This is a genomic window from Nocardia sp. NPDC050175 (assembly GCF_044459885.1).
Lineage (GTDB): Bacteria > Actinomycetota > Actinomycetes > Mycobacteriales > Mycobacteriaceae > Nocardia.
Genome location: NZ_JBITJI010000002.1, coordinates 113,722 through 568,524 on the forward strand (window position 1 = coordinate 113,722; position 454,803 = coordinate 568,524).

General features: G+C 66.9%; 416 protein-coding genes, 8 tRNA genes, 4 pseudogenes and 2 riboswitches (2 of these 430 cut by a window edge). Of the genes and pseudogenes, 235 read left to right on the forward strand and 193 right to left on the reverse strand.

The features are described 5' to 3' along the window. The 4 genes from ACIBK2_RS06095 to ACIBK2_RS06110 form a co-directional block, all read right to left on the reverse strand. Positions 1 to 216, reverse strand: the start of a protein-coding gene (locus ACIBK2_RS06095; protein ID WP_396964261.1) for a MurT ligase domain-containing protein. The gene continues 1,020 nt to the left of window position 1, outside the view; 216 of the gene's 1,236 nt are visible here — the first part of the coding sequence; the start codon lies at positions 214 to 216; its stop codon lies off the left edge, out of view. Between the two features lie 69 nt (positions 217 to 285). Next, on the reverse strand, positions 286 to 921 hold the full coding sequence (locus ACIBK2_RS06100; RefSeq protein WP_396964263.1) for a pyridoxamine 5'-phosphate oxidase family protein: 636 nt from the start codon (positions 919 to 921) through the stop codon (positions 286 to 288). 50 nt (positions 922 to 971) lie between these two features. Continuing rightward, a complete protein-coding gene (locus tag ACIBK2_RS06105) occupies positions 972 to 2,744 on the reverse strand; it encodes an FAD-dependent oxidoreductase (RefSeq protein WP_396964265.1) in 1,773 nt (590 codons plus the stop codon). A gap of 295 nt (positions 2,745 to 3,039) precedes the next feature. Continuing rightward, the gene (locus tag ACIBK2_RS06110; RefSeq protein WP_396964267.1) at positions 3,040 to 3,987 is read right to left on the reverse strand and encodes an EamA family transporter; all 948 of its coding nucleotides are present in this window, start codon (positions 3,985 to 3,987) and stop codon (positions 3,040 to 3,042) included. Between the two features lie 133 nt (positions 3,988 to 4,120). Here ACIBK2_RS06110 and ACIBK2_RS06115 point away from each other — a divergent pair, with 133 nt between their 5' ends. Together ACIBK2_RS06115 and ACIBK2_RS06120 are read left to right on the forward strand one after the other, a co-directional pair. Next, a complete protein-coding gene (locus tag ACIBK2_RS06115; RefSeq protein WP_396965824.1) occupies positions 4,121 to 5,050 on the forward strand; it encodes a LysR family transcriptional regulator in 930 nt (309 codons plus the stop codon). 245 nt (positions 5,051 to 5,295) lie between these two features. After that, on the forward strand, positions 5,296 to 6,555 hold the full coding sequence (locus ACIBK2_RS06120; RefSeq protein WP_396964269.1) for a KasA/KasB family beta-ketoacyl-ACP synthase: 1,260 nt from the start codon (positions 5,296 to 5,298) through the stop codon (positions 6,553 to 6,555). A gap of 54 nt (positions 6,556 to 6,609) precedes the next feature. On the opposite strand, the gene ACIBK2_RS06125 is transcribed toward ACIBK2_RS06120, so the two are convergent. Then, complete coding sequence (locus tag ACIBK2_RS06125) at positions 6,610 to 8,256, reverse strand: AAA family ATPase (protein WP_396965826.1); 1,647 nt, start codon at positions 8,254 to 8,256, stop codon at positions 6,610 to 6,612. Between the two features lie 327 nt (positions 8,257 to 8,583). Further along, positions 8,584 to 10,377 carry a 2-isopropylmalate synthase gene (gene leuA, locus ACIBK2_RS06130; protein WP_396964271.1) on the reverse strand — a complete coding sequence of 598 codons (1,794 nt, stop codon included), beginning with the start codon at positions 10,375 to 10,377 and terminating at the stop codon, positions 8,584 to 8,586. Positions 10,378 to 10,646: 269 nt separating this feature from the next. Between leuA and ACIBK2_RS06135 the strand changes: the two genes are divergently transcribed. From ACIBK2_RS06135 to ACIBK2_RS06150, 4 genes are all read left to right on the forward strand, one after another. Beyond that, positions 10,647 to 11,414 carry a sulfite exporter TauE/SafE family protein gene (locus ACIBK2_RS06135; protein WP_396964273.1) on the forward strand — a complete coding sequence of 256 codons (768 nt, stop codon included), beginning with the start codon at positions 10,647 to 10,649 and terminating at the stop codon, positions 11,412 to 11,414. A gap of 165 nt (positions 11,415 to 11,579) precedes the next feature. Further along, a complete protein-coding gene (locus ACIBK2_RS06140; RefSeq protein WP_396964275.1) occupies positions 11,580 to 13,199 on the forward strand; it encodes an alpha/beta hydrolase in 1,620 nt (539 codons plus the stop codon). A 202-nt stretch (positions 13,200 to 13,401) separates the two neighbouring features. Beyond that, positions 13,402 to 15,024 carry a GMC oxidoreductase gene (locus ACIBK2_RS06145; protein ID WP_396964277.1) on the forward strand — a complete coding sequence of 541 codons (1,623 nt, stop codon included), beginning with the start codon at positions 13,402 to 13,404 and terminating at the stop codon, positions 15,022 to 15,024. A gap of 69 nt (positions 15,025 to 15,093) precedes the next feature. After that, positions 15,094 to 15,936 carry an ion transporter gene (locus ACIBK2_RS06150; protein WP_396964279.1) on the forward strand — a complete coding sequence of 281 codons (843 nt, stop codon included), beginning with the start codon at positions 15,094 to 15,096 and terminating at the stop codon, positions 15,934 to 15,936. Here the strand turns inward: ACIBK2_RS06150 and ACIBK2_RS06155 are convergent. From ACIBK2_RS06155 to ACIBK2_RS06170, 4 genes are all read right to left on the reverse strand, one after another. After that, the gene (locus tag ACIBK2_RS06155) at positions 15,914 to 17,125 is read right to left on the reverse strand and encodes a low temperature requirement protein A (RefSeq protein WP_396964281.1); all 1,212 of its coding nucleotides are present in this window, start codon (positions 17,123 to 17,125) and stop codon (positions 15,914 to 15,916) included. The two genes, ACIBK2_RS06150 and ACIBK2_RS06155, sit on opposite strands and share 23 nt — an antisense overlap. A gap of 90 nt (positions 17,126 to 17,215) precedes the next feature. After that, positions 17,216 to 17,686, reverse strand: a complete 471-nt coding sequence (locus tag ACIBK2_RS06160) for an SRPBCC family protein (RefSeq protein ID WP_396964283.1) — start codon at positions 17,684 to 17,686, stop codon at positions 17,216 to 17,218. Positions 17,687 to 17,974: 288 nt separating this feature from the next. Further along, the gene (locus ACIBK2_RS06165; protein WP_396964285.1) at positions 17,975 to 18,160 is read right to left on the reverse strand and encodes a DUF1918 domain-containing protein; all 186 of its coding nucleotides are present in this window, start codon (positions 18,158 to 18,160) and stop codon (positions 17,975 to 17,977) included. A 64-nt stretch (positions 18,161 to 18,224) separates the two neighbouring features. After that, on the reverse strand, positions 18,225 to 18,797 hold the full coding sequence (locus tag ACIBK2_RS06170; protein WP_396964287.1) for a TetR/AcrR family transcriptional regulator: 573 nt from the start codon (positions 18,795 to 18,797) through the stop codon (positions 18,225 to 18,227). Positions 18,798 to 18,870: 73 nt separating this feature from the next. Here ACIBK2_RS06170 and ACIBK2_RS06175 point away from each other — a divergent pair, with 73 nt between their 5' ends. After that, entirely contained in the window at positions 18,871 to 19,446 is a 576-nt protein-coding gene (locus ACIBK2_RS06175; protein ID WP_396964289.1) for a dihydrofolate reductase family protein, read from the forward strand. 56 nt (positions 19,447 to 19,502) lie between these two features. Here ACIBK2_RS06175 and ACIBK2_RS06180 read toward each other — a convergent pair whose 3' ends face one another. Next, a complete protein-coding gene (locus ACIBK2_RS06180) occupies positions 19,503 to 20,108 on the reverse strand; it encodes a dihydrofolate reductase family protein (RefSeq protein WP_396964291.1) in 606 nt (201 codons plus the stop codon). 170 nt (positions 20,109 to 20,278) lie between these two features. Here ACIBK2_RS06180 and ACIBK2_RS06185 point away from each other — a divergent pair, with 170 nt between their 5' ends. Then, entirely contained in the window at positions 20,279 to 22,984 is a 2,706-nt protein-coding gene (locus tag ACIBK2_RS06185) for a LuxR C-terminal-related transcriptional regulator (RefSeq protein WP_396964293.1), read from the forward strand. Here the strand turns inward: ACIBK2_RS06185 and ACIBK2_RS06190 are convergent. Beyond that, the gene (locus ACIBK2_RS06190; RefSeq protein WP_396964295.1) at positions 22,981 to 23,394 is read right to left on the reverse strand and encodes a secondary thiamine-phosphate synthase enzyme YjbQ; all 414 of its coding nucleotides are present in this window, start codon (positions 23,392 to 23,394) and stop codon (positions 22,981 to 22,983) included. The two genes, ACIBK2_RS06185 and ACIBK2_RS06190, sit on opposite strands and share 4 nt — an antisense overlap. A gap of 212 nt (positions 23,395 to 23,606) precedes the next feature. On the opposite strand from ACIBK2_RS06190, the gene ACIBK2_RS06195 reads away from it, so the two are divergent. After that, the gene (locus tag ACIBK2_RS06195) at positions 23,607 to 24,872 is read left to right on the forward strand and encodes an aspartate kinase (RefSeq protein ID WP_379281878.1); all 1,266 of its coding nucleotides are present in this window, start codon (positions 23,607 to 23,609) and stop codon (positions 24,870 to 24,872) included. A gap of 3 nt (positions 24,873 to 24,875) precedes the next feature. Continuing rightward, positions 24,876 to 25,910 (forward strand): aspartate-semialdehyde dehydrogenase, encoded by a 1,035-nt coding sequence (locus ACIBK2_RS06200; RefSeq protein ID WP_396964298.1) that lies wholly within the window; start codon positions 24,876 to 24,878, stop codon positions 25,908 to 25,910. Positions 25,911 to 25,968: 58 nt separating this feature from the next. Here the strand turns inward: ACIBK2_RS06200 and ACIBK2_RS06205 are convergent, their stop codons facing one another. Continuing rightward, positions 25,969 to 28,407 (reverse strand): glycoside hydrolase family 3 protein, encoded by a 2,439-nt coding sequence (locus ACIBK2_RS06205; protein ID WP_396964300.1) that lies wholly within the window; start codon positions 28,405 to 28,407, stop codon positions 25,969 to 25,971. Positions 28,408 to 28,567: 160 nt separating this feature from the next. Beyond that, positions 28,568 to 29,173: a TetR/AcrR family transcriptional regulator gene (locus tag ACIBK2_RS06210; RefSeq protein WP_396964302.1), complete on the reverse strand. Its 606-nt coding sequence runs from the start codon at positions 29,171 to 29,173 to the stop codon at positions 28,568 to 28,570. A gap of 91 nt (positions 29,174 to 29,264) precedes the next feature. On the opposite strand from ACIBK2_RS06210, the gene ACIBK2_RS06215 reads away from it, so the two are divergent. Continuing rightward, positions 29,265 to 30,179, forward strand: a complete 915-nt coding sequence (locus ACIBK2_RS06215) for an aminotransferase class IV (protein ID WP_396964304.1) — start codon at positions 29,265 to 29,267, stop codon at positions 30,177 to 30,179. A gap of 19 nt (positions 30,180 to 30,198) precedes the next feature. On the opposite strand, the gene ACIBK2_RS06220 is transcribed toward ACIBK2_RS06215, so the two are convergent. Further along, positions 30,199 to 30,882: a TMEM175 family protein gene (locus ACIBK2_RS06220; protein WP_396964306.1), complete on the reverse strand. Its 684-nt coding sequence runs from the start codon at positions 30,880 to 30,882 to the stop codon at positions 30,199 to 30,201. A 177-nt stretch (positions 30,883 to 31,059) separates the two neighbouring features. On the opposite strand from ACIBK2_RS06220, the gene ACIBK2_RS06225 reads away from it, so the two are divergent. Further along, positions 31,060 to 31,584: a PaaI family thioesterase gene (locus ACIBK2_RS06225; protein ID WP_396964308.1), complete on the forward strand. Its 525-nt coding sequence runs from the start codon at positions 31,060 to 31,062 to the stop codon at positions 31,582 to 31,584. 1 nt (position 31,585) lies between these two features. Here ACIBK2_RS06225 and ACIBK2_RS06230 read toward each other — a convergent pair whose 3' ends face one another. Then, positions 31,586 to 32,926, reverse strand: a complete 1,341-nt coding sequence (locus tag ACIBK2_RS06230) for a serine hydrolase domain-containing protein (protein ID WP_396964310.1) — start codon at positions 32,924 to 32,926, stop codon at positions 31,586 to 31,588. 66 nt (positions 32,927 to 32,992) lie between these two features. Then, positions 32,993 to 34,345 carry a serine hydrolase domain-containing protein gene (locus tag ACIBK2_RS06235; protein ID WP_396964312.1) on the reverse strand — a complete coding sequence of 451 codons (1,353 nt, stop codon included), beginning with the start codon at positions 34,343 to 34,345 and terminating at the stop codon, positions 32,993 to 32,995. A gap of 535 nt (positions 34,346 to 34,880) precedes the next feature. Between ACIBK2_RS06235 and ACIBK2_RS06240 the strand changes: the two genes are divergently transcribed. From ACIBK2_RS06240 to bla, 3 genes are all read left to right on the forward strand, one after another. Next, a complete protein-coding gene (locus ACIBK2_RS06240) occupies positions 34,881 to 35,321 on the forward strand; it encodes a Fur family transcriptional regulator (protein ID WP_396964314.1) in 441 nt (146 codons plus the stop codon). 59 nt (positions 35,322 to 35,380) lie between these two features. After that, a complete protein-coding gene (locus tag ACIBK2_RS06245) occupies positions 35,381 to 36,856 on the forward strand; it encodes a catalase (protein WP_396964316.1) in 1,476 nt (491 codons plus the stop codon). A 130-nt stretch (positions 36,857 to 36,986) separates the two neighbouring features. Further along, on the forward strand, positions 36,987 to 37,910 hold the full coding sequence (bla, locus tag ACIBK2_RS06250; protein ID WP_396964318.1) for a class A beta-lactamase: 924 nt from the start codon (positions 36,987 to 36,989) through the stop codon (positions 37,908 to 37,910). A gap of 53 nt (positions 37,911 to 37,963) precedes the next feature. On the opposite strand, the gene ACIBK2_RS06255 is transcribed toward bla, so the two are convergent. Continuing rightward, on the reverse strand, positions 37,964 to 38,404 hold the full coding sequence (locus ACIBK2_RS06255) for a hypothetical protein (protein WP_396964320.1): 441 nt from the start codon (positions 38,402 to 38,404) through the stop codon (positions 37,964 to 37,966). Positions 38,405 to 39,101: 697 nt separating this feature from the next. Between ACIBK2_RS06255 and ACIBK2_RS06260 the strand changes: the two genes are divergently transcribed. Together ACIBK2_RS06260 and ACIBK2_RS06265 are read left to right on the forward strand one after the other, a co-directional pair. Next, positions 39,102 to 40,328: a cytochrome P450 gene (locus tag ACIBK2_RS06260; protein ID WP_396964322.1), complete on the forward strand. Its 1,227-nt coding sequence runs from the start codon at positions 39,102 to 39,104 to the stop codon at positions 40,326 to 40,328. Then, the gene (locus ACIBK2_RS06265; protein WP_396964324.1) at positions 40,325 to 40,915 is read left to right on the forward strand and encodes a TetR/AcrR family transcriptional regulator; all 591 of its coding nucleotides are present in this window, start codon (positions 40,325 to 40,327) and stop codon (positions 40,913 to 40,915) included. Before ACIBK2_RS06260 ends, ACIBK2_RS06265 begins: the two co-directional genes overlap by 4 nt. A gap of 57 nt (positions 40,916 to 40,972) precedes the next feature. Here the strand turns inward: ACIBK2_RS06265 and ACIBK2_RS06270 are convergent, their stop codons facing one another. After that, positions 40,973 to 42,208, reverse strand: a complete 1,236-nt coding sequence (locus tag ACIBK2_RS06270; protein ID WP_396964326.1) for an FAD-dependent monooxygenase — start codon at positions 42,206 to 42,208, stop codon at positions 40,973 to 40,975. Between the two features lie 102 nt (positions 42,209 to 42,310). Between ACIBK2_RS06270 and ACIBK2_RS06275 the strand changes: the two genes are divergently transcribed. Continuing rightward, entirely contained in the window at positions 42,311 to 42,883 is a 573-nt protein-coding gene (locus ACIBK2_RS06275) for a TetR/AcrR family transcriptional regulator (protein WP_396964328.1), read from the forward strand. Between the two features lie 48 nt (positions 42,884 to 42,931). Here the strand turns inward: ACIBK2_RS06275 and atzF are convergent, their stop codons facing one another. From atzF to ACIBK2_RS06320, 9 genes are all read right to left on the reverse strand, one after another. Then, a complete protein-coding gene (gene atzF, locus ACIBK2_RS06280) occupies positions 42,932 to 44,689 on the reverse strand; it encodes an allophanate hydrolase (RefSeq protein WP_396964330.1) in 1,758 nt (585 codons plus the stop codon). Further along, positions 44,690 to 48,277 carry an urea carboxylase gene (gene uca / locus ACIBK2_RS06285; RefSeq protein ID WP_396965828.1) on the reverse strand — a complete coding sequence of 1,196 codons (3,588 nt, stop codon included), beginning with the start codon at positions 48,275 to 48,277 and terminating at the stop codon, positions 44,690 to 44,692. An 85-nt stretch (positions 48,278 to 48,362) separates the two neighbouring features. Continuing rightward, the gene (locus ACIBK2_RS06290; RefSeq protein ID WP_396964332.1) at positions 48,363 to 49,064 is read right to left on the reverse strand and encodes a GntR family transcriptional regulator; all 702 of its coding nucleotides are present in this window, start codon (positions 49,062 to 49,064) and stop codon (positions 48,363 to 48,365) included. Between the two features lie 104 nt (positions 49,065 to 49,168). Then, complete coding sequence (locus ACIBK2_RS06295; protein ID WP_396964334.1) at positions 49,169 to 50,308, reverse strand: Fic family protein; 1,140 nt, start codon at positions 50,306 to 50,308, stop codon at positions 49,169 to 49,171. A gap of 498 nt (positions 50,309 to 50,806) precedes the next feature. Next, the gene (locus ACIBK2_RS06300) at positions 50,807 to 51,310 is read right to left on the reverse strand and encodes a GNAT family N-acetyltransferase (protein ID WP_396964336.1); all 504 of its coding nucleotides are present in this window, start codon (positions 51,308 to 51,310) and stop codon (positions 50,807 to 50,809) included. 184 nt (positions 51,311 to 51,494) lie between these two features. Then, positions 51,495 to 52,232: an SDR family NAD(P)-dependent oxidoreductase gene (locus tag ACIBK2_RS06305; RefSeq protein ID WP_396964339.1), complete on the reverse strand. Its 738-nt coding sequence runs from the start codon at positions 52,230 to 52,232 to the stop codon at positions 51,495 to 51,497. A 204-nt stretch (positions 52,233 to 52,436) separates the two neighbouring features. Further along, positions 52,437 to 52,510: transfer RNA gene (locus tag ACIBK2_RS06310), tRNA-Pro, on the reverse strand. Between the two features lie 83 nt (positions 52,511 to 52,593). Next, positions 52,594 to 54,339: a hypothetical protein gene (locus tag ACIBK2_RS06315; protein WP_396964341.1), complete on the reverse strand. Its 1,746-nt coding sequence runs from the start codon at positions 54,337 to 54,339 to the stop codon at positions 52,594 to 52,596. A gap of 38 nt (positions 54,340 to 54,377) precedes the next feature. Further along, a complete protein-coding gene (locus ACIBK2_RS06320) occupies positions 54,378 to 55,340 on the reverse strand; it encodes a metallophosphoesterase (RefSeq protein WP_357379825.1) in 963 nt (320 codons plus the stop codon). Positions 55,341 to 55,498: 158 nt separating this feature from the next. Between ACIBK2_RS06320 and ACIBK2_RS06325 the strand changes: the two genes are divergently transcribed. Next, positions 55,499 to 55,963, forward strand: coding sequence for a GatB/YqeY domain-containing protein (locus ACIBK2_RS06325; RefSeq protein ID WP_396964343.1), 465 nt, complete (start codon positions 55,499 to 55,501; stop codon positions 55,961 to 55,963). Between the two features lie 55 nt (positions 55,964 to 56,018). On the opposite strand, the gene ACIBK2_RS06330 is transcribed toward ACIBK2_RS06325, so the two are convergent. Next, complete coding sequence (locus ACIBK2_RS06330; RefSeq protein WP_396964345.1) at positions 56,019 to 58,388, reverse strand: penicillin-binding protein; 2,370 nt, start codon at positions 58,386 to 58,388, stop codon at positions 56,019 to 56,021. Positions 58,389 to 58,747: 359 nt separating this feature from the next. Between ACIBK2_RS06330 and ACIBK2_RS06335 the strand changes: the two genes are divergently transcribed. Beyond that, the gene (locus tag ACIBK2_RS06335) at positions 58,748 to 59,071 is read left to right on the forward strand and encodes a WhiB family transcriptional regulator (protein WP_014981178.1); all 324 of its coding nucleotides are present in this window, start codon (positions 58,748 to 58,750) and stop codon (positions 59,069 to 59,071) included. Between the two features lie 95 nt (positions 59,072 to 59,166). On the opposite strand, the gene ACIBK2_RS06340 is transcribed toward ACIBK2_RS06335, so the two are convergent. Together ACIBK2_RS06340 and ACIBK2_RS06345 are read right to left on the reverse strand one after the other, a co-directional pair. Continuing rightward, a complete protein-coding gene (locus ACIBK2_RS06340) occupies positions 59,167 to 60,297 on the reverse strand; it encodes an ArsA family ATPase (RefSeq protein WP_396964348.1) in 1,131 nt (376 codons plus the stop codon). Positions 60,298 to 60,379: 82 nt separating this feature from the next. After that, positions 60,380 to 61,399, reverse strand: a complete 1,020-nt coding sequence (locus tag ACIBK2_RS06345; RefSeq protein ID WP_379282315.1) for an ArsA-related P-loop ATPase — start codon at positions 61,397 to 61,399, stop codon at positions 60,380 to 60,382. Between the two features lie 269 nt (positions 61,400 to 61,668). Here ACIBK2_RS06345 and ACIBK2_RS06350 point away from each other — a divergent pair, with 269 nt between their 5' ends. From ACIBK2_RS06350 to ACIBK2_RS06360, 3 genes are read left to right on the forward strand one after another with little or no spacing between them, the layout of a single operon-like run. Next, positions 61,669 to 61,830, forward strand: coding sequence for a DUF4177 domain-containing protein (locus ACIBK2_RS06350; RefSeq protein WP_150400783.1), 162 nt, complete (start codon positions 61,669 to 61,671; stop codon positions 61,828 to 61,830). Positions 61,831 to 61,841: 11 nt separating this feature from the next. Then, positions 61,842 to 62,309, forward strand: a complete 468-nt coding sequence (locus tag ACIBK2_RS06355; RefSeq protein WP_396964350.1) for a RidA family protein — start codon at positions 61,842 to 61,844, stop codon at positions 62,307 to 62,309. Positions 62,310 to 62,352: 43 nt separating this feature from the next. Next, on the forward strand, positions 62,353 to 63,144 hold the full coding sequence (locus ACIBK2_RS06360) for an MBL fold metallo-hydrolase (protein ID WP_396964352.1): 792 nt from the start codon (positions 62,353 to 62,355) through the stop codon (positions 63,142 to 63,144). A 76-nt stretch (positions 63,145 to 63,220) separates the two neighbouring features. Here the strand turns inward: ACIBK2_RS06360 and ACIBK2_RS06365 are convergent, their stop codons facing one another. Both ACIBK2_RS06365 and ACIBK2_RS06370 read right to left on the reverse strand, forming a co-directional pair. Next, positions 63,221 to 63,895 carry a Crp/Fnr family transcriptional regulator gene (locus tag ACIBK2_RS06365; protein ID WP_011206875.1) on the reverse strand — a complete coding sequence of 225 codons (675 nt, stop codon included), beginning with the start codon at positions 63,893 to 63,895 and terminating at the stop codon, positions 63,221 to 63,223. A 215-nt stretch (positions 63,896 to 64,110) separates the two neighbouring features. Continuing rightward, positions 64,111 to 64,338 carry a hypothetical protein gene (locus tag ACIBK2_RS06370; protein WP_014981184.1) on the reverse strand — a complete coding sequence of 76 codons (228 nt, stop codon included), beginning with the start codon at positions 64,336 to 64,338 and terminating at the stop codon, positions 64,111 to 64,113. Positions 64,339 to 64,444: 106 nt separating this feature from the next. On the opposite strand from ACIBK2_RS06370, the gene nth reads away from it, so the two are divergent. From nth to ACIBK2_RS06390, 4 genes are read left to right on the forward strand one after another with little or no spacing between them, the layout of a single operon-like run. Then, positions 64,445 to 65,278, forward strand: coding sequence for an endonuclease III (gene nth, locus ACIBK2_RS06375; RefSeq protein ID WP_396964355.1), 834 nt, complete (start codon positions 64,445 to 64,447; stop codon positions 65,276 to 65,278). Then, positions 65,275 to 65,913 carry a TlpA family protein disulfide reductase gene (locus ACIBK2_RS06380; RefSeq protein WP_396964357.1) on the forward strand — a complete coding sequence of 213 codons (639 nt, stop codon included), beginning with the start codon at positions 65,275 to 65,277 and terminating at the stop codon, positions 65,911 to 65,913. The genes nth and ACIBK2_RS06380 overlap by 4 nt, the downstream gene beginning before the upstream one ends. Continuing rightward, the gene (locus ACIBK2_RS06385) at positions 65,910 to 66,626 is read left to right on the forward strand and encodes an NUDIX hydrolase (protein WP_396964358.1); all 717 of its coding nucleotides are present in this window, start codon (positions 65,910 to 65,912) and stop codon (positions 66,624 to 66,626) included. Before ACIBK2_RS06380 ends, ACIBK2_RS06385 begins: the two co-directional genes overlap by 4 nt. Then, positions 66,623 to 67,816 (forward strand): MarP family serine protease, encoded by a 1,194-nt coding sequence (locus tag ACIBK2_RS06390; RefSeq protein ID WP_379281910.1) that lies wholly within the window; start codon positions 66,623 to 66,625, stop codon positions 67,814 to 67,816. Before ACIBK2_RS06385 ends, ACIBK2_RS06390 begins: the two co-directional genes overlap by 4 nt. A gap of 142 nt (positions 67,817 to 67,958) precedes the next feature. Here ACIBK2_RS06390 and ACIBK2_RS06395 read toward each other — a convergent pair whose 3' ends face one another. The 4 genes from ACIBK2_RS06395 to acs form a co-directional block, all read right to left on the reverse strand. Then, positions 67,959 to 68,894, reverse strand: coding sequence for an alpha/beta fold hydrolase (locus ACIBK2_RS06395; RefSeq protein WP_396964359.1), 936 nt, complete (start codon positions 68,892 to 68,894; stop codon positions 67,959 to 67,961). Between the two features lie 46 nt (positions 68,895 to 68,940). After that, a complete protein-coding gene (locus tag ACIBK2_RS06400; protein ID WP_396964361.1) occupies positions 68,941 to 69,447 on the reverse strand; it encodes a phage holin family protein in 507 nt (168 codons plus the stop codon). A 40-nt stretch (positions 69,448 to 69,487) separates the two neighbouring features. After that, positions 69,488 to 70,705: a Na+/H+ antiporter NhaA gene (gene nhaA, locus ACIBK2_RS06405; RefSeq protein ID WP_396965831.1), complete on the reverse strand. Its 1,218-nt coding sequence runs from the start codon at positions 70,703 to 70,705 to the stop codon at positions 69,488 to 69,490. 215 nt (positions 70,706 to 70,920) lie between these two features. Then, complete coding sequence (gene acs, locus ACIBK2_RS06410; RefSeq protein WP_396964363.1) at positions 70,921 to 72,873, reverse strand: acetate--CoA ligase; 1,953 nt, start codon at positions 72,871 to 72,873, stop codon at positions 70,921 to 70,923. Between the two features lie 414 nt (positions 72,874 to 73,287). Between acs and ACIBK2_RS06415 the strand changes: the two genes are divergently transcribed. The 5 genes from ACIBK2_RS06415 to ACIBK2_RS06435 all read left to right on the forward strand — a co-directional run bounded on the left by ACIBK2_RS06415 (position 73,288) and on the right by ACIBK2_RS06435 (position 79,472). Then, on the forward strand, positions 73,288 to 74,877 hold the full coding sequence (locus tag ACIBK2_RS06415; protein WP_396965833.1) for an ABC transporter substrate-binding protein: 1,590 nt from the start codon (positions 73,288 to 73,290) through the stop codon (positions 74,875 to 74,877). Positions 74,878 to 74,937: 60 nt separating this feature from the next. Beyond that, a complete protein-coding gene (locus ACIBK2_RS06420; protein ID WP_396964365.1) occupies positions 74,938 to 75,864 on the forward strand; it encodes an ABC transporter permease in 927 nt (308 codons plus the stop codon). Next, positions 75,857 to 76,834 (forward strand): ABC transporter permease, encoded by a 978-nt coding sequence (locus ACIBK2_RS06425; RefSeq protein WP_396964367.1) that lies wholly within the window; start codon positions 75,857 to 75,859, stop codon positions 76,832 to 76,834. The genes ACIBK2_RS06420 and ACIBK2_RS06425 overlap by 8 nt, the downstream gene beginning before the upstream one ends. Then, entirely contained in the window at positions 76,831 to 78,537 is a 1,707-nt protein-coding gene (locus tag ACIBK2_RS06430; RefSeq protein WP_396964369.1) for a dipeptide ABC transporter ATP-binding protein, read from the forward strand. Before ACIBK2_RS06425 ends, ACIBK2_RS06430 begins: the two co-directional genes overlap by 4 nt. Positions 78,538 to 78,728: 191 nt before the next feature. Then, on the forward strand, positions 78,729 to 79,472 hold the full coding sequence (locus ACIBK2_RS06435) for an oxidoreductase (RefSeq protein WP_396964371.1): 744 nt from the start codon (positions 78,729 to 78,731) through the stop codon (positions 79,470 to 79,472). Positions 79,473 to 79,975: 503 nt separating this feature from the next. Here ACIBK2_RS06435 and ACIBK2_RS06440 read toward each other — a convergent pair. Continuing rightward, a complete protein-coding gene (locus ACIBK2_RS06440; protein WP_396964373.1) occupies positions 79,976 to 80,782 on the reverse strand; it encodes an HAD-IB family hydrolase in 807 nt (268 codons plus the stop codon). 482 nt (positions 80,783 to 81,264) lie between these two features. Between ACIBK2_RS06440 and ssd the strand changes: the two genes are divergently transcribed. From ssd to ACIBK2_RS06465, 5 genes are all read left to right on the forward strand, one after another. Next, positions 81,265 to 82,377 carry a septum site-determining protein Ssd gene (gene ssd / locus ACIBK2_RS06445; protein ID WP_396964375.1) on the forward strand — a complete coding sequence of 371 codons (1,113 nt, stop codon included), beginning with the start codon at positions 81,265 to 81,267 and terminating at the stop codon, positions 82,375 to 82,377. Beyond that, positions 82,374 to 83,492: a TadA family conjugal transfer-associated ATPase gene (locus ACIBK2_RS06450; RefSeq protein ID WP_396964377.1), complete on the forward strand. Its 1,119-nt coding sequence runs from the start codon at positions 82,374 to 82,376 to the stop codon at positions 83,490 to 83,492. The genes ssd and ACIBK2_RS06450 overlap by 4 nt, the downstream gene beginning before the upstream one ends. 328 nt (positions 83,493 to 83,820) lie before the next feature. After that, entirely contained in the window at positions 83,821 to 84,720 is a 900-nt protein-coding gene (locus ACIBK2_RS06455) for a TniQ family protein (protein WP_396964379.1), read from the forward strand. Positions 84,721 to 85,062: 342 nt separating this feature from the next. Continuing rightward, a complete protein-coding gene (locus ACIBK2_RS06460) occupies positions 85,063 to 86,148 on the forward strand; it encodes a TniQ family protein (protein WP_396965835.1) in 1,086 nt (361 codons plus the stop codon). 126 nt (positions 86,149 to 86,274) lie between these two features. Then, positions 86,275 to 86,616, forward strand: coding sequence for a DUF6247 family protein (locus ACIBK2_RS06465; protein ID WP_396964381.1), 342 nt, complete (start codon positions 86,275 to 86,277; stop codon positions 86,614 to 86,616). A 170-nt stretch (positions 86,617 to 86,786) separates the two neighbouring features. On the opposite strand, the gene ACIBK2_RS06470 is transcribed toward ACIBK2_RS06465, so the two are convergent. Beyond that, entirely contained in the window at positions 86,787 to 87,692 is a 906-nt protein-coding gene (locus ACIBK2_RS06470) for a hypothetical protein (protein ID WP_396964383.1), read from the reverse strand. Between the two features lie 264 nt (positions 87,693 to 87,956). Between ACIBK2_RS06470 and ACIBK2_RS06475 the strand changes: the two genes are divergently transcribed. From ACIBK2_RS06475 to ACIBK2_RS06490, 4 genes are all read left to right on the forward strand, one after another. Beyond that, positions 87,957 to 88,184 carry a helix-turn-helix domain-containing protein gene (locus ACIBK2_RS06475; protein WP_396964385.1) on the forward strand — a complete coding sequence of 76 codons (228 nt, stop codon included), beginning with the start codon at positions 87,957 to 87,959 and terminating at the stop codon, positions 88,182 to 88,184. 149 nt (positions 88,185 to 88,333) lie between these two features. Continuing rightward, positions 88,334 to 89,401, forward strand: a complete 1,068-nt coding sequence (locus tag ACIBK2_RS06480) for a TniQ family protein (protein ID WP_396964387.1) — start codon at positions 88,334 to 88,336, stop codon at positions 89,399 to 89,401. A gap of 144 nt (positions 89,402 to 89,545) precedes the next feature. Then, a complete protein-coding gene (locus ACIBK2_RS06485) occupies positions 89,546 to 90,121 on the forward strand; it encodes a hypothetical protein (protein ID WP_396964389.1) in 576 nt (191 codons plus the stop codon). Between the two features lie 680 nt (positions 90,122 to 90,801). Further along, positions 90,802 to 91,737 carry a hypothetical protein gene (locus ACIBK2_RS06490; protein WP_396964391.1) on the forward strand — a complete coding sequence of 312 codons (936 nt, stop codon included), beginning with the start codon at positions 90,802 to 90,804 and terminating at the stop codon, positions 91,735 to 91,737. Between the two features lie 139 nt (positions 91,738 to 91,876). Here the strand turns inward: ACIBK2_RS06490 and ACIBK2_RS06495 are convergent, their stop codons facing one another. Then, positions 91,877 to 92,734, reverse strand: a complete 858-nt coding sequence (locus ACIBK2_RS06495; protein WP_396964393.1) for a nucleoside triphosphate pyrophosphohydrolase family protein — start codon at positions 92,732 to 92,734, stop codon at positions 91,877 to 91,879. A 108-nt stretch (positions 92,735 to 92,842) separates the two neighbouring features. On the opposite strand from ACIBK2_RS06495, the gene ACIBK2_RS06500 reads away from it, so the two are divergent. The 4 genes from ACIBK2_RS06500 to ACIBK2_RS06515 all read left to right on the forward strand — a co-directional run bounded on the left by ACIBK2_RS06500 (position 92,843) and on the right by ACIBK2_RS06515 (position 95,175). Next, positions 92,843 to 93,115 carry an acyl carrier protein gene (locus ACIBK2_RS06500; RefSeq protein WP_396964395.1) on the forward strand — a complete coding sequence of 91 codons (273 nt, stop codon included), beginning with the start codon at positions 92,843 to 92,845 and terminating at the stop codon, positions 93,113 to 93,115. After that, on the forward strand, positions 93,112 to 93,471 hold the full coding sequence (locus tag ACIBK2_RS06505) for a helix-turn-helix domain-containing protein (RefSeq protein WP_396964397.1): 360 nt from the start codon (positions 93,112 to 93,114) through the stop codon (positions 93,469 to 93,471). The genes ACIBK2_RS06500 and ACIBK2_RS06505 overlap by 4 nt, the downstream gene beginning before the upstream one ends. 157 nt (positions 93,472 to 93,628) lie before the next feature. After that, positions 93,629 to 94,396, forward strand: a complete 768-nt coding sequence (locus ACIBK2_RS06510) for an ImmA/IrrE family metallo-endopeptidase (protein WP_396965837.1) — start codon at positions 93,629 to 93,631, stop codon at positions 94,394 to 94,396. Next, entirely contained in the window at positions 94,396 to 95,175 is a 780-nt protein-coding gene (locus ACIBK2_RS06515; protein WP_396964399.1) for a hypothetical protein, read from the forward strand. Before ACIBK2_RS06510 ends, ACIBK2_RS06515 begins: the two co-directional genes overlap by 1 nt. A 52-nt stretch (positions 95,176 to 95,227) precedes the next feature. Here the strand turns inward: ACIBK2_RS06515 and ACIBK2_RS06520 are convergent, their stop codons facing one another. After that, positions 95,228 to 95,455 carry a hypothetical protein gene (locus ACIBK2_RS06520; protein WP_396964401.1) on the reverse strand — a complete coding sequence of 76 codons (228 nt, stop codon included), beginning with the start codon at positions 95,453 to 95,455 and terminating at the stop codon, positions 95,228 to 95,230. Between the two features lie 33 nt (positions 95,456 to 95,488). Then, positions 95,489 to 96,571, reverse strand: coding sequence for a nucleotide kinase domain-containing protein (locus ACIBK2_RS06525; RefSeq protein WP_396964403.1), 1,083 nt, complete (start codon positions 96,569 to 96,571; stop codon positions 95,489 to 95,491). Between the two features lie 94 nt (positions 96,572 to 96,665). On the opposite strand from ACIBK2_RS06525, the gene ACIBK2_RS06530 reads away from it, so the two are divergent. From ACIBK2_RS06530 to ACIBK2_RS06545, 4 genes are all read left to right on the forward strand, one after another. After that, positions 96,666 to 96,971, forward strand: coding sequence for a hypothetical protein (locus tag ACIBK2_RS06530; RefSeq protein ID WP_396964405.1), 306 nt, complete (start codon positions 96,666 to 96,668; stop codon positions 96,969 to 96,971). A gap of 683 nt (positions 96,972 to 97,654) precedes the next feature. After that, positions 97,655 to 97,807, forward strand: coding sequence for a hypothetical protein (locus tag ACIBK2_RS06535; RefSeq protein WP_396964407.1), 153 nt, complete (start codon positions 97,655 to 97,657; stop codon positions 97,805 to 97,807). A 570-nt stretch (positions 97,808 to 98,377) separates the two neighbouring features. Then, the gene (locus tag ACIBK2_RS06540) at positions 98,378 to 101,647 is read left to right on the forward strand and encodes a helicase-related protein (protein WP_396964409.1); all 3,270 of its coding nucleotides are present in this window, start codon (positions 98,378 to 98,380) and stop codon (positions 101,645 to 101,647) included. Beyond that, positions 101,644 to 104,409 (forward strand): class I SAM-dependent DNA methyltransferase, encoded by a 2,766-nt coding sequence (locus tag ACIBK2_RS06545; RefSeq protein ID WP_396964411.1) that lies wholly within the window; start codon positions 101,644 to 101,646, stop codon positions 104,407 to 104,409. Before ACIBK2_RS06540 ends, ACIBK2_RS06545 begins: the two co-directional genes overlap by 4 nt. 902 nt (positions 104,410 to 105,311) lie before the next feature. Here the strand turns inward: ACIBK2_RS06545 and ACIBK2_RS06550 are convergent. Then, positions 105,312 to 105,656, reverse strand: coding sequence for an ADP-ribosylglycohydrolase family protein (locus tag ACIBK2_RS06550; RefSeq protein WP_396964413.1), 345 nt, complete (start codon positions 105,654 to 105,656; stop codon positions 105,312 to 105,314). Positions 105,657 to 106,168: 512 nt separating this feature from the next. On the opposite strand from ACIBK2_RS06550, the gene ACIBK2_RS06555 reads away from it, so the two are divergent. Both ACIBK2_RS06555 and ACIBK2_RS06560 read left to right on the forward strand, forming a co-directional pair. Further along, on the forward strand, positions 106,169 to 107,119 hold the full coding sequence (locus ACIBK2_RS06555) for a hypothetical protein (protein ID WP_396964415.1): 951 nt from the start codon (positions 106,169 to 106,171) through the stop codon (positions 107,117 to 107,119). A gap of 153 nt (positions 107,120 to 107,272) precedes the next feature. After that, positions 107,273 to 108,475 carry a hypothetical protein gene (locus tag ACIBK2_RS06560; RefSeq protein WP_396964417.1) on the forward strand — a complete coding sequence of 401 codons (1,203 nt, stop codon included), beginning with the start codon at positions 107,273 to 107,275 and terminating at the stop codon, positions 108,473 to 108,475. 83 nt (positions 108,476 to 108,558) lie between these two features. Here ACIBK2_RS06560 and ACIBK2_RS06565 read toward each other — a convergent pair whose 3' ends face one another. The 14 genes from ACIBK2_RS06565 to ACIBK2_RS06630 all read right to left on the reverse strand — a co-directional run bounded on the left by ACIBK2_RS06565 (position 108,559) and on the right by ACIBK2_RS06630 (position 124,425). Beyond that, positions 108,559 to 108,750: a hypothetical protein gene (locus ACIBK2_RS06565; RefSeq protein WP_396964419.1), complete on the reverse strand. Its 192-nt coding sequence runs from the start codon at positions 108,748 to 108,750 to the stop codon at positions 108,559 to 108,561. A 1,116-nt stretch (positions 108,751 to 109,866) separates the two neighbouring features. After that, a complete protein-coding gene (locus ACIBK2_RS06570; RefSeq protein ID WP_396964421.1) occupies positions 109,867 to 110,184 on the reverse strand; it encodes a hypothetical protein in 318 nt (105 codons plus the stop codon). A 163-nt stretch (positions 110,185 to 110,347) separates the two neighbouring features. Beyond that, on the reverse strand, positions 110,348 to 110,743 hold the full coding sequence (locus ACIBK2_RS06575) for a DciA family protein (protein ID WP_396964423.1): 396 nt from the start codon (positions 110,741 to 110,743) through the stop codon (positions 110,348 to 110,350). Positions 110,744 to 110,775: 32 nt separating this feature from the next. Continuing rightward, on the reverse strand, positions 110,776 to 112,746 hold the full coding sequence (locus tag ACIBK2_RS06580) for a DciA family protein (RefSeq protein ID WP_396964425.1): 1,971 nt from the start codon (positions 112,744 to 112,746) through the stop codon (positions 110,776 to 110,778). A 2,025-nt stretch (positions 112,747 to 114,771) separates the two neighbouring features. Next, positions 114,772 to 115,953 carry a pentapeptide repeat-containing protein gene (locus ACIBK2_RS06585; RefSeq protein ID WP_396965839.1) on the reverse strand — a complete coding sequence of 394 codons (1,182 nt, stop codon included), beginning with the start codon at positions 115,951 to 115,953 and terminating at the stop codon, positions 114,772 to 114,774. 574 nt (positions 115,954 to 116,527) lie between these two features. After that, positions 116,528 to 117,061, reverse strand: coding sequence for a YbaB/EbfC family nucleoid-associated protein (locus ACIBK2_RS06590; RefSeq protein WP_396964427.1), 534 nt, complete (start codon positions 117,059 to 117,061; stop codon positions 116,528 to 116,530). Between the two features lie 13 nt (positions 117,062 to 117,074). Next, positions 117,075 to 117,605: a DUF3558 family protein gene (locus ACIBK2_RS06595; protein WP_396964429.1), complete on the reverse strand. Its 531-nt coding sequence runs from the start codon at positions 117,603 to 117,605 to the stop codon at positions 117,075 to 117,077. 1 nt (position 117,606) lies between these two features. Then, positions 117,607 to 120,135 (reverse strand): hypothetical protein, encoded by a 2,529-nt coding sequence (locus tag ACIBK2_RS06600; RefSeq protein WP_396964431.1) that lies wholly within the window; start codon positions 120,133 to 120,135, stop codon positions 117,607 to 117,609. Further along, a complete protein-coding gene (locus ACIBK2_RS06605) occupies positions 120,132 to 120,428 on the reverse strand; it encodes a hypothetical protein (protein ID WP_396964433.1) in 297 nt (98 codons plus the stop codon). The genes ACIBK2_RS06600 and ACIBK2_RS06605 overlap by 4 nt, the downstream gene beginning before the upstream one ends. Positions 120,429 to 120,573: 145 nt before the next feature. After that, positions 120,574 to 121,290 carry an ESX secretion-associated protein EspG gene (locus ACIBK2_RS06610; RefSeq protein WP_396964435.1) on the reverse strand — a complete coding sequence of 239 codons (717 nt, stop codon included), beginning with the start codon at positions 121,288 to 121,290 and terminating at the stop codon, positions 120,574 to 120,576. Further along, on the reverse strand, positions 121,290 to 122,639 hold the full coding sequence (locus ACIBK2_RS06615) for a hypothetical protein (protein WP_396964437.1): 1,350 nt from the start codon (positions 122,637 to 122,639) through the stop codon (positions 121,290 to 121,292). Before ACIBK2_RS06615 ends, ACIBK2_RS06610 begins: the two co-directional genes overlap by 1 nt. A gap of 14 nt (positions 122,640 to 122,653) precedes the next feature. After that, the gene (locus ACIBK2_RS06620; RefSeq protein ID WP_396964439.1) at positions 122,654 to 123,334 is read right to left on the reverse strand and encodes a DUF3558 domain-containing protein; all 681 of its coding nucleotides are present in this window, start codon (positions 123,332 to 123,334) and stop codon (positions 122,654 to 122,656) included. After that, a complete protein-coding gene (locus ACIBK2_RS06625) occupies positions 123,331 to 123,714 on the reverse strand; it encodes a hypothetical protein (RefSeq protein ID WP_396964441.1) in 384 nt (127 codons plus the stop codon). Before ACIBK2_RS06625 ends, ACIBK2_RS06620 begins: the two co-directional genes overlap by 4 nt. Before the next feature lie 135 nt (positions 123,715 to 123,849). Next, entirely contained in the window at positions 123,850 to 124,425 is a 576-nt protein-coding gene (locus ACIBK2_RS06630; RefSeq protein ID WP_396964443.1) for a hypothetical protein, read from the reverse strand. Between the two features lie 127 nt (positions 124,426 to 124,552). On the opposite strand from ACIBK2_RS06630, the gene ACIBK2_RS06635 reads away from it, so the two are divergent. Beyond that, complete coding sequence (locus ACIBK2_RS06635) at positions 124,553 to 124,798, forward strand: helix-turn-helix domain-containing protein (RefSeq protein WP_396964445.1); 246 nt, start codon at positions 124,553 to 124,555, stop codon at positions 124,796 to 124,798. 144 nt (positions 124,799 to 124,942) lie between these two features. Here ACIBK2_RS06635 and ACIBK2_RS06640 read toward each other — a convergent pair whose 3' ends face one another. Next, positions 124,943 to 125,266, reverse strand: coding sequence for a hypothetical protein (locus ACIBK2_RS06640; RefSeq protein WP_396964447.1), 324 nt, complete (start codon positions 125,264 to 125,266; stop codon positions 124,943 to 124,945). A gap of 113 nt (positions 125,267 to 125,379) precedes the next feature. On the opposite strand from ACIBK2_RS06640, the gene ACIBK2_RS06645 reads away from it, so the two are divergent. From ACIBK2_RS06645 to ACIBK2_RS06690, 10 genes and pseudogenes are all read left to right on the forward strand, one after another. Next, on the forward strand, positions 125,380 to 127,170 hold the full coding sequence (locus ACIBK2_RS06645) for a TniQ family protein (protein WP_396964449.1): 1,791 nt from the start codon (positions 125,380 to 125,382) through the stop codon (positions 127,168 to 127,170). A 98-nt stretch (positions 127,171 to 127,268) separates the two neighbouring features. Continuing rightward, a complete protein-coding gene (locus ACIBK2_RS06650; protein ID WP_396964451.1) occupies positions 127,269 to 127,964 on the forward strand; it encodes a TnsA-like heteromeric transposase endonuclease subunit in 696 nt (231 codons plus the stop codon). After that, on the forward strand, positions 127,961 to 130,135 hold the full coding sequence (locus ACIBK2_RS06655) for a hypothetical protein (RefSeq protein ID WP_396964453.1): 2,175 nt from the start codon (positions 127,961 to 127,963) through the stop codon (positions 130,133 to 130,135). Before ACIBK2_RS06650 ends, ACIBK2_RS06655 begins: the two co-directional genes overlap by 4 nt. Then, complete coding sequence (locus ACIBK2_RS06660) at positions 130,135 to 131,259, forward strand: TniB family NTP-binding protein (RefSeq protein ID WP_396964455.1); 1,125 nt, start codon at positions 130,135 to 130,137, stop codon at positions 131,257 to 131,259. The genes ACIBK2_RS06655 and ACIBK2_RS06660 overlap by 1 nt, the downstream gene beginning before the upstream one ends. Positions 131,260 to 131,612: 353 nt before the next feature. Beyond that, positions 131,613 to 131,909 (forward strand): annotated as a pseudogene (locus tag ACIBK2_RS06665) (ATPase); the annotation flags it as partial. Between the two features lie 40 nt (positions 131,910 to 131,949). Then, on the forward strand, positions 131,950 to 132,741 hold the full coding sequence (locus ACIBK2_RS06670; protein ID WP_396964457.1) for a type II secretion system F family protein: 792 nt from the start codon (positions 131,950 to 131,952) through the stop codon (positions 132,739 to 132,741). A 147-nt stretch (positions 132,742 to 132,888) separates the two neighbouring features. Next, positions 132,889 to 133,506 (forward strand): type II secretion system F family protein, encoded by a 618-nt coding sequence (locus ACIBK2_RS06675; RefSeq protein WP_396965841.1) that lies wholly within the window; start codon positions 132,889 to 132,891, stop codon positions 133,504 to 133,506. A 204-nt stretch (positions 133,507 to 133,710) separates the two neighbouring features. Next, on the forward strand, positions 133,711 to 133,875 hold the full coding sequence (locus tag ACIBK2_RS06680) for a DUF4244 domain-containing protein (protein ID WP_396965843.1): 165 nt from the start codon (positions 133,711 to 133,713) through the stop codon (positions 133,873 to 133,875). 35 nt (positions 133,876 to 133,910) lie between these two features. Next, positions 133,911 to 134,252 (forward strand): TadE family type IV pilus minor pilin, encoded by a 342-nt coding sequence (locus ACIBK2_RS06685; protein ID WP_396964459.1) that lies wholly within the window; start codon positions 133,911 to 133,913, stop codon positions 134,250 to 134,252. A gap of 167 nt (positions 134,253 to 134,419) precedes the next feature. After that, positions 134,420 to 134,821: an Rv3654c family TadE-like protein gene (locus ACIBK2_RS06690; RefSeq protein ID WP_396965845.1), complete on the forward strand. Its 402-nt coding sequence runs from the start codon at positions 134,420 to 134,422 to the stop codon at positions 134,819 to 134,821. 314 nt (positions 134,822 to 135,135) lie between these two features. Here the strand turns inward: ACIBK2_RS06690 and ACIBK2_RS06695 are convergent, their stop codons facing one another. Continuing rightward, positions 135,136 to 137,508 carry a DEAD/DEAH box helicase gene (locus tag ACIBK2_RS06695; RefSeq protein WP_396964461.1) on the reverse strand — a complete coding sequence of 791 codons (2,373 nt, stop codon included), beginning with the start codon at positions 137,506 to 137,508 and terminating at the stop codon, positions 135,136 to 135,138. Between the two features lie 436 nt (positions 137,509 to 137,944). On the opposite strand from ACIBK2_RS06695, the gene ACIBK2_RS06700 reads away from it, so the two are divergent. Together ACIBK2_RS06700 and topA are read left to right on the forward strand one after the other, a co-directional pair. Then, positions 137,945 to 138,151 (forward strand): cold-shock protein, encoded by a 207-nt coding sequence (locus tag ACIBK2_RS06700; RefSeq protein ID WP_011206895.1) that lies wholly within the window; start codon positions 137,945 to 137,947, stop codon positions 138,149 to 138,151. A 321-nt stretch (positions 138,152 to 138,472) separates the two neighbouring features. Continuing rightward, a complete protein-coding gene (gene topA / locus ACIBK2_RS06705) occupies positions 138,473 to 141,379 on the forward strand; it encodes a type I DNA topoisomerase (protein ID WP_396964464.1) in 2,907 nt (968 codons plus the stop codon). A 45-nt stretch (positions 141,380 to 141,424) separates the two neighbouring features. Here topA and ACIBK2_RS06710 read toward each other — a convergent pair whose 3' ends face one another. Then, entirely contained in the window at positions 141,425 to 141,970 is a 546-nt protein-coding gene (locus tag ACIBK2_RS06710) for a DJ-1/PfpI family protein (RefSeq protein ID WP_364726677.1), read from the reverse strand. 119 nt (positions 141,971 to 142,089) lie between these two features. On the opposite strand from ACIBK2_RS06710, the gene ACIBK2_RS06715 reads away from it, so the two are divergent. Both ACIBK2_RS06715 and ACIBK2_RS06720 read left to right on the forward strand, forming a co-directional pair. Then, positions 142,090 to 143,295 carry a DNA polymerase III subunit delta' gene (locus ACIBK2_RS06715; protein WP_396964466.1) on the forward strand — a complete coding sequence of 402 codons (1,206 nt, stop codon included), beginning with the start codon at positions 142,090 to 142,092 and terminating at the stop codon, positions 143,293 to 143,295. A gap of 72 nt (positions 143,296 to 143,367) precedes the next feature. Continuing rightward, positions 143,368 to 143,440 (forward strand) — tRNA-Thr (locus ACIBK2_RS06720). A gap of 57 nt (positions 143,441 to 143,497) precedes the next feature. Here the strand turns inward: ACIBK2_RS06720 and ACIBK2_RS06725 are convergent. Next, on the reverse strand, positions 143,498 to 143,713 hold the full coding sequence (locus tag ACIBK2_RS06725) for a hypothetical protein (RefSeq protein ID WP_396964469.1): 216 nt from the start codon (positions 143,711 to 143,713) through the stop codon (positions 143,498 to 143,500). A gap of 238 nt (positions 143,714 to 143,951) precedes the next feature. Here ACIBK2_RS06725 and ACIBK2_RS06730 point away from each other — a divergent pair, with 238 nt between their 5' ends. Together ACIBK2_RS06730 and ACIBK2_RS06735 are read left to right on the forward strand one after the other, a co-directional pair. Continuing rightward, entirely contained in the window at positions 143,952 to 144,371 is a 420-nt protein-coding gene (locus tag ACIBK2_RS06730; protein ID WP_396964471.1) for a YciI family protein, read from the forward strand. A gap of 15 nt (positions 144,372 to 144,386) precedes the next feature. Then, positions 144,387 to 145,664, forward strand: coding sequence for an RNA polymerase sigma factor (locus tag ACIBK2_RS06735; protein WP_396964473.1), 1,278 nt, complete (start codon positions 144,387 to 144,389; stop codon positions 145,662 to 145,664). Between the two features lie 168 nt (positions 145,665 to 145,832). On the opposite strand, the gene ACIBK2_RS06740 is transcribed toward ACIBK2_RS06735, so the two are convergent. Together ACIBK2_RS06740 and ACIBK2_RS06745 are read right to left on the reverse strand one after the other, a co-directional pair. Beyond that, the gene (locus ACIBK2_RS06740; protein ID WP_396964475.1) at positions 145,833 to 146,885 is read right to left on the reverse strand and encodes an alpha/beta fold hydrolase; all 1,053 of its coding nucleotides are present in this window, start codon (positions 146,883 to 146,885) and stop codon (positions 145,833 to 145,835) included. A 240-nt stretch (positions 146,886 to 147,125) separates the two neighbouring features. Further along, the gene (locus ACIBK2_RS06745) at positions 147,126 to 147,407 is read right to left on the reverse strand and encodes a hypothetical protein (protein ID WP_396964477.1); all 282 of its coding nucleotides are present in this window, start codon (positions 147,405 to 147,407) and stop codon (positions 147,126 to 147,128) included. Positions 147,408 to 147,482: 75 nt separating this feature from the next. On the opposite strand from ACIBK2_RS06745, the gene ACIBK2_RS06750 reads away from it, so the two are divergent. From ACIBK2_RS06750 to ACIBK2_RS06760, 3 genes are read left to right on the forward strand one after another with little or no spacing between them, the layout of a single operon-like run. Continuing rightward, positions 147,483 to 147,860 carry a glyoxalase superfamily protein gene (locus ACIBK2_RS06750; RefSeq protein ID WP_396964479.1) on the forward strand — a complete coding sequence of 126 codons (378 nt, stop codon included), beginning with the start codon at positions 147,483 to 147,485 and terminating at the stop codon, positions 147,858 to 147,860. Between the two features lie 53 nt (positions 147,861 to 147,913). Further along, a complete protein-coding gene (locus ACIBK2_RS06755; protein WP_396964481.1) occupies positions 147,914 to 148,375 on the forward strand; it encodes a DUF2752 domain-containing protein in 462 nt (153 codons plus the stop codon). Between the two features lie 55 nt (positions 148,376 to 148,430). Further along, on the forward strand, positions 148,431 to 148,619 hold the full coding sequence (locus tag ACIBK2_RS06760) for a hypothetical protein (protein WP_396964483.1): 189 nt from the start codon (positions 148,431 to 148,433) through the stop codon (positions 148,617 to 148,619). Between the two features lie 6 nt (positions 148,620 to 148,625). Here the strand turns inward: ACIBK2_RS06760 and ACIBK2_RS06765 are convergent, their stop codons facing one another. The 3 genes from ACIBK2_RS06765 to ACIBK2_RS06775 form a co-directional block, all read right to left on the reverse strand. After that, entirely contained in the window at positions 148,626 to 149,960 is a 1,335-nt protein-coding gene (locus ACIBK2_RS06765) for a M1 family metallopeptidase (RefSeq protein WP_396964486.1), read from the reverse strand. Then, positions 149,960 to 153,874 (reverse strand): Pls/PosA family non-ribosomal peptide synthetase, encoded by a 3,915-nt coding sequence (locus ACIBK2_RS06770; protein WP_396964488.1) that lies wholly within the window; start codon positions 153,872 to 153,874, stop codon positions 149,960 to 149,962. The genes ACIBK2_RS06765 and ACIBK2_RS06770 overlap by 1 nt, the downstream gene beginning before the upstream one ends. A 339-nt stretch (positions 153,875 to 154,213) precedes the next feature. Beyond that, complete coding sequence (locus ACIBK2_RS06775; protein ID WP_396964490.1) at positions 154,214 to 154,861, reverse strand: LysE family translocator; 648 nt, start codon at positions 154,859 to 154,861, stop codon at positions 154,214 to 154,216. Positions 154,862 to 155,007: 146 nt separating this feature from the next. Then, a riboswitch (SAM riboswitch) is annotated at positions 155,008 to 155,121 on the forward strand. A 47-nt stretch (positions 155,122 to 155,168) separates the two neighbouring features. Here ACIBK2_RS06775 and ACIBK2_RS06780 point away from each other — a divergent pair. Further along, complete coding sequence (locus ACIBK2_RS06780) at positions 155,169 to 156,488, forward strand: aminotransferase class V-fold PLP-dependent enzyme (protein WP_396964492.1); 1,320 nt, start codon at positions 155,169 to 155,171, stop codon at positions 156,486 to 156,488. A gap of 37 nt (positions 156,489 to 156,525) precedes the next feature. Here the strand turns inward: ACIBK2_RS06780 and ACIBK2_RS06785 are convergent, their stop codons facing one another. The 3 genes from ACIBK2_RS06785 to ACIBK2_RS06795 form a co-directional block, all read right to left on the reverse strand. Continuing rightward, on the reverse strand, positions 156,526 to 157,077 hold the full coding sequence (locus ACIBK2_RS06785) for a flavin reductase family protein (protein ID WP_396964494.1): 552 nt from the start codon (positions 157,075 to 157,077) through the stop codon (positions 156,526 to 156,528). Positions 157,078 to 157,167: 90 nt separating this feature from the next. Continuing rightward, on the reverse strand, positions 157,168 to 157,644 hold the full coding sequence (locus ACIBK2_RS06790; protein WP_396964496.1) for a YbaK/EbsC family protein: 477 nt from the start codon (positions 157,642 to 157,644) through the stop codon (positions 157,168 to 157,170). Between the two features lie 52 nt (positions 157,645 to 157,696). Further along, positions 157,697 to 158,017: a 2-oxo-4-hydroxy-4-carboxy-5-ureidoimidazoline decarboxylase gene (locus ACIBK2_RS06795; RefSeq protein WP_396964498.1), complete on the reverse strand. Its 321-nt coding sequence runs from the start codon at positions 158,015 to 158,017 to the stop codon at positions 157,697 to 157,699. A 351-nt stretch (positions 158,018 to 158,368) separates the two neighbouring features. On the opposite strand from ACIBK2_RS06795, the gene ACIBK2_RS06800 reads away from it, so the two are divergent. From ACIBK2_RS06800 to ACIBK2_RS06820, 5 genes are all read left to right on the forward strand, one after another. Beyond that, positions 158,369 to 159,190: a crotonase/enoyl-CoA hydratase family protein gene (locus ACIBK2_RS06800; RefSeq protein WP_379281942.1), complete on the forward strand. Its 822-nt coding sequence runs from the start codon at positions 158,369 to 158,371 to the stop codon at positions 159,188 to 159,190. 89 nt (positions 159,191 to 159,279) lie between these two features. Further along, positions 159,280 to 159,786: a MarR family winged helix-turn-helix transcriptional regulator gene (locus ACIBK2_RS06805; RefSeq protein ID WP_396964500.1), complete on the forward strand. Its 507-nt coding sequence runs from the start codon at positions 159,280 to 159,282 to the stop codon at positions 159,784 to 159,786. Positions 159,787 to 159,859: 73 nt separating this feature from the next. After that, positions 159,860 to 161,668 (forward strand): MDR family MFS transporter, encoded by a 1,809-nt coding sequence (locus ACIBK2_RS06810; protein ID WP_396964502.1) that lies wholly within the window; start codon positions 159,860 to 159,862, stop codon positions 161,666 to 161,668. Between the two features lie 82 nt (positions 161,669 to 161,750). After that, on the forward strand, positions 161,751 to 163,007 hold the full coding sequence (locus ACIBK2_RS06815; protein WP_396964504.1) for a sensor histidine kinase: 1,257 nt from the start codon (positions 161,751 to 161,753) through the stop codon (positions 163,005 to 163,007). Continuing rightward, complete coding sequence (locus ACIBK2_RS06820; protein ID WP_396964506.1) at positions 162,995 to 163,639, forward strand: response regulator; 645 nt, start codon at positions 162,995 to 162,997, stop codon at positions 163,637 to 163,639. Before ACIBK2_RS06815 ends, ACIBK2_RS06820 begins: the two co-directional genes overlap by 13 nt. A 41-nt stretch (positions 163,640 to 163,680) precedes the next feature. Here ACIBK2_RS06820 and ACIBK2_RS06825 read toward each other — a convergent pair whose 3' ends face one another. Further along, the gene (locus ACIBK2_RS06825; RefSeq protein ID WP_396964508.1) at positions 163,681 to 165,192 is read right to left on the reverse strand and encodes an alpha/beta fold hydrolase; all 1,512 of its coding nucleotides are present in this window, start codon (positions 165,190 to 165,192) and stop codon (positions 163,681 to 163,683) included. A 70-nt stretch (positions 165,193 to 165,262) separates the two neighbouring features. Beyond that, on the reverse strand, positions 165,263 to 166,453 hold the full coding sequence (locus tag ACIBK2_RS06830) for a serine hydrolase domain-containing protein (RefSeq protein ID WP_396964510.1): 1,191 nt from the start codon (positions 166,451 to 166,453) through the stop codon (positions 165,263 to 165,265). 468 nt (positions 166,454 to 166,921) lie between these two features. On the opposite strand from ACIBK2_RS06830, the gene ACIBK2_RS06835 reads away from it, so the two are divergent. After that, a complete protein-coding gene (locus ACIBK2_RS06835; RefSeq protein WP_396964512.1) occupies positions 166,922 to 169,981 on the forward strand; it encodes an AfsR/SARP family transcriptional regulator in 3,060 nt (1,019 codons plus the stop codon). A 40-nt stretch (positions 169,982 to 170,021) separates the two neighbouring features. Here ACIBK2_RS06835 and ACIBK2_RS06840 read toward each other — a convergent pair whose 3' ends face one another. After that, positions 170,022 to 170,513 (reverse strand): inorganic diphosphatase, encoded by a 492-nt coding sequence (locus ACIBK2_RS06840; protein ID WP_357379777.1) that lies wholly within the window; start codon positions 170,511 to 170,513, stop codon positions 170,022 to 170,024. Positions 170,514 to 170,686: 173 nt separating this feature from the next. On the opposite strand from ACIBK2_RS06840, the gene dacB reads away from it, so the two are divergent. The 4 genes from dacB (at position 170,687) to hpt (ending at position 175,079) form a co-directional block, all read left to right on the forward strand. Beyond that, entirely contained in the window at positions 170,687 to 172,126 is a 1,440-nt protein-coding gene (gene dacB / locus ACIBK2_RS06845) for a D-alanyl-D-alanine carboxypeptidase/D-alanyl-D-alanine-endopeptidase (protein WP_396965847.1), read from the forward strand. A gap of 13 nt (positions 172,127 to 172,139) precedes the next feature. After that, on the forward strand, positions 172,140 to 173,270 hold the full coding sequence (locus ACIBK2_RS06850) for a zinc-dependent metalloprotease (RefSeq protein ID WP_396964515.1): 1,131 nt from the start codon (positions 172,140 to 172,142) through the stop codon (positions 173,268 to 173,270). A gap of 117 nt (positions 173,271 to 173,387) precedes the next feature. Beyond that, on the forward strand, positions 173,388 to 174,410 hold the full coding sequence (gene tilS, locus ACIBK2_RS06855) for a tRNA lysidine(34) synthetase TilS (RefSeq protein WP_396964517.1): 1,023 nt from the start codon (positions 173,388 to 173,390) through the stop codon (positions 174,408 to 174,410). 117 nt (positions 174,411 to 174,527) lie between these two features. Then, a complete protein-coding gene (gene hpt / locus ACIBK2_RS06860; protein ID WP_396964519.1) occupies positions 174,528 to 175,079 on the forward strand; it encodes a hypoxanthine phosphoribosyltransferase in 552 nt (183 codons plus the stop codon). Here hpt and ACIBK2_RS06865 read toward each other — a convergent pair. Genes ACIBK2_RS06865 through ACIBK2_RS06875 form a run of 3 tightly spaced genes read right to left on the reverse strand, consistent with a single transcriptional unit; the run spans position 175,076 to position 181,091 of the window. Next, positions 175,076 to 175,795 carry a cyclase family protein gene (locus ACIBK2_RS06865; protein ID WP_396964521.1) on the reverse strand — a complete coding sequence of 240 codons (720 nt, stop codon included), beginning with the start codon at positions 175,793 to 175,795 and terminating at the stop codon, positions 175,076 to 175,078. The two genes, hpt and ACIBK2_RS06865, sit on opposite strands and share 4 nt — an antisense overlap. Continuing rightward, positions 175,792 to 178,536 carry a protein kinase gene (locus ACIBK2_RS06870; protein WP_396964523.1) on the reverse strand — a complete coding sequence of 915 codons (2,745 nt, stop codon included), beginning with the start codon at positions 178,534 to 178,536 and terminating at the stop codon, positions 175,792 to 175,794. The genes ACIBK2_RS06865 and ACIBK2_RS06870 overlap by 4 nt, the downstream gene beginning before the upstream one ends. Beyond that, entirely contained in the window at positions 178,533 to 181,091 is a 2,559-nt protein-coding gene (locus ACIBK2_RS06875; RefSeq protein ID WP_396964525.1) for a serine/threonine-protein kinase, read from the reverse strand. Before ACIBK2_RS06875 ends, ACIBK2_RS06870 begins: the two co-directional genes overlap by 4 nt. 179 nt (positions 181,092 to 181,270) lie before the next feature. Here ACIBK2_RS06875 and ACIBK2_RS06880 point away from each other — a divergent pair, with 179 nt between their 5' ends. Beyond that, the gene (locus ACIBK2_RS06880) at positions 181,271 to 182,821 is read left to right on the forward strand and encodes an amidase family protein (protein ID WP_396964527.1); all 1,551 of its coding nucleotides are present in this window, start codon (positions 181,271 to 181,273) and stop codon (positions 182,819 to 182,821) included. On the opposite strand, the gene ACIBK2_RS06885 is transcribed toward ACIBK2_RS06880, so the two are convergent. The 3 genes from ACIBK2_RS06885 to ACIBK2_RS06895 all read right to left on the reverse strand — a co-directional run bounded on the left by ACIBK2_RS06885 (position 182,822) and on the right by ACIBK2_RS06895 (position 186,694). Then, positions 182,822 to 183,715 (reverse strand): LysR substrate-binding domain-containing protein, encoded by an 894-nt coding sequence (locus ACIBK2_RS06885; RefSeq protein ID WP_357379769.1) that lies wholly within the window; start codon positions 183,713 to 183,715, stop codon positions 182,822 to 182,824. It lies immediately after the preceding gene. Positions 183,716 to 184,152: 437 nt separating this feature from the next. Further along, positions 184,153 to 184,986, reverse strand: a complete 834-nt coding sequence (locus ACIBK2_RS06890; protein WP_396964530.1) for an SDR family oxidoreductase — start codon at positions 184,984 to 184,986, stop codon at positions 184,153 to 184,155. A gap of 64 nt (positions 184,987 to 185,050) precedes the next feature. Continuing rightward, positions 185,051 to 186,694 carry an aldehyde dehydrogenase family protein gene (locus ACIBK2_RS06895; RefSeq protein ID WP_396964532.1) on the reverse strand — a complete coding sequence of 548 codons (1,644 nt, stop codon included), beginning with the start codon at positions 186,692 to 186,694 and terminating at the stop codon, positions 185,051 to 185,053. 159 nt (positions 186,695 to 186,853) lie between these two features. Between ACIBK2_RS06895 and ACIBK2_RS06900 the strand changes: the two genes are divergently transcribed. Further along, positions 186,854 to 188,158, forward strand: a complete 1,305-nt coding sequence (locus ACIBK2_RS06900; RefSeq protein ID WP_396964534.1) for a PucR family transcriptional regulator — start codon at positions 186,854 to 186,856, stop codon at positions 188,156 to 188,158. 12 nt (positions 188,159 to 188,170) lie between these two features. Here the strand turns inward: ACIBK2_RS06900 and ACIBK2_RS06905 are convergent, their stop codons facing one another. Further along, the gene (locus ACIBK2_RS06905; protein WP_396964536.1) at positions 188,171 to 188,434 is read right to left on the reverse strand and encodes a DUF2277 family protein; all 264 of its coding nucleotides are present in this window, start codon (positions 188,432 to 188,434) and stop codon (positions 188,171 to 188,173) included. Between the two features lie 199 nt (positions 188,435 to 188,633). Here ACIBK2_RS06905 and ACIBK2_RS06910 point away from each other — a divergent pair, with 199 nt between their 5' ends. Continuing rightward, a complete protein-coding gene (locus ACIBK2_RS06910) occupies positions 188,634 to 189,470 on the forward strand; it encodes a DUF1266 domain-containing protein (protein WP_396964538.1) in 837 nt (278 codons plus the stop codon). Between the two features lie 74 nt (positions 189,471 to 189,544). Here ACIBK2_RS06910 and ACIBK2_RS06915 read toward each other — a convergent pair whose 3' ends face one another. Next, entirely contained in the window at positions 189,545 to 190,399 is an 855-nt protein-coding gene (locus ACIBK2_RS06915) for a hypothetical protein (protein WP_396964540.1), read from the reverse strand. A 453-nt stretch (positions 190,400 to 190,852) separates the two neighbouring features. On the opposite strand from ACIBK2_RS06915, the gene ftsH reads away from it, so the two are divergent. The 21 genes from ftsH (at position 190,853) to ACIBK2_RS07020 (ending at position 211,925) form a co-directional block, all read left to right on the forward strand. After that, the gene (gene ftsH / locus ACIBK2_RS06920) at positions 190,853 to 193,261 is read left to right on the forward strand and encodes an ATP-dependent zinc metalloprotease FtsH (RefSeq protein WP_396964542.1); all 2,409 of its coding nucleotides are present in this window, start codon (positions 190,853 to 190,855) and stop codon (positions 193,259 to 193,261) included. A 224-nt stretch (positions 193,262 to 193,485) separates the two neighbouring features. Next, positions 193,486 to 194,091 carry a GTP cyclohydrolase I FolE gene (gene folE / locus ACIBK2_RS06925; RefSeq protein WP_396965849.1) on the forward strand — a complete coding sequence of 202 codons (606 nt, stop codon included), beginning with the start codon at positions 193,486 to 193,488 and terminating at the stop codon, positions 194,089 to 194,091. A gap of 11 nt (positions 194,092 to 194,102) precedes the next feature. Continuing rightward, entirely contained in the window at positions 194,103 to 194,999 is an 897-nt protein-coding gene (folP, locus tag ACIBK2_RS06930) for a dihydropteroate synthase (protein WP_396964544.1), read from the forward strand. Continuing rightward, entirely contained in the window at positions 194,996 to 195,430 is a 435-nt protein-coding gene (gene folB / locus ACIBK2_RS06935; protein WP_396964546.1) for a dihydroneopterin aldolase, read from the forward strand. Before folP ends, folB begins: the two co-directional genes overlap by 4 nt. Beyond that, positions 195,427 to 195,981, forward strand: coding sequence for a 2-amino-4-hydroxy-6-hydroxymethyldihydropteridine diphosphokinase (folK, locus tag ACIBK2_RS06940; protein ID WP_396964548.1), 555 nt, complete (start codon positions 195,427 to 195,429; stop codon positions 195,979 to 195,981). The genes folB and folK overlap by 4 nt, the downstream gene beginning before the upstream one ends. Continuing rightward, complete coding sequence (locus ACIBK2_RS06945; RefSeq protein ID WP_396965851.1) at positions 195,978 to 196,448, forward strand: DUF3180 domain-containing protein; 471 nt, start codon at positions 195,978 to 195,980, stop codon at positions 196,446 to 196,448. The genes folK and ACIBK2_RS06945 overlap by 4 nt, the downstream gene beginning before the upstream one ends. Before the next feature lie 70 nt (positions 196,449 to 196,518). Continuing rightward, entirely contained in the window at positions 196,519 to 197,505 is a 987-nt protein-coding gene (locus ACIBK2_RS06950) for a DUF6779 domain-containing protein (protein WP_396964550.1), read from the forward strand. 165 nt (positions 197,506 to 197,670) lie between these two features. Further along, positions 197,671 to 198,630 (forward strand): Rossmann-like and DUF2520 domain-containing protein, encoded by a 960-nt coding sequence (locus ACIBK2_RS06955; RefSeq protein ID WP_396964552.1) that lies wholly within the window; start codon positions 197,671 to 197,673, stop codon positions 198,628 to 198,630. Then, positions 198,630 to 199,559, forward strand: coding sequence for a pantoate--beta-alanine ligase (gene panC, locus ACIBK2_RS06960; RefSeq protein ID WP_396964554.1), 930 nt, complete (start codon positions 198,630 to 198,632; stop codon positions 199,557 to 199,559). Before ACIBK2_RS06955 ends, panC begins: the two co-directional genes overlap by 1 nt. A gap of 28 nt (positions 199,560 to 199,587) precedes the next feature. Then, on the forward strand, positions 199,588 to 200,007 hold the full coding sequence (panD, locus tag ACIBK2_RS06965; protein WP_379281970.1) for an aspartate 1-decarboxylase: 420 nt from the start codon (positions 199,588 to 199,590) through the stop codon (positions 200,005 to 200,007). Position 200,008: 1 nt separating this feature from the next. Beyond that, the gene (locus tag ACIBK2_RS06970; RefSeq protein ID WP_396964557.1) at positions 200,009 to 200,806 is read left to right on the forward strand and encodes a type III pantothenate kinase; all 798 of its coding nucleotides are present in this window, start codon (positions 200,009 to 200,011) and stop codon (positions 200,804 to 200,806) included. A gap of 183 nt (positions 200,807 to 200,989) precedes the next feature. Then, positions 200,990 to 201,652 (forward strand): cysteine dioxygenase, encoded by a 663-nt coding sequence (locus ACIBK2_RS06975; RefSeq protein WP_396964559.1) that lies wholly within the window; start codon positions 200,990 to 200,992, stop codon positions 201,650 to 201,652. Positions 201,653 to 201,660: 8 nt separating this feature from the next. Continuing rightward, entirely contained in the window at positions 201,661 to 202,083 is a 423-nt protein-coding gene (locus tag ACIBK2_RS06980) for a rhodanese-like domain-containing protein (protein WP_396965853.1), read from the forward strand. A gap of 263 nt (positions 202,084 to 202,346) precedes the next feature. Beyond that, complete coding sequence (gene lysS, locus ACIBK2_RS06985) at positions 202,347 to 203,846, forward strand: lysine--tRNA ligase (RefSeq protein WP_396965855.1); 1,500 nt, start codon at positions 202,347 to 202,349, stop codon at positions 203,844 to 203,846. 115 nt (positions 203,847 to 203,961) lie between these two features. Continuing rightward, entirely contained in the window at positions 203,962 to 204,321 is a 360-nt protein-coding gene (locus tag ACIBK2_RS06990; protein ID WP_396964561.1) for an Lsr2 family protein, read from the forward strand. A gap of 281 nt (positions 204,322 to 204,602) precedes the next feature. Then, positions 204,603 to 205,166 carry an FHA domain-containing protein gene (locus tag ACIBK2_RS06995; RefSeq protein ID WP_379282323.1) on the forward strand — a complete coding sequence of 188 codons (564 nt, stop codon included), beginning with the start codon at positions 204,603 to 204,605 and terminating at the stop codon, positions 205,164 to 205,166. Positions 205,167 to 205,295: 129 nt separating this feature from the next. Beyond that, positions 205,296 to 205,895 carry a DUF1772 domain-containing protein gene (locus ACIBK2_RS07000; RefSeq protein ID WP_396964563.1) on the forward strand — a complete coding sequence of 200 codons (600 nt, stop codon included), beginning with the start codon at positions 205,296 to 205,298 and terminating at the stop codon, positions 205,893 to 205,895. A 100-nt stretch (positions 205,896 to 205,995) separates the two neighbouring features. Next, on the forward strand, positions 205,996 to 206,937 hold the full coding sequence (locus ACIBK2_RS07005; protein WP_396964565.1) for an esterase/lipase family protein: 942 nt from the start codon (positions 205,996 to 205,998) through the stop codon (positions 206,935 to 206,937). 272 nt (positions 206,938 to 207,209) lie between these two features. After that, the gene (locus tag ACIBK2_RS07010; protein ID WP_379281975.1) at positions 207,210 to 209,765 is read left to right on the forward strand and encodes an ATP-dependent Clp protease ATP-binding subunit; all 2,556 of its coding nucleotides are present in this window, start codon (positions 207,210 to 207,212) and stop codon (positions 209,763 to 209,765) included. A 205-nt stretch (positions 209,766 to 209,970) separates the two neighbouring features. After that, positions 209,971 to 210,999, forward strand: coding sequence for a type IV toxin-antitoxin system AbiEi family antitoxin domain-containing protein (locus ACIBK2_RS07015; RefSeq protein ID WP_396964568.1), 1,029 nt, complete (start codon positions 209,971 to 209,973; stop codon positions 210,997 to 210,999). Between the two features lie 32 nt (positions 211,000 to 211,031). Then, positions 211,032 to 211,925 carry a nucleotidyl transferase AbiEii/AbiGii toxin family protein gene (locus tag ACIBK2_RS07020; RefSeq protein ID WP_396964570.1) on the forward strand — a complete coding sequence of 298 codons (894 nt, stop codon included), beginning with the start codon at positions 211,032 to 211,034 and terminating at the stop codon, positions 211,923 to 211,925. Positions 211,926 to 211,954: 29 nt separating this feature from the next. Here the strand turns inward: ACIBK2_RS07020 and ACIBK2_RS07025 are convergent, their stop codons facing one another. After that, positions 211,955 to 212,767 carry an LLM class flavin-dependent oxidoreductase gene (locus tag ACIBK2_RS07025; protein WP_396964572.1) on the reverse strand — a complete coding sequence of 271 codons (813 nt, stop codon included), beginning with the start codon at positions 212,765 to 212,767 and terminating at the stop codon, positions 211,955 to 211,957. 13 nt (positions 212,768 to 212,780) lie between these two features. Then, the gene (locus ACIBK2_RS07030) at positions 212,781 to 213,050 is read right to left on the reverse strand and encodes a hypothetical protein (RefSeq protein ID WP_396964574.1); all 270 of its coding nucleotides are present in this window, start codon (positions 213,048 to 213,050) and stop codon (positions 212,781 to 212,783) included. 123 nt (positions 213,051 to 213,173) lie between these two features. On the opposite strand from ACIBK2_RS07030, the gene ACIBK2_RS07035 reads away from it, so the two are divergent. Beyond that, positions 213,174 to 213,821 carry a VWA domain-containing protein gene (locus tag ACIBK2_RS07035; protein WP_396964576.1) on the forward strand — a complete coding sequence of 216 codons (648 nt, stop codon included), beginning with the start codon at positions 213,174 to 213,176 and terminating at the stop codon, positions 213,819 to 213,821. Here the strand turns inward: ACIBK2_RS07035 and ACIBK2_RS07040 are convergent, their stop codons facing one another. Both ACIBK2_RS07040 and ACIBK2_RS07045 read right to left on the reverse strand, forming a co-directional pair. Continuing rightward, the gene (locus ACIBK2_RS07040) at positions 213,822 to 214,484 is read right to left on the reverse strand and encodes a response regulator (RefSeq protein WP_396964578.1); all 663 of its coding nucleotides are present in this window, start codon (positions 214,482 to 214,484) and stop codon (positions 213,822 to 213,824) included. Between the two features lie 8 nt (positions 214,485 to 214,492). Next, positions 214,493 to 215,944: a sensor histidine kinase gene (locus ACIBK2_RS07045; protein ID WP_396964581.1), complete on the reverse strand. Its 1,452-nt coding sequence runs from the start codon at positions 215,942 to 215,944 to the stop codon at positions 214,493 to 214,495. 291 nt (positions 215,945 to 216,235) lie between these two features. On the opposite strand from ACIBK2_RS07045, the gene ACIBK2_RS07050 reads away from it, so the two are divergent. Both ACIBK2_RS07050 and ACIBK2_RS07055 read left to right on the forward strand, forming a co-directional pair. Beyond that, on the forward strand, positions 216,236 to 217,138 hold the full coding sequence (locus ACIBK2_RS07050; RefSeq protein WP_396964583.1) for an ABC transporter ATP-binding protein: 903 nt from the start codon (positions 216,236 to 216,238) through the stop codon (positions 217,136 to 217,138). Continuing rightward, positions 217,135 to 217,986 (forward strand): ABC transporter permease, encoded by an 852-nt coding sequence (locus tag ACIBK2_RS07055; protein ID WP_396964585.1) that lies wholly within the window; start codon positions 217,135 to 217,137, stop codon positions 217,984 to 217,986. Before ACIBK2_RS07050 ends, ACIBK2_RS07055 begins: the two co-directional genes overlap by 4 nt. 52 nt (positions 217,987 to 218,038) lie before the next feature. Here ACIBK2_RS07055 and ACIBK2_RS07060 read toward each other — a convergent pair whose 3' ends face one another. Further along, the gene (locus ACIBK2_RS07060) at positions 218,039 to 218,632 is read right to left on the reverse strand and encodes a TetR/AcrR family transcriptional regulator (protein ID WP_396964587.1); all 594 of its coding nucleotides are present in this window, start codon (positions 218,630 to 218,632) and stop codon (positions 218,039 to 218,041) included. Between the two features lie 141 nt (positions 218,633 to 218,773). Here ACIBK2_RS07060 and ACIBK2_RS07065 point away from each other — a divergent pair, with 141 nt between their 5' ends. The 3 genes from ACIBK2_RS07065 (at position 218,774) to ACIBK2_RS07075 (ending at position 220,377) form a co-directional block, all read left to right on the forward strand. Then, on the forward strand, positions 218,774 to 219,421 hold the full coding sequence (locus ACIBK2_RS07065; RefSeq protein WP_396964590.1) for an FMN-dependent NADH-azoreductase: 648 nt from the start codon (positions 218,774 to 218,776) through the stop codon (positions 219,419 to 219,421). 1 nt (position 219,422) lies between these two features. Then, positions 219,423 to 219,743 carry a DMT family transporter gene (locus ACIBK2_RS07070; protein WP_379281985.1) on the forward strand — a complete coding sequence of 107 codons (321 nt, stop codon included), beginning with the start codon at positions 219,423 to 219,425 and terminating at the stop codon, positions 219,741 to 219,743. Between the two features lie 193 nt (positions 219,744 to 219,936). Next, positions 219,937 to 220,377, forward strand: coding sequence for an OsmC family peroxiredoxin (locus ACIBK2_RS07075; protein ID WP_357379738.1), 441 nt, complete (start codon positions 219,937 to 219,939; stop codon positions 220,375 to 220,377). 87 nt (positions 220,378 to 220,464) lie between these two features. Here the strand turns inward: ACIBK2_RS07075 and ACIBK2_RS07080 are convergent, their stop codons facing one another. The 4 genes from ACIBK2_RS07080 to mhuD all read right to left on the reverse strand — a co-directional run bounded on the left by ACIBK2_RS07080 (position 220,465) and on the right by mhuD (position 222,550). After that, positions 220,465 to 220,956 carry a hypothetical protein gene (locus tag ACIBK2_RS07080; RefSeq protein ID WP_396964593.1) on the reverse strand — a complete coding sequence of 164 codons (492 nt, stop codon included), beginning with the start codon at positions 220,954 to 220,956 and terminating at the stop codon, positions 220,465 to 220,467. Positions 220,957 to 220,991: 35 nt separating this feature from the next. Then, positions 220,992 to 221,789, reverse strand: a complete 798-nt coding sequence (locus ACIBK2_RS07085) for a CbtA family protein (RefSeq protein WP_396964595.1) — start codon at positions 221,787 to 221,789, stop codon at positions 220,992 to 220,994. Continuing rightward, entirely contained in the window at positions 221,780 to 221,974 is a 195-nt protein-coding gene (locus ACIBK2_RS07090) for a CbtB-domain containing protein (RefSeq protein ID WP_039794710.1), read from the reverse strand. The genes ACIBK2_RS07085 and ACIBK2_RS07090 overlap by 10 nt, the downstream gene beginning before the upstream one ends. Before the next feature lie 28 nt (positions 221,975 to 222,002). Next, positions 222,003 to 222,158: riboswitch (cobalamin riboswitch) on the reverse strand. A gap of 77 nt (positions 222,159 to 222,235) precedes the next feature. After that, a complete protein-coding gene (mhuD, locus tag ACIBK2_RS07095; protein WP_357379735.1) occupies positions 222,236 to 222,550 on the reverse strand; it encodes a mycobilin-forming heme oxygenase MhuD in 315 nt (104 codons plus the stop codon). A gap of 93 nt (positions 222,551 to 222,643) precedes the next feature. Here mhuD and ACIBK2_RS07100 point away from each other — a divergent pair, with 93 nt between their 5' ends. Beyond that, a complete protein-coding gene (locus ACIBK2_RS07100; RefSeq protein WP_396964598.1) occupies positions 222,644 to 223,402 on the forward strand; it encodes an alpha/beta fold hydrolase in 759 nt (252 codons plus the stop codon). A 79-nt stretch (positions 223,403 to 223,481) separates the two neighbouring features. On the opposite strand, the gene ACIBK2_RS07105 is transcribed toward ACIBK2_RS07100, so the two are convergent. Then, complete coding sequence (locus tag ACIBK2_RS07105; protein ID WP_396964600.1) at positions 223,482 to 224,378, reverse strand: A/G-specific adenine glycosylase; 897 nt, start codon at positions 224,376 to 224,378, stop codon at positions 223,482 to 223,484. A 90-nt stretch (positions 224,379 to 224,468) separates the two neighbouring features. On the opposite strand from ACIBK2_RS07105, the gene ACIBK2_RS07110 reads away from it, so the two are divergent. Then, positions 224,469 to 225,092, forward strand: coding sequence for a carbonic anhydrase (locus tag ACIBK2_RS07110; RefSeq protein ID WP_379281991.1), 624 nt, complete (start codon positions 224,469 to 224,471; stop codon positions 225,090 to 225,092). A 122-nt stretch (positions 225,093 to 225,214) separates the two neighbouring features. Then, on the forward strand, positions 225,215 to 225,904 hold the full coding sequence (locus ACIBK2_RS07115; RefSeq protein WP_396964602.1) for a hypothetical protein: 690 nt from the start codon (positions 225,215 to 225,217) through the stop codon (positions 225,902 to 225,904). Between the two features lie 25 nt (positions 225,905 to 225,929). Here the strand turns inward: ACIBK2_RS07115 and radA are convergent, their stop codons facing one another. Next, the gene (gene radA, locus ACIBK2_RS07120) at positions 225,930 to 227,342 is read right to left on the reverse strand and encodes a DNA repair protein RadA (protein WP_396964604.1); all 1,413 of its coding nucleotides are present in this window, start codon (positions 227,340 to 227,342) and stop codon (positions 225,930 to 225,932) included. A gap of 118 nt (positions 227,343 to 227,460) precedes the next feature. Further along, positions 227,461 to 228,177, reverse strand: a complete 717-nt coding sequence (locus ACIBK2_RS07125) for a hypothetical protein (protein ID WP_396964606.1) — start codon at positions 228,175 to 228,177, stop codon at positions 227,461 to 227,463. A gap of 511 nt (positions 228,178 to 228,688) precedes the next feature. On the opposite strand from ACIBK2_RS07125, the gene carD reads away from it, so the two are divergent. The 6 genes from carD to ACIBK2_RS07155 all read left to right on the forward strand — a co-directional run bounded on the left by carD (position 228,689) and on the right by ACIBK2_RS07155 (position 233,285). Continuing rightward, on the forward strand, positions 228,689 to 229,177 hold the full coding sequence (gene carD, locus ACIBK2_RS07130) for an RNA polymerase-binding transcription factor CarD (RefSeq protein WP_058853337.1): 489 nt from the start codon (positions 228,689 to 228,691) through the stop codon (positions 229,175 to 229,177). 2 nt (positions 229,178 to 229,179) lie between these two features. Then, positions 229,180 to 229,905 (forward strand): 2-C-methyl-D-erythritol 4-phosphate cytidylyltransferase, encoded by a 726-nt coding sequence (ispD, locus tag ACIBK2_RS07135; protein ID WP_396964608.1) that lies wholly within the window; start codon positions 229,180 to 229,182, stop codon positions 229,903 to 229,905. A gap of 2 nt (positions 229,906 to 229,907) precedes the next feature. Next, on the forward strand, positions 229,908 to 230,375 hold the full coding sequence (gene ispF, locus ACIBK2_RS07140) for a 2-C-methyl-D-erythritol 2,4-cyclodiphosphate synthase (protein ID WP_357380339.1): 468 nt from the start codon (positions 229,908 to 229,910) through the stop codon (positions 230,373 to 230,375). A gap of 65 nt (positions 230,376 to 230,440) precedes the next feature. Then, positions 230,441 to 231,871 carry a cysteine--tRNA ligase gene (gene cysS, locus ACIBK2_RS07145; RefSeq protein WP_396964610.1) on the forward strand — a complete coding sequence of 477 codons (1,431 nt, stop codon included), beginning with the start codon at positions 230,441 to 230,443 and terminating at the stop codon, positions 231,869 to 231,871. After that, positions 231,871 to 232,845 carry a 23S rRNA (guanosine(2251)-2'-O)-methyltransferase RlmB gene (gene rlmB, locus ACIBK2_RS07150; RefSeq protein ID WP_396964612.1) on the forward strand — a complete coding sequence of 325 codons (975 nt, stop codon included), beginning with the start codon at positions 231,871 to 231,873 and terminating at the stop codon, positions 232,843 to 232,845. The genes cysS and rlmB overlap by 1 nt, the downstream gene beginning before the upstream one ends. Positions 232,846 to 233,006: 161 nt before the next feature. Continuing rightward, on the forward strand, positions 233,007 to 233,285 hold the full coding sequence (locus ACIBK2_RS07155) for a DUF4190 domain-containing protein (protein ID WP_396964614.1): 279 nt from the start codon (positions 233,007 to 233,009) through the stop codon (positions 233,283 to 233,285). Here the strand turns inward: ACIBK2_RS07155 and ACIBK2_RS07160 are convergent. The 7 genes from ACIBK2_RS07160 to kstR all read right to left on the reverse strand — a co-directional run bounded on the left by ACIBK2_RS07160 (position 233,282) and on the right by kstR (position 242,618). Then, positions 233,282 to 234,091 carry an enoyl-CoA hydratase/isomerase family protein gene (locus ACIBK2_RS07160; protein WP_396964616.1) on the reverse strand — a complete coding sequence of 270 codons (810 nt, stop codon included), beginning with the start codon at positions 234,089 to 234,091 and terminating at the stop codon, positions 233,282 to 233,284. The two genes, ACIBK2_RS07155 and ACIBK2_RS07160, sit on opposite strands and share 4 nt — an antisense overlap. A gap of 55 nt (positions 234,092 to 234,146) precedes the next feature. Beyond that, positions 234,147 to 235,319 carry an acyl-CoA dehydrogenase family protein gene (locus tag ACIBK2_RS07165; protein ID WP_396964618.1) on the reverse strand — a complete coding sequence of 391 codons (1,173 nt, stop codon included), beginning with the start codon at positions 235,317 to 235,319 and terminating at the stop codon, positions 234,147 to 234,149. A gap of 823 nt (positions 235,320 to 236,142) precedes the next feature. After that, positions 236,143 to 237,012 (reverse strand): metal ABC transporter permease, encoded by an 870-nt coding sequence (locus tag ACIBK2_RS07170; protein ID WP_396964620.1) that lies wholly within the window; start codon positions 237,010 to 237,012, stop codon positions 236,143 to 236,145. Beyond that, positions 237,009 to 237,944 (reverse strand): metal ABC transporter ATP-binding protein, encoded by a 936-nt coding sequence (locus tag ACIBK2_RS07175; RefSeq protein ID WP_396964622.1) that lies wholly within the window; start codon positions 237,942 to 237,944, stop codon positions 237,009 to 237,011. Before ACIBK2_RS07175 ends, ACIBK2_RS07170 begins: the two co-directional genes overlap by 4 nt. A gap of 8 nt (positions 237,945 to 237,952) precedes the next feature. After that, a complete protein-coding gene (locus ACIBK2_RS07180) occupies positions 237,953 to 238,837 on the reverse strand; it encodes a metal ABC transporter solute-binding protein, Zn/Mn family (protein ID WP_396964624.1) in 885 nt (294 codons plus the stop codon). Between the two features lie 187 nt (positions 238,838 to 239,024). Continuing rightward, positions 239,025 to 241,595, reverse strand: a complete 2,571-nt coding sequence (gene otsB / locus ACIBK2_RS07185; protein WP_396964626.1) for a trehalose-phosphatase — start codon at positions 241,593 to 241,595, stop codon at positions 239,025 to 239,027. Positions 241,596 to 241,970: 375 nt separating this feature from the next. Continuing rightward, positions 241,971 to 242,618 carry a cholesterol catabolism transcriptional regulator KstR gene (kstR, locus tag ACIBK2_RS07190; protein WP_357379718.1) on the reverse strand — a complete coding sequence of 216 codons (648 nt, stop codon included), beginning with the start codon at positions 242,616 to 242,618 and terminating at the stop codon, positions 241,971 to 241,973. Between the two features lie 140 nt (positions 242,619 to 242,758). Here kstR and ACIBK2_RS07195 point away from each other — a divergent pair, with 140 nt between their 5' ends. The 6 genes from ACIBK2_RS07195 to ACIBK2_RS07220 all read left to right on the forward strand — a co-directional run bounded on the left by ACIBK2_RS07195 (position 242,759) and on the right by ACIBK2_RS07220 (position 249,756). Next, positions 242,759 to 244,912: an acyl-CoA dehydrogenase family protein gene (locus tag ACIBK2_RS07195; protein WP_396964629.1), complete on the forward strand. Its 2,154-nt coding sequence runs from the start codon at positions 242,759 to 242,761 to the stop codon at positions 244,910 to 244,912. Positions 244,913 to 244,990: 78 nt separating this feature from the next. After that, a complete protein-coding gene (locus ACIBK2_RS07200; RefSeq protein WP_396964631.1) occupies positions 244,991 to 246,055 on the forward strand; it encodes an acyl-CoA dehydrogenase family protein in 1,065 nt (354 codons plus the stop codon). Beyond that, entirely contained in the window at positions 246,040 to 247,200 is a 1,161-nt protein-coding gene (locus tag ACIBK2_RS07205; protein ID WP_396964633.1) for an acyl-CoA dehydrogenase family protein, read from the forward strand. The genes ACIBK2_RS07200 and ACIBK2_RS07205 overlap by 16 nt, the downstream gene beginning before the upstream one ends. Before the next feature lie 33 nt (positions 247,201 to 247,233). After that, positions 247,234 to 248,169 (forward strand): bifunctional MaoC family dehydratase N-terminal/OB-fold nucleic acid binding domain-containing protein, encoded by a 936-nt coding sequence (locus ACIBK2_RS07210; protein ID WP_396964635.1) that lies wholly within the window; start codon positions 247,234 to 247,236, stop codon positions 248,167 to 248,169. After that, entirely contained in the window at positions 248,166 to 248,585 is a 420-nt protein-coding gene (locus ACIBK2_RS07215) for a MaoC family dehydratase (RefSeq protein ID WP_396964637.1), read from the forward strand. The genes ACIBK2_RS07210 and ACIBK2_RS07215 overlap by 4 nt, the downstream gene beginning before the upstream one ends. After that, positions 248,578 to 249,756: a lipid-transfer protein gene (locus ACIBK2_RS07220; RefSeq protein WP_396964639.1), complete on the forward strand. Its 1,179-nt coding sequence runs from the start codon at positions 248,578 to 248,580 to the stop codon at positions 249,754 to 249,756. Before ACIBK2_RS07215 ends, ACIBK2_RS07220 begins: the two co-directional genes overlap by 8 nt. 1 nt (position 249,757) lies before the next feature. Here ACIBK2_RS07220 and ACIBK2_RS07225 read toward each other — a convergent pair whose 3' ends face one another. After that, entirely contained in the window at positions 249,758 to 250,894 is a 1,137-nt protein-coding gene (locus tag ACIBK2_RS07225) for an agmatine/peptidylarginine deiminase (protein ID WP_396964641.1), read from the reverse strand. Between the two features lie 92 nt (positions 250,895 to 250,986). Here ACIBK2_RS07225 and ACIBK2_RS07230 point away from each other — a divergent pair, with 92 nt between their 5' ends. Both ACIBK2_RS07230 and ACIBK2_RS07235 read left to right on the forward strand, forming a co-directional pair. Then, positions 250,987 to 251,562: a TetR/AcrR family transcriptional regulator gene (locus ACIBK2_RS07230; protein WP_396964643.1), complete on the forward strand. Its 576-nt coding sequence runs from the start codon at positions 250,987 to 250,989 to the stop codon at positions 251,560 to 251,562. A 37-nt stretch (positions 251,563 to 251,599) separates the two neighbouring features. Further along, positions 251,600 to 252,136: an NUDIX domain-containing protein gene (locus ACIBK2_RS07235; protein WP_396964645.1), complete on the forward strand. Its 537-nt coding sequence runs from the start codon at positions 251,600 to 251,602 to the stop codon at positions 252,134 to 252,136. 9 nt (positions 252,137 to 252,145) lie between these two features. Here ACIBK2_RS07235 and ACIBK2_RS07240 read toward each other — a convergent pair whose 3' ends face one another. Further along, a complete protein-coding gene (locus tag ACIBK2_RS07240; RefSeq protein WP_396964647.1) occupies positions 252,146 to 252,733 on the reverse strand; it encodes a TetR/AcrR family transcriptional regulator in 588 nt (195 codons plus the stop codon). Positions 252,734 to 252,795: 62 nt separating this feature from the next. Between ACIBK2_RS07240 and zapE the strand changes: the two genes are divergently transcribed. The 6 genes from zapE to ACIBK2_RS07270 all read left to right on the forward strand — a co-directional run bounded on the left by zapE (position 252,796) and on the right by ACIBK2_RS07270 (position 258,183). Beyond that, positions 252,796 to 253,779 carry a cell division protein ZapE gene (gene zapE, locus ACIBK2_RS07245; protein ID WP_396964649.1) on the forward strand — a complete coding sequence of 328 codons (984 nt, stop codon included), beginning with the start codon at positions 252,796 to 252,798 and terminating at the stop codon, positions 253,777 to 253,779. A gap of 173 nt (positions 253,780 to 253,952) precedes the next feature. After that, positions 253,953 to 254,873, forward strand: coding sequence for a DUF4129 domain-containing protein (locus tag ACIBK2_RS07250; protein WP_396965859.1), 921 nt, complete (start codon positions 253,953 to 253,955; stop codon positions 254,871 to 254,873). After that, positions 254,870 to 255,367, forward strand: coding sequence for a hypothetical protein (locus ACIBK2_RS07255; RefSeq protein ID WP_396964652.1), 498 nt, complete (start codon positions 254,870 to 254,872; stop codon positions 255,365 to 255,367). Before ACIBK2_RS07250 ends, ACIBK2_RS07255 begins: the two co-directional genes overlap by 4 nt. 29 nt (positions 255,368 to 255,396) lie before the next feature. Next, the gene (locus ACIBK2_RS07260) at positions 255,397 to 256,359 is read left to right on the forward strand and encodes an AAA family ATPase (RefSeq protein ID WP_379282017.1); all 963 of its coding nucleotides are present in this window, start codon (positions 255,397 to 255,399) and stop codon (positions 256,357 to 256,359) included. A 73-nt stretch (positions 256,360 to 256,432) separates the two neighbouring features. Further along, positions 256,433 to 257,707, forward strand: a complete 1,275-nt coding sequence (locus ACIBK2_RS07265; protein ID WP_379282018.1) for a DUF58 domain-containing protein — start codon at positions 256,433 to 256,435, stop codon at positions 257,705 to 257,707. After that, a complete protein-coding gene (locus ACIBK2_RS07270) occupies positions 257,704 to 258,183 on the forward strand; it encodes a hypothetical protein (protein ID WP_396964654.1) in 480 nt (159 codons plus the stop codon). Before ACIBK2_RS07265 ends, ACIBK2_RS07270 begins: the two co-directional genes overlap by 4 nt. 62 nt (positions 258,184 to 258,245) lie before the next feature. On the opposite strand, the gene ACIBK2_RS07275 is transcribed toward ACIBK2_RS07270, so the two are convergent. Continuing rightward, on the reverse strand, positions 258,246 to 259,106 hold the full coding sequence (locus tag ACIBK2_RS07275; protein ID WP_396964656.1) for a MaoC/PaaZ C-terminal domain-containing protein: 861 nt from the start codon (positions 259,104 to 259,106) through the stop codon (positions 258,246 to 258,248). After that, positions 259,106 to 260,815, reverse strand: a complete 1,710-nt coding sequence (gene kstD / locus ACIBK2_RS07280) for a 3-oxosteroid 1-dehydrogenase (protein WP_396964658.1) — start codon at positions 260,813 to 260,815, stop codon at positions 259,106 to 259,108. The genes ACIBK2_RS07275 and kstD overlap by 1 nt, the downstream gene beginning before the upstream one ends. A 113-nt stretch (positions 260,816 to 260,928) precedes the next feature. Here kstD and ACIBK2_RS07285 point away from each other — a divergent pair, with 113 nt between their 5' ends. Genes ACIBK2_RS07285 through dmpG form a run of 4 tightly spaced genes read left to right on the forward strand, consistent with a single transcriptional unit; the run spans position 260,929 to position 265,318 of the window. Beyond that, the gene (locus ACIBK2_RS07285; protein WP_396964660.1) at positions 260,929 to 262,557 is read left to right on the forward strand and encodes an FAD-binding protein; all 1,629 of its coding nucleotides are present in this window, start codon (positions 260,929 to 260,931) and stop codon (positions 262,555 to 262,557) included. Between the two features lies 1 nt (position 262,558). After that, positions 262,559 to 263,344: a 2-keto-4-pentenoate hydratase gene (locus ACIBK2_RS07290; protein WP_357379702.1), complete on the forward strand. Its 786-nt coding sequence runs from the start codon at positions 262,559 to 262,561 to the stop codon at positions 263,342 to 263,344. Positions 263,345 to 263,354: 10 nt separating this feature from the next. Further along, positions 263,355 to 264,266: an acetaldehyde dehydrogenase (acetylating) gene (locus ACIBK2_RS07295; protein ID WP_396964663.1), complete on the forward strand. Its 912-nt coding sequence runs from the start codon at positions 263,355 to 263,357 to the stop codon at positions 264,264 to 264,266. Positions 264,267 to 264,277: 11 nt separating this feature from the next. Beyond that, positions 264,278 to 265,318, forward strand: a complete 1,041-nt coding sequence (gene dmpG / locus ACIBK2_RS07300; protein WP_396964665.1) for a 4-hydroxy-2-oxovalerate aldolase — start codon at positions 264,278 to 264,280, stop codon at positions 265,316 to 265,318. A 55-nt stretch (positions 265,319 to 265,373) separates the two neighbouring features. Here the strand turns inward: dmpG and hsaB are convergent, their stop codons facing one another. The 4 genes from hsaB to hsaA form a co-directional block, all read right to left on the reverse strand. Further along, the gene (hsaB, locus tag ACIBK2_RS07305; protein ID WP_396964667.1) at positions 265,374 to 265,940 is read right to left on the reverse strand and encodes a 3-hydroxy-9,10-secoandrosta-1,3,5(10)-triene-9,17-dione monooxygenase reductase subunit; all 567 of its coding nucleotides are present in this window, start codon (positions 265,938 to 265,940) and stop codon (positions 265,374 to 265,376) included. A gap of 20 nt (positions 265,941 to 265,960) precedes the next feature. Continuing rightward, positions 265,961 to 266,866, reverse strand: coding sequence for an iron-dependent extradiol dioxygenase HsaC (gene hsaC, locus ACIBK2_RS07310; protein ID WP_396964670.1), 906 nt, complete (start codon positions 266,864 to 266,866; stop codon positions 265,961 to 265,963). After that, entirely contained in the window at positions 266,866 to 267,744 is an 879-nt protein-coding gene (gene hsaD, locus ACIBK2_RS07315) for a 4,5:9,10-diseco-3-hydroxy-5,9,17-trioxoandrosta-1(10),2-diene-4-oate hydrolase (protein ID WP_396964672.1), read from the reverse strand. Before hsaD ends, hsaC begins: the two co-directional genes overlap by 1 nt. Before the next feature lie 85 nt (positions 267,745 to 267,829). Then, a complete protein-coding gene (gene hsaA / locus ACIBK2_RS07320) occupies positions 267,830 to 268,993 on the reverse strand; it encodes a 3-hydroxy-9,10-secoandrosta-1,3,5(10)-triene-9,17-dione monooxygenase oxygenase subunit (RefSeq protein ID WP_396964674.1) in 1,164 nt (387 codons plus the stop codon). 198 nt (positions 268,994 to 269,191) lie between these two features. Between hsaA and ACIBK2_RS07325 the strand changes: the two genes are divergently transcribed. From ACIBK2_RS07325 to ACIBK2_RS07335, 3 genes are all read left to right on the forward strand, one after another. Continuing rightward, on the forward strand, positions 269,192 to 270,406 hold the full coding sequence (locus tag ACIBK2_RS07325) for a Rieske 2Fe-2S domain-containing protein (protein ID WP_379282030.1): 1,215 nt from the start codon (positions 269,192 to 269,194) through the stop codon (positions 270,404 to 270,406). After that, positions 270,406 to 270,738: a hypothetical protein gene (locus tag ACIBK2_RS07330; RefSeq protein ID WP_396964677.1), complete on the forward strand. Its 333-nt coding sequence runs from the start codon at positions 270,406 to 270,408 to the stop codon at positions 270,736 to 270,738. The genes ACIBK2_RS07325 and ACIBK2_RS07330 overlap by 1 nt, the downstream gene beginning before the upstream one ends. 125 nt (positions 270,739 to 270,863) lie before the next feature. Beyond that, entirely contained in the window at positions 270,864 to 271,805 is a 942-nt protein-coding gene (locus ACIBK2_RS07335; protein WP_396964679.1) for an NAD(P)H-dependent flavin oxidoreductase, read from the forward strand. Between the two features lie 3 nt (positions 271,806 to 271,808). Here ACIBK2_RS07335 and ACIBK2_RS07340 read toward each other — a convergent pair whose 3' ends face one another. Next, a complete protein-coding gene (locus ACIBK2_RS07340) occupies positions 271,809 to 272,222 on the reverse strand; it encodes a cupin domain-containing protein (RefSeq protein WP_379282033.1) in 414 nt (137 codons plus the stop codon). 100 nt (positions 272,223 to 272,322) lie between these two features. On the opposite strand from ACIBK2_RS07340, the gene ACIBK2_RS07345 reads away from it, so the two are divergent. Further along, positions 272,323 to 272,396, forward strand: a tRNA-His gene (locus ACIBK2_RS07345). A 40-nt stretch (positions 272,397 to 272,436) separates the two neighbouring features. Here the strand turns inward: ACIBK2_RS07345 and ACIBK2_RS07350 are convergent. Next, on the reverse strand, positions 272,437 to 272,754 hold the full coding sequence (locus ACIBK2_RS07350) for a hypothetical protein (protein WP_396965930.1): 318 nt from the start codon (positions 272,752 to 272,754) through the stop codon (positions 272,437 to 272,439). Between the two features lie 403 nt (positions 272,755 to 273,157). Continuing rightward, positions 273,158 to 273,496 (reverse strand): annotated as a pseudogene (locus tag ACIBK2_RS07355) (saccharopine dehydrogenase NADP-binding domain-containing protein); the annotation flags it as partial. A gap of 94 nt (positions 273,497 to 273,590) precedes the next feature. On the opposite strand from ACIBK2_RS07355, the gene ACIBK2_RS07360 reads away from it, so the two are divergent. Further along, positions 273,591 to 274,508: an AraC family transcriptional regulator gene (locus ACIBK2_RS07360; protein ID WP_396964681.1), complete on the forward strand. Its 918-nt coding sequence runs from the start codon at positions 273,591 to 273,593 to the stop codon at positions 274,506 to 274,508. Positions 274,509 to 274,545: 37 nt separating this feature from the next. Here the strand turns inward: ACIBK2_RS07360 and ACIBK2_RS07365 are convergent, their stop codons facing one another. The 10 genes from ACIBK2_RS07365 to ACIBK2_RS07410 form a co-directional block, all read right to left on the reverse strand. Continuing rightward, the gene (locus ACIBK2_RS07365; protein ID WP_396964683.1) at positions 274,546 to 275,298 is read right to left on the reverse strand and encodes a DUF427 domain-containing protein; all 753 of its coding nucleotides are present in this window, start codon (positions 275,296 to 275,298) and stop codon (positions 274,546 to 274,548) included. Positions 275,299 to 275,394: 96 nt separating this feature from the next. Then, on the reverse strand, positions 275,395 to 276,642 hold the full coding sequence (locus ACIBK2_RS07370) for an MFS transporter (RefSeq protein WP_396964685.1): 1,248 nt from the start codon (positions 276,640 to 276,642) through the stop codon (positions 275,395 to 275,397). A gap of 12 nt (positions 276,643 to 276,654) precedes the next feature. After that, positions 276,655 to 277,098, reverse strand: a complete 444-nt coding sequence (locus ACIBK2_RS07375) for a MarR family winged helix-turn-helix transcriptional regulator (RefSeq protein WP_396964687.1) — start codon at positions 277,096 to 277,098, stop codon at positions 276,655 to 276,657. 146 nt (positions 277,099 to 277,244) lie between these two features. Next, complete coding sequence (locus ACIBK2_RS07380; RefSeq protein WP_396964689.1) at positions 277,245 to 277,529, reverse strand: type II toxin-antitoxin system VapC family toxin; 285 nt, start codon at positions 277,527 to 277,529, stop codon at positions 277,245 to 277,247. A gap of 123 nt (positions 277,530 to 277,652) precedes the next feature. Next, positions 277,653 to 277,913 carry a hypothetical protein gene (locus tag ACIBK2_RS07385; protein ID WP_396964691.1) on the reverse strand — a complete coding sequence of 87 codons (261 nt, stop codon included), beginning with the start codon at positions 277,911 to 277,913 and terminating at the stop codon, positions 277,653 to 277,655. 90 nt (positions 277,914 to 278,003) lie between these two features. Then, entirely contained in the window at positions 278,004 to 279,059 is a 1,056-nt protein-coding gene (locus tag ACIBK2_RS07390; RefSeq protein WP_396964693.1) for an acyl-CoA dehydrogenase family protein, read from the reverse strand. Continuing rightward, on the reverse strand, positions 279,056 to 280,063 hold the full coding sequence (locus ACIBK2_RS07395; RefSeq protein WP_396964695.1) for an acyl-CoA dehydrogenase family protein: 1,008 nt from the start codon (positions 280,061 to 280,063) through the stop codon (positions 279,056 to 279,058). Before ACIBK2_RS07395 ends, ACIBK2_RS07390 begins: the two co-directional genes overlap by 4 nt. After that, on the reverse strand, positions 280,060 to 281,202 hold the full coding sequence (locus ACIBK2_RS07400; RefSeq protein WP_396964697.1) for an acyl-CoA dehydrogenase family protein: 1,143 nt from the start codon (positions 281,200 to 281,202) through the stop codon (positions 280,060 to 280,062). Before ACIBK2_RS07400 ends, ACIBK2_RS07395 begins: the two co-directional genes overlap by 4 nt. After that, entirely contained in the window at positions 281,203 to 282,084 is an 882-nt protein-coding gene (locus ACIBK2_RS07405) for an enoyl-CoA hydratase (RefSeq protein ID WP_396964699.1), read from the reverse strand. Next, on the reverse strand, positions 282,084 to 283,637 hold the full coding sequence (locus ACIBK2_RS07410; protein ID WP_396964701.1) for a FadD3 family acyl-CoA ligase: 1,554 nt from the start codon (positions 283,635 to 283,637) through the stop codon (positions 282,084 to 282,086). Before ACIBK2_RS07410 ends, ACIBK2_RS07405 begins: the two co-directional genes overlap by 1 nt. Before the next feature lie 78 nt (positions 283,638 to 283,715). On the opposite strand from ACIBK2_RS07410, the gene ACIBK2_RS07415 reads away from it, so the two are divergent. From ACIBK2_RS07415 to ACIBK2_RS07435, 5 genes are all read left to right on the forward strand, one after another. Beyond that, entirely contained in the window at positions 283,716 to 284,930 is a 1,215-nt protein-coding gene (locus ACIBK2_RS07415) for an acyl-CoA dehydrogenase family protein (RefSeq protein WP_396964703.1), read from the forward strand. Continuing rightward, positions 284,927 to 285,721, forward strand: coding sequence for an SDR family oxidoreductase (locus ACIBK2_RS07420; RefSeq protein ID WP_396964705.1), 795 nt, complete (start codon positions 284,927 to 284,929; stop codon positions 285,719 to 285,721). Before ACIBK2_RS07415 ends, ACIBK2_RS07420 begins: the two co-directional genes overlap by 4 nt. 483 nt (positions 285,722 to 286,204) lie before the next feature. Continuing rightward, the gene (locus ACIBK2_RS07425) at positions 286,205 to 286,933 is read left to right on the forward strand and encodes a hypothetical protein (RefSeq protein WP_396964707.1); all 729 of its coding nucleotides are present in this window, start codon (positions 286,205 to 286,207) and stop codon (positions 286,931 to 286,933) included. Between the two features lie 84 nt (positions 286,934 to 287,017). Continuing rightward, positions 287,018 to 287,641 (forward strand): TetR/AcrR family transcriptional regulator, encoded by a 624-nt coding sequence (locus ACIBK2_RS07430; RefSeq protein ID WP_379282049.1) that lies wholly within the window; start codon positions 287,018 to 287,020, stop codon positions 287,639 to 287,641. Between the two features lie 10 nt (positions 287,642 to 287,651). Continuing rightward, positions 287,652 to 288,842: an acetyl-CoA C-acetyltransferase gene (locus ACIBK2_RS07435; protein ID WP_396964709.1), complete on the forward strand. Its 1,191-nt coding sequence runs from the start codon at positions 287,652 to 287,654 to the stop codon at positions 288,840 to 288,842. A 2-nt stretch (positions 288,843 to 288,844) separates the two neighbouring features. On the opposite strand, the gene ACIBK2_RS07440 is transcribed toward ACIBK2_RS07435, so the two are convergent. The 5 genes from ACIBK2_RS07440 to ACIBK2_RS07460 form a co-directional block, all read right to left on the reverse strand. Then, complete coding sequence (locus tag ACIBK2_RS07440) at positions 288,845 to 289,324, reverse strand: hypothetical protein (RefSeq protein WP_396964711.1); 480 nt, start codon at positions 289,322 to 289,324, stop codon at positions 288,845 to 288,847. Positions 289,325 to 289,428: 104 nt separating this feature from the next. Continuing rightward, positions 289,429 to 290,754: a WXG100 family type VII secretion target gene (locus tag ACIBK2_RS07445; protein ID WP_396964713.1), complete on the reverse strand. Its 1,326-nt coding sequence runs from the start codon at positions 290,752 to 290,754 to the stop codon at positions 289,429 to 289,431. A gap of 21 nt (positions 290,755 to 290,775) precedes the next feature. Next, entirely contained in the window at positions 290,776 to 291,081 is a 306-nt protein-coding gene (locus ACIBK2_RS07450) for a DUF6317 family protein (RefSeq protein ID WP_396964715.1), read from the reverse strand. Next, on the reverse strand, positions 291,078 to 291,533 hold the full coding sequence (locus tag ACIBK2_RS07455; RefSeq protein WP_396964717.1) for an SAV_915 family protein: 456 nt from the start codon (positions 291,531 to 291,533) through the stop codon (positions 291,078 to 291,080). The genes ACIBK2_RS07450 and ACIBK2_RS07455 overlap by 4 nt, the downstream gene beginning before the upstream one ends. A 125-nt stretch (positions 291,534 to 291,658) precedes the next feature. Continuing rightward, positions 291,659 to 292,537 (reverse strand): LysR family transcriptional regulator, encoded by an 879-nt coding sequence (locus ACIBK2_RS07460; RefSeq protein WP_396964719.1) that lies wholly within the window; start codon positions 292,535 to 292,537, stop codon positions 291,659 to 291,661. A gap of 223 nt (positions 292,538 to 292,760) precedes the next feature. Here ACIBK2_RS07460 and ACIBK2_RS07465 point away from each other — a divergent pair, with 223 nt between their 5' ends. Genes ACIBK2_RS07465 through ACIBK2_RS07475 form a run of 3 tightly spaced genes read left to right on the forward strand, consistent with a single transcriptional unit; the run spans position 292,761 to position 296,063 of the window. Beyond that, on the forward strand, positions 292,761 to 293,675 hold the full coding sequence (locus ACIBK2_RS07465; RefSeq protein ID WP_396964721.1) for a hypothetical protein: 915 nt from the start codon (positions 292,761 to 292,763) through the stop codon (positions 293,673 to 293,675). After that, positions 293,672 to 294,580: a 3-hydroxyacyl-CoA dehydrogenase NAD-binding domain-containing protein gene (locus ACIBK2_RS07470; RefSeq protein ID WP_396964723.1), complete on the forward strand. Its 909-nt coding sequence runs from the start codon at positions 293,672 to 293,674 to the stop codon at positions 294,578 to 294,580. Before ACIBK2_RS07465 ends, ACIBK2_RS07470 begins: the two co-directional genes overlap by 4 nt. A gap of 10 nt (positions 294,581 to 294,590) precedes the next feature. Beyond that, complete coding sequence (locus ACIBK2_RS07475) at positions 294,591 to 296,063, forward strand: CoA transferase (protein ID WP_396964725.1); 1,473 nt, start codon at positions 294,591 to 294,593, stop codon at positions 296,061 to 296,063. Here the strand turns inward: ACIBK2_RS07475 and ACIBK2_RS07480 are convergent, their stop codons facing one another. The 5 genes from ACIBK2_RS07480 to ACIBK2_RS07500 all read right to left on the reverse strand — a co-directional run bounded on the left by ACIBK2_RS07480 (position 296,064) and on the right by ACIBK2_RS07500 (position 300,244). Next, positions 296,064 to 296,393: a heavy metal-binding domain-containing protein gene (locus ACIBK2_RS07480; RefSeq protein WP_357380333.1), complete on the reverse strand. Its 330-nt coding sequence runs from the start codon at positions 296,391 to 296,393 to the stop codon at positions 296,064 to 296,066. A 222-nt stretch (positions 296,394 to 296,615) separates the two neighbouring features. After that, on the reverse strand, positions 296,616 to 297,677 hold the full coding sequence (locus ACIBK2_RS07485; RefSeq protein ID WP_396964727.1) for an NAD(P)H-dependent flavin oxidoreductase: 1,062 nt from the start codon (positions 297,675 to 297,677) through the stop codon (positions 296,616 to 296,618). Positions 297,678 to 297,825: 148 nt separating this feature from the next. After that, positions 297,826 to 298,584, reverse strand: coding sequence for a CoA-transferase subunit beta (locus ACIBK2_RS07490; protein WP_396964729.1), 759 nt, complete (start codon positions 298,582 to 298,584; stop codon positions 297,826 to 297,828). Beyond that, on the reverse strand, positions 298,581 to 299,465 hold the full coding sequence (gene ipdA, locus ACIBK2_RS07495; RefSeq protein WP_396964731.1) for a cholesterol ring-cleaving hydrolase subunit IpdA: 885 nt from the start codon (positions 299,463 to 299,465) through the stop codon (positions 298,581 to 298,583). Before ipdA ends, ACIBK2_RS07490 begins: the two co-directional genes overlap by 4 nt. A 14-nt stretch (positions 299,466 to 299,479) precedes the next feature. Then, positions 299,480 to 300,244 carry an enoyl-CoA hydratase family protein gene (locus ACIBK2_RS07500; RefSeq protein WP_396964733.1) on the reverse strand — a complete coding sequence of 255 codons (765 nt, stop codon included), beginning with the start codon at positions 300,242 to 300,244 and terminating at the stop codon, positions 299,480 to 299,482. Between the two features lie 98 nt (positions 300,245 to 300,342). Between ACIBK2_RS07500 and ACIBK2_RS07505 the strand changes: the two genes are divergently transcribed. The 5 genes from ACIBK2_RS07505 to ACIBK2_RS07525 all read left to right on the forward strand — a co-directional run bounded on the left by ACIBK2_RS07505 (position 300,343) and on the right by ACIBK2_RS07525 (position 304,903). Beyond that, positions 300,343 to 301,131 carry an SDR family oxidoreductase gene (locus ACIBK2_RS07505; RefSeq protein WP_396964735.1) on the forward strand — a complete coding sequence of 263 codons (789 nt, stop codon included), beginning with the start codon at positions 300,343 to 300,345 and terminating at the stop codon, positions 301,129 to 301,131. A gap of 32 nt (positions 301,132 to 301,163) precedes the next feature. Continuing rightward, the gene (locus tag ACIBK2_RS07510; protein ID WP_396964737.1) at positions 301,164 to 302,075 is read left to right on the forward strand and encodes an SDR family oxidoreductase; all 912 of its coding nucleotides are present in this window, start codon (positions 301,164 to 301,166) and stop codon (positions 302,073 to 302,075) included. A 131-nt stretch (positions 302,076 to 302,206) separates the two neighbouring features. Continuing rightward, positions 302,207 to 303,292, forward strand: coding sequence for a hypothetical protein (locus ACIBK2_RS07515; RefSeq protein WP_396964739.1), 1,086 nt, complete (start codon positions 302,207 to 302,209; stop codon positions 303,290 to 303,292). Between the two features lie 88 nt (positions 303,293 to 303,380). Continuing rightward, on the forward strand, positions 303,381 to 303,896 hold the full coding sequence (locus ACIBK2_RS07520; protein ID WP_357379662.1) for an ImmA/IrrE family metallo-endopeptidase: 516 nt from the start codon (positions 303,381 to 303,383) through the stop codon (positions 303,894 to 303,896). Next, on the forward strand, positions 303,893 to 304,903 hold the full coding sequence (locus ACIBK2_RS07525) for a hypothetical protein (RefSeq protein ID WP_396964742.1): 1,011 nt from the start codon (positions 303,893 to 303,895) through the stop codon (positions 304,901 to 304,903). Before ACIBK2_RS07520 ends, ACIBK2_RS07525 begins: the two co-directional genes overlap by 4 nt. Positions 304,904 to 305,204: 301 nt before the next feature. Here the strand turns inward: ACIBK2_RS07525 and ACIBK2_RS07530 are convergent, their stop codons facing one another. Together ACIBK2_RS07530 and ACIBK2_RS07535 are read right to left on the reverse strand one after the other, a co-directional pair. Beyond that, a complete protein-coding gene (locus ACIBK2_RS07530) occupies positions 305,205 to 305,621 on the reverse strand; it encodes a helix-turn-helix domain-containing protein (RefSeq protein ID WP_011207048.1) in 417 nt (138 codons plus the stop codon). Positions 305,622 to 305,983: 362 nt separating this feature from the next. Continuing rightward, positions 305,984 to 307,147, reverse strand: coding sequence for a steroid 3-ketoacyl-CoA thiolase (locus ACIBK2_RS07535; protein WP_396964744.1), 1,164 nt, complete (start codon positions 307,145 to 307,147; stop codon positions 305,984 to 305,986). A gap of 97 nt (positions 307,148 to 307,244) precedes the next feature. On the opposite strand from ACIBK2_RS07535, the gene ACIBK2_RS07540 reads away from it, so the two are divergent. Further along, a complete protein-coding gene (locus tag ACIBK2_RS07540; protein WP_396964746.1) occupies positions 307,245 to 308,546 on the forward strand; it encodes a cytochrome P450 in 1,302 nt (433 codons plus the stop codon). A gap of 77 nt (positions 308,547 to 308,623) precedes the next feature. Here the strand turns inward: ACIBK2_RS07540 and ACIBK2_RS07545 are convergent, their stop codons facing one another. The 5 genes and pseudogenes from ACIBK2_RS07545 to ACIBK2_RS07565 all read right to left on the reverse strand — a co-directional run bounded on the left by ACIBK2_RS07545 (position 308,624) and on the right by ACIBK2_RS07565 (position 313,184). Continuing rightward, positions 308,624 to 309,043: a nuclear transport factor 2 family protein gene (locus ACIBK2_RS07545; RefSeq protein ID WP_396964748.1), complete on the reverse strand. Its 420-nt coding sequence runs from the start codon at positions 309,041 to 309,043 to the stop codon at positions 308,624 to 308,626. A 116-nt stretch (positions 309,044 to 309,159) separates the two neighbouring features. After that, positions 309,160 to 310,005: pseudogene (locus tag ACIBK2_RS07550) on the reverse strand (TIGR03619 family F420-dependent LLM class oxidoreductase); the annotation flags it as partial. A 5-nt stretch (positions 310,006 to 310,010) separates the two neighbouring features. Continuing rightward, positions 310,011 to 311,177 carry a thiolase domain-containing protein gene (locus ACIBK2_RS07555; protein WP_396964750.1) on the reverse strand — a complete coding sequence of 389 codons (1,167 nt, stop codon included), beginning with the start codon at positions 311,175 to 311,177 and terminating at the stop codon, positions 310,011 to 310,013. Further along, the gene (locus ACIBK2_RS07560; protein WP_396964752.1) at positions 311,174 to 312,256 is read right to left on the reverse strand and encodes a thiolase domain-containing protein; all 1,083 of its coding nucleotides are present in this window, start codon (positions 312,254 to 312,256) and stop codon (positions 311,174 to 311,176) included. The genes ACIBK2_RS07555 and ACIBK2_RS07560 overlap by 4 nt, the downstream gene beginning before the upstream one ends. Next, positions 312,222 to 313,184: a Zn-ribbon domain-containing OB-fold protein gene (locus ACIBK2_RS07565; protein ID WP_396964754.1), complete on the reverse strand. Its 963-nt coding sequence runs from the start codon at positions 313,182 to 313,184 to the stop codon at positions 312,222 to 312,224. The genes ACIBK2_RS07560 and ACIBK2_RS07565 overlap by 35 nt, the downstream gene beginning before the upstream one ends. Before the next feature lie 115 nt (positions 313,185 to 313,299). Here ACIBK2_RS07565 and ACIBK2_RS07570 point away from each other — a divergent pair, with 115 nt between their 5' ends. The 3 genes from ACIBK2_RS07570 to ACIBK2_RS07580 all read left to right on the forward strand — a co-directional run bounded on the left by ACIBK2_RS07570 (position 313,300) and on the right by ACIBK2_RS07580 (position 316,728). Continuing rightward, positions 313,300 to 314,337, forward strand: coding sequence for an LLM class F420-dependent oxidoreductase (locus ACIBK2_RS07570; RefSeq protein ID WP_396964756.1), 1,038 nt, complete (start codon positions 313,300 to 313,302; stop codon positions 314,335 to 314,337). Positions 314,338 to 314,359: 22 nt separating this feature from the next. After that, positions 314,360 to 315,958, forward strand: a complete 1,599-nt coding sequence (locus tag ACIBK2_RS07575) for an acyl-CoA synthetase (protein WP_396964758.1) — start codon at positions 314,360 to 314,362, stop codon at positions 315,956 to 315,958. A gap of 542 nt (positions 315,959 to 316,500) precedes the next feature. After that, entirely contained in the window at positions 316,501 to 316,728 is a 228-nt protein-coding gene (locus tag ACIBK2_RS07580; RefSeq protein ID WP_396964760.1) for an RCC1-like domain-containing protein, read from the forward strand. A 916-nt stretch (positions 316,729 to 317,644) separates the two neighbouring features. On the opposite strand, the gene ACIBK2_RS07585 is transcribed toward ACIBK2_RS07580, so the two are convergent. Then, on the reverse strand, positions 317,645 to 318,643 hold the full coding sequence (locus tag ACIBK2_RS07585; RefSeq protein ID WP_396964762.1) for a sigma-70 family RNA polymerase sigma factor: 999 nt from the start codon (positions 318,641 to 318,643) through the stop codon (positions 317,645 to 317,647). Between the two features lie 189 nt (positions 318,644 to 318,832). Between ACIBK2_RS07585 and ACIBK2_RS07590 the strand changes: the two genes are divergently transcribed. Then, the gene (locus ACIBK2_RS07590) at positions 318,833 to 319,249 is read left to right on the forward strand and encodes a VOC family protein (RefSeq protein ID WP_396964764.1); all 417 of its coding nucleotides are present in this window, start codon (positions 318,833 to 318,835) and stop codon (positions 319,247 to 319,249) included. A 52-nt stretch (positions 319,250 to 319,301) separates the two neighbouring features. On the opposite strand, the gene ACIBK2_RS07595 is transcribed toward ACIBK2_RS07590, so the two are convergent. Then, the gene (locus ACIBK2_RS07595; RefSeq protein ID WP_396964766.1) at positions 319,302 to 320,084 is read right to left on the reverse strand and encodes a crotonase/enoyl-CoA hydratase family protein; all 783 of its coding nucleotides are present in this window, start codon (positions 320,082 to 320,084) and stop codon (positions 319,302 to 319,304) included. Between the two features lie 98 nt (positions 320,085 to 320,182). Between ACIBK2_RS07595 and ACIBK2_RS07600 the strand changes: the two genes are divergently transcribed. Both ACIBK2_RS07600 and ACIBK2_RS07605 read left to right on the forward strand, forming a co-directional pair. Continuing rightward, entirely contained in the window at positions 320,183 to 321,835 is a 1,653-nt protein-coding gene (locus ACIBK2_RS07600; RefSeq protein ID WP_396965862.1) for an acyl-CoA synthetase, read from the forward strand. A 28-nt stretch (positions 321,836 to 321,863) separates the two neighbouring features. After that, on the forward strand, positions 321,864 to 322,694 hold the full coding sequence (locus tag ACIBK2_RS07605; RefSeq protein WP_396964768.1) for a thioesterase family protein: 831 nt from the start codon (positions 321,864 to 321,866) through the stop codon (positions 322,692 to 322,694). Positions 322,695 to 322,707: 13 nt separating this feature from the next. On the opposite strand, the gene ACIBK2_RS07610 is transcribed toward ACIBK2_RS07605, so the two are convergent. Continuing rightward, the gene (locus ACIBK2_RS07610; protein WP_396964770.1) at positions 322,708 to 323,895 is read right to left on the reverse strand and encodes an FAD-dependent monooxygenase; all 1,188 of its coding nucleotides are present in this window, start codon (positions 323,893 to 323,895) and stop codon (positions 322,708 to 322,710) included. A gap of 101 nt (positions 323,896 to 323,996) precedes the next feature. On the opposite strand from ACIBK2_RS07610, the gene ACIBK2_RS07615 reads away from it, so the two are divergent. Next, the gene (locus ACIBK2_RS07615; RefSeq protein WP_396964772.1) at positions 323,997 to 324,587 is read left to right on the forward strand and encodes a TetR family transcriptional regulator; all 591 of its coding nucleotides are present in this window, start codon (positions 323,997 to 323,999) and stop codon (positions 324,585 to 324,587) included. A gap of 83 nt (positions 324,588 to 324,670) precedes the next feature. Here ACIBK2_RS07615 and ACIBK2_RS07620 read toward each other — a convergent pair whose 3' ends face one another. The 3 genes from ACIBK2_RS07620 to ACIBK2_RS07630 all read right to left on the reverse strand — a co-directional run bounded on the left by ACIBK2_RS07620 (position 324,671) and on the right by ACIBK2_RS07630 (position 327,766). Further along, positions 324,671 to 325,249, reverse strand: coding sequence for a hypothetical protein (locus tag ACIBK2_RS07620; protein WP_396964774.1), 579 nt, complete (start codon positions 325,247 to 325,249; stop codon positions 324,671 to 324,673). Between the two features lie 198 nt (positions 325,250 to 325,447). After that, complete coding sequence (locus tag ACIBK2_RS07625) at positions 325,448 to 326,551, reverse strand: acyl-CoA dehydrogenase family protein (RefSeq protein ID WP_396964776.1); 1,104 nt, start codon at positions 326,549 to 326,551, stop codon at positions 325,448 to 325,450. A gap of 21 nt (positions 326,552 to 326,572) precedes the next feature. Then, positions 326,573 to 327,766: an acyl-CoA dehydrogenase family protein gene (locus ACIBK2_RS07630; RefSeq protein ID WP_379282080.1), complete on the reverse strand. Its 1,194-nt coding sequence runs from the start codon at positions 327,764 to 327,766 to the stop codon at positions 326,573 to 326,575. A 156-nt stretch (positions 327,767 to 327,922) separates the two neighbouring features. Between ACIBK2_RS07630 and ACIBK2_RS07635 the strand changes: the two genes are divergently transcribed. From ACIBK2_RS07635 to ACIBK2_RS07690, 12 genes are all read left to right on the forward strand, one after another. After that, positions 327,923 to 328,111 carry a ferredoxin gene (locus ACIBK2_RS07635; protein WP_379282081.1) on the forward strand — a complete coding sequence of 63 codons (189 nt, stop codon included), beginning with the start codon at positions 327,923 to 327,925 and terminating at the stop codon, positions 328,109 to 328,111. A 122-nt stretch (positions 328,112 to 328,233) separates the two neighbouring features. Further along, positions 328,234 to 329,136, forward strand: coding sequence for a 3-oxoacyl-ACP reductase (locus tag ACIBK2_RS07640; RefSeq protein WP_396964779.1), 903 nt, complete (start codon positions 328,234 to 328,236; stop codon positions 329,134 to 329,136). 342 nt (positions 329,137 to 329,478) lie between these two features. Continuing rightward, entirely contained in the window at positions 329,479 to 330,243 is a 765-nt protein-coding gene (locus ACIBK2_RS07645) for an ABC transporter permease (RefSeq protein ID WP_150403813.1), read from the forward strand. A 4-nt stretch (positions 330,244 to 330,247) separates the two neighbouring features. Further along, complete coding sequence (locus ACIBK2_RS07650) at positions 330,248 to 331,099, forward strand: ABC transporter permease (protein ID WP_357379630.1); 852 nt, start codon at positions 330,248 to 330,250, stop codon at positions 331,097 to 331,099. A gap of 6 nt (positions 331,100 to 331,105) precedes the next feature. Then, positions 331,106 to 332,302 (forward strand): MCE family protein, encoded by a 1,197-nt coding sequence (locus ACIBK2_RS07655; RefSeq protein WP_396964782.1) that lies wholly within the window; start codon positions 331,106 to 331,108, stop codon positions 332,300 to 332,302. Further along, complete coding sequence (locus ACIBK2_RS07660) at positions 332,299 to 333,321, forward strand: MCE family protein (protein WP_357379626.1); 1,023 nt, start codon at positions 332,299 to 332,301, stop codon at positions 333,319 to 333,321. Before ACIBK2_RS07655 ends, ACIBK2_RS07660 begins: the two co-directional genes overlap by 4 nt. Beyond that, positions 333,321 to 334,385, forward strand: coding sequence for an MCE family protein (locus ACIBK2_RS07665; protein ID WP_396964785.1), 1,065 nt, complete (start codon positions 333,321 to 333,323; stop codon positions 334,383 to 334,385). The genes ACIBK2_RS07660 and ACIBK2_RS07665 overlap by 1 nt, the downstream gene beginning before the upstream one ends. Beyond that, positions 334,382 to 335,650 (forward strand): MCE family protein, encoded by a 1,269-nt coding sequence (locus ACIBK2_RS07670; RefSeq protein WP_396964787.1) that lies wholly within the window; start codon positions 334,382 to 334,384, stop codon positions 335,648 to 335,650. Before ACIBK2_RS07665 ends, ACIBK2_RS07670 begins: the two co-directional genes overlap by 4 nt. After that, positions 335,647 to 336,891, forward strand: coding sequence for an MCE family protein (locus ACIBK2_RS07675; RefSeq protein WP_396964789.1), 1,245 nt, complete (start codon positions 335,647 to 335,649; stop codon positions 336,889 to 336,891). Before ACIBK2_RS07670 ends, ACIBK2_RS07675 begins: the two co-directional genes overlap by 4 nt. Next, positions 336,888 to 338,315 (forward strand): MCE family protein, encoded by a 1,428-nt coding sequence (locus tag ACIBK2_RS07680; protein ID WP_396964791.1) that lies wholly within the window; start codon positions 336,888 to 336,890, stop codon positions 338,313 to 338,315. Before ACIBK2_RS07675 ends, ACIBK2_RS07680 begins: the two co-directional genes overlap by 4 nt. Continuing rightward, entirely contained in the window at positions 338,312 to 339,139 is an 828-nt protein-coding gene (locus ACIBK2_RS07685) for a hypothetical protein (protein WP_396964793.1), read from the forward strand. Before ACIBK2_RS07680 ends, ACIBK2_RS07685 begins: the two co-directional genes overlap by 4 nt. After that, a complete protein-coding gene (locus ACIBK2_RS07690) occupies positions 339,136 to 339,651 on the forward strand; it encodes a h domain protein (protein ID WP_396964795.1) in 516 nt (171 codons plus the stop codon). Before ACIBK2_RS07685 ends, ACIBK2_RS07690 begins: the two co-directional genes overlap by 4 nt. Positions 339,652 to 339,664: 13 nt before the next feature. Here the strand turns inward: ACIBK2_RS07690 and ACIBK2_RS07695 are convergent, their stop codons facing one another. The 4 genes from ACIBK2_RS07695 to ACIBK2_RS07710 form a co-directional block, all read right to left on the reverse strand. Further along, on the reverse strand, positions 339,665 to 341,122 hold the full coding sequence (locus ACIBK2_RS07695) for a sensor histidine kinase (RefSeq protein WP_396964797.1): 1,458 nt from the start codon (positions 341,120 to 341,122) through the stop codon (positions 339,665 to 339,667). Continuing rightward, positions 341,119 to 341,856, reverse strand: a complete 738-nt coding sequence (locus ACIBK2_RS07700) for a response regulator transcription factor (protein ID WP_150403823.1) — start codon at positions 341,854 to 341,856, stop codon at positions 341,119 to 341,121. The genes ACIBK2_RS07695 and ACIBK2_RS07700 overlap by 4 nt, the downstream gene beginning before the upstream one ends. A 67-nt stretch (positions 341,857 to 341,923) precedes the next feature. Beyond that, positions 341,924 to 343,480 carry a trehalose-6-phosphate synthase gene (locus tag ACIBK2_RS07705; protein ID WP_396965864.1) on the reverse strand — a complete coding sequence of 519 codons (1,557 nt, stop codon included), beginning with the start codon at positions 343,478 to 343,480 and terminating at the stop codon, positions 341,924 to 341,926. An 88-nt stretch (positions 343,481 to 343,568) separates the two neighbouring features. Then, positions 343,569 to 343,739, reverse strand: a complete 171-nt coding sequence (locus ACIBK2_RS07710) for a hypothetical protein (protein ID WP_396964800.1) — start codon at positions 343,737 to 343,739, stop codon at positions 343,569 to 343,571. A gap of 165 nt (positions 343,740 to 343,904) precedes the next feature. On the opposite strand from ACIBK2_RS07710, the gene ACIBK2_RS07715 reads away from it, so the two are divergent. From ACIBK2_RS07715 to ACIBK2_RS07725, 3 genes are all read left to right on the forward strand, one after another. Then, the gene (locus ACIBK2_RS07715; protein ID WP_396964802.1) at positions 343,905 to 344,738 is read left to right on the forward strand and encodes an alpha/beta fold hydrolase; all 834 of its coding nucleotides are present in this window, start codon (positions 343,905 to 343,907) and stop codon (positions 344,736 to 344,738) included. A gap of 173 nt (positions 344,739 to 344,911) precedes the next feature. After that, complete coding sequence (locus tag ACIBK2_RS07720) at positions 344,912 to 345,154, forward strand: MbtH family protein (RefSeq protein WP_011207082.1); 243 nt, start codon at positions 344,912 to 344,914, stop codon at positions 345,152 to 345,154. A 115-nt stretch (positions 345,155 to 345,269) separates the two neighbouring features. Beyond that, positions 345,270 to 345,341 (forward strand) — tRNA-Thr (locus ACIBK2_RS07725). Positions 345,342 to 345,466: 125 nt separating this feature from the next. Here the strand turns inward: ACIBK2_RS07725 and ACIBK2_RS07730 are convergent. From ACIBK2_RS07730 to ACIBK2_RS07750, 5 genes are all read right to left on the reverse strand, one after another. After that, positions 345,467 to 347,389 (reverse strand): glycoside hydrolase family 9 protein, encoded by a 1,923-nt coding sequence (locus ACIBK2_RS07730; protein ID WP_396964804.1) that lies wholly within the window; start codon positions 347,387 to 347,389, stop codon positions 345,467 to 345,469. 55 nt (positions 347,390 to 347,444) lie between these two features. Continuing rightward, positions 347,445 to 348,647 (reverse strand): sensor histidine kinase, encoded by a 1,203-nt coding sequence (locus ACIBK2_RS07735; protein ID WP_396964806.1) that lies wholly within the window; start codon positions 348,645 to 348,647, stop codon positions 347,445 to 347,447. 47 nt (positions 348,648 to 348,694) lie between these two features. Next, the gene (locus tag ACIBK2_RS07740) at positions 348,695 to 349,369 is read right to left on the reverse strand and encodes a winged helix-turn-helix domain-containing protein (protein WP_396964808.1); all 675 of its coding nucleotides are present in this window, start codon (positions 349,367 to 349,369) and stop codon (positions 348,695 to 348,697) included. 118 nt (positions 349,370 to 349,487) lie between these two features. Further along, the gene (locus ACIBK2_RS07745; protein ID WP_396964810.1) at positions 349,488 to 349,913 is read right to left on the reverse strand and encodes an HIT family protein; all 426 of its coding nucleotides are present in this window, start codon (positions 349,911 to 349,913) and stop codon (positions 349,488 to 349,490) included. 10 nt (positions 349,914 to 349,923) lie between these two features. After that, entirely contained in the window at positions 349,924 to 350,301 is a 378-nt protein-coding gene (locus ACIBK2_RS07750; RefSeq protein ID WP_396964812.1) for a PH domain-containing protein, read from the reverse strand. 160 nt (positions 350,302 to 350,461) lie between these two features. On the opposite strand from ACIBK2_RS07750, the gene purD reads away from it, so the two are divergent. Then, on the forward strand, positions 350,462 to 351,775 hold the full coding sequence (purD, locus tag ACIBK2_RS07755; protein WP_396964814.1) for a phosphoribosylamine--glycine ligase: 1,314 nt from the start codon (positions 350,462 to 350,464) through the stop codon (positions 351,773 to 351,775). A gap of 102 nt (positions 351,776 to 351,877) precedes the next feature. Here the strand turns inward: purD and ACIBK2_RS07760 are convergent, their stop codons facing one another. Further along, complete coding sequence (locus ACIBK2_RS07760) at positions 351,878 to 352,867, reverse strand: M23 family metallopeptidase (RefSeq protein WP_396964817.1); 990 nt, start codon at positions 352,865 to 352,867, stop codon at positions 351,878 to 351,880. Positions 352,868 to 353,005: 138 nt separating this feature from the next. Here ACIBK2_RS07760 and ACIBK2_RS07765 point away from each other — a divergent pair, with 138 nt between their 5' ends. The 6 genes from ACIBK2_RS07765 to ACIBK2_RS07790 all read left to right on the forward strand — a co-directional run bounded on the left by ACIBK2_RS07765 (position 353,006) and on the right by ACIBK2_RS07790 (position 358,858). Then, a complete protein-coding gene (locus ACIBK2_RS07765) occupies positions 353,006 to 354,169 on the forward strand; it encodes a pyridoxal phosphate-dependent aminotransferase (protein WP_379282099.1) in 1,164 nt (387 codons plus the stop codon). A 128-nt stretch (positions 354,170 to 354,297) separates the two neighbouring features. Beyond that, positions 354,298 to 354,942, forward strand: coding sequence for a TetR family transcriptional regulator (locus ACIBK2_RS07770; RefSeq protein WP_357379591.1), 645 nt, complete (start codon positions 354,298 to 354,300; stop codon positions 354,940 to 354,942). Between the two features lie 83 nt (positions 354,943 to 355,025). Then, the gene (purB, locus tag ACIBK2_RS07775) at positions 355,026 to 356,447 is read left to right on the forward strand and encodes an adenylosuccinate lyase (RefSeq protein WP_396964820.1); all 1,422 of its coding nucleotides are present in this window, start codon (positions 355,026 to 355,028) and stop codon (positions 356,445 to 356,447) included. A gap of 274 nt (positions 356,448 to 356,721) precedes the next feature. After that, entirely contained in the window at positions 356,722 to 357,048 is a 327-nt protein-coding gene (locus ACIBK2_RS07780) for a hypothetical protein (RefSeq protein WP_396964822.1), read from the forward strand. A gap of 290 nt (positions 357,049 to 357,338) precedes the next feature. Then, a complete protein-coding gene (locus ACIBK2_RS07785) occupies positions 357,339 to 357,770 on the forward strand; it encodes an HIT family protein (RefSeq protein ID WP_396964824.1) in 432 nt (143 codons plus the stop codon). 128 nt (positions 357,771 to 357,898) lie between these two features. Then, on the forward strand, positions 357,899 to 358,858 hold the full coding sequence (locus ACIBK2_RS07790) for an alpha/beta hydrolase (RefSeq protein ID WP_396964826.1): 960 nt from the start codon (positions 357,899 to 357,901) through the stop codon (positions 358,856 to 358,858). Positions 358,859 to 358,883: 25 nt separating this feature from the next. On the opposite strand, the gene ACIBK2_RS07795 is transcribed toward ACIBK2_RS07790, so the two are convergent. Next, positions 358,884 to 359,549 (reverse strand): response regulator, encoded by a 666-nt coding sequence (locus tag ACIBK2_RS07795; RefSeq protein WP_396964828.1) that lies wholly within the window; start codon positions 359,547 to 359,549, stop codon positions 358,884 to 358,886. Next, positions 359,546 to 360,751: a sensor histidine kinase gene (locus ACIBK2_RS07800; RefSeq protein ID WP_396964830.1), complete on the reverse strand. Its 1,206-nt coding sequence runs from the start codon at positions 360,749 to 360,751 to the stop codon at positions 359,546 to 359,548. Before ACIBK2_RS07800 ends, ACIBK2_RS07795 begins: the two co-directional genes overlap by 4 nt. Before the next feature lie 167 nt (positions 360,752 to 360,918). On the opposite strand from ACIBK2_RS07800, the gene ACIBK2_RS07805 reads away from it, so the two are divergent. Further along, positions 360,919 to 361,152, forward strand: coding sequence for a hypothetical protein (locus ACIBK2_RS07805; protein ID WP_396964832.1), 234 nt, complete (start codon positions 360,919 to 360,921; stop codon positions 361,150 to 361,152). 111 nt (positions 361,153 to 361,263) lie between these two features. Here ACIBK2_RS07805 and ACIBK2_RS07810 read toward each other — a convergent pair whose 3' ends face one another. Further along, positions 361,264 to 362,352 (reverse strand): alkene reductase, encoded by a 1,089-nt coding sequence (locus tag ACIBK2_RS07810; RefSeq protein WP_396964834.1) that lies wholly within the window; start codon positions 362,350 to 362,352, stop codon positions 361,264 to 361,266. A 46-nt stretch (positions 362,353 to 362,398) separates the two neighbouring features. On the opposite strand from ACIBK2_RS07810, the gene ACIBK2_RS07815 reads away from it, so the two are divergent. Beyond that, the gene (locus ACIBK2_RS07815; RefSeq protein ID WP_396964836.1) at positions 362,399 to 362,782 is read left to right on the forward strand and encodes a MerR family transcriptional regulator; all 384 of its coding nucleotides are present in this window, start codon (positions 362,399 to 362,401) and stop codon (positions 362,780 to 362,782) included. A gap of 89 nt (positions 362,783 to 362,871) precedes the next feature. Next, a complete protein-coding gene (locus ACIBK2_RS07820; protein ID WP_396964838.1) occupies positions 362,872 to 365,046 on the forward strand; it encodes a S9 family peptidase in 2,175 nt (724 codons plus the stop codon). 81 nt (positions 365,047 to 365,127) lie between these two features. Here ACIBK2_RS07820 and ACIBK2_RS07825 read toward each other — a convergent pair whose 3' ends face one another. Both ACIBK2_RS07825 and ACIBK2_RS07830 read right to left on the reverse strand, forming a co-directional pair. Then, entirely contained in the window at positions 365,128 to 365,523 is a 396-nt protein-coding gene (locus ACIBK2_RS07825) for a type II toxin-antitoxin system VapC family toxin (RefSeq protein WP_396964840.1), read from the reverse strand. Beyond that, the gene (locus ACIBK2_RS07830; RefSeq protein WP_396964842.1) at positions 365,520 to 365,915 is read right to left on the reverse strand and encodes a type II toxin-antitoxin system Phd/YefM family antitoxin; all 396 of its coding nucleotides are present in this window, start codon (positions 365,913 to 365,915) and stop codon (positions 365,520 to 365,522) included. The genes ACIBK2_RS07825 and ACIBK2_RS07830 overlap by 4 nt, the downstream gene beginning before the upstream one ends. Positions 365,916 to 366,109: 194 nt before the next feature. Here ACIBK2_RS07830 and ACIBK2_RS07835 point away from each other — a divergent pair, with 194 nt between their 5' ends. Next, a complete protein-coding gene (locus tag ACIBK2_RS07835; protein WP_396964844.1) occupies positions 366,110 to 366,811 on the forward strand; it encodes a DUF2334 domain-containing protein in 702 nt (233 codons plus the stop codon). 129 nt (positions 366,812 to 366,940) lie between these two features. Here ACIBK2_RS07835 and ACIBK2_RS07840 read toward each other — a convergent pair whose 3' ends face one another. After that, complete coding sequence (locus tag ACIBK2_RS07840) at positions 366,941 to 368,338, reverse strand: glutamate decarboxylase (protein ID WP_396964846.1); 1,398 nt, start codon at positions 368,336 to 368,338, stop codon at positions 366,941 to 366,943. Between the two features lie 264 nt (positions 368,339 to 368,602). Here ACIBK2_RS07840 and ACIBK2_RS07845 point away from each other — a divergent pair, with 264 nt between their 5' ends. Continuing rightward, positions 368,603 to 369,967: a dipeptidase gene (locus tag ACIBK2_RS07845; protein WP_396964848.1), complete on the forward strand. Its 1,365-nt coding sequence runs from the start codon at positions 368,603 to 368,605 to the stop codon at positions 369,965 to 369,967. Positions 369,968 to 369,988: 21 nt separating this feature from the next. Here ACIBK2_RS07845 and ACIBK2_RS07850 read toward each other — a convergent pair whose 3' ends face one another. Then, complete coding sequence (locus ACIBK2_RS07850) at positions 369,989 to 370,633, reverse strand: MBL fold metallo-hydrolase (RefSeq protein WP_396964851.1); 645 nt, start codon at positions 370,631 to 370,633, stop codon at positions 369,989 to 369,991. Between the two features lie 131 nt (positions 370,634 to 370,764). On the opposite strand from ACIBK2_RS07850, the gene purS reads away from it, so the two are divergent. Together purS and purQ are read left to right on the forward strand one after the other, a co-directional pair. Then, positions 370,765 to 371,001, forward strand: a complete 237-nt coding sequence (gene purS, locus ACIBK2_RS07855) for a phosphoribosylformylglycinamidine synthase subunit PurS (protein ID WP_150403849.1) — start codon at positions 370,765 to 370,767, stop codon at positions 370,999 to 371,001. Further along, complete coding sequence (purQ, locus tag ACIBK2_RS07860) at positions 370,998 to 371,675, forward strand: phosphoribosylformylglycinamidine synthase subunit PurQ (RefSeq protein ID WP_357379557.1); 678 nt, start codon at positions 370,998 to 371,000, stop codon at positions 371,673 to 371,675. The genes purS and purQ overlap by 4 nt, the downstream gene beginning before the upstream one ends. 76 nt (positions 371,676 to 371,751) lie before the next feature. Here the strand turns inward: purQ and ACIBK2_RS07865 are convergent, their stop codons facing one another. Further along, complete coding sequence (locus ACIBK2_RS07865; protein WP_396964854.1) at positions 371,752 to 372,828, reverse strand: substrate-binding domain-containing protein; 1,077 nt, start codon at positions 372,826 to 372,828, stop codon at positions 371,752 to 371,754. Positions 372,829 to 372,879: 51 nt separating this feature from the next. On the opposite strand from ACIBK2_RS07865, the gene ACIBK2_RS07870 reads away from it, so the two are divergent. Then, positions 372,880 to 373,311 (forward strand): MarR family transcriptional regulator, encoded by a 432-nt coding sequence (locus ACIBK2_RS07870; protein ID WP_357379553.1) that lies wholly within the window; start codon positions 372,880 to 372,882, stop codon positions 373,309 to 373,311. A 1,913-nt stretch (positions 373,312 to 375,224) separates the two neighbouring features. Here ACIBK2_RS07870 and ACIBK2_RS07875 read toward each other — a convergent pair. After that, the gene (locus ACIBK2_RS07875) at positions 375,225 to 376,220 is read right to left on the reverse strand and encodes an alpha/beta hydrolase (RefSeq protein WP_396964856.1); all 996 of its coding nucleotides are present in this window, start codon (positions 376,218 to 376,220) and stop codon (positions 375,225 to 375,227) included. A gap of 430 nt (positions 376,221 to 376,650) precedes the next feature. On the opposite strand from ACIBK2_RS07875, the gene ACIBK2_RS07880 reads away from it, so the two are divergent. Continuing rightward, positions 376,651 to 377,040 (forward strand): hemophore-related protein, encoded by a 390-nt coding sequence (locus ACIBK2_RS07880; RefSeq protein ID WP_396964858.1) that lies wholly within the window; start codon positions 376,651 to 376,653, stop codon positions 377,038 to 377,040. Between the two features lie 177 nt (positions 377,041 to 377,217). Next, on the forward strand, positions 377,218 to 378,513 hold the full coding sequence (locus ACIBK2_RS07885) for a M18 family aminopeptidase (protein WP_396964860.1): 1,296 nt from the start codon (positions 377,218 to 377,220) through the stop codon (positions 378,511 to 378,513). Here ACIBK2_RS07885 and ACIBK2_RS07890 read toward each other — a convergent pair. Then, entirely contained in the window at positions 378,465 to 379,784 is a 1,320-nt protein-coding gene (locus ACIBK2_RS07890) for a glycosyltransferase 87 family protein (RefSeq protein ID WP_396964862.1), read from the reverse strand. The genes ACIBK2_RS07885 and ACIBK2_RS07890 overlap by 49 nt on opposite strands. Positions 379,785 to 380,058: 274 nt before the next feature. Here ACIBK2_RS07890 and purL point away from each other — a divergent pair, with 274 nt between their 5' ends. Together purL and ACIBK2_RS07900 are read left to right on the forward strand one after the other, a co-directional pair. Then, the gene (purL, locus tag ACIBK2_RS07895; protein WP_396964865.1) at positions 380,059 to 382,353 is read left to right on the forward strand and encodes a phosphoribosylformylglycinamidine synthase subunit PurL; all 2,295 of its coding nucleotides are present in this window, start codon (positions 380,059 to 380,061) and stop codon (positions 382,351 to 382,353) included. Between the two features lie 137 nt (positions 382,354 to 382,490). After that, positions 382,491 to 384,185 (forward strand): alpha/beta hydrolase, encoded by a 1,695-nt coding sequence (locus ACIBK2_RS07900; protein WP_396964867.1) that lies wholly within the window; start codon positions 382,491 to 382,493, stop codon positions 384,183 to 384,185. Positions 384,186 to 384,239: 54 nt separating this feature from the next. Here the strand turns inward: ACIBK2_RS07900 and ACIBK2_RS07905 are convergent, their stop codons facing one another. Further along, positions 384,240 to 384,530, reverse strand: coding sequence for a YiaA/YiaB family inner membrane protein (locus ACIBK2_RS07905; RefSeq protein WP_396964869.1), 291 nt, complete (start codon positions 384,528 to 384,530; stop codon positions 384,240 to 384,242). 194 nt (positions 384,531 to 384,724) lie between these two features. Here ACIBK2_RS07905 and ACIBK2_RS07910 point away from each other — a divergent pair, with 194 nt between their 5' ends. From ACIBK2_RS07910 to ACIBK2_RS07930, 5 genes are all read left to right on the forward strand, one after another. Next, positions 384,725 to 386,461, forward strand: coding sequence for an alpha/beta hydrolase (locus tag ACIBK2_RS07910; RefSeq protein ID WP_396964871.1), 1,737 nt, complete (start codon positions 384,725 to 384,727; stop codon positions 386,459 to 386,461). Next, positions 386,458 to 387,093 (forward strand): CPBP family intramembrane glutamic endopeptidase, encoded by a 636-nt coding sequence (locus ACIBK2_RS07915; protein ID WP_396964873.1) that lies wholly within the window; start codon positions 386,458 to 386,460, stop codon positions 387,091 to 387,093. The genes ACIBK2_RS07910 and ACIBK2_RS07915 overlap by 4 nt, the downstream gene beginning before the upstream one ends. Positions 387,094 to 387,327: 234 nt before the next feature. Next, positions 387,328 to 388,797 carry a serine hydrolase domain-containing protein gene (locus ACIBK2_RS07920; protein WP_396964875.1) on the forward strand — a complete coding sequence of 490 codons (1,470 nt, stop codon included), beginning with the start codon at positions 387,328 to 387,330 and terminating at the stop codon, positions 388,795 to 388,797. 111 nt (positions 388,798 to 388,908) lie between these two features. Beyond that, positions 388,909 to 389,301, forward strand: coding sequence for a sterol carrier family protein (locus ACIBK2_RS07925; protein ID WP_396965866.1), 393 nt, complete (start codon positions 388,909 to 388,911; stop codon positions 389,299 to 389,301). Between the two features lie 161 nt (positions 389,302 to 389,462). Continuing rightward, positions 389,463 to 391,490, forward strand: coding sequence for an ATP-binding protein (locus ACIBK2_RS07930; RefSeq protein ID WP_396964877.1), 2,028 nt, complete (start codon positions 389,463 to 389,465; stop codon positions 391,488 to 391,490). Between the two features lies 1 nt (position 391,491). Here the strand turns inward: ACIBK2_RS07930 and ACIBK2_RS07935 are convergent, their stop codons facing one another. After that, a complete protein-coding gene (locus ACIBK2_RS07935; RefSeq protein ID WP_396965868.1) occupies positions 391,492 to 392,769 on the reverse strand; it encodes a YhgE/Pip domain-containing protein in 1,278 nt (425 codons plus the stop codon). Positions 392,770 to 393,003: 234 nt separating this feature from the next. Here ACIBK2_RS07935 and purF point away from each other — a divergent pair, with 234 nt between their 5' ends. The 6 genes and pseudogenes from purF (at position 393,004) to purM (ending at position 401,837) form a co-directional block, all read left to right on the forward strand. Then, the gene (gene purF, locus ACIBK2_RS07940) at positions 393,004 to 394,584 is read left to right on the forward strand and encodes an amidophosphoribosyltransferase (protein ID WP_396964879.1); all 1,581 of its coding nucleotides are present in this window, start codon (positions 393,004 to 393,006) and stop codon (positions 394,582 to 394,584) included. A gap of 482 nt (positions 394,585 to 395,066) precedes the next feature. Further along, a complete protein-coding gene (locus ACIBK2_RS07945) occupies positions 395,067 to 396,683 on the forward strand; it encodes an ABC transporter substrate-binding protein (RefSeq protein ID WP_396964881.1) in 1,617 nt (538 codons plus the stop codon). Positions 396,684 to 396,805: 122 nt separating this feature from the next. Continuing rightward, the gene (locus ACIBK2_RS07950) at positions 396,806 to 397,816 is read left to right on the forward strand and encodes an ABC transporter permease (protein WP_396965870.1); all 1,011 of its coding nucleotides are present in this window, start codon (positions 396,806 to 396,808) and stop codon (positions 397,814 to 397,816) included. Positions 397,817 to 397,845: 29 nt separating this feature from the next. Next, positions 397,846 to 398,769: pseudogene (locus ACIBK2_RS07955) on the forward strand (ABC transporter permease); the annotation flags it as partial. Positions 398,770 to 398,939: 170 nt separating this feature from the next. Then, positions 398,940 to 400,631, forward strand: coding sequence for an ABC transporter ATP-binding protein (locus ACIBK2_RS07960; RefSeq protein WP_396964883.1), 1,692 nt, complete (start codon positions 398,940 to 398,942; stop codon positions 400,629 to 400,631). Between the two features lie 129 nt (positions 400,632 to 400,760). Continuing rightward, on the forward strand, positions 400,761 to 401,837 hold the full coding sequence (purM, locus tag ACIBK2_RS07965; RefSeq protein WP_150403869.1) for a phosphoribosylformylglycinamidine cyclo-ligase: 1,077 nt from the start codon (positions 400,761 to 400,763) through the stop codon (positions 401,835 to 401,837). Between the two features lie 148 nt (positions 401,838 to 401,985). On the opposite strand, the gene ACIBK2_RS07970 is transcribed toward purM, so the two are convergent. From ACIBK2_RS07970 to ACIBK2_RS07985, 4 genes are all read right to left on the reverse strand, one after another. After that, positions 401,986 to 402,192: a DUF3073 domain-containing protein gene (locus ACIBK2_RS07970; RefSeq protein ID WP_357379521.1), complete on the reverse strand. Its 207-nt coding sequence runs from the start codon at positions 402,190 to 402,192 to the stop codon at positions 401,986 to 401,988. Between the two features lie 176 nt (positions 402,193 to 402,368). Further along, positions 402,369 to 403,322 (reverse strand): asparaginase, encoded by a 954-nt coding sequence (locus tag ACIBK2_RS07975; protein WP_396964886.1) that lies wholly within the window; start codon positions 403,320 to 403,322, stop codon positions 402,369 to 402,371. Then, the gene (locus ACIBK2_RS07980; protein WP_396964888.1) at positions 403,319 to 404,053 is read right to left on the reverse strand and encodes an MOSC domain-containing protein; all 735 of its coding nucleotides are present in this window, start codon (positions 404,051 to 404,053) and stop codon (positions 403,319 to 403,321) included. The genes ACIBK2_RS07975 and ACIBK2_RS07980 overlap by 4 nt, the downstream gene beginning before the upstream one ends. Before the next feature lie 113 nt (positions 404,054 to 404,166). Further along, complete coding sequence (locus tag ACIBK2_RS07985; protein ID WP_396964890.1) at positions 404,167 to 405,279, reverse strand: YgfZ/GcvT domain-containing protein; 1,113 nt, start codon at positions 405,277 to 405,279, stop codon at positions 404,167 to 404,169. Between the two features lie 207 nt (positions 405,280 to 405,486). Between ACIBK2_RS07985 and ACIBK2_RS07990 the strand changes: the two genes are divergently transcribed. The 5 genes from ACIBK2_RS07990 (at position 405,487) to cydC (ending at position 412,906) form a co-directional block, all read left to right on the forward strand. After that, positions 405,487 to 406,407 (forward strand): aminodeoxychorismate lyase, encoded by a 921-nt coding sequence (locus ACIBK2_RS07990; RefSeq protein WP_150403874.1) that lies wholly within the window; start codon positions 405,487 to 405,489, stop codon positions 406,405 to 406,407. A gap of 302 nt (positions 406,408 to 406,709) precedes the next feature. Next, positions 406,710 to 408,200, forward strand: a complete 1,491-nt coding sequence (locus ACIBK2_RS07995; RefSeq protein ID WP_396964892.1) for a cytochrome ubiquinol oxidase subunit I — start codon at positions 406,710 to 406,712, stop codon at positions 408,198 to 408,200. Positions 408,201 to 408,210: 10 nt separating this feature from the next. Further along, positions 408,211 to 409,242: a cytochrome d ubiquinol oxidase subunit II gene (gene cydB / locus ACIBK2_RS08000; protein WP_396964894.1), complete on the forward strand. Its 1,032-nt coding sequence runs from the start codon at positions 408,211 to 408,213 to the stop codon at positions 409,240 to 409,242. 3 nt (positions 409,243 to 409,245) lie between these two features. Continuing rightward, positions 409,246 to 411,066 carry an ABC transporter ATP-binding protein/permease gene (locus ACIBK2_RS08005; RefSeq protein ID WP_396964896.1) on the forward strand — a complete coding sequence of 607 codons (1,821 nt, stop codon included), beginning with the start codon at positions 409,246 to 409,248 and terminating at the stop codon, positions 411,064 to 411,066. Positions 411,067 to 411,187: 121 nt separating this feature from the next. Then, positions 411,188 to 412,906 (forward strand): thiol reductant ABC exporter subunit CydC, encoded by a 1,719-nt coding sequence (cydC, locus tag ACIBK2_RS08010; protein WP_396964898.1) that lies wholly within the window; start codon positions 411,188 to 411,190, stop codon positions 412,904 to 412,906. Positions 412,907 to 413,170: 264 nt separating this feature from the next. Here cydC and ACIBK2_RS08015 read toward each other — a convergent pair whose 3' ends face one another. The 6 genes from ACIBK2_RS08015 to ACIBK2_RS08040 form a co-directional block, all read right to left on the reverse strand. Continuing rightward, the gene (locus ACIBK2_RS08015; RefSeq protein ID WP_396964900.1) at positions 413,171 to 413,878 is read right to left on the reverse strand and encodes an FABP family protein; all 708 of its coding nucleotides are present in this window, start codon (positions 413,876 to 413,878) and stop codon (positions 413,171 to 413,173) included. 303 nt (positions 413,879 to 414,181) lie between these two features. Further along, positions 414,182 to 414,487 carry a DUF1416 domain-containing protein gene (locus tag ACIBK2_RS08020; RefSeq protein ID WP_396964902.1) on the reverse strand — a complete coding sequence of 102 codons (306 nt, stop codon included), beginning with the start codon at positions 414,485 to 414,487 and terminating at the stop codon, positions 414,182 to 414,184. A gap of 5 nt (positions 414,488 to 414,492) precedes the next feature. Further along, positions 414,493 to 415,326 carry a sulfurtransferase gene (locus ACIBK2_RS08025; RefSeq protein ID WP_396964904.1) on the reverse strand — a complete coding sequence of 278 codons (834 nt, stop codon included), beginning with the start codon at positions 415,324 to 415,326 and terminating at the stop codon, positions 414,493 to 414,495. 28 nt (positions 415,327 to 415,354) lie between these two features. Then, the gene (locus ACIBK2_RS08030) at positions 415,355 to 415,852 is read right to left on the reverse strand and encodes a DUF4395 domain-containing protein (RefSeq protein ID WP_396964906.1); all 498 of its coding nucleotides are present in this window, start codon (positions 415,850 to 415,852) and stop codon (positions 415,355 to 415,357) included. A gap of 287 nt (positions 415,853 to 416,139) precedes the next feature. Further along, positions 416,140 to 416,616: a thioredoxin family protein gene (locus ACIBK2_RS08035; RefSeq protein ID WP_396964908.1), complete on the reverse strand. Its 477-nt coding sequence runs from the start codon at positions 416,614 to 416,616 to the stop codon at positions 416,140 to 416,142. Next, positions 416,613 to 417,419, reverse strand: a complete 807-nt coding sequence (locus tag ACIBK2_RS08040; protein WP_396964910.1) for a DUF2993 domain-containing protein — start codon at positions 417,417 to 417,419, stop codon at positions 416,613 to 416,615. Before ACIBK2_RS08040 ends, ACIBK2_RS08035 begins: the two co-directional genes overlap by 4 nt. Before the next feature lie 196 nt (positions 417,420 to 417,615). Here ACIBK2_RS08040 and ACIBK2_RS08045 point away from each other — a divergent pair, with 196 nt between their 5' ends. The 6 genes from ACIBK2_RS08045 to pstB all read left to right on the forward strand — a co-directional run bounded on the left by ACIBK2_RS08045 (position 417,616) and on the right by pstB (position 423,624). Then, complete coding sequence (locus tag ACIBK2_RS08045; RefSeq protein ID WP_396964912.1) at positions 417,616 to 418,380, forward strand: winged-helix domain-containing protein; 765 nt, start codon at positions 417,616 to 417,618, stop codon at positions 418,378 to 418,380. A 205-nt stretch (positions 418,381 to 418,585) separates the two neighbouring features. Further along, on the forward strand, positions 418,586 to 419,506 hold the full coding sequence (gene mshD / locus ACIBK2_RS08050; RefSeq protein ID WP_396964914.1) for a mycothiol synthase: 921 nt from the start codon (positions 418,586 to 418,588) through the stop codon (positions 419,504 to 419,506). 242 nt (positions 419,507 to 419,748) lie between these two features. After that, positions 419,749 to 420,867: a phosphate ABC transporter substrate-binding protein PstS gene (gene pstS, locus ACIBK2_RS08055; RefSeq protein WP_396964916.1), complete on the forward strand. Its 1,119-nt coding sequence runs from the start codon at positions 419,749 to 419,751 to the stop codon at positions 420,865 to 420,867. A gap of 97 nt (positions 420,868 to 420,964) precedes the next feature. Further along, positions 420,965 to 421,936, forward strand: coding sequence for a phosphate ABC transporter permease subunit PstC (gene pstC, locus ACIBK2_RS08060; protein WP_396964918.1), 972 nt, complete (start codon positions 420,965 to 420,967; stop codon positions 421,934 to 421,936). Continuing rightward, on the forward strand, positions 421,936 to 422,838 hold the full coding sequence (gene pstA / locus ACIBK2_RS08065; RefSeq protein WP_396964920.1) for a phosphate ABC transporter permease PstA: 903 nt from the start codon (positions 421,936 to 421,938) through the stop codon (positions 422,836 to 422,838). The genes pstC and pstA overlap by 1 nt, the downstream gene beginning before the upstream one ends. 9 nt (positions 422,839 to 422,847) lie before the next feature. Beyond that, on the forward strand, positions 422,848 to 423,624 hold the full coding sequence (gene pstB / locus ACIBK2_RS08070; protein ID WP_379282160.1) for a phosphate ABC transporter ATP-binding protein PstB: 777 nt from the start codon (positions 422,848 to 422,850) through the stop codon (positions 423,622 to 423,624). A 101-nt stretch (positions 423,625 to 423,725) separates the two neighbouring features. Here the strand turns inward: pstB and ACIBK2_RS08075 are convergent, their stop codons facing one another. From ACIBK2_RS08075 to ACIBK2_RS08115, 9 genes are all read right to left on the reverse strand, one after another. After that, positions 423,726 to 425,180 carry a hypothetical protein gene (locus ACIBK2_RS08075; protein WP_396964922.1) on the reverse strand — a complete coding sequence of 485 codons (1,455 nt, stop codon included), beginning with the start codon at positions 425,178 to 425,180 and terminating at the stop codon, positions 423,726 to 423,728. Next, on the reverse strand, positions 425,177 to 425,470 hold the full coding sequence (locus tag ACIBK2_RS08080; protein ID WP_396964924.1) for a hypothetical protein: 294 nt from the start codon (positions 425,468 to 425,470) through the stop codon (positions 425,177 to 425,179). The genes ACIBK2_RS08075 and ACIBK2_RS08080 overlap by 4 nt, the downstream gene beginning before the upstream one ends. Positions 425,471 to 425,628: 158 nt before the next feature. Next, complete coding sequence (phoU, locus tag ACIBK2_RS08085) at positions 425,629 to 426,291, reverse strand: phosphate signaling complex protein PhoU (protein ID WP_379282161.1); 663 nt, start codon at positions 426,289 to 426,291, stop codon at positions 425,629 to 425,631. Positions 426,292 to 426,392: 101 nt separating this feature from the next. Next, entirely contained in the window at positions 426,393 to 428,654 is a 2,262-nt protein-coding gene (locus ACIBK2_RS08090; protein ID WP_396964927.1) for an LCP family protein, read from the reverse strand. Between the two features lie 190 nt (positions 428,655 to 428,844). Further along, a complete protein-coding gene (gene dusB, locus ACIBK2_RS08095) occupies positions 428,845 to 429,987 on the reverse strand; it encodes a tRNA dihydrouridine synthase DusB (protein ID WP_396965872.1) in 1,143 nt (380 codons plus the stop codon). A gap of 132 nt (positions 429,988 to 430,119) precedes the next feature. Beyond that, positions 430,120 to 431,001 carry an SDR family oxidoreductase gene (locus tag ACIBK2_RS08100; protein WP_396964929.1) on the reverse strand — a complete coding sequence of 294 codons (882 nt, stop codon included), beginning with the start codon at positions 430,999 to 431,001 and terminating at the stop codon, positions 430,120 to 430,122. Positions 431,002 to 431,091: 90 nt separating this feature from the next. Continuing rightward, positions 431,092 to 431,526, reverse strand: coding sequence for an SRPBCC family protein (locus tag ACIBK2_RS08105; protein WP_396964931.1), 435 nt, complete (start codon positions 431,524 to 431,526; stop codon positions 431,092 to 431,094). 46 nt (positions 431,527 to 431,572) lie between these two features. Further along, positions 431,573 to 432,772 carry a lipid-transfer protein gene (locus ACIBK2_RS08110; RefSeq protein ID WP_396964933.1) on the reverse strand — a complete coding sequence of 400 codons (1,200 nt, stop codon included), beginning with the start codon at positions 432,770 to 432,772 and terminating at the stop codon, positions 431,573 to 431,575. Continuing rightward, positions 432,769 to 433,689, reverse strand: a complete 921-nt coding sequence (locus tag ACIBK2_RS08115) for a MaoC/PaaZ C-terminal domain-containing protein (RefSeq protein ID WP_396964935.1) — start codon at positions 433,687 to 433,689, stop codon at positions 432,769 to 432,771. The genes ACIBK2_RS08110 and ACIBK2_RS08115 overlap by 4 nt, the downstream gene beginning before the upstream one ends. Before the next feature lie 114 nt (positions 433,690 to 433,803). On the opposite strand from ACIBK2_RS08115, the gene ACIBK2_RS08120 reads away from it, so the two are divergent. Beyond that, positions 433,804 to 434,814, forward strand: coding sequence for an AraC family transcriptional regulator (locus tag ACIBK2_RS08120; protein WP_396964937.1), 1,011 nt, complete (start codon positions 433,804 to 433,806; stop codon positions 434,812 to 434,814). A 15-nt stretch (positions 434,815 to 434,829) separates the two neighbouring features. On the opposite strand, the gene ACIBK2_RS08125 is transcribed toward ACIBK2_RS08120, so the two are convergent. Then, positions 434,830 to 435,696 (reverse strand): SDR family oxidoreductase, encoded by an 867-nt coding sequence (locus ACIBK2_RS08125; protein ID WP_396964939.1) that lies wholly within the window; start codon positions 435,694 to 435,696, stop codon positions 434,830 to 434,832. Positions 435,697 to 435,851: 155 nt separating this feature from the next. Then, positions 435,852 to 436,997, reverse strand: coding sequence for an acyl-CoA dehydrogenase family protein (locus ACIBK2_RS08130; RefSeq protein WP_396964941.1), 1,146 nt, complete (start codon positions 436,995 to 436,997; stop codon positions 435,852 to 435,854). A 154-nt stretch (positions 436,998 to 437,151) separates the two neighbouring features. Between ACIBK2_RS08130 and ACIBK2_RS08135 the strand changes: the two genes are divergently transcribed. Then, positions 437,152 to 437,802, forward strand: coding sequence for a hypothetical protein (locus ACIBK2_RS08135; RefSeq protein WP_396964943.1), 651 nt, complete (start codon positions 437,152 to 437,154; stop codon positions 437,800 to 437,802). A 169-nt stretch (positions 437,803 to 437,971) separates the two neighbouring features. On the opposite strand, the gene ACIBK2_RS08140 is transcribed toward ACIBK2_RS08135, so the two are convergent. From ACIBK2_RS08140 to ACIBK2_RS08150, 3 genes are all read right to left on the reverse strand, one after another. Further along, entirely contained in the window at positions 437,972 to 438,943 is a 972-nt protein-coding gene (locus tag ACIBK2_RS08140) for an acyl-ACP desaturase (RefSeq protein WP_396964945.1), read from the reverse strand. Positions 438,944 to 439,226: 283 nt separating this feature from the next. Further along, positions 439,227 to 439,820, reverse strand: coding sequence for a DUF937 domain-containing protein (locus tag ACIBK2_RS08145; RefSeq protein WP_379282175.1), 594 nt, complete (start codon positions 439,818 to 439,820; stop codon positions 439,227 to 439,229). 190 nt (positions 439,821 to 440,010) lie between these two features. Further along, positions 440,011 to 440,083, reverse strand: a tRNA-Lys gene (locus tag ACIBK2_RS08150). Positions 440,084 to 440,944: 861 nt separating this feature from the next. Between ACIBK2_RS08150 and ACIBK2_RS08155 the strand changes: the two genes are divergently transcribed. The 9 genes from ACIBK2_RS08155 to ACIBK2_RS08195 all read left to right on the forward strand — a co-directional run bounded on the left by ACIBK2_RS08155 (position 440,945) and on the right by ACIBK2_RS08195 (position 445,122). Next, positions 440,945 to 441,616 (forward strand): TetR family transcriptional regulator, encoded by a 672-nt coding sequence (locus ACIBK2_RS08155; RefSeq protein ID WP_396964948.1) that lies wholly within the window; start codon positions 440,945 to 440,947, stop codon positions 441,614 to 441,616. A 95-nt stretch (positions 441,617 to 441,711) separates the two neighbouring features. Then, positions 441,712 to 441,784, forward strand: a tRNA-Glu gene (locus ACIBK2_RS08160). A gap of 28 nt (positions 441,785 to 441,812) precedes the next feature. After that, a tRNA-Asp gene (locus tag ACIBK2_RS08165) sits at positions 441,813 to 441,886 on the forward strand. Positions 441,887 to 441,945: 59 nt separating this feature from the next. Next, a tRNA-Phe gene (locus ACIBK2_RS08170) sits at positions 441,946 to 442,019 on the forward strand. Between the two features lie 258 nt (positions 442,020 to 442,277). Continuing rightward, positions 442,278 to 442,859, forward strand: coding sequence for a hypothetical protein (locus tag ACIBK2_RS08175; RefSeq protein ID WP_396964950.1), 582 nt, complete (start codon positions 442,278 to 442,280; stop codon positions 442,857 to 442,859). A gap of 99 nt (positions 442,860 to 442,958) precedes the next feature. Further along, the gene (locus ACIBK2_RS08180; RefSeq protein WP_396964952.1) at positions 442,959 to 443,276 is read left to right on the forward strand and encodes an ArsR/SmtB family transcription factor; all 318 of its coding nucleotides are present in this window, start codon (positions 442,959 to 442,961) and stop codon (positions 443,274 to 443,276) included. Then, a complete protein-coding gene (locus tag ACIBK2_RS08185; RefSeq protein WP_396964954.1) occupies positions 443,273 to 443,767 on the forward strand; it encodes an SRPBCC domain-containing protein in 495 nt (164 codons plus the stop codon). Before ACIBK2_RS08180 ends, ACIBK2_RS08185 begins: the two co-directional genes overlap by 4 nt. Positions 443,768 to 443,993: 226 nt before the next feature. After that, on the forward strand, positions 443,994 to 444,161 hold the full coding sequence (locus tag ACIBK2_RS08190; protein WP_357379455.1) for a hypothetical protein: 168 nt from the start codon (positions 443,994 to 443,996) through the stop codon (positions 444,159 to 444,161). A 259-nt stretch (positions 444,162 to 444,420) separates the two neighbouring features. Continuing rightward, positions 444,421 to 445,122 carry a polyprenol monophosphomannose synthase gene (locus tag ACIBK2_RS08195; protein WP_396965874.1) on the forward strand — a complete coding sequence of 234 codons (702 nt, stop codon included), beginning with the start codon at positions 444,421 to 444,423 and terminating at the stop codon, positions 445,120 to 445,122. Positions 445,123 to 445,183: 61 nt separating this feature from the next. Here ACIBK2_RS08195 and ACIBK2_RS08200 read toward each other — a convergent pair whose 3' ends face one another. The 3 genes from ACIBK2_RS08200 to ACIBK2_RS08210 all read right to left on the reverse strand — a co-directional run bounded on the left by ACIBK2_RS08200 (position 445,184) and on the right by ACIBK2_RS08210 (position 449,654). Continuing rightward, positions 445,184 to 445,621: a DUF6069 family protein gene (locus tag ACIBK2_RS08200; RefSeq protein ID WP_396964957.1), complete on the reverse strand. Its 438-nt coding sequence runs from the start codon at positions 445,619 to 445,621 to the stop codon at positions 445,184 to 445,186. Between the two features lie 152 nt (positions 445,622 to 445,773). Further along, on the reverse strand, positions 445,774 to 447,195 hold the full coding sequence (locus tag ACIBK2_RS08205; RefSeq protein ID WP_396964959.1) for an HAD-IB family hydrolase: 1,422 nt from the start codon (positions 447,193 to 447,195) through the stop codon (positions 445,774 to 445,776). Then, a complete protein-coding gene (locus ACIBK2_RS08210; RefSeq protein WP_396964961.1) occupies positions 447,192 to 449,654 on the reverse strand; it encodes a glycerol-3-phosphate 1-O-acyltransferase in 2,463 nt (820 codons plus the stop codon). Before ACIBK2_RS08210 ends, ACIBK2_RS08205 begins: the two co-directional genes overlap by 4 nt. Before the next feature lie 245 nt (positions 449,655 to 449,899). On the opposite strand from ACIBK2_RS08210, the gene ACIBK2_RS08215 reads away from it, so the two are divergent. Both ACIBK2_RS08215 and ACIBK2_RS08220 read left to right on the forward strand, forming a co-directional pair. Next, entirely contained in the window at positions 449,900 to 450,664 is a 765-nt protein-coding gene (locus tag ACIBK2_RS08215) for a DUF2127 domain-containing protein (protein ID WP_396964963.1), read from the forward strand. A 104-nt stretch (positions 450,665 to 450,768) separates the two neighbouring features. Beyond that, positions 450,769 to 452,085 (forward strand): salicylate synthase, encoded by a 1,317-nt coding sequence (locus ACIBK2_RS08220; RefSeq protein ID WP_396964965.1) that lies wholly within the window; start codon positions 450,769 to 450,771, stop codon positions 452,083 to 452,085. Between the two features lie 69 nt (positions 452,086 to 452,154). Here ACIBK2_RS08220 and ACIBK2_RS08225 read toward each other — a convergent pair whose 3' ends face one another. Next, positions 452,155 to 453,768 (reverse strand): (2,3-dihydroxybenzoyl)adenylate synthase, encoded by a 1,614-nt coding sequence (locus tag ACIBK2_RS08225; RefSeq protein ID WP_396964967.1) that lies wholly within the window; start codon positions 453,766 to 453,768, stop codon positions 452,155 to 452,157. A gap of 217 nt (positions 453,769 to 453,985) precedes the next feature. Here ACIBK2_RS08225 and ACIBK2_RS08230 point away from each other — a divergent pair, with 217 nt between their 5' ends. Then, positions 453,986 to 454,803 carry the 5' portion of an oxidoreductase gene (locus ACIBK2_RS08230; RefSeq protein WP_396964969.1) on the forward strand. The gene runs 61 nt beyond the window's last position, so 818 of the gene's 879 nt are visible here — the first part of the coding sequence; the start codon lies at positions 453,986 to 453,988; its stop codon lies beyond the right edge, outside the window.

Sequence of the window (454,803 nt, forward strand, 5' to 3'; positions counted from 1 at the left end):
GGTGGTCATCCTGGTGGTGGTCGACTTGCCGTTGGTGCCGGTCACCAGCACCGTGCGGCGGCCGCGGCCGAGCTGGTCCATGATCGTCTTGTCGATCTGCAGCGCGATGAGCCCGCCGATCATCGATCCCTTGCCGCGTCCGGCCTTCTGCGAGGCCCACGACGCTGCCGCCGCGGCCCGCAGGGCGATACGCCCACGCACCGAAATGTCTGCCACGCCGCGAGTCTATGTTCGACCAGCGTTACCGGCGCGGCCCGGGCCAGTGGCGTAGCCCACCCGGTGCGGCTAGCCCTGGTACAGCTTGCTGTTGTAGTTGGCGGGGGCGTAGTGGCGTTCGAGTTCCTCGATGGTTTCGGTGACGTCGGTCTGCACCTCTTTGACCAGGTGCGGCCAGGACGGCAGGCCGTCGTCGGGCCACTGCTCCGGCTGCCACAGGTTGCTGCGCAGGAACGCCTTCGCGCAGTGGAAGTAGATCTGCTCGATGTCGACCTCGACGGCGAGGATCGGGCGGTGCCCGCGCACCATCATGTCGTCGAAGTAAGGGGCGTCGCGGACGAGCTTGGCCCGCCCGTTGATCCGTAGCGTCTGGCTGCGGCCCGGAATGACGAACAGCAGGCCGATGTGCGGATTGGCGAGGATGTTGAAGTAGCCGTCGGCCCGCCGGTTGCCGGGGCGCTCGGGAATCGCGAGGGTGCGGTCGTCGAGGACCCGGACGAAGCCCGCCGGGTCGCCCTTCGGCGACGCGTCGCAGTTGCCCGCGGCGTCGCTGGTGCTCATGACCAGGAACGGGGTGGCGGCGATCCAGTCGCGATCGCGGGGATGCAGCGTGACCCGCTCCTTGTTCGCAGCCCGGGGCGGCACCTCGCCGAGCAGATTTCGCAGGTCGACGGGGTCGGTGATCTGATCTACGGGCTCGCGCATACCCGATTCAAGCATCCGAATCGTGTTGGGCGGTCGGGAGATCGGTCACATCAGATTTGGACGTCGAACATGTTGGGCTGGCCCGCGGCGTAGCGATCCGCGTCGATCCGGCGCAGTGGTTCGAGCTCGGCCGCCCGATACAGCGTGAACATCTTGCAGCGTTCGGCGTTCGAGCCGTCCACGTCGAGCAGTGCGTTCACCGCGGCGCGGGCCGACTCGTTGGCGCCCTCCATGGTGGCCAGGTCCACGTTGGTGCGGACGTAATCGCCTGCCAGGAACAGGTTTTCGAGCGCGCCGTGTGGTTCTGGTCGGAACTCCCAAGAGCCGGCGGTATTGATCAGCAGCGGGTCGGCGTTGGCGTTGCGGTGCGGACCGTCCTGCCAGCTGATGCCGGGGTCGAGGTGCCAGGAGTGCAGGTCGGCGTCGCGCAGCACGTCGCCGCGATCGTTGAGATGCGCCGCGATCTGCGCCCAGACCTCGCGGGCGATCTCGTCGTGGGTGCACTCCTTGGCCGGCTTGCCGTACAGCATGCCCGGCGTGTTCCAGTCGGAGACATCGACGGAAAGACAGTCCTGCACGGTGCCGTCGCCGAAGTCGGTGAATTTGCGGGCCCACACCTGGTTCTGGTTGATCGAGGTGAGCGCCCACGGTGCGTCGATGTAGGCGGTGTGGCCCCGGGAGATATCGGCGGGCCTGCGCAGATAGAACTGGATGCCGTTCATCCAGTCGGAGAAGAGCCGGTCCATCGTGGCCAATTCGGGGCGCACGGCGAGCACGTCGGGCGACCATAGGGCCCGCGCCTGCTCGGCGGGCATGGCGACCACGAAGTAGTCCGCGTCGATGGTGCGTTGCACGCCGGACTTGTCCACCACCCGGGCCGCGGCGATCCGGCGATCGCGCACGTCGAGCCCGCGCACCTCGGCGCCGAGCTCGAACTGCACGCCGAGTTCGCGCATCCGCTGCAGCCACGGCTCGATCCAGACCGCGTTGGTCGGCCCGTTCAGCACTCGATCGAGGCCGCCGTCGTTGCCGATCTCGGCCGGGTTGCCGAGGAACTGTTCGCCCATGTTGCCGATGGTGCGGACGCTGGCGACGTCCTCCTTCGCGGCGACCATGATGCTGGTCAGCGTGCGGGAGAGCAGCGCGCGGAATTCGTGCGAGCGCGCGTTGCCGCCGACGTAGTCGCGCCAGGAGGTGTGCTCCCACTGGCCGAGGCGGCGGGCATCGCAGCTGCTGTTGAACACCAGCAGGCGGTTGGCGAAGTAGATGCCCTCGGCGGCAGGCATGTTCAGCGTGGTCGAGATGGTGGCGCCGAGGGTCTCGCGGAAACTGTCCGGGGTGAACCCCGTGCGGGCTCGCGGGCCGAGCGGCAGCCGGAAGTCGTCGCCGTCGCGCCGGGCGAAGCGGGCCTCCGGCACCGCGACCAGGTTGTTCCACACGCCATTGGCGTTGCCCGCGAAGGGAATTCGCCGCATGGTGTCGGGCACGTGTTGATAGAAGCCGGGGAAGAAGCGGAAGCCGTGCTCGCCGGGCAGATCCGGCCGCCCGGCGGAACCGGTGCCGGGCACCGGCACGCTGCGCGCCTTGCCGCCCCACGCGCGGCGCTCGAAAATCGTTACCTGGAAGCCACGTTCGATCAGCTCGTGCGCTGCGGTCAAGCCCGCGACGCCACCACCGAGTACCGCGACCCGCCTGCCCGGACCAGCCGCGGCAGGCCCCGATCTCAGCGCGCCGGCCGTCAGTGCCCCCGCTGTCGCTACCCCCGCCACAGCCGTTCCGCGAAGCAATGTCCTCCGCGATACGGTCCACCGATTTTCTGCCATGCGCCGCTCTGTGCCTAGCCTCGGGACCTTTATTACACGTTGTCACTACTGTAAAGCGGCAGGTCCGCACCGGCGTACCCGCCCCGCGCCTGGCCCGAGGTGAAGGCTGATTCGGTCGGCGAATGTGAGCATAGCGATATCGGCTATCGGATAGGCAAACCTGTGACGACAGTTTCTCGAACCTCTTGGCACACATAAATATCCGTGCCGCCCGGTCCGCTCGGTGGCACGAGCGGCGCGGACGGCACGGCGGGGTGCGCGCGGTGTCAGGCGGCCTTGCACATTCGCCTGCGAACTACGCCTTGACGAGTTCCGGTGTACCGGCCGCCGCATCGAGTTCCGCGGCCTGGGCCCGGTCGACCTCGGCGCGTTTGCCCGCGGTCGCGGCGAACGCGCCCGCGATCACGATCACGCCGCCGATCAGCGAGAGCGGTGTCGGGGTCTCGTCGAGGAACGCCCACGCGGCGGCGATGCCGACAATCGGAACGAGCAGGGTGAACGGCGCGACGACGCCGGCCGGGTAGCGGCTCATCAGATACGTCCACAGGCCGCTGCCCACCACGGTCGCGAGGATGGCGGTGTAGGCGATCGCGGCCAGCGCGGGCCAGCCGGTCGCGGAGAAGGAATCGACCACCGCGCGCAGGCCGGTGGTCGGGCCCTCGGTCGCGGCGGACAGCACGAACATCGGCAGCGGCGGGACGACCGCGATCCACAGCGTCAGGTGCATAGTGTTGAGGCCGGGGGACTCGACGGTGGCCTGCCGCGCACCGATATTGCCGAAGGCCCAGCCGAGCCCGGCCGCCAGCGTCAGCAGCACCGGCAGCACGGAGGCGTGTTCGAGGCGATCCCAGCCGATCACCGCCATGCCCGCCATCGCCACCACGATGCCCGCCACCTGCACCGGCCGGATCCGCTCCCGCAGGAACAGCGTGCCGAGCAGCACGGTGAACGGCGCGGACGACTGCAGCACCAGCGAGGCGAGCCCGGTCGGCATGCCCGCGCGCATCGCGGTGAACAGGAACGCGAACTGCAGGATGCCGAAACCGGTGCCGTACAACAGGAGCCAGCGCAGCCGGACCTTGGGGCGCGGGACGAACAGCAGCACCGGAACCGCGATGACCGCGAAGCGCAGCGCCGCGAAGAAGAACGGCGGGAAGTGGTCGAGGCCCGCGCGCAGCGCGAGGAAGTTCAGTCCCCAGAGCAGGACGACGGTCAGTCCGAGCAGGCGGTCACGAGCGGTCATGTGGTCAATCGTGCGCGCGACTAACCATCAGAACAATCGAATTAATGTGGACTATTACTGTAGTTTTACTTCATGATCGAAGTGCCGCTCTCGGCTCGGCAAAACCGTGGCTGACCAGCCGGATGGGCCGCCGATGTCGGTCGAGCGGCTCCGGGTGCTGCGCGAGTTCGCCGACCGCGGCACCATCGCCGCGGTCGCCACCGCGCTCTCGATGACACCCTCGGCCGTTTCGCAGCAGCTCAAGGTGCTCGCCAAGGAAGCGGGCGTAGCGCTGCTCGAGCCCGACGGCCGCCGCGTCCGGCTGACCGACGCGGGCCGGGCGCTGGTGGTGCGCGCGGACGAGGTGCTCGCCGCGATGGATCGCGCCGTCGCGGAGATGGCCAACTACCGTGGTTCGCCGCGTGGCCGGGTCCGGGTCGCACTGTTCCCCTCGGCGGGCGCGCTGTTGTTGCCGCTGGTGCTGTCCGCGCTGTCGCACAGCGGCGTCGATCTCGTCGCGAGCGATGTCGACCTGCCGCCGTCCGAAGCCACCCGGCTGCTCGCCGACTTCGACGTGGTGCTCACCCATCGCGACGAGCGAGCCGCGCCCATCGCCGACCCGCGCATCGTCGTGCGCCTGCTCATGCGCGAACCCATCGATGTCGTTGTCGCGCCGTTCCATCGGCTCGCCGGCCACGCCGCGGTCGCGCCCGAGGAACTGGCCGATGAGACCTGGCTGAGCGTGCGCGGCGGCTACCCGATCGACGACGTCCTCCGTTCGATCGCAACGCTGACCGGTGTCCAACCTCGAATAGCGCAGCGACTCAACGACTTCCGGGTCATCGAAGCCTTGGTCCTCAGCGGCTACGGCGTCGCGTTGATGCCCCGCTACTCGGTGGTGCACCAGGATCTCTCGTTGCTGCGCCTCACCGGCGTCCGCGCCGCCCGCATGTTCGAGCTGGCCACTCGGCCTCGGGCCGAGAGCAGTCCGGCCATCGCCGCGGTCCTCGCGGCCTTCCGTGATGCCGCGGCGAGCATTGTCGCGGAGTCGGCACCTCGGTCAACCACGCGGCGTGAGAGCTGATTTCGTCGACCGAGGCTGATTGTCGGCTTTCCACAGGCGATTTCGTAACGCTCGGCGGACTGGGCCGAGAAGGCGCAGGTACAGGGGTCAGCTGTAGAGCTTAGGGGGCTGAACGCCGTTGCGTCGTTGGCACATTCCCACAACTGCCGGGTGTGCCCTGTGAGAGATCCGTACATGTCGGATCATGCATCCGCGAAATAGATTGCAGGACAGGCCGTCCGAACCGATGAAGGATTTTTGACACGATGCGTGATATCTCCGAGTTCTCCACTCGCAACGGCGGCTTCCGAAGCGTGGTGGTGACCGCGGTCGAGGTCTCCTCCGCGCTCGGCGCCGATGCGGAGTCCACGTGGAAGGGCCTGCTGGCGGGGGAGAGTGGCGTTCGGTTGCTCGACGACCCGGACGTCGAGAGCAGTCGGCTGCCCATCAATATCGGCGCGAAGTTCAAGAGCGATCCGACCGCCGAGCTCGATCGGATCAAGAAGCGGCGCATGTCCTACGTCCAGCAGGTCGCCTATGTGATGGGCAAGCGGATCTGGGAAACGCTCGGCGCGCCCGAGGTGGACAAGGACCGGCTCGGCATCTCGATCGGCACCGGCGTCGGCGGCGCCGAGGTCATCGTCGACTCGAACGACATCCTGCGCGATCAGGGCTATCGCAAGGTCTCGCCGTTCGCGATTCCGATGGCCATGCCGAACGGCCCCGCCGCGGTGCTCGGGCTGGAACTCGGCGCGCGAGCGAGTGTGGTCACGCCGGTGTCGGCCTGTTCGTCGGGGTGTGAATCGCTGGTGCACGCGTGGCGCTCGATCATCCTCGGCGAGGCCGACATCATCGTCGCGGGTGGCGTCGAGGGGCGGATCAATGCCCTTGCGCTGGCGGGCTTTACGAACATGCGGGCGCTGAGCTCGCGGGTGGCGGAACCGGAACGTGCCTCGCGGCCGTTCGACCGCGATCGGGATGGTTTCGTCTTCGGCGAATCCGCGGCCCTGCTCGTGCTGGAGACCGAAGAGCACGCCCTGGCTCGCGGCGCCAGGCCGCTGGCCCGGCTGCTCGGGGCGGGCTTGACCGCCGACGGCTATCACCTGGTCGCTCCGGATCCGGAGGGGCGGGGCAACGCCCGTGCCATGCGTCGCGCGCTGGAGACCGCGGGCGTCGATGGTGCAGAGGTCGACCACGTCAACGCGCACGCGACCGGCACGCCGTTCGGAGACTTGGCCGAGGCCAAGGGAATTGCCGCCGCGATCGGCAAGCATCCCGCGGTGTACGCACCCAAGTCGGCGCTCGGTCATTCGGTGGGCGCGACCGGTGCGCTGGAGGCCGCGATCTCGGTGCTGAGCCTGCGCGACGGCGTGATACCGCCAACCCTCAACCTGGACAACCAGGATGCCGACATCGATCTCGATATCGTCAGCGGCGCAGCGCGATACACCGACGTCCAGTACGTGATGAACAATTCGTACGGCTTCGGCGGGCACAACGCCGCGGTGCTGTTCGGCAAGTACTAGCAAAGAGTGCGGCCCCGGTGCGTATGCACCGGGGCCGCAACGTCTTTCGGGTCGCTAGTGTCCCATCGGCCCGGGGTGGTGGTACTGCTGCGCGCCGACGTAACCGAAGTCGTCGGCGACCATCGCGCCCAGTTCCAGCAGGGCCCGCCGGGTCGGCTTGCTGACCAGCTCCAGGTCGATCTCCGCGCCTTCGGCGAGATGATCGTCGAAGGGCACCACCTGGACCGCGCGGGTGCGGTCGAGGAAGAGCTTGCGCAACTGGTCGAGGTCGACCGTGGAGGCGCCGCGGCGGGAGGCGTTGACCACGACGACGGTGCGCTCGACGAGCTTGCCGTAGCCGTGGTGGTCCAGCCAGTCCAGCGTGGCCGAGGCGCTGCGCGCGCCGTCGATGGCAGGCGAGGTGACCAGCACCAGCGAGCTGGCCATATCGAGCACGCCCGCCATGGCCGAGTGCATCAGGCCGGTGCCGCAGTCGGTCAGGATGATGTTGTAGAACGACTGCAGGATGCCGATGGCCTTGCGGTAGTCGGCCTCGCTGAACGCCTCGGAGACCGCCGGATCCTGTTCGCTGGCAAGCACTTCCAGTCGGCTCGGCGCCTGCGAGGTGTGCGCGCGCACGTCCGAGTACCGGCTGATGTGCTGGTCCTCGAGCAGGTTGCGCACGGTGGAGCGGGTCTGCCGCGGCACCCGGTGGGCGAGCGTGCCCAAGTCGGGGTTGGCGTCGATCGCGATGACGCGGTCACCGCGCAGCGACGCGAACGTCGAACCAAGGCCGACCGTGGTGGTGGTCTTGCCGACGCCGCCCTTGAGCGACAGGATCGCGATCCGATAGTCGCCGCGCACCGGCTGATTCACCCGGTCGACGAGGTCGCGGTAGACGACGTCGGCCGCGGACTCGCCGGGGTTGAGCACGCCGCCGGTGGCCTTGTGCACCGCACGCCGCCAGCCGCTGCGCGGCGCGCGCCGGGCGCGCTTGAGCAGGTTCAGGTCGTTGACCGAGTGGCCGGGCTGACCGGGCGCCGGCACATGCTGCGGCTGGAACGGCTGCGCGGGCTGGTGCGGGTTCGGTCCGCCCTGCCAGCTCGGCGGTGGCACCTGTCCCATCGGCGGTCCCTGCGGCTGCTGCCCCATCGGGGCGGGCGGCTGCTGATACGCGGGCGGTGGCGGCGGCTGGTGGTGGGTCACCGGCGGTGGCGGCGGCGCCCAGCTGTAGATCGGTCCGGCCGGCTGATCGGCTTGCGGCGCACCGGCTTCGGCGTGTTCCTGCGGCACCCGGCGGACCAGGCCGTCGGGGCCGATCTCCTGCCGGTATTCGCCGTAGCCCGAATTCTGCTGCGGCTCCGGCGCGACCTGATGGCTACCGCTGTGCGCGGCCACCGACTGGTACTGGCCGGTCTGGTACGGCTCATATGCGCCGGGTGGCGCGAACGGCCCGGCGTTCGGCGGCGCGTAGCCGCCGTACTGCTCGGCGGAGCCGGGCGGCGGCTGGAAACCCTCGGGCGGACCGTAGGACTGCGGCGGCATCGCGGCGTGCGGATAGGACACGGTCTGGTCCGTCGAGCCGCTGAAGTCGGGCTCGGCCGGATCCTGGTCCGGCTTGTCCGTCACTTCGGCCGTCTCGGACTCCGCCACTTCCCCGTCGGGCTGCGCTGCCGTCGAATCGGCGGCTTGCTCCGACTCGGTGCCGTCGGCCGTGTCCACCGCTTGACTCTGCAGCCAGGGCGGTGAGGTCGGGTTGTGGTCGTTTGTTGTCACAGTTCCCCCATCTGCTCGGGACTACGAGCAGAGAGCTCGGCGCTTGAGTGCGAAACCAACGCTAGCACGGGGTTCGCGGGCTCGCGTCGCGGTATGTATAGCGGACGCGCCCGTATGACACGCCGCTGATATCTGGTCTCCGACAGCAAGATCGAGAGCCGGACACGGGGTCGATCAACGACCACCGTGCCCGGCTCTACCGTACTCGACCTGCGCTATCAGCGTGCTCGGTTGGCCGAGGAGACCACCGCACGCGCCGACCGCGATCGCGCTCTAGTGTGCGCGGTTCACCGCGGAGACCACCGCGCGCAGTGACGCGGTGGTGATGGAGGTGGCGATGCCGACGCCCCACACCACCTTGTCGCCGATCGCGCACTCCACGTAGGCGGCGGCCTGCGCGTCGTCACCCGCGGACATCGCGTGCTCGGAGTAGTCCAGCACGCGTACGTCGAAGCCGACCGTGGCGATCGCGTCGATGAACGCGGCGAGCGGGCCGTTGCCGGTGCCGGTGATCTCCTGCTCGACCCCGTCGACCTTGACCACCACGGCGATGGTGTCGGTGCCGCCGTCGGTCTCGGACGCGGTGACCTTCTGCCGGATCCGCTCCAGCGGCCGGATCGGGCTCAGGTACTCGCTGGCGAAGACGTCCCACATTTCCTTCGGGGTGACCTCGCCGCCCTCGCCGTCGGTGATCCGCTGGACCGCCTGGGAGAACTCGATCTGCAGCCTGCGCGGCAGTGCCAGCCCGTGATCGGTCTTCATGATGTAGGCGACGCCGCCCTTGCCGGACTGCGAGTTCACCCGGATGACGGCCTCGTAGGTGCGCCCGACATCCTTCGGGTCGATCGGCAGGTACGGCACCGCCCAGATCATGTCGTCCACGTCGGCGTCCGCGTCGTCGGCCGCGACCTTCATCGCGTCCAGGCCCTTGTTGATGGCGTCCTGGTGGCTGCCGGAGAACGCGGTGTAGACCAGGTCGCCGCCGTACGGGTGGCGCTCGGCGACGGCCAGCTGGTTGCAGTACTCGACGGTGCGCCGGATCTCGTCGATGTCGGAGAAGTTGATCTGCGGGTCGACGCCGCGGGAGAACAGGTTCATGCCCAGGGTGACCAGGCAGACGTTGCCGGTGCGCTCGCCGTTGCCGAACAGGCAGCCCTCGATCCGGTCCGCGCCCGCCTGGTAGCCCAGCTCGGCGGCGGCCACGGCGGTGCCGCGATCGTTGTGCGGGTGCAGCGACAGCACGATCGACTCGCGGCGGGCCAGGTTGCGGCTCATCCACTCGATCGAGTCGGCGTAGACGTTCGGCGTCGCCATCTCGACGGTGGCGGGCAGGTTGATGATCAGCGGCTTGTCCGGGGTCGGCGCGATGATCTCGGAGACCGCGTCGCAGACCTCCTTGGCGTACTCCAGCTCGGTGCCGGTGTAGGACTCCGGGCTGTATTCATAGCGCCAGTTGGTGTCGGGGTAGCGCTTTTCGATCTCCAGGCACAGCGCCGCGGCGTCGGTGGCGATCTTCTTGACCGCCGCGCGGTCGGCGCGGAACACCACCTTGCGCTGCAGGATCGAGGTGGAGTTGTAGAAGTGCACGATCACGTTCTGCGCGCTGGCGCAGGCCTCGAAGGTGCGCTCGATCAGCTCGGCGCGACACTGGGTCAGCACCTGGATGGAGACGTCGTCGGGGATCGCGCCGTCCTCGATGATCTCGCGGACGAAGTCGAAGTCGGTCTGGCTGGCCGACGGGAAGCCGACCTCGATCTCCTTGTAACCCATCCGCACCAGCAGGTCGAACATGCGGCGCTTGCGGGCCGGGCTCATCGGATCGATCAGGGCCTGGTTGCCGTCGCGCAGGTCGACCGCGCACCAGCCGGGCGCGACATCGATGATCTTGTCCGGCCAGGTGCGGTCGGGCACGGCGACCGGCTCGACCTCCTCGGCGAAGGGCCGGTACCGGAAGGTCGGCATCGAGGAGTTCTTCTGCGCGTTCCACGCGGCCTGGTCGGCCGGGGCGGGCTTGGACGGCGGCGTGATGGTGCGCGCGCCGGATACGAAGGCGTCAGCAGGGGACATGGCGATTACTCCGAGGGTGTGGTGTTTCCCAAAGGGTGGGTCGACCGGCGCGGCGAAACCCCGCGACGGGAGCCGGTCCGATCAGACCCCGTCGCGGCGGCTGAGAAGAAGTGCCCGCTGCATGATGTCGGCGAGTTTACCGTGTGGCAATACACCTGCGGAACCCCGGTCCCGTCGTCTGTTCAACCGACAGTGCCACTAGCGTTCGAGCCGGAACAAACGCTTGTACGGACCGTTTGGTCCGACGGGACGTCGAACGGAATTTTGTTATGACTTGGCTGGAACAGCTGGCCGTCTTCGGTGCGGGCATCGCGGCGGGCGGCATCAATACGATCGTTGGTTCGGGCACGCTGCTCACCTTCCCGGTACTGCTCGCCTTCGGGCTGCCGCCGGTGACCGCGAATGTCTCCAACACGATCGGTCTGGTGCCCGGCGCGATCAGCGGCGTGCACGGCTATCGGCGCGAACTCGCCGGACAGCGCGAACGACTGCTGCGCTTCGGCACCGCGTCGCTGCTCGGCGGCATCACCGGCGCGGTACTGCTGCTCACACTGCCCGCGACCGCGTTCAAGGCGATCGTGCCGGTGCTGATCATCGCGGCCCTGGTGCTCGTTGTCGTGCAGCCGAGGCTGTCGCGGTGGGTCAAGCAGCGGCGCGAGAACGGCGACAGTCCCGCGCCGAAGCACGGTGGCCCGATCTTGCTCGTGCTGATCTACGCGGCCGGTGTCTACGGCGGCTATTTCGGCGCGGCACAGGGTGTGTTGTTGATGGGGATGCTCGGTGTGTTCGTGCACGACGACATGCAGCGACTCAACGGCATCAAGAACGTGCTGTCGATGCTGGTGAACGCGGTGGCCGCGGTGATCTTCATCGTGATCGCCGACGTGGACTGGCGCGCGGTGCTGCTGATCGCGCTCGGCTCCATCATCGGCGGGCAGCTCGGTGCGAAGATGGGCAGACGGATGCCGCCGACCGCGTTGCGCGCGGTCATCGTGGTGGTCGGCCTCATCGCGGTGGTCCGACTGTTGATGACTTAGGAGGTGGCACGTGACTTCGGCGAACAGCGACGCAGCGCCGGTGCCGCGGCTGCGGCGGGTCCGGTCCTAGTGGTCCCGTCAGGGTCGACGGCGCAGGCGATCTCAGGGTGCAATTCATCCCTGCGGGGGACGACCGCCGTGTCGTTGCGGCACAAGATGATCGGCATGCGTGGGTGGAGGATCGTCGTCGTTGCCGCGCTGGCAGCGACGCTGGCGGCGAGCGGCTGCGGGACGCCGAAGAAGCATGAGCAGGCGGTGGCCGACCTGGTCGCCCAGGCCGATGCCGCGCCGACGCCGCGGCTGGACTGGGCGCCGTGCCAGGAGAAAACCCTGAGCAAGCTGCAATGCGCGACGGCGGCGGTGCCGGTCGACTACGCGCACCCGGACGGTCCGACGCTCGGCCTCGCGCTGGTCCGCCAGCCCGCGACCGATCAGTCGCGGCGCATCGGCACCCTCTTCACCGCGGCGGGCGGGCCGGGCGGCTCCGGCATCCACTGGGCGAGCACCGGTCCGATGTTCCCCGGCGAGATCGCCCGCCGCTTCGACGTGGTGACCTTCGATCAGCGCGGCGTCGGGCGCAGCTCGCCGGTCCGCTGCTTCGCCGATGCCGAAGCGGAGCAACGATTTTGGGCAGGCGCGTCGATTCCGCCGGTGAATGCCGAGCAGGAGGCCGCGCAGGCGCGCTTCAGCCGCGATCTGTCGGCAAATTGTGCGGCCAACAGTGCCGCGTTGCTGCCGCACCTGACCACCGTCGACGCCGCCCGCGACCTGGATCTGCTGCGCCGAGCCGTCGGCGACAAGCGGCTGACCTACGAAGGTGGTTCGTACGCAAGCTATCTCGGCGAGGTGTACGGCGCGGTCTTCGGCGATCGGGTGCGGGCGCTGAGCCTGAGCTCGATGATCGACCCGGACGCCTACACCTCGGACACCCGCGCCGAGGTCGCCGCCGCGGCGACGGGCACCGACGAGGTGCTGTCGGAGTTCTTCCGGCTGTGCGCCCAGGCGGGTCAGTCGCGCTGCGCCTTCGCGAGCCCGGGCAAGGCGCCGGCCGATCCGATCGGGCAGATCCGCAGCGACCAAAAGGCAAGCGACGGTGCGGATTTGCGCGCCCGCGATCTCGCCCTGCTTGACCGGCTGCGGCAGGGACCCGTGGTGGTCGGCGAGGGCGAGCACGCCCAGACGGTCAGCTATGCCACCGTCATCTCGCCGCACACGCTGATGCTGTACGACCCCAAGGACGGCTGGCCCGCGCTGGCCCAACTGCTCACCGAACTCGAGCGCGGCGCCGCGGGCAACCCCGACGTCGTGCGCGCGATCCTCGACGCGAACGCGGTGCCGCCGGGATTCCTCGACTCGTTCACCGCAATCTCCTGCGCGGACAACACTTTTCCCCGTGAGCCGGAGCAATGGCCAACGATGGCAAAGGAATTGGACACCGACGACGCCACCTTCAGTTCGTTCTGGCTGTACCTGCGGCAGCCGTGCGCCTCGTGGCCGACCCCGCCGGGTGACTACCCGCAGCGCTACGCCGGTCCGTGGATCCTGCGCTCGGACGTGCCCGCGCTGCTGTTCAACAACCGGTTCGATCCGGTCACACCGCTGACCGCGGCACGCAAGGCGCAGCAAGCACTGGTGAACGCGCGCCTGGTGGTCGTCGAGGGCGGCTACGGCCACGACACCACCGTCGACTGCACCCGGCGTCTGCAGGAGCGCTACCTCATCGACCAGCAACTTCCCGCGCCCGGCGCGACCTGCAAGGCCGATCGGGCACCGTTCACCGACTGAGTCGCGCCCCCTGCTGTCCATCTGCCGCAGGCGTTTCGTGGCCTGCTCGTCACGCTGCCGTTCCCCGCGCCGGGGTCGGCCGCGGGCCCGGCCGACGGGACAATGGAAGGGAGACAACGGATGACGGTCAGGCAACAACTGTTCAGCTAGCGGGAATACCGGTAATCTGCGCTCGGCCATGCGTGATGAGGGAGGTGGCTGGGTGCGAAGACGTGCCTTCTTCAAAGCGGCCGGTACGGCCGCGCTGTTCGGTGCTGCCGCGGGAACGCTGCGGGCCACCGCACCGGCGTCCGCGGACCCGGTGTGGAACCTGCTGTTCCAGTCGTGGGTACCGGAAATTTTTGCCCCACTACCCGACCCGCCCGAGCACACGCCCGCGATCGTGATCGGCTCCGGCTTCGGCGCCGCGGTCACCGCGTTGCGGCTGGCCGAGGCGGGTATCGCGAACACGGTGCTGGAGCGCGGGTCGCGCTGGCCCAACGATCCATGGCGGGAGATCTTCACCGGCGACGACCTGCCGGACGGGCGCGGCTTCTGGCATCGCACCAGCTTCACCGGCGTCAGCAAGGTGCCGATGACGTTCGCCAGCTTCGGCGGCGTGCTCGACTGCACCACCTATCCGGGCATCGATGTGTGGCGCGCGGCCGCGGTCGGCGGCGGGTCGGTCGTCTTCACCGGCGCGATGGTGGCCCCGGAGCGCCGCTTCTTCGACCACCTCTTCGCCGGCACGGTCGAGTACGGCGAGCTGGATCGGGTCTACTACCCGCGGGTGCGGGAGATGCTGCGGCTCAACTCGATGCCGGGCGACATCTACGGCGCCAAGCCGTTCGCACACTCCAGGGCGTGGGACGACCAGGTGCGCAAGGCCGGCTACCAGCCGACGCCGAACGACTCGATCTTCAACTGGGACATCCTGCGGGCCGAGCTGGCAGGTGGTAGCCGGGAGTCGGCCACCGCCGCCCGCAGCAACCTCGGCAACTCCAACGGCGCCAAGTTCGACCTCAATCAGAACTATCTGAAGTACGCGGAGGCCACCGGCCGGTCCGGGATCTTCCCCGGCCATCAGGTGGAGTCCATCGCCCAGGAGCCGGGCGGCCGGTTCTCGGTCCGGGTGACGAAGCTGGCGCCGACCGGCGAGGTGCTCGGCACCCGTACGCTCACCTGCGATCAGCTCTTCCTCGGCGCAGGCTCGGTCGGCACCTCGGAGCTGCTGGTCCGCGCCCAGGCGACCGGCGCGCTGCCCAACCTCAACGAGCACGTCGGCGACGGCTGGGGCACCAACGGCGACGTGGTGCTCGGTCGTGGTGCGAGCGCGCTGGCCGGTTTCGGGCAGGGCGTGCCGAGCGCGAGCCGGATCTTCGACGAGTCGGGCTTGCCGCTCAGCCTGGAAAGCTGGTACATCCCCGGCATTCCGTTCGAGACGGGCGCGCTCGCCTCGCTCGGCATGGTGCTCGACCCGGCCCGCGCCCGGTTCGGCTACGACGCGGCCGCGAACCGGGTCGGCCTGTCCTGGCCGAGCCGGAACCGGGACGACATGGTGGCCGCGGCCCGCGCGGTCGATCACCGGATCGCCGAACGGGCCGACGCGGTGCTCGAATACGGCGCCCTCGGCTACGACGCCAACGCGCTGTTCACCGCGCACCCGCTGGGCGGCGCGGTGCTCGGCAAGGCCACCGACGGCTACGGCAGGGTGCACGGGCACCCCGGTCTGTACGTGATGGACGGTGCCGCCATTCCGGGCAGCACCGGCACGGTCAATCCGTCGCTCACCATCGCCGCGCTCGCGGAGCGCAATATCGAGGCCATCATCCGCACCGGGAAGTAGCGATCCAGCCGCAGCGCGGTCGTGCCGACTAGTGTCGGCACGACCGTTCGGCGTTGAAGGGACACCCAGGTGACAGCTGCCAGTACCACTCCGGTCAGCGAGGAGCTCCCGGAGGGCGATTACCCGCGTAAACCGCCCGCGTTGTGGACTGATTTCTTCATGCTGGCACTGGCCGTCGTGTCGGTGGCACTCGTCGTCTGGATCACCTTCTTCGACGTGTCCGCGCACACCCATCACACGATCGTGGTCGTCGACTGGACGATCTGTGGCGTGTTCGCCGTCGAGTTCCTGTGGCGCTGGCGCCGGGCGGGCTGGCCGTGGACGTTCCCGTTCGTCTACTGGTACGAGGTCCTCGGCATGATCCCGGTGACCAGCCCGTTCTTCCGCGGGTTCCGGTTGCTGCGGATCGTGGTGATCGTGGTCCGGCTCGGCCGGGTCGCCGACCGCGTTTTCGGCGATCGGATCACCGCCGCCGTGGTCAACCGGTTCGTGCTGACCATCGTGGACACGATCAAACGGCCGATGACCATCGCGGTGATGGACGAGGTCGCCTCGGTGATGCGCACCGGCCACTACACCCGCAATATCGCGGCGGCGCTACAGGAGAACCGCGCCGAGATGGACGAGATGATCCTGGAGCTGATCAAGAAGGATCCGCAGGCGGGCCGGGTGCGCTACATCCCGTTCCACGACGACATCATCCGGCTGATCGCCGACACCACGTTCCGCATCCTGTTCCAGGTGCTGGAGGATCCGCGCACCGACGAGCTGGTCTCGGATGTGTTGCGCGAGAACATCGATCAGATCCGGCACGCGGTGCGCAACGATGTCCGGGTGCCGCCGTCCGCATACGGCCCGACGCCGGCCGAACACAGCGTGCGGCATCACCTCAGTCGGATACCCCGTGCCTGATCTCGTCCCTCGGCTGCGCGAATTGAATTGTTTCCCAGACGATCAGGATGGCGAGCACCGCGCACAGCATGGCCAGGGCGGCCAATGCGGGCAGCGCGGCGGCCAGCGGGATCAACGCGAGCAGCGCGACGATGACGATCACCCGCGGCAGGCTGACCTGCCCTGTCGCATAGTGTTTCGCGCCGACCAACGCGATCAGATACAGCACAACTCCGCCGTACAACGCGAACAACGGAATTCCGTACAACGCGTCTTTCAGCGTGTGATGTGACTCGTCGCCGACATAGTAGAGGACTTTCTTCAAACCCAGTGACAGTGCGATGATTCCGGCGATCATCGGGAAATGCCAAAAGGTATAGGCGCCCCGCGCGATCTTGATCTGCCTGGCGCCGTCGGCATGCTCGAGCTCGTGTTCGATGGACAGCGCGGCGACATCGAAATACGTCCACCACAGCAGTCCGGATACCGCGAGCCCGAGCAGCGCGCCCACCGCGATCGGCCATGAGATAGGCAGTCCGGCAACGCCGATACCGATCGAAACGATCGATTCGCCGAGCGCGACGATAATGATCAGTCCGTACCGTTCCGCGAAGTGGCTGGCCGAATTCAAGCGCCAGTCGGTGCCCGCGAACAGCGTCCACAGATAGTCACCCGCGATGGCGGCGATCCACAACCCGATCTGGACCGCGCCGGAGGTCATCGCCGCGATCACCAGCAGCGTGGTGCCGAGGGTGATCGAGCCGAGCGACCAGCGCAGCACCTGACCGCGCAGCTGCGCGTCCTCGGCGCTGGCCAGCCAGAACATGCCGACGTGCACCAGCCGCACGACCAGATACGCGATCGCGAAGACCAGCGGGCCGTACCAGCCGCCGGGCAGATCGTGGAAGGCCTCGGGGATGGCGAGCGCGGCGAGGAACGCGCCACCCATCGCGGCGAACATCGCGACCCTGGCGAAGCCCTCGTCGGCGCGAACCACGTTGCCGAGCCAGGAGTAGGCGATCCACAGCCACCACATCACCGCGAGCACGAGAAACGCGCGCAGCATGTTCTTGACGCTGGTCTCTTCCGCCGCCAGGTCGGTGACCATGGTGAACGCGAAGACGAGCACCAGGTCGAAGAACAGCTCGAGCTGTGTCACCGACTCGCCTTCGGCCACCGCCTGCAGCCGAACCCGTTTGGAACCGATCATGGTGCACATAGTCGCACCCCGATCGGGTCGGCGGGTGCTTGCTTGGCTGCGCGTCGCCCGATTTCGCTCTGAGCGTGCGGCTACTGCCGGTTATTCGTTATAGCTATACGGCTTCATTGTTTCCGCTTCCGGAAACGCCTCGGCGAACTCGATGAAATTCTGCACCGCGATCTCGTTCTGCTTGCGCACGGTGCGCTTGAGTAGTAGTCCGGGCACCGGGATGGGGAGGTAGACCTCGGCGTGGAACCAGACGTCGGTGGCCTCCGCGCCCGCGCTGACCTCGAACCAGCCGCCGCCCTTCGCGCCCCGAGTACTGTCGGTGACCTGCCAGGATGATCGGTTGCCTGACCAATCGTATTCCAGCACTTGCAGATCGGAGCTGCCGAGAAGTTCGGTCTTGACGAAAACTCGAACCGGCCTGCCCGCCTCGTCACGTGATGCGACGCGGGCATCGGTATATCCCGGCGACCATTCCGGCAACATTTCGACAGCGGCCAGCGCATCCATCACTTGCGTGGAATCGGCGTCGACGACGAATCGAATATCGGTTCTCGTGCGCATGCAAAACCTTCCGACCCCCGATGGACAACTCAGCCCGATTCTCTCTATCGGTTATCTGATTCGTCAACCTCGTCGCCGAGCCGGATAGTCCGTTCGCGAGACCGACGTGGTCTTTTGGTGTCCAAAAGCGGACATCGGAAGTGCGCTAACAAGTTCCATGCGGAAGATTTGTGCCATCTTCCAAGTGGTGTGCAGCGCGGATGTCATCGAAAGTCGGTACCCAGGCCGCATCGCCGAATCACCGTGCGAAGGCGCGTCACAATGCGGCCATTGCGACGGCGGCCGACGTCAGTTGGCCGGTTCGACTATCGCGTCGGGCCCCGGATATACCAGCGACTCACGCCCGTCGGCGTAGCGCACGAGGTAGGGCGGTGATCCTTCCGGTCCGCGCACCTCGATGATCTCCCCGTGGCGATCACCTTGGCCCACAACGTGTCCGTGCACGAGCAGTCGATCTCCGACATTCGCCATCATCGACTCATTATCGGATGCCGGTGACGCGGGTCACAAGGAATCGGCCATGGAGACCGCGCGGTCTTCATGCCTCGATGACGCGATCCACCGCGGCCGCGATCAGTTCCTGGCTCTGCTCCTCGGTGAATACGCCCGGCAGCGTGAGCCGGTCCACGATCAGCCAGTTCAGTGCCAAATAGAGCAGTATTACCGACTTTTCATCGCCGGGCAGTCCGGCGTCGAGGTGGTTGCGCACGTTGAATTCCACGTCCGCGCGCACCCGCTCGGTCAGCACGGCGCGCAGTTCCGGTCGCCGGGTCGCCTCGAGGCGCAGCTCGAGCAAGGCGAGGTAGCCGGTGCGGTAGGCCTCGATGCGCTCGACCACCTCCTGCATCAGCTTCGTGATGTGCGCGCGGTTCTTCGGGCCGTCGGCCAGCTGGCTCATGGCGGCCGCGCTCGGCGCCAGCCGCTCGTAGAAGCGGCTGCCCGCCTGGGTGAGGAGGTCGTCGCGGTTGGCGAAGTAGTTCGACGCGGTGCCCGCGGGCACCGCCGCCTCCTTGTCCACCGCGCGGAAGGTGAGTCCGCGCGCTCCGTCGCTGGCCAGGACTTCGATCGCCGCATCGAGCAGGGCCTGTCGACGCTCGGGGTTAGTCCGCACTTGACACCACTCCATCCGTAGTACTACTTTCAAATCACTACAGATAGAGTACAACGGATTGGGCGGTACCGGAATGCGAAAGCTTGTCTACTACGTCGCCGTGTCGCTCGACGGATACATCGCAGGTCCGGGCGGCGAGTACGACTTCTATCCCGTCGACGCGGAGATGGGCGCTTCGCTCAATGCGGAGTACCCGGAGTTCGTCCCGTCGTTCGTCCGGCCGCACTTCGGCATGCCCGCCGACGAGCCGAACAAGCGGTTCGGCACCGTGCTCATGGGTCGCGGCACCTACGAGCCCGCCCTGTCCATCGGCGTGAGCAGCCCGTACCCGCACATGAAGCAGTACATGGTGTCCAGCAAGCTCGGCCGAATCGATGACCCGGCAGTGGAATTGGTCGACGCCGACCCGCTCGGTCTGGTGCAACAGCTCAAAAAAGAAGAGGGCCAAGACATCTGGCTCTGCGGCGGCGGCAATCTCGCCGCCCAGCTGCTCGGCGAGATCGACGAGCTGATCATCAAGAGCTACCCCGTTGTCGCGGGCAGCGGCATCTCCGCCTTCACCGGCGAGTTCCGGCCGACCCTTTTCGCGCCGACCCGGCGCGCGGAATTCGGCAACGGCGCACAGGTCACCTGGTTCACCCGCGCCTGACCCGACAATGGCGACGGGCGAACAGCTTTCGCTGCGGCCGTCGCCGTAGGGGGAGATCATTCGCCGCGGACCCGGTCGTAGATCAGGTACAGCGCGCCGGACTCGGTGGTGGACAGGTCGGTCAGCGACCAGCTCGACGCCGCGAGGCCGTCCTCGAAGAGGCGGGCGCCGCCGCCGGCGATCTCGGGGCACTGGGTGATGAGGATCCGGTCGACCTCGTCGGCCGCGAGTAGCGTCTTGATCACGCTGCTGCTGGCCAGCACGACGATGTCGCCGACGTCCTGCTCGCGCAGGTGCTTGACGGTCGCCACCGGGTCGGCGTCCGCGATCCGCGAGTGCTGCCACGGGGCCTCGGTGAGCGTGCTGGAGAAGACCACCTTCTCAACGGCGTCGAGCCACTGCCCGAAGGCCCGGTCGCGCGGGTCGGCGTTCTCGTCGACCGCGACGGTCGGCCAGTAACCGCCGAAACCCTGGTAGTTCTTGCGACCGAGCAGCGCGGTGGTGGCCGCCTCGGTCATCTGGACCATCCGGTCGCGGGTCGTGTCACTCACGGCGTGCGGCACGATCCAGCTCATGTCGTAGTCGCCGCCCGGGCCGTTGGTGCGGCCGTCCAGCGAGAGCGAGATGTTGGCAACGACCCGGCGGTTTCCTGTGTTCGTCATGATGTTTCCTTCGTGTCTGTGACGCTGTCCGCGTCGTTGAGATAGATACTTCCGTCGCGGCGGCCGCGGAACATCTGCCAGCTGGCCGATATGTGGTGGCCGAGGTGGCCGAGGTGCCTGACCGGATATGGGTCGCTCGCGCAGGCCTGTCATGTCAGACTGCTGACGCGATGCCAGACTCCACCGACGCACTACCCGCCGAGCTGTCCTCGTTCATCGGCCGCACCGAGGAACTGGCGGCGATCGGTGCCGCCGTCGCACCGGGCAGGGTCGTTACCCTGGTCGGACCTGGTGGCTGCGGTAAGACGCGGCTCGCGCTTCGAGTGGCCCGCACCGTTTCCGACGACTGGCCGGACGGTGTCCGGTGGGTCGCGCTGGAAGAAGAACACGACGATGCGGCGGTGGTGCATCGAGTCGCCGCGGCCCTCGGCGTGCTGCTGCCCGGTGGTGCCGATCCCGTCGCGACCGTGGCGCGCGGGCTCGCCGACCGCGAAACCCTGCTGGTACTGGACAATTGCGAGCAGCTCGGCGACGGCGTCGCGGCGCTGGTCACCGGCCTGCTCGGGCGTTGTCCACAACTCGGTGTGCTCGCGACAAGCCGCGCGCCGCTCGGGGTCGGCGGCGAGCAGGCGCGCCGGGTGCCCCCGCTCGCGCTGGCGAACGCGTTGACGCTGTTCCTCGCGCGTGCGCACACCGCAGAGCCGACACCGGAGGCGCGCGCCGCGGCCCGCCGGGTGTGCGACCGTCTGGATCGGCTGCCGCTGGCCCTCGAACTGGCCGCGGGTTGGACGGGCACCCTGTCCCTCGCTCAGCTCGCGGACTCGCTGCACGAGCCGTTCGTGGTGCTCGACGGCGGTTCGCGCACCGCGCCGTTCCGGCAGCGGACCCTCGCGGAATCGATGCGCTGGAGCCATGACCTGCTCGACGACGACGAACGGGTGCTGTTCCGCAGGCTCGGGGTGTTCGAGCCGGGTTTCGCCGCCGACGCGGTGGCCGCGTTGGACCCGACGCCGGGTCGCGCGTTGCGGACCCTGCGCGGGTTGATCGACAAGTCGCTGGTCTCGGCGGACACGACCGGCGAGGTGGCCCGCTATCGAATGCTGGGTGTGGTGCGGGATTACGCGCTGCTGCGGCTCGCCGAGGCAGGGGAGACCGAACAGCTGCGTGACCGTCACCTCGCGGGGTATCTCGCGTTGGTCGAGCGCGCCGATTCGCTGCGCGGCACCGACCAGGATGCCTGGCGAGCACGGATCACGGTGGAACTGAACAATATTCGCGCGGCCATCGACTGGGGATTGAGCCGCGACGACCCGACCGATGGCCGCAGGCTCGCCGCCGCGATGGCGTGGTTCTGGTATCTCGAACCGCGCGGCCTCGAAGGGGTGCAGGTGCTGCGGCTTGCCGTCGATCGCGGCGCCGGGGCACGCGACGAGCTGCAGGCCCGGGTGCTGGCCGGGTTGGCGCTGGTGTGCGACACCGCCGTCTACGGCTTCGTCGGATACGAGTCCGCCCGTGCCGCAGTCGAATTGGCCGACGAGATCGGGGCGGACGCGGTCGGCAGGCTGGCGCGCTCGCTGTGCGCGGTCGAGCAACTCGGCCTCGACCTGGACCGGGCATCCGCCGATGCCGACGCGTTGCACCGGGACGCCCTGCGCGTCGGCGACGGCTTCATCGCCGACTCGATGCAGGCGCTGCTCGGGCTGATCCACCTGTTCCGCGACGAATACCGTAGCGCCATCGAACAACTCGACCAGGCACTGGTCGGCATGCGCAAGCGCAACGACCGTGGCTTCACCTCCTTCGCGCTCACCTGGCTCGCCACCGCGACCGCCCAGTCGGGCGAGCTGTCGCGTGCCGCCGAACTCGCCGAGCAAGCCGTCGCTACCGCGCAGCCACTGCACGACTTCCATCACATGGGCTCGGCGCGGGCGGCGCTCGCCGAAATACGAGTGCGCCAAGGGCGTCTCGACGATGCCGCCGCCGTGCTCGCCCCGATCGACCGCCTGCTCGACGGGGAAGCCTCGCCCTTCGTGCCGGGCTGGGAGCGCGTGCACGGCATGCTCGCGCTGGCGGCGGACGACCCGGCGGCGGCCATCGCCTGGTGCCGTCGGGAAGGGCGCACGCCCGGCGATACCGCCGATGGGCCGCTCACCCCGTGGACCCAGGTGGTGCTGGCCACCGCACTGCGGCAATCGAGCGAACTCGACACCGGTCGTTCAACCGAATCCGACGTGGCGGCAGCACTTCTCGAACCACTCGCGGCCGAGCCGATGATTCGTGCGCTGCCCTCGGTGTACGCCGACGTGCTCGACCAGCAAGCATTCCTGTTGCACCACAGGGATATCGAACAAGCGCTGCGCCTGCACCACCAAGCGCTACGCATTCGAGCCGAGCACGAGCTCGTCCTCGGTTGTGTGGCAAGCCTGGAGGCGCTCGCGGTGGCGCTGGCCCGGCGCGGCACGGCCGACACGGCCGCCGTGCTGCTCGGTGCCGTCGACCGCGCCCGCTCCGACACCGGCTCGGCACCGGGGCGATCGGCAGCAGTAGCCCTTACGCTGCTGAGCTCCCTTGTCGCCGAACAGGACCTGGCCGACCACCGTGATCGCGGCCGTTCCATGGGCATCACCAAGGCCGTCGACTACGCCACCAAGGCACGCGGCAAACGCAACCGCCCGGATTCCGGCTGGGCAAGCCTGACCCCGATGGAACGGTCCGTCGTCGATCTCGCCGTCGACGGCCTGTCCAATCCGGAGATCGCCGCACGCTTGTTCATCAGTCGCGGCACCGTGAAAACCCACCTGGCCCACGTCTACGCCAAGCTCGGCGTCGCCAACCGCACCGAACTCGCCCGCCTACACGTCCCAGCAGACGGCTAGTCGCTGAGGAACGACAACCGCACCTGCCGATCGGGATTGTCGATATTGAGATCCACCAACGCGACGGACTGCCAGGTCCCCAAGGCCATCGCGCCATCTATCACCGGAATCGTCGCGTATGGCGCGATCAACGCGGGCATCACATGCGACCGCCCGTGCCCACGCGACCCATGCGCATGCCGCCACCGATCATCGGCGGGCAGCAGGTCACGCAGCGCGGCGAGCAGATCGTCATCACTGCGCGCACCGAGTTCCATCACCGCGATCCCCGCCGTCGCATGCGGCACGAAAACATTCAGCAACCCATCACCCCCGCCGGAAGCCTCGCGCACGAACGCCGTGCACTGCCCGGTGATGTCCTGCACGACCTCGGTTCGCCCGGTGGTCACCGTCAATACCGTGCTCTTCATCACCCCATCGTGCGTCATCTATCCGGTTTCGTCGGCGCGCAATGCCCGGGCCACCCGCAGCGATGTCTCGTACCACCGATGCCACCGCACCGAATTCCCGTGTGAGCAGCTCAAAGTGCGGTCGGCGGAGGAGGCAGGGGTTATCCGCTGGACGACGGCCGGTACGCTGGGTGGCTGTTAGCAGCTGGTAGTCGATCTTGGAGGACCCTGTCGTGGCTCTCGTTGTTCAGAAGTACGGAGGATCCTCGGTGGCTACCGCCGAGCGCATCCGGCGCGTCGCTGAACGGATCGTCGAGACCAAGAAGGCGGGCCACGATGTAGTGGTCGTCTGCTCGGCCATGGGCGATACCACCGACGAACTGCTCGACCTGGCCCAGCAGGTGGCCCCCGCGCCGCCGGCCAGGGAAATGGACATGCTGCTCACCTCGGGTGAGCGCATCTCCAACGCGCTGGTCGCGATGGCCATCCACTCGCTCGGCGCCGAGGCCCGCTCGTTCACCGGCTCGCAGGCCGGCGTGATCACCACCGGCGCGCACGGCAACGCGAAGATCATCGACGTCACCCCGGGCCGGTTGCGCCAGGCGCTCGACGACGGGCAGATCGTGCTCGTCGCGGGCTTCCAGGGCGTGAGCCAGGACAACAAGGACGTCACCACGCTCGGTCGTGGCGGCTCCGACACCACCGCGGTCGCGCTGGCCGCGGCGCTGGAGGCCGACGTCTGCGAGATCTACACCGACGTGGACGGCGTCTTCACCGCCGACCCGCGGATCGTGCCGGACGCACAGCGGCTCGATCAGGTCTCCTACGAGGAGATGCTGGAACTCGCGGCCTGCGGCGCGAAGGTACTGATGCTGCGCTGCGTCGAATACGCGCGCCGGTACAACGTGCCTGTGCATGTTCGCTCGTCCTATACCGACAAGCCTGGCACCTACGTTTACGGATCGATGGAGGACATCCCCTTGGAGCAAGCAATCCTCACGGGCGTCGCGCACGATCGCAGCGAGGCCAAGGTCACCGTGGTCGGGCTGCCCGACGTGCCCGGCTACGCCGCCAAGGTGTTCCGCGCGGTCGCCGATGCCGAGATCAATATCGACATGGTGCTGCAGAACGTCTCCAAGATCGATACCGGCAAGACCGACATCACCTTCACCCTGCCCAAGACCGACGGCGCGCGAGCCGTCGAGATGCTGACCAAGCAGCAGGACGAGATCGGCTTCGCCCAGGTGCTCTACGACGACCACATCGGCAAGGTGTCGCTGGTCGGCGCGGGCATGAAGAGCCACCCCGGCGTCACCGCCACGTTCTGTGAGGCGCTGGCCGACGCGGGCGTGAACATCGACCTGATCTCCACCTCCGAGATCCGGATCTCGGTGCTGGTGCGCGACACCGAGCTGGACGAGGCGGTCCAGGTGCTGCACCGGGCCTTCAATCTGGGCGGCGACGAGGTCGCCGTGGTGCACGCGGGAACGGGGCGGTAAACGATGGGCATTCGAGTAGGCGTCGTCGGCGCGACCGGACAGGTCGGTGCCGTCATGCGAAAACTGCTGGAGGAGCGCAACTTCCCGGCCGACGAGGTGCGGTTCTTCGCCTCGTCGCGCTCGGCGGGCACCAAGCTGCCGTGGCGCGGCGGCGAGATCGTCGTCGAGGACACCGAGCTGGCCGATCCGGCCGGCCTGGACATCGCGTTGTTCTCCGCCGGTGCCACCATGTCGCGCGTGCAGGCTCCGCGCTTTGCCGCGGCGGGCGTCACCGTGATCGACAACTCGTCCGCCTGGCGCAAGGACCCCGACGTCCCGCTGGTGGTCAGCGAGGTCAACCCCGAGCAGACCCGCAATCTGGTCAAGGGCATCATCGCCAACCCGAACTGCACCACCATGGCCGCCATGCCGGTGCTGAAGCCGCTGCACGACCTCGCCGGTCTGCGCCGCCTCATCGTGTCCAGCTACCAGGCGGTGTCCGGTAGCGGCCTGGCCGGCGTGGAAGAGCTTGCGACACAGTCGCGCGCCGTGATCGACGACATCGAGAAGCTGACCCACGACGGCAGCGCGGTGGACTTCCCCGCGCCGAACAAGTACGTCGCGCCGATCGCGTTCAACGTGCTGCCGCTGGCCGGTTCGCTGGTCGACGACGGCTCCGGCGAGACCGACGAGGATCAGAAGCTGCGCAACGAGAGCCGCAAGATCCTCGGCCTGCCCGAGCTGCTGGTGAGCGGCACCTGCGTGCGCGTGCCGGTGTTCACCGGCCACTCGCTGTCGGTGAATGCCGAGTTCGACCAGCCGCTTTCGGTCGAGCAGGCCAAGGAGATCCTGGCCAAGGCGCCCGGCGTCAAGCTCGTCGAGGTGCCGACGCCGCTGCAGGCGGCCGGTGCCGACGATTCGCTCGTCGGTCGGATCCGCCAGGATCCGGGCGTCCCGGACGGCCGTGGCCTCGCCCTGTTCATCTCCGGCGACAACCTGCGAAAAGGTGCCGCCCTCAACACCATCCAGATCGCCGAGGTTTTGCTCAGCAATCGCTGAGATACGCTGATCCGACCTCGCGGCCGTGGCTCCTTACCGGAGCCACGGCCGCGGTCGTTTACTCAGCTCTGTACTCGGCCGTCAGGCGGCGATCGGCGATCGAATGGCCTGCCTGGATCTCGTAGGAGCCGGGCACTTTTCGCCACGCACCGTTGTCCCAGATCTCGAAGGCCCGGTCCGGGATGCGGATCTCGGCTTCGACCAGTTCGTCCGGATCGGCTTCGACGCGGGCGAAACCGACCAGCCAGCGCGCGGGCCGGATCGCCGAATCGGCCACGGGCGCAAGGTAAACCTGCACGACCTCGCCGCCGCGGCGGGCGCCGGTGTTGCGCAGCCGGACCGTTACCGTGCTGTCTTCGTTGGTGATCGACTCGTAATCCCATGTGGTGTAACCGGATCCGTGCCCGAACGGGTAAGCCGGAGTCGTGCCCGCTCGCTCCCACGCGCGGTAGCCGATGAACAGGTCTTCTCGGTAGACGAGTTCGCCGTCGGTCGGGGTGACCTCCGAGACCGGGCAGTCGGCCAGCGTGGCAGGCCAGGTGGTGGGCAAACGACCACCCGGCTCCGTGTCGCCGAGCAGTACCTCGGCGAGGGCCGAGCCACCCTGCTGGCCGGGGAACCAGCTCAACAGGATCGCGGGAACCTCGGTGCGCCAGGGCATTTCGACCGGTGACCCGGCATTCACCACCACGACGGTGTTCGGGTTGGCCGCGGCGACTCGGCTGACCAATTCGTCTTGGCGGCCAGGGAGTTTCAGGCTGGTGCGATCGAAGCCCTCGGACTCGACCTGCTCGGTGGTGGCGACGACCACCACCGCGACGTCGGCGGCGCGTGCGGCCTCGACGGCCTCGGCGATCAGCTCGTCCGGATCCCGCCGGGGATCGCTGTGCGCGAGGGTGAACAGGATCGCCTGGATCGGCATGTCCGCGAACTTCAGCGGCGTATGGGTCATGGTCACTTCGACCGTCGTCCTCGCCGTGAGCTCGACCGTGCCGCGTTCGGTCGGTGTGCCGAAGAAGGCCTCGAACGGGTCTGCGCCGGTGAGGGTTTCGGCGCCGTCGAACAGCACCGTGTCGCCGACGGCGAGCCGGAAATCACCGACTCCCTTGGTGCCGAACACATGCGCGCCGGTTTCCTCGGGGGTGAAGGTGCCGCGCACCTCGACGGTGTGCAGCGAGTCGTAGTCGATGCCGTCGGGCAGTTCGCCGAGCCAGTTGACCATGCCGTTGGGCAGCGAACTCTCGCCGAGCAGGGTGCCGTCGGCGTCGAAAACCCGGGCGCGCAGCTCGAATCCACGGTCCGCAGCGCCGAGGACATCGCTGGGGGCGGCGCCGATCGCGTAGGTGAGCGAGCCGTCGGGCAGGGCGGCGGTCAGCCCGTCGAGTGGGGACACCACGGACTCGGGGAAGACGGTGGCCGAGCCGCCGCCGAGAATGCGGGCGTCCCTGGCGGCCAGACCGATCAGCGCGACCTTCGTCCGAGCCGCGTCGAGGGGGAGGGCGGGGCGCTGCCCGACCGTCTCGTTACGAACCAGAACGAAAGCGCGAGAGGCTATCTCACGCGCCAGTGCCACTCCGTCGATCTCCGCGGGCGGCGTGGTCACCGCGGGCTCCGCACCTTCCAGCAGGCCGACTCGGGCCGCGAGCCGCAGCACATTGCGCACCGCCGCATCGACCACGGACTCGTCCACCTCGCCGCTGCGCACCGCCGCGACCAGCGCGTCCCCGTACACACCGCGCGGACCCGGCATCGCGACATCCAGCCCGGCGGTGATCGCCGCGACCGTCGACCTCGCGGCCATCCAGTCCGAGACGACGATGCCGTCGAAACCCCATTCCCCGCGCAGTGTTCCGTTCAGCAGCTCGCCGTGCTCGGTCATCGTCGTGCCGTTGACCCGGTTGTAGGCGGCCATCACGCCCCACGGCCCGGCATCGCGGACCATCGCCTCGAATGGTGCGAGATACAGCTCGCGCAGTGCGCGGGCGGAGACAACGTTGTTCACGGTGAAGCGTTCGGTCTCGGCGTCATTGGCGACGAAATGCTTAACGGTGGTGCCGATTCCGCCGTCCTGCACGCCGCGCACATAGCCGGTTCCGAGGCGGCCGGTGAGATAAGGGTCCTCGGAGTAGCTCTCGAAATGCCTTCCGCCCAACGGTGATCGGTGCAGGTTGACCGTCGGCGCGAGCAGCACGTGCACACCTTTGCGCCGAGCCTCCTGCGCGAGCAGCCGACCGGCCCGCCTGGCCAATTCCGGATCCCAGGTCGCGGCCAGCGCCGTCGGCGACGGCAAGGCGATGGACGGATCGTCGGCGGTCCAGCGCACCCCGCGCACCCCGATCGGGCCGTCGGACATGACCACCGACCGCAACCCGATCTCCGGCAGCGCGGGCAGCGACCACATGTCCTGCCCCATCAGCAGCCGGGCCTTCGCCGGGAGGTCGAGCTTGCCGAGGGCCGCCGTCACGGCGTCCTCCCGGGCTACGTCGGCTGGACTCATGATGAACTCCTTTGTCTGCCAAGGTCGTTGCGGACGGGGTCGGCGGGATGTCATCGACAACCCGTGAGTGCAGGCAGCGGACGGCCGCGGGCACCGCTGAGCTCACCTAATCAATGGTAGGTGTTGTTACTTTCTCGTTATATAAATCGAGAGCCTGCCGCTATGGCGCAGTGTCGTCACTCGGCCCGAGCAAGGCGACGAAGTCCCGGAACGCGGCACCCATATCGATGGACTCCGGATCCAGCAACCACTGCGTCTGCAACCCGTCCAGTACCGCGATCAACAGCGGCGCCACCTGCTCCGGCGTCCGCCCACCCGCCAGCCGATCGCCGAACTCCGCCCGCAGCATCGCCGCCAGCCCCGCCCTGGCCTGCGCATACCGCTCGACGAAGTACTCGCGCGCCGGATGTCCGCCCGTCACACTCTCCCCGGCCAGCGCCGCGAACGTCTGCACGACCCCGGGCCGCGTGGCGTTGTACTCCACCAGCTGCTCCAGGTGCGACAACCGCCAGCTATCCGACCCTCCGGCCAGAAACGCCGCCGTATCCCACCGGTCCCGAGCCTCCAGCACCGCGACCAAGAGGTGTTCCTTACTCGGAAAGTAATGCAGCACCCCGGGCTGAGTAAGCCCGACCCGCTCCGCAACCGCCCCCAGCGAAGCCCCCCGATACCCCCGTTCGGCAATCACCTCCCGAGCAGCCTCGAGAATCGCCTCCCGCCGCTCAGCCCCCTGCGCCTCCCGCCCACCCCGCCGTCCCTGAGTCACACGGTCGAGCCTAACCAGACCCGCCACCCGCACAGCGGACCCGGCGGAAATCCGGTCGCCCCGTCGCCCGCGCTGCTGTTAGCCTCCGCCGATGGCAAACCCCCATCCCCATGTGTATCTAGGTGACCGGATCGTCGCGGCCGAGGCGGCCACGGTCGGTGTCGCATCGTCGGCGGTGTTGTACGGACTCAGCGTGTACACCGTCTTCCCGGTTCATGTGGCAGGGGCAGCACGTACCGCATTCCGGCTGGATGATCACTTCCGGCGGCTCGAGGAGTCCTGCAAGATCATCGGGATCGATCGGTTCGCGACGGAGTGGGACTACGAACGGTTTTACGCGGCGGTGGTCGAGCTCGTCGGTCGTAATGCCCCGACCGAGGATGTATTCGTGCGCGCCACAGTGCATGTCGTCGAGTCGATTCCCGGCACCCGGGTGCGTGGCTGCGCGATTCAGGTCAGCATGTTCGTCTACGACGCGGTGCCGATCGTCCCGCAGGACGGCATGCGGCTGAAATCCAGCCCGTGGCGGCGTATTCCGGACAACGCGATCCCGTCGCGCGCGAAAGTCAATGGCGCGTACGTGAATTCGGTGCTGGCCAAGCAGGACGCGATCGACAGCGGCTACGACGACTGCGTCTTCCTCGACGGCAACGGCCACGTCTGCGAACTCAGCGCGGCCAACATCTTCCTCGTCCGCAACGGCACGCTGATCACTCCCGACGTGTCCAGCGACATCCTCGACGGCATCAACCGCAGAACGATCCTGACCCTGGCGGCCGAGGACGGCATCCCGGTGATCGAGCGCACCGTCGACCTGACCGAGCTCTACATCGCCGACGAGGTCTTCGTCACCGGCACCTCCGCGGGCGCCGCCCCGGTCTTCGAGGTCGACGGCCGCACGGTCGCCGACGGGCAAGCGGGCCCGATCTCGCAGGCCCTGCGCAAGCGCCACGCGGCCGCATTACGCACCGACGACCTGCACGGCTGGCTCACCTCGCTCGACTGACCATGCGCGAGCGTCCGGGCTACCCCTGTGCGTGCTCGGCCCGGCGCTCGCGCACTCGCGGGGGAAGGTCAGGACGGACGCGTTCGAGCAGCTTCCCACCGAACGCGGCAGCCATCGGAGCGAAGAACCAGGCGTACCAGATGTACGGCGTGACCCACACCAGCCCGGCCGTCAGCACGAAGACGGAGGTGACCGCCGCGGACGCGTTGGCGCTGATCCGGAGCTGCACCGGATCGACGCCGGGGCGCAGTACCGCACGTCGCCAGGCGAATTCCTTCATGACCGCCTCGCAGCCGAACAGTGCCGCGGCAGTCGCGGCGAACAGGCACGCGGCCAGCTTGTTGTCCGGCGCGTGCCCGAATATCGCGGTCGGGAACGGCAGGAAGGCGGCGAACAGCAGCAGTGGCGCGTGCGCCGCGGTGGTCGCCCGGTCCAGCCGCTCGACCTCGTCGATGAAGATGTGGTGCCTGCGCCACACCGACCACAGCAGGAAGAACGCCAGCACGAACGCGACGAACGACGCCTTCTCGTGCCAGAGGAACTCGGCGAGGGCGTGCGGGCTGGCCAGGTCCTCGCCCTCCGGCCGTTTGATCTCGATGACGAGCAGCGTGATCGCGATCGCGAGAACCGCGTCGGCGAACGCTCCCACCCGATGGGCGCTGAAATCCTCGTCTTCGGGAGAGGGTGATACCTGATCGGTCACGCTTTGGGCTCCTAACGACTACGCGGTAAATCGGTTGAACCGTATCGGATCACCGGCCGCAGGTCCTGCCGCAGCAGCGCGTACTGATAATCGGCCGATAATCGGCCGGTGCGATCGATGGCCGATCATGCCGTAGCTTCAATCAGGACACAGTTGATTCCTGATTGAGGGGTGCGCATGACCGGACTTTCCGAAGCATCCGATCGCGGCGCGGAGCGCCCGGTCGTCGCGAGCGGCCAGGCGCCGGACGGCGCGGACTCCGCGCACGGTGACAACTGTTTCGGCTGCGGGCCTGCCAATCGCGCCGGAGTGGCCATGCTGACGAAACTCGTGGACGGCCGCATCGTCGGCGACTGCACCTTCGACGAAAGACACCAGGGCGCACCGGGGCTCGCGCACGGCGGGGTGGTCGCGGCGGTGCTGGACGAGGCCTCGGGGAGCGTGCCGACTCGCGCCGGGATTCCCGCGGTGACCGCCAAACTCACGGTGAACTACGTCAAGCCCGCGCCACTGCATCGTCCGATGACCGTGTCCGCGCACATCGATCGCCGCGACGGCGCCCGCAAGCTGCACATCTACGCGCGGCTCGAACTCGACGGCGACCTCGTCGCCGAGGCGGACGCGCTGTTCATCGTGGTCTCCCCGGATCACTTCCGCACGCACGGCGCCAAAGAGGGCGAGTTGCCTTTCCTCGGTGTGTGATTCAGCGGATGCCGGGGGCATCGGGGCCGAGGCAGGCGAAAATCGCACACCCGGGTGCGGCGTCCGCGAAGGGCGGCGCCAGCGGGAAATTCAAGCAGGACACGACATTACAGCCCGGATACGCGAACGACCCGGCGCCGAACACCGCGAGCACGAAGTTCAGATCGACGAACTGGCTCGGGTTCAATCGCACCGGCGGTTCGACATACGGCCCAAGGTCTGGCATGGGCGGTACCTGGAACGCCGCGAACAACCGGCGGAAGAATTCGTGCGGCAGTTCCGCGATGTTCTGGATCGTGCCGGTCGGCCCGTACTGGCTGACATTGCCGAAGAATCCGGTCCACATCACCACCAGGTCCAGGCTCGGGATGATGAAGATGTTGTTCAGGCCGAGCCCGGCCATCATGTACACGTCAGCGGGCAGCATGCTGTCCGACTCCGCGCACCCCGGCCCGAGCCAGAACAGATAGCCGTAGCACTTGTTGGCTTTCGACGGCTCGCGCGCCTGTCGCAAGTATTCGGTCGAGACGAGTTGCCGTGCGCCCCAACGCCCGTCATTGCTGGTGAGCAGTCCGAGTTTGGCGAAATCGTTCGGCGGGAGCATCAGGTGCGCGTAGCCGTAGGTATGCCCGGCGCGATCCCGTGCCCAGTAGTAGTCGCCACGCTCGATGCCGAGCGGACCGAAGAGTTCCCGCTGCGCGAATTGCTGCAGCGGTTCGCCGATGGCCAATTCGAGCACATAACTGAGCAGATCGACGTTGCGCTGGCTATAGCTGAATACCGTGCCCGGCGGATTGTCCAGTGGCACACCGAGCGCCTGCACCGCGCTGTTCGGATCGATCGGAACGACACCGGTGGCACCCTCGGTCAACACGCCGACCTTCATCCCCGACGACTCGGTGAGCAGGTTCTCGACGGTGATCGAGCGATGTTCGGCGTCGCCGAGTCCTGCGGGCAGGTATCGGTCGATCGGTGCGGAGATATCGAGTTTGCCCCGATCCCAAGCGACTCCGGCGAGTAGCGACACCACACTCTTGGTCGCGCTCCAGATGTTCCACGCGATATTGTCGGTCTGCGCGTTCGTCGGTCCCTCGCCGATCAGGCAGTTGTGCCGAAATACCTGAACGTTGATGCGGTTTCGGGTGGCGGCGAAGGTCAATGCGTCGGCAAGCCTCGTGCTGTCGAGGCCGACCTGCTCCGGCGCCGCGCGCGCGAACTCGCGGCCGGATTGCACCGCGCAACTCACCGGCTCGGCGGCGGCCGAACCGGTGCCGATAAAGACATTCCCGGCGATCAGTGATAACACAGCGAACCCAACGAGGAACCCACCGAATCGCCCCATACGCACGAGGTTATCGCGCGGACTCGGCAGTGACGGCCGAATGACGAGTTACGGTGCGCCCGAACCTCATCGGATACCCGGGGCTTCTGGCCCGAGGCACGCGAGAATCGCGCAACCCGGTGCGGTGTCCCAAAACGGCGGGGCCAGCGGGTAGTCCAGGCAGGAGAAGACATTGCAGCCCGGATACGCGCCCGGGCCGATGCCGAACACCGCGAGCAGAATATCGGGGTCGACATACGTTCTCGGGTCCAAGCGCACCGGCGGCTCGACGAACGGGCCGAGGTCGGGCACGGGCCGGTCGTGGAACGCCGCGAACAATTTGCGGAAGAACTCGTACGGCAATTCCGCCTGGTTCTGCAGGGTGCCGGTCAGGCCCTTGCTGCTGCGATTGCCGAAGAACCCGGTCCAGACCACCGTGAGGTCGAGGCTCGGAATGCCGAATACGTTCTGCATGCCGAGTCCGTCCATCATGAAAACGTCGTTCGGGACGTTGTAGAGCGGAGCCGCACACTCCGGCCCGAGCCAGAACAGGTACCCGTAGCACTCGTTGGCCGGTGACGGCTTCAGCGCCAGCCGAAGATACCTGTCGGAGATGAGTTGTTGTGTGCCCCAACGCCCGTCGTTGCTCACCAGCAAACCTAGCTTGGCGAAATCGTTCGGCGGAATCATCAGATGGGCATAGCCATAGGTGTGCCCGGCGCGATCGCGCGCCCAGTAGTAGTCGCCGCGCTCGATGCCGAGCGGGTCGAACAGCTCGCGCTGCGCGAATTGCTGCAACGGCTCACCCACCGCCAGTTCGAGTACATAACTGAGCAGGTCGACATTGCGCTGGCTGTAGCTGAATTTCTCGCCCGGCGGATTGTCCAGCGGCATCCCCAACGCCTGCACCGCGCTGTTCGGATCGATCGGAACCACCCCGGTGATGCCCTCGGTGAGCGCGCCGACCGCCAGCCCCGAGGACTCGGTGAGCAGGTTCTCGACGGTGATCGAGCGATGCTCGACGTCGCCGAGTCCCGGCGGCAGATACCGATCGATCGGTGCGGAGATTTCGAGTTTGCCCTGATCCCAGGCGATCCCGGCGAGCAGCGAGACCACGCTCTTGGTCGCGCTCCAGATGTTCCACGCCACGTTCCCGGTCTGGGTGTTCGTCGGTCCCTCGCCGATCAGGCAGTTGTGCCGGAACACCTGCACATTCAACCGATTCCGGGTGGCGGCGAAGGTGAGTGCGTCCGCGAGCAGCTTGCTGTCCAGGCCGACCTGCTCGGGCTTCGCCCGGGGGAACTCGCGTCCCGACTGCTGCGTGCACCGGACGTCCGCGGACACGCGGCTGGGCGACGCCTGCGCGGTCCCGGCGAAAATATTGCCTGCCACCAGCGATAACGCAGCGAACACCACAAGGAACCCACCGAATCGCCCCATGCGAACGAGGCTATCGCGCAACCTCGCCGGGACCAGCCAACAAGGCGGCGAGCCGGGCCGGAAAACACAAACGCCGCCAGGTCACTAAACCTGGCGGCGCTGAGTCGCCGGACGCCACGCCAGCGTCACGACTCGCGTCGACGTCCCACAAGCGCCTCTCGGCGGGTGGTCGCTCGTAGCGACAAAGGGGTGAGGCCCGGGGCTGTCCGGACGCCGACAGTGGTGATCAACGACCACCTGCCCGGAAGTATTCCGCGCCCGCGAATGTGAGCTGACCCACAAATTCGCCTGGGCAGGTCGCCCAGCTGGATCCGGAGCGCGGCACCATCATCCGCGCGCGGATCGCCTCGATCACGCCGGGCACCGCCCCTCGCTGAACAGAGGCAGCTCCCGGAGCTGGCCGCTTGCCGTGTCTTTCATCACATTCGACTAGGGTCGACCTCGGCTTGTGTGCGGCGTTCACGGCCCTGAGCTCTGCTTATATTGATCTCTTCATTTTCTTGACTAATTCCAGAAAATACGGAGGATCGTAGGTATGCACACCAACCACACCGATGCGCAGGCGCAGTTGCGCGCAGCAGGTCTGCGGGTTACCGCCCCGCGGATCGCGGTGTTGGACGCGGTCGCGGCCGCGCCGCACACCGATGCGGATCGGGTCGCCGCCACCGTCCGGCGGTCGCTGGGCTCGGTGTCGACCCAGGCTGTCTACGACGTGCTGCGGGCCTGCGTGCACGCCGGGCTGCTGCGGCGCATCGAGCCGGCCGGTTCGGCGGCGCTCTACGAGACCCGCGCCGGGGACAACCATCACCACTTGGTGTGCCGCAGCTGCGGCACGGTCGTCGACATCGACTGTGTCGTGGGTAGCGCCCCATGCCTGGCACCCGGCGACGATCACGGGTTCGCGATCGACGAGGCCGAGGTCGTTTTCTGGGGTCTGTGCCCGACGTGCCGCACGCAGGAGCGGCAGCAATCCTGATCGCGCCCCGGGGGTACAGCCCACCCCCGGGGCATTCGCACCAACGAGGAGGCTTCGAGATGACCAAGCCGACAACGACGAACACCGGAACGCCGGTGGAGAGCGACAACGAATCGCTCACCGCGGGCACCCAAGGCCCGATTCTGCTGCACGACCACTACCTGATCGAGAAGCTGGCCCAGTTCAACCGCGAGCGGGTGCCGGAGCGGATCGTGCACGCCAAGGGCGCCGGTGCCTACGGCGAGCTGGTGGTGACCAACGACGTCAGCCGCTACACCAAGGCCAAGCTGTTCCAGCCGGGTGCGCGGACCGAGTCGCTGGTGCGCTTCTCCACCGTGGCCGGCGAGCAGGGCAGCCCCGACACCTGGCGCGACCCACGGGGTTTCGCGGTGAAGTTCTACACCGAGGACGGCAACTACGACCTCGTCGGCAACAACACCCCGGTGTTCTTCATCAAGGACCCGATCAAGTTCCCCGACTTCATCCGCTCGCAGAAGCGCCTGCCCGGCAACGGACTTCGCGATCACAACATGCAGTGGGACTTCTGGACCCTGCGCCCGGAAACCGCGCACCAGGTGACCTGGCTGATGGGCGACCGCGGCATTCCGAAGACGTACCGGCACATGAACGGCTACGGCTCGCACACCTACCAGTGGGTCAACGCCGAGGGTGAGCGCTTCTGGGTGAAGTACCACTTCAAGACCGACCAGGGCGTCGACTACCTCACCCAGGCCGACGCGGACCGGATCGCCGGCGAGAACGCCGACTACCACCGCAAGGACCTGTGGGACGCGATCGAGCGCGGCGAGTTCCCGAGCTGGACGCTGCACGTGCAGGTGATGCCGGTTGCCGATGCCGAGGGCTACCGGTTCAACCCGTTCGACCTGACCAAGGTGTGGTCGCACCAGGACTACCCGCTGATCGAGGTCGGCAAGTGGACGCTGAACCGCAACCCGGGCAACTACTTCGTCGATATCGAGCAGGCCGCCTTCGAGCCGTCGAATGTCGTGCCCGGCATCGGTTTTTCGCCGGACAAGATGCTGCTCGGCCGGGTGTTCGCCTACGCGGACGCGCACCGCTACCGGATCGGCACCAACTACGCGCAGCTGCCGCCGAACGTCGCGCGGGCCGCGGAGGTGAACTCCTACTCCAAGGAGGGCGCGATGCGGTACTCGTACAACGACGCGAGCGTGCCGGTGTACGCGCCGAACTCCTTCGGTGGTCCGCACGCGGATCCGGCGCAGGCTCCTGACGGCGGCCTGTGGGAGTTCGACCCGACGATGGTGCGGGCTGGCTATGTGCAGCACGCCGAGGACGGTGACTTCACCCAGGCGGGCACCATGGTCCGCGAGGTATTCGACGATGAGCAGCGCGACCGCCTGGTGAACAACATCGTCGGGCACGTGCTCGGCGGCGTGCGGGAGCCGGTGCTCAGCCGGGTCTTCGAGTACTGGACGAACGTGGACGCCGATCTCGGCAAGCGGGTCGAGGCGGGCGTTCGGGCGGGTCTCGACACGCCACCTGTGCAGGGCTGAGCGATGCGGTAGTGCGATGCCGAGGCAGGCGCGTAACCCTCGTGGTGCGTGCCTGTCTCGGTAATAGCCGCAGGTCATGCGGACCGAAGTCTCGTTTGCGGGGCGGTGACTCGCCTGCCACAGTGATGGGATGTTTCGGCTGACGCGTGCTGTCCGGGTGGCCTTGACCACCGCCGTTCTCGTTCTACCGTTGCTCGCCGCCTGCGGCACCGACACCCCTGCCGCACATACCGACTCGCCGAGCGCGAGCGCGCAGGCCGATAATTCCGCCGCTGCCGAGGTGGCGGCGCTGGAGAAGCAGTACGCCGCGCAGATCGGTCTGTTCGCGGTCGACACCGGAAGTGGCAAGACCCTCGCCGCCGGCGGGGACGCGCGCTTCCCGTTCCTGTCCACCTTCAAGGGCCTGGCCGCCGCGGCCTTGCTGAAGGCGCACCCGCTCGACACCGGCTACTTCGATCGGGTCATCCACTTCACCCCCGCCGACCTGCTCAGCTACTCGCCGGTGACCAGCACCAAGGTGGCCGAGGGGATGACGCCCGCCCAGCTGGCCGACGCCGCGATCACCAAGAGCGACAACACCGCGGGCAACCTACTGCTGCGCGAACTCGGTGGCCCCCAAGCACTTACGGACTTCCTGCGCACCCTCGGCGATCAGGTGAGTCACCTCGACCGCTGGGAACCGGACCTCAATACCGCGATCCCCGGCGACGAGCGCGACACCACCACCCCGGCCGCGCTCGCCGCCGACTACCGCGCGGTTGTGCTCGGCGACGCCCTTGGTGCGCCGGAGCGGGACCGGCTGACCGGCTGGCTGAAGGCAAATACGACCGGCGACAAGCGCATTCGCGCGGGGGTGCCCGCGGGTTGGACGACCGGCGACAAGACCGGCACCGGCGATTACGGCTGCGCCAATGACGTGGCGGTCACCTGGCCGGACGGCGCCCGCGCGCCACTGGTCATCGCGGTCCAGTCCCGTAAGCCCGCCAAGGACGCCGAGCCGAGCAACGACCTGGTCGCCGACGTCACCAAGGTCGTCGTCAAAAACCTGCACTGACGTTGCAGCCGCTGTCCACCATTCATGTTGGCGGACAGCGGATCTCGTTGCCGTCAGGCGCCGGCCCGCCGTGCCCGCAGCCCGGCGGTGCCGATCAGTAGATCGGCGATGATCTCGAAAATCGCGGCGAACCAAGAGAATCCGTTGACGTTGGCCGAGGCGGGCGGGTTGATGAAGCTGTCGCTGAGCGGGCCGAACCAGTCCGGGAAAAGGTGCACCAGAGTGAACCCGGCCGCACTGGCGAAGCCGATGGCCACAGCCGCGACCGCAGCCATTCGGTGACCAGTGAACACCAGCACGATGGTCACGACCGCGAGGATGGATTGCACTGTGCCGAGCACCATTACGGTGCTGGAAATGCTGTCCATGCCCCGCCGCAGATGATCGAGGCCGTGGACGAGCAGTGCTACCGCGAAAAGGGCAGTAGCCCAGCGTAATTGGGCGAAGGCAGGCCCGGCGCCGAGATCCGGCCGGGCAGCTGTCGGGTTGGTCATGGTTACCCCCATCGGACCAGACGTGCGAACGACTACGCCACAACTCTACGACAGTGTGTAGTAGACCGGGTCGGTTTCGACCAGGTTGCCGTCCTCGACTACAGCAGGCCCCACCAATACAGCAGGCAGGCCAGTGCCCAGACCACCACGGTTTCCATTGTTGCTCCCACTCTCCTTGGCGCTCCTGTCTCCATCATCCGCTATCCGGGACCGGTTGCTACAAACTCGGCACATTCGCCGCCCAGACGGCCTTATTACCGGCGGCTTTACGCCTGCAAGGTGTTCTTAAGTCCGTGCTAAGCCCGCGCGTGCATTGTTTGTGTCAACACCGAACGCCCCGGGTGGGGAGATCAGGGGCTTCGGTGTTCTAGCCACCACCGGGGGTGGGGAACGGAGCGCGACCTGTCTTCGAGGGGTTGACAGGTCGGGCTCCGGGGGAGGGTGCTTGCCGGGCCGGTCCACGAGGGGTGACCGGCCTGGCGAGCCACTCGGGACACTGGTACACGCTTTTCGCTGGCTCTTCCGGGAGCTGACCGGCAACGAGCACCGTGTTGCCACTGCTGAAGGTAACCGCGGTTGCGCGGCGACGGTCCCGACTCGAAAGGGCGGCCGGACCGGTTTCGGAGGGTAATCGGCCCGGCGCCATCAAGTAGAACTCGTTCTAGACACATTCGTCTAATTGTCTTACCGTCACTACATGTTGATCGATGCGTATCGGCCCGCTCCCGTCTTCGAGCTGCGCTCCGGCGCCACCTGGACGTCGCCGTGGGAGATGTATGCCGCACTGCGCGAACAGGATCCGGTGCACCACGTGGTGCCGCCCGCGCGTCCCGACAACGACTACTGGGTGCTCACTCGGCACGCGGACGTGTACGCGGCGGCTCGCGACAGCGAGACCTTCTCCTCGCGCGACGGGTTGACCGTGGAGTATGGCGAGCTGGAACAGATCGGTCTCACAGACAATCCGCCGCTGGTGATGCAGGATCCGCCGGAGCACACCGACTTTCGCAAACTCGTCGCCCGCGGTTTTACGCCGCGCCAGGTCACCGAGGTGGAGCCGGTGGTGCGCCGATTCGTCCGCGACCGCCTGGACCGGATCGCCGAGGACGGCGGCGGCGACATCGTCAAGCAGGTGTTCAAGCCGCTGCCGAGCATGGTGGTGGCCTACTACCTCGGGGTGCCCGAGGAAGATCGGGCTCGATTCGACGGCTGGACCGAGGCGGTGGTCGCGGGCAGCAGTGATCGCGCGCAAACCCAGGCCATGCCCGCCTCGATGGCGATGATGGGTTACTTCGCCGAGCTCATCAAGCGCCGCCGGAGCGATCCGGGGGAGGACACGGTGTCGCTGCTCGTGCAGGCTGGGATGGCCGCGGATGACGCGGATGTGCGTGGCCTGGTGCAGATTCTGGCCTACACCTGGACGATGGTCGCCGGCGGCAACGACACCACGACGGGTCTGCTCGGCGGTGCGGTGCAACTGCTGCAACAACATCCGGAGCAGCGGGCCGCGTTGGTCGCGGACAAGGACCGGATCCGCACGGCCATCGAGGAATTCGCCAGGTTGACCGCGCCGGTGCAGGGCCTGGCGCGGACGGTGACGCGCGATGTCGCGTTGGGCGGCAAGACAATTCCCGTCGGCCGCAAGGTATTGCTGGTGTTCGGTTCCGCGAACCGGGACGAACGCGCCTTCGGTGCCGACGCGGCGGACCTCGACATCGACCGCAATCCGCAGCGAATCCTCACTTTCGGGCACGGTCCGCACCACTGCCTCGGTGCCGCCGCGGCCAGGATGCAGGCCCGCGTGGCGCTGGAGGAAGTGCTCGATCGATTCCCGAACTTCGCGGTGGATATCGACGCGGTCGAATACGCTCCGGGGCCCTACGTTCGGCGGCCGACCACCGTGCCGTTCCGGTGCGCGGCATGACCGGTGACTGGTTGGCGGACGGTCGCGCGGAGCTGGCGAGCGAGCGGATCCTCGATGCGGTCCGCGCTTTGTTCATCGATAAAGGGGTCAGCGGCGTCGGAATGGCCGAAGTCGCCGAGGCCGCAGGGTGTTCCAGGGCGACGCTCTACCGCTACTTCGACAATCGGCAGGCGCTGTACGTCGCGTTCGCCGGTCGCGAGGCGCGTCAGGTGGTCGAGCGTGTGTGGCGCGATCCGGCTGTCACCGCTGCCACCGACCCCGGCGAGCAACTGCTCGACGGATTTACCGCCTTGATCGCCGAGGTCCGTAAAACACCGCATCTGGCTGTGTGGTTCGCGCCCGCCAACGCGGGAATTGTTGCCCAGCTGTCTAATTCATCCGAGGTGGTGGACACCCTCGCGACCGACTTCGTCAGCGGCTTCCGTCCGGACCTACCCGCGCCCGCCGCCCGCCGACTCGGCCAATGGTTCGTCCGGGTGATGGTGTCCCTGCTGACCCTGCCCGGCGCGGGCGAAGACGAAGAGCGAATGCTGCTCCGTAACTTCGCACTTCCGTTCCTGCTCGACCAGCGGACGATAATCGAATAGCCGCACACGACAACGACCGGAGCCGTGCTGGACGGTTCCGGTCGTTGCGGGTTCGGGTTACCGCTGGACAGTCTGCGCGGAGTAGTCGGGCAGGTCGTAGGACTCGGTCTTGCTGAGCATCTTCATCATGAGCGGCTTCATCGCCTTCGAGGTCATCAGCTTGCTGACGGCCTGGCCCGCGCGAATGCCGAAGCTGGACTGGGGGGTCATGGCCTTCAGTCCGCCCGGCGGCAGTTCCTGAGCCTTCGCGATGAACGGGCGGAGCACCTCCTCGTAGCGGGTCAGCGCGTGCTCGGGATCGCCTGCGTGCGTGGCGATCTCACCGGCGAGCACGTACGCGCCGATCAGGGCCATCGCGGTGCCGTTGCCGGTGAGCGGTGAACCGCAGTAGCCGGCGTCGCCGAGCAGCACGACCCGGCCCTTCGACCAGGTCGGCATGTCGATGCGCGCCAGGTCGTCGAAGTAGAAGTCGGTCGCCTCGGACATGGCGGCGGTGATCGTGGCCGCCTCCCAGCCGCCGTCGGCCAGCCGCTGCCGGATCAGGTCCTGCTGGGCCGAAACATCGCGGCGCAGTGCGGGATCGGCCTCGGTGCGGATGGTGACCAAAGCCTTGGACGTCGCCGGGTCGGCGTCGGGGCGCAGGCCGATGTTGGTCGCGCCGACCAGCGAGTGCATGGTGAACCAGTTGTTCTCCACGCTGTCGGGGGTGGGCAGGGTGAAGAAGGACATGTAGCCGCCCAGGTAGGTCGAGAACTCCTCCTCCGGGCCGAACACCATCCGGCGGGTGCCGGAATGCAGTCCGTCGGCGCCGATCACGATGTCGAAGCGCTGCCGCGCACCGGAGGCGAAGGTGACCTCGACACCCGTCTCGTCCTGCGCGAGCTCGATGATCCACTCGCCGTAGCGGTAGTCGACGCCGCCCGCTTCGTTCAGCGCGTCGAGCAGCACCTGGTTGAGATCGCCTCGGGTGAGCTCGATTTCGGCGACGCCGCCCTTGCCGTCGAACAACTCGGTGGGCATCCGGACCACATCGCGGCCCGCGGCGTCCACGAACTTCATGCCGCGCTCGTCGAGCTGGTACTTGCGGATACCCGGCATCAGGCCCATCCGCTCGGCCACCTCGCAGCTCGGCCCGCGCAGGTCGACGGCCTGTCCGCCCGGTCGCGGCGCCGCGGCTCGCTCGACCACGGTGGCGCGGAGGCCTGCCCGAAGCAGCTGCAGGGCGACCGCGTTGCCGCCGATGCCGCCGCCGGCGATGAGGATGCGGAGCTCGGGGGTGTGGTTGTCGCTCATGGTCTGTTCCCTTGTCTTGGTCTGAACGTCTTAGACATATGTCTACAGCAAGCTTGCACGAATGTCTAGAACAAATGTGCAAGACATCCGTACAGTGTGGGTATGGGAAACAGAGAAGCACTGCTCGCCGCCGCCCGCACCTGCGTCTATCAGCGGGGATTCGCCAGTACGACGGCGCGCGACATCGCCACCGCGGCAGGCGTGAGCCTGGCCTCGATCGGCTATCACTTCGGCTCGAAGGAACGCCTGCTTACCGAGGCCTTCACCGAGGCGACAGGTCAGATGCTGGGTGACGAACTAGAGGAGCGGATTCGGAGTGCGGCCCCCGACCGATCCCGGGCTGAGGCGTTCGCCGATACTTGGTCCGGCATCGGGGAACTGTTCGGCCGCCATCGAGACGGGATCGTCGCCAGCGCCGAGAACTTGATCCGCAGCCATCGCTCGATGGCCGCCGATCAGCAACACATGGCGACGGTCCACGAAACGGCGATCGCCGGATTCGCGGCTCTGGTCGGTGAATTGCATCCGCCGCTGTCCGAAACTCAGGCCCGCGCGATCGGCAAGCTGTACTTCGTGCTCGTCAACGGCTTAGCGCTGCAATGGATCAGCGACCCCACCAGCCCGCTTCCCACCGGCGAAGAACTCGCCATCGCTATAGCCGCCCTAGCTCCGTGAGTGGCACATGGCTGCGGCAAACCACGCTGATGTGCCACTCACGTCGCGCTAAGCGCGCTGTTCGAGGTAGGACTTCCAGCCGCCGAATTCGGTGATGTCGGTGGCTGCGCTCGCGGCGTCGTAGGTGCAGGCGAAGCCGATTACCGAACGGCCGTCGGATAATTCGATGCTGGTCAACGCCATGGGGGCGGGCAGGGCGGCGAGGAAGCTGCCGAGTCCGGCCTCGGAGACGCGGAAGAGCTCGCCGAGGATGGGGGCGCCGAGGCCGTCGCCGTGGCGGACGAGTCCCGGCTTCGCGGGGGTGGTGTCCAGGGCGGTCAGGCGGTAGGCGTCGGTAGTGTGGATTTCTCCGGCGAAGCGGGCGCCGATCTGTTCGAGCTGCCAGTGCAGCGGCTGACCGCGCAGGTGCGCGCCGAAAACGGCCAGTTCGACGCCGCGTTCGACCAGCAGCGGGGTGGTCTCGGCACCGAGCATGCGGGCGGCGAGATCAACGGCGACCTGGTCGGCGAAGGCAAGCGTCACCAGCATGACGCCGAAAGGCGCGCCATCGGTGGTGGATTCGCCGGGGATAGCGATCGACGCCATGTCGAGCAGGTTGCAGAAGTTGGTGTAGGTGCCCAGGCGCCTGTTGATGCCGATCGGGTCCGCCTGCACCGCAGCGATACTCGGGTGTTCGGTGGTTGTCGGCAGTAGCAGCGCGTCGAAGCCGTCGAGTAGTTCGGCGGCGGACGCGCGGGCGCGCGCCAAGGTATCGAGATCGGCAGCGAACGCGGGACCCGTTGTGCGACGCGCTGATTCGATGATCGCGGCAACCGTGGAGTCGGCACCGGCGGGTGCTGTTTCCAGGAAAGCGCCGACCGCCGCATAACGTTCGGCGACGATCGCGCCGTCGTAGAGCAGGAGTGCCGCATCGAGCAGGCCGGAGATGTCGACCTCCTCGATCTTCGCGCCGGAATCCGCGACGACGGCGGCGGTGCGCGCGAACGCATCCCGATACGGCCCGCTCAACGCGGTCAGGTCCGCGGCGCGCGGGATCGCGATGCGCGGCGCCAGCGGGGCGGCCAGCAGGACGTCGGCGGGCCACCGGCGACTGCGTGGATCCCGCGATTCGGGTCCCGACATCACCGCGGCCGCCGCCACCGCATCCGTGAGGTCCGCGGCGAAAACGGTGACCGCGTCGTAGTCCGCGCACGCGGGCACGACGCCGTGCGCGGGGATGACACCCAATGTGGCCTTGATGCCGACGATTCCGTGCAGCGCCGCCGGGACACGACCGGAACCCGCTGTGTCGGTACCGATTCCGATGTCGGCGATGCCGAGCGCCACCGCGGCCGCCGACCCGGAACTGGAACCACCGGAAATGAGCGTGGGATCGTACGCATTCCGCACGGCACCATAGGGGCTGCGCGTGCCGACCAGCCCCGTGGCGAACTGGTCGAGGTTGGTCTTGCCGAGCACGATCGCGCCCGCCGCGACCAGCCGCTCGATCGCGGCCGCGGTCACCTCGGCGGTATAGGCGAATTCGGGGCAGCCCGCGGTCGTCGGCAGCCCGGCGACGTCGATGTTGTCTTTGACCGCCACCAGCACACCGGCCAGCGCGAGCGAGGCACCGTCGGCGAGCCGCCGTTCGACCGCCGCGGCGTCGGCGGCGACCTCGCGCTCCGGGCGCAGGGTGATCCACACCTCGGGCCGATCCACCTCGGCGATCCGCCGATACGCGGCGGTGACCCGCTCGGTGGGTAGTGCGCTGTCGCCTGAGGGGGCGGTAGCCGGCGGGGTGGATAGGTACGGCTCGTCGGCGGTCATTCAGTCGACTCCGATCACTGCTAGTGGGGTTCCCGGTTCTACTTTGGCACCTGGCGTGGCAAGTACCTTCAAAACCGTGCCGGCGCCCGGGCTGTGCACCGGCAGTTCTAGCTTCATCGCCTCCAGTACGGCGATCGGTGTGCCCGCCGTGAGTCGTTGTCCTGCTACGACTTCGATCCGCCAGACGTTGCCGATCATCGGCGCGGTCACCACGGTCGCGCCAGGGGGCATGCCCGCGAGCGGGTCGTCGATGGGTTCGGCGACGGCCGCGGTCGCGGTGGGGCGATCGAATTCGCCCGCCGCGCGCCAGGCGGCCTTCTCCGCCTCGAACGCCGCCGCCTGCTTCGACTCGAATTCCGCGATGGAGTCGGCCTCCGCGCTGAGCATGCGCAAGTGGTCGGCCAGCGCGAAGGTGCCGTCGCTGACCTCCGCGTCGAACCGGCCCGCCGCGGCGGCCGCGCGATGTTCCACGAGTTGTTCGGCGCTCACCGGTTCCCAGACGATGCGGTCGAAGAACCGGAACAGCCAGGGGGTGCCCGGCTCGAACGGCGCGGATTGGCGGTAGCTGGACCAGATCGGCACGGTCCGGCCGATCAGCTGGTAGCCGCCGGGCGAGGCCATGCCGTACACGCACAGGTACTTGCCGCCGATGCCGACCGCGTCCGACGGTGTCCAGGTGCGGGCCGGGTTGTATTTCGTGGTCACCAGGCGGTGCCGTGGATCGAGCGGAACCGCCAGCGGCGCACCGAGATACACGTCGCCTAGGCCGAGCACGAGGTATTCGGCGTCGAACACGGTGGCGCGCACGTCGTCGACGCTGTCGAGGCCGTTGATGCGGCGAATGAATTCGGTGTTCGACGGCAGCCACGGGGCGGAGTCGCGAACGCCGCTGCGGTATCTATCGATCGCCTCGGCGATGGACGGGTCGTCGAACGACAGCGGCAGCCGGATGGTGCGGCTCGGCACCACCAGGTCGGTGGTCGCGGGCAGCGCGAGTTCGAGCTCGTGCAGCATGCCGAGCAGCCGATATTGCGGCAGGACTGCGGGATCGAAGTGGATGTGCAGCGAGCGGACGCCGGGGGTGACATCGAGAATGCCGGGCAGGCCGGTGCTCGCCAGTGCCTCGGCGAGCGCGTGCACCCGCATGCGCAGGCCCAGATCCAGCACCATATCGCCGTATTCGACCAGGATGTTGTCGTCGCCGCCACGCAGATAGGCGACCCTCGGTCGATCGCCGTCGCCGTCGAGGGCGCCGAGGATTCCGCGATCACGCAGTGCGGCACGGGGATTCGGGGCGATATCGTGTGCGCGGGCGGTGTTCGATTCGCGCAGCGTGATCGCCTCGTCGTCGGTGACCGGCACGAAGCGGAGCGTGTCGCCGGGCCGTAGTTGGCCGAGCTTCCAGCGGTGGGCCGAGACCACGGTCAGCGGGCAGGCGAAGCCGCCGAGGCTCGGGCCGTCCGGGCCCAGCAGGATCGGGGTGTCGCCGGAGACGTTCAAAGTGCCGACGCTGTACGGGTTGTCGTGCAGGTTGGACGGATGCAGCCCGGCGTCGCCACCGTCGGTGCGCGACCAGGTCGGTTTGGGTCCGTCCAGGCGGATGCCGGTGCGATTGGCGTGGCTGCCGACTTGCCAAGGGTGCGTGTAGAACTGGGTCATGTCGGCGTCGGTGAAGTACGCCGGGGAGGTTTGTGGCCCCTCGCCGACGGCGAGCTGCCAGTCGTGCGTGAAGTCGGGGCGCTCGCGCGGCGGAACCTCGGCCGGGGCGCCGAGGGTGTGCTCTGCGGTCGGTGCGATGCCCAGAACATCTCCTGTCACAACGGCTTTGCCGGTTACGCCGCCGAATCCGCCGAGAGTGAAGGTGGCGGCGCTGCCGTGATAGAGCGGTGCGTCGATGCCGCCGCGGACCGCCAGATAGGTGCGCAGGCCGGAATCGGTTGGTGCGCCGATGTCCAGTACCGAACCGGCGGGCACGGTGACCGGCTGCCACATCGGCACGGGTTGGCCGTCGACCGTGATCGGAGTGGGTGCGCCGGTCACGCACACCACCGCGGTGTCGGAGAAACGTAGCTGCGGGCCCTGCAGTGTGCATTCCAGCGCGGGCACGCCGACCGGATTGCCGACGGCGGTATTGGCGAGGGTGAACGAGAGATCGTCCATCGGGCCGGACGGCGGAATGCCTACCTGCCACAGGCCGATTCGGCCCGGATAGTCCTGCACGGTCGTCATGGTGCCGCCGCGCAGGACATCGATGCGACGGCCGACCGGGCGGATATCGGCGAGCGTGGTCGTGACGTGCTTCGCGGCCAGCACGCGCGGATCGCGGGCCGCCTGGCGCAGTTGGGGCAGGTTGGTCTGCACGCCATAGATGTGCGAGTCGGCGAGCGCGCCGGTGAGACGGGCGAAGGCCTGGGCGCGACTGTCGCCGACCGCGATGACCTTGGCCAGCAGCGGGTCGTAGTACGGACTCACCTCGGTGCCGGTGCCGACCCAGGTGTCGACGCGGATGCCGGTCTGGTGCGCGGCCGTCTCGGCGCTGGTCTCGACCGGAAAGGCGGCGGCCGTGATCAACCCGGCGCTCGGGCGGTAGTCGTGGCCCGGATCTTCCGCGTAGACCCGGGCTTCCACGGCCCAGCCGGTGATCGGCGGACCGCTCTCCGGCTGTTCGTCCACCATCGAGGTGTCGCCACCGGCCAGGCGCAGCATCCACGCGACCAAGTCGACGCCGGTCACCGCCTCCGTCACCGGATGTTCCACCTGCAGACGGGTATTCATCTCCAGGAACGACGCGGTTCCGTGTTCGGCGTCGTAGACGAACTCCACCGTCCCGGCCGATCGGTAGCCGACCGAGCGCGCGAGTTCCCTTGATGCCGAGAGCAATTGGTCCGTCAGCGCCGGGCTGAGGCCGGGCGCGGGCGCTTCCTCCAGCACCTTCTGATTACGTCGCTGCAGCGAACAATCCCTGGTGCCGAGGCTGACCACCCGGCCGTGGCCGTCGCCGAACAACTGCACCTCGACGTGCCTGGCCCGCGCGATGAAGCGTTCCAGGAAGACGCCGGTCGAGGCGAAGTTCGTCGCCGCAAGGCGTTGTACGCGCTGGTAGGCGGCGCGTAGCTGGTCGGCGTCGAAGCAGGCCTGCATGCCGATGCCGCCACCGCCGCCGACCGCCTTGAGCATCACCGGGTAACCGATCCGATCGGCTTCCTCGGCCGCGTGGTCGGCCGAGTCGAGCAGTCCGCTGCCCGGAATGAGCGGAACGCCAACGGCGCGCGCCGCTTCCCTTGCGGTGTGCTTGTCACCGAAGACGCGCAGCTGGTCCGGGGTCGGGCCGACGAATCGCACACCCGACGCGGCCACGGTCGTGGCGAAATCGGCATTCTCCGAGAGGAATCCGTACCCGGGATGGATAGCGCCCGCGCCCGTTGCCAACGCCGCCTCGATCACCCGATCCGCGCCGAGATAGGACTCGGCTGCCGGGCCGGGCCCCAAACGCACCGCGACATCGGCCATTTCGACATGGGCCGCGCCGGTGTCGGCATCGGAGTAGACGGCGACCGTCTTCAGGCCAAGGGCCTTCGCGGATCGCATGATCCGGCAGGCGATCTCGCCACGGTTGGCGACCAGCACCGTATCGAATTCCAGCCTCACGTGCTTCTCCCTATTCAGTTGAGCGTTATTCGGCGGCCATCGCGGCGATGGCCCGGGTGACTCGTTCCAGCACCACGTCGAGCGATTCGCCGATATGCGTGTGCAGCAGCCGGTAGGCGAGCGAAAGGTCGTCGGCCAGTACTGCTTCCAGGATGCCGAGGTGCTCGGCGATGGTGGTCTCGATGCGGTTGTTGACCATGAAGTCGTACATCCGGACGTGCCGGATCCGCGAGTTCACCGCCTTCAACGCCCGCACCATTTCGGCATTACCCGCCGCGGTCAGCAAGGTGACGTGGAATTCCTCGTCGCGCACCACGAATCCCGGCTCCTGCACCGGCGGATCGGCCCGCAACGCCAGCCAGGCGTCGCGCTCGACCTCGAGCAACGCCCGATCGTGCGTCACCGCGGCATTGGTCATCGCCCGCTGTATCCCGCCGAGCTCCACCGTGATTCGCAGCTCGTACAGGTCGCGGATCAACGGAATGCTCGGCCGCACCGGACTGAACCCGAACTCCTCACGCTGCAGCAGCCCGTCGGAACACAGCACCGTCAACGCTTCCCGAATAGGCGTCCGCGAAATCCCGAACCGCGCCGACAATTTCGGCTCGGTAAGCCGCTCCCCGAACTTGATGTCCCCATTCATCAGCTCGCTGCGCAGCGCCGCATACACCACGTCCCGCAGCGGCCGCCCCGCCGCATCTTCCAGTGTGGCCACCCGTGTCGACATGCCTGTATACGCTATGGAGCTCGCGTTTCAGCAATGTGACAACAGGTTAGCAAGGCGTAAGGGTCTCCTCACCGCCCCCGATTTCGCCGTGGGGACGTCCCGCTTCACGGCTTCACCAATTCAGCCCGGAGCCCGGGATACGGATCGACGATGTGCCGCGGCACCTCCGCACGGAGAGTAAATCGGAGCTCCATGAGCCGGGCCCCGGCCACATAGTGGCGGCCCCGGGTCTCCCCACGCGCGGCGAGCAGGCCGAGGTCGGTCAGGGCCTTGAGGTCGCGGGAGGCCGTTCGTTCATCGATCTGGGCACGAGTGAGGTATCCATGTCGGCGGATGCGGAACCCGATCAAGGCGTCGTACAAGATGTCGGCGGCCCGTTCCGGCAACCGGTGGATGCCGACGAGGTCATCGAGATGCGACCAGGCGCGCTCGGTGCGCTGCATCCGGCCCTCGACGGTCTGCGCCTGGATATCGTGGGCGCGCAGGTTGAACTTCAACCACAGCCCGGCGTCGCGCTCGGGCGACCAGGAGCCCGCTCCGGTGACCGCCAGGATGCGGTAGTAGTCATCGGTATTGACGCCGAGCCATTCCTCGATGCTGCAGAAGGTCGGTTCGGCGATCCCGCCACGGGATACGACCAGGGTCTGGATGGCTCGCGCCATTCGCCCGTTGCCGTCGCGGAAGGGATGGATCATCACCAGATTCAAATGCGCCATCGCACCGGCCACGATCGGATCGGTGTCGGACTCGAGCGCACCGGCGAGTTCGGCCATCAATCCGGGGACCAGCGCCGAGCCGGGACCTTCGTAGACGGTGTCGCCGCTGTTGTCTTCGCGCACGTAGATCGGTCCGGTGCGGTATTGACCGGGACTTTTCGTGAGGTCATGGCCGAGCAGCATGAAATGCAGTGCCCTGATGGTGGATTCGTCGACCGGTGCCGCAGTCTGTGCCACCGTCAGCACGTAGCCGAGGGCCTGCCGGTAGCCGCGAATTTCGGCGAAGGTCTGCTCATCGGCGGTGAGCGCTTCCTCGTAGTCGACCGCGGCGGCCGCGTCATCGGTTTCCACCCGGTAGCCCTCGATGCTGTTCGAGCCGCGGATGGCGCGGGCCATGAGATTGCGTCGCAGCAGTCCCGGCCAGCGTTTGGGCACCCGCATGGCCGACGCGAGGCTGGCGCGCCGCCGGTAGATGCCCGCGAGTACGGCCTGGTCGGTGGAGTCGAGCTCGGGTGTCGCGTACAGCACTGGTCGCCCTCCGATGTCCTGATGTCTCTAATCTTAGGACAAAAGTAGATATATGGCTCTAAATTAGAGACATCAGGACATGGCGACCTGCGGAAATGTGGTGGTTCGCTGCGTGAGGTGGGGACGGGTGTGGATAGTCTGCGGTACTGCCGCCGGGTCCTTGAAGGGGCCACCGTTGCGGAGATCAAGGCCCGGATCGTCGGGGAAGACGGCGAAATAGACCGGTAGGGATGGTGATCGGGGGGACTGCGCGTGGATCATGTTGTCGGCCAACGCTCTTGGTAGTTTCCCGAAATGGGCGCACACTTTTAGTGACAGGTGTTCGCGGTGGGATGGGAGGCCGATGATCGGAAATCCCTGCGGTACAACCCTATAGGTGGGGACCGTGGTGGATCGGTAGTGCGAGGGCGCCGAGAGTTACTGTGCTCGAACAGGGTTCGGTGGTTGGCGATGCGGGGCCACCGTAGTTGGGTGGCGTGCGTATGGCCGAGTTCTTGGTCAGGCGTTGGCGAGTTTGTACTCGAGTACGTCGCGCGGTTCACCGGCGCCGAAGTAGCGTTCCTCGTAGCCGGTCCAGGCGAAGCCGATGCGGCGGTAGAGGTTGTATGCCGACTGGTTGGTCGGGCGGACGGTGATGCGGACGCTGCGCATCGCGCGCTGCCTACATAGGTTGATCGCCTCTTGGAGCAGGGTCGAACCGTACCCGCGGCCGCAACTGCGCTCGCTGACCGCGAGGCTGAGCAGCCAGCCGCGTCGATCCGGAGTGAGCGCGACCAGAACGTGGCCGAGGACGATGCCGTCGACCTCCACGATCAGCCAATTGGCGCCGTGTAGGTCGAAGAGCTGGCGCAAAACGAAGTACGGGTAGGCCTGGTCGCCGAAGCGCTCGGCCTCGATCGCGGCGACATCGACGAGATCGGAAAGCTCCGCACTCCGATACACGGGCGACGGTGACGTCGTCGCGCTGCCCACTGTGCTCCCTTGCGCGGTAACACGAGTCATAAAACACAGCGTAAGCGTTTGCTCGGTCGGTCGAGGCGAACCCGGTGTGCACGATCCGGATCGAGATCGTTCAGGCGGAGTCAGGCGGTCCCGCTGAGCCGTTCGGTGAACGCCGTACCCGAATCGGTCCGGCAATCCTCGTTGCCCGCGCTTCACCGGCGGTTTGCCTGCGTAGCGGTCGTTTTCAGGCGGTACCGCCGCCGATCCGAATGTGTTCGGCCGTCACGGCTTCGGCGTCATCGCTCACCAGCAAGGCCACCGCCTGAGTGATCTCGGTTGAAGCTTTGATTCGATCTAGGAAATTCGTCCCCATAACGTAACTCGGTTCGTGCTCGCCCTTTTCCGCGCTGTCCGCCTTCGGATCGGCCGTGCCCGGGCTGACCGCGTTGACCGCGATGCGCCGCGGCGCGAAATCCGCGGCAAGCGCGCGGGTGAACTCCGCGATGGCACCGACCGCGGCGTTGTCGACGGCGTTGCCGGGCGCGGTGGCACTTCCGACGGTGATGATGCGGCCACCGTCGGAAAGGTGGGCCGCGGCAAGTTGTATGCCGTAGAAAACGGCTTTGGCGGGAGCCACGAAGCCGAGGTCGAAATCCTCCTCGGAAATCTCCGGCAGCGGTGCTTTGATCGCCGCCGCCGTGGTCTGCACCAGCACGTCCCAGTGCCCGCACTCTTCCAGCAGGGCCTGGATCAGTTCCTCGTATTCGGCCCGATCGCCGATGTCGGCGGCGAGGGCCAGTGCCGACCCGCCCGCGTTGGTGATCTCCTTGACCACGTCGGCGGCCGATTCCGGCGCGTGCGGATGCTGGATCACCACCTGCGCCCCCTGCTCGGCCAGCGTCTTGGCGATGGACTTGCCGATCCCGGTGTCGGCGCCGGTGATCAGGGCCGTCTTTCCGGTCAGCGGGCCGGTCTTGTTCATGGCCTTGCCTTTCCGTATGCGCCGCTGGTGCGCAGCAGAGCAAGTATGCATTCCGCATCGGCCCAAAATCGACTGCTTCGCTACACCGTTCGGCTGACTCGAGGGGATCGCGTGCCGCTGTCTCGCCCGCGCAGAGGGCTCCGGAAACAGGTCTGCCCCCTAGCCGGTGAGGGCAGGGGGCAGACCGTTCGTCTCAACCACGAGTCGGGGTGACAGGATTTGAACCTGCGACCTCTTCGTCCCGAACGAAGCGCGCTACCAAGCTGCGCCACACCCCGTGAATCGAACCTGGACTACCTTACAACAAGGACGGTGTAGACGTTAAACCGCCAGGTCAGCGGGGGTATTCCAGGGGGTGTGATCAGGCGTCGTGCGGGCGGATGCTGGTGAAGATGCGCTTGGCGGTGTCGGCGTCGAGCGCGTGCGGGACGCCGGTGTCGGCGGTGATCACCATGACGAAGCTGCCGTTTTCGGTGGGGAAGGCGGCGGTGTAAACGGAGTATGCGGTGGCGCAGCCGGGCTTGGCCTGGTTGACGGTGCCCTTGGTCTCCACGAACATGCCCTTCTGCGTCCCGTCCAGCGATTCGAGCGGGACGGGCGCGGCCGGGTGGGCGTCGGCGGAGGCGGTGTAGGCGAGTTTGGCCGTTCGGGTGCCGAGATCGGTTGCGGCGGTACCGGAATCGGCGTCCTTGGAGCCGGTGAGGAACGACGCGGTGCGGGTCGATCCGGGGCAGTAGCCCTTACCGTCGCTGGCGTAGCCCTTGCCCGCCACCGCGTTCGGCGGCTCCCCGTACCCGCCGATGGCGGTCTCCGGTGCGATCGTCCAGCCCGGCGGCACGTCGTAGGCCGCGCCGCGATCGGGCGCGACCACGACCTGGTAGCCGGGGACCACCGGATTCTCGTGGCGGCTCGAGCTGGTCGGGGTCGGCGGTGCGGTGGTCTTCGACGGTGTCGGTTGCGCGCCCGCGCTGGTGGTGAGCGCGCTCACCATGGAGGGCGAGTTGCGTTGCGAGTCGGCGTTGTTCGACCCGCGCTTGGCCAGCGTCACCGCGGTCACCGCGCCCGCGGCGACCAGCAGCACCACCAACCCGATCAGCAGCCCGGCTTTTCCGCGTCCGCTCGGCGGCGGACCGCTCGCGCCGTGGCCGGGCGGCAGGTGCTGTGGCGGCCCGCCGAACCCGCTCTGTGGCGCGTACGCGCCGGCTACCGGCTGACCGTACTGCGGCGCGGCGTAGGTGGGCGCCGGGGCCGCAGACTGCCATTGCGGCGCGGGATCGGGCTGGCCTAGTCGAGTGGCGTTGGGATAGCCGAGCAGAGTAGGCGCGGCCTCGCCGGGGGCGTTAGGGCTCGGTTCGGGAGTGCCGAGGCTCGGCTGCCAGAGGCCGGCCGGTTCACCGGCACTGCGCGGCTGCGGCTGTGCCAGGAGGGTCGGGTCGGCCTGCCCAGGTGCCTGCCACTGTGCGGGCGCCTGACCACCGGATACGGGCTGTGCCATGAGGGTTGGGTCGGATCGGCCAGCGGTAGGAGCCTGCCACTGCTGAGGCTGACTGCTACCGCCTGGCTGCCACTGCGCGTCGGGTGTGGAACCGCCACTGCTTGGCTGCCACTGCGAGTTCGGCGCTGGGGCCGATCCGCCTGACTGCCATTGTGCGTTCGGTGCGGGAGTCGGCCCGCCCGGCTGCCACTGCGCGTTCGGTGCCGGGGCTGACCCACTGTTACCCGGTTGCCACTGCGGGTTTGTCGCGGGAGCCGATCCCGGCTGCCACTGCGCGGCCTGCCCTTGTCCGCTGGGACTCGGCTGCCATTGGTAGTTCGGCTCCGACTGCCGCTGCACCGTGGGATCGGCGCCAGGCGCGTTCGCCCCTGGCTGCCATTGGACAGTCGGATCCGGCTGCCCGGGCCCGCCCGTCTGCTGCGGCCATTGCACCTGCTCGTGGAACCCCGAATCCCGCTTCCACGGCCGCGCGGGTGCGGGCTGTTCGGTGGTGTCGTCCGCCGACGCCGGATCGAATTGGTCTGCGCCGTACGACTGTTGCTGATTTGGGTGCGCCGCACCGGGCTGGCCCAGAGCGGTCGGGTCGTTGCGCCGGTCGTCGAATCCACTCACAGTTGTCCCCTGCCTGACACACGTCTCGGCACGCGACCTTAGCGGGCGACGGCCTCCGAGGTGGACACGCCCTGGCCGCTATCGGCGGACGGCCGCTTCGGCGGCGCAGCGACCAGCGTCAACAGGGTCGCCTCCGGACGGCAGCAGAAGCGGTACGGTGCCCACGGCGAGGTACCGACGCCCGCGGAGACGTGCAGCTGGGTGTGCTCGCCCCACTTGGACGCACCCTTGACCCGGGACCGGTCGATGCCGCAGTTGGTGACGAGCGCGCCGTATCCGGGCAGGCACAGCTGACCGCCGTGCGTGTGCCCGGCCATCACCAGGTCGTAGCCGTCCTCGGCGAAGCGATCGAGCACCCGCGGCTCGGGGGAGTGGGTGAGGCCGATGCGCAAGTCGGCCAACGGGTTCGGCGCGCCCGCGATGGTGTCGTAGCGGTCGCGGTGCAGGTGCGGGTCGTCGACGCCCGCGGTGGCGATCCGGATGCCTGCGACCTCGAGGTCGCGGCGGATGTGCGTCAGATCGAGCCAGCCGCGCTCGGTGAACGCCGCGCGCAGGTCCTTCCACGGCAGCGGGGCGCCGTAGACCCGCCGGTGGTCCTTCTTGAAGTACTTCATCGGGTTCTTCGGCACCGGCGCGAAGTAGTCGTTGCTCCCGAAAACGAAAAGCCCCGGGCGGGAAAGCAATCCGCCGAGGGCCTGGACTACCGCGGGTACCGACTTCTGGTGCGAGAGGTTGTCACCGGTGTTGATGACCAGGTCCGGCTCCAGCCGATCCAATTCACGCAGCCACTGCTGCTTGCGCTGCTGGCCGGGAGTCATGTGCAGATCACTGATGTGTAGTACCCGCAGCGACGACGACCCGGGCGCAAGGACCGGCATCGTGGCCTCCCGCAGAACGAAGGCGTTGCGTTCGACCAACGAGGCGTAGCCGATTCCGGCCACGGCCGCCCCGGCGGCTCCCAACGCGGTCGTGCGGACAGCAGAGGTCGAGATTACGGGCATTTGCCCAGCATAGGTGACCCCGTTGCGGAACGCCGAGTGTGTTTACGCACAAGCCCTTGCGTGCAGACCATGGACCACCCCGTAAAACAGCGCCACGATTCGCCGCAGCTGCGCAAATGTGGTGGGCGGGTTGCGAAGGACCGGCTACCGTGAGCCTCATGTCGGAACTCAAAGCGCAACTGCGGACGGACATGACCGCCGCGATGAAAGCCAAGGACACGCTGCGTCTTGCCACGTTGCGGATGCTGCTCGCCGCCATTCAGACGGCCGAGACCGCAGGCTCCGAGGCGCGCGAACTCTCCGATGCCGACGTGATCGTGGTGCTGCAGAAAGAGGCGAAGAAGCGCAGCGAGTCGGCCGAGATCTACACCCAGAACGGGCGCGGAGAGCTGGCCGCCAACGAGCACGCCGAGGCCAGGATCATCGACGAATACCTGCCGACCCAGCTGAGCGAGGCGGAGGTCGCCGATGTCGCCGACACCGCGATCGCCCAGGTCGCCGAGGAACTCGGCGAGCGGCCGGGCATGCGCCAGATGGGCCAGGTCATGAAGGTCGCCACCGCGATTGCCGAGGGCAAGGCCGACGGGTCTCGGCTCTCGGCCGCGGTGAAGTCCCGACTCTGACCAACGCACGCTACGCACAAGGGCCGCGAACCCATCAGGTTCGCGGCCCTATTTGTCAGCGTGGGATGGGTATCGGGATCGGGATGGGCGGCAACAGCGGTGGCGGTGGCAGCCCCGGGATGCCCGGCGGACCCGGTGGCGGGCCCGGCGGCGGCGCGGCCCGCTGGGTGCCGTCACTGATGTAGAGCGTGATCACCGAACCGGGAATCGCCGACCCGTTCGGCGAGGTCCCCATCACGGTGCCCTTGGCCTGAGCGCCCGGACCGGTCACCGGCGTCACCTGGAAGCCGGCCCCGACCAGTGCCGCGGTCGCCTGACCCTGGGTCTGCCCGGCCACGTCGGGCACCTGCGCGTTGTTCGACCCGCGGACGTACTTGTCGTCCAGCGGCGGCAGGCCAGGCGGCGGGAAGCGGTTGAGCACCGGCTTGATGGAGTTGAACCAGGTCCGCGCGGGTTCGTTACCGCCGAACAGGTTTCCGTCGCCGCAGTTGCGCAGCGGGAACGAGCAGATCTCGCCGGGCGTCGGGCTGTCGCCGTAGACGTAGGTGGCGGCGGCCAGCGAGTTGGTGAAGCCGACGAAGGCCGACGAGCGGTGGCTCTCGGTGGTGCCGGTCTTGCCGGACAGCGGTGCGTTCCAGCCCGCGGACTGCGCGGCGCCCGCGGCGGTGCCGCTGACGTCGTCCTTGCTCATCGCGTTGGCCAGGGTGTTCGCCAGGCCGGGCTCGATGACCTGCTCGCAGGCCTGCTGGGTGAGCGGCACCTGCTTGCCCGACCGGTCGACGACCTCCTTGATCGGGTTCGGCGGGCACCACTTGCCGCCGGAGCCGAGGGTCGCGGCGACATTGGACAGCTCGAGCGGGTTGATCGCGACCGGGCCGAGGGTGAACGAACCGAGGTTCTGTTCCTTCATCATGTCGGCGAGGCTCTGGTTGCCGTGGCCCGAACTGCCTGCCTCGGTGTAGGAGCGCATGCCCAGCCGGACCGCCATGTCGACGGTCGGCGTGACGCCGACGGCCTGAATGAGCTTGACGAACGCGGTGTTCGGCGAGGTCGCCAGCGCCTCGGTCACCGACATCGGCGACTTGTACTTGCCCGCGTTCTCGACGCAGTAGGTGGCCGGCGGGCAGCCGCGCGCACCACCGTTACCCATGCCCTTGGCCTCGAACCGGGTCGGCACGTCGAGCTGGGCGTTGATGCCGAGGCCCTTCTCCATCGCCGCGGCGGTGGTGAAGATCTTGAAGATCGAGCCCGCGCCGTCGCCGACCATCGAATACGGCTGTGGCTGCACGGTTTCGTTCGCGTCCCGGTTCAGGCCGTAGGTGCGGCTGCTCGCCATCGCGAGCAGCGGATGCGAGTCCTGGCCCGGCGCGACGACGGACATCACCTGCGCGATGTTGTCGAGGTTCGGATTGGCCGTGTCGGTCACCGAGCGCTTCACCGAGTCCTGCACGGCCGGGTCGAGCGTCGTCTTGATCAGGTAGCCGCCCTTGTCGATCTGCTCCCGGCTGATGCCAGCGTTGGCCAGGTACTGAATGGCGTAGTCGCAGAAGAAGCCGCGGTCGTTGGCGGCGATGCAGCCGCGCGGCAGGCCCTTCGGCTCCGGCAGCACGCCGAGCGGCTTGGTCTTGGCCTCGCGGAACTCGTCGGCGCGACTGGGGATGTTCTGGATCATCGTGTCCAGCACCGTGTTGCGGCGGGCCAGCACGCCCTCGGTGTTGCTGTAGGGGTTCAGCTTCGAGGAGCTCTGCACCATGCCCGCCAGCATCGCGGCCTGCGACACGTTCAGGTCGGAGGCGTCGACGCCGAAGTAGGTCTGCGCCGCGTCCTGGATGCCGTAGGAGGAGTTACCGAACGGCACCAGGTTCAGGTACCTGGTGAGGATCTCGTCCTTGGTCAGCTCGCGGTCCAGGGTGAGCGCCATCCGGATCTCGCGGATCTTGCGGGCGGGCGTGGTCTCGATGGCGGCCCGGCGTTCGGCGTCGGTCTTGGCGACGACGAGCAGCTGGAAGTTCTTCACATACTGCTGGTCGAGCGTCGACGCGCCCTGCTGGACCTCGCCACTGCTGGTGTTGGTCAGGAACGCGCGCAACGTGCCCTGCCAGTCCACACCCTCGTGTTCGGCGAAGCGCCGGTCCTCGATGGAGACGATCGCCAGCTTCATGTCGTTGGAGATCTTGTCGCTGGGAACCTCGAAGCGGCGTTGCTCGTAGAGCCAGGCGATCGGTGTTCCACTCGCGTCGACCATGGTCGAGACGGCGGGCGCGGTGCCCTCCACCAGTTCCGAGGACACGTTGTCGACGGCATCGGCGGCTCGGTTCGAGACGAATCCGAAGCCACCTGCGAGCGGGAACATCAACCCGGCGACGAGCACGGCGGCCAGCGCGCAGCTGCCGGCCAGCCTCGCGAGCGTTTGTGTGATCGGCACGAACCCCAGCCTACGGGGTGGGCTCCGGGCGCTCTTCCGTGCGTTTACCCGAGGGCGATTCGCACGGGCGATTGGGCGTGTCGCGAGGGCGAGTCTGGCGTGTCGCGGGACGGCGCGCCGCGAATGTGCCGGACCCGCCGCCGCTCGCGGCATTTTGCAGGGACGGACGTACCAAAAATTCCGGGGGCGGTCTTGCGCTGGGGCCATACCTTTACCTAGATTGAGAACCCAGTGTGATAGAGCTAACACTCAAAGTGGAATGTGGTGCAGAGCGCAGCGGGGTTTGGGTTGCTGCGACGCTGACACGCGATTCTGGAGCGCCGTTGACCCGGTGTTCGGACTGCAAAGGGGCACACCAAATGCACATGACAACCCCCATCGCTCGATTGGACGTGGAGCAGGCCGAAGCAAGGATTGCCTGGGTAGCCCAGGCCCGATGCAAGGAAGTGGATCCCGATCAGTTGTTCGTTCGCGGCGCTGCACAGCGCAAAGCCGCGACGATCTGCAGGCACTGCCCGGTGCTCATGCAGTGTGGTGCCGACGCCCTCGACAATCGAGTGGAGTTCGGTGTGTGGGGCGGTATGACCGAGCGGCAGCGTCGCGCGCTGCTCAAGCAGCATCCCGAGGTGACCTCCTGGGCCGATTTCTTCCAGGCCCAGCGCCAGCATCAGGTGGCAATGTAGCCCCGGTAACCATTCGGAACTGAGCCTGCTGACGCGGGCTCAGTTCCGTTTAAAGCGCAATTACTTCCGTTTGCAATAGCCGATGCGTCTATGTATCAAGCAGATGCTCGGTTACCGGTCAGTTGATCACCGACCACTCGCAGCGCCTCCAGATCCGACACCTCGAACGGCAACGCGGTCACCGACACGATCGGTACCCGCGGATGCGCGCCGGTAAACCGGTGCAGCAGATGCTGTTCGCGCTTGTCGGTGGCGACCCGCCTGGCATGGATGCGCAGCACGGCCGAGGTGAGCGGATCGCCATCGGCCAGCTGCTCGGCCGCGGTCAACGCGTGATCGCCGGAGAGCGAGCTGAGCGCCGGATGGGTGCGGTTGAGGATCAATCCGGCCAGCGGCATCCGCTCGGTGGAGAGCCGGTCGACGAAGAACGAGGCCTCGCGCAACGCGTCCGGCTCGGCGGCGGCAACCACCAGGAAGTGGGTGCCCGGCTTGGACAGCATCGCGTAGGTGCGGTCCGCCCGATCCTGGAAGCCGCCGAACAACGAATCCAGCGACTGCAGAAAGTTCGACGCGTCCTTGAGCATCTGCCCGCCGACGATGGTGGACACCCCGCGCACCGCGAGGCTCATCGCGCCGGTGACCAGCCGGGTGACGCCGCGACCCGGCGCCATGATCACCCGGATCATCCTGCCGTTCAAGAAGTTTCCGAGCCGCTTCGGTGCGTCGAGGAAGTCCAGCGCGTTGCGCGACGGGGGAGTGTCGACCACGATCAGGTCCCACTCCTTGCGCCCGGCCAGCTGGCCGAGCTTCTCCATCGCCATGTACTCCTGCGTCCCGCCGAACGAGGAGGCGACGGTTTGATAGAAGGGGTTGGCGAAGATCTGCTCGGCCTTGTCCGGGCTGGTGTGCTCGAGCACCATGTCGTCGAAGGTGCGTCGCATGTTCAACATCATTGCGTGCAACTCGCCCTTGGCTTCTGGGCCGAGCGGCACCCGCTGCGGAGTGTTGCCGAGGTCGGCGACGCCGAGTGACTGGGCCAGTCGGCGGGCCGGGTCGATGGTGAGAACGACCACCTTGCGGCCCTGCTCGGCCGCGCGCAACGCGAGCGCGGCCGCGGTGGTCGTCTTGCCGACCCCGCCGGAGCCGCAGCAGACCACAACCTTCGCGGTCCGATCATTGATGATGTCCGAAATATCAAGCGGCGCAGCCGTAATCGGGGTGCTCATGACTCCACCTCGCTGGCGTTCGGCTCCGTCATGAGCACCTCGAGGGCGGCTGTGTTGTTGGTTCGCTCGCTGCGCTCGCTCACTATCGGACCCCTTGTGTACTGAGATGTTCGGCCAGTTCATACAGGCCGCCGAGGTCCATGCCTTCCGGCAAGGCGGGCAGGTAGAGGCGGGACACGTCGACCTTGGCGAGCTCGGCGGCGCTGTCGTCCTGCGCCTGCAAAGTGGCCGCGTGCTCGATGGTTTCGGTGATCAGACCCTGGAAGTCGTTATCCGACAAGGTGATTCCCGCGGTGGCCAACCCGGCCCGGACTGCGTCGGTGTCGACGTCGCCCTGCGCGGCCTTGGCGCGCAGCTCGGACGGCAGCTGCCCTTCGGTGGCCCGGTTCACGATCACCGTGCCGATGCGCAGATCCGCCGCCTTCAATTCCGCGACCGCGTCGGCGGTCTCCTGCACCGGCAGCGCCTCGAGCAGGGTGACCAGATGGATCATCGTCTGGTCCGAGTGCAGCAGCTTGGACACGCCCTCGGCCTGCGAGGCGATCGGCCCGCCCTTGGCCACCTCCAGCATGGCCTGGGTGACGTCGAGGAAGCCGGCGATCCGGCCGGTCGGCGGGGCGTCCACCACGATCTCGTCGTAGACCCGCTTGCCCGACTTGTCCACCCGGACCGCGGTCTCCTTGATCTTGCCGGTCAGGATGACGTCACGCAGACCGGGCGCGATGGTGGTGACGAACTCGATGGCGCCCATCCGGCGCATCGCCCGGCCCGCGAAGCCGAGGTTGTAGAACATATCCAGGTATTCGAGGAACGCGTGCTCGATGTCGAGCGCGAGCGCGACCACCTCGCCGCCACCGTCGGCGGTGGCGATCCTGGTCTCGGTGGGCGGCAGCGGCGGCAGATCGAACAGCTGCGCAATCGACTGCCTGCTCTCCACCTCCACCAACAGCACCCGGCGCCCGCCGGCGGCCAACGCCAAGGCGAGGGCCGCGGCCACCGTGGACTTGCCCGTGCCGCCCTTTCCAGAGACATAGTGCAAGCGGGCCTTTTCCGCGCGCTTCGGCCACCCTGTTTCCAGTCCCGGCTCCGCCGAAAGAGGCACTGCTGTTGGTACTCCCACGCTCGCGAGCCTATAACCCGTTCTGAGATCCCGCCCGAGGGATCCGCCTAGTGCCTGGTCCAGGGCGTGTATCTGTACCAGACAGCAGCCCGGTTGCGTCCTGGGCAACACGAGAGGTTCGCCTTGTGCCGCCGGTGAATCCGACGGCGGTGTGCAGGTTCCGAGCGGCGTGCGATCGACTGCGAATCAGACAGCGTCGCGAACAACCGGTGCCGCAGCGTCACCAATTCCACACCGCTACGCTCACGGGCATGAGTGAAGCGACCGTATGGGAGTACGCGACCGTGCCGCTGTTGACGCACGCGACCAAGCAGATTCTCGATCAGTGGGGCGCCGACGGTTGGGAGCTGGTTTCCGTGCTGCCGGGGCCGACCGGCGAGCAGCACGTCGCCTACCTCAAGCGCCCGAAGTAAAGGAGAAGGGGATGACCGCAGTGACTGAGTGGGAGAACAACCTCGCCAAGCTCGGAGTGACGCTGCCTCCGGTCGTGGCGCCCGTGGCTGCCTACATCCCGGCGATCCGCACCGGTTCGCTGGTCTACACCTCCGGCCAGCTGCCGATGGCGGATGGTCAGCTGACGGTGGCGGGCAAGGTCGGCGCCGAGGTGAGCACCGAGCAGGCGAAGGAAGCCGCACAGCTGTGCGCGCTCAACGCGCTGGCCGCGGTGCACGATCTGGTCGGACTCGACGCCGTGGTGCGCGTCGTGAAGGTGGTCGGATTCGTCGCCTCCGCACCGGGATACAACGATCAGCCGATCGTGATCAACGGCGCATCGGAATTCCTCGGCGAGGTCTTCGGTGACGCGGGCGTCCATGCGCGTTCCGCGGTGGGCGTGTCGGAATTGCCGAAGAACACCCCCGTCGAAGTAGAGATCATCGTCGAGGTGCGTTAACACATAAGTCCCGGACTGGGATTCGATCGACTGGGGTACATCGATGACGCTGACTCATCCCGCGTATGGACAACTACGGCAGGTCACCCCGACGGCAGCGGTGCTGCTGGCGGACAACCCGGGCCAGATGACGCTGCAGGGCACCAACACCTGGATCCTGCGCGCGCCGGGCCGATCGGATTGTGTGGTGGTCGATCCCGGTCCGAAGGACAAGGCGCACGGCGCCAAGATCGCCGAGGTCACCGGGGGCGATATCGCGCTCACGCTGATCACCCATCGGCATCACGATCACACCGGTGGCATCGATCACCTCGTCAAGCTGACCGGAACTCCGGTGCGTGCCAAGGAAACCGAGTTCTTACGCGGTTCGGATGCGCCGCTGGTCGACGGCGAGGTGATCGAGGTCGCCGGGTTGCGGATCACCGTGGTTGCCACGCCGGGCCACACCGGTGATTCGACGAGTTTCCTGCTCGACGACGCGGTGCTGACCGGCGACACGATTCTCGGCAGCGGCACCACCGTGCTCGATTCGAGCGACGGCACCCTGGCCGACTATCTGGCCTCGCTGGACCAGCTGGTCGAGATCGGGGCGGGCAAGGCGCTGCTGCCGGCGCACGGCCCGGACCATCCCGATCTGGAGCCGGTGGCCCGGTACTACATCACGCATCGGCAGGAACGCCTCGATCAGGTGCGCGAGGCGCTGAAAGTGCTCGGCCCGGACGCGGGCGCGATGGCGGTGGTGCGACGCGTCTACGCCGATGTCGACAAACGACTGTGGCTGGCCGCGCGCAGCTCGGTGCAGGCGCAGCTGGAATACCTGCGCGCCGAAGGCTGACTTGCTCGAACACGACAACACGCTGGGCTCTAGGAGCTAGGAGCCCAGCGTGTTGTTCGGTCAGGTCGGTAGAACGTCAGCGCGCGCGGCGTGCCAGACGCTCCGAGTCGGAGATGAGCACGCTCTTGCCCTCCAGCCGCAACCAACCGCGGTGCGCGAAGTCGGCAAGCGCCTTGTTCACGGTCTCGCGGGAGGCGCCGACCAGCTGGGCGATCTCCTCCTGGGTCAGGTCGTGGGTGACCCGCAGCGCACCGGCCTCCTGGGTGCCGAACCGCTGTGCGAGCTGCAGCAGCGCCTTGGCGACCCGGCCGGGGACGTCGGTGAAGATGAGGTCGGCCAGGTTGTTGTTGGTACGACGCAGGCGACGGGCGAGCACGCGGAGCAACTGCTCGGCGATCTCGGGCCGCTGATCGATCCAGGACTTCAGCGCGTCCCGGTCCATGGTGACGGCGCGGACCTCGGTCACCGTGGTGGCGGTGGAGGTACGCGGGCCCGGATCGAAGATCGACAGCTCGCCGAACATGTCCGACGGGCCCATGATGGTCAACAGGTTCTCCCGGCCATCCGGTGATCTGCGGCCGATCTTCACCTTGCCCGAGGTGATGATGTAGAGCCGATCTCCTGGCTCACCCTCGTTGAAGATGACGTGGCCGCGCGGAAAATCCACCGGCTGCAATTGCTTGGCGAGGGCGGCCACCGCAGTGGGCTCGACGCCCTGGAAGATGCCTGCTCTGGCGAGGGCCTCGTCCACTTATGTGCTCCTTATGGGAAATGGCTCTGTACTGGACCGAAAGCGACTCGGCCAACAGCGCAGTCTACGCGGCATGATGACAGCGTAGTGACAGACACCACGTAACGTGTGGATTGCGTGGCGCAGCGAAGAACCGTACCAGTTTCTGATCTTGGCATTCGCGGGCACCCGGGTGGTTGCCCCAGCTCCAGCCGCCAGGTCTGTCGCCGCGCGCGTCAGCTTGCCCGTGCCACATCCAGCTCTTCGCCGCGGGCGCGGCGCTTACGCATCCGGGCTACGGCCGCGGGCAGGCCGAGCCTCGTCAGCTCTTTCACTTCTGCGTTGCTTGCTTTGTCCAGGTACTGCTGAACCTCTTCGTCGGGTTCGAGAAGTTTGCGGAGCCGGTTCTCGACCCGCTCCATACCCAGTGCGAACAGCATCAACAGCACTGGGAAGAGCACCACAGCGAGTCCTTGCATACGGAGGAGTAAACACGGTCTAGGTCTCAGATGGAACACGGCAACCGAACTGGACGGGCAACGTTCGCCGATGGTTCCGTATGGTGGACAGGTGCGTGTCACCCCCTCCACAGCCGCCGGGAACGGGCGTGCGTCCGCCCCCGAGGCGACCGATGCGCAACCCGGCCCGGTCGCCGCTCCGAAACGGAAATCCCGCGCGCGACAGGCGGAAACTCAGCTCGGACTAGTTCGCCGAGCGCGCCGCATGAATCGGACATTGGCCGACGCTTTCCCGGACGCGCATTGTGAGCTGGACTTCACGAATCCACTTGAATTGGCGGTCGCGACAATACTTTCCGCGCAGTCCACGGATGTGCGGGTGAATCTCACCACCCCCGCCCTATTCGCCAAGTACCCGGACGCCCGCGCTTACGCCGAGGCCAACCGTGCCGAGCTGGAGGAATACATCCACTCGACCGGTTTCTTCCGCAACAAGGCCAGCTCGCTGATCGGCCTCGGTCAGGCGCTGCTCGAGCACCACGACGGTGAATTGCCTCACACCATGGACGAACTGGTGAAGTTGCCCGGGATCGGCCGCAAGACCGCCAACGTCATTCTCGGCAACGCGTTCGGCGTGCCAGGCATCACCGTCGACACGCATTTCGGCCGCCTGGTGCGGCGCTGGGGCTGGACCGCCGAGGAAGATCCGGTGAAGGTCGAGCACATCATCGGCGAGCTCATCGAGCGCAAAGACTGGACGATGCTGTCGCACCGGGTGATCTTCCACGGCCGCCGGGTGTGCCATGCCAAGAAGCCGGCCTGCGGTGTGTGCGTGCTGGCCAAGGACTGCCCGTCGTTCGGGGCCGGGCCCACCGACCCGGACACCGCCGCCGAGCTGGTGAAGGGTCCGGAGCGGGAGCACCTGCTCGAGCTGGTGGGCCGGTGAGACAATTCCCGGTTGCCTGGCGATGGGCGCTGGCGGGATTGATCGCTGTGGTCGCACTGGCGGCCGCCCTGTGGCCACGAGGACGGGATACCGACACCACGGCGGACAACGGGCAGCAGACGCGCTCGAGCGCCGGGATATCCGAACAGCAACGCGGCGCGGCGAACCTCGCGGCCTGCCCGCGACCCGCCCCCGGCACCGCCGGTTCCGGCCCGCTGGCCGGCATCCCGGTCAGCTGCCTGGCCGACGGCGGCGCGGTCGACCTGGCCGCCGCCCTCGCGGGTAAGCCTGCGCTGCTGAACCTCTGGGCCTACTGGTGCGGACCGTGTGCGCAAGAATTGCCGTATTTGCAGCAGTTCGCCCAACGCGCCGGAAACGCGATTACCGTGCTGACGGTGCACAGCGACCCCGATGAGGCCAAGGCGATTTCACGACTGATCGGACTGAACGTGAGACTCCCTGGTGTGCTCGACGCCGATGCGCGCGTGCGCACGGCCGTCGGCGCGCCCGCCGTGCTGCCGATCTCGGTGCTGGTGCGGGCCGACGGCTCGGTCGCGCGGGTCGAGGTCCGCGCGTTCACCGGGGTGGACGACATCGCGACCACCGTCGCGCAGGAGCTCGGGGTGGCCGCATGACCATCCCTGTGCCGCAAGACATTCCGAAGTGGCTGAGCAAGGCTATCGAGCCTGTGACGGACAACTCGGACACCCTCACGATCGCGCGCACGCTACGTCGCGCCATGTCCATCACGTCGACGCCACGACAGGCGGCGGTTCTGGTGCTGTTCGGTGGCGCACCCGAGGCCGACGCCGACGGGCTCGGCGGCCTGCCCGCCGACGCGGAGGTGCTGCTCACCCAGCGCGCCGCCACCTTGCGGCAGCATCGCGGCCAGATCGCCTTCCCCGGCGGTGCCGTCGATCCGGGTGACACCGGGCCGATCGACACCGCGTTGCGCGAGGCGTGCGAGGAGACGGGGCTGGACCGTGCCGGCGTGGAACCCCTTGCAGTGCTGCCGAAGTTGTTCGTGCCGCCGTCGCGTTTCGATGTGACTCCCGTGGTCGCCTACTGGCGCACCCCGAGCGAGGTCGGGGTGGTGGACGAGAGCGAGACCGAACGGGTGGTGCGCGTGCCGCTGGCCGACCTGCTCGATCCGGCGAACCGTTTCCTGGTCCGCAGCAGCCTCGGCTACCAGAGCCCCGCCTTCCAGGTGGACGGCATGCTGGTCTGGGGCTTGACCGGCGGTATCCTCGCAGGCATCTTCAAAGCCGCAGGGTGGGAACCGGATTGGAACCATCGGGATGTGCGTGACCTAGAGGCCGCCCTTGCCGACGTGGGAATGACCTTATGAGTACCTCGGCCTGGCTCGATATCGCGGTGGTGCTGCTCGCACTGCTGGCCGCCTCCTCGGGGTGGCGGCAGGGCGCGGTCGCGTCCGCCCTCGCGTTCCTCGGCGTCGTCCTCGGTGCGGTCGCAGGCATTCTGATCGCGCCGCACATTCTGATCCACGTCGACGAGGGCCGCACCAGGGTGCTCACCGGCGTGCTGCTGATCGTGCTGCTGGTGATCGTCGGCGAGGTCGCGGGCATGGTGCTCGGCCGCGCCGCGCGTGGCGGCATGCGACATCCGTTCACCCGCAGCGTGGACAGCGTGGTCGGCGCGGTGCTGCAGGCGGTTGCGGTGCTGGTCACCGCGTGGCTGCTCGCGTTGCCGCTGGCCACCTCGTCGCAGCCGTCGATCGCCACCGCGATCAACGGTTCCCGGGTGCTCACCGACGTCAACGATGTCGCGCCGAACTGGTTGCGCCGCTTGCCCAACGAGTTCTCCAAGCTGCTCAACACCTCCGGCCTGCCGGACGTGATCGGCCCGTTCGGCCGCGCCCCCATCGCGGCCGTCGAACCGCCGGACCCGAGCGTGCTGTCCAGCCCGGTCGCCGCCTCGCTGCAGGGCAGTGTGCTGCGCATCCGCGGCGTCGCGCCGAGTTGCCAGCGCGCGCTGGAGGGTTCGGGTTTCGTGATCGCGCCCGAACGCATCATGACCAACGCGCACGTGGTCGCCGGCACCACCAGCGTGCAGGTGGACACCGTGCGCGGCCCGCTGGACGCGAGCGTGGTGCTGTTCGACCCGTCCAAGGACGTCGCGGTGCTCGCGGTACCCGGGCTCACCGCCCCGGTGGTGCCGCAGGCGCCCACCGCCGCGCGGCCGGGTGACAGCGCCATCGTGCTCGGCTACCCCGGCGGTGGTCCGTACACGGCGAGTGCCGCCCGCGTCCGGGAGACGCTGGACCTCACCGGTCCGACGATCTACCGCGACGGCACGGTGGAGCGCGAGGTCTACACCGTGCGCGGCCGGGTCCGCGCGGGCAATTCCGGTGGCCCACTGGTGGATACCGACGGCGAGGTGCTCGGCGTGGTCTTCGGCGCCGCCGTAACCGACGACGACACCGGCTATGTCCTCACATTGTCCGAGGTCCGCGCCCAGCTCGACGCCGCATCCGGCTCCACCGTCCCGGTCGGCACCGGCGCCTGCGTCCTCAGCTGACATCCCCAACCGACCGAAGGCGCCCTTCATCCCAGCAGACGGGCTGAAGGGCGCCTTCGGTCAGCGTCCTGTCTCGAGGTTGTGCTGACCGAAGGCGACCTTTGGCCCGGTAGACGGGGTGAAGGTCGCCTTCGGTCGGGGGTTAGGTCAGGAGTTTGGCCAGTTCGGCGGTGACCATGTCCGGGTTCTCCTGGTGCGCATAGTGGCCTGCGGCGGGGATGGTGGCCAGGCGGCGGTCCGGGGAGAGGTGCTGGCCGCGGCGGAAGGTGCTGGTGAGCACGTAGGGGTCGAGGTCGCCGCGCATGGCGAGGACCGGGATGCGGATCGGTTCGCGCATGGTGGCCATGAAGCGGCGGCCGTCCGGCCGCCACTGGCTGCGGAAGGCCCAGCGCTGGTATTCCAGCGCACAGTGCGCGGCGCCGGGAATCTGGATGGCCGAACGCATCCGGCGCGCGGTGTCGACGAATTCGGTCGTGCCCGACCAGGATCCGCTCACCCGCTGCCGCAGCAGCCGCTCGACCTCGAACCCGTCGGCGGTGGTCAGCAGCCGCTCGCCGTAGCGGGGCAGCTGGTAGCGCAGGAAGTTGGGCAGCCAGGTGGCGCGCTGGTGCCGGTTGCGCAGCACCGCGCTCTTGAGTGCCGCCGGATGCGGTGAGCTCACCACCGCGATGGAACGGACCAGCCGAGGATGCAGCACCGCGGTCGCCCAGCACACCAGGCCACCATCGGCATGCCCGACGAGGGTCGCGTCGGTGTAGCCGAGCGCGCGGATGAGCCCGGCGATATCGCCGGCCAGGGTCCAGCCGTCGTAGCCGCGCGGCGGTTTGTCGCTGTCGCCGTACCCGCGCAGGTCGACCGCCACCGCGCGATAGCCGAGCTCGGCGAGCCCGGTCAGCTGATGCCGCCAGGACCACCAGAAGTCGGCGAATCCGTGCAGCAGCACCACCAGCGGTGCGTCGGTGCGCTCGGGGGCGGCATCGACCACATGGAATCGAATGCCGTTGGCATGAACGTCCCGATGCGCCCACGGCCCGTCGAAACGGACGCTGGACGGATCCGGAATATGGTGCGACGACACGCCGATGCAGCCTAGTAGTTCGGGGTATCCGCGCGCGAGCGAGCGGTTACGAAGCGGGTTTTTCCAAAGAGCGGGGCGCGTCGTGGGCGGCGGCGCCGAGTCCGTGCGGCAGCACCGCGCGGGCCTGTTTGAGCGAGTCGATCGTCTTCTCCGGCGCCCGCAGCTTCTTCACCCGCAGATAGCCGAGCAAGGCGAGCAGCGCGGTGGTGACGATCATCAGCAGGAACACGATGAGGAACGCGGCCCAGCGGGCCAGCCACACGTCGAGCAGTTCGCCGAGGAAGAAGAAAAAGAAGAACGTGCTGAACAGCAGGACGGTCAGCGCGAGGATGAAGTAGACGCTGCCCTGCAGGCCCTTCTTGATCTCGCCGGTCACCTCGGCCTTGGCCAGCGCGACCTCGGCCCGGACCAGGGTCGACATCTGTTCGGTGGCGTCGCGCACCAGCGTGCCGAAGCTGGCGCTACCGCTGGGATTGGCGTCGGACAGGGGAATGGAGGTCACCGTACGACCGCGCTGTGCGTCGTTCCCGTTTCCGCCGTTTGTGACACTCACTTGGTAGACCCTTCTCCCTGTCCAGGCACTTGCTTCGGCCTCACTCTTCTCGTTGTAACGCACGGGCGTCCCGCCGCGCCTGGTGGACACGCCCACGTCGCAACAGTAGCGCCGAACCGGCGAGCGACGCCGCCATTGATGTGACCAACACAGCGGCCTTCGCCAATTCGGCTGCGGAGCCGTCTCCGACGTCGGCCAGCGCGAGTTCTGCCACCAGAAGGCTAACGGTGAACCCGATCGCGCCGAGCACCGACAGGGCGAACATGTCGCGATAGCCGAGTCCGGCGGGCCGCTTCGCCACCCCGAACCGGATTGCGAGCCAGCTGATCCCGAAGATTCCGGCGGTCTTGCCGAGCAGCAACCCGAGAATGATGGCCAGCGCCAGCCTGTCGCTGAACAGCGCGCCGAATACCTTGCCGTCCAACGGAACTCCGGAGGCGAACAACGCGAACAGCGGCACGCACAGCCCGGCCGAGATCGGCTGGATCAGGTGCTCCAGCCGGGTGGCGGGCGCCTCCTCCTCGCCGGGGTCGGTCCGCACTCGGGTGAGTAGGCCGAGCGCGACACCGGCCAGCGTCGGGTGGATGCCCGCCTCGTGCAGCGCGTACCAGGACACCAACGCCAGCGGGAGATAGAGCCACGGCGTGCTGATCCGCTTGTGCTGAGCCAGCGCCCACCCCGCGAAGCAGGCCGCGGCGGCCAGCAGCCACAGCAGCGCCAGCGTCGAGGTGAACAGCACGGCGATCAGAATGATGGCCATCAGATCGTCGACCACGGCGAGGCTGAGGAGAAACACCCGCGCGCTCGCCGGGATCCGCGATCCGGTCATGGCCAGCACGGCCAGCGCGAACGCGATATCGGTCGCCACCGGAATGGCCCAGCCGCGATCCATCCCCGGCACGCCGAGGCCGACCACCAGGGCGATCAATGCCGGGGTGACCACGCCGCCGATCGCGGCGATGATCGGCAGCGCGGCCCGTTTCGGGTCGGCCAGCTCGCCGACGACGAGCTCGCGTTTGAGCTCCAGCCCGGCGACGAAGAAGAAGATGGCGAGCAGGCCGTCCGCGGTCCACTCGGCCAGCGAGAGATCCAGGTGCAGCCCCGGGATGGCGAACGTCGTCTGCGTCATCGTCAGGTAGCTGTCGCCCCATGGCGAGTTCACCCACAGCAATGCGACGGCGGCCGCGACGAGAAGGATTGCACCGCCGACTGTTTCGGTCCGGAGATAGCGGGACAGTTCCGAGCGCACTTGCGTGATCACGGGGAACCTTTCGGCAGGGTCGGTCAACGCTGCGACCACGCCATCCACCGATTCGGCTGTCAGGTACGCGGCCGCATGCCGACCAGACTTCCCGGCACACCTTACGCAATCCTAACGGGTAGGGCCGGTGACGAATCACGCCACCGGCCCTAACATGAAGCGTTTGCGAGCCGCGAATGCGCGAGGCCGCATGCTGCGCCTATCGGTCTGGGCTATGCCTTGGTCGCCCGAATCGCCTCGAAGACGTTGGGATCGACCAGCGTCGAGGTATCGCCGAGTTCCCGGCCCTCGGCGACGTCGCGCAGCAACCTGCGCATGATCTTGCCGCTGCGGGTCTTGGGCAGCTCGGGCACCACGTGGATCTCCCTCGGCCGCGCGATCGGGCTGATCTCGCGCGACACCTCCGCCTTCAGCTCAGCCACCAGCGCCGCGCCGGTGTCCTTGGCCTCGGCGGTCAGGATGACGAACGCGACGATGCCCTGACCGGTGGTCTCGTCACTGGCCCCGACCACCGCGGCCTCCGCGACACCGGAGTGCCCGACCAGCGCCGACTCCACCTCGGCGGTGGAGATCCGATGGCCGGACACGTTCATCACGTCGTCCACCCGGCCGAGCACCCAGAGGTCGCCGTCGGCGTCGAGCTTGGCGCCGTCGCCGGCGAAGTACCAGCCCTGCTCGGCGTAGCGCTCCCAGTAGGTGGCCCGGTACCGCTCCATGTCGCCCCAGATGCCGCGCAGCATCGACGGCCACGGCTGGTCGAGCACGAGGTAGCCGTTGGCCTCGGTCTCGCCGCGCTGCACCGGCTTGCCCTCCTCATCGACGACCAGCGCCGAGATGCCGGGGAGTGCAGCCATCGCCGCACCCGGCTTGGTCGCGGTGACGCCGGGCAGCGGCGAGATCATGATCGAGCCGGTCTCGGTCTGCCACCAGGTGTCCACGATGGGTGCCGTGCCCGCGCCGATCACGTCGCGGTACCAACGCCAGGCTTCCGGGTTGATCGGCTCACCGACCGATCCGAGCAGCCGGAGGCTGGACAGGTCGTGCGCGGCGGGGATCTCGCGGCCCCACTTCATGAACGTGCGCACCAGCGTCGGCGCCGTGTAATAGATGCTGACGCCGTACTTTTCGACGATCTGCCAGTGCCGGTGCTCGTCCGGGAAGTTCGGCGTGCCCTCGTAGACCACCTGGGTGGCGCGGTTGGACAGTGGCCCGTAGACGATGTAGCTGTGCCCGGTGACCCAGCCGATGTCGGCGGTGCACCAGTAAACGTCCTGTCCCGCTTTGTGATCGAAGACGTTGTGGTGGGTGTAGGACGTCTGCGTGAGGTAGCCGCCGGAGGTGTGCAGGATGCCCTTGGGCTTTCCGGTGGTGCCGGAGGTGTAGAGGATGAACAGCGGATGCTCGGCATCGAACGGCTGCGCCTCGTGCTCCGGTGACGCCTGCGCGACCGTCTCGTGCCACCACAGGTCGCGCTCGTCGGTCCACGGCACCTCGATCTCCGTGCGGCGCACCACGAGAACGTGTTCGACGCTGTGTGGCACATCGCCGTTCGCGAACAGCGCCTCGTCCACCGCCTCCTTGAGCGGGGCGGACTTGCCGCGGCGCCACTGCCCGTCGGTGGTGATGATCAGCCGGGCGCTCGCGTCGTCGACGCGCTGGCGCAGCGCGGTGGGCGAGAAGCCCGCGAACACCACCGAGTGGGTGAGGCCGAGCCGCGCGCAGGCCAGCATCGACACGATGGCCTCGGGCACCATCGGCATGTAGATGGCGACCCGATCGCCCGCTTCGAGACCGAGCTCGGTGAAGTAGTTTGCGGCCCGGCTGACTTCGGCGAGCAGCTCGCGGTAGGTGATCGCGCGCGAATCGCCCGGCTCACCCTCCCAGTGGATGGCGACCTGGTCGCCGTGCCCGTCGAGCACGTGCCGGTCCACGCAGTTGTAGGCGACATTGAGCTTGCCGTCGGCGAACCACTTCGCCACCGGCGCGTCGCTCCAGTCCAGCACCTGTGACCACGGCTGATGCCAGTGCAACCGACTCGCCTGCTCGGCCCAGAACGCGTCACGATCGGCCGACGCCTGCTCGTAGAGCGCGGCATCGGCGTTCGCCGCGGCCGCGAACTCCGCGCTCGGCGGGTACGAGTCCCTGTGGTCGGCGGTTTCGGTCATCTCGTATCTTCTTTCCACGTAGCCTGAGCCCACGATTCAAACGCAGCAAGTTCGACAGTAATCAACTGTGACCTACGCCGCGTCCGGTGTTTCCACCGGGTTTCGGTCCAGTCACGCCGTCGCGTAATCCGCAACGGAGTGGTCGGTCCCAGGAGACACCGGACGGTCTCTACGGAGGCAATGTTCCGGCCGATAGGCCATTTTCGCGCGATGTTTTCCGTGTTTCGGCCATGTTGCCGGATTGGTAACAAGTGGAACGAACCTTTGTCAATCCGATGACAAGGCACGTTCTTGTGGATAATCTGCGAGGCACCCAAGGCGGTTTGTGCCGGCATGCGCCTGGTGACCTCATGCGCGTGCCAAGGATTCCGCCCTTCTCGAAATCGGGAGAACGCGTTGAGATTCAACAGAGCAATGGCGCTGACTGCGGCAGCCCTGCTGGCTACGAGCCTCGGACTGTCCGCATGTTCGTCGGACGACAGTGCCGACGCGAGCATCGTCACCACGAACGGTGGTGAGCCGCAGAACCCGTTGGTGCCCACCAATACCAACGAGAACATGGGCGGCCGCGTCGTCGACCGATTGTTCGCAGGCCTGAAGTACTACGACGCCGACGGCGTCGCGCACGACGAGATGGCGCAGAAGATCGAGACGACCGACCGCAAGAACTACACGATCACCATCAAGCCGGACTGGAAGTTCTCCGACGGCACGACGGTGACCGCGAAGTCGTTCGTCGACGCCTGGAACTACGGCGCCCTCGGCACCAACGCTCAGTTGCAGAGCTACGTGTTCTCCCCGATCGTCGGGTTCGACGAGGTGTCGGCGGAGAAGCCGACGGCACAGACCCTGTCGGGCCTGAAGGTGGTCGACGACAAGACCTTCACCGTCGCGCTGAAGTCGCCCTCCATCGACTTCGAGACCGAGCTCGGCTACGCGCCGTTCTACCCGCTGCCCGATGCCGCGTTCAAGGACATCAAGGCGTTCGGCGAGAACCCGATCGGCAACGGTCCGTACAAGTTCGCGAAGAACGGCGCCTGGCAGCACAACGTGCAGATCGACCTGGTGGCCAACCCGGATTACCACGGTGGTCGCGCGCCCAAGAACAAGGGCCTGCGGTTCGTGATGTACCAGTCCTACGACACGGCATACGCCGATCTGATCGCGGGCAACCTGGACACCCTCGACACCATCCCGGACAGCGCGATCACCTCCTACAAGAATGATCTCGGCGACCGGGCGATCACCAAGCCGACCGCGCAGAACCAGCACATCGGCATCCAGACCAACGTCCCGCACTTCTCGGGCGAAGAAGGCGTGCTGCGCCGCAAGGCCCTCTCGATGGCGATCAACCGAGAGCAGATCTGCCAGAACATCTTCCACGACACCCGGCTGCCCGCGCGTGACTTCACCTCCGCGTCGCTGCCCGGCTTCGACGGCAACCTGCCCGGCTCGGAGTTCCTGAAGTACAACCCGGACGAGGCCAAGAAGCTGTGGGCCCAGGCCAACACCATGTCCCCATGGTCCGGTCGGTTCGAGATCGCCTACAACTCCGACGGTGGCCACCAGGCCTGGATCGAAGCCGTTGCCAACAGCATCAAGAACACCCTCGGCATCGAGTCCATCGGCACCCCGTACCCGACCTTCAAGAACATCCGTGACGAGGTGAACGCCAAGACCATCGGCAAGGCGTTCCGCTACGGCTGGCAGGGCGACTACCCGACCATGCTGCAGTTCCTCACCTCGCAGTACTACAGCTACTCCGACACCAACAACGTCGACTGGAAGGTGCCGGAGTTCGACAAGCTGCTCGACGCCGCGCTGGCCGCGCCGACGCAGCAGGAGTCCTACAAGATCGTCGCGCAGGCGCAGACCATGATGCTGCAGCAGATGGCCGACATCCCGGTGCTCGACTACATCGCCTCCGCCGGTCGATCGGACAAGGTGAAGGCAGCGCCACTGGCCTGGAACGGCCTGTTCGCTTTCGAAAACATCGAGAAGTAGCCGCTGGTGAGCCGCGCCGCCCCGCGCGGCGCGGCTCATCACTGAACCCAGGAGGCGAAAATGGCCTGGTATATCGTGCGGCGTCTGCTTCAAATGATCCCCGTGTTCCTCGGGGCGACGTTGCTCATCTATGCCCTGGTATTCCTCGTCCCCGGCGATCCGATTCACGCGCTCGCCGGCGACAAACCGATGACCCCCGCGGTGGAGGCCCAACTCCGCGCGCGGTACCACCTCGACCAGCCCTTCATCATGCAGTATCTGCTGTATCTGAAGGGCATCGTCACGTTCGACTTCGGCACCGCCTTCTCCGGCAGGCCGGTGCGCGCGGAGTTGGCTCGCGCCTTCCCGATCACCATCAAGCTCGCCTTCATGGCGGTGTTCATCGAGGCCGTGTTCGGCGTGGTGTTCGGCCTGATCGCCGGCCTGCGCAAGGGCAAGCTGTTCGACTCGACCATGCTGGTCATCAGCCTGATCGTGATCGCTGTGCCGATCTTCGTGGTCGGCTTCCTCGCGCAGTTCCTGCTCGGGGTGAAGTGGGGGATCGCGCCGGTGACCGTCACCGGCAAGGCGAGTTTCAGTGAGTTGCTCGTTCCGGCGTTCGTGCTCGGGTCGCTGTCGTTCGCCTATGTGCTGCGGCTGACCCGGAACTCGGTGGCGGAGAACATGTCCGCCGACTACGTGCGTACCGCGACCGCCAAGGGGCTGAGCAGGCGCCGGGTGGTGACCGTGCACATCCTGCGCAACTCCATGATCCCGGTGATCACCTTCCTCGGCGCCGACCTCGGCGCGTTGATGGGCGGCGCCATCGTCACCGAGGGCATCTTCAACATCCCCGGTGTCGGCGGCACGCTGTACCAGGCGATCACCCGAGGCGAACCGCCGACGGTCGTCTCGTTCGTCACGGTTCTGATCATCATCTTCTTGGTCTCGAACCTGATCGTCGACCTGCTCTACGCCGCACTCGATCCGAGGATCCGCTATGCCTGACCTCGATAAAGGACAAGGAATCGACCTCGCGGAGAGCGCGGCCCGTGGTAGGCAGACCTACTTCGTCGCGCCGCCCGACGAGGTCGAGGTGCTCGCGACCGACATGGTCGTCGACCAGGGCTCGCCGAGCAGCATCTGGTACGACGCGTGGCGGCAGCTGCGGCGCAACCCGATCTTCCTCGTCGCGGCACTGATGATCCTGTTCGTGCTCGTCGTGGTGATCTGGCCCGGCCTGTTCACCAGCCAGGATCCCCGGTACTGCAACGGCGACTTCAGCATGAACCCGCGCGGTGCCGGTCATCCGTTCGGCTTCGACAAGCAGGGTTGCGACATCTACGCCCGAACCGTTTACGGCGCAAGGGCTTCGGTGATGGCCGGGGTCGGCTCGACGATCTGCTTCGTGCTGATCGGCGGCGTGCTCGGCGCGCTGGCCGGTTTCTACGGTGGTCTCCTCGACTCCATCGTGTCCCGCGTCGCCGAGATCTTCTACGCGATCCCGCTGATGCTGGCCGCGATCGTGATCATGCAGCTGCTCGATTCGCGGACCATCTGGACCGTGATCGTCATTCTCGCCGGGTTCACCTGGCCGCAGGCGGCCCGGATCGCGCGCAGTGCGGTGATCCAGGCGAAGAACAGTGATTACGTCACGGCGGCAAAGGCTTTGGGTGTCTCCCGAATACGCACGCTGCTGCGGCACGTGCTGCCGAACGCGGCGGGCCCGCTGATCGTGGTCACCACGATCTGGCTCGGCGTCTTCATCGTCACCGAGGCGACGTTGTCCTACCTCGGTGTCGGGTTGCCGCGCACGATCGTGTCGTGGGGCGCCGATATCGCCTCGGGGCAGAAGGAGATTCGCACCTCCGCGATCCTGTTCTATCCCGCAACGGCCTTGGCGCTCACCGTGCTGAGCTTCATCATGCTGGGCGACGCCGTGCGCGATGCCCTCGACCCGAAGGCGAGGAAGCGATGAGTGAATTTCGCAGCGCACAGTCGCCACTGCTCGAAATCAAGGATCTCAACGTCTGTTTCACCTCGGACGGCAAGAAGATACCCGCCGTCCGCGATGTGAACCTGTCGGTGTACCCGGGCCAGACCGTCGCGATCGTCGGCGAATCCGGCTCGGGCAAGTCGACGACGGCGCATGCGATCATCGACCTGCTGCCCGGCACCGGACAGGTGACCTCCGGGTCCATCATGTTCGACGGCAAGGACCTCGCGAAGGCGTCCAAGAAGGACGTCGTCGCGGTGCGTGGCAACGGGATCGGGCTGGTCCCGCAGGATCCGATGTCCAACCTGAACCCGGTCTGGAAGATCGGCTTCCAGATCCGGGAGACGTTGGAGGCCAACGGGATCGCCAAGGGCAAGGCCGCCAAGCAGCGCGCCATCGAGCTGCTGCACGAGGCGGGCATGTCCGACGGCGAGCGGCGGGTGAACCAGTATCCGCACGAGTTCTCCGGTGGTATGCGGCAGCGCGCGCTCATCGCCATCGGGCTGGCCTGCCGTCCCAAGCTGCTGATCGCGGACGAGCCGACCTCGGCGCTCGACGTCACCGTGCAGCGGCAGATCCTCGATCACCTCGACGGCCTCACCAACGAGCTCGGCACCGCGGTGCTGTTGATCACGCACGATCTCGGCCTCGCCGCCGAACGCGCGGAGCACCTGGTCGTGATGTACCGCGGACGCGTGGTGGAATCCGGTCCGGCGCTGCAGATTCTGCGTGAACCGCAGCATCTGTACACCAAGCGGCTGGTGAACTCGGCGCCCTCGCTCGCGTCGCAGCGGTTGTCTTCGGTGAAGCAGCGCATCGAGATTCGCGAGCAGGCGGTGCACGTGGCCGAGCAGATCGCGGCCGCCGACACCGAGTTGTCCGGTGCCCCGGACGACGTGGTGGTCGTCGAAAACCTGACCAAGGCCTTCAAGATCCGCGGCAACGCGCCCTGGAAATCGTCGGACTTCATTGCGGTGCAGGATGTTTCGTTCCGGCTGCGGCGTGGCACCACCACCGCCATCGTCGGCGAATCGGGTTCGGGCAAATCGACTGTCGCGCAGATGATTCTCGGCCTGCTCGAGCCCACCTCAGGCAAGGTCGTGTTCGACGGCAAGGAAGTGGCGAAGCTGGATCGCAAGAGCGCCTTCGCGTTCCGGCGCCGGGTGCAGCCGATCTTCCAGGACCCGTACGGCTCGCTTGACCCGATGTACTCCATCTACCGCACCATCGAGGAGCCGTTGCGCACGCACAACATCGGCTCGCCGAAGGAGCGCGAGGGCACGGTGCGGGACCTGCTCGAAAAGGTGTCGTTGCCGTCCAGCGTGATGCGCCGGTACCCGAACGAGTTGTCCGGTGGTCAGCGGCAGCGGGTCGCCGTCGCCCGCGCCCTCGCGCTGTCGCCCGAGGTCGTGGTTTGTGACGAGGCGGTGTCCGCGCTCGACGTGCTGGTCCAGGCGCAGATCCTGCGGCTGCTGAACGACCTGCAGGCCGAACTCGGTTTGTCGTATGTGTTCATCACCCACGACCTGGCCGTTGTCCGGCAGATCGCCGACAATGTGCTGGTTATGCAGACCGGCAAGGTAGTGGAGGCGGCGTCGACCGAAGAGGTCTTCGACAGTCCGCGGGAGGAGTACACGCGGCGGCTGTTGGATGCCATCCCGGGCCGAGATCTGTTGGTGAGCTGAGGAATCGGCTAGCCGAGAGCGTCACAGCGGCCGCTCCGACCTGTTGGGTCGGGGCGGCCGCTGCGGTAAGCGGATTCGGGCCACCGACAGTCGCTCAGCTCGCCTCCGGCCGGTTCGGCGCCATCACACACGGCAGGCTCCGGAACGGGCTGGGTAAGGCGTTTGCGCGGGCGCAAGTAGCCTCGTAAGCCGTGACCGATCCGCTACAGCCTCTTGTCGATCTGCCCGGCGTTCGTGCCGCCGCCGATCGAGCCCGTGACGCGCTCGCCGAGGTACATCGGCACAAGGCGAATCGGCGGGGCTGGCCGACCACCGCCGCCGAGGCCGCGGTGCGGGCCGCTCGATCCTCCGCCGCCATCGATGGCGGCAGCACCGAGCTGCCCGCCGACGGTCAGGTCGGCGATCCGATTCTGGCCGGGTCGTTGCGGGTCGGGCAGGCGTTGGACGGTGACGCGTTGCGCAATCTGGTCGGCACCTGGCAGCGGGCGCCGTTGCAGGCGCTGGCCCGGCTGCATCTGCTCGCCGCGGCCGACTTGGTGGACGACGAGGAGTCGCTCGGCAGGCCACGCGCGGATGCCGGGGTGGCGGAGCGGCTCGATCTGCTGGTGCAGGCGGTGCTCGGGTCGAGTGCGCCCGCGCCGGTGATCGCGGCGGTGGTGCACGGGGAACTGCTCGCGTTGCGGCCGTTCGGCACCGCCGACGGCGTCGTGGCGCGGGCGGCATCGCGGCTGGTGTCGGTGTCGAGTGGGCTGGACCCGCACAGTTTGGGGGTGCCCGAGGTTTTCTGGCTGCGGCGCAGGCAGGCCTACCTCGACGCCGCTGCGGCGTTCGGGAGCGGTGCGGCGGACGCGGTGGGCAGCTGGGTGATGTTGTGCTGCGGTGCGCTGGAAGACGGAGCGCGAGAGGCTACGTCGATCGCCGATTCGGCGGGATAACCCCGGACATCAAAACGGGCGGCGTTGTCGTTGTCGACCTCGCCGCCCGCGTAGCACGGACTACCCGGTTACCAAGCGTGCTGGGTGGGTTGTGTTCTTGCGGCCTCGGCGATAGTCCGAACTCCGGCGGTTCATCCCCGCAACCTGTGCGAGGCCCTCGCCGACGAAGACCCGGATTTCGCAGGCCCACAACGCTTCTGCCCTTGTCGCGGCGCGCTCCGCGTGGGTGCCTGGTGCCCGTGCTAGGAAGGGTAGTTGGGAGACTGAACCTTCTCTTCCGGTCCTGCCTTGGCCTTCCGACCTTCCGTAGTTACCTTTCTACCCTGTGACGGCCCTCACATCAATAGCTGGGAAAACATTGAATATTCGGCGTGTCGAGCGGCGTTTCGTGGTTCAATGCCTGGTCGCGATTTCCTCGGCGTTTCGCCGGCAAACCCCCTCGGCAAGTACCCCGCTTCCGCTCGAGCAGCACGGTGCGCGGCTCGATGCGCGGTGGCTAAGGCTCAGCTGCGGCGGCGCAGCAATCGATAGCTGATCGCGCCGGCGAGTACCGCGCTCAAGCCGACCACCGCGGTGGCGGCAAGGGTGGTGGACGATGGCGCCTGGAAGCGAGCCCACAGCGACACCGGATTCGAAAAGGTCAGGATGGGCCAACCTTTGGCGACCGCCTCGCGGCGCAGGTTGCGATCCGGATTGACCGCCGTCGGATGGCCGACCGCGTTCAACAGCGGCAGATCGGTGACCGAATCGGAGTACGCGTAGCAGCGCGAGAGATCGTAACCCTCACTGGCGGCCAGCTTTTCGATCGCGGCGACCTTGCCCTCGCCGTAACAGTAGAACTCGACCTCGCCGGTGTACTTGCCGTCCGCGACGACCATCCGCGTCGCCGCGGTGTGCGAAGCGCCGAGCACCTCCGCGATCGGGCCGACGATCTCCTCGCCCGAGGCCGAGACGATCACCACGTCGTGGCCCCGGATCTTGTGGTCGGCAATGAGATCGGCCGCCTCGGCGTAGATCAGCGGGTCCACCAGCTCGTGAAGCGTCTCGGCCACAATGGATTTCACCTGCTCCACGTCCCACCCGGCGCACATGTTCGTGAGATGGGCGCGCATCCGCTCCATTTGGTCGTGGTCGGCGCCGGACAGCATGAACAGGAAGTGGGCGTAACTGCTTTCGAGTACGTCGCGGCGATTCAACAGGCCTTGCGCGTAGAAGGGCTTGCTGAAGACGAACGTGCTCGATTTCGCGATCACGGTCTTGTCGAGATCGAAGAAGGCGGCGACGCGTCCGTCCGCGGTGGGTGAGTCCACCCGACCAGCATAGGCGTACGCCGGGATCCGCTTCGGCCGCGCGCGGGCCGGGTTCGTCGCGGCGGTTGCGCGGGACGGAACTGGGGATCGTCTGGGGACAGCGCCGGTGTCGGCCGCGGTCGGCTGCCGGGCCGCAGTCGCGGCCGCGAGCGGGGAGTTTGCCCCGCGGCCACGGAGCAGGTAATCGTCGTAAACTTCTGCCGCGACAGACTTGCGTTGTGGGCGGGGCTTGGGTGTAGTATTGCTGGCACCTGGACATGGTCCAGGCGCGTTCAGCCCGACCCCCCGGGGCTGAACCCGACGGCCCCAGCCTCCTCCCCCCCCGGCTGGGGCCGTCCTCTATTCAAGGGACGGTTCACGTCCTGCTCGGCAGCCTTCGAATCCCGCGCCGCAGCACGCAAAAGTTCTCCACACCCCCGAGTTATCCACAATCGGCGCATCGCCTCTTCTGTCGTCGCGCGAATTCGGCCACGCTCGGCCGCATGAATCTTGAAGTGGCGCCGGACAACAGCAGCCCGGCACCGGCACTGGTGCTGCTGCACGACCCCCGGCTGCGCGACGAAGTACGCCGCGTCGCCGCCGCGGCCGAACGTGCCCTCGACGAACGTTCGCTGCCCGTCGGCAGGCACGCCTGGACCGCAGCGCCGTTGGTGATCCTGGACACAACCACGGCGAGGGAGGCCGCCGAAGCCGGGTATCTGCGCCGAGTCGGCGTCGTGCTGGTCACCGACGGCGAACCCGGCCTGCCCGACTGGCAGGCCGCCGCGGCCGTCGGTGCCGAGCGCGTGATCGCGCTGCCCGGCGGCGCCGAAGGACTTATCGAGATGTTTGCTGAGTACGGCGAACACCGCACAGGAGACGGTGTCGTTGTCGCCGTCGCGGGTGCCGCCGGGGGAGCCGGAGCGTCGACACTGGCCGCCGCGCTCGCACTGCGATCCGCCGCCGAAGGGTTCCGGCGCGACACCGTGCTGGTCGACGGCGCACCCCTCGGCGGTGGTCTCGACCTGCTGCTCGGCATCGAAACAAGCGCCGGACCGCGCTGGCCGGACCTGGTCGTCGAGGACGGCAGAGTCTCCGCGGCGGCACTGCACTCCGCCCTGCCCACCGCGGCGCCCGGCCTGGCGGTTCTCGCCTGCGGCCGCTGCGGTGCGGGCCGGTTGCCACGCGAGATCGGACCCGCCGCTGTGCGCGCCGTGATCGAAGCAGGCCGTGCCGCAGGCGATTTGGTGGTTTGCGACATTTCCGGCGAACGCGGCCCACACGCCGATCAAATGCTCGACTCGGCCGACCTCGTCGTGCTGGTCGTCCCGGCCCGGTTACGCGCCGTGGCCGCCGCCGAGGCCGTATCCGCCCACATCGGGCGTCGAAACCCCAACCAGGGCTTGATAGTCCGAGGTCCGGCCCCCGGCGGTCTGCGCGGGCCCGAGGTGGCGGAGGTGCTCGACCTCCCGCTGCTCGCCGCCGTCCGTGCCCAACCCGGTTTGGCCGCCCGCCTGGAACGCGGCGGATTGACCGTGCACCGGCGCGGGCCACTCCGCGACGCGGCCGACGCGGTCCTCGATGTCTTGAGCGCGCCCGCTGGGCAGCGGCGATGAGTGCGTTGGTGACGTCCGAGTTGTTGGATCGGGTGCGGGAGCGGCTTTCCGGTGCCGCGGGGGATCCGGATCCGGCGCAGGTGGCCGCCGCTATTCGGGCGGAAGCGGGCGGGGTGCTGGGGGACACGGATCTGCTGCGGGCGCTGCGGCTGTTGCAGACCGAGATGACCGGGGCCGGCGTGCTGGAGCCGCTGTTGCACGATCCACAGGTTGCCGATGTGTTGGTGACGGGTCCGGATGCGGTGTGGATAGATCGCGGGCACGGCCTGGAGAAGACCTCGATCACCTTCCCGGACGAGGCGGCGGTGCGCAGGCTCGCGCAACGGCTTGCCCTGTCGGCCGGTCGACGGCTCGACGACGCGCAGCCGTGGGTGGACGGCAGGCTCTCCGGAACCGGAGCGGCGCTGGGTGATTCGTTCGGCGTGCGACTGCACGCCGTACTCGCGCCGGTCGCGCACGGCGGCACCTGCCTGTCGCTGCGGGTGTTGCGGCCCGCCACCCAAGGTTTGGACGCGTTGGCGGCCGCGGGTGCGGTACCGGCCGACGCAAAGCGACTGCTGGAGCGGATCATTCAGGCCCGATTGGCGTTCCTGGTGGTCGGCGGCACAGGTGCGGGCAAGACGACGCTGCTCTCCGGCCTGCTCGCCAAGGTCGAACCGCGCGAGCGAATCGTTTGTGTGGAGGACGCCGCCGAACTCGCGCCGCCACATCCGCATGTGGTGCGGCTCGTCGCGCGCACCGCGAACGTCGAGGGCGTCGGCGCGGTGACCGTCCGCGACCTGGTGCGACAGGCTCTGCGCATGCGACCGGACCGCATCGTCGTCGGCGAGGTCAGAGGCGCCGAGGTCGTCGATCTCCTGACCGCACTGAACACCGGCCACGACGGCGGTGTGAATCCGCACTCTAGATTTCACCCGACCGCCCAACATTTCACCGCACATTTCACCTGCGCTAGTGAACATTTCACCAGCTGGGGCGAGAGAACCGCACCGAGATGTCAGCAACAAGACCGCATCCCGATGTCAGCGAATTCGGCGTGTGCCTGTTCAAGGTTCCGGAGGCGCTTTGGGCTCGAAGATTTCAGCGGTTTCCGCATCAGGCAAGGTCCGAGGTAGGCCTGACGGTTGGCAGGGACAGTGGAGGACATCTGCTCCGCCGCCGGGAACCAGTTCTACGGAACGGCCGTCGAAAATTGACATGGATAACTATCCGAACGTTGCGCGGCTTCGGCTTGAGCCCGATGGTGTCCAAGCGCGGTGGGCCGCGGCGCGACTTCGAATCGCCTTTCACCTGGCCTACGGACATCCGAGCGGGCGTAGACGAATGCGCCGACTTCTGCGCCGAGGCGGCCAGTGGTAGACCCCGGCGTAGACAGGCGGGGCATAATCAGCGGCCGTGCTTGAGGCATCGACGCCGACACGAGGCAGAACAGCTGGAACCAGCATGCGGCCCGGTCTGGAGTCGTCGAAATCCGTTGTGTCTTCGGTGATTACGGGCGCCGGGCTCCTAGCTTTTTGCCCGCGCCCGCTGGCTGGCGAGTCGTTTTTGAGCTGGATAGATGTCGTCGCTGAGTGTTACGGCATTGGCCGTCAACAAGCGTTCCACACAGTCGGGCTGAGCTGGGCTAATCATCGGCTGTCGCGATTGTCGCTTGCGATGCCCGCTCAGTTCGCCGACCAAGTGGTGGTGCGAACGGGTCTGTCTCCGTCAGAGCTCAAAGACTTGACGATTGCCCGCTATCCCGGGCTCGATGATGCCGTTCGTGGAGGAGATCCGCTCTGGGTTCAGGCAAATACCAGTGCGGCCTGTGTGGACTGCCTGGGGGAGAACGGTGGCCGGTGGATGCTGGAATGGAAGATGGCATTTGTCGTGGCTTGCCAGATGCACGGACGTTTTTTGGTGGGGCGCTGTGGGTGTGGGCGCGGACTACACAGAAGCAGCATCCACAGCGCTAGCCGGTGGAGGTGTACTGGGCTACCCCGCGCAATCATCACCTCGCCGGAACCGGGTGGTCGATGCACACGCCGGGTCACTGATCTCTCGGCACCAGCGCCACGTGACGTCGAGCTGCTGAACACGCAGGCCGCGATCATGGCACTTGTCACCGCCACGTCGCCGACAGAGTCGGCGACGTCGACGTTCGCAGACCTGCAATGGGCGGCTCGACTCGTCGCCGAGACTGGCACCGGTGCTGTGCTGGATGACTGCGCGGACCCGCTCGTGTGCGAGGTATTCGAACAGTTCTGCCGCTACCGCGCCGAATTCAGATCCAAGGACACTGCCCGGTGGAGTCGCCAGCGCAGCCAGCTACTGCACGGGTACGCGACGACCGGGTACTCATGAGCGCCGTCCTGCAGGTCGCCGCTCGCTTGGTGTTCGCCAACGACCGAGATGAGCAGGCACGTTGGTACTGTTCGGTTGCCGACCCTGTCGCTGTGAACATTTTGCTGCACAAGGGATTTCGGCGCTCTATACCCCCGTCCGTTCTATCCAACTTGTACCGTCGTGCCGTCTCCGATCGCCGATGATGGCGAACAGTAAACGCTAGGAGGTAGAGGCCGATCCAGGTGAGTCACAGTGAATCCCTGTCGAGCGACACCAAATACCATCTCCTGCGCGCCGACTCGTGCGGTGCGCCTGTACGGACAGAGGAATGGCTTACCCCTCTGGTTCGGGTCGACTGACATGATCGCCGGTCGTGACGAACACAGGGATCGAGCCAGTCAGAGTCCAAGGTCGCCGCAGTGGTTCGGGTTCTGTCCGCGCCCCCTTCCGGGCGAGTCGTTGCTGAGCTGGATCGATCAGGTCAGCGCCACCTTCGGCTTCACACGCGACGACGCTGCCGAACTGGTCGGGATCAGTAGGCGTTGGGGTGATCGACTATCTCGCGATCTGTACATGCTGTCCCGAGATGACCTCCCGCACTTGATGTTCCGAACCGGTTTGGGCGAACTCGACCTCAGAATGATGACAGCGGAATGGCTGGTAATGGGTCCCTGGGCCGGCTGCCTCCGCGGCCGCTACTACGGCATCCAAGGCTTCGACATGATGTCCAGCGCCGCGTGCCCGGACTGTGTGGCCGAGTCAGACGGTCGATGGCAGCTCCTGTGGAAGTCGGGGTTCAATGTCCTGTGCGCAAAGCACCGTTGCTATCTCGCCAGCGTGTGCGTCTGCGGACGGCGGCTACACCGCGTCGACCGCGGGGAGATCAGCCGCTTTCGCTGTGTCGGTATCACGGCGGGGCAGAGCCGTGGATTCGGTCCGTGCGATCAAAAGGTTGCTGACCTGCCAGTCGCCCGTGTGGAAGACCCGCGGGTGGTGCAGGCTCACGCACAGGTTTTCGGTTTGATCACATCCCGAAAGCAACGCACCGACCAGCAGAACGAGCGAGTCTGGTCCGATCTCGCATGGGCAATCCACCTAACCGCAGAGCTGGGGACAGCCGAGTTGGTCGAGGGCACGGATCCGTGTGTGGCCGAAGCATTCGACAGGTTCTGCCACCGTCGGGAATCCACCAGAACACGTCACGGGGATGTGAACGCGAGACTGAAAGCCGACGAGCAGGACGAGCGACTGGTGATGGCCGCCTTCCTGCGAGTGGCGACTGCCCTCGCATTGTCGGATGACCAAGGCGCTCAGGCGATGTGGTTCTGCGACACAGTGTCACCGCAGTGGAAGTCCGCACCCCAGGTGTTCATCCACCTCGATCCGAAAGGCGGGCTGCCTCAGGTATTTCGCGCCCTGGGCATGCCGAACAGGCCGTGGCGCTAACTGCTTTCATCGCCCCTTGCGGCAAACGCCGGTGGTCACAAGTCGCGTGTTCGGCGCCACGCGGCTGGGGCTGGAGGCGACAATGCAACGCCGCAGTTGGACGAATGGTGGGCCTATCGTGTTGACGTGGCCTTCCATGAGTCGTCTGCTTCGCCGGCGCTTCCCGAGTTGTCGGCACCGTGTGTGCCCAGGGAGATTCGTGATGCCCTTGTCGGTTCAGAACGTGTGGAGTTCGAGCGCCGGTATGGCGAGGAGATGGCGGCTTCGGCACAGACTCTGGACCTGACTGGTGTATTCGCGCTGCTGGCGACCTTTGGCACGGTGGCCGAAACCACCCGCCGTCACGGCGTCGACTCGCACATCAGGATGCTCGCCCAGGTCGCGGACCTCAAACAGGGCTGGGACGTCGCCGATAACATCGACGCGGCCGCGCACCGAGCGGAGATCAACGCCAAACTCGGCTTGTAGGTCGATGAACTGTTACGAGATCGCTTCCGCGGGCTGAGAACGGGGTCGACGACATACCGACGATCCGGCGGTTTTCTGTGCCGCCGCTGATCTCTTGGGCCAGTAGCGAGCGCTGGCGACCATCAAACGAGAGATGGCCGCCAGCAACGCGCAGGTGCGCTGGTCGGCAGTCAGGCCGCGTGCAATGAGGCGGAAGCCTTGCGCAAGGCCGTGCGGCGGTTGGTTTCGGCCTTGGCGCGTTCACCGCGCCGGAGTTGATCATCCTGTATGCGGATCCACCCTTGGGTCATTAGCCAGCGTTGTTGCGCCCGGCCATCGGTTGCGTTGAAGAACAGCGGGATGCCCTTGCAGTCGGCGGTCGATGCGGCGATCTGTTCCCAGGTCGGGCTTTGATCCTCGTGGAGTCGTCGATAGAAGCCGATGTAGCGGGCGACGAGGTGGCCCACAGTTGCCGCGGAGGCGGATGAGACGTGGTCGCCGTGGAAGCGGTTGTAAAACCGTCGGCCGGTGCACAGCGAGCGAGGGGTGCGATTCGATGTGATCCACCCGGCCCGGTCGAGGATGGTGAATGTCGGTTTCCTGGCCAGCCGATACTCGGGCATCTCCCCGAGTGTCAGGATCCACCACTCCACGACTGGGTCGGATTGCCATGCGTCCTGCCAGGTCGGGCCGACGCCGTGATTGGCCCAATGCAGCGCGACAGCCGCCGACATTGCCTCACCGAGTGAGTCGACATCGGTGCGAATCAGCGCCTCGAACTGTTTGATCTCAACCCGCTCCTCGGCGGTGACTGCGGACACCTTACTGCCCGGCAGGGTGGCCGCCGCCGCGTTCACTGCGTCCGACGTCGGTACCTGCCCGGCCTCCAGCAACTCGATGATGATCGCGGCAGCTTCGCCGGTGTATCGCGCTAGATCCAGCGGTGCACGTTTGGCGAAGCCGTAGCGAGCCGGGGCGATCGCTCGCGACAACCGTGCGGCGGCGAGGGTATCGCCAGCCAACTCAGTGGCGGCCAGCCACGACTGGGCTGCGTAGTCGACGCCGACCCGGCGCCCTTTCAAAATCACTGTGGACAACGCTCTAGCTCCGATCTCGTGTGATGTGGTCAGTCACTCGAAGCGAGTCGATCCACGACGGACGCTCGCCGAGCTCGGCTTGCGCGGACTGCTCGGATCGGTCCGGTCGTGAGGGCGCACGTGGCGTCGGGTCGAGCATAGTACGACATTTATGCATGGGATGAAAGCGCATAGGACGTTTACGCTCTGGATCATTGTGCGCTGGACATATGGGGTTGGCTTCGTATGTCCAGCCCAGGCAAGCCCCCGCGCAATCCGACCGCTATGGCGTTCGGATCACGGGTACGTGAGCGGCGAACCGAACTCGGGTGGAGCCAGGAAGTCGCTGCCCACGCCTGCGGGGTGCATTGGACTTACCTCGGCCAGGTCGAACGTGGTCGGCGCAGTCCTCGGGTGGAAAACATCATGAGGTTCGCGACTGGGCTACAGACGACACCGGGTCGATTGATGGATGGCCTGCCCGTGCCTCCAGCACCGGAAGATCCGGTCTAATCGACTCGCCTGCTGCGGGCTTCACCGTAGGTGACGGACAGGCAACCGTTGCGCCCGTCATACCGGCCGGCACAACGCAACGTCCCGCGGGCGCCGGTGCTGGGACATCGCGTCGCCAGCATGACCCACGCGCTGTCGAGATACCCCCGGTGGCAGGATCTTTCGCCGTCGCCCAGACGCTGGCACCACCCCCAGACCCTCGGCCTACGCAGTTGGCGCTGCTCCCGCGCCCACTTCCGGGCGAGTCGCTGTTGAGCTGGGTTGATCACGTCGCGTCGACATTCGGTTTGTCCCGCACCGATACCGCACAACACCTAGGACTGCATACCGCGTCGATGGCAAAACACCTGCTGCGCATCAACGAACCCGATCTGGATCACCTGCGAGCGCGCACCGGACTCACCAGCGAAGAGTTGTCCGCCATGACCGCTGATTCAGGACTGGCCAAACGCGCGACGGGCGGCCGCCGAGTACCTTTCTACGCCGGGGTCCAGCGATTCATGGACCGGAACTCGCCGGCATGCCCACAATGCGTGGGCGAGACCGAGGGGCGTTGGCAACTCGATTGGCGGCTGGCGATATCCGTGTTCTGCCACCGGCACCGGTGCTATCTGGTCAGCCAATGCGAATGTAGGCATCGACTGCACCCCTCGGATCGCGGCAGCGCGAGCCGGTTGGTATGCGCCACCCAGCGATCGCAGAGGCTGCGCCCCTGCCGCCGCCTAGTCGCCGACTTGCCAGCTATCGCATTGAACGATGAACACCTCGCCGCTGTCGGTCAACTCATCGATCAGCGTCTCACCGATATTGAAGCGCCCGAACTCAATTGGGCCATGCACCTTGTATTGCGGGTTGGCAGCGAGCGCCAGATCGAGGACGCCGATCCAGACGTCTACGCCGCCTTCTCTCAGTTCTGCCGCCGCCGCGACGCCCTTTTGGCCCGTCTACGTGGCCAGCCAGGCATGGTCCTGATCAACGAACCGGCACAGGAACGGCTGATCCTGGCCGCCGTCGTACGCATCGCGGGGGCACTTGTGTTCGCCGACGACCTCAACGAACAGGCTCAGCGGTTCTGTGAGCTCGCCACGCCGCGATGGGACACCGTAAGATCCGACATCCTGCACCCACGCGTCAGCTGCGCCCGACTGGTGCGCGCCTTCAACACCTATGGCATGCCGGGCAAATCGAAGTGGAATAAGACCCGGACCAATCCGTGAGCAGGACAACTCGATCCACGCCCATACGAGATGTGCTCGGGTAGCCTCGCCATCGCAACCGATTCGGCCACGACGGAGTGCGAATGGGCAAGATCGGGTTCCATTTGGCAGGCGATCTCGTGTGGGTGCACGGGCAGCGAGGTGATGCCCACGGCCCGCATCGCCGCCGGCGGCGTCGATACGCCCTACCGCAGCGTGCCCGCAGCCATCTTCCTGCTGGCCTACGCCGCAGCCGACAGCCTGGTGACCCAGGCGTCCAAGCAACAGGGCGTGCTCGGCGGCGCGGACGGTAAGACACCCCTCGGGCTCGGCAGCAAGGGATTGGTCGAGGCGTGGGCTCATCATCGTCCACTGATGGCACGGGCGCGGATCACGCCGACAGGTGCCACTGGAATCCACCCGTGGCGGCTGCTCGAATCCGACGATCTGAATCAATACTTGACCGATGCTTGCTTATTACGCAACCGGCTGGCCCACAGCGGTGCCACGCAGGGCGCGAAGCTCCGCTCGCCGTACTTCGTCAAACTCGGTAAAGCACAGTTGGATTCGATGACGTTGATGCTTGCCGAGGGCCTGCTCCAGTCGGTTCAGGACATTGCGTATCTGACCCTTGACGAGGCTGCTCGCCAGGACTGGGAGTGGGTGTTGCCGACTCAATCGGGAACCTGGATGATGTCCCGACGGCTGTGGCGGCACGAGGGGTTCCCACTGCCCGAATAGAGGTGGGGGATTCTGGGCGGTTGTAGCAATCCAGAACGCTGCGACCAAGTCCTCCGGCACACGCCCGATTCGTCGCGTGGCGACAGGCGACGCTCGGATTGGGGGTTCGTGACGGTTGGTTCAACAGGTCCGGCATAGTTGAACTCGTCGGCCGAACTTATTGCCCGACAACATGATCGTACAGATCGAGCCGAGCCGCAGCTGGCCCATCGGCGCGGACCAAATCATCGACCTCGGCCCGATGACAACGCGGATACGATGGCGCCGGGCCCTCATGTTGGTGACACGCCACTCGTGTTTCGAACCCTGTCCGGTGGGGTGCGGTGTTGATGACGAATATCTCGCTCTGGCGCCCGGCGAAAATGCTGCAGTTGTAATCGCGGCCTGTCGGCGGTGTTTGGTCTCCCGAGCGGCTCGAGCGACGTAGCAGCATTGGTCGCGACTCGAACATATGTGTCAGTGCGTTGGTGCACGATGGTTATTGATGACCCCTGAGATGGAGTGTGATCACGATAGAGTGAGTCGCGTTTCGTGCGGATGTCGGCTACGAACGGGGCGGATGGAGGGATAATGACGGGGCATGATGACGAGACTCGTGACGATGATGCTGTCCTGCCGGCTCCGGTCGGCGAGGAGGGGGATATCGATTGGGAACAGCGACGTCGGATAGCAATTCAAGCGTGGGAGCTGGGGAAGGAGACGATGGCGCCGAAGCCGCAGAGGTCAGTTCCCGGATCACGGCTGGCGGCGCGTCGGGAGCCGCCGCAGAGCTCCCCGGACGCAGCTACACCCCCCTCTTCCGAGCACAGAACGAGCACCGGTATCTCCGCCAGACGCTGATCGCTCAATATGAGCAGATCTATAGCTGCAATCTGGTCGTCATGATCGACCAGATCAGCATGGACAGCGTCACTCTGCTGGCCGAATTGCTGCACAACCTCGACCCGTCCAAAGATCTGCATATGCTGCTGGGTTCCCCAGGTGGCGATGGGGAGACCGCGGTGCGGCTGGCGCGGATGGCCCAAGCTGCCGGGGACCGGTTCGTGTTGCTGGTTCCGGAGTCGGCCAAGAGTGCGGCGACGATTCTGGCGTTGGGCGCCCACGAAGTCATCATGGGCCCGACCTCGGATCTGGGCCCGATTGACCCACAAGTTCTGATCCCGGATCGTGGATACGTCAGCGCGAAAGACATCATCGCCGCAGTCGAGCGTTCCCTGAAAGAAGTTGCTGCCGAACCCAATACCTTCCCCTTGCATGCGGCGATGCTAGGTGGCATCGATGCCACCATCGTGCAGTTCGCGCGTTCGGCTCTGGCGCGCACCGGGGATCTGGCCCGGCAGGCTGTGAGCTCCAACCCCGACCGCAGCACGACCGAAACCACCGGGCTGTGCAAGAAGCTGGACAAACCCCTGATCAGCGCTCCGCATTCGCACGGTGCGTCGATTGGTGCCCAAGAGGCGATCAAGGCTGGTCTCCCGGTCAGCGAACTGCAGCCCAAAGATCCTCAATGGCAAAGAATCTGGGGGTTGTGGACGCAGTACTTCGCCGTGGGCCCGATCCACAAGCTGATGGCGTATGAGGGCGCAAGGGCCTCGCAAGTTCGCATTATGAGCTGACTCTGCTTGGATCTTCCGTTGTAGTCCTCGTGCACTCCTGCGGGTTGCGGAGGGCTATGAGCCTTAGCCTGGTGGGGTGGGGTATCGGTTCCGTGGCCGTCGATAGCCCATCTGGTGCGGCGGCCGTACATGTTTGGAGTCATTCGGGCGGTGTGAATCGCAACGATTGCTGGTCTGCGTCGAATTCGACCGAGCCGCCGCCGTGTATCAGGAGCTGGCGAAACATGTTGTGTCCCTGGATTATCGCCGATTCCCAGTCGGCGGCGGAGCGTACGCCGACCTCGAGGGTGGAGGTCATCAGAGCGATCGAGTCCAGGAAGGTCTGCTCGAGGCGGGTGATGCCGTCGAGGTGGTTGTGTGAGGCGCCGTAGGCGAACGCGAACGCCGCGACACCTTCTTCGATCACGATGCCGCGCCCGCCGTCCTCGGCCTCGTCAATATCCGCTGTGGATTTGCGCTTGCACTTCAGCAGCGCCCGCGTCACTGGCGACCATCCCAGGATGGTGGCGTAGGCGAGGTGAAAGACGTCGTGAAATCGGTACCCGTCGTCATTGAGGGCGTTGTCGGTCAAGGCGTCACCGATCTGGTGTCCGCCCATGTGCACGGTCACTTCCTGGCGGCCGTCGGCGTTGACGCGCTGGTGAAAGGTGTAGATCCCCGAGCGCGGTAGCCGCTCGTTCGGTGCGGCGCCGGCGTCGAGTTGATAGCCCGGGGTCGGCAACCACCGCGTACGGGTCCTATGCAGGTTGGCCTTGGCGATATCGTCAAGATCCAGGCCGAGGTTGTTGGCGATCGCGGCCACGTACCACAGGACGTCGCCGAGTTCCTCGCGCATCTGTTTGCGCCAGCCGCCGAAGGCGTCACCATAGCGCATGCGCGTTTTCGACACTGCCGCAACGGATCCGGCCTCACCGCATAGTCCGAGCAGGTGCACGGTCAGGTCGGTGGAGTGTTGGTCGGTATGGACCACTTCATGTTGGTACTCGCTGAGCTTCACGCGCCCTCCAATGATTGATGATCAAACGGGGTGTCGCAATATCCAACAGATGTTGTACCATCGAACGGGCTGTTGGTAAACCCGACAATGGCAGAGAGTGAGATACCGATGACTGAACCAGAAGTGGTGGACCTGATAGTGGATCTGCTGGCAGAGGACGCCGGTCGCGACCCGGGCCAGTTGTATGCCGAACTCGTCGAGCTCGGCGACGACTTGCCCATCGACTCCTTGCTGGCCGTGGACATCCTCACCCGTGTGCAGAACGCGACCGCGACGTTCCTACCGGCCACCGAGGAGACGGCACGCGCGATGCGGTCGGTCCGGGCGTTCGCCCGAGCGGTATGGCGCAGGCTCGACGTCCAGCGGGTGGAATCGGCATGAGCAGCACGGAGGGTGAATTCGATCAGTTCGACCAGACGGCCTTAGCGAAACGGTTACGGGAAACCCGTGAGTACCTAGGGCTGTCGCAGCAGCACGTGAGTTCGGTGACCGGCATTGCCCGCTCGGCGATCTCTGAGATCGAGCGGGGCAACCGCAAGGTCGACAGCCTCGAACTCCGCAAGCTGGCACGTTTGTACCAATACCCGGCGAACTACTTCCTGGGCGAGGAGAATCCGTCGAGCGAACCGACCACGGCATTGGGGCGCGTTCTGGTGGACCTGACCAACGACGACTACGAACAGGTGCGAAAGTTCGCCGAGTACCTCAGCTACAGCCGCCGAACGGGGCGATCGTGAGGACAGGAGGGCTTCGATGTCTTGGCTGATGGCCAACCGGGTCGCATCCATAGCGGCAGCGCACGCTCACGACGACCTCGGCGTCGACCCGACGTGTACGCCGATCCAGGTCGCGCCGGCAATCGTGCGAGCCGACCTCACGTTGATGTGGCAGCCGATGCCAGCATTGTTCGGTGCCTATCTGGCCAACTCGGGCTGCGACTCGGGAGTCCTGGTGAACAGTCGCCTCACCCGGGCGGTCCGTCGGCAGACCAGCGCTCACGAACTCGGTCACCATCGCCTCGGCCACTCGACATCAGTGGACATCGGTCTCGGCGAAGATCCCTCGCTCGACATGAGCACGGCAGCTCGGCAGTGGTCCCCGGATGAGAAGGCCGCCGAATCGTTCGCTGCCTGGTTCCTGATGCCGCGGCGCGCGGTGCTCACGACCATGGCGGAGCTAGGCATGGAACGCATCGCCAGTGCATCTCAGGTGTATCAGTTGGCACTGCATCTGGGCACCAGCTACGCCGCGGCGGTGCGACAGCTGGTATCGCTGCGCCTGATCCCCGCTGCCGATGCCCAGACGTGGTCTCGGATACCGCCGTCGAAGTTCAAACGGCACCTGGCCGGCGATCTCCTCGGGACCACGCGAGACATGGACGTTTGGCATCTGGACCGGGGCCAACAGCGGGTTCTGTACACATCTCCGGACGATCTGTTGGTCGTGCCCGCTCCGGCGCTCGTGCGCGAAATTTGCGGTCTGGTGGAGATGGCAGGGGAGGACTCGCACAGCACCGTCTTGCGGTGCGGAACGCCGAGCGAGGGACCGCAGACGGCCACGATCGACACCACTGGCGGCCTAATCACCGTGGTGGTGGAGCCGCGCCCGCAGGGCATCGATCCATCCGCATTGCCGGTTCCGACACTGACAGGAAACATGTGATGAGCCGCGCAGTCCACATCCAGGCCTCGGACTTGTCGGTGGCCTGGCTTCAGACGACCTTGGCCGTGCACGATGAGCCGGGGAGGCGAGCGTTCCATACGGTCACCCGGATCGTTGACGCCGGAGAGGCTGAGCAGCCCCGCGTGCGGGCGGCCGCTGACGACCTGCTTGCAGAGTTCGATCTCCAGCGGGTCGATACCGTGGCCAACACGATCTTTCCTGCGGCTCTGGCCGCTCAAGAAAGCGATGTCGCTGCCCTGTCCAGCCGTTATCTGCGGTTGTATCCGCAGCTCAGGCGCCTTGAGTCACGCAACAACAAGGGAACCTATTTTCAGAGGCTGGTGGCATATCCGGTCGAAGGTAAGGAGGTGAACCAGCTCGACCATCTCATTGGTGTGCTCAACACCGAACTTGCCACTAGTGCACCCAAACGCGCCCGCTATGAGATTTCCCTCGAGGTTCCCGGCTCGGTCGCGGTGCCGGTTTTCGAACCTGGTCACGACACCAGCGCGATGGCGTTTCCGTGCCTGTCTTTTCTGTCATTTCAGCTTGATGGGGACCGTCTGCACGCGGTGGCTCACTACCGTTCCCAATATCTGGTCGAACGCGGATACGGAAACTATCTGGGGATCAGCCGATTGCTCGGCTACGTTGCGGCTCAGGTCGGGATCGCTGCAGGTGCATTGACCGTGGTGGTCGGACAGGCTCACGCTGACCGGCTACGTCGCGACCTTGCCCTCGGCCTTCGCAGCCTGGCTTCTGATCTAGCGATCAGCTAAGAACAGAACAGCATCGACACTCAGCGGCGGCGATGCCGTCCGGAGATAGAGGTCACCAGCGCCGCGGCGCGACCGCCTGCAGCCGCGCCGATACCGCCGGATCATCGAGAACTTCTCGGCACGATCGTGCATACGCCAGCAGGTGAGTCCCCGCCGGATCCTCCTCGCCCTCGACCACGTCGGGGTTGAACTGAGCTTCGACGCGGACAGCCAACCGCTCCAACATTTGGACCACGAGCACCAGTTCACGATCCGATTGCAGATCCTGCGGATTCGTCACATCTCTCCTCTCGTTGGTTCAAGGACTCACACACTAGGCGCTGCGGGGGTCGGGCAAGACGGCCGCATCCGGACGCAAACCCCACTTGGGGGGAAACCACGCTGGCATCGCCGCAGACACCGGCTCGAACTTCTGCTTGATCCGCGTACGACCGCTATGCCCGGCGATGCCGGGATGGGCCACCCGCGCATACTTGTCGACCTCACAGAACAGGTTCTGGCAGTCGATGAGCTGTAACCGCCGCCCGAACAGGCCTCCGAAGCGCAAACCCAACCGCTCGAAGTGCTCGTCCTGGGACGCGGCCATATATTCGATCAACGCGCGCTCGTGTCCAGCGCTGGATGACCCGAAACATTTACGGACGCCGTCACGGGCACCGGGCCCGGCGACTACGAAGTCCATCTCGTCGAACCCCAGCGCGGTGGTGTAGTTCAGGTCGATCACGAACTGGAAAGCCAGGAAGTCACCCATCGCGGGATACCCTCGCAATAGTTCGAATGCCCGCTGCAACGATGGCGCCTGCGCAATCTTGTCCGCGAGTCCGTCATCGAGCATGTATTGCAGTAATCGCAGATGGTTTGTGTGCTTGCGCAGCCCGCCCAGGCGTGGGGGAGGGATGACGTAGGCCGCCGAATACAGCCGCCGCCCTGCAGCGAACGCCTCATCTAGTACCTGGTGATAATCCGCGATGCGGAAGGTGTCCACGCTGAGTGTCCCCAGGTGCTGTTCGAGTAGCTCCCACGTGGAGATCTTGTTGAACATCTTGAACAACAAGACCCGGAAGACGACATCCTCGATATTTTGGGAGCCTTCGTAGGCGACTTGCCTGATCAGGAATTGGCTGACCCGATCGGCGGCGCGGTAGCAGTTGGTGAACCGGTGCGCTCGAAGGATCGGATCGTCTGTCCACGGCCCTGGTCGGCCTGCCAAACGCGCTTCATAGACAGCATGTCGTCGTGCCGCGAAGCGCCAGTACGTATCGAAAACCGGCGTCGTTGCGAATGATCTTCCCTCTGCCCGGATGGTGGTAGACGACCATCGGTGTGACTCAGCATCGCCTGGATCATGCACGCCGACGCCGTCGATGCTCAGCTGTTCAGCCGGTGCGGGCGACATCGAATTATCCTCGCGTGACGTAGATAGCTATTCGTGTCACTCTATATCAGTGACGCTATCTGCGGACAGTGCCCACGCCGAACGGTCGGCGGCGGTGTTCAACAACCGCCACCTGGCCACCGTGGTCCTCGCGATCGCCGATGACTCGGTGCCGACGGAATTCACTACTCGCCAACTCGCTGGTTTCACTCGCTTGCCCGACAGCGTGATCCGCCCTATCCTGCTGCGCCTCCTGGGAGCAGACCTGCTGATCCCGACCCACAGTTCTGGTGGTACGCGTGGCGCCAAGTACTACCGGGCCGCGGTTGAAACCCCCGCTTGGACGAGCTTGGAAGCGCTGTGCAAAGCGCTGAAGGGTTCCATCGAAGCCGCGGACCCGCCAGGCATCCTTCGTAAATGAAGGGCCTCGGGAGGCCACGACGGGATTGGCTCTACTGACCACTTCCGGCCGAGCTTTCGGATCATTTCCGGCCGAGTTGCCGATCACAGACAACTGGGTGATCAGAACGAATTCGAGTGGACTGGACACGGTCGAGTGCCCGGCCGCGTCAGCGATTCATCAGTGTCGCAAGGCATCTCCGCAACCGGCGTTCGAGTGCCCCGCGTGGACATTGGAAGTCGCTCGAAGCGGCGGTCGATGCCCTCATCGGTGGCGAGCCTGATATCCGACTAGTACCGCGTGTTCGGACGACGTCGCCGTGCCCGCCATCTGGCGGTGGAGGCCGGTCGTCCGTTCTCCGGCATCGACCGACTATTTAGCGAATGTTGTCGACCGGCCGCGCGGGACTTCCACCCGGCCGCTGGCACACTTGGGCTGAGCCGCTTAATCTTCGCCGCTGCCGGCCGCGCCGTGCCGGGCGGCTCGACTGCGTCAAGATTCATCAACACGGGCTTGGCCCGCTCGGCTGGTCCGCCAGCGTTCATCAGGAACCCCGCAAGGATTGGCCCGGGTGATTGGGGAATCGTCCGGGGCACGAGTCAAGGGCGATCATCAGCAACACGCCGACCCAGATGACCATCGTGGATAGAAGGTAGCCGTGGTCGAAACCGCAACCAGGACAGGTACATATCCTCCATCGGCGGGTGGTGTACGCGAGTGGCACCTGCGCCGAAACCGCCGCGCGATTGGATGCGCATTTCGGCAGACTCGCCCGCCGCCCCGAAGGCCATCAGGCGTACTGGGGCTTCCTCGGCGCGACGACGATCACTCTTATGCGTGTCGCGACCACCGATTGACACTCCGCAACCTCCTCGACGGTTAATACTTTGACGATGATGGCGGATTGGAAATCGTCGCAACCCGACGAGAACGCCCTGAAGGTGTTGTTGGGCGCCCCGAGATCTTCGCCGAACTTGAGAGTTTCCTCGGATTACCTTGCTGCACAAGGCATTTCGGGGCAGCTAAGATACCTGTCCAAGTTCACATACCTACGCTCGGACCCATAGCGCCCGAGCGGCACGGTGGTGTCGCACTGCCCGGTGGCGGCCTCTGGCGACGACTCGGCAATCGAACTGGTTAGGAGCTCTAAGCTGCGTGACGAACTTGAGACAAGGGCTGATCCCACTCCGCTGGCACGACGCCGCTCGTACGCTCCAGCCAACCGGCTCCGCTACAGCGCAGGCCATGGCCTCGGCAAGGTCTTACGAGCAGTTTCCGCGCGGCATCATAGGGGCGGTGACATCCAGAAGATGGACTGTAACGAAGGGGCAAGGTGTCTGACAACTCGTCAGCACGGCCATATACGAGGAAGGTTGGCCTCCCCTACGGCATGGCCGCGAGGGGGAGATGATGGAAGGTAGTGCCTGGTGACGAGGATTTTCGACAATATAGATGCCCGACTCGGGTCCCACCTACAGCAGACCTTCGCGATCTCCGAACGAATGGACGTCGCCGTCGGCTACTTCAACCTTCGCGGCTGGTCTGCCTTCGACGAACTGGTCCAGAAGAAGATTGTCGCTGGCGCGTCGGGTCCGGTGGTCCGGGTTCTGATCGGCATGGTGATGACCGGGCCGCAGCAGGAAGCCCTTGAGGATTTGCAAGCTGCGGTCGACGGCGCACCGCGCACCGATGCTGATGCCAACGCGGCACGTGAACGCAAAGCTCAGTTGCTCGAGCAGTTGCGTACGCAGTTGATGCGCGGGATGCCCACCAATGCCGACCGGGCGACCTTGCAGTCGCTGCGAGACCTGCTCGGTTCCGGGGCGGTGGAGATCAAGGTGTTCACCCGCCGGCCGCTGCACGGGAAGACCTACATCTGCCACCGACAGGATCTGAACAATCCGATCACCGGGTTCGTCGGCTCGTCGAATCTCACAGGACCCGGGTTGAACTCGAATTTCGAGCTGAATGTCGATGTGCTCGATGTCCATGCTGCCAAGACCCTTGCCGACTGGTTCGAGGCACGCTGGAACGACAAGTTCAGTCGGCCGGTGACCGCCGATCTGCTCGATCTGCTCGATGAGTCGTGGGTCCGCAAGGAACCTCGTCGTCCGTACGAGGTGTTTTTGAAGGTCTGTTATGACCTCTCCCGCGATGTCCGTGAAGGCTTGGCCGAGTACGCGCTGCCCACCGAGATCGGTAAGCAGCTGCTCGAATATCAGGCCACGGCGGTGCAGACCCTCGCGCGGCGGATCATGACCCGCGGCGGCACCATGCTCGGTGATGTGGTCGGTCTCGGCAAGACGCTCACCGCGATCGCGGTGGCGTTGATGCTGCGTGATGAGCACGGCTTCATGCCGCTGGTGGTGTGCCCGAAGAACCTGGTGTCGATGTGGGAAGAGCACTTCGAGGCCTATGACTTGCACGGCCGGGTCGTCTCGTACAGCATGGCGCATCGAATCCTGCCGGAGCTGCGGCGCTACGCGTTCGTCATCGTCGACGAATCGCACACCCTGCGCAACGAAAGCCGGCGCGACTACCTGGAGATTCAGCGCTACATCCAGGACAACGACAGCAAGGTCTTGTTGCTGACGGCCACCCCGTACAACATCCGCTTCCGGGATGTGGCCAACCAGCTCGGCCTGTACCTCGACGACGACGCCGATCTCGGGATCGCGCCGATCAACGCGATCGCTGCCGATCCACGGTTCATCGACAAGGTCGACGGCAAGACCAGCACGTTGGCGGCGTTCCGTCGCTCCGAGGACCCGGACGACTGGAAACGGCTGATGAGCGAGCATCTGGTGCGCCGCACCCGCACGTTTATTAAGAACAACTACTCACAAACCGACACAGACGGCAACCACTACCTCGAATTCGCCAACGGGCAGCGGTTCACCTTCCCCCAGCGCATCCCCAGGCCAGTCGATCACTCCTTCGGCTCCGACGATCCGGCGGCGATCATGGCTAGCGACATCACCCTGGATTCGCTCACCAACCTGGTCCTGCCGCGCTACGAACTCGGCAACTACATCTCCCGGGACGCTACCTTGACCGCGGCCGAGCAGGACTTCGCCGACAACCTCACCCGCGGTCGCGGCCAGGTGGCGGGGTTCGTCCGCACCACCTTCTATAAGCGCCTGTCGTCCTGTGGACACTCGTTTACCTTGTCCCTGCAGCGCCATATCGCCCGCAACGAACTGTTCGTCTACTCGATCGATCAGGGCTTAGCGATCCCGACCGGCACCATCGTCGACACCAGTCTCGCCTACGACGACGATGAGGACCCAACCGACCAGGACCTCGACTCCAATGAGAATCTCGGCGACGATCCATCCCGCCGCTACGAAGCACTCGTCGCTGCCGACCCAAACTCGGTGACGTGGGTCCGTCCGGAGATCTTCACCCCGGCGCTGCGAGCCGATCTCGACCGCGACACCACTGCCCTGCGCGGCTTGCTCGCCTCCTACGGCGGCTGGAGCACCGCCCGCGACTCCAAATTCGCTGCCCTGCTCGCGCTGCTCACCGACGATCATCCAGACGAAAAAATACTGGTGTTCACCGAATATAAGGACACCGCCGACTACATCGGCACCGCCTTGCGAGCGGTAGGTATCGACAACGTGGGGGTCGCCACCGGCGACAGCGAAGATCCGACCGCGTTGGCGCGCCGCTTCTCTCCGCGGTCAAACGCCCTGCCTGGACAGGAACAGCACGAGATCGATAACGAACTGCGGGTTTTGGTCGCCACCGATGTGCTCAGCGAAGGTCAGAACCTGCAGGATGCGCACATCGTGGTCAACTACGACCTGCCCTGGGCGATCATCCGCCTGATCCAACGCGCCGGCCGTGTCGACCGTATCGGCCAGGCGTCCGACACAGTGCTGCTGTACTCGTTCTTCCACGAATCGGTCGACACCGTCATCTCCCTGCGCCAACGCATCAGCGCCCGCCTGCACGCCAACGCCGAAGCCTTCGGCTCCGACGAGCAGTTCTTCGGCACCGACACCGAAATCCGCGCCATCACCGACCTCTACAACGGCACCCTCGACGATCAGGACAACGTCGACGACGTCGACGCCTCCAGCCTGGCCTACCAACGCTGGCACGAAGCCGAAAAGAACGACCCAGAGCTCGCTAAGAAGATCGCGGCACTACCGGACATGATCGCCGCAACCCGCGCCCTGCGCCTCAGCGACCGCAGCGACGGAGTGCTCTGCTACGTGCGCACCGAATCCGGCATCGACGGCTTCGGCGAAGCCACCCTCGACGGACAGACGCGACTGCTCACCGGGCACGAGGTCCTGCGCGGGTTCGAAGCCACCCCGGAAGAACACGGCCTCGAACAACACGAGCAGCATGACGAGCTGATCGAACAACTCGTGCGCGGCCCGTTGGCCACCCCACAGATCGCAGCAGGCCGTTTGCGCGGCGTGCGCCGCACCTTGTGGCGTCGACTCGGCGAGACGCTGAACAACTACAGCGCCGACACCCAGGCCGCCCTCGACGAGCTGTACCAGCACCCGTTGACCAAATACGCCGAACAGCGCCTACGCAAGGCCACCCGCTCCGGCGCCAGCGACGAGGATCTGGCTACCCGCATCACTGCCCTGAATCGCGACGGCGACCTCGTCATCGCCTCCAGGACCGGAAAAGACCCGATCCGCATCGTGTCCAGCATGGGAGTTCGTTCGTGACCGGCAACCATCTAATCGACCTCGTCGACAAGCGCGACTTCCGCACCCTGTTCATCGACGAACTCGGCTGGAACAACCCCGACCGGCCCGACATGTCGATCGAGGTTGACGACGACACCTACACGCTGCACCAAGTCGCCGACTACAAGGGCCTGCGCATCTGGCACTGCCCCGTCCTACCGCAGCGCAAGATCCAGCGCCAGATCGACGTACTGGTGGGCAAGGACAACCAGGAACGTTTGGTCATCTTCACCAACGAGCAACGACAGGAATGGCGCTGGCCCCGACGCGCTCAACTTAGCAGCGCCAACGCGAAACTACTCGTCCACGAACACCTCGTCGGTGACCGCAGCACCCACCTGATCGAGCGGCTACAGGCCATCGAGCTCGACTTCGATGAAAACCTGCCGCTCGTCGAACTGCTCGACCGGATGCGTGACGCCTTCGACCACGAAGCCGAAACTGCGTCCGTTGCCGCCGCCCGGCTCATGGGCACCCTCTACGCCGAACTCGATGCCGCCGGCGTTGGTGACCACGAATCGACCCTGCTTCTGGCCAGACTGCTTTTCCTGCTGTTCGGCGACGACGCCGACATGTGGACACCGGCGGGCCTGTTCGAGAACTACCTGCGTGAACACACCATGGCGGAATCACTGCATACGGATCTGCGGTCACTGTTCACTGTCGCCGACACCGACATTAAAAACAGGGCACTACCGCCGGAAAGCCCCTATACCGGGTTCCCGTACATCAATGGCGGTTTGTTCCGGGACTCCCTCCATATCCCGGTCCTGACCCCAGCGTTCCGGGAGTCTCTGCTCGAAGCATGTGAGTTCAACTGGTCGATCATCTCCCCGGCTGTCTTCGGATCGATGTTCCAGACAGTTAAGAGCAAAGATGTACGTCGTCACGGCGGTGAGCACTACACCACCGAAGAAAACATCCTCAAGACGATCCGCCCCCTGTTTCTCGACGAATTCCGCGAACGTCTCGACCGGGCATGGGATGACAAGGCACAGCTAACCAAGCTACACAATGACCTCGGTCGACTCCGATTCCTCGATCCCGCCTGCGGTTGCGGAAACTTCCTGATCGTCGCCTACAAGGAACTGCGTGCACTCGAACTCGGACTTCTAACGCGGCGTCGTGAGCTTGACATGACCGAAGCCGCATCGAAAAAGGTTGAACGCGCGCAACTAAGCCTCGATGTCACCGGAGACATCAAAGTTACCCTTGACCACTTCTCTGGCATCGAGATAGAAGAATGGCCAGCGCGAATCGCCGAAACTGCGATGCTTCTCGTTGACCACCTCGCAAACCAGCAGATGGCCGTCGAGTTCGGCGTTGCCCCTGACCGACTCCCCATTAGGATTTCGCCGAAGATCAAACATGCAAATTCGCTCGAAGTTGATTGGAGCGATTTTTGCCCCGTTGAAGGCCGCGTTTTTGTGGTTGGGAATCCGCCGTATTTGGGCCCCCGTCTACAGTCCGCCCAGCAGAAGCTCGACCAGAAGGCAATCTGGGGTAGCGTTCCTGGAGCTGGCACGCTCGACTACGTAACCAATTGGTTTCTGAAGGCTGCACGCTACATCCAAGGTACCGACGCGCAAGTTGCTTTCGTATCCACCAACTCGATCACCCAAGGTGGGCAACCAGCGATTATCTGGAGTACGCTACACAGCCTTGGCATGCGCATTAACTTTGCGTATCGAACGTTCGTATGGGGCAATGACACACGCGATTCTGCGGCGGTCCACTGTGTCGTTATTGGCTTCAGCTTCGGCGGAAATCGTCGTACAAAGACCATCTGGACGGAGAACTACCTGGGGTCCGAGCCGAGACGGGCGACCAATATAAACCCATTCCTCCTAGATGCGCAGGACATGTATGTGTGGAGCGTCCCGCGCCCGATAGTGGCGGGAATTCCGCCGATGTCCGTAGGCAATGAGCCGCGGGATGGCGGACACTTATCGAAGATCTCTGCAGAGGATGCCGATACCATTCGGCGTATCGATCCGGTGGCTGCGAAGTATCTTCGCCGCCTCGTCGGAGCTCGGGAGCACCTTAACGCACAGTGGCGTTACTGTCTCTGGCTCGCCGATGCTCCCCAGGCCGATATAGCGGCGTCACCCGTGCTACGTGAGCGCGTCGCCCTGGTGGCTGCTGAACGGAATGGTGCGAAAGGCGCCAAGGGGCGCGCTGCTGACCGGCCGTGGCGGTTCGGCGCAATCTTCCAGCCGGGTGAAGATTATCTGTTGGTGCCCAGTGTTTCATCCAAGGATCGCATGTATATCCCAGTGGCGATCTACGGCCGGGATGTCATTGTAAACAATTCAGTATTTTGGCTGACACCCGCCGATTTAGTTATCTTTGCCTTTTTGCAGAGCCGGGTATTCACAAACTGGGTCGGCGTCGTGTCCAGCAGAATGAAATCTGATTTTCAGATCTCCGTAGGGTCGGTCTACAACACCTTTCCGTTCCTTGTGTTAGACACTGAACAGCGCGGGCTGGTCACTGGGATGGCTGCTGGTATCGTCGCAGAGCGGGCCCGGTATCCTGAGTTGTCGCTGGCGCAAATGTATGAGCCCGATAGAATGCCGATTGAACTGCGTGAGCGGCACAGCGAACTGGATATAGCCCTGTTGCAAATGTACGGGCTAGACCCCAAAATTAACGATTACGAGCTTTCCTCCGCGCTGTTCGGGAGGTATGCGGCGATTGTTAATTCGGATCAACTGGAGATAGCAGATGGTCCGGCGTGAGACGCTGGCGCACGGTATTCGTCATCGCATCGCACTGCCTCTTGGAGGACCGGGCGGCAGCAGTTGACCGCCAGCTCGACCCACTTGGTTGTCGAGCGGCCAGCCGATGCTCCTGAAGGCCATCGGCGCCCTCGCCGCCCGGCACTCGGCCGATGCCCGGCCCGCTGATCGCCCGAGCGGCCCAAGGCCGGTACTGCTCGGTCTGGCCGCACTTGCCCTGCCGTTCGTTGCTCTCCTGTTGGGCAGACGAACCCGCAGGCATGAGCGAGCGTTCGGCGGTCCGCCCCGGAGCGTTCTCACATCACGGATTTGGAACAGGTTGACTCTACGAACTGCCGCAGTCGGCGGTCGAATGTCTGGCACCGTGGCGGCCCCATGACAGGTTGCAAACGACAGTCGGTCAGGCGCCGATATTCCGTACGGTCGGCTGGCTGGAGTGCTGTCGAGATTCACGAACACCAAATCGAACGGTGGTGGGATTCGCGACCAAGGTGGTGCCGAGATTCGCGACCAGAGCCACCCGGATCTTGTGCACGCCGCAGCGCCCTCGTGTCCGGTGTCACCGAATCTGAGCCATTGCCAATGAATCTGAGCTGCGGGGATCAGTGCTGTCATCGAAGTTGGTCAACTGCAGGTCGAGGTGGTGGCAGCAGATTCGTTGACCGGACGCACGTCCGTCCAACGCTCGATAGGCAGATCCGGACGTTCTCCGGACGTCGGCCGACCGCTTGTTCAGGGTCGGCCGAACGCACGCTCTTCGGCAATACTGTGCGCTGCCGACACTGAGATGACCTCTGCCCGTTGATCTTCCGCAGCCCCGCGCGGATCGCTTCAGACCGCGCGGGTATACGGCAATGTAGTGCGTTCGTCTACCTGCGGAAGAGCAGGGCTCGCTCCCTGGATCATCGTGTAAGCGTGATCGCCCATTCTGGTAGCGGTTCGCAACGGTCGAGCCAGTCGCGCGGTATGCCGTCGGGGGTCGCGCGGGCTCCGAGGATCCCGCCGATGATCGCACAGGTGGTGTCGATATCGCCGCCGGCCGCAACGGTTGTCCAGCATGCGGTGGCGAAATCATGCCCGTGGTGGGCGACGACCCAGAGGCTGAAGGGCACGGTATCGAGCGCGGAGGCGGCGTGGCCGACACCCAATTCCGCAGCGGCAGTGCCGGAATCGTCGATGGACTCCGCACTTGGTGTTGCACTCGTTCCGCCCTCGCTCCAGCGACCCGGAAGGTGTGAGGCCAACACGTTCGCCGGGGCATTGTTGGTGCCACGCGTGCGAGCAGTCGAAATTCTCTCCGAAGCAACGACGTTGACCGACTTCGCGAGAATAAAAGCGACATGGGGCGTGTCGATTCAAGCGTTGATCATGAGGGCTGCGGCCTTGGATCTGATCACCGAGACCCGAACACGGTCGTTGTTCGTGCAGTTGTCAGCGAAAGGCTGGCGGCGTGAAGAACCCGTCGAGGTCGGCAGAGAGAGCCCACTGTTGTTATGGACGTTGCTCAGCCGACGATTCGGCGAGCGGTCGTACCGGGCTGCGGCAGACCCGCTGGCAATCCCGCTAGCCGTGCTTCGTTCGGTCGTACCGACGCCCAACGAGAACAAGGGAAAATCAGCGGCGCTAGGGTCGGTACGCGCCGCGGCTCGCAGGAGTTCGCGCTTCTTCGCGAGTGGGTCTAGGCCGAGCTGACCGACGAGCGAATATTCGATGGGAACCCACCCGGCCCACCGTTACCGTTGTTCGGATGAGATACCGCGTGACCCTGGACGACGCCACCAAAGAACGGTTCGGCGAGCTGGCTGAAGTTCTGTCGGCCTGCCGGGAGGCGTTCCTGCGTATCACCGACGACCACCACTGGGAACCAGCTCCGGGATCCGTGGCGGCTCAAGACATCACCGAGTACACCCGCATGGGGATTCGAGACCCGCGGATCGTATTGATGACCGTGTGCTGCGGCTTGCAAGACGGCGCCAACAACTGCGGGGGGATGTGCGGGCTGTTCGTGACAGGCGAGGCGATCGGTACCGTCGAACAGCTCACGCGATCAGTCCTGGAAGGCTGCGCCTACGCCGCGTGGACCATCGGAGACAATCCACCGGCCCAGGATCCGAAGGGCAGATTGGCCCGGACTTACATTCAGCATCGCTGGAGCACGGTGAAGGCCAAGGAAGACGCCCAGCGCCTCGGCGGCAAAGAATCAGCGCCTTTTCTCGCGGCTGCCGAGACGTTCAAGGCAGTACGCGCCGAGCTCGACGCGGCCTTCCCCTTGACCACCGGGAAAGATCTAGATCACCCCATCACCGTGAGCGGCCAGACAGCCGTCGGGCTGACTGCGGCCGTGCAATGGTTCATGGAACTGGTGGGCCGGTATGGCGGTGGTGGTCTGGACCGAACAGTCACCGAAGGGCTCTACGGGTTTCTGTCCAATAGCACCCACCCGACCCTCTACACCATCCTGCAGCGGCTCCGACCGGTCGCCCACACAGGGCACTGGGGCAGTGCGCAGGAGGTGGACATCGAGCACTTCGAGCGGTTGACCAAGTTCGCCGTCGGCACGATGTACAACGCCTTGGCGTGGGTATATCACTATGCGGGTTGGGAATTCGACGTCGACAGTGAGTTCGCCGCCGTCATCGAACGCGTGCTGCCCGACTTCTTCCGAGCCGAAACAGCCAACGAGCGCCCCACCGAGAATGGGGAAGAGTAGCCTCAGGGGCTGCGGTTTGAGGTAATCGAGCAGTCCTCCAACAACTCTCACGTCCGTCTAAGGTGCACAGATGCATGCAGATTGTCGCCGTAGGCCACCCACGTGCCGTACCGGTGGGGCGCGGCCCGCAGCATCGGATTCGCTGGTGCACGGGTGGTGATCGAGCCGCCGGAACTGGTTTACGAGCGCTTCGTCAAGGATCTGATGGCCTTGCACTCCGCGGCGCAGAGTCCTGGTGCCGACGACATCTCGGACGAGATCGAAAGTGCCTACGGTCAGACAGTTTCTGCTTCGACGATCAGGGGATGGCTGGCCGACGGGGAGTCGCGGCGGATGCCGCGCAAACCGGATCAGTTCAAGCTCATGCTCGGTGTCCTGCACATGCGTGCACGTTGGCGTTTCGACGGTCCGGTTCCGGGCAGGTGGGAGAAGCGGTTGCGTGCTGCTGAGCGCGCTGCCCGAGCTGTCGGCCGATTCTCCGAGCCTGGTAGCGCAGAGCAGCCGGTCGAGTCCGCCGAGCCACAGGAAATTGCGGCGGACAAGACTGTGCCGTCCGCACCTTTCGAGCCGACCGCCGCCGGCTTCTGGCGTAGTTCTGGGCGTTGGGTGGCGTCGCGGCCGAAGAGCTGGCTCGTAGTCGGTGTGGTCGTTCTGCTGCTCATTCCAGCTGCGGTCACGGGAACAGTGCTCGGCGTCCGCAGCATCACGTCACCGAAGTCCGATATCGCGGTAGTGCCTTTCACGTGGACTACCAGTAGCGGCGGCGAAGTCGCGTATGTTCTGCCAAAAGAGGTCTCCGATCAGCTGGATCCACCACCCACCGATCTCGGATTCGGAGACTGGGCTGAGCATCATCACGGCATCCCTGCTGCGCACACGTTCGATGCTGGTGTCGCAGAGACGGGAGTGGCTCTCACGTTGCGCGCCAAGAACGCCGGCCTGCCGGTCACCTTGCTTGGCCTGTCGGTGGAGGTTCTCGAACGGCGACCACCCGTCGCTGGGACGACGGTCAGCCACACCGGTGGCGATTCAAAATCTGGACGTTTCATAGTCGTGGACGGTGACAGCAGCCCGCCGACGGTGATCGGTTCGTCCAACGATCCACGCTACACAGTTAGCATGCGCGCAGAGCCGATCAAATTTCCTTACACGATCACGACGACCGATTCGGAAGTGTTTCTGGTCTATGTGGACACCCACCGGTACCACCTGAAGTGGCGGCTGCGCATCGAGTGGAGCACCGGTGTGGCGTCGGGCAAGACGGTGATCGACAACGGAGGTGACCCATTTGAAGTGACACTGCCCGCTGATGGCAACAAGAGCTGTTTCCTGACGGACGAGCGATGGACCTGCTGACGGACTCCGGACACCGCACGGATGGTGACACAAAAAGGCCGCGCCGACTGCGTGATGCAGTCGGCGCGGCCGAAGGCGCTATGTCAGAGCATTTTGAAGGCGACGGCGAAACCCAGCAGCAAGGTCAACGTGCCGCCGAACCCGACGGCGCCGGCGCGGATGGCGGCGCGGACGGTGGCACCGTCGGAGTGGGCGAGATGCCCGGTGATGTAGCCGGCGATGATCGCCAGCAGGACGAGGCCGGTGAAGATCAGGATCTTGGCGTAGATCGGCATGGGTGGCGGTTCCAATCGCTTTCGTGTGGTGGGTGGTTCTGGAACCAGTGCAGCCGATTTGTTGTGCCAGAGCGATTTTCGTGCGCGGGTAAAGTGCCTTTGTGCAGGCGGTATGGGTGTTCGAGTCGCTGTGAGTCGCTGTGAGTCGTGGAGGCGAGAGGGCGATTTCGGAGATCAACGCCTCAGCCGAACGCGGAGTAATGAACATCGCCGCGCCGTTCCGGCCTGAACGCAAGTGTCGACTAACCGATCCGGATCGAACTCTGGCGGTTGGGCGGGTTAGCACGACCATTCGAGGTCATCCCATGTCCATGGTCCGGCGGGAGTGCCGTCCGGTTCTCGACCGAAATGGAACTGCTCTGCTCGACCAGGCTGCGAGTCCAGAACAGGGCAGACAAACCGTTCTTAGGCAGCCGGTCAGAGAGCATGTTCGCCTGGTCATGCGCACCCGCAGCCGGACCGCAGTGTGCGGGTCGTCGAGGGGGATGTGAGCGGCCGCGCGGGTGGACAGTGCCCGTACCTGTTTGCGCGCACCCGCCTGGTGCAACATCTCCAGCATCAGGGGGACCGCGAACGGGTTGTCGATGGGGACGCGAACGGCCGCGCGGGCGATAAGTGCATCTACTTGTTGGTGTGCACCCACCTGGTCCAACGCCTCCAACAGCCGGGTGACCGCGAACGGGTTGTCGAGGGGGTGGGGGTGGCGGGATCCCGGGCGGTCAATGTCCGTACCTGGTCGTGCGCAGCCGCCCCGTCCAACGCCTTCAACAGCTGGGTGACCGTGTGCGGGTTGTCGAGGGGGATGTGGGTGGCGGGATCCCGGGCGATGAGTGCCCTTACCTGTTCGTGCGCACCTACCTGGTGCAACACCCCCCAGCAGCGCGGCGACCGCGTGCGGGTCGTCGAGGGCGATGTGAACGGCAGCGTGGGCGGCGGGGCGCTGGTCGTCGGGGAACATCTTGTGGAGGCAAGTGACGAACTGGTGTATGGCGGCGGCGTGGCCGTGGGTGGCCGCGTTGTTCCAGAGTTGGGCGGCGTCGCGGTACAGTCCGCGCGCCCAGGCACGATGGCGCCTGGGTTCTGGGTCGCAGTACATGTCGAGCGCACACCCCGTGCCTAGTCGGCGTCCTGGTCGGGGGCGCCATCGTTGATGCAGTCGGCAACCCAGGCCGACACCAGTTGGCTCGGGCCGAGGTCTTGGGCCCGGCCGAGTTGTTCGAAGCGTTTGTATAGGCTGGCGGGCAGCCTTAGGAAGATCTTCCGGACAATCACGATCTCCTGATCGACTGGTGGCAGATCTATTGGCGCGGCGTCGGGGTCCACGCGTACGTTCTTGAGGAACTCGTCGCGCCAGTTGGGTCCGTAAGCCTCCCGCATCTGGGCTTCGAGCTCCTCCAAGGGGTCGGTCTCGCCTTCGGTCCATGGATCCTTCACAGTCAATCCCTCCAGTCTCGTGAACAGCTGAGTCAAGCCATGGGTGCAGCTCTCGGGGCAGACCGCCAGCAAGGCCGCCCGCCCCGGGGGCACTGGGTATGCATTTGCAAACTCGGTATCCCCAGTGCCCCAGCGCGGGCAACTCTGATCTACCTGAGGTTGCCTAGGTGCACGGTGCCGCTGTTTCGGTGGTGATGATGATCGTGGATATTGCCTCGAGCCCGGGTCGTGAGTTGATCCGTCCGATCAGTGATTCGGTGCGGGCGCGGATGGCCGACGCCCATGGCAACGAGCTCGTTGAGATCACCAGCGTTGTTTTGTTCAGTCCCGCCGGGATCGGCGCCGCGTGCCGATCGAGCAAGGGCTCGTCAGCGAACTCGGCAGTGATTGCGCTGAGCCAAACGTCTTCTATCGGGTGGCGGCGTAGCGGCTCTTGTGCTTGGCCGCAATCGTTGATGTGTGCGGTTTTCACCAGATGTGGTCGGCAGATGACGCAAGGGATGGGTTTGTTGTCGTCGTCCTTGCCGAGCCAGCCGTTGTGGCAGCCGTGGGCACTCACGTAATGCACTACTGTTCAGGCCCTTTCGGTCGTCACGCGGCTTCGCCGTCGTAGTCGGAATCGTCGGATTCGTCGTTCGGTCGGCCGGCGGGATGATTGCGGATCCAGGCGAGGCTGCCGAGATCGAGGTGCAGACGAGCTCGAGTTACTGCGACGTAGGCCAGGCGGGCATCGTCGTCATTGATGGGTCCGGGCTGTCCGTCATCAGTCTTCGCCGGCTCGTTGAAGTCGCTGGCGATGCGGAGTTTCCTCCATTCACGCCCCTTCGCCTTGTGTGCGGTGGAGATCGTCAATTGAGCGTCGGGTTCGTCGCGGAGCTTGTTGATAGCCGCCAGAATCGCTTCGACACCGTGTTCGTCGATGAGCTTGACGAACGGGAGAAGGTCACCGCCCTGGGGGTCGCCGCTCGCGTAGTACTGCACCTCTCCCCACGATTCGAACAACGAGAGTTCATGATGGGTTGCGCGCCGTCCAGCTTTGAGGTCACGAGCAGCTTCGGCGAGCGAGCGCAACGTGCCACCCCCACCGACCAGAGCAACCTTGATTCCCGTATCGAGGGCCGCGATCACTTCGCACATCGCTCCCGCGTTAGTACGGCAGACAATCGCGTCAGGTTCATCGACAGCCCCGACCTCGGTGGACAACTGCTCGCTGCCAGTGAGCCGGATCGGCGCGTCGATGACATGCAGCCACAGATTCGCGATGTCGGCTACCGCGGCCCCGAAGCGGAACGACTGCGTCAGGCCCAGATGCATACCGTCGAAGCCGGACATGACGTCGCGAGCTCCGCGCCACCCGTAGATCGCCTGCGCCGAGTCGCCCACCATGATCAGCTGTGCCCGGCCTCGTTGGGCGATGAAGATCTGCTCGAGACACGGGTTCGTATCCTGCGCTTCGTCGAGCAGCAGGAGTTCATAGTCCAGCTCAGGAAGGGTGAGGGCCCACATCTTCAGGTAATGATCGTGCTCGAACCGCACGTGACCGAATGCAGGGTTCTGGAGATCGTTCCATGCTCGCCGGGCGAAGGGCAGGATGAGATTCGCGAAAGCGTGGTGGTGCTCATCGGTTTCGATGCCTCGCATCCGCGGCACGTGCCGAGCGTTGATCGTGTCGTCGCCGGAGTGGCAGTACTTGGCCACCGCTCGCATCGTGGCGTAGTACTGGGCGGAGACACTCGCATGTCGTTCCCCGATGCGGACTTCGTTGCGTATACCAAGCTCGACGGCTACTTGACGTGACGGGGTTCGTGGGGCATTGAGTCGGTCACGGTAGCGCTGTCCGACCGCCCCGAAGGCCAGCGAATGCGTTGTGCGGCAGTCGATATTGCGTGGGAATCGCCGACGAGCTTCGTCAGCAACGGCCTTGTTGAAGGCGATGTACAGCCCCCGCCTCGAGGTGCTCGCCGCCAGCAACTGCAGCGTGGTTGTCTTACCGGTTCCTGCGCCGGCCTGGATGGCGAGGTGTTTGTCTGTCCCGAAGGCGGCCATGGCCGCATGCTGCTCCGGTGTCGGCTCCGTCGCAACAACTTTCGGTCCGCCTACAGCCGCCTTTCCCGTGGCCAGAGCCGGTGCAGGGGCGGCGGGTGCGGCACCGGTCAGTGCCTTGGCGTCAGCCTGGTCCGGGCCGAGGATCCGGACGCTGGAGATGAGCTTTTCACCGGCAGCACCGTTGATCATCGCGGTCAGTCGGGCCGAGGCGATCCGAAGATGAACGGTCCGTGCCTTCGTCGTGCACTGGATGGTCAGCACCCCGTTTACCAACGACATCGGTGTGGCTGTCGCCGCGGTGTCTGGGCCGAGGAGCTGTGCCCACCTCTGCTGGATGAGGCGCAGTCCGGATTGTGCTGTGGCCCTCTGCGTCTTTGCCGGTGATGGAGTTGAAACGGGTTCGGTTGTTTTCGGGCCTTTCTGTGTCACCGGATGCGCGGTCTCGGTGTTCTTCTTTTCGACGGTGCGCCCGGGCCGTTGACGGTTTGCGGGCTTTCGTTTCGATCGCTTACTCATGACTGAGATTTGTACACTCAGTTTGGCTGGAATAAACGGATATTCACCCCGGCGTGTTGCGTTGGTAATCGCGCAAATAATTCACCGACCCTCACCTGTTGCGCCTGGTAGGGCTAGCTTTTGGATATTTAGACCGATATCTACGGATGTCTGAAACGATACTTTTGCACGTCGTTCAGCTAGAATGCCGTATGCATTCTAGCTGAACGGAAAAGCAATATTGCCGTGCCTGGATGGCATTTCTCAAGGCTTCGGCTTTTGCTAAATGCTTGAATCCTAGAATTGCAACCATTGAAGAACAGCTTGAGTGCGTGTTACTCCTATCTTTCTTTGTTTTTTTGAATGGTTGAGCCATCACTGGCGCCGTGTTCTCGTGTCAGATCGGCCTTCGGTGGCGGCTCGGGGCTGGAGCGGAGCCGGCCGGTCGGCTGAAGACAGCCGGAATCCCCCAAGTGATTTCCACACCCGCGAGCCTGCCCGGGCTCATGCGAGCGAGCGGGTACGGTAAAACCTGGGTCGTCCCGAACACTGACGACTCACGCGCGAAACCCCGCCCGCGCCCTAGACAAGCACCGGGCGGGGTTTCACTTTCCTGAGTCGACCTCAGAGCGTGCCGTGAACCCGGTCGCGGAGGCGGCGACTCAGCTATACGGTGGCGGGGACAAATGGGAACACGACGGTTGTCCCGTCGCGCTCGACCTCTGCCGTGCCAACGAACTGCCGCATACTTGCGGCTTCGAAATATGAAGGGCTTCTTGGCGGCTCTGGCATGGCGAAGGCCGGGAGGGCTGCTGCCGACGTTGGCGCAGATTGTGGGTCATATCGCCACGAAGCCCGACCGACTCGCGATATCCCGCTTCCTTCCTTGGCCGCCAGCTTGACGAGGGCTCGGTGGATGGCGTGTCCTGGTCGCATCGGCTCGACCCACCCGCGTTCGGTCATCCACGTCGCCAGCTCGCGCACCGCCAAAACCTGTCCAGGGTTGGAATCCAGCGCACCCTGCAGAAGCTTCGTCAACGTGCCAGCTGGTGCGCGACTTCCTGATGCTCGCTTAGGTTGTTGACTTGACGGTCGTTTGGGTGAGGGTGCACGTTGTGCGGCAGCCGCATCGGGGGCTGGCCCGGCAGGCGCCAAGGCCATCAACCGCTGGCACACCGTCTGGGTGGCTTTGCTCGGGTAGACCGAATCCCCCAGAGCTTGTGCGGCCTCGAAGAACTTCGCCAGGTGCTCCATGATCTCGCGCGCTGCACGCTCTTGCTTGACGATGGCAGCGTACGACCCACGTACACGCTTCATGATGGACGCTCCCTTGTATTGAACCCACACTGTTTACTCACGCGGTATTTCGATGTTGCCCCTGCGGCAACGGGGTAGCCCTAGACGGGGGTCATTTGATCACACAACGTGTCACGGCCGTGGACGCCACGCCCGAGTGGCCTCGATGATGTGGGGAGGGGAGTGGGTGATGACAACCTGCTTGAGCCCGCGGCAGTCCCGCCACTGAGGATTGCCGCCGATCACCGTGCCATGTTCGGTGCTTGTGCTCCGATGTCACGGCCTGGGCAGACGCCATCGGACTGCCCCACCAACCCGGTGGTCTTGCCCCTGACGCAGCGACCAAGCCACAAAAGGGTTCGATCAAGGGGGCATCCAGTGCACCGTCGGTGCGATCGGTTCACCTACGTCTGCCAAAGGATCGGCCCTCGGAACCGCAGGCTTCCCAGGTGGATGCGGTAGGGCTGTCGCCCGCTCGCATGGGGCGTCGATGAGATCTTTGCGTGTCGAGAGCATGCGGAGATGCTTGACACTCGAATCCCCTGGCGCGTAGGAAGTTTCGGGGGAGCGATCTGCTAGGGATCGCGAGCTGCATCGGCGCCTGGCGGCCCTGCGTCTTGTTGAGGAGGCTTCCGGTGACGTCGCCGATGACCCGCCGGCACGTCGGTAGGAGGGGTCCTGGCGGGTAGGGCGGCCTATTCAACTGTCGCGAGTTGTCGGCTGAATCGAGCGGATCGTGCTTCGCGGAGGTCAGAGAGCTGGGTTCGGGTGCCATGGTGTCGGTGAGACGTTGGCTGGTTTGGTGCTCGGGTCGCTGTCCCAGTCGAAGACTGGCAACGGCGGTCCCCATCGGCGGGGCTGTTCGAAAGACACAGCGCCGGAACCGAAATCCGCGTTACTAAACGAGATTTCTGCCGTGCCCACAGCATCTGGTGCACCGAATGTCACCCCATTGAAGCGGGCTGGACCGGAGAACATCACCCCGTCGAAGCGGGCGTCACCGGAGAACATCACAGCGCCGAACCCGGCGGGACCAGAGAATTTAGTCCCGATGAACACCACGCCACCCGAGAACGTCACCCCGTCGAAGCTGGCGGGACCGGAGAACGTCACCCCGTTGAACCCGGCGGGACCGGAGAATGTTGACCTGCCGAACCGGGCGGGACCGGAGAACGTCACCCCGCCGAACCCTGCGCGACCGGAGAACGTCGCTCTGACGAACCGAGCTTCACCGGAGAACGTCACCCTGCCGAACCCGGTGTCGCCAGCGAACGTCGCGCCGTTGAACCCGGCGTCGCCGGAAAAGGTCACCCCGTTGAACCCGGCGTCGCCGGAGAACGTCGCCCCGTTGAACCCGGCGTCGGCGGAGAACATTGCCCCGTCGAAGCGACTGGTGCCAGAGAACGTCACCCCGTTGAACCCGGCGTCTTCGAAATGGGCCGTGGTGAAGTTGAAATCGTAGCTCGACCAGCTGCTCTCGTGGTTACGGAGGTGGGCAACGATGACATCGACGACGGTTTGGCGAACGACTTTGTCGTTCTGCAGATACTGAAAGTGGTCCGCTATCTCGATATCCGCGATGGCGGTGTCTTTGCGGTCGCGGCCGATCTGATGGTTGGCACCGGTGTCCGGGGAATACGGTAGCCGCAGATACCCGCACAAAACATCGATGCACTGCTGGCGGCGGTCTCCCGCTGATTCGTCGGCGACGACGGCCATGGCGTACACACCGGCGATCCGGACTGCGGTGTACGGAGAACCGAGCTGGGTGGCGGCCGCGCCGAACCGTTCGATAAAGCGAGACTGTTCAAGGTCGCGTTGACGGCGGTAAGCCACAACCAGAGCGACCGCACCACCCACACCGCCGGCTACCACGAGAGCAAGTTTGGTGATGTCGAGCGGGGCGGCGGGCTCGTCCTTGGTTCCAAGCATGACCACCGCAATCCACCCCGTGACGGCAGCGATGCCCAAACCCCCGGCTACCGCCAGAACCACCGCGGCCAGCAACGGTGTCCGACTCACCACCGACCGGGTTCGGCGCACGATTCGCACAAGCGCCAATTGTGCGCCGCAGACCACCTCGACCGCACTGGTTTGTCAGTCCCGAAGAATCGCACCAGGTGCGGAAGGTGGCGGCAGATGCGACCGACGGGTGAATCGCTGGCAGAACTCTGGATCGGGAGCATGAGCCCTCGGCAACCTACACCGCCCACCCGCGCGGGAAGGCCACCGAATTTCGTTGGCGGAGAATATAATCGCAGCTTTGTTCCACTGAGGAAACTGGCTGCCGCGAGTTCTCCTCCGATGCAATCAAGGCGACAGTTGAAGACGTGACCTCACCAGTCGGCGACACCTAGCAGCCATCCGGCATGAACCTCTTCATCGAGCCGCGGGTTGCTCATCCTCGTCAGGCCAGCACACACCAAAGGCTGTCAGGGCTCTGCGGTGTTCGCAGAGCTCACTGGCGGCAAACGTGTACAACTCGGCGCAGGGCGTTCGGAGAGTGTCAGGGCTCAAGCCACCCCTGCCGTTGTTTGCGCGCGTAGTAGTCGTCGTCTTCTTCTTCATCCCAGTCGTCATTGCTTCGGTTCGTGACCGATCCTGTTGACGTCTGTGTGGCGGGCGCTGACAGTGGCGCACGGTGAGTACTGTCCACCGCAGGTGTCGGTGTGGCCCAGCGTTGCTCGTGCGCGCCTGACTGCGCCGCCGTCGGCTGCACCGCGGAGCGCGTCGGGGTATCTGGCTGAACGGTCATGTCCACTACTCGGGCGACCTGTGGATCGTCCATCAGTTCCTGCATGGCCGACGCGGCACGCGGTTCGGCATCTTGAACTGCCTGCTGGTACGCGTGCAAGATCAGGGCGGACAATCTGCTCGGGCCACCTGCGATGGCTTGGGCGTCGATCGATATTCCCTGCAGGTGGCCTTTCGAGTCGACCTCGATTGATACGCCGCCGGTTCTGGCCGACCCTCGGATTTGAGCAAGTGCCTGTTGCGCTCGCAGGATCTTGATACCGACCTCGTCGTGGGGACTCGACATGATCAGCCTTCCGTCAGGGGGCGGGCGGGATGTGTGGTTCCAGCACGGTCGCTATGTGTGTCAGATCAGTGCACGGGTCGGGTCGTTCGGCATTCATGTCGTTGAACTCGAAGGTGACGTATCCGCCGACGGTGTCAAGTCTCATGAGACACACGAACTTTCGATTCTCACCGGTTCGATGGTCCAGGTCGCCGCGATGGGTGCCGACGGTGATCGGCTCTACATCTCGGTCCTTTCCGTTCTTCCATTCCGCGGCGCCGTCACCGCTCGCGTAACGGATACCGAGAGAGAAGTCGGGATTGGTCTGGCTGAGCCACGTGCAACTTTCCCCTGGGAACTGTCCTTGCGACTTTCGTTCTGGATTCACTCCAGCGTCGCGCAACGTGGTGTCAGGAAACGCGGAGCAGGGGTCCCATGGCGGTGGCTGCGCCGGTCTGTGGTCTCCGTCGCACGCTGTGATGAGGACAGTGGTCGCGGCTAAGGCTGCGGTGAGGGCGGTGATGGCCCTCGATTTCGAGTAGACCGAGCAGCTGATGGTCGCCATCTCACTTCCACTGGTTGACGTGGGCGGGCACCTTGTCGCCTCGTAGTACGGAGACGAATAACTGTTGGTCAGCAGTGGTCATGTTGCCGCCGAAGACGATCTGATTGATCTCGTTGTCCCCTGAGCGTGCGTCGATGACGTACTGATTGGAGTCATCTCTGTTCAGTCCGGCTCCCTCGAGAATCTTGGGGACCGAAGCAAGGTCACCGCTTTTGAGATCTTCGAAGGGTTTGAGGGCGCCGTGGTCGGTGAAGTTGCCGGGCAGGGCGTTGGGGTCGACGCGGCCTGCGTCGACGAGTGATTGCAGCATCGTGTATCGGCGGCCGGCGTCAGCGCGTACATCGGTTTGCTGTTCGGTGAGGTCGAAGTTGTCGTAGCTGATGGCTGGGTAGGGCGTGGAGGGTTTGTCGTTGATCGCGCCTACCGTGGGGTCTTTGAGGAAGGCCTCGATGGAGTTCGCCATCGGGGACCACACGTACTTCTCATAGGGCAGGGCCTTGACTCCCAGGTTGATGTACTCCTTGGCCGTCATGAATCCGGCGCCGAGCTGCTCTTTGCGGTGGGCACTTGCCGATTGATCGTCATAGCCGTGCAGGCCACTCTCAGCGGCGATACCGCCTTCGACGAGCCCGCGTAAGCGACCTGACTCGAGGGCCAGTTCCGGTCCTCCTTGCCCGAGGGCGAACGCGCGATCGAAGTTGTGCGCTTGGGCGATAGCGGCCCCGTTGATGATCGCCGCAGCCTTCGGATCGCCGTCGAGCAACGTAAAGATGCGCGTCGACTCGACGGGGTTCAGTGCGCCGAATCCGTGTGTGCCGGTGAGGTTTTCCGCCGCACCCGCCATGTTGCCTACGTATGGTGCGAGTGCCCCAGCAACATGCTGAGCCACGCCCGGGGTCATTTGTGCGCCGTGGGGCACCTTGAGGTCGGCGGAGTTCTCACCAGTCGAGAGGACGTTGAAGTTGTTGGTGCCGTCGGAGGAGTGGGTGGTGGACAGGATCTGTGACAAACCGTGCGCGGATCTGCCGGCCAGCTCGGCGTTGGTGAGCTGAGATTGGTAGTGCGGATCGCCGGGGGCAACGGTGACTTGTGCGTCTTGGTGGATCCAGTCGAGCATCGAGTTGATCGCTGGTCCGTTGGGTCCGTCGGGCCAATGCCGTTGCAGTAGCGGCATCACGTCGGTGTCGGAGTGGTAGCCGGAACCAAGGATCTCCGGGCCGCCTTGGCCGGTGAGGATCGCGGTGGTTCCTTCGTGGTTGCGGGCGGCGATCTCGACGGATTTGCTGATCGAATCATCGAGCGGGTAGCCAGAATCCGGGTTCAGCTGGTTGTTGTGGGTCTGCTGCCAGGCCAGGTGCGAACCCTGGCGATACAGTTCGGTCGAGGTTTTGGTGCCCGGTTCGATGCCCTGGTCGGACATGCCGAGTGCGTCGAGCAATTTGTTCTGCTTGGTGAGGAACGCGTTCATGTTCGCGTTCTCGGGGCGCTGTCCCATGTCGGGGTATTGCTGGGTGTTGGCATCGGGTCCCTGTGTGCCGACCCGGGTGGAAATCAGTTGCTTGATATCGGTGGGCAGCCGGTCGTAGCTACCTGGCGAGGTCGGTTTGCCGTTCCCGTCGCGGCCGGTGCCGACCTTCTCGTCGGAGAGCATCAGCAGCGCATTGCTCATCGCCGCCGCGCTGGTCTGTCCAGCCGGGCCTTGGGTTTTGAGCTGTTCGCTGGCGGCGATGAAGCCGTCGGCACCGGCGTTGTTGAAGAACTGCTGGGTGAACTCTTGCGTCGCCGCGGGGATGGTGGCGCCGTTGCCTTGGAGGTAGGCGGCGAGCTGTTCGGGGGGCACGCCGGAGGCTTTCATGTCCTCGCCGAGTTCGGTCAGTAGCTCTGGCGGGATCGGCTGGCCGGAGGCAACAGCGTCATGGATCTTCTTGCCCAGGGCCGCTCCCGCCGGTCCGCTCAGTGGTGTACCACCGCTGTCCTTGCCCCCGCCGGGGCCGCCGTGCGCGGCGAGGTCGTCGAGGCCTGCCGCAATAGTGGCTTTCGCCGCTGCGATCGCTGAGCCGGCATTGGCCAGCTGCTCTTTGAGGCGGGTCTGAAAATCGGCGGCCGCGCGATTGAGGTTGCCCTGCACCATCGCGGCCACTGCGTCGGTCTTGGCGTTCGGGAAATCCGGCGCCGTCACACCGCCGTCGGGCCACACCGACATACCGGCGCTGGAAGCTTCGCCATGGATCTTGACCAGTGCGGCCTTGTACCCGGCAATCGTCGATCCAGCGGAGATGAACGACTGGGCGACGGCATCGGCGGCACGGAAGGCCCTGGACGCAGCGAGGAATTCGGTCAGAGCACGCGCTGAGGCCGCGGAGGCCGCGTTGCCTTGCCAGCGGAGTGCCGTATTGTCCACTGCGCGTTGAGCTTCGGCCATCCGATCCGAGAAGTTCTTCCCGGCGGCTTCAAGATCGTTGCCGGCCTGAGTCAGGGTCTCGGGCTGCCAACTGTAGACCTGGCCGAGGGTTGGAATTTGGATCGTCATAACTCTGCCCGCAGCTTGTTCAGCTGGTCGGTAAACGCTTGTTCGACGGTCTCGTAGTTGGTGGCGCTGGTAGCCGCGGCATCCGACATCGCTCGAAGGCTGTCGGCTTGTCGCCCAAAGGTGGCCGTGAACTTTTGGGCCACATCAGTGGCGACTTCGCCGAGACCGCTGTCGGGCATCACTACCTGCGTAAGACCGGGCATCGGTATGTGCGCGATGGCATCGGCCCTGCCCGACAAGTCCTGCGCCAACTGTCGTAGCGCATCGAGATCGGCCTGCAGCATTTCCCCCAACAGACGTACCTCTCCCTCGCAGATATCAGTCTGGGGCCGACGCTATCACAGGATTACTGGACGATGCCGGGTGTGGGTGCTGCCAAGATTTGAGAGTAAAATGGGCCGCTGAGCTGGGCCGATTCAGTATGGACTGAGCTGGTGATTAGCGGATTTCGGCGAGCTGGGCGAGGTGCTGGGTGAGCTCGCTGTCGCCGACGGGGGTGAGTGTCATGTCATGACCGATAGTGAGCAAGTAACGGCCGTCGCCGGTGAAGTCCAGCCAGGTGCGGTGCCGCGGCGGCGGTGACATCGGATCCTCTGGGGCGACAGTGATAGTGAAGTAGCCGCGAGCGTCGATCGGTCGGCGCAAGGCGTGCCGAAACCGTTTGGCGCGGCGACTGTCTTCGGTCTCTTGCCATTGGCTGGAATCGGTGAACAACACCGCCCGCCGAGCTTCTCGCAGGGTGTCGAGCCTGCCCGCAGGCGCCGAGCCGATCGCGGTGATCAGGTGTTTGGTTACGTTGCGGGCGTGGCAGGACACCACCGTGATCGTGTCGGTCGTGGCGAGGATGGCCGCGCCCCAATCGGAGAAGGTGGCTCCGAGCGCCAGGATCGGGTCAGGCAGTCGCTGTCCGTCGAGGTAGCGGTCGCCGAACACCGCGATCGTCGTGACATCGGTACGGGCGAGGAACTTCAATGTGCCGGTCAGGTCCGGGTCACCGTTGAGTGGGAACCGCTCGGTGAGTTGCAATGCCGCTCTTGTGCTTTCGGTGCCTACCGTGCCCCTGGGTGCGAGATTGATCGGGTAGGGACGGCGATCGTGCCTGGTCTCGGTCGCCCAGACATGACTGAATTCGTCCGGGGTGAACACCCACCGCACTAGCCATCTCCTCGTGTCCTGTTATCGGACTTCCCACTTGGGGGTGGTTCGTCGTCGGTTGCGTCCCAACCGATGACCGCGGGCATCGTCGGATCGACCTGGACGAGCTCCTCGTGCGTACGCCGCAAATAGTCAGGGCTGCCCTTGCTGCGGTCAGAATCTGAACCTTGTCCACGGCTTGCCCCCGGCATCCCGCTCATCGGCGCGGTCGAACTGCCCGTTGTTGAGCGGACACCGGCGGGGCCGGCAGGGTTGGTTCCCGCAGGTGGCTGCGGTTGTCCAGGTATCGAGATCCCTGGGCCGCCTGGGCGATTGCCGGGCGATCCGGGGGTGCCGCTGGTGACCCGAGGGGTACCCGGTACTCGGGAGCCGGGCGATCCGGGGACGGAAGGCACTGTGGCCGAAGGCGATGCCTGCGTTTTGTCCACAGGGTTGACGCCTGCGGGGACCGTCGGTGTGTTCGAGGTCGACGACGGCTTCGGGGTATTCGTTGCGGCAGGGTCATTCAGTGACGATGTCGTCGTCTGCGCAGGCGTCGTAGGGTTGTTTGGTTGCGGATTTTCTCCAGGCGGCTGCTCAGCTGGCTTGCCGTCTCCGGTCTCACCGTTCCCGTCTCCGGTTTCACCATTTTTGCTGTTGTTGGTGGGCTCGCTGGGACTGTCTCCACCGGTGCTCACGCTGGGCTGCTGATTGACATCACCAGGGCTCGGCGCCCCAGGGGCAGGGCCAGGGGGCAGCGGAACGAACCTGGGAACACTGTCACCCGAGGCGGGCATGGTCGGGTTGTACACGAAGTTCATCGTGTCCTGCGCGCTCGCCTGAGCCTCGGCTGCTGCGACGTTGTGGGCCGTGCGCCGGGCCGCCCCGTCCGCGGCCTCCTTCACCGGGTCGGGGTCCTCCTGATACGGCGGGGGCGGCGGCGGGATCGCGGATTTGACCGTTTGCGCGGCGCTGGAATTGAGGGCAATCAGGCGCTGAACCGTCCGGGCTGTGTCGTGCTGTTCGGCTCCTGCGCTTACGAACGTGGCGGTCGACTGTTGGGCGGTCGAGGCGAATGCGCCTGACCAGGAAGCGAACTCGCTCTTCACCTCGCGGGAGAAGGTGTCGAACAGTTCGTGCAGCTTGTCGGCCCGGTAGCTCCACTCGCTCGCGATCTGTCCCATCGCACCCGGATCCAGCTTCTCGTGCACCAGATCCCAGATCTGTTGGTGTATGTAGCTGTCGAACGATTCGCGATCGGGAACGTAAGCCGGGTCGACCCCCGCGGCCCCGAATCCGCTCACGTGAGCAAGCTGGCTCTGCTGCTCGCGAATGTCGTCAGCGATCTCTTTGCTCGTCCGTCTACCCACGACGCCCTCCCGATTCAGCTGTCCCCGACACGCGGAATGATCCCGCGCACCAAATCGACCATCCCCGAACATCTTTCAGGTGCTGGTCCGTCGATGAGATACGCGGCGATGACACGGTCGAAGTCGATGTAACCCACCTTGGTCTGCAGCAGAACATCGCAACCGGTGGCGGGTGCCTTCGGTCGCGCGATCAGCGCAGCGTGACCATCGATGGTCGTGTCCTCGATCTGGGCGCCATCTGTGGTGAACTTCGCACGCCCCTCTTCCAAGGTTCGGTTGCCCGACAGGATGCCCAAGCTGTACGCCTTGTCCACGGACTTGAACTCGCAGCCCAGGAACGTGTACTCGGCGTGGATGTCAGTCGAGCGTTTGCGTGAGCGAGGATCGTACCCGAGATGGCTGATTGTCTCGTCATCGATCCAGGTACAGGGGTCAAAAGCAACGTCCGGGCGGTTCTGGTTCTGCTGCTTCGGCGGCTGCAGCTCGGGCGCGGTCAACGTCGGAAACGGTGGCCGGCTGGCTGTGTTCGCCGCGGTCGAGCCTGATCCCGAGGCCGTCACGGCGGGGGAGCTCGACACTGGGTTTCCGTCCCCTGACGAGGTGCATCCGGCAGCGGCAAACGCGCTCAAGACCAGAATTGAGACAGTCGAGAAGTTGCGGAAACTCTTGGTTTGCAACGCTTTTGCGACTGTCATGCGGGATCCTCGATTTGGCTGGCCGCGACTTTGATCGCTGCTCGGTTCGCGGCGTCGGCTTGTTGGAGTTGTTTCCCGGCTACCAAATAGGCCGCTTTGTATCGCAGGACCGTTTCCTGGAACGCGGTCAAGGTCTCGATGTACTCGCGCCCTTTGGCGCTGAACCCCTTGGCCAGCGCATGCCCTGAAGGGAGATCGGGAAAACCCGTCACGTTGTTGAGAAGCGAGGCGGCCATGATCTCGTCTTGCAACCCTGCCGCCAGCTTGTCGCAGGAGGCCGCGAGGCGGGTAGCGCCTTCTGCTGGCATCTCGAACGTGCCAGCGGCGGCCGCGTCGTAGGCCGCTTGGGCGTTCTTCTGCCCCTTGTCCGGTAGCGCCATGACCGTACATCCCCTCCGGTCTCGACCGCCGGGTATGGCTAACCCGGCCTCGGTCCGAAAAGCGTATCAGTGTGCACGTGCCGACATTCGGCACTCACTAGCCGCCTCGCTCGGCTAGCCACTTGTCTCTCATGCTCAGCACGGCAGCAACGGGACCACGACGTTCGCGACCTCGATCGCGCGCAGGTGGGGGGCGACATGGCTTCGCGGATCCAATCGCAGCACCGCGATGCTGAACGAGCCCAGAATCGAGTCGAAGACCAGATTGCAGCGATCGCCGCTCCTGTCCGACACAGGGCTATACCGCAGGCCGAGGCGGCCCGTGACCGTGACCGACACAAACTCGGCTCCGGCTTCTTTACGGATGAAGTCATCGACTGTGTAGACCTGCGACCACACATCGATCGAGTAGGTCCGCGGCTGGTCGCGACCGCCGCACCGTCTGAACCCGTCGATCCGGTCGATGCCGCCGATGTCGGAGCTCAGTGTGGGCGGTTCGACGCCGATCTGCCGCCAAGCATCCTCGCCGATCAGGCAGGGATCCCACAGTGCATCCGTGGCTGTACTGCCAGGGGCTACGGGGGCTGTGATGGCTTCTGGTTTGTCCTGCACGTCGTGCCTCCTATACCGCCAGCCGGGGAACTTGGCGCTCCCGTGGGATCTGGACGCATACGTAGGTTTAACGTGCTCTTTGTATCGCATGCGATACATTCGCGCTACCGTACACACGTCATGGTGTGCAGCGAGGGCGCGGGGTTGGTCAGGTCAGGCGTGCGATGATGCGGCCATGCCGGTGCCGGAAGCCTCGCTGTCTCCACAACAGAGGAGGGTGCGCAAGATGAGGCGGGACGCGGTCGGCGCCGCTATTCGTCGCGCCCGCGAGTCGGTAGGAATGAGCCAGGACGATCTGGCCGAGGCCTCCGGCGTATCGCGACCCGCTCTCGCTCGCATCGAACTGGGAACCAGCAGCGTCCAGATCGACCGGCTGTGGGATCTCGCCGAGGCGTTGTCCACCACGCCATCGGCACTCCTGGCTTACGCCGAGAAGCACCTATCGCCTACGGCAACGACTGGCCGCGGTTGACGTCTGCTGGGGTCTGTGCGGCGGGGTGAGGGCTTCGGATTCGGATGGTGCCGAGCCCCTGTCGGCGCGAAGTGGCTGTTTGTCGGCTGCGTGGAACTGACTTCGAGGTCGGTTGTGCCACAGGGGATTCCGCGCTGACGATCCTCAGTGGGCGCGAATTCGGATCTGCAGGGCCTGGTCAGCGGCGTCGATGATCATCCACCACGGATGATCGCGGACCTGCTCGTAGAACAGGCGCTTGTCGCCCTCGGCGCGGGGCAACTCGCGCAGCATGCCCTGCTGCACGAACGTCGCTAACTCCTTGCGCACGTAGGTCTGCGGGATGCCGATCCCGTCGGAGGCTTGGCGCTGGAAGAACGGCTCGGATTGCGAGCGGACCCAAATGGCCAGCGGCAGTCGCAGGGCACGCCCGAACAGCGCAGCACTGAGCTCCTGCACCGGATCAACGGGCACACCTTCGGACTCCATACCACTCTCATTCTGGTAAGTTCTATAACTATCCTGTTCGATGATGAAACGACGTGTTTGGGGCACGTATGTCGCATCCGGCCGTAGTTTCCCATACCCGCGCTCCAATCCTGGTGAGCGAGGAGACGGGCGTGCGACGCTGCGCCACGATCGCCGTGCTGCCAGGTACCCCACCGCGGCGGCTCTCGCACGTGCTGGTGCCCGCTCCGGGCGAGGCGTGGGTGTCCTGGCTGGATCGGGTCTCCGTCGATCTAGGCCTCCCACCAGGGCTGCTGGTTCTTCAACTGGGAGTGCAGGTTCGGGCGGCGCGCGGTGATGTGCGTCCGGTGTTCTCTGGGTTGGTGCTGACTCCGGCCAGTCGGGCCGCAGTCGTGGCTGCAACCGGCTTGGACGAGTCGGTGCTCATAGGAATGCAGCTGTCGCGCTACGACGGAACCGCCTTGGACCTGTCGGGTCTTGACCTGACTGCGGAGCCGAGCGTGCGGACCGTAGTCCGGCGAGAATGGCTGGTACTGCACGGCAGTAGGGCCTGTCCGAAATGCCTTGCGGAATCACCGGTCTGGCCGACTTGGTGGCGGCTGGGGATCGCCGCGGTCTGCCCTGAGCATCGCGTCTTGCTTGTGGCCTCCTGCCCGCAGTGCGGCATTGGATTGCGCCGCGGCTACCGCGGCAGTAATCCGCGGGGGCTCTCGCGGGTGGTGGTACCCGATCCATGGTTGTGCGGCAATCATGTTCGTGGCGGACATTGCCGTCAGCCTGTCGCGCAGATCGGCACTATCGCGGCATCTGATCGATTGATCGCGGTGCAGCGAACAGCACTGGCCGCTGCTGAAGGCGCACCTGTCACGATCGCGGGCACCTCGGTTCTACCTGCCGAATGGTTCACAGCGGTGAAGCTGCTAGCAGCGATGATCCGGTTCTCCGACTGTGCCTTGTGTCCTTCGCCGCGAAGAGCCGATGAAACCGAGAAACGGTGCTCGGAGGCGCTGGCCACCCAATATCGGCAGCGCCGCGAGAACGGCGCACGCCGGCCGGGTGATCTACGCGCGATGCCCGATACCCCGGAGATCACGGCAGGGTTGTTGGCTGCCGCTCAAACAGTCCTTGGTGCGGCCGACGCGAATGCATGTGCCGACGCGGTCAGTGAACTTGCCGTCGCCACCGACCGTAAACGCCGACAGTTGCGCGGGCACAACCCTTTTCGTGTGATGGAGGTACCCGCACCATTGGCCGTTGTGCTGGCCCGTTTCACCAGGCCCGCGTCACGTGTCGCCGGAGCTGTACCACCCAAGGCCGGCGACCTGGCAATCACCGCTCGCAACGTGCCGCAGTTGCTGGATGTGGAGGACTATCGCGACCTGATTGGTAGTTATCTACCGGGTACCGCTGAGCCGACCGGACGGCGGCTCGCGGCACTGGCAGTGGCGCGGGTGCTCGGTGCCCACAGTTGGCCGCACGCCGCCCGACAGCTCGACATGGATCCGCGTAAAGCGGCGCGTGCCGCCGATGTGGTGGTCTGCCGCATCGGCGATGTGAATGGATTCTGGACCTCGATAGATCGGGCGGCGGCTCGCCTCGACGCACGCGAGCCTGTCGACTACGCCAGTCGGCGTCAACGACTCAAGCACCTGGACGCGGTCCCGTATGAGGTGTTGCGTGCTACCAGCGGCGGGCGCAGGTTTCCCGTCACGCCAGAGCGCCGTCGCCACGGCGCGGCATGGATATGGAGCCGATTCACCGGCGGCGACGTCCGTGACGCTCCCGCGTATCAGCAGTCGTGGGATGCCACCGACGAATCCGTACGCGAAGGTGCACGCCGCTTCGCTCACCAGCTCCCGGGCCCGGTTGCTGAGGCTCTGATCGCCTGGACCACAACAGATTTGCTTGGCGAGGCATCCGCGTGACGGGTCGGGTGAGGCTGCCCCAATGGCATACCCTTGGCAGCGGTCCACGGGTCGCGGTGCACTACCGAGAAGCGGACGGCACCGAACAGCTCGAGCCCATGTCTGCCATCGGAGACGTGCGGTTCGAGGACTGCCTGCCTGCCCGGGTGATCCCGCATCGTATCGGCCAAACCCATACTCCCGGCGACTACTGGTCAGCAACTACCGGCACCCTCGTCGGGTACGAGAGTTGGCTGGAATCGAAGTGGATGACCCTGCTCGACTTCGATCCGGATGTGGTCGCATTCGCTGGACAGCCGCTGACCTTCCACGGCATCGACACCGACGGCACCTGGATCCACACACCCGACATCTTCGCCCGCCACGACGACGGGGCCGTCCTACTTCTCGACGTCAAAAATCCCGACGCCGTCACCGACCTCGACGTTATCCAGCAGGCCGATCGCACCCGCCGGACCTGTGACCAATTGGGCTGGGACTACGGAGTATTCACCGAACCAGACCGGCAACTGTGGGCGACAGCGTCGTGGCTGGCAGGGTTCCGCAGGCCCCCGCTGGCCGGGCATGAATACCTGCCTCGGCTGCTGAGCCTGGCTCAACGACCGGTCCGATTCGGTGATCTGTGCTCGTTCTGCGAGATCCCTGAGCTGGCGCGGCCCGTGCTGTTCCATCTGTGCTGGCGCCAGGAAATCGTTTTCGACCTCACCAGCCCCTTACAGGAAACCACGATCCTGCACGCCCGCAACGACTCTCACGCCTACCACGTCACCCCGCAACCCGGAGAACCCCGATGAGCCTTCCCCCAAAGCTCGCCCTACATCAGTGGATAGAATTCGAAGACGAGCCGCATCAGGTCGTCGGCTTCGCCGAATCGGCCGTCCGGTTGCAGTCACGCAGCGGTCACGCCCAACTCATCGTTGTCGGTGCACTGTTGGCCGACCCGAGCTTCCGGCACACTCCTCGTCCCGATGAGATCACCGACCCGCCCAACGCCGAAACCGACAACACCGCAAACGATCTGGTGCGAACAGGGTGGGACAACGGAGCTGTGTGGGATGATCTGCCTGAACCCGACCGCGACAGGGTCTACGAGCTCGAAGCGCATTTGCTCGAAGCCACCACCGGATACCGCAGCGGCACACCCGAGCAAGTACAACCCGGCGAACCGCGCGAGCAGTACCATCCCTCGCTGCCGGTCAAGCAGCGCATGATCACCAAGGCAGCCGAAATCGGATACACCGACCGGCGCCTGTTCCAACTGCTGGCACGCTACCGCGAGCATGGTGTGGCAGAACTGGTCGACAAGCGAAAAATCAAGGGCACCAACCCTTTAGCCCGCATCGACCACCGCATCGTCCGAGCCGTCCGGGAACAAGCATCCTTCGAAGAATCCGAATCCACCGGCACCATCAACCGTTTCAAACGGCGCGTGCAGAACCGCCTGAACAACACCCACGGCCCGGGTGTTGTCGAACTTCCATCGGAGTCGACCTTCCGCCGAGCCGTCACATTATTGCTGCCAGGCCGCTACACATTCGGCCTGGCCAAGACTCGCCAGACCACCGCGAACAAACCCGACCGCAGCTACGGCCACGTCATCGCTCACCGGCCCGGCGAGATCGTCATGATCGACACCAGCTGGCTCGACGTCATCGCTTACGATCCGATCACCGACGAAACCTTTACTTGCGAGATCACCGTCGCCATCGACCTCTACTCGCGGTCGCTGCTGGCGTGGCGGATTACCCCGTTGGGCACCAAGGGAATTGACATCGGGTTGCTCGTGGCCGATGCGATGACGCCGGAGCCGATGCGGTCCGGATGGCCGGAAACCTTGCGTTACTCGATGATGTGGATTCCGCACGAGCGGCTACTGAACATCGATGAACGTCTTGCTGCAGCCGCTTCGCGGCCCGTGATCTATCCCGAGACGATCCTGGTCGACCAGGGCATGCCATACAAGTCCGATGTGGTGCGCCGTGCCTGCACCTCACTGGGGATCAGCTATCCACTCGCCCGCAAGGGCAGACCCACCGACAAACCCGAAGTCGAAGCGGTGTTCAACACCATCCGTTCTCAGTTCAGCGAGCATGTGGCCGGATACAAGGGTTCAGACGTCGCTCGCCGCGGACGTGATCCGCAAGCACAGGCTCGCTGGACCGTTCCCGAACTCGAAGAGTTCTTTGCCGAATACGTCGTTGCCGTCTACCAGCGTCGCTGGCACAAGGGGCTCACGGTCCCCGGCTACCCATCGGAGAGACTCTCGCCCAACCAAGCCTACGGGTTTGGCGTCCGGCTCACCGGCTATGTCACTTGTCCCACCGACCCAACCTTGTATTTCCAGCTCATGCCGATCGCCTGGCGCAAGATCACCGATGCTGGGGTACAGATCGAAAACCTCATCTACAAAGACGCCAAGGAGAACCCGGAAGAGGTGCTCTTCGACCTCCGGCACTCCACCTCCCCCTATCCGAACGCGGGCGGCAAGTGGCCGATCCGCTACGACCCACGCAACCTGCTGCACGCCTACTTCCACGACCCGTTCAAGGATCGATGGGTTTTGCTGCGCTGGACACACGCCCTCGACGAGCACCTGCCGTTCACCGACAACACCCTGCGTGAAGTTGTCAAGCTCATCGGCGCCCGCAGCGAACGCCAACTCGACCAAGCCGAAGTCGCTGCAGCACTCATCGACTTGCAAAACCGTACTGATGCCCCCGAATCGTGGACCACCACCGATCGGCGCCGTGCCGCTCGCGACGCCGAACGAGCCCGCGCCGCGTCACGCGATCATCACCGAGCGCTGGCAGCCGCCGCCGGCACCCCAGCACAGCGGAAGGTGCCTGCCCTGCATGTAGTCGCTGCCCCCGACCTCGACTCCGACATCACCGACCTCGACGACGTCGATCTGTCCCACATCGTTGCCGGCGAGGTCTGGCGCCCTGGATCGGACCAGGAGTACTGATGCACCCGATGTTCGCCGAGCCTCACAACAAGGAAGAGTGGCGCCGGTACATCGATGCCGCACCACCGGAACCGCCGAACATGCTCTCCTACAACGAGTATCAGGAGATGTCGGAGTCAGACCGCTGGCAGTTCAACAACTCCCGCGCTGCGTATCACAGTGCTCTCGTGCTCGTACGCACCCCCGACGTCAAAAGACTGCACTACGAACTCGACCGCCGACTCGAAGTCAACCGATATCAACCAGCCGGGGCGCGGCGCGGAAAAGTCATCGATGGACCCGCCACCATGGGCAAGTCGACACTGATCAAGTGGTTCGCCGCCGACTACGAACGCAAACTGCGCAAGTTCGCGCCCGAACGGTTCGTCACCGACGAAGGTCGAGAATACGTCCGCGACTACATCCCCATCGTCTATGTCAGCATCGGCTCCGAAGCCACACCCAAGGACCTGTCCATCGCCATCGCCAACTTCCTGATGGTGCCCTTTAAATCCAGTGCTACGAAGACAGCGATCACCGACCAAGTGGTCAAAGCGATGCGCATCTGCGGGACCGAGCTGGTCATCTTCGACGAATTCCACCACCTCGATGTCACGCTCAAGGAAGGCAAGGTCGCCAACGACCACCTCAAGCACCTAGCCAACTACACCGCCGCGACCTTCGTCTACCTCGGCAGCAACCTCAAGACCTCGGCGCTATTCCTGGAAGGCCGAGCTCGCGACCGGGCCACCCAAACCGCCGCACGCAACGACCTGCACACCATGAGTCTCTACAAGATCAACACACAAGACCAGATCGAGGAGTGGGCCAAAATCATAGCCACCCTGGAGGATTCACTGCTTCTGTTCAAACATGAGCCCTACAGCCTGGCGCGTCGGCACTGGCGCTATCTGCACAACCGTACGGGCGGAAGCATCGCCAGCTTGTCACACCTCATCCGTGAATCCGCCAGCGAAGCCATCCGCAGTGGCATCGAGGCCATCACCGTGCCAGTGATGGACCAGATCTCTATCGACCAGCGAGGAAACGAACACGCGGCTGAGGCCCGCAAACGGCGGCGCAAGCAAGCCGTGTCTAAAACGACTGTGCATCAGCCTGTTTCGTCGACGACAACTTCCGCCTAATCCTGAAGGGTGTTGTCGAGCAGATCGCGACTGAGGAGAACGACACGGAGGCGGTCTACGTGGTTCGCCCGCGCCACGGTCTCTCTATGCAACAAGCGGAGAGCGCGGAGGCGAATTTCCGCCGTCGCCAACGCTTCTGACGATCAGCCTTCCGGTGTTCCGCGGCCACGACTGGTGTGGCCTACCACATACACCTACAGTTGGCGGTCGTTGGAACCCGTTCAGCGGGCGACATTCCCGCGCCAGATTGGTGAAATCTAGCCTGACGTAAACCTACGAATTTGCCCAAGCTCGCAGATTTCACCGTGCAGGTCAACGCGCCTGTCAAGTGAAATCTGCGGTGGCAACTCACAGGCGGCGCCGGAACAGTTCACGCGAACTCGCCACAGGAAGTACCCGCGCGCCTGGAAGCCCTTGCGGCCCTTGGTGGAATGGATCGCGCGGCCCTGCACAGTCAACTCGCAGCCGCCGTTCAGATCGTTCTGCACGTGCACCGCCGACCGGATGGTTCCCGTGGACTGCGCGAGATCGGCCTGGTCCACCGCAACGCCGACGGTCGCGTCCACATCGCCCCCGCCTGGCACGAATCCGCCCCGGCCCCCGCCTTCGACGACCTGGCCCGGCTCCTCGACGAGAGGCTCGACCGATGAGTGCCGAACGGCCGGGCGCAGCACCGAACTGGGCCAGCCGGTGACCGTCGCGTTGACGTGTCTCGCGCTGGCACTGCTCACGGTGCCGCCTTCGACTTCGCGTCGTCGATTCGACGGTCTGTTCGCGGAGCCGATCGAGGCTGGAAAAGTGCGGCGCGACACGGTACTTCGAGTCATTGCCTGCGGCGGGGTCGTGGCTGTGCTGGTGTTCGGGATCGGTCCGTTCCTTGCAGCGGCAATGGTGGTGGGGACAGTGGGATTCCGGGTTCGTCGAGCGGGTCGGGATCGGCGCAGGAGCGCCGAATGTGCCCATCTGCTGGACGCATTGGAGGCGGTGATCGGCGAGCTGCGAGTCGGCGCGCATCCGAGCGCCGCCGCCGAGGTCGCGGCAAACGAGGCACGGGGCGAATCCGCCAAAGCTTTCGCCGTGAGCGCCGGGCGCAGCAGGCTGGGCGGTTCCGCCGCCGATGGACTACGGCATCCGGACTCCATCGTGGCCGGCGAGCTGTCCCGCATCGCCGACGCATGGCAGGTGGCCGAGCGGCACGGACTCGCGCTCGCCGAGTTGCTGTCCGCCGCACGCACAGACCTGGTGGGCCGCATCCGTTTTCACGGCCGCACCACCGCCGCCCTCGCCGGTGCCCGCGCGACCGCCACCGTCCTGGCCGCCTTACCCCTGCTCGGCATCGGTCTCGGCCAACTGATGGGCGCCGCGCCGTTGCACGTCCTCTTCGCGTCATCGGCGGGCACAGTCGTGCTGCCACTGGGTGCCGCCCTCGCCTGCGCGGGCTTGCTGTGGACCGATGTCATCACCCGAAAGGTGCTCGTATGAAGCAAGTCAATTACGGCCTGGGCGCACAAACCATTGCGCGGCAAACGAATTCGTCACTAACTGCTGACTCGGCTTCGCCTTTCACGACTTACCTTGCGGTAGAGGAATATTCGTCTGACAACGTGCGTGGGGAGGCTCTGGGTGGAGCTGTCGGTAGGTTGTCCGGCACTGCCGACGTTGCTGCTTGCGGCCGCTTTGATCGTCTTGCCGGGCCGGGTCGCGGTGAGCCGTCGCCTGCGGGCCTTTCGGCCGCCGGAGGTCACGCAAGCCGCCGCCCCTGCGTCCGAGCAGAAGCTGGACCCGCTCGCATCGGCCTCAGTGTTCGACCTGCTGGCGGCGTGTCTGCGAGCAGGACTGCCGATGGTGGGCGCGGCCAGGGCGGTGGCGCCCGGCGCACCGGAACCGTTGGGGGAGGCGCTGCGCCGAGCCGCGGATCTGCTCGCACTCGGCGCCGATGCCGCGACGGCGTGGGAGCGCGCGGCGGCGGACGGAGCCGGGCGCGCGGGTGCCGAGGAGGTCGAGTCCCTGGCGCGGATGGCGCGACGGTCGGCGCGGTCGGGCGCCTCGATGGCGGTCGCCGTCGGCGAGTTGGCCGAACAACGCCGGGCTGCGGTCGAGGATGCCGCTGCGGCCCGAGCCGAGCGAGCCGGAGTATTGATCGGCGGCCCACTCGGACTCTGCTTCCTACCTGCCTTCGTCTGCCTCGGCATCGTCCCGGTGGTGATCGGACTGGCCGGCCGGGTGCTCGGCGGCGGACTGCTGTGAGTGAGCGTCCACGTGGCGGGGTCGTGCGCGAGCGGGTCACGGCCGGACCCGTGCCCGCGAGGACCGCACGGCCCATCGGAACACGCCCGCGCGGATCGGCCGCGCGGGGTGAGGTGAGAGGGGAATCAGGTGCGGATCGAGCGAATGACGAGCCACGCGAGCCACGGCTCGAGGGCTGTATATACGGAGCTGCGTTTGCGAATCATGCACGCGGTGGTCGCCGACGACGGGATGAGCACGGCGGAGTACGCGATCGGCACGATCGCCGCCGCGGCGTTCGGTGCGGTGCTGTACGGGGTGGTGACCGGCGACAGCATTGTGAACGCGCTGACGAAGATCATCGATCGGGCCCTCAACACCGCCGTGTAGAAACATCGCCGTATGGGGTAAAGCCTTGTGGTGCAATGTCTCTCGGCGATGATCGTGGTTCGGTGACGGTCGAGGCGGCGATCGCTCTCGCTACCCTCGTCGTCGCGATGGTGCTGTGTATCGGAGCTTTGCTGGCGGCGTCGACACAGGTGCGCTGTGTCGACGCCGCCCGCGAGGCGGCCCGCCTGTCCGCCCGCGGCGACGAAGCCAACGCGATCTCAGCGGCCCGCCGCGTCGCACCCCCAACCGCGGACATCTCGATACAGCGCGAGGGCAGCCAGGTAATCGCCCGAGTCACCGCCCGAACACCACTCCTACCCCTGCTGACCCTCCACGCAGACGCCGTCGCGTCACGCGAGCCAGGGATAACACCGTGAGCGTCTGTCGGCGGGAACCGAAGGCACAGCGCGTCAGCGCGCGAGGGGCCGCGTGTCGGCGAGGTGCAATCGTGAGCGCCTTGGCGCGCTTGTGTCATCGATCGCCGCCCGCCCGGCAGCGCGTGGTCAGCGGCGCTGTTCGGGTGTGGGCTGCGTGTTTTCGGCCGTTGTCTGGGCATCGTTGGCCGGATCATGGTGGCCGGGCGGGTGCGCTTGCGCGGCTTCGGGGTGACGCCGGAGCGGCGACGGTGTTTGCGTGTCTTGCGTTGGCTGGGCTTATCGCCGGGACGCTGATGGTCGGGCAGGTGGGTGTGGTGGTTGTCACTCGGCATCGGGCGCAGGCGGCGGCGGATTTGGCGGCGCTCGCGGCGGCCGGGGCATTGGCCGAAGGAGGCGATGCGGGGTGTGCCGAGGCGGGTGCGGTTGCGCGGCGGATGGCGGTGCGGATGGAAGCGTGTGAAGTCGCGGAGTGGGACGCAACTGTGATTGTTAACAGGAATGTACCAATGGGTCTGTTAGGAGTACGCATGGTGCGCGCTGTCGCACGGGCCGGACCGGTAGAAGACTGAGAGAAACCTAAGTGCGGACGCGCACTCCCGGCGTTGTCCCGAGTGGCGGAAATTGGCAATTGCCCTGGCCAAATAATTTCAGACGGCACAATTGTCCGCAGGTATGCGGATAAAGAATCGAATGAATGCGCATGTACGCAGGCGACGATGTGGCAATAGCGCAGTTAACCTGAATACATTCCTCTTTATTCGGCTACCCTGCCCGGACCGCGGTCCGGCAACGGTGGCGACCGCCTGCGCCGGTGATCGCGCAGGTCAGGTCGCTATTCGAGCACGCGCCGAGCTCGGCACCGTCACGGACCGGGCTCGGCCCGTCACCTGACCGACAGCTCGGCCAGCACCGCGGTGAGTAATCGTGCGGCGCAGGCCTTGTCGAGCGGATGGTTCCCGTTTCCGCACTTGGGTGACTGTACGCAGGACGGACAGCCCGCTGCGCAGGCGCAGGACTCGATGACGGCGAGGGTCGCCGAGAGCCAGCGCTGCAGCTGGGCGAACCCGCGCTCGGCGAAGCCCGCCCCGCCCGGTTGGCCGTCGTAGACGAATACCGTCGGCAGCCCGGTATCCGGGTGCTCGGCGGTGGAGACCCCGCCGATATCCCACCGGTCACAGGTCGCCACCAGCGGCAACAGCCCGATCGCCGCGTGCTCGGCGGCATGCAGCGCGCCCGGCACGTCCGCCGCGTCGATGCCGGCCAGCGCCAACAACTCCGGGCTGACCGTGTACAGCACCGCCCTGGTCGGCAGCGTGTGCTCGGGCATGTCGAGTTCGACCAGGTCGAGCACCTCGCCGGTGACCAGGGTCCGCAAGTAGCCGACCACCTGACTGGTCACCCTGACCTGCGCCAATGCGGTCGTCACGTGGCCGTGGCGACGCTGGTCGGTCATCGCGTCGATGGCGATCGAGGTGACCGACCGAGCGCTGGTGGTCCACCCGGGCTCGGCGCCGTGCACGAACGCGACACCGTCCTCGAGGTCCAGCTCGTCGACCACATAGGTATCGCCTTGATGCAGGTGAACGGCGCCCTGATGCAGCGTCGCGGGCGCCCGCCCGGCATCGGCCGTGCCGAGCAATCTGCCGGTCTCCCCGTCCACGATGGCCACCGGCGTGCCGATCCCACCGCGGACATCGACGGCGTCGTGCGGCTGCGTTTCCGCCGTGACGTACCAGCGCCCGCGCTCCTCGTCGCCCGCGGCCACGCGCCGCCTGATCAGCCCCTTCTCGGCCAGGCCGGTGAGCACCTCGCGAGCGCCGAGCTCGTCCACCTCGACATCGGTGAGCGGCAGTTCCAACGCGGCGCAGAGCAATTGCGGACCCAGTACATAAGGGTTGCGCGGATCGGTGATGGTGGCCTCGACGGGCTTGTCCAGCAGCGCTTCCGGATGGTGCACAAGGTAGGTGTCCAGCGGATCGTCCCTGGCCACCAGCAGTACCAACGACCCCTGGGTGCGCCGCCCCGCCCGACCGGCCTGCTGCCAGAACGACGCGACCGTGCCGGGAAAACCGCAGATCACCACGGCATCGAGCCCGGCGATATCGACCCCGAGCTCGAGCGCGTTGGTGGTCGCCGCGCCGAGCAGCGAACCGTCCGAGAGCGCCGTCTCCAGCTCGCGCCGATCCTCGGCCAGGTACCCGGCCCGATAGGCGGCAACGCGCTCGGCAAGGCTCGGATCGATCTCGCTGAGCAGCCGCCGCGCGTCCATCGCGGTGAGCTCGGCGGCCCGCCGCGACCGCACGAAGGTCAGTGTCCGCGCGCCCTCGACCACCAGGTCGGCCATGATCCGCGCGGCCTCCGTGGTGGCCGCCCGCCGGACCGGTGCGCCGTTTTCGCCGGTCACCGTGGTGAGCAGGGGCGGCTCCCACAATGCGACGGTGCGTGGCCCCTGCGGCGATCCGTCCTCGGTGACCGCGACACATGGTGCCCCGATCAGCCGGGACGCGGCGGCCGCGGGCTCCGCCGTGGTGGCCGAACACAGCACGAACACCGGGTCGGCGCCATAACGCGCGGCGATCCGGCGCAGCCTGCGCAGCACCAGCGCCACGTGCGAACCGAAAACGCCGCGATAGGCGTGGCATTCGTCGACGACGATGTAGCGCAGCCTGCGCAGCACCCGTGCCCAGCGCTGATGCGAGCGCAGGATGCCGAGATGCAGCATGTCGGGGTTGGTGAAAACCCAGCGTGCGTTCGCCCGTACCCACTGCCTGATCTCGGCGGGCGTATCGCCGTCATAGGTCGCCGGATGAATATCGCGCAGTGGTCCCTCGTGGGTCAGTGCGCCGACCGCACGCAGCTGATCGGCGCCGAGTGCTTTGGTAGGTGACAGATAAATAGCGGTGGCACGTGGGTCTTCGCGCAGCGCGGTCAATACCGGCAGCTGATATCCCATCGACTTACCGGACGCGGTGCCGGTGCTGACCACGACGTTGGCGCCGCCGAAGGCGAGGTCGGCGGTGCGGGTCTGATGACTCCAGGGCGCGGCCACCCCGGTGTCCTGTAATGCCGAGATCACCTCTGGCGATGTCCAATCGGGCCAGGTGGTGACCTCGGCGGCGCGTGCCGGTAGCTCGACGACATGGGTTAGCCGAGGGTCGTCAGCGGGTGCGCCGGCTAGGACACGATTCAGCAACGATGTCCCGTAGCTGAGGTCGTTAGGGAGTGCCGCACGGGCGGTCGAGTTCGTCGGATTCATGCGGCGCGCGCCGCGACACGCTGAGAAAGTGTGAAACGTGCGCGGTTAGGAAGCCCTACCTGCCAATTCGATACCAAATAGCGACCTGGGTCACAGGCTGTTTGCCATACGCCCACTCGGTTATCGGGAGGCAAACGAACCTCAAGTCCGGATTCTGGCATTGTGTCCCTCACCTGCGCATTCGCAAGATCAACTTTTTTGCAAATTGTCGGTAACTCGACTGTTGAATTGCTCGGAGACATGGTTCACTGGTTCCTGGTCGCAAGCTTCTGTGTTCGAGGGTCGGATCCAAAGTCCAAACCGTCAGCAGGATCGATGTTGCGAACGGTGTGCTTGGTGCTTTCCTGCAGGGGGAACCAACAGTACAGCGGTCGGAACGGGCCCGGTGGACGAACCCAGTTGTCCGCCGTTCCGGTAAGAAAAGAGAAGGAACAGAATGGCACAGGGAACTGTGAAGTGGTTCAACGCGGAGAAGGGGTTCGGCTTCATCGCGCCCGAGGACGGCTCCGCTGACGTCTTCGTCCACTACTCCGAAATTCAGGGTTCGGGCTTCCGCACCCTCGAAGAGAACCAGAAGGTCGAGTTCGAGGTCGGCCAGGGCACCAAGGGCCCGCAGGCCACCGGAGTTCGCGCGCTCAGCTGAGCGACGCCATCCAACACTCGTCCCTCACCGCCGGTAACCCGGAGGTGGGGGACGAGCTATATCTAGGGCAAAGACACACCCAGCGACTCAGGTCAGGGCGTTGTGAACACGCCGTGGCGCAGCCGAGGCCTGAACACAAGGCATACTGATTCGCAGTGACGCGCGTACGCTCTGTGGTTCAAGTCGCAAGCACTCGACCACACGTAGCGTCAAGGTATAAACGTGTCTGGTGGCGACGCCCAGCCGTCGTCCCCGCTTGCCCCAGCCGCGCACAGCGCCGAAAAGCGTCAGCGCGGGTCGACAGGAAAGGTGTATTCGCCGGTGGCAACACGAGACCGCGGTGCAGCCGACCAGGGCCGTCCCCTGCGTCGTCTCGTGATCGTCGAGTCCCCAACCAAGGCCCGAAAGATAGCGCCCTACCTAGGCCGTAACTACACGGTCGAGGCCTCGGTGGGCCATATCCGGGACTTGCCACGGGGGGCGGCGGACGTTCCCGCCAAATACAAGGGTGAGTCCTGGGCGCGCCTCGGCGTCGACGTTGACCACGACTTCGAGGCCATCTATGTGGTGAGCCCCGATAAGAAGGCCAAGGTCGCCGAGCTCAAGAGCTTGCTGAAGGACGCCGACGAGCTCTATCTCGCCACCGACCCCGACCGGGAGGGCGAGGCGATCGCCTGGCACCTGCTGGAAACGCTCAAGCCCAAGGTCCCGGTCCGGCGGATGGTGTTCCACGAGATCACCGAGCCCGCCATCCAGGCGGCCGCGGCCGACACGCGAGACCTCGACAACGATCTGGTCGACGCGCAGGAGACCCGCCGCATCCTGGACCGGCTGTACGGCTACGAGGTCAGTCCGGTGCTGTGGAAGAAGGTCATGCCCCGGCTCTCGGCCGGCCGGGTGCAGTCGGTCGCCACCAGGGTGATCGTCCAGCGCGAACGCGAGCGGATGGCGTTCCGCTCCGCCGAATACTGGGATATCGCCGCGAAACTCGACGCGGGCCCGGGCGAAGACGGTGACACCAGTAACCCGCGGACCTTCGGGGCGCGGCTGGTGAACGTGGCGGGCGCGCGCGTCGCGACCGGTCGTGACTTCAGCTCGGACGGCCAGCTCAAGACCGCCTCCGGGGTGGTCGTGCTGGACGAGGCCTACGCGCACCGCTTGGCGCAGGCGCTCGACGGCGCCGATCTGGTGGTCTCCTCCGCGGAGGCCAAGCCGTACACCCGCAAGCCGTATCCGCCGTTCATGACCTCGACGCTGCAGCAGGAGGCCGGGCGCAAGCTGCGCTTCAACTCCGAGCGCACGATGCGGGTCGCGCAGCGGCTGTACGAAAACGGCTACATCACCTATATGCGTACCGACTCGACCACGCTGTCGGAGTCGGCGATCGCCGCGGCTCGTTCGCAGGCGACGCAGCTCTACGGCACCGAGTACGTGCACCCGACACCGCGGCAGTACACCCGCAAGGTGAAGAACGCGCAGGAGGCACACGAGGCGATCCGCCCGGCCGGCGACACCTTCGCCACCCCGGGCCAGTTGCACGCGCGACTGGACAACGATGAGTTCCGGCTCTACGAGATGATCTGGCAGCGCACCGTGGCCTCGCAGATGGCCGACGCCAGGGGCACCACGCTGACCCTGCGCATCACCGGCACCGCGACCACCGGCGAGGAATGCGTGTTCTCCGCCTCGGGTCGCACCATCACCTTCGCGGGCTTCCTCAAGGCCTACGTGGAGAGCGTGGACGAGGAGGCGGGCGGTCAATCCGACGACGCCGAATCCAGGCTGCCCGCACTTGCCGAGGGCCAGGGCGTCACCGCGGTCGAGCTGAATCCCGATGGGCACAGCACGAATCCGCCCGCGAGATACACCGAAGCCTCGCTCATCAAGACGCTCGAAGAGCTCGGCATCGGCCGGCCTTCGACGTACGCGTCGATCATCAAAACGATTCTCGACCGCGGCTATGTGTACAAGCGCGGCAGCGCGCTGGTGCCGTCGTGGGTGGCGTTCGCCGTGATCGGTTTGCTGGAAGAGCATTTCGGCCGACTGGTCGACTTCGACTTCACCGCGGGCATGGAGGACGACCTCGATGCCATCGCCGGTGGCCGCGAGCAGCGCGGAAGTTGGTTGTCCAGCTTCTATTTCGGCGGCGAGACCGGTGCCGAGGGTTCGGTGGCCCGCTCGGGCGGCTTGAAGAAGATGGTCGGCGAGCGGCTCGACGACATCGACGCGCGAGAAATCAACTCCATCAAGCTCTTTGCCGACGAAGAGGGACGCGACGTCGTCGTCCGGGTCGGCCGGTACGGTCCGTACCTGGAGCGGATGGTCGTCAATCCCGATGACCCCGAAGGCAATTCGATCTCACAGCGGGCCAACCTGCCCGACGATCTGCCGCCGGACGAGCTGACCATCGAGGTCGCCGAGAAGCTGTTCTCGACGCCGCAGGAGGGCCGCTCGCTGGGCACGGATCCGACGTCCGGGCACGAAATCGTCGCCAAGGAAGGACGTTTCGGCCCGTACGTCACCGAGGTGCTGCCCGAGCCCGCCGCCGAGGAAACCGCCGCGCCCGCCAAGAAGACGGCGAAGAAGGCGGTCGCGCCCAAGCCGCGCACCGGGTCGCTGTTCAAGTCGATGGACCTGGCCTCGGTCACGCTCGACGACGCGCTCAAGCTGCTGTCGCTGCCGCGTGTGGTCGGCGCGGACCCGGCCTCCGGCGAGGAGATCACCGCGCAGAACGGCCGTTACGGCCCATATCTGAAGAAGGGCACCGACTCTCGTTCGCTCACCAGCGAGGATCAGATCTTCGACGTCACGCTCGACGAGGCGCTGAAGATCTACGCCGAGCCGAAACGGCGCGGGCGGCAGGCGTCCGCCGCGGCGCCGTTGCGCGAGTTGGGCAACGACACGGCCTCCGGCCAGCCGATGGTGATCAAGGACGGACGTTTCGGTCCGTACGTCACCGACGGCGAGACCAATGCCACGCTGCGCAAGGGCGACGAGATCGAGTCGATCACCCCGGAGCGGGCGATGGAGCTGCTCGCCGATCGCCGGGCGCGTGGACCGGTGAAGAAGAAGGCTGCGGCCAAGAAGGCGCCCGCCAAGAAGACTGCGGCGAAGAAGACCGCCGCCAAGAAGGCGACGGCCAGCAAGTCGACGACCACCAAGACGGTGGCCAAGAAGACCGCCGCGCAGAAGACGGCGGCGAAGAAGACCGGCGTCGGAAATTCCTGAGTTCGCGGGTCGGGCGGAGCGCCCGACCCGCGACCGGATTTCGCGCTATTTGCCCAGCACCCTGAGGAATTCACGCATCCACGCGGGATGATCGGGCCAGGCCCGGCCGGTGACGATGTTCTCGTCGACGTAGGCCTCGCTGTCCACGAATTTGGCTCCGGCCGCCTCGATATCCGGGGCCAACGCCGGGTACGCGCTGCACGAGCGGCCGACCAGTACGCCTGCGGCAGCGAGGATCAGCGGTCCGTGGCACAGCGCGGCGATGGGTTTGCCCGCCTCCGCGAAGTGCCGCGCCAGGCGCTGACAGTCCGGATTGTTGCGCAGGTACTCCGGTGCCCGGCCGCCGGGCACGACCAACGCGTCGTAGGTGGCCGGATCGACATCGGCGAACGCGACGTCGGCAGGCCAACTGTGCCCGAGCTTTTCGGTGTAGGTATCGAAGCCGTCGACGAAGTCGTGCACCACGAACTGCAACTTCTTGACGGCGGGGGCCGCGATATGCACCTCGTGGCCCTCTTCGAGTAGACGCTGATACGGGTACATGACCTCGAGGTCTTCGGCCGCATCGCCGGTGATCAACAGGATTCTCACGGTGATTCCACCTCCTTCTCGAGGATCCGCCCGGCGGCCGGCACGGTCAATAGCCGCGTGCGCGTCGCCCGCACCCGACCGGGCGATCTGTGTCGGTGCGGGCGGCTAGGGTGTACGGCGTGGCAGGTGTCTTCGATCGGTTGGTCGGCCAGGATGCGGTCGAGTCCGCGCTCACGACTGCCTCGGTCGCGGCCCGCGCGGAGGTCGTCCAGGGGGCGATGACGCATTCGTGGCTGTTCACCGGGCCGCCCGGATCGGGCAGATCCGTTGCGGCGCTGTGCTTTGCGGCCGCGTTGCAGTGCACCGACCCAGGCACGCCTGGCTGCGGTCGCTGCCACGCCTGCACCACCACCATGGCGGGCACGCACGGCGACGTGCGCCGGGTGATCCCGGAGGGGCTGAGCATCAGCACCAAGGAGATGCGCGAGATCGTGCAGATCGCCTCGCGCAGGCCGAGCACCGGCCGGTGGCAGGTGGTCGTCATCGAGGACGCCGACCGGTTGACCGAGGCCGCGGGCAACGTGCTGCTGAAGGTGGTCGAGGAGCCGCCGGACCGGACGGTGTTCCTGCTGTGCGCGCCGTCGGTCGACCCCGAAGACATCTCGGTGACCCTGCGCTCCCGTTGCAGGCACGTGCATCTGGTGACGCCCTCGGTGCCCGCCATCGCACGGGTGCTGATGGAACGCGACAAGCTCGACGAGAAGACCGCGAACTGGGCCGCCTCGATCAGCGGCGGACACGTCGGCCGCGCCCGGCGCCTGGCCACCGACGAAGAGGCGCGCGCTCGTCGCCAGCGCGCGCTGGCCCTGGTCGGCGCCGCCTCGAAACCCGGCGCCGCCTATGCCGCCGCCGACGAACTGGTCAAGGCCGCCGACGACGAAGCCAAACAGATGAGCGCGGGCCGCGACGACCGTGAACGCGAAGAACTGGCCACCGCGATGGGCGCGGGCGGCACCGGCAAGGGCGCGGCGGGCGCCACCCGCGGTTCCGCCGGCGTGCTGAAAGACCTGGAGCGACGGCAGAAGTCGCGGGCCACCCGCACCGGCCGCGACTCGCTCGACCGCGCCCTCATCGACGTCGCCGGTGTCTACCGCGACGCGCTCGCCGTCCGCTTCGGTGCCGCCCGCAACGGTTCCGGCGTGGCCCTCACCCACCCCGACATGTCCGACCAGATCCACGATCTGGCCGACCGCGTCCGCCCCGAGGGCCTGCTCAAATCCATCGACGCCGTCCTCGCCTGCCGCGAGGCCCTCGACGTCAACGTCAAACCCCGCTTCGCCCTGGCCGCCCTCGCCGCCGCCCTGATGGCCGCCCAATCCGGCTGACACCGCCCACGGTGACCACCCGTTTTCGCGATCCACCCCCCGAGACGATAGACTCGCCACGCCGAAAGGCACGCCGCCTTAGCTCAGTCGGTAGAGCGCTTCACTCGTAATGAAAAGGTCGCGAGTTCGATTCTCGCAGGCGGCTCCGGTGCTGTTGCCCCTGTATGCGGATTCGCATGCAGGGGCTTTTCGTTGTCCAGTGCTACTCGGCTCCGGTCTTGCGGTAGTAGACGGTGATCGACGGCCAGTTGCCGTCTGCGGTGATCTCGTTGTGCAGGATCAGGTCCGCCACCGTGACCGGGCCAAGAGTTTCGATCGTGGATGCGATGGTGCGCAGTAGGTTCGGCACGTCCGCTTGGCCGGGGCCCGCCGGGTTCGACTGGGAGAAGTGCAGTGCCTGGTAGTCGGTTGATGTCATGAAGGTCCCTCTGGTTCGACTTGTGCTCGTTGCGGCTGCTCGACCCCGTGCAGGCTGTGTCATCGCACCCCTCGCCGCCCGGATGAACCGCGACTCATCATCATCGATCAGTTGACCAGCCCTAGGACTCGGTGCCCGAAAAAGAAATTTCGGGGGCGTGTCGATCTTCGGTGTCGCCCGTTCGACCTAAGGGTGAAAGGGTCCAGAGGGGACCCGGACGCACCTAGGAGACGAAACCATGAAGTACATGCTGGTGATGCGCGCGACGGACGAGGCGTATGCGGGGATGGGCGAGATCGACTTCGAGAAGATGCTCGAGATCGTGGGGCAGTTCAACGAGGAGCTGATCCGGGCCGGGGTGTTGCTCGCGGCCGAGGGGCTCGAGGATCCGGCCGAGAGCGTGGTCGTCGACTACTCGTCCGAGCAGCCGATCGTCACCGACGGCCCCTACGGTGAGACCAAAGAGTTGTTCGGCGGCTTCTACATTCTCAATGTGGCGTCGAAGGAGGAGGCGATCGAGTGGGCCAAGCGCATGCCGATGGCCTCGCCCGGCTTCAAGACCGAGATCAGGCGGGTTTCCTCGATCGACGAATTCCCGCAGGACAACGAGTGGATTCAGAAGGAGCGGGCGTGGCGCGAAGCCACCGGTCAGCTCTGAGCGGGACGGCGGGCGATGGCTGAGCACACCGGTCGTGCGGCCGTCGCCGCCGTCTGGCGGATCGAATCCGCTCGGATCGTCGGCGCGCTGGCGCGCTACACCGGTGATTTCTCACTTGCCGAGGACCTCGCCCAGGAGGCGCTGGCCGAGGCGCTGGTGACCTGGCCGCGCGACGGGGTGCCTGGCAATCCCGCGGGGTGGCTGCTCACCGTCGGCAGGCGGCGGGCCATCGACGCGTTCCGGCGGCGCTCCGCCCTCGACGACCGGTACACCGTCCTTGCCCGCAACCTGGGCGAGGGCGGTGCCGTCTCGGGTAGCGAACCGGCCGAGCCCACCGACGACGTGCTGTGGGATCCGGACCAGATCGATGACGACATCCTCGCGCTGATGTTCATCTCCTGTCACCCGACGCTGTCCAGAGAGTCCCGGGTCGCGCTCACGCTGCGCGTCATCGGCGGTCTGACCAGCGACGAGATCGCCAAGGCATGCCTGGTGCCGACGGCGACCGTGCAGGCGCGGATCACCAGGGCCAAGAAGACGCTGGCGGCGGCCAGGGTGCGGTTCGAGGTGCCGTCGGCGCAGGAGCGGGCCGTGCGGCTCGGCTCGGTGCTCAACGTGGTGTATCTGATCTTCACCGAGGGGGCCTCGGCCAGTTCCGGCAGCGAGTTGATCCGGTCCGAGCTCGCGGGCGAGGCGCAGCGACTGGCCCGGGTGCTCGCTCGGTTGGTGCCGAACGAGCCTGAGGCACAGGGACTTCTGGCGCTGCTCGAGCTCACCGCAGCGCGTTTTCCCGCGCGCACCGGACCGGACGGACACCCGGTCCTGTTGGCGAAGCAGGACCGTCGTCGTTGGGATCGCGCGGCGATCCGTCGTGGCCGCGCGGCCTTGGATCGCGCGGTGCGGGTCGGGCGAGGGCTGGGCGCTTACGGCCTGCAGGCCGCGATCGCCGAATGTCATGCTGTCGCACCATCAGTCGAGGACACGGCCTGGGACCGCATCGTGCTGCTGTACGAAGCGCTCGGGCGACTGGCACCCTCGCCGGTGGTCGACCTCAATCGCGCGGTGGCGGTGTCGATGGCGCAGGGACCGGCTGCGGCACTGCCGATCGTCGACGAATTGTCCTCCGCCCCAGCGTTATCGGCCTCGCATCTGTTGCCGAGCGTGCGCGGCGAACTCCTGATCCGATTGGGCAGAACAGCGGAGGCACGCGCCGAACTGACCCGCGCTATCACCTTGTGCGCCAACGACCGTGAGCGCGCGGTCCTGTCCGACAAGCTCGCCGATCTCGACTGATCCGTTCAGCTCACGAAAGATGTTGTGCCACAACCTTGGAATAACCTCTTCTGCCGAGGGATGATTGCGTGCTCGGCAGTAAGGACAACGTCGCGCCGACGAACTGATCGGTAGTGGGTGTTGCTCCTGGGCCGGGCGCCGTTGACCGGCCCAGGAGAACGATCGGGGTCAGCCTGCGACGGCCGTGCGGAGATTGGCCTGCTGGGCGACCAGCTCGAGTTCCGCGTTGAAGCGGTCGGCGGCCTCGATATTGCCGAGGTGGCCGGTCGGCCAGCTGTGGTACGCGGCGAGATGGCCGGTGCGGGACAGGGTGTCGGCGATGCGGCGGGCCATCCGTTCCGGCAGCAGCCGGTCGTGGCTGCCGGAGATGACCGTGGTGGGGATGGTCAGGTGCGCGGCGCCGTCGCTGACGTCGAGATCGGCCAGGGCGGCGGCGTGCTTGCCGCGAGCAAGGGGGCGACAGGAGCGGACGATGCCGAGGGCGAAGTTCACCTCGTCGGCGGTGGCGTGCTTGCTCATCACCCGGTCCTTGAGCACCGCGCCGACCAGCCAGCCGCCGGGCAGCGGGACCGGGCTGGTGAGCACCGTCTCGGAGACGAAGGTGGGCAGACGGACCGGGGCGCCGAGCAGAGTGACCGGCTTGTTCTGCACGGTGAGCTGCTTGTTCAGTAGGGGGAGCAGGTCGGTGTCGTACCGGATGTTGCCCGCAGTGGTGTTCAGCAGGATGGCCGCCGAGGCGCGGCGGGCGACCTGCTCGGGGTAGCGAGCCGCCCACGCCTGCACGGTGATTCCGCCCATGCTGTGCCCGGCGAGCACGGCCCGCTGGCCGGGGCGCAGGGCGGCGTCGAGCACGGCGGACAGGTCGTCGGCGAGGGTGTCCCGGCTCGGCATGCGGGCGCCGAGTTCGCTGGCGCCGTGGCCGCGCTGGTCGTAGCAGACCACCCGATACCGGTCGGCGAAGGCGTTGATCTGCGGATTCCAGTACTCGATGCTGCAGCTCCAGCCGTGGATCAGCACGATCACGTCGCCGTCGGCGGGGCCGTAGGCGTGTACCCGCAGGCGGGTGCCGTCGACGGTGGTGACCGGGATGACCTCGAGCGGCGCGGTGGGAGCGTTCAACGACGCAGTGCGGAAGGTGCGTGATCGCAGTCCGGCACGATAAGCGGCGGTCAGGGCGCCATTACGCGCGTCCGCCAAAGTCTTCATCGACTTCACCAGCATCGGGCACTCCTTTGTGTCTGCCGCCACAGTACAGTGCAAGCTGAGTGCTTGCTAGTGCAAGCGCGCCGCGGCGGAACTTCTGGCTCACTGGGTTGAATACCCGGAATTCGGTGCAGTGACACCGTCTCTTTTCACAAAAAAACCGGTCGAAGATGGGCCTCTGCTCACTTCATCGCACCACCTGACAGGCTCCGTTAGCCCGCGAAAGTGGCGATCCAGTAACGGTTTCCGCGCCCTCGCTCAGCTGGTGGAGTACAGCGCGGCGATCACCTCGGGGAGCACCAGGCACACCTGGTCGTCCGGATGGAAGTCGCTGGGCACGTCGCTGCGATTGGGCGCGCGGACGAAGACCACGACGGAGGAACCGTCGCCAGGATCGATTTCGACCGCGACCATCCGGCCGCTGTCATCGTCGAGATCGTGATGCTTGGGTGCGGACCAGTGCCCCACATGCCCGAAATCGAGCCTGCGAGTCGCGTTGATCGCGAATCCGTCGAGCCGGGTAAAACCAGCGGCATCCACAATGGAAATCATACTCTACCTGCGAAAATAGCAAATATATTCGATCATGTCTTACCTCGGTGCGATGATCGTCGGGTGGCTTCCGATGCGATCGGCTTCGCAGCACCCATCCCCGTATTGCGCATGTTCGATGTCGCGCGGGCGTACGAGTTCTATTGCGACTACCTGGGTTTCACCGTCGACTGGGAGCACCGGTTCGGCGACAACTTCCCGCTGTACGCCGAGGTCTCCCGTGGCGCGGCGAAATTCCACCTCAGCGAGCATCACGGTGACGGCACGCCAGGCACCGTGGTGTGGATCGCGGTGGCAGACATCAAGGCCTGGTACACCGAGCTAGCAGGCAAGGAGTACCGCTACGCCAAGCCGGGACCGCCCGAGGACGGCCCAGGCGGTCCGGGATTCGAACTGATCGACCCGTCCGGCAACACCCTGCGCTTCGCACAGCCCGACTAGACCAGCGCCATCGGTGTGGCGGTGACCGGCGGCGCGCAGTTACCGTTGGTGCTGTGGACAGCACGCACGTGGCACCGGAACCGGCGGCGCAGCAGCAATCAGCACCGACCAAGCCCGGTTTGCGCGGCGTCGGAGTGCCGCTGCTGGTGGCGGGTGTCGGCATCGGGATCGGCGTGCTGCTGCACGTGCGCGACCCACACGTCGACGGTTCCTACGGTGTGTGCCCGGTCTACGCGCTGACCGGATGGTGGTGTCCCGGCTGCGGCGGCATGCGCGCTGTGCACAACCTGACCGACGGCCACCTGCTGGATGCGGTGCACAGCAACCTGCTTGCGATTCCGTTGGTCCTCGCCTTCGTGCTGTGGGTGAGCGACTGGACCCTGCGCGCCTGGCGTGGCCAGCGCATGCGCCTGCCCTCGATCTCCCGCACCACGATGTGGACCTTCTTCGCGCTACTGACGGTCTACACCGTATTGCGCAATACGCCGTGGGGCACCTGGTTCACCCCGGTCTGATCCGATCCGGCGTGCCCGGGTGATTTCCCCGCCGCGGACCAGGCAAGCTGCTGTCATGAGTGATTCGCTGAAGGACCGTGTCCGCTCGAAGCTATTGCGCCAGCTCGCGGAGGACGGCGCACCGGACAACGAACAGGACGATCCCCGCCGGCTCTCGGTCGAATCCGATCTCGAGGCACTCGACAACGTCGGCGACGACGATCCCCTCATCGAAGAACTCGCCTCGCGCTACCTGGTGTTCTGAACAGAACTACGCCGCCGAGGGCGGGAGCTGCGGCAGCGGCTTCTCGACCAACCAGCTGTCCCACAGCGACCGCAGCGGCGTCCGGCTGTAATGCCCGGCCAGATCGGTGAACTCCTCGGTGCTCACCGAGCCGTGCCGGTAGCGAATCGTCCACTCCCGCAACAGATCGTAGAATCCGAGATCGCCCAGTTCCAGCCGCAACGCGTGCAGCGTGAGCGCACCGCGCTTGTAGACCCGATCGTCGAACATGTGTTGCGGCCCCGGATCGCCGACGGCGAGGTCCTGCGGCTGCCTGGACAGATTGTGCCGGGCCGCACGCGCGAGCTGGTCGGCGGTCGGGCCACCCGCCTCCTCGGACCAGATCCATTCGGCGTAACAGGCGAAGCCTTCGTGTAGCCAGATGTCACGCCACTGCCGGATGGTGAGGCTGTTGCCGAACCACTGATGCGCCAACTCGTGCGCGACCAGCCGTTCCGCTCCGCGTCTGCCGTCGCAGTGGTTGGCACCGAAGATCGAGATGCCCTGCGCCTCGATCGGGATCTCCAGATCGTCGTCGGTGACGACCACGGTGTAACCCTCGAACGGATAGGGCCCGAACCGTTCGGTGAAGATCTCCATCATCTGCGGCTGCCGCGCGAAGTCGTGCTCGAAGTTGGCGCGCAGCCGGACCGGGGCGACGGCATGCATGGGCACCGAGTTGGCCGGCGCGACGATGCGATGCTTCTGATACGGCCCGACCTGGATGGTCGCCAGATAGGTGGCCATCGGTTCGGCCTGCTCATACACCCAGGTGGTCTGGCTGGCCTTGACCTGCTTGCGCAGCAGCGTGCCGTTGGCCAGCGCGTAGTACGGACTGTCGGTGGTGATCGAAATCCGGTAGCTGGCTTTGGAACTCGGGTGGTCGTCACACGGGAACCAGGACGCCGCGCCGTTCGGCTGACTCGCCACCAGCGCGCCCTCGGTGAGCTCCTCCCAGCCGACCGCGCCCCACGGTCCACGCACCGGGCGAGGGATGCCGCCGTATTGGACGACCAGCGAGAGCACACCGCCCGCCGGGATCCGTTGCTGCGGCGTGATCACCAACTTGCCGCGCTGATGGGTGTATTTCGCGGCCTTGGCGCCGTTGACGAACACCTTGGACACGGTGAGCGCCTGGGACAGATCGAGCGAGAAGCGCGGCTGCACAGCGGTGGTCACCGCGGTGATCTCCGCGCGACCGGCCAGCCGATTGCTGGCCACCCTGTAGGTGAGGTCGAGCTCGTACCGCGATACCCGGTAGCCCCGATTTCCGTTCTGCGGCAGGTATTCGTCGATCGGTGCTTCGTAGAACTTCCCCGGCATCAGCGGGCCGCTCCCGGGTCGCCTCCGAACCAAGGCGCGATCGGGTTGCCCCACCAGCGAGTGGACGGGGGAACGGTGTCGCCGCGCATCACCAGCGAGGCGGGGCCGATGGTCGCGCCCTCGCCGATGGTCGAGGCGGGCAGCGCGACGCAGTGCGGGCCGAGCGTGGCACCCGCACCGAGGGTGACCGTGTCCATGGACATGATGCGATCGTGGAAGAGATGGGTCTGCACGACGCAGCCGCGCTCCACGGTCGCGCCGTCACCGAGTGTCACCAGGTCCGCCTCCGGTAGCCAATAGGACTCGCACCATACCCCGCGGCCGATCTTGGCACCGAGTCCGCGAAGCCACAGGTTCAGCACCGGGGTACCCGTCGCGGCGCGCGCGAACCACGGCGCGGCAACGGTTTCCACGAAGGTGTCGGACACCTCGTTGCGCCACACGAACGAACTCCACAGCGGATGCTCCTCGGCGCGAATCCGGCCGATCAGCAACCACTTCGCGGCCACTGAGCTCGCGCCGGCGAGCGCGCCGGCGGCCAGCAGCACGAAGCCGCTGAGCAGCGCGGTGGGCAGATGGCCGAGGCTCTGCGCGAGCCAGGCGAGGGTGAACAGCACGCCGAGCCCGATGGCGAAGGTCACCAGCACCGGGATCAGGCGGCAGGTCTCGACGATGCCGCGCGCGATCCGCAGCTTCGGCGGCGGATCGAAAGTGCGCGCGGTGTCCGAACTTTCCGGTGCGCGACGCAATCGCACGGGCGGGCTGCCCAGCCAGGACGAGCCCGCCTTCGACTTGGACGGCGCGGCCGAAAGGACCGCGACCAGCCCGTTTTTCGGCACCCGGCGACCGGGCGCGGTCATGCCGGAGTTGCCGAGGAACGCGCGCTTGCCGACCTTCGCCTCGCCGATGCGCAGCCAGCCGCCGCCGAGCTCGTAGCTGGCGATCATGGTGTCGTCGGCCAGGAACGCGCCGTCGGCGACCGTGGTGAACTTGGGCAGCAGCAGCACCGTGGACGCCTCGACGCCCTTGCCGATCTTCGCGCCGAGCAGGCGCAGCCAGATCGGCGTGAGCAGGCTCGCGTACAGCGGGAACAGGAAGGTGCGGGCGGAATCCAGCAGGCGCTCGGTGGACCAGACCTGCCAGCCCGTCCGGCTGCGTACCGGGTGATAACCCTCGCGCAACCGGAAGCTCAGCAGTCGTACCAAGATGATGGTGATCGCCGCGTAGACCGCGAGGCTGAGCAGCGTGGCGACCGGCAGGATCGCGAAGGCGCGGCCCAAACCGCCCGCGAGGGTGCGGGTGTCGCGGATGAACCAGGCGATGAAGAGACCGCCCGCGCCGAGTCCGAGGATCGGCACCGCGGCCAAGGCGATCGAGGTGACGCCGAAGATCGCCACCCAGTGCGCCGCGCGATCGGGCGTGTGCCCGGGCCAGCGATGGTGCGCCTTACCGATTTTCGCGGCGGGCGAGCCCGCCCACTCCTGCTCGGCCTTGACCTTGCCGGATACCGCTGAGCCTGGCGCGACCTCGGCGTTCTTGCCGATTCTGGTGCCGGGCAACAGGATCGATCGAGAGCCGACCACCGCGCCGGGTCCGACGGTGACCGGGCCGATATGGACGACGTCGCCGTCGATCCAGTAGCCGGACAGGTCGACCTCGGGTTCCACGCTGCAGCCGTCACCCAGTTCGAGCATGCCGGTCACCGGCGGGAGGGTGTGCAGGTCGACGCCCTTGCCGATCTTGGCGCCGAGCGCCCGCGCGAACGGCACCATCCACGGTGCGCCGGAGAGGTTTTCCGCACCGCTAGCCTCGGACAGGCGTACCGCGGCCCACAGCCGCAGGTGCACCGAGCCGCCGCGCGGATACCGGCCGGGCGCGACCCCGCGCAGCAGCAGTCGAGCGCCGGCCACGCAGATCGCCATCCGGCCGGGGGGTGAGATGAAGAGCAGGAACGCCACCAGCGTCCACCACCAGGACAGCTGCGGCAGCCACGGCAGCGAGCCGGACCAGGCCGCGACATTGCCGACGATGGCCAGCCAGGTGAGCCACTGCAGGCCGGTGAGCGTGGTGAGCGGAATGGTGGCCAGCACCTGTGCCCACTGGGCGCGGCGCGGCGTCGGGCGCACCACGCGCTCCTCGACGGCGACCGCCGGTGTGCTCTGTTCCAGCAGTTCCACCAGCGCGCCGAGGCGGGGGTGGTCGTAGAGGTCGGCGACGGTGATCTGTGGATAACGCGCACGCAGTGCGGTGACCATCTGCGCCGCGGCCAGCGAGCCGCCGCCCAGGTCGAAGAAGTCGGCATCGAGGTCGGTGACCTCGCCGCCGAGCACCGAATCCCACAGTCCGGCAACCCATTGCGCGGTGCCGGTGAGATCGCTCTCGTCGTCGTCGGTGTTGTTCGGCAGCGGCCACGGGAGGGCGTTGCGGTCGACCTTGCCCGAGGTGCGGGTGGGTAGTTCGTCGACCACGGCGAGCCGAGGGACCAGCGGCGCCGGAAGCTGTTCGGCGAGTTGAGCTCTGGCCGCCTTGCTATCGAAATCGGGGCCGGTGCCCGCGAGGTAGCCGACCAGGATCTTGTTGCCCGCCTTGGTCGTTCGGATCGCGGCGGCGGCGCCGGTGACGCCGGGCAGGTGCTGCAGCGCGTTGTCGATCTCGCCGAGTTCGATGCGGCGGCCGCCGAGCTTGATCTGGTCGTCGGCGCGGCCGAGGAAGACCAGGCCCGCGCTGTCGTTGCGCACCAGATCGCCACTGCGGTAAGCGCGGTCCCAGCCGACCGAGGGCAGCGGCGCGTACTTCTCGGCGTCCTTCGCGGGATCGAGGTAGCGGGCCAGGCCGACGCCACCGATCACCAGTTCGCCGGATTCGCCCTCGGCCACCGGGTTTCCGGCCGCGTCGATCACCACCAGATCCCAGCCGTCGAGCGGCAGCCCGATCCGGATGGGCCAGGCGCCGTCGAGCAGCGCGGCACAGGCGACCACCGTTGCTTCGGTGGGGCCGTAGGTATTCCAGACCTCGCGATCCGTATCACCGTTTCCGGCAAGACGTTCGGCGAGCTCGGGCGGCACCGCCTCACCGCCGAAGATCAACAGCCGGACCGCGTCCAGCGCCTCGGCGGGCCAGGTGGCGGCCAGCGTCGGCACGGTGGAGACGATGCTGATCTCCCGGCGCACCAGCCACGGGCCGAGATCGGCGCCGGTGCGGACCAGGTCGCGCGGGGCGGGCACCAGGCAGGCGCCGTTGCGCCAGGCCAGCCACATTTCCTCGCACGAGGCGTCGAAGGCGACGGAGAGTCCGGCGAGCACGCGGTCGCCGGGGCCGATCGGGGCGTCCGGCAGGAAGAGCCTGGCCTCGGCGTCCACGAACGCGGCGGCGTTGCGATGGGTCACCGCAACACCTTTCGGCGTTCCGGTGGAGCCGGAGGTGAAGATGATCCAGGCGTCGTCGGCGGGAGTCGGCAGGGTGCTGGTGCTCGCGTCGGCCGGATAGTCGGCCGCGGCCCGGATGCCAGCCGGTGTCGTCTCGATGCCCGCCGCCGTGACGATCGCGGTGACCTGCGCCTCGCCGAAGACCAGCTGGGCCCGTTCGTCCGGGTCGTCGGCGTCGACCGGCACATAGGCGGCGCCCGCGTACAGGACGGCGAGGATGGTCAGATAAAGCTCTCGGGAGCCCGACGGCATCCGTACGCCGACCCGGTCGCCCGGCCGCACGCCCGCGGTGGCGAGCCGGGCCATGGTCTTCTCGATCTCGACGACGAGCTCGAGGTAGCTGAGCACCACCTGGCCGTCATCGATGGCGGGTGCGTCGGGATGGGTCAGCGCGGTCGCGGTCAGGATGTCGACGAGGGTCCGGGCCGGTGGCGTGTGCGCGGTCCGAAGTAGTGGGTCCACCGTCACATCAACCTGTGGTTGGAGCATGACGCCCTGCCCACCTCCCATTCGACCTGCCTCGCACTTCCCTGGTGTTGTTTGTGTCATAGCTGGGTTACCAGTGGGCAAACGCCACGGTGACCAGTTGTCCACGGTACTCGGGGTTGTCGACGTTTGTTGTTCACCGGCGCGGTTGCCCGTCTCGGGACTGTGGGCGGGGTTGTTGCAGGTCGTGGCGATTTCTTCCGGACACGCCGAAGCAACGCCTGGTCGGCGGGTTGCCCGGCGGGTTCGCTGGATGGTCGCTGCGCCGACCTGCTTATTCCGGTGTGATTCCCCACATGAGCTTGGTGATCTTGCAGCTCAGGGCGTTTCGCGCAGCATCGATCAGGCCGCGGAGGCGGCGGTGCCGACGCCGAGGGTGGCCAGGATGGCGGCACTGATCTGTTCGAGCCGATCCCGGAGCTTCGGGCGGCGCAGCAGTACGACCGCACGCGAGGCGGCCAGGGCCAGGAGCACCATCGCTACCGCGGCAATGGTCGATTCGACGGCACCGAGGGCGAGGGTGTTGGCGAAGGTGACCTCGGTCAGGAACTGGGGCAGCACGGCGAGGTAGAACAGGCCGACTTTCGGGTTGAACATGCACGAGACGACGCCCGCGGTGAACGCCGAGCGAACCGATGCGCGGGTGCCGCCGCCCGCGTGCGCGAGACCCTCGGCGTCGGTGGCCTCCTGGCCCGCCCTGCGCTGCCGCCGCTGGTCGAGCAGCGCGCGAATACCCAAGTACACCAAGTAGATTCCGCCGATCAGCTTCAGCGCGCGATACGCGGTCGCCGACTGCTCCAGCAGCGTGGCGACACCGGCCGCGACCACCACCGCCCACAGGATCCCGCCCAGCGCCGAACCGATCGCGGCCGCGATGCCCGGTCGGGCGTCTACCAGCGAGAACCGCAGCACGAGAAACGAATCCGGGCCCGGCGTCAGCGCCAGTAGCACGCACAGACCGATGAAGCTGAACAGCAGCGAAAGTGACACCTCATGATGTGACCGCAAAGTCGCCGGAGAAGCAATGGATTTCCACCGCACCCGCCGGCGGTGACCAGCGCGCGAGTTTTCCGGGCGAACACGCGGCGGCGCGGACCAGTTGACAGCGCCGGGGGATGTCTGCCAATCTCGGATCAGGTCATGAGTACCAGCGTTCAGCCCCGGCTTGCTGGTCGGCAACCCTCCTCCGCGGCGGGGTGCTCCGGGTGACGACCGGGCTGACACCCGACCGGGTGCGGCAAGCGCGGACTCGACGAATCACCTGATTGCGGGTCCCAGAGCCGACGGGATTTTCGTGATGACTGCTGTGGCGACCCAGAACTGTGCCCCCCTCGCCCGGGTTTCCGGTGACGACCTCCAGGTGCCGCTCGTCCAAGGCGGGGCGACCACCTACGCCAACTTCGACTACGCGGCGAGCGCACCCGCATTGGCCCAGGTCACCGACCGAATCCAGCAGCTGCTGCCGTTCTATGCGAGCGTGCACCGCGGCGCGGGCTACGCCTCGCGGATCTCCACCGAGTGCTACGAGGCCGCCCGCGGTTCGGTGACCCGCTTCCTCGACGCGACCGACGATCAGGTGGTGGTGTTCACCCGCAACACCACCGACTCGCTGAACCTGCTCGCGGCCTGCGTGCCCGGCGACACCGTGGTGCTCGACATCGAGCATCACGCCAACTTCCTGCCGTGGACCACGCACGGCCGCCGTGTCGTGCAGGCCGCGGCCACCGTCGAGGAGACCATCGGGCGCCTGGTCGCCGAGCTGTGTAGCAAGCCCGCCGCGCTGCTCGCGGTCACCGGCGCCTCCAACGTCACCGGCGAGGTGCTGCCGCTGGAGCGCCTGGCCACCATCGCCCACCAGTGCGGCGCCCGCATCCTCGTCGACGCCGCCCAGCTCGCGCCGCACCGGCGAATCAGCCTGCGCGACACCGGCATCGACTACCTCGCGTTCTCCGGCCACAAGCTGTACGCGCCGTTCGGTGCGGGCGTGCTGGTCGGCCGCCGCGACTGGCTCGACAACGCCGAGCCGTACCTGGCCGGCGGCGGCGCGGTCCGCGAGGTCACCACTACCGGCGCGGAATGGGCGCCCGCCCCGCAGCGGCACGAGGGCGGTTCACCCAACGTGCTCGGCGCGGCCGCACTCGCCGCCGCCTGCGACGCACTCTCCGAGATCGACGCCGACACGCTCGCCGCGCACGAACACCAGCTCGCCGACCGACTGCGCGACGGTCTCGCCGCCATCCCCGGCGTCAACCTGCTGCGCATCTGGACCGACGCCCCCGACACCGTCGGCATCATCGCCTTTACCTTGGACGGTTTCGTCCCCGGCCATGTCGCCGCCTACCTGTCCGCCGAACACGGCATCGGCGTCCGCGACGGCCGCTTCTGCGCCCACCCCCTGCTCGCCCGCCTCGATCTCGACGGCGCCCTCCGCGCCAGCATCGGCCTCGGTACCACCCTCGCCGACGTAGAGCGCCTGATCCAGGCCATCGCCACACTGGTCGAGGCCGGACCGGCCTGGAACTACGCCACCACGCAGGGCCTCTGGAACCCCACCCCCGAAACCCGCCCGTTCACGTCCCAATCGCCCACCGGCGCAGCCCCCTGCCTCGTCGACTAGACCGGCAACAGCGGTCGCCCGGCCTGGGCGACCGCGTTCAGTCGCCGAGTCTGGTGGGCCGGTGGTAGCGGCCGTTGTAGTAGAGGAGGGGAGCGGCGGCGGGGGTTTCGTTGGTGTTGTCGTGGACTCGGGTTACCAGGCCTACGACGAGGGTGTGATCGCCAAGGGGAATCAGTTGGTGGATGGTGGCGCGCAGCCAAATCGGCGTGCCGTGCAGGACGGGTTCGCCGGTGTCGAGGGTGGTCCATAGCGAGCGGTCGGCGAAGCGGTCCGCGGCGGTGCGGGCGAAGCGTTGGGCCAGCTCGTGCTGGTGTTCGCCGAGGAAATGGATGACGACCGAGTCGGCGTCCAGCAGGGCGGTGAGGCTCGATGAGGTGTGCGCGATGTTGAAGGAGACGAGCGGCGGCGCCAGCGACAGGGATGCGAACGAGGTCGCGGTGAAGCCGATCGGGCCGTTCGGTGAGTTCAGCGTGACAACGGTGACGCCCGCCGGATAGTGGCGCATCGAGGCGCGGAATTGCTCGGCGGTGATCCCGCTCAGATCATCGGGGATCTGGAAGTCCGTGGCGGGCCGTTCTGCTTCGGTCACCCGTCCAAAACTACGCGGGGTTCCTACGGCTCGCCTATAACGCCCGCGGCGACTTGTTGTCCTGAATACGCGGAGAGGCGGGCTGGCGATTCAGTCGACGTCTATCGGGAGACCTGCGGTGATACGCACCAGCTCGTGAAAAGAGGTGCGGAACACCGTGTTCGGGTGGCCGCCCGCGGCCCACACCTCGCGGTGGTTGGAGAGGGCGGTGTCCACCCAGGTGGGCAGGTTGGTCGGGTGACCGACCGGGGCGACGCCGCCGATCGGCTGGCCGGTCACCTCGCGCACCATCTCCACGGGCGCGTGGGTGAGCGTCCCCTCCAACCGCTTTCCGGTGGACTCGAGATCGACCTCGTGCGCGCCGGAAACCAGCAGCAGCACCGGATCCTCGTCCAGCAGGAAGACCAGCGCGGAGGTGATGGCACCCACCTCGACGCCGAGCGTTCGCGCGGCATCGGCGATGGTGGGCGTTGGTGCCGGCTGGGTCACGATGACACCGTGATGGCCTCGGGCGATGAGGGTGTCCGCGACTCGGCAGGCGATCGGTGGCAATGTCGACCTGCGCATGCCACCAGAGTAGAGCGATTGCGGATGGTGCGCCGGGCTACTCGATAATGCGTCAGTATTCCGGATAGCCCTCGCTCGGCCCGAGCATCAGCGCGATCCGCGCGCGGGTGATCCGCGCGAGCTCGGTCACGCTGCCGCCCGAGACCTGTTCGTGCGCAACTGCTTCGAGTGCCCGATCCAGATCGGCCTTGGACAACGCGAGCAACTCGATATCGGCCTCGGCCAGCAGCGCGTCCCGATCCGGATAGGGCCGGGCGGCCGCGAGCTTGGCGGCCCAGGTGACATTGCAGCAGCAGGAGAAGAGCGCGTGTATCGCACGGGCGCGGGAGATTTCGTTGAACCGTTCGAGACCGATTCCTTGATGCATCAGCATGATGGCCTCCGACTCGATGATTGAGGTTTGCTGACTGACTCCATGATCCGCTCGAGGGTGAGGTGGGACCTAGTGCGCCGCACCGATTTTGCGCAGGGTTTACATGAGGGCTGTGTTATTGGCCGCGCGGGCGCGGCGTGTTCGTGGCCCCCGGGTGTCTCGCGTCCGAGCGGTCGAGACTCGTGCCTGCGGCGCATGCGCTTCGACCGCTCGGACGCGAGACGGGCCACGAACGCGCTCGCAAAACTCGCGCTGTGGTTGTCGACTGTGCTTCGACGGCACCATCTGGTGTTTACCGCTGATTCCCGGATGCGGAGTATCGGTCTGTCGCCTGCTCGATACGCTGTACAAATGACTGATTGGCAGGCTTTCACCGTAGAAACGAAGGACCACGTCGCGCAGGTGACGTTGACGGGTCCCGGCAAGGGCAATGCGATGGGCCCAGACTTCTGGCGGGAGCTGCCGGAGATCTTCCACGGCCTCGACGCCGACCCCGAGGTGCGCGCGATCGTGCTCACCGGCTCGGGCAAGCACTTCTCGTACGGCCTCGACCTGCCCGCGATGAGCGGCCTGTTCGGCCCGCTGATGGCCGACAAGGCGTTTGCCGCGCCGCGCACCGAGTTCCTGGTCGAGCTGCGCAAGTTGCAGGCGGCGGTGACCGCGGTGGCGGATTGCCGCAAGCCGGTGATCGCGGCGATCTCCGGTTGGTGCATCGGCGGTGGGCTGGACCTGATCGCCGCCGTCGACATCCGCTACGCCAGCGCGGACGCGAAGTTCAGCCTGCGTGAGGCGAAGGTCGCCATCGTCGCCGACATCGGGTCGCTGCACCGGCTGCCCGGCATCATCGGCGAGGGGCAGTTGCGCGAACTCGCCTACACCGGCAAGGACATCGACGCGGCGCGGGCGGAGAAGATCGGCCTGGTCAACGACGTTTTCGCGGATCAGGAGGCGGCGCTGGACGCGGCGCACGCCACCGCACGCGAAATCGCCACGAACCCGCCGCTGGTGGTGCAGGGTGTGAAGGACGTGCTCGATCAGCGGAACAAGGACCAGGTGGCCGCCGGGCTGCGCTACGTGTCCGCGTGGAACTCCGCGTTCCTGCCGTCGGAAGACCTCACCGAGGCGATCAAGGCGGTGTTCGAGAAGCGGGCACCGGAGTTCAAGGGCAAGTAAAGCTCTGGAAATCACTTGCCCCAGTAGGCGGCTCGTCCGCATACTTGCATCGCGCAACTAATTGATTGATGCAAGCAAAGGTATAGGGTTTGGACGAGCAAACGATCGACACGATCGCGATGCAGCTCACCCGATTGCAGCGGATCCGTGACCGTACTGCGGCCCAGATCGGTACGTGGACCAAGGACGGGCTCGATCCGGCCGCATTCGCCACGCTGATCCGGCTGTGTCACGACGGGCCGATGCGATCGGGCGCACTGGCCGACGTGTTGCACTCGGACGCGTCGACGGTGAGCCGTCAGGTGGCACAGCTCGTCGGCAAGCAGTTGGTCGAGCGGCAGGCCGACCCGGCGGACGGGCGAGCCACCGTGCTCGTCGTTACTGAACGTGGCCGGACGGTCGCCGAAGAGGTCCGTAGGCGGCGCAACGAGAACCTGTCCCGGGTGATGGCCGAATGGGCGCCGCAAACCCGGGCCGAGTTCGCCGAGCTGCTCCGGCAGTTCGTCGACGACTTCGAGCGCACCAGACCCGAGATGATCGCAGCGATGCGCCGCAATTGGGATCAGACCTTTAGTGGGACGGAGAAAGACACGTGAGCGAGCAACGCGAGCGAACCGAAGACACAGCCGCCGTAGGCACGACGGAGCCGAGCGCCAGCGAGGCGCAGTCGTGACTACCGCCGAGAAGGTGGAGGCGCCACCCGCGTTCACCCATCGCCAGATTCTGGTGATCCTGAGTGGCTTGATGCTCGGGATGCTGCTTGCGGCACTGGACCAGACGATCGTGTCCACCGCGATCCGCACCATCGCCGACGACCTCGACGGCTACTCGCTGCAGGCGTGGGCGACCACCGCCTACCTGATCACCGCGACGCTGGCGACGCCGCTGTACGGCAAGTTGTCCGACATGTTCGGCCGCAAGCAGTTCTTCATGCTGGCGATCGCGATCTTCATCGTCGGCTCGCTGCTGTGCACCATCTCCCAGTCGATGTACGAGCTGGCGGCGTTCCGCGCCGTGCAGGGCATCGGCGCGGGCGGTCTGATGTCGCTGGCGCTGACCATCCTCGGCGATATCGTCGGGCCGCGCGAACGCGCCAAGTACCAGGGTTACTTCCTTGCCGTGTTCGGCACCTCCAGCGTGATCGGCCCGGTGCTCGGCGGCGTGCTCGCCGGGCAGGACACGATCCTCGGCGTCAGCGGCTGGCGCTGGGTGTTCCTGGTGAACGTGCCGATCGGCCTGATCGCGCTCGCGGTGGTGTACCGGGTGCTCAAGCTGCCGAAGCGGCCGCATTCCACCGACCGGGTGGACTGGTGGGGCGTGTTCGTCCTCGCCGTCGGCCTGGTCCCGCTGCTCATCGTCGCCGAGCAGGGTCGCGAATGGGGTTGGGCCAGTGGACGTTCCATTGCCTGCTACGTGATCGGCGTCGCCGGTGTCATCGGCTTCGTGTTCGTCGAGAAGGCGCTGCGCGACGCGGCGCTGATCCCGCTGCGGATCTTCAAGAACAAGACCTTCGCGCTCGGCGTGGTGATCTCGTTCGTGGTCGGCGCGGGCATGTTCGGCGGCATCTCGCTGCTGCCGCAGTACCTGCAGGTGGTGCGCGGTGCCAGCCCGACGCTGGCGGGTCTGCAGATGCTGCCCATGGTGCTCGGCCTGATGACCGGTTCGGTGGTGTCCGGCCAGCTGATCTCGCGGACCGGCCGCTACCGCAGCTTCACCATCATCGGCGCGACCATGCTGACGCTCGGCCTGTTCCTGCTGCACTTCCTGACCGCCGACACCCCGCTGTGGCTCGCGATGATCTTCATGGCGTGCACCGGATTCGGGCTCGGCAACCTGATGCAGCCGCTCACCCTGGCGCTGCAGAACGCGTTGCCGCCCAAGGACATGGGCGTGTCCACCGCGGCCGCGACCTTCTTCCGGCAGATCGGCGGCACGCTCGGTGTCGCGGTGTTCCTGTCCATCCTGTTCTCCCAGCTGACCCCGAACATCTCCGACGAGATGCGCAGTGCGGCAGCCGATCCGGCATTCCAGCACGCGGTGGTCGAGGGCGCGCAGAGTAGCAACCCTGCCGATGTCGCATTGTCGAAAGGTCTGCTCGCGCAGGACACTTCGGCTGCGGGCGCGGTGCTGAAGGACAGCTCGGTCATCCAGCAGCTCAGCCCGGACCTGGCCCGCCCGTTCAAGGTCGGCTTCGCGGAATCCATGTCGACGGTGTTCCTGTCGGCGACCGGTATCGCGTTGCTCGCCCTGATCCTCGTGCTGTTCTGGCGAGAGGTGCCGCTGCGCATGGTCAGCGGCATCCAGGCGGCCAAGGACGCGGCGGCCGGCGAGTCGAACTCGGCGATCGACGCGGAGGCCCGCGTGGTGGAACAGGCCGGGCTGCTGCTCGGCGGTGGTGAGGCGGTGAGCCCGCCGAACGGCAGCGGCCAGCGCGACGGTGCCGCGGGTAGATCGACGGACGGCTCCGGCTCGGCGTGACCGAAGCCGGTGTCACCGCGCCCGGGTCGATGAGGGACTCGGGCGCGGTGGCGTCCGCGCGGCCGCGGGCCGCTCTGACAGCATGAACAGCGTGATGGTTGCCCTACGCGCAGTGCGCGACCGATTGTGGCGTCTGCCAGGTGCGATCGCTTACCTGGTGGTCGGCCTCGTGACGTCGGTGGTCGCGCTGTTCGCGGTGATCGGCCTGTTGCTGGTCGCCGGATTCTGCTTGATCGGTGTCGGAATACCGGCTCTGCCCGAGGCTGTTCGGGTGGTCCGCCCGGTGGTGTCGTTCGAACGGCGCAGGGCGGCAAAGCGACTCGGCGAGCCGATCGTCGAGGCTTATCAACCTTTCACCGGTGGGCTGCGGCAACGGGTGACCACGGTTTTTACCGACCCGGCCAATCGCCGCGACTTCGCCTGGCTGGTCGCTCAGGCGCTGACCGGAATGTTCGTCGGGCTCATCGCCGCCGCGTTGCCCGTCAGTGCGCTTGTTCAGCTCGTTACCCCGGCGATTTGGCAGCATGTTCCGCCCGGGGAGCTGACCAGCTACGGATTCGAGGTCAACTCGTGGCCACGGGCGGCGCTGAGCTTCCTCATCGCATTTCCCGTCGGCTTCTTGGCTCTGCAGGTCCCGCTCGTGGCGCGCTGGCAGGCGCTGCTTGCTCGCGCCCTGCTCGGTCCTGCCGAGGGCGTCGTACTCGCCGATCGGGTTGCCGCGCTGACCGCGACCAGGGCCGCCGCGTTGGACGCGCACGGCGCGGAACTGCGCCGGATCGAGCGCGACCTGCACGACGGCGCGCAGGCCAGGATCGCGGCGGTGATCATGCAGCTCGGCCTGGCCGATCAGCTGCGCGAACAGGATCCCGAGGCGGCGGCCGGCCTGGTCCGCAAGGCGCAGGACACCGCGACGGCCGCGCTCGCCGAACTGCGTGACGTGGTGCGCAACGTGTATCCGCCGGTGCTCTCGGATCGCGGGCTGGTGAGCGCGATCTCGGCGATCGCCGCGCGCAGCCCGATCCCGTGTGTGCTCGATTCGAGCGAGGTGGGCAGGCGGCCCGCGGCGGTGGAGGCGGCCGCCTACTTCGTCATCACCGAGGCGCTCACCAACGCCACCAAACATTCAGGCGCCGAAGGCCTTTCCCTCGTGCTGGGTGGCCCGCCCGAGCTGCTGCGGATCGAGATCCGCGACGACGGTGTCGGCGGTGCGGTCGAGACCTACGGCGGCGGTCTGGCCGGTATCCGGCGCCGGGCCGAGGCGCTCGACGGCAGCATGGTGCTGACCAGCCCGCCCGGTGGCCCTACTGTGTTGCGGGTGGAGTTGCCGTGCGGGTCATGATCGCCGAGGACGACACTCTCCTGCGGGAGGGTCTCGTGCTCCTGTTGAGCACCGCGGGCATCGAGGTGGTCGCGGCCGTGGACAACGCGGACGATTTCCTCACGGCCGTGGCCGCGGACCGGCCGGACGCGGTGATCGTCGATATTCGAATGCCGCCGACGTTCACCGACGACGGGCTGCGCGCCGCCGTCAGCGCCAGGAAGCTGCATCCCGGCCTGCCCGTGCTGGTGCTGTCGTCCTGGGTGGAGGACAGTTACGCCGCCGAACTGCTCGGCGACGGCGCGGGTGGCGTGGGCTATCTACTCAAGGAACGGGTCGGCAAGGTCGATCGCTTCCTCGATTCACTGCGCCGGGTCGCCGCGGGCGGCACCGCCATGGATCCCGAGGTGATCTCGCAACTGCTGGTGCGACGTAAGGCCGACGACCCGCTGGCGGCGCTGACCGCCCGCGAGCGCGAGGTGCTCGCGCTGATGGCCGAGGGACACAACAACGGGACCATCGCCGAGCGGCTGGTGGTCAGCGAAGGCGCTGTGCACAAGCACATTCGGAGCATCTTCGCGAAACTCGGGTTGTCCACAGAGGACGTCGGCCACCGTCGAGTGCTGGCCGTGCTCGCCTACCTGAACGCGTAATGGCCTGAACCCGTTGGGGTTCAGGCCATTACGCGGTGTGATCAGTCGGCGTGGCAGGTGACGTCGGCGGCGGGCATGGTGCCGTCGCGGAGGTAGGTGTTCACCGCCGAGTAGGTGCAGGCGTTCTGGTAGCGCCCGAAGATCCAGTGGATCGGGACATCCTGGAGGGTGACCAGGCGGGAGCCGCTCAGGTCGTTGTGCAAGGCGACCGCGCCTTCGTAAGCGGTCCGAGTGTCACCGGTGGACTGCACGATCAGCGCCGGCACCGAATTGCGCACCACGGTGGCCGGTTCGGCGGGCGGGGCCCAGAAGGCGCACGGCGTGATGTTGTTGGTGAACGGGCCGAACACCGGTTGGCTGGGACGGGCAGCTTCGATATTGCGCCAATAGAACCCCGGATCCCGCGGTGCTGCCACATCGCCGCACAGGACGGCCATCTGCGACGAATTGTCTTGTGGCCGTGCCTTCAGCGCGTACCCGAGGGTGGCGTCCAACGTCTTGTCGAGCGCAACGGGCTTGCCGGCGGCGGCGTCGGCGAGCGTGCGGACTTGACCGGCGAGCATCCCGTATTGCTGCGGGCTGTCCAATCCGACGAAAAGCACGAGCGGCAGCCAATGATCGTCGATCTCGTACTCGCCCAAGCGAATCGGCTTGACAGCAGCCTGTCGGATCAGGTCCTGGACGGCGCCGCGGACCTGGGCCCGGTCGGTGCCGAAGTGGTACTCGTCGTCACGCGCCGCGACCCAATCCGCCCACAGATCGAGCGCGGCCTCATTGGCCGGTCCCATCGCCTGCATCATGCCGACGGTGCCGTAGTTGTCCGGATCCGCCGCGCTGTCCAGCACGATCCGGTCGCTGCGGTCGGGGAACATCTGGGTGAAGACCGCGCCGAGGTAGGTGCCGTATGAGGTGCCGTAGTAGCTGATTCGGTCGACGCCGAAGATGCCGCGGATCACGTCCATGTCCCGCGCGGTGTTGCGGGTGGTGATGTAGGGCAGTCGAGCCGTTTCTGTGGTCGCGCAGCGCGCTGCCAGATCGCCCTGCGCCGCAACGGATTCCGCGAAACCTGCCGCGTCGACGCCCGCCGACTGCAGCCCGATGCCGATCGGCCAGTGGCACTGGATAGGGGAGGAGCGTCCGACGCCGCGCGGGTCCATGCCGATCAGGTCGTAGCGAGTTCGCACGTCAGGGGTCATCGCCTTGCTGACGTCGACCATGAAATCCAGGCCAGCACCGCCCGGTCCGCCGGGGTTGGACAACATGACGCCGCGCTTCTGCGCGGGATCGGTGGCGGCTAGTCGGGATATCGCCACCGTGAGGGTAGACCCTTGCGGCTCAGCATAATTCAGCGGAACGGTGACGTCCGCGCACTGCGCGCCCGCCTCGTCCAGTTTCGGGTCGCCGCAGGCCTTCCAGTCCAGCTGCTGGCTGTAGAAGCGGTCCAGCGCAGGGCCTCCCGGTTGCGCCTCGGCCTCGGGTCCGGCGCAGCCGAGCAGACCGGCACCGGCCACCAGGCTCGCCAAGGCGATCGCCGGCCCTTTCGTGCGTCTCACTGATTCTCCTCGGAAGTCATTCGGCCGCAATCAATATCGGAGCAGCCGTACAGAATGGCAGTACGGTCGATCACGAGGTGCACAGCGCGGCATCGAGCACACCGCCGACCGCGTCGGCACCCTCCTCGGTGGTCGGCAGCTGGTTCACCGTGACGGTCACCGCGGTGCCGTCGGCCAGCACGCCGTTGCGCGTCTCGAAGCCGGGAATACTGCCGCCGTGCCCCCACACCTCTTTGCCGCACGGCGCGGTGCGATGAACAAGGGCGAGGCCGTAATCGGCGCCCGGCATCCGATCGAACGGCACGGTGCGCTTCATCTCCGCCAATTGCGCTGGTGGCAACAGCTTTCCGGCCAGCAACGCGGTGAAGAACCGATTCAGGTCGGTCGCCGTGGCGACCATATCGCCCGCGGTGCCACCCCAGGACGGGTCGAGGTCGGTGAAATCGACCTGCTTGCCGCCCACGACGTGGTAGCCCTGCGGATGCGAGCCACGGATGGTCGTTTCGCGCGAAGCGGGCACATAGGTATCGCGCAGACCGAGCGGCTCGATGATCCGGCGGCCGATCTCGGCGGCGGCCGGATTGCCGGTCACCCGCTCGATCAACAGGCCGGCCACCAGGTAGTTGGTGTTGGTGTAGACCATTTTCGCGCCGGGTTCGAAATTCGGCGGCGCGGTCATCGCCCGGCGGACCAGATCGGCCGCGTCGAAGTGCTGCCAGCGGAGGGCTTCGTCGTCCGGGTTCAGCTGTTCGGCATTATCCCGTTTGACACCGTCGGCGGTGCCGTGGCCGAGGTAGTCCGGTATGCCGCTGGTGTGCTGCAGCAACTGGCGCACGCTGATCCGGTTGCCGTCGTTGCCGTTGCCCTGCACGACGCCGGGCAGGTAGCGCTCGATCGGCGCGTCCAGCTCGACCTTGCCCTCGGCGACCAGCTGCAGCACCACCGTCGATACGAATGTCTTTGTGTTGCTGCCGATCCGGACGCGGGCGTCGTCCGGGAACGGTGCCCGGGTGGTCAGGTCGCCGACGCCCGCGGTGAAGGTGCGATGGCCACCGGGTCCGTCGATCACCACCTGCACACCGGGAAATCCCTTGCGCACCACGTTGTCCATCGCGGTGGCGACGGCGGTCGGTGGCGTCTTCGCCGGATCATCGGTCTTACCCGCCGACGTCTCACCGCCGCATGCGGACGCGGCCAGTACCGCGCCGACCACTGCGGCCGCGACGGCCGCCCTGCCGGAGTTGCGCCGAAATGGGTTCATGAGCAGTGCTTTCCTCCTGTTCGAGCCGGAAGGCATTGGTGCGTCCCCGACACTTTCGAGCCTAGGAATCGGCGGCCGTCGCGCCCATGCCGCGCGCACCCGAATGCTGGGTATTGCCTGCTGGTGCCCGATGGTGGGGCTAGCACTACCGCGCGCGGTCGCTCAGCAGCGGTAGCGGGCGCGGGGAGTGCGTGCAAACATACGGTGACCGGGATCTGTACATCTATTACCGATCTCAACTGTCGAGAAGGGACATCCGGCCGAGTCGGATGTCCCTTTTCGTGCCTATACCAGCGCCGGATCAGTAAGCCGTCATGAAAATCTCATGAAACCATTGGTTGGATGTCTGAACGATGACGTCAGATCAGCAGTGGCTCATCGGTGACTTCACTTGGGCAGGACGGCCGAAGACGTCGGACGATTGGCTACGTTCATTGTTGAACGATCGACGGTCAGAGAGAGGACCGAATGCTGAAGTTCGCTGTACTCGGCGAGGTGCGTGCGTGGCGCGGTGAACTGGAGCTCGATCTCGGTTCCAAACAGCGTCGAGCCTTGCTGGCGGCCCTGTTGCTGCGCAGCGGACGTTCGGCGACGGTGCCGGAACTCATCGACGGCGTCTGGGGCGAGCATCCGACGCCGAGCGCGATCGGCGCGCTGCGCAACCACATCCTGCACCTGCGCCGGGCGCTCGAACCGGACCGGGCGGCCGGTGCGCCCGCCACGGTGCTCGTCGGATTCGGCGGCGGCTACGCGCTGCGGCTGCCGCAGGGCGCGGTCGACGTGGAGATGGTCGAGGACATGCTGCTCGAGGTGCAGCCGGACCGGATCGACGCAGAGTCGGCGCACGCGGTCGAGCTGGTCCGCGAGCGGCTCGATGCCGCGCTGCGGCTCTGGTCGGGCACGCCGCTGGCCGGGCTGCCCGGCCCCTATGCGGATCGGCAGCGCACGCAGCTGATCGAACGGCGGGTCGCGCTGCTGGAACAGCGCATCGAGCTGGACCTGCGCCTCGGCCGCTATCCGGAGGTGATCGCCGAGCTGACACCGCTGTGCGGCGAGCATCCGATGCGCGAGCAGCTGCGCGGCCTGCTGATGACCGCGCTGTATCACGCGGGCAGGCAGGCCGAGGCGCTCGCGGTGTACGCCGACACCCGCAAGGTGCTCATCGAACGACTCGGCATCGAACCGGGACAGCAGCTCGCCGAGCTGCACCAGCGCATCCTGCGGGCGGATCTGCGTGCGCCACAACGGGATACCGAGAACGAAGCGGTCATCGTGCGACCGCCACGCCGCACGGTAGGGCGGGTCGCGCAGTTGCCCGCCGATGTCGTCGACTTCACCGGCCGTGCCGACACGGTCCGGCGGATCAGCGAATGGCTCACCCGCGCAGACGGTTTCGCGGTACCGGTGTGTGTGATCGGCGGCATGGGCGGGATCGGCAAGAGTGCGCTCGCGGTGCACGTCGGTCATCGCGTCCGGGACCGGTTTCCGGACGGGCAGCTGCATGTCGACATGCACGGCTTCGCGCAGGCCCGCGGTCGCGGCCCCGGCACTCGATCCGGCACCCCGGCCGCGGACACGCTCGGCGACTTCCTGCGCGCGCTCGGTATTCCGGAGGGCGAGATCGCGCCGACCCTGGCCGAGCGTTCGGCCCAGTTCCGCAGCATCCTCGACGGCAAGCGGGTGCTCATCGTGCTGGACAACGCGCGCGACAGCGACCAGGTCGCCCCGCTGATTCCGGGCACACCCGGCTCGGCGGTGCTCATCACCAGCCGCTCATCGATGCCCGAATTACCCTGCGTGGTAGGCGTTCTCGGCGTGCGCCTCGATGTGCTGTCGCGGGCCGAGGCGCACGCCCTGCTCGCAGGCATCGCGGGCGTGCGGCGCGTCACCGCCGAGCCCGACGCGGTGGACAGCGTGCTCGCCGCGTGCGGCGGGCTGCCGCTGGCCGTCCGGATCATCGGCGCGCGGCTGGCGGCCAGGCCGAACTGGAGCATCAGCAGCCTGGCCGAGCGGCTGGACGACGAGAAGCAGCGGCTGGGCACCCTGCGCAGCGGCGACCTCGCGGTCGAGGCGGCGTTCCGGCTCAGCTACGACCAGCTCGATTGCGCGCAGGCCAGGGCCTTTCGGATGTTGGCCATGCCGGAGGTCGCGGAGCTCTCGCTCGACGGCGCGGCCGCGATCCTCGGCTCGGATCGGATGCTGGTCGAGGAACTCTGTGAGTCGCTGGTCGACCTGAACCTGATGGAGACCAGCGCGTCCGGGCGCTACACCTATCACGATCTACCCCGCCTGTTCGCCCGCGAGCTGCACCTGGGCCCCGACGCGGCCGAGCCGGTGTCCGGCGTGCTGATCCGCCTGCTCGACTTCTATCTGGCCACCATGAAAAACCTTATGGTGGTGTGCAATCCGGGCTCACGACTACCGGAACACTTGGCGCCCACCACGGCTGCCGGACTGTCGTTCCCCGACAGCATCGCCGCGCAGTATTGGCTCGACGTCGAGCGACCGAACCTGATCTCGCTGTACGAGCAGATCGCCAGGATAGGTGGTCCCGCGCTCACGCTGGCCGCCGATATCGCCTGGGCCACTGCGGAATTGATCGACGGCGGGCCGCACTGCCAGGAGCTGTCCCGGGCGCTGGACCGGCTGCTCGACGCGGGCGTGCGGGCGGGCGACCGCCGCGTCGAATGCCGGATCCGGGTCACCCTCGGCACGATCTACAGCTATTCGCTCGGCACGCTGCGCCAAGGCCGCGATCACGTGCGCATCGCGCTGTCGCTGCCGCCGGCCTCGGCGAGTGACGTGCGACTGACCGCGTTCGCCGGCCAGCTGCTCGCCGCGACCACCAGGATGGGCACCGAGACGGCGGCCTCGATCGCGCACGCCGAACGCGCGATCCGGCTGGCCAGGCGGGTCGAGGACCCCGTCGTCGAATGCGCCAGCCTGGTGCACATGGCCAAAACTCTGTCGGACGCAGGGAAATACCCGCAATCCCAGGAACGGGCGACCGAGGCGAAGACCCTGGCCGCCAAGATCGGTAATGCCGCGCTGGAGGCGATGGCGACGCACGAGCTCGGCGCGAGTCGCGGCTATCAGGGCGACCATCGGCACGCGATCGAGTTGTGCCGCGAGTCGGTGCAACTGGCCCGGCTCAGCGGGGTGGAACTGCGCGAAGGCTGGGCGCTGGCCCGGTTGGCGCACGTGCACATGATGGCCGGGCAGATGAGCGAGGCCGAACCGATCGCCGACGCGGCCATCCGAACGCTCAACCGCGCGATCGGGCCGATGTCGCGGGCCCGCGTGCTGGTGATGCACGGCCTCATCCTGCAGGCGGTCGGCCGGACCCATCAGGCGTATTGCGTATACCGTTCGGCGGCAGAGGCCTTCGCCCTCATGGAGGACGCGCACTTCACCCACGAACGGCTCAACGGCCAGGTGGAGGCGCCGATCCTGGCGCTGCTCGGCGAGCACCTCGACCAGGTGATCGCCGAACGCAATCAGCGCCGCGCCGCCACCGGCTCGGCGTGAGCGGGAAGCCACCGACGGACTTCCCGCTCACCGGGCCGGCTCAGTGGCCGCCGTTGTCCTTCAGCCGCTGGATCGAGGCCGTCACCTCGGCCTCGGCCTCGGTGCGGCCGACCCACTCCGAGCCCTTGACGAACTTGCCGGGCTCGAGATCCTTGTACCGCTCGAAGAAGTGCTTGATCGCGGCCAGCTCGAACTCGGGCACATCCTTCAGGTCCTGAATGTGCTCCCAGCGGGGATCGCCGGCCGGCACGCACAGCACCTTGTCGTCGCCGCCTGCCTCGTCGACCATCTTGTACATCGCGACCGGGCGCACCTCGATGAGGCAGCCGGGGAACACCGACTCGGGCAGCAGGACCAGCGCGTCCAGCGGGTCACCGTCCTCGCCGAGGGTGTTCTCGATGTAGCCGTAGTCGGCGGGGTAGACCATGGACGTGTAAAGGTGCCGATCGAGCCGGACCCGTCCGGTCTCGTGATCGACCTCGTACTTGTTCCGAGAGCCCTTGGGGATCTCGATGGTGACGTCGAACTCCACGCCATCTCCTTCGGTGCATCTATGAGCATGAGCAGTCACGACTGCCGACTCGCCAGGTTGTTCGGGGGAACGGTTGCGCAACGAGGATAGTGTGGTCGGCGGGGACATGGGTGCGGCAGGCGGCTGCTGCGGAAATCAGTCGAGGAGAGCTGCGGGCTGTGGTTGGTAAGAACATCGGTGGCTTGGCTGCTCGACGGCGCCGCAATATCTGGATCGGACTCGGCGTGACGCTCGCCGTCGTCCTCGCGGCGGGTGGTGGCGTACTGCTCACGGTCAAGCCGTGGACCGACGAATTCCGGCACGGCGGGCTGACCACGGCCGCGCCGCCCGCGCCGGTCAAACCGTATCCGCAGATGGCTCCCGCGCCCTCGAACGCGCCCGCGCCGAGCCCGGCCGGTATCGCCGCCGCGCTCGCGCCGGTCATCGGCAATCCCGATCTCGGCGCCTTCGCCGGGCAGGTCACCGACGCCGACAGCGCGACGGTGCTGTGGAGCGGCGATCCGACCCGGCCGATGATTCCGTCATCGACCGCGAAGATCCTGACCACGGCCGCTGCGCTGCTCACGCTGCCGGACAACCATCGGCTGATCACCAAGGTGGTCGCGGGTGCCGCGTCGAACGAGCTGGTGCTGGTCGGCGGCGGCGATCCGACGCTCACCGCCGAGCCGGAAGGCAAGGGCTACTACCCGAACTCCGCGCGGGTGTCCGATCTGGTCGCCCAGATCAAGAACTCGGGCCGGGCCGTCGACACGATCGTGGTCGACACCTCGGCCTACGCCGGGCCGAGCATGGCGAAGGGCTGGGACCCGGTCGACATCCACGACGGGTCGATCGCGCCGATGGAGTCGGTGATGATCGACGGCGGCAGGCTGCAGCCGCTCGTCGAGTACTCGCCGCGCACCCCGACGCCCGCGCTGGACGCCGGGCGCAGGCTGGCCAGCGACCTCGGTCTCGACCCGGCCAAGGTGCGCGTCGGCACGGCGTCGCCCGGTGCCGCCGAGGTGGCGAGCGTGCAGTCGGCGCCGCTGCGCGACCGGCTGCGCGACATGATGGTCTACTCCGACAACATTCTCGCCGAGGCGGTCGGGCGCGAGATCTCCGTCGCCAACGGCGGCGAGGCCTCGTTCAGCGGCGCGGTCGACGCGGTGCGCACCGCGCTCGGCAAGGCGGGCTTCGACCTGGCCGGGCTGGACATGCAGGACAACAGCGGGCTGTCGGTGGACGACCGCATCCCGGCCAAGCTGCTCGATCGGGTCATCGCGACCGCGGCCAAGCCGAACGCGTCAACGGCCGTGCAGCCCGCCAACACCATGGCCCGGCCCGAAAACGACCGGCTCGCATCCACTTTGGCGCCGCTGCTGGACGACCTGCCGATCGCGGGCGCGACCGGGTCGCTGACCAGCCGCTATGTCGAGCGCAACCGGCAGGGTGCCGGTTTTGTCCGGGCCAAGACCGGAACTCTGTCGGTGTCCAGCGCGTTGGTCGGGTATGTGCTCGACGCCGATGGGCGGGTGCTGACCTTCGCGTTGATGTCGAACGATCGACCGCCGGAGGTGAGCAGGCCCGCCCTCGACGCGATCGCAGGCACGCTACGCAACTGTGGATGCTCGTGACGGGTGGTTGACAATGCACGGAGAAAGTTCCGACCCAGCTGATACCGGCACGGGTTCAGTCGAGCCCGTAGCCGCGGGTGCGGTCGAGAAGGCCAAGGGCCGCTCGGGGTTCTCCGGTGCCGTCGACTGGAAGTTGGCCGCGAAGACCGGTGCCGCGTTGGTGCCGTCCGGCCCGCGTACCTCGCGCTACTCGGCCGAGCAGGTGGTTGCCGAACTGGCCGTCGCGTCCGAGCGCGCCGAAGGACCGGTCCGCGAAGTGAGCAGGCTGCTCGATGATCAGCCGGTGCCCGCCGCGCGGATCGTCGACCGGCCGGGCTGGATCGAGGCGGCAGCCGACTCGATGGGCCAGCTCACCGGCACCGGCGGGGACACCGGCGAACGCGGACTGCTGCAAGGCAAACCGGCCGGCGTGCAGGCGGGCGCGATGCTGGCCTTCCTGTCCACCGCGATCCTCGGCCAGTACGACCCGTTCACCGGGCCGGACGGCACGCTGCTGCTGGTCGCGCCGAACATCATGGCGGTGGAGCGCGCGCTCGGCGTCTCGCCGAGCGACTTCCGGCTCTGGGTCTGCCTGCACGAGGTGACGCACCGGGTGCAGTTCTCCTCGGCGCCCTGGCTGGCCGACTACATGCGCGCCAATGTCGAGGTGCTCGGCGACGTCGGCGACGAACCGCTCAACGAGATGCTGTCCCGGCTGGTCGAGGAGGTCCGCGACCGCCGCCGCGGCAGCACGCCCGACGATCCCGCCGCCCGCGGTGTGGTCGGTCTACTGCGGGCCACGCAGGCCCCGCCGCAACGCGAGGCGCTCGATCGATTGCTGATGCTCGGCACGCTGCTGGAAGGCCACGCCGACCACGTCATGGACGCCGTCGGTCCCGCCGTGGTGCCCTCGGTCGAACAGATCCGCGCCGCGTTCGACCAGCGCCGCAAGCGCCCGACCAACCCGCTGCAGCGCATCATGCGCGCGCTGCTCGGGGTGGACGCGAAGGTCGCGCAGTACGTCCGCGGCAAGGCGTTCGTGGACGACGTCGTCGGCCGAGTCGGCATGGAACGCTTCAACACCATCTGGACCAACGCCGAAACCCTGCCCCGCACAGACGAAATCGAGCATCCCGAACGCTGGGTCACCCGCGTCCTCGGCTGACGCCGCCCCTCCCGCGCACCCTTTCGCCAGCCGCGCACGAAATTGCCAGCAATTCCGCGCGCACCTGCACAACTCATGCGCGGCGGATAACACCAGGGCCGTCGGTAGGCTCCGGTTATGGGTTCGCGTTGGCCGGTGGCTGAGCCGCGCCGGTTGCCGGAGACGGCGGCGGTGCTGGAGGTGCGGCGGGCTGTGCGGGACTGGGTTGTCGCGTACAGGCCGAGTGGTGATGCTGCGACAGCGGTCGCGGTCGCGCTGTCCGGCGGGGCGGATTCGCTGGCGCTGACTGCCGCGGCCGTTGTCGAGGTGGGCGCGGTCGATGCGCTGGTGATCGACCATCAATTGCAGGCGGGCTCCGACGTGGTCGCGGCGGATGCTGCCGCTGCTGCGCTGGCCCTCGGTTGCCGGTCGGCTCGGGTGATCGCGGTCGAGGTCGGCGACGAAGGCGGGCTGGAGGCAGCCGCACGGCAGGCTCGGTATGCGGCACTGGACGAAGCACGGGATGGGCTGCCGGTTTTGCTCGGGCACACCCTCGATGATCAGGCGGAAACCGTATTACTCGGGTTGGCGCGTGGGTCGGGCGGACGTTCGATTCACGGGATGACCGAGTGGGCGCAGCCTTGGGGTCGGCCGCTGCTCGGGGTGCGGCGGGCGGTGACGCGGCAGCTGTGTGCGGATGTGGATGTGTCGCCGTACGAGGATCCGCACAACGCATCACCCGAGTTCACCAGGGTTCGATTGCGCACCGAGGTGCTGCCGTTGCTGGAGGACGTGCTCGGCGGTGGGGTCGCCGGCGCGCTCGCGCGGACGGCCGAACAGTTGCGCGAAGACGGCGCGGTGCTCGACGCGTTGGCGAGTGAGCTGCTGCGCACCGCGAGTGATGGCGCGGCGCTGTCGATCGAGACGCTCGCCACTGCGCCCGCCGCGCTGCGCCGCCGCGCGATCCGGGCCTGGTTGCTGGCGGGTGGCGCGAAAGCGCTGACCGGCAAGCATTTACACGCGGTGGACGAGCTGATCACCAACTGGCGCGGGCAGGGTGGGATCGCGGTCGGCGGGGGGCACGCGGGTAGCAGGTTGGTCGCGGCGCGCGAACGTGGCAGGCTGACACTGCGGCGTGAGCGTCAGGCCCGAAGGCGGTAGCGAAGCGTGACCACGCAGGGCCGGGGAACGCCGCCAGTGTTACTGCGTCTGCGCAGCGGCTGATGACACATAATGGGTCGGCCGTCCGGGAGCGAAAACCAGAAGGGAACAGCTGACGTGTACGGGGACGACATCGCGTCTGTTCTGATCACCCAGGGAGAGATCGCCGCCAAGACGAAAGAGCTGGCCGAGCTCATCGCCAAGCGCTATCCCGCCGACGCCCCCGAGGGGGATCTGCTGCTGGTAGGCGTGCTCAAGGGCGCGATCTTCTTCATGACCGACCTGGCCAAGGCGTTGCCGATCCCGACTCAGCTCGAGTTCATGGCCGTCTCGTCGTACGGGTCGTCCACCTCGTCCTCCGGCGTGGTCCGCATCATGAAGGACCTGGACAAGGACATCGCCGGGCGCAATGTGCTGATCGTCGAGGACATCATCGACTCGGGTCTGACGCTGTCCTGGCTCAAGCGCAACCTGTCCACCCGCAATCCGGCCTCGCTCGAGGTGGTCACCCTGCTGCGCAAGCCGGACGCGCTACGCACCCACGTCGACGTCGCGCACGTCGGCTTCGATATCCCGAACGAGTTCGTCGTCGGCTACGGCCTCGACTACGCGGAGCGCTACCGCGACCTGCCCTACATCGGCACCCTCGACCCGAAGGTCTACTCCTAGCGGTCCGGCAGGATGCCGAAAATCGTTGCGGGGGAGCCGGAGCCGCGCCGGTAGAGCGGCCCGCCGACCAGGATCCAGGCGCCGGTCGCGGGGATCGCGGCCAGGTTGGCCAGGCATTCCAGGCTGATCCGGTGCTCGCCGTAGAGCAGTTTGGAGACGGCGTAGGTGTCGTCGGTGCCCAGGTCGGGACCGAAGGTGTCGATGCCGAGCGCGCCGCGATGACCGAGCCTGCCGGTGCGCAGCAGCCATTCGATCGTCTCGACCGCGAAACCCGGCTGATGGTCGGCGAATTCGGCGGTGCCGATGAATTCCGCCGTGCCCCACTTGCTGTCCCAGCCCGTCCAGGCGATCACCGCCGCGCCGTTCGGGATGCGCCCGTGCCGTCCCTCCCACTGCTTCAGATCGGTGACGGTGATCGCGTAATCACGATCGCGGTCACACGCCTCGCGGACATCGATCTTCACCGCGGGCAGCAGCAGATCGTCCAGGTCGAGCTGATCGGCGCCGAGGCCGTCGGAGTCGAAGTGAATCGGTGCGCCCCAATGGGTTCCGGTGTGCTCGCCCTGCTGGATGTAGCGCAGGTAGTAGCCGTCGTTGGCGACCGTCGCGACGATGTCGGTGCGGAACTCCGGATCGTCCGGATACAGCGGCGTGGTGGCCGGATCGTGCACATGCGACAGGCTCACCAGCCGCCCGAGCGGACGCGGCGAAGTCATCGCTTCCGCTGCGGGATGGCCCGCGCGAGCGCGAGCAGGTCGGCCTCTAGCCAGCGGAACAACCGGTAGGTAACCACGAAAGCCAGAATGCCACCGACGCTGAGCAAGCGCACCGGAACGATCACCAACTCCAGGTCCCCGGCGTCGACGAAGGTCGCGCCCGCCACCCCGAGCAGCGGCACCGACGCCGCGACGCCGAGGTAGAAGTTGCCGCGCCGGGCCAGATTTCGCAGCTGCCGCTCGTCGCCGGGCCCGATTCCGCCGCGCACCAGCAACTGTGGATACACCGAGCGGACCGCGTAGACCATGATCGGGAAAAACGGATAGGCCAGCGCGATGGCCGCGCAAACCACCTGTGCCGCAAAGAAATGCAGGAACGTCTTCGGCGGCAGGTCGACACCGGTGAAAGCCAGGCCGAGCGGCCAGATCACGCCGGCGGCGAGCCAGAAACCGAACGGCACCAACACCGCCCAGTCACCCATCAGCAAGGTGTCGCGGCGCGCCTTGGCCAGCGTGCGCGCGGAATACTCACGGCCGCGGGCCAAGCGGAAGCCGATGGTCAGCGGCCTGCGGGTGAGAAAGATCAGCAGCAGCGCCGCGACCGGGAAGGCGATCAGGTTGTTGACCAACCCGACGGTGGCGAACTTGTGCTGGTCGACCTCCGACATCCGATCGATGATCAGCGATTGGTTCAGCTGGATGTTGTACCAGCTCGCGAGCACGTTCGGCACGCCGATGCACAGGGCCGCGAACGGGATCAGCCAGCCGCGTGCCCGGTGCGCCAGGCTGGTCGGCGGCGGATCGGCCAGGTTCCGCGCGCGGGCGTCGAGACACAGGTCGAGCTGCCCGGCCAGCTCGGCGCCGTTGCGCCAGCGGCGTTTCGGGTCGGCGTGCAGGCAGTCCAGCAGCACGCGGCGCAGGGCCGCCGGTGTGTCCGCGGGGAGTTGGGACTGGGTGGTCGCGCTGACGCCGTCGCGGCGTACGGCAAGCATGCGCGCGTAGGTCTCGGCCGGTGTCTCGCTTGCTCGCGGAGTGTCGTCGAACGGGCTTGCGCCCGTGAGCATTTCCCACAGCAGCACGCCGAGCGAGTAGATGTCGCTGCGGGTGCCCGGCGCGGGCGCGGTCGGGTCGAGCAGCCGGGCCAGCTGCTCCGGCGACCGGTACGGCAACGAATCATCCACGGGCTGAGCCGGATTCACCGCGGCCGGGCGCGGACCCGACTCGCTCAGCGCGAAATCGGCCAGCTTGGGGATGCCTTCGGCGGTGAACAGCACGTTCGCGGGTTTGAGGTCGTGATGCAGCACCCCGTGGTGCTCCGCGTAATCCAGCGCGTCGGCCAGCCGCCTGCCCACCCAGGCCACCGTCTCCGGCCAGCTCAGCGCCCCGATCTCGGCCCGCACACTCGAATCCGACGGCCGGATCTCGCCTTTCGCCTCCATCGCCGCATCGATGGCGCGTAGCAGCAGCGCGCCACCATCGGACTCCGGGCCGGTGCGCCGCTGGTCGAGCACGCCGAGCGCGGTGCCACCGGGCAGGTACTGCATGTAGACGAGTCGGGGCGCGGCGGCGCCGAGGAGGGAGCGGCCGGGGTCGACCGGTGTGCCGGTGTCTCGCGCAACGCGTCCGGTGGGGAACGTGTCTGTTCGGGTAGGTCGTGGGAAATCAGTGCTGCGGCCGCGCGGCGTGGCGACCGTCGCGTCGTCGGTCTGGCTCAGCGGATTACCACTGACCGCAGTTGAATCGGCGTCGACCGGGTTGGCGACGGTAGCGTCACTGCCCGAGGGGCCACCGTCGCGCACAGTGTTGTCTGTGCCGCTAGGTGCGCTGGTGACTGTGGCATCGAGCGATGCACTGCCGCGCACGGTGTCGTCTGAATCGAGGCCGCGCGGGGATGCGAACGTAGCGTCGTCGGCCGATGGCTTGCGGTCGGTCGCGGAGTTCGCGCGGTCGGGTTCGGTGGGGTCTTCTGGGCGTGCGCGTTGCACGCTGTGGAAGCCCGGTGGCTTCGATCGGGAGCTTTGTCGATCACCGGTGTCGCGGACGGAATCGTCTGTCTCCCCGTCGAACGGGTCGTCGAGGTCAGGGACGGGCTCGGTACTCAGCAGCCGTTGGTCGAAGACTCGGACGATGTGCGCGTGATCGAGCTGCGCCATGGTGTGCGGTGCGCTGGCCCGGCCCGCCGAAAGACGCACCGCGACAAGCCGTTGCATGGAGCGCTGCCTGGCCAGGAAGACTCGGCCGAGCACGCCGGTGCCGAGGTCGGTGATCAGGTCGAAGTCGTCGATCTGCCGACCCGGGGCCAGATCGGCCAGTGCGGCAACGGCTTCGGCCGATTCCGCCGCACCGAAGTCGTCGGTGCTGTCATCGATGGCGAAGGCGGCGAGGCGTTCGCGTACCTCGTCGGCGAGCTCCGGGTACTCGGTGAGGAAGTCCTCGATGGTCAGCGGTGCGTGGCGGCGCCGCGCCAGGAACTCCTCGCAGAGCAGGTCGGTCAGCGCGGGACAGTGCTCGACCTCCGGAAATTCCTTGCGGTACTCGGCGATCCGCTTGCCGAGGTCGGCGGCCCTGGCCCAGCGCTCGCGCAGGTCGATGCGCAGCAGATCGGCGAGCACCGCGAGGCGCACCTGGGTGCCGTCGGGCACGTAGTCCGCGAGCCGCGGCGGCGCGAACGGATCAGCGCGCAGGCTGCGTTGCCAATCGTCGGCGAACCGGGCGACGGCGTCGGCGCGCGACGAGGTCACCTGCGCGTCTCCGGCCCGGTCGGCCCGCTGTCGTCGAAGTCGGCCACTGTCACAACGGTATTCGTGCCCGCCGACTCCGGCGCGACGACGCGCTCCAGCGCCCGCAGATCGGCTTCCAATGCGCGGAACAGCAGATAGGAGCCGACGAACGCGATGATGCCGCCAGCACACAGCACCCGAACCGCGAAGATCACCATCGGAATATCGGAAGGTGGCAGGAAAGTCACTCCCGCTACTGCGAGCAGAGGCACCGACGCGGCGACCGCCAGATATCCGTTGCACCGGCGATCGAGCCCGCGCAGCCAGATCGCGTCCTCGGGGCTGATGTCGCCGTGCCGGAGGAACAGCGGATAGATGCAGCGCACCATGTAGAAGGTCAGCAGGAAGAACGGATACGCCACCGCGATGGCACCGCACACCACCAGCGACGCGAGGAAGTGCACGATCGCCCGCGCGGGCAGATCGCCGGTCACCAGTTGCAGCGTGAGCGGGAAGGTGATGCCGGACAGCACCCACAGCGAAAACGCAACGGCCACCGCACGATCGCCGAGCAGCAGCGCATCGCGTCTGGCATTGCGCAACGTCTCCGGGTCATAGCGTCGTCCCTTGCGCAGCCCGCGCGGCACCGTCAGCAATGACCGGGACATGTACACCACGATCGCGATGCCGGTGGGGAAGAACACCCCGTTCACCACGCCGGTGATGACGACGAAGCTGTGCTGAGCCTCCTCGGTCAGTCTGCTGATGATCAGGTGCTGGTTGTGCTGGATGTTGTACAGCGAGGCAAGCACATTCGGCAGACCCACCGACAGCAGGGTGACCAGCACCATCCACGGCCGCAGCCGCAACCGCCAGCTGTTCGGCGCCGGATCGACGAGCTCGCGGGCCCGCGCGTCCAGGCACAGCTCGAACTGCCGCGCCAGCACCGACCCGTTCGCCCACCGCTTCGTCCGTTCCGGCTCCAGGCAGCTGAGCAACACCCGGCGCAGCGCCGCCGGGCAATCGGCCGGAACCCGTTCCAGCGCAGCCGCGTCCACCCCGCCGCTGCGCCGCTCCAGCATGGCCTCCAGCGTCGTGTCGTCGCCGGGGTTGTCGGCGCCCGCGGTGCTGTCGTCGAACGGTTTCGCCCCGGTGAGCAGTTCCCACAGCACCACCCCGAGCGAATAGATGTCGGCGCGCGTGTCCAGATCCGCCGCGCTGCGGCCGAATCCGGGATGGCAGGCCTCCAGCTGCTCCGGCGACATGTACGCCAGCGAGCCGCCGAAATAGGCCACCGGACTGGTGCCCTCGACATTGCGGCTGAAGCTGATGTTGAAGTCGGCGAGCTTGGGCACCGCCTCCGCGGTGAGCAGCACATTGGCCGGTTTCACGTCGCGGTGCAGCACCCCGTGCGCCGAGGCATAGTCGAGCGCTTCGGCCAGCCTGCGGCCGAGCCACGCCACCGTCTCCGGCCAGCTGAGCGCGGCGATCTCGGCGCGCACGCTGGAATCCGTCGGGCGGATCTCGCCCTTCTCCTCCATCGCCGCGTCGACCGCGTCGAGCAGCAGTTGACCGCTGCGTTCGGCGGGCGGGGTGGCGCGCACCCAGCGCAGCACGCCGAGCAGCGTGCCGCCGGGCAGGAACTGCATGTAGAGCAGGCGCAGCCGGCGCGCGGGACCGGCGTCGTCGAGCAGGCGCTGGTCGAAGACCCGCACGATGTAGTCGTGGTCGAGCTGGGCCAGCGTCTGCGGCTCGGTGCCGTGATCGGTGGAGATCTTCACCGCGACCAGCCGCTGCAGCGAGCGCTGCCTGGCCAGGAAGACGCGGGCGAACGCGCCGCTGCCCAGCCCGGTCAGCAGGTCGAAATCATCGATCCGCTGGCCGATTTCGATGCGGTCGAGCGCGTCGAGCCGGCCAGGGCCGGTGCCGATCGTGGTGGGAATGGCTGTCGCCGTTCCCGTCAGATCAGTGGTGGTCGCTCGGGTCACTTCTGAACCACGAGTCGACTCGGTGGTTCGGTTCAATTCGTTATCGACGAAGGCGGCTCTGGTGCGCGCGAGCGCGGTCAGCGTGGAATCCTGCAGCGCCGCCCGCCGGGTGCTCTGATCGACATCATCGGCGTTCAGCAGAGCGCGCAGTTCGGTCGCCTGGTGTGGATATTCGCGCAGGCATTCGCGCGGATCCACTCGTTCGCCGCTGTGCCTGCGGATGACGAACTCCTCGTACACCAGACCGGCCGGGATACTTCCGGGCTGAAGTTCGGGAAACTCGGTGCAGTATTCGACGAGCCGTTTACGGGTGTCCTGGTTCGCGCCGAGCACCGTCCCGCGCAACCAGCGATGCCGCAGGTCGACGCGGATCAGCTCGACCAGCGCCTCGGTGCGCAGCGTCCGCGCGTCGGGCAAATACTCGGCGATCTCGGGCGGGCGGCGGGTGGATTCATCGGCGGCGTCTTCCCACGCGGCGGAGAAGGCTGCCACGGCGTTGAATTCGGTACGCAGCGGGTGGTTGCCGAAACCAGCGCGCGCGTCGAAACCGGCGGCGGAATCGGAACTTCTATCGGAGTTGGCACTCATTCTCGGACCTAGTGGCTCGGCGGACACCGGAGAATCCGCACTGGTCGGTCGGTGGATGTGCCGGAGAAATTCCGCCACACCCGACGCCATCGTCCCCCGAGCAGTATTCGGAATGATAACTTGCGGCTTGAGAGCGATCACCCGAATTCGACAACGATGCGACGGGGGACGACCAGCACATGCAGATCAAGGCCACAGCGGTGGCGGACGCTTCGGCGAAAACCGAAACTTCCGGCACGGAGAAAGCCGCGCAGACGCCGACCAGGCACTCGGCGGTCGCGCAAGTTACCCAGAAACAGTCGACGGTCGCACCGGCGTCGCCGACCCGATCGGGAGTCGAGGCGAGTGCGCCCGCTCAAGATAGTCCGTTAGGCGCGAACGACCAAATCCTGTCCGACAAGGGTCCGGCCGCGGCCATCGCGGCGCGCGTGCGGGACGGTTCGCTGACCGCGACGGAGGTGGTCGAGACGACCATGGCCCGGATCGTCGCCGAACACCGGAACACCAATGCCTTCAGCGTCATTCGCACCGAGCGGGCCAGGTCCGAGGCGGCGGCGCTGGAGCAGCGCGCCGATCTGGACGTGCTGCCGCTGGCCGGGGTGCCGATCGCGATCAAGCACAACATCGCGGTGACCGGCGAGACGATGCGGTCCGGCTCGGCGGCCACCGATGCCCGGCCGGTCGCCGACGATCATCCGGTGGTGCGCAGGCTGCGCGCCGCGGGCGCGGTGGTCGTCGGACTCACCACGGTGCCGGAGCTCGGCCTGTGGGGTACCACCGATACCCCGGAGCGGATCACCAGCAATCCATGGAATGTCGCGCGGAGTTCGGGCGGCTCGTCCGGCGGCTCGGCCGCGGCGGTCGCCGCCGGGCTGGTGCCGATCGCGCACGGCAACGACGGACTCGGTTCGATCCGCATCCCCGCGGCCTGCTGCGGGGTGTACGGCATCAAGCCGGGCCGCTACACGGTGCCCGCCGAGATCGGCGTCGACGCGTGGTCGGGCATGGTCGAAAACGGCGTGCTGGCAACGACAGTCGGCGATGCCGCGCTCGCGCTCTCGGTGCTGGCCGCCCGACCGGACCTAGCCGAGGTGGAGCCGCCAGGACGACTACGCATCGGTCTAGCCGTGGCTCCGCCGTATCGCTGCTTTCCGGTCGACCGGCACTGGACCAACGCCGCCCGCACCGCGGCCTCGGTCGCCGCCGCGGCAGGCCACCTGGTCGAGCCGACCACGTTGCCCTACGGCGACGCGATGCTGTCGATCTTCTTGCGCTGGTTGGCCGTTGGCTCCCGGGACGCCGCCGCGCTACCGAATCCTGAACGCCTGCAACCGCGTACCCGCCGCCACCTCGCGCTGGGGCGCCTGGTGCAGCGACTACGCCTGGTTCGACCGGCCCAGATCGACCGGGTCGAGGCGCGGCTGCTCGAATACTTCGAACGCTACGACGTGGTGATCACGCCCACGCTCGCCTGCCCGCCGCCCAAGGCGCGGGCCTGGCACGCTCGCGGCTGGCTCGCCAATGTGCTTGCCACCGCGCGCTTTTCGCCCTTCACCCCGCTGTGGAACCTGGTCGGCTGGCCCGCCGCGTCCATCCCGATGGGCATGCATCCCGATGTCGGGACGCCGGTGGCCGCTCAGCTCGCAGGTCCGCCGGGGAGCGAATCCACCCTGCTGCGGTTGTCCGCGCAACTGGAATCGCTGCACCCGTGGCGGCGCACCATCAACTGATCAGGCGCTGATGGCGGGTTGCGGTTGCTGCACCGAGAACCCGCCATCCACTGCGCGCCCTGCGAATTCGAGGATCGTCGGCCGGGTGTCGTCGGCGCGCCACGCGACGGCCAGCTCGCACGGTGCGAGACCGGCCACCGGTCGCGCGGTGAGGCCGGGCCACCGGTACATCGGCACGTTGTTCTCGGCGAGCAGGCAGACGCCGAGGCCGAGGCTCACGGCCTCCAGCTTGTCCTCGGGGGTCGCCGCCTCGGCGCCGATCTTCGGCTGACGTCCGTTGCGGGCGTCGTTGCCGAGCCAGAAGTCGCGCACCGCACCGGCTTCGGTGGGCAGCGCGATGAACGGCTCGTCGAGCAGGTCGGTGAACTCGATGATTTCCCGGTCGGCCAGCGGGTGGTTCTCCGGGAGCAGCACCCAGCGCGGCTCGGTGCGCAGCACCTGCCAGCGGTAGCGGTTCGGGTCGGGCAGCGGCAGCCACACCAGCGACAGGTCCGCCTGCCGGCCGGACAGGCCGCTGGACGGGTCGGTCCAGGAGGCCGCGTGCAGCGCGAGCCGGTGACCGCTCGCGCTTTCCAGGTCGTTCAGCAGCCCGCGGCCGAGCGCGGACTGGATGCCTACGCGCAGCACCTCGCCCGCCTCCTGCAGCGAGACGTTGGTGACCTCCCACAGCTCCAGGATCTTGCGGGCGCCCTCGAGCAGTTCCTTGCCTGCCACGGTCAGGGCCACGCTGCGCTGGTTGCGGTCGAACAGGACCACGTCGAGCTGGCGTTCCAGCTGCCGGATCTGACGCGACAGGGTGGGTTGAGCGATGTGCAGCCGCTGAGCGGCGTTGGTGAAGTGCAGTTCCTCAGCGACGGCGACGAAATACCGCAGGTCGCGCAAATGCGGGTCCATAGCCCCTTGCTATCAGAATCAGTCCTGAATTTCCAGCCTTATCAGGCCAGAAAGTTCGGATACGGGTACCAAAACGTTCTACAGGTTTGTTAGGGACAGCATATTGCTTGTGATGGTGGGACGCACCATCGACTCCGCGAATCTTCGGCATGCGACCGCCGAACCAGCCGCTCGGCGATAGTTGGGCGCGTGACCAGCAATGATGGTTGCCCGCCGCGCGCCGCGCGAGCTCGAACTGGCGGTCTGTGCGATTGCCGTTCGTCAGCTGGACACCCTCTTCTGGTCGATGTGTGGTCATTTGCCCCCTCGATAGTGATTTTCGTCACAATTTGGTTTGTATTGCCGATTGGACCGCGTCTCGAGCCCGTCCAGAACACGCAAAAAGGCGCTGCGGCCGGGACGAATCCACGGCCGCAGCGCCCGCTGCGCGACCCGATCTAGACGCTGCGCGCCCGGTCTTCATACGCCTTGCGCTTGTCGGCGTCGACGTCGTCGAGGAACGCGTGACCCGCGCCGAGCGCCCGGCCGAGACCGTCGCCGATCGCCTCCGGCAGCAGTCCGACCAACTGCGAGACGATGCCCGCCACCGCGGTCACCCGCACCTTCGACTTCGGCGCGACGATCAGCCCGACGATCGCGTCGGCGATCTCCTCCGGCTCGGCCGGGCGCAACAGCTTCGGCGCGGTGACGCCGGCCCCGAGCTCGGTGTTGGTCAGCGTCGGCAGCACCGAGGAGAAGCGAACGCCGGAATCCCGGTACTCCTCACGCAGCGTGTCGGTGAACCCGAGCACCGCATGCTTGCTCGCGTTGTAGGTAGCCAGGCCGGGGATGTGCGTCTCGCCCGCGAGCGAGGCGATGTTGATGACGTGCCCGCGCTTGCGCGGCAGCATCCGGGCCAGACCCAGCTTGGAGCCGAGAATTACACCGTAGACATTGATGTCCAGGATGCGCCGGGTGATCTGGTCCGGCTCGTCGACCAGCTTGCCGGTCGGCATGATGCCCGCGTTGTTGATCAGCACGTCGATCGGGCCGACGGTGCGCTCGACCTCGTCGAGGAAGCTCTCGAACGAGGCGGGATCGGTGACGTCGAGGCGGCCGTACAGCTCGAAGCCGCGCGCGGTGCCGGACTCCTTCACGGTGGCCTCGTCGATATCGCCGATCGCGATCTTGGCGCCGAGCGCCTGCAACGCGGTGGCGGTAGCCAGGCCGATGCCGCGGGCGCCGCCGGTGATGACGACGACCTTGCCGCGAATCTTCGAAGTATCCGTCATGACTGCGCCTCGCTGGCGCTCGGCTCCGTCACGACGGGTCGTGCTGTGTTTTCGGTTCGCTGGCTCACTTGTTGTCTCCCTTGAGCTTCAGAACGGCAGGAAGGTCGATGCGGCGCAGGCCGCGCGCACCGGCGGCGCGCATGGCGCCGAGGGCGAAGAGCAGCTTCGGCATCGAGTACGGGTACCAGAACAGCTCTTTGTCCTGGGTCGGCAGCATCGGCGCGGTGATCGCCTGCTGACGGCAGTACTTGCGCACGCCGTTGGCGCCGCCCCAGCGCGCGCCGATGCCGGACTGGCCCCAGCCGCCCATCGGCAGCGCGAAATTGAACAGGTTGCTGAAGACGTCGTTGATGTTCACCGCGCCCGCGTTGAGCTGCCTGGCGATCCGCTCGCCGCGGTCCTTGTCGCCGGTCCACACCGACGCGGACAGCCCGTAGATCGAATCATTGGCCAGCCGAACGGCTTCCGCCTCGTCGGCCACCTTCATGACCGGCAGCGTCGGGCCGAACGTCTCCTCGGTGATGCAGGACATGGTGTGGTCGACGTCGACCAGCACGGTCGGCTCGAACGCGGTGCCGAACCCGGCCCGCTTGCCGCCGGTGAGCACCCGCGCCCCGGCCGCGACGGCCTCATCGACGTGGCGCTGCACGATGTTCGTCTGGTTCTCGTTGGCCAGCGCGCCCACGTCGTGCTTGGACTCGCGGCCGTCGATGCCCTGCCGCAGCGCCTTGACGTTCGCGGTCAGCTTGGCCACGAACTCGTCGTAGACCGGCGCCTCGACATACACCCGCTCCACCGAGATACACACCTGGCCGGAGTTGAACATGCCGCCGAACGCGATGCCGTGCGCGGCCCGATCCAGGTCGGCGTCGGCCAGCACGATGGCCGGATCCTTGCCGCCGAGTTCCAGGCTGCACGGCACCATCCGCTCGGCACAGGCCACCGCGATCTTGCGGCCGGTCGCGGTCGAGCCGGTGAACTGGACGTAGTCGGCATTGCCGACGACGGCGCCGCCGGTCGCACCCGCGCCGGTGACCACGGCGAACACCGGCGGTGCGCCGATTTCGGCCCAGCCCCTTGCCATTTCGAGCGCGGACAGCGGCGTCACCTCGGACGGCTTCAGGATTACGGCGGCGCCCGCGGCCAACGCCGGGAACACGTCCAGCGCCGGCATGGCGAGCGGGAAATTCCACGGGGTGATCACGCCGACGACCGGGTACGGCTTGTACACGGTGGTCAGCTTCTTCACCCTGGCCAGCGGGCTGTGCGGCGACGGGTGGTCGTCGGCGAGGAACTTGGCGGCGCGGCGCGCGTAGTAGCCGACCAGGTCGGTCGCGAAGGCCGGATCGATCAGCGAATCGACCCGCGGCTTACCGGTTTCGGATTGCACCACGTCGGCGATGGAGTCGGTGTGGTCGATCAGCCAGTCCTGGAACTTCAGCAGCCATTCCTTGCGGCCGTTCGGGCCGATGGCCTCCCACTCCGGCTGGTACAGCCGCAGCTCGCGCACCTTGGCCGCGACCTCGTCCGCGCTCACCACCGGCACCGTCCCGACGAGCTCGCCGGTGCCGGGATTGTGCACCTCGATGACGGCGGGAGCGTCGGTCACCGGCTCCGCCTTGATCGCCGGTGCCACCGCCTTCTTCGCGGCCGTCTTCCGTGCCGGTGCTTTCTTCGCCGCGGCGGGCGCTGGGTCGGTATTGGTCACGCTGTTCTCCCACTGACGTTGTGCTGTGAACCGCATCGGCCGACTACTGTGAATCAGGCCACTGAACTATGATGGTGGCACAATGCCGGGGGAGTTTCTTGGCTCGATTTGTCAATGGACGCGAGCTAATTTGTGCTCTGAGAACAAATCGGAGGAGATGTGGCCGCATCGTCACCCGAGCGGATCGGGCCGAACAGCGAAGTGGTCCGCGACTGGCTGGCGGAGTACGTCTACGAGACGATGCGCAGCGAGTCGATCGAGCAGATCGTGCACCGGCTCGACAGCGCCATCATCGCGAGCCTGCCCGAGCTCGCCGACCGTGACGTGCGCCGCGACCTCGCCGCGAGCACGCGCGCCCATGCCCGGGTGATGCTGAGCGGAATCACCAGCGACACTTTCGATTTCGCCCTGCCCGAAGAGGCGCATGTCTTCGCGCGCACGCTTGCCCGGCGCGGATTCGAACTGCGCATGCTGCTGCGGACCTATCACGTCGGCATGGAGGCGGTGCTCGACTACATGACCGAGGCCATCGATCAGCGGCAAGCCCCGCAAGAGATCGAGCGGGCGGTGCTGCTGCGGATGTTCGAGCGGGCGACGAAGTGGGTCAGCCTGTCGGTCGAACTGCTCACCGACACCTACATGGAGGAGCGCGAGCGGGTCCTGCGGGCCGCGCTCAACCGGCGCACCGAGACCGTGCGCGCGCTACTGGCCGGTGACGAGCTCGACCTGGATCAGGCTTCGGCCCGGCTCGGCTATCGACTCACCCAGCGACACATCGCCTTCGTGTTGTGGACCGATGAGAGCGAATCCGGCAGCGGCGACGGCGAAGTCGTCGGTTTGCTCGAGCGAGTGGCGACCAGGGTGGCGGCCGGGCTCGGCGCAGGCAGACTGCTCACCGTCGCGTCCGGGTCCAGCGGCATGTGGGCCTGGGCCGGACTGGATGACCTATCGAGCGCCGATGCGGCCCGGATCGAGCAGGAGGCCGGCGGGCTGGAGCGTGCCGCCGCCGGGCTGGTCGAATCCCCGGTCCGGGTCGCCTTCGGCGTGCCTGGCGGGCAGGTGGCCGGATTCCGGCAGAGTCATCGGGAGGCGGTGGCGGCCAGGCAGGTGGCCGAGCGTGGCGCGGTGACGGTGGCACGGGTCATCGGCTATCGCGAGGTGGAAATCGCCTATCTGGCCGGTGCCGACGACGCGGCGATGCGCGGCCTGATCGGCCGGGAATTGCGCACGCTGTCCGGATCGGACCCGAACGCGGCGCGGCTGCGCGAGACGCTGCATGCCTACCTGAAAAGTCATCGCAGCCCCGAGGCCACGGCGAAACTGCTTGGGGTGCACAAGAACACGGTCCGCTACCGAATCCAGCGGATCGAGGAACTGCTCGGTCATCCGATCGAACAGCGCAGCCTGCCGCTGGCGGTCGCGCTGGCCTGCGTCGCCGCCTACGGGGTGGACGCGCTGCCCTGAAGCGGCGAGCGATCAGTCGGTGGTCGTCTCGCCTGCGGCGACGCGGCGCAACGACGGTTCCGTCGGCGCGGCGACCGGGCGATCGGGTAGGTCCGCCAGCAGCTGGGTGGTGGCCGCGGCGATGGCCGCGACCGCTTTGTCGACGGCGACCTTGGTCGTGGAGCTCAGGCCGGACACACCACCGACCGTGCGCACGTACTGCAGTGCGGCAGCATAGATTTCCTGCTCGGTAGGGGCAGGCTCCAGGCCGCGAAGGAGGGTGATGTTACTACTCATGCGAGCACAGTAGCTCTCGAGCACGGTATGCGGCAGGGCAAGAAAACTACCGGTCCGAAAATCGCGCCGCGCCCTAGGTGCGCGGGATCGGCCTCGGCGAACGAAGACGGACGAGCAAACTCCGGCGCGCCAGCGGGGACACGCAGAATTCGCCCCGTTACACAGGCTCTTCCAAGATCCATAGTGAACAATCGGGACCATGCCTGCCCGCGGTGTACCCACGTTGACAACCTTCCCGTACGAGGAGCTGGATCAGCGCGAAGAGGACCACTGGTCCGGCGCCGCGGTGGCCGATGACGAATTGCGGGCGCTGGCGCTCGGCGCCTTCTACTCCGCGCGCTGGGACGCCTTCCACGACGCGCTGCTGCTCGGCCCGGAGCGCGAGCATCCGCTCGGCGACCGCCGCGAGCTCGCCATCGACACACTCACCGGCGCCTGGGGCATCACCGACGCGACCGAGGCACAGGCCTCGATGGAGCAGTTGCTGGACGGCATGCACGCGCCGCTGTATGCGCTGGTCCACCCGCTGGTGATGGCCTCGATCAACGCCAGCGAACGGGACCGGTTCGGCGAGCGCGCCGATCGGCACCGGGCCTTCCTGCGCCAGGTCGGCTCGTTCCGCGGCATGGACAACCCGGAGGCGCTGGTCCGCGACTACGACATCTGGTCCCAGGCCATCAAGATCGGCTTCACCGACCACCTCGCCCGCCCGCTGCCCAGCGACATCCACGCCTGGGATCTGGCCCGCGTCGTCGCAGTCGCGCGGATGGCCTTCACCGCCGGATACCTCGACGCCGATCTGGCCTGGGACTATCTGGCCCGGGCACTGCCCATCGCACAGGCCAAGTACCGCAACTGGCGCCAGTTCGGCGACGCCTACCTGACCGGCTGGACCTACTGGCAGGCGTGCGAAGACCTCGCCGAACTGAAGAACGGCGGCGTCGACCGCCGGATGGAACTGCTGCGGCTGTGGATGCGGCCGACCAGCCCGTGGCGGCGGATCAGCCTGACCGTGCCGCCGGTGGTGCAGTCCTAGCGGCTGGCCGCCGTTGGACGGAGCGGCTGGCCGCCGTTGGACAGAGCCCAGCTGGCCGCCATCGGAAAGAGCGGTTAGCCGCCGTCGGGGAGCGAGCGCAGGATCCCGCGGCCGTAGCGCTGGAACTGCGCGTCGTCGACCATGCCGAGCGAATGCCGCTCGACCAGCAGCTCCCACTCCGAATACAGTTGGGCCACACCGGGATCGGCCGGGCCCGCGCCACCGTCGGCGGAATCGCGGCGCACCGCGAAGTTCACCGCGAGCGTGACGCGCTCGGTGTCGGCTCGATCGCTGCCGGTGAAATGCAGGGTGATGTTGCCGTCGTGCACGTCCATCCCCGCCTCGCCGCGGGTCGCGCCGATCTCGCCCGCCGCCGTCGGCGTGCCGTCGGTGTTGCGAGCCCACAGCACCGCGGGGATGGGGAGTTCATGGGCGTAGCGGGTGCCGGTGCCGATCGAGATGAACAGCAGCCGCCCGGTCGTCGCGGCGAGCAGGCCCGGGCCGGTGCCGGCCGGCGGGTGCGCGACGGCGATCGCCGTCTCCAGCACGTATTCGTCCGGCGTGACATATCGATGCAGCGCGGCGATGGCCGTCTTCGCTTCGCGGTGCGGCGCCATCCGGCGCACGGCACGGTCCACGTCGGCGCGGGTCGGGCCGGACTTGCCCCAGGTGGGGGCGGGCGGGTTCAGGTCGGGGGCGGCCACGTCGATGCGCTGGGTCGCCAGGATCTGGCCGTTGATCCGGTCGACGATCTCGGTCGCGGCCGGCACGTCGTGCTCGGCGATGAGCACGGGCAGCGGGGTGCGGTCGGCGGGCACGCCGGTCAGCACGGGAGTCGGGTATCTGAGATATATCTCGATGACAACGGCGTCGTCGGCACGGCGATTCAAGCGGACCTTCAACAGATCCGAGACCGGTACGTCGAGCACCCGCTCGCCATCGGAGCCAGGGCGCAGCACGATCAATCGCCCGCGGCCGTGACGCACTATCGCTGTGGGTGTCCGTAGCTCAACTATGTCCATACCCCCTGCGCTCTGTTGGGTTTACGGTGCTCGCGGGCTAAGTAACGTGGTTCGCAAGCTACCGCCTCCGTGCCCGTCGTTCGCACCGCGGTGTTGTGTCGTCGCTCACGATAGGCCGAACATGCCATGATTGTGACCACTTGGAGTAACCCGGACCGGGGTCTTCGGGAACCACCGAGGTCCCTTGACCGTTTACCCCTTTAACTGCACCTGCAGCCGAACTGCGCGATGTATCGACTAGACCGTACGCGGTAACGTGGCATGTCCGCATCCGAACCCTCCCGGAGCCGGACGCGCCCGATGCATTGCTAGCACGAACCGGAGACACCGGAAAGGACTGGCCGGACCGGCCGACGCTCTATGAACCGCAAGACTGTGTTTCGCACCCTGGCCATAGTCTCGGGCATCTTGCTCGTGATCTATGCGTTCAGCTATTTCGGCAACGACACGCGCGGCTGGAAGAGCGTCGATACGTCCGTCGCATTGAGCCAGCTGAACGACAAGAGCAACGTCAAGAATGTTCAGATCGATGATCGTGAACAGCAACTGCGCATCGAGCTGAAGAACGGCAACGATGCGACCGGTGGCCAGAGCAAGATCATCGCCAAATACCCCGGTGGCAGCGCGAGCTCCGGACAGGTCTTCGACGCCGTGAAGAATTCCGGCGCGACCTATAACACCGTGGTCAAGCAGGACAGCTGGCTCACCCAGATCCTGCTGTTCGTGCTGCCGATGATCATCCTGTTGGGGCTGTTCGTCTTCGTGATGGCCCGCATGCAGGGCGGTGGTCGCGGCGGCATGATGGGCTTCGGCAAGTCCAAGGCCAAACAGCTGTCCAAGGACATGCCAAAGACCACGTTCGGTGACGTGGCCGGCGCCGACGAGGCGGTCGAAGAGCTCTACGAGATCAAGGACTTCCTGCAGAACCCGGTGCGCTACCAGGCGCTCGGCGCCAAGATCCCGAAGGGCGTGCTGCTGTACGGCCCGCCGGGAACCGGTAAGACGCTGCTCGCGCGCGCCGTGGCCGGCGAGGCGGGTGTGCCGTTCTTCACCATCTCCGGCTCGGACTTCGTCGAGATGTTCGTCGGTGTCGGCGCGTCCCGGGTGCGTGACCTGTTCGAACAGGCCAAGCAGAACAGCCCGTGCATCATCTTCGTCGACGAGATCGACGCGGTCGGCCGCCAGCGCGGCGCCGGCCTGGGCGGCGGTCACGACGAACGTGAGCAGACGCTGAACCAGCTGCTCGTCGAGATGGACGGCTTCGGCGATCGCACCGGCGTCATCCTGATCGCGGCGACCAACCGCCCCGACATCCTCGACCCCGCGCTGCTGCGGCCCGGCCGATTCGACCGGCAGATCCCGGTCGGCAACCCCGACCTGGCGGGCAGGCGCGCCATCCTACGGGTGCACTCGCAGGGCAAGCCGATCTCGCCCGACGCCGACCTCGACGGTCTGGCCAAGCGCACCGTCGGCATGTCCGGCGCCGACCTGGCCAACGTGATCAACGAGGCCGCGCTGCTCACCGCCCGCGAGAACGGCGCCGTCATCACCGGCGACTCGCTCGAGGAGTCGGTGGACCGTGTCGTCGGTGGCCCGCGCCGCAAGAGCCGGATCATCAGCGAGCACGAGAAGAAGATCACCGCCTACCACGAGGGCGGCCACACCCTGGCCGCCTGGGCGATGCCGGACATCGAGCCCGTCTACAAGGTGACCATCCTGGCCCGCGGCCGCACCGGCGGTCACGCCATGACGGTGCCCGAGGACGACAAGGGCCTGATGACCCGCTCGGAGATGATCGCCCGGCTGGTGATGGCGATGGGCGGCCGCGCGGCCGAGGAACTGGTGTTCCACGAGCCGACCACCGGCGCGTCCTCGGATATCGACCAGGCCACCAAGATCGCTCGCGCGATGGTGACCGAATACGGCATGAGCTCGCGCCTCGGCGCGGTGCGCTACGGCCAGGAGGCGGGCGATCCGTTCCTCGGTCGCTCGATGGGCCAGAGCTCGGATTACTCGCACGAGGTCGCGGGCGCCATCGACGAGGAGGTGCGCAACCTGATCGAGGCCGCGCACACCGAGGCGTGGGCCATCCTCAACGAGTACCGCGACGTGCTCGACGTGCTGGCGACGGCGCTGCTCGAGAAGGAGACGTTGCACCGCAAGGAACTCGAGACGCTGCTCGCCGCGGTGCAGAAGCGGCCGAGGATCACCGCGTTCAACGACTTCGGCGACCGGGTGCCCTCGAACAAGCCGCCGGTGAAGACCCCGGGCGAGCTGGCGCTGGAGCGCGGCGAGCCGTGGCCGCCGCCGGAGCAGATCCCGGCGCCGCTGCCCGCGGGCGTGGCGCGCGAGGGTCAGCCCGCCAACGGCTACCCGGGTGAGGGTGCCTACAACGCCCAGCCGCAATACGGTTACCCGGCGCCGCCCGCGACCGGATACCCGGTGCCGCAGGGACCCGCACAGGGCGGCTACCCGCAGCGCGGTGGCACGCACGGCTCGCGGCCGGACTACGGCGCTCCGGCCGGTTGGTCGGCCCCGGGCTGGCCGCCGCGTGACGATCAGCAGCAGCCCGATCAGCCCAGCGGCTGGACCGAGCCGCCGCACCAGGGTTACCAGCCTTCGTGGGGCCCGCAGGGTGGTCCGCAGGACGGCGGCCACGATCGCGGTAACTACGGCGAGCACCCCGGCTACGACGAGCCGCGTCGCACCAACCCGAACGGCGAGGGCGACAACGGCGAATGGGATGGACCGAACAACGGTCGGCACTGAAGTACGGCGGCGCTCGCGCGACCTATCCGGTCTGCGCGAGTCGCCGCCGCCGGGCCTGTTGCTCACGCCGTGAGCAGCGACGATTAGGCTCGACCAGCGGGGTGCCGAGTAATTGCCGGGACCCGAGATTTTGGAGGTGTCCTCGATTGTCGGCCAACAATCACGTCGGCGGCCACGCGCTCGCCGATTCGGACGACGTTGACGAAAACGGTTCCGGCAACGGCGTGACCAGGCCGGAGCTCATCGCTCTGGAAACCGGTAAACCGTTCGACCAGGGCAGGGCCGAAGCCGCAGTGCGCGAGCTGTTGCTGGCGGTCGGTGAAGATCCCGACCGGCCCGGCCTGCTCGATACGCCCGCCCGCGTCGCCCGCGCCTATCGCGAGATGTTCGCCGGGCTCTACGTCGAGCCGGACGCGGTGCTGAACACCACGTTCGACGAGGGCCATCAGGAACTGGTGCTGGTCCGCGATATCCCCATGTACTCCACCTGTGAACATCACCTGGTGTCGTTCCACGGTGTCGCGCACGTCGGCTATATCCCCGGCAAGCACGGCCGGGTGACCGGGCTGTCCAAGCTGGCCCGCGTGGTGGATCTGTACGCCAAGCGCCCGCAGGTGCAGGAGCGACTGACCAGTCAGATCGCCGACGCGGTGATGCGCAAGCTGGACCCGCGCGGCGCCATCGTGGTGATCGAGGCCGAGCACCTGTGCATGGCGATGCGCGGCATCCGCAAGCCGGGCGCCAGCACCACCACCTCGGCGGTGCGCGGTCTGCTCCAGTCGAGTCCGTCCTCGCGCTCGGAGGCGCTCGATCTCATTCTGCGGAAGTGAACGAGGTTCACATGACCGTAGGTGGGAGCAGCTTCGCGCGTGACGGTCGCTCCTGTGTGGTGATGGGCGTTGTCAACGTCACCAGTGATTCGTTCTCCGACGGTGGCCGCTACCTCGATCCCGAGCTGGCCATCGCGCACGGCATCGAGTTGTACGCGGCGGGTGCCGACATCGTCGACATCGGCGGCGAGTCGACCAGGCCCGGTGCGGTGCGGATCGATCCCGAAACCGAAGCGCAACGGGTGGTTCCGGTGATCCGTGGCTTGGTCGCGGCAGGCGTGCCGACCAGCGTCGACACCATGCGGGCCGGCGTGGCCGAGGCCGCGCTCGCAGCAGGCGTCTCGGTGGTGAACGACGTGTCCGGTGGACGTGCCGATCCCGACATGGTGAAAGTCGTTGCGGCTGCCGGTGTCCCGTGGATCCTCATGCATTGGCGGGCCGGCGCGGACTACCGGCACACCGGCCCGGCCGACCACTACGACGATGTGGTCGCCGAGGTGCTCGCCGAGCTGACCACCCAGGTCGACCTGGCCGTGGCCGCCGGTGTCGACCCGTCCTGCCTGATCCTCGATCCCGGCCTCGGCTTCGCCAAGAACGCCGAACACAATTGGGATCTGCTCGGCGCGCTGCCCGAGCTGATCGACAACGGACTGCCCATTCTCATCGGCGCCTCGCGCAAACGTTTCCTCGGCGCCCTGCTCGCCGACGACTCCGGCCCGCGTCCGCCGGACGGCCGTGAGACCGCCACCGCGACCGTCTCGGCGCTGGTCGCCATGCACGGCGCCTGGGGCGTGCGGGTGCATGACGTGCGCGCCTCGCTGGACGCCATCACCGTCACCGACGCCTGGCAGGCCGCCGCCCGGCACCGCACCGCCCAGTCGAGCCCGTCGCAAGGAGCCCACCGATGAACCCGACCCCTGCCACCGCCGATCAGGCTGCGGCGCAGGAGAATTCGTCGATCCGGCGCGGCGCCGACCGGATCGAGTTGCGCGGGCTACGCGCCTTCGGTCATCACGGCGTGTTCGATCACGAACGCCGGGACGGCCAGGAGTTCATCGTCGATCTGACTGTGTGGCTGGACTTCTCCGTCGCCGCGGCCTCCGATGATCTGGTCGCCACCGCGCATTACGGTGAGCTCGCGGGCAACGCCGTGCGCATCATCGAGGGCCCACCGCGCAATCTCATCGAGACCGTGGCCTCGGAGATCGCCGACGACGTGATGACCGATCCGCGCATCACCTCGGTCGAGGTGGTCGTACACAAGCCGTCCGCGCCGATCCCGCATACCTTCGCCGATGTCCGCGTGGTCACCTCGCGGCATCGCGGGGAGCCGCTATGACCCGCGCAGTCCTGTCCATCGGTTCCAATATGGGGGACCGGCTCGCGCATCTGCGCAGCGTGGTGGACGGCTTCGGCGACCGGGTCGTCGCCGTGTCGCCGGTGTACTCGACCCCGCCGTGGGGCGGGGTCGAACAGGACGACTACCTCAATGCCGTTGTGGTGGTCGATGATCCAGAGTTCGACTGTATCGACTGGCTGCGCGCCGGCCAGCGGCTCGAACAGGCCGCCGATCGGGTTCGCGAAGTGCGCTGGGGCGCACGGACACTCGACGTCGACGTGGTCTGGTGTGCGAGGCCGGAAAGCGGCGAGCTGGTGGCCGTCACCAGCGCGGACCCGGAACTGACCCTGCCGCATCCGCAGGCCCATCGCCGCGCGTTCGTCCTGATCCCGTGGCTGGACGTGGCACCGGACGTGACGCTCGAGGTCGACGGCCGTGCGCAGGCGATCACCGACCTGCTCGACGAACTGCCCGCGGCCGAGCGCATCGGCGTCCAGCGGACCGACCTGTCGCTGTCAGCTGCCGCCGAAGGCTCGGCGTCGTGCAGCTGAAACCCACGCGAGTTCTGGACCTGGTGGCGAACGTGGTGATCGCGGCGATCGTCGCGTGGGTCGCGACGCGGCTGGCGTACAACAGCTTTCCGCCGATCTCCACCTACGCCGGTGCCTCGCTGTATCCGGTCGCGGCCATCGAGGCGGTGCTCGGGTTCGTGATCCGGGCCAGGGTCAGCGACAACCAGCTCGGCGACGGCAGGCATCAGCTGCATCCGATCACCGCGGCCAGGGCGGTCGCGCTGGCCAAGGCGTCGCTGCAGGTCGGCTCGATCGCCGCGGGTGTGTGGCTCGGGTTCCTGTGCTGGGTCTTCCCGCAGCGGGGCACCCTCGGCGCGGCCGCGGCGGACAGTCCGGGTGCCATCGTCGGGATGCTGGCGGGGGTGGCTTTGGTTGCTGCGGCCCTGTGGCTCGAGTATTGCTGCCGGGCTCCCGAGGACCCGACGGACGATCCGGCAACCACATAGCAAATATTGCGTCCGGAATTGCCGGACGGAGTTGTGGGCGCGACGAGTCGATCAAGCTACCCTGGCTTGCATGGTTTCACCCTCCCGTACCAGCACTTCCCGTCGACGGCGGGACGACGCGGGAAAATTGTTCATCGGCGTATTGATTCTGCTCGGACTGGTTGCCAGCGTTTTCCTCGTCTTCAGCAACAGCTTGCAGTTCGTCCGGATCGGTTTGGTCGCGGCCCTGTGGGCGGCGGTCATCGGCGCGTTAGCTGCGACGAGGTATCGCAAGGAAGCGACGATCGATAAGGCCAAGGTTCGCGATCTGCAGACGGTTTACGAGTTGCAGCTCGAGCGTGAGGTCACCGCCCGGCGCGAATTCGAGCTCGGCATCGAGTCGCGGGTGCGCGAGGAAGTCGGCGCCGACGCCACCGAATTGGCCGCGCTGCGCGCCGAGCTCACCGTGCTCCGGACGAGCCTGCAGCGGCTTTTCGACGGCGATCTGCCGATGGATCGGCCCGCGCTGCGCGCCGACGCGACCCGGATTCAAGAGCTGACCAGCGCGGTCGGCGATCCGGCGAACAATAGCTCCGCGAATGCCGGACCCTGGTCCGTACCGTCGAACCAGCAACCGCGCAGCAGTGTCACCCCGGTGTTCGTGCCCGACCATCCGGAGCCGCCGCTCTTCGCCAGCCCGTTCGACGATCCGGTCACCGCCGAAACCTCCGCGGTATCGCTCGACGACGACATGCCTGAGGCCGAGGTCACCGACGTCGACATCGCAGACCGCAACGGCGATTCCGAGCAGTCCGCGTCCGGTTGGGCCGACGCGTTCACCGAGGGCCCGGTCATCCAGCCGACGCCCGCGCCGCGGCAGGCGCCCAAGCCCGCGTACCAGTCGACTCGCCCGTCGGCCTGGCCGACCACCGAGGGCCCGCCGATCGGCACCGCGAGCTCGCGCAGGCGCCGTCGCGCCGAAGCCGATGCGGATTCCGATGTGCCCGAGCGCCGCCTTTCGGTCGCCGAGATCATGGCCAACTTGCAATCGGAGGAGAAGAGCCGTGATCGTCGCTGATCATCGCCGGGCCTGGTAGAGGGGTAAACGGGCACTGCGTTGTAAATCACTGCCCAGGTCCGTGGCACTGGCAAACATCGGGCCGATATTCTCGATGGCGTACGTCTGGTACCCGCACGGCGGGACTGGAACGAAATCGAGAGGACACTGTTGACCTCGAGAAGCGTGAATTCTGACGACGCGGCTTCGGGCTACCCCGTTTCGAGCGACCCGCAATCGGCTGGTGACCTCGCGCCCGCACGCCTGACGGTAGGCATCGTCTCGGCGGGACGCGTCGGCTCCGCCCTCGGCGCGGCCCTGGAACGCGCCGGACACGTGGTGTTCGGCGTCGCCGCGATCTCCGACGCCTCGGTGCGCCGCGCGCGAACCCGGCTGCCCGACTCCGAGATCCTGCCGATCGAGGACGTCGCCGCGCGCAGCGAACTGCTGCTGCTCGCCGTACCCGATACCGAGCTCGCCGGGTTGGCGCGCGGGCTGGCCGGTGCGAATGTGGTCCGGCCCGGCACGATCGTGGCGCACACCTCCGGCGCCAACGGTGTCGGCGTGCTCGCCCCGCTGACCGACATCGGCGCCATGCCGCTGGCCATTCATCCCGCGATGACCTTCACCGGCCACGACGAGGACATAAGTCGCCTCGGCAACGCGTGTTTCGGCATCACCGCCGCCGACGAGATCGGCTATGCCATCGCGCAGGCGCTGGTGATCGAGATGGGCGGCGAGCCGGTCCGGGTGCAGGAACACCACCGCGCGCTCTACCACGCGGCCCTCGCGCACGGCAGCAATCACCTGGTCACGCTGATCGTGGATGCCCTTGCCGCCCTTCGCATCTCGCTGGAGGGACCCGGGTTGCTCGGGCAGCAGATCGTCGACGATCAGCCGAACGGGCTGGCCGAGCGACTGCTCGCGCCGCTCGCCTCCGCCGCGCTGGACAACGCTTTGCGGCGCGGGCAGTCCGCGCTGACCGGCCCGGTGGCCCGCGGCGACGCGGACGCCGTCGCCGCGCACCTGACCGCACTGGAATCCGTCGACCCGCGCCTGGCCGAGGGCTATCGCGCGCTGTCGCTGCGGACCGCCGAACGGGCGGGGACCAATCCCGCCGTCATCGAGCTGCTGAAAGGGCGCTGATGTTCGATACGAAATTGCGTGGCGCTTATAAGCCCGGTGAATTGACCGTGCACCACGATCCCGCCGTGCTCACCCAGGTGTCCAACGCGCTGCGCAGCGTCGGCCGCACCGTCGCGCTGGTGCCGACCATGGGCGCGCTGCACGAGGGCCACCTGGAAATCGTGCGGGCGGCCAAACGGAACAATCAGGTCGTCATCGTCTCGATCTTCGTGAATCCGTTGCAATTCGGCGCGAACGAGGACCTCGACAAATATCCGCGCACGCTGGATTCCGACGTGGCACTGCTGCGCGAAGAAGGCGTCGGGCTGGTGTTCGCGCCGAGCGTCGCCGATATGTACCCGGACGGTCCGCGCACCACCGTGCAACCCGGTCAGCTCGGCGCTGAGCTCGAAGGGGCAAGCAGGCCAACGCATTTCGCGGGCATGCTGACCGTGGTGGCCAAGCTGCTGCAGATCGCGCGGCCGACCGAGGTGTATTTCGGGGAGAAGGATTATCAGCAACTCACGTTGATCCGGCAGCTGGTTCGCGACCTGAATTTCGATGTGCGGATCAAGCCGATCGCCACGGTGCGCGAGCACGACGGCCTGGCCATGTCCTCGCGGAACCGTTTTCTCGATGCGGCACAGCGCGAATCGGCGCTCGGCCTGTCGGCGGCGCTGGCCGCGGGCAGGCACGCGGGCGGCCTCGGCCCGGACGCGGTGGTCGCCGCGGCCCGCCAGGTACTCGCCGCGGTGCCCGGCGTCGACATCGACTACCTCGAACTGCGCTCCACCACGCTCGGCCCCGCCCCGTCGACCGGCAACGCCCGGCTACTGGTGGCCGCCAGGGTCGGTCCGACCCGGCTGATCGACAATGTCGCCGTCACCCTCGGCGCGCCGATCGACGGCCACCCCGACGCCTCCGCCCAGCGGACCTCCCAGCCTGTCTAGGCCACGAACAAATCGAAAGGGCGACGCAATGCTGCGCACCATGATGAAGTCGAAGATCCACCGCGCCACGGTCACCCACGCCGACCTGCACTACGTCGGCTCGGTGACGGTGGACCAGGACCTGCTCGACGCCGCCGATCTGCTGGAGGGCGAGCAGGTCTGCATCGTCGACATCGACAACGGCGCCCGGCTGGAGACCTATGTCATCGCGGGTGAACGCGGATCCGGCGTGATCGGCATCAACGGCGCCGCCGCGCATCTGGTGCACCCCGGCGATTTGGTCATTCTTATTGCCTATGCCCAGCTGAACGAGCAGGAAATCGCGGAATACGACCCGAAGGTCGTTTTCGTGGACGAGCGCAATCGTCCGGTGGAACTCGGCTCTGATCCGGCGCACGCGCCGGCGGGCTCCGGGCTCACTTCGCCGCGCTCGCTGTCGCTCGCCTGACATGCTGCTGACAATCGACGTCCGCAATACCAGTATCGTGCTCGGACTGTTCTCGGGCAGCGGCGCGCATTCGAAACTGGTGCGGCACTGGCGGATCCACACCAATCCACTGCTCACCGCCGACGAATTCGCCATGCAGGTGCGCGGCCTGATCGGCCCGGAGCTCGACCAGGTGATCGGAGTTTCCGCGCTGGCCACCGTGCCGCCGGTGCTGCGGGAACTGCGCACCATGCTGAGCCAGTATTGGGGCCACGTGCCGCACGTACTGGTCGAGCCGGGTGTCCGGACCGGTATTCCGCTGCTGGTGGATAACCCGAAAGAGGTCGGCGCGGACCGGATCGTGAACTGCCTCGCCGCCTATCAGCACTATTCGTCGCCGGCCATCGTTATCGATTTCGGCACCGCGATCTGTGTCGACATGGTCTCGGCGAAAGGCGAGTTCCTCGGCGGAATCATCGCGCCCGGCGTGGAGATTTCGATGGAGGCCCTGGTCGAGCGCAGCGCGCTGCGCCGGGTCGAGTTGGCCAGGCCGCGTTCGGTGCTCGGGAAGAACAGCATGGAATGCATGCAGTCCGGCGCTGTTTTCGGTTTCGCCGGGATGGTGGACGGGCTGATCGACCGGATTCGCGACGAGTTCGAGGCTTTCGGCGGCAATGATGTCGCGGTGGTCGCGACCGGCCCGACCGCGGCGCTGATCGTCCCGGAATCGGAGACCATCGACGACCACGACCCGTACCTCACCCTGACCGGCCTGCGCCTTGTATACGAGCGAAACCAGCGCCGCAAGGGCACTGTCTGATTTTCGCGGTGTCGGATGTGTCGCACCGAGCGAGGCTTGCCGACACCGCGCCCGATGCTGATACACTCACCGACGTGTATTTCCGCGTGCGCACCCAGGAGTGTTGTCGAGGCTGACCAAGCCTCGACCGTTCGAGGCTGACCTTTCGCCCTCGACCGTTCGCTATCTCCTGGAGATTCGCTCATGCGTTCTTCCGTTCTTTCCCTTACCTCAGCCCGGGACGCCCATTCGGCCAGCCTGAGCTCACCCACCCCGCCGACTTCGTCGGCTGCCGTCCCCGGTCCCCTCGAACGTGCCGTGGCCTCCGCACTGCCGACGCGCCTGCGTCCCGCCGATTTACTGCGGTTGACCGATGAAGGCGCCGAGGACGTACTGGCAGGCCGCTACGACCACCTACTACCGGCGAATGGCATTTGGCCGTCCGATGAACGGTGGGCGGCCCGCCTGCTCACCGATGACGAGGTCGATGTCTGGCTGATCAGCTGGACGCCGGGCAAATCCACCGAACTGCACGATCATGCCGGCTCGCTCGGTGCGTTGACCGTGCTCAGCGGTGCGCTTTCGGAATTCCGCTGGAACGGATCCGAACTACGCCGCCGCATACTCGCCGCGGGCGATCAAGCGTCGTTTCCGATCGGCTGGGTGCACGATGTAATGCGTGCCCCGGCGCAGTCCGTGGCAGACGGCACCAGCGAGTCGATCGATCCGGCACTGCTCGAACCAACGCTCAGCGTGCACGCCTATTCTCCGCCGCTCACCGCCATGTCCTATTACGAGGTCACCGGCCACGGCACCCTGCGGCGCACCCGAACCGTTCTCACCGACCAGCCCGAAGGTGACATGTAATGAATCGTCTGACCATCGATCAGATGCTCGACAACGCGCGGGCCCAGCTGAATCGGATCTACGCCTTCGAATTGCCGCAGGCGCTCGCCAGGGGCGCGATTCTGGTGGACATCAGGCCGCAGGCGCAGCGCGTGCGCGAGGGCGCGTTGCCCGGTGCCCTGGTGATCGAGCGGAATGTGCTGGAATGGCGGCTCGATCCGACCAGTTCGGCCCGCTTGGCACTGGCCACCGATCACGAGGTGGAATGGATCGTCGCCTGCTCCGAGGGCTATACCTCCAGCCTTGCCGCGTACGCGCTGCAACAACTCGGGCTGCACCGGGCGACCGATCTGGTCGGCGGCTTCCACGCATTGAAGGCGGCGGGCCTTCTGCACATCGGAATCCGGGCGCCGCACTTCGCCCGCGAGGTAGACTCGCTCGCCTCGCTGTAATTACTCGCGCATCCCTTCCATCTCGAAACATCAGGGCGCACAAGCGGTTTCGTGCGTCCATCGATGCATGTCCGCTATTTCCGGTGATACCGGACCGCGCAAATCCGGCGGTCGGCACGGACCGGCGGCGAGACCGATCCGTTACTCGGTGAACTAGGCCGGGCGGCCCGCAAAACGATTTCCGGTGCACGCTAGGGTTGTTGGATGTGAGCACCAGCGACACTTCCTCGTCCAGCGATCCCGCATCGGATTCGCGGCCTGCCGTGGCGCCCGACGCCGACGACACCCCGGAGCAGATACGGATTCGCAAGGAGAAGCGGGAGCGGTTGCTCGCGGACGGTGGTGACGCCTATCCCGTCGTCGTGCCGCGCACGCATACCCTCGCCGAAATTCGCGCCGCATATCCGGATCTGGACAAAGACACCCAGACCGGGCTGCAGGCGGGTGTCGCCGGTCGCGTCATATTCATGCGTAATACCGGCAAGCTGTGTTTCGCGACGCTGCAGGAGGGCGACGGCACCAAGCTGCAGGCGATGATCAGCCTCAACGGTGTCGGCGCCGACGCGCTCGCGGCCTGGAAGTCCGATGTCGACCTCGGCGACTTCGTTTTCGTGCACGGCGAGGTGATCTCGTCGCGGACCGGCGAATTGAGCGTGATGGCCGATTCCTGGTTCATGGCGGCCAAGTCGCTGCGCCCGTTGCCGGTGGCGCACAAGGAGATGAACGAGGAGTCGCGGGTCCGGCAGCGCTATGTCGATCTGATCGTGCGCCCCGAGGCCAGGGAAATGGCCCGAACGCGGATCGCGGTGGTGCGCGCGCTGCGCAATGCGCTGGAACGGCGCGGCTTCCTCGAGGTGGAGACGCCGATGCTGCAGACGTTGCACGGCGGCGCGGCGGCCCGGCCGTTCGTCACCCATTCCAATGCCCTCGATATCGATCTCTACCTGCGTATCGCGCCGGAGCTGTTCCTGAAGCGCTGCGTGGTCGGCGGGCTGGAGCAGGTCTTCGAGATCAACCGGAACTTCCGCAACGAGGGCTCGGACTCCACCCATTCCCCCGAGTTCGCGATGCTGGAAACGTACGAGGCGTACGGCACCTACGACGACTCGGCGCGGATGACCCGGGAATTGATCCAGGAAGTCGCCCAGGAGGTGTTCGGCACCCAGGTGGTGACACTTGCCGACGGCACCGAATACGACCTGCGCGGCGAGTGGACGACGGTGGAGATGTACCCATCGCTCTCGGACGCCCTCGGCGTCTCCGTGACACCGGAAACGTCGATCGCCGAATTGCGCGCGCTGGCCGATCGGGTCGGTCTGGAAATTCCGGACGGCAAGGGCTACGGGCACGGCAAACTCGTCGAGGAACTCTGGGAACACCAGTACGGCGACAAGCTGTACGCGCCGACTTTTGTGCGTGACTTCCCGGTGGAGACCTCACCGCTCACCAGGCAACATCGGACCGAGGCCGGGGTCACCGAGAAGTGGGACCTCTATGTCCGTGGCTTCGAGTTGGCTACTGGCTATTCGGAGTTGGTCGATCCGGTGATCCAGCGTGAGCGCTTCGTGGATCAGGCGCGACTGGCCGCGCAAGGCGACGACGAAGCGATGGCGCTGGACGAGGACTTCCTTGCCGCGATGGAGCACGGCATGCCGCCGACCACCGGTACAGGTATGGGAATCGACCGTCTGTTGATGGCGCTGACGGGTCTCGGAATCCGGGAAACAATACTGTTCCCAATTGTGCGACCGGTCACTCGGTGACCAGCTGATTGCAAAATCTCGGCCTCGTCTTGGAAAATTTGGAATTCGAGGTATTCTTGCCTCGGGTAATCGGCCTAGTATGCGGGTCGCACGATTTCGAGAGGACGTTCATCTCATGGCAAAGAAGGTCACCGTTAGCCTGATCGACGATGTCGATGGGGAGTCCATCGCGGACGAGACCATCGAGTTTGCGATCGACGGTGTTTCGTACGAGATCGACCTGTCGTCGGCAAATGCCTCGAAGCTGCGCGACGGGCTGGAAGAGTGGGTTTCGAGCGCGCGTCGAGTGAGTGGCCGTCGCCGGGTCAAGGCCGCCGCGACCGCGACGGGTGCCCCGAAGAGCCGGGTCTCGATCGACCGGGAACAAAGTGCAGCAATTCGCGAGTGGGCTCGTCGGAATGGACACAAGGTGTCCGCGCGGGGGCGTATCTCCGCCGACATCACCGATGCGTACAACAAGGCCGCGAAGGGTTAGTTTCATATTTTTCAGCCGCCGTCCCAGCGAATCGTGCGACGCCGGGGCGGCGGTTTTCTCTTTCTCCGGCGGCTCATAGGCTGCTGATATAACCGCGCGGCGCGGTGACACGCTGCTCGAAGTGGCGCGCGGATCGATCTTGCTCGTGGTTCCAGGACGCGGCACCATGGAAACGTGCGACGGTCACTGGCGGTATGGAGAGGCGAGGTATCGGCGCAGTGACTGGATTCGTCGGATCATTTTTGCGATTCCAAGATGACGCGGGTCGCCAGCAGGAACTCATGCTCAGCGCCGACCAGGAACGCGTGACGATCGGTCGCTCGCCGCAGGCCGACCTCGCCCTGCCGTGGGACGCCGAGGTGTCCAGGCTGCACGCCGCCATCGAGTATCTCGGCGCGCAGTGGACCATCGTGGACGACGGCCTTTCCCGCAACGGCACTTTCGTCAACGGCGACCGGCTGGTCGGCCGGCGCAGGCTGATGGCGGGCGACGTGATCCGGGTCGGCACCTCGCGGGTGTCCTTCCACGATTTCGGCGGCGTCGCCGACGACATCACCCGCGTCTCCAGTGGCACGGTGCCGCCGAGCTTCCGGCAGCTCACCGAAACTCAGCGCGCGGTGCTGATCGCGCTGTGCCGCCCGTACAAGAACGGCGCGGCCTTCGCCACGCCCGCGTCCAATCAGCAGATCGCCGAGGAATTGTTCCTCAGCGTCGACGCGATCAAGACGCATCTGCGCGCGCTGTTCGCCAAGTTCGGCGTCGAGGACCTGCCGCAGAACGCCAAGCGGGTGCGCCTGGCCTTCCTGGCGATCCAGAGTGGCCTGATCTCCGACCGGGACCTGTGACCCGCCCGTAGACGATCGCTTAGTCGGCCGAGTGTCTCGGCCATGGAGAGCCGTGTCGAAACCGGCTTGACTGAGACCATCGAACCGGAGCGATGAGGGCTCCGGACGGGTTTCCCTTCAGGAGGAATTATGACCGCCGCACGCCTGGCCGCCCTGGTCGCGGCCACCCTGGCCACCGGACTGATCGCAGGCCTTTTCTACGGCTACGCGAACTCGGTGATGCCCGCGCTGAATCAGACCGACGATCGCACCATGATCGACGTGATGCAGAAGATCAACGTGGTCATCATCAACCCGGTGTTCATGATCGGGTTCATCGGCACCGTCGGCTTCTCGATTCTGGCGGCGGCGCTGCATCTCGGTAAAGACCAGCGCACCACGCTGATCTGGATCGGGGTCGGCCTGGCCATCAATATCATCGCCTTCGCCGTGACCTCCGGTCTGAATGTGCCGCTCAATGATCAGCTGGCCGCCGCGGGTGATCCGTCGCAGATCGCCGATCTGGCCAAGGTCCGGGCCGACTTCGAATCCACTTGGGTGCGTTGGAATATCGTCCGCGCGGTGCTGCACACCCTGGCCTTCCTGGTGCTATCCGGCGCGCTGTTCGTCTCGGGCATCCAGCAGGGCAAGGCGAGCGCCGCGGCCCCCGGGCCGCAGGCGGCACAGGGCCAGTTCGCCGGTCAGCAGGGGCAGTTCCCCGGTCAGCCGGGCGCGCCGACCTACCGGTAGGGCTGGACATCAACGGCCACAACCAGTTTCGCGACTCGACCGCGCCTGGGACACGCCGCACGGTAGCTTTCTGGAACACGTTCCAGATTTGGAGGCTACCGTGCCGCGTGTTCCAGGCTTTTCGCTTCTCGTCGTCCTTTTCGCCGCGCTGTGCGCCGTCACCGCGAGTCCCGCGCAGGCCGAGCAGTATCCGGTCGACTACAACTTCTTCGCAGGCATCCCCAACGAACTGCTGCATCCCGGCGGCTCCCTGCCCGGCACCAACGACTGGTCCTGCCGTCCGAGCGCCGAACATCCCAATCCGGTGGTCCTGGCGCACGGCACCGGCGGTGGGGCACAGACGAATTGGGGGGTATACGCGCCGCTGCTGGCCAATGAGGGCTATTGCGTGTACTCGATGACCTACGGTGCCTACGACCTGCCGTGGCCGATCTCAGCCATCGGCGGCATGCTGCCGATGGAGCAGAGCGCCCCGCAGTTCGCCGCGTTCGTCGATCGGGTGCTCGCCGCGACCGGTGCCGCGCGGGTCGACATCGTCGGCCACTCGCAGGGCAATTTCATCGGCAATTACTTCATCAAGCGGCTCGGCGGCGCGGCCAAAGTGGACAAACTGGTCGCACTCGCCCCGCCGTGGCTCGGCTCGGACGTCGCCGGTGCAGGCGAAATCGCGGCTTTCAGTGAGCGTCTCGGCGCGGGCCCGGCCTTCGACGCCCTCACCGGATCGCTGTGCCAGGCCTGCCGTCAGGTCCTGGCCGGGTCGGATTTCGTGCGGGCACTGAACGCGGACGGCGTCTATGACCCTGCCGTCACCTACACCAATATCTCGACCCGGCTCGACGAGCTCGTCGTGCCCTACACCTCGGGCCAGGTACCCGGCCCGAACGTCACGAACATCGTGGTCCAGGATGGTTGTGCCCAGGACTTTTCCGAGCACGCGGGCATCGCGGGCAGTCCACGCGCCGCGGCATATGTGCTCAACGCGCTCGACCCGGCACACCCGCACGAGGTGCCGTGCGGTTTCATCCCGCCGTTCACGGGGTAGCACCCGCGAAAGCGGCGGCGGCGAGATATCCCTGTTCGCTGAGGGCAAAACTGGATCGGAAACGAATCCTGCAACCCTCACGTTATGAGTGAATGACCGTGCTGACGCTGGTCGCCAATAGGGTGGACTGGCGGCGGCAGCATCCCCCGCCAACTAGAGTGGAGGCGGGGGCCACGACCCCCGGGCTTCATGGCAGGCTGACGCCCACGGTTGTTACACAGCACACTGCGGCGTCTGTTGCCAGAATGTCGGAGCAGGAGAGTGAGGGAGCGATGTTCGAGAGGTTCACCGACCGCGCGAGGCGTGTCGTTGTCCTGGCCCAGGAAGAGGCCCGGATGCTCAACCACAACTACATCGGCACCGAGCACATCCTGCTGGGGCTGATCCATGAGGGTGAGGGTGTCGCGGCCAAGTCGCTGGAATCGCTCGGCATTTCGCTGGAGGGCGTGCGCAGCCAGGTGGAGGAGATCATCGGACAGGGCCAGCAGGCTCCATCCGGTCACATCCCGTTCACCCCGAGGGCCAAAAAAGTCTTGGAGCTGAGTCTGCGCGAGGCGCTGCAGCTCGGCCACAACTACATCGGCACCGAGCACATCCTGCTCGGTCTCATCCGCGAGGGTGAGGGCGTCGCCGCGCAGGTGCTCGTCAAACTGGGCGCCGATCTCAACCGGGTGCGGCAGCAGGTCATCCAGCTGCTGTCCGGGTACCAGGGCAAGGAGCCGGTCGAATCCGGTTCCCGCGGTGAGGCGGGCACGCCGTCCACCTCGCTGGTGCTCGACCAGTTCGGCCGGAACCTGACCCAGGCCGCACTCGAGGGCAAGCTCGATCCCGTCATCGGCCGCTCGAAGGAAATCGAGCGCGTCATGCAGGTGCTGAGCCGCCGCACCAAGAACAACCCGGTGCTCATCGGCGAGCCAGGTGTCGGTAAGACCGCCGTCGTGGAAGGCCTCGCGCAGGCCATCGTCAACGGCGAGGTTCCCGAGACGCTGAAGGACAAGCAGCTGTACACCCTCGACCTGGGTTCCCTGGTCGCGGGCAGCCGCTACCGCGGTGACTTCGAAGAGCGCCTCAAGAAGGTGCTCAAGGAGATCAACACCCGCGGCGACATCATCCTGTTCATCGACGAGCTGCACACGCTCGTCGGCGCGGGTGCCGCCGAGGGCGCGATCGACGCCGCGTCCATCCTGAAGCCGAAGCTGGCCCGTGGCGAGCTGCAGACCATCGGTGCGACCACCCTCGACGAGTACCGCAAGTACATCGAGAAGGATGCCGCGCTGGAGCGCCGGTTCCAGCCGGTCCAGGTCGGCGAGCCGACGGTCGAGCACACCATCAACATCCTGAAGGGTCTGCGCGACCGCTACGAGGCACACCACCGGGTTTCCATCACCGATGGCGCGCTGGTGGCCGCGGCGACCCTGGCCGACCGCTACATCAACGACCGGTTCCTGCCGGACAAGGCGATCGACCTGATCGACGAGGCCGGTGCGCGGATGCGCATCCGTCGCATGACCGCCCCGCCGGACCTGCGCGAATTCGACGACAAGATCGCCGATGCGCGCCGGGAGAAGGAAAGCGCTATCGACGCGCAGGACTTCGAGAAGGCGGCGCGACTGCGCGACAAGGAAAAGCAGCTGGTCGCCAAGCGCGCCGAGCGGGAAAAGCAGTGGCGCTCCGGTGATCTCGACGTGGTTGCCGAGGTCGACGACGAGCAGATCGCGGAGGTGCTGGCCAACTGGACCGGTATCCCCGTCTTCAAGCTCACCGAGGAGGAGACCACCCGTCTGCTCCGCATGGAGGACGAGCTGCACAAGCGGATCATCGGCCAGGAGGATGCCGTCAAGGCCGTCTCCAAGGCGATCCGCCGCACTCGGGCCGGCCTGAAGGATCCGAAGCGTCCGTCGGGCTCGTTCATCTTCGCCGGTCCGTCCGGTGTCGGTAAGACCGAGCTGGCCAAGTCGCTGGCGAACTTCCTGTTCGGCGACGACGACGCGCTCATCCAGATCGACATGGGCGAGTTCCACGACCGCTTCACCGCATCGCGGCTGTTCGGTGCCCCTCCCGGGTACGTCGGCTACGAAGAGGGCGGCCAGCTCACCGAGAAGGTGCGCCGCAAGCCGTTCTCCGTGGTGCTGTTCGACGAGATCGAAAAGGCACACCAGGAGATCTACAACACCCTGTTGCAGGTCCTCGAGGACGGTCGTCTCACCGACGGCCAGGGACGCACGGTCGACTTCAAAAACACCGTGCTGATCTTCACCTCCAACCTGGGCACCTCGGACATCTCCAAGGCGGTTGGCCTGGGCTTCACCCAGTCCAACATCCAGGGCTCGAACTACGAGCGGATGAAGCTCAAGGTCAACGACGAGCTGAAGAAGCACTTCCGGCCCGAGTTCCTCAACCGCATCGACGATGTCATCGTCTTCCACCAGCTCACGACCGATCAGATCGTGCAGATGGTGGACCTGATGATCGGCCGCGTCGGCGTCCAGTTGAAGAACAAGGACATGTCGATGGAGCTGTCCGAGCAGGGCAAGGCGCTGCTGGCCAAGCGTGGCTTCGACCCTGTGCTCGGTGCCCGGCCGCTGCGCCGGACCATCCAGCGCGAGATCGAGGATCAGCTGTCGGAGAAGATCCTCTTCGGCGAGATCGGCCCCGGCCAGACCGTCTTCGTCGATGTCGAAGGCTGGGACGGCGAAGGCTCCGGCGAGGACGCCAAGTTCACCTTCGTCGGCAAGACGAAGCTGACCAAGGCGGACAAGGACGAGGAAAAGCCCGAGGTCGTGCTGACCGGTGCCGCTGAAGGCACCGCCGAAGCCTCAGGCGAGTAACAGCTCTACGAGAAAGGCCCGCTTCCCTTGGGAGGCGGGCCTTTTCCGTTGTCAGCGCCTTCAATCCTCACCTATCACGCCTGCCAACGCTGGCACCTGTCAGGCAGGATGGAAAGCCTCGTTTGGTACACATAAAATATCGAATGCTCACAGAAAATATCACTCAGAGTGATGTTATTTAGGTGACTTCTGATATTATTAGTGAATGACTGACGGGCAACTCCTCGATCTCGCCGACCTGGCGGAGGGACAGTGGGGCTTGCTCACCACCGGCCAGGCTGCTGCAAGTGGGGTCAATCCAATGCAGCTCAAGCGCTATGCCGACCGTGGCCTGTTGATCCGGTTGCGCCACGGCGTGTACCGGCTCTCAGGCACCCCCGAATCTCCCGTCGAGGCACTGCGCGCGGAATGGCTTGCGCTGGAACCCAAACGCAGCGCAGCCGACCGCCTGGGAGACACGGTGCCGGTAGGCGTGGTGAGTCATCGCTCGGCTGCGGTCCTGCAGGACCTCGGCGACCTCGACGCCGACGTCCACACCTTCACTGTTCCTCGACGGCGTAACAGCAGCCGCAGTCCTGAACTCGCCTTCCGCGTCGGCACGCTCGAGCGCGCCGACTGGCACCGTGTGCAGGGCCTACCCGTCACGCGCCCCCTGCGCACCGTCGTAGACCTCGCCGCCACCCACACCGATGGTGGTCACCTTGCCACCGTCGTCCGAGATGCCATCCTCACCGGCGATACCACCTCCCGCCAGGTCGCTGACGCTCTGCGCCCCTACGCTCATCGCTACGGCCGGCGTCCCGGCGACGGTGCCGGACTGATCCGCGATTTCATCGTCAAAGCCGGCATTCCCGCCTCCGCCATCGACGTAGCAGCCATCGGGGCTGCGGTGTCATCGATTCCGTCGGACGAACTCCGTGCGATCAACGCCGCAGCACGCGCCGGTCTGGGCGATCTCGATACGCGAGCACTCTTCGGCGATGTCGACATCAGCGCTGCGATGGGCAAGATTGACGTCAGCGCGATCGTTCCCGCCGCGGTGCGCGAAGCCGCGCTCAACGCCCTGACCTCAACTCCTGAGTGGACCGACCTACTCGCGAAGATTCGGCACATGGTCGCCGATAACTTCGGGCCTGCACCGAATCTCGTCGCTGAGCCAGAACCCCCGTACGAGGCCGCGGACCGCGCTGTCGACGCCACAACCTCGAACACCGACGACGAGGAGTCATCCTGAACCGGCCACGCCGATCGGCGTCTGCCTTGCGGATGTCGATCAATGCCAAAGTCAAACAAGTTGCGCATGCCACCGGGCGAGCGCCCGCTCAGCTTCACCGCGAGTTCTACCTGCTCAGATTCCTTGGTCGCGTCTTCGCCGACTCCGACAGCCCTTGGGTACTCAAGGGCGGCAGCGGTCTGCTGGTACGCATCGCCGACGGAGCCCGCCACAGCCGCGACATCGACATCCTGCGGGTCGATGTCGACGCCGACCACGCTGTGGCCGAACTCCAGCAGCTCTGTGCGACCCCTAGCGACCTCGACCCGTTGACCTTCGAGGTGCGCCGCGGAAAAAACGACCCAGCTACCTCGTGCAACGCGCAACTGGTCGCCACGGTCTACTACGGCGCCACCGAGCTCCATCACTTCCCCATCGATCTCTCGATCAGGCCCACCCTGGCCGCCGACGTCGACCAGGTCGAACCGGCAACTCTCCTCGAGATCGACGACTTCGCCGACCTGCCACCGTTCCGCTGCCTTTCCCTGGCCGATCAAATCGCGGACAAGATCGCGGCGATGTATGAAGTCCACGGCCCCAACGCCACGCCCTCCACTCGCTGGCACGATCTGGTCGACCTGCTGCTCATCATCGGCAGGTTCCCCGTCGATGCCGCCAAAACCGTACGGGCACTTCATATGCAGCAACAGCGACGGGACTACCTGACCTTGCCTAGTGCCGTCACTCGCCCTGGATCTGGATGGGACGCGGGCTACCCGCGTGAAGCCGCCGACACCTCACTGCCGCCGGACCTACACGGCCTCGACACCGCGTTGGCCGCGCTCTCCCGGTTTGCCGATCCCCTTCTCGACGGAACCACGTCGACCGGCACTTGGAACCCCGCCACCAGTCGGTGGGATACCGACGGGTCGACCGGAACTCGCTGACCTGAGGTACGGAGAATAGTGAGCGCGGGCTATTGATCGTCGATCGTGGTCGCATAGCGCGCGAGCACCGGCGCGAAGGCGTCGGACAACTCGCCGGGGATGAGCACCTCGTCGATTCCGTACTTCTCCCTTCGGGTTTCGAGCACGTCGGCGGCGGCGGACGGATCCGCGTCGAGGAGACCCGCCGCGCCTGCGGCTCGCAGCCCGTCCGTGCTGAGGCCGAGCCGGGTGCTCGTCCAATACGGCAGCCGGTCGCCGATCCCGATCAGCTGATGGCTGAACGGGATTTCGCGGTCGGTGTGGTCGCGGACGATGCGAACCATGTCGGCCAGCTCCGCCTCGGTTACCTGCGGACCGGCGGCGAGCAGGATGCGATCGGCGAATTCCGCTGCCGCGGCGAGCATTCGCGGTCCGCTGGCGGCGACGATGACCGGCGGGGCCGGGTCGACCGCCGCACGCACCGCCGCGATGGTGTCGGCCAGCTGTGCGCGGCGTTCGGCGGCGGAACCCCATGGCATACCGAGGCGTTCGGCCTCCGCACTGGCATCCGGTCGGCCGGAGCCGATGCCGAGCTCGAACCGGCCGTCCGAAAGCAGTTGCAGGGCTGTGGTTTCCCGGACCGTCGCGGCGGCGGTGCGCAGCGGGACGGCGAGCACGTTGGGGCGCAGCCGGACCGTGCTGGTGACGGCCGCCGCGGCGGCAAGCGTCGGGAAGGGCGATGGGGTGTTCAGTGTGTCCGGCAGCAGGATCGTCCGATAGCCCTGTTGCTCGGCATCCCTTGCGGCGGTTGCCCATTCGGCGCCGGAGCGCGGGGTGATGACAATGCCGAATTTCATGCTCATGCTGGTCTCCCTGTCAGCTCTTGGCCGGGCGCTTCGGCTCGCGCAGCACGGCGAGGCGGCTGCGGTACTGGTCTTCGGTGATCTCGCCGCGGGCGAACGCGGTACGCAGCGCGCCGACTCCGCTTTCGCGGCCGACGAACCGGCGGCGCGCGAAGAACGCCAGCGTGATGAAGGTGATCCAGAACAGCAGCGGGAAAATCCAGAAGAACGGCCATGGGTGCCAGCCGCCGTCGTAATGGTCGGCCAGGAAGGTCATGACCTCGGGTTGGGTCGAAATGTTCATGAACAAAGCCTGCGCCGCCGACCCACCCTGCGGCATCGGTCGTGCGGCGCTGCTCGCCGTACGCCGCGGCGCGTATACCGGGTACTTTGGATGGGGTTCATAGAACCGACCCGGGGGTGCTGAATGACGAATCCCGATCTGACACTGATCGCCGTACTGCTCGACCGTTCCGGATCGATGCAGTCGATCAAGTCCGATACCGAGGGCGGTTTCGACGCCTTCATCGAGGAACAGCGCAAGGTGCCGAAGACGATCGAGGTGACGCTGGCGCAGTTCGACACCGAATACGAATGTGTCTACGCGAGCCGCCCGCTCGCGCAGGTGCCGCCGCTCGACCTGCAGCCGCGCGGCATGACCGCGCTGTACGACGCGGTGGGCAAGCTGGTCACCGACGTCGGCGCGGAGCTCGCGAAACGTCCCGAACACGAACGGCCGGGCACGGTCATTGTCGTCGTGCTCACCGACGGTCACGAGAATTCGAGCAAGGAGTGGTCGCACACCGCGGTGAAATCGTTGATCACCCAGCAGCAGGACGTTTACAGCTGGAACTTCATGTTCCTCGGCGCGAATATGGACGCGGTCGAGATCGGCACCAAGATGGGTTTCGATCCGGGCAACTCGATCACGTATGCCGCGTCACCACAGGGTGTTTCGCGGGTGTTCCGCTCGACGGCGTACAGCTCGGCCCGAATGCAGGCCGCGCCGCCCGGCGCGAAGCGCGGCGGATTCACCGATGCGGAGCGCGAAGAGTCGAATCCCGGTAGCGGGTAATCACTGCCAGCCTGGACGCACCACGCCGGATTCATAAGCCATGACGACCAATTGGGTGCGGTCGCGGGCGCCGAGCTTCATCAGAATGCGGCTGACATGCGTGCGGGCGGTGGCGGGGCTCATGAAGAGCCGCTCGCCGATCTCGGCGTTCGTGAGCCCCTCGGCGACCAGCACCATCACCTCGCGCTCGCGCTCGGTGAGTTCGGAAAGCGTTGCGGGCGGCGGTGTTTTGGCGTGCGCCGAGAATTCGGCGATCAGTCTGCGGGTGACGCCGGGGGAGAGCAGCGCGTCACCTGCCGCGACCACCCGGACCGCCCGCACCAGGTCGGCAGGCTCGGTGTGCTTGACCAGGAAGCCCGTCGCGCCCGCACGCATCGCCTCGAAGACGTACTCGTCGAGCTCGAAGGTGGTCAGCACGACCACCCGCACCTCGGCCAGCGCGGCATCCTCGGCGATCATTCTGGTGGCGGCGAGGCCGTCCAGGATCGGCATCCTGATGTCCATCAGCACCACGTCCGGGCGGAGGCTACGGGTCATCCGCACGGCCTGTTCGCCGTTGTCCGCCTCGCCGACCACCTCGATGCCGTCCTGCGCCTCCAGCAGCGCGACGAAACCGCCGCGTACCAGCGCCTGATCGTCGGCCACCAGGACCCGTATCGCCACCACGCCTCCTATTGCGGCCCGTGCGCGCTGGACTGCTGCGCCTTGTCGCCGGGCCGGATCGGCCGCACGTTGTCGGGCCGGAGCGCGTCGTCGGCTCGGCTCGGCGGCTTGCGTTCGCTCGGCGCCATCGCCCGCAGCGGCAGTCGCGCCGCGACCCGGAAGCCGCCGCTCGGGCGCGGGCCCGCGGTGAGCGCGCCGCCGAGCGCGTGGGTGCGTTCCCGCATGCCGATGATGCCGTTGCCGCCACTGGTGCCCGACCGCGTCGCCGGTGCGGTCGGGCGGGCGTTGTCGACGGTGATATCGACCGATTGCGCCGCGTAGCGCACCGTCACCGTGGCCTCCGCGCCCGGCGCGTGCCGCACCACATTGGTCAGCGACTCCTGGATGATCCGTGCGGCCGCCACGTCGATCACGCTCGGCAGCTGCTGCGGTTCACCGATGATCTTGGTACTCACCGACAATCCGGCCGCGCGGGCGCGCTGCAGCAGGGTGTCCAGCTCGGCGATGCTCGGCGCCGGGTTGCGCGGTGCCGTCGGACGGGCCTCGGCCTCGGCGGATTCGGCAGCGGCCCTGCTCGATTGCTCATCGTCGGCCGGAACACGTTCGGTCCCAGTGGAATTGCGTCCGCTCCAGCCGCGCGGGCGACGCCGGCTCGGCGCGCTGCGCTCGACGTCGACGAATTCGTCCTCGTCGCCGTCGGATTCGCCCGCGACGGTGCCGCCGGTGCGGATCGAGTGCAGCAGCGTGTGCACCTCCGCGAGGGCATCCCGGCTGGCCGTCTTGATCGCGTCCAGCGCGCTGGCGGCCTGCTCCGGCTTCTTGTCGAACAGCTCGAGCGCCACCGAGGATTGCACGTTGATCAGCGAAAGACTGTGTGCCAGTACGTCGTGCAGCTCGCGGGCGATGGCGAGGCGCTCCTCGCTGGCCCGCCGTTCCCGCTGCGCCTCCTCGTCGCGGCGCGCGGCCTCGGCCCGCTGCCTGCGCGCCACCAGCACCGCGGTGCGCTGCCGGAGGCCTTCCACCACGCACAGCAGCACGGCGAGCCAGGCCATCAGCGCGAAGATCTGCCACACATTGGCGCCGCGCCCGAACAGCTCGGGCACCGGCCAGACCAGCACGAGGTAGCCGACCGGCACGAGTGGGTAAGTCCACCAGCGTGATCCGCTGCTCGCGGCGGTCAGGAACGCGATGACCAACGAGAAGAAGATCGGCCCGTAGCCATAGCCGAGCGCCAGGTAGGCGACGCACGCGCCGAGCGCGACGAGCAACACCGGCATCGGCCGGGACCGCCGCCAGATCAACGCCACCGGACCGGCGAGTAGTAGCAGGTAACCGAGGATGTCGAGGGAGTTCTCGCCCATCCTCATGTTCGCGAACGTGCCGCCGACGATTTGGAGCGCGGCAACAACAAGCGCGACGCCCCAATCCCATCCAAGCGAGCTTCGGCTCGTAATGCTCATCCGCCTCTCCGCGTATTAAGGCCAGACACGGGTGCCGAGCAAGTGACGTCGGCGGCTGGCGGTTATCTGGTGAGCGAGTTAGCTCGTGCCCGGCGAGTTACCCATGTGCGTACGAAATCAGTTGTTGTGTTCACAGACAGTAGCGTCTCGGACGTTCTCGCGACCGTTCTCGCGTCGCGCCTGTTCCGACGATAACGACTGCACAAGGTATCGGTCATCGTCCGCGCTACGTACACCGACCGTCGCCGCGCGACGGATGTGGCGGGCTCGCTCGGGGCGGATTCTCGGTGCATGACAGATTCGATCGTGGTCACCCGAGGGTTGACCAAACGCTATGGGGCGCATGCCGCCGTCGATGGCGTGAGCATGAGTGTCGTGGCCGGTGAGGTCTACGGGTTCCTCGGTCCGAACGGAGCGGGTAAGACGACCACGCTGCGGATGTTGGTCGGGCTCATCCGCCCGAGCGACGGCACCGCGACGGTGGCGGGGCATGCGCCGGGCGATCCCGCGGTGGTCCGGCGGATCGGCGTTCTCATCGAGGGCCCCGGCTTCTACCCATACCTTTCCGGCCGGGACAACCTGCGGGTGCTCGCGAAATACCGTGGTATCGGGGCCAGTGAGGTCGAGATGGCCTTGGATCGGGTCGGCCTGGTCAACCGGGCCGACGACAAGTTCCGCACCTACTCCCTCGGTATGAAGCAGCGTCTCGGTGTCGGCGCGGCGCTGCTCGGCAGGCCCGACCTGCTCATTCTGGACGAGCCGACGAACGGCCTCGACCCGCAGGGCATGGCCGAAATGCGGGAGCTGATCACCACTCTCGCCGCCGACGGGCACACCGTGCTGCTGTCGAGCCACATGCTCAGCGAGGTGCAGGAGATCTGCGATCGGGTCGGCGTGATATCGCAGGGCAAGTTGCTCGTCGAGTCGACCGTCGCCGAACTACGCGGCGCCTCATCGCTTTTGCTGCGGGCCGAACCGTTGGAGGTGGCGTTCCCTGCGGTGCGCGAGGTGGTCGGTGAACGCGCCGCGATGCTGACGTCGAGCGGCATCCGGATCGAGGCGGGTAACGGCACCGCGCCCGCGGTGGCGCGGGCGGTCATCGCGGCCGGGGCCGATCTGCTCGAACTGCGGATCGACGAAAAGTCCCTGGAGGAAGTGTTTTTCGAAATGACTCAGCTGGAAGTGGCGAAATGACGGTGAAAGACCTGTTGGCGAGCACGAAGGCGGAGGCGCTGCGGCTGCGTAAGTGGCCCGCGTTCTGGATCCTCCTCGGCACCTGGATCCTGCTGAACCTCACCTTCGCCTACCTGTTCAACTATCTCGCCTACACCTCGGGCGAGTCGGGCCGGATGTCGAACGGTCTGCCGAAAGACGCGCTGCTGCACCAGATGCTGCCCGCCGCGGTGCCGGAGGTGTTCACCCAGGGCATGGCGATGTTCGGCGGCGCGCTGATGCTGGTGCTAGGCGCGCTGACCACTGGCAGCGGATATGGCTGGGGCACTTGGAAAACCGTGTTCACCCAGGGGCCGTCGCGGATCAGCGCGGTCGGTGGTGTGCTGGTGAGCCTGTTCGTCGTGGTGGTCGGGCTGGTGCTCACCGCCTTCGTCATCGACATCGGGGTGGCGGCGCTGATCGGCGCGTCGCAGTCGCAGGTGCTCGTGCTGGCGTCGCCGCAGCAGTCGGCGCTCGGAATCCTCACGGGCATCGCAATTCTCGGCATGTGGACGTTGGCAGGCGCGCTGATCGGCACGATCGCTCGCGGTCCGGCGCTGGCCGTCGGGCTCGGTCTGGTGTGGGTGCTGGTGGTGGAGAACCTGTTGCGCGGGGTCGCGTCGATCTTCTCGCCGATCGCGGTCATCACCGATCACCTGCCCGGCACCGCCGCCGGTTCGATGGCGGGGGCGATGCGGACGGTCGGTGCGGGGACGCCCGGTGTGCTCGACATCCTGTCGCGGACCGAATCGCTGATCATGCTGGGGATCTACATCGCGCTCTTCGTGGCGGGCACCATGTGGTTGATGCGCAGGCGCGATCTGGTGTGAGTGACTGGCACGAAAGCCGTTGGTGAACAACCACCAACGGCTTTTTTGCGGATCAGTCGAGCACGGCGTGGGCGAGGCTGCCGAGGGCGTCGGCGATCTGCGCCGAGGTCAGGCCTCGACTGCGTTGCTGCTGGTAAACCTCGGCCCCCAATGGTGCGAGCAACGCATCGATGAGTGCCTCCGGCTCGCGAATCTTGCCCGCCAGCAACAGCGCTCGCACATGGGCGTACCAGAACCCGTACGAGCCCGTCGCGAATCGCGCCCCACCGATCTCCGCGCCGAGCACCAAATCCGCGTGCGCGTCCAGCAATTCGACCATCGCGGCGTAGAACGCGGCCAGCCGGGCCGCAGGCGGCGCACCGGGTCCCAGCGGCGGTGCGCCGCCGATCAGCTGCTCCTGCAGTGCGCGTTCGTGTTCGTCGAGCAGCGCGACGGCGATCGAATTCGTGTCCGGGTAGCGGCGATACAACGTGCCGCGGCCGACGCCTGCCGCCTTGGCGATGTCGTCCATCGTGACGGTGCGCGGGTCGCGGGTGGCGAACAGTTCGGCGGCCGCGGCGAGCACCTTGGCCCGGTTACGGGCCGCGTCCGCGCGCTCGGGCGGGGCGGCCGCTTGCCCGCTGAGCAGATCCGTGTGCCTGGTCATGTCGCTGACTGTACCCGAGTTCTGGAATAAGTGGACATGGTGTCCATTTGTCGATACTATCGAGTTCGGCACTAAGTGGACACAACGTCCAGTTGCCTGCCGGTCGTCCGACGGCACGGAAACACAGAGTGAGGTCTAGTCATGAGCACGTTGTTGCACCTGGATTCGAGCGCTCGTACCAGCTCGATCAGTCGTGAGCTGAGTGCGGTCTTCGCCGATGCGTGGCGCGCTGAGAACCCTGACGGTGGGTACCGCTACCGGGATCTGGCGGCCGATCCGATCCCGTTCATCGATGAGGCGTGGACCGAGCTGTGCGATGCGGTACTTGCGCAGGGCAGTACCGATCTGGACCGGCTAAGTGAGCTGGTGCGTACACCGGAACAAGCTGCGGCATGGGCGATCATCGAACCGCTGCTGGCCGAGGTGCTCGCCGCGGACGTCATCCTGATCGGCACCCCGATGTACAACTACTCGATTCCGGCCTCCCTCAAGGCCTGGCTGGATCAGGTGACGTTCCCGCGAATGTCCTTGGGCCACCGCCGTTTCGTCGTCGCGACGGCCCGCGGCGGCGCCTACTCGCCCGGTGCGCCGAAGGCCGCCTTCGACTACCAGGAGCGCTTCCTGCGCGACTTCTTCGCGGGCCATTTCGCCGTCAACGACACGGTTTTCATCAATGCCGAATTGGCCAACGCCCGCCATGACCCCGCGCTGGCCCACCTGCGCGGCAAGCACGACGAGTCATACGCACTCGCCCTCGACACCGCACGCGATCTCGCTAAGGAGTACTGACATGAACTGGGTCGTCCTCGGCATCGCGGGCCTGGTCGAGATCGTCTGGTCGCAGAGCATCAAACCGACCGAGAACTTCACCCGCCTGGTGCCGACGGTGATCTGCTTCGTGCTCGGCGTCACCGCGGTGTACCTGCTGTCCAGGGCCATGCAGACGCTGCCGGTCGGCACCGCGTACGCGATCTTCACCGGGATCGGCGCGGTCGGCGCCATCGGCCTCGGCATCGTGTTCAACAAGGATCCGCTCAGCGCGGGCCGGGTGTTCGCGCTCTCGCTGATCATCGGCGGCATCGTGCTGGCCAGGGTCACCAATCCCGAATGACCTTCTGGCGTACCTGCGGACAGCTCCGATGTTCTTCAAAATGCCTACGCGACAACTGATCTCGTATGTACATGGGTAACTCACCTGGTACCGGGTAACGTGACCACCGCCCTCACCGCCGGCCGCCGACGCAAGAGCCGCGGCACTCGAATCTGGCCTGAATTCGCGGAGAGGCGGAACAGAAAGGACCGTGATGCCTACACGTACCGCGCGTACTGCTTGGACCGGCACTCTGCAAGAGGGGTCGGGACAGGTCGAGCTGGCCAGCTCGGGCGTCGGCAAGTACGACGTGTCGTTCCCGAAGCGTTCCGCCGAGGACGCCGACGGCACCACCAGCCCGGAGGAGCTGATCGCGGCGGCGCATTCGTCCTGCTACGCGATGGCGCTCTCGGCGCAGATCGGTAATGCGGGCGGGACGCCGGAGAGCCTGGACGTGAGCGCCGATGTGACCCTCGGCCCGGATCCGGCCGGTGGCTTTCGGATCAGCGGCATCAAGCTGACCGTGCGCGGCAAGGTCTCCGGCCTCGACGCCGACGGCTTCGCCGCCGCGGCCGAGGCCGCCAAGGCGGGCTGCCCGGTCAGCAAGGCCCTCGCCGGCGTCGACCACATCCTGCTCGACGCGGCCCTCGTCTGACTCGGCACAGCCGACTGCCCGGTTCGCGCACTACGGTGCGTGAGCCGGGCAGTTTTGTGTGACAACCGATTTCGTGTGAGCAATGGGTCAGGCCCGGCGAAAGAAGCGGCGGGCTGCGGGGTGGTACATCGCTGGGATGGCGATCAGGACCGCGACGACGTGGATGGTGCGGAGCAGACCGATCACCGCGGATTCGATGGTGAGGTGGGCGAAGAGGTCGCCGAACTTGTCCGCGGAAAGCAGCGCCGCGAGCGGTTCGATGATCAGGGAGAGCAAGCCGATCACGCCGATGCCGAAGGTCAGCAGCAGGCGGGCCCAGCGGGCGCCGTGCGTCATTCGGATGGCGACGATGAGAACGACCAGGTAGATCCCGAGCCGCACGGCGAGCCCGGTCGTCAGGTCCGCGATGTCGACCTCGTCGCGCTCCAGTAGCAGCGCGGACTGCTCGATCGCCTCGGCGACGCCGGCGAGCAGGGCGACGACGAGGCCGACGAACGCGACGAGGACGGCGCGCGGTGGTTGTGCCGGTGCGCCCGAACGCAGCGGTGCGGGCAAAAAGGAGAGGGCAGTGCCGGTCATGACACCGACACTGCCCTTCGACTTCCGGATGCGGATCAGCCCGCGGTAGCGATCGACTCTCGTACCGGAGTATCACTGCGCGTGGCGAATTCGCTGAGCGCGGCGAAGCCGAGGGCCAGGCTGGCCCACAGCGTCGCGGTCTCGGCCAGCGAGGACGCCCGGAACTGCCACAGCAGCGCGGCCGGGAAGTCCGCCTTCACTTCGTTGATGCCCGGCAGCAGGATGTACCCCGCCGCCGTGACGAGGACGAACGCGGCCAGCCCGCCGATCAGTCGCAACGTGCTCAGCTGACCGCGCAGCAACTTGTAGACGTACACGCTCGCGCCGACGGCCACCAGGCCGAGCAGCACGGCGGCCACCCAGAGCAGGGTGCGCTGATTGATCGTCTCCGGGTCGCCGACCGCAGGTGGGTTCGCCGGGTACTTGAAGAACGGCACGGCCACGATCGCGGCCCAGCCGCCGAGCCCGATACCGAGCGCGAGTTTCGGCCCGGACAGCGTGGTGTAGCGGCGGGCGAAGTGGGCGACGGAGGCGAAGATGGCGCCGAGCGCTAGACCGGCCAGGCCGAGCGCGAGGAACTGTCCCGCCTTCTGGCCGGTGCGGCTGACCAGCGGTTCTTCCTCGTCGCCGTGCGAATGCCCGTTGGTCGCTTCCGCTTCCGTGCCGTGCGGATGATCCGCGGCGGCCGCGCTTCCGGCCTCCTCGATGGCGATGGCGGCATCGACCTTCGGTTCACCGATGAAGTAGCCGACCGAGGCGGCCAGCAGGCCCGCGATGAGACCGGCCAGCAGGCCGCGCAACAGCAGGGTCTTGAGGGATCCGATCAATGGCACGGAAGCCCCAGCAGGTGACGTCCGTCGTGCATCAACTCATGCAGGTACATCCCGCTGCGCGAGATGACGCCCTGATCGAAGCCGACCAGGTACAGCGTGAGCAGTGCGAGAAGAACGACACCAACTGTGACGAGCACAGTGGCCAGTGAATCGGTTGCCCGGCTCGGCGAATGCGCGATTGCCATGCGAGTCCTCCTAGGGATGCGCGTCCCGTCGAATGGGTTGCGAAGGAGCCGGTGTCTGGCTATCCGGCACCCAGGGACTCGGTGCATGGAACACAGTGGCGCGACCGCTCCGGAATTTCACCGGATTACCGCATCACCCTCGCGTTTTGTCATCCGAACTGTGACACCTGGAGGCGCCTGCCGTCAACACGAACAGCAGGGACGCGCCCTGCCGTCGGGCGAGTCGCCGGGCAGGTCAGCCCGCCCGGCATGCTCGACAGGTCAGTCGGCAGGCTTCGCGGCCACGTCGATGACGACCTCGAATTCCAGCAGCGACGCGCCCGTGGAGACCGGCTTCTGCCGCTCGCCCGCATGCGCCTCGCGCGCGGGTCCGTCCCGCCACGCCGCGAAGGCTTCTTCCGAATCCCACTGGGTGACAACGAAGTACCGCTTATCACCGGCGACCGGCCGGAGTAGTTGGAAGCCGAGGAAACCCGGCGAGCCCTCGACCGCGTGCGCGCGGTGCGCGAACCGCTTCTCCAACTCGGGGCCTGCGCCCTCGGGAACCTCGATCGCGTTGATCTTCACAACAGCCATGGGCTCGACAATACGACCAGCGAGCGTCCGTCCGGTATGGGCCAAATCGGGGGGATCGCGCACGGCCGGGGCGCGCCGGGCAGAATCAGCGGGGTGTTGCACGACGAAGGTGGCGCGGGTGTGCCGATCCTGCTGCTGCACGGATTGATGGGCAGTGCCAGGACCTGGCACGATCAGCTGGACTGGCTGCGCGACTACGGCCACGTCTACACCTTCGACGCCGCCGGGCACGGCAGGCCCGCGCCGGCCGAGCTGACCACCGAGGCCTTCGTCGCCGATCTGGCCGCCGCGACCTCGGGCATCACCGAGCCGATGGTGGTGATCGGGCATTCGATGGGCGCGCTGCACGGCTGGGTGTTCGCCGCGACGCACCCCGATCGGGTGCGCGCGCTGGTGGTCGAGGACATCGCCCCGGATTTCACCGGCCGGACAGCGGCGAATTGGGCGGCGATGATCGAGGCGTGGCCGCAACCGTTTCCGGATGCGAATGCGGTGCTGAGGTTCTTCGGGCCGGTCGCCGGACGGTATTTCCTCAACTCGTTCGAGCACGGCCCGGACGGATACCGGCTGCACGGGTCGGTCGCGACGTTCCGCGATATCTCCGAGGAGTGGGGCAGTCGCGACTTCTGGCCGCAGTGGCACGCCACCCGCGTGCCCGCGCTGCTACTCGAGGGAGAGCACACGATCACGCCGCCCGGCCAGATGCGGCAGATGGCCGAGGCACATCCTGACGCCGAGCATGTACTGGTGCTCGGCGCAGCACATCTCGTGCACGACGACCAGCCCGAGCAGTACCGGGACGCCGTCGAGCGGTTCCTCCGCCGCGTGCTGGCTGAGCCGCACCCCTCCTGATTTCCCGCACCGAGAATTGCCGGTGCGGGAAATCAAATATCGTGCGGCGCTGAGGCATTCGGCCGCTGCGGTGGGCTGGTCAGCGCGCGTTGCCACCTTCACCGGCGAGTGCGAAGAGACCGTCGACGGTTTGCTCGATCAGGCCGTCGACCAGTAGCGAGTCGAGGGCGCGGGCGCGCTGGCCTGGGTCGCGGGGCCAGGCGAGGTCGAGACTCACCCGCTCCACCGGACCCGTCGCGCCACGAAGCACATCGAGCAGCCTGCCGCGCGCTTGGCGGTCGGTGCCCTCGTATTTCTGTGTGCGACGGACGATTTCGGAAACGGGACGGCCTGCGGCGACCCACGCGCAACTCGGCAGGGGACAGCGCGAACAGTCCGGTGTGCGCGCTGTGCACACTGTCGCACCCAGCTCCATCAACGCGGCCGAGAACACCGCCGCACGATCGATCTGTTGCGGCAGTAGCGCTTCCGTCTCCGGCAGATCACGCGACGACGGATTACCCGCCTCCGCGCGCCCGTGCACCGCGCGGGCGACAACTCGGCGAACGTTGGTGTCCACCACCGGAACTCGTTGCCCGTAGGCGAAACACGCGACCGCCCGCGCCGTGTACGCGCCGATGCCGGGCAGGCCGAGCAGCACGTCCACGTCGGTCGGCACCTCGTCACCATGCTCCGCGGCGAGCACCCGCGCGCATTCGTGCAGCCGCAGCGCCCGGCGCGGATAACCGAGCTTGCCCCACGCGCGCAGCACCTCGGCCTGCGAGGAGGCCGCCATCGCCGAGGGCACCGGCCAGCGCGTAACCCACTCCCGCCAGATCGGCTCGACCCGGACCACCGGCGTCTGCTGCAGCATGATCTCGCTCATCAGGATCTGCCACGCGGTGACCTCGCGGCGGCGCCACGGTAGGTCGCGCGCGGTCTCCTCGTACCAGTCGAGCAACACGTCGGCATCGATGGTGTTCGGTGCTTTCCTCACGGTTCCTGTCCTACTGCCGCCAGCCGGTATTTGCCGACCCGTAACCAAACTAACTCGCTGGTAACCCAAGCCTTGTGCACAATGGTCGGTATGCCTGATTCAAATCCGGTCAGTGCCTGGAAGTCTTTGCGCGAAGGCAACGACCGTTTCGTCTCCGGTGCGCTGCAGCATCCTAGCCAGGGCGCCTCCGACCGAGCCAAGCTCGTCAGCGGCCAGCATCCGTCCGCGATCCTCTTCGGCTGCGGTGACTCCAGGGTCGCCGCCGAGTTGATCTTCGACCAGGGCCTCGGCGACATGTTCGTGGTACGCACCGCGGGCCACGTCGTGGACAGCTCGGTGCTCGGTTCGATCGAGTACGGCGTGCAGGTGCTCAACGTTCCGCTGATCGTGGTGCTCGGGCACGACAGCTGCGGCGCGGTGAAGGCCACCATCGACGCGCTGGACGGCGGCGAGGTACCCGGCGGATTCATCCGCAGCGTGGTCGAGCGGGTCACGCCGTCCATTCTTATCGGCCGTCGGGAGGGCCTGTCCACCGTCGACGAGATGGAGGCCAGGCACGTGGTCGAGACGAGCAGGTTGCTCATGCAGCGGTCGATGATCATCTCGCAGCGCGTGGCGACCGGCGAATGCGCGATCGCCTGTGTCACATACAAGCTCGCCGACGGCCAGGTGAAGTTGCAGCGTGTCGTCGGCAACATCGGCGAGCTCGCCTGAGCCGGGGTCGTCGCCGTTTGCCCAGCGTGCAGGCCGGAATTCCGTCGCCACGATCGCGTATTCCGGATCGACACGCCGTGCGCATGAGTCATCGTGCCCGGTCGTGCCCTTACCGTTGAGGCGTGCTGGAACCGAATGGACCGCTGCCACCGGAGATCTATTGGCGTCGTCGCGCATTGGCGATCGGCGCACTGGTCGTCGCGCTGGCGCTGGTCATCTGGCTCGTGCTGACGGTGTCCCGCGGCGGCGACTCGCCCGGTGACACCAAGCCCGTCGCGGCCGGTTCGTCGTCCGCGACGCCGAGTAAGCCCGCCGATGTCACGACGACAAAGGCCGCTGGCCCAAGCGAATCCGGCGCACCGGCGACGTCGAGCGTTTCCCCGTCCGCGTCGAATGAACCGGCCGCGGGACCGGGGCAGTGCCCCGATCAGTCGCTGGCGATCAAGATCAGCGTGGACCAGCCGACCTATCGGGTCGGCGAGCAGCCGAACTTCCGGATCGTCATCACCAACATCTCCAGCGCGCAATGCCAGCGGGACATGAACCTGGCGCAGATCCAGGCGTCGGTGCTGTCGCTGGACGGGCAGCGCCGATTCTGGACGAGTTCGGATTGTTCGCCCGTCGACGAGTCGAACCAGCGGAACCTGAAACCCGGTGAGCAGGCGCTGTTCACGGTGCGCTGGTCCGGCACCACCTCGCAGCAGGGGTGCGTCGGCGAGCGGGTGCCGGTGCCCGCCGGGGCGTACCAGGTCATCGCGCAGTTCGGCTCGCTGCACAGCTCGCCGGAACCGTTCAATCTGACGCCCGCCTGAGCCACCCCGGATTCGGTTGGGCCCGTTAGAAATCGGGTGCCACTTCCTTCTCCTCCTTCGGTGCGCGCCGCTTGCGGGTGCCGGTGATGCGGATGGCCGAGCGCACGTCGGCCACCTCGTGGATCTTCATGCCGCCGCGCTTGAGCGGGGCGTAACCGGGCGGCACCAGCGCGGTGGTGAAGCCGAGCCGCTCGGCCTCGGCCAGCCTGCGTTCGAGTCCGGTCACCTTGCGCACCTCGCCGGCCAGGCCGACCTCGCCGAGGATCACCCAGCCCGCCGGAATCGCCACCTCGGAATTGGCGCTGGCGATGGCGAGCGTGATGGCCAGGTCGGCGGCCGGCTCCAGCAGCCGCATGCCGCCCACCGTCGCGGCATACACGTCGGACTTGCCGAGGAACACCTTGCCGCGGCTCTGCAGCACGGCAAGCACCATCGCGACCCGGTTGTAGTCCAGGCCGCTGACCGCGCGGCGCGGATTCGGGATCTCGGTCTCCACCGTCAGGCCCTGCACCTCGGCGACGAGCGGTCGCTTGCCGTCCATCGCCACCGTGACGGCGGTGCCGGGCACCGAATCGGTGCGGTGGTGCAGGAACAGGCCGGACGGGTCGTCCACGCAGGCGATGCCGTCCTCGTGCAGCTCGAAACAGCCGACCTCGTCGGCGCTGCCGAAGCGGTTCTTGATGCCGCGCACCATGCGCAGGGACGAGTTCTTGTCGCCCTCGAACTGCAGCACCACATCGACGAGGTGTTCCAGCGTGCGCGGGCCCGCGACATTGCCGTCCTTGGTGACGTGCCCGACCAGCAGCACCGCGATGCCGCTCGCTTTGGCCAGCGAGGTCAGCGCGGAGGTCACCGCGCGCACCTGGGTGACGCCGCCGATCACGCCGTCCACCTCGGGCGCGAGCATGGTCTGCACCGAGTCGACCACCAGCAGCGTCGGCTGCACCTGCTCGACGTGCCCGAGCACGATCGAAAGATCGGATTCCGCAGCCAGATACACCCTTTCGTGCACCGCGCCGGTCCGGTCGGCGCGCAGCCGCACCTGACCCGCCGACTCCTCCGCGGTGACGTAGAGCGACTTGGCATCGTGCTGCCGGGCCCAGCGGTGCGCGACCTCGAGCAGCAGCGTCGACTTGCCGACGCCGGGCTCGCCGGACAGCAGCACCACCGAGCCGGGGACAACGCCGCCGCCGAGCACCCGGTCGAGCTCGCTGACCCCGGTCGGCTTCGCCCTGGTGATCTGGGAGTCGATGCTGGAGATCGGCGCGGCGGCGGTGCTCGGCAGCATCGCGCGCCTGGCCGGGGCGCCCGCACCGGTCGCCGCGACGGCTACCTCGTCGACGGTGCCCCACGCGCCGCAGTCGGGGCACTTACCCACCCACTTGGCGACCTCGTGCGTGCAGGCGGAGCACCGGAAGATCGACCTGGTCTTTGCCACACGCGCACCTTACGTACCGCCTCCGACAACATGTCGGATAAAAGAACGGCCGCCGCACCCGTCGGGTGTGGCGGCCGTCTCCGTAAGGGGGCTATACGCCCGCTGTCCGTGGGTGTGTTCAGTGACCGCCGGTGTGCTCGGCCTCGGCCGCACCGGACTTGTCCGACTCGTGCCGCTCGGCGGTGCCCGCGTCGACCGGCACCTGGACCTGCACGGTGCCGTTCTGTTTGAAGTTGAACGCCACGTTGTAGGTGAGGCCCGGCGTGATGTCCTTGGTCAGGCCGGTGATCTCGATCAGGATCGGGCGCGCCTCGGGATCGGTGGTCGCCTCGGCAACGTCGGCGTGCGCGTCGGGCTTCGCCGAGGTCGGTGCGGCCGCACTGGTCGGCGCCGCGCCGTGCGTGTCGCCCGCGGGTGCCGCGGTCTTGACCGGCTTGGTGGCCGCGACCACGGTTTGCTGCGGTGCCAGTTCCACCGTCGACTTGCCGGTCGCCGGGGTGATCTTCACGGTGCCGAGATCGGTGGTGAGACTGGTCAATTCGTCGGGCACCGACGGGCTGTTGTTGATGATCGACAGCGCGATGACCGCCTTGCCGCCCTTGGTGTTGGTGTACTCGGTGCCCGGGGCGGGGAAGACGATGTGCACGTTGCGCAGCGCGATCTTGCCGACGTCGGCGTGGTTGCCGTTGATCGCGGCGACCTGGTCCGCGGTCTGCGAGATCTGGCCCGAGCTACAGCCGGCGAGCACGATCGCCGCACCTGCGGCGAGTGCGGCAACCGGCACCATGCGACGTCGCGCCTTCTTCAGGGCGGTCACAGCTTTCAGGGCAGTCACGGGTTGTCCCTCCATGTCGACCGGGTCACTCCGCAAGGGAGAGTAATAACTAGGCAGCGTAGTAGTTCCCGCGGCGGACCGAGAGCCGGGGCTGTGTCTGATCGGCAGCGCCTGCGGCGCTGCGTGTTCGCGGCCCCTGGGTGTCGCGCGTCCGAGCGGCCGAGACCAGCGCCTGCGGCGCGTGCGCTTCGGCCACTCGGACGCGCGACGGGCCGCGAACGGCGCTCGCAGAACTCGCGCGTGTCGGTCGGTAGTGCGGAGAGCGGACACTCACATCGTTGGTAACAGTTTGGTCGAGCATCGACGGATCGCGGACGCACTGCCTGCTCGGGTCGGGGGGCTGGTTCGGGGGCAGTGCGGGGAGGTAACCCGTTCTGGCACAACATAATGCACAACGGGCGGTCGTTGTCAAGCCCCACCGCTGCCTCGTTGTGGCCCTGACCTGCACAGTTGATCGCGCCGTTACCGAGTCGCATGTTAAACTGTGAACATCGAAAGGGGCACGGGACACATGATTTTTAAGGTCGGAGACACCGTCGTTTACCCCCACCACGGAGCGGCGCTGATCGAAGCTATCGAGACTCGCACCATCAAGGGTGAGCAAAAAGAGTATCTGGTCCTGAAGGTCGCCCAAGGCGATCTGACTGTTCGGGTTCCCGCAGAGAACGCTGAATACGTCGGCGTACGTGATGTCGTCGGCCAGGAGGGTCTCGATAAAGTCTTCCAGGTTCTGCGCGCGCCGCACACGGAGGAGCCGACCAACTGGTCTCGCCGTTACAAGGCCAACCTGGAGAAGCTCGCCTCCGGCGATGTGAACAAGGTGGCCGAGGTCGTCCGCGACCTGTGGCGTCGAGAGCAGGATCGCGGCCTGTCCGCCGGTGAGAAGCGGATGCTCGCCAAGGCCCGTCAGATCCTCGTCGGTGAGCTCGCGCTCGCCGAGGGGACCGATGACGGCAAGGCCGAGACGCTGCTGGACGAGGTCCTCGCCGCGGCTTCCTGACCGTGAACAAACTCGACAACGGTGCTCGTCTCACCGACGGAACCGTCGTTGCTTTGGTGCCTGCCGCCGGTCGCGGCGTCCGCCTGGGTGAAGCCACACCCAAGGCGTTCGTCCCGGTCGGCGGCAGCCCTATGGTCCGACTCGCCGTCGAAGGCTTGATCGCCTCCGGAGCGGTCGACCGGATCATCGTTATGGTTCCCGCCGAATTCGTCGAGAGCGCCGTTGCCCTGCTGCCGCCCTCGGATTCGGTACACGTGGTCGTCGGCGGCGCCGAACGCATCGACTCGGTGCGGGCAGGTCTCGCCGCCGCACCCGAGGCCGCCTACTACCTCGTGCACGATGCCGCGCGCGCCCTCACCCCGCCCGAGCTCATCGCCCGGGTCGCCGCCGAGTTGCGCGCCGGCCACCTCGCCGTGGTCCCCGCGCTTCCGGTCGCCGACACCATCAAGTCCGTCGACGCGGCGGGCGCGGTCACCGGCACGCCGGACCGCGCGCAACTGCGCGCCATCCAAACTCCGCAGGGCTTCGCGGGCGAACTGCTGCGCTCGGCCTACCTGTCCGAGGGTGTGCAGGCCACCGACGACGCCGGGCTGGTCGAACTGCTCGGCACCCAGGTGCGCACCATCCCCGGCGACCCCTTGGCTTTCAAGATCACCACCCCACTCGACCTGTTGCTCGCGCACGCGGTGCTCGACGGCGCGGACCTACGCCGGGCGGTGGCCCGGTGAATATGCGAGTCGGCATCGGCAGCGACGTGCACCCCATCGAACCGGGCCGCCCATGCTGGATGGCCGGACTGCTCTTCGACGGCGACGACGGCTGCGCCGGACACTCCGACGGCGACGTCGCCGCCCACGCACTCTGCGACGCACTGCTGTCCGCGGCCGGACTCGGCGACCTCGGCTCGGTCTTCGGCACCGACCGCCCGGAATGGGCAGGCGTCTCCGGCGCCGCCATGCTGAAGGAAGTGCGCAGGCTGCTCGGCGAAGCGGGCTTCGAGATCGTCAACGCGGCCGTCCAGGTGATCGGCAATCGCCCCAAGATCGGACCGCGCCGCGACGAGGCCCAGCAACTGCTCGGCGAGCTGCTCGGCGCCCCGGTCTCGGTTTCCGGCACCACCACCGATGGCCTCGGACTCACCGGTCGCGGCGAGGGCATCGCCGCCATGGCGACCGCTCTGCTACAAGCCTGTCGCTGACCCAGCTCCGGCGGACCTGAACCGGGTCCGTGAACAGGCTTGTCTACCAGCTAGGATCGAACGCCGTGACGCTGCGCCTCTTTGACACCGACACGCGAACCATGCGCGACTTCGCGCCCCTGGTCCCCGGCCGTGCCTCGGTGTACCTGTGTGGTGCGACCGTGCAGGGCGCGCCACACATCGGCCACGTGCGCAGCGGCGTCGCCTTCGACGTGCTGCGCCGCTGGCTGCTCGCGCACGACTACGACGTGTGGTTTATCCGCAACGTCACCGACATCGAGGACAAGATCCTCACGAAGGCCGCCGACGCGGGCCGGCCGTGGTGGGAGTGGGCGGCCACCTACGAGCGCGCCTTCGACGACGCCTACGAGACCCTCGGCGTGCTGCCGCCGTCCGTCCAGCCGCGGGCCACCGGCCACATCACCCAGATGGTCGACATGATGCAGCGGTTGATCGAACGCGGCCACGCGTACGCCTCCGAGGGCAACGTCTACTTCGACGTGGTGAGCTACCCCGACTACGGCAGCCTGTCCGGCCACCGCCTCGACGACGTGCACCAGGGCGAGAGCGCGGGCGAGGGCAAGCGCGACCCGCGCGACTTCACCCTGTGGAAGGCCGCCAAGCCCGGCGAGCCGACCTGGCCGTCGCCGTGGGGCCCCGGCCGTCCCGGCTGGCACCTGGAATGCTCCGCGATGGCCGAGTTCTACCTCGGCCCAGAATTCGATATCCATTGCGGCGGAATGGATCTGGTGTTCCCGCACCACGAGAACGAGATCGCCCAGTCCAAGGCGGCGGGCGACGGCTTCGCCCAGTACTGGCTGCACAACGGCTGGGTGACCATGGGCGGGGAGAAGATGTCCAAGTCGCTGGGCAACGTGCTCTCCGTGCCGAACGTGCTCACCCACGTGCGCGCCGTGGAACTGCGGTTCTACCTCGGCAGCGCGCACTACCGCTCGATGCTGGAGTACTCGGACAAGGCGCTCAGCGACGCGGCCCAGTCCTATCAGCGGATCGAGGCGTTCGTGCACCGGACCGCCGATCGCGCGGGCGAGGTCCCGGTCGGCAAGTGGACCGACGCGTTCGCCGCGGCCATCGATGACGACCTCGCCGTGCCGAAGGCGCTGGCCGAGATCCACCGCGTCGTGCACGAGGGCAACAAGGCGCTCGAGGCCAGTGCGATCGACAGCGCACGGGACCTGGCCGGACAGCTCCGCGCCATGCTCGGTATCCTCGGTGTCGACCCGCTGGATCCGCACTGGTTCACCCCACGCGACTCGTCGGCGGCACTGGGCGCGCTCGACGTGCTGGTGCGCGCCGAGCTCGACCGCCGTCAACAGGCGCGAGCAGACAAGGATTGGGCGAGCGCCGATGCCGCCCGCGATCGATTGCAGGCAGCCGGAATCGAGGTCACCGACACGCAAAATGGTCCCGAATGGGCCCTTGGCGCTGCGCCGCAGACGGCGCCGGACGCGCTACAACCTGGAAAGGCCAAGTGATGGCAGGCAATTCGCAGCGTCGTGGTGCGGTCCGCAAGGGCGGAACCAAGAAGGGCGCCGTCGCAGGCTCCGGCGGTAAGCACCGGCGCGGACTGGAGGGGCGCGGCGCGACCCCGCCCGCCGAGGCGCGCACCAAGCATCCAGCGGCCAGGCGGGCCGCCGCTGCGGCGAAGGCCGCGGCCAAGGGAGGTCCGCGTGGCAGCGCGGGCCGTGCGGCCGGGCGTAAGGACGACGACAGCCCGGAAATGGTGCTCGGCCGCAACCCGGTGGTCGAATGCCTGCGCGCTGGCGTGCCCGCCACCGCGCTGTATGTCGCACTCGGTGCCGAGAACGACGAGCGGCTGTCCGAAAGCGTGCAGATGGCCGCCGACGCGGGCATCTCCATTCTCGAGGTGCCGCGCGGCGACCTGGACCGGTTGAGCGCCAACGGTTTGCACCAGGGCGTCGGCCTGCAGGTGCCGCCGTACCGCTACGCGCACCCGGACGACCTGCTAGCCGAGGTCCGCAATTCGCCTGAGCCCGCCCTGCTGGTGGCACTGGACAACATCACCGACCCGCGCAACCTCGGCGCCGTGATCCGCTCGGTCGCCGCCTTCGGTGGCCAGGGCGTGCTGATCCCGCAGCGGCGCAGCGCGAGCGTGAGCGCGGTCGCCTGGCGCACCAGTGCCGGTGCCGCGGCTCGGCTGCCCGTCGCCCGCGCCACCAATCTGACTCGCACGCTGAAGGATTGGGCCTCGCAGGGCATCCAGGTAGTCGGCCTCGACGCGGGCGGCGACACCACCCTCGACGACTTCGACGGCCGTGAACCCACCGTCATCGTGGTCGGTTCGGAGGGCAAGGGCCTGTCCCGCCTGGTCCGGGAGAACTGCGACTCGATCCTCGGCATCCCGATGGCGGGCCCGGTCGAATCCCTCAACGCCTCGGTCGCCGCGGGCGTCGTCCTCGCCGAAATCGCCCGCCAGCGTAGGTCTTGAGCACTCTGCCGCACGCCTCTTGATTTCGCGCACCGGGAATCGCATGCGATTCCCGGTGCGGCAAATCAGAAATGGTGCGGCTGTTGCCTCGCAGCGCGAAACGCCCCTCGGCACACGGCAATAGACGCGTAGGTGCGTGCTGTCCCCGTAGAATTCGGCTCGTGGTGATACCCAACCAGCCCATCGGGAATCCGGTCGAGCATCCGAACGCGACGGCGGTGCTGTGGCTCGGGGTAGCGAGCGTGCTCTGCTGCGGTGTGCTCGGGCCAGTGGCTTGGGCGATGGGCAAGCGCGCGCTGGATCAGATCGAGGAATCCCACGGCGCCTACGGTGGGCGCGTTCAGGTCGTGGTCGGGTACATCCTCGGCATCATCGGCACCGTCTTCATGATCATCTTCGCGGTGCTCTACCTGCTGATTCTGCTCGGCGGCAACGCTTAGTCGAGGCTGGGTCGTTCCTGGTCACCCTGTTCGTCCCAGGCCGGCCACTCCTCGCTGACGCTGCCGGTCCAATTGGGTTGCCTGCGTTCCTTGAACGCCGCCATCGCCTCGCCGCCGTCGATGCTCTTGGTGACGTGCTCGTTCAGGTCGGTCTCCAGCTGCCCGACTACGGTCGGGCTCATCCCGAGCCCCTCCCACAGCAGCCGCTTGGACATCGCCACCGGCAGCGGCGCGGACCCGTTGGCGATGTCGTGCGCGATGGCCAGCGCCATCGGCAGCACCTCGCCGCCGGGCATGCAGCCGTTGGCCAGGCCCATCGCCTTGGCCTCGTCGCCGTCGAAGGTGCGACCGGTCAGCATGATGTCGGCGGCATTGGCCATGCCGACCAGGCGGGGCAGCGTCCAGTGCGAGTAACCGTCGGCGAGTACGCCGCGCCGGACCTGGTTGAGCCCGTAGACCGCGTCCCGCGCCATGTAGCGCAGGTCGCACTGCAGCGCGAGGGCCAGGCCGATGCCGACCGCGTGCCCGTTCACCGCGGCGATCACCGGTTTGCGCACCCGCCACGGCGCGGGCTCGATGGTGGCGCTGACGTCGCCTACCCGGCTGGATAGATCCGCGCCCGCGCAGAACGCGGGCGGGGTGCCGGTGATCACGACGACCCGGATGTTGTCCTCGACATCGCAGCGCTGCAACGCGGCACTCAATTCGGCGGCCATCGCCGGGGTGAAGGCGTTCTGCTGAGCGGGCCGATTGAGCGTGAGCACGGCGATGCCCGCGGAGACATCGACGTGCAGTTCCGAACTCATGCCAGCGATGTTAGTCCAGGACGCCCCGCCCTGACCCTGGCCCGAAAAACCTCGCTCAACCACGCAGTACTTTGCGTCCGATCGCGTACTTGTGCACCTCGGTCGGACCGTCGTAGAGGCGGAAGGCGCGGATGTCGCGGAAGATCATCTCGACCACCGTCTCGTCGCTGATACCGATGCCGCCCAGCACCTGCACGCACCGGTCGGCCACCTTGAACAGTTCCTCGGAGACATACGACTTCGCGATCGAGCTCTCGTGCCTGGCCTTCTCGCCCTGGTCCATCAGCCAGCAGGCATGCCAGATGGTCAGCCTGCACTGGTGCAGCGCGATCTCGTTGTCCGCCAACATGAACGACACACCCTCGTGCTCGCCGATCGGCTTGCCGAACGCGGTGCGGGTGCGCGCGTGGTCCACCGCGATGCTCTGCGCCCGCTCGGCCGCACCGAGCCAGCGCATGCAGTGGGTGAGCCGGGCCGGGGCCAGTCGCAGCTGGGCATAGCGCAACGCCTGTCCCGCGTCGCCGAGCAGCGCCGACTGCGGCAGCGTGAGGTTGTCGAAGCGGACGACGCCGTGCCCGGCCACGTAGTTGCGGTCCATCGTGTTCATGGTGCGTTCGATGACGATGCCAGGCTGGTCGCCGTCGGTGAGGAACAGCGTCGGTCCGGCGGGCAGGTGCGGGTTCTCCGCGAGCCGGGCCATGATGATCCACGTCTTGGCGCCGTTGGCCCCCGTGATCAGCCATTTGCGGCCGTTGATGGTGAAGTTCTCGCCGTCGAAGGTGGCGGCGGTGGCCAACTGGGCCGGGTCCGACCCCGCGCCGTCCGGTTCGGTCATGGCGAACACCGAGCGGTGCTGTCCGGCGATCATCGGCGCGAGGTGATGCTCGATCTGTTCCGAGTTCGCCACCTTGGACAGCAGGAACATATTGCCCTCGTCCGGCGCCGCGCAGTTCATCGCGATCGGGCCCAGCGTGGACCAGCCCGCCGCCTCGTAGATCACCGCCTGCTCGATATGCGACAGCCCGCGCCCGCCGAGCGCCTCCGGCGCCTGCACCGTGAGCAGCTTCTCCGCCCGCGCCAGCTCGACCAGTTCCTGGCGCAGCTCGTCGGTCGGCCCGTGCGCGGTGAGCCGCGGATCCCGCTCGAACGGAACGACCTTGTCGATGACGAACTGGCGCACTCGATCGCGTTCGGCAGCAAGCTCGGCGGGCATCGAGAAGTCGATCATCGTTGGTCACCAATCGTTCGGGGGCGCGTGCGTCGAGCATACGAAACCCAGGCAGACCGACTGAAGGCACCCGCCCTCAACGCCCTGGCGGGCCGCTACCCGAACGCTATGCCCTCGTCCACCGCCCGCGTAGAGATCCGCGGCCAACCTTCTCCCCGCCCACACCGTCTATGCCAGCCGTACACCGTTTCTGTGACCCGAACACCCGCTACACCGGGTGTGAGGGTTGAAGAAAGGGTGTTCGGCCTGAACAAAGGGTGCACATCGGAGCCCCCGCGGCCGAAAATGTCCACACGACACACTCACTGCTTCGAAAGCGCTCGAGAACAGCACCACAGCCAGATGACCACCTCCGGAACGCGACATCGCGCACCTGACCGATAACTAAGGTCGGGGACCCCACCTCACGCGCCCAGCACTACTCCGGTCATCCGATGAACCAGTCGACAACCTCTGGGCCAGCACACCACCGGAGATCTCTCAGCACACCAACCTGAACCAGTACACCCAGAGACCCCCGTGAAGGTGTACCTATCGGGCAAGAGCTTCTAAGGACTCCGCACGTGGACAGTCCAGAGAAGCTGAAGACCTATCCACATTTTCCCGTGAGTAGTGCTGGGCGCGTCGCCTGCCGTACCCGGCTTTAGTTAACGGTCAGGTGCGCGATGTCGCGTTCCAGAGGTGGTCATCTGGCTGTGGTTGCGTCTCAAGCGCTTTGGAGAAGAGATGGGTGGTCGGGTGGCGGTCTGGGGAGGGTTCCACAGGGCGTGCATACCATTCACAGGGGCTGGGGGGTTTGTGGATGGTTGGGGGATCTGTGGGATCAGCGGGCTCGGGCTAGGTGGCGGCGGCGGGTGCCGACTACCCGGCTTGCGAGGTAGATCAGGAACGAGATCGTGGTGACGAAGGTCGAGACCGGGACGCCGGGGGCTAGCGACAGGAGAATGCCGCCTACCGCGGCGATTTCGGCGAAGACCACCGCGAGTACGGTGGCGCGCACCGGGTTCGCGGTCAGTTGGGCGGCGGCTGCGGCGGGTGTGATCAGCAGCGCGAGCACGAGCAGTGCGCCGACGATCTGCACCCCGAAGGCCGCGGTGATGCCGAGCAGTACGGCGAACACGATCGACAGTGCGCGCACCGGAACGCCCCGGGCCACTGCTACTTCCGGATCGGAGCTGGCGAACAGTAGCGGCCGGTAGACGATCGCGAGCACCGCGAGTACGCCGACGGTGCAGGCTGCGAGCAGGGTGATGCCGTTGTTGCCCACGCTGACCACCTGTCCGGTCAGCAGCGAGAACTTCGAGCCCGCCCGATCCGGGCCGAGCCACAGGAACAGCACGGACAATCCGAGACCGAACGACAACACCACCGCGATCACCGAATCACGTTCGCGGGCACGCGTTCCCAGCAACCCGAACAGCACCGCCGCGACCACCGACCCGGCGATGGCGCCCACGCCGACGCCGACCCCGGCGAGCAGTGCCGCGGCCGCGCCGGTCAGCGACAGTTCGCTGGTGCCGTGCACCGCGAACGACATCTGCCTGCTGATGATCAGCGGCCCGATCACGCCGGACAGCAGCCCGAGCAGCGCGGCGGCGAGCACCGCCTGCTGTACGAAGTCGTAGGAGAGCAGATTCGCGGTGGTGCCGAAGTCGAACATCTTGCCGAGCACATCGGACAGCTTGTCGATCATGAGCGGACCACGCTCGAATCCTGTTCGGCCACTGCGACTACCGGGACGTCGACGCCCGCGTCACCGTGGCAGTGTGCCCCGGCGGTACCGAGCGCGTCCATCGTGTCCCCGGTCCCGACGACCACCAGCCGCCCGCGCACCCGCAGCACATCGACCTCGGTCTGGTACAGCTCTGATAGCACCGCGGAGGTCATCACCTCTTCCGGTGTGCCGATCCGGAACTTGCCGTCCACCAGGTACAGCACCCGATCCACCAGCGGCAGAATCGGATTGATCTCGTGTGTCACGAAAAGTACTGCGGTGTCATGGGTTCGCCTGCGCTTGTCGATCAGCTCCGCCACCAGTCGCTGATTCGCCAGGTCGAGGCTGAGCAGCGGTTCGTCACAGAGCAGCACCTTCGGGTCACCGACCAGCGCCTGCGCCACCCGAAGCCGCTGCTGCTCGCCGCCGGACATGGTCTCCAGCGGCGCGTGCGCGAACCGCTCCGCGCCGACATCGGCGATGGCGGCCGCGACCTTGCGCTTGCGGTCGGCCCGCGCCCGGAGCCCGAGCCCCCAGCAGTGGCCGTCATAGCCCAAACCGACCAGGTCGACACCGCGCAGCTGCACCCCGGCGTCGATCGTCTTCTGTTGCGGCACATAGCCGATGTCGGGGTTGCCGGTCCGTGCCGGTGCGCCCGCGACCTGTGCGGTGCCCGCGCTCAGCCCGAGCTGGCCGAGTAGCACCTTCAGCAACGACGTCTTGCCGGATCCATTGGGTCCGAGCACGGCGACGAATTCGCCCTGCGCCACTTCGAGATCCAGCTCCTGCCAGAGCGTCCGATCGCCGAACGCCAACCGGGCTCCGTCGAGCCGGACCGCCGATGCGCCGTTCGAAAGTGCTTGCCGCCGCGCCTGTTCGGTGTGTTCAACCACCGCGACCCCCTGGTTCATCACCGTGCTCAACTCAACGCCGCGCTCAGTGCCTGGGCATTCTTGGTCTGCCACTGCAGGTAATCCATTCCAGCGGGCAGGGTTTCGGTCACCTCGACGACCTTCAGCCCGCTCGACTGCGCCACCGATCGGAGGTCCTTGGTGATCTTGTCCTGTGTCTGCACGTTGTAGACCAGCGCGCGAACCTGCTTGCCGGTCAACAGCTCCCGGGTCGCGGCGACCGCGGCGGGCGCCGGATCGGTCTCCTGCTCGATCGCCTCCTGGAACTCGTGCGGCGTCCGATCCTCGACCCCGGCCGCGAGCAGCAGGTAGTGCGCCAGCGGTTCGGTCTGCAGCACCGGCGTTTTCGGGTGCTCGGCGGCCAGCTTGCCTGCGATCGCGGTGATCCCGGCCAGTCCGCTCTTGAAGGTGGCGGCGCGCTCGGTGAAGCCGCTGGCGGCGGCGGGGGCCAGCTCGCCGAGGCTGCCCGCGATCCGGTCCGCGACCGCGGCGACGGTGCTCATGTCGTAGAAGACGTGCTCGTTCTGGTCGCCCTTGTTCGGCCGGGCCTCGAACGCGTCCACGGTGCGCTTGTTCCGCCCCGCCACCGCCTTCTCGGCGAACTCGTCGTAGCCGCCGCCGTTGTAGACGACCAGGTCGGCGTCGCGCAGCTTGGCCGACTCGACGGCCGACGTCTCGTGCGAGTGCGGGTCGGCGGACGGGTCGCTGATGATCGATTCGACCGTGGCGTCCGGTCCCGCGATCGTCGCGGCGATATCGCCCCAGACGTTGGTGGAGGCGATGACGGTCGGCTTACCCGAATCCTTCGAATCGCTGCCGCAGGCGGTCAGCGAGAGTGCGGCGACAACCCCCACAGCGACACCGGCGAACCGTATGGCAATGCTTGTCTTCACGCGGGGGCACTCCTGTGACGCTCAACAGCTGGTGACGCACTCGAGCGGGTGACACTACGCAGCTTAATGGAAATGGTTTCTGTTTCACTTTAGCAACTGCGCGCCGCCGAGACGAGTCCGGGCCCGCCGACCGGGACGCGCGCTTGCGCGGCCGTCGACGGGCCCGGGAGAACCGAGGTGGATCGGTTTAGACGAGCACCTCCACCGACTGACCGAGCAGCTGCGCGCAACGCAGCAGGCCGAGGTGGCTGTAGGCCTGCGGATGATTGCCGAGCGAGCGTTCGGCCACCGGGTCGTACTCCTCGCTGAGCAGGCCGGTCGGTCCCGCCACATCCACCAGCTGCGCGAACAGCGCCTCGGCGTCCGAGCGCTTGCCGATCAGCAGGTACGCCTCGACCAGCCAGGCCGCGCAGAGGTGGAAGCCACCCTCGCCGCCGGGCAGGCCGTCGTCGTGGTGGTACCGGTACACCGTTGAGCCGCTGCGCAATTCGGCCTCGGTCGCGACGACGGTCGCGGCGAAACGCGGATCGGACGGATCGATCAGTCCACTCAGCCCGATGTGCAGGGTGGCCGCGTCCAGGTCGGTGCCGTCGTAGGCCGCGGTGAACGACTGGACCTCGTCGTTCCAGCCCTTGGACTTCACCTCGTCGGCGATGGTGTCGCGCAGCACCGCCCAGGCCGGATCGACCTCACGCGCGAACTTCTGCGCCAGGGTCAGCGCCCGGTCGACGGTCAGCCAGCCCATCACCTTCGAGTACACGTGATGGCGCGGGTTGCCGCGGATCTCCCAGATGCCGTGGTCGGGTTCCTGCCAGCGCCGCTGCACCGCGGAAACCATGGCGCGCACCAGTTCCCAGTCCGCGTCCGGCAGCGCCGCGGCCGGATCGGTGATGCCCTGGATCTCCCGCGCGTGCGACAGGCTCGCGATCAGATCGACGATCGGACCGAACACGTCCAGCTGCACCTGCATGTTGGCCGCGTTGCCGACCCGGACCGGCCGCGAACCCGCGTAACCGGGCAGCTGGTCGATCACGGCCTCGGGCGGCAGCGTCTCGCCGTACAGCGTGTACAGCGGGTGCAGCCGTTCCGGCCCCGGCAGCGTCTCGAGCACCTGATGCACCCAGCCGAGGAAGGCCTCGGCCTCGCCGAGTGAACCGAGCGAGACCAGCGCCTGCGCGGTGAGCGACGCGTCGCGCAGCCAGCAGTAGCGGTAGTCCCAGTTGCGCACGCCGCCAATGTCTTCCGGCAGCGACGTGGTGGCCGCGGCCAGGATGGAACCGGACGGCGCGTGCACCAGCCCGCGCAGGGTGAGCGCCGAACGCTTCATCAGATCCGGCTTCAGCGGCGGCAGCTGCAACGTGCCCGCCCACTGCGACCAGTAGCCCTCCGCCAACCGTCGCCGCTCCAGCTCGTCGGTCTTGGCAGGCTTGAGATCCGAGGTGCCGCAACGCATTTCCAGCACGATCGGACCCTTGGACGGGTCGACAACGGCGCGCGCGGAATCGTGCGTGCCGTCGCTGAGGATCTCCCAGGTAAGTCCGGGCGAGCGCAGCACCATCGGATCGTTGGTGCCGAGCACCCGCAGCCCGTGCTCCGTCGCCTCGATGCTCACCGGCACCTGGCCGAATTCCGGTCGCGGCGCGAACGTCACGACGGCCTTGGCGTCACCGGTGATCACCCGGGTCAGGTCGGTGCGCGTCGCGGGCACGTCGTGCGGCAGGTAGTCCACCACTTGCAGCTTGGCCCAACGGGTTTCGACCGTCATGGTGCTGTCGATGTAGCGCTGCGAGAGCGGCAGACCCGGTCGCTCCGGCTCGATGGTGAAGTGCCCGGCCTGCGGTCCGCCGAGCAGATGCGCGAACACCGCGGCCGAATCCGGCTCCGGGTGACAGAACCAGGTGACCGTCGCGTCCGGCGTCAGCAGCGCCACCGAGCGCGGGCTGGCCAGCATGGTCAGCCGCTCGATCCGGGGCGCGCTCGCGCCGGCCAGCCAGGTGCGCCGCTCCTCGAGCAGGAAGGCGAGCGCGCACGACACGGCCTCGGTGCTGTCGACCCGGTGCTTGGCCTGGCTGTCGCCCTCGCCGACCTTGATGCCGAGGTCGGGACCGGACAGCACGCGGAAGGCCTTCTCGTCGGTCACGTCGTCACCGAAGAACACCGCGGCGGACGCGGCGGCCTGATGCCGGATGGTGTCGAGTGCGGTGCCCTTGTCGGTCTGCACCACGGCCAGCTCGATGACGGCCTTGCCTTCGGTCACCTGCACGCCGAACCACAGCGCCGGACCCTGCCGGACGTTGGTGAGGGCCCGGTGTCCGATCTCCGGGCTCGCGTTGCGCACGTGCAGCGCGACGCTGGCCGGTTTGATCTCGACGGTGACACCGGGGTTCTCCGACGCGACCTGGGTCAGCGCGGTCTGCACCTCTTGGAGCAGTTGTTTGGCGTCGTTGTCGATGGCGTGCACGAAACCCACATCGAATTCCGAGCCATGGCTACCGATCAGTTGGACTTCGACCGGAAGTCGCGACAAAGCCGCGAGATCCCGCAGTGCGCGGCCGGAAATGACCGCGGCGGTGGTACCGGTGAGTCCGGCGAGCGCGCGTAACGCACTCACCGATTCCCGGTGTGGAAAGGCCTTCGCCGGGTCGGAAACGATGGGCGCAAGCGTCCCGTCATAGTCCGAGGCAACCAACAGTCTCGGCACTCGCGCGACTGTCGACAGTGCACGACGAAGTTCCAGTGGCAGATCCTGTGCGCTCACGCATCCAACCTAGTGATCGGAGGAGTTTTTTCATGGGCGGGCAGAACAATACTGGGTTAGATTTGCCGCACCGACGCCCGCCGCTATGCGTGCGCTGTGTCTAATTTTCCGCCCGTTCGCACCGGAGTGCGCGGCGACCGCCCGAACTCGGGTCCGAGCGGCCACAACTGGTCACTTCTTCGCGTGCGCTGCGATCATGTCGATGTGCGATGGGTAGTGCACGGGCCCCGCAAAACTCGCGCTACCCGGCTACGCCGAGCGGCGGGCCTTGGACGCGAATTCTGTGCGCCCGGCCCGCCTTCGGCTCGAATGTGATCTTCCGCACGAACCAGGCACCCGCCCTGGATTTGCCGGGTATGAGCTGGCTGTCCGAATCTAGGAGCGGTCGCCGAGCAACAGATCGACGGTGAGTTCGAGCCGCTCGGTCACGTCGGTCGCCGAGGCGCGCCGGGTCAGCCAGGCGACCAGGTTCGACAGCCACACATCGCTGATCACCCTGGCGATGGCCAGCTGGCGCTCGTCGGGTTCGCCGTCGTTCATGGCGCGGGCGAAGACCCGATCCATCACCTTGCCGACCCGATCGACCTCGGCGGCCGCGGACGCGTCGGCGAACATGAACGCTCGCGTCATCGCCTCGGTGAGCAGCGGGTCGCGCTGCATCATCCGGGTGATCTGCTGCAGCAGCAGGTGCATGCGCTCCTGCGGCGACTGTCCGGCAAGCGGCTTGCGCTTGCCTTCGATCTGCTCGAATTCGCGGGAGAGCGCGGACACCAACAGGTGCACTTTCGAGGGGAAATACCGGTACAGCGTCCCGACTGCGACATCGGCGCGTTCGGCCACGGCGCGCATCTGCACCGCGTCGTAGCCGCCCTTCGAGGCCAGCGCCAGCGTAGCGTCCAGAATCCGCTTACGCCGTTCCCGCTGCGCGGCCGAACTCAGCTCGTCCTCGCTGAGTGTCGTGACCGTCGCGGTAGCCGGTGCCGCAGTGGAGTCGGCCGGCTGCGATCGGGAGGGACTGGCCATCGGTGAGAGTCCTTTCCGGAGACGTCGTTCGTGGTACTGGCCCGAGTATCGGCTCGGCGGTCGTCTCTTGACTTCCGCACAGCTAGGATATTAGAACATGTTCTAGGTGTGGGAGTCACGCCGGGAAGGCGGTACGGAGTGTGACCATCGCCACCACTGACGAGCATAAAGCCGTCCAGGAGTCGATGCGTGGGTGGGCCGGATCGGTGCGTCCAATTGCAACAATGCGAACCGATCAAAGCGACTTCTGGCGCGCGTATTGGCCCGGTCTCGCCGATCTCGGCATCTTCCGGGTCGCCGTGACCGAGGACTCCGGCGGGGCGGGCGGCACGGTCGCCGATCTCGCCGTGCTGGTCGAGCAGGCCGCGCACGATCTGGTCGGCGGGCCGGTACTGGCAACGGCGCTGGCCAATCTGATCACGGCGGGTCGGCTCGATGAGCAGCTGCCGTGCGGGGTTGCACTCGACTTCGTTGTCGGCGCGCAGGTCAGCGTACCGGCTGCGGACGGCGAGTTGTCGCTCACCGGTTCTTGGGATTCGGTGGTCGGCGCGGCACCGGAAACCGCTGTGCTGCTACCGGTTTCCTCCCCGGACGGGCAGCGCTGGGTCTTGCTGCAGCCGGACACCGAAGGCCTTCGGATCGAATCGCTTTCGCCGCTCGACCTGAGCACGCCACTCGCACGGGTGCACTGCGCCGACGTGCGAGTACCGGCCGATCAGATCTTCGCCTCGCCGCACCCGGTCGAGGATCTGGTCGTGGTGCTGGCCGCGGCCGAACTAGCCGGTCTCGCGGGCTGGTGCCTGGAAACCGCGGTCGAATACGCAAAGGTCCGTGAGCAATTCGGCCGCAAGATCGGCTCGTTCCAGGCCGTCAAGCACATCTGCGCCTGGATGCTGTGCCGGACCGAATTGATCCGTGCCGTCGCGGCCGACGCCGCGGCCGCCGTGGACGAGGGCGGCGCGGAGTTGCCCATCGCCGCCGCGATCGCCGCCGCCATCGCGCTGGACGCCGCGGTCGAGACCGCGAAGGACTGCGTTCAGGTGCTCGGCGGCATCGGCTTCACCTGGGAGCACGACGCGCATCTGTACCTGCGCCGCGCGGTGGCTCTGCGCCAGCTGCTCGGCGGCTCGGCGCGCTGGCGGGCCAGGGTGACCGAACTGACCCGCGCGGGTCAGCGCCGCACCACCGGAGCCGATCGCGTCTTCGCCGCCGAAGGCGTTGCGGCCGTGGACGGCAGCAGCGCCGACGAGTTGGCGGCAGAGGTGACGCGGATCGCCGCGCTGCCCGCCGACCAGCAGCGCGGCGCGCTGGTCGACGCCGGTCTGGCCATGCCGCACTGGCCGCATCCGTACGGTCGCGGTGCGGATCCGATGACCGGCCTGCTGATTTCCGAAGAACTGCGTCGCGCCGGACTCGCCGCGCCCGACTTGGCGATCGGCGGCTGGGCCATTCCCACGCTGCTGCAGCACGGCACGCAGGAGCAGATCGAACGCTTCGCCTGGCCGACCCTGCGCGGTGCGGTCGTGTGGTGCCAGCTGTTCAGCGAGCCCGGCGCCGGGTCCGACCTGGCCGCGTTGCGCACCACCGCCAAGAAGGTGGACGGCGGCTGGGTGCTGAACGGGCAGAAGGTGTGGACCTCGTTGGGCGACAAGGCGAACTGGGCGATCTGCCTGGCGCGCACCGACCCCGACGCGCCGAAACACCGCGGCATCAGCTACTTCCTGGTCGACATGCACAGCGCCGGACTGGAGGTGCGTCCGCTGGTGCAGATCACCGGTGAGGCGCGGTTCAGCGAGGTGTTCCTCGACGACGTCTTCGTCCCGGACGACGGCGTGGTCGGCGCACTGAACAATGGCTGGAAGATCGCCCGCTCCACCCTGTCGACCGAGCGGGTGGCGATGGGCGGCAACGGCATCGGGCCGGTACTCGAAGAGTTGATCGCGAAATCGCCTGCCACCGGACCCGGTGCGGAATTGGTGAACGACCGCCTTGGCGGATTCGTCGCCGATGCGATCGCAGGTTTACTGCTCGAGCAGCGTGCCGCCGTAAAAATGTTGGCAGGCGCCGATCCCGGCGCGCAGAGCAGTGTGCGCAAACTCGTCGGGGTCCGGCATCGCCAGGCGGTCGCGGAATTCGCCGTCGAGACGGCAGGTCCCGCCGGTGCGCAGGACACTGAAGTGGTAAAAGAATTCCTGCTCACACGCTGTTTATCGATTGCAGGCGGCACCGAACAAATCCTGCTGACCGTTGCCGGTGAGCGGATTCTCGGCCTACCGCGCGACACGGACAGCTAGCGACGAGGCCCACCCGCCACCCGACCACCACCCCTCATGGAATCGCGGAGCGATACTGAACTTGACTGGAGATTAAGCATGGATTTCACCAGGGACGAGGGCCAGGACGCGGTGGCCGAGGTCGTCGTGAGTTTATTGGAGCGGGAACCGGCCCGTGATTACGCGTTGTGGCCGAGCCTGGTCGGCAGCGGCCTGCTTTCGGTCGCGGTGCCGGAGCGGTTCGGCGGTGACGGCATGGGCTTGCCCGAGGTGTCGGTGCTGCTGACCGAATTGGCGACCGACGCTGTCGCGGTGCCCGCGTTGCCAACGCTGGGCTTCGGGCTGCTGCCACTGTTGTCGCTGCTGCCGGACAGCCTGGCCGAGCGGGTGTTTCCCGAGGTGGCCAAGGGCGCGATCATCACCGCGGCGCTGAGCGAGCCGACCGCGCCGTTCGCGGTCAAGCCGGAGACGGCGGCCGTCGCCGACGGCGACTCGGTGCGGATCACCGGCCACAAGATCGCCGTGCCGTACGCGGAGGAGGCTCGGTGGCTGCTGGTCCCGACCAATTCCGGTATCGCGCTGATCGACTCGGATGCCAAGGGTTTGATCCGGGTACCGTCGCCGGTCTCCGGTGACATCCCCGAATGCACGTTGCGGCTGGACCGGGTGCAGATCCCGGCCGAGCAGCTACTACCCGGTGGGCTGGCCGACCTGCACCGACTAGCCCTCGCGTCGATCGGATCCGTCGCCGACGGACTGCTCAAGGGCGCGCTGGTAATGACCGCCGAACACCTGCGGACCAGGCGCCAATTCGGCAGGCCGCTGGCCGAATTCCAGGCCGTCGCCCAGCAGATCGCCGACCTGTACGTGGTCTCGCGCACCCTGCACGTCGCCGCGGTATCGGCGAATTGGGCGCTGGCACAGGATGATTCCAGCCAGGAGCACCAGGCGCGGATCGACGACGACCTCGACGTCCTCGCCTACAGCGTGGCCGCCGACCTACCCGCCGCCATGCAGAAGTGTCATCACCTGCACGGCGGTCTCGGCGTGGACATCACCCACCCGATGCACCGCTACTACTCACAGGCCAAGGACATCGCCCGCTGGCTCGGCGGCGCATCGTTCCGACTCGATCGACTGGGGGCCAGATGTTCATCGATCTGACCGCCGAGCAGCGCCAGCTGCGCGGCGAATTACGTTCGTACTTCGCGGATCTCGTGACACCGGACGAGGAAGCCGCGATGGCGGTGAACCGGCACGGCGACGCCTACCGCGACGTGGTGCGCCGGATGGGCCGCGACGGCTGGCTCGGCGTCGGCTGGCCCAAGCAGTACGGCGGGCAGGGCTTCGGCCCCGTCGAACAACAGATCTTCTACAACGAGGCGGTGCGCGCGGATGTTCCGCTGCCACTGGTCACGCTGTTGACGGTCGGCCCGACGCTGCAGCAGTTCGGCACGGACGCGCAGAAGCAGAAGTTTCTCCCCGGAATCCTTTCCGGTGATGTGCATTTCGCGATCGGTTACTCCGAACCGGAGGCGGGCACCGACCTGGCCTCGCTGCGCACCTCCGCCGTGCGCGACGACTCCGGCGACTGGATTGTCAACGGGCAGAAGATCTTCACCACCGGCGCGCACGAGGCCGACTTCATCTGGCTGGCCTGCCGCACCGGAACGGTCGAGTCGCGACACCGCGGCATCACCATCCTGATCGTGGACACCACCGATCCCGGCTACTCCTGGACGCCGATCATCACCTGCGACGGTGCGCATCACACCAACGCGACCTACTTCGATGATGTCCGGGTGCCCGCCGACATGCTGGTCGGCGCGGAGAACGCGGGCTGGCGGTTGATCACCACCCAGCTCAACCACGAGCGGGTCGGCCTCGGCCCGTCCGGCAAGATCGAGCAGCTCTACGACCGGGTGCGCGACTGGGCGCAGCCGCGTGGCGTGCTCGGCGAGAGCGATGTGCGCCGCTCGCTGGGCCGCATCCACGCCATGGTCCGGTTGAACGAGCTGTTGAACTGGCAGGTCGCCGCGACTGTCGACGGCGACCAGTCCAGCGTCATCGCGGACGCCTCGGCCACCAAGGTCTTCTCCACCGAATCGCTGCAGGAGGCGGGCCGGCTGGCCGAGGAGATCGTCGGCCGCTACGGCGATCCCGCCGAGGCGGGCACCGCCGAGCTGCTCACCTGGCTGGACCGGCGGACCAAGCAGAACCTGGTGGTGACCTTCGGCGGCGGCGTCAACGAGGTGATGCGCGAATTGGTCGCCACCGCCGGTCTGCAGCTGCCGCGAGTACCTAGATAGCCATAGCAAGTGCTAGTCGAGAAGGAGCCGCGCGTGCCGGAAACCACCAGTCCGGAAGCGATTGTCGCCGAGGCCGAACGGATCAAGGCGGCCGGTGATTGCACGCCGCGTCTCGCGCGTGATCCGGTGAACCAGCCGATGATCAACAATTGGGTCGAGGCGTTGGGCGACACCAATCCCATCTATGTCGATGAGGCGGCCGCCAAGGCCGCCGGGCATCCTGGCATCGTCGCGCCGCCCGCCATGGCGCAGGTGTGGACCATGTTCGGTCTCAACGGTGTTCGCCCACTGGATGATCCGATGGGTGAGGCGACCGAGCTGCTCGATGCCGCCGGGTACACCTCGGTCGTCGCCACCGACTGTCAGCAGACCTATCACCGGTATCTGAATGTCGGCGAGCAGGTATCGGCGACCAGCAGGTTGTCCGATATTCGCGGGCCGAAGCGGACGGCGCTGGGGGAGGGCTGGTTCGTCACCTTCCTGACCAGCTGGCACGTCGGTGACGAGCTGGTCGCCGAAATGCTGTTCCGGCTATTGAAATTCGCGCCGGGCACCGCCGCGCCGCCCAAGCCCGCCGGTGAACGGGTCAAGCCGCTGGTCTCCTGGGATACCGAATTCTTCTGGGAGGGCACGAAAGCGGGCGAACTGCGCATCCAAAAGCTGCCCGACGGTTCGCTGCGGCATCCGCCGATCCCGGCCCTGTGGAAGGACAAGTCGGAGCAGACCGACTACGTCGTCGCCTCGGGGCGCGGCACCGTATTCAGCTACGTCGTGCACCACGCGCCGAAGGTGCCAGGGCGGCAACTGCCGTTCGTGGTCGCGCTGGTCGAATTGGAGGAAGGGGTGCGCATGCTCGGCGAACTGCGCGGGATAGATTCTGCGGAAGTGCAAGTGGGGCTGCCTGTTCGGGTGGAATTCGAGAAGCTCGACGACGACGCGACGCTGCCCGTCTGGCAGGTGATCGCATGACGACGACGGTCGTGCCGACCTCCGTGCAGGTCGGTACTGTGCTGCCCGAGCTGGTGATCCTGGCCGATCCGACCTTCGTGGTCAGTACGGCCCTGGCCACCAGGGACTTTCAGGATGTGCACCACGACAGGGACAAGGCGGTCGCCCGCGGTTCCAAGGACATCTTCGTCAACATCCTCACCGACACCGGCCTGATCCAGCGTTTCGTCACCGATTGGGCCGGGCCGCGCGCGGTGCTGAAGTCGATTTCGCTGCGTCTCGGCGTGCCGCTGTACGCCAACGACACGCTCACCCTGACCGGCACCGTCACCGCCATCGAGGGCGGCGACATCCACATCGACGTAGTCGGCAAGGACAGCCTCGGCGACCACGTCACGGCGAAAGCCGTTATCGCTTACCGGAGTACGCATGAGTGAGCAGGGCATCTCGGGCCGCGCGGCCATCGTCGGCATCGGCGCCACCGACTTCTCCAAGGACTCCGGTCGCAGCGAATTGCGCCTGGCCGCCGAGGCGGTCACCGCGGCGCTGGCCGACGCGGGCCTGACGCCCGACGACGTCGACGGCCTGACCACCTTCACCATGGACACCAACACCCAGGCCGCCGTGGCCAGGGCGGTCGGCATCCCGCAGCTGAAGTTCTTCAGCCACATCGGGTATGGCGGCGGCGCGGCCTGCGCCACCATTCAGCAGGCCGCCATGGCGGTGGCCACCGGCGTGGCCGAGGTGGTCGTCGCCTACCGGGCCTTCAACGAGCGTTCGGTGTCCCGGTTCGGGCAGTTCTCCACCGCGCTCGCGTCCGCCCCCACCTCGTCGGGCATCGACGCGGGCTGGTCCTACCCGCAGGGTCTCGGCACGCCTGCCGCGCAGGTCGCCATGGTGGCCAGGCGCTACATGCACGTATATGGCGCCACCAGTGCGGATTTCGGTCGCGTCGCGGTCGCCGACCGCAAGCATGCCGCGGTGAACCCGGAGGCGTTCTTCTACGGCAAGCCGATCACCCTGGAGGATCACCAGAATTCGCGGTGGATCGCCGAGCCGCTGCACCTGCTCGACTGCTGCCAGGAGTCCGACGGTGGTGTCGCCATCGTGGTCACCAGTGCCGAACGCGCCCGCGACCTGCCGCAGCGTCCGGCGGTGATCACCGCCGCCGCACAGGGTTCCGGCGCCGATCAGTACGTGATGACCAGCTACTACCGCGACGCGATGTCCGGCCTGCCGGAGATGGGGCTGGTCGGCGACCAGCTGTGGGCCCAAAGTGGTTTGCGCCCTGACGATATGCAGGCCGCCATCCTCTACGACCACTTCACCCCGTTCGTCCTCATGCAGTTGGAAGAACTAGGTTTCTGCGGTCGCGGCGAGGCCAAGGATTTCATCGCCGACGGCGCCATCGAGGTCGGCGGCAGGCTGCCGCTGAACACGCACGGTGGACAGCTCGGCGAGGCCTACATTCACGGCATGAACGGCATCGCCGAGGCGGTACGCCAGATTCGCGGCACCTCGGTGAACCCGGTGGCGAACCTGGAGAACATCGTGGTCACCGCGGGTACCGGCGTACCGACCTCGGGATTGGTGCTCAGCGCGAACTGAGCTACCGGATCGGCGCGCCCGGCTGATCGTGCGTCGAGCAGTGGATGCCACCGCCGCCCGCGGCGATCTCATCGATCGGGACCGGGACGATGTCCCGGCCCGGCAGGTGATCCCGCAGGATGCCCTGCGCGCGATCGTCGGCCCGCCGGTCGCCGAATTCCGGCAGGAACACCGCGCCGTTGGCGATGTAGAAGTTCGCGTAGCTGGACACGAACTCATCGCCCTGGCCGGTGATCTGATCGGGGTCGGGCTGCGGCAGGTCGACGACCTGCAGCTTGCGTCCACGCGCGTCGGTGGCCTCCGCGAGCACCTGCCGTGCCTGCTCGCCCGACCGCGACCACGAATCGGCGGGCGAACCGGGAAACGCGGTGTCCAGCAAGACAACTCCGGGCGCCACGTAACGGACCAGGCAGTCGATGTGGGCGTCGGTGATGTCCTCGCCGCGCACGCCCGCGCACCAGATCACCTTCTCGATGCCGAGGGTCTGCTTCAGCTCGGCCTCGAGCTGGTCGCGGCTCTTGCCGGGATTACGGTTGTCGTTGACGATCGAGCTCTCGGTGACGAGCAGGGTGCCCTCGCCGTCGGTCTCCAGTGCGCCGCCTTCAGCGATGAAGGGGGCCTGGTACCGAGGAATCCCATAGCGTGACAGCAGTTTCCGGCCGAGCGGGCCGTCATTGTCGTGTCCCTGCTTGTTGCCCCAGCCGTTGAAGCCGAGGTCGACGCCGACCACCTTGCCCGCTTGCTCGACGAAGACCGGGATGGTGTCGCGGGCCCAAAGGTCGTCCACTGCAAGGGAAATCACCTCGACACCACTGCCGCAGGCCCGCTGTGCCGCGTCGCGCTGATCGTCCCTGGCCAGCATGACGACGTGCTCGTACTCGGCGATCTCCTGCGCCAGCCCGGCGATGTCCTTGCGGACGTCGCCGAGGTACCGGCCCCAGATCGCCGCCTGGGCGGGCCAGGACATGAAGGTGCGCGCATGGCTCTCCCATTCGGCGCCGAACCGGCCACCGGGCCCCGCCGGGGCCGGCTCGGGTGCGCTGGGCTCGCCCGGGGTGGACGGCTCGGACGAGCCGCATGCCGAGACGCCTGCGGCGAGCAGGCCGGCGAGGACGCTGAAGGCAGATCGGCGGGACATGTGGTTCTCCATCACGGGCTCCGATAGTCGATGATCCTGGTTACAGATCCTGACTGAAATTTCAGTCAGGATTACACGGTACCATTGACGCCATGTCTCGTCGTGATTCGATCCTGGAGTCGGCCGCCCGCGTGGTCGCGCAGCGCGGTATCCGTGGCCTACGCGTGGAGGAGCTGGCCGAGGCGGCCGGTGTCTCCACCTCGCTGATCTACTACCACTTCAAGGACCGAGCGGGCCTGCTCGCGCAGACCCTGGACTTCATCAGCACCCGGGCCGAGCGCTACACCGAATCCGACGTCGACGCCGCCGCCGACCCGCTCGGCCACCTCGAACAATTGCTGCTGCTGGAGCTACAGGACACTCCGCTGGTCATCGAGAACAGCACCGCGTGGGGCGAGTCCCGCGCTACCGCCGTGTTCCAGCCGGAGCTGCGCGACCAACTCCGCGCCGCCACCGTCCGCTGGACCGACTGCTTGAGTGCGCTGATCCGCAGCGCCCAGGATCGGGGCACCGTCCCCGCCGATATCGCACCGACCGATGCCGCCGAACGGCTCACCGCGCTGGTCGAGGGTGTGAGCATGCGCTGGCTCAGCGGCACTGTCGAACTTGCCCGCGCCCGCGAATTGGTGCGCGGCGCAATCGCTCTCGAACTAGGCGCGCGACGGTAAGTTCGAATCGGCACCATCGCCGCACGTGAGGAGCCCCATGGCCGCTCGGCACCTGGTCGACGTCCACGTCCTGCTCATCCGCGACGGCCGCCTGCTGCTCAGCAAGCGCCGCAGCGACGACGAATTCGACGGCCTCTGGCACCTGCCCGCGGGCAAACTCGAAGCAGGCGAATCCGCCACCGCCGCCGCGGCGCGCGAGGCAAACGAGGAAACCGGCGTCCAGATCAACCCCGCCGACCTCCGCCACATCCACACCTCGCACGTGGTCGGCTCCGGCCGCGACCCCCGCCTCGGCCTCTTCTTCGAGGCCCGCCACTGGACCGGCAACCCCACCAACCGCGAACCCGACAAGTGCTATGAACTCCGCTGGTTCCCCCTCGACGCCCTCCCAGACGCCATCATCGCCTACCCCGCCGCAGGCATCCGCGCCCACTTCACCGGCGCCACTTACAGCGAACGTGGGTGGTACGCCGCCGCAGCGGTCGATCTGCTCGGTCTGCCTGAAGGGGCCGCAGATGTCGAGCTCGAGCTTCCAGAATTTAGAGACCACCCTCGAGCCGCGGATTTCGACTGAACTTCCAGGTCAGGCGCGGACGCCGCGAAAGTAGATCGCCAGCAGGGTGGTGAGTTGGCGGACGCTTGCGGGGGTGCCTGGCACGAGATCCGCTCGGCTGCCCGCGAATCGGTCGAAGACCGCGCCTTCGAGCAGGGCGATGAAGTCGGCGGCGGCTGTCGTGGGATCGGGGATGTCCATGGCGTGGAACAGTTCTCGGGCGCGCTCGGTGGAGAATAGGCTGCGCGCCAGTCGGGCGTGCAGATCAGCATCTGACAACAGGTCGAGGATGAGGGCATGCCTGGCGATCAGGTGATTGCGTCGTTCGGCGAGTAGGCGGTCCAGCCAGGTGGCGATGCCGCGTGCGGCGGCGTCGGGATCAACGGGTCCGGGCTGCGGGAGTTGAGCGGCGATGAAGTCCTCGCGGGAGCGGGTCGTGATCCGGTCGACGATCGCCTCGATGAGCGCGCGTTTCGTGCGGAAGTAGTACGACGCCGAGCCTGCGGGGAGGGCGAGCGCGGTGTCGAGGGCGCGGTGGGTGAGCGCTCGAAGGCCTTGGGCGGCAATCAGATCGATCGCGGCGTCGACGATCAGCGTGCGCCGGTCGGTTGTGGACATCGTCACCTCTCCTGGTCTCGCTTCGGCGAGTCCTCTACAAATGTAGAGGACGAGGAGGTGTCATGGAAATCAGCGGTGAAACTTCGGGGATCGTCCTGGACGCGGATCAGGCTCGGGCGGTGGCGCGGCTAGGGGAGTTGGTGGATCGGCGGGGTAGGCCGGTCAGGCGGCATCGTGGGATCTATCTGCATGGCAGGCCGGGGCGGGGGAAGACGATGGTGATGGATCGGTTCTTCGCCGGTGTCGCGTCGGATCGGAAGCGTCGCTTTCATTTCCATCAGTTCTTTGTCCGGCTACACGAAGCCGTCCATGCATCGGGCTCCATCGATAAGGCGGTCGCCGCGCTGCTCGGTGATGCGCGGCTGGTCTGCTTCGACGAATTCCATGTGCACGACATCGGTGATGCGATGCTCATCGCCCGAATGCTCGATGCTTTGTTCGCGCGGCACGTGGCCCTCGTGGTGACGTCGAATTACCCGCCCGCGGAGCTGCTGCCGAATCCGCTGTTCCACGACCGGTTTTTGCCGACGATCGCTCGCATCACCGGGAACCTGGACGTGATTTCGATCGATGGACCGCTGGACTATCGCACCACGGCGGACCGATCACTCGCCCGCCGAACAGGTTTCGCGGCGGGTCGGTATCGGATCGATCCCGGGGACCGCGACACCGTGCGTCCGGACGCGACCTGGGTGCACATCGGCGCCCGCAAACTGCGCGCCCGAGCAGCCGATACCACGCTCACCATCGAATTCGCCTCGCTGTGCGGCACTCCCACCGCCCCCGCCGACTATGTCGAACTGGCCCAACGCTTTCGGCGATGGGTCATCTGCGACGTGCCGCCCCTGCGCGAAGTACCGCCCGGCTGGGCGATGCGTTTCGTCAACGTGGTCGACGTGCTGTACGACGCGGATCGCGAACTCACTGTGTCGGCGCGAGTCTCCTTGGCGGACTTGACCGAAGGTGTCCAGAATGTCCCTGATATTGCGCGACTCGCCAGCCGCCTTTGTGAACTATCCCAATTGGCACCTTCCCCCATCGGATAGTTGTGCATGACCCTGACGACCTGGGCCGGAGCAGTCCCGCGCACGGTTTAAGAGGATGTATTCCAAAGTATTCGATTCCCTCCCGAGCGGACCGTCCGGCATGTAACTATGTGGCTGTTTTGTGCAGTACTCAGATTTGGTGGTAATCAGTGGCCGGGGCGCGAGCGCCGATAATGCGCGTGATCGTGCTGATCACGCTGCTGGTCCTTGCCGCGATCACCCTGCACGGATACATCCCAGGAGTGACCGAATCCCGCGATAATCGCCCCGCATCCTCGGCGCTGTCGGTGGCGCTGATGCCGGTACTGCTCACCGTGTCCGTGGTGATCCTGCTCGCAGGCGTGATCGCCAGCCAGCACCGCCTGCCATTGGCCATGCCCGAGCCCGACCGCGACACCGACCGCCAGCAGTGGCGCCTCGGCCGCGTCGGCCTGCTGGTGCTGGCCGGGCTCACGGCGCTCGCGCTGATCTTCGCGGCCGCCTCCGCTGTGTTCTTCGTCGGCGTCGGACGCGAAAGCGCGCCCCCACCATCGGCATCGGCCCCCACCACCGGTCGGCCGCCGGACGATTTCGCCACCGCGACACCCGACCCCGGCGCCACCCCCGCCGAGTTGACCGGCACGGCCCTGGTACTGACCGCCATCGCCGCGGTCGCCTTACTCGGCGTGGCCATCACCGGGCTCATCGTGGTCACCGTGGCCGCCCGGCGCAGGCCCGCGCCGACTCCGCTGCCACTGGTCCCGGTCGCGCCCACCGCGGTGGACTCGCTGGCCAGGGCGGCCGAAATGGGCTTGGCCGCAATGAATGTGCCCGGTCAGGAGCCGCGCGCCGCGATCATCGCCTGCTACGTCGCGATGGAACGCGGCCTCGCCTTCGATCGCGCCGCCGCGCCGCTGGCTTCGGACACTCCGATGGAGGTGCTCGCCCGCGCCTTCGAGCGCGGCGCGCTGCACGACGCGTCCGCGCGGGAACTGGTTTCGCTGTTCGAGGAGGCCAGGTTCAGTCCGCACGCGATGCTGGAGTGGCAGCGGATGCGGGCCGAGCAACTGTTGCGAATTGTCCTGGCGGACTTGCAAGGAGAGGCGGCAGCTTGAATCGAACGGCCATCGTCATCAGTGCCGCGATCGTCATCGCGCTGATCGAGATCGTCACCCTCGACCGCGCGCGGGGGGTGCTGCTGTTCGTCGCGGCGGTGCCCGTGGCGGTGGCCTTCGCCTGGCTGGTCTGGTCACTGCTCGAGCGGTCGGAGCCGCGCGGCTACCAGGACATCGACGAGATCGAGAACGGTCCCGCCGAGATGCTGCACCGCTGGCACGCCAGGGCGCAGATGCTCGCCGACCGCGCCGAGGGCACCCGCGCCGACTGGGACCGGCACCTGCGCCCCTTGCTGGCCAAGGAGTTCGAGCTGTCCAGCGGGCAGCGGGTCGCGAAGAATCGGCGGGCGACCGAGGCCGCGGGCATTCATCTGTTCGGGCCGGAACTGTGGCGCTGGGTGGACCCGGCCAACTCGGCATTGCGTGATCAGACCACTAGGGCACCGGGACGGGCGGCGCTGGACGAGATCCTGAGCCGCCTGCAGAGAATGTGAAATGGGTTGAGGCAAGTGCGGGTACACACATGACGATGCCGATGGATGTCACCGTTCAGCGCAGCGATGCCGTGCTCAGGGAGCTATCCCGGGTGATCGTCGGCAAGCAGGAAGAGATGCGGTTGATCATGATCGCGGTGCTCGCCGGCGGTCACGTCCTGATCGAGGATCTACCTGGTCTCGGCAAGACGCTGATCGCGCGATCGTTCGCCGCGGCGCTCGGCCTGCAGTTCACCCGCGTGCAGTTCACGCCGGACCTGCTACCCGCCGATCTACTCGGGTCGACCATCTACGACATGAACTCCGGCCGCTTCACCTTCCGGCGCGGACCCGTGTTCACCAACGTGCTGCTCGCGGACGAGATCAACCGGACCCCGCCGAAAACCCAGGCCGCGCTGCTGGAGTCGATGGCCGAGGGACAGGTCAGCATCGACGGCGAAACCTTCCAGCTGCCACAGCCTTTCATCGTGCTCGCGACGGACAACCCGATCGAGTACGAGGGCACCTATCCGCTCCCGGAGGCTCAGCTCGACCGGTTCGCGATCCAGCTGCGGCTCGGCTACCTGTCCGAGCAGGACGAGAAGCAGATGATTCGGCGCAGGCTGGAGCGTGGTTCGACGACACCGCAGGTCACTCAGGTGGTGGATGCGAACGGGCTGATGGAGATGCGGCAATCGGTCGAATACGTCACGGTGCATCCGGATGTAGTGAGTTACGTGGTCGCGTTGGCCACGGCCACCAGGGCGCATCCGCAGGTGGAGGTCGGCGCGAGTCCGCGCGCCGAACTGGACCTGGTGCAGATGTCACGGGCCCGCGCGCTGCTGCTCGGCCGCGACTATGTGATTCCGGAAGACGTTAAGGCACTCGCGATTCCGGCCATGGCACACCGGATCACGTTGCGGCCGGAGATGTGGGTGCGCCGGATCCGCGGCGAGGACGTGATCACCGAACTGCTGCGCCGCCTGCCTGTTCCGCGCGCCACCGTGACATGAGCGAGCGTAGCGAGCGAATCATGTGCCAGCGCGCCATGCCCATGACGGAGCCGAGCGCCAGCGAGGCGCAGTCATGAGGCATCGCGACGCCAGCACCGCGGTCGAGGCCGAATTGCGGTGGCGCCCGGCACCGTTGGTCTTCATGCTGGCGATCTGCGCTGCGGCGGCGCTGGTGCTCGCGGTGGTACTCGGACGGTGGCAACTGGTGGTCTTCGCCGCGCCGCTGCTCGGGGTGCTCGCCACCGCACCGTGGCAGCAGTCTTCAACGAAGATCCAGGTCGACGGTGGTGGGACGCTGCGGTGCTTCGAATCCGAAGAGGTGGTGCTTACCGTCGCGGCGTTCGTCGAGCAGGGGCACGCGCTGTTGCGGCTGAAGCCGGAAACGGTAGTGGCACTTGGCATCGAGGTCGAGGAGGCCAGCGATTCGGGCGTCGCTCCGGCCGGTCTACGGCTCGCGCTGTCGGCTGACCGGTGGGGTCGCTATCCGGTGTCGGTGCGGGTGTCCGCGCTCAGTCCGGCGGGTCTCGCGGTCGCGAACGTCGTACTGCCCGCCGGGCAACTGTTCGTCTACCCGATCACCGATCCGCAGCGAATGCGGTTGCCGCGCACCGAGCTTCCCGAGCGACTCGGTACCCACCTGACCCGTCGGCACGGACCCGGCGTCGAATACGCCGACATCCGCGCCTACGCGCCCGGTGACCAGCTGCGCATCGTGAACTGGCCGGTGAGTGCGCGGCGCGGCAGGCTGTACGTCACCGAGCGGCTGACCAACCGATCCGCGGATGTTGTTGTGCTGGTGGACACCTCGCAGCAGGCGCCGGGCCCCGCCACCGATTCCCTCGAACTGTCCGTGCGCGGTGCGGCGCAGGTGGTCCAGTCGACCCTGCAGGCCGGTGATCGGACCGCCGTAGTCTGCCTGGGGCAGGCGCCGCGTTGGCTGCGGCCCGATATCGGGCGCCGACAGTTCTATCGGGTGGTCGACACCGTGCTCGGCGTCGGCGACGAGCACATCCCGACCACCGGCACCCTGGCGCCGCACTCGGCCGTGCCGCTCGGTGCCATCGTGGTCGCCTTCTCCACGCTGCTCGACACCCAGTTCGCGCTCGCACTGATCGATCTGCGCAAGCGCGGGCACGTCGTGGTGGTAGTGGATGTCTTGCGCGGCACACCGTTTCGCGGCCTGCTCGATCCGACCCTGGCCAAGATGTGGCAGCTCGAGCGGGCCTCCATGTACCGCGACATGGGTACCGTCGGCGTCGACATCGTGGCCTGGCCCGCCGACACCCGACTCGACCAGATCATGCGCGTGCTGCCGGAACACCGCCGTACCGTCCGGGTGCGCCGATGACCAGATTCCTCGCCGTCCTGTCGGGCGTATTGCTGGTGACGTCGGTAGCGCTGCTGGAGCCGTGGGCGGCCGTTCCCGCCCTCGTCCTGGTCGCGCTCGGCTGGTGGTTCCGTCCAGTCGCGGTCGCCGCCGTCCTGCTGGCCGTCGGTGTGCTCGCCGTCGCCGATCCCGGCGTACTCGCCGCCGCGGCAACGGGTTTGGTCGCCACCACCTACCTACTCAACGCCGCCACTGTCACCGCTCCACACGGTGTCGTCCCGACCACCGTCCCCTCGGTGACCGGCGCGGTCGGCTTCGCCGCGGCCGGCGTCGGCGCCGCGCTGCTCCCGCTGCGCCTGGCGTGGGCTCCGCTCGCCGCGCCGATCCTGATAATCCTGTTGTACGCCTTGGTAGTCCACGGCGCGGCGATCCGCCGCGCCCGCAACGGCGCCGACCCCCGCCCGGCAGGCATCCAACCACAGCCGCACCATCCGTGATTTCCGGCACATGGAATCGCATGCGATTCCATGTGCCGGAAATCAAGAGTGGTGCGTGAACGTCAGCGGAACCGCAGGGTCACGTCGCCGAGGACAGGTGCGTCCTCGCGCTCGACCACCGTCGCGGCGATGGTCAGTTCACCGTCCTGCTGCCAGATGCGAGTGCGGATCGTCTCGCCCGGGTAGAGCACACCGGCGAAGCGGGCACGGAATCCGGTGACCCGGCTCGCATCCGCGCCGAGCACGGTGTCGGTAGCCGTCTTGCAGACGATGCCGTACGTGCACAGCCCGTGCAGGATGGGCGCGGGAAACCCGGCGGCGCGGGCGAATTCGGGATCCGAGTGCAGCGGGTTACGGTCGCCCAACATCCGATAGAGCAGCGCCTGCTGCGGCAGCGTCGCCGTGGTCACGTCGAAATCCGGTGCCCGATCAGGCAGTTCGGACTTGGTGCTCGGCCCACGCTCGCCGCCGAAGCCGCCCTCACCACGCGCGAAGATCGAGGACCGCGTGGTCCAGAGCGGCTCGCCGTCGGAACCGGTGACGGTCTGCTCCTGCACCACCACCGCCGCGGAACCCTTGTCCCAGAGCTCGGTGATCCGCCCGGTGCTCGTCGCCTTACCCGAGGCCGGGATCGGGCGATGCACCTCCACCTCCTGATGGCCGTGCACCACCTTGGCCAGGTCGATGTCGATGCCGGGGAAGCTGACTCGCGGTGGTTCGGTCTCGTGCAGGGTCGGCGCTACCGTCGCGAACGTCGGCAGCACCTGCGGCGTACGGTCGTCGAGGTAACGCAGCTCGGCGGGCTCGGTCCACCGCGTGCCCGCGCCGAGGCCCAGCTGATACAGCTGCACATCGGACGGTGTCCACGCGAATTCACGGGTCGGAAGTTCCGCTCCGAGCGCGACTTTCGGATCGATGGGCATCAGGCCTCCTTGCTGCTTGGCAGCGGACGGGTGGGCTGCGCGGCCCGCTTCTCGACGATATCGAGCACAGCCAGGTACCCGAAGGTGAGTGCGGGGCCGATGGTGGCGCCGGGGCCCGCGTAGGTGTGGCCCATCACCGGCGTCGAGCTGTTGCCCGCGGCGTACAGCCCTTGGATCGGGCTGCCGTCCTCGCGCAGCACCCGACCCGAGGTGTCGGCGACCAGGCCACCCTTGGTGCCAAGATCGCCGGGCACGATCTTGGCGGCATAGAACGGGCCTTGCACCAGCGCGGCGAGGCACGGGTTCGGCTTCACCGTCGGATCGCCGTAGTAGCGGTCGTAGTGGCTGTCGCCGCGGCCGTAGTCCGCGTCCTTGCCGGTCTCGGCGAAGGTGTTGAAGCGGGCGACGGTGGCGGCGAGATCGGCCGAGGGAACGCCGATCTTGGTGGCCAGCTCTTCGAGAGTGTCCGCCTTGACGATGTTGTCGTTCTCCATCCAGCGCGACGGAAAACGTTGGCCCGGCTGCAAACCGGCGAAGATGTAGCGGTTGCGGTAGCGCTGATCGAAGACCAGCCAGGCCGGGATGTTCTCGCCCGGCCCCTCGCCCTGGCCGTACTCGCCGCCGTACATGGTGTGCACGGCCTCGACGTAGGGCGCGGACTCGTTGCCGAAACGCCTGCCCGCGGCGTTGACCATGATGGTGCCCGGCAGATTGCGCTCGGCCAGCGCGAACCACGGCCGCCCGCCCTTGAAGATGGTCGGACCCCACCAGGCGTCCTCCATGAAGCCGACGTCGCCACCCGCTGCCATCCCCGCGACGATGCCGTCGCCGGTGTTGGCGGCCGCGCCGGTGGTCCACTCGGTGGTGATGGGCTGACGCTGGTACTTGGTGCGCAGCTCGGCATTGTGCTCGAAGCCGCCGCTGCCGAGCACCACGCCGTAGCGCGCGGTGAAGGTCACCGGCTCGCCCTCGTGCTCGGCCTCGACCCCGGTGACCACGCCGTTGTCCACCACGAGCCCGGTCAACGGGGTGTTCAGCAGCACCGGCACATTCGCGTCGAGCAACCCCTTGCGCATGGCGGCGATGATCGCCTGGCCCATGCCGACGATGTGCTTGCCGGTGGCCTTGGCCCAGTAGGTGCGCGCACCCACCCGCAGTGCGCGCGCGATGCCCTTCGGGTGCCTGCGGATCAGGTTGAGCCGGACGAAATCGGCCTGCATCACGACGACGTTCAGCGGCGCCTTGGCGTAGGGCGGCTCCAGGTTGGCCAGCTCCGCGCCGAGCACCTTGGCGTTGAACGGGGCCGGTTCGCACGAGCGGCCCTCGCCGAGCCCGCCGGGCGCCTCGGGGTAGTAGTCGGAGTAGCCCGGCACCCACTTCATCTTCAGTGGGGTGTGGTCGAGCACGAAGTCGAACGCCTCCGGACCTCGGTCGATGTAGGTGTCGATCCGCTCCTTGGGCACCACGTCGCCGATGATGCTGTGCAGGTAGGTGCGGGCCACTTCGCGGTCGTCAGGTCGGCCGGACGCGCGCAGCGCCTTGTTGCCGGGGATCCAGACGCCACCGCCGGAGCGTGCGGTGGACCCGCCGTAGTGCGCGGCTTTCTCGATGAGCACCACGCTGAGCCCGTGGTGGGCGGCGGTGAGGGCGGCGGTCATGCCCGCAGCGCCGCTGCCGACGACCACCACATCGTATTCCCGATCAATCATGTAGAACACGTTATAGAATGATGCCGCCATTGGTCTATGTTGTGTGGCAGAAGACTTACTTGGCTTTCCGCTTGCTGAGAAACTCGTTTCAGTTTCAGACCGGAGTGAACTACATGGGGTTCGATTGGGACCTGGTGGCCGACGTGGTCGTCGTCGGCTTCGGCGCGGCCGGAGCCGCCGCCGCGCTGGAAGCGGCGGCCGACGGCGCGCAGGTGCTCGCGCTGGAGCGGTTCGCCGGTGGCGGGGCGTCGGCGTTGTCCGGCGGCATCATCTACGCGGGCGGCGGGACGTCGGTGCAGCGGGAAGCCGGTGTCGCGGATACGCCCGAGGCGATGCTCGGGTATCTGGAGCGCGAGGTCGGCGACGCGGTGTCGCCGGAGACGCTGCGCCGGTTCGTGGACGGCAGCCCGGCGATGATCGAGTGGCTGAAGGGCCATGGCGTTCCGTTCGAGGCGTCGCTGTGCCCGTACAAGACGTCGTACCCGAACGACAGCTACTACCTGTACTACTCGGGCAGTGAGATCTCGGGCGCGTTCCGGGACATCCCGGCGGCGCAGCGTGGGCATCGGGTCAAGGGCAAGGGTACCTCCGGCAAGCAGCTGACGGGGCCGCTCACCGCCGCCGCCTCCCGGCTCGGCGTCCGGGTCGAAACACTCACGCAGGCAACGCAACTGATCGTCGACGACGCGGGCACGGTGATCGGTGTCGAGTGTCGGACGTTGCGTGACGCACCGGGTCGCGTCCGCGACCGGTACACCCGCATGGCGAAGGTCGCGGCCAAGCCGGGTATCTACTATCCGCCGCTGCGCGCCGCACTGGAGAAGCGGCTCGAACGGCTGGATCACCAGTACGGCAGCACAATCCGCGTGCTCGCCCGGCGCGGAGTGGTGCTCAGCGCCGGTGGATTCATCGCCAATCGAGCGATGCTGCGCGAATACGCGCCGGACTATCGCGGCGGCCTCGCGCTCGGCACCACCGGCGACGACGGCAGCGGGATCCTGCTCGCGCAGCGGGTCGGCGCGGCCACCGATCGGATGGGCAATGTCTCCGCCTGGCGGTTCCTCTTGCCGCCCAGCGCATTTACCGGCGCGGTGCTGGTCGATGCGGCGGGCCGCCGGGTCATCGACGAGACCAGATACGGCGCCGCGGTCGGCCACGCGCTCATCACCGAACACGACGGCAAGGGCTGGCTGCTCGCCGACGACGAGCTGATGCGGACCGCGATCGGCCAGATCGGCAAGCAGGGCGCCTGGTTCCAGCGCGGCCAGTTCGAGGCGATGCGGCGCACCGCGATTCGTGGTGCCACGCTCGAGGCGGTCGCGGCGAAGGCCGGGATCGAAGTGGTCGGACTGCGCGCGACAGTGGACGCGCACAACGCCGCCATCGAGCACGGCACGCCGGACCCGGTCGGCAAGCCGGCCGAGTTCACCAAACCGCTGCGCACCGGACCGTTCTGGTTGTTGGATGTCGGCATCAAACCGAGCCTGGCCAATCCGTGTCCGATGCTCACCCTCGGCGGCGTCGTCGTGGACGAGCAGACCGGTGCGGTGAAATCGACTGCCGGAACCGATATTCCGGGACTCTTCGCGGCCGGTAGGACCGCCATCGGCATCTGCTCGGAGTCCTATGTCAGCGGGCTGTCGCTGTCGGACTGCATCTTCTCCGGCCGCCGGGCCGGTCGGTCCGCGGCGGGCCTGTCCGAAATCGAGGCGCTCGATCAAGCAATAGTGGAAGGAAACTAGCGTGCTGTCCGACGCGGTACGAACCGAATTGGCCGATGAGCTGGAGCTCGCCGAACGGGATCGGGTAGCGATCGATCCGCTGGTCGCCCGGCATCCGGACATCGATGTGGTCGATGCCTACGAGATCCAGCTGATCAATATCCGGCGCAGGCTCGACACCGGCGCCAGGATCGTCGGGCACAAGGTCGGCCTGTCGTCCAAGGCCATGCAGCAGATGATGGGCGTGGACGAACCCGACTACGGGCATCTGCTCGCGGAAATGGAAGTCTACGAAGACGTTCCGGTCGAGGCGGGTCGCTACCTGTTTCCCCGAGTCGAGGTGGAGGTCGGCTTCGTGCTCGGCGCCGACCTGCCCGGCGCGGACTGCACCGAGGCCGACGTGCTCGCCGCCACAGTCGCTTTCGCGCCCGCCATCGAGCTGATCGATTCGCGGATCAAGGACTGGAAGATCGGCCTGACCGACACCATCTCCGACAACGCGTCCTCCGCCGGTTACGTGCTCGGCCCGGAGCGGGTGGCGCCCAAGGACATCGACGTCAAGGCGATCGACGCGGTACTCACCCGCAACGACGAGGTGGTGGCCGAGGGGCGCAGCGACGCCGTGCTCGGCGACCCGGTGATCGCGGTGGCCTGGCTGGCCCGCAAGGTCGCGAGCTTCGGGGTGCGGCTGAAGGCGGGCGACATCGTGCTGCCCGGCTCGTGCACCCGCGCCATCGACGCCAGGCCGGGCGACAAGTTCCATGCCGAGTTCGCTGGACTCGGTTCTGTCCGTTTGCAATTCATCTAGGAGGCTTGTGGTGTCCGACAACGGGACCGTCACCGCCGCGATCGTCGGGTCCGGCAATATCAGTACCGATCTGCTCTACAAACTGCTGCGCTCGGAGGCGATCGAGCCGCGGTGGATGATCGGGATCGATCCCGACAGCGAGGGTTTGAAGCGGGCCCGCGGGCTGGGGCTGGAGACCTCGGCCGAGGGAGTGGACTGGCTGCTCGGTCAATCCGAGCTGCCCGACCTGATTTTCGAGGCGACCTCGGCGTATGTGCATCGCGCCGCGGCACCGAAGTATGCCGAAGCTGGTATCCGGGCGGTGGATCTCACGCCCGCTGCCGTCGGCCCCGCCGTGGTGCCGCCGGTGAATCTCGGCGCGAATCTGGATGCGCCGAACGTCAACATGATCACCTGCGGTGGCCAGGCCACCATCCCGATCGTCGCGGCTGTATCCCGCGTGGTGCCGGTGGTTTACGCGGAGATCGTCGCGTCGGTGTCTTCGGTCTCGGCAGGCCCGGGTACCCGCGCCAACATCGACGAGTTCACCAAGACCACCAGCCGCGGTGTCGAAACCATCGGCGGCGCGGAGCGTGGCAAGGCGATCATCATCTTGAATCCGGCCGAGCCGCCGATGATCATGCGCGACACCATTTTCTGCGCCATCCCCGAGGACGCCGATACCGACGCGATCACCGACTCCATCCATCGGATGGTCGCCGACATCCAGAAGTACGTGCCCGGCTACCGCCTGCTCAACGACCCGCAGTTCGACCCGCCGTCGGTGATCTCCGGTGGCATGGCGAAGGTTTCGGTCTTCGTCGAGGTCGAAGGCGCGGGCGACTTCCTGCCGCCGTACGCGGGCAACCTCGACATCATGACCGCCGCCGCGACGCAGGTCGGCGAGGTCATCGCCGGTCAGATCGTCTCGGCACGGGTGTAAGGAGCGAAAACATGGCTTACTCAGCAGAACTCGATATCCGCGTCACCGATACTTCGCTGCGCGACGGATCGCATCACAAGCGCCACCAGTTCACCGCCACCGAGGTCCGCGACATTGTGGCCGCCCTCGACGGCGCGCGGGTCCCGGTCATCGAGGTGACCCACGGCGACGGCCTCGGCGGGTCCTCGTTCAACTACGGCTTCTCCAAAACCCCTGAGCAGGAACTGATCAAGATCGCCGCGGAGACGGCGACCCAGGCCAAGATCGCGGTCCTGATGCTGCCCGGTGTCGGCGTCAAGGAGGACATCAAGATCTCCCAGGACAACGGCGCCTCGATCTGCCGCATCGCCACCCACTGCACCGAGGCAGACGTCTCCATCCAGCACTTCGGCCTGGCCCGCGACCTCGGCCTGGAAACCGTTGGCTTCCTGATGATGTCGCACAGCCAGCCGCCCGAGGTGCTGGCCAAGCAGGCCCGCATCATGGCCGACGCGGGCTGCCAGTGCGTCTACGTCGTCGACTCGGCCGGCGCCCTCGTGCTCGACCAGGTCACCGACCGCGTCGCCGCCCTCGTCGCCGAACTCGGCAGCGACGCCCAGGTCGGCTTCCACGGCCACGAGAACCTCGACCTCGCCGTCGCCAACTCCATCTACGCCATCCGCGCGGGCGCCACCCAAATCGACGGCAGCGCCCGCCGTTTCGGCGCCGGCGCAGGCAACACCCCCGTCGAGGCCCTCGTCGGCGTCTGCGACAAGCTCGACATCACAACCGGCATCGACTTCTACGCCATCGCCGACGCCGCCGAAGACGTAGTCCGCCCCGCCATGCCCCAGGAATGCCTCCTGGACCGCTCATCCCTGATGATGGGCTACGCTGGCGTCTACTCCAGCTTCCTCAAGCACGCCGAACGCCAAGCCGAACGCTACGGCGTCTCCGCCGCCGAAATGCTCGTCCGCGCAGGCAAACGCAAACTGGTCGGCGGTCAAGAAGACCAACTCATCGACATCGCCCTGGAACTCCAGCGCGAAAAGGAGACCGTCCCCGCAACCTGATCAGCGAACGCGAAATGGCCGAGAAACCAGAGTTTCTCGGCCATTTCGCGTTGCGCTACAACCAGGTGTCGAGGGTGGTTGTGGTGAGGAAGTGTTCGAGATCGGCGCGCCAGGGGGCGGGGGTGGTCTTGTCGGGTTCTATGGCGGTGTATTGGCCGCGGTAGAACAGGAGGGGGCGGCCGGAGGTTGTCGATTCGGTGAGGGCTTGGACTCGGCCGATGACTATGTAGTGGTCGCCGCCGTCTACGACGCTGTCGACGGTGCATTCGATGGTGGCGAGGGCGTCGTCGAGCACCGGGAGGGTCAGCGGGGAGGTGCGCCAGGGGACGCCGGCGAACTTGTCGGGTTCGCGGGAACCGAAGCGGGCGCAGACTTCTCGCTGTTCCTCGGCCAGGACGTTGACGCAGAAGCGGCCGGATTGTTCGATGGCCGCCCAGGAGCGTGACGTCTTGGTGGGGCAGAACAGGATCAGGGGTGGGTCGAGGGAGAGGGCGGCGAAGGACTGGCAGGCGAAACCGATCGGTGCTTCGGCATCATCGAAAGTGGTGATGACGGTGATGCCGGTGCAGAACTGGCCGAGCACGTTGCGGAAGGCGCGTGCGTCGATTTCGGGTTGGGTCATCGCTTCGCTCGCCCTCTCGATCACTGCTGGCGCTGCCCGACCGTGAAGTCGTGGCCCCACAGGCTCACGGCGGTGGATTCGCGCGCAATCCAATCATTGTCGTCGACTTCGAGCCCCTCGCAGCCGAATTCGACGTCGAAGCCGCCGGGCGTCTTCATATAGAAGGACAGCATCTTGTCGTTGACGTGCCTGCCGAGGGTCGCCGACATGCGAACCTTCTTGCGCAGCGCGCGATCCAGGCACAGCCCGACGTCGTCGGCGTCTTCCACCTCGAGCATCAGGTGCACGATGCCGCTCGACGTCGGCATGGGCAGGAACGCCAGCGAGTGGTGCCGCGGGTTGCAGCCGAAGAAGCGCAGCCAGGCGGGTTCACCGTCGGCCGGGCGCCCGACCATCTGCGGTGGCAACCGCATCGAGTCGCGCAGCCGGAAACCGAGTACGTCCCGGTAGAACTCCAGCGCCGCCTGATCGTCCTTGGTGCTGAGCACCACGTGCCCGAGCCCCTGCTCCTCGGTGACGAATCGGTGCCCGTACGGGCTCACCACCCGCCGGTGTTCCAGTGCCGCACCGTGAAACGCCTCCAGGGTGTTCCCGGACGGATCGTCGAAACGGATCAACTCGTGCACCCGCCGATCGGCCAGCTCCGCGGCGGTGCCCTCTTTGTAAGGCACGCCGGCGGTTTCGAGCCGGGTCCGAATATCCTGCAGCTCTGCGGCATTGGCGGTCTCCCACCCCGAGATCTGCAGTTCGTCCTTCTCGCCGGGCACGATCACCAGCCGCGCCGGGAATTCATCCATCCGCAGGTACAGCGCGTCCGGATTCCCGCCCTTGCCTTCGATCATGCCGAGCACCTTGAGCCCGTACTCGCGCCAGGCGGCCATGTCGGTCGCCTCGATGCGCAGGTAGGCCAGCGATCGAATCCCCATCACTTCTCCTTGGAACCGGCAAGGAAATCACTTGTCAGCCGGTTGAATTCGTGGAACTTCTCCAACTGTGCCCAGTGTCCACAACCGCCGAAAACGTGCAACTGCACGCGCGGAATCAGCTTGGTCGCGACCAGTGCGCCGTCGAGCGGATTCACCCGGTCTTCCCGGCCCCAGATGAGCAGCACCGGCTGACGCAGCTGGTAGGCGTCGCGCCAGAGCATGCCCTTCTCGAAATCCGCACCGGCGAAGGACTTCCCCATCGCACGCGCCGCGGCCAGCGATTCCGGCGTGCTCGCCGCGGCGAACCGTTCATCGATCAGCTCGTCGGTGATCAGCGACTGATCGAACACCATGATCCGCAGGAACGCCTCCAGGTTCTCCCTGGTCGGCTGGTAGCTGAACTTGCCGAGCAGCTTGACGCCCTCGGTCGGGTCGGGCGCGAACAGGTTGGTGCTCAACCCACCCGGACCCATCAGCACCAGCTTCCCGGCCAGATCCGGATAGTCCAGCGCGAACCGCACAGCCGCGCCGCCGCCGAGCGAATTACCGAGCAGATGCACCCGCGAGGTGATCTCCAGGTGCGTGAGCAGATCCTTCAGCGCCGAGGCACTGTGCACGAAGTACTGCGGGTGCTCGGTCGGCTTGTCCGACTGCCCGTATCCGGGTTGATCCACGGCGAGCACATGAAAGTTCTGCGCCAGCACCGGGATATTGCGGGAGAAGTTCGACCACGAGGACGCGCCCGGCCCGCCGCCGTGCAGCAGCACGATCGTCGGCCCGTTGCCGACGCCCGCCTCGTGGTAGTGCAGCCGCAGATCCGGCCGCACCTGGGCGAAGCGGGAGGTCGATTCGGCCGTGAGTTCCACGGTAGAGGTCACAGCTCCGCCTCGCTAACGCTCGGCTCCGCTGCGACCAGAGGTGCTGTGTCTATGGTGCCTTCGCTACGCTCAGTCACGTCAACTCCTACACCATCGCGTCGGTGACGGGCAGCCCGAACTCGTGCTGGCCGTACATCTGGTAAGCCCGTTCCGGATCGTTCGCCGCGTGCACCCGGCCCGCGTGCGCGTCACGCCAGAAGCGTTGCAGCGGAGTGCCGTTGGCCAGCGCGGTCGCACCTGAGCTCTCGAACAGCTTGTCGATGGCGGCAATCGAGCGACCGGTGGCACGCACCTGGTCGCGACGGGCCCGCACCCGCAGGTCGAACGGAATCTCCTTGCCCGCCAACAACAGTGCGTACTCGTCGGCCACGTTGCCCGAAAGCTGCCGCCAGGCCGCGTCGATATCGCTGGACGCCTCCGCGACGCGCACCTTGGCGAACGGATCGTCCTTCGCCTTCTCGCCCGCGTAGGCCGCGCGAATCCGCTTGCCCTGATGCTCGACGTGCGCGTCATACGCGCCGTAGGCCATGCCGACGATGGGCGTGGCGATGGTCGTGGGATGGATGGTGCCCCAAGGCATCCGGTACACCGGATCGGTGTTCTGTTCCAGGCCGGGCGCCTGCAGCTCGCTCATCTTGCGGAAGCTGAGGAATCGGTGCCTCGGGACGAAAACGTCTTTCACCACGACGGTATTGGAGCCGGTCCCGCGCAGTCCGACGACGTTCCAGACGTCATCGATCTGATAGTCGTCGCGCGGGATCAGGAAGCTGCCGAAGTCGACCGGCTTGCCGTCCTTGATCACCGGACCGCCGAGCACCGCCCAGGTGGCGTGGTCGGAACCCGATGACCAAGCCCACGAGCCGTTGACGATATACCCGCCCTCGGTCACCACGCCCGCGCCCATCGGCGCGTACGACGAGGAGATCCGCACCTCGGTGTCCTCGCCCCAGACGTCCTGCTGCGCCTGCTGATCGAACAGCGCCAGATGCCAATTGTGTACGCCGACAATGCCCGCCACCCAGCCGGTGGACCCGCACGCGCTGGCCAGCTTGCGCACCGTGTCGTAGAACACCACCGGGTCGGCCGCGTGACCACCCCACTGCTTGGGCTGCAGCAGCCGGAAGAACCCGGTCTCCTGCAGGGCCTTCATGGATTCGTCGGGGATGCGCCGCAGGTCCTCGGCCTCCTGCGCGCGCTCGCGCAGGGTCGGCAACAGCGCGTCGACCCGTTCGGTCACTTCTTGCGTCATCTCGGGACCTGCTCCTGCCTGGTCAATTGGATAACCGGTACTCATTTGCTTCTGAGACTAGAACAGGTTCCTATTTCTGTCGAGAACGGGTATCGATGACGGGTCGTAAGTGGACATGTGCAGGAAGTGATGGGAATCGCTGGCGTGGAACGCCACATTTTTGTAACGTGTTCTAGTACAGAAGGAGGAGGATTCGCGATGGCAGTTACCCCACAGGGGAGCGGTGCGAAGGTCCGGGAGCTCGATGTCGGTACCGTGCCCACCCGCTATGCGAGGGGATGGCATTGCCTCGGTCTGGCCAAGTCGTTCCGCGACGGCAAGCCGCACGCGGTGAATGTGTTCGGCACCAAACTCGTGATCTGGGCCGACAGCGGCGATGAGCTGCGGGTGCTCGATGCCTACTGCAGGCACATGGGTGGCGATCTGAGCATGGGCGAGGTCAAGGGTGACGACATCGCCTGCCCGTTCCACGACTGGCGCTGGTCCGGCACGAACGGCAAATGCACCGCGATTCCGTATGGGAAGCGCGTGCCACCGCTGGCGCGCACCCGGAAGTGGACCACGCTGGAGCGCAACGGCCAGCTGTTCGTCTGGCACGACGTCGAGGGCAGCCAGCCGCCGCCCGAGGTGACCATCCCGCATATCAAGGGCCCTTACACCGATGCGGACGGCAACCCGGTCGAGCAGCTCGACAGCGGCTGGACCGACTGGACTTGGAACTCCATGCTGATCGAGGGCGCGAACTGCCGCGAGATCATCGACAACGTGGTCGACATGGCGCACTTCTTCTACATTCACTTCGCCTTCCCGACCTACTTCAAGAACATCTTCGAGGGGCACATCGCCACTCAGTACTTGAACACCAAGGGCAGGCCGGACATCGGGATGGCGTCCAAGTACGGCGGCGACACCACGCTGACCTCGGAGGCGTCGTACTTCGGGCCGTCCTACATGATCAATCCGCTGGTCAACCTGTACACCGGCTACGAGGTCAAGAGCGTCCTGATCAACTGCCACTACCCGGTGAGCCAGGACTCCTTCGTGCTGCAGTGGGGCATCACGCTGGAGAAGCCGCAGGGCGTCGAGGGCGAGATGGCGGACAAGCTGGCCGCGAAGATGACCGAGGGCATCAGCGTCGGCTTCCTGCAGGATGTCGAGATCTGGAAGCACAAGTCCAAGGTCGAGAATCCGCTGCTGTGCGAGGAGGACGGCCCGGTCTACCAGCTGCGTCGCTGGTACGACCAGTTCTACGTCGACCTCGCCGACGTCACCGACAAGATGACCCAGCGCTTCGAGTTCGAGGTAGACACCACCAAGGCGAACGAGGTGTGGGAGGCCGAGGTCGCGGAGAACCTGCGCCGCAAGCGCGCGGCCGACGAGGCCGCCGCGAAACAGGCGGAGGCCGGGGTCTGATGGCCGCCACCTGGGCGAAAGCACCCGACTTCGCCGACCAACCGGCGCGGCAGGCCGAAGTGCGCGCCCAGACGGTGGTCGACAAGCAGCACTATCTGGAGCAGGGCCTGACACCGCTGCGGTGTCAGGCATGTCAAAGCCAAGTGATGGTGCGGAAAAGCAGTTCGCATCAGACCTCGGTGCAGTGGACCGAGCCGCCGCAGACGCACTGCCCGGTCTTCGCGGAGCTCAGCCGGAACGGCGGCGGTCTCGGTCGCCCCGACTCCTGCCCGCAGTTGGAGAAGACGATCAAATGGGCGGTGGACGAGGGCGTGGTCGAGGTGCCGGAGTAGACGGCATGACAACTTCGGCACCAGTCCTATGGGCAGTTCGCCAAAGTCCTGACTAACCGTTTTCCCATGTCACGAGGGCTGCTCTATTGTCCGGAACGACACTGTTCCGGAGATTGGGGCGCGCGATGGCCACGCACACGGTTGAATTCACCGAACTCACCGCACGGCTGACGGTTCCGTTGATCGCGGCGCCGATGTTCCAGGTCTCCGGGCCGGAACTGGTGATCGCGGCCTGCCGGGCCGGCGTAGTCGGCTCGTTCCCGACCGTGAATGCCCGCACGCCCGAACAACTGTCGCAGTGGTTGTCGGAGATCGACACCGCGTTGGCGTCCGGCGGCGGGCCACGTCCCGCCCCGGTCGCGGCGAATCTGATTGTGCACCCGGGGAATGCGCGGCTGCTGCCGGATCTGCGGGTACTCCAGGAGCAGCCGACCGAGATCGTGATCACCTCGGTCGGAACGCCGCGCGATGTGGTCGAGCCGCTGCACGAGGTGGGTTCGCTGGTCCTCGCGGACGTGGCGTCGGTGCACCACGCGGTACGTGCGGTCGAGTGCGGCGCCGACGGGTTGATCCTGCTCACCGCCGGTGCGGGCGGACAGACCGGCTGGGCGAATCCCTTCGCGTTCGTCCGTGCGGTTCGCGAATTCTTCGATGGGCCGGTGGTTTTGGCCGGTGGCGTGTCCGACGGCGTCGCCTTGCGGGCGGCGATCACCCTCGGCGCGGACCTGGCCTACATGGGCACCAAGTTCCTCGCCACGGCCGAGAGCATGGCCGCACCCGCGCACAAGGACCTGGTGGCCGCGTCCAGCCTCGACGACGTGGTGCTGACCTCCGCCTTCACCGGCCTACCCACCAACATGCTGGCAGGCTCGATGCAATCGCTCGGCATCGATGTCGCCGCCCTGCGCGCCGGAACCTTCGACACCGCAGCACATTTCGCCGACTCCGCCGCACCGAAGAACTGGTCGGACATCTGGAGCGCGGGTCACGCCGCGTCCGGCGTCACCGAGGTGCTCGGCGTCGCCGAACTCGTCGACCGGACGCGGCGCGAATACACGGGAGCGTAAAGCTCAGTCCATCTGGAAGTCGGCGAAGTCGAAGCCGGGGGAGACGAAGCAGCTCACCAGTACGTACTCGTCGCCAGCCGGTCGTGCGGCCTGGCTGACCCCACCCGGCACCACGGCCTGCAGCACCTGACCGTGCTCGACATCGGGGCCGAGCACCACTTCCTCGCCACCGATATTCAGCACCAGCGGGCCGCCGCGATGCCAGAGCCACAGCTCGTCGGAGCGGACCGTGTGCGGCGCGGACTGCTCGCCGGGCAGCAGCAGGAAGTAGATCGCGGTCGCGCTGGACCGTGCGCCGTCGTAGCCCTCCGGCTTGAATTCCACGGCGCTGCGCCAGGTTTCGCGGAACCAGCCGCCCTCCGGGTGCGGTGCCAGGTCGAGCGCTGCGGCGAGTTCGGGTCGGTTGTCGGTCATCATTCGACTATGCCTGATTCGTGGACGATAGTGCCGGGCGTCCCGGTGAAAAACCAGATGACCGGAGCTGAACTGTCGCGCTACCTTGTCTGAACACACCATGGTGGGTGTAGCTCAGTTGGTTAGAGCGCCTGGTTGTGATCCAGGAGGTCGCGGGTTCAAATCCGGTCACTCACCCTAGAAGGCGCCGGACCGGCGCCTTTCCGGGCCCACGGGCTCAGAGTTCCGCGATGCGCCAGGTGATGCCGAACGGCACCAGCGCGTCGAGGAATTCGGTCGCGTCGAAAGCCTCGGCCGCCGCAAGAGCACCCGGCTTCGTGGTGCCCTCGGCCAGTCGGACGGCGACCGCCACCGCCATCAACGCCGAATCGCGGTAGGAGTGCACGCCGCTCACGACGCCGCGGACCGTGCGGCCGTCCACGCCGTAAGCATCGACGACCAGGTCGTAGCGCAGGTTCGCGCTCGGTGCGTCGGGCAGCGAGTCGATGAGGTCGGCGGTGAAGCCGCTCAGGGTGTCGAGGATCGAAAGTGGCAAGCACCCCTTCGACATAGGAGACATCCGAGTGGCGCGGGATCGTAAGTACCGGCGGCTGCGGGAATTTCGCGACCGAGGTCGGAGCGGTGTCGCCGGGGAAGGTCATCGAAGAGTGCCGAGCCACTGCACCGGTGCGGAATTCGCCGTCGGCGTAGTTCCAGCCGCCGCTGCGGAACCAGTCCAGACTCGCCAGCACTGTCTTCGCGCTGCCCTTGGAACCGTTGCCGCCGCTCTTGCTCAGATGGCTGACCACCACCTCGGCCGGACCGGCGACCCGGCGGGTGGTCAGGTAACCGAGCAGGTCGCCGGGCAGATTGCTGTCGGTGACGCCGGAGACCAGGCTCACCCCGGCCGCCTCGGCTCGCGGGCCGAACTCGTCGAACACCTGCTTCAGGAACAGCTGTTCGCCGGACATGTCGGTGTAGTTCGCTCCGGCGTCGATCGCCGCGGCCAATACCGCCGGACCGTGCTCGACGTACGCGGGCAGGCTGCTGATCACCACGTCGGCACCGGTGAACGCGGTGACCAAGGCGTCGTGGTCGGCGAGGTCGGCTACTCGGATCTCGGCGTTCGGGAGATCGGCGGCCACCGCGGCGGCACGGATGCGTGCTTCGTTGCGGCCCACCAGGATTGGGGTGAGGCCGCGACGGTGCAGTTCGGTGAGGACGTAACCGCCGGTGATCCCGGTGGCGCCGTAGACGGCGATGGTCTTGCTGGATTCGGTGGAACTCGTCGATGTCATGGCTCAAACCTATGGTCGGTGCGTGAGTAAACCAATGGTCGTATTACTCGCTGCTATATCTCAAACACTCACTGCGGAGCGCTATGGTGACTGTGTGGACATTCTCAGCGAAACCATCGCCGCTATCCGCACGGGCAGCCCGACCTCCGGGATGTTCATTCGGCACGCACCATGGGGTCGCAGCTATCCCGTCGTACCCGGTGCCGGGTTCCATGTCGTGCTGCAGGGCTCCTGTTGGCTGGTGCCGCCGGGTGGCACGCCGATGGCGCTCGGTGTCGGCGACGTCGTGTTCATGCCGCGTGGCGCCGACCATGTCCTGGTCGACAGCCTCGACAGTTCAGTCGACGAGAAGGCGCAGCCGGGAGAACCGAGAGAGATCACCGGGCCTGGCGTACGCACGGCATTGCTGTGCGGCGCATACGAACTCGGCAGACAGCGGAGCCATCCGATGCTCGACGAACTGCCCGAGTTCATCCATCTTCCGGCTCTTCCCGGTCGTCATCCGGCGCTGCGCGGCGCGGTAGACCTGCTTGCCGCCGAAATCGCCGAGCCACGTCCGGGCAGTGATGCCGCCGTTCCGGCCCTGCTCGAAACATTGGTGCTCTTCACCCTCCGCGCATGGCTCGACGAACAGTCCACTGCTCAATCCACCGGCTGGGCAGGCGCTTTCGCCGATCCGGCGGTCGCCGCGGCATTGCGCGCCGTGCACGAGGACCCGGCCCGCACGTGGACCGTCCCGCATCTCAGCGAGGTCGCCGGCGTCTCCCGCGCCACCCTCGCACGCCGCTTCACCGCCACCGTCGGCGAACCACCCCTCGCCTACGTCACCCGCTGGCGCATGCTCACCGCCGCCCGCCTGCTCCGCGACACCGACGGCCCCCTCGGCACGGTAGCCCGAAAGGTCGGCTACACCTCCGAATTCGCCTTCGCCAAGGCGTTCAAGCGCGAATACGGCCTAGCCCCAGGCCAATACCGGCGCGCCGAAGACAAGCCCCCGCTCGTCGCGGTCTGACGTCGAGGGGGCGGACGGCTCGTTACCGCTGACCGAGTCAGCTGAACGGCGTTTTCGGACGTTCCTGCAGTTCCCCGTCGACGTAGGTGTCGACCTTCTCGTTGTAGAAGCAGACCAGGCCCGCGACCTTCTGGCTCTCCGGTAGCGGCGTGCGGTAGCCCCACACGTAGTCCTTGTATTCCTTGTCCCCGAGGCGGACGGTCCAGTAGTCGGCGGTGCCCTTGTACGGGCAGCTGGTGTGGCTGTCCGATGCGTGCAGCAGGTCCATGCGGACGTCGGTCATCGGGAGGTAATACCTTGCGGGCAGGCCGGTTTCGAAGAGGATGCGTGGGGAGTGCGAGTCCGCGACGGTGACACCGTCGATCTCGACGCGCACGTGCCGGGAGCTGCCGAGGATGTCGACCCGGGAGTAGGGATCGCGCGGGTGGACGTAGACCGGTTCGTCTTCCTCGAACCACTCGTCCATCTTGCTCCACTCGAGCCGCACCAGATCGTTCAGCTCGGTCAGCGGCGAATCGTGGTACCGCAGTGCGGCAGCGGCGGCGGTGGTGCCGTCCACGACCACGTCGTACTCCGTAGCGTCACCACGGCTGGGGGAGTGGTGGGATTCACCGGTCGGCTCGAGTTTCGCCTGCAGATCCGCGGCCCGAATGTAGTAGGTCGGATAGTGCGGACCCTCCCACACCAGTACCGGCTGAGCCGTGTCGGCCACTACCCGGCCACCGAGAAATACCCGAACTCGCTTCTGGCTGGTTTCGATCTTTACCCGGCCTCGCTGCGCATCGCCCATGACATCCGACGGTACTCCCGAGCAGCGTCTCCGGCAGGTATCGCAGACAGCACAGCTGCCTGAACCCTGCTCGGGTCCAGGCAGCTGTCGGTCGGCTCAGTCGCCGACGGTGATCGCTTCCGCCTCGGCGACACTGTGCGGCGCCGGGTCGTGCTCGTCGATGTGCGCGAGTGCCGCGCGACCGGCCAGCAGCACCAGCACTGCGGCCGCGGTGCAGGCGGCGCCGACCCAGAACGGCAACGCGATGCTGTGCTCGCCGAGCTTGCCCGCCAGGTACGGCGCGGCCGCGCCGCCGGCGAACCGGACGAAGCTGTAGGCCGCCGAGGCGGTCGACCGCTCGACCGGCGCGGAGATCATCACGGCCTCGGTGATCAGGGTGTTGTTCACGCCGAGGAACAGCCCGGCCAGCACCGTGCCGATGATCAGCGCCGGCTTGTGCTCGGCGAACATCGCCATCACCGCGAGGTCCGCGGCGAACAGCGCGATCGACAGACCCATCATCGGCAGCGAACCGAACCGCCGCTGCAACCGCGGCGCCAGGAACACCGACGACAGCGCGAGCAGGATGCCCCAGCCACAGAAGATGAAGCCGATGGCGTAGGTGCCCATGTCCAGCGGGAACGGTGTGTAGGCGAGCAGGGTGAAGAAACCGAAGTTGTAGAGCAGCGCGGTGAGGCTGACGGTCAGCAGGCCGCGGTGCCGCAGCGCGCGGAACGGGGCGGCGATCGAGGTGTGATGCGTCGGCTTCGGGCCCTCGGGCAGTAGCACGACGATGCTGACCAACGCGACGGCCATCAACACCGAGACACCGAAAAACGGTCCACGCCAGCTGATTCCGCCGAGCACGCCGCCCAGCAGCGGACCGGTCGCGATGCCGATCCCGAGCGCCGCCTCATAGAGGATGATCGCGCGGGCGACGCCGCCGCTGGCCGCGCCGACAATGGTGGCGAGCGCGGTGGCGATGAACAAGGCGTTGCCGAGGCCCCAGCCCGCGCGGAATCCGACGATCTGGGTGACGGTGTCGGACAACCCCGCCAGCGCCGCGAACACGATGATGATCGCCAGACCGGCCACCAGGGTCTTCTTCGCGCCGAACCGGCTGGACACCACGCCCGTGATCAACATGGCCACACCGGTCACCAGCATGTAACTGGTGAACAGCAGCGAAACCTGCGACGGCGAGGCATGCAGCTGTTCGCCGATCGGTTTCAGAATCGGGTCGACCAACCCGATCCCCATGAAGGCGATCACGCTCGCAAACGCAACGGCCCAAACGGCTTTCGGTTGGCGGTTGCCCGTGGTGGTATCTGCGCCGACGGCGCGATCAGGAGCCAATGTGCTCATCGACCAATCCCTCTATAGCGGATGATGCTGTGGCGTAGCCGTTTTCAGGGCCTCCAGCAGTTCGTTCAAATCGGTGTCCATGCGGGCGAGGCGTTCGGTGTCGAAGCCGTCGAGCCGCGTGGTGAGCGCGGCGGCGAACGCCTGCCGCGCCTGGGTGAGCCGGTTGCGCCCGGCCGGGGTGAGTTCGACGACGACGGCCCTGGAGTCCGCCGAGTCCTTGCGCCGGGTCGCGAAGCCATCCGCGACCAGCCTGCCGATCAGCGTCGTTGCCGCCGGCTGCGAACAACGGTCGATCCTGGCGAACTCACTGACCCGCACGGCGCCGTGTTCATCGAGCACCGCAAGTGCCCGCAACACCGCCCGCGGCAGGTCGTCGCCGCTGATCACCCCGGCCAGCCGAGTGAGCCTGCCCGCAGTAACGAGTAGATCGACGACAATGTCATCCGCTGTATTCACCTGAGCCTGCTGCACCTAGATATTATTACATAAGCTAACTATATATGTCCCGTGAACTCGATCACGAACACGAAAAAGCCCCGGTATGCGGGGCATATCGAGGCTCTGATCTGGAGTTCCGGGCGTATGTGCGGCGGTGCCACGAGCTAGGGCAGCAACGTGAACGTCGGCACGTGGGCGGGGCGAACCACGCTGAAGTGCTTGCGGTCGAGGGTGGCAACCCTGTCGGAATCGAATCGTTCGGCGACGGCTATGACGGATGCGTCGACTGTCCCCAGGGGAAAGTCGGCATACTGACGCACCAACTCAGCGATCCGGCCGACGTCTGGTTTCGTGAACGAGACCAGTTCGAAGACATCTTCCTCGACCCGGTCGAGAAAGGCTGCCTCGACATCGGGACGTTCCTCCAGTAGCCAGCAGACTTCGATCATTACTGATGTGGGTAGCAATAGTCGGCCCCCGCAGGGTCGAGAAGAACTGGGCGCATTCGGCGTGCCGGTTGTCACTGCGGTCCATCAGAGCCACCAGTGGACCGGTGTCCAGCACGGTCGTCGTTACTGCCATTCGTCGCGCCGCTGCCGCAGGCGATCACGGATGTAGTCATCGTGACGCTCGGCGGCGTCGGTCCTGCCGGAATCCCAGATGCCGGTGAGTGATCGCAGGCCCTCGGACACGCCTCGAACTTCGTCGTCCTGCGGAGCCGTTGTGGACAACTCGGGGTCTTCCGACACGAGCAGGCGAAGATGCCGCGCCTGAGCCGGAGTCAGCCGGTCTACCAGGTGGTGTAGCTCCTCATAGTCGTGTGCGGAGGTCATGGCGGCCAGTTTAAGGACTGTGAGCTATGACTTGCTAGAGCAGGTCATCCTCGATACCGGTGCCGCGACCACAAGGAGTGCGTGGTGCGTTCACGACGGTGCGGCGACAGGGCGTTTGGGGGTGCCAAAGAGGTGGGTGTCGCTGTGGGCGCGTTTGAAGAAGAGGTGGGCGTCGTGTTCCCAGGTGATGGCTATGCCGCCGTGGAGTTGGATGGTTTCGGCGGTGATTGTGGTGAGGGCCTCGGTGCAGTGCAGACGGGCTGCCCAGACGTCTTCGGGGGCGGTAGGGGTGTTCTCGGCTACCGCGAGGGTGGCGGCGGCGGAGGCGGACTTGGCGGACTCCAGTAGGACGTACATGTCTGCCATGCGGTGTTTGAGGGCTTGGAAGCTGCCGAGGGGGCGGCCGAATTGGACTCGGGACTTGGTGTAGTCGACGGTCATTTGCAGGCAGTGGTCGGCGGCGCCTACCTGTTCGGCGGCGATTGCGGCCCAGGCGATTTCGCGTAGTCGGGTGATGGCGGGGGTGGGGTCGGCGGTGCCGAGGGGGCGGGCTTCGGCTGCGGTGAAGGTGATTTCGGTGAGTTTGCGGGTGGGGTCCATGGTGGGGACGACGCGGCGGGTGACCCCGGTGGTGGTGGGGTCGACCTCGAAGAAGCCGGTCGGGGTGAGCACGATCAAGGTGGCGGCGGTGTGGCCGTCGAGCACGTAATGGGCGGTGCCGGTGAGGGTTCCGTCCGATTCGTGGACTCCTGGTTCGTCCCAGCCGGTTTCGCCTGCCCAGCACGCGGCGAGGGTGCGGGTGCCTTCGGCGACCTCGGGGAGCAGGCGGGCGCAGGCCTCGGCATCGCCGGACAGCAGCAAGGCCTGGGTGCCGAGGACGGCGGAGCCGAGCATCGGGACACCGGCGAGGGTGCGGCCGAGTTCGCCGACCACGAGCAGGGATTCGACCAGGCTGGCGCCGACACCGCCGTATTCCTCGGGAATTGCTAGTGCCGCGACGCCGATCTGCTCGCACAGTCGCTGCCAGAGGGCCTGGTCGTAGCCGAGTTCGGTGTCCATCGCCGCGCGCACCGCGGCCGAGCCCGCGTGTTTGGTGAGCAGAGCCCGCACCGAGGCGGTGAACTCCTGGTGTTCGGTGCTTGTCATGCCGTCCCTCGTAGTTGCCGTTCCGCCGCATCGCGGAGCGAGTCGGCGATCCGCGCTCGATGTAGATCCGGTGTGCCCCAGGCGGATCGGAGCGCGGTGACCTTGGTCAGCCACAGCGACAGATCGTATTCGGCGGTGTAGCCGATCGCGCCGTGCACCTGCAGGGCCGCCCTGGCGGCGCGGTAAGCCGCGTCGCCGCAGGCGATCACGGCGACCGAGACATCGCGGCCGCGCGTCGAGTCACCCATGGTGAGCGCGGCGCGGTAGAGCAGCGGTTCGGCCAGGTCCAGTCCGATCAGCACGTCGGCGAGTTTCTGTTTGACGGCCTGGAATTCGCCGATCGGCTTGCCGAACTGCTTGCGCTGCTTGGCATATCCGGTGGTGGAATCCAGCAGCGCGCGCCCAGCGCCGAGCAGCTGTGCCGCACAGGCCAGCGCGCCGGTGTCGAACCCGGTGGCGATGGCGTCGGCAACGTCCTCGGCAACCGACTCGTCGGCGGCCACGGCGAACAGGCGGCGCGCCGGATCGATCGACCGCACCAGTCCGGTCCGGTGACCGGTGTGCAGCTGACCGCCGTCCGCGATCAGCACGACCTCCGCGTCGTCGGCGTCGAGGGCCACACCGTTATGGAAAGCAATGGTGCCCAGCTCGGCACCTTCGGCGAAGCCGGGAAGCCAGCGCCCGGCCAGGCTCTTATCTGGAAGTGCTTGCAGCAGTGCCGGTATCGCAGCAGCCGTCTCCACCAGTGGACCGGGTGCGGCGGCGCGACCGAGCTCGACGAACGCCACCACCAGATCGATGGGTTCGGCACCGACACCGCCGTGCTCGTCATCGATGGCTAGACCGAGCACACCCGCACCGGCCAGCTGGCGGATCAGCCCGCGCCCCGGGCGCGGATCACCGGTCGCCCAGCCACGCACCGCGGCGGGCGTGCGACCCGCGTCGAGCAGCTTGCGCACGCTGGTGCCGAAGTCGAGTTGTTCGGGACTGAGCGCGAATCTCATCGGCTGCTCCCTCTCGGTAGTCCGAGCAGCCGCTCGGCGATGATGTTGCGCTGAATCTCATTGGTGCCCGCGTAGATCGGGCCGGACAGCGAGAACAGATAACCGTCGGTCCACGGCCCGGACCGTTCGGCACTCACGCCGAGCACCTCCAGCGCGGTCTCGTGCATGGCGATATCGAGCTCGGACCAGAACACCTTGGTAATCGAGGATTCCGCGCCCAGCTTGCCGCCCTCGTTCAGCCGGGTCACCGTGCCGAAGGTGTGCAGCCGGTACGCCTCGCTGCCGATCCAGGCGTCCACCACGGCATCTCGCTGCCCGGTGTTGGTCTCGTCGCCGGTGTCGAGCCACAGATCGATCAACCGCTGCGCCGTCGCGCTGAACCGCCCGGGGCTACGCAGCGACAGACCGCGCTCATTGCTGGACGTGCTCATCGCCACGCGCCAGCCCTCGCCGGGCTCTCCGATCACGTCGCGATCGGGCACGAACACCTCGTCGAGGAAGATTTCCGCGAAGCCGGGTTCGCCGTCCAACTGCGGAATCGGCCGTACCGAAACACCATCCGCGGACAGCGGGAACATCACATAGGTCAGCCCTTTGTGCCGCTCCGCCTCGGGGTCGCTGCGGAACAGGCCGAAGGCCCAGTCCGCGTAGGCCGCTCGCGAACTCCACGTTTTCTGCCCGCTGAGCAGCCAGCCGCCATTGGTACGCCGCGCGGTCGAGCGGATGCCAGCGAGATCGCTACCCGCCTCCGGCTCCGACCAGGCCTGGGCCCAAATGTCCTCACCACGCGCCATCCGGGGCATGATCCGGTCGAGCTGTTCGGGTGTGCCGTGCTCGAAAAGTGTTGGTGCCAGCAGGAAGATGCCGTTCTGACTCACCCGTCCCGGCGCGCCAGCGGCGTAGTACTCCTGCTCGAACAGCACCCACTCCAGCAGCGAGGCGTCCCGGCCGCCGTACTCGTCGGGCCACGCGACGACCGACAGTCGAGCATCGGCGAGCGTGTGCTCCCAGGCGCGATGCGCCTCGAATCCAGCCTTGGTGTCCATCGAAGGCAATGGCTGCGCAGGTTTGTTAGCAGCCAGGAACTCCCGGACCTCGGCCTGGAATTCCTGGGTCGCCTGGTCGATCTCGAGATCCACTTACGACGCCCCGTTCTCGCCGGTCGAGGACGCCTTTGCCTTCATAGATTTGGCGTTCATGCCGCCGAGCGAGTCGGCACCGACCTCCGCATTGTGCGCATGCGCGAAGTGATGCAGCCCGAACACCGAATCCATCCCGTTGCGCATGCCCATTTGATCCTCTGCCTGGTTGACTGCCTTCTTCGTCAACGCGAGCCCGAATTGCGGCATGGTGCCGATCTTTTCGGCCAGCGCGAGCGTCTCGGCTTCCAACTCGGCCCGCGGCACCACCCGGTTGACCATGCCCCACTCCTTGGCCTGCGCCGCACCGAACCGATCCCCGGTGAACAGGAACTCCTTCGCGGCCCGCGGCCCCATCACCCACGGGTGCGCGAAGTATTCGACGCCCGGAATGCCCATCCGCACAACAGGATCAGAGAAGAACGCGTCATCAGAGGCGATGATCAGATCGCACACCCAGGCCAGCATCAGCCCACCCGCGATGCACGCACCCTGCACCATGGCAATGGTCGGCTTGGGAATCTCCCGCCAACGCCTGCACATGCCGAGGTAGACCTCGAGCTCTCGCGCGAACCGCTGATCGCCGCCGACCTTGTCGACGTGGTCCCACCACAGCGCGGCCTTGTTCGGGTAGTGAATGTGATGATCGCGGCCGGGAGTGCCGATATCGTGCCCGGCGCTGAAGTGTTTCCCGTTGCCCGCCAACACGATCACGCCGACCTCGGGGTCCTCGACGGCCCGCACGAAGGCGGCGTCGAGCGCGTAGGTCATCACCGAGTTCTGCGCGTTGCGGTAATCCGGCCGGTTCAGCGTGACGATCGCCGTGCGACCACGCACCTCGTACGTGACGACGTCACCCTCGTCCGGGATCGGTTCCGACATTACGAAATCTCCTCACGTAGTTGACGCTTGAGCACTTTCCCGGCGGCGCTGTAGGGCAGCTGGTCGCGGAATTCGATGAACCGCGGCACCTTGAAATTGGCCAGCACGGTGGTGGCGTGGGCGAACACCTGGTCCGCGGTGAGCTGCGCGCCCGCCTTGCGGACCACGAAAGCCTTGCCCACCTCACCCATTCGGGTATCCGGCACGCCGATCACCGCGGATTCGGCGATACCGTCCAGCCGCGCGAGCGCCTGCTCGATCTCGGCCGGGTACACGTTGAACCCGCCGGAGATGTACATGTCCTTGAGCCGGTCGGTGATCTTCAGGTAGCCGCGCTCGTCCACCGTGCCGACGTCGCCGGTGTGCAGCCAGCCGTCGGAATCGATGGTCTCCGCAGTACTTTCGGGATCGTCGAGGTAGCCGAGCATCACGTTCGGCCCGCGCAACAACACCTCGCCGTTCGGCGCGAGCCGCAGTTCGAAGTCGGCGATCGGGCGCCCGCAGGTGCCCGCGATGGTCGCGGCGTCGTCGTCCGCGCGGCACATGGTGCCGAACCCGGACGCCTCGGACAGTCCGTAACCGGTGATAACGACATCGAAGTCGAGCTCCGAGCGCATCCGCTCGACCAGCACCACCGGCACGGTCGCCGCACCCGTCACCGCGACCCGCAACGTGCTGAGGTCGAAGTCGGCGCGGCCCGGGAAGTCGAGAATCGTCTGGTAGATCGTCGGCGGCCCGGGCAGCACGGTGATCTTCTCCTCGCTCACCAGCCGCATCGTGGCAGGCACGTCGAACACCGCCTGCGGGACGATCGCGGCCCCGGTGACCAGGCAGGCGAGAATGCCTGCCTTGTAACCGAAGTTGTGGAAGAACGGGCTCACCACCAGATACCGGTCGTCGCCGTTGAGCGTCGTGCACTCCGCCCAGGCCCGCACCACCGACAGCGCCTGCCGATGCGCCACCACGGTGCCCTTGCTGCGGCCGGTGGTGCCGGAGGTGAACAGGATGTCGGCGGTGTCGTCGGGACTGACCGCCGCCGCGCGCTCCTCGGCCTCGGCCGGCGTGGCCTTTTCGGCGACGCCCGCGAGCTCGGACCAGTCGAACGCGGTCTCGTCGCTGGTCTCGGTGCCCGGCTCGACCGGGATGACGACCACCGTCTCGATATCGAGTTCCGGTGCGGTAGCACGTAATTCGGCCAGCCGATCACGGCCGAGAAAGGTGCCCGCGATGAACAACGCCCGCGCGTCCACCCGGACCAGCACATCGGCGGCCTCATCGGCGACGTAGCGGGTGTTCAACGGCACCAGTGACGCGCCGACGTAATGCGCGGCCAGCGCCGCGACGACCCAGTGATGGGTGTTGGGCGCCCACATCGCCACCCGGTCGCCCGACTGCACGCCGCGCGCGATGAGCGCCCGCGCCACCTCCTGGACCGCCGCGAGCAGCTCGGTCCAGTCCAGCCGCACCGGGCCGTCGGCCAGGGCGGGAGCGGTACCGAACGTGCGCGCGGCATGCTGCAGCGCCAGCGGTGTTGTGAGTGCAGGGGTTGTCACGGTTGTCCTTACCGTCCGTGTCGGGGCACTTATGCAAGCGCCCTACAAAGCAAGTGCTTGGTAGGTTATCCTACCGGCGTGGGTGCGATCCAGACCTCAGAATCCGACACCGCCGAGCCGGGCGGGCGGTTTTCCGCGACGCAAGACGCGCAATTCGCCGCCGACGTGCGCGAGTGGCTTGCGGAAAACCTGAACGGCGAATTCCGCGAACTGCGCGGGCTCGGCGGACCGGGCCGCGAACACGAGGCCTTCGAGGAGCGCCTCGCCTGGGACCGGCACCTGGCCGCCGCGGGCTGGACCTGCCTCGGCTGGCCCAAGGAGTACGGCGGCCGCGAGGCGACGGTGCGCCAGCAGGTGATCTTCCATGAGGAATACGCGAAAGCGAACGCGCCGTCCCGGGTTTCGCACGTCGGCGAGGAACTACTCGGCCCGACCGTGCTCGCCTTCGGCACCCCGGCGCAGAAAGAGCGCTTCCTGCCCGGCATCCGCACGGTGACCGAGCTGTGGTGCCAGGGCTATTCCGAGCCGGGCGCAGGCTCGGACCTGGCCGCGATCACCACCGCGGCCCAGCTCGACGGCGACGAGTGGTCGATCAACGGCCAGAAGATCTGGACCTCGCTGGCCCACCTCGCCGACTGGTGCTTCGTGATCGCGCGCACCGAGCGCGGCTCGGTCCGCCACCAGGGCCTGTCCTACCTGCTGGTTCCGATGCATCAGCCGGGCATCGACGTGCGCCCGATCGTCCAGCTGACCGGCACCTCGGAATTCAACGAGGTCTTCTTCGACAACGCGCGCACCGCCGCGGACCTGGTGATCGGCGCGCCGGGCGAGGGCTGGCGCATCGCCATGGGCACCCTGACCTTCGAGCGCGGCATCTCCACGCTCGGCCAGCAGATCAGGTTCGCCAGGGAGCTCGCCAACGTCGAGGCGCTGGCCCGCCGCACCGGTGCCGCCGACGACCCGCTCATCGCCGATCGGATCGACCGGGCCTGGGTCGGCCTGCGGGTGTTGCGCGCCCACGCGATTCGCACCATGGAGGGCGCGGGCGTCGACGACGGCGGGCAGGCCTCGGTCGCAAAACTGTTGTGGGCCAACTGGCATCGCGGCCTCGGCGAGCTTGCGATGGCCGTGCTCGGCCCCGCAGGCATGGTGGCCGAGGAGAACGACCTGAACGAATGGCAGCGGATGTACCTGTTCACCCGCGCCGACACGATCTACGGAGGTTCGAACGAAGTGCAGCGCAACATCATCGCCGAGCGCGTGCTCGGCCTGCCGCGGGAGGCTCGACCATGAGCGATCTTTCTGTTGCGCCACAGCCCATTCCGGGACACGGACTGCTGACCGGACGCACCGCCGTCATCACCGCCGCGGCAGGCACCGGTATCGGCTCGGCCACCGCGCGCAGGCTGCTCGCCGAGGGCGCCGACGTGGTCGTCTCCGATTGGCACGAGCGGCGATTGGCCGAGACCGCCGCCGAGCTCGCGGCCGAATTCCCGGCGCGCAAGGTCGCCTCGATCGCCTGCGACGTACAGCGCACCGAGCAGGTAAACGCCCTGGTGCGCGGCGCGGGCGAGGCGCTCGGCCGGATCGACATCATGGTCAACAATGCCGGACTCGGCGGCGAGACCCCGGTGGTCGACATGACCGACGAGCAGTGGGATCGCGTCCTCGACATCACCCTCAACGGCACCTTCCGCTGCACCCGCGCCGCGCTCGGCTACTTCCGCGACGCGGGCCACGGCGGCGTGATCGTCAACAACGCCAGCGTGCTCGGCTGGCGCGCGCAACACGGACAGGCGCACTACGCCGCGGCCAAGGCGGGCGTGATGGCGCTGACCCGGTGCAGTGCCGTCGAGGCCGCCGAACTCGGCGTGCGGATCAACGCGGTCGCGCCGAGCATCGCCAGGCACGCCTTCCTGGACAAGGTCAGCTCGACCGAGCTGCTCGATCGGTTGTCCGAACGTGAGGCCTTCGGCCGGGCCGCCGAGCCGTGGGAGGTCGCGGCCACCATCGCCATGCTGGCCAGTGATTACACGTCCTATCTGACCGGCGAGGTCGTCTCGGTCAGCAGTCAACGCGCCTGAGGCGGTTCAATGGATTCCCCAGCTGATGCTGCTGGGGCGACCAATTTTGTCGACCGCGACCAGTCGTGCGGCGGTGGTAATAGGCATGAATATTCCTTCGTGCCGAACGCGATCGATGGTCCGGATGGATGATTTCGCGGGAGTCGAGCCGGTATCGCACGGTCGAATGGCGCTCCGCGATCTTCGCGGATAACCGGTGTCGCGCACCCGAAATTTCGGCGATCTGTCATAGCGCGCAACATTTTTCGCAAACAGTTGCGCCAATCGCGTTCGCGTTGCCGGTCGTTGGCTGCGGTAGGTGTCCGGTAGCGGACAGCAGACTGGACGGATGGCGGATCGCGCCAGAGTGCGATCGCCTTCCAGCTTCCGGCGTACCTCGAGCAAATGGGCGGCTGATCAGGTAGAAAAGGTCGCGCCAGATGTCCCCGGGGTGTGCGATGCTGGTTGAGATCGGATCCCGCACTCTCCAAAGGGGCGATGGCTATGGGCCTGGATAGCCCAGCTGCCCGCGAACAACTGGAACTCGAATTGGTGCGCGAAGTGGTGCTAGCCAGGCGCAGGCTGGACAGCATGGTGCTCGCCGCGCTAACACTCGGCGCCGAATTGATGGAGCACGCCTCCGAATGCGCGACCGCGATGCGCGCGGCACAGATTCTCGAGCAATACGCCGTCGACGAGCGCGAGGTGACGCGCGATCCACGGGCGGCGTTGCGCGCGGATATGGCGCGAGATCGAGAGCGGGCCAACCAGATCGGGCTCGGCTCCGATCCGGCGGAGTCCGAGCAGGACCGGCGCAGGCATCAGCAGTCCGCGCTGCTGTGCGAGGTGCGCGCCGACCTCCTAGATGTGGTGGCCAAATGCCGGAAGTTCCGGTTCGACCGGGTGGCCTTCGACGAAGAGATCGCCCAGGGCCTCTGTGCCGCCACCGACAAGCTGGTGGTCGGCGCCGATATGGACACCTACCAGGCGTGGCAGCGCGGCATGGTGCTCAAGCTGATCGAAGAGCCGATGGCCTACGGCCCGCCGCGGGTGATGGCGACGGTGGACGCCGGGCCGGGGCGCGGCCAGCTCACCGTCGAGTGGGACAGCTGCGAACGCCGGCTCGCCTTGGTGGCGCGGATGGCGAGAGCGGGCATCGAGCCGGTGGTGATCTGCGACCGGCTACTAGCCGACCTATCGGTGTCCTCACCACTGCGATATTCGGTGCGCTGAACTTCCTCGAACATGACCTGTCAACCCGCCGCTGGCGTGATTGATCGCGCGTCACCCTGTACCAAGCAAATGCTTGGTTGTATTATGGCCGATGTGACCGCACCCGAGGCTTCGAAATCAGCACGGCGCAATGAACTGCTCACGCTGGCGGCCGAACTGTTCGCCGAACGCGGCCTGCGCGCCACCACCGTGCGCGACATCGCCGACGCGGCCGGAATTCTATCGGGGAGCCTCTACCACCACTTCGATTCCAAAGAGTCGATGGTGGACGAGATCCTGCGCGGCTTCCTCGACGAGCTGTTCGGGCACTACCGGGAGATCGTCGGTGCCGGGCTCAGCCCGCGAGACACCTTGGAAGCCTTGGTGATCGCGTCCTACCAGTCGTTCGATCGCCATCACGCCGCGGTGGCGATCTACCAGGCCGAGGCCAAGCGGCTGCGCACCGCCGAGCGGTTCACCTATATCGCCGACTACAACCGTGAGTTCCGCGAGCTCTGGCATCGGGTGCTGACCAACGGCGTGACCGACGGCAGCTTCCGGCCGGAGATCGACGTCGAACTGGCCTACCGATTCCTGCGCGACACCGTGTGGGTCGCGGTGCGCTGGTATCAGCCGGGCGGCCCCATCACCGTCGACAACCTCGCCAAGCAGTACCTGACCATCGTGCTCGACGGCCTCACGCTGTCCGAGGCCGAGCAAACCACGTAGGAGTTCCAAGATGTCAGCACCATCCGCACCACGCCGCCCCTACACCCCGCTGCGGGACGCCTACGTGATCGACGCGGTGCGCACCCCGGTCGGCAAGCGCGGCGGCGCGCTGGCCGCCGTGCACCCCGCCGACCTCGGCGCGGCCGCACTGCGTGGGCTGTTGGACCGCAACACGATCGACCCGGGCAACGTCGACGACGTGATCGTCGGCTGCGTCGACAATGTCGGCCCGCAGGCCGGAAACGTCGGCCGCACCGCGTGGTTGGCCGCGGGCTATCCGGAGGAGGTGCCCGGCGTCACCGTGGATCGCCAGTGCGGATCCAGCCAGCAGGCCATCAATTTCGGCGCGCAGGCCATCATGAGCGGCACCGCCGAGGTGATCGTCGCGGGCGGGCTGCAGAACATGAGCGCCATCCCGATCTCGGCTGCCATGTACGCGGGCAAGGAGTACGGGTTCGACTCGCCGTTCGTCGGTTCCGAGGGCTGGGATCACCGCTACGGCACCGCCGAAGTCACCCAGTTCCGTGCCGCGCAGCTGATCGCCGAGAAGTGGAACATCAGCCGAGAAGACATGGAGCGCTGGGCTTTGCGCAGCCACGAGCGGGCCCGTGATGCCATCAAGAACGGCCGCTTCGACAAGGAAATCGTGCCGGTCGGCGACTTCTGGATCGATCAGGGACCCCGCGAGACCAGCCTCGAGAAGATGGCGTCGCTGCCGCCACTCGCCGAGGGCAGCCCGCTGACCGCCGCCGTCGCAAGCCAGATCTCCGACGGCGCCAGCGCCACCCTGCTCGCCTCCGAATGGGCCGTCGCGGCCTACGGATTGACGCCGCGGGCCCGCATCCACCACGTCAGCGCCCGCGGCGCCGACCCCATCTTCATGCTCACCGCCCCGATCCCCGCCACCAAGTGGGCCCTGGAAAAAACCGGCCTCACCATCGACGACATGGACGTGGTCGAGATCAACGAGGCCTTCGCCCCCGTCGTCCTGGCCTGGCTGAAAGAAACCGGCGCCGACCCGGAACGAGTCAACGTCAACGGCGGCGCCATCGCCCTCGGCCACCCCCTCGGCGCCACCGGCGCAAAGCTTTTCGCCTCCCTCCTCAACGAACTAGAACGCATCAACGGCCGCTACGGCCTACTCACCATCTGCGAAGGCGGCGGCACCGCCAACGTCACCATCATCGAGCGGCTGAGCTGACTTCACTGTCGGAACTGCGGCGGTCGCTGGTCGTTCGGGATCTGAGGATGCTGGTGGTACCAGTCCCGGACGGCCAGGATGGCGTGTATCTCTGGTGGGCCTGAGTAGCGGCCGAGTGTCTTTGTCAGAAGCGCGGCTAACCAGCCGACTATGAACAGCTGACCGACCAGGAGGATAGCTCCAGCGATTGGCGCGCCGCCGTAAGCAGCCGCACCGAGGCCCAGGCCCGCGCCCTTGCTCGCCCGCCGTGATTTCCTGACCCCCGAATCGCCCTGTTGGCCGGTCAAGAGCAGACGTTCTTCCCGCTTGGATTGGGCAATTGATCGGAAGCCGGTGTAGAAACTCCAGCAGATCACAAGAGTCGCGACTGCGAGTAATCCGATTCTGGCTGGACCTCGCGTATCGCGGGCTATGAGGTCGATGAGGATGCCAACGACCCACACCGGGAACACACATACGAAGACGACGAAGAGTGTGGCCATGACGCGTCTGATCCAGTAGGCGAAACCTCTTCGATACCAACTGGTTCCGAGGAACGGGACACGCGGGAGCTCGAGCCCGGGGTGTCGCATCGACTTGGGGACCATCAGAAGATCTTGTGCCAGACACTGGTTGCCGCGTCCTTGGCACTGGAAGCGAGGTCTCCTATGTCGTGTCCTGTATTAGAGAAGGTGCTGCCCAGCCCGTGCATTGTTCCGTTCCATACGCCGCGGTCGTGGACGTCTTCGCTCCAGTGTTCATGGAATCCTTCGTAGGCGACGTCGCCTACGCCGACCACGACCAGGCCGGCGGCCAACGCCGTACCCCAGGCAGGCGCGGTGACACCGGCTCCTGCCGCAACAGCCCCGATCCCTACGGCGGTTCCTGCTCCTGCCGCCAATCCCACTGCGGCGGCCCCATAGTCCTGGGTTCGCGCTTTGGTCGGGCTCTGTCCTTTTTCGATGTCATCCTGTGCCTGAAGTTCGGCGACCAAACCCGACGCCGCCACATCCACGACAGGGATGTTCTTCATGAACTCGAGCCCCTTCGGCGCCACCTTCGACAGCTCCGGAAGTAGCTTGTCGATATCGCCAACCTTGACATTCAATGCCTTCGACGCGGGAAGTTCACCTTTGTTCGCCTCTGCCGCAGCGAGTTTGGTATTGAGGTCCTTCAGGTCTTTGAAGGACTCGATGTGGTTGATTCGGGCGGGGTCGTCAAAGGGCATCATCTTGTTCTGTGCGTGGTAAGCATCATTGGCGGTATTCCAGTCGGCACGGGCCTTCTCGAGCTCGGTCTGGGCTGATTTGACCTTGTTCGGAAGGTCGTTGGCCCACTGTGAGTTTCGCTCGTTCGGTACCGCGTACAAGCCGCGCAGGTAGTCGGCGATAGTGACGCGCTTGTCCCAGGTGAAGTCGCTGTCCTTGCCAGTGGGTTGAACGGGCTTGATCGCATCGGCGATATCCTTCGCCGCCTGTAACCGATAGCCCTGCGCGATGGTGATGGCAGAGTTGTAGGCATCGGTGTAGTCAGCCTGGGCCTGCCGTGCCTTCTTCGCGCTGTCCGAGTCCGGGTCACCGGTGATGACCAGGGTAAGTGGCTTGCCGCTGTCATCGATCTGCGCGCCTTGGCCTTTGGCTTCATAGGCCGCGTTGTAGAGGTCCGCTTCGATCTGTTGCAACCGATCGCCCAGGGTCGCGATGGTCTGGCCGATGCCACTGGTGACAGTGGCGAGGCCGCCGACCTGAATCGAAGTGCTGGTCCATGCCTTACGGAACGCATCGGCGGCATTGCCCGAATAACCGGCGTCACCGACGACCTTGTCGACTTGGTTACCCAGCGCTTTGACGATGTCGTCCGTGGATTCCTGGGCGGTCTTCATCATGTTTCCCATGGACTGAAGTCCGCCGAGATCGCCGCCGATCCAACTCATGTGGTAACTCCCCTCTGCTGTTCAGTCCAGGCTCTTGGTCAGGTCGTCGTAGAGCTTGCGGTTGTCGATATCGTGGCGCTCGTACGAGTCGCGCGCGTATGCGAGCTTCTCCGAATGGGTCTGGATCGTGCGGACCATCTGATGATGAAGAATCTCCAAAAGATCCAAGGCCCCCTTTATGGCCTCGTTCAGAGTGGCATCGCCGGATTCGGCCGCCGTCCCCGGCAAGAACTTCGGTACCGCGCCTTCGTAAACGGTGGACTCGTCATCGAAGGTCTTGGCCATCGTTGTGAGGTCATCGAGGACGACCTGCATCCAGTCACTCATGGTCGGTACTCCTTCAGGGCGCGCAGCCGTTCAGCTGTCCATTGAACGCGGCATACCTTTTCCGATGGGTCGAGCACGACCGCGAACGCGGTCGTACCGAGCAGGTTCGACAACTCCGCGGCGGGGGTCATGATCCATGGTTGGTATCTACCGAGACGTTCGATGAGCCGTTCGACAGTGGAGAACACGATCACAACGGGCTGACCGGTTACCTGAGCGCTGAGTTCGAAGTAGGCCCCATAACCGTCCGGCCTCGGGCGAGCGGGCACCACGACAACCGGTGGTAGCGACACTCCGATCCGGGTCGGCGGCTCTGTCGGCACGGGCGGGTCAGGTGGGGACGGGGAATTGCTGAACGACTTCTGCACCGCCGGCTTCGGCTTACTGATCTGGTCGTCGTCCCAGTAATCATCTGGGGCATCGTCATAGAGCCCGTAGGTGTCTTTTGGCAAGATAACCCCCTGTCAGCCGTGGTCGAAAGTACTCCGCCGGTTCATCGAGTGGCAACTGGTTGCGCCCGGCCGTGGGTCGTCCCGATACGCAAGCATCGGGGTGCGTGGCGCTGTTCGCCTGCGGCCTACCCGGGCAGACGTGCGGCTAGTTCGGCGGCGAGGTGGGTGAAACGCGGGTCGTTGGTGCGCCAGAGTAGGGCGGTGCTTACGTTGAGGTTCAGGTCTTCGACGGGGAGGAAGCGGTATTCGGTTCGGTCGACGGTGTGTAGGCCTTCGGAGTCGAAGGGGGCGACGATGAAGCCTTGGGTTTGGCGGAGCATCATCAGCATGCCGTCGAGGGTTTTGAAGCGGCCTCGGCCCTCGCTGATGCCTGCGCCGGAGAGGGCGGCTTTGGCGCGGTCGCCTAGGGCTAGTTCCCAGTGTTTGGGGCCTTGGATGTGGGTGAAGCCGCGTAAGTCGGTTACCCGCACTGAGGTTCGGCCCTCGAACAGGGTGGCGTCGACCAGGACGCCTATCGGTTCGGTGGCGATGACGACGGATTCGACGCCCGAGCCGGAGGCGGGGATGTGCGACAGGGCTAGGTCTATGTGGTTGCTGCGCAGGCTTGCCCCGATATCGGCGGAGCGCATCTGCTCCAGCGCGAAGGTGTAGTCGGTGGCGAGGTCGGTCATCGCGGCGGTGAGCCGGTGGCTGATGTCGGTGCCGAGCAGTTCGGGGATGGCGAAGCGCACGTCGATCGTCTGATCGTTCGGGGCCGTTAGTCGGCCGGGTAGCGCGTCGAAGTCGGTGACGATCGAGAGGGCAAGCGGCACCAGTCGTTCGCCGGTCGGGGTGAGCCGGACGTGCCGGGTGGAGCGTTCGAACAGTGCCGCGCCGAGTTCGGTTTCGAGGGCTTTGATGCGTTGGCTCAGCGGCGGGACCGACATCTGCAATGCCTGCGCCGCCTTGGTGAAATTCAGCTCTCGGGCGACGGTCAGGAAGTAACGCAGATGGTAGATCTCCATTTGCGACATGGTAACTATCTGACTCGATTGTGCCCCGGTTGGCTGGCCCTGGACATTTCTGACAATTCGCCCGTGCGATAAAGTCGCAGCTAGATGCCGTTTCTGATTGTTATCGGCGTGGACATAGTCACACTGTGGAACATGGTAATTCCGTTAGCTGGTCTATCAAATTAGCGTGGAAGTCGACCCGCTCGAGCAGGCGGCCACACCATGGAGGTGCCTCGTGTTCCAGGCATTATTGGTACTCAACCCGGCAAGTAACCGCATCGCCCGCATCGACCTGACCGACGCGTCAGTGACGACGGTGGTCAGCGATGTCGGCCCGGTTCCCGACGGCATCGTCTATGACGAGACCGCTCGGCGCATCTACTGGACCAACATGGGCGCGCCCGATTTCGATCCCGCCCTGCCGCTCGATGACAACAACTACGACTTCTCGCCGAAGAACGGTTCGATCGAGTCCGTCGCGCTCGACGGCACGGATCGCAGGCAGGTCCTCCCGGTCGGCGCGCTGACCACCGGCAAGCAACTCGACGCCGATTTCGTTGCCGGACAACTCTATTGGAGTGACCGCGAAGGTCGCCGAGTGAGCCGAGCCGACGTCGACGGCACCGAATTGACCGATCTGGTGGTCAATCCCGCGACCGGAGATAAAGCCGAGGAATGCGTCGGCATCGCCGTCGATCCGGCCGGGAACGCGCTGTACTGGACTCAGAAAGGTCCCGCCAAGGGTGGCCGCGGCCGCATCTTCCGCGCGAATCTCGTTATGCCGGAAGGGCAGACGGCCGCAGCCCGCACCGATATCGAGGTGCTGTGGGATCACCTGCCCGAGCCGATCGATCTCTGGCTCGACACCACCAACGGCTACCTCTACTGGACCGACCGCGGCGCCGAGCCCGCGGGCAACACGCTCAATCGCGCGCCGATTCCAGCGCGCGGCGAGCCCGGCGGGGATCCGGAAATCCTCGCTCGCGGTTTCGCCGAGGCCATCGGCCTCACCGTCGATCTAGAGGCAGGCCTGGCCTATGTCGCCGACCTCGGCGGCAGTGTCCGCGCCGTCGCCTTGGACGGCACCTCCGACAGCGTCATCGCGAAATTCGAGGGTCAGTCACTGACCGGAATCGTAGGTGTCCAATGAGTACTCAGCGCACCATGGCTGTGGTCGGCGCGGGCGTCATCGGTCTGTCCTGGGCCCGACTGGCGCAGCGGCACGGCTGGCGGGTGACGATCACCGACCCGCGTCCCGATCTCGGCGAACTCGTCGAGTCCACGTTCGGCACCGACGACCGCGTGTCTTGGACCGCGGACCTGGCAGCGGCCGTGCAAAACGCCGACCTGGTTCAGGAGAACGGCCCGGAGCGGCTGCCCATCAAGCAACAGATCTTCGCCGAAATCCTGCGCGCCGCACCCGCTGACGCCGTACTGGCCACCTCCAGCTCGTCGATCTCCGCGTCCTTGATCGCGGCCGACCTGGACAACGCGGGCCGCATCCTGGTCGGGCATCCCTTCAATCCGCCGGAGCTCATGCCGCTAGTAGAGGTGTTGCCCGGCAAGAAGACCGACGAATCGACGGTCACTCGCGCCGTCGCGCTCTACACCGAGCTCGACCGCGTCCCGGTCGTGATCCGCAAGGAACTCCCCGGATTCGTGGCCAACCGGCTGCAGAAGGTGCTGAGCACCGAGGCGACCTATCTGGTGCAGTCCGGCGTGGTCAGTGTCGAAGACCTGGACACCATCCTGCAGAACTCGATCGGCCTGCGCTGGGCCACCATCGGCCTCTTCGAAGGCAACGTCCTTGGCGGCGGCCCCGGTGGCGCGCGGCATCTGTTCGCCGGTGTCGGCGCGGAAGTCGGCAAGATCGAGCCGGGCCAGCCGTCGTCGGATCCCGCGGCGATGGAGGCACTGATCGAAAACATCGAGGGCACATACGGTTCCGGCGAACAGACCTACCAGCGCCTGGTCGACAAACGAGATCGGCGCACGAACGCGGTACTCGAAGCGTTGGCGAAGGTCGACGACGTCTACACCAGCCCGAGAGTCTGAGAGGTCGGCCATGCTCACTCAACGTCTGAAGAACGCGCTGCACAACAAGAATCAGCCGGTTGACCCGCACGCAGAATTGCAGGAGGTCCTCGGCGGCGTCGGTCTCTCCGTCGAGGACTCGGGTGGCGACATCACCTTCGTCGGCGCCGACCCGATCGTGTCGAGCACGCTGAGCCTGGCCTCGGCGCCCGGCATCGCGCTCGTCGGCAAGTCGGTCGGCATGGCCAAGCTGTGGCAGCTGCGTGGCGGCCCCGGCCAGGACATCAGCATGGATCTGCGCAAGGCGCCGCACCGGCTGTGTCCCTTCTACGACGGCAAATGGGAAATGCTCAACGGCGAGTTACCGCAGCCACTGAACCCCGCGGACGCTGCCACGCCGCAGTTCTACCGCACCGCCGACGACCGCCACGTGATGCCGGTGCCGGTCTATCCGAAGTTGAAGTCCGATCTGCTGGGTCTGCTCGGCGCCACCGACAGTGCCGAATCCGTTGCCCGCCAAGTGCGTACCTGGAATTCCACCGAACTGGAGGCCGCTGCCGCCGCCGCGGGCGTGGTGCTGACCAAAGCGCTCGGCCTGGAAGAGCTGATGGCCGAACGACAGTTCACCGAGGTGCTGGCGAATATGCCGCTGATCGCGGTCGAGAAGATCGGTGACAGCGATCCCGAGCCGCTGCCTGCCGGTGGCACCGCGCCGCTGGACGGCCTCCGGGCACTCGGCCACGCGCACATCATCGCGGGCGCGGGGATCGGCCGCACTCTCGCCCTGCACGGTGCCGACGTGCTGAACATCTGGCGTGCGCGGGAAGGGGAACTCGATACGCTCTATCGAACCGCCAATGTCGGCGTGCGCTCCTCGTTCCTCGACTTCGACACCGCCGACGACGTGCACAAGATGCGAGAACTGTTGCGGGGAGCCGACATCTTCTACGCCAACCGGCGGGTGGGCTACCTCGATCGGCACGGGCTCTCGCCCGCCGACGCCGCCGAGATCCGGCCGGGCATCATCCACGTCAGCAATTCACTCTTCGGGCAGACCGGGCCGTGGGCCGATCGCGTCGGGTTCGACCAGAACGCCGGCGTCGCGACCGGGATGACCCTCCTGGAGGGCAGTCCCGACGCGCCACGGCTGCCGATCCTCGGGGTGGTGAACGACTGGATCATGCCCTGGCTGTCCACCATCGGCATCGCCGCCGCGTTGCAACGTCGAGCCGAGCAGGGCGGCAGCTACCGGGTGCACGTGAGCCTGTCCCGCGTCGCGTTGTGGACCTTGAGCCTGGGCATCTTCGACAAGGAGTATGTGGCCGCCACGCTCGACTCCGACGACGACCACCGCTACCTCGACCCGGACATCTTCACCATGGACGGCCCCGCGGGGATGTACCAGGGCGTCACCGAGCAGGTGCAGATGTCGCAGACCCCTGGCCGGTACCGGTTCGGCCTGGCACCCCGCGGCTCCAGCCGCCCGGAATGGCTCGCCGCGTAACTACGCCTTCTCGGCAGGCTTGAGCAGCACCGCCGTTCCGTAGGCGGCGACCTCGCTCATGGTGTTGGCGATCTCGTTGCAGTCGAAGCGCATGGCGAGGATGCCGTTGGCGCCGAAGGACATGGCGTGCTGGCACATTCGCATGATCGCTTCGTGGCGGGACTGGTAGAGCAGCTGGGTGTATTCGGTGATCTCGCCGCCGCCGAGCGAACGAAAGCCCGCAGCGAGGTTGGAGCCGATGCCCCGGCTGCGGACGGTCAGGCCCGCCACTTCGCCGAACACCCGGACGACCTCGTGGCCAGGCACGTCGTTCATGGTGGAGACGAGGATGGGGAACTGCGGTGCGGGCTGCTGCTGCGGCGGTTGTTGCTGGTAGCCCTGCTGCGGCGGCTGCTGATATCCAGGTTGCTGCTGCTGATAGTTCTGTTGTTGCGGGGGCATCGGCTGGTTCATGAGCCGGATCGTACGGGCACGGCGACCTGCGTGGCGACCGCAGTTCGCTGAGCGAACTGCCCCGCTCCCTCGCGGGCGCGGGGCATTCACATGGCGGGCTCAGAGGGTCTTCTGCAGCGCTTCGATCCGGGCGATCGCATCGGCGACGATCCGGTCGATGAGCTCCTGACAGGTGGGCAGGTCCTCGATGATGCCGGTGACCTGACCGGCGGCGAGCACCCCCGCCTGGGTGTTGCCCTCGACCAGACCGGCGCGCAACAACATCGGCGTATTGGCGGCCATTACGACCTGAGACCAGGTGAGGTCCTTGGTCTTTCGCATGTTCAGTCCGTCACGCACCAGGGTGGACCACTTCATGCCGGTCATGTTCTTGAACTTGGCGGCATTGGCCACGGCGGCGGCCAGCCCGCGGGTGCGGCCCGAATGTTCAAGGCGCTGCACCAGTTCGGTGTTCAGCACCCGGTGCGGCATGCCGTCGACCTTGGTGGAGACCACCGTGTCCTGCAGCTGCCTGCGCAGGTACTCCTGCTTGACGGCCTCGGGCACGGTGCTCTCCTGGGTGAGCAGGAAACGGGTGCCCATCGCGACGCCCGCCGCACCGTAGGCCAGCGCCGCGGCCAGGCCGCGACCGTCGAAGAAACCGCCCGCGGCCACCACCGGGATATCGACCGCGTCCAGCACCGACGGCAGCAGCAGGGTGGTGGCCACCGGACCGGTGTGCCCGCCGCCCTCGCCGCCCTGCACGATCACCGCGTCGGCGCCCCAGGACGCGACCTTCACCGCGTGCTTGGCCGCGCCGATCGACGGAATCACCACCACGCCCGCGTCTTTCAGCTTGGCGATGAGGTCCTGCTTGGGCGCGAGCGCGAACGACGCGACGGCCACCTTTTCCCGGATCAGCAGATCGATGCGCTCGGGCGCGTCCGAGGCGTCGGCGCGGATGTTCACGCCGAACGGTTTCCCGGTGTGCGCCTTGGTTTTCGCGATCGCTGCTTCGAGCTCCGGGTAGGTCATGGTGGCCGAGGCGAGGATGCCGAGACCGCCCGCCTCGGCGGTCGCCGCGACCAGGCTGGGGCCGGCCACCCAGCCCATGCCGGTCTGCACGACGGGATGTTCGACACCGACCAGTTCCGTCAACGCGGTACGCAACCGAGCGCTCATGCCGTCACCACACCTCTCCGACCGAAGGGCGCCTTCATCGCCACTGACCGACTGAATGCGCCCTTCGGTCGAGCAGCGCCTGTCGACCGAAGGGCGCATTCGGTACGGCAGACGGGGTGAAGGGCGCCTTCGGTCGGGTGGGGGTGGTTCATGAGGGGACCTCGGTGTCGCGAATGCGGTTGGGGTCGAGGATGTCTCGGATCAGCCGCAGTTCTTCGGGGGTGGGTAGGCGGGATTCCCCGGCGTCGGCCAGTCCGTGGATCTCGAACGAGGTGTTCTCGGCGACCTCGGCGGCGGTGACGCCGGGATGCAGGCTGCGGGCCCGCATGGTGTGGTCGGGTCCCTCGAAGTCGAAGACGCCCAGGTTGGTGACCACCCGGTGCAGGTGGTGGAAGCGGAAGGCCGGGTTGGCCGGGTCGATTTTGTCGTAGCCGACGCCGGAGACGATGTCGACCCGATCGGTGAACACCCGGTTGGTGTGCCGCGAAACCCAGTAACTGGTCGCGTGATTGATCGTATTGCCCGGTGCACCACGGACGCCGAACATCTGCCGGGTCGGTTGCTGCAGCCTGCCGAACGCGGACAGGTTCTGATTGCCGTACCGGTCGATCTGGTTGGCGCCCATCACCACATGCCGCCGACCGGAGGCCACCACATCGAACACGCGGCGGAACGGAATCCAGCCCTCGATCGGCGCCTTGCCGCCCAGCGGGGGAGTGTCGGCGAACAACAGCGCCTCACCGTCGGAGAGCAGTAGGTCCGGTTCGGTGGTCAGCTTGGCGAGGCGGGCGCCGATGATCGACATCGGCGACATCGGGCTGGCCATGATTTCGCCTGCGCCACTGAAGATCTCCGCGCAGGCGACCGCGCAGACTTCGGCGCGGGTAATGGTTTCGGTGGTCGTCATCGCGAACCCTCCTGTGCGAACTCGCGCACGGCCGCCTGGTACTCGTCCTCGGAGACGGCCAGATACTTGTCGACGAACTGCTGCCACGCCTCGGGCGTCTTCGCCGACTGCACGTAGTGCTTCTGGAACTTCTCGTCCCGGCCGTAGCTGTCACCGGCCAGGGTGAAGTGCGCGCCGTTGGGCGCCTCGACCACGCCGTCGACCATCATCCGGTTGAGCAGCAGCGATTGCAGCGGAACGGTTTTCACCAGCTCGTCGGTCTCGACGATCCGCTCGACCGACACGTACCGCCGGTCGGCGGCTAGGCAGTACAGATCATCGAAGTACGGGTCGACGCCGGTGTAGGCGGCATTGCCGTGCCGGTCACCGATATTCAGATGCACCAGCGCCGCATCGAGATTCAGCGCGGGCATCGCGATGAGCGTCTCGGTCTGCCCGTCGGCGTCCGGGTAAGGCGAAGCGACCGTGCGCAATTCACCGTCCCAGAAGTTCGGCACATCCGAGCCGAGCCCGGCCCGGATCGGCAGGAACGGCAACCGCGCCGCGGCCGCCTCCAGCCCGCACTTGAGCATGCCCTCGTCCATCTCGCGCGCCGCCAGCGCGCCCGAGGTCCTGGCGTGCGCGAACCACGGATCGTAGAACGGCGCGGAATCCAGCGACACGAAGCCGTAGTACGCCTTGCGTACCTTGCCCGCCGAACACAGCAATCCCAGATCCGGTCCGCCGTAACTGACCACCGTCAGATCGGTGATATCCGACCGCAGGATGGCCCGCACCAGCGCCATCGGCTTGCGCCGCGACCCCCAGCCGCCGATCCCGATGGTCATTCCACTGCGCAACTCGCCGACGACCTCGTCGAGCGACATTCGCTTGTCTCGCATGACTTTCCGATCCCTTACTGCTCGGCCTTGCGCGCGGCCAGATCGTCGTCGAACCGGGCGCGGATCTCGTCGGCGACACCGGCGAGATTGAGTTCGAAGGTGAATCCCTGCTCGTACCGGTAGCTGCGGTGCACGTCCTGCGGGTCGATGCCGTTGAGCGCGCGCTTGGCCGCGCGGATCACCCGGCCGTCCTTGGCCGCGATGTTCTTGGCGACTTCCATTGCCGCGGCGTCGAGTTCGGCGCGCGGTACCACCTGATACACCGAGCCGAAGTGCTGCAACTGCTGCGCGGTGATGGTGCTCGCGGTATAGAACAGCGCCCGCATCAGATGCTGCGGCACCAGCCGGGACAGGTGGGTGGCCGCGCCGAGCGCACCGCGGTCCACCTCGGGCAGGCCGAAAGTGGCGTCGTCCGAGGCGATCACGACGTCCGCGTTGCCGACCAGGCCGATCCCGCCGCCGAGGCAGAAGCCCTGCACCACCGCGATCACCGGCACCGGGCAGTCGTAGACCGCCGCAAAGGCCTCGAAGCAGCCATGATTCGCGTCGATCAGCGCCTGATGACCCGGCTTGCTCTGGATCTCCTTGATATCGACACCGGCGTTGAAACCGCGATTCTCGGCGCGCAGCACCACGACTCGCGTTTCCTTGTCCCGCCCGGCCTCCCGGACGGCGTCGGCGATATCGAACCAGCCGTCCGTCGGTATCGCGTTGACCGGCGGATAGTCGACCGTGACCACGGTGATGCCGGTTGATTCGGAGTGACGGTTGATCCCCATCGACTATCCCTTCGTGCAGGCCACGGCCCACCGTGAGCGACCAGGCTCGGCCGGGCCCAGCATTGGCAAAGCAAGCAGTTGCTTGGTAGGTTAGCACGGTGGCACTCGAAATCGATCTGGCCGACCGCATCGTTCTGGTGACCGGCGGCGTCCGTGGCGTGGGTGCCGGGGTGAGCAGGGCGTTCCTCGCCGCGGGCGCGACGGTGATCGCCTGCGCCCGGCGGCCGGGCGACGCACCGATCGAGGCCGACGGCCGCGCCATCGAATTCCTGCCCTGTGATATTCGCGACTCCGACGCGGTGCGCGGACTGATCGATGCGGTCATCGAACGGCACGGTCGCCTCGACCACCTGGTCAACAACGCGGGTGGCGCCCCGTTCGCGCTGGCCGCCACCGCGAGCAAGAACTTCCACGCCAAGATCGTCGAGCTGAATCTGCTTGCGCCGCTGCTGGTTTCCCAGGCCGCGAACGCGGTGATGCAGCAGCAGCCGGACGGCGGCTCGATCGTCAACATCTCCAGCGTCAGCGGCCACCGGCCGTCCCCGGGCACCGCCGCCTACGGCGCGGCCAAGGCGGGGATGGACAGCCTGACCGCGTCGCTCGCCGTCGAATGGGCGCCCAAGGTGCGGGTCAACTCGCTCGTCGTCGGCCCGGTGGTCACCGAGCAGAGCCAGCTGCACTACGGCGACCAGGCCGGCATCGACGCGGTGGGGCAGACCATCCCGCTCGGCCGGATGGCCGAGCCGGACGACGTCGGCCGCTGCGCCGTCTTCCTCGCCTCCCCGCTGGCCGGCTACGTCAGCGGGGCCGCCCTGCTGGTGCACGGCGGCGGCGAGCGCCCCGCCTTCCTGGCCGCGTCCACCGCGGCCAGCGGTCAGCAGTCCTGAAAACACCGGACACCCACGAAGAGGACACAGGTATGGACACCGAGCAGATCTGCGCAGGCCGCACCGTCATCGTCACCGGCGCTGGCCGCGGCATCGGACGCGCACACGCGCTCGCCTTCGCCGCCGCCGGAGCGCGCGTAGTGGTCAACGATCTCGGCTCGGCGCTGGACGGCGCCGCGACCGGCGAGACTCCTGCCGAGCAGGTCGTCGCGGAGATCGTGGCGCTCGGTGGCGAGGCCGTAGCGAACGGTGACGATGTCGCGGATTGGCAAGGCGGCCAACGGCTTATCCGCCAAGCGGTGGACACCTTCGGTGGACTGGACGTGCTGGTCAACAACGCAGGCTTCGTCCGCGACCGGATGCTGGTCAACCTCGGCGAGGACGAGTGGGACGCGGTGATCCGGGTCCACCTCAAGGGCCACTTCGTCACCATGCGGCATGCGATCGAATACTGGCGCGGGGAGTCGAAAGCGGGTCGTCCGGTCGACGGCCGGATCATCAACACCAGCTCCGGCGCCGGTCTGCAGGGCAGCGTCGGTCAGGGCAACTATGGCGCGGCCAAGGCAGGCATCGCGGGACTCACCCTGACGGCGTCCGCGGAGTTCGCCCGCTACGGAGTGACTGTGAATTCCATCGCACCTGCGGCCCGGACGCGGATGACCGAAACCGTGTTTGCCGAGACGATGGCGCGACCGGAAGACGGCTTCGACGCGATGGCTCCGGAGAACATTTCGCCGCTGGTCGTCTGGCTCGGCAGCGCGCAATCCGCGGCGGTCACCGGACGCATGTTCGAGGTCGAGGGCGGGAAAGTGGCCCTGGCCGACGGGTGGCGGCACGGCGTCGCGGTCGATCGCGGCGCCAGGTGGTCGCCTGCCGAACTTGGCCCGGTAGTAGCTGACCTGATTGCCAAGGGGATGCCGCCCGAAGCAGTGTACGGGGCCTGATCAGGCTTCTGACCTTCTTCCTGCGCACCTACCGATAGGGGTTTACTATGGCCCCCATCCGTTAAAAGTCCCGTGTGAGAGTCGCGACCGGGTGAGATCTGCGCTTTATGAATGAGGGGAAGGTCCGGCGCATGGCCATTGGTCGCACGTTCCGTGTGGTCGCGGTAGCTGGGATTGTGGCCGGCTTTGCGCTACTCGGCCCGGTGGCGGCCGAAGCACAGCCCTCGGAACGCTGTCCAGGGTGCGCTGCAGACCCCGCTCCGCCGCCCTATGACACCGGAGATCCCTGGTACCCACTGTCGGTGCCCGGTCAGCCCACAGATGTCAGTGCGGTGCCGACCAATCCCGCGATCGGTTCGGGCTCTGCTGCCGGATCCGCCGCTGCCGGTTCTGCCGCGGCCGGTGGATCTGCCGCAGGCGGTTCCGCGGCCGCCGGTGGATCGGCTGCGGCAGGCGCCGCTGGTTCGGCCGGACTCGGCGCAGTGCTCGGTACCGGTTCCGCCGGACTCGGCTTGACGCTCGGTTCCGGGTCGGCCGGACTCGGCATAGTCCTCGGCACTGGTTCCGGCGCGCTCGGTGTCACGGGTTCCGCCGGCGTCGGTGCGCTGGCAACGGGCTCCGCCGCAGTGGGTTCAGCCGGAATCGGTGTCGGCGCAACAGGTTCCGCCGCAGTGGGTTCCGCAGGTGTTGGTTCGGCCGGTGTCGGTTCCGCAGGTGTCGGCTCGGCCGGAGTCGGTTCCGCGGGCGTCGGTTCGGCCGCAACCGGTTCTGCCGCAGTGGGTTCCGCCGCTGTCGGCTCGGCGGCCGTCGGCTCCGCCGCCCCGCTGCTGCTGCTTTTGATCCCGATCCCCGCGCCGCCCGCTCCTCCCGCGGCTCCGCCGATCGCGGTCCCGCCGGTGCCCTCCCCGGTGATACCGGCCATCCCGGCGTTGCCGGTACTCCTGCCCGCGCCCGCCGCGGCTCCGGCGGCGGTGCCACCTCCGCCTCCGCCTGCCCCGCCCGCTCCGGTGCAGGCGGCCCCCGTCAAGCCCAACCCTGACGTGCGTCCGACAAGCGCCAACGACGGGCTCCCCAAACCCAAACTGCTGTCGGTGATCGGCGGCCTGCTCGCCCTCGGGTTGGCCGGAGCCGGTTCCGGCGCAGTGAGTTTCCAGGGTGCCTCGGCCGCGCAGGCCCGAGTCGACGCCGCCCGTGCCATGTTCTTCCCGAGGCCGTGAGGGGTGCTGGCATGAGTGAGCGAAGCGAACGAATCATGACGCAGCGTGCCTCGCGCATGCCGGAACCGAGCGCCAGCGAGGTGCAGGCATGAGTGAAAGCAAAACGCAAAGCAGCTCACGGTCTTACCGCCGAGTCGCGGCAGCGGTGGATGCGGTGTGTGCTGTCGCGGCTGACTCCGATGCCACCACCCTCGACGAGGTGGTGCTCGCCATCGCGAGCGAGCGGCATCGCGAAATCGAAATCGCCAGTGCGGAATTGGGGCCAGGAGTGTGCGGGCAGCGCAGGCTCTACCCCGATCGCGACGTGATCGTGCTAGCCCAGTCACTGCCGAGCCGGGAGCACACCTTGGCACATGAGTTGGGGCACATCGTGTTCAACCACGAGGGCGCGCCCGCGCCCGAGGTGACCCTGGAAGCCAGCGACGATCTGATCGCCTACATGCTCAGCCAGCGGGCACACCAGCAGATCGTCGACGACGGCGCCGACGAGCTCGCCGAGTGGGAGGCCGAGACCTTTGCCGCCATGCTGATGACCCGTCTCCGCGTGTTCAACAGCCGTGGCGCAGGCGTCTCGGTCCTTCGATTCGATGAGGCGTTGGGATGACCCTCTGGTTGACGGCTCTGCTGGTTTGGATGGCGGCAGGTGCCCGGGTGGGGCGCGTGCTGGTCAAGCCGGCCACCACGGCCCGGGTGGCCATCGTGGTGGCGGTGGCCGCCGTCGCGCTGGCCGCCACCGTCGCGGTCCCCGAGATCGCGGTGGCCATCGACAATCTGCGCCCGCACGGCGTGCACGCGGGCTGGCTGTCCGACGGTGTGGTGGTGTCGTCCTGGATCGCCTTCGTCACGGCCACCTCGGTGGTCGCCTCGGCCGCCTGGCCGGTGGTCTCCCGGCAGAACCTGCGTCAGGTCGCCATGGTGATCTACAGCATCGGTCTGGTGGCGGTGGCCGCGGCGATCGCGTGGTCGTTCACCTTCGGCTGGGAGGTCGTCGCGTTCGGCGCGGTGTTCATCGTCATCACCGGCCTGCGCAACCTCGACTGGACCACGCTCGGTCGCGGTATCGCGATCTACACCACCGGATCCGCGGTCGTCGCGGTGCTCGCGGTGCTGGAAATTCGGCGAGCGTTCACCGACGCGCCACCGGTGCCGCCGGGCCTGCCGAACTGGGCGTGGCAGGCGTGGGAAATCGCGAGCCTGCTCGTCGCGTTCGGCGCGGTGTGGATCGTGGTGGAGCTGTGGGTGCGCGCGCGGGTGCTGCTGCGCCAGATTCGGCTGCTGCACCGCATCATGATCGGTCGCTTCCCCGAGGTGGTCGCGCACGACCAGACCGGCACGTCGACTCAGTTGAAGGCGTCCGATCAAGTGGCGCAGATCATGGACGCCCTGTATCTGCAGTCGGGCGGTGGCGTGGTGCTCGCGGCGGTGCCGCCGCCGCCACGGTCGGTGGTCGAGCGCGCGGACACCGTGGCGCAGTGGGCGAGAAACCCTTTGGGCGATGTGGCGGTCGACGCGCGGTGGATTGCTCCGCCGGAGGGGATTAGTCCGCGCGGCTGGGTCCAGGCGATCGCCAGGGCGTATGACGCGACATCGCTGGAGCACGTCCGAAATTGAGGTCGAAGGGCTCTGGCGCGTATTCAACGCACTAGTGCGTGCTGCGAGATGAGCGTCCGGGACAGTAGTCCCGGATACGGTTGAGTCGAAATCAGTTGTCCGGGGAAAACTTGCGCGTGCGCTAGTTCCAAGTTTGTCGAATGTGCTTGCATCCGGCGGTGATCGGGACATCGTCAGCGGCCTTGACGGGGCACGCCCCTATTTCTCCGGGCAGCCCTGTCCCGCTCTCCGTATTGGACGCACACATAACACAGCACAGTGCGACCCAGAGGGTCGCACTGTGCTTGTCGTGCAAGCGAACCTATTCGGTGCCATCCGGAGGAATTTCGGGCAAGCCTTCACTTGCCCGCAACTTCTCCGCCATGGAGGTGAGTAGGTTCTGAGATTCTTCGGACAGGTCGAACGCTCTACTCGACAGCCGTCGCAGTCCGTAGCCCTGCAGCTGGGACAGCAACTCCAGATCATGATCGATCTTGGCGGCATAGATGTCGTTGAAGAAGTAGTCCGGCTTGACCTTGAAGAACTTCGCCAGGGCGGCCACCGTCTCATCGGACGGGTTCGTCCGTTGTCCCGACCGCAACTGCGACAGGTACGGTTTCGAGATCGGATGTCCGGAGGCCGTCAGCGCAGCCGCAACCTCCGCGTTGGTGTGCGGCTTACGCCCCGGGGGATGCACGGTTTCGAACAGCTTGTTCAGCCGCGCCGCGAAATCAGCCATTGTGAGCCGCCCAATTCCCTTCGCTGTACTAACAGTCGTTATCTCGGATACGTATCATTGATATTAGCGGCTCAGTAACTGAAAACCTACGCCTGATTCCGGATTTCCTTGAAGCTTCTAGGTGCTGCTCCGGCGAAGGCACTGGGACCGTCGCGTTTGCGGGTCACCCCAACGGCTCTCGAGAAGCCGAGGTACGGACCGGTTCTGGCCCGTCGCGGAGGTCTTCCCCGATACGGTCCTGATAGCGGAAAGATAGCTGACGTCTCATCTAGTTGCAAGTCGAAGACATCATGTGGCGTACGACACGTTTCCGGGCCTGGGGGATGAACGTTCAACAATCCCGTTTCCAGGGGTTGAAGGCCTTAAATCCGTTCGATGATGGTCCCTGTCGCCAATGCGCCACCGGCACACATCAGCACCATGGCGGTGCTGCGGCCGGTTCGCTCCAGCTCGTGCAAAGCCGTTGTGATGAGCCGGGATCCGGTCGAGCCGACCGGATGGCCGAGCGCGATCGCGCCGCCGTTGACGTTCACCCGGTCCATGTCCGGCTGGTGCACCGAGGCCCACGACAACGCCACGGAGGCGAACGCCTCATTGATTTCGAACAGATCGATGTCGGAGATGGTCATACCCGATCGCTCCAACAGCCGCGAGCAGGCCTGAACCGGGCCGTCGAGATGGAACTCCGGCTCCGCGCCGACGAGCGCCTGGGTGACGATCCGCGCCCGCGGCCGCAATCCGGCTCGCTGCGCGGCCTTTTCGTCCATCAGTAGTACTGCGGCGGCGCCGTCGGAGATCTGCGACGAGCTGCCCGCGGTGTGAATGCCACCCTCCAGCACCGGCTTCAGCTTTGCCAGCCCCTCGGCGGTCGTCTCGCGCAGGCCTTGATCGCGTGACACGTCCAGCTTTTCGCCCGTCAGATTTCCTTCCTTGTCGACAGCGGGCGCGGAGACGGTCAGCACCTCGCGATCGAACCGGCCCTCGGCCCAGGCCTGTCCGGCCAGGCGCTGCGAGCGGGCGCCGAACTCGTCGACGTCGGCGCGAGTGATGCCGCGCCGCTTGGCAATCCGCTCGGCCGCCTCGAACTGATTCGGCAGGTCGATGTTCCAGGACGCGGGCCTGCGCGGCCCGGCGTGCTCGCCGACGTTGGCGCCCAGCGGAACTCGGCTCATCGCCTCGATGCCGCAGGCGACGCCGATATCGATGGCGCCGGTCGCGATGAGACCGGCGATGAGGTGATTGGCCTGCTGCGCCGAGCCGCACTGCGCGTCGATGGTGGTCGCGCCGACCTGCCAGGGCAAGCCGGCGTGCAGCCAGGCGACCCGGGTCACGTTGTTGGACTGCTCGCCCGCCTGGGTGACGCAGCCGCCGATGACCTGCTCGACCAGTGCCGGATCCAGGTGCGCGCGCTCGAGCAGTCCGCGCTGGGCCAGGCCGAGCAGCTCGCTGGCGTGCAGGCCGGCCAGCCAGCCGCCGCGCTTGCCGATGGGGGTGCGAGCGGCCTCGATGATGACGGGTGTGCCCATGTCCAACCTTTCGTTCGATACAGAAACTGAAACGAGTTCCGGTAGATAGGAGGCGGTTCTGTCCGGTTTCTTCCCTGATCCGGCCGCCTATGCTTCAATGATTATAGAACGTGTTTCAGTTTGTCGAAGGAGACATCTGGTGGTAGACCCTCGGAATGTCCGGCCGAATCTGCCGGACGGATTCGACGTCACAGACCCCGACATTTACGCCGACCGGATCCCGGTCGAGGAATTCGCCGAGCTGCGCCGCACCGCCCCGGTCTGGTGGAATCCGCAGCCGGTCGAGGTCAGTGGCTTCCATGACGAGGGCTTCTGGGTGGTCAGCAAGCACGCCGACGTCAAAGAGGTGTCGCGGCGCGGCGAGGTGTTCTCCACCTTCGAGAACACCGCCATCCCGCGCTTCAACGACGACATCACCCGCGAGCAGATCGAACTGCAGCGGTTCATCCTGCTCAACAAGGACGCTCCGGAACACACGAAGCTGCGCAAGATCATCTCGCGCGGCTTCACCCCGCGCGCGATCAACGGTCTGCGCGAGCGACTTTCGGCGCGCGCCCACGAGATCGTCCAGGCCGCAGCCGAATCCGGCTCCGGTGACTTCGTCGCCAAGGTCGCGTGCGAGCTGCCGCTGCAGGCGATCGCGGAGCTGATCGGCATCCCGGATGAGGACCGGATGAAGGTCTTCACCTGGTCGAACGAGATGACCGGCTACGACGACCCCGACATCGACGTCGACCCGGTCGCCTCGTCCGCCGAAATCCTTGGCTACGCCTATCAAATGGCGGCCGACCGCAAGGCCTGTCCGGCCGACGACATCGTCACCAAGCTGGTCGAGGCCGACGTGGACGGTGATCAGCTGACGCCGGAGGAGTTCGGCTTCTTCGTGATCCTGCTCGCGGTGGCGGGCAACGAGACAACACGCAACGCGATCACCCACGGCATGATGGCCTTCCTGGACAACCCGGATCAATGGGAGTTGTTCAAGAAGGAGCGTCCGGCGACCGCCGTGGACGAGATCATTCGATGGGCCTCGCCGATCATCTCGTTCCAGCGGACCGCGCTGGAGGACACCGAACTCGGTGGGGTGCAGATCAAGAAGGGGCAGCGGCTGGTGATGCTGTACCGGTCGGCCAACTTCGACGACGAGGTGTTCGAGAACCCGGAGCAGTTCGACATCATGCGAAAGGACAACCCGCACGTGTCCTTCGGCGGTACCGGCGCGCACTTCTGCGTCGGCGCGAACCTGGCTCGGCTGGAGGTCGACCTGATCTTCAACGCCATCGCCGATCACCTGCCGGATATCACCAAGATCGGTGACGCGCGGCGGCTGCGGTCCGGTTGGCTCAACGGCATCAAGGAATTCCCGGTCGATTTCAAGACCTGCCCCGTCGCGCACTGACGCCTGCGGGTACCGACGAAAAAGGGCCCTCGCACCGGTAGTCCCCACTCCGGTGCGAGGGCCCTTCGCCCGTTGGTTCAGCTGATCTTCGTCGCCGTCGCCATGGCCCGGTCGACTTCCCAAAAGGCCCGCAGCGCAGCGATTTTGCCGTCGCCATCGACCCGGTAGGTGAAGACGCCGTCGGCGTCGATCTGATGACCGCCGAGCGTGCTGCGGATGGTCCCGGTGAACGCGATCTCGTTCCCGCAGGCGAACGAGTCGCCGAACAGGAACTCGATCAACTCGGTCTGCGCGATCGCCTTGTCCCAGAACGCCGCGATCGCCGCCTTGCCGCGGTGGCCCTTGCCCTCGGGGTCGAAACCCGAAGGGCCGATGGGGTCTTCGACGATGCCGTCCTCGGCGAACAGCGCGACCCACGCGTCCTTGTCCCTGGCCCGCACCGCGGCCTGCGAGGCGAGCCCGGCGGTCCGGGCCGGGTGGTCGGCGGTTGTCGTCATGCCTCCACCTCGCTGGCGCTCGGCTCCGGCATGCCGACCAGGGTCGCTGTGTTTGACGGCGCGCTTCGCTCGCATGCCGATACCTCCGCGACGATCGGGTCTTCGATGTTCGCCGCGGCGAAGCGCCGCAGCGAGTCCTGTTTGGCGGCGAGTTCGCCGTCGAAGCCGATGCCGTCGAAGAGCCAGGGGACCACGATCGCGTCGGTGACACCCGCGTTCGCCAGGTCTTGATAGCCCGAACGGCCGAACCGATCGACGCACACCGCCTGGATCTCGAACGGCACCTCGCCGCGGCCGAATTCGGCGCGCAGCGCGTCGAGCTTGCCGATGGTGCCGCACAGTTCGTCGTAGGTCATCATGGCCGAGGTCCAGCCGTCACCCACCCGGGCGGCGCGCCGCAGTGCCGCCTCGGTGTGCCCGCCGATGTAGAACGGCACCGGTTCGGTCGGCGCGGGGCTGACCTGCAGTTGGTCGAAATCGAAGAAGTCGCCGTGGAATTCGACCATGCCGCCGCCGAGGACCAGTTTGATGACCTCGATCATCTCGTCCACCCTGGCGCCGCGCCGCGCGTAGGGCACCCCGCACCACTCGAATTCCTCCGGCGCCCAGCCGATCCCGACGCCGAAGCCGAAGCGGTTGCCGGAAAGGTTCGCCACCGAGCCGACCTGGCGGGCCAGCAGCAGCGGACTGCGCGAACCGAGCTTGAGCACGTTGGTGTAGAACCGTATCCGGCTGGTCACCGCCGCCATGGCGGTCGCCCCGATGAGCGGATCTACCCACGGCGTCTCCGGGCCCCAGAACCGGCTGCCGTCGGCGGTATACGGGTACTTGGCCGCCGCCGACTTCATGTAGAACAGCGAGTCTGGCAGCGCGATCGACGAGAACCCGCACTCCTCAGCGGTTTTCGCCAGCTCGGGCAGCTGTTCCAGTGGGCTCAGCGCGATGCCGAGGCTGAACTGCAGCGGGCTCATGGCTTCTCCGACCCAACGACCCACATCGAGAAGTACTGGGACCCACCGCCATACGCGTGGCCGAGCGCCTTGCGGGCACCGTCGACCTGGCAGGCACCGGCCCGGCCCATGACCTGCTTGGCCGCCTCGGCGAACCGGATGAGTCCGGAGGCGCCGATCGGATTGGAGGAGAGCACGCCGCCGGACGGGTTGACCGGCAGAATGCCGCCGATCTCGGTTTCGCCCTTGTCGGTGAGTTTCCAGCCGTCACCCTGCGGCACGAAGCCGAGGTTTTCCAGCCACATCGGCTCGAACCAGGAGAACGGCACGTAGATCTCGGCCACGTCGATCTCGTTGAGCGGGTCGGTGATGCCCGCGGCCTTCCACAGCGCGGCGGCCGCGTCCTGCCCGGCCTGCGGGTTGACCTGATCGCGGCCGGCGAAGGTGGTCGGCTCGGTGCGCATCGCGGTGCCGTGCACCCACGCGACCTTCTTGCCGGTGGCCTCGACCGCGGTCGCCGCCTCTTCGTCGCCGATCACCACGGCGCACGCGCCGTCGGAGGACGGGCAGGTCTCGTCGAAACGGATGGGGTCCCACAGCATTTGCGAGGCCAGCACCGACTCCAGGGTGATATCAGGCTGTTTCAGGTGAGCGAGGGGGTTCTTGGCGCCGTTGCGGCGATCCTTGACCGCGACCATCGCGCCGATATGGCTCGGTGCGTTCGAGCGCCGGATGTAGGAGCGCACGTGCGGGGCGAAGTAGCCGCCCGCGCCCGCGCCGACCGGCATGGTGAACGGCACCGGAATCGACAACGCCCACATGGCATTCGACTCCGACTGCTTCTCCCAGGCGATCGCGAGCACCCGCTTGTGCACGCCCGCCTGCACCAGATTGGCGGCGACCACGCCGGTGGAGCCGCCGACCGAACCGGCCGTATGCACCCGTAGCAGCGGTTTTCCGGTGGCGCCCAACGCATCCGCCAGATACAGCTCGGGCATCATGACGCCCTCGAACAGGTCCGGCGCCTTGCCGACGACCACCGCGTCGATGTCGGCGATGGTGAGACCGGCGTCGTCGAGCGCACGATCGATGGCTTCGCGGCACATGCCCGCCATCGATACATCGGTTCTTTTCGTCACGTGATGGGTTTGTCCGGTGCCGAGCACCGCGGCCGGGAAACTCATCGGCTCGCCTCCGAATCAAGAACTGTCACAAGGTTTTGCTGCAGTGCGGGCCCGCTGGTCGCATGGGCGAGCGCGCGATTCGCGGAACCGCCCATGATCGCTTTGGCCGCGAAGCCGATTCGTTCCAGCCCGGCGGCGAACATCGGATTCGCGGCGAGCGCGCCGCCCGACGGATTCACCTTCGTGCCGTTCTTCAGGCCGATCGCCTCGGCCAGGATCAGCTGCTGATGACTGAACGGCGCGTGCAACTCGGCGATGTCGAAGTTGGTATCGCCGCCGGTAACCGCTTGTGCCGCAGCCGAAGTGGAGGGAGAGACGGTGAGATCGCGGGCGCCGAGCATCGGGGTGTCCACCCGATGCGCCATCCCGGTGATCCACGCGGGACGCTCGCAGAGTTCGCGGGCCCGGTCGCCGATCGCGAGCACGATGGCGGCAGCGCCGTCGGTGATCGGGGCGACGTCGTGGGCGCGCAGCGGATCGGCGATATACGGTGCGCCGAGCAGACTTTCGACATCACCGCCGTCGCCAGCGGCAACCGCGGCCATGTCGCGTTCGGTCCAGCGGCCCGCGTCGAGCCCGGCCCTGGCCTGCAAGCCTGCGATGGACCACGCGTCCGGCCACAGCGGCGTCACCAGGTACGGATCGAGCTGCATGGTGAGCACCTGGCGCAGCGTGCCCGCCGACGACTTGCCGAAGCCGTACACCAGCGCGGTCTTCGCCTGTCCCGAGCGCAGTTTCACCCACGCCTCGTACAGCGCCCAGGCCGCGTCCATCTCCACGTGCGACTCGTTGATCGGCGGCACCGCGCCGATTGCGTCGATCGCGGAGATGAACGAAAAAGCGCGTCCGGCAAGGTAATCCGAGGAGCCGGAGCACCAGAAGTCGATGTCGGACTTGGTGATGCCGAGCTGGCCGTAGAGCTGCTGGAAGCAGGGCACCAGCATCTCCACACCGTTGGTGGTGCCGAAGGTTTCCGGCACGTGCGGTGCGTGGGCGAAACCCACGACCGCGATGTCGGTGGCGTTGTCAGTCAACGTTCGCCTCTCAGAGGTGGTGCTTGTAGGTGTCGTACTCGGCATCGGGCTCGCCGGTGGGGCGGAAATGGTCCACGTTCTCCAGCCCGAAGCCCCACTCCTCGCGCGGCTTCCACACGGCCTTCACCTGCATGCCCATCCGCACTTCGCTTGCCTCGCAACCGAGTACGAGGTGCAGCACCGGGATGTCCGCGCCGTCCAGCAGCACGTAGGCCGCGACGTACGGCGGCTTGATCCGCTGACCGAGGAACGGCACGTTCACGATGCAGAACGTGGTGACCGTGCCGTGGTCGGGCAGCTCGACGACCTGATCGGTGGGTCTGCCGTCGGTCGGGTTGGCGCCGCGCGGCGGGAAGTACACCTTGCCCGCGGCGTCGGTGCGGCCACCGAGCAGCTTGCCTTCGGCCAGTCCGCGCAGGTAGACGGTCTCCTGCGGGGAGGCGGTGTGGTTGTAGCTGAGATCGACCGGTGTGGTGATGATGGTGACCGGGTCACCGTCGGCCGCGGCTTCGGCTGGTGCGTCGGACGTTTCGCCAGGCACGAAGCAGGCGATGTCGTGGATGCTGCCGGTGGTCTCGGCTGCCCACCTGACGGTCACCCGCTGACCGGTCTGAATGTCGTCGGGCGTGGCGACGTCGACGGCGTGCAGCAGCGCGGTGTCCGCGCCGTCCAGCCGGATCAGCGCCCATGCGAACGGCCGGTCGAAGGGCTGGCCGGGCAGCGGCTCGCGCACCCAGGTCCACGATTCGACAGTGCCGGTGTCGGCGACATCGACGAATTCGGTGAGCGCCTCGGCGGTCACCGGATCGTATTCCGGCGGTGGCACCAGCACCCGCCCGTCCGAGCCGCGCACGCCGACGAGCTTGCGGGCGCGCAGGTTGGTCAGAAAGTTGCCGATCGTCGGTCCCACGGACCGGGTGTAGTCGAATCGCACCCGAAGGGGCGCGCTGAGCACATCGGGTGCGGTGTTCAATTCCGACCCTCTCTCATCCGCGATTATGCCGGATGCAGTATTCCCCTGAGTCACAATGTCGAGTAGAACAGGTTCTTATTCTGCTGGCAAGCAGTTGTCTCGGAAAGGGTGTTCCATGAAGTTCGGACTGCAACTCGGGTACTGGATGGCGCAGCCGCCGCAGCATGCGGGGGAGTTGGTGGTCGCGGCCGAGGAGGCCGGGTTCGATGCGGTGTTCGCGGCGGAATCGTGGGGATCGGACGCGTTCGGCCCGCTGACCTGGTGGGGATCGTCGACCGAGCGGGTGCGGCTCGGCACGTCAGTGGTGCAGATGTCGGCCCGTACGCCCGCCGCGACCGCCATGCACGCGCTCACGCTGGATCATCTCAGCGGCGGCCGGGCGATCCTCGGGCTCGGGGTGTCCGGGCCGCAGGTGGTGGAGGGCTGGTACGGGCAGCCGTTCGCCAAGCCTTTGCAGCGCACCCGCGAATACGTCGGGATCATCCGGCGCATCCTCGAGCGGCAAGGGCCGGTCACCAACGACGGGCCGAATTACCCGCTGCCCTACCTCGGGCCGGGTTCGACCGGACTCGGTAAGCCGCTCAAGCCGATCGTGCATCCGCTACGTGCGGATTTGCCGATCTGGCTCGGCGCGGAAGGCCCGAAGAATGTGGCGCTGACCGCGGAGATCGCGGACGGGTGGCTGGCGATCTACTACGCGCCGCGGCTGGCGAACATGTACAACGACTGGCTGGACGAGGGTTTCGCCAGGGCGGGCGCGCGGCGCTCGCGCGAGGATTTCGAGATTGCCGCCAGCTGTCAGGTGGTGATCACCGACGATCCGGCGAGCGAGCTCGAGAAGATGCGCTGGATCATGTCGCTCTACATCGGCGGCATGGGTGCGCCGGAACAGAATTTCCATGCGCAGGTCTATCGGCGGATGGGCTACGAGCGGGAGGTCGACGAGATCGGCAGGCTGTTCCTGTCCGGCAAGAAGGCCGAGGCGGCGGCCGTGGTGCCAGACGAAATGATTCTGGACACCGCGATCATCGGCGACGAGGAGCATGTCCGTAAGCAACTCGGGGTCTGGTCGGCGGCCGGTGTCACCATGATGTTGGTGTCGGCTCCCGATGTCGAGCAATTACGTCGGCTCGCACCCCTTGTCGATATGTAGAACACGTTCTAGATTCAATAGGGTGAATGCCTCACCCACCCCGTCGGCTACGCCTCCTAACCATCCCCCAGGGCAGGAGCCAGTAAAAATTCTCGGTCTCTGGAACATCGCCGAAGCCGAACCCGATCGGATCGCCATGGTCGATCCGGCGGGCCGGGAGGTGACGTATCGCGAATTGGCCACGCTGGCCGACCGTTACGCCACCGGCCTGCGCGGGCTCGGCCTGGAAACCGGCGATGTGCTGGTGAGCATGGTGCACAACTGCGTCGAGGCGATCGCCGCCTACTTCGCGGCGTACCAGGCCGGGCTGTACATCGTCGCGGTGAACTGGCACCTCACCGGCCCCGAGGTCGCCTACATCCTGCAGGACAGCGAGGCCAAGGCGTTCCTGGTCAGCGATCGTTTCGCCGCCACCGGGAAGGCCGCCGCCGACGAGGCGAAACTGCCTGCCGCGGCGCGCTTTTCGGTGGGCGAGATCGAGGGCTTCAAGTCGGTGGCCTGGCTGGGCGCCGCGGATACCGGGCGACCGGCCGACCGCAGCACCGGCGCGCCGATGCTCTACACCTCCGGAACCACCGGGCGGCCCAAGGGCGTTCGGCGTCCGCTCACCGGCGCGGACCCGGATGTCGTTCCGCCGCATACCGGCGCGTTCTTCAGCCTGTTCGAGCTGGCGCCGTACGACGATCACGTGCACATCTGCGGCTCGCCGCTCTATCACACCGCGGTGCTGAACTTCGCGACCATCTCGATTCAGCTGGGGCACAAGCTCGTACTGATGGATCGGTGGGAAGCCGAGGAGATGTTGCGGCTGATCGACAAGTACCGGGTGACGCACAGTCACATGGTGCCGACCCAGTTCCATCGGCTGCTCGCGCTGCCCGAGGCGGTGCGCGCCAAGTACGACGTGTCCTCGTTGCGCAGCATGGTGCACGGTGCCGCGCCGTGTCCGCAGGAGACCAAGCGGAAGATGCTCGAGTGGTGGGGACCGACCGTCACCGAGTACTACGCGGCCACCGAGGGCGGCGGCACGGTGATCAACGGGACCGAGTGGCTGCGCAAGCCCGGCTCGGTCGGCAAGCCGTGGCCGTGGTCGGTGATCAAGGTGCTCAGCGAGGAGGACGGCACCGAGGTGCCCGCGAATGAGCCCGGCCTGGTCTACATGCGCATGGGCGCTTCGAGTTTCGAGTATCACCACGACAAGGCCAAGACCGAGGATTCCCGCGTCGGCGACCTGTTCACCGTCGGCGACATCGGCCACCTCGACGAGGACGGCTACCTCTACCTGCACGACCGCCGCTCCGACCTGATCCTGTCCGGCGGCGTGAACATCTACCCGGCCGAGATCGAAAACGTACTGATCACCCACCCGAAGGTCGCCGACGTAGCGGTCTTCGGTATCCCGCACCCGGATTGGGGCGCTGAAGTGAAGGCCGTGGTGCAGCCTGCGGAGGGCATCGAAGGCAGCGACGAACTCACCGCCGACCTACTCGCCTTCGCCGCAACGCAATTAGCGAAGTACAAGATGCCGAAGTCGGTGGACTACCTGGCCGAGCTACCCCGCGACCCCAACGGCAAGCTCTACAAGCGCAAACTCCGCGAGCGCTACGTCCCCGCGTCGTAACCACCCATCGAGTCGAGTCATATGGTCGCTAAACGATCTTCAACAGCAACCATTTGACTCGCCTCGATGACACCCAACGACCCTTTGACTCGCCTCGATTTCCCCAGCATCTTTCAACCGGACCACAGCCAGTCCTCACGCTGGAACCCACACGCTGCCCATCACAGGCTGCGGAAGAGAAGGTCGGGTACCCCACCTGACGTGCTCAGCACTACTCCGGTCATCCGATGAACCAGTCGAAAACCTCGCAGACAGCACACCACCGGAGATCTCTCCGTACACGATCTCGGACCAGTACACGCAGAGACCCTCGGAATAGTGCACCTATCCGGGCAAGTGCTTCTCAGGACTCCAGAGGTGGACAGTCCAGAGAAGCTGAAGACCTATCCACATTTTCCCGTGAGTAGTGCTGGGCGCGTCGTGTGCCGTACCCGGCTTTAGGTGCACGTCAGGTGCGCGGTGTCGCGTTGGTGAGGTGGTCATCTGGCTGTGGTTGCGTGACAAGCGCTTTGGACAAGAGCGGGTGGTCGGCGGCGGTTTCGATGCTCGATCAGACCCGTCAGGTGCTCGGTGAGCCGGTGTCTCCAGGATCTGCACTCTGTCTCGGGATCGGCACTCGGAATAGGGCCCTAAAGCCAGTGCCGATCCCGAGTGAGAGTGCGGATTCTGTAGTCAGAGTGGCGAGTGCGGGGTCGCACAGCGTTTGCGCGAGGTGCGCTTCCTCTGTACGGGGTGCGCGACGTCGGGTGATCAATCAGCCTGCGAAGTAACCCCTCCAACCGGTACACCCAAGATCTGCACTCTCACTCGGGATCGGCACTCGGAATAGGACCCTAAAGCCAGTGCCGATCCCGAGAGAGTGCGCAGATTCTGGGTTCGGCTTGGTGGGGTGGGGTGCTGGGCGCTCGGGGCGGGGTGTGTTCCCGGTTCGATTGCGGATCAGCACTCTTTCTCGGCATTCGCCCCAGTGCAGGTCACGAGAGAGTCCGCAGATTCCGGTTTCGGCTTGGTGGGGTGGGGCGCTGGGCACTCGGGGCGGGGTGTGTTCCCGGTTCGATTGCGGATCCGCACTCTTTCTCGGAATTCGCCCCAGTGCAGGTCCCGAGAGAGTGCGCAGATTCTGGGTTCGGCTTGGTGGGGTGGGTGCTGGGCACTCGTGGCGGGGTGTGTTCCCGGTTTCGAGCACCGATCGGCACCCTTTCTCGGCATCCGCCCGGCAGTAGGGCCCTAATTCTCGGAATCCGCCCGGCAGTAAGGCCCTAATCCGGGTGTGCGATCCCGATAGAGGGTGCCGATTCCGCTGCTCGCGTGGGGGATTGGAAGGTGCTCACCCGTTGTTTAACCTGCACACCCGGTATAGCGGGTGTGCAGGTTAAACAACGGGTGAGCCGTTCAGCGCAGGCCGTGCTGTACCCGGATTCACCATAGATCCGCACTCTCACTCGGGATCTGCACTCGGAATAGGGCCCTACAGTCAGTGCAGATCCCGAGTGAGAGTGCAGATTTGCAGAGTGGGTGCGGCTGTTTGCCGCCTAGGGGTGGCGCGGTTGCGCCGCCAGGATTCGCACCCCTCTGAGCACCCCAAAGGGGTGCGAATCCCGAAAGCGACTGCAACTCCTCAGAAACGACCTGCCCACTCGTTCTTGCAAACCTCTCGGCGGGGGCGGGGGCGGGGGCGGGGCGGGCTCAGACCGGTTCGCGCAGTTCCGGCGGCAGGCCGAAGAGTGGGAACAGTTTCTCGGTGTCGAGGAAGAAGCACATGCCGGAGATGGCGTCGGCGTCGAGCTCGAGGACGATGACCGACCACGGGATCCACACACCCGGCTCGTCGCCGGGCTTGTACTGGCCGAAGGCCGGTTCGCCGTTGGCGCCTTCCAGTCGGATCATGCGGGAGTCGCGGCAGGCGTTGCCGTGGCCCAGCATGAATGCGGCCACGTTCGCCGGGCCGGAGACCCAGAATTCGAGCGGCGGCATGGACAGGGAGACGTCGGTTTTGAGCAGTGTGGTGAGGGCGTCCATGTCGTACGCCTCGAACGCCTTGACGAAGTTGTCGATCAGCTTGCGCTGATCCTCGTTCGATTCGTCGTAGGTGTCGGTGGCGGCGGGCTGCACCTTCGACATGGTGGCGCGAGCGCGTTGCAGCGCGCTGTTGACCGACGCGGGGGACATGGTGAGGGCCTCGGCGGTCTCGTTGGCGGAGAAACGCAGCACCTCCCGCATGATCAGGATCGCGCGCTGGGTGGCGGGCAGGTGCTGACAGGCCGCGACGAAGGCCAGGCGCAGGGTGTCCTTGGCCGAGGCATGGTCGGCCGGATCGGCGCCGAAGGCCAGGGCGTTCGGGATCGGCTCGATCCAGACGTAATCCGGCTGTGGCGCGGGTAGCGGTGAATCCGGTCGCGACGGTCCGGACAGGTCCATCGGCCTGGCGCGCCGCTGCGGTCCGTCGAGCATGTCGAGGCAGACGTTGGTGGTGATCCGATACAGCCAGGAGCGCAGGCTCGCGCGTCCCTCGAAGGAGTCGTAGGACTTCCACGCGCGGGTGAAGGTCTCCTGGACGGCGTCCTCGGCCTCGAAGGAGGAGCCGAGCATGCGGTAGGCGTAAGCGCACAATTCCCGGCGGTGCTTCTCGAAGGATTCGAGCACGTCGGGAGCGAGGCCGGCGGACGAGCCGGACAAGTCGTTCATGGGTGTCACCCTGCCACAGCCCACCGACACATCCCAGACCCAAAAGCCCGCCACCAGCGCGATCAAGATCATCGCCGGGCTCGCCGCAGTGCGGCCTGTCACATCGTGTGGGCGAGCGATGAGTTCGGCAGCCGGGGTTCGTCCTTATTTGTGCGCAACTAAACAGGCGGACTACGAAAAGGTGCCGACATGACCAGCCGGATGATTTTCCTCAACCTACCCGTCGCCGAGCTGAACCGGTCGAAGGATTTCTACGAGGCGCTCGGCTGGAAGGTCAACCAGGAATTCTGCGACGACAACGCGGCCTGCATCGTAATCGATGACAACATCTGCCTGATGCTGCTGACCAGACAGTTCTTCACCACCTTCAGTAAGCGCCGGGTCGCGGACACCGCCGAGAAGATCGGTGCCAGTTACAGTTTGGCGCTGACCAGCGTCGCGGAGGTGGACGCGCTCGCGGCCGCAGCACTGGCCGCCGGCGGCACCGAGGAGATCAGCGAGGCCAAGCGGGCGCAGGAGGAGCAGGTCGGCATGTACAGCCGCACCTTCCTCGACCCGGACGGTCACCAGTGGGAGCCGTTCTGGATGGACTACCCGGGCTGTTGAGCCCGGCGAGGGGTCGCCCCCGGTACCGAATGGTCCCGGGGGCGTTGCTTTCTCAGCTGCCGGTGAAGGTCGGCTTACGCTTCTCCGCGAAGGCCTTCGGGCCCTCCTTGGCGTCGGTCGAGCGGAAGACGGCGGTGCCGAGCTTCGCGTCGATCTGGAACGCCTCTTCCTCGTGCATGCCCTCGGTGTCGCGGATGGTGCGCAGGATGGCCTGCACGGCGAGCGGACCGTTGGCGGCGACCAGTGCGGCGAGTTCGAGTGCCTTGTCGAGCGCGCTGCCGTCGGGCACCACGTGGCCGATCAGCCCGATCTCCTTGGCCTCGGCGGCGGTGACGTGCCTGCCGGTCAGCAGGATGTCGGCGGCGACGGTGTACGGAATCTGACGGACCAGCCGCACCGCGGACCCGCCGAGCGGGAACAGCCCCCAACGCGCCTCGGACACACCGAATTTCGCGCTTTCGCCGGCCACCCGGATGTCGGTGCCCTGCAGGATCTCGGTGCCGCCCGCGATGGCCGGGCCCTCGACCGCGGCGATCAGCGGTTTGGTGAGCCTGCGGCCCTTGAGCAGTGCCTCGATCTTGGACAGATCCCAGCCGCCGCCCGCGAACGAATCGCCGGGGTGCTGAGTGGTCATCGCCTTGAGGTCCGCGCCCGCGCAGAACGCGCCACCCGCGCCGGTCAGGATGGCCACCCGGATGTCCGGATCGCTGTCCACCTGGTCCCAGGCGTCGCGCATGATCGCCATCATCTCCGCCGACAGCGCGTTGCGCGCCTCGGGGCGATTCATCGTCACGATGAGGACATGGTCGCGTTTCTCGACGAGGCAATGTGGCATTAGCGAATCTCCTGACCTTCGAGCCGATCGTTTCGAGCGACCTGCGAGCAGTCGCTACGGCCTTGCCAGGAACGGTAACACGTTCTATTTTTAGCCTTGTGAGCTACAACATAGCGGACCTTGTCGAACACTCCATCGACCTGATGCCCGACCGCGTCGCGCTCGCTGACGACGGCCGCGAGGTGACCTACGCACAGCTGGAGGAGCGCGCCAACAAGTTGGCTCACTACCTGCTCGAACACGGTGTGAAACCGGGCGACAAGGTGGGCATCTACTCGCGTAACACGATCGAGGCCGTCGAGGCGATGGTCGCGGTGTTCAAGGCGCGGGCAGTGATGATCAACGTGAACTTCCGATACGTCGAGAACGAGTTGCAATATATCTTCGACAATTCGGACATGGTCGCGTTGATCCACGAGCGCCGCTACACCGATCGGGTGGCCGGGGTCCGGCCGAATACGCCGCTGCTGCAGACGGTGCTCGTCGTCGACGACGATACGACCGGCACGGTCGCGACCGCAGCGGATTCGGTCGAATACGAGGCGGCGCTGGCGGCCTCCTCGGGCGAGCGGGACTTCGGCGAGCGTTCCCCTGACGACGTCTTCATGCTCTACACCGGCGGCACCACCGGGCTGCCGAAGGGCGTGATGTGGCGGCACGAGGACTGGTGGCGGGTGCTCGGCGGCGGCATCAACTTCATCACCGGTGAGCCCATCGAGGACGAATGGCAGCAGTCCAAGGTCGGTGCGGCCAACAATCCGAGCATGGTCCGGTTCCCGATTCCGCCGATGATCCACGGCGGCTCGCAGACGGCCACCTTCCACAGTCTGTTCGACGGTGGTAAAGCGGTGATGCTGCCCGAGTTCAGTGGGCACGGGGTGTGGCAGGCGATCGACCGGCACAAGATCAACCTGATCTTCATCACCGGCGACGCGATGGCGCGGCCGATGCTGGACGCGCTGATCGAGGGCAATCCGGAAACCGGTCAGCCCTATGACCTTTCGAGCCTGTACGTGATGGCCAGCAGCGCGGCGCTGTTCTCGCCCGCGATCAAGGACCAGTTCCTCGAGCTGCTGCCCAACCGGATGATCTCCGATTCGATCGGCTCCTCGGAGACGGGATTCGGTGGTATCTCGATCGTGGCCAAGGGCGTCAACCACACCGGTGGGCCGCGGGTGAAGATCGATGGCTCCACCGAGGTGCTCGACGAAGCAGGCAATCCCGTCCGGCCCGGCTCGGGTGAGGTCGGCATTCTGGCTCGCCGCGGGCACATTCCGCTCGGCTACTACAAGGACGAGGCGAAGACCGCCGCAACGTTCAAGGAGTACAACGGGATTCGCTACGCCATCCCCGGCGACTACGCCAGGGTGGAAGAAGACGGCACGGTCACCATGCTCGGGCGCGGCTCGGTCAGCATCAACAGCGGCGGCGAGAAGATCTACCCCGAAGAGGTCGAAGGCGCGCTCAAGACCCACCCGGAGATCTTCGACGCCCTGGTAGTCGGCATCGACGACGAACGCTGGGGCCAGCGCGTCGTCGCGGTGGTGCAATGCCGTGGCGAAAACCGCCCGACCATCGATGATCTGCGCCCTTTCCTCACCAAGGAGATCGCGCCCTACAAGCTGCCCCGCAGCCTGTGGTTCGTCGACGAGATCAAACGCTCCCCGGCGGGCAAGCCCGACTATCGTTGGGCCAAATCGCAAACCGAGGAGCGCGCCGCCGACGAGCACGCCGAGGCGAGCCGCAAGTAGGACCATCGGAAACAGGGGGAGATCGAAAGTGGTTGTCCGTTACGGGTACTTCGAGGCAACCGCGCGCGGCTTCGAGCCGTTGCCGTTCGCCGCGAGCGCCTGGTCGCCCACGATGATCAATGGACCCGCGGTCTGCGGACTGATGGCCAGAGCGCTGGAACAGCAGCATTGTTCGGCAGGCTTCATGCCCGCCAGACTGACCGTTGATCTGTTCCGGCCCACTCTGGCCAAACCGCTGACCGTGGTGACGGAGCTGGTTCGCGAAGGTCGGCGGATCCGCGTCGCCGATGCCGCGCTGATGCAGGACGGCGTGGACGTCGCCAGGGCGACGGTCGTCTTTCTCAAGCGATCGGTCCAGCCGCCGGGGCAGTTGTGGACGCGGGCGGAGGTCCCGCAGCCGCCGTCGGTGCCGGTCGCCACGGAACCCACCCGTCCGCTGTGGGGCAGTGATGCCCATGCCGAAGGTTGGTCCGGCGAGATCGGTGAGCACCAGAACGACAGTCGAAAGCGCATGTGGCAGGTGCCGTTGTGCGTGGTCGAGGGTGAGACGCCCTCGCCCTTCGTCGGTGCCGTGGTGATCGGCGAGGCGACGAGCCTGATGACCAATTGGGGCAGTGCCGGGATCGGCTTCATCAACACGGATATGACCCTGGCGCTGGCCCGGCAGCCGGTGGGGTCCGAGGTCGGCGTGGAGGCCGACAGCCACATCAGCGCGGACGGTGTCGCGGTCGGCAGCGCGACGCTGTTCGACCGAACCGGATCCTTCGGCACCTGCGTGGTGACCGCGCTGTCGAATGCGCAGCGCCAGGTCGACTTCACCAACGATGACTTCCACTCGGCGAAAGCCAGTATCCAGTAGCCGCTTTCGACTTTCAGCGGTTGGCGAGTTCGGCCAAGCGGTAGGCGAGGCCGCTGCGGACGGCGGGGATGTGGGTGAGGGTGGACATGGCCAGATTGCGGACGGCGCGGGCCGAGGGGGAGCGGAGGGTGCCTATGCGGGTCATGCGGTCGGTGAAACTGACTACATCGAGTGCTATTGGGCGCCTGGTGGTTTCGTAGGTATCGAGCAGCGTTGACGACTCGCCGTTGAGTGCGCGGGCGAGGAGCGGGCCGAGGGTGGCGGCGTCTTGGATGCCGGTGTTCATGCCCTGACCGCCTGCGGGGCTGTGCACGTGGGCGGCGTCGCCCGCCAGGAAGATTCGGCCGGCGCGGTAGTGGTCGGCGACGCGGTGGTGGACGCGGAAGCGTGAGCTCCACAGCACCTCACGGACTTTGATGTCGCCGCCGGGTCCTCGGGTGTCGAGGATGGTTTGGATGTCGTCGCGGGTGGGGTGCTCGGGAGCCTCGTCGACGGTGGCGACTACTCGGTACCGGGTCGGGTCGGCATCGTCGGGGAGTGGTGCGACGACGGTGACGTCCTCCGGTGAAAGATGCAGTGCCACTTCGTCGCGGGCTACCGGCCAGTCCATTCGGACATCGGCGAGCACGAAAGAGGCGGCGTAGGTGTCGCCGGTGAAGGCGATGCCCGCCTGGTCGCGGACGACGCTGTGCATGCCGTCGGCGCCGACGACGTAGTCGGCGCGCAGGGTACCGGTGGTGCCCGCCTCGTCGGTGTATTCGACTGTGACGCCGTTGTTTTCGTCGGCGACCCGGGTCACCTGGTACGGCCGGTGGACGTCGCCGCCTGCCTTGCGCAGCCGGGCGAGCAGTACCGCCTCGGTGGTGTCCTGCGGCGCCATCAGGGTGAAGGGGTACTGCGTCGGGAGGTTGTCGAATCGGATGGTCGCCAGGGTGCGCGGGCCGTCGTGCACGGTGAATCGCGGCACCACAAGACCTTTGGCGATGAGCTCCTCGGCGATACCGAGTTCGTGCAGCACCTCGAGGGTTCTGGCGTGCACGACGGCGGCGCGAGAAGTGTTGGCGCCCTCGGCGAGACGGTCCAGTAGTACGAAGTCGACGCCCGCGTCGGCGAGGGTGATCGCCGCGGTCAGTCCGGCGGGGCCCGCGCCGACGATCGCGACGGAAGTGGTGTCCGGCAGCGGATTCTGGGTGGTGTTCATCGGAACTCCTGAGGTCAACATCTGTAGGCCAACGCCTGTTGACATAACGGTAGCGCGCCCCGCGTTGCGAAGTCAACAGTTGTTGGCCTACATTCGTTGGCATGACGATCGAGCCTGATCAGCAGCCTGTGCGCCGCTCCGACGCGACCCGTGCGACCATCCTCGATGCGGCCCGCGCCCGGTTCGCCGCCGAGGGCTACGGCAAGGCGACCATCCGCGCCATCGCCGCGGACGCCGCCATCGACCCGTCCATGGTCATGCGCTACTTCGGCAGCAAGGACGGCCTGTTCGCCGCGGCGGTCGACATCGATCTCGCCCTACCCGACCTGGCCGCCGCCGACCAGGACGCCGTCGGCGAACTGCTGATCCGCCGCTTCCTCGCCCTCTGGGAGGAGCCCCCCGGCAACGAGGTCCTGCTGACCCTGCTGCGCTCATCCATCACCGACGAAGCCGTCACCGAACGCTTCCGCGACGTCTTCGCCCAGCAGGTCCTCCCCGCCGTCCTCCGCTTCGGCGACCCCGCCGACGCCCCCCGCCGCAGCGCCCTCGTCGTCACCCAACTCCTCGGCATCGCCCTATGCCGCTACATCCTCCGCATCCCCCCGGTCGTCGCCTTCACCCAGGAGGAGCTGATCGCCGAAATCGCGCCTACCCTGCAGCGCTATCTCACTTCGGCGTCGGCAAACCGGTAGGCGGACCTGGGCAGCAGGGCTGCCCCGGTGCAACCAGCGGCCGATTCGGCTGAGCAGGTTGTGATTTCGGCCTAGGCCATCGGCTAGCTGGGCGCGATCCATTCGATCCAGGTCGCGGTCGTGCCGAAGGCCGCGGCGCTGGCGGCAAGGGCTTTGTTCTCCGCGGTCGCGGCGAGGTTGGCGAGCGCGATGTCGGTCGGGGCTGCCGCGGACTCGTCGGCGGCTCGTTTGGCCGCCGCCGCGGTCAGCTGGACATTCTTCGGCGGCTGCGGGAGTTCCAGCACGGCGGTGAGGGCGGCGGTGGCCGAGCGTGCGGCCGTCAACGCGGCTTTCCCGGCGGCAGGCAGCGAGGGGCGGAATTGGATGTCCTCGGCCGGACCGGAAGGCGCGGTACCCGGTTCGTCGGTGTGGACAGACGCGGCAAACGCGGACCGGCCGCGCGCGTTGGCACTGTCGGTGCGGGCCTGTGCTTGGGCAATCAGCGCGGCGGCCGCATGCCCGGTACCCGGCTCGCTGGTCTCGACGCTGGGATGCGCGGTCGCCATTGGAGCGGCGCCCGCGACGGCGAAAACTCCGAGGACTGCGACCGACAGGCGAGCGAGGGTGGACCGTACGGTGGGAATATCGTCCTCCCGAATCGTTGGGGTGCGCGGTGCGCGCACCGCGGTGTCATGCGGAACCTCTCGATATTCGGTACGGGTGAGCGTTCGGATAGGTGCCGATGTCGACTGAGGGCGGGCTCGACGCTCGCAAAATCGCCTTGCCTGCAACGCAACTGGCGAAGGGGTGTATCCCGAGTGAGTTCGGCACAGACAAAAGAACGCCCCGCCGGTATCGGCGAGGCGTTCTAGTGCGACGGATCAGGACGGGGTAGCCGCCAACAGTGCGCCGAGGGCACGGAGGTGGTCGGTGCCGCCGCCGAGGGCGAATTCGTGGTGCTTCGCGGCGGTGAAGTAGTTGTGCACGATGTGATCTCGATCGATGCCGACGCCGCCGTGGATGTGCACGACGGTGTGTGCCACCCGGTGGCCCGCGTCGGCGGCCCAGAACTTGGCGGTGTGCACGGCTGCCGCGCTGGGTAGGTCTTCGGAGATCTGCCAGGCGGCCTGGGTGAGTGCCAGGCGCAGACCTTGGACGTCGATGTAGGCGTCGGCCAGGCGCTGGGCGACGGCCTGGAAGCTGCCCACCGCTTTGCCGAATTGTTCACGCTCGCGGGCATATTCGGCGACTAGGTCGAGTGCGCGTTCGAGCGTGCCCAGCTGGAGGGCGCTGAGTCCGAGCCAGGCGCGGGTGAGCAGCCAGTCGAGGATCTCGGCCCCGTTCTCGACGGTGCCGATCAATTCGCCGGGGGTGTCGGTGAGTTCGACGGCGTACTCGGGGGTGCGGTCGACGACTTCTTGCGCGGTCACGGTCGCCGCCGACGGATCGACCAGGAATACCGCGACAGTCCCGGACACCGTGGCCGGGACCAGGATGCGGTCGGCCCGGTTGGCGAAGGGCACCGTGATCTTGGCGCCGGTGAGCCGCCAGCCACCGTCCGCCTCGACGGCGGTGGTGGTGGGCCGGGCGGGTTCCCAGTTGTGCTCCTCGGTGAGCGCGGCGGTCAGGATCACCTGACCCGCACCCGCCTGCGTCGCCCGATCCTGTTGCGCCGCATCGCCGAACTTCGCCAGCGCGCCCGCGCCGACCACGATCGACCACAGATACGGCACCGCGGCGACGTACTTGCCGAGCTCACGCAGGACGGCGGTCTGCTCGAGCACGCCGAAGTCGTTGCCACCAACGGACTCCGGAAGTGCCGCCGCGAGAACACCCGTCTCGGCAAGCGAACTCCAGAGCGCCTCGTCGAATCGCTCGGCCGCGGTGTCGAGTTCGCGCAGCCGGTCGGCGGTGACGAGCTTGCCGCATACCTCGCCGGTCAGCCTGCCCAGGTCGAGCTGGGCTTCGGTGGGAGTGAAATCCATGTCTGCTACCTGCTTTCCGACTCAGCGCGCCGACGCGGGCTGCTTGAGGGCGGTCATCGCGATGATGTCGCGCTGCACTTCGTTGGTGCCGCCGCCGAAGGTCAGGATCAGCGCGGCCCGGTGCATCCGCTCGAGCCGTCCGCGCAATGCCTCGCCGGGCGAGTCCTGGCGCAGATAGGCCTGCGGGCCGAGGACTTCCATGAGCAGCCGGTACGCCTCGGTGGCCAGTTCGGTGCCGTACACCTTGCAGGTGGAGGCGTCCCACTGCCGTGGCGCGGCGTCGCCGCCCGCGTCGGCCCGGCTGGCGATCTCCCAGTTGAGCAGCTTCAGGTACTCCACCTTGGCGTGCACCCGCGCCAGATTGAGCTGCACCCATTCCTGGTCGATGACGCGGGAACCATTGGCCGCCTTGGTGTTGCGGGCCCATTCCACGGTCTGGCTCACCGCGAGACCCAACGGCCCCGCCGAGGTCAGCGCGACCCGCTCGTGGTTGAGCTGGTTGGTGATCAGCGACCAGCCACCGTTTTCCTGGCCGACCAGCGCGCTCGCGGGCACCCGGACGTCCTGGTAGTAGGTCGCGCTGGTGTCCGGCCCCGCCATGGTGTGCACGGGTGTCCAGGAGAAGCCCTCGGCCGTGGTCGGCACGATGAGCATGCTGATGCCCTTGTGCTTCTTGGCATTCGGATCGGTGCGCACCGCGAGCCAGACGTAGTCCGCGTAGGCGATCAGGCTGGTCCACATCTTCTGGCCGTTGATCACGTAGTCGTCGCCGTCGCGTACCGCGTTGGTGCGCAGGCTGGCCAGGTCGGTGCCCGCGCCCGGCTCGGAGTAGCCGATGGCGAAGTGCAGCTCGCCCGCCGCGATCTTGGGCAGGAAGAAGCGCTTCTGCTCCTCGCTGCCGTAGTGCATGATCGTCGGCGCGACCGAGTTGATGGTCAGGAACGGCACCGGCGCGCCCGCGATGGCCGCCTCGTCGGTGAAGATCAGCTGGTCCATCGTCGGCCGGTCCTGGCCGCCGAACTCCTTCGGCCAGGCCAGGGTGAGCCAGCCGTCGCGGCCCATCTCCTGGACGACCTCGCGGTACACGTTGCCCTGGCCGTACTCGCCGGTCTGCGCGCTGAGCGCAGCCCGGCGCTCCGGAGTGATGAGTCGCGCGAAGTAGTCGCGCAGCTCCGCGCGTAGCTCCTCCTGCTGCGGCGTGTACGCAATGCGCATGGCAAATACCTCAGGCCTTCGTCGATGTGGGTTCACCCGATCATTGCATATGGACTGAAACATGTTCCAGTATTGAGGGGGAATCGGGTCGATGGCGCCACGTTCGGCGGCATCGGCTTGTTAGGCTTCGGCAAGGATCGCGGTAAAGGAGTTCTCATGAAGGTCAGCGTCGATCTGGATCAGTGTGAAGCGAACGGAATCTGCGTCGGAATCGCCCCCGACGTGTTCGAACTCGATGACGAGGACCAGCTGCACATCCTCGAGGCCGACGTTCCGGCGGACCGTTTGGCCGACATCGAGGACGCGGTGGCGCAGTGCCCCAAAGCGGCGCTGCGGCTGCAATGAGACCGACCCTTGCCATAGAATGGAACACGTTCTAGGGTCGGGCTCGTGAGTGAGCGCAGCGAACGAACCATGGACACAGCGTCCGCAGGAACGACGGAGCCGAGCGTCAGCGAGGCGCAGTCGTGAATGATGATGTGAGTCTTGCTGGGCGGGTGGCGATCGTTACGGGTGCCGGAGCAGGTCTGGGGCGGGCAGAGGCGCTCGCGCTGGCTGGAGCCGGCGCTTCGGTGGTGGTCAACGATCTGTCGGAATCCGACGCGGTTACTGACACCCTGTCCGACATCCGCGCGCTCGGCGCCAAGGCCGAATTCGTCGCGGGCAGCATTGCCGAACGGGCGACCGCGGACGCGTTGATCCGCACCGCGGACGAGGCCTTCGGCAGCGTCGACATCGTGGTGAACAACGCGGGCATCACCAGGGACCGGATGCTGTTCAACATGTCCGACGAGGACTTCGACGCCGTTGTCGCGGTCCACCTGCGCGGTCATTTCCTGTTGTCCCGCAACGCCGCAACGTACTGGCGCGGCAAGTCCAAAGCGGCAGGCGCGCCGATCTACGGCAGGCTCGTCAACACCTCCTCCGAGGCCGGTCTGCTCGGACCGGAAGGTCAAGCCAACTACGGCGCCGCCAAGGCGGGCATCACCGCGCTGACCCTGTCGGCCGCGCGGGCGCTGTCCCGGTATGGCGTGCGCGCCAATGCGATCGCGCCCCGCGCACGCACCGCGATGACCGAGGCCGTGTTCAGCGCGGCGCCCGAGGGTGAGGTGGATCCGCTCTCGCCCGACCATGTGGCACGGCTGGTCGCCTACCTCGCCTCGCCCGCCGCGGACGCGGTGAACGGCCAACTCTTCGTGGTCTACGGGGGGATGGTCGCGCTCATGGCGGCGCCCATCGTCGAGCAACGCTTCGACGCCGCCGGCGGGCAATGGTCCGCCGATGATCTCGCCGCCACCCTCGGCGGCTATTTCGCCGAACGCCCTGCCGGGCAGACATTCTCGGCCTCGGCCCTGATGGATCTAGGCTGAGTTCGTTCGCCGGCGTCCGGCCGCGCGAAACATGCGCAGCGAGGACCGACATCTGCAAGACCCGCTGACAATGAACTGCTGATCGGCCGTCCAACTGTTGATCAAGGGTCGGGCACTTGGTAGACATTGGTGTGTGAGATGTGTGCCGCCTCACAAAGGTGGGATCAATCTCCTGACACTCGTTCCAAATTCACATGCCGATGTAAAGAAAAAGTGCAGTTCAAAAGTGGCAAACATCTTCCGGCAACGCAGTGAACGTGTTCTAATCGTGGAGGCGGTGCGGCCTCGGTGAAGAATCGTGCCGTGAGTAAGACGCGCAGATTTCAGCAAGGAGGTTCAAAGATGAACGAGGTCCTTGCTGTGCCATTGCGGGCGGTCGGCGGGTTCTTCGAACTGACGGCCGAAGTCGCGCGTTCCAGTGTGCGCAGACCATTTCAAGGACGCGAGTTCATCGACCAGTCCTGGTTCATCGCACGCGTTTCCATCGTGCCGACACTGTTGGTCGCGATTCCATTCACCGTTCTGGTGAGCTTCACGCTGAACATCCTGTTGCGCGAGATCGGCGCGGCCGATCTGAGCGGGGCGGGCGCGGCCTTCGGCGCGGTCACCCAGGTCGGCCCGATCGTCACCGTGCTGATCGTCGCGGGGGCCGGCGCCACCGCCATCTGCGCTGACCTGGGCGCCCGCACGATTCGCGAGGAAATCGACGCGATGCGGGTGCTCGGCATCAACCCGGTGCAGCGGCTGGTGGTGCCGCGCGTGCTCGCGTCGATGTTCGTCGCGCTGATGCTCAACAGCCTGGTGTGCACCATCGGCATCGTCGGCGGATTTCTGTTCTCGGTCTTTCTGCAGGACGTGAACCCCGGCGCCTTCGTCAACGGCATCACGCTGCTGACCCATTTGCCCGAATTGGTCATCTCGGAGGTCAAGGCCGGATTGTTCGGGCTGATCGCCGGGCTGGTGGCCTGTTATCTGGGTCTGAATGTCAAGGGTGGTCCCAAGAGTGTCGGTGATGCGGTGAATCAGACCGTTGTCTTCGCCTTTATGGCTTTGTTCGTGGTGAACGTCGTGGTCACCGCCGTTGGTATCAAGTTCACGGCGCGGTGACCGCATGGCCTTCGTGATCGAATCCCGCTTCCCGCGTACCGTGCGACGAGTGCGTCGGATGTCGGACTCGCTCGATTCTGTTGGTAAACATGCTGTGTTCTATGCACAGGCCCTGGGGGCTATTCCGCGTGCCTTGACGCACTATCGCACCGAAACCATTCGGTTGATCGCCGAAATCAGCATGGGCAGCGGTGCTTTGGCGGTGATCGGCGGCACCGTGGTGATCGTCGGCTTCCTCACCCTGTTCGCGGGCGGCACCATCGCCGTGCAGGGGTACAGCTCGCTCGGCAATATCGGCGTCGAGGCGCTCACCGGCTTCTTCGCGGCCTTCATCAATGTCCGCATCGCGGCGCCGGTGATTTCCGGCATCGGACTAGCCGCCACCATCGGGGCCGGGTCGACCGCGCAGCTGGGCGCGATGCGGGTGGCCGAGGAGATCGACGCGCTGGAATCGATGGCGATCCGGCCGGTGCCGTATCTGGTCGGCACCAGGGTGCTGGCCGGGATGATCGCGATCGTGCCGCTGTACGCGCTCGCGGTGATCGCGTCGTTCCTGGCCAGCCGGTTCGCCACGGTGGTCATCTACGGGCAGTCGGCGGGCGTGTACGACCACTACTTCTCCACCTTCCTGATCCCGAGCGACATCCTCTGGTCGTTCGCCCAGGCGATCTTCATGGCGCTGGCGGTCATGCTGATCCACACCTATTACGGCTTCCATGCCTCGGGCGGACCGGTCGGGGTCGGCGTCGCGGTCGGCAACGCGGTGCGGGCCTCGCTGGTCGCGGTGGTCACGGTGACCCTGCTGATCTCGCTGGCCATCTACGGCACCTCCGGCAACTTTCACCTCTCCGGGTAAACCGATATGGCGGATTCGAACAAAGTGCGCGCAGCAGTGGGATACAAGTTGGCCGGTGCCGCGATGGTGCTCGCGCTGGTCGCGATCGTCGCCGTCGCGTTGGTGATGTTCGTCGGCGGATTCACCCCGACGGCCACCGTGACGATCGACGCGCCACGCGCCGGGCTGGTGCTCGACCCGGACGCCAAGGTGAAGGTGCGCGGCGTGGAGATCGGGCGGGTGGTCTCGATCGATCAGACCGCCGACGGCGCCAGCCTGAAGCTGGCGCTCAATCCCGAACAGCTGAAGCTTGTTCCGGCCAACGCGGGCGTCGATATCCGCTCCACCACCGTCTTCGGCGCGAAGTACGTGAACTTCACCGTGCCGCAACAGCCTTCGTCGGCCTCGCTGCGGCCGGGCGCGCGGGTGACCGCCCAGCACGTGACCGTCGAATTCAACACGCTGTTCCAGCACCTGTCCGACGTGCTGGCCAAGGTGCAGCCGGAGAAGCTGAACGCGACGCTGTCCGCGCTCGGCACGGCGCTGCAGGGCCGCGGCGAGAAGCTGGGCGACCTGCTCGCCCGCAGCGACGCCTACCTGCGCGACATCAACCCGTATCTGTCCACGCTGCAACAGGATCTGGTGCAGACCGGCGACGTCACCAACCTGTACGCCGACACCGTGCCCGACCTGTTGCGCACCGTCGACAACGCCACCGTCACCAGCCAGACGCTGGTCGACGAGCAGCAGAGCCTGGACGACGTGCTGGCCAACCTGATCGGCCTGGCCGACACCACCGGATCGGTGTTGCGCGAGAACGAGGCCAACTTCAGCACCGCGCTGGATCTGCTCCGGCCGACCACGAGCCTGCTCTTCGAATACGCTCCTGCGCTCAGCTGCATCATCAACGGCCTCGGCCCGATGATGCCGCTGGCCGAGGAGGTGTTCGGCGGCAAGCTGCCCGGCATCGGGATGAACACCAACTTCATGTTCGGCGCGCAGCCCTACAAGTATCCGGACGACCTGCCGAAGGTGAACGCGACCGGCGGCCCGCACTGCGAGGGCGTGGTCGATCGGGTGCCGGACAGTCATGCGGGGTACGTCGTCACCGACACGAACGAGGGAGCTCCGTACGTGCCGAGCACGGGTTTCACCAAGCCCAACGAAGCACCGAAGGTGTTCCAGCTGCTGTTCGCCGGGCTACCGGGGGTGGGCTCGCTGTGAAGAACACCGCCACGACGGTCAAACTGCTGATCTTCACGCTGGTGATGGCGCTGGTGTTCGCCGGTCTGGTGATCGTGTTCAGCCAGATGCGTTTCGCCAGGGAGTACGGCTATCACGCCGTGTTCACCAGTTCGTCGGGGATGTTGCCCGGCTCGAAGGTGCGCATCGCCGGCGTGCCGGTCGGCTCGGTCTCCTCGGTGAAGGTGGGCAAGGACCATCTCGCGCACGTCGAGTTCGACGTCGACCGCAAGTACCGGCTGCTCACCAGCACCCGCGCCACCGTCCGCTACGAAAACCTGGTCGGTGACCGGTATCTGGAGCTGCTGGAGGGGCCGGGCACGAACGAGGTGCTGCCCGACGGCGGCACCATCGACAAGGACAAGACGGCGCCAGCGCTGGACCTGGACATGCTGCTCGGCGGGTTCCGGCCGCTGCTGCGCGGCCTGGACCCGGCCCAGGTGAACGACCTGACCGGCGCGCTGCTGCAGATCTTCCAGGGCCAGGGCGGCACCCTGGTCTCGCTGCTCAACAGCGGCGGCTCGTTCGCCAAGACCCTCGCCGATCGCGACGAGCTGATCGGCAACGTGATCAACAACCTGAACACGGTGCTGGCGACCATCGATCAGCGTGGCGACCAGTTCGCCACCACGCTCGACGAATTGCAGCGGCTGGTCAGCGGTTTGGCCGCCGACCGGGACCCGATCGGTGACGCGCTGCCACGCATCGCGGGCGCGACCCGCGACCTCACCGGGCTGCTCCAGACGGCGCGGCCGGACCTGCGGTCGACCATCGAGCAGACGGGGCGACTGTCCACCAATCTCGACAACGGCTCGGACACCCTGCAGTGGGTGCTCGACAAGTTGCCGGACACCTACAAGAAGCTGATCCGCATCGGCGCCTACGGCTCGTTCCTGCAGCTCTACGTCTGCGGGACCAACCTGGTCGTGGACGGCCCGAACGGACAGCCGATGCAGGTGAACCTGCCGGGTAAGCAGACGACCGGAAGGTGCACGCCCTGATGAACGAGCGATCACGCGCCGTCACCATCGGCATCGTCGGGTTGGTTGTCGCGGCGTGTATTGCCCTCTCCGCCTTGCAGTTCGGCCGGTTGCCGTTCATCCACGGCGGCGCGACCTATACCGCGTACTTCGCCGACGCGGGCGGCCTGCTGCCCGGCGACGCGGTCCAGGTGGCCGGTGTGCGGTCCGGCGAGGTGAACGACGTGCACCTGGACGGCGCCAAGGTGCTGGTCCGCTTCACCCTCGACGAGTCGATCGTGCTGGGCCAGAAGACCTCCGCCGCGATCAAGACCAACACCGTGCTCGGCCGCAAGTCGCTCGAGCTGACCCCGACCGGATCGGGCACGCTGCGGCGCACCGACCCGATTCCGTTGGACCGCACCACTTCCCCGTACTCGCTCAACGACGCGCTCGGCGACCTCGGCCGCACGGTGCAGGGGCTGGATATGGATCAGGTGGACAAGACCCTGGACACGCTCTCGGCCACCTTCGCCGATACCCCGGCGCCGCTGCGGGCGGCGCTGGACGGCGTAACCGCCCTGTCGCGCAGCATCAATGCCCGCGACCAGGCGCTGTCCGAGCTGCTGACCAGGGCGCAGAACGTCACCAAGATCCTGGCCGACCGGAGCAACCAGATCAACGCGCTGCTGCTGGACGGCAACAACCTGCTCGGCGAGCTGGACCGGCGCCGCGCCGCGATCGGGCAGCTGATCGTCTACGTCAACGAGGTGGCCAAGCAGCTGTCCGGCCTGGTCTCGGACAACGAGCCGATCCTCAAACCCGCACTGGACAAGCTGAATTCGGTACTCGGCCTGTTGCAGCGCAACAAGCAGAACATCTCCGACGCGCTCGACAGCCTCGGTCCGTACGCCGCGGCGCTCGGCGAGCAGGTCGGCAACGGGCCGTGGTTCAACGCCTACGTCGTCAACGCCACCAGCACCGAGTTGCAGCCGCTGGTCGACGCGCTGGTGTGGCCGGAGCATCTGCCCGAGGACCTGCGCAACATCTTCACCAACCCGGCACCGCCGTCGATCGGGCCCGCCATTCAGGAGCCACCGCGATGAACATGCTGGACAGAGCTCGCAAGTTGCCGCGCTGGGCGCTGCTGGTCGCCGGTGGGCTGGTCGCCGTGCTGGTGCTGGCCGGGGTGTACAGCGGCGTGAGCCGGATCGGGAAGACCTCGATCACCGCGTATTTCCCGTCGACGTCGGGGCTGTACCAGGGCGACGAGGTCCGGGTGCTCGGTGTCAACGTCGGCCGGATCGACTCGATCGAGCCGGGCAAGGACCGGGTGAAGGTCAAGATGACCATTGATCGCGGGATCGACCTGCCTGCCGACGCGCGCGCGGTCATCATTTCGCCGTCGCTGGTATCGGCGCGGTTCATCCAGGTGGCGCCCGCCTACGTCAGCGGACCGAAAATGCGTAGCGGCGCGGAGATTCCGCTCGAGCACACCGCCGTGCCGGTGGAGTGGGACGACATCAAGGCCGAACTGTCCAAGCTGTCAACGACTCTCGGTCCGGTCGGGGATGACGCGCAGGGTTCGTTCGGACGCTTCGTCAACACCGCCGCCGACAACATGGACGGCAACGGGCAGAAGCTGCGCGACACGTTGCGCGAGCTGTCCGCGACCTTGAACACCCTGTCGGACGGGCGAACCGATCTGTTCGGCACCATTCGCAATCTGCAGAAGTTCGTCGACGTGCTGTCGGCGAGCAACGAGCAGATCGTGCAGTTCGGCGGCAGGCTCGCATCGGTGTCCTCGGTGCTGGCGGGTACTTCGCAGGAACTCGGTGCGGGACTGGACAATCTGGATACCGCGCTCGGCGACGTGAAGCGGTTCCTGGACGGCAGCGGCGCCGAACTCACCGAGGGCGTGCAGCGGCTGGCCGATGTCACCCAGCAGCTGGTGGACAAGCGGCCCGAGCTGGAGCGGGTGCTGCATTCCGGGCCGACGGCGCTGGTGAACTTCTACCAGATCTACAAGCCTGCCCAGGGCACGCTGGCCGGCGCGGTCTCGCTCAACAACACGGCCGATCCGCTCGGCTTCCTCTGCGGCTCGGTGCGGGCGCTGGAAACCAATGACTCGGATCGCTCCGCCGATCTGTGCGCGCAGTACCTCGCGCCGGTAATCAGCTCGCTCGCCATGAATTACGCGCCGATCATGCTGAATCCGGCCACCGGCGTGCACGCGTTCCCGAACCAGTTGACCTACAGCCCGCCGAGCCTGGCCGGGCAGACCGCACCGCCGGGTCCGGCGCCCGGACCGGCTCCGGTGACCGTGCCGAACGGCCTTACCGGACTGGCTATTCCAGGAGGAGGGCGATGAGGCGGCCGCGCCGGATGGCAATGCTGGTGGTGGGTCTCGCGGTGGCCCTTGGTATCTCGGGCTGCGAGTGGGACGGCTTGAACTCGCTGCCGATGCCGGGCACCGAGGGCACCATGGACGGCGCGTACAAGGTGCGCATCCAGATGCCGAATGTGACCACGCTGACCAGGAATTCACCGGTCCGGGTCGACGACGTCACCGTCGGGACCGTGTCGAATATCGAGGTGGAGGGCTGGCACGCGCTGGTCACCGTGACGCTGAATCCGAGCGTGCGACTACCCGCCAATGCCGTCGCCAAGATCGGGCAGACCAGTCTGCTCGGCAGCAACCACGTCGAGCTGGCTCCGCCGAGTGACGCGGTGCCGCAAGGACAGTTGAAGGACGGCGACCTCATCCCGCTGGAGCGGGCGGGTGCCTATCCGACGACCGAGCAGGTGCTCTCGTCACTGTCGGTGGTGCTCAACGGCGGTGGCATCTCGCAGCTGGAAACGATTACCCGCGAACTGAATTCCGCGCTCAAGGGGCGGGCGAACGACATCCGCGATCTGCTGCCGCAGCTCAACGAGCTGACCATCAACCTGGACAAGCAGCGCAATGACATCATCGCGGCGATGAGCGGACTGGACCGCCTCGGCGGCCAACTGGCCCAGCAGCGCGACGTGGTCGCCGCCGCCATCGAGCGCATCCACCCCGCGCTCACCGTGCTCGCCGACCGCACCAAGAACATCACCGCCACGATCAACGCGCTCGGTGACCTCAGCGACGTGACCGATCGGCTCATCGCCAGCAGCGGCGACAACCTGAAGGCCAATCTGCGCAGCCTCGCCCCGGTGCTGCGGACGCTGGCCGACACGGGATCCAACCTCATCGAGTCGCTGAAGATCATTCCGACCTTCCCGTTCCCGATGAAGAACCTCGACAAAGCGATCATGGGCGACTACCTGAACCTGTTCATCACCGTCGACCTCACCGGAAAACGCCTGGACAGCAACTGGTTGACCGGCACGCCGCTCGGCGGTCGATTCGGCGGCGTCGAGGGTGTGATCGGCAGTTTCGCGCCGGATACCGCGACGCAGAGCGGCAATCCGGCGACCGGACCGCTGCAGCCGGGGCCCGCCCCTGGCGCCCAGCCCACGCCGACCATTCCCGGCCTGCCGCCGATTCCCGGTCTGCCCGCCATTCCCGGGCTGACCGTGCCGCTGCCGGGAAACACTGCGCCACAAGGGGGTCCGGGCCGATGACGCTCACCCGATTCGTCCGCGTCCAGCTGTCGATCTTCGCCGTGCTGACGGTGATCGGCCTGGCGATCATGGGCGGGGTGTATGTGAAGGTGCCCGCGATGTTCGGCATCGGCCGCTACGACGTCACGGTGCAACTGGAGGCGACCGGTGGTCTCTACCCGACCGCCAACGTGGCCTACCGCGGCACGAATGTCGGTGTGGTGAAGGACATTCGGCTCACGTCGAGCGGGGTCGAGGCGAAGCTGTCCATCGACAGCGACTACAAGGTGCCCTCGGATGTGGCCGCGTGGGTGCGCAGCGTCTCCGCGATCGGCGAGCAGTACGTCGATCTGATTCCGGCCGACCATCCCGCAGGCGGCAACCTGGCCGACGGCGCGGTGATTCCGGTGGGGCGCACCAAACTTCCGCAGGACGTCGGCTCGCTGCTCGACCAGTCCGACCGGCTGCTGTCCAGCGTCGCCGACACCCGGCTGCGGCAGGTGATCGACGAGGCGTTCAAGGCGTTCAACGGCGCGGGCCCGGACCTGCAGCGGTTCATCGACTCGGCCTCGCTGCTGGTGCAGGAGGCGCAGAACAGCGCGGAACCGACGAAGAAGCTGATCGATCAGATCGGACCGTTGCTGGACACCCAGATCCAGTCCGACGCGGCCATCCGGTCGTGGACCAGCGACCTGGCCACGGTCACCGACCAGCTGCGCGCGCACGATCCGTCGCTGCGCAATGTGCTGCGCGACGGGCCTTCCGCGATGCGGCGGGTCAGCGCGCAGTTCGAATCGCTGCGCCCGACGCTGCCGCTGCTGTTGACCAACCTGGTCAGTACCGGGCAGGTCGGCGTCACCTATCACGCTGGGCTGGAACAACTCCTGGTGGTCTTCCCGCCGCTGATCGCGGCGCTGCGGACGATCATCCGCGGACCGGTGGAATACGGCGCCATGGTCGACTTCATGGTGGTGGTCAACGACCCGCCCGCCTGCACGACCGGATTCCTGCCGCCCAACGAACGACGCTCGCCGAGTGAGCTGGATTCGATCCCCTCACCGCCCGGCCTGTACTGCAAAGTGCCGCAGGACTCGCAGGTCGACGTGCGCGGCATCCGCAACACGCCGTGCGCGGAATTCCCGGGCGTGCGAGCGCCGACACCCGAGCTCTGCCGGACCGGTTATGTCCCGCAAGGAGACAATCCCGCGTTCGGTCCGCCGCGCCCGGTAGCCCCGGCGGCCGCGCCGGTCGCACCGGGTTCGACACAGGTGGCACCCGCCGCGTACGGCACCGGCACGCCCGCTGCCGCGAGATCCTATGACCCGTCCACCGGCCAGTACATCGGCCCGGACGGCCGCACCTACCGACAGGGCGATATCGGACCGGGCGGTTCTGGCACGGTACCGTCGAGCTGGCAGGCGATGCTCGAGGAGCAGCAACGATGAGTAGTGAAAACGCAGATCAGCACCGGACGCGGCGACGCGCGGTGCGTTCGGTGGGTCCGCCGGCGGAAGAGACGGCGAGCCCCGCTGTGACGTCGGTTCTGGTCGCGAAGGCCGACACCGCCGCGTTCACGGCTCGCGCCGCGGCGCTGGGTAGTCAGGCCGACCACACGACGGCCGCCGACGCGGAAAACGCGTCCGGTGTCACGGCTTCCGCCCCGGCGGCGCAGGACGCGGCACCGGTCGACGCCGTTGTCGCCGATGCGGCCGACAGCACTGTGGTCGATCTCGCGAAGGGCGTGCCCACCGATGCGCAGGACGCCGAACCCGAGCGGACCAAGCGCGGTGCGTGGCGCACCATCGGCGTCGCCGCGGCCGCCGTCCTGGTGCTCGCGCTGCTGATCGGCGCGGGCTTCGCCGGAATGAAGGTGCGTTCGATCGACGCCCGTGACGAGCGTCGCGGCGAATACGAGCAGACCGCCCGGCAGGCCATCCTCAACCTGACCACCATCCGGGCCGATTCCGCCAAGGCCGATATCGACCGGATCCTCTCGGTGGCCTCCGGCCAGTTCAAGAACGAATTCGACGGGCGGGTCGACCCGTTCATGAATATCGTGCAGCAGGCCAAGGTGGTCTCCAACGGCGAGATCATCGACGCGGCGCTGGAAAGCGACAGCGACGATTCCGCGTCGGTGCTGGTCGCCGCCAAGCAGTCGCTCACCAACGCGGGCCAGCAGGGCGAGCAGACGCGGTTCTACCGGTTCCGGGTCACCGTGAGTCGCGGCGACTCCGGTATGACGGTTTCCAAAGTGGAGTTCGTGGGATGACACGTCGTGAAATGACCGAGCGTGGAATGACCAAGCGCGGCAAGATCTTTCTGGCCACCCTGAGCGTGCTCGCCCTCGCGGCGGTGGTGGTGCTCGGCGTCAGCGGATTCCGGATCTGGAACGACAACCAGGCCGAGCAGGCGCGCAAGGACGCGGTGACCGCCGCCGCCCGGACCGTCTCGGCCATGTTCACCTACGACTTCCAGACCGTGGACAAGGAACTGCCGAAGGCGGCCGACAACCTCTCGCCGAAGTTCAAGGACGACTACCTGAAGCTCATCGAGCAGGCAATCGCTCCGGGCGCCAAGGAAAAACAGCTCAACGTGAAGGCGACCACTCAGGCGGGCGGTGTCGTCTCCGGCGACAAGTCGCACGTGGTCGTGCTGCTGTTCCTGAATCAGGTGACCACCAGCAAGGATTCACCGGAGGGCACAACCACGGGTAGCCGGGTGCGCGCCACGGTGGAGAAGGACGGCGATCGCTGGCTGGTCGATCAGGTCACGCCGGTTTAGCCGAAAACGGTTGTCACGCGGTCGTTTCGCGCGGCAGCCGGACGGTGAAGGTGGTGCCGACGCCCTCGGTGCTGCGCACATCGACCGTGCCGCCGTGCGCGCTGACCAGCGCCTGCACGATGGACAGCCCGAGCCCGGTGCCGCCGCTGGTGCGGGCGCGCGAGTTGTCGGTGCGGTAGAAGCGCTCGAAGATGCGGTCGGCCTCGTCGGCGGGTAGGCCGGGGCCGGTATCGGCGACCTCGAGCAGGACCTCGTCGGCGGTGGGGGTGAGGCGGACCGCGACCGAGGCGTCCGGCGGGGTGTGCGTGAGCGCGTTGTTGAGCAGGTTGGCCAGCACCTGGCGCAGCCGGGTCTCGTCGCCGGTGACCTCCAAAGTGCCTTCGCCGGTTTCGATTTCGAGTTCGATGCGACGGCTCGCGCCGTTCGGATGCTCGGCGGCCGCCATTGCCCGCGCGCTGTGCACGGCATCGCTGGCCACGGCGAGCAGATCGACCTGGCCCTGCTCCAGCGGGCGCTGAGCGTCCAGCCTGGCCAGCATCAGCAGGTCCTCGACCAGGATGCCCATCCGCTGGGATTCGCGTTCGATACGGTCCATGAAGAGGTCGGGGTCGGTGGTCGCGCCCTGGCGGTAGAGCTCGGCGAAGCCGCGGATGGTGGTGAGCGGGGTGCGCAGTTCGTGGCTGGCGTCGGCGACGAACTGGCGCATCTTCGCCTCCGACCGCTTGGCCGCGGCCTCGGACGCCTCGGTCTTCGCGAACGCCTGCTGGATCTGGGTGAGCATGCCGTTGAGTGAACGAGACAGCCGGTCGACCTCGGTATTGCTGCCGCGCACCGGAACTCGGCGATACAGGTCACCGCGGGCGATGGCGGCGGCGGTGTTCTCCACCCGCAGCAACGGGCGCAGGCTGCGCCGGATCACGAAGTAGGCGGCGACGGCCAGCGCGGTCAGCACGATCAGCCCGACGACCAGTTCCAGCATGACGAGACGTTGCACGATGTCGAAGTTCTGGTTGAGCGGCAATGCCACCGTGGTGGTGCCGTCCGGCACGCGGACGGTCAGGGTCCGCCATTCGATCGGCCCGCCGCCGATCGAGCGCACGGTCATCGGGCCGATCTCCGGTGAATCCGGCAGTGCGGGATCGACATCCAGGCCGAACGCCTTGATGACGTAGACCCGTCCGTCGTCCTGCACCGAACGGACGTAGAACTGGCTGGTGTGCCTCGGGTCGCCCGGCAGACTCGGCGGCGGCGGTACCCGGCGGCGCGACCATTCGATCGCGCCGTTGCGCAGCTGCTGATCGGTACGGTCGGTCAGCGAGCGTTCCAGGCCCGAGGTGACCACCATGCCGGAGATCAACAGCCCGAGGCCCGCGGTGGCGACCAGAATCAGCATCAGCGTCACCCGCAAGGGGATCGCCGACAACACACCGGAGGTCTTGGCGCGCAGCGCCGCGATCCGGCCCTCCGTCATTTTCCAGCCGACCGGCTGCGACTCGGGGCGCGCATGACGTAGCCGACGCCGCGCAGGGTGTGGATGAGGCGCTCGTCGCCGGTGTCGACCTTCTTGCGCAGATACGACACGTAGGTCTCGACCACGCCGACCTCGCCGCCGAAGTCGTAGCGCCACACGTGATCGAGGATGCGCGGCTTGCTCAACACCGTGCCCGCGTTGACCATGAAGTACCGCAGCAGGGTGAACTCCGTGGGCGACAACGCGACCGGCTCGCCCGCCTTCCACACCTCGTGGGTGTCGTCATCGAGTTCGATGTCTTCGAACCGGAGCCGGGAACTCTCCCGCTGCGGTGCGGCGTGCCCGGCGCGGCGCAGGATCACCCGCAGCCTGGCCACCACTTCCTCCAGGCTGAACGGCTTGGTGACGTAGTCGTCGGCGCCGAGGGTGAGACCGGTGATCTTGTCCTGCACCTCGTCGCGCGCGGTCAGGAACAACACGGGGGAGTCGATGCCGTCCGCGCGTAGTCGGCGCAGCAGGCCGAAGCCGTCCATGCCGGGCATCATCACGTCGACGATCAGCGCCTGCGGCCGGAAACTGCGCGCCTTGTCCAGCGCCTGCGCCCCGTCGACGGCCGTGTCCACCGCGAAGCCCTGGTAACGCAGGCTCACCGCGAGCAGCTCCACGATCATCGGCTCATCGTCGACCACCAGCACCCGCGCCTCGGGTGCCTGCTCCGCAGGCGCACCACTCATGGGTTCATAGTCCGTTATCCGGCTGCGAACTTGCTGGACCAAACCTGGGTGATTCCTGTGAAGAGGGTTAGCGTGACGGCTGCCGCTCCTCCGGGTAGGTGTCGTCGTCGGTCAGCAGCGCGCTGCCCGCGACCTGCCCCTGTGCCAGTGCCTCGAGGAAGGCGCGGGCCCAGCGGTCCACGTCGTGCGCGAGGACCTGGCGGCGCAGCGAGCGCATGCGGCGGCGTTTGGTGTCGCGATCGTCCTCGATGGCGGAGACGATGGCGTCCTTGACGCTGTCCAGGTCGTGCGGGTTGCACAGGTAGGACTGGCGCAATTCGGCTGCGGCACCGGTGAATTCGCTGAGCACCAGGGCGCCGTTGAGGCCGCTGTGGCAGGCGACGTACTCCTTGGCGACCAGGTTCATGCCGTCACGCAATGGCGTCACCAACATGACATCGGCCGCCACGAAGAAGGCGATCAGCTCGTCGCGCGGGATGGGCCGGTGCAGATAGTGCACCACCGGGTAGCCGACCTGGGCGAACTCGCCGTTGATCCGGCCGACCTGGCGCTCGATGTCGCCGCGCATCTGGATGTAGCTCTCCACCCGCTCGCGGCTGGGTGTGGCGAGCTGGACCATCACGGTCTCGGACGGATCGATCCGCTCCTCGAGCAACAGCTCTTCGAGCGCGTTGAGCCGGATGTCGATGCCCTTGGTGTAGTCCAGGCGGTCGACGCCGAGCAGGATGTTCTTCGGATTGCCCAGTTCCGCACGGATTTTCGCGGCTCGCTCGCGGATGGAGCGGCGCCGGGAATGCTCGTCGAGTTCGGCCGAGGAGATCGAGATCGGGAACGCGCCGACCCGGACCGTGCGGAAACCGACCTGCACCACGCCGAGCTTGGAGCGAACACCGACGGTGCCGCGCGAGGTCGGCTGTCCGGCCAGCCTGCGGGCCAGGTACAGGAAGTTCTGCGCGCCGCCGGGCAGGTGGAAGCCGATCAGGTCGGCGCCGAGCAGGCCCTCGACGATCTCGGTGCGCCACGGCATCTGCATGAACAGCTCGACCGGCGGGAACGGGATGTGCAGGAAGAAACCGATGGTCAGGTCGGGGCGCAGCATCCGGAGCATCTTCGGCACCAGCTGCAGCTGATAGTCCTGCACCCACACGGTGGCGCCCTCGGCGGCCACCTTCGCGGTCGCCTCGGCGAAGCGCCGGTTCACCGTGACGTAGGCGGCCCACCACTTGCGGTCGTAGACCGGGCGCACGATCACGTCGTGATAGAGCGGCCACAGCGTGCCGTTGGAGAAGCCCTCGTAGTAGTCGGCGACCTCGGACGCCGTCAGCGGCACCGGATGCAGCTCGAGGCCGTCCTCGATGATCGGATCGACGTCCGCGTCGGGCACCCCCGCCCAGCCGACCCAGGCGCCTTTGTTGTTGCGCAGCACCGGTTCCAGTGCCGTGACCAGACCGCCCGGACTGCGTTTCCATCGGGTCGTGCCGTCGGGCAGCCGTTCCAGGTCGACCGGCAGCCGGTTGGCCACGACGACGAAACCGGAACCGGATTCGGCCGGGCCGGTGCTCGTCGCGGTGGTGTCGGCAGGTGCCGTGTCTAGGGCGGGGTCGGAGTCGTCGGACGAAGTCATCTGGTCCACTCACGCATCCTTTGCGCGTCGCTGGGTCCCCCGGAGAGTCCGGTGCGTCGACGTCGCCGTTGGCGTCGAAAGGCTGGGCTTATTCTGCCCGGGCGCTCGGTGCGATGCCGAGCATCGACAACAGCATCCGGCACTCGTCGGCGTCCTCGGCGTAGGCCGCGACAACGCGCTGTGCCTGACGTGCGGTTTCGTCGGCAAGTGGTTCCAGATCGTCGTCCGCGATGTCGTTCGCGCTGCCCTTCGCGGCCATCTTCAAGTCCTCCCGGTTCACTACGCTCGTACGTGCGAATAGTCAATGGTATCTGTCCTCAGCAGGCGCGGGTGGCACCCGCGTCAGACCGGCCCCCGGCCGGTGTGCCGACTCCCTCCGCCCCTATACCGTGGGGCGGAGCATCAACTCCACGAAAGGGTCGATATGCCGCTGGCCACGGTGAACGGAATTTCCCTCAACTACCAGGTCAAAGGTGACCGCGCGCGGGGTACCGATGTCAAGGGTTCCGGGCCGCTTGTGGTCATGATCATGGGCACCGGCAGCCCCGGCCGGGTCTGGGAACTGCATCAGGTGCCCGCGCTGGTCGCGGCCGGATACCGGGTGTGCACCTTCGACAACCGCGGGATCGCGCCCTCGTTCGAGGCAGCGTCCGGCATGACCATCGATCAGCTGGTCGCCGATACCGCCGGACTGATCGAGTTCCTCGACGAGGGTCCCGCGCTGGTCGTCGGCACCTCGATGGGCGCGCGGGTCGCGCAGGAGCTGGCGCTGGCCCGGCCCGAGCTGGTCCGCAAGGCGGTCTTCATGGCAGGCCACGGGCGCCTCGATCAGTTCCAGAAGACGCTCTCGCTCGGCGAGCACGACCTCGACGCCAGCGGGGTGAAGCTGCCGGAGAAGTACGAGGCCGCGGTGACCGCGGTGATGAACCTCTCGCCCGCGACGCTGGCCGACCCGAACTCGGCGCGCGACTGGCTCGACCTGTTCGAATTCACCGGCGGCCCGGTCACTCCTGGCATCCGGGCCCAGCGTCGGATGGATCACGATTTCGACCGGGTGCAGGCCTACCGCGCGATCACGGTGCCGTGCTTGGCCGTCGGCTTCGCCGACGACCGGATGATCCCGCCCTACCTGTCCAGGGAAGTTGCCGAGGTCATCCCCGGTGCGCGCTACCAAGAGGTGCCGGATGCCGGCCACTTCGGCTATCTGGAACGTCCCGAGACCGTGAACAAGATTCTGCTTGACTTCTTCGCGAGCTGAGATTCCCCGGCCAGAGGTAACCACCCAGGCGTAACGTCTCCCTTGCTAGGGTCGAAACAACGCTCGGGACTCCAACGGCGCGCAAGTCCGTGGAACCTCTCGGTTCGTCGGACCCGGCGCCGGGCGATCCACGAGCGATCCCGTACATAGCGCCAGTATCCAGTGAGGTGAAATTGAGCACCAACCCCTTCGATGATGAAGACGGCCGCTTCTTCGTTCTGGTCAACGACGAGGAACAGCATTCCCTGTGGCCTGCCTTTGCCGAGGTCCCGGCCGGATGGCGGGTCGTGTTCGGCGAGGACAGCCGCGCTGCCTGCGTCGAGTACGTCGAAAAGAACTGGACCGACATGCGTCCGAAGAGCCTGCGCGACGCGATGGCCGCCGACGACGCGGCCCGTCAGGGCGCCCAGTCCTGAACTCGCGGTAGCTGAATACTGCGCCGGGACACCCGCCGACTGCGTGATGCCGTAAACCCGGTGTCACGCAGTCGGTGCGTCCGGCTATGATGGCAACCGCTTTTCCAAGGCACCCGCCTCCTTAGCTCAGTGGTAGAGCACCGCTCTTGTAAAGCGAAGGTCGTCAGTTCAATCCTGACAGGGGGCTCATTCAAAAAGGGTGGTCAGACCGAGTTTCGGTCCGGCCACCCTTTTGCTTTGAGCTGGAACGACGTTCAGTCGGGGCTGGTCGATCGGCGGGATCAAGCCACCCATCGAACGCATCCTCAGCTTTCAGCCCTGTGACAGGGCGAAGGCGAGCATTGCGGTGGAGGTGAAGTCGATCGAGGGTTCCACGCTCTGCCATGCGCCGACATCGTCGAGGAAACGGGCTTTGTGCCCGTCGAAATCGGTCCAGGGTGTACCGGGATCGGCGGAGCAACGTTTCATGGTCGGGAAGGTATTGAGTTCGTCGAGTTTTTCTGCGGCGTTCGGGCCGTTCACGACGGCGCCGCGCAGGATGTCGCCGTTGCCGTCGAGGCTGCCGGCGAGGTTGGCCACCTGGTGTTCGGGGCAGTGCGGGTAGACCTCGCCCGCACCGATGAGGAAGGTGCTGCCCCAGGAGTTCGCGCCAAGGGCCCAACTGCGCTGTTGCGTACCGAAGGCGTCGTAATGGTGGTCACCGGTGGCTTTGCGGTACAGCTGTGCGGTGGCGACGAGGCCGAAAGTGTGTGGTACCGAGTCGAAGTCGGTGTACACCGCCCCTGCTCGGAAGGGGTCCTCGGCGGCCCGGTTCATGCCGTCGTCCAACTGTCGGCGCAGATCTTTCTGCAGGTTCTCACCGTTCTCGTTGCCTGCCTGCAGGAGTGTGAGGAGGTCGGCGTGGGCGAGCGCGCTGACGTCGGCGACGCCGAGGGTGCCTTTGGTGTCGGCGGAAATGTACTGTGCCGCCCAGTGGATGGCTTGCTGCTTCCAGTCGGCGGCGCGGGTGTCACCCAATGCTGTAGCGGCCAGGCTCATTTCGGTGGCGCCGAACTCCATGTCGTCTTGCCAGGAGTTCTCGGGGTAGAAGTTGTGCGGGAACGCGGTGATCAACGCGTCGCCGGGTTCGGTATTCGCCTTGGCGTAGACAGCAGCCGCTTTACCCAGCCAGGATTTGGCGGCAGCGGGGTTTTCGAGGGCGCTGTTCTGCGCAGCGAGCGCGAAGACCGCGGCTACCCGACCGGCCAGGTTAGGGCTGATCGGTGCGCCCGGCTCGTTGGCCCGCAGCACCGGCCGGTTCTTGATCAGGTAGTCGGGGTCGCCCGGTTGCACTTTCAGGTCGTCGTCGGTCTCGGGTAGCCGCCAGACGTCGTGGTCGGTGCGGACGTTGTCGTTGCCCGCGCCGATGCCGACTTGGGCGTAGAGGGTGCCGCTCTTGCCGTCCCACATCTTGTCCAGCCAGGACACCCCATGGTCGACCTCCTGCGCCAGGCCCGCGGCGTGTGGAGCGATGCGCAGCGCCAGCAGGAGGTCGGCGGTGCTATACGCGGTGGTGTGGGTGAATTTCAGGAAGTCACCCGCGTCGAACCAACCGCCGGACACGTCGACGGGTCCGCCGATCGGGGTCAGCGCCGCGTCGAGCAGTTCGTTGCCTTCCTCGTTGTATCGGGGAGTGGCATACACAGTGGCCCGGCGATCCGCCAGGTGTGCGGGCTTGCGGTGCAGCACATTCGGAAGCACGTCCGCGCCGTCGCGCTGGGCCTGGAAGAAGCGGATGTTGTCCTCGATAAGGGGGGTGAGCAGCTGTGCCGCGGGCGCGATGCGGAACATCGGGGAGCTGCCCGACGCCGTGCCGGTGAGCTCGACGTGGTAATTGCCGGGAGTGTCGAGACCGGAGAGGTCCACGAGGTGGACTGCGGGGTACTTGCTGCTCCAACTGCCGGTGCGGGCGCCGACCTGGCCGGTGGTCACGGTGCTGCCGTGTTCGTCTACCACCCGGTAGCCGGCCTGACCCAATTCCGGGCCCGAACCCATGACGAAGGCTTGTTTGGCTTCTCCGACGGCGTAGCCGGCCTGGTTGACCCGGATCGCGGGCGGGCGGGTGCTCGACGGGCCTTCGTCGGCAGGACTGGTCCCGCCCGCAGGCAGGGTGCAGGCGGTGATCGCGAGGGTGAGAGCTGCCAGCAGAGTGGTGGAGCGCAGGCTCCAGGTGCGGCCGAGTCGGAAAGTGGACATGAGCAGCACCCTGCCCGGTGCTAGATGAGATGAAGATGAGGAAAGGCTGTGCAGTTCAGCGGCTTGTGCGTGCGGGTAGCAGCAGCTGCGCCAACGCCCCACCGCCGGGGGCCTGCGACATTCGGGCGGTGCCGCCGTGCAGCTCGGCCACCCAAGCGACGATCGCCAGGCCGGTGCCGGTACTTGCGGCACCGGTGACGCGTCGTCCGAATATCCGGGTCCGGTCTTGCGGAGGCACACCGGGGCCGTGGTCGCGTACCTCGATCCGGGTGGCCGTGACCGTCACGTCGACCGCCGTGCCACCGCCGTGGCGTAGCGCGTTTTCCACGAGGTTCCGGACCGCTTGGGCCAGTAGCTCGGGATCCCCGTCGACGATGACGGGCTCGCTGGTGACGGTGACACCGGCGGGATCGGGTAGCTCCCGGATGGTCTGTCGGACCAGTTGGTCCAGGCGCAGCGGGGTGAGTTCGGCGGCCTGGGTCCCGGCTTCCACGCGGGCGCGGGCGAGCAGCCCGGTGACGAGCCGGCCCAACCGGTCGACCAGCCCCGCAGCCTCCTGCAGAGCTGCGGGTGCGCGTTCCGGTGCGCCGCTGCCGTGCTCTACCACCAGGCGCAGGGTGGCCAGCGGTGTGCGCAGTTCGTGCGCGGCCTCGGCGAGGAACTGCTCCTGCTGCTCGAGTCCCTGTAAAGCGGGCCGCATCGCGCGTCCGCTCAGCAGGTGCCCCACGGCGGCCGCCGCCAGTACGAGTGCCGCGCAGCCAAGAGCCAGCCACTCGATCAGCCGTCGGTGGGCGGCCTGGCTGCGAGCCGGGTCGGCACCGACCAGCACGGTGGCGCCGATACTGTCCTGGTCCCAGACCGGGGCCGCGGCCCACCGATACTCGCTCCCATCGGCGGCCGCAGTGGTGACCAGGACCGTCTCCTGATCGTCTTGGACTTCCTGCCAGATCTTCTGGAGTGCCCCCGGCGCGGGGAGGGCCGCCGGGGACGGGTAAGCGGAGCGGATCTGCGGTCCAGCACTCGGGGATGCCTGCAGGATGGCGAGCATCTCGGCGCTGCGGGCGAGCTCGTCCTCGGGCAGTGAGTCCAGCCGCAGCGTGCCCTGCGCGTCATAGAACAAGGTGCGGGCCAGGCCGTCGGCGCGGTGACTGACCGCATTGTCGAGGTCGTTGCTGCGCGAATGGCTGTCGGTGCGCACAGCGATGGTGGCCAGCACCAGCAGACACAGCGCGGTCGTCGCCGCGAACAGCAGAGTCATCACCCACCGGGCGCGATGCAGCCGCGCGAGTGCGGGAGTTCGCGACGTCACTGGTCGGTGGCCGGGTCGGTGATGCGGTATCCCACGCCGCGCACCGTCACGATGAGCTCCGGTGGGCCCAGCTGGCGGCGCAGTTGCCCGATGAGGACATCGACGACGTTCGACAGCGGCTCGGTCTGCTCGTCCCAGCAGCTTTCAATGAGTTCACTACGAGTGACCACCTCTCCCGCACGCATCATCAGCACCTCCAGGACCGCGAACTCCTTTGCGGTCAAGGCCAACAGCACGCCGCCTCGCCGCACCCGTCGGCGTGGATGATCCAGCTCGAGGTCACCGACCCACAACTGGGGTGGCCGAGCAGGTTGGACGCGGCGGCACAGCGCGCGCACCCGGGCGTTGAGCTCGGCGAACGCGAACGGTTTGACGAGGTAGTCGTCCGCGCCGTGCTCGAAGCCGGTCACGCGGTCGGTGACCGCGTCCAATGCGGTGAGCAGCAGGACCGGGAGTGTGGATCCTGCGGTGCGCTGGGCGGCCAGCAGGGTCAGCGCGTCACCGTCGGGCAGCATGCGGTCCGCGATCAAGCAGTCATAGGTGTTGACGGCGAGTTTGAAGTCGGCGTCGGCTAGATCGACCGCGACATCGACCGCGAAGCCTGCCTCGCGCAGCCCTCGGGCGATTGCCGGGCCGAGCTCGGAGTCGTCCTCCAGGACCAGTAGGCGCATGCGGAGCGACGCTACTTGACCAGGTCGTTAGTTCGATCCTGACCGGGGGCTCATCCGAAAAGGGTGGTCAGACCGAGTTTCGGTCCGACCACCCTTTTGTTTTGGGCTGGAACGACGTTCAGTCCGGGACGTTGGCTCCGTGGCCGAGGTCGCGCAGGGCCTGCTTGATCTTGGCCTGTGCCTCGTCCATCGACTCGGGGGTCGGGTCGGTGTCGGCGCCGGAGATGTCGAAGTTGCCCATGGTGAAGGCCGGGAAGACGTGCACGTGCAGGTGCGGGACCTCGAGGCCGGCGATGAGCAGACCGGCGCGCGGTGCGTCCCAGGCGGCGCGCACGGCCTGGCCGATCTTCTGGGCGACGACGTTGAGGCGGGCGAAGGTGTCCGCATCGATGTCCTGCCACTGATCGATTTCCTTGCGGGGCACCACGAGGGTGTGCCCGGGGGTGACCGGTGCGATGGTGAGGAAACCGACGAATTCGTCGTCCTCCCAAACGAATCGACCTGGTAGCTGACCGGCGATGATCGCGCTGAAGACAGAAGCCATGCCCCGCAGGCTACGCCGAGGTGAAATGCGACAGGATGCCCTGCACCTCGTAGATGTCGACCTGGCGGTTGAACCGTTTCTGCAGCGGCTCGTGGCTGCCGGAGATCCAGATGCAGAGCTCGGCGTCCAGGTCGAAGGTGCCCGCGGTCTCCACCGAGAAGTGGGTGATCGCGCGGTAGAGGATGCTGTGATAGCTGACCTTGCGGCCGGTCATGCCCTGCTTGTCGACCAGGATCAGGCGCCGGTTGGTGAACAGGATGGCATCGCGCACCAAAAGATATGCGGCGTAGATCTGTTCGCCCTCGCCCATCAGTTTCGCGTATTCCTGTTGCGCCCGGCCGGGATCGATCCGCCCGGCATTGCCCATCAGTCCGTCGATCAGACCCATCGTGTGCACATCCTTCGCGCGGTGTGGGTGGCGTGGCCCGGCGGAGGTATGCCGGAACCATCCCTTTCCATCATCCATGTCGCGAGACCGATATTCGATGGTCGACTGCTGTTCATGAGCGAGCGCAGAGCTTCCTGGGCCTTCACCTAAGCTGTCTGCCGTGCGCGTACTCGTCATCGGTTCCGGAGCCCGTGAACATGCCCTCGTCCTCGCGTTGCGCCGCGACCCCGTGGTCAGCGCGATCGTCGCCGCGCCGGGCAACGCGGGCATCGCGCAGCACGCGACGACCAGGCCGGTCGATCCGTGCGCCGCGGAGGCGGTGGTCGCGCTGGCCACCGAGTCGGCGGCCGATCTGGTGGTGATCGGGCCCGAGGTGCCGCTGGTGCTCGGCGTCGCCGACGCCGTGCGGGCGGCCGGGTTCGCCTGTTTCGGACCGTCCGCCGCGGCCGCGCGGATCGAGGGCTCCAAGGCCTTCGCCAAGGACGTGATGGCGGCCGCTGGGGTGCGCACCGCGCACAGCGAGATCGTGGACACCCCGGCCGACCTCGATGCCGCGCTGAGCCGGTTCGGGCCGACCTGGGTGGTGAAGGACGACGGTCTTGCCGCGGGCAAGGGTGTGGTGGTCACCGCCGACCGTTCCGCGGCTCGCGATCACGGCGCCGAACTGCTGGAGCAGGGACACCCGGTGCTGCTGGAGTCGTTCCTGGACGGGCCGGAGGTTTCGCTGTTCTGCCTGGTCGACGGCGAGACGGTGGTGCCGCTGCTGCCCGCGCAGGATCACAAGCGGGTCGGTGACGGTGACACCGGACCGAACACCGGCGGCATGGGCGCGTACACGCCGCTGCCGTGGCTGTCCGACGAGGCGGTGACCGCGATCGTCGATGATGTGGTGAAACCCGTTGCGGCCGAATTGGTTCGCCGGGGCAGCGCGTTCTCCGGGCTGCTATACGCCGGCCTCGCGATGGGTGTCGCCGGACCGGCGGTCGTCGAATTCAATTGCCGCTTCGGCGATCCCGAAACCCAGGCCGTGCTCGCCCTGCTGGAAAGCCCGCTGGCCGAGCTGCTCAACGCCACCGCCACCGGCACCCTCGCCCAGGTCGAGCCGCCGCGCTGGCGCGACGGCGCCGCGATCACCGTGGTGCTCGCCGCCGAGAACTACCCGGGTCGCCCGCGCGTCGGCGACGTCATCACCGGTGCGGGCGAGGGCGCGGTGGACGACTCCGCCGCGGTGCTGCACGCCGGAACCGCGCAGCGCGAGGACGGTGCCCTGGTCTCCGCGGGCGGCCGCGTGCTCAATGTGGTCGGCGTCGGCGCCGACCTCGCCGAGGCCCGCGCGCACGCCTACGAGCGCATCGCCTCGATCAAACTGCCGGGCAGCCACTACCGCACCGACATCGGCCTCGCCGCCGTAGAAGATCGCATCGCCGTGCTTACCCGCCCCTCCGCGAATTCAGGCCAGACTCAGGAGCCGTGACAGTGGCGTCGGCGGCCGTCGGCGATGTTGTGGGTTGCATTAGCCCGTGCCCGGCGAGTTACCCATGTGCTCGCGAAATCAGTCGCTGCGCCGAGCTAGCCCTTAGCCGACGGTGAGGCCGTGTAACGCCAACCACGGCTGCGGGTCTACGTGCTGCCCGCCGATGATGACCTCGAAGTGCAGGTGCGGGCCGGTGGAGTCGCCGCGGTTGCCGACGCGGGCGATCTGCATGCCGGCCGGGACGCGTTCGCCGCGGGAGACGAAGAAGTCGTACATGTGGCCGTACACGGTGATGGTGCCGTCGTCGTGCCGGATGCGCACCCACAGCCCGAAGCCCTCGGCCGGGCCCGCGTCGATGACGGTACCGTTGGCGACCGCGTAGATCGGGGTGCCGATCGGGGCCGCGATGTCGATGCCCGCGTGGAAAGTGCCCCAGCGGGAACCGAATCCGGAGGTAAAGGTGCCGTGCGCGGGCAGGAAGAAGCCGCCGATACCGGGCAGGGTCACGCCGGGCAGCGTGGTCGCACCGCCGCCGCCCATCCACGGCTGCCATTCGCCCGCCGCCGCTGCGGCGGCCTCGGCCTTGGCGCGTTCCAGCGTGGCCCGCGCGGCCGCCGCGACCACGGCCTGTTCGCGCAGGCGTTCACCGTTGTCGATGGCGTTCAGGTACCGGCGCACCGACGGCGGGGTGGACTGCACCTGCAGCGGATAGGCCACGGCGACGCGCTGCACGTGGTCCTGGTCCGGGGTGCGATCGCTGATCGCGCCCGTGAAGGAGGCATCGCCCGCGGCGAAGACGGCGGTCACCGCGAGCCCGGCCAGCAGTACCCGATGCTTGCGCAGCAGCGCGAGCAGCTTGTCGCGGTCGGGTCGTTTGTCCCACCTGTCGCGCAGCTCGGAGCGCCGCCGCCACAGTTCCCGCGGATCGGGCCGACGTCGCAGGATCTCCTGAACGTTGCGCCGATCGAGCAGGGCCCGCAGGCCGCGTGCCGGTCGTTGCCGCAGCCGAGCACGCCAGTCCGGCGGAATGACCCCGATGCCACCCACTCCGCGCACCCGGTCGAGCCCAGCTCGTCGAGCATTCTCGAGCATCAAGCCGACCATAACCCTGGTGGGCGGGGAGCGCACGACCGGCGCTGAGTCGGTCGTGCCGAGCCGGAGCCTGCCGGGCACGACGAAAGACGACCGTCCGCGAGGTGTCGTCGTGCCGCACCGTCTACCGTCACACGGGTGTCCAGAGAATCTCGCCGGTCGACCATTCCACCTTTCTACGTGATGGATGTCTGGAAAGCTGCGGCGCAACGGGCCAGGACGCACGGAGATGTGCTCGTGCTCGCCGCCGGACAACCGTCGACGCCAGCGCCCGCGCCGGTGCTGCGCGCGACCAAGGCCGCGATCGAATCCGAATTGCTCGGCTACACCGAGACTTTCGGCATCCTGCCGTTGCGCGAGGCGATCGCCCGGCATCACACCGAGACCTACGGCTACGCCGTAGACCCGGACGACGTGGTGGTCACGACCGGATCGTCGGGCGCGTTCTCGCTGATCTTCCTGGCCGCCTTCGATCCCGGCGACACGGTGGTGGTGGCCCGTCCGGGCTATCCCGCCTACCGCAACACGCTCACCGCGCTCGGCTGCCGGGTGGTGGAACTGGATTGCGGCGCGGAAACCAGGTTCCAGCCGACGGTCGCCATGCTGGACGCGCTGCCCGAACCACCGGCCGGACTGGTGGTCGCGAGCCCGGCCAACCCGACCGGCACCATGATCGCCCCCGCCGAACTCGCCGCGCTGGCCCGCTGGTGCGACGCGCACGGCACCCTGCTCATCTCCGACGAGATCTACCACGGCATCACCTACGACAGCTCGGACACCGGAACCTCCTCGTCCTGGGAGACCTCCCGCGAATCGGTGGTGATCGGCTCGGTGTCCAAATACTTCTCGATGACCGGCTGGCGGCTCGGTTGGATGTTGGCGCCCAGCGGATTACGCCCCGCCCTGCAGCGGCTGGCCTCCAACCTGACCGTGTGCCCGCCCGCGATCTCGCAGTACGCGGCGCTGCACGCGTTCGGCGCCGAGGCCAAGGCCGAACTCGACGGGCATGTGCGCCGCTATGCGATCAACCGCCAACTGCTGCTGGACGGCCTGCCGAAAATCGGCATCACCGACCTGGCCCCGGCGGACGGCGCCTTCTACGCCTACGCGGATATCGGCCATCTCACCCATGATGCGCGCGCGTGGTGCGCCGACGTGCTAGACAACACCGGGGTCGCGCTCGCCCCCGGCATCGACTTCGACACCGTGCACGGAAATCGGACAGTTCGCTTCTCCTTCGCGGGCGCCACCGCGGACATCGAGGCGGCGCTGGTTCGTCTAGGGCACTATCTGGGTGTTTGATCGTCGTGTCCGGCAACAACTTTCCGCAGTTCGGCACCGTGGCCGCGCGGATACGGTAGAACATCGATGGTTGCTTTTCCTCGCTGATTTCCCCTGGAAGAACTGATGACGACTGGCACGATGGCACGGTGATCACCGCGACGACCCCGAAAGGCGAACGGCGTCGCCAGGCTTTGGTAGCTGCCGCCGCCGAGTTGTTGCTCGAAGGCGGGTTCGAGGCGGTGCGGCATCGGTCGGTGGCGACCCGTGCTGATCTGCCGCTGGCGTCGACCACCTACTACTTCGAATCGCTGGAAGACCTGATCGCGCGCGCGGTCGAATTCAGCGGCAATGTGGAGCTCGACGCGATGCGCCGCCGAGTCGGCGAGGTGAGCCACCGCCGCCGCGGCGCCGAGGCGACCGTCGATCTGGTGCTCGATCTGCTGGTCGGCGTCGACGGGCACTGGCACGACGAGGGTGCGCGCGGGCAGTTGATCGCGCGCTACGAGCGGTCGGTGGCCTCCGCGCGGCACCCCGAGCTACGCGAGGTGCAGCTACGCCTGCGAGCTCAGCTCGACGAGCTGCTCGCCGATGTGCTGCGCCGCTCCGATCGATTGGTGCGGCCCGAGCAACTGCGCAGGTTGGTCGCGGTGGTGGACGGCGCGGTGGTCGCGGCACTGACCGAAATGGAGCCGGAACCGCGCAGAATGGCCCGTGGTGCGCTGCTCGAGGTGATCGACATCGTCGCACCGGCGACGCCCCAGCAAGTGGACCGTTTCCGCGCACTAGACTGACACGACGTGAGCGAGCGCAGCGAGGGAACCATAGACACAGTGCCCAGGGGCACGACGGAGCCGAGCGTCAGCGAGGCGGAGTCGTGAGCCTCGTTCCGAACGTCCTTGCCACCCGATACGCCAGTCCCGAACTGGTGCGGCTGTGGTCGCCCGAGAACAAAATCGTGCTCGAGCGGCGACTGTGGCTGGAGGTGCTGCGGGCCCAATCGGAACTCGGAATCGAGCTGCCCGCAGGCGTACTCGACGACTACGAGCGGGTGATCGACCAGGTCGACCTCGCCTCCATCGCCGAGCGCGAGCGGGTCACCCGGCACGACGTGAAGGCGCGCATCGAGGAATTCAACGCACTCGCCGGGCACGAGCACGTGCACAAGGGCATGACCAGCCGCGACCTCACCGAGAACGTGGAGCAGCTGCAGATCCGGCTCTCGCTCGAGCACGTGCACGCCCACGGCATCGCGATCGCGGCCCGGCTCACCGAGCGGGCCGCCGAATATCAGACGCTGGTGATGGCGGGACGCTCGCACAATGTCGCGGCGCAGGCCACCACCCTCGGCAAGCGGTTCGCCTCGGCCGCCGACGAACTGCTGATCGCGCTCACCCGGGTGCGTGAGCTGATCGACCGGTACCCGTTGCGCGGCATCAAGGGCCCGATGGGCACCGCACAGGACATGCTCGACCTGCTCGGCGGCGATCCGGCCAAGCTGTCCAAGCTGGAGCAGCAGGTGGCCGGGCATCTCGGCTTCGCGACCGTGCTCACCAGCGTCGGCCAGGTGTATCCGCGCTCGCTCGACCACGATGTGCTCTCCGCGCTGGTTCAGGTGGGTGCCGGTCCGTCCTCGTTCGCCCACACCATCCGGTTGATGGCCGGAAACGAGCTGGTCACCGAGGGCTTCCAGCCCGGCCAGGTGGGCAGCTCGGCGATGCCGCACAAGATGAACACCCGCTCGTGCGAGCGCGTCAACGGCCTGCAGGTGGTGCTGCGCGGCTACGCCTCGATGGCCGCCGAGCTGGCCGGCGCGCAATGGAATGAAGGCGACGTCTTCTGCTCCGTGGTCCGCCGCGTCGCGCTGCCGGATGCCTTCTTCGCCATCGACGGCATGATGGAAACCTTCCTCACCGTGCTCGCCGAATTCGGCGCCTACCCCGCCGTCATCGCCCGCGAATTGGACCGCTACCTCCCGTTCCTCGCCACCACCCGCATCCTGATGGCCGCCGTGCGCGCCGGCGTCGGCCGCGAAACCGCGCACGAGGTCATCAAGGAACACGCGGTCGCGGTAGCCCTCGCAATGCGCGAACAGGGCCGCGAACCCGACCTGCTCGACCGCCTCGCCGCCGACCCCCGCCTCCCGCTGGACCGCGCCGCCCTCGACACCGCCCTCGCCGACAAGTCCGCCTTCATCGGCGCCGCCGAAGCCCAGGTCGCCGACGTCATCGCCGCCGTCCAAAAACTCGTCGACCAGAACCCCACCGCCGCCAACTACACCCCTTCTCCAATCCTGTAGCGGGAGCGGTTGTTTCGCTGCGAATTCGCTAGCAGGTGTCATAGCCGACGGGTATCGTCCCCCGGTGGCCATTCACGCCTTTGTGGACGAGTCGATTCGTCGCGACCGCTACCTCCTCTGTGCTGCCCTCATTCCGCCTGAGCGGTTGGCAGATGCGCGGTCGCTTGTCCGCGGTCTCTGCTTGCCTGGGCAGCGGCGCTGGCATTTCGCTAAGGAGCCGGACAGTCGACGGCGGCTGATTCTTGCCGCTATGGCGCGATGTGAAGGTGTCCGCGTGACGATATTCGTGGGGCGAGGGATCGAGGTTCGCGCTCGCGACGAATGCATGGCTCGATTGGTGACGCACCTGGTGGACTTGAAGGCGGAGCGGTTGGTGATCGAATCGCGGGAGAGCCTGGACCATCGTGATCGACACTGCATTGCCAGGGTGCTTCGCAAAGCATCGGCGGATCTGCCGTACGTGCACATGCTCCCGCATTGTGAACCCGGGCTGTGGTGGCCGGACGCGGTCGCCTGGGCGTTTGGTGCGGGTGGGGTGTGGAAGGCGATGGTCGCACCGTTGGTGCAGGACGTCTACAACGTCGAAAACTCTCGTAGATAGCGCGAAACCCGACTGCTCACCGTCCGGAGAGGAGCCGGGTCCACTTCTCCCAGCTAGTGCCGGGAGCTGCCCTCGATGCTACTGCATCTTATGTTTGATGGCTATGTAATTGCGATGCGCCGACGCGCGGCTGCTGTGCGCGCGGAACCCGGCTTCCCACCGTCCGGTGACGAGCCGGGTCCACTTCTCCCAGCTAGTGCCAGGAGCTGTTGTCAGTATGAGCCTGGCGAGATGGTGGGGGTAGTGAATTTATCGCTGGTGAGGATAGTCGGGCGCGTTAGGGTTTCGGGGTGAATCCGTACACGGTTTTTGGGGAGATCATTGCTGGGCGGGCGGCGGCGAGTCGGGTGTATGAGGACGCGGATGTGTTGGCGTTCATGGATATTCGGCCGATGACGCCGGGGCATGTGTTGGTGGTGCCGAAGGTGGTTGCGCGCAGTCTCGCCGAGTTGGATCCGGTGGTCGGGGGGAAGTTGTTTCAGGTGGGGCAGCGGGTGGCGGCGGCGTTGCGGGTGAGTGAGGTGGGGTGTGATGGGGTGAATTTCTTTCTCGCCGATGGGGTTACGGCGGGGCAGGAGGTGTTTCATGTGCATCTGCATGTGATTCCGCGGACGCCGGGGGACGGGTTCGGGTTGCGCGGGCGGCCCACGAGTCCGCCGCGGGCCGACCTGGATTATCTGGCCGGGTCTATTCGAGGGGCGCTCGGTCGTTCGAATTCGTGAGTTCGGCGGGAAGTATGTGCCGTACCGGCTGATTTGCTGAATGAACGCCGAGAGCTAGATCACTTCCGCAACAACCTGCGGTGAGCTACCTTTAAAAGCCGTTGTGATGCGGCGATGGAGGTGTGACCGTGCGTCGAACACCAGTTGCTGTGGCAGTGCTGACCGTCGCGCTCGGCGTGCTCGGGCCCGCGGTCATCGGACCTGCGATGGCGTCGGCCGCGCAGGTCGAGCGGATCGACAACCTGAGCCCGACGCGCACCGCGATGTTCGTCAATTCGCCCGCGATGGGGCGCACGATCCAGGTTCAGGTGCTGCATCCGGCGGGCGGCGGCCCGCGACCCGCGTACTACCTGCTGGACGGCCTCGATCCCGGCACCAGCCAGAGCACCTGGACCAACGCCACCGATGCGGAACGATTCTTCGCGGGCTCGAACGTCAACGTCGTGCTCCCGGTCGGCGGCGAGGCCAGCTACTACACCGACTGGCAGCAGGACGACCCGCAACTCGGCCACTACCGATGGGAGACGTTCCTGACCGAGGAACTGCCACCACTGATCAACGCCCGATTCAACGGCAACGGCGTCAACGCGATCGGCGGACTCTCGATGGGTGGCAATGCGGCCTTCATCCTGGCCGCCCGCAACCCGTCGCTGTACCGCGCGGTCGCGGGCTACAGCGCTTGCCCCGATACCGGCCTGGCGATGGGCGCGGTGATGTTCTCCATCGCCAACCGCGGCGGCAACCCGCTCAATATGTGGGGCGCTCCGGGCAGTCCGGCCTGGGCCGAACACGATCCGGCGCAGCTGGCAGAACGCCTGCGCGGCAAGACAATCTATCTGTCCAGCGGCACCGGCATCCCCGGTCCGCACGAGACGGAGATCAAACCCCAACTGGCGGAGAACATCTTCCTCGGCGGCCCGGTCGAGGTCGGCGTCAACGCCTGCGTGGTCGCGTTCGAACAGCGCCTGCGCGGGCTCGGCATCCCCGCCCGAGTCGACTACAGCGCTACCGGAACTCACTCCTGGTCCTACTGGCAGGACATGCTGCACGCGTCGTGGTCGACCATCGCGCCGTCGATCGGAGCCTGAATTCCGCACGGGCGCAGCGGATTCCCTAGTTCCGCCCCGCATTGAGCACGACAATCGCGATCTGGACCCGGTTTTCGGCATCGAGTTTGGTGAGCAGCCTGCTGGTATACGACTTCACCGTCGCGATGCTCAGGTGCATTTCCTTGGCGATATCGGAATTGGACAGGCCACGGCCGATCGCTTCGGCGACGTCGCGTTCGCGCTCGGTCAGCGCGGTGAGGGCGGTGCGGGCCCGCTCGCGTGCCGCGGCGTCGTCACTCGGCCCGGCGGTGGCCACCGAGATCAGTTGCGCGGTAATGCTCGGCGAGAGCATCGGCCGCCCCGCCGCCACCTGCTTGACCGCGGCGACGATATCGGCGGGCGGTGTGTCTTTCAGCAGAAATCCGTGTGCCCCGATTCGCAACGCCTGCAACACCATGTCGTCAGCGTCGAACGTGGTCAGCACCACCACCCGGGGCGGGTCGGCCCGGCTCAGCAGTTCGCGGGTGGCGTCGAGCCCGTCCCGGACCGGCATCCGGATATCCATCAGCACGATGTCGGGGGACTGTGCGCGGACCACCGCGAGCGCCTGTTCCCCGTCGGCGGCCTCACCGACCAATTCCAGCTCCGGATCGCCGCCGAGGATCATCGTCAATGCTGAGCGAGCCAATGGCTCGTCGTCGACGACGACCACGCGGATGCGTGCGTTCATCTGTCGCTCGTCGCGACAACGGCGGGCCACGGCAGCACGGCACGCAGCCGGAAACCGCCGGTCGGATCGGGGCCGTAATCCAGTGTGCCGCCGACCAATTCGGCACGTTCGGTGAGACCGAGCAGACCGTAGCCGGAGGACGGTAGCGCAAAGCCGGGCCTGCGCGGCGCGGAGTTGCCGACGTCGACGATCAGATCCTGGCCCGGCCCGCCGTCGATGCGCACGCGGACCGCGGCGCCGGGAGAATGCTTGCGCGCGTTGGTCAGTCCCTCCTGGGCGATGCGATACGCCGTGCGCGCGCTGGTCGCCGGGAGGTCGGCCGTCGTGGTGTCGGTGATCGACACGTCCATGCCCGCCGAGCGCGCCTCGTCGACCAGGCGCGCGAGATCGGCGAGGGTGGGCTGCGGCGGTTCCGGGGTGTCGGTGAGCGCGTCGTCGCTGGTGCGCAACACGCCGAGCACCTCACGCAGCTCCTGCAACGCGAGATGCGCGTTCTCGGCAATGGTTTTCGCCGTCGCGGCGGTCTGCTCCCTGGTCAGGTCGGTGCGGAAACCGAGCGCGCCGGCATGCATCGCCACCACCGAAATCCGATGTGCCAGCACGTCATGCATTTCCCGCGCGATGCGATTGCGTTCCAGCAGCCGCGCCTCGGCGGCCCGCGCGTGCTGTTCTCGCTCAGCGGTCTCGGCGCGAGACCGTAACGACCACACCAGATCTCGCCGCGCGCCGACCGCGAAGCCGATCGCGACAATGGTGGCGATGGCCGCCGTGATCACCGCCGGTCCGACCCAATACGGCTGCACGTCAGCTTCGGTCGGGTAGATCACGCTGTCGGTGAGCAGGCCGGTCCCGATGCTGACGACCGCCAGCGCGATGGTCTCGGCATAGCGCCGCCGGGTGGCCAGCGAACACAGCACCAGGGCCGCCGCGCCATTGGCGGTGACCGACGCGGTGGACATCACCGTCACGATCGCCGCGATGGCCACCGGATAGCGGCGCCGCAGCAGCGTGAGCAGCATGCATGCCACGCCGAGTAGCGGATCGCCGATCTGGAACCAGGTGAGCAGGGCGCCGTCGATCGGTGCCATCTGGTCCTTGGTGGTCGACCAGGCGAGTAGGCCGATGCCCGCGACCGCTGTGAGTCGCCAGGCGTGCGACCACGGCCGAAGCGGTGGCGCCGACGACAGGGGTGCGGGGGACATGACGCGACTGTAGGTGGCGCGCGACCGCCCGCGCATCGGCCTCCAGGGCGAATTCGGGTCGACCAAAGGATGAACCCGCCGTCGACCGATGGCCGATGTGCGATGACCTGCCTCGGGGCAATTATGAGATACGTCGCCGCCAGTCAACGCAGGAAACGGAGAGTGTGATGGGCAAGAACGTGTGGGTCGGACTGCAGATCGTCGGCATGGTCTTGCTGGTCGCGTCGGCCCAGGCCGTCCTCCGCCTGTTCATCGATCACCGCAAATCCCAGGTGTGGGGCGTGCTCGACTGGGTGCCCGGCGGCTGGGGCGGTCAACTCGTCGTGCTCGTCGTGCTCGCCACCTGCGGCGGGATCCTCGCCGAACGCGCGAACAACAAAGTGAAACTGCTCGAAGCCTGAAACCCCCATGTCCGGCCCCGGGAAAACCCTGATGCCGCGTCCGAAACTTCCCGCCGCGCACATAACTGCTGGCAATTCTGTGCGCGGCAGGACGATTCGTCCGCGCCGGAATCAGTGGGCCGATACTTCGGCGGGCTGCCAGTGCGGGTAGTCGCTGTAACCCTCGGCGGTGCGGCCGTAGAGCAGGTGCTCGCGGATCGGGGCGAGCGGGAGGTCGTGGGTGAGGCGATGGACGAGGTCGGGGTTCGAGATGAAGTGGCGGCCGAACGACACCAGGTCGGCCAGGCCCGCGCGCAGCACGTCCTCGGCGGCCTCGGCCGTTGTCGGCGCGCGGTTTTCGCCGATATTGGCGATGAGGGTGCCGCGCCAGCGTGGCCGCAGGTCGGCCAGCGCCCGGTAGCTGTCGTTGTCGGTCAGGTGCAGGTAGGCCAGGTTTCGGCGGTCGAGTTCGGTGACCAGCGTGCGATAGAGCGGGGCCGGATCGGCTTCGACCATATTGAACTGCGGGTTGCCGGGGGACAGGCGGATTCCGGTGCGATGCGCGCCGATCTCGGCGGCCACGGCATCGACGACGGCCAGCGGCAGGCGCATCCGGTTCTCGATCGATCCGCCGAATTCGTCGGTGCGCAGGTTGGTGTTGTCCGCCAGGAACTGATGCACGAAATAGCTGTTGGCGCCGTGGATTTCGACACCGTCGAAGTCGGCCGCGATGGCGTTGCGGGCCGCGATGGCATGCTGCTCGACGGCCGCCTCGATATCGGCGCGGTCGAGTGTCGCCGGTGTGATCGGCTCGCCCTTGCCGCCGTCGATCAGGTGCACCCGATCCTCGTCCAGTACCGCGGACGGACCGGCGGGCCAGGAGCCGTCGATCCGGGCGAGCGGGTGTCCCTTGCGTCCGCCGTGCATGAGCTGCGCGAAGATTCGCCCGCCGTTCGCATGGACGGCCTCGGTGACCCGTCGCCACGCCTCGACGTGCCGTTCGGTGTGCAGCCCGGGCACCCAGGCCTCGCTCTGCCCGGTCGAATGCGGCCAGATGCCCTCGGTCACGATGAGTCCGGCCGCCGCGCGCTGGGCGTAGTAGTCGGCGACATCGCTGGTCGGCGAGCCGTCGGGCAGCGAGCGCAGCCGGGTCATCGGCGACATGACGATCCGATTGGGCAGTGCCCGTGCGGAATTGCGGTATTCGGTCAGTAGCAGCATTCCTGTACCGTAAAACCTGACATCAATGTCAGGTCAAGGAGCGATTGTGCGCATCGGTGAACTGGCCGAGCGGACCGGCGTCAGCGTCCGGTCGCTGCGGTATTACGAGACCAAGGGACTGCTCGCATCGGAGCGGACCTCCGGCGGGCAGCGCGAGTACCCGGCGTCGGCCGTCGACCGGGTCCGGCGCATCCAGGAGATGTTCGCCGCCGGCCTGCACAGCGACACCGTCGGGGAATTGCTGCCCTGCATCCACGACGTGGACGGCAGCCCGAACGCGGCCGCCACTCCATTCCTGGTGCAGAAGCTCACCGGGGAGCGCGAGCGGATCGAACAGGCCATGCGCGACCTGGACCGCACCCGCGAGGTGCTCGACAGCGTCATCGAGGCCGCCTCCGGCCCCAAGCCGCGCACCGAGGGGCAGGGATAGATCAGCAATACCTCAGTGCGACAGCTCGAGCAGCGCGGTTGCCGGGTCCTGGCGGGACGGGCGGGGTCCGCGCCGCTACGGTGGAACCCATGGCTCTCGACAGCGGTACCGGAACGATCTCAGACCTCGACGGGGTGACGGCACCGATCGCCAAGACGGTGCCCACCGAACGCGTGCATCACGGCGACGTGTTCGTCGACGAGTACGAGTGGCTGCGGGACAAGGAGAACCCCGAGGTCATCGCGCACCTCGAGGCGGAGAACACGTACACCGAGGCGCAGACCGCGCATCTAGCCGAGTTGCGCGACTCGATCTTCGACGAGATCAAGGGCCGCACCCAGGAGACGGACCTGTCCGTGCCGACCAGGATGGGCGAGTACTGGTATTACTCGCGCAGCTTCGAGGGCAAGCAGTACGGCGTGCACTGCCGGTGTCCGATCGCGGCCGACGCCGAGGGCATCGATGCCTGGACCCCGCCGCAGCTGGAGGCGGGCACCGAGGTGCCGGGCGAACAGATCCTGCTGGACAGCAACGTGGTCGCCGAGGGACACGACTTCTTCGCGCTGGGCGCGTTCTCGCTCAGCCATGACGGCAACCTGCTCGCCTACTCCGTGGACACCGTCGGTGACGAGCGGTACGTGCTGCGCTTCAAGGATCTGCGCACCGGGGAGATGCTGTCCGACGCGATCGCCGAGACGGCGCCGGGCGCGACCTGGTCGCTGGACGGCACGCACGTCTTCTATCAAACGGTCGACGAGTCCTGGCGGCCCGACACCGTGTGGCGGCACCGGCTCGGCGCTCCGACCGCCACCGATGTGAAGGTGTTCCACGAGCCCGACGAGCGCTACTGGGTGAGCATCACCTCGACCCGCTCGGAGAAGTACCTGATGATCTGGGTCGGCTCCAAGATCACCACCGAGGGCTGGGTGCTCGAATCCGATGATCCCGAGGGCGAATTCCGGGTCATCCTGCCGCGTCGCGAGGGCGTCGAGTACTCCGCCGAGCACGCGGTGGTCGGCGGCGCGGACCGATTCCTGATCCTGCACAACGATGTGGTCGACGGCGTGAAGGCGGAGAACTTCGTGCTCGCCGACGCCCCGGTCGCCGATCCGTCGGACCTGACGCTGCTGATCGAGCACCGCGACGATGTCCGCCTCGAGGACGTCGATGCCTACGCCGATCACCTGGTGCTGAGCTACCGGCGCGAGGCGCTCACCCGGGTCGCGGTCTGGCCGCTGACCGACAGCGGGTACGGCGAGCGGCGCGAACTCGACTTCGATCTGGAGCTCTTCGCCGTCGGCGCGGGTGCGAACCCGGAGTGGGCGCAGCCGACCCTGCGCATCGGGCTGACCTCGTTCATCACGCCGGTGCAGGTGTTCGACTACGTGCCGGCCACCGGCGATCTGCTGCTGCGCAAGGAGCAGCCGGTGCTCGGCGGCTATGACGCGAACGATTATGAGCAGCACCGGGATTGGGCGATCGCCGAGGACGGCACCCGGATCCCGATCTCGCTGGTGTGGAAGAAGGGGCTCGCGGTGGATGCGCCGAAGCCCTTGCTGCTCTACGGGTACGGCTCCTACGAGGCGAGTATGGATCCCTCCTTCTCGGTTTCGCGGCTGTCGCTGCTGGATCGCGGCATGGTGTTCGCGGTCGCGCATGTGCGTGGCGGCGGCGAGATGGGCCGGCTCTGGTACGAGAACGGCAAGACGCTCACCAAGAAGAACACCTTCACCGATTTCGTTTCGTGCGCACGGCATTTGATCGATACCGGCAAGACCGCGGCGGACCGGATGATCGCCGACGGTGGCAGCGCGGGCGGCCTGCTGATGGGCGCGGTGGCGAACCTGGCGCCGGAGCTGTTCGCCGGCATCCTGGCGAATGTCCCGTTCGTCGATCCGCTCACCTCGATCCTGGATCCGTCGCTGCCGTTGACCGTCATCGAATGGGACGAGTGGGGTAACCCGTTGGCGGACAAGGACGTCTACGACTACATGAAGTCCTACGCCCCGTACGAGAACATCGAGGCCAAGGACTACCCGGCCATCCTGGCCATCACCAGCCTCAACGACACCCGCGTGCTCTACGTCGAGCCCGCCAAATGGGTTGCGAAACTCCGCGCCACCAAGACGGGTGACGCGCAGCTGCTGCTGAAGACGGAGATGAGCGCGGGCCACGGTGGTGTCAGCGGCCGATACGAGAAGTGGAAGGAAGTCGCCTTCGAGTACGCCTGGGTGCTGGACCGGGTGGGCTTGGCCGACGCGTAATCCTGTGGCGGGAGGCCGGTTTCATCGCCCGGCCTCCCGTTTTCACAGAACCTTTCGCAGTATTCGTATCCGGCGGCAGATTTATCTCTTGCCGGGCATCGCGACCGGCAGTCCCAACTCGTGTGCCACATCCGCCATTTGATCGTCGTAGGTGACCAGCGCGAGTAGTTCCCGCTCCAACTGCATCGCACTGGCCACGTGAATGGCGTCCGCGGTTTTCAGTCGTCGAGGTAGATACGTGGCGAGGTCGCAGACACTATCGGTCAGCGGGATCTTCATGAACCGGTTGTTCAGATCTTGCATCAAGCCGGGAAAGCTCCCGATGTCGTCGCATCCGCGCACTGATTCGACGAATCCGATTGTGCTCGTAGCCAACTTCGCGGATTGGTGTTGCTTCGTGAACTTATTCAGTGCTCCCGCATATGGGCGCCCGGTGGTCTCGGTGATGATCGCGGAGGCGTCGAGATACAGGATCATCGCTCCGGCCCATTCAGTTCGTCGCCGTACACCGCCGCGTTGGCATCCGCTGGATCCTCGCCGCGTCCGAGTCGCCGCAGCAACTCGTCTCGTTGTTCACGGTCCCTGATCAGTCTGGCCACCGCGTCGTCGGCTGCTTCCTGATCGACCTCGACGTACTTGTACTTCTCGAAGGTCTCGAGCATCTGCCCGACGGTCCGGGCGCCGCCCGGCGGTTCGATGATCACACCTTGCGCCACCAGCCGGTCATACGTGCTCATCTCATCGAACGGTGGCGAGAGAACAGCAATGGTCTTACCGTGTTTGGTCACTTGGATTGTTTCCCCCTGCTCTACTTCCGCGAGTATCGCGCTTGGGTTGTAAGAGAATTCTCTGACAGAAACTGTCCGCATCCGAGCGTCTCCCCTCGATCGAGGGTCCCACGGGCTGAATCGGCGAGCGCCGAGCCCGACAAAGTGCTTACGCGAGGGTACAACGTGTAGGCACAACAGGGAAAGGGATTTCGGCGAGAACGTGTGTCACGGTGTTCTTCGCCCGGTCATCCCGCCTGCACGCCCAGTACATCTGCCCCTGGCACCGTAAATTCATGAACGCTGAGCTGGTCGTATCCATTTCCGGGATCAGGGACACCACTCGGGACGCGGCGATCGAGTTCGCCGCCGAGATGGACCAGCGCGGTGTGCCACTGTCGCTGCTCGTGGCGCCCCGATTGAAGGGCAAGTACAAGCTGGTCGATGATCCGGCGACGCAGGCGTGGCTGCGCGGCCGCCGGGCCCGCGGCGACGCGATCGTGCTGCACGGCTACGACCAGGCGGCGACCAAGCGCCGCCGGGCCGAATTCGCCACGCTGCCAAGGCATGAGGCGCGGCTGCGGCTCACCGCGGCGGATCGGGTGATGGAGCGGGTGGAGTTGCGCACTCGCCTGTTCGCCGCGCCGCGCTGGGACGCCTCCGTCGGCGCCATCGAGGCGCTGCCCGAGGTCGGCTTCCGGGTCGCGCTCGGCCTGACCTCGATCCTGGACCTGGAACACAATGTGGCACAGAAGGTTCGGGTGTACGGCATCGGCGAGGGCTTCCGCGCCGAACCGTGGTGGTGTCGCGCGCTGGTGATGGGCGCCGCGCGCACCGCGCGCCGTGGCGGCATGCTGCGCCTCGCGGTGTCGGCCGCACAACTGGAACGTTCCGGCCCGCGCCAGGCCATGCTCGACGCCGTCGACCTGGCCCTGTTCCACGGCGCGACCGGTACCGTCTACCGCTGGGAACCGCCCGCCATCGCGCGCGCGGCCTGAAAGACGCCGCGGCGTGGTGTGGTCGGGCACCGCGGCTCCGTGGTTATCGGCACCGCCGAGCGTGGCCGATCGGCGCCGCCGCTCGTGAAATGGCGTAAATCGAGCGGCGGCGCTCCAGCGTCGGCTCGCTCACGCGGGCTCGATCTTCTTGTCCGGCACCACCGCTCGCGCGCTGTGCGTGAACCCGCCCGCCTCCTGCCGGGTGAGCGAGGTCGAAAACGGATGCTGCACCAGCTGTTTCATGCACCGCTCGAAGTCGGCCAGCAGCAGCTCGGCCATGTCGACGGTGAAGCCGTGCCGGATCACCGCGCGCATGATCGTCTCGTCCTCCCGGTCCGCCGGTAGCGGATACGCGGCGATCAGCCAGCCCCTGCTGCGCAGCCGGTCCGACAGGTCGTACAGGTTGAACCCGGGATCACCGATCAATCGCCACGCCACCGCGGTGATGCCCCGGCGCGGGTCACCGTCGTGGATCATCTCGAACACCCCGAGCTCGCGCAGCCCGGCCGCCAGATGCTGGGCCGCGCTGTAGATGGCGGACTGGACGCGGGTGTATCCGGTGCGGCCGAGCCGGATGAACTCGTAGTACTGGGTGATGGCCTGTCCGCCGGGCCGCGAGAAATTCAGGTTGAACGTGCCGATGCTCCCGCCGAGGTAGTCCACGTCGAAGATCAGCTCGGCGGGCAGGTCGGCCGCCTCGCGCCAGATCGCCCAGCCGACGCCGAGCGGCGCGAGCCCGGTCTTGTGGCCCGAGGCGTTGATCGACTTCACCCGCGGCAGCCGGAAATCCCACGCCAGGTCCGACGCGGTGAACGGGGCGAGGAAGCCGCCGCTCGCCGCGTCGACGTGGATCGGGATATCCAACCCGGTCGACTCTTGCAGCTGATCGAGGGCGCGGCTGATCCCGGCGACATCCTCGAACAACCCGGTGAACGTCTGCCCGAAGGTCGGCACCACCATGATGGTTCGCTCGTCGCAGTAGGCGGCCACGTCGTCCGGGTGCATGGTCAGGCGGTCGCCGCGCAGTGGGATCTGGCGGATCTCGACGTCGAAGTATCTCGAGAATTTTTCCCAACAGACCTGCACCGGCCCGCACACGAAGTTGGGTGTGCCGGTGCCGCCGCGTTGCCGCCAGCGGAACTTGGCGGCCAGCCCGCCGAGCATCGCGGCCTCGCTGGACCCGGTGGTCGAGGTGCCGTGCGTGCCCGCCGGATCGGGGGAGTGCCACAGGTCGGCGATCATCCGGACGCAGCGTCGCTCGAGCTCGGCGGTCTGCGGATATTCGTCCTTGTCGACGATGTTCTTGTCGAGCGCTTCGACCATCACCCTGCGGGCTTGATCGTCCACCCAGGTGGTGCAGAAGGTGGCCAGGTTCATCCGCGAGACGCCGTCGAGCATGAGCTCGTCGTGCACGATCTCGTAGGCGACCTCGGCGAAGAGTTCGTGGTCCGGGAAACCGGCCTTGGGCGCGACCCGGCTCATGCCGGGTAGGGCGAACAGGTCGTCGGAGTCTGCGCTGTGGGACATCGGGTGGCCTCCGGAGTATCGGCTCGCGTGGTGGTACCGAACTGCAGTCACCCAACACAATCACACCGAGGTCGATCGAGCAGCCGGTGCCGTCGCCGGAAGTCGGGCGACACGGACTGCTCGGTCGACTAGATTTCCAGCTCTGTATCAGTTGGTTCGTGCGAGAGTGGGACAGCGGCGCTGTCGGCCGCTGCCGCCCGGACCGTCCCGGCATTCGGGTGCGCGACATGGAGCGCGACGACACGAAGAAGTGAGGCGCTGGCAATGACCGACGATTCCCGCACCGCCGAGCTGCGCGCGAAGGTAGCCGCGCTCATGCCACAGGCGAAAACCGATCTGACGCAGCTTGTTTCGTTCAAATCGGTGGCCGACGCCCGCCAGTTCCCGCCGGAGGAATGCGAGCGGGCCGCGCAGTGGGTCGCGGACGCGTTCGTCGCGGCGGGCCTGACCAGGGCCGGGCTGCACGAGACGCCGGACGGCAGCAAGGCCGTCATCGCCGCCCGCCCCGCGCCGCCCGGCGCGCCGACGGTGCTGCTGTACTGCCACTACGACGTGCAGCCGCCGCTGGACAGCGCGGCCTGGCGCACGCCGGTCTGGGAGCTGACCGAGAAGAACGGCCGCTGGTACGGCCGCGGCGCCGCCGACTGCAAGGGCAATATCGTCATGCACCTGACCGCCCTGCGCGCGCTCGGGCCCGACCTGCCGCTCGGTGTCATGGTGGTCGCCGAGGGTTCCGAGGAGCAGGGCACCGGCGGGCTGGAGCGTTTCGTCGAGGCCAACCCGGATCTGTTGCGGGCGAACGCGATCCTGATCGGCGACTGCGGCAACTTCGCCGCGGGCGTGCCGACGCTGACCGAAACGTTGCGCGGCAGCGTGAGTGTCGTCGTCACCATCCGAACCCTCACCGGCCCTTTGCATTCCGGCATGTTCGGCGGACCGTCGCCGGACGCGCTCGCCGCGCTGATCCACCTGCTCGCCACGCTGCGCGACGAGCACGGCAACACCACGGTGGCCGGGCTGCCGAACGATCAGCGCTGGTCCGGCGTGCAGTACCCGGAGGATCAATACCGTACCGACGCAGGCGTATTGCGCGGCGTCGAGCTGATCGGTGACGGCACCGTCGCCGACATGCTCTGGGCGCGACCGGCTTTGACGGTGCTCGGGATCGACGTCCCGCCGGTGGTCGGCTCGGCCGCCGCCATCCAACCGTCGGCCCGCGCCAGGCTCAGCCTGCGTATCCCGCCGGGCACCGATCCGGAGCAGGCGCACAAGGCGCTCGTCGCGCACCTCGAGGCGAACACCCCGTGGAATGCCGAGCTCACCATCGAACCGGAGGGCATCGGCGCGCCGTTCCGTTCCGGCGCGGGCGGTCCGGCGCGCGAGGCGATGGAGACCGCGCTGGCCGTCTCGTACGGTCGCGCGGCGACCACCCAGGGGCAGGGTGGCTCGATTCCGCTGTGCAACGTCTTCGCCGACACCTATCCGGACGCCGAGATCATGCTGCTCGGCGTCGAGGAACCGACGTGCCTGATCCACGCCCCCAACGAGAGCGTGGATCCGTCCGAGATCGAGCACATGGCCTTGGCCGAGGCGCTGTTCCTGCTGAACTACGCCGAGCAACCCGGATAGCGCCGTGCCTAGCCGGAAGCGCTAGAACTCGCGCTGGTCTTCCGGCTCGACCACGGTGAATTCCGTGCCGGCCGGACCCATTTCGGACAACCGGCCGAAGTAGATGCCCTGCGCCGCCTGCTCGATGATGCCGTAGTGGATGGGCAGCGCGGTGCGCGGCGCGACCGCACGCAGGTAGTCCACCGCCTCGCTGAGCTTCATCCACGGCGCGGCCGCCGGGATCGCGAGCACGCCGACCTGGACCGGCGGCACCCACAGCGAGTCGCCGGGATGCACGAGCTGCGCCGGATCGTCGGGGGTGCCGAGCTGGAACACGGTGTTGTCCACCACCGGGATCTCCGGGTGGATCACCGCGTGCCTGCCGCCGCCTCCGGTGATCTGCAGATCGCCCAGCGTGAGCACGTTGCCGGCGTGCACCGCCTCCCACTTTTCCTCGCGCTGCTGCGCGGTCTGCGGATCGGCGAGCAGCCGGGCGCCGGGGTTGGCGTCGACCAGCGCCTCGATCCGGTTGGGATCGATGTGGTCCGGATGCTGATGGGTGATCGCGATGGCGTCCAGATCGGTGAGGCCCTCGAAGCCGTGCGAGAAGGTGCCCGGGTCGAACAGCACCTTCTTGCCGTGTAGCTCGACGAGGAGGCAGGAGTGGCCGAAGTGAGCTATGCGCATTCCGCCATGTTATTGCGCGACCAGAATTCGGGCATGCGGTGCGGATTTTGGCCGACCCCGGGGACGGCGCGGGCAACCAGCACAACTACGCTGCTCAGGTAACCCCCCCACCACCACATGAGGAGCAACGCGTGGCACGAGTCGTGGTCGAGGTGATGCCGAAGGCCGAGATCCTGGACCCCCAGGGACAGGCCATCGTCGGTGCGCTCCCGCGCCTGGGATTCGAGGGCATCTCGGATGTACGGCAGGGCAAGCGATTCGAACTCGACGTCGACGACAGTGTCGGTGACGCCGAGCTCGAGCAGATCGCGGAGGCACTGCTGTGCAACACCGTGATCGAGGAGTGGAAAGTCACCCGGCTGTCATGACGGCCCGTATCGGAGTCATCACGTTTCCGGGCACGCTCGACGATGTCGACGCGGCCCGGGCGGTGCGCCTGGCCGGTGCCGAGGCGGTCAGTCTCTGGCACGCGGACGCGGATCTGAAGAACGTCGACGCGGTGATCGTGCCCGGCGGCTTCTCCTACGGTGACTACCTGCGCGCGGGCGCCATCGCCCGGTTCGCGCCAGTGATGGGTGAGGTCGTGCGTGCCGCGAAGACCGGTCTGCCGGTCCTCGGCATCTGCAATGGCTTCCAGGTGCTGTGTGAAGCGGGTCTGCTGCCCGGCGCGCTGACCCGCAACGAGGGACTGCACTTCATCTGCCGCGACGAGTGGCTGCGGGTGGAATCGGCGTCGACCGTGTGGACCTCGCGCTACGAGGCCGGTGCCCAGATCTTGATCCCGTTGAAGTCCGGCGAGGGTCGCTTCCAGGCCTCCGCCGCCGTGCTGGACGAGTTGGAGGGCGAGGGCCGGGTGGTCTTCCGCTACGCGGGCGACAACCCGAACGGTTCGCAGCGCGGCATCGCGGGCATCGCCTCGGCCGACGGCCGCATCGTCGGCCTGATGCCGCACCCTGAACACGCCACCGAGGCACTGACCGGCCCGAGCGACGACGGCCTCGGCCTGTTCCTCTCGGTGCTGGACACCCTGGTCTCCGCGTAACCGCGTAAGCCACCAAGAGCCGCACACTTTTCGATCCACCGCGCCGATCAACGCGGGAGTTCGAAGAGGGTGCGGCTCAGGTGATTCTGGCGACGATATCGAAGCGGACGCCGTTGGCACGGGCGATATAGCCGTGCTGGATGGCTTGGTTGCCTTGGAAGGCGCGCTGCCCGCCCGGGGTCTCCAGCAGCACGCCGTGGTCGATCGCGCCGAGCACATCGGGTACCCGCAGCGAGCCCACCGCGTGTGCGAGCCCAGCCAGCGTGTGAATGGCCTCGTAGGTCATGTTGCTGAAACTGGTCAGCGCCGGCGCGAATTCGCCGTGCAGTTTGCGATAGCGGTCGACCCGGTCCCGTCCGTCCGAGGTGTGCTCGTCGATGAAGAAGCTCGACGCGACATAGAAGTTGTGGTTGGCGCTCGCACCGCCCGCCAGTAACACGTTCTCGTCGGCGGCGGGGCTGATCCGGAGCTGCTCGGCGGCCCGCCCGGTCGCGGCGAACTGCCGGTTGAACCGGGACACATCCGCGCCGACCATCAGGATCACCACGCCGTCGGCCTGGTCGAGCGCCGGATGATTCAGGAAGTCGCCGAAATCGGGTGCGCCGAGCGGGACGAATCGCTCCAGCACCACGTCGGCGGGGTCGGTCAGGCTGTTGCGGATGGCTTTGGCCGACTCCCGCGGCCAGATGTAGTCGTTGCCGATGATGGCCCAGCGGCGCACCCCGTGCTCGCGCGCGAGCCAGCGCAGAGCGGGCAGTGTCTGGCCCGCCGGGTGCTCGCCCAGCATCAGTACACCGGGTAGCTCGTCCGGTAGGCCCTCGTGCCCGGTGGCGAATAAATAGGGCACCCGGCTGTCGGTCGCCCGGGCCACCACCCGGCGCACCGCGGAGGTGTGCCAGCCGGTGATCGCATCGACCATGCCGGTGGCAAGCAGCGCGGAAACCTCGCTGGCCACCTCGTGCGGCGGACGCCCGCCATCGATATTCGTAGTACGAATTTCGCGCCCGAGAATTCCTGTGCCCCGGTTGATTTCGTCGACCGCAAGGGAAATCGCCGCGTCGCAGGAGGGGGCCACGATACCGCCTGGTCCCTGCATCGGGACTATGTTCAGGATCTCGATAGTGCCCTCTGGGCTCTCGCCGAACGCCGGCATTCGGTACTCTTCTTCTCGTTAGAGCGAAATTCATGGCAGGCAGGAATAACAATGACGACCATTGTAAGCGGATATTCGACGCTGCATGGTGCGCTGCGTGCCGCGGAACGCGGTTGGCTGCGTCACTTGGACGCCGCACTGTGTGCCAGGCAGCTCACACCCGACCAGTGGTCGATGTTGTCGAATCTCTCCAGTGAGACCGGCATCACCATGAGCGAGCTAGCGGCCAGGTCGCAGCTCGCCCCGTCCTCGGCGACCAGGCACGCGGACTACCTGGCCGAGCGCGGTCTGATCTTCCGGCTGGCGGCGCAGGACGACCGCAGGCGGATCCTGATCGGGCTGAGCCGGCTCGGCGCGGAGTTGGTCGCTTCGGTGCGGGCCGAGGAGGCGCGGGCGGAGCAGGAACTGCGGTCCCGGATCGGTGCGCGCCGCTACACCGAACTGATGCGTTTGCTGGAACTCGTTTCAGCGAACCCCGAGTAGCGCTAATTCAGCGGACGAATGTCCCGAAAGTCCGATCCGTGGTGATTGCCGCGATCGGCCGCCCCCTCGTCAATTCTGTGTGGAATTGATTGACCGCGAACGATTCGGTAGATCCGAAGCGTAAACCTTTCTGATTCGCGTCGTTGACGCGACGGCATCCGTGTGATTGCGATCCGTGCATCGCGATCGTGCTGGCCGTTCCGGTCTCCCGTTGTGTCCTGTGGCGTCCTTTGTCGGCCGGTGGGCCGAGTTTCCACTCCTGCGCTTTTGCATATATCGCGGGATGGATGGTATGGGGATTGCCGGATGGGCTGCGTTCGATGGATTTGCTTGCGCCGGTTGAGCATTCGGCTGGCCGGTCGATCGTCCAATTCGATTAATGAGTATTGGCGTCCAATTAAATTCACCGCCCAGAACGGGGGTGTGTCGTTGAATTTGCCGACACGCCGAGTCGGTTCGAGGTTTGTTCCTCGACAGTTGGCATGATCACCAACGCTAAGTCATCCATGGATCGACCTACTATCAGGAGGAACAATGCTGCTGCCCGTGGTTGGAAGTATGGCCGGAGCCGCTGTTGCCGCACTGACCGTCATTCTCGGTATCATCATCGCGGTCATCTAACTTTCCAACCGACCGAGTTCGTCAAACGCCTCCGATGTGAGGCAACGTCGGCTACTTTCTGATATGTCGAGGAAGTCGACAGTCTGAAATCGGCGGTGGCGTCCGCCACCGATCGATCAAATGGTTCGACCTACTATCAGGAGGAACAATGCTGCTCCCCGTCGTTGGAAGTATGGCCGGTGCCGCTGTTGCCGCTCTGACCGTGATTCTCGGCATCATCATCGCGGTCGTCTAGCTCACTGAGCTGATCGAGATCACGAAGCCGCCTCCGCAGTGAGGCGGCCTCGGCCGATTTTCTTATCGGCCACCAATGTTCTACAGTCTTCAATCGGCAGTCGGCGTCATCGCTACTGCTCGATCAATTGATCCACCGACAAACAGGAGAAAAAATGCTGCTCCCCGGTGTTGGTAGTTTCCTCGGTGCTGCTGTCGCGGCCCTCGGCGTGATTCTGGCGATCATCATCGCCGTCGTCTAGTCAGCAGCCTTTCAGCTAGCTGAGTTCGTGAAATGCCTCCTCGGTGAGGCGAACCTCGGCTGATTCGCTGTGGTCGAGGCAGCTCGACATCTGATCAAGCTCGACCGACAAACAGGAGGAACTGTGCTTCTGCCCGGTGTTGGTAGTTTTCTGGGTGCTGCCGTTGCGGCCCTCGGCGTGATTCTCGCAATCATCATCGCCGTCGTCTAGCTAGATACCGTCCGGCCGGCTGAGGTCGAGATCGTGCCGGATGCTCCGCATCATCGAGCGTCCGACTGGAAGTCTCCGAGCAGGCCGAGATCATGAACGCCTCCCGAGTGAGGCTGTTCGACATTCACAAGCCACAAACTGGCAATGATGACCACTGCGCATCGCAGTGGATCAATCCATAAACAGGAGGAAGAATGCTGCTCCCCGGTGTTGGTAGTTTTCTCGGTGCTGCTGTTGCGGCCCTCGGTGTGATTCTGGCGATCATCATCGCGGTCGTCTAGTTTGCACCCGCCCGGCTGGGCCCCTGCCTAGCCGGACAGATATATCGAGATCGTGCCGGACGCACTGCAGGCGTCCGGCACGATCTCGTTTTCGGGTATAGGTATGTCCGAGAAAACCGCACTGTATTGCTGACGCGCCTGCGTGGGTAACTCTCGATGTCGTAGCTCGGAGCACCCGGCGGCGCTTTCCCCGCCACGTCCCCCACGGTCTGCCTTGTCCCGCACGGTGACTCACGCCCGCCGAACGCAAAGAAGGACCGGGCGGCCGATGTAGCGGGCCGTACCCGGTCCTCCAGGACCTGTCTAGCAGCTGGTCGGTAGCGGTTTAGGCAGGCAGGCCCATGCCGTGCGCGAGCACCGGCCAGGACGCCTTCAGCTCGTCCTGCCAGTAGCCCCACGAGTGCGTGCCCGAATCGCGCAGCGCGTAGGTCGCCGGGATGCCGAGTTCGTTCAGCCTGGTCCGCAGATTCTGCGCGCAGTTGTTGGTGGCCGCCTCGATCATGCCGCCGATCAGGATCTGATTGGCAAGGCCGCTCACGCCCGGCTGGGTGTGCGGGCCGTCGAGGGTGTCATAACGGCCGGGCAGGCCGTTGCCCGACGAAATGTACAGTTCCGTGCCGCGCAGCCCTTCGGCGTTGACGTACGGATCGTTGGCGATCCAATCGGGCGATCCGGTCGGCCCCCACATGTTCTCGTGGTTGGCATTGCCGTACCCGTCGACCACGAATTTCACGAACCGGGAACCGAGCGGGTCGCTGGTCTGGGCGCAACCGCTATAGGCAGCAGCCGCTTTGAAGAGACCGGGCTTGGCGATGGGCAGCGCAAGCACCGTGGTGGCCGAGGTGGAGATGCCCGCGATGGAATTCACGCCATTGGTGCCGAGTGCCGCGTCGATGATCGGCGGCAGTTCCTCGGTCAGGTAGGTCTTCCACTTGTTGCGCCCGAGTACCGGGTCATCCTTGATCCAGTCGGTGTAATAACTGAACATGCCACCGATGGGCAGCACCAGGTTGACGTTTTTGTCCGCCATGAACTGCCGGGCGTCGCTTTGCGCCTGCCAGGAGGCGATATCGATGCCGCCGCCTGCGCCGCTCAGCAGATACAGGGCGGGCCTTGGCACCGAGGTATCCGCGGGCAGCTGAATCTCGACCGGGAAGGTCTTGTCCATTGCCGCGGAATAAACCTGAAGTCGGATATTGCGATCGTCGATGGACTCGGTGCCGGTTATCCGCGAGCCGTCGGGTGAAGTAACCGAAGTGGTTACCAGTTTCGCGTCGGTGGCCGGATCGGCCGTGGCCGTCGATACCCCCAATGTTGTCATAGCGCAGGCGATCAGTCCGGACGCCGCGATGGTGGCTACGGAACGTGATCTGCGGGAGTTGTGCGCTTCTGCGTTTACGCTCCAATTCATAGGACAAGCTTTTAGCACGTCGCTCGTACTGTTCGTGCGGCGACACGATGTAATGTCCGAATTACGTAGAATGGCTTACGAACTGGTCAGTTGACATGCGGCGGTATCGGTTGCCGTCAAGTGGCGCAACGATGTTCGACGCGCCAACGACCCGTGACTCGTCCGTTCGGAAATATTCAGGGCGATTCGCCCATGTCCGGCAGGCAAAGCACGCTCGGCAAATGCGGCGTAAACGTGCGCTGACCGGACTCGGTAGGTGGTCTGTCTAATTCCTTGGGTACCATCACCGCCGGGGTATTCAGCCCCGAACATCCGATCGAGCTCTCCGAAGGGTGAATTCATGAAGATGCTCAACCCGCGTTACGCCTTCGCCACTCTCGCCATCAGCGGGATCGCCGCAGGTGCTTCGTTGTTCGGAACGGGAATTGCGTCTGCGGATATGATCGGCGATCTGTCGCCGCTGCTCACCTCGCAGTGCTCCTTCGCGCAAATTGATGGCGCCATCCACACGGAACTGCCGGAGATGGCCGCGCGCCTGGATGCCTCGCCGATGCAGAAGGGCATGCTGAAGATGGCCTACGAGGTCGCGCCGGAGATGCGGGCGAACACGCTGCAGCAGCTGGTCGGCCAGAAGGTGACCAACGGTCTGGACCAGGCGCTGGGCGAGAGCCCGGACCTCGGCGCCAAGATGGGCCGGGTCGGCGCGACCTGCGACACGTACGCCAAGTAGTTCGGCTCCACCAGTTGTACCGAGCAGCAGCAGGATGACTTAGCACAGGATGACTTAGCGGATGACTTAGCAGGTAGTAGGTGGGCAGGTCGGCGTTCGCGCCTGGCGGGAACGCCACCGGCCCTGCCCTGATCAGCACCTTCCGTGCACAAGATCACCGGACCCTAGGATCGCAGCATGCCCGTTTCCACCACTGCTGCCACGGCCACCGGGTTGTGCGCGTTCATCGATGAGTCGCCCTCGCCCTTCCACGTCTGCCGGACGTTGGCGGCCGAACTGGACGCGAACGGTTTCACCCGCCTCGACGAATCGGCACCGTGGCCATCGGACGGCCCGAGCAAGCACTACGTGGTGCGCGGCGGCTCGCTGATCGCGTGGGCGACAGCCGACGCCGCGGGGGTGACGCCGTTCCGGGTCGTCGGCGCGCACACCGACAGTCCGAACCTGCGCGTCAAACAGCATCCCGATCTGGCGTCGGCCGGCTGGCAGCTGGTCGGCCTCGAGCCCTACGGCGGCGCGTGGCTCAATTCCTGGCTCGACCGCGAGCTCGGCATCTCCGGGCGGCTCACCGTGCGCGCCGGAGACACGGTGCGCGAGCAGTTGATTCGCATCGATGAGCCGATTCTGCGCGTGCCGCAGCTGGCCATTCACCTGTCCGACGACCGCAAGGGCGTCACGCTGGATCCGCAGCGGCACGTCAACGCGGTGTGGGGCGTCGGCCGCGAGCCCCGTTCGTTCCTGGCCTTCGTCGCCGAGCACGCGGACCTCGACCCCGCCACGCTGCTCGGCTGGGAACTGATGACGCACGACCTGGCGTCGAGCCGAATCGTCGGCCGCGACCAGGATCTGGTCAGCGCGCCCCGGCTGGACAACCAGGTCACCTGCTACGCGGGCCTGCAGGCCTTCCTCGCCGCGGTCGAAGAACCGGGCGCGGCCATTCCCGTGTTCGCCACGTTCGACCACGAGGAGGTCGGCAGCCAGTCCGATCGCGGCGCCCAGTCCGATCTGCTGCCGACGGTGCTGGAACGGATCGTGCTGTCGCGCGGCGGCGATCGCTCCGAATTCTTTGCCGCCGTGGCCGCTTCGGTCTGCGCCTCCGGCGACATGGCGCATGCGACGCACCCCAACTACCCCGAGCGGCACGAGCCCGCCCACCGGATCCAGGTGAACGGCGGACCGGTGCTCAAGGTCAACCAGAACCTGCGCTACGCCACCGACGCCGTCGGGGCGGGCGCGTTCGCGCTGGCGTGCGCGCAGGCGGGAGTTCCGTTGCAGCGCTACGTGCATCGCGCCGATCTGCCGTGCGGCTCCACCATCGGCCCGATGACGGCCGCGGGTACCGGCATGACGACGGTCGACGTGGGCGCGGCCCAGCTGGCCATGCATTCGGCGCGCGAAATCATGGGCGCCGCCGACATTCCGGCCTACGCCGCGGCGCTGGCGGCCTTCCTGACGCCTGCCGTCACCGGGTGATAGGTCGCCACCGCGACGACGAACACCGCGAGGGTGGCGAGCACGTAACTGCTGCCGATGAGCTGCTGCCACCAGGCCCAGCCGAGTTCCTTGTCCTCGGAGTGCGGCAGCAGCCACTGCGGTCCGATGATGAACATGACGGTGAGCACGCCGACGGAGCCCAGGAACAGCGGGCTGCGTCGGCCGCGCACGATCGCGTCCGCCGTCACCACCAGCGCGGGCGCGATCCACACCCAGTGGTGTGACCAGGAGATCGGCGAAACCAGCAGCACCACCGCGGCATTCACCATCAGCGCGGCCACGTTCGCGCCCGCGTCGATCAGCCGGTGCATCCAGACGGCGGCCAGTGCGACCGCCACCAGCGACAAGGCGATCCAGAGCAGAGTGGCCAGCGAGTCCGAGACGCCGAGCCGGAACACCATGCCCTTGATCGACTGGTTGCCCGCGAAGTACGGCGGCCCGATCCGGCCGGTGTCGGCGAGGGTGTGGAACCAGTACTCGGCCGAATCACTTGGGAACAGCAGGAAACCCAGGCCGATCGCCCCGATCGCGGAGACGACCAGCGTGCCCGCCGCCTTCCAGTCCCTGCGCAGCAGGAAGTACAGCAGGTAGCCGCCGGGAATCAGCTTCACCGACACCGCGATGCCGATCAGCATGCCGCGCGGCCAGAATGGCTTGCGCACCAGGCAGTCCAGCGTGATCGCGGCCATCAGGACCAGGTTGATCTGGCCGAAGCCGAAGGTCTGGCGCAGCGGTTCGAAGGTCTGCAGCAGCGCGACCACGCCGATGACGATCGTCGCGGTGGTGACCCGGGGCAGCTCGGGCCGGATCCGCGCGAGCACCACCCACAGCGTGGCGCCGAGGCTGGCCAGCGAGGTCACCACGACCAGCACCTCGGCCACCGGCAACGGGATCAGCGCGAGCGGCGCGAAGAACAGCGCGGCGAGCGGGGGATAGGTGAACGGCAACCCGATTCCGGCGACCGGCGGCATCGGCCCGTAGAGCTCGCCGTCGTCGAGCCAGACCCGGGCGCCGTTGCGGTACACCTGCAGATCGATGTAGCCGGACCACCAGTGGACCAGTAGCGACAGCGCCGCGGACGCGGCGAACAGGCCGATCGCGGCCAGCAGCCAGCGTCGTTGCTCGCGCGACAACGGCACGCGCGCGGAGCTGGTCGGCTCGGTGGCTGTCGGTTCGGCGGACGCACCGCCATTCAGGTTCTTCGAGGCAACCGGCTCAGCGGAATCCGCAACCCCCGATCGTTCGTTCACGGGCTCAGAGTATCTGTGACCGGTGGTGTGACCCCCGTCGGCGCGCGCGGTCCCGATCTCAGCGAGTGACCTGGCGCACAGGAAAACGGCGAACCGGGCGTGAGGCCGATGCGCCACGCTGCCCACCAAAGGTCACGGCTAAACTTCCAGGCGAATCCCCAGCTTCGCGCTCCCGGCCCGAAAGGACCCCTGACATGGTCGGGTCAAGCGCGGAGGCGGTAGCGCAGCGTAACCACGCAGCGCGCCCGATCATGTCGAAAGGACGCTGTATCCCGTGACTTCGCAGGTCGACACCGTCAGCGCAGCCGCAGCAACTCCCGACGTGCCGCAACCCTATAAAGAGCTGGGTCTGAAGGACGACGAGTACGCCCGCATCAAGGAAATTCTCGGCCGTCGGCCGACCGACGCCGAACTGGCGATGTACTCGGTGATGTGGAGCGAGCACTGCTCCTACAAGTCGTCGAAGGTGCACCTGCGCTACTTCGGCCAGACCACCACCGAGGAGATGCGGGCCTCGATGCTCGCTGGCATCGGTGAGAACGCGGGCGTCGTCGACATCGGCGACGGCTGGGCGGTCACCTTCAAGGTGGAAAGCCACAACCACCCGTCCTATGTCGAGCCGTATCAGGGCGCGGCGACCGGCGTCGGCGGCATCGTGCGCGACATCATGGCGATGGGCGCCCGGCCGATCGCGGTGATGGATCAGCTGCGCTTCGGCGCGGCGGACGCGGCCGACACCCGGCGCGTGGTCGACGGTGTGGTGCGCGGCGTCGGCGGTTATGGCAACTCGCTCGGCCTGCCGAACATCGGCGGCGAGACCGTGTTCGACCCGTCCTACCAAGGCAATCCGCTGGTGAATGCGCTGTGCGCGGGCGTGATGCGGGTCGAGGACCTGCACCTGGCCTTCGCCTCCGGCACCGGCAACAAGATCATTCTGTTCGGCGCGCGCACCGGCCTCGACGGCATCGGCGGCGTCTCCGTGCTGGCCTCGGACACCTTCTCCGGTGACGAGTCGGGCACCGGCCGCAAGAAGCTGCCCAGCGTGCAGGTCGGCGACCCGTTCACCGAGAAGGTGCTCATCGAGTGCTGTCTCGAGCTGTACGCGGCCAAGCTGGTGGTCGGCATCCAGGACCTCGGCGGCGCCGGGTTGTCCTGTGCCACTTCCGAACTCGCGGCGGCCGGCGACGGCGGCATGCACATCGACCTGGAACAGGTGCCGATGCGCGCGACCGGCATGTCCCCGGCCGAGGTGCTCTCCAGCGAATCGCAGGAGCGCATGTGCGCGGTGGTCACCCCGGAGAACGTGGACGCGTTCATGGCGGTGTGCCGCAAGTGGGACACCCTGGCCACGGTGATCGGCGAGGTCACCGACGGTGACCGGCTGGTCATCACCTGGCACGGCGAGACCGTGGTCGACGTGCCGCCGCGCACCGTCGCGCACGAGGGCCCGGTGTACGAGCGCCCGGTGCAGCGTCCCGATGAGCAGGACGCGCTGATCGCCGACAGCACCGACAAGCTGACCCGCCCGAAGACCGGCGACGAACTGCGCGCGACTTTGTTGCGGATGCTGGCCAGCCCACAGCTGTGCAGCCGCAAGTGGATCACCGAGCAGTACGACCGCTACGTGCGCGGCAACACCGTGCTCGCCGAGCACGCCGACGCGGGCGTCATCCGGATCGACGAGGAGACCGGCCTCGGTATCGCGCTGGCCACCGACGCGTCCGGCCGCTACACCAAGCTGGACCCGTACACCGGCGCGCAGCTCGCGCTGGCCGAGGCCTACCGCAATGTTGCCACCACCGGCGCCACCCCGAAGGCCGTCACCAACTGCCTCAACTTCGGCTCGCCCGAGGATCCCGGCGTGATGTGGCAGTTCCAGCAGGCGGTCCGCGGTCTCGCGGACGGCTGTGTGGCCCTTGGCATTCCGGTCACCGGCGGCAACGTCAGCTTCTACAACCAGACCGGGCAGACCGCCATCCTGCCGACCCCGGTGGTCGGCGTGCTCGGCGTGATCGACGACGTGCACCGGCGCATCCCGACCGGGCTGGGCCTGGAGCCGGGCGAGACGCTGATCCTGCTCGGCGACACCCGCGACGAGTTCGGCGGCTCTATCTGGTCCCAGGTCGTGCACGACCACCTCGGTGGCGTGCCGCCGGTGGTCGACTTCGCGCGCGAGCAGCTGCTCGCCGAGGTGCTCACCGCGGGTTCGCGCGACGGCATGATCAGTGCCGCGCACGACCTTTCGGAGGGCGGGCTGATCCAGACCGTCGTCGAGGCCGCGCTGGCCGGCGAAACCGGTTGCCGCGTACTGCTTCCCGAGGACGCCGACCCGTTCGTCACGCTGTTCTCCGAGTCCGCCGGGCGCGTGCTCGTCGCGGTGCCGCGCTCGGAGGAGACCCGGTTCACCAAGATGTGCACCGCCCGCGGCCTGCCGTGGACGCGCATCGGCGTGGTCGACCAGGGCACGGATTCCGTTGAGGTGCAAGGGCAGTTCTCCGTCCCGATGGACGAGCTGCGTGTCGCGCACGAGGGCACGCTGCCGAAGTTGTTCGGGGCAAGCGCAGTCTGATGACGCCGGAGACTGAAGCGGTCTCACTGCTCCCCCGCCTCTCCGCGTATTTAGGCCAGACCTAGGTGCGGGGAGGCGGGCGTTGGCGTCCGGCGGCTGGGAATCGGCTGAGTCAGCTGGTACCCGGTGAGTTACCCATGTTCGTGCGAAATCAGTTGTCCTTTTCGCTGTTCGGGGTGGTCACCGCCACGCTCTTGTTCTCGTTGTCGCTGACTCCGTCGCTGTTGCCGCGGGATTGGCTGTTCGAGGGACTCATCGGCGGGGTGAACGCGGCCATCGGGTACGGCGTCGGCTGCCTGCTGGAGTGGGCGTTCCGGAGTTGGGTCCGGCCGCGGCTACCCGATTCCGTGACAAAGGTTTTCGCTGATCTGCCCACGTGGGTCCCGAGGGTGGTCAAGGCGGTCGTGGTGGTCGCCTGCGTGGTGGTCGCGATCGTGATGCTGATCCAGTCGGCACGCTGGCAGCGTGAGATCACCGAGTTGATGAACATGAAGGACACCACGACCACCGGGTTCCTGCGCACCGGTGCGCTCAGTGCCGCGGTGATCGCGCTGGTGATCGGGGTGTTCCGCGCTGTGCGGTGGCTGGTGCGCTGGGTGGCGGGCGAGCTGACCGAGTGGGTGCACATCCCGCGAAAGTTCGCGCTGCCCATCGGTTTTCTGATCGTCACCATCCTCGCCGTCACGCTGTTCAACGGCGTGCTCGCCAAAGGTTTTTTCGCGGTGGCGAATTCGGCGTTCAGCGTGCGCAACAGCCACACCTCGGCCAATGCCACCCAGCCGCAGCTGGCGGAACGCTCCGGCAGCCCGAACTCGCTGGCGAAGTGGGAGACGCTCGGCTCGGAGGGCCGCTGGTTCGTCTCCTACGTGCCGACCGCCGACGACATCGCCAGGGTCACCGGCAAACCCGCGCGCGAGCCCATCCGGGTCTACACCGGCCTGGAGTCGGCGAACAGCCCGGAGGCGCAGGCCGAACTGGCCGTCGCCGAGCTCGAACGCACCGGCGCCTTCGAACGCAAAGCCTTGGTCGTGGTGACCACGACGGGCACCGGCTGGGTCGACTCGACCAGCGCCGAATCCGTCGAGATGATGTACGGCGGCGACACCGCGATCGTCGCCACCCAGTACTCGTATCTGCCCAGCGTGCTGTCGTTCCTCTCGGACAAGGCGAAGGCGACGCGGATGGGAAAGCTGGTGTTCGACAAGGTGTATGAGCACTGGTCCGCGCGTCCGGCACAGTCGCGTCCGAAGCTGCTCGTCTATGGCGAGAGCCTCGGCTCGCAAGGCTCGGAGGGCGCGTTCAACGGCCTGACCGACCTGCGCACCAAGGCCGACGGGGTGCTGTGGGTCGGGCCGCCCAACTCGAACCGGCTGTGGGGCGAATTCGTCGCCCGCCGCGATCCCGGCTCGCCCGAGGTGCTGCCGACCTACGCGGACGGACTGGTGGTGCGGTTCGCCGACGGCCGCGGCGACCTGTGGCAGCCGTCGGGCACCTGGCTCACCCCGCGCATCGCCTATCTGCAGCACGCGTCCGATCCGGTGGTCTGGTGGTCGCCGGATCTGCTGTTCAACGAACCGGATTGGCTGCGCGAGCCGCGCGGATCGGACGTGTCGCCGACCATGGCGTGGTATCCGATCGTCACGTTCTGGCAGGTCGCGGCGGATCTGCCCAATGCGCAGGGCGTCACCGACGGGCACGGTCACCGCTACGGCACGCTGGTGCTCGATGCTTGGGCCGCGCTGGCCGAGCCGCCGGACTGGTCGGCGGATCTGTCGGATCGGATCCGAAACTACTTGGCGGCGTCCGCGGTTCGGGAACGTTCCCTCAAGTAGGACGCCGACCTGGGCGGACCAGGACCCCTCGTGTACGAGGCCCGCCCAGGCGCGTCAGGACACGGTGTTGAACGGATCGTGCTCTGCGAGCAGCTTTTCCAACCGTGCCTGATCGATGCGACCGTGTACGGTCGCGGCCTCGTGCTGGTCACGCACCACCTTCGCCAGGGTGAAGGTACTGGTCACCAGGAACAGCAGGGACATCGCGAGGAAGCCGCGCTGCCACATGTCCAGTGGGAGATAGCAGATGCCGACGCCGACCCCGAAGAAGCTGATGCCGAACGCGATCGCGGCCTGCGCGATGAAGGCCGAAGTGGTTTTCGACTGGGCGTTGGGAGTGCTCATGGGTAAGAATTTTGCCGACACCCGCACGCGCGCAACCGTGTACAACTACTCGAGCGGCCTGCGTAGTTGCCGGTCACAGCCCGATTCGCGCGGTCCGGCCGCATACCGTGTTGTCGACTGTGATCTGCGTCGATGTGGCGCGTGGCGGCGCGGGCTACGGCCCGCAGGCCCTACCGGCCCGCCATACTGTTCGAATGCTCGAGTCCGCCTCCACCCTGACGAAGCTGCGTGCGCGCGGCGTCGTCATCGTGCGGCGCGCGGAAGACATCATCGATCTGAACTATGTGGGGCTGGTCTTCGCGACGGTGTTCTTCGCGCTTTCGGTGACGCCGTCACTGCTACCGCGTGACTGGCTGTTCCAGGGCCTGATCAGCGGGATCAACGCCGCGCTCGGTTACGGCGTCGGCTGTGTACTGGAGTGGTTGTTCCGGCTGTGGGTGCGGCCGCGGCTGACCAAGATTCCGCCGCCGCCCACCTGGGTGCGCTACGCGGTGAAGTCCGCGGTCCTGATCACCGCGGCGCTCAGTGCGGCGCTGATGCTGGTCCAATCGGCGCGCTGGCAGCGGGAGATCACCGCGTTGATGGGCATGGAGGGCACCACGACGCCCGCCTACCTGCGCACCGGGTTGCTGAGTTTGTCCGTCGGCATGGCGGTCGTCGCGGTGTACCGGACGGTGCGCGAGATCATCCGGTTCTTCGCTCGCGTGCTCAACAAGTGGGTGCGGGTGCCGCGCGAATTGGCGCCCGCCGCCGGGTTCCTGGTGCTGGTCGTGCTGGCCGTGACCATCTTCAACGGCGTCGCCTCGCGCGCTTTCTTCGCCGTCGCGAACTCGGCGTTCAGCGTGCGCAACGACCACACCTCGGCGAACGCGATCCAGCCGGTGCAGCCCGAGCGCTCCGGCAGCCCGGCCTCGCTGGCGAAGTGGGAGACCCTCGGCTTCGAGGGGCGCTGGTTCGTTTCGCACGGGCCGACCGCGAGCAAGATCGGCGAGGTGACCGGCAAGCAGGCCCGCGAGCCGATCCGCGCCTACGTAGGGCTGGAATCGGCTGCGGCCGAACAGGATCCGGCGGAACTGGCCGCCGCGGAGCTGGAGCGCACCGGCGCCTTCGACCGGAAGGTGCTGGTGGTGGTGACCACCACCGGGACCGGCTGGGTGAACGGCATGGCCGCTGCGGCGCTCGAGTACATGTACGGCGGCGACAGCGCGATCGTCGCCTCGCAGTATTCGTATCTGCCCAGCGTGCTGTCGTTCCTCGCGGACCGCGGCAAGGCGACGACCGCGGGCCGGGCTATGTTCGACGCGGTCTATCGGCACTGGAGCGCACGGCCATCCGGGCAGCGGCCGAAGCTGCTGGTGTACGGGGAGAGCCTCGGCTCCCAGGGGTCCGAGGCCGCCTTCGACGGGCTGGCCGACCTGCGGACGAAGGTGGACGGCGCGCTGTGGGTCGGGCCGCCGAACTCGAATCGACTATGGGAACAGTTCGTTTCGCGGCGCGATCCCGGCTCGCGGGAGATCGAGCCGGTGTACGCCGACGGTCTGGTCGTGCGATTCGCCTCGGACAGTGCCGATCTCGCGCGCCCGTCCACCGAGTGGCGGCCGCCGCGGATCGCTTATCTGCAGCACGCATCCGACCCGATCGTCTGGTGGTCGACGGATCTCATTTTCTCGCAACCGGATTGGCTGTCCGAGCCGCGCGGCGCGGATGTGTCCTCGCAGATGCGCTGGTGGCCGTTCGTCACCTTCTGGCAGGTCGCCGCCGACCTCACCAATGCGCAGGGCGTCACCGACGGGCATGGGCACCGCTACGGGAGTCTCGTGCTCGACGGGTGGGCGGCCATCGCCGCGCCGCCGGAGTGGAGCGCCGGGATGTCGGACCGGATCAGGGTCGAGATCGAGGCCGCCGAGGATTTCGAGCGGAAGACAAAATGAGTCGATTCCCGGAAACCATTGCTGCCGTTGGTATTCCATTGGCTTGGGGCAACCTGATGTTACCGGGACTTGGGCTCGGTGTGCGCGGCAGGACTGCCGCCAATGCGGGATTTGCCACCGCTTACGCCGTCGCCTTCCATGGAGTGCCGAATTGGCGTTCCGCGAAGGGGTTTCGGTACGGCCTTGTCTCTGCCTCGCTCGTTGCCGCCGGTTACGGTGTGGCCCTGTCGATTCCGTCGGTGCGAAAGAGGATGCACGAGTTCGACGATCGCGGGCCAGGGGTGTCTACGGTCGAATGGGTCGCGGTGCATATCCCGATCGGCACCGTCTACAGCGAAGAGATGATCTTCCGCGCCACCCTGGAACCGTTGCTGGACAACACGTTCGGCTCCCGCGCCGGATCGGTGCTCGGCGCGCTGACCTTCGGCCTCTGGCACATTCACCCGGCTCGCGCCGCGGGCGACAGCGTCCCGGTCGCGATCGCCGCTACGGCCGCGGGCGGCGGCGCATTCGGCTGGCTGCGCCGTCGCACCGGAAGTGTCACGGCCCCGGCCTTGCTGCACTTGGCCATCAATGTGGGTGGCGCTCTCGCGCCTCGTGTCGCCCGGCTCATCGGGACTGCCCGAACCTAGACCGGGCTCGGTCCGGCACTTGTGCCATTCCGTGCCATCCGCACAGACCTGCGGTAGTGCAATTTTCTCGTAGCAACGTATCCGGCTTCGTCGATACCGCGCGCTGAAAACTTCTCCCATCAGGCAAAACAAGTAAGTACGCCATGCGCGTTTGCGCACAGTGTTCCGATATGCGTACAGTGTTCGCAACAGGAGAACGGCGTACGCGCGAGAGATCGAGATCAGGAGAAGACCATGTCGAACAACGTGAGCTGGAGCGCCAAGGGGGACTGGAAGGTGCAGGGCCAGTGGGGCAGCGCCGACTCGGCCGGGCGGAAGTTCTCGCCCGCGCACTGGCAGCAGCGGCTCGACGAACTCCGCGCCGCCCACCACGTGCCGGGCGCGTCGCTGGCGATCCTGGTCGACGGCAAGGTCTACGAGATCGCCAGCGGCGTACTGCATCGCGGCACCGGCGTTCCGGTCACCACCGACTCGGTGTTCCTGTGCGGCTCGATCGCCAAGGTCTACACCGCCACGATGATCATGCGCCTGGTCGACCAGGGCAAGCTCGACCTCGACGCGGTCGTCGCCGATGTGCTGCCCGAGTTCGCGACGCCGGACGCGGAGGCCACCAAGGTGATCACGATCCGCCAGCTGCTCAGCCACACCGGCGGCGTCACCAACGACTTCAACTTCGACGGCGGCCGCGGCGACAACTGCCTGGCCGAATATGTCCGCGCCGCACGGGAAGTCGCGCTGGACTGCAAACCGGGCACGGCGATGTCCTACGGCGGCCTCGGCTACATCGTGCTCGGCCGGGTGATCGAGGTGCTGACCGGTACCACCTGGGACCAGGCCGTGCAGGACCTGCTGGCCACCCCGCTCGGCCTCGACCAGTTGGTGACGCTGCCCGAGCAGGCGCTGAAGTTCCGCACCGCGATGAGCCACCTCGGCGAGCCGGGGCAATACCCGGATCCGGCACCGGAGTGGGACATCATGCCGCGCTCGGTCGCGCCCGCGGCGCGGGTCATCACAACGGCCGGTGACATGGTGCGCTTCGCCCGGATGCACCTCGAGGCCGGTCGCGCCGCCGACGGAACCGCGGTCCTTTCGCCGGAAATCGTTGCGGCGATGCAGCATCGGGAGATCGACGTGCCGGACAAGTGGAGCGTCAGCGCGGACGGCTGGGGTCTTGGCTGGACCACCTACGACTGGAACGGCATCAAGGGCTTCGGCCACGACGGTGCCGCGATCGGCCAGTACGCCTACCTGCGGGCCATCCCCGAAGCCGGGGTCGCCGTCGCGCTGCTCACCAATGGTGGTGGCGCGCGCCAGCTGTACGCCGCGCTGTTCCGCGAACTGCTCGCGGAGCTGGCCGGGGTGCAGATGCCGGAGGCCTTCGCTCCGGCCGAGCCGCCGGTCCAGGTGGCCATCGCTCCGTTCGTCGGCACCTACCGGCGTGCGGGCGTCGTGATCACCGTCAGCAATGGCGACGACGGCTCTGCCCACATGCTGTACGAATTCGTCGACGACATGAAGGACATGTCCCCGCCGCTGAGCATGGACCTGACCCCGGTCTCGGCGACCGTCTTCGCCGCCTCCGGCGCCGGCCCCTCCTTCAGCGAGGACTACATGCCCGTCGTGTTCGCCACCCTCGCCGACGGCACCGAAGCCTGCTACGTCGGCATGCGCGCCACCCCGAAGGATGCCGCACCCGCCAACTGATCCACGAAAGCCATAGGGCCGGGCCACAACCCGGCCTTTCGGCATGCGCGGCCGGTGTCGATTGCCGAACGGATGGCCGAGGGCCTGTTCGGGGCCGGTAACCTCGGCCAGATGGCGCGACAATCGGTGAGTCCGGCCGAGCTCCGGTCGGCGGTGGATGCGGTCAGTGCATGGGTGCTGGACGAGTCGGTGGACGCCCCGGCGCGCACCGAGCTCGCGGCGGCGGTCCGTGCCACCGCGCGCACGCTGGCGGCCTCGGCGCCCGGTCATTCGGTGGAGGTGCGGGTGCCGCCGTTCGTCGCGGTGCAGTGCATCGAGGGCCCGCGGCACACCAGGGGCACCCCGCCCAATGTGGTCGAGACCGACCCGCGCACCTGGTTGCTGCTGGCCACCGGCCTGCTCGATTTCGCCACCGCCCTCGACTCCGGCGCCCTCACCGCGTCGGGCAGCCGCGCGGCCGAGGTCGCCCACTGGCTGCCGATCGCACGCGCCGCCGAAAGCTGAGCCGGCGCCCGCGCGATCGCGCGACGGTTGCCGAAATCGACACCGGAACCGGACCGTCCGTTATGAAGCGGAGGTCGGATGTTCAGGCGGTGGACAACCGGCGGGACGAGGATAGGCCCCGAGCGGATTTTCGGCTACCGCTCGAGCATTGGGGGCCGACCATGGAAGACACTGACGGACAGCACAAGTACACGATGCGGATCAGTCGACTCACCATCGACAAACTCGGTATCCGCCTCTACGACCGCGTTTCCGCGGTCCTCGCCGAATTGATCGCCAACTCCTACGACGCCGACGCCACCACGGTGGAGGTGTCGCTGCCGTGGGGCGTGATGCTGGCGGGCACCTTGCATTCGGCCGAACACGAGCCGTATCGAATCGTGGTGCGGGACAACGGCCATGGCATGACGGCCGCCGAGATCAACGAACACTATCTGCGGGTCGGCTCGGATCGCCGGATGCGGGTCGGCTCCGATCTGTCCCGCCTGCTGGAGCGACCGGTCATGGGGCGCAAGGGCATCGGCAAACTCGCCCCGTTCGGCATCTGCCGCACCATCGAGGTGATCTCGGTGGGCGGCGCGGACAGCGAACGCACGCCCGAGGGCTGGCCGGTGGCGAATATCGTGATGAGCCTCGACGATATGGTGTCCGACACCGAACGCGACTATCACCCGCGTCCCGGCCCGCGCGACGGCACCTTCGGCACCGTGCGCGGCACCACCGTGATCCTGCGTGACTTCCTGCGCAAGCGGGTCGGCACCGGACCAGAGCTCAGCCGCCAGCTCGCCGCCCGGTTCGGGCTGGAGCGCAGCGACTGGCAGGTGCAGGTGCACAACAGCATCGCCGAACGCGGTGTGCCGCAACGTTTCGTGCTCCGCGACCTGCCCATCGACCTGCTGGCGGAGACCAAGATCGACGTGGCCAAGCGGCCGGTCCGGCTCGGCGACCGCTTCCTGCCGGTGACCGGCTGGGCGGCCTACTCCAAGCAGCCCTATCGGGACGACGCGATGGCGGGCGTGCGGATCTACGCGCGCGGCAAACTGGTCGCGCAGACCCGCGACTTCGGCATCACCGAGGGCTTCACCGGGGAATACAAGCTGCGCTCCTACCTGGTCGGCGCGGTGCACGTGGACTGGCTGGACGACGAGGAGGATCTGGTCCGCTCCGATCGCCAGGACATCATGTGGAATTCCGAACGCGGCGAGGCGCTTTCGGTGTGGGGCCGCAACCTGGTGCGCGAACTCGGCAGGCTCGGCGAGCATTCGGTGAAGCGCAGGGTGTGGGAGGAGTTCGTGGAGAAGTCCGGCATTCACGCGACGCTGCAGGCGATCGCGCCGCAGGACCGGCTGTTCCGCAAGTCGGTGATGGACGCGGCGCGGATCCTGGTGAACAACAAGGACCGTGCCGCGCTGGAGGACAAGGCGCACATCGACAGCATTGTGCGGCTTGCCCTTTCGCTCGGCCCGCAGCGCAGCCTGTTGGAGACGCTGAAGGAGGTCGCCGAGGACACCGACAATCAGCTCGATGTGGTTGTCGCACTGTTTGAAACGGCCAGGGTCGCCGAGGTCTACTCGCTCGGCCAGATCGCCTCCGAGCGGGTCGCGGTGGTGCACCGGTTGCAGACCCTGATCGATGACCGGCATTCGCTGGAGCGGCCGTTCCAGGAGCTGATCGAGCGGGCACCCTGGCTGCTCGCGCCGGAGTGGACCCCGCTCGGCATGAACGAATCGCTCAAGCGGGTCCGGGCCAGCTTCGAGCGGTGGTACCGGCAGAAGTTCGGCGCCACCCTGCTCACCACCGCGATCGGCAGCGAGAAGCGCGAGCCGGATTTCGTGCTGCTGCACGACGCGGGGGAGCTGTGGATCGTCGAGATCAAGCGGATGGACTATCACCTCACCGACGAGGAGTACAACCGCGCGATCAACTACCTGTACTCGCTCGACACCTTCCTGAACGAAAACCCGCGCATCGGTGAGCAATTCCCGCGGCGGCGGCTCACCTTCATCGTCGATCACGTCGACCGGCTGCGCCCGACCTCGCTGTCCTCGCTGGCCAGCGACCGCCGCGTCGACCGCCGCACCTGGCGTGAGCTGCTCGACTCCACCCTGCGCTCGCACCGCGATTTCCTCGACCGCGTCTACGCCATGCGGGTCGGCGAGCAGCCCGAGGCCGACGTCAGCACCGGGTGATTCAGGCGGCGACGGGTTGGTTGTTGCTGCTGCGGTGCAGCCCCTTGCGGTCGTAGAAGCGGGTGATGACCGCGCCGAAGATCAGGCCGATGGCGAGGCCGAGGATGGCCATCCAGACGCCGCGGGACAGGCCCGCTTCGAAGCTGGCGTCGAAGTAGAGGATGGCGCGGATGCCGAGGAACACCTGGTGCATCGGTTCGAAGGAGGCCAGCCAGCCGAAGTACTGCGGGGTCGCCTCGATCGGGACGGTGCCGCCGGAGGAGGGCAGGCCGAGAATGATGAACAGGATCAGGTTCACCAGCAGGCCGGCCGACCCGATGGCCGCCAGTGTGGACAGGCCGGTGACGCCGACGGCGATGATGGCCAGCGCGCTGTAGAGGAACAGCGCCAGCGGATGGTCGATCGGCATATCCAGGATCGTGCCGACGACGAGGAAGACCGCCGAGACGATGTTCGCGGTCACCACCATGACGCCCCACTTGATCAGCAGGGTGCGGAAACGGGAGATCGGCGTCGGCGGGTAGTGCACGAACCACGGCCCGTATTCGGTGGGGATGAAACCGAGCTGGGCGTCGATCATCGTGTGGATGACCATGGCGCCGACCACCCCGGCCAGCAGTAACAGCAATGCGTAGAAAAACGCGCTGAGCCCTTGACCGGTGCCGTCGGGCAACGGGTGATATTGCTGGACAACAACTTTCACCGGATCAGCGAGCGCGACCCGCGCCGCGCCGGACAGTTCGGGCCCGGGCGGCGCACCGGGTTGCGGTTTCAGCTGCTCGGTCACCTGGTCGGTGAGCTGCTTGCCGACCTGCTTGTTCACCTCGGTCAGCGCCTGATTGCCGACCCGCAGCACGATCTGGGTGCCGAACGCGCCGGTGCGCGGATTGGTCTGCACGCTGATGATCGGGCGTTCCATCTCGCCGGGAATCACGCTGCCGACGCCGAGGATGCCGAGACGCTTACTGAAGTCGCCCGGAATGACGATCGAGCCGTAGACCTCGCCGGACTGCAGCTGCCGCTCGGCCTCGCTGATGCTGATCACCCGCAGGTCGACCTTGTCCGACGGCACGCCCTTGGCCAGCGCGTCGGTGATCTGGTTACCGAAGTTCACCTGCTGCTGGCGGTCGGCCGTTTTGATGACATCGCCCACATCTTGATTCACCAGCGCGATCGGGAAGTCGTGCAGATTCTTCTCCGGATCGACGACGTAATCCAGATACATGATGCCGAGCAGCGCCGTCAGCAGCGTGAGCACCGCGATGGGAAACAGCACCATGCGCGCCCACGGCCTGCGCTGCGGCGGCGTTGCCCCGGTGGTCGATCCCGCCCCGCTGCCTGAATCCGCGCTGTCGGTAGTCGTCACGGCTCGCACCGTAACAGTTGCCGAGTCCGAATTCCCCGGCCCGCGCGCCGCGCCGATTGCCGCTCGTATGCGGTGGGGGTGATCGTGATCGAACATTCACCCGTAGACTGGAGCGTGCCCCCAGCCCGCCCGAACAGGGAGCAAACGGTGACCAAGGCCGAACTGCCGGTTGACGCTCTTTCCGCCACCCCCGACCAGGTCGAGAACGAGCCACGCGAAGAGTGTGGCGTGTTCGGAGTCTGGGCGCCGAGTGAGGACGTGGCGAAGCTCACGTACTACGGCTTGTACGCGCTGCAACACCGCGGGCAGGAGGCGGCGGGCATCGCGGTATCCGACGGTTCGCAGATCCTGGTCTTCAAGGATCTCGGTCTGGTCAGTCAGGTATTCGACGAACAGACCCTCGCGGCCATGCCGGGCCACATCGCCGTCGGCCACTGCCGCTACTCCACTACCGGCGGCGTGACCTGGGAAAATGCCCAGCCTATCTTCCGGACCACCTCGGTCGGCTCCGGACTTGCCTTGGGCCACAACGGCAATCTGGTCAATACCGCCGAATTGGCGGGCCGGGCAAGGGAATTCGGGCTCATCGGCGCGACGGTGGCCAACGGCCGCCCGCAGCCGATCGCCGCGACCTCCGACTCCGACGTGATCACCGCGCTGCTGGCGCACGCCTCCGCCGACTCCAGCATCGAGCAGGCCGCGATGGAACTGCTGCCGACCTTGAAGGGCGCGTTCTGCCTGACCTTCATGGACGAGCACACCCTCTATGCCGCGCGTGACCCGCACGGTGTCCGCCCGCTGTGCCTCGGCAGGCTGGACCGTGGCTGGGTTGTTGCCAGCGAAACCGCCGCACTCGATATCGTCGGCGCCGCGTTCGTCCGGGAGATCGAGCCCGGCGAACTGCTGGCGATCGATGCCGACGGTGTGCGCTCGATGCGCTTCGCGAACCCCGAGCCCAAGGGCTGCGTCTTCGAATTCGTCTACCTGGCCAGGCCGGACAGCACCATCTCCGGCCGCTCGGTACACGCCACCCGGGTGGAAATCGGCCGCCTGCTGGCCGACGAGCATCCGATCGACGCGGATCTGGTGATCCCGGTCCCGGAATCCGGCACCCCGGCCGCCGTCGGCTACGCGCAAGGCTCCGGCGTGCCCTACGGCCAGGGCCTGATGAAGAACGCTTACGTCGGGCGCACCTTCATCCAGCCGAGCCAGACCATCCGCCAGCTCGGCATCCGGCTCAAGCTCAACCCGCTGCGCGAGGTCATCCGCGGCAAGCGGCTCATCGTGGTGGACGACTCGATCGTGCGCGGCAACACCCAGCGCGCGCTCATCCGGATGCTGCGCGAGGCCGGTGCGCTGGAGATCCACGTCCGGATCGCCTCGCCGCCGGTGAAGTGGCCCTGCTTCTACGGCATCGACTTCGCCTCGCCTGCCGAGCTGATCGCCAACGGATCCGGGGCGGAAGGCAGCTTCGAGGAGATGGTGGAGGGCGTGCGCCGGTCGATCGGCGCCGACACCCTCGGCTACATCTCCACCGAGGGCATGATCGCCGCCACCGAACAGCCGCGTTCGCGGCTGTGCTGCGCCTGCTTCGACGGCACCTATCCGATCGAGCTGCCCTCCGAGGCGGCCATCGGCAAGAACCTGCTCGAGGGCATGCTCACCGGGCAGCCGGAGGCCTTGCTGTTGGGCGAGAACGCGAATGCGAGCGCGCTGAGTCGTCCGTGATCCCGCGGGCGGTCGTGTTGCCGCCCGTCTTATGACGGTAATCCCGACACATAGCTGTCTCGATTCCCAGCACATCGTCGTCGCGTTTTCGAGCACATCGCTGTCTCGATTTCGACCGCTTCTTCTCTCCTCGGTGACCACCGGTCGGTGCTCTGAGCCATGTCCAAAACATGGCGTGCGCACGGCGGGTCGATCACGCGCGTCGCGGGTGGCCGAGGTGATTTGTCCCTTTACGTGCCTTGGCGTCTTCGCGACACCAAAATCGCCGATGTAGCACGTTCCTGGACATTCGTCCGGTGATCTGGCCCCTGCGGTGCGCTATGCGCAACGCGCGCTAACACCCCGGCAATTTTTTCTGTGAAAACGCAACGTGCCGGAAATGGTTCGTGGGTACGGTGCCCGACAGATCGGAAGTTCATTGCGTCCGCACCAGTCCTGCGATCCAGGACAACGCGGTGCGACGCTCGAGAAGTGGGGCCCTGATGTTGGTTTCTAGAACACCTGGGGGCCGGACCCGGACGCGAACCATCGCGGCCGTCGGCCTGGCGACGCTGGTTGCGTCTGCCTTGGCCGGCTGCGGTTCCGGCCGGACCGGTGATGCTGGTGGCGGTGGTGGCTTGGTAGCCGGCACCACGGACAAAATCTTCTCGCTCGACCCGGCGGCCGCCTACGACAACGGCTCCCTGGTCGCGGAAACGCAGTTTTACCAGTACGTGCTGAACACCGCACCCGGCGACACCACGCCGAAGCCGGACGCCGCGGAGAAGTGCGACTTCACCTCCCCCACGGTGTACAGCTGCACCATGAAGGCGGGCCTGAAGTTCGCCAACGGCAACCCGTTGACCGCCAAGAGCGTCAAGTTCTCGTTCGACCGGATGCTCAAGATCAACGACCCGAACGGTCCCGCCTCGCTGCTCGGCAACCTGGAGAAGACCGACGCGCCGGACGACCGCACGGTCAACTTCACCCTGAAGGTCGCCAACGACCAGACCTTCCCGGCGATCCTGCCGACCCAGGCCGGTCCGATCGTCGACGAGAAGGTCTACTCGCCGGACAAGGTGATGGCCGACGAGGACGTGGTGAAGAACAAGGGCTACTCCGGCCCGTACACCATCGCCAGCTACGACAAGAACAAGCTGGTCGAGTACACCGCGTTCCCGGACTACAACGGGGTCCTCGGCACGCCGAAGACCAAGACGGTGTCGACCAAGTACTACGCGACCACCGACAACATGAAGCTCGACCTGCAGAACGGGTCGCTCGACGTCGGCTACCGCTCCTTCACCCCGACCGACATCGGCTCACTGCGCGGCGACAGCAAGGTCGCGGTGCACGAGGGCCCCGGCGGTGAACTGCGCTACATCGTGTTCAACATGAACACCATGCCGGGCGGCACGCCGGAGCAGAAGCTGGCCGTGCGCAAGGCGCTCGCGTCCACCGTCGACCGCGCCGCGCTGGCCGAGGGCGTCTACAAGGGCACCTACACGCCCGCGTATTCGTCGATCCCGCAGGGCGTGCTGAGCGCGACCGAGCCGTACAAGGACATCTACGGCGCGGGCCCGAGCAAGGAAAAGGCGACGAAGTTCCTCGCCGACGCCGGCGTCGCGACCCCGGTCGAGCTGAACCTGCAGTACAACCCCGACCACTACGGTTCGAGCAGCTCCGAGGAATACGCGGCGATCAAGTCGCAGCTCGAGGCCAGCGGCCTGTTCCGGGTGAACCTGCAGTCCACCGAATGGGTGAGCTACCAGCGTGAGCGCGCTCGCGACTCGTACCCGCTCTACCAATTCGGCTGGTTCCCGGACTTTCCGGACCCGGACAACTACCTGACCCCGTTCTTCGCGCCGAACAACTTCCTGCAGTCGCACTTCGAGAACCCGGGCATCACCGCCCAGCTGCTCGCGGAGACCACGACGACCGACAAGGACAAGCGGCTCCAGATCCTCAAGGGGCTGCAGACGGACCTGGCACAGAACTTCGTGCCGATCCTTCCGCTGTTGTCCGGCAAGCAGATCGCCGTCTCCGGCAAGAACGTGCAGGGCGTTGATCAGACTCTCGACGCGTCCTTCAAGTTCCGTTACACGGTGCTGAGCAAGTGACATCCGGCGAAGCCGGGCCCGGGACGGTAGCTGCTCCAGAAACGAAGCCAGCGCCGGCCCGGGCCCGGCGCTTCGGCGTGCCAGGACTACGGAAGGGCGGCGGCGATTCGCGCCAGCTCGCACTGCTGCGCTATCTGGGCGTGCGACTGCTGCTGATCCCGGTGACCGCCTGGATCCTGGCCACCGTCGTGTTCTTCCTGATGCGCGTGGCGGGCGACCCGATCAGTGCGGCCATGGGTGGGCGAATGACCCAGGAGCAGATCGAGATTCGTAAAACGGCGGCGGGACTGAACCGGCCGATCCTGTCCCAGTACTGGGACTACATCTCCGGTCTGCTGCAGGGCGATTTCGGTAAATCACAGGACAATCGGCAGATCAGTGACGTGATCACCACCTACGGTGCCGCGTCGGCGGAGCTGATGTTCTGGGCGCTCATCGTGGCCTTCGCGATCGGCATTCCGCTGGGCAGGTACGCGGCGACCCACCGGGATTCGCTGTCGGACACCGGTCTTCGGTTGTTCGCGATCCTGGCCTACGCGGCGCCGGTGTTCTTCGTCGGTCTGCTGCTGAAGCTGGTCTTCGCGGTGAAGCTGGGCTGGCTGCCGGTGGCAGGCCGGGCCAGCACCAATGTCGAACTGGCGCTGCAGCATGTCTCGCCGAAGACCAACGTCATGTTGATCGACGGATTCCTCTATGGCGACACCGGTTACATCGTCGATGTGCTGAAACACGCTGTGCTGCCTGCGATCGCGCTCGGGCTGCTCACCGCGGGTATCTTCCTGCGGCTGGTGCGGATCAACCTGATCCAGACGCTGCGTTCGGATTACGTGGACGCCGCGCGGGCTCGCGGTTTGTCCCAGCGGGTGGTCACCGGACGACACGCGTTCCGCAACGCGATGATTCCGATCGTCACCGTGATGGGCATGCAGATCGCCATGATGCTCGGCGGCGCGGTGCTCACCGAGACCACCTTCGAGTGGAAGGGCCTGGGTTATCAGCTCGCGCAGTACCTCTCGGCCCGTGACTTCGTCGCGGTGCAGGGCATCGTCGCGTTCATCGCGATCTTCGTCGCGCTGATGAGCTTCCTGGTGGATGCCCTGGTGGCACTGATTGATCCGAGGGTGAGGTTCTGATGACCGCACCGGAATTGTTGAACGAGCCCGTGACCACGCCGGTGGTACCGCCGTCGGCAAAGCGCGGCATACCCGGCCTTCGGCTGTTCTCGATGACCGCCGGATTGCAGCGCGCGACCCTGATCCTGGGTTTGAGCCTGGTCGCGCTCTTCGCCCTCGCGGCGATCTTCGCGCCGCTGCTCGCGCCCTACGGTTTCGCGCAAAGTGCCGCCGACGGCGTCGATTTCGTGCGCCAGCAGGCGCCGTCGGCCGACCACTGGTTCGGTACCTCGGTGCGCGGCGAGGACGTGTTCTCCCGGGTGATCTGGGGCGCGCGCACCGCGCTGTTCGTCATCGTGATCTCGCTGGTGCTCTCGCTGTTCGTCGGCGTGCCGCTCGGCCTGCTGTCCGGCTACCTCGGCCGCTGGTTCGACCGGGTGCTGGTGCTGTTCATGGACGCGATGTACGCCTTCCCGACGCTGCTGCTGGCGATCGTGGTGTCCATCGTGGTCGCGGGCGGCCGGTCGACCAGCCTGGGCGGCGTGCTCTCCGCGGCGGTGGCCATCACGGCCGTCTTTGTGCCGCAATACTTTCGGGTGGTGCGCAACGCGACCGTCTCGGTGAAGAACGAGCCGTACGTGGATGCCGCCCGGGTCACCGGCGCGTCCACTGCGCGAATCCTGTTCCGGCACATCTTCGCCAACGTCACCCAGTCGCTGCCGGTGATCGTCACCCTCAACGGGTCCGAAGCCATCCTGACCCTCGCGGGGCTCGGCTTTCTCGGGTTCGGCATCGAGCCGACCCAGGCGGCCGAGTGGGGCTACGACCTGAACAAGGCGTTGTCCGATGTCTCCAACGGCATTTGGTGGACCGGCATCTTCCCGGGTGTCGCCATCGTGCTGGTGGTTCTCGGCATGACGCTGGTGGGTGAGAGCCTCAACGAGGTGCTCAACCCGGTGCTGCGTACCCGCCGTGCGGTCGCCGCGGCGCCGGGCGATGCGATCACCGTCGCGGGCGTCGAGGTCGCCGACCCGAACGAGCTCGACAGTGCGAGCGACACAGACGAAGTCGACACCGACGGCGTGAAAGCCGTTGGCGACGACGTCGATCTGGTCAAGGACCGCACCGCCGCGAAGGAGACACCATGAGTAACACACCAGTGGTCACCGACCGCAGCAAACCGGCGCTGTCCATCGAATCGCTGTCGGTCACCTTCGCCACCGACGCCGGACCCGTCTACGCGGTCACCGACGTCTCCTACGAGGTGTTCCCCGGTGAGGTGCTCGCCATCGTCGGGGAGTCCGGCTCGGGCAAGTCGGTGAGTTCGCGCACCGCGATGGGCCTGTTGCCGCTGACCGCGCGGGTGCGCGGGCTGGTCACTCTCGGCACCGAGGCCATCACCTCGATGAACGAGCGGCAGCTCACCGCGCTGCGTGGCGGCGCCATCTCGATGGTGTTCCAGGAGCCGGGCCTCGCGCTCGACCCGCTGTTCACCGTCGGCTTCCAGATCTGCGAGGCGCTGCGCGCGCATTCGAAGATGAGCAAGAAGGATGCGAAGGCGCGGGCGATAGAACTCCTGCGCATGGTGGGCCTGCCTGACCCGGAGCATCGGGTGGACTACTACCCGCACCAGCTCTCCGGCGGCCAGAAGCAGCGCGTGGTGATCGCCATCGCCATCGCCTGCGAGCCGAAGGTGATCATCGCCGACGAGCCGACCACGGCGCTCGACGTGACGGTGCAGGCCGAAATCCTGGAGCTGCTGCGTGATCTGCGCGACCGGATCGGCAGTGCCATCGTGTTGATCACCCACAACATGGGTGTGGTGGCCGACCTGGCCGACCGCGTCGTGGTGATGCGCAACGGCAAGGTGGTCGAGCAGGCTCCGGTGGACGAACTGTTCGCCAGTCCCAAGGAGGACTACACCAGGGCGCTGCTCGCGGCCGTGCCACACCTCGGCACCGAGCAGCTGGCACACGGTCCGGCCGAAGAGGTCGCGCCGACCGCCGAGCCGGTGCTCGAGGTGTGCGATCTTGTCGTCGAGTTCCCCGGTTCGTTCGGGCGGCCCGCGTTCCGCGCGGTCGACGATGTGAATCTCTGCATCGGGCCCGGCGAAACCCTCGGCCTGGTCGGCGAATCCGGCTCGGGTAAGTCGACCATCGGCCGCTGCGTCGCCGCGCTGCAACGCCCGACCTCGGGCCTGGTGAAGATCCGCGGGCAGGACATCGCGGGCATGTCCGGGCGCAAGATGAAGCCGATCCGGCGGCGCTTCGGGTTCGTGTTCCAGGACCCGGCCAGCTCGCTGAACCCGCGGCTCACCGTCGGCGAGTGCGTGGCCGAGCCGCTGCTCGTGCACAAGATGGGCAGCGGCGCGGAGATCAAGGCACGGGTGCGCAAACTGCTCGACGATGTGCAACTGCCCGCAGGCACCGAGCGGCGGTATCCGCACGAGCTGTCCGGCGGTCAGCGTCAGCGCGCGAGCCTGGCCAGGGCCTTGGTCCTGGACCCGGATCTGCTCGTCGCCGACGAGCCGACCAGCGCGCTCGACGTCTCCGTGCAGGCGGCGGTGCTCGAGCTGTTCGGGCAGCTGCAACGCGAATGCGGTTGGGCCTGCCTGTTCATCAGCCACGATCTCGCGGTGGTCGACCAGTTGGCCGACCGGATCGTGGTGCTGCGCAACGGCGCGGTGGTCGAGCAGGGTGATCGTGATCGCATTCTGCGGGCGCCGACCGAGGAGTACACGCAGCGCCTGGTGGCCGCGGTACCGGTGCCAGATCCGGTGGAGCAGCGCAGACGCCGCGCGGAGACCGCAGCGTTGTTCGCCAACGCCGCTAGCTGATTGTCGCAATACGGTTTGGCTCACCCGATTGTCAATAGGGTGAGCCAATACCGGTGCAACGTCGTTATCGGGTTCCGGTAGCGTGAGCAGGCATCTATCCGCCGATTCGGTTTGGAGCTCTCCCCGAAAATGACTGAACAGACCCCCAGTGGTGGTGCCTCTTACGCCGCGGCAGGCGTGGATATCGAGGCAGGTGACCGCGCAGTCGAGTTGTTCGGGCCATTGGCGAAGAAGGCGAGCCGACCCGAGGTTCAGGGCGGCCTCGGCGGGTTCGCCGGGCTGTTCGCGCTGAAGGGCGGCTACCGCGAACCACTACTCGCCGCGTCCACTGACGGGGTCGGCACCAAGATCGCGGTCGCACAGGCGATGGACAAGCACGACACCGTCGGCCTCGACCTGGTCGCCATGGTCGTCGACGACCTCGTCGTGTGTGGCGCCGAGCCGCTGTTCCTGCAGGACTACATCGCCATCGGCAAGGTGGTTCCGGAGAAGGTCGCCGAACTGGTCTCCGGCATCGCCGAGGGCTGTGTGCGGGCCGGCTGCGCGCTGCTCGGCGGCGAGACCGCCGAACATCCCGGCCTGATGGACCCCGACGATTACGACCTGTCCGCGACCGGTGTCGGCGTGGTCGAGGCCGACGCGGTGCTCGGCCCGGACCGGGTGCGGCCCGGTGACGTGGTCATCGCGATGGGCTCGTCCGGCCTGCACTCCAACGGCTACAGCCTGGCCCGCAAGGTGCTGCTCGACATCGACCGGATGTCGCTCACCGGGCACATCGAGGAGTTCGGCCGCACGCTCGGCGAGGAACTGCTCGAGCCGACCCGGATCTACGCCAAGGACTGCCTCGCGCTGATCGCGGAGACCGATGTGCGCACCTTCGCGCACGTCACCGGCGGCGGACTGGCCGCCAACCTGGGCCGGGTGCTGCCCGCGGGCATGGTGGCCGAGCTGGATCGCGGCACCTGGAACCCGGCGCCGGTGTTCAAGATGATCGCCCAGCGCGGCCGGGTCGAGCGGGTCGAGATGGAGAAGACGTTCAACATGGGCGTCGGCATGGTCGCCATCGTCGCCCCCGAGGACGTCGACCGGGCACTGGCCGTGCTGACCGCCCGGCACATCGAGTGCTGGACCCTCGGCACCGTGAAGAAGGCCAAGGATTCCGACGCCCTGCGTGCGGTTCTGGTGGGCGAACACCCGCGGTTCTGAGACCGGTACACAAACGCAAACCAGCGTCCCGCATCGTTTAGATGCGGGACGCTGGTGTGTTGTAAGGCTTTTCGGCGTTATCCGTCAACGCGCGGCTACGCGAGAAAGAGGAGGCACGCTGACCTCCCCTTTCGAACGTTGCTTCGAGTCAGCGGCGCCAGTCGTCGTAGTCGTCCTCTTCAAATTGGGTAGAGGACTTGTCCGCGTCGTGCTCATCGGACAGCACACCACTCCGTTGGGAGTGGGGGCTACCCGAAAGCTCGCGCTGAAGGCTCGCGAAGTCGCTCGGCGGGCTGCTGTACTTCAGCTCGCGTGCGACTTTGGTCTGCTTTGCCTTAGCCCGGCCACGGCCCATGGCTGACCCCCTCGCGTCACTGCGGGGCGGCCTGGGGTTTGGTTGGCGGCCCCGTTCGAATTAATACTCTTCCTGACAGACACTTTAGCGTGTGTCCGGCCGTCCCGCTTCCAGGAGTGGGTGAAGAACCTCCGAAGTGGTTCCGTTTGCCCGTTTGTCGCCCTCGGTCCGCGCGGTCAGAGCACCCCGGGGATCGCCCGAATCACGCCGACCCTGGCCCCGCCGCCGAGCACCGCGGGGGCCGCGAGCGCGGTGTGCGCGTCGGTCCAGTCGACGCCGATCCGGCGCAAAATAGCCAGCGTCAGGGGGATTCGGGCCCGGTCGCTGCCGTCCTCGATCTTGTATGCGAAGGCCGTTCCGTCGGGCAGCGCACCCGCGTGCACTCCGTCCGCACCGATCTTGCAGACCAGTCCGGGGGTGGCCTGCATGGTCAGCAGATCGGGTGCGTTGGTGCCGGAAATCACTCGCGGATGGGCGCGAATGGCGTCGGCGACGCGGCGCTCCGGCGCGTCGGCATCGGCGGTCGCCATGGTGGCGAACACCCGGGCCAGGTTCACCAGCGACACCGGAATGATCGGCAGGCCACAGCCATCGATGCCGAGATCGGTCTCGGGTTCGCCGGTGAGGTCTGCGACGGTGGCGATGACCGCCTGCTGCAGCGGATGCGCCTCGTCGAGATAGCCCTCGGTCGGCCAGCCGTTGATCGCGCAGGTCGCCAGCATCGCGGCGTGCTTTCCAGAGCAGTTCATGTAGATGCGGCGCGGTTCGTGCGAACCCGAAAGCACGGCCGCGCGCGCCTTGTCGTCGACCGGCAGATCCGGCGGGCACTCGAGCGACTTCTCGTCGAAGCCGAAGCGGTCGAGCAGCCTGCGCACCAGCGCGACGTGGTCGGGCTCGCCGTAGTGCGAGGCGGTCGCGATGGCCAGCTCGGCGTCGTCGACCGGCTCGAACCCGTGGCGCAGCAAGGTGATCGCCTGCATCGGCTTGTTGGTCGAGCGGGGGAAGATCGGCAGATGCACCTCGCCGAGGGCGAGCGTCGGCTCACCGGTCGGATCGAGGATGACGGCCGAGCCGCGGTGCACGCACTCGCGGAAGCCGGAGCGGACTACTTCGACCAGTTCCACACTCACAGTTGCGCTCCCGTGTCGAGTTCGGCGCCACGTCGCGTGGCCTGACTTACTGGTTCGTCGGCGCGGCGGGCTGCGGCGCGGTCGGCGTTGGTGTGCCTGCGGGCATGGCGTTCGATCTGCCTGCGCGCGTCGTCGGACAGGGTCGGCTCGGCGGCGAGCAGGATCGCGAGCAGGTCCGGGTCGTCGCCGGTGAACAGGTCACGAACGGTGATGCCGTGGTCGGGGACGTGCACCACCGACACCGGGTCGCCCGCGCCGATCGTGCCCTCGGTGAGCACGCGCAGGTAGGCGCCGGTGTCGCCCTGCCTGGTGAATCGCTTGACCCACTGGGCTTCTCCGCTCCAGTGCTGGAAGGTGGCGCACGGCACCCGCGGCGCGCTCACCTCGAGCAGCGTGTCGCCGATGGCCCAGCGGGCGCCGAGCACCGCGTCGCTGACCGGCAGGCCCGCGATGCGCAGGTTCTCGCCGAACCAGCCGACGGGCAACTCCCGATCGAGCTCGCTGCCCCAGCGCCGGGCGTCCTCGTCGGCGAAGGCGTAGACGGCCTGGTGCACGCCGCCGTGGTGCTTGGTGTCGCACACGTGATCGCCGTCGAGACCGAGCGTGCGCACCGGTACCCGGCCCGGCATCGGGCGCTTGTCGATGGCTGTCTTGCCGACCCGGCCCGGGACGTCGAGCTCGGCGTGCACCACACACACGGCCAGCACCTGGCCGGAATCATCAGTTCGCATCGGAGTCACTCCTCTCGTCACGTAGTCGGGCGCTGTCGGGAATTCGGGGTGGAGAGTGCGTCGCTGAACGCGAGGCCTGTGCCCCTTCGGTATTCGATGCTCATGGCCGCTGGTCAGCGTCCGCGGAGCCGATCGACGGCGAGCCTGCCCGCCTGGGGTTCGTCGTCCGAGGGCACCGAGTCCGGGTCGATGGCGGCGGCGGCCGGCCCGGCGGTCAGGGCGGTGTCGGCGGGGACGGTGCGTTTGATCAGCGCGAGCGCGATCGGACCGAGTTCGTAGTGGTCGATGACGGTGCCGAGGCGGCCGATCGCGCGGCCGCCCGCGGTGATGTCCGCGCCGATCTCGGGGCGCTCGTCGGCCGAACCGTCCAGGTGCAGCAGCACCAGGTGCCGCGGCGGCTTGCCGAGGTTGTGCACCCGCGCCACGGTCTCCTGGCCGCGGTAGCAGCCTTTGTCCAGATGCACGGCGCCGAATTCGGCGACCCCGCCGATCCAGCGGGCCTCGTGCGGGATGGTGCGTTCGTCGGTGTCCAGACCGATCCGCGGTCGCACGGCGGCGACCCGCAGCGCCTCGAAGGTCCACATGCCCGCCGGTTCGGCACCGGCCTCGGTCAGCCGGGTCCACCACTCGGCGAGTTGCGCGCGGGGGATGAGCAGATCGAAGGAGTCGGCGGTCGGCCACGGCATCCGCCGCAGGAATCCGCCGCCGGGCAGTGCGACCGCCTCGTAGGTGCCGGGCAGGGTCGCGACGCCGATGGCTGCGATGACCTCGGCGGCCTTCGCGCCGAGCAGGCTCAAGACCGCGTACTCGGCCTCGGTCGGTTGAGCGTCGGCCCAGAAGACCATCTTCTTCAGGAAGTCCAGCAGCGCCGGGCCACGGTCGCCCTCGGTGTCGATCCAGACCGTGCTGTCCAACTCGGTGAGCACAAAGTGGTTCAGCACCCGGCCGTTGAGGTCGAGGTCGAGGTTCTCCGCCGACTGCCCGTCGCTCAGCGCGGCGATGTGCTGGCTGGAGATGGTGTGCAGCCAGGTCAGCCGCTCGGCGCCGGTGATCTGGAGGACGAAACGATGCGAGCGATCGATGACTGCCGCGCGGTCTACCGCGGCGCGTTGTTCACCGAGCGGATCGCCGTAGTGCCACGCGACGGCGGCATCGGGGGAACCCGGCGCTCCCGCGACGGCTCCCGAAACAGCGAGGATAGGGCTGGGCGCAACGACCACGGACACGTTTCCACTGTAGGCGGGGTCGGCGCGGGGTGCCGGAACCGGGGCTGCCGGGAGCGCTTGCGAACGCGCGGACCCGAGGCCGCCGGGAGGCGTTCGTGAAGTCGCGCTCGAGTCGTGTTAGTGAACCTGAAGGGGCAGGTTGTAAAAGATGCCGCGAAGTCTGCCGTGACCTAGGCGAGACATTGCAACACCGCCTAGTCTCGACGCATGGTAGATCGGGTTCTTGTCTCTCTCGACGGCGCGGTCCGGGATGCGGACGCGCCGTTGTTGTATGCGGACGACATCGGCGTATTGCGTGGCGACGGTATTTTCGAAACGGTGCTGGTGCGCGCGGGCAACGCGTGCGCGATCGAATTTCATCTAGGCAGGCTGCGCCGCTCCGCGCAGGCGCTCGATCTGCCCGAGCCCGAGATCGGGCGCTGGCGCGAGGCCGTCGAGCGGGCCGCGAAGGAGTGGGGCACCGACCGCGAAGGCGTGATGCGGCTGGTGCTGACCCGGGGGCGCGACAGCGAGCTATCCGGCGTGGCCGAGAAGGTGACGAGCGGCGATCTGGCCGCCGCCGTTCCGGTGCCCACCGCGTATGTGCTCGTGCTGCCGGTGCCGGATCGGGTGCAGAAGGCGCGCACCGAGGGCGTCTCGGTGGTGACCCTGTCCCGCGGCATCTCGATCGATCTGGCGCAGGCCGCGCCGTGGCAGTTGCTCGGCGCGAAGACGCTGTCCTACGCGTCGAACATGGCGGCGCTGCGGTTCGCGGCGCGGATGGGTGCCGACGATGCGATCTTCACCAGCACCGAGAACCGGGTACTGGAAGGTCCGCGCTCGTCGGTGGTGATCGCGCGGGACAAGCAGCTGATCACCCCGCCCGCGAAGAACGGTGTGCTGCCGGGCGTCACCCAGCGCGCGCTGTTCGCCGAGGCGGAGAAGGCCGGGTGGGAGTGCGTCTACAAGTCGCTGTTCACCGCCGACCTGCTCACCTGCGACAGCGTGTGGATGATGTCCAGCATCTCGCTGGCGGCGCGGGTGAATTCGCTGGACGGGCTGCGGATGTCGGCGCCGGACAACGCGCAGGAAATCATCGATCTGGTTGATCGCGGTATCGAGCGAGCGGGCGCTATCGGCGATTGGTGACTTGCCCGCAGCGAACGGTGACTGCCCGCACCGGACGCTGACGGGGGAGTCTGCCGGCGTGATGTGCGTCCTACTCGCATGGCCTCGGGGTTCGGCGAGCTCGGAAAACCGCAGCTGACGGCCGATCGAGCCGGTGTGTCGTGGTGTAGGACTCATTGTTCTGGACCGCCTCCGACGTACTATTACTACGTAATGTCGTAGACGACGAGGAGGTCGTGGCCGATGAGTGAGCGCAGCGAGCGAACCAGAGGCACAGCCGCCTCGGCGGTCATGACGGAGCCGCGCGTCAGCGAGGAGCAGTCATGAACGCCCTGGACATCTCTCGATGGCAGTTCGGCATCACGACGGTCTACCACTTTCTGTTGGTGCCGCTGACTATTGGACTCGCTCCGCTGGTCGCCGCCATGCAGACGGCCTGGGTGATCACCGGGAAGGATCACTGGCTTCGACTGACCAAGTTCTTCGGCAAGCTTTTTCTGATCAACTTCGCGCTCGGCGTGGCCACCGGCATCGTGCAGGAGTTCCAGTTCGGGATGAACTGGAGCGAGTACTCGCGCTTCGTCGGTGACGTGTTCGGCGCGCCGCTCGCGCTGGAGGGTCTGGTCGCCTTCTTCATGGAGTCGACCTTCCTCGGGCTGTGGATCTTCGGCTGGTCCCGATTGCCGAAACTCGCGCACCTGGCGACGATTTGGATGGTCGCGATCGGTGTGAACGCGTCGGCGTATTTCATCGTCGCCGCGAACTCGTTCATGCAGCATCCGGTCGGGGCGCGGTTCAACCCGGAGACCGGGCGGGCCGAGCTCAACAGCATCGTCGCGGTGCTCACCAACAACACACTGCTGGCGGCCTTTCCGCACGTGGTCGCCGGATCCTTTGTCACGGCAGGCACTTTCGTGGCTGGCATCGCGGGCTGGTGGATGGTGCGCAAGGCGCGCAGCGGGGATGCCGCCCAGTTGGCGGAGGCGCGCACCATGTGGCGGCCGGTGGCGCTGGTCGGCATCTGGGTGATGATGGTGTCGCTGGTCGGCTTGTTCTTCACCGGTGACACCCAGGGCAAGCTGATGTTCGAGCAGCAGCCGATGAAGATGGCCTCGGCGGAATCGTTGTGCCACACCGAAACCGATCCCGATTTCTCCATTCTGACGGTCGGCACGCACAACAACTGCGACAGCGTCGCGCACGTGCTCGAGGTGCCGGTGGTGCTGCCGTACCTGGCCAAGGGCGAATTCAGCGGCGTCACCCTGCCCGGCGTGGTCAACCTGCAGCAGGAATACAACGAGAAGTACGGCGTCGGCGACTACCGGCCGAACCTGTTCGTCACCTACTGGTCGTTCCGCGCCATGATCGGCCTGGCGGCGGGCTCGGCCCTGCTGGCCCTGGCCGGACTGTGGCTGACCCGCCGCGGCCGAGTGCCGAACCAGCGCTGGTTCTCCTGGCTCAGCGTGCTGATGATTCCGACGCCGTTCCTGGCCAACAGCGCGGGCTGGGTGTTCACCGAAATGGGCCGCCAGCCTTGGGTTGTCGCGCCCAACCCGACGGGCGATCTGAACCTGCGGCTGATGGTGCAGCAGGGCGTCTCGAACCATTCGGCCGGCGTGGTGCTGTTCTCGCTGATCGTCTTCACGCTGCTGTACGGCTCGCTGGCGGTCGTGTGGTTCTACCTGATGCGGCGCTACGTGATCCACGGCCCTGATCCGGCGGCGGTGGTCGCCGACGGGCCCGACGACACCGGTGGCCCGGGTAGGCATCGCACTGAAGAGCCTGCCGTCGAACAACTTTCGTTCGCGTACTAGGGAGCCGACGATGAGTCTGCAAGAGTTCTGGTTCGTGCTGATCGGGGTGCTGTTCACCGGGTACTTCGTGCTGGAGGGCTTCGACTTCGGGGTCGGGATGCTGATGCCGATCCTCGGGCGGGGTTCCGATACCCGAAGGCGGGTGGTGCTCAACACGATCGGTCCGGTATGGGACGGCAACGAGGTGTGGGTGATCACCGCCGGTGGCGCCATGTTCGCGGCGTTCCCCGAGTGGTACGCGAGCATGTTCTCCGGCTTCTATCTGGCACTGCTGTTGCTGCTCGTCGCGTTGATCCTGCGCATCTGCGCCATCGAATATCGCGGCAAGATCAACGACCCGCGCTGGCGGGCCCGCTGCGACCTCGGCATCGGAATCGGTTCCTGGATACCGGCACTCGCGTGGGGCTGGGTCTTCGCCAATATCGTGCGCGGGGTGCCGCTGAACCAGAAGAAGCAATTCGCCGGTTCGGTGTGGGACCTGCTCGGCCCGTACGCCCTGCTCGGCGGGCTGACCACCGCGCTGCTGTTCGCCTTGCACGGCGCGGTCTTCCTCGGACTGAAGACCGGCGGCGAGGTGCGCGACGACGCACAGCGCACGGCCAAGCTGCTGCTGGTGCCGACGGTCGTGGTCGTCGGCGTGTTCGGATTCTGGACGCAGCTGGCCTACGGCACCGGATGGACGTGGATTCCGTTGGCGCTCGCGGTGATCGGGCTCGCCGCGACCGCAGTCTCGGTGTTCGCCGACCGCGACGGATGGGCCTTCCTCGGCACCACCGTCACGGTGGCGGCGGCGACCACGCTGCTGTTCGGGTCGCTGTTCCCGAATGTGCTGCCCTCCACCATCGATGCGGCGTTCAACCTGACCATCCACAACGCGTCGTCCACCCCGTACACGCTGAAGGTGATGAGCTGGGCGGCGGTGCTCGTCACGCCGGTCGTGCTGGTCTACCAGGGCTGGACGTACTGGGTGTTCCGCAAGCGGATCACCGTCGACCAGATCCCCGCACCGGTCGGCTTGCCGCTGGGACCCGTGAAGGACTGAGCTATGGCCCGCCCGCCGATCGATCCGCGCCTGTGGCGGTATGCCCGCTCGGCCCGTCGCTACCTGGCGCTGAGTGTCGCACTGTCCGTGCTGATCACCGGATCGATCGTGGTCGCGGCGGTCATGCTGGCTTGGGTGCTGGCCGGGGTCGTCACCGATCCCGGTCAGCGCACGCTCGGTGCGTGGACGACGGAGCTGCTGGTACTCGCGCTCGCCGTCGCCTGCCGGGTGCTCGCCACCTGGCTGCAATCGCGGCTGGCGCATCGGGCCGGCGCGGGCGTGGTGGCGGAGCTCGAAACCGCCGTACTCACCGCAGGTGCGCAGCTGCCGCCGCGGGAACTCGAAAGCCGCAGAACCGAACTCGCGGTGGTGGTCGGCACCGGATTGTCCGGGCTGCGCGGATACTTGATCGGATACGTTCCCGCCCTGCTGCTTGCGGTCCTGGTGCCACCGATCGTGTTGGCGGTCATCGCGATCCACGATCCGGTCTCGGGGCTCATCGTGGTGATCACGTTGCCGTTGATTCCGGTCTTCATGATCCTGATCGGGCTGCTGACCCAGGGGCGGGCCGAGGCGACACTCGCCGCCACCACTCGGCTGTCGGATCAACTGCTCGATCTGTTCGCCGGGATGCCGACGCTGCGGGCCCTCGGGCGGGAGCGCGGCGAATCGGCTCTGCACGAACGGGATTCGAGACCGGACAGTGGCGTCGCTGGGAGTTCCGCACCGGGCGAGGATGATCCCTCGGCGATGCGCGTCGGCACGATGGCGCACCGCGTGCGCGAGCTCGGCGATGCGTTGCGGCAGCGGACCATGCGGGCGCTGCGGATCGCGTTCCTGTCCTCGATGGTGCTGGAGCTGCTAGCGACGCTGAGCGTGGCGCTGATCGCGGTGTCCATCGGCCTGCGGCTGGTGTACGGCGAGATGAGCCTGTACGCGGGCCTGGTTGCGCTCGTGCTGGCTCCGGAGGTGTATCTGCCACTGCGGATGGTGGGCGAGCGTTTTCATGCCGCACAGGACGGAATGGCGGCTGCCGACAAGGCCTTCGCCGTCCTCGAATCCGTGCCGGAATCAACAGATTCCCGCGACCGGACCAGCGATGCCACCGAGCCGTGGCGCTGTGCCGGAGTCGTCCGGCTGCACGACCTTTCCGTCGCCGCGCGCAACGGCTTTGCACCCGAAGGGTTGTCGGCCGAACTGCGCCCAGGTGTGGTGACGGTGCTCGCCGGACCGAACGGCAGCGGGAAGTCGACGGCGGCACAAGCGATCCTCGGCCTGATCGTGCCCGACCGCGGGGCGGTGACCGTGGACGGCGTCGACCTGCGCGACCTGGGTCAGGACGAATGGTGGGCACACGTGGCGTGGCTGCCACAGCGACCGGTCCTGGTACCCGGCACCTTGCGCGAAAACCTGGAACTGTTCGGCGCGCGGGCCGACTCGCCGACCGCCCACGGACCTACCCGCGTCGTCGACGACCTCGAAGCCGCCTGCGTGGCTACCGGATTCGACACGGTGCTGGACGAGTTGCCCGACCGCTGGGACACCGTGGTCGGCCCCGGCGGCGTCGGCCTGTCCCTCGGCCAACGCCAGCGACTCGCACTCACCAGAGTCTTGGCCGCCGACCGCCCGATCTTGCTCCTCGACGAGCCGACCGCCCACCTCGACCCCGACAGCGAAACCGCAGTCCTCGCGGCCCTACGCCAGCGCGCCCGAGCCGGCGCCACCGTGATCGTGATCGGCCACCGCCCAACGATTCTCGCCGCAGGCGAGCACGTGATTCAGGTGCGCGCCGCCGCCAACGATCCAGCAGAGGTGACGGTCTGATGATCGTGATGGGCAATTCGGCTGCGTGGCGGCCGCATTCGAAGTGGTCTCGCATCGTTGCTGTGCGTGCCGCAGCGGACGAGCTGTGGGCCGCGGTGGACGATCGTGGCGTGGTGCGGCGATGAGCGCGGCGTCGGACGGCGGGCTTACGTTGCGCAGCGACCTGCGGCGGATGTGGGTGTTGCTCGAGCTGTCCCGATGGCGCGTCGTGGTGGCTGTTGCCTGGGGCGTGCTGGCGCTCGGCAGTGGGCTCGGGTTGGCTGCGCTGGCGGCGTGGTTGATTGCTCGGGCATGGCAGATGCCGCCGGTGCTGGACCTGAGTATCGCGGTGGTGACTGTGCGGGCACTCGGGATTTCGCGTGGCCTGGCCCGGTATCTGGAACGGTTGGCCACCCATGATGTCGCGTTGCGGGCGATGGCGACGGCGCGCACCACGGTGTATCGGACGCTGGCCGGATCCGACTTCTGGTTGCGCAGGCCGTCCGGTCGGCGGTCGGCTGCGGGGCGGTCCGGCGATACCGGGCCGCTGCGGCGTGGTGATCTGCTTGTCCGAATCGGCAGCGACATAGACGATCTCGGCGCTGTCGTGGTTCGAGTGTTCGTTCCGGTCGCGGTCGCTGTCGTGTTGTCCGCGATCGCGATCGGCCTGCTCGCCACGATCTCGGTGGGTGCGGCGGCGATTCTGGCGGGGGCATTGGCGCTTTCCGGGATTCTCGCCCCCTGGCTGTCGGCGATGGCCGCGCGCGAAGCGGAGCAGGCCGTGCGCGTGGACCGGGCGGAGTTCACCGCGCAGGCCCTCACCGTGCTCGACCACGCGGCCGAATTGCGCGTCGCGGGGCGGCTGGACGCGGCACTCGACGCCGCTAGCGAGGCCTCTCGACGCGCGGTCGCGGCGGAGGACAAAGCGGCTGCCCGCAGCGCGTGGTCGGCGGCGGCCACCCCGCTCTCGATCGGCGCAAGCGTGCTGGGAGCGTTGCTGATCGGCATCACCCTGTACGGTCCGTCCGGCGGTGCGCCGGGTACGATGACACCGATGGCGCTGACCGTGCTTGTCCTGCTGCCACTTTCGGCCTTCGAGGCCGTCGGCCCGCTTCTCGCCGCGGCGCAGTCGCTGACCACCGCTCGGGCTGCGCTGCATCGGCTGATCCGGCTCGACGGCGGCACCCGCGGTGCCGGGATCGTCGGCAGTCGAGCAGGTGATGATTCGCTCGAAGTGCGACTGTCCCAACAGCTTCCGGAGATCCCCACGGGCCGTCGGATCGCGGTCGTCGGCCCGAGCGGCGCAGGAAAGACCACGCTGCTGATGAAATGGGCGGGCCTGTTCGATACCCCCCGAACCGGCGTCACTTTCTTCGCCGAAGACGCCCACCTGTTCGGCACCTCGGTGCTGGAGAACTTGCGCGTCGCGCGCGGCGACGTCACCGCGGAAGAGGCCGAAACCGCGCTGCGCACAGTGGGACTCGGCGACTGGCTGGACTCGCTGCCCAAGGGCATACACACCGATCTGGTCGGTGGCGCCGCCGCTGTTTCCGGCGGGCAACGCCGCCGCATCCTGCTCGCCCGAGCGCTCGTCTCGCCGGCCCGAGTGTTGCTGCTCGACGAACCGACCGAACACCTCGAAGCCGAGGCGGGCGCAGACCTGTTGTGCGCCTTGCTCGATGCGGACAGCGGACTGGTCGAACCCGATCGAACTGTGGTCGTCGTCACACATCAACTTCCGCCGGGCAACCGCGCCGACGTGATCGTCCGGGTCGACGCATCCGCCCAGGTCACGACCGATTTCGCGGACCGGGGAGTCCCCACTTCTGCCCACCGAGAAATTCCGTTGCCGACTTGCTGACTCGTGGCTACATTCGTTTGTACACAGGAAGGAGGTGGTTCAAAGAATGTATGTTCAAAGGACGCGTGAGGTGGCTGCGCGCTAGCGCCACCGCTGCAGGTGATTCGCCGCGCGAGCGTTAGCGAATTCCACGCAGTCACCCGGCCCCCGAGCCCCCGTTTGAGTCCGAACGGGACCCGTACGTCTAACCCGCGTACCGGTAAGGCTCGGGGGTCGTTCTTTGTCCGGGATCGGTCAAACTTCGTAGTGGCCCGGATTAAACGATCAGCCGATGTAGCGCTGGAGGCGAGCTGAGAGGCGAGGCTCCAAGGGGCCGTCGGCTACGACGCGCTCCTCGACATAAGCCAGGTCGCCGCCCTCGACGATGCCGTAGAGACGCTTCGCGCCGCCGACGACGATGCCGGACTGGCTGCGGATGACCACGTCGGTGGCGAGCTCCCAGGAGGACTGGGTGAGGGCCTGGCCGTAGAAGAGCTCGACGATGCCGGTGCTGTGCGTGAGCAGCAGCTCGATGACCTCGTCGTTGCCGTCGATGCCGACCCGCCAGAAGCCGCTCTCGCGCAGATCGGGAGCGTTGTAGGCGCCCTCGCTGTCGAGCACCCAGGAGCGGGACTCCCAGGACAGATAGTCGCCGCCGTCGTGCGCCACGATGATCTGCTGGCCGAACCGGTAGTCACCGGTCTCCGGATGGTTGCCTTCGCCCTCGCCGCGCCACACGCCGACCATGGGCAGCAGCGCGAGCATGGAGGAACTCAGATCCGGCCCGAGTCGCAGGTTCGCGGTGTCCTCGGGCAGCGGCAGATCGGGCAGCACCGGAATGTTGCGGGCACCGGTCGACTTCGCCCGCTCAACGGCCTCGGACACGGCTTGATCGCCGCTGCGGCGACCAGCCGAATCGGCGGAGCCGTTGCCGTTCAGTTGTTCACTCGCTTGCTCGGCCGGATTGGAACCTTCGCTCGCGAGATCACTCATGCCTGAGCCTCGCTGGCGCTCACCTCAGGCATGTGCGATGCACGCTGCGACATGATTCGCTCGCCGCGCTCGCTCATGATTCGGTGAACAGCCGGTAGAAGACGTACAGGCCGAACCAGCCGATGAGGATGGCGACGGCCACCAGCAGAATCTCGAAGAAGAGGACCACATTTGGAGTCTAACGACAACCCGCCCCGGATACGCAGACGACCCCGGTGCTTCCCGTCATAGGCGGCTTCGGACATTCGTCCTCACAAGCGCTCCTAGGGAAGCAACCGGGGCCGTTAGCTGCGTACGGTTGTCTTACTTGGCGACCGCGACGTCCACGGGGTGGATGCCCGCGCCTTCCGGACGAACCTCCGCCGAGCCGTTACCGGCCGAGGAGAGCGCCCGCAGCGTCCACGCACCCGGCGCGGCGAAGAAGCGGAAGTCGCCGGTGCCGGAGGCGACGACCTCGGCGGTGAAGTCACCGTTGCCGTCGAGCAGGCGCACGAACGCGCCGCCGACCGGCTGACCGTCGATGCTCAGGACACGGCCGGTGATGACCGTCTCCTTCTCCACATCGACGCCGGCGGGAATGGCCTGACCCTGGGTAGGTGCTGCGCACATGTTGTTTACGCTCCCAACTCGATCGGTGCACCGACGAGGGAGCCGTATTCGGTCCAGCTCCCGTCGTAGTTCTTGACATTGCTGTGGCCGAGCAGTTCCTGCAGCACGAACCAGGTGTGCGAGGAACGCTCACCGATGCGGCAGTAGGCGATGGTCTCCTTCTCGCCGTCCAAGCCCGCCTCCTTGTAGATCTCGGTGAGCTCGGAGTCGGACTTGAAGGTGCCGTCCTCGTTCGCGGCCTTGCTCCACGGCACGTTGATGGCGGTGGGGATGTGGCCGGGACGCTGGCTCTGCTCCTGCGGCAGGTGCGCGGGCGCCAGGATCTTGCCGGAGAACTCGTCGGGCGAACGAACGTCGACCAGGTTCTTGGTGCCGATGGCGGCGATGACCTCGTCGCGGAACGCGCGGATGGTCACGTCGGGGGCGGCGGCCTTGTACTGGGTGGCCGGGCGGTTGACGCCGTCGGTGGACAGCGGGCGGCCGTCGAGCTCCCACTTCTTGCGGCCACCGTCGAGCAGCTTGACGTTGTTGTGGCCGTACAGCTTGAAGTACCAGTAGGCGTACGCGGCGAACCAGTTGTTGTTGCCGCCGTACAGGACTACCTCGTCGTCGTTCGCGATGCCGCGCGCCGAGAGCAGGTCGGAGAACTGCTCCTGGTTCACGAAGTCACGACGAACTTGATCCTGCAGATCCTTCTTCCAGTCGAGCCGGACGGCACCTTCGATGTGGCCACCGTCGTAGGCGGAGGTGTCCTCGTCGACCTCGACGAAGACGATGCCGGGGGCGTTGAGGTTCTCTTCGGCCCAGTCCACGGAGACCAGGACATCGGAGCGAGCCATGTTGTTCCTTTCAGAGATGACTTGCGGATCAGTTCGGTGCCGGGGACGGGGTAATCCGGCGGAAACGGGCGACCAGGGGATAGATCTGGCAGCCCAGGCAAATCCCGAACGCCGCGTTCAAGAACGCGGCGAACAGGGCAAAGCCGGCGAAGACCGCGCCGACAACTGTGGAGCCGAGCGCGAAGCCCAGCAGGCTGACCACGGCGAAGACCAGGCCGAGCAGCTGCGCGAACTTCAGCGGCGGCACGGGTTCGGTCTCGGTGGTCGGGGCCACCCGCGGCGCGACGAATTTCGCGTACAGGCGGCCGTACGGATGCTTGCGCGGACCGTAGGCGGCGCCAACCGCGAAGACGACGGCCTGGATGGCAATGAGTATCGCGGCGGCGACGGGGGAGAAGATGGCGGCGATCAGCACCAGCACGAGGACGGCGGTGGTGACCCACGCGGCGAAGCGGGGTCCGCGAACATCGACCTGCCCGTTGGCAATTGGCTGATTCGGCGAAGTATTACGGATTTCTGTGGACATTGTGCGTACTCCTGCGCTGGATGCGACTGATGGCTGGAAAATTGCCAGTTCGCCGGGGGATCAACGAGATCACTCGCACGGCGGACACAGGTCGGCGTCAGGAAATCTGAGAAAGCCGACCGCTCAGCGGCACAGGCAGCAACAACCACCGAGGCGGCACAGGTCAACTGTGCGGCGTCGGGTGAGCATCAGCTCGTGGTTGTAAAGCACGAATGCAGTTTACCTAATCGGGCGGGAGAAAAGGACCCCGGGTTGATCACAGCTTTCCGAGGAACCTGTCAAGGCCGCTAAGCGGCGATGGTCAGCGGCTCGAGCGCGGAACGCAGATCGGTCACCTTCGGCACGCCGGAGATCCGAAAGCGTTCGCGGCCTTCACTATCGAAGACGAACGTGGTCGGCAACGAGAGCACGTTCAGTTCCTTGGCGAGCACCGGCTCGGCGTCGATGTCCACCTCGATGTCCAGCGGCGGCTGCGGCGACTCGGCCAGCTGCCCGGTGACATCGGCGACCACACGGCGCACCGCGGCACAGGGCCCGCACCAGTCGGCGGAGAAATGCAGCACGGCCGGACCGGATCCCGTCACGCCGACCGACGCCAGCAGATCGGCCCGCACCGACTGGGTTTCGGTGTCAGAGCGCTTGCGAGTCGCGGATGCGCGAGGCCGCACGTCGGCCACGCGGACCTTGCCGTCGCGGCCACGCAGCACCAGGCCGACCGCCAGCGCGGCCAGCAACATCACTGCGAGGATTGTGATTTCGATCATGGTTGCTGCAATCGGTCGAGGTCGATCGTCACGTTCACACCCTTGCCCTCCGCCACGATCCACCCGCCGTCGGCACGCACCTTGGTGGGATGGACACCGAACGGCAATTCCTTGATGTCGATAGTACGGGTGAATCGCGCGAGCACCGCGGGACGAATGGCCTCGGGGATGGCCGCCTCCGGGATCGTCTTCTCGTTGCCCGCCTGCGCGCAGAAGCCCGTCGCGACGACCTTCACCTGGTCACCGTCGAGCGACAGGTCGGCCTGGACGAACACCTTGCTGCTGCCGTACTGGGTGGTCGGCAGTTCCGGCAGGCTGCCGAGCAGGCACAGCGGCTCGTCGCCGGTCGAGGTCATGCCGGACCCGCCCGATCCGCCGGTGCCGTCGGATTTGTCCTGCTGCGGGCCGCGCACCTGCAGGTCGGGGATGGTGAACAGCCTGCCGAGCTCGGTCGGTCCGATCCGCAGCGAGCTCGCCACCTGCTCCGCGGGCACGTTGCGCAGGCTGCCGTCGACCAGATCGTGCAGGGGTATCCGCACGCCGGTCAGGTTCGCCTCGAATTCGTATTCCCCGGGCGTATGCGGAAGGTTGCCGCTCGCCCTGATCCAGACGTCGTCGTAGCGTCCGCCGACCGCCTGGCCGAGGAACGAAACCCCGCGGATGGCCACCGCTGGATCGGCGGGGAGATCGGCGCCCTGGCGTAGCGCGCGCGAGACCCGATATTCCGAATAGGCCGCGACGCTGAAATCAATGACTACTGCCAGTCCCGCGAGAATCAGCAGCCCGATGATGAGCTTGCGCATTGCTGAACCTTATCGGGAGGGCGGGCTACGGTGCATTTCTGGTATCAGACATATCACTCGGCGGGACTCGGCTACCCGGATGGCGAGGTCATCGGGGTTGACGCGCTAATCTTGCATCCGAATTACCTGTGATCAGCGACGTGGCCCCCGGCAGTGCGGCTGTTGTCCTCGGAGCTACAAGATGGGAGGAGAGCTTGTGGAGCTGCTCCTGCTGACCTCCGACCCCAACCCCGACGCGGTGTTGCCCTCACTGTCGTTGCTGGCGCACAACGTGCGTCCGGCGCCGACCGAGGTCTCTTCGCTGCTGGAAGCGGGCACCGCGGACGTCGCACTGGTCGACGCGCGCACCGACCTGGCCGCCGCGCGCGGCCTGTGCAGGCTGCTCGGCAGCACCGGGTCGTCGGTGCCGGTGGTCGCCGTGCTCACCGAGGGTGGCCTGGTCGCGGTGAACGCCGACTGGGGACTCGACGACATCCTGCTGCCCGGCACCGGCCCGGCCGAGCTCGACGCCAGGCTGCGGTTGCTCGTCGGCCGCAACGGCGGCGTGGCCAGCCCGGAGAACTCCGGCAAGATCACCCTCGGCGAGTTGGTGATCGACGAGGGCACCTATACCGCCCGCCTGCGCGGGCGCCCGCTCGATCTGACCTACAAGGAATTCGAGCTGCTCAAGTACCTCGCGCAGCATGCGGGCCGGGTGTTCACCAGGGCCCAGCTGCTGCAAGAGGTGTGGGGCTACGACTTCTTCGGCGGCACCCGCACCGTCGACGTGCACGTCCGGCGGCTGCGCGCCAAGCTCGGCACCGAGTACGAATCGCTCATCGGCACCGTGCGCAATGTGGGCTACAAGGCGGTGCGGCCGTCGAGGACGGCAGCCAAGGGAGAATCGGTCCCAGTCCCGGAGGACGACCCGGAGGGCACGGACGACGCGCCGCTCGCTCCGGTCAACGGCTCGCTGCAGTGAGCTCGGTGGCCCCGCCGCCCAATCCGAAACACCGTCACGTCATTATGTGTTCGCGTCGCGTTCAGCGCGCCCGGCACGGTGTTCGAAGCGCAGCGACGGGGCCGCATCTCGGCCTGTCGCTGTCGCGAAATGCAGGGCTACGCAATGACGTTGTCCGGGTAGGTATCCCGCTCGGGATACCGCGCAGCGCGAGGAATGGAGCCCGATGAACGGCGTGGCAACACAGTGGACCGAGCGGCTGGATTCGGCTGCGGCCGCTGATGTTCGGCAACTGCTCGAACGCGCGGTCGGCACCGACGGTGTCGCCCCCGTCTCCGAGCAGGCGGTCCTGTCGCTGAGCGCGGGCGATGACCCCGCGGTGCGGCATCTGATCGCCCTGCGCGACGACGTGATCGCGGGCTACGCGAATCTGGTTCCGGCGCACGGCGAACATCCGGCGATGGCCGAAGTCGTCGTCGATCCGCCCGCGCGCGGGCAGGGGATCGGCACCGGCTTGGTCGCCGCGGCACTCACCGAGGGCGGTGCGGGCACCCGGGTGTGGGCGCACGGAAATCTGCCCGCCGCCACAGCGGTTTCCCAGCGGCTCGGCCTGGCCACCGCGCGCGAACTGTGGCAGATGCGCCGTCCTCTGGCAACGCCTGAGCTACCGGAAATTGCCGCGCGTGGCCGAGTGACCATTCGCACCTACGCCGGGCCGTCCGACGACGCCGAATTGCTGCGGGTGAACAACGCCGCTTTCGCCTGGCATCCGGAGCAGGGCGGCTGGACCGAACGCGACATCGAGGCGCGCCGCGCCGAGTCGTGGTTCGACCCGAAGGGGCTGTTCCTCGCGACCGATACCGCCGAGCCCGGCCGCGTCCTCGGATTCCATTGGACCAAGGTGCATTACGACGAGAACCCGCCCGTCGGCGAGGTCTACGTAGTAGGCATCGACCCGGCCGCGCAGGGCCGCGGACTCGGTCGCCTGCTGACCCTGGTCGGCCTGCATCATCTGCGCGATCGCGGCCTCGCCGAAGTGCTGCTCTACACCGAGGCCGACAACACCGCCGCCGTGCACACCTACACCCGGCTCGGGTTCACTCCCGCGCACGTCGATGTCGCCTATTCGGCGGCCTCAGCTGAATAGCTGGTGCCCCTTCGGGGGTGTCTGAGTAAAACTGCGGCAAATGTCACACATAACGGGCTCAATCGCGCTTGGCTGTTCACCTGTAGTTCACTCAGTTCGGTCCAACTGTCAACCCCGTGACTTTACGTTGATTGGTGGGCAGCCCACGGCTGCCTGGTGCGCAAGTTCCCCGCGAACAGCACCACATCACCCGTCCGGGCCGGTGAGGGACCGGGCGAGTTGGACGCCTTTCCGGAGGAATAGTGAATCTCAAGCGCAGCAGCGCCCTCGTTGGTGTGCTGGCCGTTGGTGCCATGACGCTCGCCGCCTGTGGCAGCGACGACAACACCAGCACCAGCAACAACGGCGGCACCACTGCCAAGTCGGACATCGCCTGCGGTGGCAAGAAGGCGCTCAAGGCGAGCGGCTCCTCCGCGCAGAAGAACGCGATGGACCGCTTCGTCGCGGCCTACGAGGCCAACTGCGGCGGCAACACGCTGAACTACACCTCGAGCGGCTCCGGCGCCGGCGTCAACGAGTTCGTCGGCGGCCAGACCGATTTCGGTGGTTCCGACTCGCCGCTGAGCGCGTCGAAGGGCGAGACCACCAAGGCACAGGATCGCTGCGGCGCCCCGGCCTGGAACCTGCCGACCGTGTTCGGCCCGATCGCGATCACCTACAACATCGACGGCGTCTCCGACCTCGTGCTGGACGGCCCGACCGCCGCCAAGGTGTTCAACGGCGCCATCACCACCTGGGACGCCCCCGAGATCAAGGCGCTCAACCCGAGCGCCAAGCTCCCGTCGGACAAGATCTCGGTGATCTTCCGCAGCGACGAGTCGGGCACCACCGACAACTTCCAGCTCTACCTGGACGCGGCGTCGGACGGCGCCTGGGGCAAGGGTGCGGGCAAGGCGTTCGCCGGCGGTATCGGTGAGGGTGCGAAGGGCAACGAGGGCACCTCGGCCGCCATCAAGAGCACCAAGAATGCGATCACCTACAACGAGTGGGCATTCGCGAAGTCGCAGAGCCTGTCCATCGCGCAGATCGTCACCTCGGCGAGCAAGGACCCGGTCAAGCTGACCGCGGCCTCCGCGGGCAAGTCCATCGACGGCGTGAAGGTCAAGGGCGAGGGCAACGACCTGGTGCTCGACACCAGCTCGTTCTACAAGCCCACCGAGGCCGGCGCGTACCCGATCATGCTGGCCACCTACGAGATCGTCTGCTCGAAGTACAACGATGCCGACGTCGCCAAGGCGGTCAAGGCGTTCCTGACCTCGGCGACCACCAACGGCCAGAAGGGTCTCGACGAGGCCGGGTACGTCCCGATCCCGGACAAGTTCAAGACCCGCCTGACCACCGCAATCAACGCCATCTCCTGATCGCACAAGTCGCAAAGTAATGACCGTGCACCCTGAGGTGACCGCCGCGGGCTCGTCGGATTCGACGGGCCCGCGGACGGCCGGAGACATTGCCCCCATGTCGAGTGATCCGAGCACCGAGCCGGCCAAAAAGGCTCGCCCCGCCCAGAGCAATCGGGCCGAGACCATCTTCCGGTCTCTGGCCACCGCTTCGGGCGCGACCATCGTCGCCGCCATCGCGCTGATCGCGCTGTTCCTGCTGATTCGCGCGGTGCCGTCGGTGCTTGCGAACGACGCGAACTTCCTGACCAGCACGGAGTTCAACACCACGAACGCCGACCACCTACGGTTCGGCATCCGTGACCTGTTCATGGTCACGGTGCTGAGCGCGGTGTTCGCGCTGGTGATCGCGGTGCCGATCGGGGTGGGCATCGCGCTGTTCCTGACGCACTACTCGCCGAAGACCCTGGCGCGGCCGTTCGCGATGCTGGTCGATCTGCTCGCCGCGGTGCCGTCCATCGTGTTCGGCCTCTGGGGTGTGCTGGTACTCGCGCCGCGGCTCGAGCCGGTGGAACGATTCCTGAACGAGAAGCTCGGCTGGTTCTTCCTGTTCTCCGACGGCAACGTGACCATCTCCGGTGGCGGCACCATCTTCACCGCGGGCGTCGTGCTCGCGGTGATGATCCTGCCGATCATCACCTCGGTCTCGCGTGAGGTCTTCAACCTCACCCCCGCCGCGCACATCGAGGCCGCGCACGCGCTGGGCGCCACCAAGTGGGAGATGGTCCGGATGACCGTGCTGCCCTACGGCCGCAGCGGTGTGATCGCCGGTTCGATGCTCGGCCTCGGTCGCGCGCTCGGTGAAACCATCGCGGTGCTCGTCGTGCTGCACACCTCGGCGAAGGCGGGCGGCTGGTCACTGTTCGACGGCGGCTACACCTTCGCCTCCAGGATCGCGGCCTCGGCTTCGGAGTTCAGCTCACCGCTGCCGACCGGCGCCTACATCGCGGCAGGCTTCGTGTTGTTCGCGCTGACCTTCGTCGTCAACGCGCTGGCGCGGCTCGCCGCGGGCGGAAGGGTGAACGGGTGATGACAACGACAACGCTCGACAAGCCGATCAAGGCGCCGACGTTCCGTGACGTCAGCACCAGCCGCAAGATCCGCAACAACCTCGCGACCGGCGTGGTCTGGCTGTGCTTCGCGGTCGCGCTCATCCCGCTGGTCTGGGTGCTCATCATGGTGGTGAGCAAGGGCTTCGAATCCGTTGCCTCCCTTGACTGGTGGCAGAAGTCGCAGAAGGGCATCCTGCCCGATCAGTCCGGTGGCGGCGTGTACCACGCCATCTACGGCACCATCGTGCAGTCGGCGGTCGCTGCGGTGATCGCGGTGCCGCTCGGCATCATGGCCGCCGTCTACCTGGTCGAATACGGACGCGGCTGGCTGGCCAAGACCACCACGTTCATGGTGGACATCCTCGCGGGTGTGCCGTCCATCGTCGCGGCGCTGTTCATCTTCGCGCTGTGGATCGCCACCTTCGGCGCACCGCAGAGCGCGTTCGCGGTGTCGCTGGCATTGGTACTACTGATGCTGCCGGTCGTGGTGCGCAGCACCGAGGAAATGCTGAAGCTGGTGCCGGACGAGCTGCGCGAGGCGTCCTACGCGCTCGGCGTCCCGAAGTGGAAGACCATCGCACGGATCGTGGTGCCGACCGCGCTGCCCGGCATGATCAGCGGCATCCTGCTCGCCATCGCCAGGGTGATGGGTGAGACCGCGCCGGTGCTCGTGCTCGTCGGCTACAGCAAGTCGATCAACAGCAACCTCTTCGACGGCAACATGGCCTCGCTGCCGCTGCTGATCTACCAGGAGCTGGCCAACCCGGAGCCCGCGGGCCGGGCCAGGGTGTGGGGTGCGGCACTGACGCTGATCCTGCTCATCGCGCTGCTGTACGCGGCGGCCGCGGTCGTCAACAAGCTGCTCACGCGGAATCGATAGGAAATTCAGATGGCCAAGCGGATCGACGTCAAAGACCTCAATATCTTCTACGCGAAATTCCACGCGGTCGCCGATGTGGACCTGACCGTGCTGCCGCGCAGTGTCACCGCCTTCATCGGCCCGTCGGGTTGCGGTAAGTCCACCGTGCTTCGCTCGCTCAACCGCATGCACGAGGTGACCCCGAACGCCCGGGTCGAGGGCGCGGTGCTGCTGGACGGCGAGGACATCTACGGCTCGCAGGTCGACCCGGTCGGCGTGCGCCGCACCATCGGCATGGTGTTCCAGCGCCCGAACCCGTTCCCCACCATGTCGATTCGCGACAACGTGGTGGCCGGGCTGAAGCTGCAGGGCGTGCGCAGCAAGAAGGAACTCGACGAGGTCGCCGAGCGCTCGCTGCGCGGTGCCAACCTCTGGAACGAGGTGAAGGACCGCCTGGACAAGCCCGGTGGTGGCCTCTCCGGCGGTCAGCAGCAGCGGCTGTGCATCGCCCGCGCGATCGCGGTGTCGCCCGACGTGCTGCTGATGGACGAGCCCTGTTCGGCCCTGGACCCGATCTCCACGCTGGCGATCGAGGACCTGATCACCGAGCTGAAGAAGGAATTCACCATCGTCATCGTCACCCACAACATGCAGCAGGCTGCCCGCGTGAGTGACCAGACCGGCTTCTTCAACCTGGAGGCTCAGGGCAAGCCGGGTCGGCTGATCGAGATCGACGACACCGAGAAGATCTTCTCCAACCCCGGCCAGAAGGCGACGGAAGACTACATCTCCGGCCGCTTCGGGTAATCCGAGATCGGTTGGTACGAACGAACAATGGCCCGCGCGGTGCGCGGGCCATTGTCGTGCGCGCGGGGAACTCGTTGCGGGCCCGTGCCCTTCGAGCTGAGCTACGGCTCGGCCAGCTCGGGTTCCGCTGTTTGGATCACGTAATTGTTCGGGCGGTGCTCGCGGTCGGACTCTCTGCCACGGGTCGGCGATGGCAGGCCGAAGAGGCTGCTGGCAGGTGTTGTCGCAGTGGGGTTTCCGGTGTAGGTGGCCGCGGGCGAGGCGGGGCGCTGCTCCGTCGATGATTGGGTGTTGGTGTCGGCCGGTGGCGCTGGTTTGGTAGGAGCGTCGGCCGGTGGCTGCCCGGCGGGGGCGTCGGCCGGTGGCGCTTGGGGCTTTTCGGCAGTGGCCGGATCGGTGGCGCCTGGAGCGTTCGTCGCTGGGGCGTCGGCAGGTGTGTTGTCGATCGCGTGATCGACGCTGGTGACTATCTTGTCCGCAGCGCCTGCGAGCTTGTCGGCCGCGTCTGCGGCGGAGTCGAACAGGCCCTTGCCCGCGTCGCCCGCGGCCTTGACGATGTCGTCCAAGTCGTCGTCGAGTTTGCCGATCGAGTCGAGCAAGGTGGGCACGCTACCGGTGATGGAGCCGACCGCGGTGATCAGATCGACGACATTTTGCGGTGTCCAGGAGTTCGGATCGCTGGCGGAACCCGTCCCCGGCGAAACGGTGGTGGTGGCCGGATCGGGGGTGACCTTCGCCGGGTCCTCGGTGTCCTTGGCAGGATCTTGGGTGTCCTTGGCCGGGTCCTTGGTGACTTTGGCCGGGTCCTGCGTGACCTTGGCCGTGTCCTGCGTGACCTTGGACGGATCTTGGGTGACCTTGGACTGTTCCGAGGTGTCTGCGGCAATGTTCTTCGGGGTGCCCGCCGGTTGCGTCTGCGGGTTCTCCTTGGATTTATCGTCGGTCGACGCGGGAACCGTGGCCGGCTGTTCCGCGCTGATCTCCTGCGCGGTGAGCGTGGACTTCGGCGAGCCGGTGACCGCATCGATCGGATCGCCGGTGCCGAGCTGCGCGCTCTGTGTCTGCACCGCGGTGTTCGCCTGCTCGATGGCGGTGGTGATACCGGCCTGGGTGCCGACCATCTCGTTGAGTGCGGTGGTGATCGCCGTCTGATGCGTGTGCAGGTCGTCGCCCGAGCTGTCACCTGACGCGGTGACCTGCCAATCTTCTGACACCTGGAATCCGGCCGCCGTGGCCTCGGTGACCTTGTCCAGCAACGATTGCCGGTATCCGGTGAGCGTGTTCCCGCCGTTGATCAGCGCATTGGCGAGTTCTGTCGTCTCCTGCGCCATCTTGTTCGCGATGTCGCGATCACCGGCGATCCGGTCGTAGGCCGCGTAATAGGCGTCGCCGCTCCAGTGCGATCCCGCTTCTCTGATCTGGGTGACCGTCTGATCGATCAGTGCGCCGAAATCGGTGTTGCGGGCCTTGATTTCCTCGCCGGCCTCATTGAGTTTCCAAGGCTGCCATTGGTTTTGCACCTGGCTGAGCGTCGGGGTCGCGTCGCCGCTCTTCATTGCCCGCCGCCCAGCTTCTGCAGGCTGCTCTGGAAGTCGGTGTCGGTCACCTCGTAGTTGGTGGCACCGCCCTTGGCGATAGTGGATATCGCCTTGCAGCGCTGCGCCATTCGCAGCCACCCGGCTTCGATGTTCGCCCCGGCGGTGGCGCAGGCGTCGGTCACGGTGGAGCCGGGCAGCGCGGTGCTCAACGCATCCGTCTTCGTGCGCACCTTCAGCACGTCGATCTCGCCGCCGATCTTGTCCATCGATGCGGCCAACGCGCGCAGCTCTGCTGGATCGACCTTCATGTCCGCCCCCTCTGTGCCGCAACTCCCACAACGGCATCCTCGCAGCGAGTCATCCAACGCTCAGCTACGCGGCTAATCTTTCATTCCCCGCGGGCGAGACGTCAAGTCCCGCAACGGGAAACTGCCTGCCATCTTATTGGACCGCAGGCAGCTGCCGACTATGACTCGACGTCGGGGTCCGGCGGCAACACGCCGGTGACCAGGAAGATGACGCGGCGGCCGATCTCGACGGCGTGGTCGGCGAAGCGCTCGTAGTAGCGGCCGAGCAGGGTGACGTCGACGGCGGCGGCGACGCCGTACTTCCAGTCGCGGTCCATCAGCAGCGTGAACAGGTGACGGTGCAGGTCGTCCATCGCCTCGTCGTCCTCGTTGAGCTGCGCGGCACGCTCCGGGTCGCGCGTCTCGAGCACCTCTTTGGCACCGGCGCCCATGTTGACCGCGATGCGGCCCATCTCGGCGAAGTAGCCGTTGACCGCCTCGGGCAGCGCGTGATTGGGGTGGCGCCGCCGGGCCACCTTGGCCACGTGCAGCGCGAGCGCGCCCATCCGGTTGACGTCGGCCACGATCTGGATCGCGCTCACCACCTGCCGCAGGTCACCCGCGACCGGCGCCTGCAGCGCGAGCAGCGCGAACGCCCGCTCCTCGGCATCCTGGATCAGCTCGGCGATTCGGTCGGACTCGGTGATCACCTGCTCTGCCAGAGCGAGGTCGGCCTGGAGCAGTGACTGGGTGGCCCGGTCCATCGCCGAACCCGCCAGACCGGCCATCTCGCCCAAGAGGTGGGCGAGATCGGCCATTTGCTCGTTGTAGATGACACGCATAAAACCAGACATTAGTTCCCGGCGCTGACCATGTCACGAACGGAGGGTGAATGACCGGTGCCGACCGTTAGCGACGGTGTTGCCGCAGGTCGTGTGCTCGCTTACTTGCAGGTCTCGTCGGCCGCGTTGACGTGCTCCAGGTCGGACGGCAACGTGACCGGCGTCGCAGGCGCCATCGCGGGCATGTTCGAGATGGGATCGCCGACCGGTGTCGGCGCCTTCACGGTGCCGGTGAAATCGCCGCCGATGACCACCTCGACGATGCCGCCGAGATCGTTCGCCGACTCCATCAGCGCGCCGGGGATCGCGCTGGCCACCGTGGCGGCGGCGGCCTCCTGCCCGGCCCCGTAGCGAACCTTCGAGGTGACCTCGCTGCCGCCGGAGTAGTTGCCGATATTGAAGATCCCGAAGCCCTGGTTGCCGAGCTTGGTCGCCGCCCGCTGCGCCAGACCCGAAGTGCCGGAACCATTGGAGACCAGCAGCGACACCGTGCTCGGATCGACCGCGGTCAGCTTCGGCGGGGTGGGCGGCGCCGACGGGATGGAGCCGGGGGCCGGGGTGATCTTCTTCTCGCCGGGCAGCGGCTGGTCGTCGCGGATCGCCTTGAAGATCGCCTTGATGTCCTGCTCGCGCGGGATCTCGTTGCCGTAGGAGGTGGTGCCCGCGGTCGGAATGGTCAGGAAGGTGACGGTGCCCGCGTCCAGCTTCTGCAGCGAACGGCCGAGCGTGAGCAGGTCCTGGGGCGTGACCCGGTCGACCGAGGTGTGGGTGGTGAACGCATTGATGAAGCCGTTCAGCTTGCCGGGATCGAAGAGCACCCGGCCGGAGAGCGCGCCGCGCAACAGCGAGGCCATGAAGCGTTGCTGGCGGTTGATCCGGTCGTAGTCGCTGCGCTCCTCGCCGTAGACGTGCCTGGCGCGCACATAGTTCAGTGCGGTCGCGCCGTTGACCTTCTGCTTGCCCGGGTTCTCCAGCACGGTGCCGAGGATCTCGTCGTTGATCGGTTTCGGCGCGCACACCTCGACGCCGCCGATCTGATCGACCATGGCCTCGAAGCCCGCGAAGTCGACCGCGATGAAGTGATTGATCGCGCTACCTGTCATCCGCTGAATCGTGGTGAACAGGCACTTCGGGCCGCCGAGCGCGTAGACGGCGTTGAGCTTGTCGCCGATTGCGGACGGGAAGGACTCGCTGGTGTACTGGGCCTTGTCGTTGTCCCAGCCGTTGCACTGCGGCCTGGTGACGTCGAGGTCGCGCGGGAACGAGACGACCACGACGCGCGAACGGTTCTTCGGGATGTTCACCAGCATCACGGTGTCCGCGCGGGAACCCTCGGCGTCGTCGAGCGTGCCCGCGCCGACCTGACTGTTCACCCCTGCCCGGGTGTCGGTGCCGACGAGCAGATAGTTCTCGTCACCCAGCTGAGCGTCGGAGTCGACGACGTCGTCGTTGTTGTCGACGATCGCCGAGATCTGGGTGAAGTTGTTGCCGGTGGTCCGCAGGTAGCTCCAGCCGCCGCCGGTGGTGAGCAGGCAGAGCACCGCGAACATCGTCAGTGCGCTGCGGCCTGCCAGCCGCAGCCGCTTGTTGCGGCGCTGCTTGCTGGCGGCCAGCCGAGACAGCGGCGCGGCGCCGACGGACTTGGGTTGTGCGGCACCGGTTTCGTCGTTGGCAGGCCACTCGGTCTTCTTGCGCTTGGCGCGGGTGGTCTCCTCGAGCGGCGGCAGGATGTCGGTGACCTCTTCGGCCGTTTCCTTCGCCCGGGCAGGCGCGGCGGCTTTCCTGCTGTCCTCGGCCGGGCCGCGCCGGGCGGGGGTCCGGGCGGCGGGCGTGCCCGCGATGTCCTGGACGACCGGTGAACCGGCCGTGCGCGGTGGCGGGCCGTCGGCGGTGCGCCGGGGGGTCGGCTCGGTTGGGCGGGCCGGTGCTTGGCGCCGTGCGGCCGGATCGCCTTGGCGGCGGGCCGCCGGGTCCGGTTGGCGCGGCGCGTCACCTTGGCGGCGGGCGGCAGGGTCCGGTTGGCGCGGTGGGTCGCCCTGGCGGCGCGGCGGTTCCGCCTGGCGTCGCTGGGTCGGTTCGGCGGGGTGTGGTTCCGGTCCCGGTTGACGCGCGCCTCGATTGGGCGTGGCGCCGGTCTCGGGGGGCGCCGCGGCCCGGCGGCCACGGCGGCCGGAGCGCTCGTTGTCGACCTTCTGGACCAGGTCCTGCACGGTCAGCGGTGCGTTGCCCGCGTCGGCATCGGTGTGGCGGGATCGCCGGGACGACCGAGAATCGTCTCGATCGGTGTTGTCCTCCGTGGGATAGCGCTCCCACGGGGCGCGATCTCCGGGCCGAGGCGAACGCCCGTGCCGATCGTCACCCACCAACGAACCTCGCTTTTCGTCTACGTCGCCGCCTCGGGCCGTACTCGACCGGCATGACCAATTCCGCAATGATAACGATTCCGCCACGGCGAGCCACCTGAGTGCGAAATCGAATTGGCCACAGTCTGGTTTGGATACCCGATTCGCGATCGCTGCGCTCGGGTATCAGGAGTCCGTGATCGCCCGGTTTTCAGCCGCCGCTGTGCATTACGTCCGCGCCGTGCGGGACGGAGGGGTCCTGCGGGTCGTCCAGCCAGCCGTGCGGCAGCGCGACTTTGCCTGGGGAGCCTTGTCTTCCGCGCGGACCCTCGGCGTCCCTGGGGAACGGAGCCGTCGGATCAAGCTGTCCGACAAGGTCTTCCAGCTCGGTGAGTCTGGACACCATGGCGAACGAACGCCGCAGGTCGGCGCCGACCGGGAAGCCCATCAGGTACCAGGCCATGTGCTTGCGTAGGTCGCGCATGGCCTTGTCCTCGCCGAGGAGGTCGGACAGCAGCGCGGCGTGCCGGTACAGCACCTCGCCGACCCGGCCGAGGTTCGGCGGCTCGGGCAGCTCCTCGCCGCGCAGCGCCGCCTGGAGTTCGGCGAACAGCCACGGGCGGCCGAGGCAGCCGCGGCCGACCACGACGCCGTCGCAGCCGGTTTCGGCCATCATCCGGACCGCGTCGGCGGCCGAGAAGATATCGCCGTTGCCGAGCACCGGAATCGTGCTGACGGCTTCCTTGAGCCGCGCGATGGCCGACCAGTCGGCCTGCCCGGAGTAGCGCTGCGCGGCGGTCCTGGCGTGCAGCGCAACCGCTTGCGCGCCTTCGGCTTCCGCGATGCGGCCGGCGTCGAGATGAGTCTGGTGTTCGTCGTCGATGCCGATCCGGAACTTCACCGTGATCGGGACGCCCGCCGGTTCGGCGGCGCGCACCATCGCGCGCACGATCTGGCTGAACAGCGCCCGCTTGTACGGCAGCGCGGCACCGCCGCCGAGCCGGGTGACCTTGGGCACCGGGCAGCCGAAGTTCATGTCGATGTGATCGGCCCAGCCCTCGCCGACGATGATCCGCACCGCCTCGCCGAGGGTGGCCGGGTCGACGCCGTAGAGCTGCATCGATCGCGGCGACTCGTCCGCGTCGAACGCCATCATCTCGAGCGTCTTCTCGTTGCGCTCGACCACCGCCCGCGCGGTGATCATCTCGCAGACATAGATAGAGGTAGGGCTACCGAACTCGCGGCACAGCTTGCGGAACGCCAGATTCGTGATGCCCGCCATCGGCGCGAGCACCACCGCCGGATCGACCGGATACGGCCCGATCCGCAGCGCACTCTTCGCCCCGGTAGTCATCGTCACGCCGTCCAGTGTCTCATTTCCGCACGTAAGGGGCCTGTGCGGGCCCAGAACGGCCGGTGGACGCAGCGACGGCCGCCGCGTGGAACAGGCGCGACGGCCGTCGGCGGGTGCCGGATGTGCCTTATCTCACTGGGCGATGTCCGGCAGTCGGTCCGCCAGATCGGTGAGCTGCCACGGGCCGTCGGTTTCGATGGTCTGGGTGGCGGTCCAGCCGTTGAGTGCGGAGATCGCGCCGCCCTGGACCGCGAAGACCTTGCCGGTGATGGGGCACTTCTCCTGGGCCAGGTAGGCGACGATGGGGGAGATGTTTTCGGGGGCGAAGGCGTCGAACTCGCCTTCGGGGACCTCCTCGGCGAACATCGCGCCCATGCCGGGGGTGGCCAGGGTGAGGCGGGTGCGGGCGACGGGGGCGATGGCGTTGGCGCGCACGCCGTATCGCTCGAGCTCGAGGGCGGCGACCTGGGTGAGGGCGGCGATGCCTGCCTTGGCCGCGCCGTAGTTGGCTTGGCCGGGATTGGGCATGAAGGTGCCGGAGGCGGAGGCGGTGTTGATCACCGAGGCGGCGACCTGCTGGCCGGCCTTCGACTGGGCCTTCCAGTACGCGGCGGCGTGGTGCAGGACCGCGAAGTGGCCCTTGAGGTGTACCGCGATCACCGCGTCCCACTGTGCCTCGTCCATCGCGGCGATGAACGCGTCGCGCAGGATGCCCGCGTTGTTGACCAGGATGTCCAGCCCGCCGAAGGCGGTGATCGCCTGCTCGACAAGGGTTTTCGCGCCCGACCAGTCGGCGATGTTCGCGGTGTCGGCCACCGCGCGCCCGCCGGCCGCGACGATCTCGTCGACCACCCGCTGGGCGGGTCCGGCGTCGGCGCCGACCCCCTCGTTGTTGCCGCCGAGGTCGTTGACCACGACGGCGGCTCCTTCGGCGGCGAGCAGCAGCGCGTGTGCCCGGCCGATGCCGCGGCCTGCGCCGGTGACAATGGCGACGCGTCCGTCCAGCGAACCCATGGTGTTCCTTTCGATTGCGGAGTGCTTGAAGCGCGTGCGAGCGCGGATGCTTGGAGCGCTTGCGAGTCGCGAATGCGCGAGGCCGCGCGGTCAGGCGAGCAGACCGGCGAGGTTGACGAGGGAGGCTTCGAGTTCCTTGGTGGACGCGCGTTCGATCGCGCCGCCGATCGCGCCGACCATCATCTGACTGATGAACTCCGCGTCGATGGTGACCAGAGAAGCGTTGTCGCCCTTGGCTTCCACCGTGAGCGTGAAGCTGATCTTCGCGCCGGCCAGGCCGACGCCGGAGAACTTCGTCGAGTTCGGGGCGGCGTAGTCGTCCACGGTGAAGGTGATCGTGTTCGCCATCCCCATGATGGTGAGCACCTCGGTCATGGTGGCCCCGGCGGACAGCTGCGCGGGCGGCAGCTCCTTCCACTTGGTGTGCACGGTCAGCCACTCCTCGAAGCGGTTCGGGTCGGACAGCACCGCCCACACCTTCTCCTGCGCGGCGGCAAACTCCTTGGAAACCTTGGCCTGTGCCATGGCGGTTCTCCTCTACTTCGGTAAAGCGATTGGCGTACTGCCGAATTCAGCGGTTCGCGGGTCGATAAGCGGTCACGATGGCCGCACCGCCGAGGCCGATGTTGTGGGCGAGCGCGACTTTCGCGTCGCCGACCTGGCGAGCGTCGGCCTCACCGCGGAGCTGCCAGGTCAGCTCGGCGCACTGGGCCAGGCCGGTGGCGCCGAGCGGATGTCCCTTGGAGATCAGGCCGCCGGACGGGTTGACCACCCAGCGCCCGCCGTAGGTGGTGTCCTCGGCGTCGATCAGCTTGTGTCCCTCGCCGACACCGCACAGGCCGAGCGCCTCGTAGGTGAGCAGCTCGTTGGGGGAGAAGCAGTCGTGCAGCTCGATCACGTCGAGATCGTCGGGGCCGATATCGGCCTGCGCGTACACCTTTCGCGCCGCGGCGGCGGTCATGTCGACGCCGACCAGCGAGCGCGCCGTCTTGTCGGCGAAGGTGGATTCGAGGTCGGTCACCATGGCCTGGCCGACGATCTCCACAGCCCGCTCGCCCAAGTCGTGCTCGTCGACGAAGCGCTCGCCGGCCAGCACCGCTGCGCCCGAACCGTCGGAGGTGGGCGAGCATTGCAGCCGGGTCAGCCCGAGCGGCTCGTACACCAATTTGGCGCTGGTGATCTCGTCGAGGGTGTACACATCCTGGAACTGCGCGTACGGGTTGTTCGCCGAGTGCCGGTGGTTCTTCTCCGCGATCTTGGCGAAATGCGTACGGGTGGAGCCGTATTGCTCCATGTGCTCGACCCCGGCCGCGCCGAACATCCAGGGCGCCACCGGCATTGCGAACTCACGCAGCTGGGCCAGCGCCTCGATGTGGCGAAGCAGCGGCTGCTCCCGGTCGGTGTAGCCCGCCTCTAGCGAGCCGGACTGCATCTTCTCGAAGCCGAGCGCCAGTGCGCAGTCGGCCAGCCCGCCGCGAATCGCCCTGGCCGCCAGGTACAGCGCCGTGGACCCGGTGGAGCAGTTGTTGTTCACGTTGACCACAGGGAGCCCGGTCAGCCCGAGCTCGTAGATGGCACGCTGCCCGCTGGTCGAATCGCCGTAGACGTAGCCGACATACCCCTCCTGCACCTGGTCGTAGCGGATGCCCGCGTCGGCCAGCGCCTTGCTGCCGGACTCTCGCGCCATCGCCGGGTAGTCCCAGCCTTCGCGGCGGCCCGGCTTCTCGAACTTCGTCATGCCGACACCGATGACAAAAACCCTGTTACTCATAGTGTTTCCTTGCCGATTGCGGGCTCGAACTCCGCGAGCCCGTCCTGGATGACGAATTGGTCGCTGTCGGACCAGGTTTCGAAGGCGTAGCGATCGCGCCCGTCCTGGCGGCCGGTCGCCCACGCCGCGGTGGTGATGGTCTGCGCCGGGAACGCGGGCGAACTCAACCGCACGGCAAGCCTTTTCAGCCGGGTCGGGTCGTCCGGGCTGATCCGGGTGATCAGCGCGTGCGAGATGAACGCGATGGTGCACAGGCCGTGGATGATGATGCCGGGCAGCCCCATCGCCTTGGCGAACTCGTCGACCAGGTGGATCGGCATCGGATCGCCCGCGGGTTTGGCATAGCGGAAGGTCTGGTCCGCGTCGAAGGTCTGCGGCGCGAGGAAGTCCGGTTCGCGGGCTCGCAGGTTCTCGTCGAACGAGTGCGCCGGACTGGGTTCGCCGCGGACGCCGTCGAACTGGCCACCGCGGAAGAAGCCGACGAAGTACTGCTCGTTGACGAGGTCGCCGGTATCGACGCTGTAGGTCTCGATGTGCGAGGTGACGACCACCCCCGACGATTTGCCCTCGATCCCGATGGGCCTGGCGCGTACTGCCAGGGTCTCGCCCGGTTCGATCGGCCGGTGGAACCGGAAGTCGTGCTCGCCGTGCAGGATCCGCAGCATCAGATCGTCGGGCACCACCGACATCGCCGCATCGGCCATCATCACCGTGATCGGCACCACCGCGAAAACCGGTGGCGCGTATACCCCGGTGCGATGGTGCTCGAGCGGATCGTTCGTCGCGGCGGCGTAGGCGATGGTGCGCTCCCGATCCACCTCGAAGGTGTCGCGCGCACCCCAGTTGCCCAACCGGTCCAGGTTGAAGGTCGTCCCGTCCGTCACTGCTGCCTCACCGGTCGACGCGTCGCTGCTCATACCGCAACGCTAGGAATCGGCGGCCGCGGCCGGGATGACCGCGCGGCGCACGTTCGGTGACCGCCGCGCTCAGCGCATCCGGGCTGGTAGGTTCGCGTCGGTGAGGAGGTTGCGGTGACGGCAAGGACGGTGCCGATCGACTTCGTGCGCTCCGCCGTCGCCACCGCCCAGCGGCAAGGCGTCGACATCGAGCAGCTGCTCGCCAGCGTGGGGGTGGCGCCCGAATTGCTCGCCCAGGATCGGGCCCGGGTGACCGTCGATCAGGTGGCCGCGACCATGCGCCAACTGTGGCGGATCACCGACGACGAACTGTTCGGACTTGGTCCGGCGCCGGTGCCGCGCGGGTCGACCCGGCTGGTCGGCTTCGGCTTGGTCGCCTGCCGCGATCTGGGTTCGGCGATCGAACGGTTCGGCGAATACCAGCGACTACTGCCCGGCCTGCCGCCGATGGCGGTGACCACCGACGGCGAGCGCACCCGATACACGCTCGACACCAGCGTGCTCGCCGCGGGCGAGGAGCTGCTCACCGTCTTCCTGCTCGCGGCGGTGCACCGGATGATCTCCTGGGGCATCGGCCGCCGAGTTCCCTTGCGCCAGGTCGAGTTTCCGTATCCGCGGCCGGGCAATATCGCCGACTACGACCTTGTCTTCGGCGCCCCGCTCGTCTTCGACGCCGCCACCGCGGCCATCACCTTCGATAGCGAGCTACTGAGCGCGCCGCTCACCCGGTCCGAGGACGACCTCATCGACTGGGCCCGCAACGCGCCCGTCGACGTGCTGTCCCGGCGCGACTACGGCACGTCGCTCGCCGAACAGGTGCGCAAGATCCTCACCCGTGGCCTGCGGGGTGACTGGCCCACCGCCGACGAGGTGGCCAAGCGGCTCGCCATGAGCCCACAGACGGTGCGCCGCAAGCTCGGTGAGGAGGGCACCTCGATCACCCAGATCCGCGAGGACATCCTGCGCGACGCTGCGGTGGCCAGCCTGGTGCGCGGCGACGAGACGGTCGAGGCGCTCTCGGCCCGGCTCGGCTTCTCCGAACCGAGCGCGTTCCGGCGCGCGTTCCGCCGCTGGACCGGCAGCCCGCCAGGCTCCTACCGCGGTGCCCCGCCGGTCGCGGGCTGAATCTCCTTCGGGCGCTTACTGATCGCGCAGGCGCCGGTGATACTTCTCCCTGATCTCCGCATCGGGTTGCGCGTAAGCCGTTGTCGCCCCGGTGAATCGCGCGACAACCAGCTGCGCCCGATACGGCAGCAGTTGCGCGGTCTTGATGATCGCGGCCAGCCTGCGTGGCACGGTAACCATCGGCTTTCCCTTGACCACCGTCCGCACGATCGCCTGCGCGACATCCTCGGGATCCACCGTCGTCATCGGCTCGATCCAGCTCGGCATGTTCGCTCCGGCCGACAGCTCGGTACGCACGATGCCGGGCAACACCGCCGAGACCTGCACGCCGTGCTCCTTCATCTCCAGATGCAGCGCCGAGGTGAAGCCGACCACCGCGTGCTTGGTCGCGCAGTAGGTGGCCAGCCCTGGAAAGCCTTGCGTCCCAGCGAGGGACGCGATGTTGATCAGATGCCCGCTGCCGCGTGCCAGGAACCGCTTGGTGGCCAGCCGCGACCCGTGGATCACCCCGCGCAGGTTGATGTCGACGATCCGATCGGTCATCGCCTCGTCCTCGTCGGCGAACAGCCCGGTCGGCATGATGCCCGCGTTGTTGACGAGCACGTCCAGCGGCCCGAGCTCCTTTTCCAGCTGATCGAGGAACGCGGCGAACGACGCTCGGTCGGTGACGTTCAGCGGCAGGCCGATGATCGTGGCGGCCGGGTCCGCGCCGAGCTCCACCGCCGTCTTGGCGACCAGCTCCACATCGATGTCGCCGATCGCGACCGCGGCGCCCGCCCCGAGAAACGCCTCGGCGGTGGCCCGGCCGATGCCGCGGGCCCCGCCGGTGATCGCGACGACCTTGCCGGTGAGCGGGCCATCGCCGTTCGGTGCACTGGTCATGTTGTCGGCCTTCCTGATTCGTGATCCGATCGACTACGCACCGGTCGGCGGTCACCCGATCGACCGGTGCGGCGCGATATCCCCAGTGTCGGCGTTCGGGGACGGATAGTCGGCGAATTCGGCAATCACGAAGCGGCGGAGCGGGTCTGACGTGCTCAGAGCCCGCGCGCGATGATCTCCTTCATGATCTCGTTGGTGCCGCCGTAGATCTTCTGGATCCGCGAATCGGTGAAGATCCGCGCGATCGGATACTCGGCCATGTAGCCATAACCGCCGAACAGCTGCAGACAGCGGTCGGCCAGCACGTTCTGCTGCTCGGACAGCCACAGCTTGGCCTTGGCCGCCGTCGGGATGTCCAGATCGCCGGTGACGTGCTTCTCGACGCAGTCGTCGAGGAAGCTCCAGCCGACGGTGACCGCCGTATCGCATTCGGCCAGGGTGAATTTGGTGTTCTGGAACGCGAAAAGCGGCTTGCCGAAGGCGGATCGCTCCTTGGTGTAGGCCAGGGTCAGCTCGACCGTCTTCTCCATCGTCGCCATCGCGGTGACGGCGATGATCAGCCGCTCCTGCGCGAGCTGCTGCATCAGCTGGATGAAGCCCATGTTCTCGGCCTCGCCGATCAGGTTCGAGCGCGGCACCCTGACCTCGTCGAAGAACAGCTCGCAGGTGTCCTGCCCGTGCTGGCCGATCTTGTGCAGATTGCGCCCGCGCCGGAAGCCCTCCCTGGTCGTCTCGACCGCGACGAGCGAGAGCCCGCCCGCGCCGCCCTGCTCGTTGGTCTTGGCGACCACCAGCACCAGGTCGGCGAGAAAACCGTTGGAAATGAACGTCTTCGCGCCGTTGACCACGTACTCGTCGCCCTGCACGGTCGCGGTGGTGCGGATCGCCTGCAGGTCCGATCCGGTGCCAGGCTCGGTCATCGCGATCGCCGCGACGATCTCCCCGGAGGCCAGCTTGGGCAGCCAGGTCTTCTTCTGCTCGTCCGTGCCGTACCCGGCGATGTAGTGCGCGATGATCGTGCTGTGCACCGGCCCGCCGAAGCTGGGGGCCAGCGCGCGCACCTGCTCGATGGCGATCACCGCGTCGTGCCGGAAGTCGCCGCCCCCGCCGCCGAACTCCTCCGGGACGCTGGGGCATAGCAGGCCGAGCTCGCCCGCGCGCAACCAGACCTCGCGATCGATGTGCTGCTGCTGGCCCCACCGCTCCTCGTTCGGCGCGCACTCCTTGCCGAAGAAGTCGCGCGACAGTTCGGCCAGCGCGTCCATCTCCGCATCCATCCACCGTGAGCGGTGCCTTGCCATGTTCGCCCGTCCCTTCGCCCAGCCGACTCCGTCGTCGTGCCCCTCACCGTAGAAACGACCAGCTCCGGTGGGTAGGACCGAGCCGCCCGAATCCGATGACCGCAGCGCTCTCGCCTAGCCTCGAACCGACACCGGCACCATCGAAAGAGGTCGAATGGCAGAACGGATCGAAGACGCCGAAACGGGCACCGGCGACAACAGCACCGGCGCCGCGCCGGAGCCGAGCGACAGCACGGAATCGAAATCCCGGAAAGCGCCCGACGAGTCGACCGCCGAACGTCCGGGAACCGTATCGATCCGGGTATCCACGGTGCTGCACACCGCGGTGATCGCCGCGCTGGTACTGGCCGTCTGCGCGCTCGCCGGGTTTCTCTGGTCGGCCCGCAGCGATATCGCCGACCGAAACGCGCGGGCGGCCGACGAGCAGCAGGCCGAGCGGATATCGACCGATTACGCGGTCGGCGCCGCGACACTGAACTACCAGGACATCAATGGTTGGGTGAACCGGCTGAAGTCGAATACCACCCCGCAGTTGGCAAACAAGTACGACGCGGTGGGCACCAAGCTCGAACAGATTCTGGTTCCGTTGAAGTGGACCTCGACCGCGACACCGGTCAGCGCGAAGGTCGTTTCCGAACAGGGCGACATCTACAAGGTGAATGTGTTCGTGAACGTGAGCAGCACGACCGCGCAGAATCCGGATGGGATGCAGACCGTCGCGACCTACAACGTCACGCTGGACAAGAACGCCGACTGGAAGATCTCCGATGTCGGGGGAATCGACGGCGCACTTCCGGTGAAGTAAGCGGGCCTATTGCGGTAAGCGCAATGTTTGAAGGTTTATTGCGTCGAAGCGATCTTCGACGCAATAAACCTTCGAAAGTCAGTAATAGCTGAACTCGGTGTTAGCCGGACATACGCGAGCCGCCGCCCGGTAATCCGGGCGGCGGCTCGATGTCGATCGGGGTGCGAGCTCAGCTCGCGTTGCTGCTCGCCATCTGGCGTTCGGCCTTGGCGGCCTCGCGGGCGAGCATGCGGTCGCGCTGCTCTTCGAACTTCACGACGTCCTTGCCGAGCTTGTCCATGTAAGCGGCGAGCCGCTCGCGGCAGGCCTCGCCGCGGCCGGTGAAGTCCTCGCGCTCGAAGATGCTCCACTTCTTGAGCACCGGCTGGACCACCTCTTCCATGTGCTGGCGCAGGTCGTAGATGCCGTGCTTGGCCATCAGCACGCCGTTGCGGCGGAAGTTGGGCATACCGGCGCCGGGCATCTGGAAGTTCTCCAGGATCAGCGTGATGGCCTCGATCGCCTGGTCCGGGGACAGGTCGAGCGCGGCGGCGCACATGTTGCGGTAGAAGATCATGTGCAGGTTCTCGTCCGCGGCGACGCGCTGGAGCATGCGGTCGGCGATCGGGTCGTCACAGACCTTGCCGGTGTTGCGGTGGCTGACGCGGGTGGCCAGCTCCTGGAAGGTCACGTACGCGACGGAGTGCAGGAAACCGGCGTCGGCCTCGGTCGGCGACGCGAAACCGTTGGTCATGTGGATCATCCGCGCCTCTTCGAGGGCGACCGGGTCGACGCCGCGGGTGACCACCAGGTAGTCCCGCATCACGATGCCGTGCCGGTTTTCCTCGGCGGTCCAGCGACCGACCCAGGTGCCCCACGCGCCGTCCTGCGAGAAGTTCTCGGCGATCTCGCGGTGGTAGGAGGGGAGATTGTCCTCGGTAAGCAGGTTGGTGACCATGGCGGCTTTCGCGACCTCGCTCAGCCGGGACTGCTCAGGATCCCAGTCGATGCCCCCGAGTGCGGCGAAATTGCGGCCCTCATCCCACGGGACGTAGTCGTGCGGATGCCATTCCTTTGCCATAGAGAAGTGCCGGTTGACGTTTTCTGCGGCAACCGGCTCCAACTCCGTAAGAAGCTCGAGTTGAGTCAGATCCCTTGCCATGTATGAACCCTTCAGTCTGTGCGTCCGGTCGTGCAGGTCATCCCCCCAAGGTAGACCGATGCCGTGCGGCCATACCTTACGGCACCGTAGGTGTGATGCGAAACGCATCCGAATGCCTGTTGATGCCCCGTGATGCACGTCATACGCCGTCGTTGGCGTTCGGCGACCACTGTCGAGTGTATTGCCTCGGCCCGCAGCTAGGGGTCTATCGCTACGGGCCGAGGAGTGTTAGCCCGGCGTGCTGTACTGCACACGCCGAGACGAATTGCATGGGCCGCCCCGCTCAGCGCTTCCCGCCGAACAGGCCGCCGAGCACGTTCCCCAGCGCGCCACCGGCGTTCTTGGCCAGCGCCTCGCCGATCGCGCCGCCGATGCCGCCGCTCTTGCTGCTGCCGCCGAGCAGTCCGCCGAGCACGTCGCCGATGCCGCCGTTGCCCGCCTGCGGCTGGGTCTGCGGCGCGGCGTTGCCGCCGCCACCGGTCAGCTGCTTGGCCAGGTAGGCGAGCACGATCGGCGCGAGGATGGGCATCAGCTTGGCGATCAGGTCGTTGCCGCCGGTGCCCTCGGTCGCGCCGAGGGTGCTGATCACTGTGTTCTGCTCTGCGCCGAAGACGTTCTGCACGATCTTCGAGCCGTCGGCCACGTCGACCTTGTCGATGTCGACCTGACCCTCGCCCTCGACCAGGTCGCCGTGGTTGTCCAGCGCGCCGACCAGCGAGGCCGCGCCTTCCGGCTTCGTCGCGTTCGCCTGCAGCCCGCCGAGGAGAGTGGGCAGTGCCGCCTTGACCGCGTTCGTCGCGGTGCTCTCGTCGACGCCGAGCTTCGCGGCGATCTGGGAGATGGGTACCTGGGAGAGCAAATCATCGAAGGAAGTCATCAGCTCCGCCTTGTCGAGGGATGACCCGGGATCGCCCGTGTCGCGCTCACAGTAGGGGAATGCCCGGATGGAGTGTGGTCTTTCGAACCCGCGCGCCGAGGCGCGTTGTCAGTATGGACCTGACGATGGAGCCCGCGACAGCGCTTGTGAAACGAGAGCGGGCGCCCGGTAGGACCGGGCGCCCGATGAGTGCCCCCAGTAGGGCTCGAACCTACGACCTGCGGATTAAAAGTCCGTAGCTCTACCAACTGAGCTATAGGGGCGCGGTGGGCCAGTGTAGTGGGCGCGGCGCGATGGCCCAAATGGGGGAGTGGGACGTGTCGAGGGGCCGCGGCGGCTCGGAGCGCGGGCGTCGGCGGATAGTGGCAATCTGACGCCGAGACTTGTTGTCGCGCCTAGTAACGCGGGATGTGTGGCACACGATCTTGCCGGTAAACATTTGGTACCCAACTTTGTTCATTGTGCCGAGAATTGGCTACCATCCAATCATGTTGGCTAGCAATGTCTTTGGATTTGCGGGGGGTGAGGGTCCTGAGCTCGGGTGTACCGGCGGGCGGGGTGAGCGGGCAGGCATGCTGCCGCCGTCGGGTGTTCCGGGCGGCCGGTCTCCTCGGATGAACGTTGCTGGGACGCTGTCGAATTGGGGGAACGGGTACACGGCGAAGGTTGGTTGCGCAATGTTTGCTGTAACAGTAAACCGGGCCGGTCAGTTACCTGACTCGTCGGTTTGCCGCGTGTCGGATGGGGTTTCCGGGTACGGTGACGACTTGATGAATTCCGGAAGAATCGCCTACTCGTCCGGCGATTCGGAATTCGGCTTATCGTTGATGTGCCCGAACGTGTCGCGAGCGGTCCGGCCGATCGTGGCTTCCCTGAAGACAACGCCGCAGGAGGCAGATCCGAGACGAAGAAATACCCGGGTGCGCACCCCCTGCGGCGCACCCGGGCAGGAAAACTATACCAGCTGGTGTGTTTCAGGTTTTTCGCAAGTTTTCGTACCGAAAGTTTGAAACTGGGCGAAAACCCGGTTTGAAGTATTGATAAAACTCATAACTTCGCGCCAAGGGCCCGTTCCTTTGGGGGTGGCTGTTTGGCGGCGAGTAGGCTTCGGAGGCGTTTCGAGCATGGCACGGCAGCAAGAGCGGGCCCGCCGGACACGTGCGGCGATTATCAGGTCCGCCGCCGTTGAGTTCGGGAAGAGCGGCTATGCCGCTGCATCGCTCAACCGCATATTGGAAGGGTCGCGTGCCACCAAGGGCGCCATGTACTTCCATTTCGATTCCAAGGAAGATCTAGCGCGCGCCGTACTGGAGACGGCGGTCGAACGCTATCGCGCATCGGCCGAGCGTTGGCTCGGCCGAACGGATCTCGGACCACTGGACGTCATGCACGGCATGATCGACGAGATGGCATTACGGCTCGAACACGACATCATCGTGCAGGCCGAATACCGGTTGATCATCGAACCCGACTTCTATCGGGACGTGCAAACCGGTGGCGGACGAATACTCGGGCGGGCCACCCGCGCGCTCACCGTCCGCGCCATCGACCAGGGACAGCTGCGCCCCGACGCGGACGCCGACCGGTTCACCCGCACGCTGACCGCCGCGCTGGCCGGCCAGCGCTACATGGTCGACGCACACGCCACCGGCACAGGCATCGATCTGCGCGCCCGCTTCGAGGAAGCGCTCGAGGTGATCGTCGAATCCATGTCCACCCCCGAGTGGGCCGAGAAGTTCCGCAACGACGGCTGGCGCACCCACGCACGCCTCGAAGAGCTCAGTTTGGGACTCTGAACAGCCGATTTGGGAATCGAGTCCGGTCTGTCATAAGCTAACCGGGCTCCCAACGGACAGCCGTTGAAGCCGGTTCCGGAGAAATCCGGAGGCGAGCCCCCTTCGTCTAGCGGCCTAGGACGCCGCCCTTTCAAGGCGGTAGCGCGGGTTCGAATCCCGTAGGGGGTACGGTCTTCGGACCGTTGGAAGCACGCAAGGCCCTGTGGCGCAGTTGGTTAGCGCGCCGCCCTGTCACGGCGGAGGTCGCGGGTTCGAGTCCCGTCAGGGTCGCAAAAGAGGCGCCGGAGCAATCCGGCGTTTCGCGTATGGCATTCAACTCGGGTGCCTGCGGCCAGGTAGCTCAGTTGGTACGAGCGTCCGCCTGAAAAGCGGAAGGTCGCCGGTTCGATCCCGGCCCTGGCCACGAAACTTGTAGGCGAGCCCTGCACGCAAAATGCGCGTGCAGGGCTCGTTTCGTTCGTTTCTTGTGGGGGTGCAACCCCCACACCCCGCCCGGCGGGCTTCCCCCCCCGGACCCCTCTGGGGTACGCAAACTCCGCCGTAGTTCGCTTGGTCGAGGTTCGCCCCCGGACCCCTTCCCTGTATGCAACCTGTGGCCCACCACCTCTCGATCCTGCGCGGCTGCATGGCGGGCAGGTTGGTTGGGGGCAGGATTGTGGCCATGCCTGAGCCCATGACCAGTGCCTTGATCGATGAGATCCTCGCCGAACACCGCGAGGATTGGTCGTGTGGGGATGAGGAGGGGTGGGCAGGGTATCGGAATCACGCGCAGCGGGTGTTTCTGTTCGCTCGAGAGCTGACGGCTCCGGGGGCTGAGGTCGAAGAGCGGATTGCTATCGCCGCGGCGTTCCATGACATCGCCGCGCTCCGAACTGTGGACTACCTCGATCTGGACCTGGAGCCGATGCAAGTCTGGCTGGCTGCTTACGGTCGTCCGGAGTGGTATCGCGACATTGCGCTGGCGATGACTTTGCATCACAGAATCCGGCCCTACCGTGGTGAGGCCGCATGGCTCGTCGAAGGTATCCGCCGCGCGGACTGGATCGAATGCTCTGCGGGCCGTCTGCGCTCCGGCCTCTCCCGTGACCTTGTCCAGCGGGCTCAGCGGGCTTTGCCGATGCGGAAGTTTGCCATCGACAGTGGGAAAAAGATCGTGTGGCATGCCGTGACCCATCCGGGGAATCCGCTTCCCTTCTGGCGTTCTGGTCCCACTCTCCGGCGTATGGGTCTGGTCGAGCCCTGACCTGACAACGTGGCAAGCCACCACTTACCCGGCGGCTGGCATGTTGTGGCCTTGAATATGCCTTGACAGTTATATAACTGAGGTGGAATTATCGAGTGGGTGACCACGGCTAGCGTTTTTCAGGTGTTGGGGGAGCCGAGCAGGTTGGCGATTCTCGAGGTTTTGCGGGAGGGGGAGCGGCCTGTTGGGGAGTTGGTGGGGCGGTTGGGGATTAGTCAGCCTGCGGTCTCCAAGCATCTGCGGGTGCTGAAGGAGGCGGGGCTGGTTGAGGTTCGGGTTGATGCGCAGCGGCGGCTGTATCGGATTCGGACGGAACCGCTTGTGGAGGTTGACGATTGGTTGGCGCCGTATCGCGAGCTGTGGAACACGCATCTCGATCTATTGGCAGAACATCTCGAGCGACGGAGGCAGGAATGACTCAGGCAGAGCTTCGTACCGATGGGGCGCGGCCGGCGGTGCGGCTGGAACGGGAGTTGGTGGATCCGCCTGCGGTGGTGTGGCGGGCCATTACCGAGCGGGAGCAGCTGCGGGCTTGGTTCCCTTGTGATGTAGACGTTGCGGGTGGCGTGTGGGAGGTGGGGGCGGCGATCGCTTTCCGCTTCGGGGAAGAGATGAGCGATATGACGCTCACCGGGGAGGTGTTCGTCGTCGACGAGCCGAAGGTGCTGGTGTTCAGTTGGGGTGAGGAGCGGTTGCGGTTCGAGTTGGCGCCGCACGGCAGCGGGACCCACCTCGTCTTGATCGACGAGTTGCCCGCCGACGCCGCAGCCCGCAACGCCGCGGGGTGGGACGAATGCCTCGACCGCCTCGCCGGCCTCGAACCCGGCGACTGGAAGGCCCGCTTCGACACTTACGCCGCAACCTTCGAACCCCTCGTCGGCCCCCAATCCGGCCCACCCACGGCCTGATCCGCCCCTAACGGGACGTGACGGCGGCAGCGTGCAAGGTAGCGCTGGCGTCACGTCCCGTTCGCGTCAGGAGCGTGTCGGCCTACCCCGATAGGGACGTCGGCCGTTCTGTGTTCGCGGCGTGTGTGGCGCACGGCTGCGGGGAATCGCGAGTGGCGTGCCGCACGCCCGGCCGATGATCTTGGAAATGGGGTTGTGGGGGCGGCTGCGGTGGAATGCTGGGGGCATGGCTGAGCGCTGGTACTACTGCTTGAAGCACAAGCGGGCCGAGAAAGGCCGGCAGTGCTGGTTCCAGGATCGGATGGGGCCGTATCCGGATCAGGCGACCGCGGAACGGGCATTGGAGATCGTCAAGGCGCGCAATGCGCAGGCCGACGCGGGGGACGCGGATTGATGCACGCCGGTAGTCCGGTGTGCGGCAAGTGATCTGACCGCGACGCTGCGCGCGAGACGGAAAACGCACGGCAAAACTGATCTTGTGACGTGCGACGATGCGCGCCCGATATCGGCGGCCAGGTAGATCCACTCAGGCCCTCTTCAGTTCGATCAAGTACGGTTTCTCCGAACTCAAACGAATGCTCTGTGGTCCTGACGTGGGCTGCGAGCTGGACCAGGATCAGCAGGGAGGGCGACCCTTGAGGGTTACCGTTGTTGTGCCGACCTACAACGAGCGGGAGAATCTGCCGGTTGCGGTGGAGCGGCTGACCGCGCTGCCGGTGCCCGACCTGCACGTGCTGGTGGTCGACGACAGTTCGCCGGACGGTACCGGTGACGTCGCCGACAAGCTGGCCGCGGAGCTGCCGAACGTGCTCGGCGTGCTGCACCGCACCGAGAAGGACGGCCTCGGGCGCGCCTACATCGCCGGGATCACCCGGGCGCTGGACGAAGGCGCCGACGTGGTGATCCAGATGGACGCCGACCTGTCGCACCCGGCCGAGGTGATTCCGGCCATGCTGGAGAAGCTGACGACCACCGACGCCGGTGTGGTGCTCGGCTCGCGCTACGTGCCGGGCGGCTCGACCGCCGACGAGTGGAAGTGGCACCGCAAGGCGCTGTCCGCGTGGGCCAACTTCTATGTGAACCTGATCCTGCGGCTCGGCGTGAAAGACGCCACGGCCGGGTTCAAGGCGTGGAAGGCGGACACGCTGCGCGCGATCGACGTCGCCTCGATCCGCAGCAACGGCTACTCGTTCCAGGTCGAGATGAACTACCGGACGGTCAAGAAGGGCATCGAGATCGCCGAGGTGCCGATCCGTTTCGAGGAGCGCACCCTGGGCGCGTCCAAGATGAGCCTGAAGGTGCAGCTGGAGTCGGCCCTGATGCCGTGGAAGCTGCTGTTCGGCCGCTCGGTCTAGTAGAGACATCAGCAGGGCCCCGCATCCGCAACGGATGTGGGGCCCTGCGTCGTTCGTGGGTTCAGTCGCCGGACAGTCCACGGCGCATCGCTTCCAGGCCGATGACGAGCACCGGTGCCAGCACCAGATGCATGACGGACAGCGCGACGGTGGTCGTGGTGTCGAAGTCCGCGGAAACCGTCAGGCCGATGGTCGCCACGGCGAGCACGCCGCCGACGATCTGGGCGACCCGCAGCACGCCGGCCCACCGGTAAGAGATCAGCGCGGCCAGCGTCAGGCCGACGAGCAGTGGCACCGCGGACGAGGAGATCACCGTGCCCACCCCGACCTGCGTGGTGGCACCGTTCTTGACGACCTCGAACGAGCCGCCCGCCGCCTTGCCGAGTAGCCAGACGACAAGGTTGACGGCGACGGCGACCGCGACGCTGCCGATGATCGCGATCGGGCGGTTGACGGCGGGGATCCGCAGGGTGGGCGTGGTGGTTTGGGCGATGGTCATGATGTTCTCCTCATCCGAAGCTGTGCTTGGTGCTGAGAACAATCTTGAAACCTGAACAATTCTTGAGGTCAAGCTGAGGCGCTGTGGGCTGTTTCACCAGGCAGACAACTGCCGCAATGGAATTCGGTGCGGCCCGCGGAGGTTCGCGCGAATCAGTCGGGCTTCGGCCAGTCCAGCAACGTGTCCAGATACAGCTGACGGACCCCGGCCACCTTGTCGTCCATATCGTTCGGATCCCAGCCGCTGACGTCGATGGGGTCGAGGATCGCGACATCCACGGTGCCCGGCCGCGCGACCATCGAGTTGCGCCAGCAGATTTCGCCCGCATTGCGGATCACGATGGGGATGACCGGCACACCCGCCTGGATGGCGATGTGGAACGCGCCCTTCTTGAACGGCCCGACCTCCGGGGTGTAGGAGCGGGTGCCCTCGGGGGCGACGGCGATCGACAGACCGCCGCGCAGCGTGTCGACCACCGGCGCGAGCGCGGCCTTGGCCTTGTCGGTGCTCGACCGATCGATGAAGGTCACGCCGACGAACCGCATCAACGGGCCGAAGATCGGGTTGCGGGTCAGCTCCTTCTTCCCGATGCCGGTCACCCCGCCGTGCAGCACCTCGGGGACGATGATGATGTCGAACTGGCTCTGATGGTTGAAGAGGAACACCGCGGGCCGCGGTGCGCGCGCGTTCGCGGCGCCGGTCACCCGAAGGTGCACGCCCGCGATGCTCAACGTGTTCCCCGCCGCGTGCTCCAGCAGGCCGTCGGCCATCTGCCGGTGGTCCCTCGTGGGCGACTTGGCCGCGACACCGTAGAACGCGCCGCCGAGCAGTCCGGCGAATCCCGCTGTGGTGCGGGCATAGTCGACCGGACGTGCGGCCTGGCGCGGCCGGAAGCGCAGCGTCGGCCAATCATGTTCGGCGGCAACGGTGGTGAGCTGTTCGTCGGGATTCACCGCCACCGGATGGCCGACCAGCGACAGCAGCGGCAGATCGGCGGTGCTGTCGGCGTAGGCGTAACTGCGCGCGAGATCGACGCCGTCGGCGGCGAATTCACGGACAGCCTCGGCCTTACCGTTGCGCCACAACGTCTTCCCGTCCGGGTATCCGGTGAGGATGCCGTCCTGGGCTGCCATCGGGGTGGTCAGCACGTGCTCGATGCCGAGCTCGGCCGCCGCCGGTGCCACCTGGAAGCGGGTCAGCGAGCTGGTCAGCACCACCGTGTGCCCGGCGGCCTGATGCGTCCGGATCAGTTGCCACGCTTCGGGATACAGGTGCCCATAGACCTTGCGCCGGAAGAGCCGTTCGCCGAGCGCATCCAGCTCGTCCTCGGTTTTGCCCGCGAGCACCTCGGTGAGCTGATTCAGGAACCGCCCGTACTCACCGTCGGTCGTGCCGTTGCGGATGCCGAGGCGCAGCACATCCTCGGTGCTGCGTCGCCGGAACAGGCGCCGAAACAGGCCCTGCCGCGGGAATCCGTCGACGACGGTACCGCCGAAGTCGAAGACCGCGGCGACCTCCGCCCCCTGCGGCCCGGAGCGGATCGCGGCGAGCGCACCGTCGAGCTCGGCACTCACCGCGTCTCCCGGTTGGACGGATCGAGCGCGGCCGCCTGCGAGATGCGGGCACCGATGGTGCGCAGCCGATCCGCGAATTCCACTCGGCGCTCGGTCAAGTCCGCCCTGCGCTTGGCCGAATCATGCGACACCCCTTCGAGCAGTCCATAGTTGTCGGCGAGTTTCAGTGCGCTGGTGAACAATTCGGTGGAGACCGATTCCGGGCTGTGCAGCCGCTGCTGCAGCATCATCTGCTTGCCGACCGCGACGCACTCCGCGATGAACTGCTTGCGGTCGAGCTCGGTCTCGGGATCGCGGGCGGCCAGCCGCTCGGCCACCACCAGCTGCGCGTCGAAGAACGAGCGAAGTACGCGGTGCGCCATCATGAATCCGGAGCCGGTCAGCTTGGCCATCACCGCGGAGCCGAGGGTGTTGTCCCTGGTGTGGCTGTGCCACTCGGGATCAAGCAGCAGCATCTCGGCCGTCATCTGTTCGGCGAACTCGGCCCGCTCGGGGAAGAAGAACTCGAACTTCAACAGGTCGCGCAGCTGGAACGCCTCGTCCCACCCGGTGGTCAGCTGGTCGGCGCCGTCGCTGTCCAGCGCGGCCAGGATGGACAGTTCGAGGATGGCGCGGTTGACGAACCAGTGCACCGCGCTGTTGCGGTAGAACGCGGCCTCGAGGTGCGCGCCTGCCTCGATCGAGTACACCGGTTCCAGCCCGCCCCGGTAGACCGTGACGACCTTGGCCAGCGAGAGTTGTTCCAGCACAACGGCGAGACCCTGATCGTCCTGCAGCGCGGCCAGCTCACCGTGCGGCAGATCACGCTTCTCGATATAGCCGAGCACCGGAGCGAGCACGGTGCGCACCTCGCCGAGGGTGAGGGCGCGCTCGTGCACGCCGAGCAGCGCGAGGGTGACCAGCGCATTGACCGTCACCGGCGTGACCGCGTTGATGCCGACGGCGATCTCGAACGCCAACCGCTGCACGGCTTTACGCTCCAGCTCGGCGATATCGGGTGCGTCCGGCGCGCCCTGCCCGGTCTCGGTGAGCCCGGCGGGCGCTGGTTCGGTGCGGTGCAGCGGGATGGTCAGCGGTGGCGTGGTGAGCGGATCGCCGTGCGCCGCGAGCCGGTCGCGAGCCGAAAGCGGTGCGCCGAACCGCACATACACGTGACCGGCCGAATGCTGTTGGCTCCGAACGTAACGCGCGAGCCAGGCGAGCCCCTCCGGCTTCTTCTTGCCGCCGACCTGCTCGGTCGAGATCGCGCCGAGCTCGTTGAGCCGCTCGTAGGTGATCGACACCGGCACCAGCATGACGTCCTCGACCCGGTCCGCACGTACCGCTGCGGCAAGGTAATTCAGCAGTCCGTAGCGCGGCGGGCGCAGCTTGCCGGTGCGCGAACGACCGCCCTCGAAGTACCACTCCAGGTTGAATCGCTTGGCCAGCAGGTAGGCGAAGTACTCCTCGACGACCGCCTTGTACACCTCGTCGTCGCCGAAACTGCGCCGGATGAACACGGTTCCGGTGCGCCGGGCGATCGGGCCCATCGGCCAGAAGCTGAGGTTCGCGCCGCCGATCACGTGGTTCGGCGGGAAGTCGTTGCGGGCCAGCACATCACCGAGCACGAACGCGTCGACGTAGGAGCGATGTGAGGGCAGGAAGACCAGCGGGTAGCGCCGGTTTAGGTCGCGCAGCGCGGCCAGCCCCGAATCGTCGGAGTCCACCTTCCACGTCGACGCGTGGATCGGCCGCATCGCCTGGGTGAACAGATCGGAGACCAATCTGCTTTGCGCGGCGACGAGTTCGTTCAACGCCTTCTCCGCGCGGCGGTACACCTCGTGCGGGCTGGCGCCGATCTGGTCGGCGATGAGTTCGAGCCTGCGCACGAAGTCGGGGGAGTCGAGGATCTCCTCGGCCACCAGCCTCGGCACCTTGTAGCGGTCGCCGATGATGGTGCGCTCGGCCCGCTCCAGCGCCACCACCGCGGCGCGCACGATGGCGCGGGCGAACGGCTCGGCCGTGCCCTTGGTGGCCAGCGCGGCGGCCTCCGGGTTGTTCGTGCGCAACTCGCTGAGCAGCGCGGGCTGCCCGGCGAGCACTACGTGCCGGTTCGGCTGGTCGGCCAGCTTGCGCTGCGCCAGCCGATTCGGTTTGCGCGGGTTGGTCAGCAATGCCATGTCGGCGAAGGTGATCCGGCGGACGCCGTCGCGCTCCGGCGGTCGCCAGAGCACCCGCAGCGGCACCACGAGCGGATCGTCGTGCCTGCCGACCAGCCGGCCCGCCACCGCGCCCGCGTCCAGATCCAACTGGGTGATCGGCGCGTCGGTGCCGAATTCCTTGGCGATCCCGCCCTCGGTCAACCAGGTGCCGATGAGTTCGCGCTCCACCGCGGAGGCCGCGTCGACCAACGCCACCACCGACCCCGGTGCCGACGCTCGCTCGGTATCCGCGGGCGTTGCGCCACGGTGCTCGATCATGACCTAGTCCCTCCGACTGACGATCTCCCCATTGAATCCCCTGAGACTGATTTCGCGCAGGCTGTTCCGCCTCTCCGTGAATTCAGGCCAGACCAGGGTGCCACGACAACCGCGTTGGCGGCCGGAGGTAAGAGCAGGATCTAGTTAGCCCGTCCCCGGCGAGTTACCCATGTCCTTGCGTAATCAGTTGTTGCGTCGCGGCAGAGATCCGGCGCTGTGCCCGTCAGTCGAATTACGCTGCGCATATGGATTGGGCCCTACGCGCGTGTGGCTGGCACGGCCACTACACCTACGCACCGGACGAGGCAGACCTGGCCGACCGGCTGCGTGTCGACACCGTGGCCGGGGTGGCCTGGCGCTGCCTGCGCTGCGGGACCTTCGTGCCCGGCGACCCGGTCGGGACCGGTCCGGCCGATCATGCGCCCGAGGTGCCGCGCGGGCGGCTGCTGCGGGATCGCTGGTTGATGCGGGCGCTGGCGATCGAGCGGTTGTTGCGCGGCTTGGTGCTGATCGGTGCGGCGTTCGGTGTGTTGAAGTTCCGGACGTCGCGGGAGACGATGCGGGCCGCGTTCGACCGGGATCTGCCGCTGCTGCGCCCGCTGGCCGACCAACTCGGCTGGGATGTCGATCGATCGAAGATCGTGCACCTGGTGGAACAGGCGTTCTCGCTGTCGAATACGACGCTGCTGTGGGTTGCGGTGGGCATCTTCGTTTACGCGGGGCTGCAGGGGATCGAGGCGCTCGGGCTGTGGCTGATGAAGCGCTGGGGCGAGTACTTCGCGGTCATCGCGACGAGTCTGTTTCTGCCGCTGGAGATCTACGAGTTGACCGAGAAGGTGACTGTGCTGCGGATCGGCGCGCTGCTGGTCAACATCGCCGCGGTGGTCTGGCTGCTCTATTCGAAGCGGCTGTTCGGGCTGCGCGGTGGCGCGGCCGCGTACCACGCCGAACACAGCGCGGAGAGTTTGCTGAGCGTCGAGCGTTCGGCCCTGGCGGTCCCGCCGAAGTGACCGTTCGATGGTCGTCCGGTGTGGTTGCGGGCACAGTCTCAATATAGTCAGGTAATGCTAACCTTACCTCCAAAGTTAGGCCAGATTTGACCTTTGGAGGATCGTTGTCGACCACGGACGAACGCTTGCGGGTGGAGTATGTGACCGATCCGGCGGCAGCGATGTCCCGGCTGGCGGGGGCCGATCGGTTCGGTGAGTACGTGATGTACGAGCGGCCGGGCGAGTGGGTATTCGCGGCCGATCCGATCGGCGGCATCGAGCTGGATGTCGAGGAGTTGCGGGTCAGCTGGGCCGGGCAGACCACCGCCACCCGATGGCAGGGCCGCCCGGCGAGCGTGGTCGATCAGGCGCTGCGCCAGCTGCCGCTCGACGGCCGGAATGCCTACGGCTGGCTCGGTTTCGAGTTCTGCGCGTGGGTGTACGAGGCGACCGAGCACCTGGACCCGCGGACCACCCTGGCGCAGTTGATGATTCCGCGCATCGAGGTGCGGATCGGCGAGTACGGGATCCGGGTGTCCGGCGCCACCCCCGCGGAGACCGGCGACATCCACGACCTCATCACCGCGTCGCAGGAAACCGAACTGCCGCAGCCGCATCCGGCGGATGTGCGGCTCGATCCGACCGGCTACACGTCCCGGGTGGCCGAAGCGGTGGGCGAGATCCAGGCGAACCAGTATCAGAAGGTCATCCTGTCCCGGAAGGTCGATCTGCCCTTCGTGGTCGACATTCCGGCGACCTATCGGCTCGGGCGCGCGCACAACACCCCGGCGCGGTCGTTCCTGCTGCGGCTCGGCGGGCTCGAAGCCGCCGGGTTCAGCCCGGAGCTGGTCGCCTCGATCGACGAGAACCGGATCGTGACCACCGAACCGGTCGCGGGCACCCGGGCCTTCGGTCGCGGCGCGGACCTCGACGCGGCGGCGCGCGCCGACCTGCTCGCCGACCCCAAAGAGATCGTGGAGCACGCGATTTCGGTACAGACCTCGTTCGCCGAGATCACCTCGGTGGCCGACGCGGGCACCGTCGCGGTCACCGACTTCATGGCGGTGCGCGAGCGCGGCAGCGTGCAGCACATCGCCTCCACCGTGCGCGGCACGCTGGCCGCAGGCCAGTCCAGCTGGGACGCGCTCGAGGTGCTGTTCCCCTCGGTCACGGCGTCCGGTATTCCGAAGCGGGCGGGCATCGATTCGGTGTTCCGGCTCGATCTCGACCCGCGCGGGTTGTACTCCGGTGCGGTGGTAACGGTTTCGCCGACCGGCGCGCTGGAGGCGACGCTGGTGCTGCGTGCGATCTATCAGACGACCGAGGGGGCCTGGCTGCGCGCCGGTGCGGGCATCGTCGCGCAGTCCCGGCCGGAGCGGGAATTCGAGGAGACCTGCGAAAAGCTCGGCAGCATCGCGCCTTACGTGGTGCGGGCGCAGTAGCGGCTTGCCGGAAACGATGGGCAGCGCATCGAAAGATGCGCTGCCCATCGTCATTCCCACGATCAGCCGCTAGCTTTCTACGGCTCGCAGCGCCTTCTTGTCGATCTTTCCGACGGCCGTGATCGGTAGCCGGTCCGCTCGGCGCAGCACATCGGGGAGCTTGTACGTCGCGAGGCCGCGGGCCGTGAGGAAGGTCTTGATCTCGGCCAGCGTCGGCATCTCGTCATCGACAACCAGTACGGCGCAGACTCTTTCGCCGAGCGTTGCGTCGGGCAGGCCGACGGCGGCCGCGTGCCGGACGGCCGGGTGGGCGAGCAGATGCTCCTCCAGCTCGTCGCACGAGACGTTCTCGCCGCCACGGTTGATGACGTCCTTGATCCGGCCGGACACCACCAGGTGTCCGCTCGGCAGCCTGCGCACCAGATCGCCACTGCGATAGTAGCCGTCGGGGGTGAAGGCGCGGGCGTTGTGTTCGGGGGCGCGGTAGTAGCCGCGAATGGTGTACGGGCCCTTGGTGAGCAGCTCGCCCTCCGCACCCGGCGCGACGTCGTTGCCGTCCGCGTCCACCACCCGGATCTCGTCGGCGGGGGACAGTGCCCGGCCCTGTGTCGTGTGCAGCAGTTCGACCGCATCGTCGAGCCGGGTGTAGTTGAGCAGCCCCTCGGCCATGCCGAATACCTGCTGCAGGGTGGCACCGAGCGCGGGTGTCACCTCGCGGGCATTGACCTCGGCCAACCGGGCGCCGCCGACCTGGAGCAGCCGCAGCGAGCTCAGCTCGGCCTCCTCCCATTCGGTTGCGGCACACCAGAGCTGGGCCAGCGGCGGCACGACGGCGGTGACCGTGACCTGATGCCGCTCGATGACGGCGAAGGCGCTCTCCGGACTGGGATCGGTGACGAAGGCGACCGCGCCGCCGACGCTCACGGTGCCGAGGATGCCCGGGCAGGCCAGCGGAAAGTTGTGTGCCGCAGGCAAGGTCGCGAGATAGACGTCGTCCTCGGTGAGCGCGCAGACTTCGGCACTCGCGGTGGCGTTGTAGACGTAGTCGTCGTGTGTGCGGGCGATCAGCTTCGGCAGACCCGTGGTGCCGCCGGACACCAGCATCAGCGCGATATCGCTCGGGTCGATCGTCGGCAGCGAATCACCCTCGCGTGGTATCGAATTCAAGTCGGAACCGATGGTGGCCTCGCCGAGCACCAGCACGTGCCGCAGCGACGGCACCGCCTCCTGCACGGTGGCGGCCAGTTCCCGATAGTCGAAATCGCCGAGCCGGTCGACGACGATGTAGCCGACGGCCTCGGAAAGCGCCGCCAGATGCTCGATTTCGGCCCGCCGGTGCGCGGGCAGCGTCAGCACCGGAATGATCCCCGCCCGCAGCAACCCGAACAGCACGGTCAGGAACTCCGGCACATTCGGCAACTGCACCACCACCCGATCGCCGGGCGCGATCCCGAGCGCGAGCAGCCCGTGCGCCATCCGATCGGCCTCCGCGTCCAACCAGGCATAACTGCGCGCGCCCTCGGCGTCGAGCAGTGCGGTCCGGTGTGGATGCCGCCGCGCCGTCTCCCGCAGCAGATCGCCCAGGTCACGCCCGGCCCAATACCCGGCCGCCCGATACTCCGCACCGACCTCGGTGGGGAAGGGCACATAACCATCGCGATGCGGAGTGGATGTCGAAGTCACGGTCTACCTCACGGCTAACCCGAGCGTTGCTCGGTGAATATAGGTAAGGCAACCCTATCTCAATGGCGGGCGATGAATCGAGCAGTTCCGATCCGGGGGCAGGCGATCTCCGGCCGTCTCGGCTCGGTGGCCGACCGCGTATCCGGAGGTTGCGGCGATGATCGACGACGGGCGCTCACCCAGGTGTGACGTGGCGTCTCGGTTTAAACTCCCCGACATGAGCAGGTGGGATACCTCGAATGTGCCCGATCAGACCGGCCGCACGTTCATTGTGACCGGCGCGAACAGCGGGTTGGGGGCGGCCACCGTGCGGGCGCTGGCCGGGGCCGGGGCGAACGTCGTGCTCGCGTGCCGGAACGTGGCCAAGGCGGAGCAGGTGGCCGCGCCGCTGGGGGATCGCGCGGTGGTGCGGCAGCTGGACCTGGCGGATCTGGCGTCGGTGCGGGCGTTCGCCGAGGCGACCGATCGGGCCGATGTGCTGATCAACAATGCCGGGGTGATGGCGCTGCCGGAGCTGCGGACCGCCGACGGATTCGAAATGCAGGTCGGCACAAACCATCTCGGACACTTCGCGCTCACCGGACTGCTGCTGGACAAGATTTCGGAGCGGATCGTCACGGTCGGCAGCGGGGCGCACATCATCGGGAAGATCGACCTGGACGATCTCAACTGGGAACACCGTAAGTATCAGCGCTGGCCGGCCTACGGACAGGCCAAGCTGGCCAACCTGATGTTCGCCCGCGAGCTGCACCGCAGGCTCACCGCGGCGGGCTCACCGAAGATCTCGGTCGCCGCGCATCCCGGTTACGCCGCGACCGAACTGATGTCGCATACCGAGTCGATCCAGGACGCGGTGATGTGGCTCGGCAATCTGCTGCTCGCACAGAGCGCCGAGATGGGCGCGCTGCCAACGCTTTACGCCGCGACGACGGACGTAAAGCCCGGCGGCTACTACGGGCCGACCGGCTTCCGTGGCCTGCGCGGCTACCCCGGCCGCTCCGGCTCGTCGAAGGCGTCGCACGACGAGGCCGTCGC

What these genes read in the sequence shown, in the direction of transcription:
- ACIBK2_RS06100 (WP_396964263.1), bottom strand. Translation starts at nt 921, where the DNA reads ATGCGCGAGCCCGTAGATCAGATCACCGACCCCGTCGACCTGCGAAAT.
- ACIBK2_RS06105 (WP_396964265.1), bottom strand. Translation starts at nt 2,744, where the DNA reads ATGGCAGAAAATCGGTGGACCGTATCGCGGAGGACATTGCTTCGCGGA.
- ACIBK2_RS06110 (WP_396964267.1), bottom strand. Translation starts at nt 3,987, where the DNA reads ATGACCGCTCGTGACCGCCTGCTCGGACTGACCGTCGTCCTGCTCTGG.
- ACIBK2_RS06115 (WP_396965824.1), top strand. Translation starts at nt 4,121, where the DNA reads ATGTCGGTCGAGCGGCTCCGGGTGCTGCGCGAGTTCGCCGACCGCGGC.
- ACIBK2_RS06120 (WP_396964269.1), top strand. Translation starts at nt 5,296, where the DNA reads ATGCGTGATATCTCCGAGTTCTCCACTCGCAACGGCGGCTTCCGAAGC.
- leuA (WP_396964271.1), bottom strand. Translation starts at nt 10,377, where the DNA reads ATGTCCCCTGCTGACGCCTTCGTATCCGGCGCGCGCACCATCACGCCG.
- ACIBK2_RS06135 (WP_396964273.1), top strand. Translation starts at nt 10,647, where the DNA reads ATGACTTGGCTGGAACAGCTGGCCGTCTTCGGTGCGGGCATCGCGGCG.
- ACIBK2_RS06140 (WP_396964275.1), top strand. Translation starts at nt 11,580, where the DNA reads ATGCGTGGGTGGAGGATCGTCGTCGTTGCCGCGCTGGCAGCGACGCTG.
- ACIBK2_RS06155 (WP_396964281.1), bottom strand. Translation starts at nt 17,125, where the DNA reads ATGATCGGTTCCAAACGGGTTCGGCTGCAGGCGGTGGCCGAAGGCGAG.
- ACIBK2_RS06160 (WP_396964283.1), bottom strand. Translation starts at nt 17,686, where the DNA reads ATGCGCACGAGAACCGATATTCGATTCGTCGTCGACGCCGATTCCACG.
- ACIBK2_RS06165 (WP_396964285.1), bottom strand. Translation starts at nt 18,160, where the DNA reads ATGATGGCGAATGTCGGAGATCGACTGCTCGTGCACGGACACGTTGTG.
- ACIBK2_RS06175 (WP_396964289.1), top strand. Translation starts at nt 18,871, where the DNA reads ATGCGAAAGCTTGTCTACTACGTCGCCGTGTCGCTCGACGGATACATC.
- ACIBK2_RS06180 (WP_396964291.1), bottom strand. Translation starts at nt 20,108, where the DNA reads ATGACGAACACAGGAAACCGCCGGGTCGTTGCCAACATCTCGCTCTCG.
- ACIBK2_RS06185 (WP_396964293.1), top strand. Translation starts at nt 20,279, where the DNA reads ATGCCAGACTCCACCGACGCACTACCCGCCGAGCTGTCCTCGTTCATC.
- ACIBK2_RS06190 (WP_396964295.1), bottom strand. Translation starts at nt 23,394, where the DNA reads ATGAAGAGCACGGTATTGACGGTGACCACCGGGCGAACCGAGGTCGTG.
- ACIBK2_RS06200 (WP_396964298.1), top strand. Translation starts at nt 24,876, where the DNA reads ATGGGCATTCGAGTAGGCGTCGTCGGCGCGACCGGACAGGTCGGTGCC.
- ACIBK2_RS06205 (WP_396964300.1), bottom strand. Translation starts at nt 28,407, where the DNA reads ATGAGTCCAGCCGACGTAGCCCGGGAGGACGCCGTGACGGCGGCCCTC.
- ACIBK2_RS06215 (WP_396964304.1), top strand. Translation starts at nt 29,265, where the DNA reads ATGGCAAACCCCCATCCCCATGTGTATCTAGGTGACCGGATCGTCGCG.
- ACIBK2_RS06225 (WP_396964308.1), top strand. Translation starts at nt 31,060, where the DNA reads ATGACCGGACTTTCCGAAGCATCCGATCGCGGCGCGGAGCGCCCGGTC.
- ACIBK2_RS06230 (WP_396964310.1), bottom strand. Translation starts at nt 32,926, where the DNA reads ATGGGGCGATTCGGTGGGTTCCTCGTTGGGTTCGCTGTGTTATCACTG.
- ACIBK2_RS06235 (WP_396964312.1), bottom strand. Translation starts at nt 34,345, where the DNA reads ATGGGGCGATTCGGTGGGTTCCTTGTGGTGTTCGCTGCGTTATCGCTG.
- ACIBK2_RS06240 (WP_396964314.1), top strand. Translation starts at nt 34,881, where the DNA reads ATGCACACCAACCACACCGATGCGCAGGCGCAGTTGCGCGCAGCAGGT.
- ACIBK2_RS06245 (WP_396964316.1), top strand. Translation starts at nt 35,381, where the DNA reads ATGACCAAGCCGACAACGACGAACACCGGAACGCCGGTGGAGAGCGAC.
- bla (WP_396964318.1), top strand. Translation starts at nt 36,987, where the DNA reads ATGTTTCGGCTGACGCGTGCTGTCCGGGTGGCCTTGACCACCGCCGTT.
- ACIBK2_RS06255 (WP_396964320.1), bottom strand. Translation starts at nt 38,404, where the DNA reads ATGACCAACCCGACAGCTGCCCGGCCGGATCTCGGCGCCGGGCCTGCC.
- ACIBK2_RS06260 (WP_396964322.1), top strand. Translation starts at nt 39,102, where the DNA reads ATGTTGATCGATGCGTATCGGCCCGCTCCCGTCTTCGAGCTGCGCTCC.
- ACIBK2_RS06265 (WP_396964324.1), top strand. Translation starts at nt 40,325, where the DNA reads ATGACCGGTGACTGGTTGGCGGACGGTCGCGCGGAGCTGGCGAGCGAG.
- ACIBK2_RS06270 (WP_396964326.1), bottom strand. Translation starts at nt 42,208, where the DNA reads ATGAGCGACAACCACACCCCCGAGCTCCGCATCCTCATCGCCGGCGGC.
- ACIBK2_RS06275 (WP_396964328.1), top strand. Translation starts at nt 42,311, where the DNA reads ATGGGAAACAGAGAAGCACTGCTCGCCGCCGCCCGCACCTGCGTCTAT.
- atzF (WP_396964330.1), bottom strand. Translation starts at nt 44,689, where the DNA reads ATGACCGCCGACGAGCCGTACCTATCCACCCCGCCGGCTACCGCCCCC.
- uca (WP_396965828.1), bottom strand. Translation starts at nt 48,277, where the DNA reads ATGCGATCCGCGAAGGCCCTTGGCCTGAAGACGGTCGCCGTCTACTCC.
- ACIBK2_RS06290 (WP_396964332.1), bottom strand. Translation starts at nt 49,064, where the DNA reads ATGTCGACACGGGTGGCCACACTGGAAGATGCGGCGGGGCGGCCGCTG.
- ACIBK2_RS06300 (WP_396964336.1), bottom strand. Translation starts at nt 51,310, where the DNA reads ATGACTCGTGTTACCGCGCAAGGGAGCACAGTGGGCAGCGCGACGACG.
- ACIBK2_RS06305 (WP_396964339.1), bottom strand. Translation starts at nt 52,232, where the DNA reads ATGAACAAGACCGGCCCGCTGACCGGAAAGACGGCCCTGATCACCGGC.
- ACIBK2_RS06320 (WP_357379825.1), bottom strand. Translation starts at nt 55,340, where the DNA reads ATGCCCGTAATCTCGACCTCTGCTGTCCGCACGACCGCGTTGGGAGCC.
- ACIBK2_RS06325 (WP_396964343.1), top strand. Translation starts at nt 55,499, where the DNA reads ATGTCGGAACTCAAAGCGCAACTGCGGACGGACATGACCGCCGCGATG.
- ACIBK2_RS06335 (WP_014981178.1), top strand. Translation starts at nt 58,748, where the DNA reads ATGCACATGACAACCCCCATCGCTCGATTGGACGTGGAGCAGGCCGAA.
- ACIBK2_RS06340 (WP_396964348.1), bottom strand. Translation starts at nt 60,297, where the DNA reads ATGAGCACCCCGATTACGGCTGCGCCGCTTGATATTTCGGACATCATC.
- ACIBK2_RS06350 (WP_150400783.1), top strand. Translation starts at nt 61,669, where the DNA reads ATGAGTGAAGCGACCGTATGGGAGTACGCGACCGTGCCGCTGTTGACG.
- ACIBK2_RS06355 (WP_396964350.1), top strand. Translation starts at nt 61,842, where the DNA reads ATGACCGCAGTGACTGAGTGGGAGAACAACCTCGCCAAGCTCGGAGTG.
- ACIBK2_RS06360 (WP_396964352.1), top strand. Translation starts at nt 62,353, where the DNA reads ATGACGCTGACTCATCCCGCGTATGGACAACTACGGCAGGTCACCCCG.
- ACIBK2_RS06385 (WP_396964358.1), top strand. Translation starts at nt 65,910, where the DNA reads ATGACCATCCCTGTGCCGCAAGACATTCCGAAGTGGCTGAGCAAGGCT.
- ACIBK2_RS06390 (WP_379281910.1), top strand. Translation starts at nt 66,623, where the DNA reads ATGAGTACCTCGGCCTGGCTCGATATCGCGGTGGTGCTGCTCGCACTG.
- acs (WP_396964363.1), bottom strand. Translation starts at nt 72,873, where the DNA reads ATGACCGAAACCGCCGACCACAGGGACTCGTACCCGCCGAGCGCGGAG.
- ACIBK2_RS06415 (WP_396965833.1), top strand. Translation starts at nt 73,288, where the DNA reads ATGGCGCTGACTGCGGCAGCCCTGCTGGCTACGAGCCTCGGACTGTCC.
- ACIBK2_RS06420 (WP_396964365.1), top strand. Translation starts at nt 74,938, where the DNA reads ATGGCCTGGTATATCGTGCGGCGTCTGCTTCAAATGATCCCCGTGTTC.
- ACIBK2_RS06425 (WP_396964367.1), top strand. Translation starts at nt 75,857, where the DNA reads ATGCCTGACCTCGATAAAGGACAAGGAATCGACCTCGCGGAGAGCGCG.
- ACIBK2_RS06430 (WP_396964369.1), top strand. Translation starts at nt 76,831, where the DNA reads ATGAGTGAATTTCGCAGCGCACAGTCGCCACTGCTCGAAATCAAGGAT.
- ssd (WP_396964375.1), top strand. Translation starts at nt 81,265, where the DNA reads ATGAATCTTGAAGTGGCGCCGGACAACAGCAGCCCGGCACCGGCACTG.
- ACIBK2_RS06450 (WP_396964377.1), top strand. Translation starts at nt 82,374, where the DNA reads ATGAGTGCGTTGGTGACGTCCGAGTTGTTGGATCGGGTGCGGGAGCGG.
- ACIBK2_RS06455 (WP_396964379.1), top strand. Translation starts at nt 83,821, where the DNA reads ATGCGGCCCGGTCTGGAGTCGTCGAAATCCGTTGTGTCTTCGGTGATT.
- ACIBK2_RS06460 (WP_396965835.1), top strand. Translation starts at nt 85,063, where the DNA reads ATGATCGCCGGTCGTGACGAACACAGGGATCGAGCCAGTCAGAGTCCA.
- ACIBK2_RS06475 (WP_396964385.1), top strand. Translation starts at nt 87,957, where the DNA reads ATGGCGTTCGGATCACGGGTACGTGAGCGGCGAACCGAACTCGGGTGG.
- ACIBK2_RS06485 (WP_396964389.1), top strand. Translation starts at nt 89,546, where the DNA reads ATGCCCACGGCCCGCATCGCCGCCGGCGGCGTCGATACGCCCTACCGC.
- ACIBK2_RS06500 (WP_396964395.1), top strand. Translation starts at nt 92,843, where the DNA reads ATGACTGAACCAGAAGTGGTGGACCTGATAGTGGATCTGCTGGCAGAG.
- ACIBK2_RS06505 (WP_396964397.1), top strand. Translation starts at nt 93,112, where the DNA reads ATGAGCAGCACGGAGGGTGAATTCGATCAGTTCGACCAGACGGCCTTA.
- ACIBK2_RS06510 (WP_396965837.1), top strand. Translation starts at nt 93,629, where the DNA reads ATGCCAGCATTGTTCGGTGCCTATCTGGCCAACTCGGGCTGCGACTCG.
- ACIBK2_RS06515 (WP_396964399.1), top strand. Translation starts at nt 94,396, where the DNA reads ATGAGCCGCGCAGTCCACATCCAGGCCTCGGACTTGTCGGTGGCCTGG.
- ACIBK2_RS06525 (WP_396964403.1), bottom strand. Translation starts at nt 96,571, where the DNA reads ATGTCGCCCGCACCGGCTGAACAGCTGAGCATCGACGGCGTCGGCGTG.
- ACIBK2_RS06565 (WP_396964419.1), bottom strand. Translation starts at nt 108,750, where the DNA reads ATGCCGATCTACGCCAAGATCCTGATCTTCACCGGCCTCGTCCTGCTG.
- ACIBK2_RS06580 (WP_396964425.1), bottom strand. Translation starts at nt 112,746, where the DNA reads ATGAGTAAGCGATCGAAACGAAAGCCCGCAAACCGTCAACGGCCCGGG.
- ACIBK2_RS06585 (WP_396965839.1), bottom strand. Translation starts at nt 115,953, where the DNA reads ATGCTTGGAACCAAGGACGAGCCCGCCGCCCCGCTCGACATCACCAAA.
- ACIBK2_RS06590 (WP_396964427.1), bottom strand. Translation starts at nt 117,061, where the DNA reads ATGTCGAGTCCCCACGACGAGGTCGGTATCAAGATCCTGCGAGCGCAA.
- ACIBK2_RS06595 (WP_396964429.1), bottom strand. Translation starts at nt 117,605, where the DNA reads ATGGCGACCATCAGCTGCTCGGTCTACTCGAAATCGAGGGCCATCACC.
- ACIBK2_RS06600 (WP_396964431.1), bottom strand. Translation starts at nt 120,135, where the DNA reads ATGACGATCCAAATTCCAACCCTCGGCCAGGTCTACAGTTGGCAGCCC.
- ACIBK2_RS06620 (WP_396964439.1), bottom strand. Translation starts at nt 123,334, where the DNA reads ATGACAGTCGCAAAAGCGTTGCAAACCAAGAGTTTCCGCAACTTCTCG.
- ACIBK2_RS06625 (WP_396964441.1), bottom strand. Translation starts at nt 123,714, where the DNA reads ATGGCGCTACCGGACAAGGGGCAGAAGAACGCCCAAGCGGCCTACGAC.
- ACIBK2_RS06630 (WP_396964443.1), bottom strand. Translation starts at nt 124,425, where the DNA reads ATGTATCGCATGCGATACAAAGAGCACGTTAAACCTACGTATGCGTCC.
- ACIBK2_RS06635 (WP_396964445.1), top strand. Translation starts at nt 124,553, where the DNA reads ATGAGGCGGGACGCGGTCGGCGCCGCTATTCGTCGCGCCCGCGAGTCG.
- ACIBK2_RS06640 (WP_396964447.1), bottom strand. Translation starts at nt 125,266, where the DNA reads ATGGAGTCCGAAGGTGTGCCCGTTGATCCGGTGCAGGAGCTCAGTGCT.
- ACIBK2_RS06650 (WP_396964451.1), top strand. Translation starts at nt 127,269, where the DNA reads ATGTCTGCCATCGGAGACGTGCGGTTCGAGGACTGCCTGCCTGCCCGG.
- ACIBK2_RS06655 (WP_396964453.1), top strand. Translation starts at nt 127,961, where the DNA reads ATGAGCCTTCCCCCAAAGCTCGCCCTACATCAGTGGATAGAATTCGAA.
- ACIBK2_RS06660 (WP_396964455.1), top strand. Translation starts at nt 130,135, where the DNA reads ATGCACCCGATGTTCGCCGAGCCTCACAACAAGGAAGAGTGGCGCCGG.
- ACIBK2_RS06680 (WP_396965843.1), top strand. Translation starts at nt 133,711, where the DNA reads ATGCACGCGGTGGTCGCCGACGACGGGATGAGCACGGCGGAGTACGCG.
- ACIBK2_RS06685 (WP_396964459.1), top strand. Translation starts at nt 133,911, where the DNA reads ATGTCTCTCGGCGATGATCGTGGTTCGGTGACGGTCGAGGCGGCGATC.
- ACIBK2_RS06695 (WP_396964461.1), bottom strand. Translation starts at nt 137,508, where the DNA reads ATGAATCCGACGAACTCGACCGCCCGTGCGGCACTCCCTAACGACCTC.
- ACIBK2_RS06700 (WP_011206895.1), top strand. Translation starts at nt 137,945, where the DNA reads ATGGCACAGGGAACTGTGAAGTGGTTCAACGCGGAGAAGGGGTTCGGC.
- ACIBK2_RS06725 (WP_396964469.1), bottom strand. Translation starts at nt 143,713, where the DNA reads ATGACATCAACCGACTACCAGGCACTGCACTTCTCCCAGTCGAACCCG.
- ACIBK2_RS06730 (WP_396964471.1), top strand. Translation starts at nt 143,952, where the DNA reads ATGAAGTACATGCTGGTGATGCGCGCGACGGACGAGGCGTATGCGGGG.
- ACIBK2_RS06735 (WP_396964473.1), top strand. Translation starts at nt 144,387, where the DNA reads ATGGCTGAGCACACCGGTCGTGCGGCCGTCGCCGCCGTCTGGCGGATC.
- ACIBK2_RS06740 (WP_396964475.1), bottom strand. Translation starts at nt 146,885, where the DNA reads ATGCTGGTGAAGTCGATGAAGACTTTGGCGGACGCGCGTAATGGCGCC.
- ACIBK2_RS06760 (WP_396964483.1), top strand. Translation starts at nt 148,431, where the DNA reads ATGAGTGATTCGCTGAAGGACCGTGTCCGCTCGAAGCTATTGCGCCAG.
- ACIBK2_RS06765 (WP_396964486.1), bottom strand. Translation starts at nt 149,960, where the DNA reads ATGCCGGGGAAGTTCTACGAAGCACCGATCGACGAATACCTGCCGCAG.
- ACIBK2_RS06770 (WP_396964488.1), bottom strand. Translation starts at nt 153,874, where the DNA reads ATGCTCCAACCACAGGTTGATGTGACGGTGGACCCACTACTTCGGACC.
- ACIBK2_RS06780 (WP_396964492.1), top strand. Translation starts at nt 155,169, where the DNA reads ATGACTGCTGTGGCGACCCAGAACTGTGCCCCCCTCGCCCGGGTTTCC.
- ACIBK2_RS06790 (WP_396964496.1), bottom strand. Translation starts at nt 157,644, where the DNA reads ATGCGCAGGTCGACATTGCCACCGATCGCCTGCCGAGTCGCGGACACC.
- ACIBK2_RS06795 (WP_396964498.1), bottom strand. Translation starts at nt 158,017, where the DNA reads ATGCTGATGCATCAAGGAATCGGTCTCGAACGGTTCAACGAAATCTCC.
- ACIBK2_RS06800 (WP_379281942.1), top strand. Translation starts at nt 158,369, where the DNA reads ATGACTGATTGGCAGGCTTTCACCGTAGAAACGAAGGACCACGTCGCG.
- ACIBK2_RS06815 (WP_396964504.1), top strand. Translation starts at nt 161,751, where the DNA reads ATGAACAGCGTGATGGTTGCCCTACGCGCAGTGCGCGACCGATTGTGG.
- ACIBK2_RS06830 (WP_396964510.1), bottom strand. Translation starts at nt 166,453, where the DNA reads ATGAACCCATTTCGGCGCAACTCCGGCAGGGCGGCCGTCGCGGCCGCA.
- ACIBK2_RS06835 (WP_396964512.1), top strand. Translation starts at nt 166,922, where the DNA reads ATGCTGAAGTTCGCTGTACTCGGCGAGGTGCGTGCGTGGCGCGGTGAA.
- ACIBK2_RS06850 (WP_396964515.1), top strand. Translation starts at nt 172,140, where the DNA reads ATGCACGGAGAAAGTTCCGACCCAGCTGATACCGGCACGGGTTCAGTC.
- tilS (WP_396964517.1), top strand. Translation starts at nt 173,388, where the DNA reads ATGGGTTCGCGTTGGCCGGTGGCTGAGCCGCGCCGGTTGCCGGAGACG.
- ACIBK2_RS06865 (WP_396964521.1), bottom strand. Translation starts at nt 175,795, where the DNA reads ATGACTTCGCCGCGTCCGCTCGGGCGGCTGGTGAGCCTGTCGCATGTG.
- ACIBK2_RS06875 (WP_396964525.1), bottom strand. Translation starts at nt 181,091, where the DNA reads ATGAGTGCCAACTCCGATAGAAGTTCCGATTCCGCCGCCGGTTTCGAC.
- ACIBK2_RS06880 (WP_396964527.1), top strand. Translation starts at nt 181,271, where the DNA reads ATGCAGATCAAGGCCACAGCGGTGGCGGACGCTTCGGCGAAAACCGAA.
- ACIBK2_RS06885 (WP_357379769.1), bottom strand. Translation starts at nt 183,715, where the DNA reads ATGGACCCGCATTTGCGCGACCTGCGGTATTTCGTCGCCGTCGCTGAG.
- ACIBK2_RS06890 (WP_396964530.1), bottom strand. Translation starts at nt 184,986, where the DNA reads ATGACGGATACTTCGAAGATTCGCGGCAAGGTCGTCGTCATCACCGGC.
- ACIBK2_RS06905 (WP_396964536.1), bottom strand. Translation starts at nt 188,434, where the DNA reads ATGAGTAGTAACATCACCCTCCTTCGCGGCCTGGAGCCTGCCCCTACC.
- ACIBK2_RS06910 (WP_396964538.1), top strand. Translation starts at nt 188,634, where the DNA reads ATGCCTGCCCGCGGTGTACCCACGTTGACAACCTTCCCGTACGAGGAG.
- ftsH (WP_396964542.1), top strand. Translation starts at nt 190,853, where the DNA reads ATGAACCGCAAGACTGTGTTTCGCACCCTGGCCATAGTCTCGGGCATC.
- folP (WP_396964544.1), top strand. Translation starts at nt 194,103, where the DNA reads ATGACCGTAGGTGGGAGCAGCTTCGCGCGTGACGGTCGCTCCTGTGTG.
- folB (WP_396964546.1), top strand. Translation starts at nt 194,996, where the DNA reads ATGAACCCGACCCCTGCCACCGCCGATCAGGCTGCGGCGCAGGAGAAT.
- folK (WP_396964548.1), top strand. Translation starts at nt 195,427, where the DNA reads ATGACCCGCGCAGTCCTGTCCATCGGTTCCAATATGGGGGACCGGCTC.
- ACIBK2_RS06950 (WP_396964550.1), top strand. Translation starts at nt 196,519, where the DNA reads ATGGTTTCACCCTCCCGTACCAGCACTTCCCGTCGACGGCGGGACGAC.
- panC (WP_396964554.1), top strand. Translation starts at nt 198,630, where the DNA reads ATGTTCGATACGAAATTGCGTGGCGCTTATAAGCCCGGTGAATTGACC.
- panD (WP_379281970.1), top strand. Translation starts at nt 199,588, where the DNA reads ATGCTGCGCACCATGATGAAGTCGAAGATCCACCGCGCCACGGTCACC.
- ACIBK2_RS06970 (WP_396964557.1), top strand. Translation starts at nt 200,009, where the DNA reads ATGCTGCTGACAATCGACGTCCGCAATACCAGTATCGTGCTCGGACTG.
- ACIBK2_RS06975 (WP_396964559.1), top strand. Translation starts at nt 200,990, where the DNA reads ATGCGTTCTTCCGTTCTTTCCCTTACCTCAGCCCGGGACGCCCATTCG.
- ACIBK2_RS06990 (WP_396964561.1), top strand. Translation starts at nt 203,962, where the DNA reads ATGGCAAAGAAGGTCACCGTTAGCCTGATCGACGATGTCGATGGGGAG.
- ACIBK2_RS06995 (WP_379282323.1), top strand. Translation starts at nt 204,603, where the DNA reads ATGCTCAGCGCCGACCAGGAACGCGTGACGATCGGTCGCTCGCCGCAG.
- ACIBK2_RS07000 (WP_396964563.1), top strand. Translation starts at nt 205,296, where the DNA reads ATGACCGCCGCACGCCTGGCCGCCCTGGTCGCGGCCACCCTGGCCACC.
- ACIBK2_RS07010 (WP_379281975.1), top strand. Translation starts at nt 207,210, where the DNA reads ATGTTCGAGAGGTTCACCGACCGCGCGAGGCGTGTCGTTGTCCTGGCC.
- ACIBK2_RS07015 (WP_396964568.1), top strand. Translation starts at nt 209,971, where the DNA reads ATGACTGACGGGCAACTCCTCGATCTCGCCGACCTGGCGGAGGGACAG.
- ACIBK2_RS07020 (WP_396964570.1), top strand. Translation starts at nt 211,032, where the DNA reads ATGTCGATCAATGCCAAAGTCAAACAAGTTGCGCATGCCACCGGGCGA.
- ACIBK2_RS07025 (WP_396964572.1), bottom strand. Translation starts at nt 212,767, where the DNA reads ATGAGCATGAAATTCGGCATTGTCATCACCCCGCGCTCCGGCGCCGAA.
- ACIBK2_RS07030 (WP_396964574.1), bottom strand. Translation starts at nt 213,050, where the DNA reads ATGAACATTTCGACCCAACCCGAGGTCATGACCTTCCTGGCCGACCAT.
- ACIBK2_RS07035 (WP_396964576.1), top strand. Translation starts at nt 213,174, where the DNA reads ATGACGAATCCCGATCTGACACTGATCGCCGTACTGCTCGACCGTTCC.
- ACIBK2_RS07045 (WP_396964581.1), bottom strand. Translation starts at nt 215,944, where the DNA reads ATGAGCATTACGAGCCGAAGCTCGCTTGGATGGGATTGGGGCGTCGCG.
- ACIBK2_RS07050 (WP_396964583.1), top strand. Translation starts at nt 216,236, where the DNA reads ATGACAGATTCGATCGTGGTCACCCGAGGGTTGACCAAACGCTATGGG.
- ACIBK2_RS07055 (WP_396964585.1), top strand. Translation starts at nt 217,135, where the DNA reads ATGACGGTGAAAGACCTGTTGGCGAGCACGAAGGCGGAGGCGCTGCGG.
- ACIBK2_RS07060 (WP_396964587.1), bottom strand. Translation starts at nt 218,632, where the DNA reads ATGACCAGGCACACGGATCTGCTCAGCGGGCAAGCGGCCGCCCCGCCC.
- ACIBK2_RS07065 (WP_396964590.1), top strand. Translation starts at nt 218,774, where the DNA reads ATGAGCACGTTGTTGCACCTGGATTCGAGCGCTCGTACCAGCTCGATC.
- ACIBK2_RS07070 (WP_379281985.1), top strand. Translation starts at nt 219,423, where the DNA reads ATGAACTGGGTCGTCCTCGGCATCGCGGGCCTGGTCGAGATCGTCTGG.
- ACIBK2_RS07075 (WP_357379738.1), top strand. Translation starts at nt 219,937, where the DNA reads ATGCCTACACGTACCGCGCGTACTGCTTGGACCGGCACTCTGCAAGAG.
- ACIBK2_RS07080 (WP_396964593.1), bottom strand. Translation starts at nt 220,956, where the DNA reads ATGACCGGCACTGCCCTCTCCTTTTTGCCCGCACCGCTGCGTTCGGGC.
- ACIBK2_RS07090 (WP_039794710.1), bottom strand. Translation starts at nt 221,974, where the DNA reads ATGGCAATCGCGCATTCGCCGAGCCGGGCAACCGATTCACTGGCCACT.
- mhuD (WP_357379735.1), bottom strand. Translation starts at nt 222,550, where the DNA reads ATGGCTGTTGTGAAGATCAACGCGATCGAGGTTCCCGAGGGCGCAGGC.
- ACIBK2_RS07110 (WP_379281991.1), top strand. Translation starts at nt 224,469, where the DNA reads ATGCCTGATTCAAATCCGGTCAGTGCCTGGAAGTCTTTGCGCGAAGGC.
- carD (WP_058853337.1), top strand. Translation starts at nt 228,689, where the DNA reads ATGATTTTTAAGGTCGGAGACACCGTCGTTTACCCCCACCACGGAGCG.
- ispF (WP_357380339.1), top strand. Translation starts at nt 229,908, where the DNA reads ATGCGAGTCGGCATCGGCAGCGACGTGCACCCCATCGAACCGGGCCGC.
- rlmB (WP_396964612.1), top strand. Translation starts at nt 231,871, where the DNA reads ATGGCAGGCAATTCGCAGCGTCGTGGTGCGGTCCGCAAGGGCGGAACC.
- ACIBK2_RS07160 (WP_396964616.1), bottom strand. Translation starts at nt 234,091, where the DNA reads ATGAGTTCGGAACTGCACGTCGATGTCTCCGCGGGCATCGCCGTGCTC.
- ACIBK2_RS07165 (WP_396964618.1), bottom strand. Translation starts at nt 235,319, where the DNA reads ATGATCGACTTCTCGATGCCCGCCGAGCTTGCTGCCGAACGCGATCGA.
- ACIBK2_RS07170 (WP_396964620.1), bottom strand. Translation starts at nt 237,012, where the DNA reads ATGATCGACAAGCTGTCCGATGTGCTCGGCAAGATGTTCGACTTCGGC.
- ACIBK2_RS07175 (WP_396964622.1), bottom strand. Translation starts at nt 237,944, where the DNA reads ATGAACCAGGGGGTCGCGGTGGTTGAACACACCGAACAGGCGCGGCGG.
- kstR (WP_357379718.1), bottom strand. Translation starts at nt 242,618, where the DNA reads ATGGCCAGTCCCTCCCGATCGCAGCCGGCCGACTCCACTGCGGCACCG.
- ACIBK2_RS07200 (WP_396964631.1), top strand. Translation starts at nt 244,991, where the DNA reads ATGGATTTCACCAGGGACGAGGGCCAGGACGCGGTGGCCGAGGTCGTC.
- ACIBK2_RS07205 (WP_396964633.1), top strand. Translation starts at nt 246,040, where the DNA reads ATGTTCATCGATCTGACCGCCGAGCAGCGCCAGCTGCGCGGCGAATTA.
- ACIBK2_RS07215 (WP_396964637.1), top strand. Translation starts at nt 248,166, where the DNA reads ATGACGACGACGGTCGTGCCGACCTCCGTGCAGGTCGGTACTGTGCTG.
- ACIBK2_RS07220 (WP_396964639.1), top strand. Translation starts at nt 248,578, where the DNA reads ATGAGTGAGCAGGGCATCTCGGGCCGCGCGGCCATCGTCGGCATCGGC.
- ACIBK2_RS07225 (WP_396964641.1), bottom strand. Translation starts at nt 250,894, where the DNA reads ATGTCCCGCCGATCTGCCTTCAGCGTCCTCGCCGGCCTGCTCGCCGCA.
- ACIBK2_RS07230 (WP_396964643.1), top strand. Translation starts at nt 250,987, where the DNA reads ATGTCTCGTCGTGATTCGATCCTGGAGTCGGCCGCCCGCGTGGTCGCG.
- ACIBK2_RS07235 (WP_396964645.1), top strand. Translation starts at nt 251,600, where the DNA reads ATGGCCGCTCGGCACCTGGTCGACGTCCACGTCCTGCTCATCCGCGAC.
- ACIBK2_RS07240 (WP_396964647.1), bottom strand. Translation starts at nt 252,733, where the DNA reads ATGTCCACAACCGACCGGCGCACGCTGATCGTCGACGCCGCGATCGAT.
- zapE (WP_396964649.1), top strand. Translation starts at nt 252,796, where the DNA reads ATGGAAATCAGCGGTGAAACTTCGGGGATCGTCCTGGACGCGGATCAG.
- ACIBK2_RS07250 (WP_396965859.1), top strand. Translation starts at nt 253,953, where the DNA reads ATGCGCGTGATCGTGCTGATCACGCTGCTGGTCCTTGCCGCGATCACC.
- ACIBK2_RS07260 (WP_379282017.1), top strand. Translation starts at nt 255,397, where the DNA reads ATGACGATGCCGATGGATGTCACCGTTCAGCGCAGCGATGCCGTGCTC.
- ACIBK2_RS07265 (WP_379282018.1), top strand. Translation starts at nt 256,433, where the DNA reads ATGAGGCATCGCGACGCCAGCACCGCGGTCGAGGCCGAATTGCGGTGG.
- ACIBK2_RS07270 (WP_396964654.1), top strand. Translation starts at nt 257,704, where the DNA reads ATGACCAGATTCCTCGCCGTCCTGTCGGGCGTATTGCTGGTGACGTCG.
- ACIBK2_RS07275 (WP_396964656.1), bottom strand. Translation starts at nt 259,106, where the DNA reads ATGCCCATCGATCCGAAAGTCGCGCTCGGAGCGGAACTTCCGACCCGT.
- kstD (WP_396964658.1), bottom strand. Translation starts at nt 260,815, where the DNA reads ATGATTGATCGGGAATACGATGTGGTGGTCGTCGGCAGCGGCGCTGCG.
- ACIBK2_RS07285 (WP_396964660.1), top strand. Translation starts at nt 260,929, where the DNA reads ATGGGGTTCGATTGGGACCTGGTGGCCGACGTGGTCGTCGTCGGCTTC.
- dmpG (WP_396964665.1), top strand. Translation starts at nt 264,278, where the DNA reads ATGGCTTACTCAGCAGAACTCGATATCCGCGTCACCGATACTTCGCTG.
- hsaB (WP_396964667.1), bottom strand. Translation starts at nt 265,940, where the DNA reads ATGACCCAACCCGAAATCGACGCACGCGCCTTCCGCAACGTGCTCGGC.
- hsaC (WP_396964670.1), bottom strand. Translation starts at nt 266,866, where the DNA reads ATGGGGATTCGATCGCTGGCCTACCTGCGCATCGAGGCGACCGACATG.
- hsaA (WP_396964674.1), bottom strand. Translation starts at nt 268,993, where the DNA reads ATGACGCAAGAAGTGACCGAACGGGTCGACGCGCTGTTGCCGACCCTG.
- ACIBK2_RS07325 (WP_379282030.1), top strand. Translation starts at nt 269,192, where the DNA reads ATGGCAGTTACCCCACAGGGGAGCGGTGCGAAGGTCCGGGAGCTCGAT.
- ACIBK2_RS07330 (WP_396964677.1), top strand. Translation starts at nt 270,406, where the DNA reads ATGGCCGCCACCTGGGCGAAAGCACCCGACTTCGCCGACCAACCGGCG.
- ACIBK2_RS07335 (WP_396964679.1), top strand. Translation starts at nt 270,864, where the DNA reads ATGGCCACGCACACGGTTGAATTCACCGAACTCACCGCACGGCTGACG.
- ACIBK2_RS07340 (WP_379282033.1), bottom strand. Translation starts at nt 272,222, where the DNA reads ATGATGACCGACAACCGACCCGAACTCGCCGCAGCGCTCGACCTGGCA.
- ACIBK2_RS07365 (WP_396964683.1), bottom strand. Translation starts at nt 275,298, where the DNA reads ATGGGCGATGCGCAGCGAGGCCGGGTAAAGATCGAAACCAGCCAGAAG.
- ACIBK2_RS07370 (WP_396964685.1), bottom strand. Translation starts at nt 276,642, where the DNA reads ATGAGCACATTGGCTCCTGATCGCGCCGTCGGCGCAGATACCACCACG.
- ACIBK2_RS07380 (WP_396964689.1), bottom strand. Translation starts at nt 277,529, where the DNA reads ATGATCGAAGTCTGCTGGCTACTGGAGGAACGTCCCGATGTCGAGGCA.
- ACIBK2_RS07385 (WP_396964691.1), bottom strand. Translation starts at nt 277,913, where the DNA reads ATGACCTCCGCACACGACTATGAGGAGCTACACCACCTGGTAGACCGG.
- ACIBK2_RS07390 (WP_396964693.1), bottom strand. Translation starts at nt 279,059, where the DNA reads ATGACAAGCACCGAACACCAGGAGTTCACCGCCTCGGTGCGGGCTCTG.
- ACIBK2_RS07395 (WP_396964695.1), bottom strand. Translation starts at nt 280,063, where the DNA reads ATGAGATTCGCGCTCAGTCCCGAACAACTCGACTTCGGCACCAGCGTG.
- ACIBK2_RS07405 (WP_396964699.1), bottom strand. Translation starts at nt 282,084, where the DNA reads ATGTCGGAACCGATCCCGGACGAGGGTGACGTCGTCACGTACGAGGTG.
- ACIBK2_RS07420 (WP_396964705.1), top strand. Translation starts at nt 284,927, where the DNA reads ATGAGCGATCTTTCTGTTGCGCCACAGCCCATTCCGGGACACGGACTG.
- ACIBK2_RS07425 (WP_396964707.1), top strand. Translation starts at nt 286,205, where the DNA reads ATGGGCCTGGATAGCCCAGCTGCCCGCGAACAACTGGAACTCGAATTG.
- ACIBK2_RS07430 (WP_379282049.1), top strand. Translation starts at nt 287,018, where the DNA reads ATGGCCGATGTGACCGCACCCGAGGCTTCGAAATCAGCACGGCGCAAT.
- ACIBK2_RS07435 (WP_396964709.1), top strand. Translation starts at nt 287,652, where the DNA reads ATGTCAGCACCATCCGCACCACGCCGCCCCTACACCCCGCTGCGGGAC.
- ACIBK2_RS07440 (WP_396964711.1), bottom strand. Translation starts at nt 289,324, where the DNA reads ATGGCCACACTCTTCGTCGTCTTCGTATGTGTGTTCCCGGTGTGGGTC.
- ACIBK2_RS07445 (WP_396964713.1), bottom strand. Translation starts at nt 290,754, where the DNA reads ATGAGTTGGATCGGCGGCGATCTCGGCGGACTTCAGTCCATGGGAAAC.
- ACIBK2_RS07450 (WP_396964715.1), bottom strand. Translation starts at nt 291,081, where the DNA reads ATGAGTGACTGGATGCAGGTCGTCCTCGATGACCTCACAACGATGGCC.
- ACIBK2_RS07460 (WP_396964719.1), bottom strand. Translation starts at nt 292,537, where the DNA reads ATGGAGATCTACCATCTGCGTTACTTCCTGACCGTCGCCCGAGAGCTG.
- ACIBK2_RS07470 (WP_396964723.1), top strand. Translation starts at nt 293,672, where the DNA reads ATGAGTACTCAGCGCACCATGGCTGTGGTCGGCGCGGGCGTCATCGGT.
- ACIBK2_RS07475 (WP_396964725.1), top strand. Translation starts at nt 294,591, where the DNA reads ATGCTCACTCAACGTCTGAAGAACGCGCTGCACAACAAGAATCAGCCG.
- ACIBK2_RS07485 (WP_396964727.1), bottom strand. Translation starts at nt 297,677, where the DNA reads ATGAGCGCTCGGTTGCGTACCGCGTTGACGGAACTGGTCGGTGTCGAA.
- ACIBK2_RS07490 (WP_396964729.1), bottom strand. Translation starts at nt 298,584, where the DNA reads ATGACGACCACCGAAACCATTACCCGCGCCGAAGTCTGCGCGGTCGCC.
- ipdA (WP_396964731.1), bottom strand. Translation starts at nt 299,465, where the DNA reads ATGCGAGACAAGCGAATGTCGCTCGACGAGGTCGTCGGCGAGTTGCGC.
- ACIBK2_RS07500 (WP_396964733.1), bottom strand. Translation starts at nt 300,244, where the DNA reads ATGGGGATCAACCGTCACTCCGAATCAACCGGCATCACCGTGGTCACG.
- ACIBK2_RS07510 (WP_396964737.1), top strand. Translation starts at nt 301,164, where the DNA reads ATGGACACCGAGCAGATCTGCGCAGGCCGCACCGTCATCGTCACCGGC.
- ACIBK2_RS07515 (WP_396964739.1), top strand. Translation starts at nt 302,207, where the DNA reads ATGGCCATTGGTCGCACGTTCCGTGTGGTCGCGGTAGCTGGGATTGTG.
- ACIBK2_RS07520 (WP_357379662.1), top strand. Translation starts at nt 303,381, where the DNA reads ATGAGTGAAAGCAAAACGCAAAGCAGCTCACGGTCTTACCGCCGAGTC.
- ACIBK2_RS07525 (WP_396964742.1), top strand. Translation starts at nt 303,893, where the DNA reads ATGACCCTCTGGTTGACGGCTCTGCTGGTTTGGATGGCGGCAGGTGCC.
- ACIBK2_RS07530 (WP_011207048.1), bottom strand. Translation starts at nt 305,621, where the DNA reads ATGGCTGATTTCGCGGCGCGGCTGAACAAGCTGTTCGAAACCGTGCAT.
- ACIBK2_RS07535 (WP_396964744.1), bottom strand. Translation starts at nt 307,147, where the DNA reads ATGGGCACACCCGTCATCATCGAGGCCGCTCGCACCCCCATCGGCAAG.
- ACIBK2_RS07540 (WP_396964746.1), top strand. Translation starts at nt 307,245, where the DNA reads ATGATTATAGAACGTGTTTCAGTTTGTCGAAGGAGACATCTGGTGGTA.
- ACIBK2_RS07545 (WP_396964748.1), bottom strand. Translation starts at nt 309,043, where the DNA reads ATGACGACAACCGCCGACCACCCGGCCCGGACCGCCGGGCTCGCCTCG.
- ACIBK2_RS07555 (WP_396964750.1), bottom strand. Translation starts at nt 311,177, where the DNA reads ATGAGTTTCCCGGCCGCGGTGCTCGGCACCGGACAAACCCATCACGTG.
- ACIBK2_RS07560 (WP_396964752.1), bottom strand. Translation starts at nt 312,256, where the DNA reads ATGCCGAGTACGACACCTACAAGCACCACCTCTGAGAGGCGAACGTTG.
- ACIBK2_RS07570 (WP_396964756.1), top strand. Translation starts at nt 313,300, where the DNA reads ATGAAGTTCGGACTGCAACTCGGGTACTGGATGGCGCAGCCGCCGCAG.
- ACIBK2_RS07580 (WP_396964760.1), top strand. Translation starts at nt 316,501, where the DNA reads ATGCTCGATCAGACCCGTCAGGTGCTCGGTGAGCCGGTGTCTCCAGGA.
- ACIBK2_RS07585 (WP_396964762.1), bottom strand. Translation starts at nt 318,643, where the DNA reads ATGAACGACTTGTCCGGCTCGTCCGCCGGCCTCGCTCCCGACGTGCTC.
- ACIBK2_RS07590 (WP_396964764.1), top strand. Translation starts at nt 318,833, where the DNA reads ATGACCAGCCGGATGATTTTCCTCAACCTACCCGTCGCCGAGCTGAAC.
- ACIBK2_RS07595 (WP_396964766.1), bottom strand. Translation starts at nt 320,084, where the DNA reads ATGCCACATTGCCTCGTCGAGAAACGCGACCATGTCCTCATCGTGACG.
- ACIBK2_RS07610 (WP_396964770.1), bottom strand. Translation starts at nt 323,895, where the DNA reads ATGAACACCACCCAGAATCCGCTGCCGGACACCACTTCCGTCGCGATC.
- ACIBK2_RS07615 (WP_396964772.1), top strand. Translation starts at nt 323,997, where the DNA reads ATGACGATCGAGCCTGATCAGCAGCCTGTGCGCCGCTCCGACGCGACC.
- ACIBK2_RS07625 (WP_396964776.1), bottom strand. Translation starts at nt 326,551, where the DNA reads ATGGATTTCACTCCCACCGAAGCCCAGCTCGACCTGGGCAGGCTGACC.
- ACIBK2_RS07630 (WP_379282080.1), bottom strand. Translation starts at nt 327,766, where the DNA reads ATGCGCATTGCGTACACGCCGCAGCAGGAGGAGCTACGCGCGGAGCTG.
- ACIBK2_RS07635 (WP_379282081.1), top strand. Translation starts at nt 327,923, where the DNA reads ATGAAGGTCAGCGTCGATCTGGATCAGTGTGAAGCGAACGGAATCTGC.
- ACIBK2_RS07645 (WP_150403813.1), top strand. Translation starts at nt 329,479, where the DNA reads ATGAACGAGGTCCTTGCTGTGCCATTGCGGGCGGTCGGCGGGTTCTTC.
- ACIBK2_RS07650 (WP_357379630.1), top strand. Translation starts at nt 330,248, where the DNA reads ATGGCCTTCGTGATCGAATCCCGCTTCCCGCGTACCGTGCGACGAGTG.
- ACIBK2_RS07655 (WP_396964782.1), top strand. Translation starts at nt 331,106, where the DNA reads ATGGCGGATTCGAACAAAGTGCGCGCAGCAGTGGGATACAAGTTGGCC.
- ACIBK2_RS07665 (WP_396964785.1), top strand. Translation starts at nt 333,321, where the DNA reads ATGAACGAGCGATCACGCGCCGTCACCATCGGCATCGTCGGGTTGGTT.
- ACIBK2_RS07670 (WP_396964787.1), top strand. Translation starts at nt 334,382, where the DNA reads ATGAACATGCTGGACAGAGCTCGCAAGTTGCCGCGCTGGGCGCTGCTG.
- ACIBK2_RS07675 (WP_396964789.1), top strand. Translation starts at nt 335,647, where the DNA reads ATGAGGCGGCCGCGCCGGATGGCAATGCTGGTGGTGGGTCTCGCGGTG.
- ACIBK2_RS07680 (WP_396964791.1), top strand. Translation starts at nt 336,888, where the DNA reads ATGACGCTCACCCGATTCGTCCGCGTCCAGCTGTCGATCTTCGCCGTG.
- ACIBK2_RS07685 (WP_396964793.1), top strand. Translation starts at nt 338,312, where the DNA reads ATGAGTAGTGAAAACGCAGATCAGCACCGGACGCGGCGACGCGCGGTG.
- ACIBK2_RS07690 (WP_396964795.1), top strand. Translation starts at nt 339,136, where the DNA reads ATGACACGTCGTGAAATGACCGAGCGTGGAATGACCAAGCGCGGCAAG.
- ACIBK2_RS07695 (WP_396964797.1), bottom strand. Translation starts at nt 341,122, where the DNA reads ATGACGGAGGGCCGGATCGCGGCGCTGCGCGCCAAGACCTCCGGTGTG.
- ACIBK2_RS07700 (WP_150403823.1), bottom strand. Translation starts at nt 341,856, where the DNA reads ATGAGTGGTGCGCCTGCGGAGCAGGCACCCGAGGCGCGGGTGCTGGTG.
- ACIBK2_RS07705 (WP_396965864.1), bottom strand. Translation starts at nt 343,480, where the DNA reads ATGACTTCGTCCGACGACTCCGACCCCGCCCTAGACACGGCACCTGCC.
- ACIBK2_RS07710 (WP_396964800.1), bottom strand. Translation starts at nt 343,739, where the DNA reads ATGGCCGCGAAGGGCAGCGCGAACGACATCGCGGACGACGATCTGGAA.
- ACIBK2_RS07715 (WP_396964802.1), top strand. Translation starts at nt 343,905, where the DNA reads ATGCCGCTGGCCACGGTGAACGGAATTTCCCTCAACTACCAGGTCAAA.
- ACIBK2_RS07730 (WP_396964804.1), bottom strand. Translation starts at nt 347,389, where the DNA reads ATGTCCACTTTCCGACTCGGCCGCACCTGGAGCCTGCGCTCCACCACT.
- ACIBK2_RS07735 (WP_396964806.1), bottom strand. Translation starts at nt 348,647, where the DNA reads ATGACTCTGCTGTTCGCGGCGACGACCGCGCTGTGTCTGCTGGTGCTG.
- ACIBK2_RS07740 (WP_396964808.1), bottom strand. Translation starts at nt 349,369, where the DNA reads ATGCGCCTACTGGTCCTGGAGGACGACTCCGAGCTCGGCCCGGCAATC.
- ACIBK2_RS07745 (WP_396964810.1), bottom strand. Translation starts at nt 349,913, where the DNA reads ATGGCTTCTGTCTTCAGCGCGATCATCGCCGGTCAGCTACCAGGTCGA.
- ACIBK2_RS07750 (WP_396964812.1), bottom strand. Translation starts at nt 350,301, where the DNA reads ATGGGTCTGATCGACGGACTGATGGGCAATGCCGGGCGGATCGATCCC.
- ACIBK2_RS07760 (WP_396964817.1), bottom strand. Translation starts at nt 352,867, where the DNA reads ATGCTCGAGAATGCTCGACGAGCTGGGCTCGACCGGGTGCGCGGAGTG.
- ACIBK2_RS07795 (WP_396964828.1), bottom strand. Translation starts at nt 359,549, where the DNA reads ATGAACGCACGCATCCGCGTGGTCGTCGTCGACGACGAGCCATTGGCT.
- ACIBK2_RS07800 (WP_396964830.1), bottom strand. Translation starts at nt 360,751, where the DNA reads ATGTCCCCCGCACCCCTGTCGTCGGCGCCACCGCTTCGGCCGTGGTCG.
- ACIBK2_RS07805 (WP_396964832.1), top strand. Translation starts at nt 360,919, where the DNA reads ATGGGCAAGAACGTGTGGGTCGGACTGCAGATCGTCGGCATGGTCTTG.
- ACIBK2_RS07810 (WP_396964834.1), bottom strand. Translation starts at nt 362,352, where the DNA reads ATGCTGCTACTGACCGAATACCGCAATTCCGCACGGGCACTGCCCAAT.
- ACIBK2_RS07820 (WP_396964838.1), top strand. Translation starts at nt 362,872, where the DNA reads ATGGCTCTCGACAGCGGTACCGGAACGATCTCAGACCTCGACGGGGTG.
- ACIBK2_RS07825 (WP_396964840.1), bottom strand. Translation starts at nt 365,523, where the DNA reads ATGATCCTGTATCTCGACGCCTCCGCGATCATCACCGAGACCACCGGG.
- ACIBK2_RS07830 (WP_396964842.1), bottom strand. Translation starts at nt 365,915, where the DNA reads ATGCGGACAGTTTCTGTCAGAGAATTCTCTTACAACCCAAGCGCGATA.
- ACIBK2_RS07835 (WP_396964844.1), top strand. Translation starts at nt 366,110, where the DNA reads ATGAACGCTGAGCTGGTCGTATCCATTTCCGGGATCAGGGACACCACT.
- ACIBK2_RS07840 (WP_396964846.1), bottom strand. Translation starts at nt 368,338, where the DNA reads ATGTCCCACAGCGCAGACTCCGACGACCTGTTCGCCCTACCCGGCATG.
- ACIBK2_RS07845 (WP_396964848.1), top strand. Translation starts at nt 368,603, where the DNA reads ATGACCGACGATTCCCGCACCGCCGAGCTGCGCGCGAAGGTAGCCGCG.
- ACIBK2_RS07850 (WP_396964851.1), bottom strand. Translation starts at nt 370,633, where the DNA reads ATGCGCATAGCTCACTTCGGCCACTCCTGCCTCCTCGTCGAGCTACAC.
- purQ (WP_357379557.1), top strand. Translation starts at nt 370,998, where the DNA reads ATGACGGCCCGTATCGGAGTCATCACGTTTCCGGGCACGCTCGACGAT.
- ACIBK2_RS07865 (WP_396964854.1), bottom strand. Translation starts at nt 372,828, where the DNA reads ATGCCGGCGTTCGGCGAGAGCCCAGAGGGCACTATCGAGATCCTGAAC.
- ACIBK2_RS07870 (WP_357379553.1), top strand. Translation starts at nt 372,880, where the DNA reads ATGACGACCATTGTAAGCGGATATTCGACGCTGCATGGTGCGCTGCGT.
- ACIBK2_RS07875 (WP_396964856.1), bottom strand. Translation starts at nt 376,220, where the DNA reads ATGACAACATTGGGGGTATCGACGGCCACGGCCGATCCGGCCACCGAC.
- ACIBK2_RS07880 (WP_396964858.1), top strand. Translation starts at nt 376,651, where the DNA reads ATGAAGATGCTCAACCCGCGTTACGCCTTCGCCACTCTCGCCATCAGC.
- ACIBK2_RS07885 (WP_396964860.1), top strand. Translation starts at nt 377,218, where the DNA reads ATGCCCGTTTCCACCACTGCTGCCACGGCCACCGGGTTGTGCGCGTTC.
- ACIBK2_RS07900 (WP_396964867.1), top strand. Translation starts at nt 382,491, where the DNA reads ATGTTCGTGCGAAATCAGTTGTCCTTTTCGCTGTTCGGGGTGGTCACC.
- ACIBK2_RS07905 (WP_396964869.1), bottom strand. Translation starts at nt 384,530, where the DNA reads ATGAGCACTCCCAACGCCCAGTCGAAAACCACTTCGGCCTTCATCGCG.
- ACIBK2_RS07910 (WP_396964871.1), top strand. Translation starts at nt 384,725, where the DNA reads ATGCTCGAGTCCGCCTCCACCCTGACGAAGCTGCGTGCGCGCGGCGTC.
- ACIBK2_RS07915 (WP_396964873.1), top strand. Translation starts at nt 386,458, where the DNA reads ATGAGTCGATTCCCGGAAACCATTGCTGCCGTTGGTATTCCATTGGCT.
- ACIBK2_RS07920 (WP_396964875.1), top strand. Translation starts at nt 387,328, where the DNA reads ATGTCGAACAACGTGAGCTGGAGCGCCAAGGGGGACTGGAAGGTGCAG.
- ACIBK2_RS07925 (WP_396965866.1), top strand. Translation starts at nt 388,909, where the DNA reads ATGGCGCGACAATCGGTGAGTCCGGCCGAGCTCCGGTCGGCGGTGGAT.
- ACIBK2_RS07930 (WP_396964877.1), top strand. Translation starts at nt 389,463, where the DNA reads ATGGAAGACACTGACGGACAGCACAAGTACACGATGCGGATCAGTCGA.
- ACIBK2_RS07935 (WP_396965868.1), bottom strand. Translation starts at nt 392,769, where the DNA reads ATGGTGCTGTTTCCCATCGCGGTGCTCACGCTGCTGACGGCGCTGCTC.
- ACIBK2_RS07945 (WP_396964881.1), top strand. Translation starts at nt 395,067, where the DNA reads ATGTTGGTTTCTAGAACACCTGGGGGCCGGACCCGGACGCGAACCATC.
- ACIBK2_RS07960 (WP_396964883.1), top strand. Translation starts at nt 398,940, where the DNA reads ATGAGTAACACACCAGTGGTCACCGACCGCAGCAAACCGGCGCTGTCC.
- purM (WP_150403869.1), top strand. Translation starts at nt 400,761, where the DNA reads ATGACTGAACAGACCCCCAGTGGTGGTGCCTCTTACGCCGCGGCAGGC.
- ACIBK2_RS07970 (WP_357379521.1), bottom strand. Translation starts at nt 402,192, where the DNA reads ATGGGCCGTGGCCGGGCTAAGGCAAAGCAGACCAAAGTCGCACGCGAG.
- ACIBK2_RS07980 (WP_396964888.1), bottom strand. Translation starts at nt 404,053, where the DNA reads ATGCGAACTGATGATTCCGGCCAGGTGCTGGCCGTGTGTGTGGTGCAC.
- ACIBK2_RS07990 (WP_150403874.1), top strand. Translation starts at nt 405,487, where the DNA reads ATGGTAGATCGGGTTCTTGTCTCTCTCGACGGCGCGGTCCGGGATGCG.
- ACIBK2_RS07995 (WP_396964892.1), top strand. Translation starts at nt 406,710, where the DNA reads ATGAACGCCCTGGACATCTCTCGATGGCAGTTCGGCATCACGACGGTC.
- cydB (WP_396964894.1), top strand. Translation starts at nt 408,211, where the DNA reads ATGAGTCTGCAAGAGTTCTGGTTCGTGCTGATCGGGGTGCTGTTCACC.
- ACIBK2_RS08005 (WP_396964896.1), top strand. Translation starts at nt 409,246, where the DNA reads ATGGCCCGCCCGCCGATCGATCCGCGCCTGTGGCGGTATGCCCGCTCG.
- cydC (WP_396964898.1), top strand. Translation starts at nt 411,188, where the DNA reads ATGAGCGCGGCGTCGGACGGCGGGCTTACGTTGCGCAGCGACCTGCGG.
- ACIBK2_RS08015 (WP_396964900.1), bottom strand. Translation starts at nt 413,878, where the DNA reads ATGAGTGATCTCGCGAGCGAAGGTTCCAATCCGGCCGAGCAAGCGAGT.
- ACIBK2_RS08020 (WP_396964902.1), bottom strand. Translation starts at nt 414,487, where the DNA reads ATGTGCGCAGCACCTACCCAGGGTCAGGCCATTCCCGCCGGCGTCGAT.
- ACIBK2_RS08025 (WP_396964904.1), bottom strand. Translation starts at nt 415,326, where the DNA reads ATGGCTCGCTCCGATGTCCTGGTCTCCGTGGACTGGGCCGAAGAGAAC.
- ACIBK2_RS08030 (WP_396964906.1), bottom strand. Translation starts at nt 415,852, where the DNA reads ATGTCCACAGAAATCCGTAATACTTCGCCGAATCAGCCAATTGCCAAC.
- ACIBK2_RS08035 (WP_396964908.1), bottom strand. Translation starts at nt 416,616, where the DNA reads ATGATCGAAATCACAATCCTCGCAGTGATGTTGCTGGCCGCGCTGGCG.
- ACIBK2_RS08040 (WP_396964910.1), bottom strand. Translation starts at nt 417,419, where the DNA reads ATGCGCAAGCTCATCATCGGGCTGCTGATTCTCGCGGGACTGGCAGTA.
- mshD (WP_396964914.1), top strand. Translation starts at nt 418,586, where the DNA reads ATGAACGGCGTGGCAACACAGTGGACCGAGCGGCTGGATTCGGCTGCG.
- pstC (WP_396964918.1), top strand. Translation starts at nt 420,965, where the DNA reads ATGTCGAGTGATCCGAGCACCGAGCCGGCCAAAAAGGCTCGCCCCGCC.
- pstA (WP_396964920.1), top strand. Translation starts at nt 421,936, where the DNA reads ATGACAACGACAACGCTCGACAAGCCGATCAAGGCGCCGACGTTCCGT.
- pstB (WP_379282160.1), top strand. Translation starts at nt 422,848, where the DNA reads ATGGCCAAGCGGATCGACGTCAAAGACCTCAATATCTTCTACGCGAAA.
- ACIBK2_RS08075 (WP_396964922.1), bottom strand. Translation starts at nt 425,180, where the DNA reads ATGAAGAGCGGCGACGCGACCCCGACGCTCAGCCAGGTGCAAAACCAA.
- ACIBK2_RS08080 (WP_396964924.1), bottom strand. Translation starts at nt 425,470, where the DNA reads ATGAAGGTCGATCCAGCAGAGCTGCGCGCGTTGGCCGCATCGATGGAC.
- phoU (WP_379282161.1), bottom strand. Translation starts at nt 426,291, where the DNA reads ATGCGTGTCATCTACAACGAGCAAATGGCCGATCTCGCCCACCTCTTG.
- dusB (WP_396965872.1), bottom strand. Translation starts at nt 429,987, where the DNA reads ATGACTACCGGGGCGAAGAGTGCGCTGCGGATCGGGCCGTATCCGGTC.
- ACIBK2_RS08100 (WP_396964929.1), bottom strand. Translation starts at nt 431,001, where the DNA reads ATGGGTTCGCTGGACGGACGCGTCGCCATTGTCACCGGCGCAGGCCGC.
- ACIBK2_RS08105 (WP_396964931.1), bottom strand. Translation starts at nt 431,526, where the DNA reads ATGGCACAGGCCAAGGTTTCCAAGGAGTTTGCCGCCGCGCAGGAGAAG.
- ACIBK2_RS08110 (WP_396964933.1), bottom strand. Translation starts at nt 432,772, where the DNA reads ATGAGTAACAGGGTTTTTGTCATCGGTGTCGGCATGACGAAGTTCGAG.
- ACIBK2_RS08115 (WP_396964935.1), bottom strand. Translation starts at nt 433,689, where the DNA reads ATGAGCAGCGACGCGTCGACCGGTGAGGCAGCAGTGACGGACGGGACG.
- ACIBK2_RS08125 (WP_396964939.1), bottom strand. Translation starts at nt 435,696, where the DNA reads ATGACCAGTGCACCGAACGGCGATGGCCCGCTCACCGGCAAGGTCGTC.
- ACIBK2_RS08130 (WP_396964941.1), bottom strand. Translation starts at nt 436,997, where the DNA reads ATGGCAAGGCACCGCTCACGGTGGATGGATGCGGAGATGGACGCGCTG.
- ACIBK2_RS08135 (WP_396964943.1), top strand. Translation starts at nt 437,152, where the DNA reads ATGGCAGAACGGATCGAAGACGCCGAAACGGGCACCGGCGACAACAGC.
- ACIBK2_RS08140 (WP_396964945.1), bottom strand. Translation starts at nt 438,943, where the DNA reads ATGGCAAGGGATCTGACTCAACTCGAGCTTCTTACGGAGTTGGAGCCG.
- ACIBK2_RS08145 (WP_379282175.1), bottom strand. Translation starts at nt 439,820, where the DNA reads ATGACTTCCTTCGATGATTTGCTCTCCCAGGTACCCATCTCCCAGATC.
- ACIBK2_RS08155 (WP_396964948.1), top strand. Translation starts at nt 440,945, where the DNA reads ATGGCACGGCAGCAAGAGCGGGCCCGCCGGACACGTGCGGCGATTATC.
- ACIBK2_RS08175 (WP_396964950.1), top strand. Translation starts at nt 442,278, where the DNA reads ATGCCTGAGCCCATGACCAGTGCCTTGATCGATGAGATCCTCGCCGAA.
- ACIBK2_RS08185 (WP_396964954.1), top strand. Translation starts at nt 443,273, where the DNA reads ATGACTCAGGCAGAGCTTCGTACCGATGGGGCGCGGCCGGCGGTGCGG.
- ACIBK2_RS08190 (WP_357379455.1), top strand. Translation starts at nt 443,994, where the DNA reads ATGGCTGAGCGCTGGTACTACTGCTTGAAGCACAAGCGGGCCGAGAAA.
- ACIBK2_RS08200 (WP_396964957.1), bottom strand. Translation starts at nt 445,621, where the DNA reads ATGACCATCGCCCAAACCACCACGCCCACCCTGCGGATCCCCGCCGTC.
- ACIBK2_RS08210 (WP_396964961.1), bottom strand. Translation starts at nt 449,654, where the DNA reads ATGATCGAGCACCGTGGCGCAACGCCCGCGGATACCGAGCGAGCGTCG.
- ACIBK2_RS08215 (WP_396964963.1), top strand. Translation starts at nt 449,900, where the DNA reads ATGGATTGGGCCCTACGCGCGTGTGGCTGGCACGGCCACTACACCTAC.